Source organism: Ruegeria sp. HKCCA6707, from assembly GCF_013033515.1.
Taxonomy (GTDB): domain Bacteria; phylum Pseudomonadota; class Alphaproteobacteria; order Rhodobacterales; family Rhodobacteraceae; genus Ruegeria.
The window spans coordinates 57,672-434,897 of sequence record NZ_WQEG01000004.1 but is presented as its reverse complement, the minus strand read 5'-3'; the positions used below and the strand labels follow the sequence as shown (position 1 = coordinate 434,897).

Sequence of the window (377,226 nt, the reverse complement as noted above, 5' to 3'; positions counted from 1 at the left end):
TGCTTCGAGTGATTGAATATCGAAATATGGAAGTTGAACGTTTGTTTTTATGATCCCTTTCAAAGGCGCGCAGTATCCGAAAGATGTGATCCTCTTCGCTGTGTTTGTCTATGTCCGATACGGTGTGTGATATCGCGATCTGGAAGAGATCATACATGAGCGAGGCGTTGCAGTAGATCACACGACGCTGAAGCGCTGGGTGACGCGGTATGCAGGCGCAATCGCTGAAGCGGCGCGTCATCGAAAAGGGCCGTGCGACCGATCCTGGAGAATGGACGAAACTTACATCAAGGTGAAAGGCAACTGGGTCTATCTCTATCGAGTTGTCGACAAGCACTGCAAGACGCTTGATTTCATGCTTTCGCAACGTCGAAACAAACCCGCGGACACAAAATTCTTTGCTCGTATGCTGGAGGTCAACGGCCTTACGAGAAAGAATGTAATCGACAAAAGTGGCGCCAACGCAGCGGGCATTCGAGAGGTGATCAATATCCTCAATCGCTTCGGCTGCCCAGCCAAAATCCAAACAGTCAGGTCCAAATATATGAATAATTTGATCGAACAGGATCATCGATTTATCAAACGTCGCGTACGGCATTTGTGTGGGTTCAAATCGTTCAAATCCGCCTTGGCTACAATGGACGGTATCGAGGTCGCCAACATGATCTGGAAGAAGCAATTCTCTAGTGAAACGACTTCCGGCTATCGGATGTTTGCTGAGATCGTCGGATAACAGCGTCTAGAATATCGCTGGTTCTGGTCTTTCCAAAAGTTTGCGACACAACCTCTGGCTTTCAATCAGTTAATACCGAAAGTCACTCATCCGCCTGTAACTGGGTGCCAACGGATCAAAGTTTGCAACAGATCCTGTTAGGAAATTGAGGATTTGAATTGAGTCTCAAGCATCTTAGTATGGATTTCTGTCACCAGAGGATTAAGCGCTAGTTGAAGACACTCGTCTCAGAACCCATCGGACTTGGTGTGCGGCTTCTTTCGTTGCTCGCAGCTTTCGTTTTTCTGGATCAGTGGCTTGACCACACGACTCCGTTGACGACCGGGCAATACAAGAGCGTCTCTGTTGCGCTTGCATTTCTGACCTCAAGTTGGGTGGCCACAATCGGCGCAGTTTCGTTGTTTGCGCTGGTGATTTTATTCAAACCGATGAGGCGCCCATGGACCGAAGAAGAGTTAGAGTCTGGGTGGCGTGTGTTTTCTATCGGCGTTGCCGGAATGCTGGCCTGGTGGCTGGTGACTTTGGGGCCGAACCATGCGCACGGGCAGGCCTTTATCATCGATAGGTTGCTGATCCTGGCATTCCTGGTCGCGTCATACAGGTGGCCCATTTTTCTTCTGCCATTTGTCGTGCTCGCCTACGCGCTGGCACATCAAATATCGGTGCCTGCAATCGGTGGACCTGTATTGCCACACAAACTTTTGCTACTTGAAGGTGTTTGTCTGATCGTGGTCTGGCAAGTTTTGCGTGGCGCGGGATTGCCCATACGACGCAAAGACGCACTACTGCTGCTTGCGTGCCTGATCGCCGGTCGGTATTGGTATCCGGGCTACGGTAAGTTCATGCTGGATTGGACGCAATTCGCGCATGTGCAAAATGCAATATACAGCGCGTACGGACATGGTTTTACAAACTGGCTTCCGGTAGAGACCGTAACCAGTTTTGCAGGGTTCGTGGGGCACTTTAGCTGGCTAATGATCTGGTTCGTGTTGTTGTTTGAACTAGGTTTCCTGTTAATGGCCGTTAATCGGTGGGTGACATTGTTGCTGATTGCGGCGGCTATTTTATTCCACCTAGGCGTATTCGTGATTTTCGGCTTCCTATTCTGGACCTGGATGGTGATGGACCTTTTGTTCGTCTATCTGCTTTTGCGGCACGTCAGATCACCCGAAACTTCACCATATTCGATGTGGGCTACCATAGTATCGATCCCTCTGATCATACTGACACCGATATGGAGCGATCCTTCGCGATTGGCTTGGTTTGATACTGGAATGTCTTACGTGACCCGCTTCTTAGCTGTGGGTCAAAGCGGGCAGATGTATCAGCTTCCGCCCAAATTTTTCCAGCCTTACGACGATAACATGAAGTTCTCGTTCTTCGGTTATCTGTTTCCTGACCGCGCAACTTTGGCAGGGCCCTATGGTGCAAGCAGTGATCTTGACGTCGCACGTGCCGTTCAAGACGCCAAAACGCCCGATGAGATTTTTGCCATCGAAACAGAACGTGCCGCCGAAAAACCAGGGAACGAGGAACGCATCGAGATTTTTCACGACTTACTGCGCGAATACATTGCAAACTGGAATGACGGCTGCATGTGCAAACCATGGTGGAGCGCATTGCAACCGCCACCTCAATTCTGGACATACCCTTGGTCAGATGAACTTCCGGTCTATGTTGGGCAGGAGCTGATCCGCGAAGTTCAGATAATCGGTGTAACGACGTGGTTTAATGGTGAAACCATACAGGAGATTCGCCGTGAAGACGCTGGAAAAGTCGAGATTCCGCTGTGACTGATGAAACGGTCTTGATCTACGATGGAGATTGCCCATTCTGCTCGCGCTATGTTGCGATGGTGCGGCTCAAAGAGGCGATAGGACCTGTCAATCTAGTAGATGCACGGAATGGTGGCGATGTCGTTGAACAGATCTTGGCCAAGGGCCTTGATCTGGACGACGGTATGGTTCTTTTATTTAACGGTGACTATTATCATGGCGCTGAATGTATTCATCGATTGGCGCTACTGTCCACGAGAAGCGGCCTGTTCAATCGCCTAAATGCGTTGGTGTTTCGATCACCGACTATGAGCCGTGTGCTTTACCCCGTTTTGCGATTTGGTCGAAATACAGTTCTCAGACTTTTGGGGCGGCAAAAAATTTCCGCATAGTTTGCAGAAATCAAAAAGTAGCCCGACAGCCAGTCAGTCCACGAAATATCCCGGACCAGGGGCTTCGTTCATGAAGCTGTCCAATCAAATTCATTTGCGAGACTATTGGCAACAACCTGAGCGATATCCGCCGACCAAATTCCGGTGTGACCACCTTGCATGGTTTTAAGGACAATCTGTCCGCCGACGGCCTCTGTCCACATGGAAACGCCTGCGGATTTGATTGGCCCGTCTTCGGCGCAAAACAGAACGGTTTTAAGATCGATGGGGTGTGGCTTCCACTCAACCAACTGACTTCTCAAGTCATGATTTACATCTCGCAGATGCGGGTTGCGATTTGGCTTGCGCAACAGTTGAACCGGTGTCCGTCGAAGCGCTTGTTTCACCTTGAACCGCAAACCTCTTTCAACCACGGGCTCTGCATCGATCAAAAGCAAGGTAACAGGCTGACCAGCTGCCATGAGCGTGCGCGCCGTTTCATAGGCAAAGATGCCTGCAATGGAAAAACCGACGAGGTAAACAGGACCTCTATGCGGCTGATTTAGAACGACTTCAGCAGCACTTTGAGCCATTTCATCCAGCGTAATGCGCTCGGTCGGCGCGTTCGACAGCAGCTTACCGTAGCGAATGCCAACAAGCTGTGCATATGGGCCAATAGCATCGCTGAATGCCAAATAGTCTGACAAATGCCCACCGAGTGTCGGCAGCGCATAGATTACAGGTTCGGCGTTTGAAGAGTTCATCGGGACAAGCGCCACCTGTGGGCTGTTCGCTCTGTAGTGTTCGATGGACTGTACCAAACGGTCAACCGACGCACTTTCCAAAGCGAAAAGTTCCAAAGGAAGCTTGATGCCAAGTGTCTGCTCAAGCGTCAGCGATAGCTCCATGGCCGAAAGCGAGTTGCCACCCTTTTCAAAGAAGTCATCAGACGGTCCGAAATCGTCGTGACCCAAGATCTTTTCCATTGCCTCTTTGACGTGAACTCTGGTTTCGGGGTCGGCGACGTTCTGTTCGGACTGGAATTCGGATGGCAGCTTGGCTTCAATAGAAATTTCTGCTGATGGTTGGCAGAGCGGCCGCGCGAACGGATCCGCTGCCGGATCGCGCGATACCTGCCCGAAGATAAGATCGATGGCTTCTTCTATTTCACCCTTCAGCTCACCCTTTAGCGGCGGCAGGGCATGGCCATACGAGTGCTGTAAAATGACCGCGCGGTCGCACCGCGATGGGACTTCCATCAACTGGCCAAGGGTGTGCAGGCTGTCTTGCGGTGAAATCAAATGAAGCGTTGGCGTCTCGACTTTCCAGTCGTGCTGCGCTGCGCTTTCTGACACAGGACCAGACGCGAAATTCATAAAGACCCCAAGCTCGGAGTGCCTGGCTGCAACAAGGGCGGCAACCAAAGCCCCATCGCACACACCGGCGATACCATGGATTGGCCCAAGCTCGTCCAAGGCCCGCATCACCACCTCCAGGCTTTCGTTCAGCCGCGTTGCATCGATACCGCCCCAGCTTCGGTACATCGGCTTGGTATAAAGGCCAGCGGCGACAGCCGCCCCGTGAAAGTTGGGTTTCGGAGAGCACTGGTGCGGCGCATCCAGGAAAACGAATTCAATTTTGCCCCGAAGCCCGTCGACCCAGAACGTTGCTCGCAAGCTGCGTTCGGCCAGATCGGCATCCGACGCTTCGCCATGCAAGAACAAGACGCGTCGGACACCGTCTGAAGACTGAGGTCGCTTTGCGTGCTGTGAAAGCGTAGGCAGAACAGTTTGACCGGAAATGGCTTGCGGGTTGAGCTGTGCCAACAGTGCACGAGGTGTCGGGTGATCACTGACTGCCCATGTGGGCAGGTCGGCGCCAAAACGGTCATTGAGCGCCAGCACCATTTCCAACGCAGCAAGAGAGTTGACACCAACATCACCAAGGTGTGTGTCATCGGTGACCGTCACATTGGCGCGCAAATAAGGTTGGATCACGTCGATGACGTTTTCGATCGAGATAGGGCCATCGGCAGCCATCTGTGGGTCTGGCACTGACTGCGCACTGGTGCTTTCGCGCAAAACCGGACCGTCCTTACCCAATTCGTAAGTCTCCAACTGCCCCGCTTCCGCAGGTGCGCATACAGCATTCAGTTGCTGTGATAGCCGCATTCTAAGCGGCTTACCTGCCGCGGACATCGGGAGCTCTTGGACGTAAACAAGAGTTTGCGGAAGCATGTTGAGCGGCAGCTGCTTCGCTGCCCACGCATTCAATGTTTTGAGATCGACATCGCCGAAGTCGTCCGTCACCGCGAGCGCCACATCTTCGCCCAGCAGACTGTGTGCCCTCGGAAATACCATAAGCGAAGAAGAGGCGTTCATATCTGCCCAATCCGGGAAACGCCGCAATGTTGCTTCGATTTCCAACGGAGATATCGTTTTCCCACCCCTGTTTATGGCTTCCTTGAGCCGCCCTTTTACGCTAAGCCAACCTGAGCCATCCGCGGCGAACTCCCCAAGATCGCCGGTTCGGAAAAAGCCCCTTCCGGTAAAAGGGTCGTCTGGCGCCTGATCCTCATTTTCGTAACCGTCGATCACATTCGGCCCGCGCACTGTAATCTCACCGATTTCACCAGGTTCAAGAACGGTGTCCGGCGCGCCAGCGGTGGTATCTACGATTTCGACTTCCATATCGGGCAGGACCGGGCCAACGGTGCCCGGTTTCTCAAGTCGGTAACTCGGCGGCGGGGCGGCAATCGGCATTGCCTCGGTCATTCCGTAGGTGGGTAGGACGTGCACGTTGTCACCAAAAAGAGCTGACAGGTCTTCGGCCATCTCATGGGGCAAATCTGCCCCTGCATTACGGAGCGCACGCAACTTTGGCCATGGTTTGTTTTGAGACAGCTCTGGATGTTCAGACGCATAGGCCAAAACCTGATTCCACAGCGTTGGGACCATATAAACCCAACTGATGCCATCCGAATCGTCGAGTTCTTCGAAAAAGCGGTGAGGATCGAAGCCAGTTTGAAACCGCATCGAGGCACCAGACAATAGCGGCGCTACTAGATTGCAGGAAATTCCACCGACATGGTGCAGCGGCAAAACGGACAACCCTGTTTCATGCGGCGCAAGATCCAGAGACTGGGCGATCAATGCGCCCGCACGCATGAGTTTTTCCAGGCTGAACGTAACGGTCTTTTGCGCCCCGGTGGTTCCCGAAGTTAACAGCAACAGGACGGGCTCGGACGCCAAGCGCAACGGTGCCGGCGCGCTCAGATCCTCACATGGTTTGCCGCTAGGCACGGGCAAAGCCACACCAGGCTGGTTTCCCAGCTCAATGACAAGAAAGTGCGGGATTTGCTTGGCCACGAGTCGCAACTGAGCAGCCTCGTCCGTATCCGCAAGCACCACAGCCGCCTCAACCTCCATGTTGGCAAGCTGGGTCGCAAGAAATTCCGCTGGCGCATCGGCCCCCAGCGGGACAGCAACATATCGGTTCATCACGGCCAGCAGCGCACCGGAAAGCGTGGTTCCATTCGGAAGCACCAAGGCCACACGCGCACCTGCGGCGACCCCCCAAGGTGTCAGGTCAAACTTGTCCACATAGTCTCTGAGGTCGGTGAAACTGATGTTGTCGCCCTTGGCCCAAAGCGACCGATCAGGATCGGGCAAAAACGCTGACACACCAAGGGGCTGGTCTGGCGCGCCATTCAGAACCGCCTTGGTCCGACCCACCACCGCATCGCCATATGCGGTTTCAGGCGCAACACCATCAGGTTCCTGCCAAAGACGACGCACCCGATAATTGGCCCATGCCGTGTAGAATGTCCGCGGCTGGAGCATATGCGGGAAGGTGGTGATTTCACCCATCAAGGGGCCACGCCTTGCATCCGCATACCAATCCAACCGCACAAATATTCTCATGCGATCTGCAAGGCGTCTGGACTCGACCAAGATGTCATCCAAACATTCCGGACGGCGCGCATCCGCTATTTTCTGATCCATACAAACCAAGGCACGATGCGTCCGCCAACATGTACGCGGATCCCACGCAGGTTCAGCCAATAGCTGGAAGTTCTCATCCAGAAACGCCACCCAAGTGTGACCATCTTGTTTGAAGTGCAACTGGATCCACAAAAGCTCGGACCCGATCATGAAGATTTTGTAGTCCGTTGGAGTATCGAACCCGCAGGCGTCTTCCACCAATTCCTCGATCAGGATGGTTGAGAAGTTGAACGGGTAAACCTTGCCCTCGTGGGTACAGCTTCCCTGCGCGGCCATCGCAGACAGTTCGGCAGTCACACGCTGCACATCAAATGGAGAGCCATTTCGCGTTAAATCCAGACCATCACGCACCACGGTTACGCCAAACGAATGGCCCGCACCGACGGGTTTCAGAACGAACCGACACGGCAGCTCCGGCGCAATACTTGGCAGCGATTGAGCAAGATCAGCCTTTGGAAGAACGTGCAAAAGATTTGGCAATGGAACGCCGAGCGACTCAAGGTATGTGCGCTCTTTCAACTTATCTAGTTGCGTAAAGGGAAACGGGTTGGCAGCGGTTCCGACAAATCGATTGTCCTGATCCCGCACGAGCCTCAGCTTGTCATCATGAACGTACCATCGCCGTTGCCGCGCAATAAGTTTCTCGTAAATGAATGGCTGGTGCGTTGGTGCATCGGCGACCAAAGCCGCAGCCTTTGCGACTTGCTGCGATGCAAATCTGGCGTTCTCGACGACACGTTCGACAAGCTCGTGAACACTCAGCTGTTCCAGTTCAGAGGGCGTAAGCGCGATAAGGGATCGCAAGCACTGCGTCAGGCAATAATGCGCCGCAATGGCCAGATCACGATCTTCGGAAAAGGCGCTGAGACGCAGCCCCGTTTCCTGAACTGTTTCAGAATACAAGCTTGCGCCATACTTTTCTGAGGGCGGTAGTTCAGCCCGAAGCAAAAGCCCCCAGCGTGGCTTTTGTGCGCGACGCACCGTATGCTCTCTCACATCAAGGGCTGCCATATCCGGGCTCTCAGTCCGTGGGCGACGCACGATATTGATATGTGGAACCCTTTCGATAAGCGCAGGTCCCTTGGGCACCCCGTCCTGCGCATTCAACCAAGATCCCCGTGGAAGATCAGGTATCAATTTTGTTGCTTCGGTGAACGCGTGACGCGTGCTTGCGCAATAGGCCTTCAGCGTGTCCCTAACACCCAGAAACGGTGCGACAGGTACCGAGGTATCAAGGCATCCGACAGTGTTTTTGAGCTGCGGAACCTGATGTCGATTGGAAATGACATGGCAAAGCAACGGATGGCGGTCTTGGCTGTGCTCCGCACCCGTGGTCAGTCGCGTGATCAGAGCACTGGAAAGCGCGTGCAGCAAAAGTGGCACTGTGGTTTCCAACCTTTGCGCACAGGCTTCTACTGCATGAGTCTCTGCACCGTGCAGGACGCCAGTTGTCGGCAAGTCTCCAAGCGACAATCCAAGAGAGTTGGACAGCTTCGGCGCTGGCCGTTCGGCGCGAATATCTGCGCCATCTAGCAGATGCTCTAACTTGTCTCGGTTTGCGGCGGCTTTCGGACCACTCTCCAATTCGGCGCGTGCGTTTGCATAGGTGGTAAAGCTGTCATCGCCGCCTGAGTCAGCTTTCAGTCGACCTTCAAGCAGCATCTGCTTGAACTGCTTCTCGAGGCTTTGCATGCTGATCCGGTCTGAGAACACGTGGTGCATGCTTAAGCAGATCCAATGGCGATCCTGCCCTTCGGACGAATGCAAAATCAGTGCGCGTGCCGAGGGCCCATAGGGCGAGACAAGGGTTCCTTCAAAAGCTTCAATTTCGCGTGTGACCGACTGATCAGGAACGGGGGCGGCACGCATTTCAACAGGGATTTGAAACTCGGGCAAAGCAATCTGGCGTGGCGGATCGTTCGGCTGTTCGGGTCGGAGAAGCACCATGCGAAGCGCTTCGTTCCGATCCGCTAATGCCTGGACCATTGCAGGAAGCCAGGTGGCAGGGACAAGCTTCTCAGGGATAGAGAGGCAAAGGCTGATATTTGCCCAGTCCTTCCAGCCCTCTTTTTCCAGCTCAGCCCAGATGGATTGTGTGCCTGTCAACGGCACGGGTCCCTCTTGTGGCGTTGCCATCGGTACTGGATCAGGATCAGCCCTGTCGGAAACGGTCAGTCTCTCCAGCAGGCTTTCGAATGTCGCGTCGCCGAGCAGGAACTCATACTCGATGTCGAATCCTAGCTCCTGAAGCGATTCAAGCAAATTCTCTGCATCAACGGAATCCATGCCCTGCGCGACCAAGGTTTCGGTTTCGCTTGGTGATGCCTGTAAGATCTCCGCCAAAATTTGATGGAGCGTGTCCCGAATTTCTTCAGGCACCACCTTTACATCGGTCATCGCATCATTCCCCAACGATACTACCTCATCAAAGTGAATTTGCCGGGCTCTTACGACTGAATCTGTTGTTTTTTGGCTCTTTCGCAGAAGTTAGGCTGTCAAAGCTCTAAATGGCAACCTACCGATATTCCAAACCTGGCACAGGTGATGCGAAAAAACCGAAGAAGATGAAAAACCCGAAGCAAGATGGCCGCCAATGAAACTTGAATTTCACCATATCAACTTGGTGGCCGACGATGTTGATCGGATGCATGACTTCTACACTGATGTGCTTGGCCTCGCGGACATCCCACAAGCGAATTTCCCACGCACCCAGTCGAATGAAAAGGCTGGCTATAGCGGCAAGATCAGGTTTGCTACGGAAGGCAGCATGCAAATGCATCTTGCCGAACGGGATTTTGGCGGCGCGTTCAAGAATAAGCGTGTCATAAACCCGGTCGAACGCGGGCACATTGCCTTCCGTACAGATGATCTTGATACCTTTCTCAGCATTCTGGATCGGCGCAACATCCCCTACTCAGACTATGGAACCACTTTCGCGAAAGAGTGGCGCCAAGTGTTCTTTCACGATCCCGAAGGCAATGTGATTGAGGTTCATCAACAAGTCTTTGCCAAAGATTAAAAATCGCTTCTGAGCTGAAAACCCATTCCCAGAGACGCGAGATCGGATTCTGGCCACCGAGCTCTTCTGCCAGTGATGTCGTCCTTTTCTGAATAACATCTTCGCTGCGGCAGAAATCATGGTTAGAGCACTGAAACTCAATGATCTTTCTACATCCACCGGAAGGTGCCCAGATCGTGCCTTTATTTTCGTTCTGCCGCCGCACAATAATCGGTTTGAGACCAATCCATCGGCTCGAGAAAGGACAGATCTTCTGACTGCGTTAATTGCCTGTAAATTCTATTAATTTGGTGAGTAGTTAGTAAACACACTGTGTCGGAGAGTAGCAAATCAACACCCCCTTTAAGGTTTGCAATCGATTGGAGTTGTATTAATTCTTCTGAGATACTAGTGCTAAATCGTAGGGACCAGCGTGCGCGAACGCCTTTTGCTTTTTGGAATGTTTGGCGGCGGCCTTGCAGTGTTTATCACAGTAATACTGGTTTCGCAGGCTCGTGAACAGCGAGCTGCGGAAGCCACACCCTACTTGGTACCCGGCTCCCCTGCCATGACGATAAACATGGCACAGGAGCTTTATTCCACTTTGACGCCAGCACTCTTGCTTGTGATTTACGATGCGTTCGACAAAAAACAGGAAGACGAAATTTACGACACGCTTGCGCGCGTGACACACGGTGATGCCCTCGAATATCTGTATCTTGAAAGAGTTGGCGCAATGGCCGGTGGCGGCATCGAAGAACAAGACCAAACGATCCACGAAATCAACCTCTTGGATACAAGAGTTGACCGCGTCGAAACTGCGTTACTTATAAGCTCGACCTGGCAGGTGATTGGAACAGTTGGGCACTCAGAGCATCTTCATGTTCGTGGGAACACTTATAGCGCCGACCTTACAATATCGCCTGTCGAGGGCGCATGGCGCATAACAGATTTTGAGTTGTTGGACGTCGATCGTGATACAGCAGGTGAAATCTTTCCTGCATCTGATGAGCACTAATGGTTAGGGTCGAGAACCTTACGTTTGGTTACAGCGCCGATGGGTTCCGGCTGCGGATCCCGGAATTTTCGCTAGCAGATAGTGAGCGTCTGGCGGTTGTCGGTCCAAGTGGCAGCGGTAAGACGACACTGCTGAACCTGATAGCCGGGATCTTGTCGCCGGAAAGTGGAACAATCGAAGTCGCGGGAACGGTGGTGTCAAGACTGTCGGACGCCAAACGCCGCCGTTTTCGGGCAAGCCAGATTGGATTTGTATTTCAGGACTTTGCGCTTCTGGACTACCTTTCTGCTCGACAGAATATCTTCTACCCTTATCGGGTAACGCCCGCACTGACGCTGGACGTAGCAGCAAAAGACAGGGCAGAGAAACTTGCGACCGCTTGCGGGATCGGTGACAAACTTGATCGTCATCCTTCGGCGTTAAGCCAAGGCGAGCAGCAGCGGGTTGCGATCTGCAGAGCGCTGGTAACACAACCCAAGCTGATCTTGTCAGATGAGGCCACTGGCAATCTTGACCCAGAAAGCAAGGGGCGCATTCTTGATCTTCTTTTCGAACAGGCCGCCGAAGCGGGTGCCGCTGTCCTTGCTGTGACCCACGATCACGAGTTGCTGCCACGCTTCGAGCGCGTCCTAGATTTTGCGCAGTTTCGCGAGGGGATACAGGTATGAACGCGCTGTATCTGGCCTTTTCCTACCTTCGCTACAACTGGGCGCGCAGCCTTGTATTGGTTCTTGTGGCCGCGCTCATCATGTTTGTCCCTATTGCGACGCAGACGCTGTTATCAACCAGTGAACGCGCATTGCTTGCGCGCGGCGAAGCAACGCCTCTGCTGCTGGGCAGTCGCGGCTCGCAACTCGACCTGACGATGGCGGCGCTCTATTTCTCGGAAGAACGCCCCGACCCTGTTGCGATGCGTGAGGTGGAAACTGTTTGGGATAGCGGTCTTGGGGTTCCGATCCCGGTACATACAGCATTCTCTTCGGGCGGGTTTCGGATCGTGGGCACCACTCTCGACTATTTCGATTTCCGCAATCTCGATACGGCTTCAGGTCGCGGGCTGTCGGTTTTGGGAGATGCGGTCATCGGATCAGATGTTGCGGAAACCTTAGGCAAGGGTGTTGGCGACACACTTGTCTCTGCGCCTGAAAACCTGTTCGATCTTGACGGTGTCTATCCTCTCGAAATGCCAATTGTCGGGGTTCTTGCGCCGACCAATACACCTGACGACCAAGCGATCTTTGTCGACATAAAAACCGCCTGGGTCATACAAGGTATAGGTCACGGTCATGAAAACGTCGTGACCGCTGATGAAGTCGCAGCAGGATCGTCGGTGCTGGCCAACGCGGCCGTAGTTCAATACCAGCGGATCACCGAAGACAATATTGAGAGCTTTCACTTCCACGGCAGTCAGGACGACTTTCCGGCGTCCGCTGTTATCGTTGTGCCGAATGACACGCGCTCAAGCACAGTCCTAAAAGGTCGTTACCTCGACAGCGAACTTCCGACCCAACTGATCGAGCCCGCAGGCGTTATCCAGGGTCTTGTGGATCGAATTTTCCGCATCAAATCGCTTTTGGATGTGGTCACCGCAATTATCGCCATCGCTGCGGCCGCTGCCGTCGGTCTGGCGGTATTCTTGAGTTACCGCTTGCGTGCCCGTGAAATAGCAACTGCCGTAAAACTGGGCGCGCAAAAAGGTATGGTTCTGCGCCTCTTGGCAGCCGAGACCTTTACACTATTGTTAGTCGCAGGAAGTATTGCTGCTATTGGCGCAACTATTGTTTCGCGCAACGCTGAGGCCTGGGTTGGCTGGCTGCTTGCGCTTGGTACTTAGTGGACAGGAGTTTTCTTGAAACAACTTCTAATTAAGGCTTCGCTTGCTACGCTGATTGCTGCCACGCCCGCGCTGGCACATTACGGAATGATTATTCCGAGCGACCCGATGATCAGCCAGGAAGACGGGCGTAACGTTTCGTTCTCGGTCGGATTTGCCCACCCGTTCGAGTTGGAAGGCTTGTTCCTGGATACACCGGTGTCTTTCAACGTGACGCACAAAGGCAAAACAACCGATTTGCTCGGCACCTTACAAGACGCAACTGTGATGGATGAGCAAGGTTATACCTTTGACTATCGCTTGGAACGCCCCGGAACCTATGTGTTTGCAATGGAGCCGCAGCCCTATTGGGAACCTGCCGAAGACGCCTTCATCATCCACTACACAAAAACCTATGTGACGGCCTATGGCGATGACGAAGGCTGGGACACTGAGCTTGGTTTGAAAACCGAGATCGTGCCGCTTTCCAAACCTTTTGGCCTTTGGGAACACAATGTATTTCAGGGGATCGTCAAACTGAATGGCGAAGCGGTGCCCTATGCCGAAGTTGAAGTAGAGTTCTTCAATGACGGCGCTGGTGCGACGGTTCCGGATGAGCTGATGATCACACAAACGGTTAAGTCAGACGCAAACGGTGTCTTTACCTACGCACCACCGTCAGATGGCTGGTGGGGTTTTGCGGCCCTTAATACTGCTGATTACACACTGACCGAAGAAGGTTCGGGTGAGGAAAAAGCGGTTGAGCTTGGCGCTGTGATTTGGGTTCACTTCGAAGAGTGGACAGGGCAGTGATCCGGGCGCTCGCTTTTGCAAGTCTGGTGGTCGCCGCTCCCGTCGGAGCAGCAGCACATCAGCTAGTAGTCTTTGCCTCGGTCGATTGCGAAGCGGTAACCATCGAAGCGAAATTCTCCAACGGGCGCGTGACCCAAAAGGGCGATGTGCGCGTCCTTGATGGCGAAAACAATTTGCTGAAAACGCTTCAACTGGAAAGTGACGGAACAGCGTTGGTTCCGCTCGACAGCGTCGATCATTCCGGGGGTTTGTTAATCGAAGTTGATACGGGCCACCATGACAATTACTGGATCGTGACCCCCGAAGACATCGCGCGGAAATGCGGGAGCTGAGTTCGGTGCGGAGTTTGAAGAGGTTTCTCGCGTTTGCGATGATCATGATTTCAGTGAATGCGGCGTTGGCACAAGACCGCCCGCGGGTCATCGTGGTCAATCAAGCGCTGCAATATTTCGCCGAGCGCCTGCTGGATGGTACGGCAGACGTGGCCTTTCCTGTGCCGGAAAACGTTGATCCGTCGTTCTGGCGACCTTCGATAACCGACATCAGCACGATCCAGTCAGCAGATCTGATCCTCTTGAACGGAGCTGGCTTTGCAACCTGGATCGACCGGGTGTCACTACCTCGATCACGCGTGGTAAACACCACTGCAGCGATCGAAGACCAGTTCATTGTGACCGAGAGCATTACGCACAGTCACGGGAGCGGGGATGAACACTCGCATGAGGGGCTGGCTTCCTACACTTGGCTTGATCCCACGCTGGCCATCGCGCAGGCGGAAGCGATTGCGGCCGCTGTTGTCGCGCGTGATCTTGCTTCTGCAGAAGATGTTGAACCTAGGCTTGCAGAATTACGTTCTGAACTGATGGCAATGGACCAAATGGCTCAAATTGCTTTAGGCGAACTAGATGGCATCGAGATGATTGCGACGCATCCGCGGTATCAATATCTCGCCCGACGCTATTCCTTGCCCGTCACGTCTCTGGAGTGGGAGGCCGGTGCGATGCCAACTGCGGAGGAGTTGGCAGACCTCGAAAATCTTATCGCCGAAACCGGCGCCAAGCTGATGATCTGGGAGGCGACACCCCCAGAAGCAGCCCTTGCCGCAACACAGTCATTGGGATTGCAGAACGTTGTCTTTGCTCCGCTCGCGCGGAACTCTGGTCAGTCAGCATTTGTTACATCGATGGACGCGTCGATCAAGAGCCTTGCTGACGCGGTCGAGACCGTTCAAGGCGACTAGCTCGCAGCCAGAGAAGCCTTAGCATTTCAGGCGTTATTGACTGAGGTTTACATGTCCAATTCTTCTGCCAACGACGCTGTCCATTTCCGCAAAATGTCTTCATTGCGATGGAAATCATGGTGGGAGCATTGAAACTCGATTATCTTTTTGGATTTGTCAGTTGGTGCCCAGATCGTGCCAGCATTTCCATTCTTCCGCCGCACAACAATAGGTTCGACCCCAATCCGAGGTATTTTATATTTGGATGCAGCCCAAAAATAGTTAGCCCTTATGTAGCGCGCGCGAAGTGACTTTGGAACGTTCACGCCCAGCATTCGACAAAAGCGACCAACCGAAAGAACGCCTATCCAGGTGATCCATTTCGAAGTGGTGATCCTTTCATCCAGAGCGGGTGTAAAACCATCGTTCTTGCTGAGCGTTGACAGGAACAATGCCGGGTTTTCGGGTGGGTCAATCAGTACCAAATCGTCTACTTCGTGGCCCATCGCCATCAATTGTCTGGCGACTTCATGTGCGGTGACGGCTCCCATCGAAAACCCACCGATGGAATATGGGCCTTGTGGTTGTTCTTGCATAATGACCGAAAGGAACTCTTCCCCGATGCTTTCGATCCGCTTGTTCAATTCGCTGCCCAGAGCATCCCAATGAAGCGTTATCAACTTTAGATCACGCGGCGTTTGGAGACTTTCGTTCAACAAATCCAGCATTCGCCGGTTCGCATTCAACAAGAAAGTCTTCCGCCCTGCCTGTTGAGACTGCGAAGCGAGGATGGTGCCATTTGTCACCTCTGAGTCCGCCCCATCTGAAAGATCAGATACACGTGCCGCAAGTGCCTTTAGCTGTGGAAAATCAAAAAGGTCTGACGGGATGAGGCTTAGGCCACTGGAGCGCGCCTTTGAAACCACGCTGATCGACAAAAGGCTGTCGCCGCCGAGCTCAAAGAAATCATCGTCATCAAATATCTCTTCTATCCCAAGTATTTCCGACCATATCCCTCGTAGCGTCTCCAGGCTTTCGCAAGGCGCGGTTGCAGGAGGTGCTTTACGATCCGATACAGTGGCCTTCAGCTGAGCACGGTCGGTTTTCCCGTTCGGCAATTTGGGCAACGCATCCCAGATCTCGATGCGATCTGGCACCATATGAGCAGGTAGCGTTTCCCGAGCTTGACTCAGAATTTCTTCCGACGGCCTGTTGCTTTCCACATGCGCGACCATTGAAAGAGGCACATTTAGGTGGCCGGCATTTTTCAATGCCAGAACCAATTTGTTCCGTTCCTTTGGGCTAAGTGATTGAATTTGATCTTCTATTTTCATCTTCCAATCGCCGTTACCATGACCATGGAATTACCCCAATGTGCATCCCGCGTGTCTTCGGGAATTTCCAGATCGTTGATTTTGGACACATGAAACTCGGCAAAGTGCTCCAGCAACGCACGCTGATGAGCACGCGATAGGCTGTCTTCTTCCATTGTGAGATAGGTAAAACGCCCGCCGGAATTCAGGTGTTTTGCCGCGTGTTCAAAGAAATGCGCGGCGAAGGTGACCGACCGCTGCACGCGCTCAACATATTCGTCTTCGGTTAGTGGGTAGGTGTGAAAAAGGATGCCATCGAACAGCGGCAGACTGTCCAGCGTATCCTCCCAAAACCCCTCAACCAACTTAATATCACGCCCGTCATATTGCGAACGCCATGGATGAAAAAAATCCTCGATGACAGCGCCATTGCACTCGATCAAGGTGTGCGATTTGGGTGTATGAGACTGCACAAAGTCTGCCGCCACGCCGCGACCAAAGCCAATTTCCAAAACATCTCCGCTACCTGCCGACACAGAACGTGCCATTTCCGCCATGATCGGAGTTTGCCAATCTTCCATGATATCCTGGGCAGCGATATGAGATTGACTGCGATCATAAATTTTGGCGAACGACCCACCATGCACATAGTTCGAGACCGTACGATCCAATGTGTCCAGTTCTTGAGCCAGTTCCCCTAGTCGAGTTGTCACCAAGCGCGCGCGATGGGCCGGATTTGGGCTGGCAATGAAATTGTCATTGGTCAGCTCAACCGTGATCTGGAAATTCGAAGTGCGGTTTACCCGTTTCATTTACTTAGCCTTTAAGTGCAGTCTTCAAGTATTGCTCAGCCATTCCACGTGGCATGCGCTCCAATGCGCTGCTCAATTCGTCATCGCTGACGGTGCGTGCAGGGCCAACCACAACGGCGGCGTTTCCAACAGATGACAGCGATGCCAGAACATTTTCCACCTCGTGTACTTCTATGCGGTGCCCCCTGATTTTTATCTGATCGTCGCCGCGCCCTAGATACTCGAACCGACCGTCAGGCCCGCACCGCGCCTGATCGCCGGTCCGATAAACACGCATGGTGTCGCCATCAATTTTCAGGTGTTGAAACGCCCTGTCAGTTTCGTCACGTCTTCCAAGATAGCCGCGTGCAAGACTGGGGCCGGCAACGCAAATTTCACCTATTTCATTTGCTTTGACGGGCCTGTCGTTTTCGTCCAGCAACAGCACCTGGGTTCCAGGGATTGGCGTTCCGATCGTCATCGCGCGATCCTCAGCCGGAGTGATCAAATCCGCCAAAGCCCAGACAGTCGTCTCAGTCGGACCATATTCATTGGCCAAGATACAGTCAGGCAGGATTGAGACATGAGAATGGTGCAGCGTCTCTGGCACGGCCTCACCCGCTAGAATAACCGTTCTGAGGCAGGACAGGGTTTTTGCGTCAGCTCCTTCAAGCAAGGCTTTGTAAAGCCCAGGCAGCATGAGCGTATGCGACACTTGTTGTTCGGCAATCAAGTTCGCAAGCCCCGCAATGTCCTGCTCATCACGCTCTTTCGTTACGACCAAAGAACCGCCCGATGTCAGTGCCCAATACAGACCAACGACCGAGCTGTCGAACGCGAAGGGCGAGATCAAGAGAAAGGCCTCAGGGGCAGAAGGATAAAACTGATCGCGCGCCGCCTGACTGAAAGACAGGTTCCCCCGCGAAATACAGACACCTTTGGGCGCCCCTGTTGAGCCTGAGGTATATATCACATACGCGAGATCATCTTCTTCTGTTTCGACGGGTTCAAACCCATCGCTCGACGGAACGTCTTCTATGCAAATCGCGTTTTCGATTTCGGATTCGGTGTCGCTCAACACAGCTTTCGCAGCGCAATCGGAAAGAACGTAGTCAATACGTTGACGGGGATAATTGCGATCGACAGGAACATACGCGGCGCCTGTCAGTAGTGTTCCCAGCATTGCACTGATTATGTCCGGCCCGCGCGGCAAAACAATGGCGACGCAGTCTCCTCGACCGATACCTCTGCTAGACAGGAAGGCTGCGATGTCGGACGCTCGGTCTAGCAAAGCAGCGTAACTGGTTGCCTCACCATCGTAAATCACGGCTGGCAGATCAGGATGCGTGTGTGCCTGATGCAATATTCGGCTGACGATATCCACGGGTTCGCCGCGCAAATCAGGCCCGAAAAACCCAATACGGCGTCTCAGCTCTGCTTGGTGTTGTAGTTCTGCCTTTCTAAAGCTGCGAAACAATTCGTCCACATCATGCTGGGAATAATGCGCGGTGTTGAATAACGCTGACAACGTGCCGTCCGCAGGATCATACTCGACGACAAGAGAAAAGTTTGACGGCGTGCGAAAGTGTAAATCATCAATTGCTACGCCATGAACACTCTGAACTTCCGGCAATGCTCGTATCGTCAAAACAACGTCGGTCAATGGCTGACCGGGGGCTAAACCACCCAGTCGAGCGGCCGTTCCAAGCGGCGTAAACTCTCTTTCACGCAACGCGTTTAGGTTTTCCTGAACACGCTCAAACAAATTGTCGGATGTCAGGTCAACTCGCATCGGCAGATTGTTCACAAACATGCCTACGCAGGCTTCTACGCCTGCCATCGGACTACTGCGTCCCGAGACGGCGAGCCCAAAAACGATGTCGTCGCTGTTTAGTAGCCCCCCTAGCGCCCTTGAAAATACCGCCTGAGCCGCGACCGGCACCGTAACACCCGCGGATTGTGCCGCGGCAGTCAAGCGGGATTGTTCTTCAGAGGTAAGCGTTATCGAGCTCTCGGCGAACCCCGATTTGTCATCAGTCTTTGGGTGCGTTTTAGGCTGATAGCCTGACAGATACTCTTTCCAGAAATCGTCATCATGTGACTTGCCGGCGAGCCACCTTGCGTGAACGGCAAAAACAGGCGCCGGTTCAAGCTCAATCAATTCTCCATTGATACGTTGCGCAATGCTGCGCACAAATTCATCAAGGATAAGTGTAGCGGACCATCCGTCAATGATCAGATGATGGATTGACCATTCAAATCTGGTCTTACCTTCGCTCTGAGGCCACATACGCACCTTCCACAATGGCGCATTTGCCAAATCAGCAGCAGTCGGAGCGTCGCCGATCCCAACGTCACCGGGTGCGTCTTCAAGCCATTCAAAATCCACCGACTGTTCCGAAACAACCACCTGAAGTGGTTGCTCTAACCCATCCCACACAAAGGCAGTACGCAATGCCTCATGGCGGTTCATGATTGATTGCCATGCCTCCAGTGCGATTTCCTGGGTTAATGCCCCTGCGAGAACACCAGTAACACGGGCGAAATAATGCGCCTGATGGGGTTCATTAAGAATGTGGACCAGCATACCGGACTGGGTCGGCGTTAAAGGATACGCATCAATCACTTCGGGTTGTGGTGACGGCGTGATCATATCCGCGATTTCCCGATGGCCAGCTCAATCGCTTTTCGGTCCGCAGCAGATATTCCCGCAAATCGTTCTCTCGGTTCAGGATTTTCTGCTAAATGCAGCGGTGTCACCAGTTCCGCAAGCCGCTCAATGGTTTGAGCCCTGAACAAGTCGGCGATCTCAAAATCAAGGTTTTCCTTTCGGGCGCTGCTTAGAATTCGTATCGCCGCCAGTGAGTCACCACCAAGCTCGCTGAAGGCCTGATCCACGAAGATCGGGCGATGATCCAAAACATCTGCCCAAATCTTAGAGAGGTGGGTCTCAATACTTGTCCGTGGTAACACACCTGAGGTCGATCTCTGCAAAGCGTCAGCACCGATCCGAGGAAGATCTTTGCGAGAAATCTTGCCATTTGCCGACATTGGAATTGCGTCGATCTGAAGCGCAAAATCAACATGAACTTGCGCGGGAAGGCTTCGGTTCACGATGTTTTTGACATCTTCGGCCGAAGCGCCGCCCACAAAATGCAACGCAAGGATTTGTCGGCTATTTATGGTTTGCACCGAAGCGACCGCCTGCGAAACATCGGGATGCGTCTGCGCAATATGCTCGATCTCGCCAAGTTCGATACGAACGCCGTTGATCTTTACCTGATCATCCAACCGACCAAGATAAACTAACGCGCCTTCCTTGGACCATGCGCCCGCATCGCCAGTCAGATACCAACGCTGATCATCGCCTTTTAACCCGTCAACAAAACGCTGGTCGGTCAGATCATGTCGTCCCAGGTACCCGGATGCCAGCCGACCACTGATTGCAATCTCACCAACAACTCCAAAAGGTTGATCGCGGCCAGCCTCATTTACCACTGAAACGGCCATTCCCGGCGCAGGTCGCCCCAGCGAAACACTGTATTCCGGTGGATCGTCTGGCTGAAAGTGGTGCATCATAGCCCCAACAACAGCTTCTGTCGGCCCGTATTCGTTTATCAGATTGATCCGTTTCCCCAATTGCTCAAGCGCGCGGTCTGCAAGCTCTCGTGGGAAGGCTTCGCCACTCAATGGCATACATTTGATGCGATCAACCGGCCCGATATCGGCATCCAATACAAGGTTCAGATGAGACGGTGTTGGGCGCGCAAAGTCCACTTTGTCATCTCGAAACACATCCAAGACAGCCAAGTCCGGACCTTCTGCGGGTTCAGCATATGTGACTATCTGACCACCTGTCACGAGCGGCAGGAAGATACTGTTGATTGTCAGATCAAATCCAATCGCAGAGAAAAGAGCATAGCTCCAACCATCTTCCACCGGGTAAGATTGCCGGATGGTTGCGATGTATTCGGCAAGTTCTCGATGTCTTACGACCACCCCTTTCGGGGTGCCAGTCGAGCCAGATGTGTAGATGACATAGGCAGGTGTTTCTGGAACAACATCGCAGTTTGTTGCGGTCAACGGCATGTCAGAGGCCTGGGTCGTTAAGACTACCCCGTCAAAGTCATTTTGACGTTCCTCTGTAGTTATGATCGCTGCGGCTTGTACATCGGCCAGAATGGCAGAACGTCGTTCTACCGGCATATTATAGTCTACCGGAACAAACGCAGCTCCAGCAAAGAGTGTCGCCAGAATGGCCACTATTGCGTCCGGAGAGCGAGGGAGGTGAACAACAACGCGATCGCCAACACCCACTCCTGATGCCACGAGGCTATGCGCAAGCTGATTTGAGCGATCTATCAGCGCGCCATAATTCAGAAGCTCCTGGTCTGAATGAGACCGAACCGCGGGTAAGTCTCGATCTGTGGCCAGCAGCGGCTCGAGAACCGTAGGTGTTTGAGTACTTGCTGCTGCGGTTGTATTGAAAGCCCGGATGGAGTCACGCTCGGGCTTTGTCAAAATGTCGATCTGTGAAAGCTTTTGGTCCGGCTCTTGCAGCGAAGCATCCAGCATCCGGCGAAAATGCTGAGCCGCCAATTCTCGTTCTACCTCAGAAAACTGTTTTGCGTCGAACACGATGCGAGCTGTAAACTCACCTGTCGCATTCAAGTCTGCAAACTCAATGTTCAGATCTTGAAACGGGTCGGAGCGTTCGACAGGCAAAATCTTCGCTACGCAATCTGCACCTTTGAACTTGGCGGGTACACCTGAAAAAACGTTGAGTACCACGTTTAAGTTCCGAACCAGCGACGGTTTTGTCGTGCCGCTCCCACCCTTTAGAATAAGGCCTCGCGTTGCCTCCAGAACTTTGGCGTGCAAGGTCGTTAACGTGTCTTCTTTGTTCACTTCAACGGAAAGCGGCAGCATTTCCATCACAAGACCAACCACTCGGCGCAGTTCTGGCGTAGTTCGATTATGTTGCGGTACCGAAAGCGCTATTCGCTCGGAGCCGGTGATCCGTGACAGCCATGCAAAGACAACAGTTGTAAGCAGAATTTGCGTGGACATCAGAGAGGTAAGCAACTGAAACGGAGCCTTTGAAACCGCCTGCTCGAAGCTTTTCAACTGGTTCGTATCAAGCTCAAGGAAATGGCTGATCTTTTCATGGCCGCCTTGCCCTCCTTCCTTACCGTAGAGAGACAAAGGCGGATTATCAGCGTTATCAAGGGAAGCTGCAGTTTCGCTTTTGCTTTGAAATAGAGTATTGCAGTCAAGAAAGGCCGGCTGTAGGCTTAACTCCTCGCCATTAAATCGGTCAGCCACACGTTGCATAAACAGTGAAACAGATGCGCCGTCACAAACCATATGATGTTGCACCAAATAAAATATGTGGCGCCCATCCGCTAGCGAAATGAACGCCATTCTGGATGTTCCATTTTCCAGATCAAACGGCACACGTGCGTCGGTCTGCATCCACATCATCGCTGCATCAAGATCGGTTACCCCGATCCTTTGGCATACTGGAGCGCGCGCCGTCGCATGCTGGCGAACGGTGTCGTCGCTCTCTTCGAATGTCAGACGGAAACTGTCACATTCCGCGGCTGTCTCATGAATGGCTGAAACCAACCTGTTGGCGTCCTCAACATCTGAAAACACAGCGTATATCGCTTGGTTCAAATGCCCGGCTTTCGGTGCGGTCTTATGGCCGACCCAGAACAAGTTTTGTGCGTTTGTAAGGTTACGCATCTCTAATCAATCAATCCTTTGAGGTAATTCGCAATAGCGTTTACGGATTGAAAGTTCTCATAGGTCACCTCGACAGCAGGTATCTTGACCTCAAAAGCTTCCTCAAGCGCAGCGATGGCCCTTACGGCTGACATACTGTCAATCGCGCCAGTTTCCAGAACGTCTTCATCATCCTGAAACGCATGTTTGATGCCCGCCGAGACTGTCAGGATTTCACGAATTTTACTGTGCATTGTTGAAGCCTTGATGGTTTTGGAAAATCTCTTCCAGGCCGCGCCTGGAAATTTTTTGAGAAGCGGTTCTTGGCAGCTCGGGCAAGATTTCAATCAGCGACGGTCTCGCGTAGGATGGCAGCACGTCAGACATCGCCCTGTGCAGATCATCGGCACATGTTTCGGACCCCGGTGACAACAAGACCGCCGCGCCAATTGTCAGCGTGTTGTCAGCTGTGCAGAAACTAATCGCCGCAGCCTCAGCCACATCGTCTTGTGCGTTCAAAGCCGCTTCCACCTCGTCAAGCTCAACACGATATCCACGTATTTTCACAAGTCGGTCCGTTCGTCCCAAATAGTGCAGAGTTCCGCTTTCGTTTATGCGGACCTGATCACCGGTTCGATAATATGTTTCCTTTACGCCTCCGGGGCCATAGCGCTCGAGGAAAACGATATCCTTACTTTCAGTCTTGCCCCAATACCCCATCATCACGGACGCGGCTTGCACACACAACTCTCCTGTTTCACCCACTGGGACGGAAACATCGTTTTCGTCAATGATCAACGCGCGCGAGTTCCGCCCCATCCGTCCAATCGGGATAGAGGAAATATTATCCGAGTTTTCTCGCGTAATGACTTCAACCGAACACGAATTTGTTTCAGTGGGTCCATACAGGTTGCCATACTGTGCATTCGGCATCGCATCGAGCGCGCTGCGCAAGTGTTTGGCCGCCAAAGGTTCCCCGCCAGTCAACACCCAACGTATCGCAGAAAGATCCGCGTTTTCCGGGGACCCGCGCTCAAGAAAACTGACAAGCAACGAAGGCACGGAACAATAAATGCTGACGCCATGCTTTTCAAACAGTGGTCCCAGTGAGGCAGGCAGCTTGACTTGCCCATCAGCCGCAATGACCACGCTCGCTCCGCAAACCGGACCACCAAAGTACTCATTCAACGACATGTCAAAAATCAACGGAGACAACGCGCACATAACGTCGTCGCGACCGATATCAATGCGTTCAAGCAACGTGTCCAAATAACCAAGTGCTGTTCTGTGCGAGTGCATGATACCCTTTGGTTCACCCGTCGAGCCGGACGTAAAAATGATGTAAGCAAGATCAGTATCCACTCGATCTGGCGTAACGTAGCGTTGGGATCCAGCGACCAATTCACTCCAACTGATCGTTTTTTTACAAGTGTCTGCAGCTTCGGTTGGCCCCAAAACCAGACAGTCCACACCGGACTTTTGGATAATCTCTTCCGCTTTTGTGGCAAGGACATCGCTTGTGATGATCGCCGACATATCGGTCGAATTGACAATATGGGCCAACCTCTCCGTTGGCGCGTGCGGGTCGAGCGGAACAAACGTTGTCGCCGCTTTCAGGCTGCCGAAAACCGCAACCGGAACCTCTAAGCTGCGATAAAAGAAAACTCCAATTCTTGCGCCGCGCTCTAGACCCAACGCCCGAAGCTGCGCGGCAAGCGCGTCGGAATGGTCATGCAGTTCGGCGAAAGAAAGTGTTTTGTCTTTGAAGATAAACGCTGGCTTCTCGGGCTGTACAACTGCATGAGCGCCCAGTGTGTCATCAAGAAACGCCATCATATTTGGTCGAGCAGTTCTCAAGGCAACAAATCCGCAATTATATTCCGCTGGATGTCTGAGGTACCCGAGTAAATCAGGCCACCGACCATATCTCTTAGGGCACGTTCAGCTTCATGGCCTTTCAAATAACCAACCCCGCCCGTAATCCGAAGATAGTCTAATGCTGTCTCATAGCACGCCTCAGACAAGTGCAGCTTAGAGATCGAGGATATCATGCTCGCGCTCTGGCCAGCCTCGAGTGCCCGGGCAGCTTCAAGCAAGACAAGACGAGATGTTTCGTAGCGCACGCGCATATCGGCGAGCCGATTTGAAACAGATTGGAACTCGGTGATCGGCTTCCCGAACTGCTCGCGGTTTCTGGCAAATTCCGTGGCTTCCTCGAGTTGTCGCCGCATCGCGCCAACCGAGGATGCAAATATCAACCCGCGCTCCCACTCAAGGGTTCGGCGCAAGATCGCCATTCCAGAGCCGAGGCCGCCCAACATCGACGAATTCATAACCCGAAGTCCATCAAGCTTTACATTTCCCATCGGCAAAGACCGCAGCCCCATTTTCTCAATAGATTTTGAGACCGAAATTCCAGGCTGGTCCGCCCGGGCCAGAAAAGCAGACACCCCCCATGATCCGCGTTCAGGGTGGGTTTTTGCGAAAATCAAAAAACTGTCAGCTACAGGGGCATTTCCTACAAAGCTCTTGATCCCCGAAATTATGAACCCATCACCATCGGCAACAGCTTGGGTTTTCATCGACGCGGCATCTGATCCTGCGTCTGGTTCCGTGATACACACCGAACCCAAAAGCGACCCAGAAATCAAACCCGGCAACAAAGCGTACTTTTGGTCGTCTGTGCCAAACTCCAGGATAGGTTTCTGGAATGCCACTATCTGCCCGGACATACCAAGGCACAGGCCGGTGTCTGGACATGCGTATCCGAGTGCTTCCAATGATTGGGCGAGTGTTTCGGCCGATACAGACTGACCACCAAAACGTTCCGGGTGGTTTTGTCCTAAGATCCCAGATTTCGCAGCTGTCTGCCATTGTTCGCGAAACGCTTGAAGGTTTTCGCCACCCTCATGATCTCGCTCAACAGCGCTGCCACCAAGGTGCTTGCGCGCAAATTCACCTATGTATTGCGGTATCGTGGCGTGCAATGAAGCCGTATCAGGCGCGCGATATTCCATAACCATACTCCAAGCCCAAAACACACACGCGGGCCTTAACCGTTACTGTTCTATTACGATTCTCCGGTGAGTTTGGTTCAAAATTTAATTTACGAGCCGGTTTGTTGCATCTTTCGCCCCAATTACCTGAAGTGCTCTGCCATTCTTCAAATCTGGGTATCAAAACGATATTCTTTTACATAAAGTGATACGGTTTTGTGTTTTCGACGTACAACGTTGGAAGTCAAAGGTGGTGTATCGTGTTAAATCTTCTTAAATCGTACCTGTTTCTGCTGCTATTTTCGTTGCCCGTTTCCGTCGAGGGGCACGAGCTAAACCAGTCGTACGTTTTCTTCGATGTAAAGGACACTAGTCTCTCTGGTCGTTTCGAAGTGACGCTGGAAGATGCAGCACGAACCGTGGATCTGGACGCAGATCAAAACGGCGACATTACCGAAGAAGAATTCCGCGCTCGCGCCGAAGAGGTTTTTCAACAACTTAGCGCGGGGCTAACACTCCAGGTTGGTGACGAACTCCACAAGCCTGTTTTCGCTGATGTCGGCTTTTTGGGTGCGGGTTTTGCAACCTATGGGCAACTCAACTTTGATGTTCCGACACTGGTTGACGTGCCTGAATCGTTGATGATGAATTTTGTATATCTGTTCGACGATATCGATCCGACACACACAACCTTCGCCGTTATCGAAGCCAATGAACGAACTGGTATAACCCACAACGAGTCATTTACGTCCTTGGTTTTCAAACCAGCTGCCGGGTTGCAGGAACTCAGCTTGGTTGGACAAAGCGGCTTCAAGGTATTTGTGGATTTCATCATTTACGGCGTTTGGCACATCTGGACCGGTTATGATCATATCGTGTTTCTCATAGCCTTGCTGCTGCCCGCAGTATTGTTGCTAAGCATGCCTAAGTGGACTCCGGCCGAGTCGTTCGAGACAGCATTTTGGCGCGTGTTCAAGATTATAACGTTGTTTACAATTTCGCACTCGCTCACCCTGACATTGGCCGCGCTTGGCATTGTTAGCCTACCACCCGGCCTGATCGCATTCTTGATCCCACTTTCCATCGCGGTCGTGGCTCTGGATAACATCTATCCTATTTTCCATCGCCGCATTTGGCTGGTCGTTCTCGTCTTCGGCTTGGTACATGGTTTTGCGTTTGCAGATATACTCAAGCCCTTGGGCTTTGACCCCCAACACAAATTTCTGACCCTGTTAGGGTTCAACATAGGGATTGAGATCGGACAGGTCGTGATCGTTGCAGTCGTTTTGCCGATCCTCTTCGCAATGCGCCGCTGGAACCTCTATCAGCCCTTGGTTCTCAAGCTCGGCTCAATAGTTCTGATTGCCGTAGCGCTGTACTGGGTATCAGAACGAACGCCAGAACTGGTCGCAGGCTTTGGACGCATCGCTGAACGGCTGGGTTGAGAAGAGCAGATATCATTTGTATGCGACACAACCTATTTCACTTGGTTGTCTTTCTGTTGATAGTCATTTTATCCACATTTTGAGTGATCTGGAGCAAACTTTTAACTGTTGACGCTCTAAGATGCTTCGAGTGATTGAATATCGAAATATGGAAGTTGAACGTTTGTTTTTATGATCCCTTTCAAAGGCGCGCAGTATCCGAAAGATGTGATCCTCTTCGCTGTTTTTGTCTATGTCCGATACGGTGTGTGATATCGCGATCTGGAAGAGATCATACATGAGCGAGGCGTTGCAGTAGATCACACGACGCTGAAGCGCTGGGTGACGCGGTATGCAGGCGCAATCGCTGAAGCGGCGCGTCATCGAAAAGGGCCGTGCCACCGCTCCCGGAGAATGGACGAAACTTACATCAAGGTGAAAGGCAACTGGATCTATCTCTATCGAGTTGTCGACAAGCACAGCAAGACGCTTGATTTCATGCTTTCGCAACGTCGAAACAAACCCGCGGACACAAAATTCTTTGCTCGTATGCTGGAGGTCAACGGCCTTACGAGAAAGATTGTAATCGACAAAAGAAGAGCTAACACTGCTGGCCTCAAGGCCATCAACAAGATGCTGAATGGTTTTGGTTGCCCGGTCCCAATTGAAATGGTCAGGCGGAAATAATTGAACAACATCGTGGAACAGGACCATCGTTTCATCAAAAGACGAGGCCGCACGATGCTCGGCTTCAAGTCTTTTGCTTCGGCATCAGCGACTCTGGCTAGCATCGAGTTCGCGCACATGATCCGTAAAGGCCAGTTCTCACCAGGACTCTGCCTGTTTCGTCAATTCGCCGAGTTGGCAATCTGAGTCTAAAGCGATCGCAGATCTATTTGGCCTAACTAAAACTTTGCAACGAAAACATCGTGCTCCGCATGGGCTGCCCGAGCAGCGCCCGTCACATACCGGCACGTATAAGTTCAGTATGGCATTTTTGGCCGCTTGCGTGGCGGTTGCGGCAGGTTGAAAGCCGCCGCGTCGCGGTGGGATGGTGCCCATGCCCGGCCGTTGGGCCTTCACCCCGTTCCGAGCTCGACGTTGGCAATGGTACACACTTGGATACCCAGCAAGAACATCAGAGTATTATTGTTTTGAAGGAAGTTGGGCGTTGCAAAAGCATTTGAAAAAGCAGGCACTCAAGTTGACCAACTTTACTAAGGCGATAGCACACGATGGCCGCTTAGCGATACTGTGTTCCCTCATGGACGGTGAAGAGTGTGTTTCAGACATCTACCACCTATGTTCCATGAAGCAGGCAGGGCCGTCACAACGGATAGCAAGACTACGGTTGGAAGGACTGATTCTGGTAGGCAAAAAGGTAAAGAGGTTTATTACAGCAATGCAGACGAAAGGGTACTTCGTTCTATCGAATTCTTCAGAAATAAGCTATCACGCGTAGGGTGTATACAGTAGACTAATGGCCCTAGTACCACCGCGAAGAGGATAACATCCTTCGGATCTTGTGCACGATTGAAATAAATCTTGAACTGACTTTTGGCAGAATAATAACAGACGCCATTCACTCTCTGCGTTCTTGAGCGTCAATGGCAAAGTCTTTGCAACAGATCTCTAACAAACTTGGGCGGATCGAAAGGGCGAACGGCCGACAAGCGAACAATGTTTTGGATGCCCATCCGATAGAAAACGCCACCGTCGTAGAAGCAAAGGCGGGCGACGTCGTATTTTTCCACTATTTCACATTGCACGGTTCGATGCCCAACCGTTCGAACAAGATGGGCAAAACAGTCTTGTGCCAGATCTATGACGGAAAGGACCAAATCGAGGATGGAAACAAGCACCCGAACGAACAATTGGTCCTGTCTGGGTGAAACTACGCGATCTCACGAGACGCGGCAGGCGCGCCTCGATAGGCGATTTGATCAATGTGATCGTTGCCGATGTCTACCTCAGCTTCGTTGTCAGGTGGCTAGACCGTTTTCATTGAAGAAGTGCAAGCGATCGGGTGCAAAAGCAAGTCCGACCTTGTCCCCCACTTTGAAACTGGCGCCACCTTCGACACGGACGTTGACAACGCCCAATGCGCCGCAATCGACAAAAAGGAATATGTCGGCCCCGAGGTATTCGGCCACTTCAATAACACCATCACAGTTTCCGCTGCCAGGCTGGCCCACAGTAATGTGTTCTGGCCGGATACCCAGTTTCACTGGAGAACCGCCGCCGCCATAGGCACCACCCCGCCCGTCTTCCAAGTGGAACTCACCTGCTGATGCGCTGCAAGGTAGGATGTTCATCTTGGGGCTGCCGATGAATTGAGCCACAAACAAGCTTTGAGGGTTGTTATAAAGCTCTCGTGGCGTTCCGACTTGCGCGATCTGACCAGCATCCAGGACCACGATACGGTCGGCCAATGTCATGGCTTCGACCTGATCGTGGGTGACGTAGATCATCGTGGTTTCAAGCGACTGATGCAGCTTGGCAATTTCCAAGCGCATTTCAACGCGCAACGCCGCATCAAGGTTCGACAACGGTTCGTCGAAAAGAAAAGCTGTTGGAGCCCGAACAATAGACCGGCCAATGGCTACACGTTGGCGTTGACCGCCCGACATATCCTTCGGTCGACGTTCAAGCAGGGGTTCAAGTTTCAAGATCCGAGCTGCTTCGTCAACTTTTTGTCTGATCTCTTCCTTGGGCGCCCCTGCGGTTTTTAGGCTAAACCCCATATTGTCGCGGACTGTCATGTGGGGATAAAGCGCATAAGACTGGAACACCATCGACAACCCGCGTTTGGACGGGGGCTGATCGGTCACGTCCGTACCATCAAGGACAATCGCGCCGCGCGAAGTTTCCTCCAAACCACCGATCATACGCAGAAGAGTCGATTTTCCGCACCCTGACGGACCAACGAAAATGATGAATTCACCGTCTTGAATCTCGAGATCAACACCTTTGATCACTTGAAGATCACCGTACCATTTTTCTACGGCATCCAGCTTTATCGAACCCATCAGTGTCCTCCTTTGAATGGCGAAGCAGAAGTCACGCAGACCCCGGCTGTGCCCAGAATTTCGCCCCCACAAAGCAGAGCTTTCGTATTCAATTGTGAACCTCCAGCGGTGTGCGGTTCATCAACCAGACTGTACGCTTTGAATTTCTGGGCGGCGGCTTGTTTCACATTTTCGAAGCCGCGAGTGGGACGCGCATCAAGACGGCCCGGACCCAAAGGCTTGGCCGGTCTCTCATTAACTTTTGAAAGCCAAACCACCGTTTGTCTGCGGTCATGAACGATCTGGTCCATCGGTCTAGCCCTTTACCGAACCGGCGGTGAGGCCTTTGGTCATGAAGCGTTCTAGCCCGAGAAAAATCGCCATGATCGGCAAGGTCGCGATGACCGCCCCGGCCATCAGGTGCTGGCGCGGTACCTCAGATGAATTCAACGAAGCGACACCCCGCGTAAGCGTGAATTTCGCTGGGTCATCCAACAGCATGAAAGCCAGTAGAAACTCGTTCCAGGCGATCATGAAGACATAGAGACTGACAGAGGCAAGTGCCGGCAGAGCCAAAGGTAAGGTGATTTTCCAAATGACCGCAATGCGTGAAAGGCCATCCATTAGACCTGCTTCCTCAACCTCGGAAGGCAAGCCTCGGAAATAGCCCTGCAGCATATACAAAGCGACAGGGATCGTTGTCACAGGATAGATCATGACGATGCCAACAATTGTATTCCTGAGCCCGGTCATCGAAAAAACAATGTAGATCGGCAACGCAAGAACGATCATCGGAACCATGTAGATAAGCAGGATCGAACGGCCAAACGCAGCGCGACCTTTGAACCTCAATCGCGCGACTGCATAGGCCCCGGGGATCGAAAACGCCAAGGTTATGAAAACGGTCAGGACAGAGACGTAGAAACTCGTCCAAAGATACGACCCGAAATTGAAGTCAGCAAAAAGCTCGACATAGCTGCGAAAAAGGTCCGTGCCTTTGGAGAAGTCGATCGTAAAGTCCAACGGATTTTGCAACAGCTCTTGTTGGTTCTTCAAGCTGGTCATCACCATCACATAGAATGGAACCAACACCGCTGTGGTGAAGAAAATATACCCAAATCCGGTCAGGAAGTGGATAACCGCCTCTTCGAATTCGTGTTTATCCAGCTGACCCGGAACCAAGCTTTCAAGCATTGTAAGCAACGGCCACGCAGTAAAAAGCCCGAACAAAGCTGCCGAGACAACTATCCCGAATGTGCCAGCCTCTTCACCAACAATGATTGGACCGAAACCAATCATGCCAAGCAGGATCGACAAAAGCATCAACCCCGCCGCCATGGTCAACTTATGGCGGTAGAAAAGTGTACCGAGCCCGGTTCCCGCTCCTAGCAGTAGCGAAAACATGAACGAAGGCTTAAACGGGTCGCCCGTTGAGAAAGACATTAGGACCGCGACAACGATGGCTATGGTGTAGGCCCAGAACCAACCGATAACTGCCGCTGTGATATAGCCGTTTTGGATCACCCGCATCACAGCCCTTCCTCCCGGCTCATGAACTTGAAGAAAAAGATCGAGAACGCCAGCAGAAAGCCGAAAATGACAACTGCTACGGCCGCACCTGCACCAATGTTGGAGACAGCAAAAGCCTGCTCGTAGACATTAACCGTCAAGGTACGCGTACCAGCCGAACCGCCTGTCAAAAGGAAGATGTCGTCGAATTTGTTAAAGGTCCAAATGAACCTGAGCAAAAACAATACGCTGAGAATGCCAAGCAGCATTGGCAATGACAGATACCAAAATTTTTGGAAAGGACTTGCACCATCCATATCCGCTGCCTCGTACATATCGGTGTCGATGGACTGCATCCGGGCAAGAATAAACAGGAAAGAAAGCGGGAAATATCGCCATATCTCGAAAACGGTCACCATGATAAGTGCTTGAGGCCGCTGTCCGAAAAAGTTGATTGGGCTGTCGATGGCGTTCATTTGAACCAGCAAAGCGTTCACAGAGCCGGAGAACGGGTCGAAAAGTGTCACCCATGAGAACGCCACGGCTATGACCGGAGCAACGTAGGGAAACAAGTAAAGGCCACGCATGATGCCTTTTCCGCGAAACTCCTTGTTCAAAAGCAATGCCGCGAAGAGACCAACCACAAGGGCTCCGATTGTTCCGACTATTGTGTAGAACATAGTTGCATAGAGAACAGCCCAGAATTCACGGCCATCAAAGATGCGCGCAAAATTCTCGAGCGTGAACTCCGAGTTCGTCAGTATATTCTCACCCGTGCCCGTGGTGATTGTTGGAGTGTCCTCAAGATCGGGATCAGCGTCCAGGAATGCCTGGCTCACCGTCACGTCGATCTCAATGTTTTCACGTTGGCCGCCTTCAAAATCTCCCAACTCGCAAGTCAGCAGCACGCCGTCGATCGAACAACGTTCATCCACCTGAACGACAGTCAAGCCATCCGGCAAAGTATCGGTTATCGAGACATCGGAAAGTGGTTTGTTTTGGCTGGAATTCCGTATCCGATACCTGAGCGTCGCATCGTCACCTGCCTCGGCTGGTCTTCCGCGCAACTGTTCACGAACAACGGTTTCTGGTGGTCGAAGGTCTTCGAGCCCAATCGGCTTAAAACTGACCCAGAAGATTGCCAGCAACGGCAAGATCACCACAAGTGAGACAGAGAAGATGGTTGGAAACAGAAGCCCCCAAGCCAACCGCGCTTCGCGTCTGGCAAGTGGCCCCGTACCCTTTGGTGGTACTGCAGTCGACATCGACCTCTCCTGTCTGGGAATTCGCAGGCACCGACCGGCGGTACACAACCGCCGATCAGATTTTCGAGAAAGATCTGATGCCTATTCGATCGAAGCGAGTTCTTCGTTCATTTTCGCAACTGCTGCAGCTGCTTCAATATCACCGTCAATGTACTCACGCACAACACGGTTGATGGCTTGGCTGTTGATGATCTTGGACGCCAGGCCCAACTGACCTTCAGCAACACCCCAACGCTGGCCGACATCTAGGCCAGCAACGATGTTGTCGATAACAGCCGCGTCGTAAAGCTCGGAAAGCGGTGCGCGGCGATCAACGCCCACATCCAGCTTGGACCAGCCATCAATATAGGTGGTTGGGTTTTCTGCGGTACCATTTCGGCTTGGAAACTTGCCTTCAGGTGCAATAGCAAGCGTATCCATATAACCGTCGCTTACAGCGAACCGAACAAAGTCCTGCGCTGTTTCAGTGTCGGCATCCGCCGTAATACCGAAATAGCGTGAGTCGGCCCATGCCGCGCCATCTGGATTAGAAGGTCCAGAAAAGTTTGTGACAAAGCCCGTTGCGTTGGCCAATTCACGAGACGTTGGGTCATCGTTGATGGTGACAGGAGCTGCGTCCCGCAACCCGGCCAATTCATCCATGATAAATGGCGACCAGATGATCATTGCGGCTTGGCCCGCGAAATAAAGCTCACGAGATTGCTTCCAGAACAGTTCACCAGGAGGCGACGCTTCAGCGATGGCTTTGTAGAACTCCAAGGCTTCGATGGTGTTGGCTTCATCAAAACCTTTGAACCCGTTCTCATCAACGGGGGTTGCGCCATTGGCGAGAAGCACATGCTCCAAGACCTGACTCATAAAGCCTTCGTCCACCTTGGTTGCAGCAACAAATCCAAACATCTCTGGTGGATTATGCAATGCCTCAACAGCAGCCAGAACATTCGCGTAAGAGGTGGGGGGCTCTAGGCCATTCTCTTCAAACAGATCCTTCCGGTAGACGATCATCTGAGTCCAGCCATCGACGGGAACACCTGCGACCCCATCTTCAGTCTGGGCCATATTGATCGGTCCCGGGGCAAAAGTTTCGGTTCCCAGTACCTCAAGGACCTCTTGCGCGGCCTCGGCATCCAGAATTCCCGCTTCGGTCCAGGGAAGAGCATATTGGAGCGGATAATAGATCACATCTGGCAAGTCACCGGCCGCAAAGGCCGCGGTTGCGCGCGTACCGTATTCCTGTTCATCCACAGGGATCATTTCCACCTTCACACCGGTCGCAGCCTCGTAATCTGCGGCCATTTTTTGCTGACGTTCCAAGCGCGCAGGCTGAGTTTCTGTGGTCCAGACACGCAATTCCTGAGCCGCAAGCATGTCTGCCGCAGCAATCGTGGCCATCAGGCTCGCGCCGACCAATAACGTGGAATTTTTCAAGATTTTCATGTTCTACCTCCCTGTAAGAACAGCTAGTTGAATGATGTGTGCCAGAGTTTAGCCAAGTCAGCCGAACTGCATCGAGGTGGCCCATCAGAGGCGCGTTCGATCAGTTGAGCTGGCACAAGTTCCAAAAATGCTTCAGCATCGGAATTGCGTATGCGATCGATCAATATCTGCGTCAGCCGTGTTCCCGCATGACGGCGATTGACTGAGTAGGTTGTCAGCGCGGGCACTGCGAATTCGCCTTCAGGAATCCCGTCATAGGAAATGACCGAAAGATCTTTTCCGATTTCCATGCCTGCTTCTGATGCTGTCCTGTAAACACCAAGTGCCGCTCGGTCGACCGAACAAACGATAGCCGTTGGCGGGACCTCCAAGCTGAGCAATTTACGAGCGGCGATGGAGCCCTGTTCTAGTGTCATCACGTCTTTTGCGACGAGTTCTGATGCAAACGGCAATCCTGCGGAAGCCAAGCCCTGAACATAGCCTCGCTCGCGGAGGCCGGAATAGACATAGTCCTCGCCGGCCTTCAAAAACCCTATTCGCGAATGCCCAAATTTCACTAGCCGCGAAACGGCATCATGCATGGCATCTTCGCCCGCAACATCGAACCAGTCGCATTGAATGCCTTTTGGTTCCCGGCCAAAAACAACGAACGGGACATTGGCCTGAACCAATTTGTCGACCCGAGGATCCGAAACCCGCGAGCGCGGAAGAATAAAACCATCAGCCTTACGCTCACTTATGAGCCTGGATTGCACTTCCAGAACACCGTCCATGGTGTTGGCTGTTGCTACGGTCAAAGTCCAACCGCTTTTACTGGCCGCCGTAGATACGCCTGCCAGAAAATCGGCCAAGAACGGAGCAAACCCCCCAAGTTCATCTTCTTGAATCACAAGACCGATGGATTTTGCCCTGCCCGTACGAATTGCCTGAGCCAGAGCCATTGGGACATATCCCATTCGGTCCGCCTCTGCTCTCACACGTGCGCGTGTCTCAGCGGCGATGTCCCCATAATTGTTCAGCGCGCGGCTGACGGTACCCTTGGTCATATTGAGAGAACGGGCGACATCTTGGATTGTCACCTTCGTAGGTCGCTTGGACAAGCTGTTTTGATCTGCGGTATTCTCCCCCATGCGAGCAATCTTACACTCGAAACCGGTTTCGGCAACAAAAGATTTTCCATATTGATCAATTGCTTAAGAAATTTCTGCTTAGAATCGCGTCGGTTTTTGAACCCATCACAGCACGTCGGGAGAGATGATCATTTGCAGCTATTTCAAGCCAAATCGGTCAAAATCTGAGGCCCCAGAAGCGGGCATTTTTGCTCTAACTATTCTGAGTTGTGGATCCGGGAATACCCCTCCCCTGCCCTCTTTTTGCCTGACCTTGGACCCGCGTGCGTATCGTTCGTTTTGTGAACTTACTTGGCGCTATTTTCCGCATACCCTGAGAAATATCAGCAGCAGGTGTTACTCGATCAGACCAACCTTGAAAGACTGCCCGAATTCAAGCTGGATCGCCCCTAACAGGGGTTTCAAATGATGTGACTGGATGTATTGCGCAATGAACTTGCTGGGTGCTCGCAGTATAACGATTTGATCTTGTGTTTCCACATGTTCGAGATCGCGATACCAGCTTTTGAACAATAGCGTTTCGGACTGCGAAAGACGACGAAGCGCCCTGCCCCAAGGGTTTTTCAGGTCCTGCTCTGTCGGATCCGAGGTTACTGTTGTGTCCTGACCAAACTGTACACGAACAACTTTGTTCTCGGGTTTTGGAGTCTGGGCCTCCATACGCGAGACAAAGTCAGATCCAACATTTTTCCAAGTCGGTTCACTGAGCCGGAAAATCTCGCTGTAGTTCAGGCGATATGCGGCGACACGACCTCGAACCCCAGGTCGAAGTTGAAGAAGGATTTTACATTCCGTCAATCGCTTGACTTCGCGCTTGACGGTGCGTTGATCAACCGACCAAAGGCGCGCCATTTCCTTTTGCCCCACCGTCAGTTCATCAACTCGCCAATTGTATCGAGCAGTGACCAATGCAATGAGCCGCATCATCGAACATTGAAATCCCTTCGTTCCATTGAGCCCGGCGACGGACATAGCAGTCAGAAGGTCATATTTCTGGGATCCGGCCTGAGGTCCTGTAAATCGTTTTATTTCCATTTTGATACTGCCGCTGTGCCTGATGCGGATCGGTTTCGACGTCCGATTCCATTTGTTGCAATCAGTGTGGTGAAATCCCGTAGTTTGTCAACTCACTTCGAAAAACGGGAGCGAAATTCAATTTTCCAAAATCAAAAGAAATTTCGGTATATTGGTTATGGGTGACAGATAGATGTCACCCTATTGGCCCCAGTTTGTCACCCTATATGTGGTCAGCGCTGATTTTCTGTCACCAAAACTTAGCTTCTCACACAGAATTACTCCCGTATTTCGAAGAATCTCAAGCAAAAAGCGGAATTTTGAATCTTTGCGTTTTGCAGATTCTCTAAATCGCGTTATTAGAAAGTATTCGTGATATAACAAGAGCAGCACTATGCGTGACCACACCGACCTCCAAGCGATGAACGAACGAAGCCTGGCCCAACAGGCGGCCGTTCGCCGCGCTACCTTTTCTCCTTCCGATGAGAAAGTGCTTCGACCATTTTCAATCTGGGAAATTAGCCAGTTCATGTTCGATGTCCCAGCAGACACTTTGAGGAAGAAACTGGCGGACGATCCGTCTCTTCCACAGGGTGCCACTGAAGATGACGGGCGCCAAAGGTGGTTTTCCCTCGCAGAAATAAACGAGCTCAGGCGTCGATTGAGGTTCAGAGGCAAGAGCCTCCTTCCTCAAAGACCAGCGGGACGCGCGATGAGGGTGGCGGTTTCCAATTTTAAAGGCGGCGTCGGCAAAACTGTCGTTGCACAGCATCTGGCGAACGCTTCTGCCCTGGATGGCTACCGCGTTCTTGTTGTGGATTTCGATCCTCAGGCGACGCTGACCCATTCAATGGGTCTAGCAGAAGTCAGAGAGTGGAATACGGTTTGGGGCATTATGTGTCGTGACCTTTGTCGTGAGGCAAACAGGATCGCAGAAGAATATGACGATCCGGCGGACTGCCCCTACCCTACCGCCGACGAACTGCCCGAAGATGTGCAATCAATTGGGTCGCAACGCGTACAGGATTTCATTCAAAAGACGTCCTGGTCGACAATCGATATTATCCCAAGCTGTGCGAATGCCGCGTTTGTCGAGTTTGCTTCCGCGCAATACAGATCCATTCACAAGGCCTGGAGTTTCTTTGGTTGCATCGCCCGGTATCTGGATGAACTTCCTGATGACCAATATGACCTAATCATTTTCGATTGCCCGCCCGCGATTGGGTATCAATCTTTGAATGCAGCGTTTGCCGCAGACATTCTCTACATACCCTCGGGCCCCGGCTATTGGGAGTATGACAGTACAACCAGCTACCTGGGACAACTGGGCGATGCGTTGGAAGATATTACGAACGGGTTCGAACGTATCGCGCAGGATGCAGGTATTACTCTTCCCAAGACGTTTGACGACATTCGCGTTCTCATGACGCGTTTCGAAGCAAGCAATTCGCTGCATGTCGCGATGATGGACGCTTTCAAAAACGTATTTGGTGCGGATGTCTGTCAAAATCCTATCGAGATGACGCGCGCGGTTGAACAGTCTGGTAGGTTCCAGATGTCGGTTTACGAGCAAGACTATAGGCAAATGACCCGAGACACATGGAAGCGCGCGCGTCAGTCATTCGACAATGCCTATGGAGAATTTAAGGGCGTTGTACTTAAGGCGTGGAACGCGCGGACTAAGGTTGAGGAGCGCATCGAATGAGCCGGAACAAGTTTGGTTTCTCTCCGATTAATGAGAACGATCTCAAGAAAACCCGTCGTCGCGACGTGGGTCCCATGGGTGCGGCTGTGCGCGAAACAGCAAACAGTTTGAGCGAAAGCACGGAAGATCGTGTGGAGCAACGGCGCAAGAACGCTTCAGAAGCGAAGGAGTATCGCAAAGCGCAGGACGAAGGCCGTGTCTTAGCTGTGATCGGTTTGGATGCTATCCACACCTCGGATCTTCCACGTGATCGGTTGGATCTCTCGTCGGTGGCGAGTTCGGATGAAATGGATGAGCTCAAAGCGTCGATACAGGAAAGAGGCCAGAAAGAGCCGATCGAGGTGTACAAAGACCCCGAAGGTCGTTTCCAGCTTAAGAAAGGTTGGAGGCGCCTTACGGCTCTCAGCCAGCTCTTCGAAGAAACCGGTGATGAGCGTTTTGCCAGCGTTACGGCGCGTGTAGACAACTCTCGGGTCGATCGTATCGATCTGTATGTTGATATGGTCGAGGAGAATGTCGTTCGTGAAGACCTAACATTCGCAGAGATGGCGCAGGTCGCTATTCTTGCAGCTCGTGATGCTGAGCTGGGGGCAGGGGACGCTGACGCATTGGTTGGGAGGCTCTATGCCTCTTTGCACAAGATGAAGCGCTCATATATTCGCAGCTTTGTTTTTCTTCTTGGCGCGCTCGAGGAAGCTCTGCCTTACCCCAAGGCCATTTCGAGAAACCTGGGCGTGGAGGTGGCGCGCAAGCTTCGCGCGACAGGTACTTCTGAGGCTTTGAAAGAGCGTTTGGCGCGTGTGAACACGGCAGAGGAACAAAACGAAGTTCTTGCAGCATTTGCGGCCGAGCCCGCTGAGAAACCCGCAGAGGGCAGGGCGAAAGAAAAAAGCGAGAGTGTGAAGTACGAGTTTCACGTAGGGTCTTCGAAGATTACTGCTCGAAAAGGTGAATGCAGAATCCTGTCTCGTCTGGATTTTAGTTCAATTGATCGCTCCAAGCTGCAGAAAGCTGTGGAGGCTTTTGAGGCAATCTTAAGGGAGGAGTAACCCACGGGTTACGTCCCGTCGGATTTCACCTTTGCCAGGCGGTAACCCACGGGTTACCGCCTTCTTTTTTGATGGGTGACTGAAAACTGACAGACTGCTGACAGGTTCGCCTAAACCAAGTTCATCGTGATGAGAAACGTTGATGCGACAAGCGTTCTCGTGCCGATTTAAGCTTTGTCTTGTCGTGGCTGTCAGTGCAATTTGGACTGTGGTTTTGTGCGAAGATCTAAGCTGAAATGATGGCCTAAACTATGGAAGAACCCGACTCGGCGATGTGCGCGATGTTTAGGGATGTGTGAGTAGGCTTCGGAGAAAAGGACGGCAGATACGTTTCCGATTGCCCAAGCGCTAAGTGAAGGTGTTCTATCTCGCTGGTTTAACACGTCGAGCTTTTGCTGTATTTAAGGAGAAGGTAGCTTTCCAGCATCATATGGTGCTCGTTTTCGCTCAGAAGCTACAATGTTAGTGCGAAGGCCCTCTTTCGCAGAACTCTACAATACAAGCGAAGATCAGACGTTATGTGCAAAAAGAATATATTTTGCATATATGCGAATTAAGATGCTGGTGGCGCGTCGAGAACACTAAGATCTGTTGCGAGCGTATGATCATTGACCATCGTAGAGTTTGCGCCGGTTTGGCGAGTGTTAGTATTCGACTGAAAGACTGCTCATGGTTTCCTTCAAAGCTGCGCATTGTCCAAATGACGTTGCTCTTTTCGCTGTTTCCGACGCGATCTCGAAGAGATGCGGTATGTTGGCTCGTCACACCACACTGAACCGCTGGCTGACACGTTACTCTTGTGTGATTGCAGATGCTGTGCGTAGTCGAAACAAACCCGCCAACGCCAAATTCTTTGAGCGGATGCTGGAGGTCAACGGCCCACCGAGAGAAATTGATAGCGACAAAAGCGATGCAAATACGGCTGGCATAAACGCCATAAACAAGATGCTGGAAAGCTTTGGCTGTCCGATCTCCATCGCGATGGTCAGGCGGAAATACCCGCAAAGCAACGTGGAACAGGACCAGCGCTTCGTCAAAAGACGAGCTCAGCCGATGTTAGGGTTAAAGGCCTTCGTTCGAACGGCGGCTACACTGAATGGGATAGGCGTCGCGCAGATGATCTGCGGGGCCGGTGCCAACTTTTCGGTCAGTAAGAAGCTTTGCAACAGATCCATATGCAGCTGAGCCGTTCAGACGGCAGCGCCGTGGCGGATATTTTGCCTATTTTAGACAAATGTTGACCAAAGCCCGTCTGCAGGCTGAGTATGGCGACACCGTCTTATCCGTTTTGGGTAGTTCACGATAAGTGGTTGAGGAGTGAATAATGCGCGCTGGTTTTCCTGTAACGCTATCTATCGATCTGACATCGAACCGGGTGCAGCGAGGCATTGGGACTTGCGTCTCTCAGTTTTGCGGGCGGTTGCTGGGGCCGTTTTCAAGGCTTTTTCTTACCGCTACAGTTTTGTTCTTCTGCGTATTCGGTCCGCGATTTGCTTTGGCATGCCCAGTCTGCACAACATTGCCAGAGACCACACTCGCAGATCATTTGATTGCTGCCGATGTCATTGTTCTTGCAGCACCCGTACCGGAAAACCCGTTCAAATTCGTTCCAAAGCAACAAATCAAAGGTTCACCAGACGAGCTTGCGAGAATACCTGAAATCCCTTTTTTGATTGATAGCACGACCCGCGCGGCCTTCCGTGCGAACCCCGAGATGACAGTTCTGCTGACCTACGGAACCGTGACTAAAGACGCTGCCGGACGTGGTTTGTCGCGCAAGTGGACAAGGATATTCAAGCTGAACACTGCGCGCGAACACTTCCTGGATGCGCTCTGGAGGGAACGAGAGCTTTGGCGGACAAGTACAACAGAACCCGATGCGCGCATTGCATTTTTCGCAAAGTATCTTTCGCATGAGGATCCGGTTCTACGTGACACCGCGTTGGTCGAGATGGACCGTGCGCCATACGACAGTATCCAGATGTTGCGAAATTCAGTTTCGACGGACGATCTACTGCACGAGTTCAACAACATCAACCGGATCAGCTTCGTTCCGGTCGCGATCCGGTTACTGGGTCTTCAGCTTGATGACGACAAAGCCAAACACGTTGTCCGGTCCCGATATCCCAGATCCGTTCTTCAAAACTCGGCATATGCCTATGATTGGGCGCTGGCCGGCGTCGCGATGGATGGGCCGTCGGCCGTAAGCACCATCGACGCCGCTTTGGAAGCGGCAAGTCTTTCGCTGGAGCATAAGCGCTCGCTCATGCGGGCCTTGGCTGATTCAGGCACCGTGTCACCGGCTCTTAGGGATCAGATCGTATTGATCTTTTCCCGCGAGTTGGAACAAGATCCCGCTTCGGCGTTGGAGATTGCGATTGCGATGCGCGATTGGAATGAAACACGTTTGGATAGCCAACTCGCAGATTTGCTTGAAAGCGAAGATATTGATCCGGTGACGCAGTTCATTATCCAAACCAAGTTTGGCTCAAGCGATTGAATTGTTCGGCTACCAAAGAAGGGGTTTACCAATTCGCCAGGCTGTTTTTTGTTGATTTTCAAGTCGTTGGCGACGCACGCACTGACGACAAGCCTCTGACTGTAATCAGCCAGATTTCCCAATCGTACTAAAAAAAAGACCACCGCTTTTCTCGTTTCATCATTTCTTGTGCGGTCTGGGCTGGCTATCGCTTTGCCGTAAGTCTTTGCCACGTTGTGCGTCTGCTTCGCCGGTAAATTGTCATCATGGCTAAGAGGCGATCGGGGCAGGGGATCGCGAATTCAGAACTCAGATTGCGAAACCTGTCAGGGCGGCGTGTCCAGAGTCTAAGAGTCTATGACCGAGAAGCAAATCTACTCGGAACGTCGCAATAGACCTGAAGGTCCCAACCCTATGTTGCCGGCGAGACTTGCACCATCAGACGCTCATAGCCTTTGACGAAATTTGATTGCACACCTTCTGGTGGGCTAACCACCTCGATTGTTTCAAACCGCGTTAGCAGTTCTTCCCACAAAATGCGCAGCTGCATTTCTGCTAACCGGTTAACCGAGGTGGTCACCAGCTTGGAAGCGCGCCGCGTCGATGCGGTTGTCATGGACGCGCCCGCCCTGAAATACGAAATACTGCGCGGCCGCGAACAAGCGCGTTTCGAGGACCTCGAAGTGCTGCCCTATGAGTTCGAAGAGCAGAACTATGCCTTCGCGCTGCAGGATGAAAGCGAGTATGTTGAAGTTCTCAATCGCGCTTTGCTGTCTGTCCGCAAAAGCCTGGCATGGGACACCGAGGTGCTAAGATACATCGGGAAGTGAACCACAGAATTTCTGATATACTACCGGAGCTTGATATTGATTGAGGTGTGTTGATGGATTTCTTTGTTGATGGTCTGAACGGAATTCTCTGGAACTATGTTCTCGTATACGGCCTGTTGGGGGCAGGGCTCTACTTTACGATCCGGTTGGGCGCCCCGCAGTTCCGGCACTTTGGCGAGATGCTGCGCGTCATCACTGCCGCCCCCAGCACCGACAAGCGCGGAATCACTCCGTTTCAAGCTTTAACTGTCAGTCTTGCGTCGCGGGTCGGCACCGGAAACCTTGCTGGAGTCGCCGTTGCCCTGACCCTGGGTGGTCCCGGAGCAATCTTCTGGATGTGGATGGTTGCCCTGGTTGGTATGGCAACCGCCTATTCTGAAAGCACACTGGCGCAGCTTTATAAGGTGACCACCAAGAACGGTGACTTTCGCGGCGGTCCTGCGTTTTATATCTCAAAAGGACTGAATGCCCCTTGGGCAGGTGCGATGTTCTCGGTCTGCCTGATCCTCAGTTTTGGTCTGATCTTTGTCGCTGTTCAGTCCAATTCGATTGCCGAGGCGCTGAACGGCGCGTTTGGGATCGAAAAGCTGTGGGTTGGTCTCGGCATCGCAGTTGGCGCGGCAATCGTGATCTTTGGTGGGATCAAGGCTATTGCGCGAGTCGCCGAAATTCTGGTGCCGTTCATGGCGGGTGGCTATCTATTGATCGCGATTATCGTGATGGTCCTCAACATATCCGAAGTGCCTGGACTGCTGTGGTTGATTGTATCCAGCGCACTGGGTTTGCAAGAGGCCGCGGGCGGTGTTGCCGGCGGCGTGATGGCCGCCATGTTGAACGGCATCAAACGCGGGTTGTTTTCCAATGAAGCGGGCATGGGATCGGCCCCCAATATTGCTGCTGTTGCGACACCTTCGCCTCATCACCCGTCAAGCCAGGGTTTGGTGCAGGCGTTTGGGTGCTTCGTCGACACGATCCTCGTTTGTACGGCGACCGCGCTGCTGATCTTGTTGTCTGGCGTGATTGATGGCGAAATTACGGGCATGCAACTGACACAAAGCGCATTGGACGTTCATCTGGGTCCGGTTGGGATGTATTTCATCGCCATTGCCATCATATTCTTCGCCTTCACATCCATCCTCGGTAACTATTCTTATGCTGAAAATGCCATGGTTTTTCTGGGGCTGGAGGGCCAGGTCCCGATATCTATCTTGCGAGCGGCCTGTCTGGCGATGGTTGTGTGGGGAGCACTGCAAACCGTCGCAACAGTCTTCAACTTTGCCGATGCAGCAATGGGTTTGATGGCTGTCATCAACCTGACCGCAATCCTTTTGTTGTCCGGGACGGTGTACCGGCTGACCAAGGACTACTTTGCTCAGAGAAAGGCGGGGCAGGAACCGACTTTTGTGCTGGAAGAGTTCGAAGGCGCGACGGACGGCATATCTGATAAAATTTGGAATGAAGATGCACCAACTGCCTGATCCCGCTGAAACCCAGAGAGTGCTGGACGATATCGCCACCCGAATGGCGGGAGAGACTGATCGCGGTGAGGTGGCAAGCTATATACCGGAACTGGCGCGCGTTCCGCTGAATCGGTTTGGCATGGCGTTTGCACCGTTGAACGGAGAACCGATCATTGCGGGTGACGGCGGGGTGCCGTTCTCGATCCAGAGCATCTCGAAAGTGTTCGCGCTGGTCGTGGCGCTTGGGCATGTCGGCGCGACGCTTTGGCGGCGTGTTGGGCGCGAGCCGTCGGGCGATCCTTTTAACTCGATCGTCCAGCTTGAATTCGAACGCGGAAAACCTCGAAACCCCTTCATCAACCCCGGCGCGATTGTTGTCTCTGACGTGATCTTGGAGCATCAATCCGGCCAGGCTGCACCGCATCCGGTTCTTGAGATTTGCCAACGTCTGGCCGACGCACCTGATATCGCGGTCGACGAAGACGTCTTTGCCTCCGAAGTCGCGACGGGTGATCGCAACCGAGCCTTGGCTTACTTTATGCTGGCCGAAGGGAACATTCGTGGAGACGTAACCGCGGTCACCGAAAGCTATTTCCGTCAATGCAGCATCGAGATGAGTTGCCGTCAGCTCGCTGCGGCCACCCGGTTTCTGGCAACCGGCGGCGAAGGGGCTGATGCCGAAACCGCGGGTGTAACACCAGAACGCGTCCGGCGCCTGAATGCCCTGATGATGACCTGTGGCTGCTATGACGCCTCGGGCGAGGTGGCATTTCGGATCGGATTGCCCTGCAAAAGCGGGGTCGGTGGGGGACTTTTCGCCATTGTACCCGGTGTTGGGTCTATCGCTGCATGGAGCCCCGGTCTGGACAAGAAAGGCAACTCGGTCCTGGCGATAAGGGCCGTTGAAGAATTGGCACATCGGCTTGGCTGGTCGGTGTTCTGAGCGCGAAAAATCGACTCGCTTACCGACAAAACAAGGTGGAACAAATGAACCTCGTCAAAGCAATTCCGGCTGCGTTTCTGTTTGTGACAAGCGCCGCTCTCTGCGCTGAATACGAAGAGCCACCTGAACTGTCGGCGCAGGAACCCGCTCGAGAACGCTGGTTTTCTAGAGAGCCATCTTGAGACGTGGGCGACTTTTCTGCCTGCAAAATGGTCTCAAACCCCAAGATATTTCGTCAGGATCGCGCCATTCCCGGCGACATCGGAAGGTAAGACTGTCTCGCGGTCTTTGCCGTTTTCGATAAAGGTGATGCGGTCGGCGATCGACAGAACCGCGTCGATGCGCTGTTCGACCAGTATGATGGCATAGCCTTCGGCTTTCATCTTGACCACGACCTGCCGGATTTGCTCGATCATGGATGGCTGAAGCCCTTCGGTGGGTTCATCCAAAAGAAGCACCTTGGGGCGCAGGCACAGCGCGCGCGCTGTGGCCAGCATTTGCTGTTCACCGCCAGACAGCGTTCCCGCCACCTGATCCAGGCGCTCTGAAAGGCGCGGAAAGAGATCAAGCACCCAATCGCGGGTCTGAGCGCCTTCCCCTCGCGTCATGAGCCCCATCTCGATGTTTTCGGATACGGTCAGTTCCTTGAACAGTCGCCGCCCCTGCGGGACATATCCGATCCCGCGCTTGGGCACGAGATGCGCTGGAAGCCCGTCAAGACGCTCCCCGTCCAATAGGATCTCACCTTGTTTGAGCGGCAACTGCCCCATGACTGCCTTAAGCAAGGTCGATTTGCCGGCTCCGTTTCGCCCCATCAAACAATGGATCTCGGCGGCATTCACCGTCAGGGAAACCCCAAACAGAACCTGTACCTGGCCATAGCCGGTATGGACATTCCTGACTTCAAACATCCGCGGTGGTCCCCAGATAAGCCGCCTGAACTGCGGGGTCTGCGTGGATTTCCTCGAAACTGCCCGAGGCCAACAGGCGACCCTGATCCAACACAGTGACATGGTCTGCCGTGTCAGTAACGACCCGCATATTGTGTTCGATCAGCAAGATCGTCGTTTCCTCGGCCATTGATCGCATGAGTGTCACGAACGCGTCCACTTCACCTTCGGCAAGGCCCTGGGTCGGTTCATCCAGAATGAACAGTTTGGGATCTTGCGCCAGGCCCATCGCGATCTCCAGCACGCGCTGGTGGCCATAGCTTAGATCTGCTGCGGTCTGATCGGCGCGCTCGGCAAGACCGATTTTCTCCAGCACGGCAGCGGTTTTGGCGGCATGGGCGGCTTTGTCATGGGCCAGTTTGCGGCCAGCAGCAAGAGCCACGTTATCCTCGACCGTCAGGCCGGGGAAGATCGAGGTGATCTGGAATGTATAGGCCATTCCCAACTGCATGCGCTTATGTGCAGGCAAGGTACTGATGTCTTGACCTTCGAAGAACACCTTGCCTCGGGTCGGCGTCGTACGCCCGCTGACCATGCCGACAAAGGTCGATTTGCCAGCGCCGTTTGGCCCGATCAACGCGGTGATCGCGTTGCGCTGCAAGGTGAAATCAATGTCTGTGTTGGCCTGCAACCCGCCGTAGATCTTGGTCAGGCCCTTGGTTTCAAGAATGTTCATGGCAGCCATGGCAGAGCCCTCTTGCGCAGAGTGCCCGCCAGCCCTTGTGGTGCGAACAGGGTCAGAAGCACAAGGGCCAATCCGGCTACAAGCATATAGGCGTTTGTGACCCCGCTGGAAATGTCGATCAGGTAGAACATGAAGATGACGCCAATCAAAGGGCCGACAGTGGTGCCAGCGCCGCCCAGCAGGACCCAAAGCAACGGAAAGATCGAATACTGAACCGAGGCAAAACTGGCGCCGACATAGCCGAACAACAAGGCATAAGCAGCCCCGGCCACGCCCGAGAACAGGCCCGAGACAACCAGCGCTGCCAGTTTCAACCGCGCGACGTCATAGCCCAACATGCGGGCGCGTTCCTCGTTCTCGCGGATTGCAATCAGGCGTTTGCCAAAGGGTCTTTGCACCAGTCGCGCCATCGCAAGAAAGCAGACAGCAAACAGAATGAAGGCAGTGAAATAGCGCGCTGTTTCCGTGGTCAGGTCAATCCCGGCGATTTGCCTTTGGGTCTGCTGGATGATGAAGCCCTCATCACCTCTGGTGTATTCGCCATAGTAAAGGATCACCAAATAGAAGGTCTGGGCGAACATCAGGGTGACAATCATGAAGGCCACGCCGATTGTGCGCAGAGCCAGATAACCCGCCCCCAGCGCCAGAAGCCCCGCCGCTCCGACGCCGATGAGGAAGGCGGGCAAGACGGACAAGCCGCCCAGGTTCATGCTCAGGCCGAAGCCGTACATGCCTGCGGCAAAAAACATCGCGTGGCCCAGGCTGAGAAGGCCCGTATAGCCAAAGAGCAGATTGAAGCCGATGGCATAGATCGCCAGCACCATGATCCGCGAGAACGCTCCGACATGATAGGCGGGCAGAATGAAAAAGAGCGCAAACAGCACCACCAGAGTGCCGATATGAAGCGCATTTGATTTCGTCCAATCCATCAGGCGGCCACCCGTCCCATCAGGCCCTGAGGCCGGAAGACCAGCACCATGGCCACGAGAAAGGTCGCGATGATTTTGGCTAATGTCGGCGAGAAAAACACCGAGATGATACCGTCGCTCATTCCGATAAGAAGGGCCGCGATGACGGTTCCGGGCAGGCTGCCAAGCCCGCCGATGATCACGACGATAAAGGCCAGCAACAGCGGATCACCTCCCATCAGGTAATGCGCTTGCTGAATGGGTACAACCAGCACCGCCCCCAGCGCGGCAAGCCCCGCGCCCAAGCCAAAAACCAGCGAATAGACCTGCCCGACAGGGACCCCGAAGGCTTGCGCCATATCCCGGTCTTGCTGGGTTGCGCGCATCACCAGGCCAATCTTGGTGCGAGTCAAAACCAGCCACAGCGCGCCTAGCACCACAATGGCCGCGCCGATCACAAACAGCTTGTAGGTTGTGACGCTCAACCCCCAGGGCCAGATCATCTGGAACCCGTTTTCGCCAAATTCAAACCAGGGCAGGGCGAGTCGCAGGTTAAAGGGCGGCTCAACGGGTCGCGCTTCGGGCCCGTAGAGCATCAATGTGGATTGCTGCACGATATAGAGCACACCGATTGTGGCGACGATTGTGCGATCTACGTCATAGTCGATCCGTTTGAGGATCAGTTGGTCCACACCCGCCGCGATAGCTCCGACCAAAACCGGCACGATAATCAGCGCGGCCACAAAGCCCAAGGCGGCATGCCCGCTGATCATTGTTGTCACCGCCCAGGCAAACACCGCACCAAGCATGAAGAACTCGCCATGCGCGACATTCACCACGCGCATGACGCCAAACACGATGCTGAGGCCCATAGCCGTAAGCACAAGAATAGCCGAGATGACTGCCCCCTCGAGGGAGGCAAGCATCAGGTGAGGCCCGAAGTCCATCGTTGGTCTCGCTTAGTTGAGAGTGGGTCGTTTCAGAAGGATTGTGTCGTATAATCCACTTCGTCCGCATAAAGCCCATCTTCGATCGATGCTGTGTGCACGACCTCAAGATTTCCGTCGCTGACCTTCGAGATGAACTGTTTGCCAAACGCCTGATGCGTCTTGCCGTTGAACAGCTTATCCCCCTGAGGATGGTCAAGTGACTCGGGCATTTCGGTCATGGCTTCGACCGCCTCGATCAGTTTGGTGCGATCTGCAGGGCCCTGATAGTCGGCAGCTTCCATGCCGGCCTTGATCACGTTCAAAGTCTCCCAGCAGCCAAACATATGCGCGTAGGTTGCGACGTTCGCCGGATCGTCGATCGCGGCACCGCGGTCATTAACCCCAACCGCTGCACGATAGGCCGAGGCCGCCTCGGATTCATTTGCTTGTTTGTGGCGGGGCATGCCCTCCCAGAAATAGGTGCCTTCCAGGAACTCAAGACCGGGGCTTTGTATATCGACGGCTTCGAGGCTGTCGATAAAGCCAAAGATTTCGGGTCGGCTGGGTCCAAAGAACTCGCCCATTTCCTTGACGAATGTCAAAACTGCGGGGCCGACCATCACGTGATAGATGACTTCGGTTTCGCGCGGGATGTTGGGGAAGTAGCGGGTAAAGGTCGTTTCTGTCGGTGGGATTGCGATCTTGGCAACAACTTCACCGCCTTGCGCTTCGATCGCTTCCGAGAAGAAATCGCGGTGATCGTGACCGAAGGCAAAATCAGGATAGATCATAGTGACCTTTTTGCCGAGGTTGTCGGCAACGAAAGGCGCCATCGAGATCACCTGGCTTTTCACATCGGTGATACCGGGCTGCAGCGTATAGCGATTGAGCATTCCGCTGGCCACATGATGGCCTTCAGAGACCACAAAATAGGGCAGTTTCAATTCGCCTGCGCGAGGGGCAGAACCAATCACCACATGGCTGAACAGGGTTCCGAAGGCCACATCGACCTCGTGCTGGTTGGCGAATTTTTCCAACACTTCAGCACCACGCCCCGGGTCGGTTGCGTCATCCTCGGTGATGATCTCAACGGGGCGACCGTTGATACCACCCATCTCGTTGATGCGCGCGACGGCCGCGGTTGTTGTGGTATCGTACCAACGGCCATAAGCGGCCCCGATACCGGTGGCATGTTTCTGAAAACCGATTTTGATCGGAGCCGAGCTTTGCGCCTGCGCAAACCCAAGCGAGCCGGGCAGGACACCGGTGGTCGCCAAGGCTCCGGCGCCAGCACCGAGACCCAAAAGTGTCTTTCTGCGACTGATCTTTGGGGGGTTCTTCATGGCGTTTTTCTCCTCTGTTGTTTGCTGGGCGATGTCTCGCCTCTTTTGAAGTAGTTTGTATGCACACTAACGAGTTGTCTACATTTTTATGCGCCTCTTGGGCTTGCGAGCAGCCAGAGTCCGAATATTGTGTAGAAAACCATTAGAATTGAGATACCCGACTGCAGGGCCAGGATGTCTCGACGTGAACTGCAAAAAGTCTCGGCGGTTCGGTGACTTAGGAGCACAGCCAGAACATGTGACAAGACAACCGCGCCAGCCTGGCAAAGCCATATTGCTTTTACCGTGCCAGGGACCGTCAGAAACCCGACCATCACGCGACGATGTCCCAGACCGAACAGGTTCCAGCCAAGAGCGAACGGATCTGCCAGTGTGGCTAGCACAACTTGGATTTGAACCAGGAAGGTCACAAAGTAATGTGCGAAATGATAGCCAATCGCAATCGGTAACAGGGTGAACGAAAAGCGTACGAAGGCTGTTTTGAATCCGACGCTGCCTTTGACCAAGGCTGTTCCTAAAAAAACAGCGAGTGCGAAAATAGCAGTCAGAAATAGAATGCTGCCGTAAAGGCCAAGCGTTGTAGGCCAGACCAGCGCAGTTCGGCCCGGATATTCAAGCGGATTGACCCCAATCCGCGCAAGCCACCGAAAGGTTTCGTAGAGGCCGTCGAAACTGCCCGACGCCAGGACAATCAGGATAAACCCCGCGTGGCTGAGATCTAGCTGATGTTTGCTAAATACTTGCCAACCCGGAAAACCAATTGAGCTTCGCTTCACGGGACGAAGAAGGCCGATCAGAGTGAACAGGACCGTAAAGCACTCGACCTGCCGCAGCCAGGTCTCGCGCCCGAAAACTGTCATGCCCGCCAATGTAAACACCCAGTAGCCAATAGCAAATATGGCCAGTCGTTCGGGATCATTCGGTGCGGCATCGGCCAGCACAAAGCCCTGAAACGCGGCCATAATCACCACTGCTGGCCAGATCGAAAGACCTGCTGGCAGGGTGATCAGCGCTTTGGATTCTGGCACCAAAACCCGGAGCAGGGCTGGCCAGGGGTTGATCCATGACCAGATGTCGAAAACGAGGGCCTGTACGACAAACAGCAACATCCACCAGACCGTCCACAAAACCAGAGGCATCAGGTTTGCTTGTGGATCAGTGGGGCCGCGCAGCCCGATCAGTATGAGCAGCGCCAAGCCGATGGCGGCAAAAAGCTGCCCCCAACCGCGCCAGTCCCTTTTGGCCCGTGGCGGGCCCAAAACCACCGGTCGCATCAGCGGGTCAAGTTGCCCGGGTCGCAGCAGGATAAGCAACAGGATTGTGGCCGCGACGGTCAGGGTGCCCCCGACAATATATGCGGTGGTCGGCAGAAGAAGTACAAAGCCCTGATCAGCGGCGTGGGCCAATGCGGGCCCCGACGCCAAAATGACGGCCAAAGGCGCAGCAAGGCAGGACTTCACAAGCAGCGTCATTTTATTAGTATACACATAAATTTCTGCGAGGGGGCAAGTCTGATGAAGAAACGCTGGTTCGTCATTGCGAGTGTCTTGGCTCTGCTTGGTCTCACCTACGTTTATACGAGTAAGCCGCAAAGTGAAGTTAAGGTTTCTGACGGGCGCGCCGTGCCTATGGGAGCCTCAGGCGAGCTGTTCATGGTCACTTTAAACCTGCAAAATGACGGTTCTGCGGTGGTCTTACAGGGCGTTACTTCTCCGTCCGGCGCAGCCGTATCCTTCATGAACCCCGGCTATGATGGTCGTCTTGTGGTGCCCGGGGGCGATACGGCGCAGCTTGCAATGGACGGCGCTCATGTCGTACTGCGCGTGCCGCAGGGAACGTTTCCAGCGGGCGGGTTTCATTCCCTGGCCCTGGAATTCGACGACGGAAGCGAAGTCTCGGCTCGTATCCTGCATCCCGAAGTCACCGCAGCAACGGCAATGGATCACAGTGCAACCATTGGGATTGCCCTGTCGCCGGGGCCAACCATCGCGTTGGTGCAAGATCCTGAGGTCAGACCTGAAGGGTTTGATGTTGAGATCCGCGTTGAGAATTTCGAATTCACCCGTGTTGATGATAGCGCACCCCATGTCGATGGTCAGGGCCATGCGCATATCTATCTGAACGGGCTCAAACTAGGGCGCCTTTATGAGGAACGTTTCGCCATTGGAACGCTGGCACCGGGCGAATATGTGCTGAGCGTTGTCCTCAACACGAACGACCATCGCCCTTACGTCTCGAACGGTGAGCCTGTCGTGTTGTCCTATGCGTTTACGCTGTAAACTGTTCCGGTCGGATATTTGGCGTTCTGTTCGAACACAAAAAATTTTGCCAACGGAGGTGCTTGAGCAGGCGTTTCACGTCAATCCACGAAAGCGCGTTCGACCACAAAAGTATCGGGCTTGTTGTTCGACCCCTCGACCAGCCCGAAACCTTCAAGGGCCGTCTTGGTGTCTTTGAGCATGGACATGGAACCGCAGATCATACCCCGATCAGCTTGGGGTGAGATCTGTGGCACGCCCAGATCGTCAAAGACTTTGCCCGAGGCCATCAGGCCAGTGATCCGGCCCATAAAGGGGTAATCCTCGCGCGTTGTTGTCGCATAAAGGCGCAAGCCACTGGCAAACTCACCACATAACGGGTCGTCCTTGACCGAGGCGACCAGGGTCTGACTATAGGTCAGCTCGGCCACCTCGCGACAGGTATGTGTGACGATGACTTTTTCGAATTTCTCATAGGTTTCGGGATCGCGGATCAGGCTGGCAAAGGGGGCAAAACCTGTGCCGGTCGAGAACATCCACAGCCGTTTTCCGGGCAGCAGGGCATCATTGACCAAGGTGCCTGTCGGCTTTTTCCGCATCAGGACAGTGTCGCCTTCCTTGATCTTCTGCAAGTGCTCGGTCAACGGGCCGCCCGGAACCTTGATCGAATAGAACTCAAGCTCTTCGTCCCAGCTGGGTGACGCGATGGAATAGGCCCGGAATACCGGCTTTTCCGCGTTGGGCAGGCCAATCATCACGAACTCACCGGATCGGAACCGAAACGACGCGGGCCGCGTCATGCGGAAGCGGAACAAACGGTCAGTATAGTGTTGTACCTCGGTGACCGTTTCGGCGAATACGCCTGTGGGGATCGGGAATGCGGTCTCGATTTTGCCATCCATAACACTTACTCTAATCGTTAGTATACTAATGAATAGGCGATTGCCCGCGCGTGTGTCAATTCTTGTTTTCAAGGCTTTGAGCCGAACAAACAGGCTTGACGCTTTGCCCTAAGATATATTCGTATACTAACGAACGGATGGAGGTGCTCGTGGAAAAGCTGGTCATAAAAAACATCGGCATGATTTTGTCTGGCAAAATGGAAGAGCCGATCTTTGACGGAGACTGCCTGATCGCGATTGATGGCAAGATCCTGGAATGGGGGAGCGAGAAAGATCTGGATACCGAGGATGCCACCTGTATCGTCGACGCACATGGGGTGACGCTGGCGCCGGGTCTGATAGACAGCCACGTGCACCCGGTTGTGGGTGACTACACCCCCCGTCAGCAACAATTGCACTGGATTGATTCCACCCTGAATGGCGGTGTGACCACCATGATCTCGGCGGGTGAGGTCCATATGCCCGGGCGTCCCAAGGACATTGTCGGCCTCAAGGCGATGTCGATTGCGGCGCAGCGCTGGTACGAGAATTTTCGCCCCTCCGGGGTCAAGGTTCATGCGGGTGCACCGGTGATTGAGCATGGGATGGTCGAAGAGGATTTCGCCGAGCTTGCCAATGCCGGGGTCAAATATCTGGGTGAGGTCGGGCTTGGTTCGGTCAAGGATGGCAAGACGGCCAACCAGATGGTGGACTGGGCCCGCAAATACGGCATTCAATCGACGATCCATACCGGAGGGCCATCAATCCCCGGTTCAGGATTGATCGATGCAGACATGGTGATCGAGACAGGCAGTGACGTGATCGGCCATATCAACGGCGGTCACTCGGCCTTGCCCGATGATCAGATCATCTGCCTGTGTGAAACCTGCACCAAACAAGCCTTCGAGATTGTCCACAACGGCAATGAGCGGGCCGCCGTGCTGACAGTGAACACCGCGCGCGAGCTGGGCAAGCTGGATCAAGTCATTCTGGGCACCGACGGGCCTGCGGGTTCGGGGGTGCAGCCATTGGGCATTCTGCGCATGATCGCGATGCTTTCGGCCTTTGGCAATGTGCCCGCCGAGATCGCATTTTGCTTTGGCAATGGAAACACGTCCCGTCAACGTGATTTGGATGTCGGATTGATCGAAAAGGGCTATGCGGCTGATTTTGTCCTGCTGGATCAGGCTCAACACGCTCCGGGTAAGACCATGCTGGAAAGCGTGGTGCAGGGAAACCTGCCGGGTGTGGGCATGACAATCATCGACGGGGTAATCCGCTCGGAACGGTCACGTAACACACCACCGGCCCAAAGGCTGCCGGAACGCATCTTGTAAAAGGCGCTTCAGCTGATCTTTTTAAGCAGTTGCAGAAGGGTTTCTCGTTCAGCTGTATCCAGCGGGGCAAGCGTTTCGTCCGATATCGACAGCCCGTCCGCGTATAGCTGATCCATCAAGGCCGCGCCGTTCGACGTCAGCGAGATGATCGACCGGCGCTTGTCATGAGGATCTGACGCTGATTGCAACAAACCTTTTGACTTGAGCCGATCCACCACCCCCTTGATTGTGGCGATATCCATCGCGGCCAAACGTCCAAGCTGGTTTTGACTGACCTCGCCGGTTTCGGCGACGCGGATCAGGGTGGCAAATTGCGTAGGCGTCAGCCCTTCCGAGACCCGACTTTGAAAGATTACAGCGTGGCGCTGGCTGGCCAGCCTCAGAAGGTATCCGACCTGTTCACTCAGCCGATATTTGGTTTCGCTTTCGGACAAGACGGACTCCCATTTACCGAAGCCCGTCTTTGCCCTCTGCATCCGCATGGGTCAAGCCCCCGACACGTGGCAGGGGTCGGCCGCTATCAGTGACGGCGACGGCCACCATAATCTCATTGGCGCGCGGCGCATCGTTCAGGCGCACTTCGATCCCGTCAAAATGGCTGCGCACATAGGCGGCGTCCTTATGACCGAGAGGGACGTCCAGCACCTGACCGGGTGATCCCATCTTCTTTGATGAGGGCACCAGAGCGGCGCCTTTCTCGACCTCTTTGCGCAGCGGAGCGCCAAGCTTTGGGTGCAGGATGGCTGCGGCGTGTTCCAATTCACCATTTTCGCCAACCATTGCGGATTTGCCAAAGCTTTCGGCCTGATCGGGAGTGATGCCCAAAGCCTGGACACATTTGCGACCCAAAAGCGCGCCCAGCTCTGCGCCAATATCCATCAGCAGGGTCAGATCTTCCTGATAGGCGCCTGCAAACGGGTTTTCGATCACCGCAACGGCCACGGCTTTGCGGGTTGCGGGATCTATTTTGCGCCCGATTTCGGTGTGGGTTTCTTCGATGTTAACGGCAATTTTGCGTATCTTGGCGGTCATCTCAGCCCATCCTCTCCCTTGATGTCTGCGGCGGCCAAGCCGCCTGCGCGGTTATGTATTCGCGCGCCGGTACTCATGACCAAAACCAGAGCCATCTCATGCGCTTTGGGCGCATCATTCAAGCCTACTTCCATACTGTCGAAATGGCTGCGCACATAAGAGGCGTTGATATGGGTTATCGGAACGTCCAGACGCCCACCAACACCGGCAACTTTCTTCGATGACGGCACGATTGCGTTGGAGTCGTTCAACAGCTCGCGCATCGCATAGCCGCCCGGCGCGTGCCAAAGCGCGCCATGTTCCAACTCGCCTGCTTCGCCGATCATCGCGCCTTTGCCGTAGCCTTCGATCTGATCGGCATCGCCCAAAAGGTTCACCAGCCGCCCGGCCATCTGCAGGCCCAGCGGTTTGAGATCTTCCATGAACCACTGGATATCCGGCTCATAGCGGCCAGCAAAAGGGTTGGTTATCACCGCAATTGCGGCAGCTCGGCGAAGGGGGGTCTTGGGCGCGGGGCCGCCTTCATGAAAGATTTCTTCGACCGTATAGGCGGTCTTGCGCAGGTCAAGCTTGGACATGTTCAGGCTCTTGTTGGAAGGTTAATATCTGAGCGCCAAGGGTGGCGCAGCGGCCTTGCAGAAACGCTGCAGCTGCAGCGATACCCCCTTGGGCTTGAAAGGTTCTGGCCGTTTCGATCCCGTTGGCCAGCGCGCGGTCGCACTCGTCGTCGGAGAGCGTGTCACAACTGACAGTGACAGGCAGGTCGCCCAAATCGCTGGCCTCGTCAACCTCGTGGGCCGGGCGTCGGGTGACCGCAGGATGATCCGGCAAATCGACCGCATTTGCCACAAGTGTCGCCGCCACATCAGCCTTTGCGGCGGACCGGGTCAGAACGGTGACGCTGTCGGCGATCCCCAGCGACAGGCTGCGCCCGTGACGACCCGAAGTAGCGATGCCGCCAATACCATCTTCGGCCGAGATATCGATGCGCCCCATTTCCTTACCATCATAGGCGCTGATCGCCGTCCTGAACGATGTGCCCGGTGCCAGATATAAAGCGATATCACCACCATTGTTGACGTAGGCGCGGGTAAGGGGCGCGCCAGAAGTCATGGCGCCCAGCACCTCATCGGCAATCGCACCGGCAACGGCGGCCATGCGCGTCAGTTGTGTCTGACCCACATAGGGCAGGCAGACATCATGCATCCTCTTTGCAACCGCGCCTCGGGGCCGAGCGCTGCAGGTACTAAGGCGGGTGCGCAGGTCGGGGAGTTCGTCCACAAGCTCGGCGATAATGGTGCCAAAGCGCTTGGTGGCAGCGTGATAGGCCTGATCTCGGGCCCCTTCAGCCCATACGACCAGATCGCTTGGCCCGTGTTGCAGGTGAAGCCGTTGGCCATCGGGCAGGATGCGGGCTGTCGCGCTCATTCGGGTTGGGCTTTCCACCGGTAATTGCCCAGATCCATCGGATCGCCCGCCTTGGGGTTTTGGGGCACGCGGCGTGTTTCGGTTGCGTTTATATCGCTGACACGCCGCATGCTGTTCACGTGGCCACCCAAGGCGGCATAGTCGCTGACGCGCAGAGTGAACTCGATCGGTGCCACCAGTGCGGGTGTCGGCACATAGCCGAATGAGTTGGTGGGCATGTCCAAAACATCTACCATTACCGTGATGCCGCCACCGGGCCAGACATAGGCATTTGCGCCACCGCAAGAGACATGTGTCAGCGCGTCCTTGACCGATTTGGTCAATCGCACGGGGTTCTCGGTCACACCTGCGCGCAAGCTGCCACCGGCGCCCCCCATGAACAGGACCGAGCATACCGAAGGTTCGCAGTTCTCGGCAATCAGATGGGCCGACAGCGCCAGTGGTTTGGGTACATCGCGGGGCTCTGGCACAAGGTCCGCGTTCAACTCGTAATAAGCGAATTGTTCGCCGGTTGTGGACACCATGAACAGCCGCAACCCTTCCCAGGCCACTTTGGAATTAAAGGGCCCAAGGATCGCCAGCGGGTCTTCGATATCGGTGCCGCCCCAACCGGTGCCCGGTTCGGCCACCTGGAAGTACCGTCCAGGCGTCGAACGACGCCCCTTGATCTTGATGCCTGTCGGCGGCACGTCCAGTTGCTTGCCGGTTTCATGTTCGCTGAGCACACCGGTGATGTGGTCATCCACTACCACCACATCATCCACATGGCCGATCCATTGTTTGGGGAACATGCCAATGGTGGCTGATCCACAGCCCACACGCATCAGGTTTTCGGTCACCCCGTTGATGATCGGGGGTTTGCCCGCCTCAACAACCACTTCGGTGGAATGATCTGCCTCGCCGATGGTCATCGTCACCGCCTCGCGGTTGCACAGGCGCAACAGCGCGTCGCAGGTCACCCGGCCTTCTTTTTTCGAGCCACCGGTCAAGTGCTCGACCCCTCCAAGCGACAGCATCTTCGAGCCATATTCCGAGGTCATCACATGGCCGATGGGCTCCCCATCCACGCGCACGACATCACGCTCATGGCCGATATGGCGGTCGGTGTCGATCTTTACCTTGACGCCGCAATAGCTGAAGATCCCTTCAGTTACGACGGTGACCATATCAACTCCGTCGACCTCCTGACTGGCGATGAAAGGGGCAGGTTTGTAATCGGGATAGGTGGTCCCGGCGCCCACGGCTGTTACGAATTGCCGCCCGCCCTTGATGATGTCGCCATCCCAGTCTGCTTGCGCGCCTTCACCCATGAACGGCACCAGATCCTGACCGCTTTGGATTATGGTAAGGGGATCCAGCCGGACCAACGTGCCCTTATGGTTGGCATAACGATCACAGGCACCGGAGTTGCCATCGGCGATATAGCACATCACCGGGCAGGCATCGCAGCGGATCTTTTCGGGTTTGCCCACGTCTTTCATGATGTGCCCCTTTGGTTGATAGCCGCATGGACGGTGCTTGGCGTGGCTGGTCCCTTGTACAGCCGCACACCCGTTGCATGTTTGATCGCGTTCAAAAGCGCGGGTGCAGTGGGGATCAGTACATGTTCACCCAGGCCCTTGGCCCCATAAGGTCCGTGTGCGTCCTGTTCTTCGATGATGATTGTCTCAATCGGGGGAATATCCCCGATGGTCGGTATCAGATAGTCATGCAAATTCTCGGTCCGGCCCGGGATATACTCTTCCATCAAAGCCATGCCCAGACCTTGTGCAATGCCCCCATGCACCTGACCTTCCACCAGCATGGGGTTGATGGCCTGACCCACATCATGCGCCGCGACAAATCTGATAGGTTTCACAGTGCCCAGGGTCAGATCGACCTCGACCACCGCAAGATGCGCCGCATAGCCGAATTGGGCATAGGGATGGCCCTGACCGTTTTCATCCAGAGGTTTGGTCGGCGGATCATAGCTTTCGGAGGCGCACAGCACAAAGCCCTCATCGTCAGCGGCCAAGGATCCAAGGTCCAGAACATGAGTACCGGCGGCATCGATGGCGTGAACCGCGCCTGCGCGGAACTCGAGCGTGGCATCTTCGGCCACGTTCAGCCGCTCAAGAATGGCCGCTCTCAGCGCTTCACCTGACAGCCGCGCGGCGTTGCCTGACACAAAGGTCTGGCGCGAGGCCGAGGTTTTGCCTGCATCGGGCGTCATATCCGTATCCGCTCCGACCCGTTCGATCTGGGCTGCATCAATGCCAAGTGCGGTGGCAAAGACCTGCGTGATTACGGTATTTGCGCCCTGACCGATATCCATCGCGCCCTGATGCAGCACGACTGTGCCGTCGGCGCAGATGCCGCTCTTGATGGTCGAGGGGTTCGGGAGCGAGGTGTTTCCGCAGCCGTACCAGCCGCCCGCAACGCCAACACCGCGTTTCACCTGTTGGTGCTCGGCGTTGAACTGCGCCGCCGCCGCGCGTTCGCTGGCCCAGGCGGGACGCAGGGCCTCAAAACAGGCTTTGATGCCGACCCCCTGGTCAAATACCTGGCCACAAACGGTTGGGACTCCGTTGTCCAGTGCGTTCAGGACACGAAAGTCCAGCGCATCCATACCCAGCGTGTCGGCCAGTTCATCAAACAGGCTTTCTTGCGCAATCGCCGATTGCGGCACACCAAAGCCCCGGAATGCTCCGGCAGGGGGGTTGTTCGTATGTACGCCTTTGGCGTGAGCGCTGTAATCGGCCACGTGATAGGGCCCCGAAGCGTGAACCGGCACTCGGTTTGCAACCGTCGGTCCCCAACTGGCATAAGCGCCGGTATCGAATGTCCCGCGAAAGTCGAAGCCGCAAAGCTTTCCATCCCGGTTGGCTCCAATCGTCACCGTAATGTCCGAGGGGTGCCGTTTGGTCGAGCTTTGCATCGATTCCGTTCGGGTATAGCAAAGCCGCACCGGCTTGCCCGTTTTCAGTGCGGCGAGCGCAAGATAGGGTTGGACGCTCAGATCGAGCTTCGACCCAAACCCGCCCCCAACAGCTGTTGGGACGACGCGGATTTTGGACCGGTCGATACGCAGAATATGTTCCAGCCCTTCAAGGTCCATCACCGGGGCCTGCGTGCAGGCGTGAACCTCAAGGCGACCATCGACCAGTTGGGCAAACCCAGCCTCAGGCTCGATATAACCATGTTCAACAAAACCGCTTTGGAACCGGCCCTCGACCGTGACATCGGCGCGCGCCAAAGCGGATTTGGCATCACCGCGGCTGACAAAGCCGCCGCACATCACGTTGCGTTCGCGTCCCTTGTGCAATTGCGCCGCATCCGCACTTTGGGCTGCGTCAACATCGGTAGCAGCGGGTTCTTCTTTCCAAGTGATAGGCAAGCTCGTGGGATCAATTGCGCGCAACCTGTCGCGGGGGCCGACCAGTGCCGCGACAGCTTCACCCCGAAACCGCGTTTCAGTTTCCGCAAAGACGGGCTGATCCTCGAACCCAGGGATCACGCCGTATGTATTCTGACCCGAGACATCAGCCGCCGTCAAAACCGCATCAAGCCCCGCCTCTTGGGCAAATCCCTGCAGGTCGCCGATTTCAAACTTGGCCCGTGCAAAGGGGGACCGGATGACCAGGATCTCAAGGCAACCCATTGGTGCCACATCGTCGCCATAGGCGACTTGTGCGTTGACCTTGTCTCGCCCATCCAGATGCCGGATCGCATCGCCAACGGCGCCGTCAGTTCTTACCGCGACAGCCCGTACGCCCATCACCGCATCAATGATCTTGCGGTAGCCGGTGCAGCGGCACAAAACACCACCAAGCGCGTCTTGCACCTGTTCCTCACTGGGTTCGGGCACGTCGCGCAACAAAGCAATCGCCGATACCATCATGCCCGGTGTGCAGATACCGCATTGTGCGGCACCATGGTCTAGAAAGCTCTCGCTGAGACGGGTGGCAAGAGGATCATTGGCCTGAAGGCCCTGTACAGTCTCAACTTCACGACCGGCAACCCGATGTGCCGGTGTCAGGCAGGCACAGACAGGTGCGCCATCGATCAGAACCGTGCACGCGCCGCAATCGCCCGCGTCGCAGCCGATCTTGACATCGCGCTGTCCGAGCCCTTCGCGCAGCAACTCGGACAAGCGCTGCCCGGGCGCAAGAATTGGGGCCTGATCCTGCCCGTTCAGGCGGAACGGCGTCGGTTTTTCTGTCACTGGTTTGTTCATGTTTCAATCGCCCTCAGGATAGAACGTTGAATCTGTTCGGCAGCTGCCGCCAAGCGATAGTCACCGCTTCCGCGCACGTCATCAATGGGCGCCAGCGGGGCCAAATGCGCCTGAGTGATCCGAAGTGCCCTCGGATCCTGGCCAACAAGATCGGCCTCAAGATCAGCAAGCCTCTGCGCCACGGCCGAACAGGCCCCCACAGCGATACGTGCTTCGGCGACCTTACCCTGTTCGTCCAGCACCACATTGGCCGCCGTCATGACGATTGAGATCACCAGATATCGGCGGCTTCCCAGCTTCTCAAATCCGGACCTCATGCCGGGTGGGCATTTGGGGACCAGGATCGCGGTCACCAACTCGTCTTTTGCCAAAGTGGTCTGCCGCACTCCTGTGATGAATGCGCTCAGCGGTATTACCCGAACACCGCGCTCCGCACTACAGAGCTCGACCTTTGCATCCAACGCCAACAATGGCGGCACACCATCCGCGGCTGGAGAGGCATTGCAGATGTTTCCCGCAACTGTGCCCGCGTTCTGAATTTGAAGGCTACCCACTTCGCGCGCCGCTTGTTTGAGCGCATCAAAACCTGGTGGCAAATCCGCCTTAATCACATCGGACCAGGTGACAGCCGCGCCAAATCGGACGCCCTCGTGGTCCTGCGTGATGTCCGAGAGGCCATCTATCCGCGTGATATCAAGCAGTGATGTCGGCTGTTGCCCAGGCTGCATGGCGGGATAGAAATCAGTACCACCGGCCACAACACGTGTTTCGGCCTCCTGAAGAACAGAAAGAGCATCAGATAACAAGCTGGGTTGCGAGTAGGCCATGCGCTCCTGCTATCGTCGTTAGTATGCAAACGATAAGGGCTGGCATCTGACCGAGTCAACAACAATATCTGATTGGCGTAACTGATCTGGGCCGAGTGATGAGGGATGGAATTTTCCGATTACCAACCATTGCAAGGGCAAGCGTCGCAGGCGGGTCGCGCGGAACCTAAAGGCGGTCTGGCCAGGCGACGCGGAATCCGTGATGAGGTGTTGCGCTGTCCGGCGATGTGCCCGATCGCGCAGCGATCCGGTACCGATAGCAATAAGAGCGGTGGCACAGGAATGATCCGCCTTTGGACAACTTATAACCTGGCATACTCGCTAGCCGGTCCCGGACTTGCTTCTTCAACGACTTGATCCTGAACGCATCGGCTGTCCATTCCCAGACATTGCCAACCAGATTGTACAGCCCATAGCCGTTTGGATCGAACGAGCGTGCAGGGGCCGTTGTGATAAAACCGTCTTGGCCGGTGTTAAACTCCGGGAAACGGCCTTGCCAGATATTACAGGGCAAGACATCGGTATCGTTGGGCTCTTGGTCTCCCCAGGGGAAGCGCACGTCGCCCAACCCCCCTCGGGCGGCATGTTCCCATTCGGCCTCGGTGGGAAGATAGCCTCCGACCCAAGTGCAATAGGCGCGCGCGTCGTTCCAAGAGACCTGAACCACCGGATGGTCTGCGTGCCATGTGTCTGCTTGTGTGCCAGGGCCGTTTATGTCGCGCCAGTTTGCGCCGTCGACCCGCCGCCACCATTCGGCCCCGGAAACAGCCTGTGTCGGCCCCACCTCTTTCGGGACCTCGGACCAGAATACAAACGACCATCCGATCCGTTCGGCTTCGGTGACATAGCCTGTGGCCTCGGTGAAAGCTTGAAACTCTGCGTTTGTGACTGTCGTAGCACCTAAGCGAAACGGTTTTATCCTTGTACGGCGCAACGGTGCTTCGCCATCGTTTGGAATGAATTCGGTGCGGGTGCCTAGCAGACTGTTGCCACCGGGAATCTGGCAAGCGGTTGCCCAGAGCTTTTGATTTGTCAGAGGATCTTTCGAAATCTCAACAGGGGCCAGTCGAGAGCCGTTTCGTGCTGGCCCGCAACAGTTTGGATTTTTGTCAGAATGCGTCACAGGTTGGACACCTGCCTTTATATCGGTCAAAGAAAGTGGCGATGCGGTTGGATGCGACAATATCAAAACCAGAGACCACGTCGATATGCATATCACACGATTTGAGACCAGGTCATTTTGTTGGCCCGTGGAATGGGCGCTGCGCGACGTTCATTCCAGGCCCGAGCCTATTGCGTGAGATGATTGCCGACCTTAGAGCTTACCAAGACGCTGGGTGACCCGTCGTCACCACTACAATTAGATACGTTCTTCTTCCTCGATAAGGAAACCCGATGCCTGAATTTGCAAACTATCCCAGCCTGAAAAACAAAACGGTCATCGTCTCTGGTGGTGCCCAAGGGATCGGGTCCGAGATCGTCAAGGCGTTTGCTGCACAAGGTGCCAGGGTCGGGTTTCTTGATATCGATGAGGCTGGAAGCATCGCTCTGACAAAACGCACGGAAGGTGTGACCTACGAAATCTGCGATCTTCGTGATATCGCCGCGATGCAAGCGGCGCTAGGGCGCCTGACAGACCGTTTGGGTTCTGCGCATGTGCTTGTGAACAACGCTGCGCGAGACGACCGTCATGATTGGAAGGACGTGACACCTGAATACTGGGACGAACGCCAAGCAACCAACATTCGTCACATGTTTTTTGCCATCCAAACCATCGCACCGGGGATGATCGCAAATGGTGGAGGATCTATCGTCAACATGGGTTCGAATTCCTGGTGGGAAGCTGGTGGTGGCTTTCCGGCCTATACAACCGCCAAAGCAGCGGTCCATGGTCTGACAAGAACGATGGCGCGTGATCTGGGGAACCACCGCATACGGGTCAACACCGTGGTTCCGGGTTGGATCATGACTGATCGTCAGAAAGAATTGTGGGCAACGCCGGAAGGTCTTGAAACACACCGCAATCGCCAATGCCTGCCGGACCTGATCGATCCTGTCTATGTCGCACGCATGGTATTGTTCCTGGCTTCCGATGACGCCGCGATGTGCTCTGCCAACAATTACATGGTCGAAGCTGGCTCGATCTGAATCGATGCACGTGCCGACGTTTGGCAGGTGAACGCTTTCTGCGTGTCGCTTTCGATGTATTTCGCAAAACCCTTATTGTCGCTGCGCGGCCGCGTCGAGTCCCTTGTGCGGCGACCGTCGCGCGTAATCGCTGTGGCCTCGGCATAGACCAATGCCGCGCCGCCCATGGCAAAGCGACCCAGATGCGCCAGATGCCAGTCATTGGCCAGGCCCTCCTTGGCGCGATATTGGCTCATCGGTGAGGCTGCAATACGGTTTTTGAACACTATTTTACGAAGCGAGAAGCTGCTGAAAAGCGCGGCCATCTGGTACCCTCTTGCCCGTTAGTGGCACCTTAGCGGCAGACGACGCCTAAGCCAAAATGGAAAGGGTGCGTTTGACAGATCCTGTCTGAAAAAGTTGTGAAGGGTCAGGCGTCTCGAACCTGGGCCGTTGACCCAGGAGGCTGTGTTCTGTTCAATCATTGCATGGAAAGACAGTTGAAAACCTGCTGCGCGATGATGGCTTGCCTGCTGCCCTATGTTTCGGCGGCAAACGCACAGGGTTGCACGCGCGATGCGATGTTGGTGTTTGATGGCTCGGCGTCGATGGCAGAGCTTGGTCTGCAATTGGATCAACCGCGCCGCATCGACGATGCCCGGACGGCTTTGCAGGATGCCATGCCGCAGATCGCTCCGATCCGGCGCATCGGGCTGATCACCTATGGGCCGGGACCCGAGAATTCCTGCGAGGGGATCAACCTGAAATTCGAACCGGTTGAGAACGCCGCGCAACCGGTGATGGACGCCATTGCTTTGCTGGATCCCAACGGATTGACGCCTCTGACCGAAGCGGTCCGGGTGGCCGCCGAAGTTTTGAATTACCGCACTGATCCCGGAATTGTGGTGCTGGTCACGGATGGAAACGAGACCTGCGGAGGCGCTCCTTGCGCTTTGGGGGCCGAACTTTCGGCAACCGCCGCCGATCTGACGGTGCATGTGATCGGCTTTCGGGTCGCCACGGATCGGTTTGCCTGGGACAGCCCGAATGTCGATTTGTTCCCCGACGGTATCTCGGTCGCAAAATGTCTGTCGGACAGCACGGGTGGGATGTATGTCTCGACCGAGACGATCGAAGAGCTTAGCGAAGCCTTGCGCAACACCCTGGGGTGCAGCTTTATTGGCTAGCCGTGGTTTGACGTTCCCTTTGGGTGTTGTTTGCGCGTTCGATGGAGGGCACAGCTGCCAATAGATCGCGGGTATAGCGTTGTTTTGGAGCAGAAAAGACGGATTGCCGATCTCCGAACTCGACGATATCGCCCATATACATGACAGCAACCTCATCACAGACTTGCTGCACGACACCGAGATCGTGGCTGATGAACAGATAGGTCAGGTCCAGATCACGCTGCAATTCCTGCAACAGATCCAGAATCTGCGCCTGAATCACCACATCCAGTGCTGATACCGCCTCGTCACAAATGATTAGCGACGGGTTGGTCGACAGCGCACGGGCGATGCTGATCCGTTGGCGCTGACCACCCGAAAACTGATGCGGGAAAAGCCGCATCTGATCACGCTGCAACCCCACCTTGTCGAAGAGATCGGCAACCCGGTCTTCGCGCTCGGATGCCGGGAAGGCGCCTAGATTGTCCAGCGGTTCACGCACGATATCACCGGCGCGCAGACGCGGGTTGAGAGAGGAATAGGGATCCTGAAAAATGACCTGAACCTTGGAGCGGGCAAGGCGCAGGGCTTCTCCGTCCAGGCCCAGCATATCCGTGCCATCCAGCGTGACCTGCCCCGCCTGTGCGTCCACAAGGCGGGCGACGGCCAGGGCGGCAGTTGTCTTGCCCGAACCGCTTTCGCCGACGATGGCCAAGGTCTTGCCGCGCTCGATGTCAAAGCTGATGCCATTGACCGCTGTGAACATCTCACGCTTGCCGAACCGCTTTTTCACCGGAAACTGCACCGTCAAATCCCGCACTGACAAAAGCACATCAGACTTCGCGACAGGTTCCGGTTCTTGCTCAGGCGGAGCTTCGATGGTCAGATGCGGCACGCTTGCAATCAGGGTCTGCGTATAAGGGTGCTGCGGGTGCCGAATGACCGCCTCGGCTGCGCCGTCTTCGACCTTTTCGCCACGATACATTACCACAACGCGATCCGCCATTTCGGCCACAACGCCCATGTCATGCGTGATCAGGATCGTCGCTGTATTGGTCTCACGCGAGAGTTCGCGCATCAGGGCAAAGATCTCGGCCTGGACGGTCACATCCAGCGCGGTGGTGGGCTCATCTGCGATCAGGATCTTTGGGCGGCATGCCAAGGCCATGGCGATCATGACGCGCTGACGCTGACCGCCCGACATTTCATGCGGATAGGCGCGCGCGCGCCGTTTGGCATCGGGAATGCGCACGTCATCCAGCAGAGAAACCGCGCGGGCCCAGGCCTCTTGATGGCCAAGGCCCTTGTGCAGGCGCAACACCTCGGCGATCTGTTCGCCCACAGTGTAGACCGGGTTGAGCGAGGTCATCGGCTCTTGAAAAATCATGCTGATCTGGTTGCCCCGGATGGTACGCAGCGTCTCGTCATCCATTTGGGTCATGTCACCGCCTTCAAACAGGATGCGCCCCTGCGCAATCTGCCCGATTGACGGCAACAGCCCCATTACGGCAAGCGCTGTCATCGACTTCCCACTGCCCGATTCCCCAACGATGCTGAGCGTTTCGCCTGCATTCAGATACAGCGACAGGTCGTCAACCACCGGCACCATTCCGCTGCGCGCGGCCAGCTCGATACGCAGGTTTTCGACGGACAAAAGCGGATCGGTCATCGCTGCCTCAGTTTTGGATTAAGCGCGTCGTTCAGGCCGTCGCCGACAAGGCTGATGGCCAGAACTGTCACAAAGATTGCCACACCGGGCACGGTCACCGTATAGCTGGCGTCCAGGATATATTCGCGGTTGGACCCGATGATCTGGCCCCAGCTGGCCACATTCGGGTCAGTCAGACCAAGAAAACTGAGCCCCGCTTCGAACAGGATGGCCGACCCCACCATAAGCGCGGCTTGCACGATGATCGGGGGCAGGGCGTTTGGCAAGATGACCTTGAAGATCAGCCCGCCATTGCGCACCCCACCAGCGCGCGCGGCAGTAACGTATTCCAGCTCGCGGATCCGCAGGAATTCAGCCCGGGTGATCCGGGCTACGGCAGGCCAGCTGACCAGGCCGATGGCGATGGTGATCATGGTCAGGGACGCGCCGAACAGGGCGACAATGACCATTGAAAACAGCAACGTGGGCAGTACCTGAAAGAACTCGGTAAAGCGCATCAGGGCTTCTTCGATCAACCCGCGATAAAACCCGGCCAACGCGCCCACGGTTATGCCGATTGTAACGGTCACGAAAGCTGCGGCCAGCCCAACGGTCAGCGACACCTTTGCGCCATGGATCAGCAGCGACAGGATATCACGACCCAGATAATCGGTACCTAGCAGATAGCCTTCCTGCCCCGGGGGCGTGAACGGCGCCCAAACCATGTCAAAGGGATTGCCAGGGTAAAGAAACGGCCCCAAAATGGCGACTGCCACGATCAGCAGCAGCACGACCAACCCGGCCACGGCCGCATGGTTGCGGCGGAACATCTCGAACGCTTCGGCAAAGGGCGAGCGGGCTTTGATCTGTGTTTGGTCGCTCATCCTCTCCCCCTTACTCTGGGATCAATCATCCGCAGAACCAAATCAGTCAGCAGGTTGCCGACGATCACGACAAGGGCGGAAAAGAACAGGATGCCAAGGATTGTTGGCGTGTCGCGCGCTAGGATCGAGGTCAGCGCCAATTGCCCAAGCCCCGGCCAGGAGAACACGGTTTCAACCAGAACCGCGCCCGAGATCACGGCCGAAAACTGCAACCCGGCCAGCGTCACCACCGGTGGCAGCGCGTTTTTCAGCGCGTGTTTCATGACCACATCACGCGGCCGCAAACCTTTGGCCTTGGCGGTTCTGACGTAGTCCGAGCCCAGAACCTCAAGCATCGAGGCCCGACAAAGCCGCGAATAAAGCGCAATGAAGATCGAGCCCAGCGTCAGCATCGGCAGCACAAGGTGATGCGCGACAGACAAAGCTTGCGGGAAAAACCCACCCTCAATGGTAACATCCCGCATCCCGGCTACGGGAAAGAGCGGGATTTTTAGCGAAAAGGCGATCAGCAGCAGGATGCCTGTCCAGAACACCGGCGCAGCATATCCAAACAGCGCAAAGAGCGTCACAAGATGGCTGAGCGGCCCGTTGGGATTCTGCGCGGCAAAAACGCCCAGAAGAATGCCCAGGACCAAGGCAAAGATCTGGGCCGAAAACACCAGCAGCAGGGTGGCGGGCAGGCGTTCGAATATCAGCTCGGTGACCGGACGATTGTAGAAATAGGAATAGCCCAGATCGAATTGCAGGACCCTGCCGATATAGCTGCCAAGCTGAACAATAACCGGTTGGTCCAACCCGTACTCGGCCCGAATCTGGGCCATCAACTCGGCATTTGCGCCGCCCATATCTGCGGCGATTGTATCGACCACATCGCCGGGGGCGAGGTTGATCATGGTGAAATTCAGCACAAGCACTGCAATCAACAGCAACACGGCATATCCAATGCGCTGTACAAGAACTTTCAAAAACGCCATGCACGACCCCAAGCAGTGACCTGCCCCGGCAAAACCGGGGCAGGAGTTAGATTACCGTCTTATTCGTCTTTCAGGTAAACCAGATCATAGGGTGAGCTTGATGCCCAGATGCCCAAAGGCGGGTTGCCCACCTTTTTGGAGTAGATCGTGTGATAGGGCAGAGTGTTGGTCCAATAGACCGGCAGATCCTCGGCCAGAATTTCCTGGAACTCGCGATACAGCTCTGCGCGCTTTGCGGGGTCGATCTCTTGACCCGCTGCATTCATCAGCTCATCGATCTTGGGGTTTGCGTATTGCTGGGTGTTCGACCAGATGACGCCTTCCTTGATGTTCTGGCTGTCATAGGTGCGGTGCACACCGATCACCGGATCACCCCAGTTGAACACCGTGTCCCAGGTCATGTCGAAATCGTGGTTCGAGATCTTATTGGCCCAGGTCGGGAAGTCCACAAATGAGTTGACCGAAACGTCAATGCCAATCTTGGCCAGAGAGGCTTTGGTGAATTCGGCTTGTGGTTTCGTGGTCGGGTTCCCGTGGTCAATGGTCAGGGCAAACCGAATGCCGTTTGCATCCTTTGGATATCCGGCTTCATCCAGCAGCGCATTTGCCTTGTCGAGATCAAGGTCATAGCCATTAACATCAGGGAAATAGAGTGGTGATCCTGGATGGATGCCGGTTTTGGCCTCTTGGCTCAGACCCAGCATAATGGCGTTCAAGATAAAGTCTTTGTCCAGCGCATAGGCAATGGCCTGACGTACGCGCTTGTCGGCCAAAGGCCCGTCCTGCCCGGTATTGAAGGCCAGCCAGTTGATCGGTCCGATTGCTGCATAGCCTTCATCGGTTACGTTCAGGCTGTCATTTTCTGACATCCGCTTGATGTTGCGCACGGTGTTTTCAAAGGTCGTCATGTGCAGCTCGCCGTTTTCCATCCCAATGGAGCGGGCGGCAGCGTCTTTGATGATGCGATAGACTATGCGATCCAGATAGGGTCGGCCTTCGATGAAGAAGTCGTCATTGCGTTCCAGGATGACCTGTTGGTCGGGTGTGAACTCAACAAATTTGAACGGCCCCGACCCCACAACGTCCTGCCCGTTGCGCGGGTGGGATTTGGGGTCCTGCCCATCTCCGTAAATATGTTTGGGAATGATCGGCATCAGCTGTGAGGACATGGCCAGCAAAAGCGCCGGGTGGGGTTGGCTGAGCTTTAGAACAGCGGTGTGTTCATCTGGTGTTTCGACAGTTTCGACAACACCGAACATGGTTTTGAACGGGTGGTTTGCTTTGATGGTTTCGACTGAAAATGCCACATCTTCTGATGTAATCGGCTCCCCGTCATGGAACCGCGCGTCTTGCACCAGGTTCAGGGTCATCGACAAGCCGTCATCGGACCAGGCCCAGCTTTCGGCAAGATAAGGCTGCGGTGTCCAATCCTCATCATAACGCAATGGCGCCGCGAACAGCTGCGCGCCCGGCGCCCCGGTCACAATCCCCGATTGAACCGCCGGGTTCAGGTGACGCGGTGTTTGCGGCAGAGTGGTGATCAACGTGCCACCTTTGACCGGTTCGTCGGCATGAGCTGCGCTGACAAGCAAGGCTGCAGCCGCAACGGAACGTGCCAACGCCTTTAGAAATGTGGTCATCTTCGGACCTCCTGTGTTGGAAACGGTGTTTTTTGGATTTTTGTCGAGCGTAGGCTCAGCCACGTTCCCAGCAAAATAGATTTAATGCAGCCATATACCACATTTCTTGGTGAATAGCGGCAGGACCAGTCGGCCCTTGCTGTTCAAGCTTTGGCTGCGATGCGTTTGTACGAGTAGAGGGTGGCGTTGTGTCAGGGCAGCCTGACCGCCATCTCTTCGAACACGCCTTCGTCGCGCAAAGCAGCGCAATATTCCAAGAATTTCCGAACGGGTCTTGGCGAAACGATACGTGACTGAGTTACGATACCAAAAGGCCGTGTCGGGAGCGGATCCGAGATTGGAATGACAGAGCACCCTCTTTGCGCGAGCGATGAGGTGGCCGGCCGGGCATTGAGGACGGTAAAACCAAAACCGGACGCGATCAGTGTTCGGATCATTTCAACAGATGATGACGTATGCGCCACATTGACCGATAATCCAGCTTCTTTGAAAAGATCCAAATAATAAGCGCGCGACCTCGGCAGGCTGAGGCTGATCATTGGCAAGTGAATCAGATCGGCCAATCGCACCGAGGGTTGCTGCGCAATTGGGTCTTGCGCATTCACCATGGCGTAATGGGGCAGATCCACCATCAGCTCAAAATTTTGCTGCGGGGTGATGACTTCCTTATAGCTGAACGCCAAATCGGCCTTTCCGCTTTCAAGGAAATCGATGACCGTATCCATATTCCCTTCGACCAGCTCGAACCGGACACCCTTGATGTCGGCCTGAAACCGCTCGATTGCGGGGGGCAGGAATGTTGCCGCAGCTGTCGCGAAACAGGCAAGCCGGATGGTTCCGGTCAACACGCCTCCGATGGCCTGAAGCTCTGTTTCGAAATCGCGGTGATGGGACAGGAAGCGCGTGATCAATTGCAGCGCGTCCAATCCTGCGGGTGTGGGCTGCAACCCTTTGGCGGGAATGCGGTCGAAGATATCGAACCCAAGCTCGGCCTCAAGCGCATCAATCGCAGCGGTTACTGAGCTTTGCGAGATATTCATCGCCTCAGAGGCACCGGTAATCGAGTTCAGGCGCCCGGCGGCCTCGACGTAGCGCATCTGTTTAAGAGTCAGCGCAAGCGCCACATATTCCCCCAAAAAACGTGGTTTCTCGAACTATTAAATCTAGTTTTTGGCGCAATGAAAACCCCCTAGCCTTGGGTGATCTCGCTCTTTTCTGGGTTTTTCAGCCAATGATTACAGTTTTTTCTGCCCGCAAAATCCTGACCATGAATCCCCAGCGACCGGTCACAAGCCATGTCGCCATACGCGACGGGATCATTCTGGGCACTGGCACGTTGGATGAGTTTGAAGGCTGGGGCCCGTATACTTTGGACGACCGATTTGCCGACAAGGTGCTAATGCCTGGTATGGTCGAGGGACATTGCCATCTACAGGAAGGAGCCCTGTGGTCTCATACCTATGTGGGCTTCTTCGATCGGATGTCGCCCGAAGGAGAGATGCAGGCCGGGTGCAAAACCGTCGACGAAATGCTAGCCAAATTGGCCGCTGCCGAAGCCAGATTGGAGGACCCCGATGCAGCGCTTCCGGCGTGGTCGCTGGATCCGATCTATTTCGACAATCAGAAGATCACGCGCGGGCAGCTGGATGCGATTTCTTCGACCAGGCCCATCGGGATCATGCACGCGTCGGGCCATATCATGAACGTCAACACCAAGGCGTTGGAACTGGCAGGCTTGCTGCGCACGGGCATCAATCACGAGGGTGTGCCCCTTGGAAGCGACGGGTTGCCCACCGGCGAGTTGCGCGGCCCCGATGTCATGAGCCCGGTGTCGATCCATGTGGGTTTTGACCGCGATATGCTGTCTTGTGATGAGCCGGGCATGTGGCGGTTTGGCAAGCTTTGTATTCGAGCCGGTGTCACCACCGCCACCGATCTGGCCGCCCGGTTGCCTGAAGAAGCGGTCGAGACCTTGTTGCGTGTAACTGGAAATACAAACTTCCCCGCTCGTATCGTTCCCTTGCGCTTTCACCATGGGGTCAGCCCCGAAGATTTGATTGCCCATGTCGAAGCCCTGGCCCCGCAATCCACCGACAAGCTGCGCTTGGGTCGGATCAAGATCGTTGTCGACGGGTCCATTCAGGGCTTTACTGCCCGATTGCGCGCGCCGGGATATTACAACGGATCACCCAACGGGCTGTGGTACATCCCGCCAGAGCATCTGGCCTATATCCTTGAGACATCCCTGCGCAAAGGCATTCAAGTACACACGCATACCAATGGAGATGAGGCCACGCAGCTGGTACTGGACACGATGGCGCGGGTGTTGCGCAAGGCGCCGTCACTGAACCACCGGTTCACGCTGCAACATTGCCAATTGGCCGACACCGCGCAGTTCCGTCAGATGAAAGAGCTGGGGCTATGCGTGAACCTCTTTGCCAACCACCACTTTTACTGGGGCGATCAGCATTATGATCTGACGGTTGGGCCGGAACGCGCTGAACGTATGAACGCCGCTGGAACCGCTGCGCGCGAAGGTGTGCCTTTTGCCATCCACTCTGACGCACCAATTACGCCGCTTGGCCCGTTGTTTACAGCCTGGTGCGCCATGAACCGGCAAACGGCGACCGGTCGGACCTTGGGAGAGGCTGAAAAGATCACCTTAGATCAGGCTTTGCGGGCGATCACATTGGGCGCGGCCTACACGTTGCATCTGGACAATGAAGTAGGCTCGATCGAAACGGGCAAACGTGCAGATTTCGCCGTTCTTGAGGATGATCCTGAAGAAAAAGGGGTGGAGCAACTGAACGAAACTCGCGTCTGGGGGACAGTTCTGGGCGGTACTGTCTTTGCGGCCTCCGATGTCTGACACGGGCCTGCCTCTGACCATCATCGGCGGCTATCTGGGGGCCGGGAAAACCACCTTGGTCAATACACTATTGAGGAATGCACAGGAGCAACGCCTCGCAGTTCTTGTCAACGAATTTGGAAGCCTTCCGATTGATGCCGACCTGATCGAGGCGCAGGACGGCGATCTGGTGACCCTTGCGGGCGGATGTGTGTGTTGTTCCTATGGTGACGACCTGATGTTCGCGCTGACGAAGATCCGCAACATGGATCCGGCCCCTGACCATATTTTGCTTGAGGCGTCGGGCGTTGCATTGCCTGGTGCAATCGCGTCTTCTATCAGCCTGTTTGGCGATGACATCCGGGTCCACGGAGTTGTGACCTTGGTGGATGCAGAAACGCTGCCAGATCTTCTCAGCGATACTTACATCTCAGACACGATTACACGACAACTCAAATCGGCCGATCTTGTGATCCTGACCAAAACCGATCTTGCGCCGCCTGAGAAAACGAGCCTGAGTCGTGAACTGGTCGGTCGCCATGCCCCGTCAGCTAGTGTGCTAGAAAGCAAGGTAGATGGCATTGCTCGTATACTACTATTGGATGACGTAAGCGTTGATCGTGCGTCAGACCTGGATATTGCGCCTCACAAAATCCCTTTGGTGACAAATACACTGTCAATGACCGAAACGGTCGATGCGGATGCGTTCGCCAAAACGCTGGCCTCTGATCCAAATGTTGTTCGTGCGAAGGGTCACATGGTTCAAGCCGATGGAAACCGCGTCACGTTGCAGCTGGTTGGTGGTCGTTATTCGATTACAAACGCACCAAAGACTGCGCAATCGGGAATTGTGGTTATCTCTAAGAGCGCTTAACTCGCGCTGCACATTGGTTCGATAAAAACCATTTTTGACGTTGCAAATTGGCCCTAAAAACCAATAAGCTGAAACATGTCGTGCTACTCAGCCAATTCAACTTAGTAAATAGCCGGAGGGCGGTTTGCGCTCAAGTGACCTTCCACAGAGAATTTCCAGACGATTGCTGCAAGATATCGCCTCTGGCGGGCTGCAAACGGGCCAGCATCTGGGAGCGCAACAATTGGCGGATCGTTACGGAGTTTCGCGAACTCCGATCAGAGAAGCTTTGAATTTACTTGAACAAAGAGGTTTTCTTCAGCGTCAGGAGAACCGAGGGTTCTTTGTTGGAGAACTGGATCCTGATGTCGTTGCAGAGGTGCTGGAACAGCAACCCGAGCAAGACCAAAGCCCTTATCATCGTTTGGCGGATGATTGGCTAAGGGGAGAGCTTCCCGAAGAAGTCACAGAACAGTTTTTGCGCCAGCGCTATGATTGGTCGAAGGCCTGCACAAGCGAGGTTCTGGTGAGGGCGACGCGTGAAGGGTGGGTCGAGAGAAAAGAAGGCTATGGTTGGCGGTTTCTTCCCGTGGCAAATACACCAGAAGCGTTTGACGAGATCTATCGGTTTCGTATGGCGATTGAGCCCGCTGCGATGCTCGAACCATCCTTTGAGTTGAACCGAGGAGTTCTGACTGAACTAAGGCGGACGCAGGAAGGAATGCTGGAAATGGATTTCAGCTCGGTTCCGGCAGAAACACTTTTACAAAACGGTTCGGTTTTTCATGAAGAGGTCATAAAGTTTTCCGGAAACCCGTTTTTCCTGGTTTCACTGCAGCGTGTTAATCGCATGCGGCGCCTCATGGAGTATCGTGCCGATGTGAACCACGACCGCCTTATCGAGCAATGCACTGAGCATATTGAAATCTTGGATCTGTTGGAGGCGGGAGATAACCTGGGCGCCTCTCATCGCATGAGGCGTCATCTAAGCGGTGCTCTCAAACGAAAATCGCCGCTGGCTTGGTCTTGGGCTGCCGACGCCAACTGATGGAACAGTTTAGCTTTCCAAAAATCCTGAAGCGATAATCAAATTCGCGGTCGCTTTGCTACATGCCATGGGGATGTCGTAGACGGTCGCCAGACGAGTCAGGGCTTTGACGTCTACATCATGGGGATGAGGTGTCGTCGGATCTGTGAAGAACACAAGTAGATCTATTTTGTCGAGCGCTATTAAGGCGCCGATCTGTTGGTCTCCTCCTAATGGTCCGCTCTTAACAAGTTCGATATTCTCTAAAGAGACGCCGGCCTGGATCACAGTCCCTGTTGTTTTTGTGCAGATCAAGTTGTGCGGGCGCAATTGGGTCGCGTGGCGTTTCACCCAATCGGCCAGATCAGGTTTTTTGTTGTCATGTGCGATCAAGGCAATCTGTTTCATCTGTTTGGCCCGCCTTTGCTTCAGTCCCGAACGTTGCTGTTTCAATAGATTTTTGACGTTTCCCAAAGGCCTCGCCCTCTATGGTGCGGATAGCACGATTTGGCATCGCATCGAAAGCTCGGTTTGTCTCGCTCCACCAGCGGGCGGCGGTTTTCTTTCAAACCGGTTCAGCACGACGTCTTGCAGAAGCTTCAAGATATCGTTCATGCCCAAGCGAGTGCTCTGACTTGATTGGAAGCGCAGGACCGGCCTTTGATCCATCCCGTCTATGGTCTTCAGACCGCGGGGCGTCGCGGTCCGTTTGAAGGAAATTGCACTCGAGAATTAAGCGCCAGGGAAAGACCAGAGAGGCGGCAGTTGAATACCGCCTTTCGCAAGTTTTTGTGCAACTAGCGTACGCGTTGACAGAGCTTGTCTGAAACAAAGTCAGACCAGCGCGCGTACCTTTTCAAGAATAGCGGAATTCACCGCAACACCTTCGGTCGACGCGCGTTCGCGACACTTTCGGCGCCAATCGCCTGGCAGTCGCGCACCGTCTTGAGCACGAAACGAGCCAATCAAATCCGATAACCTTTCTTGAAATAGACCGCCCGATGTAGCCTGCGGGTCAATTGCAATGAAAAACTGACCGGTTTTCGGTGGGCCGCCTTCGGTGCCCGAGAATGGGCTGGCGACAGAGCCTAGATTTGCACCAGTCATAGCCGCAGCCATCAGCTCGACGGTCAATGCGATTCCGACACCCTTGTAGCCACCAGACGGCACCATAGAACCCTTTAATCCAGTCGCAGCATCTGTGGTGGGCTGACCTTCTACATCCAGGACCCAACCTTCTGGCACCGGTTTGCCCTCACGCGCGTGTTTCATGACTTCGCTTTTTGCGATTGTGCTGGCGGACTGGTCAATCAACAAAGCCGGATTGCCATCTGCGTCAGGAACAGAAATCGAAATTGGGTTTGTTCCTAATACGGGCTTGGCGCCGCCCGAAGGAGCGATGGATGCAGGAGCATTTGTGAACCCGATACCCATCAAGCCGGCTTGAGCGATGCGTTGGGTGTGAATGCCCAGAACTCCGCAATTGTAGGAATTGTTGATTGCCAATACGGCCACCCCTTGTTCGCGTGCCAGTGGGATCAAGCTTTCAAAACCCAAATCTATTGCGCGATGGGCAAAACCGGTCGCTGCGTCTACTGCGACCACAGCGGGGCGTGGACGTGATATCAAGGGTTCGGCCAACCCGTCTACTTTGCCGCACTCAACATGCTGCGCGTAGATCGGGATATAAGCAAGACCGTGAGAGGCGACGCCATCTGCCTCGGTCATTGCCGTCGCAACTGCAAGCGGGCGCGCGTTTTCCTCGGACGTTCCCGCTTTGACAAGCGCTTGAAAGGCCAAATCTTCGATTTCGGACAGAGACAGGGTTTCAGTGGCAATCATGGTTGTTTCCTGTTCATCGTTTTGTTTCTTTTATGGGAGGAGCGCGTTGTCAGTCGTTGTCGTTCCGGCTGCTACCCGCACCGAGCTGTCGGCTTTCTTCGGTAGCAGGCGCGTAGGTTCGATGGGCGAATGCGCTGAGCTTGCTCCAGCTTCTATCGGACAAACGAGCCCTTAGCATTGGCTCTTGTCGATGCTTCAACTCGGCGGGTATTGAAAACACCATCTTGGCCGCGTGGCGCGCTTCCAGCGCCTTGGGGTCGCCTTCTACACAAATCGCTGATCCATCTGCCACTAGCCGAGCATTCTGCCACTCGACTACAACCGAGACCCCAAGAGTTGACGCGACCGCACCGATGGATGGCACTGCCAGCAATGGAAGGTCGACATTTTCGAGGGTGATCGTCCCGCGAGATAAAAGGCGGGCCGCACAGTCGCTCACCGAGGCATTCGCGATCAGGGGGCTCATCCGGCCAATCGGTGCAGACCAAGTTTCCGCCTCCAGCGAGACAGGAGATACATCAAGAATTGGAAGCGCGTCGTGCATCTCAAGCAGATCGACCAACAGGTTAACACCCGGAAAGCCATAGGCGGACAGCCAGCGTGTGGTTTTACCAGCCTCTTCAGCCAAACCCCATGGCAGACCCGCACCACGCGCGGCACGTTTGCTCATGGTTTCGATTTCGTTCAGCGAATGGCTCATGCAGTCGTCTCGGTCGAGCTTGGAAAAACCCAAAAGTCGGCGTTTGCTTGCGAGAGCTCATAGGGAAGCGGGGCGTTTCCATACATGCAAATGCGAACCCATCGATCCGACCGCGGGTCGAATTTGGTCGCGCCGAAAAAGGAAAGTTTGCAGCGTAGCATGTCGATGGGCAACATGCTGTTAGAGATCGTATTGTCGCGAATTTCCGCATAGGGTGAGGACCCTGCAACTTGAATGCGACGCAAGGTATGCCGGTGTTCCGGATTCTCTAGCAAGAAATCGGCCACTTCCACTTCGTCGGGCCAATGCGTCAACGCTTGATAGAGCACTGCAGCATCGCGACCGGGCGCCAAAGGCTGTTCATACTCTTCGATTGGTTCTTCAAATCGTTGGCCCAGACGAGGTTCTTGCTTTTCCTCCGAAATGTACCAAGCGCGGGCCATGTTGGTCGGAACCGTCCAATCCGTATCAATGGCCCAACGGTAGACATCCTCCAAAACGGCGCGAAGGCTTCCGATTTGCGTCGCGCCGGCAATGAGGGCAACAGGCTCGTCATCTGAAGCCATGGCTTTGGCGAATTTATCGACCAAAGCTCCGTAGGGTTCCAGAATCAGTGAGGCGATCCATTCTTGCCCCTCCAGCGACAAGGCTTCTTCTGACCAGGAATACAACGCGTCCCAAGGCTGTTTCATGCTGAGGTCGGTGCGCGACAGATAGCCCTTTACCAAAGCGATGTCCTTGCCGAGCACCGCTAGCTTTTCCATTTGAACTGGGTGCTGAGACTGCCACGATTCAATAAGTTGGATATTGCGGAGCAGGATGTCATGGAACTGCGCTATCTCTTCGTCCCGTGCCCATTGGACATTGCGCACAGCCTGTATGGCGTCTTCACGCGCGGTTATCCAGTTATTGAATAGTCGCGGATGGTTTAGCAAGAACGGTGCCATACCCAATCCGGTTGAATTGCCGATGCCTATTGAACGCGCGATTCCCGCATCCAATTCAGCGGCTTGTGTGCCGCTCAATGCCGCCCGCGCTTTGGCCATGTGCTGCACCAAATCAACTACGAACCAACGCGTGAGATAGACCGACAGCATTTCGACCTGGAACGGAGCGCGAAACTCGGGTCGGTCTGCAATCATTTCCCGGTCGGCGGCTCCCAGTTTGCCTGATCCATAGACAGCGGTGGTACGCATCAAATAGCCCACCGCAGCTATTTTTTCGTACGACGGTTGGCGACCTTCGGCTAATACGTTGACCACATGCTCCCAAAGGCGAACGGATCTATTGGCTCGAGAAACGGACAGCTCGGTTTCAGATACGCGTCCGGCCTCCTGCACAGGAATATTGTGCGAAAGACGTTCAATATCTTCGGCGGTTGGAACGCCATCAAATAATGTAAAAGTTGCATCCCATGCTTCTGCGATCACTCTATCGGATCGCTTCTCCGGCGGTAAATCATGTGCATAGGCAATCAGCGAATAAGACCGATCGGGCCCGTGGGCGGTATAGATCGCGTGCCCAACACCCGTCGAGTCAATGTCGAACGCTGCCCTTTCAAACCGCCAGTTTTCCCGAGCCAAGCGCCGGGTCAGGATTCGCATGAATGAAAGACGTGACTGATGCATCGAGCCAAGCCGGGCCAGGCGCATTACGATGTTCGGATCACGGCGGGAAACGTCTGCCATTCGGTCTTGCCTCTTCAGTTCGGTTACCATTCTCTCCAATCGGTATTCAAATGTATCGTTGGTCCTTGGTCAGGAGCTTGGCTTGAAACTGTGCTCGAAGAAACGATACCAGTTCGCGCCCATTATCCCGGCGACTTCTGTGTCGTTCATGCCCGTTGCACGCAAGCCAGCAGCGATGTTGCCAAAGTCGCGATTGTCTTTGAACCAGTTAGGCATCGGTGGGAAACCGGGTGCCGAGGCCGAGCCTTCACCATAGTCTATTTCTTTGGTCCAGCGACCGACACGCATCCATTCGACGACGCTGTCTGGCTGATCCTGACACAGGTCCGTGCCGATCCCCAGATGCTGGACACCATATTTTTCGGCAGTACGAGCGACCATTTCACAAAAGCTTTCCACGGTGCAGGCGGATTTATCCTTCAGGTGATGAGGATAGACCGAAAAGCCCAGCATCCCACCCTTTTCCGTGACCGCCTGGATTACGTCATGGCGTTTGTTGCGCAAGGCCGGGGCCCAGTCATATGGGTTGGCATGGGTAATCGCGATTGGTCGCTCGGAAAGCTCGGCAGCATCAATTGTAGAGCGGTCTGCGGAGTGGCTCATATCGACCACCAGGCCGACGCGGTTCATCTCTTTAATGACCTGTTTGCCCATTCGTGTGATGCCTGTGTCATCGGCTTCATAGCATCCGGTCGCCAGCAGGGACTGGTTGTTATAGGTCAGTTGCATAAATCGCGCACCCAGATCATGCAGGACTTCAACCAAGCCGATATCATCTTCGATCGGGGACGGGTTCTGGAACCCGAAGAACACAGCCGTCCGACTGGTTTCCCGCGCGATATCGATATCGCTGGCCCAGCGGCCTTTCATGATCAGGTCCGGATATTGTTCGAACCAGCGATTCCACTTCTCGAAATTCAGAACCGTCTCGCGGAAATTCTCGTGATACGAGATCGTGACATGGATCGCGTCGACGTCCCCCTGGCGCAATTGCCGAAAGATCTTTTCAGACCAGTTTGCATATTGCAGCCCGTCGATCAGCATCAAACAGGTCCCGCGCTGATATAGGCAGTCTTGACGGTCGTGTAGAATTCAGCAGCGGCTTTACCCTGTTCCCGCGGCCCGTAAGAGCTGTCGCCGCGACCGCCGAACGGCACGTGATAATCCGTGCCTGCCGTGGGCAGGTTCACGGTGACAACACCGGTACGCGCGTTACGGCGGAAGTGCGTGGCACGGGCCAATGACTTGGTCACAATGCCCGAGGTCAGGCCAAAGTTGGTGTCGTTGACGACGCTCAGCGCCTCGTCATAACTGCCGACCCTGATTACGCTGGTCAGCGGTGCAAACATTTCTTCTCGGTTGATGCGCATTGCGTTGTCGGTGTTCAGGAACACGCCTGGCGACATATAGAAACCTTCGTGAGGCATATCCAGACGAACACCTCCACAAGCCAGTTCTGCGCCTTCGGACTTGCCCAGATCGACATAAGCCAGGTTCTCAGCCAACTGCTGCTGGCTGACGACGGGACCCATTTGCGTACCTTCTTCCAGCGCGTGGCCTACTTTCATGGCTTGAGCACCTGCCACCAGTTTCTCGACAAACGCATCGTGAATGCGATCATGCACAACAAGGCGGGACGACGCAGTGCATTTCTGACCAGTGCCGCCAAACGCGCCACCCAAGGCCAGTGACACCGCCAGATCCAGATCGGCGTCATCCATGACGGCCAAAGCGTTTTTGGAGCCCATCTCCATCTGCACTTTCGTCAGGTTCTGAATGGCAGCGGTGGCAATTCCCTTTCCGACCGGGACAGACCCGGTGAAGGAAATCGCGTCTACTTTGGGGCTCTCGACCAGACGCTGTCCGACCGAACCGCCTGAACCCATGACGAGGCTGAACAAACCTTTTGGGATGTCCTGCTTCTCGATGATCTCGGTCAAGGCCACAGCTGAGGCTGGTGTGATATTGGCAGGCTTCCAGACTACCGCGTTGCCGTAACATAGCGCAGGGGCAATCTTCCAAGAGGCGGTCGCAGTCGGGAAATTCCACGGACTGATGATCGCGACAACACCCACGGCTTCGCGGCGCACATCTACCTCGATATCGGGTCGCACGGAATCGGCGTTCTCGCCGATCTGACGCAGGCACTCGGCGGCATAGTAGGTAAAGAACTGCCCCGCGCGGAAAACTTCGCCTTTTCCTTCGGCTAATGGTTTGCCTTCTTCGCGGCTGAGCAAGGTGCCCAGCTCTTCGGCTCGGGCCATCATCTCATTACCGATAGCGTTCAGAACGGATTGCTTACGCTCCAGCCCATAGGCTGCCCATTCTTGCTGGGTGATGCGGGCCTGATCCAAGGTCTTTTGCAATTGATCCGTGTTAGCCTGCGCAAAAACACCAATCAGATCGGTCAGATCGGAAGGGTTACGGTTTTCGATGACACTGTCACCGATGACCCATTCACCAGCTATTAGGTTCTTTTGAACGTCAGCCACGGCTGTTTCCCCACAAAAAATCGTTTGTTGGGGTATGGACTCCAATTGGGGCGTCAATCAAACTAAAATTATTGAAGAAAATTTCAACAAATCTGAAATCCGCCGAGATGACACTCAAAATAGAAATGCTTCGCGGCTTTGTCGCAGTTGCTCGCCATGGAAACCTGACCGACGCAGCCATGACACTGAAACGGACACCTTCAGCCCTTTCAATGATGCTGAAGCAGTTCGAAACGCATCTAGGAGAACCGCTGTTTGAGACAGATCGAAAGAACAAGCTCACCGCGCTGGGAGAGTTTGTGTTCGAGCAAGCGGAAAAGGAATTACTGCACTTTGATAGCACGGTACGCGCCATCGAGAATTTTGCAAATTCGAAAATTGGACAGGTAAAAATAGCCACGGTTCCTTCCATAGCTGCGACGATAATCCCTCGAGCGTTTGCCAGAAATATCGGGGGCTACCAAAATGTTAGGATTGATCTGAGAGACATGGATTCGAAGTCGGTTCGACACGAGCTGCTTCGTGATCGCATCGATATCGGCATTGCCACTTTGGGGGCCAATGTTCCCGGCCTGCATGGTCAGGTTTTGCTTACTGACAGGTTTGGTGTGCTGTTACCGGTCGACCATCCGCTGGCTAACACCACGAGTCCCATAGGTTGGGACGCATTGAGGTCGCAGAACTTAATTGCAAACAGTCTTTCAGAAATTATCCCTGCCAAAGAAGCGGCGGAGCTTCACGCCAGGTCGCTGTTTTCTGCTCATAATATTACCTCTATCCTTGGGATTGTTCGAGCCGGGATTGGCATCACAATCCTACCTGAACTTGCAGCGATTTCAGCGGTGCAGTGGAATTTGGTTTTTCGCCCGCTCGCAGATGAGACTGCCAAACGGCAGATTCACATCTTGCGCAAAGCTGGTGCGGTCTTGTCCCCCGCCGCGCGCAGGTTAGAGAACGACATTCTGGAAACGGCTGAAGATTTCGTCAAAGAGCGGCTCAGTCGCAGTTCGTGAGTTTGATGCCTTGCTTTTCCGGCTATTCGATAACGTTTTCAAGCTTCGAGTAGTTCTTTGCTGCGCTGTTGGGTGCTGTATGACATGGACCCCTACAGCGTGGCGTAGACAAATAAATATCGTCTGATGTCGGATTTGCAGGATTCGGAGCGTCCTTGCAGTGTACCAACAGTTAAGGAGGTTAGAATGATATTCGCGATCACGATTTATGGCGAAGCCGGTGTGTTTGAAGCTCTTCCAAAAGAGCGTCAGGACGAGGTGCTTAGTGGGCATACCGCGCTACAGGAGGTTTTGGCGCAGCGGGGAGAGTTTGTTTCGATCAAGCTGATGCCGCCGACTTCGGCTGTGATGGTCGAAGCAGCGGGGAACACAGGTGCGGCGCCCCTGATCACGGACGGCCCGTTTTCCGAGACGAAAGAGAGCTTTCTTGGCTTCTATGCCGCTGAATTCAAGGATCTTGATGAGGCGTTGGAATATGCAAAGATGATCTCTTCTCCGGTTGCGCGGCTTGAGGTGCGCCCTGTCGCCTGGGCAGGTGGCGCCATTTCTTCGGAATAGCAAATGTCGGACTGGCTTGAGGCCACATTCGTCCAACAACGCCCCCGCGCGATCGCGGCTCTGACGCGGGTGTTCCGGGATATAGATCTGGCCGAAGAGGCTTTTGCCGATGCCTGTGTAAAGGCCCTGACGGTCTGGTCGCAGGATGGTGCGCCTCGTGATCCGTTGGCTTGGCTTCTGACAACGGCGCGGAACGCTGGTTTGGATCGTTTGCGCAAATCCCGGCGGCGCGCAGAGATCCTGTCGCGCCATACCGAGGAATTTCAGCCAATGCCCGCAGAAACACCCGATCCGGACGAGTTGCGAGATGATGTCTTGCGCTTGCTGTTCATCTGCTGTCACCCCGAACTGGAACGGAGGGATCAGATTGCCATAGCGTTACGCGTTGTTGCGGGCCTGAGCGTGGAAGAAATCGCGCGAGGCTTTTTGGTCAAACCCAAAACGATGGAGCAGCGGATCACGCGGGCCAAAAAGAAAATTCTGAGCAACCGGGTTGCTTTTGAAACTCCAAGCCCAGCCGAGCGCGGGACGCGGCTGGGTGAAGTGTCGTTGATGATCTACCTGATGTTCAACGAAGGCTGGTCGACCTCGGCGGGCCCAACGCAGATGAAACTGACCCTGTGCGAAGAATCGATCCGGCTGGCCCGCTTGCTTGTGGACCTATTTCCGGCCATGGGCGAGCAAGCGGCTTTGTTGTCCTTGTTGTTGCTTCAGCATGCGCGGCGAGATGCGCGGATAGACGAGGCGGGAAAGCTTGTCGCACTTGATGATCAGGATCGAAACTTGTGGGATGGCGCCAACATCGCCGAAGCCATGGGATTGCTGCAAAAAGCGCAAAGGACCGGTCATCATGGGATTTATGTCATTCAGGCGACAATCGCTGCGGCGCATGCCCGTGCAAGGTCACCCGTGGACACCGACTGGACGCTGATCGAAAGCCACTACGCGGCGCTCTATGCACTACAGCCAACACCGGTGGTCCGGCTTAATCAGATCGCTGCACAAGCCAAAATCCACGGTCCTCACCATGCGCTTGAGGCGCTTGAGGCTTTGAAGCATGACCTGTCCGGTTATCGATGGTTTCATGCGATGCGGGGTGGGTTGTTGCAGGAAACGGGTGATCAGCGGGCGGCCATTGACGCCTTTGAGACGGTGTTGACACTTGCGCCAACTGAACCGGAACGTGTTGTGGTTAAAAACAAAATCAGGATCAGCCAAAAAATGTTGGATGAGATGTAGGTCGGCTTTCGGCTCGCGCGTCCTTGGATCAGACCCGCATGTGGCGGGCGCAACCAAGGGAGATACCCATGAGTATTCTTGAAATGACTGCAGTCGGCAACTCAGGTTGGATCGGACATTCCGGCCCCGATCAGAACAAGGCGAAGTCCTTCTATCGTGATGTCCTGGGGTGGACGATCAACGATATGCCGATGCAGGACGGATCCAGCTATTCCGCAGCCGTAGTGGGTGAGACGGCGATTGGAGGGTTTTCTCCGATGCCCGAGGACCAGGGCAGCTGGACGATCTTTTTCACTGTGGCCGATGTGGACGCAAGTGTTGATACGGCCAAGGCCAAAGGGGCCACGGTGGTTCAGCCGGCAATGGATATGCCCGGCGTCGGGCGGATGGCCACGCTGACCGACCCGCAAGGTGCCCGGTTCGCACTGATTACTTATGAAAGCATGGCTTCACAGGCATAGCGCAGAAGAGGAGCGATCAGATGGAACAGCTTCCCCAAATCGCATTGGGATTCACCGCAGTTTTTGTGTTGATGAGTATTCCAATGGCGCTTGCCGTTGGTGTGCGCCGCAGTAAAACCGGGATACTCCTGCTGCATGGTGCGGATGATGACCTGCTCAGGCTGATGCGTGCGCATGGAAATTTTGTCGAATATGTCCCGCTTGCGTTGCTGGCGCTTGCCGGAGCCGAAATTGTCGGAACCGCCCCCTGGCTGGTCTGGCTTTGTGGTGGGGCTTTGTTGCTTGCCCGCCTGATCCACTATTTCAGTCTGCGCTCTGCACCAGATGGGAAGGGGCGGGCGGTCGGTGCGGCGCTAACTACACTCACCATGCTGGTTCTGGCACTGGCCATCCTCTGGCATCTTGTCGTGGCCGGCTGATGCCTGTTGATCAAGCTCTCAACGCTCGCATACGTGACGCTTTGGCCACGTATGCGGGTATCTCGGAAAAACAGATGATGGGTGGTCAGTGCTTCTTTTTGAACGGTAACATGTTGTGTGGTGCACGGTTGCATAAGGATGGTGTTGGCCGGTTCATGTTTCGAGTTGGCAAAGCGAATGAAAGCTTGGCTTTGCAGGACGTAAGCGCCCAACCGGTGATCCACGGGGGCCGCAAACTTGGGGGTTTCGTGACCGTAAACGCCGCCGAATGTGACGGTCCCTCGCTCGACCGATGGCTAGAGCTTTGTCTAGGTCATGCCGCCGCGCTTCCGGCTAAGAGTTGAATGGAGTTTTAGATGACACGATTTGACAGTTTCAAGCCTGAAGCGCTTGTCTTTCTTAAGGATCTGAAGGCCAACAACAACAAAGAATGGTTTACATCGCACAAGGCCGTTTACGAGGCCCAAATAAAGGGTCCCGGTCAGGACTTTGCTGCAGACATGTGCGCAGCGTTGCAAGAGCTGACTGGACGTCCGCACAGCAGCAAGATCTTTCGAATCTATCGCGATGTCCGGTTCTCCAAAGACAAGACACCCTATAACGCGCATCTGCATATCGCTTTCAAGCCTGAAGAAACTGCGGCTCAACCGCCGATGTGGTTTTTTGGCCTTTCACCTGAAAAACTGTCTCTTGGCTGTGGAGTTTTTCAATATGAAAGACAGGCGCTGGCCGAGTTTCGTAAAGCGATGGCTGGGCCAAAAGGGGCTAAGCTGATCCAGCTTACTGACCGGATGCACAATGAAGGTTTCAGGGTGGGTGAGCCCGAGCTGCAACGAGTTCCTGCAGGTTTTGAAAAAGATCACCCTAATAAAGACGCTCTGCGGCGGAAGGGATTTAGCGTGTGGAATGACACCCAGACGCCCGGTTTTGCAACCGAGCCAAAGCTTGTGGCGCGAACAATAGCGGTGTTTTCGCAGTTAATGCCTGTTTTCCGGTTGCTTACCTGATTTGACCAGCAAGCAGTTGTTGGCGATTGGTCTTCGACCAAACCCCTTTTTTGGCCGGATGGCGCAGTCTTTACTTTGCGCGTTGACGGCTCATCCAAAGTTGCAAGTCACGGTCGGCCTCTTCGAGAATCTCGGAATTGATCAGCTTACGGATCAGGGCATTCGTGACTGTGCGCATTCGTTTATTCAAACCAATCCCGCAATCGCTATCAGGATCTTCGCCCAGCTTTTCGTATAGCGTCGTGAGCCTATTCTGTACGGTGCGCAATGATAGCCCGCGTCTTTCTGCGATGGCCTTGTCCGGCAGGCCGATGGCGACATCCAGAAGGATGGCATGCTCGACTTCTGTCAACGCGTCAGGAGACCGTATTTGTGAGCTTTGGAGCGAGTGAACCTCGCGGTCGATCATCACCTGTCCTTCGAAAAGCACAGCTCGCAAGGCAAGTGCCAGACGTTCTGACGACGCGGTCTTGAGCACATAGCCATAGGCCGCCGCGTCCGGTACGATCCGCGAAATGCCGCGCAGATAGGCTTCATCCGAATAGTTCGACCAAAACAGCACGCGCGTATCGGGACGTTCGCCCCAGATAACGCGCGCCGCGTCGATGCCGCTGCGATCCTTCATCCGAAGATCCATCACGACCGCGGGTATTTGTTCTGCACGCGCCAGCGTCTCGGCTTCGCGACCGTCCTGGGCAACGTCCACGCGGGCAGATGAACCGAATGTCGCAGTGATTTGGTCGCGCAAATACGCGAGGTGCATTTTGTCGTCTTCAACCAAAAGAATGTGCATGTCTCAACTCCGACAGAATTTCCGGCTCAAGACGAATTCCAATTTCGGTTCCGTCTTTATCTTTGACTTCAAATGACGCTCCGATGAGCTGAGCACGCGTCTGCATATGGTTAATCCCTCCCAAACGAGCGTCAACACGCGCTTTAAACGATCCGTTGTCGCGAATGGTCATAGCCAAAGTGCCTTCGGGTGATTGGCTGACAAGAACGTTGATTTGGGAGGCTTGGGCGTGTCGCAATGTGTTATTGATCGCTTCTTGCGATATCCGGAAAAGCGCTGTTCTCACCGTATCGCGCAGCTTGTCAATCTCGCCATTGGTTTGATCCTCATACTGGAAAGTAAGACCAGCCACCGCGCCGCCAGCGCTTTCGAAATGCGACCGCACCGCTTCTTCGAAACCAAACAATTCCAGAATAGAGGGGATCGAACTGTCTATAATCTCGCGCAGATGCTGGATGCATGCGTGCATGTCGCTGCGCAGGTCCGCTGTTTCAGATTCGGTCATTTCAGGTGTAAGACGGCGCGCCAGCCGCGTAAGTTCGGCCAGAGTCTGATCATGCAGATCCATACCGATGCGCTGTCTTTCAGCTTCGAGCGCGTGGGTAAGGCGCAAGGCCCCAACCCTTAATCCTTCTTGTTTGCTTTCTGCGCGGGCGCGTCTGACAGCCTGCCGCCGGGCATCTTCCGAAGATCGCAAAGCAAAGAAATAGGGTGCCAGGATATCAGCCAGGATCTTGACCTTTTGCAGATTTTCTTCGGTGTAATAGTCAACCTGGCGCGACGAACAATTCAGCGCACCAACAGTGCGACCGAGGACTTTCATCGCGACATTGATACGGCTTCGCAACCCGTGTTGAGTAATCGGCCCGCTTATTGCACCTGGAAAAATGTAACGAGAATCCTTGGTGGCATCCCCCGATAGCATCGAGTCTGTCTTTCCCAGCAGTACATCGCGGACCGGAGACCGAGACACCAACGTCCGTCTGGTGCTCCAGAACGTGCTCAAACCCACTTCATAGGAACGATTGGTGCGATTGGCCTCGTCCATCAGACAAATGTCCAGATGGTCTACGGTGATAATCTTGTCGATCTCGGCCTTGACCGCCCGCAACGCAGATTGAATGTCGACCTCACCTGCAAGGTGGTTCGAAATGCGTAGGAAATACTCAAGCTCGGACACATGCATTCTCCTCCTGATACCAAGCTTAGACGAAAGCTTACCCCGGGTCTTGCGTTTCACCTCATGGGTTTTGCGGGAAACCGCAATTGACCTGCGACTGCTACCCTGATGCTGGCGGGCGATTGCCGCTAGCTTTGGCCTGACGCGAGGAGGCGTTAGGAAGAATTTCTGCGGCTTCGACCGCACATGGGAGGAACATGATGAAGACGATTGCCAAACTGTTTACGGTTACAGCTGCCTTGGCGATGACCACAGCTTTGCCCGTTGCGGCTGATACATCGGGAAAGAGTATTGCGCTTTCCAATAACTATGCGGGCAACAGTTGGCGTCAGGCTATGCTGGAAAGCTGGTCCAAAGTCACCGGCGCTGCGGTGGCCGATGGGGTTGTGAAGGCTGCGGATGCGTTTACCACGTCTGAAAACCAAGCCACTGAACAAGCGGCCCAGATACAAAACATGATCTTGCAGGGTTATGATGCGATCGTTCTGAACGCTGCATCGCCAACCGCGATCAACGGTGCCGTGAAAGAGGCCTGCGATGCAGGTATCACGGTTGTATCCTTTGACGGGATCGTCACTGAACCCTGTGCATGGCGCATCGCGGTGGATTTCAAGCAAATGGGTCGAAATCAGGTGAAATACCTGGCCGAACGCTATCCTGACGGCGGCAACCTGCTGGAAATCCGTGGCCTGGCCGGGGTTTTTGTCGACGATGAAATCAGCGCAGGCATTCACGAAGAGGTCGCGAACACCAATTTTGAGATCGTTGGGTCGGTTCACGGTGACTGGGCACAAGATGTCGCGCAGAAAGCTGTGGCTGGCATTCTGCCCAGCTTGCCCGAGTTGACGGCGGTTGTGACACAGGGCGGCGACGGATATGGCGCTGCGCAGGCGATTGCTGCAGCCAATCGTCCGACACCCACCATCGTGATGGGCAACCGTCAGGACGAACTTGCCTGGTGGGCCGAGCAGAAGGCCGCAAACGGGTATGAGACAACGTCGCTCTCCATCGCACCTGGGGTTAGCACATTGGCCTTTTGGGTGGCACAACAGATCCTGGATGGTGCCGATGTTCCGAAAGATCTGACAGTTCCGTTCCTGACCATCGAACAGGACGGATTGGAAGCCGCGCTTGAAACGACACCGGTCGGCTCTGTTGCCAATGTGGAGTATTCTCTCGAAGACGCGAAGGCCGTCATCGACGCCAGCCAATAGTCCCGAGGGCATATTTTGACAGACCTCAACACAAGACCCGGCGCCGCAGTGGCGCCGGTTGTATCGCTTGACGGCGTACATATGTCGTTCGGACCTGTGCACGCATTGGTCGATGCGCGATTTGAACTTTGGCCGGGTGAATGCGTCGGCCTTGTCGGACATAACGGGGCGGGCAAGTCCACGTTGGTCAATGTGATCAACGGGCGCCTCACTCCAACCCAGGGTAAAGTTCGGTATTCCGGCCACGGCGGTCAATCCGACGCGGCCACTGGTGCGCAGGAAGCCGGTATCAGGAGTGTATTCCAGGAACTGTCTCTCTGCCCAAATCTTACCGTCTTGGAGAACCTGCGCATCCCGTATCGCAACATACCGCGCAAGGCGTGGCGCCGGGAAGCGCGGCGCATGGTGCTGGCGGCGTTGGACGAAGTTTTCCCGGATCACGGGATATCGGCTGATGCAGTTGTCGGCGATCTCAGCATTGCGGAACGGCAGATGGTTGAAATCGCCATTGCTTTCGCCGAGCGAGATACTGAACCGGCATTGGTGATCCTGGACGAGCCGACATCGTCACTGGATGCCGCCATCGCGCAGCAATTGCTGAGCCATATCAAAAAATTCTGTGCGGCAGGCGGCACGATTATCTTTATCTCGCATCTGTTGGGCGAAATCTTTGAGGTGGCCACGCGAATTCTGGTGATGAAAGACGGTCGCGTGACGCAGGACAAACAGGCCAATGCCTTTACCCGCGACAGCTTGGTCGATGCCATGGGCCATGTTGTCGAAACCTCAGGTCGTACGCAAAGTGCAAGGCAACGCCGGGCGGTTGGAGAAGAAGTTGCCAGGCTCAACAATGGCATGACGGTTCACGCAGGCGAGATTGTGGGCCTTGCCGGGCTTGCCGGGCACGGGCAGGCCGAGGCACTGGCACGGTTCTACATGTCTCGTGCTTCCGTCTGGCGCAGTACTAAGACCCCCGAAGTGGCCTTTGTCGCGGGTGACCGTACCCGTGATGGTGTGATGCCTTTGTGGTCGATCCTGAAGAACCTCAGCCTGATGACGCTGCGCGAGTTCAGCCAAAACGGTTTGGTCAATCGCAGCGAAGAAGACAGGCTCTATGAAACTTGGAAAGAGCGGATCAAAATCAAGGCCAATAACCCGCTGGACCCGATCCTGTCGCTGTCTGGCGGCAACCAGCAGAAAGTGCTCTTTGCCAAAGCTCTGGCTTCGTCGGCGCCGATAGTGATCATGGATGACCCGATGCGCGGCGTCGATATCGGCACCAAGAAAGAGGTCTATTCCATGATCCGTGCCGAGGCTGACACTGGGCGCAGCTTTCTTTGGTATTCGACTGAAACAGAAGAAGTGCTGGAATGCGACCGGGTCTATGTTTTTCGCGATGGTGAGATTTCGGCCGAGCTGACAGGTGACATGATCACCGAGGAAAACCTGCTGCGCGCTTCGTTTGAGTTACAGGAGGCCACTGCGTGACACGGGATCAACTTCGTATCCTGCTGCCAGTGCTGTCACTGGCCGTTTTGTTGGCCGCGGTGTTCTATCTGCAGCCCCGAACGATGAGCTATTTCGGCCTGAACCTGCTCTTCAACCTCGCGATACCGGTCGCTTTGGCGACTATTGCGCAGATGATGATCATCATGGTCAACGATATCGACCTGTCGATCGGCACATTTGTCAGTTTCTGCGCCTGTGTCACGGCAACCTTTGTCCATGACACGCCGCTGTTGGGCTATTCCATTCTTGCCATTGCGATCCTGGCTTATTCTGCCATCGGGGCTGTGATCCATGCCCGGGGTTTGCCTGCGATTGTCGTGACATTGGGGATGTCCTTTGTTTGGTCCGGCCTTGCCGTTCTGATTTTGCCGTCACCTGGCGGTGCATCGCCAGAATGGTTGCAGACATTGATGAAATCCAAACCGCCTCTGGTGCCTATGGCAATCATCGCTGCCACCTTGATCGCTCTTGTGACGCATCTTTTCGTAAAGCGTTCGTCTTTTGGAGTTGTGCTGCAAGGCGTCGGTGGGAACGAGCGCGCTTTGGAACGTGCCGGGTGGTCGATTGTAAAACTCAAGGCGACAGCCTACGGGATCGCTGGTCTTTTTGGTGCCTTGGCCGGAATGGCTTTGGTGGGGCTGACGACATCTGCGGATGCCAACATCGCCTTGCGCTATACTTTGCTTTCGATTGCCGGCGTTATCTTGGGTGGGGGTGAGTTCACCGGTGGACGGGTCTCACCGATCGGAGCCGTGATCGGTGCTTTGACGCTGACGCTTGCCGCAAGTTTTCTTTCCTTCCTGCGCCTGTCGCCCGATTGGCAGATCGGAGCACAGGGGGCGATCCTCATTCTTGTTTTGGCAGTGCGGCTGCTGGTGTCCCGCCGGGAGGAACGCTGATGTCTGGCTTGAGTCAAAAACCGTGGATCTGGTCTTATTTGGCGGCACTTGCGGCCTTTGGCGCAACGATGATCGTCTCGGGCGGGCAGGGCGGCGGGTCGCTTTTCTTCGCGGCGCTGACCTTTGCGTCCTTTGCCGTCATTGTGGGTGTTGGGCAGATGTTTGTGATCACGCTGGGCCCCGGCAATGTTGATCTGTCCATTCCCGCCACCATGACACTGGCGGCGACACTGGCGCTCAAGTTCATGGATACCAATACAAGCCTTATGCTGCCGGGGCTTTTGATCGCACTGGGAACTGGAACAGCCTGTGGCATCTTCAATTTCGGTCTGATCCTGCTTTTGCGTATCCCGCCGATTATCGCGACGCTGTCTTCGTCTTTCCTATTTCAGTCCCTGGCCATCTGGTCCAACCGGGGGCTGCGGATCAAGCCGCCTGAACCATTGGCTGATTTTGCAACGGGTGGACTGGTGATCCCGAACCTTGCACTGGTTGCAATCGGTGTTGCTGTGGTTGCTTGGATCGTACTTGAACGCGCAATTGTGGGGCGCTGGATTCTGGCCACTGGCCAGAACATGCGAGCTGCGCAACTTAGCGGAGTACCGGTCAATGGTGTGCGCTTTGGCGTTTATGTTGCATCGGCCATCCTTGCATCACTTTCTGGGTTTCTGCTGGCGAATTTCTCGGGTGGAGCAAACCTGAATATGGGGGCCGAGTACATGTTGACCTCAATCGCTGTGGTCGTGATCGGCGGCAGTTCCATCGCGGGTGGCAATTCAAATGTGCCCGGCGTTTGTGGGGCAGCCCTGTTTATGTTCCTGTTGGTCTCAATGCTGAACAGTTATGGATTTGGGGCTGGTGCGCGACTGATCCTTACCGGAGTAATCATCATGATGGTTGTAGTCTTTGCAAGTAAACGAAAGTACGCAGCATGAAGGCCGAATATGACATCGTCGACTCTCGTTTCCTGGATTTGATCCTTCACAACGTCCAACTCATGCAACTGTCCAGCGGTCATATGTGGACCGAAGGCCCGGTATGGGTCCCCGCTCATCAATGCTTGTATTTCTCCGACATTCCTAACCAAAGGATTCATCGTTGGACACCGGATGGGCAGATCACAGTCTTTCGCGAAAATTCGGGATTTGCCAATGGCAACACACTAGATGCCGAAGGGAGGTTGATTACCTGCCAGCATGGGACACGCAGCGTAACCCGAACCAACCACGACGGATCGATTGAGACCCTGGCCGACAAATATGGTGAAAAACCTCTGAACTCTCCGAACGACGTTGTCGTCAAAGCAGACGACACCATTTGGTTCACCGACCCGACCTATGGGATCATGGGCAATTACGAAGGCAAACGCGCTGTCCCGGAACAAGCTGCCAGATCCGTTTTTTGCTTTGATCAAACGACCGGATCGACAAAAGCAGTCATCGACTCCTTTGCGCAGCCTAACGGGCTTGCTTTTTCTCCAGATGAGACGCGTTTGTATATCGCTGACTCCGGTGCCAGTCATGATCGTTCGGTCCCCTCAACCGTCTATGTTTGCGATGTGACCGCAGACAATACGCTCTCTGAGCGCGCCGTATTCGCTGAAATTAAACCGGGTATACCGGATGGCTTGCGTGTCGATTGCCATGGAAACGTCTGGATTTCCTCTGCTGATAGCGTGCAGTGTTTCGATCAAGATGGAAAACTGCTTGGACGGATTTTTGTGCCCGAGGTTGTATCCAACCTTGAATTTGGCGGCCCAAGGAACACGCACTTGTTCATCACAGCAACCACCAGCCTCTATGCCATCCACGTGAACACACAGCGGAGTTGAACGAAGATGCCAGAGTACAGATTTGTATCGGGTCGCCACTTCGAGTTTCAGTGACATCGCCAAAGGCAGTGTTTTGAGCTCTGTCCAGTTTGGTAGGGTCTTTACGATGCGTAAAAGCGCATATCTATCAGAACGCTACCCTCTTTGACTGCGCACATATCTTTGCCTCGAATTTGGGAACTGGCAAAGCAAAACTGTTGGATTGGCCCTATGCGGAATTGGAAACCCTCGCTAGACTTGTGCTCAAGGATAGACGATGGAAACAACAATACTGACTTTCGAAATGACGGTGGTCCTTGGACTGCTGGCATTGACCGTATTTCTCTTTGTTTCGGAAATAATTCGCATTGATCTGGCGGCGATCCTGGTTCTGGTGATCCTGGGCGTGCTCAGCACACTGCCGGGTCTTGAAAGCCTCGCCAGCCGGTCCGAGCTTTTCTCAGGCTTCTCCTCAAACGCGGTTATCTCGATCATCGCTGTGATGATCATCGGGGCGGGGTTGGACAAAACCGGTCTAATGTCGAAGGTTGCCGCACTGATCCTGAAACGCGGGGGAACAACCGAGGCCAGGATCATCCCCATCGTCTCGGGCACCGTGGGTGTCATCAGTTCGTTCATGCAGAATGTTGGCGCTGCCGCGTTGTTCCTGCCTGTCATCAGCCGCATATCGGCACGCACTGAAATTCCCATGAGCCGCCTGGCCATGCCGATGGGGTTTTGCGCCATCCTTGGCGGGACGATCACGATGGTCGGCTCTTCCCCGTTGATTTTGCTGAATGATCTGCTGATCTCGGCCAATCGCAGCTTGCCCGCAGATCATCAAATGGAGCCTTTTGGTTTGTTTTCCGTCACACCCATCGGAGTGATGCTGGTGCTGACCGGGGTTTTGTATTTCGTTTTGTTGGGCCGATGGATACTGCCCGGTAAACGGGCGCGAGGCGAGGATGCGGGTGCTGCGCGTTCGATGCAGACCTATATCGAGAATACCTATGGGCTGCGCGCCGATATGTTCGAGGTGCGCGTGCCCGAAGGGTCGATCCTGATCGGTCAGACGCTGGCCGATATCATGGTGGCGCATCACATCTATATTCTGGGGACCTCCTTTCGCGGTCACAAGGTCATCGCGCCAATGGCCGATACCACAATCGAAGCGCCTGCGCGTCTGGCTGTTCTGGGTCTGCGACGGGTGCTGCATGACGAATTCGCCGAGCCTTATGGCCTGGAAATCCTGCCCGGTCTGGACGTGTTTGCCGATGATTTTGCCGCCACTGAATCTGGCGTGGCCGAAGTGGTTATCCCACCCGGTTCCAGCGTCATCGGGCGATCCCCGATCGAGCTACGCTTGCGTCAAACCCATGGCTTGTCGGTTCTGGCAATACACCGGGGCGAAGGAACTCTGAGCCATGTTGAAACCGAAGACCACGAGGCTACCCATATCGGCGAAGTCAATCTTCAGGCCGGTGACACTCTGGTGGTTCATGTCCAATGGGAACGATTGACGCGTTTGAAATCAGATCAGGATTTCGTGGTCGTGACCTCAGACTTTCCGCAAGAAGAACTGCGCCCGCACAAAGTGAACTGGGCGCTTGGGTTCTTCTTGTTGACGCTGTGCCTGATCCTGTTCACAGACCTGTTGTTGTCGCTTGCGTTGCTGACAGGTGCCGTCGGTATGATCCTGTCGCGCGTGCTGTCCATTGACGAAGCCTATGAAGCTGTCAGTTGGAGTACCGTTTTCCTTTTGGCCTCGCTGATCCCGTTGGGTATGGCGGTGCAAAACACCGGTACAGCTGCCTGGATCGCCGAAAAGATCCTGTCGCTGCTGGATGGCTGGCCCTTGTGGTCGCTCCAGGCGGGACTGGCAATATTGGCCACGATCTTTACGCTTGTGATGTCAAATGTGGGTGCCACGGTCCTGCTGGTACCCTTGGCGGTATCCATCGCGATTTCATCCGGTGGTGATCCGGCGGTTTTTGCGTTGACGGTTGCGATCTCGACCTCAAACTCGTTCCTGATCCCGACACATCAGGTGAATGCGCTGATCATGGGGCCTGCGGGTTATCGCGTTGTGGACTTTATCCGCTCGGGCGGGATCATGACCATTCTGTTCCTGATTGTGTCCATGATTGGCCTGACGCTATTTGTCTGAGGAAAGCCTGATCAGCGAGACCTGTGCGTTGGTGTCGTCTACAGTCAGATGCGCGAGCCGTTTGAATCCATCCGCATGGGCCTGACGCTCGGCCATCGGTAATAGATTATCAAGCTTTGAGAAATCGCCACCGCATCGGTCCTCGGCCATCTGCATGATCGCATCCGGGCCGCCAGATCCGCGATTGGCGTGGGTGACTGCGTTAGCCATCGGGCGCACGGCTTGCTCATATCTCAGCGCCGCAGCGTGACCAGGGCCCAGATCCTGAATGGCCGCGCCAAGCGTGCGCGCGTCAATGATGGCCTGGCTCGCACCGCTTGATCCAACCGGATAGGTGGCATGTGCGGCATCACCGATCAGAGTGACGGCCCCGTCGGTCCAGGTGTCCACAGGCTCAAGATCGACCATAGGGTACTCAAATACCGCCTCGGCTTCCGCGATCAACGCGGGAATATCGATCCAGTCGAAATCCCAATCGGTGAAGTCATCTGCAAAACGGGCAGGGTCAACCCGGCGGTTCCAGTCCTCTTTCTCGATTGTCGAGCTTGGGTCGACCCGCATTTCTGCGATCCAGTTGATAACGGTCCTGCCATCATCCGGGTTTGGCTGCGAAATCGGATAGGACACAAAGCGCTGCGTGTCATTCCCCGCCAGAATCATCGAGGCACCGGACAGGAAGGGTTTCGCAATCGTTGTGCCGCGCCACATGATCCCACCGCCCCAAACCGGAGGGCCTTGATCTGGGTACATCTGCGCGCGAACCGCCGAATGGATACCATCGGCTGCAACCACCATGGATCCCAACACGCTGTCGCGACCATCGGAGCCGCGCAGGATCAGCTCTGCGCCATCGCCTCTGTCCGCAAATCCTTCGACATCACATCCAAACGCAACAGACGCTTCACCGCAGCGTTGCAGCACCTCCTCCAGCAATTGCATTTGAAGATGACCACGGTGAACCGAATATTGAGGCCATTTATAGCCTGCAAATCGACCGCGTGGTTCGGTCCAGATCTCGACACCGGTCCTAGTATAGAAGCCGTAATCGCGAGTCTGAATACCGACCCGGTCCAACAGCGGTTCGAGCCCCAGGTCGAATAATTCCCGCACTGCCGGGGGTTGCAAGTTGATGCCCACGCCAAGCGGCTGTGGTCGCTTTACTTTTTCATAAATGCGAAACGGAATACCAATTTGGTGCAAGGTCAGACCCATCGTCAGGCCTGCGATGCCAGCTCCTGCAATCAGCACAGTCACTGTGGGGACCTCTTTCCGGGTCTGTGTACTCTCTGAAGGGAATAGCACATGATCTCGGACCGCCTTTAAATAGGGATTAGCATGAGTGTGATCGCTGGAAAGGCAAGCAATATCCCGACACGGATCAAATCAGAGCCCACGAAATAGAGCACGGCCCGATAGGTCTCGGTCATTGGTGTTTCCCGATCCATCGCGTTGATGACAAACAGGTTCATGCCCACAGGAGGGGTGATCAACCCGACCTCAACCACAATCAGCACAAGAATGCCAAACCAGATGGCTGTTTGTTCGATATTCACCCGGTTGAAGGCTCCGGTGGACGCTCCGCGCAGCCCCAGTTCACGGGCCATCTCGCGGCTAAGTTCTTGGCCTGAAGTCAACAAGGCTTGGGCCTCGGCCAAGGCGGCTGCGGGGATTTCTTTGCCAGAAGCAATCAAATCATCCAAGCGCGCAGACTGGAACTCGACCAAAGAAACAAGACCGAAATCAAGTCCTTGCACGATAGGCCAAAAGATCGGGATCGTCAGAAGGATCATCGACAGGCTGTCCATGAAACAGCCCAGGATCAGATAAAACACTAGGATCACAAGGATGATTGTGACCGGTGCGAACCCGCTGTTTGAAACCCATTCGGCGGCAGCCTGCGGCATCTGGGTCAGCGCCAAAAAGCCATTATAGAATGCAGCCCCCAGGATGATAAAAAAGATCATCGCGGTGGATTTGGCGGTGACCACAAAGCTTTCGCTCAGACGGGCGCGGGTCAGTCCGCCAGCAAACCAGGCAATAACAGCTGTGCCAAACGCGCCGATGGCCGCCCCTTCGGTTGGGGTGAACCACCCCAGATAGATACCGCCCACAACCAGCGAAAAGACCAAAAGCACCGGCCAGACATCAAACAACGCTCGAAAACGTTCTCCGTAAGGCATCCTTTCACGCGTTCCCGCCGAACCGGGATTAACGCGGACATAGACCGAAATAGCAATCATATAGCCGATGGCCGCCAGAATGCCGGGGATGAAAGCGGCCAGGAACAGTTTGGCAATGTTCTGTTCGGTTATGATGGCATAGATCACCAATACCACCGAGGGCGGTATCAGGATGCCCAATGTTCCACCCGCTGCAAGCGTAGCGGTCGAGAAACCACCCGAATAGCCATAGCGTTTCAATTCTGGCAGCGCGACACGGCTCATGGTGGCTGCGGTCGCTAGAGATGATCCGCAGATAGCCCCGAACCCCGCGCAGGCCCCCACGCTGGCCATGGCCACACCCCCTTTGCGGTGACCCAGCCAGCTTTCAGCGGATTTGAACAAGGCCTGGCTCATCCCGCCCAGCGTCGCGAAATGGCCCATCAGCAGGAACATCGGGATGATCGACAGGGAATAGTTAGAAAAGGTCGTATAGGTCTCGGTCCTTAGCCGTCCGACGGCGATGTTGGTGTCACCCGTCATCAGGATGATGCCTACAAACCCGGTCACGAACATCGCCAGACCGATCGGCACGCGCACAAAAATCAGCGCAAGAAGCGCCGGAAAGGACCACAGTCCAATGGCAATGTCGCTCAAGAGTTTTGCCTTTCGTCAGAAAGAGGGTTGTCTCGGCCTGCGATGACCTGGCCGGCGCGCAACACGGCCATGTAGATCCCTACAAGGGCGGCAATCCACATCGCGACGATGCTTGCGGCATAGGACCACCAGACCGGAAACTCCAGCAACAGGGTAGTCTGACCGGACCGGAATTTGCTGAGCCCACCCAAGGTCAGTTGCCAGGCCAGCAGAACCAGCACGGCGGCAAACAAGAGCTCGGTCAACAAGCTCAGCAACCTGTTCGCCGGGGCAGGTAGTCTTGAGGCGAAGATATCGACAGAAGCATGGGCGCCAGTGATCTGGCAAATTGGAAGAAAGGCAAAGATCGCAAAGGCCATTCCGGCTTCGACAATTTCGAAATCACCGTTGACTGGACCAATCCCCAAGGCCAGTAGCCAATCGGCAATACCCGGAGCAAAGCTTTGCATTGCATCGCCGTGCAAAACGCCATTCAGCAAGCGCCCGGCGACCGAGACGCACACAATCAGGATCAACGCAGCCAAGGTGATCCCGCCCAAATGCGCTAGCAGACGAGCAAGCCTAAAGACAAAAGCGTGCATATTCAGAATTCACCCCAAGCCTCGCCAGCGCCCGATGACGGGCGCTGGATCAGGAGGATTACATTTTCGCGTTTGCGCCTTTGCACTCACCGCTCATCAACCCTTTGGCGCGGTCGATCAATGCCTGGCCGTCCATACCTTTTTCTCCAAGATCAGCGATCCAGTTTTCATAGATCGGCGCGGCCAGTTCCTTCCATTCCTCAGTGTCCGAGATGGTGATGATCGTGTTGCCCGCGTCCACCGCAACCTCACGCGCCGGGCCATCGGCATCCGCCTGCGTGCCACCAGCAAAGACCGAAAAATCCATTCCGGAATTGGCGTCGATTACTGCCTTGTTTTCATCCGATAGGCCCTCATACAACGCTTTGTTCATGGCCAGAACAAAGGTCAGGGTATAGAGAGAGGGTCCCTCGAATTCGGTATGGTTTTCAACAAGTTCAGGTATTTTCAACGCTGGTGTGACCTCCCACGGGATAGTGGTTCCGTCAATCACACCTTTCGAGAGTGCTTCGGCGATTGCGGGAACGGGCATGCCAACCGGTGTTGCGCCCGCTTCGGACAGAAGATCGTTCACAAGGCGCGATCCACCACGGATCTTCATGCCCTCCAGATCAGCTGGTGTTTCGACCGGATCAGCGGTGTGGAACATACCCGGGCCGTGTACCCAAGTGCCCAGGATCTGAACGTCACTGAATTCACCGTCTTTCATGCTTTCTTCAAAGATCGTCCAATAGGCGCAGGACGCTGCGCGGGCATCTTCGACCATGAAAGGCAGCTCGAATACCTCAGTCGATGGGAAACGCCCGGGCGTATAGCCGACCACTGTCCAGGTAATATCATCGACACCATCAATCACACGATCCAGCAATTCGGGCGGCTTGCCCCCCAGTTGCATGGTCGGGAAACGATCAATCTTGATGCGCCCTTCGGACTCGGCCTCGATCTTGTCGGCCCAGACATCCAAAATGAGACGCGGCACATTGGCCTGCGCGGGCAAGAAGTGATGCAGTTTGAGCGTGACTTCTTGTGCCGTTGATGCGGTTGCCATCACCGCTGCCAGTGAAACGCCCCCAAGGAACGCTTTAAGATGTTTCATGATGTCCTCCCATTATTCAGTCGGGGTCTGAGCAGCTTAGACCCGCAAAGACCAATAAACCCATTATTTGATAATCCACAACTAATTGGATGAGTCACTTACTTCTTATTTCGAGGTTCTGGGCAGGAAACGGAGTGAGGAACCCACTTGTCAGGTCATCGCATGCCATTTGGGTCGCAACCTTATTGAGACGCGAAACCCTTGGTATACGCCTTTGACGACACAGGCACTAAATGGGATCCCCAAGATGCTGCACTCTGTTTCGAATGCAGAAACCCGGGGGATCCCATTGGTTGACCCACATCGGCTTCGATTGTGGATCAGGGGGTTGCTGCGGGAGAAAGATTGGAAGTCTTAGCATTCCCCGATGTACAGAATCTGACAGATGTCTGAGTGGTGGAAGATGTTCTGTATGTTGTTAATTCATGGGTTCTCTTGCGATTTCGCCAAGACGCGTTAATCGCAACGCGTTTAGGACCCTAATCCCGACTTTTGGCTCGGATACCAAGACAAAAAAAGGGCCCGCATGCAGGCCCCATTTTGAGAGTTATCAAGCGTTCTAACCAGATCGGGCGTGCTTGAACTCCGGTTGATCCGCCGGTTCGTTCGAGCCAGCAGCAGTCTTGGCTTTGTCTTCCAGACTGACCACACGAGTAAGGCTTTGACCTTGTTCTTCAGACATGCCGATCGGTTTTTGCGTGATTTTACGCTCGACCGGTTTCATGTGGTTCAATTTGATTACCGAAAAGGACACATTATCCTGATCGGGATCATCGAGATCTGAAATCGCGTTCAACAGATGCCCTGCAATTTCTGCCGATTTCCGTCGGCGATAGCGGTGCAAGATCTTTTGCAGCATCGGCTCACCCAGGTATTGAAGCCCGTCAGAGGATACGACCACGATGTCGCCAAGCTGAAGCTCAAACGGCTTTGATGGGCAGTCAAATTTAGGAATGTTCTGACCCATGATGACTGAAGTCAGGCAGTTCCGGTCCGGGTGATTTTTGGCCAACTCGGGGCTCAGAAGACCCTGTTCTGCCATCAAATCAATCTGCGGCGCCAGCGAATGGTCTTCGTTCAACTGCTGCAGCTTGCCACCCCGCAGCAAATAGAGCGGGCTGTCACCGATGCTCATCCAATACATACGGTTTTCCGCCACAACGACAGCAACCAGTGTTGCGCCCATACCGCGAGCGCCCGGATTTTCTGAAACGTAGTCACGGATCGTGCCATTGGCCCCGGCTGTTGCGACTGCAAAGTGATCGGGTATGTCCTTTTCAGCCTCGGCAAAACTGGCTGATCGGAATTTGAGGGCGCTATACACCTCGGTCGATACGATTTTCGAAGCGACGTCTCCGGCCTCATGGCCGCCCATCCCGTCGGCCAAAACGGCAACCCCGCTATCCATGCCGAAGGGGAAATCAGTTACCAAAGCGTCTTCCTGGTAGTCGCGACCACCCTGAGACAGCCCTGAGGCGACATCATAACGCGGTTCAGGCGCTCTCCACATGTTTACGCTCCTTGTTGTTGCCGGTTTCTGCCCAGCTGAAATCAGCACCGGCCAGCATTTTGATTTTCAAAACAGTTTCACCTACAATAATTTCATCCCGGTCCTGCAAGATGACATCTGACAGAACTGGTTTTTGATTCAGACGGACAATGTTTGACTTCCCACCATGCCCCAGAAAGAACTGGTTGCTGTCTGCGTCAAAGACGAGCGAAGCATGATTATTCCGCGAAATCGTAGTGTCTCCGAAGTCCAGGGAAATCTGCTGGTCTTCGCCACGTCCGATCTGCATCAGGCCCGAGTGCAGTGGGAAGAAACGCCCCTGACCTGGACCACCGATCACCACAAGCCAGCCCACGGGGAACTGGTTTTTCGTATCCTTCGCCGCTTGCTTGCGATTGCTAATCAGATCGATCACTTGAGGTTCCGACCGTTCAAGCGCAATCAAACGGGTTTTGGCCTGTTTCTTGCGGGTAGCGGGTTTGCTCGGCTGGGGCTTTTGTTCCTTGGCTTCGGCAGGTTTAGCCGCTTTCTGAGTATGCCGGTTAACCACAGCGTGGAGCCGTTTTTTCCGTTCGGCGTCCGCCTTAGCGATTTCACTTTTGGCCGACGCGCGCTTGCGTGCGTCGTGCTTGGTATCGGATTTGGATCCAAATAGCCTCTTGAGAAAGTTCACAACATCCCCTCCGTCTGCGGATCTGTCAACGTTTACTGGTTTGCGTGGCAGTGGCCGTGACAATCGGAGCATTGCCATCAAAAGGGAAAGCCACGGCCCAGATATCTTCACCGCGCTTGACAGCGAAACTGAACGAAGTTTTCCCTTGGCCGACTTGCTCTTCCAAGATTGTCTCAACCGCATAAGGGCCGGTCAGCAACTCATTTGTTATGAGATAACCGTAGAGAATGTCGCCGGGGCGCATGTCCAGGTTCAGCTCATCGGGGACAGCCGCAACGCGTGTTATCCAGCTATCGCCCTGATAAGAAGTGTTGAACACCAAACCGTTGGAAAGCGTCACACGCTGGAAGACCGGCAAAGTCAGGGTCTGTTCCCGTGCGTCCGCAGTTGTGACACCGATGCTGACAGTTACTTCCAGGGTCGACCTATCTGAATTGGCCAGAAGCCCTTTAGTCACAGCATTGAAATCGTCCCGGCTAGCAACTGGCGTCCCATTGACGGCAAAAATGCGCATTTCACCTTTGCTCGCATCAAGCAGGCGTTCATAGGGCAGCTGCACCAAGCGCTCAGACTGCAGTCCGGCAATTTCGATATCATTCTGCGCAGGAATTTCTGGGATGATTTTGGTGTCGATAGCCGCAGGCTCGGGTTTGGCGACCGGCGTCGAAGCGGTGGGTGGGGTGTTTTCGACCGCAGCCTCAACATTTGTCGTTATCGAGGACAGATCGACCACTAGCCCGGCTGGATTAAAGAGGCTGGCCAGTTCGGTAGTGTAGTCGTCAGACGTGTTTGGTGTAACGATTTCCGAAGCGGCAACTTTTGAAGCAGGTTGGTTTGTCTCGGCCGGCTGGATTTTAGCGGCAGGAATATCTGTCGCCACTTCTGTCCGCGCGACACTTTCTGGGCTTGCAGGTACCGCTTCTGCGACAGCCGGTGCGCTGACTTCGGGTTCAGCGACAGTTTCCGGCGGCTCGGCTCTGGTCGCGTCTGCGATGGTGGGGGCCGGTGCTTCCAGCGTTGTGTCATCTGCTGGCTGGGTTTCAGAAACAGGAGACGCAGGCAGGGCAGGAGCGGTCTCAGCCTGGGATGGGGTCGCCGCAGCTACTTCGGCTGCATCTTCCGCTGTTGCCGTATTCGGCTCTGCGGTTACAGCTACGCTGTTACCTGTCAACGACCCAAGATCGAGACCACCGGGCTGGCTTGATTGATACGCGACGCCAACAGCAGCAATTGCTACAACTGCTGCGGATGCCAACAACAACCCGGTGCGGGACTTCCCTTTTTGCAACTCTTGTTGTTGTTCTGCTTTGACTTCGTTTGCCGGTTTTGGTGTGGACCCATACGCAAGAACGACGACATCAGCGGAATTCGGGGCCAGCCCTTTTATCATCGCCTGCCAATCTTCTGCACTCGCCATGCGGTCTTTGGGAAGGATAGCCAACGACTTATCAAGCGCTGCAAGGAATTTGGGGTTGTAGTCGTCGAAGCGTCCTTCCAGCGGCTGGTAAGGGTCGGGGTCGCCGGCTGCCACAGCGGACAGGCGCGCCTGGCTGTTTGGCGGCACTTCGCCCGAAATCAAGTGATAGAAGCTGGCGCCAAGTGCGTACAGATCGCTATGCGGTCCTTGCTCACTGCCCGCGATATAGAACTCTTGCGGGCTATAGCCGTCTTTAACGACACGCATGGCGGTCAATACTCGGCTTTGTTTCGTGGCTTCTTCGCGCGCGGCGCCGAAGTCAATCAAAACCGGGCGATCGTTAAGGTCCAGCAGGATGTTGTCGGGCGAGATATCCCGGTGCAGCACATTCTGATTATGCACAAACGCGACAGCATCAAGCAAATTAGTTAAAATTTCTTCGATCAGCGCTGGAGAGAGATTGGTGTGCTTGTCTTCAATGATCTGAAGCAGGTCGCGGCCGTCGACAAAATCAAGCGCCATATACGCGGTGTTATTTTCCTCGAAAACCTGGTGCACGCCAACGATGTTGGGATGCTTGAGCTTGGCGAGGCTGCGTGCTTCACGCACAAATAGCTTTACGATCGAGGCAAGATCTTGCTGGTGCGCACGCGAACGGGCCACGACTTGAACAACCGAACGTCGGCAGAATGCTCCGGGGAAACACTCCTTGATGACAACGCGCCGATTGAGGCTGTCTTTGGCTTCGTAAGTGATCCCGAAACCTCCAGCATTCAGAAAACGTTCGATCCGAAACTGCCTGTGCATAAGCTCTGTACCGGGCTTCAGTTCGTCTACAAACGTCTGCTCTTCTTCGACGTATTCATTCTTTTTCAAGCCAGTCATTCTTCACATCCCTGCGCCCAACAACAGCGTTCAACTCACTTCTCTTGGTCCTCTTTTGAAGAGCCGAGAAAAGAGACGGAAAAATGACGTCCAAAAGGTATTAATTAGCAATAATCTGCCAAAGAGGCCAATGTTTCCATAATGCAAAACAAAGCAGGAGAGAATGCTTGGGGCGCCCTGCTATTCAGGGTTTGCTCAATTTTGCGGCGATCTGTGTCCTCTTTTCAGTCTTAGATTTGGGCGCGTTGAGAAGATACTTGGACGTTGGACCATGCTCGAATCTCAAATGCCAGCGAGACAGCTGAAAAGCTGCAGGTACCGCTATTGATGGCAAGGCTCCAAAACGAAACAGGCCCACGCGATTTGCGTGGGCCTATTGCGGTTGGACCGGTCTTTCAGTTTAAGACGTTTAGCCGAGATAGCATCGTTTGATTGTACCATTACGAGCCATGAAAAAGTCGAACCTGTGTTCACCTTTAGACGCGGCAACTCCCGGCACATCACTCAGTGTTCTATTGGGTATCAAGTCCTCGTCTCATCTGTTTCGAGCTAGGCGCTCGGAGGTTCCAACCGGCACACATCTGCGTCGTTCTTTCTTTGCGACAAGCTTATCTGACGCCGAAACTCAGGTTGTTGAATCGAACTAAATCCATACGATCGCTGATTGACATGCGTCCGCAGTTGGTATGCTATCCGCACCCATAACGTTCATAGAAATTCGTGACAGAGAATCGCGAATTCACTGCAGCTAAATGTCTGCAAAACGGGAGTAAAAAATGAAAAAACCAATGCTAGCGCTTGCGCTATTGATGACGACGACCTCGTTGGCCAGTGCGGAAACCTTGCGGTGGGCGCGGTCGGGAGATGCGCTCACGCTTGATCCACATTCGCAGAACGAAGGGCCGACACATACTGTGCGCCATCAGATGTATGAGCCACTGATTATTCGCGACACGTCTGGTGCGTTCGAAGCAGCTCTTGCCACCGATTGGGCCCCCAGCGCGGACGATCCGAACGTGTGGGTATTCAACCTGCGCCAGGGTGTGAAATTCCACGATGGAGCGGATTTCACTGCCGAGGATGTGGTGTTCAGCATCAATCGCGCGAAACAGCCAAACTCGGACATGAAAGAGCTGATCAATTCGATTGTCGAAGTGCGCGCGGTCGACGACCACACCGTCGAGATCGTGACAGATGGTCCGAACCCGATCCTGCCTGCAAACCTGACCGATCTGTTCATCATGGACAAAGACTGGACCGAAGCGAACAACACGGTCGACGTGCAGGATTTCGAAGGTGGTGAGATCACTTTTGCGACCACCAATGTGAATGGCACCGGTCCTTACAAACTGGTCAGCCGTGAACCCGACGTGAAAACCGTCATGGAGCGTAACGAGAACTATTGGGGACGCGATCAGTTTCCGATGGCGATCAGCGAGATCATCTATACTCCCATCCAAAACGATGCGACCCGCGTTGCGGCAATGCTGTCGGGTGAGGTGAACTTCCTGCAGGACATGCCGGTACAAGATCTTCAACGGGTCGATGCCGTCGATGGGTTGGTTGTTAAACAGGCCCCACAAAACCGGGTGATCTTCTTCGGGATGAACCAGGGCGCGGACGATATCGAAGCCGACAATGTTGACGGCAAGAACCCTCTGGCGGACGTACGCGTGCGTCAGGCGATGTCGAAAGCGATCAATCGCGATGCCATTCAGCAGGTTGTCATGCGTGGCCAATCTCAACCCGCCGGGATGATTGCGCCTCCGTTTGTGAACGGCTGGACGGCCGAGATGGACGCCGAAAGCAGCACTGATATCGAAGCGGCCAAGGCCTTGTTGGCCGAGGCAGGCTATGCGGACGGTTTCTCGATCCGGCTGGACTGCCCGAATGACCGCTACATCAACGATGAAGGTATCTGTCAGGCAGCGGTTGGCATGTTGGGTCAAATCGGGATCACGGTGAACCTCGACGCCAAGCCAAAAGCACAGCATTTCCCGCTGATCACCGATGGTCTGACCGATTTCTACATGCTGGGTTGGGGTGTTCCGACATATGACTCGGAATACATCTTCAACTTCCTGGTCCATGGTCGCGAGAGTGATATCGGCACTTGGAACGGTACGGGTTTCAACAGCGATGACCTCGATGCCAAGATCAAATCGCTGGCGTCCAACACGGACCTGGACGCGCGCAACAAGGATATCGCTGATATCTGGCGCGTTGTGCAGGACGAGCAGCTGTACATCCCGATCCACCATCAGGTGCTGAACTGGGGCATGGCAGAAAACCTGGCCATCGAGGTTGATCCCGAGGATCAGCCCATGGTCAAGCATTTCGGCCTGAATTAAACCTTTCTGGCGGGCCCCGACCCACGGGGTCCGTCACCATATGAAGTGGGAGCTATCATGAAACGTCTGACCACTGCCGCGCTGATGGGCGCGCTTGCCATGCCCGTTTCGGCTGAAGAATTTAAATTCGCCGTGACGACCGATCCGCAAACCATGGACCCGCACGCGGTCAACTCGGCCCCGGTGCTGGGTTTTCTGAACAATGTGTACGAAGGCCTCGTGCGTCGTGGCAAAGACATGACCATCGAGCCTGCCCTGGCGACCAGTTGGGAAACCATCGATGGCGGTGCGGGTTGGCGGTTCAAGCTGCGCGAAGGTGTGACATTTCATGATGGGTCCGAGTTCAACGCAGATGACGTGATCTTTTCGTATCAGCGCGCGTCGGACGAAAGCTCGGACACACGCAGCTGGTTTGCACCGGTCAGCGATGTGGTCAAGGTTGATGACTATACCGTTGACGTCATGACCACCGCGCCAAACCCGATCTTCCCGGACAGCATCGCCAACTGGATGATTATGGACAGTGGTTGGGCCGAGGCCAATGACGCGGCGCTGCCCGATAAAGAGGCCGGGAACTATGCCACGCTGAACGCCAACGGCACCGGTGCTTTCCGTGTGACCGCACGCGAGCCCGGGCTGCGCACGGTTCTGGAGCCCTTTGACAGTTGGTGGGATGAGGCCGAACACAACCTGACCAGCGCTGAACTGGTACCGATCCAGAACCCCGCAACCGCTCTGGCCGCGCTGCTGTCTGGGGATGTGGATTTCATCAACCCTGTACCCATTCAGGACGTCGCCCGCTTGCAGGGCAACCCGGATGTGAAAGTCATTCAGGGTATCGAGGCTCGCGTGATCATGCTGGGCTTTGACCAGAAAGAGGGTGCCAGCGAAACGGGGCAGGGCAGCTCGGATCTGTTCAAAGATGCCCGTGTGCGCGAGGCTGTGGCCAAGGCGGTAAATGTTCCGGCCATCCTTCAGACCATCATGCGCGGTAATGCCGAAGTGGCCAGCCAATTGGTCAGCCCCGCGATGCGCGGGTACTCGGCTGCAAATGCCGACCCTTACGCCTTTGATCTGGACGGTGCCAAGGCGCTGCTCGCTGAGGCCGGGGCCGAAGGGGCCGAGGTCAGCTTCAAATGCTCCAACAACCGCTATCTGAATGACGAGTCGGTCTGTCAGGCGATCACGGCCATGCTGACTCAGGCTGGTCTGAACGTGACGCTGGATGCGATGCCGGTCCAGAATTATTGGCCGGAACTGCGCGCCGACAACTTTGATATGTACCTGTTGGGTTGGTCGCCGGGCACGTTCGATGCTGAACATCCCGTGCGCTTTCTTGCCTCGACTCCAAATGAGGAAAAGAAGTTGGGGTCCTGGAACTTTGGCGGCTACTCGAACGCGCGCGTGGATGAGCTTTTGCCCTTGATCCAGTCCGAGATCGATGAGCCCAAGCGTCAGGCGATGCTGGATGAGGTTGCGGGAATACTGCAAGACGAGGTGGCTTATGTTCCGCTCTATGTCCAGCCGTTGGTCTGGGGTGCACGCAGCAATGTCGAACTGACCCAGCGTCCTGACAATTTCTTCCTGTTGCGTTGGGTCACGGTCAACTAAATGCTGTCATACATCGTCAGGCGCATTGCCCAGTCGGCGCTGGTACTTTTTGTCGTGGGCCTTGTCGCCTTTTCCATGTTCCGGTTTGTCGGTGATCCGATCGACAACATGCTGGGGCAGGAACGGACCATGGAAGATGTAGAGCGTTTGCGCGCACAGCTTGGTCTGGATCAACCGTTTCCCGTGCAATACGTCAAGTTTTTGCAAGAAGCGGTGCAAGGCAATTTTGGGGTCAGCTTTCGCCAAGGCCGCCCCGTTGCCGAAATCCTAGCCGAACGTGCTCCGGCGACGCTGGAACTGGCATTGGTCTCGGCCATCTTTGCGGTTGTCTTAGGGATTGCGCTGGGTGTGTTCACCGCCATCAAGCGCGACGGGTTTGCAGCGAACTTCATCATGTCGGCATCGCTGATCGGGGTGTCTCTGCCCACCTTCCTAATCGGAATTTTGCTGATCTACGTGTTCTCGGTCGAACTGGGCTGGCTGCCCAGCTTCGGGCGCGGCGAGGTTGTGGATTTGGGCTGGTGGAATACTGGGCTGCTGACGGCCAGCGGTCTTAAGGCGCTGATCCTGCCGGCAATCACGCTTGGCCTCTATCAGATGACTCTGATCATGCGTCTGGTGCGATCCGAAATGCTCGAGGTATTGAGACAGGACTATGTTCGTTTTGCCCGTGCAAGGGGCCTAAGCGATCGGACCATCAACTTTCGCCATGCCTTGAAAAACACGATGGTGCCTGTCATCACAATAATCGGCCTGCAATTGGGGGCGATAATCGCCTTTGCTATCATCACCGAAACGGTGTTCCAGTGGCCGGGTCTTGGCCTCTTGTTCATCAACGCAATCCAGTTCGTCGATATCCCGGTCATGGCCGCCTATCTGATGATGATCTCGGTCATCTTCGTCACCATCAACCTTGCGGTCGACATTCTTTATGCCTTTATCGATCCGCGTCTGAGGGTCAGCGCATGAGCCGTCTGCAAACTATTCTGGACAGCGATCAGTTCTACGCGTTTCGCCGCTCGCCCGTGGCCATGGTGTCGGCTGCGGTTGCATCGTTGTTGATCCTTGCGACGGTCCTAGCACCACTGATTGCACCGACAAACCCGTTCGACCCGTCCAGCCTGAACCTGATGAACGGTTTTACACCGCCGATGCAGCCCAACGCCTTCACCGGTGAAAGCTTTTTGATGGGCACCGACGATCAGGGGCGGGATGTGTTTTCGACGATCCTCTACGGGATGCGGATATCGCTTTTTGTGGGTGTTGCCGCTGTCCTGTTTGCCATGGTGCTGGGCATCATCCTGGGCCTGTTGTCAGGCTATTTCGGCGGCTGGACCGAGACGATCATCATGCGTACCGCGGATGTGCAGCTGACGTTCCCTTCGATCCTGCTGGCCATGCTGATCTTTGGGATCGCCAAGGGCGTGACCCCGGTGGAATACCGTGACCAGATGGCCATCTGGGTGCTGATCCTGGCCATTGGCCTGTCAGATTGGGTGCAGTTTGCGCGGGTCGTGCGCGGGGCCACTTTGGTTGAAAAGAACAAAGACTATGTCGCCGCCGCGCGCATCATCGGGCAAAGCCCGTTGACCATCATGCTGCGCCATATCCTGCCCAATGTGCTGTCACCGGTTTTGGTGATCGCCACTATCTCGCTGGCGCTTGCGATTATCGCCGAGGCCACGCTCAGCTTTCTGGGCGTAGGCGCACCGCCGACACAGCCCTCGCTGGGGACGCTCATTCGCATCGGGCAGGGGTTCCTGTTCTCGGGCGAATGGTGGATCTTGTTCTTCCCGGCCTGCACCTTGCTGGCGCTGGCGCTGAGTGTGAACCTGCTGGGCGACTGGCTGCGTGATGTTCTGAACCCGAGGCTGAAATGACCGACCCCGTTCTTTCGATCCGCAACCTGACGGTAGAAATCCCCACGCGCCACGGCGTTTTCAAACCGGTCGAACATGTGACCTATGACCTGCATCCCGGTGAGATCCGGGGCGTTGTGGGCGAAAGCGGGGCAGGTAAATCGATGACCGGCAACGCGGTGATCGGGCTGCTGGACCCTCCGGCGCATGTGTCCGAGGGTGAGGTGTGGCTGAACAGTCGCCGCATCGACGCGCTGGACGCCGAAGACAAACGCCGGATCCGGGGCAAAGAGATCGGTATGATCTTTCAGGACCCGCTGACCTCGCTCAACCCGCTTTTCACGGTGGGTGAGCAATTGGTTGAGACGATCCAGCTGCATCTGGGCCTGTCAGCGTCCGAAGCCAAAAAGCGCGCAATTGCGCTGCTCGATCGGGTCTCGATCCCAGACCCGGCAGAGCGGTTCAACCAATATCCCCATCAGTTTTCCGGCGGGATGCGTCAGCGGGTGGTGATCGCGCTGGCCTTGTGCACCGAGCCCAGCGTGCTGATCGCGGACGAACCCACAACCGCTCTGGACGTGTCGGTTCAGGCGCAAGTGCTGGATCTGATCAAGGAACTGGCCAAGGAACGTCAGGTGGGTGTCATTCTTGTGACCCATGACATGGGCGTCATTGCAGATACCACTGATACGGTGACGGTCATGTATTCCGGCCATGTGGTCGAAAGCGGCACAACGGATCAGATCCTGGGCGCGCCCACACATGACTATACCAAATCGCTGATCGCTGCGGTGCCACGGCCCCATACCAAGGTCGAGCGGTTTCCCATGGTCAGCTATGGCGACCGTGTCAGCACGTTCAAGATCGACGATCTGGCAGCCCATTGGACCAAAACCGATCTGTCCAAATCCGGCAAGTTGGTTGAGGTTGAAAACATCACCAAAACCTTTTTGCAAAAGGGTGCGATTCTTCCGTCGCACAGGCAGTATTTCACCGCGGTGGATCAGGTCAGCTTTGACATCCGAGATGGCGAAGTTTTTGGACTTGTCGGCGAAAGTGGGTCGGGCAAATCAACCGTGGCTCGTATGATCGGCACGCTTTACCCCGTGGACGGTGGCCGTGTGATCTTTGACGGTGAGGATGTTACGGCCATGGGGGCCGATGCTTTGCAAGGGTACCGTCGTCAAATCCAGATGATCTTTCAGGATCCTTTCTCAAGCCTCAACCCGCGCATGAAGGTCGGTGATCTGGTCGCCGAACCCATTCATCACCACAAGATCTTACCCAAAGCCGATATCGGCCCCCGTGTGCGTGAACTGCTGGATTGGGTCGGGTTGGCCAAAGATGCCTGGCGAAAATACCCGCATGAGTTCTCAGGCGGCCAGCGCCAGCGGATTTGTATCGCTCGGGCGCTGGCGACACAGCCCAGGTTCTTGATCTGCGATGAGCCGACCAGCGCGCTTGACGTTTCGATTCAGGCGCAGATCCTGAACATCCTCAAGGACCTGCAAGACCACCTTGGCCTGACCATGTTGTTCATCAGTCACGATCTACCGGTTGTGCGCCAAATGTGCGACCGTGTAGGTGTTATGCGGCAAGGAAAGCTGGTCGAGGTTCAGGAGACAGACAAGCTCTTTAACGCACCTCAGCATCCCTACACTCAAGAACTACTGGATTTGATGCCGCGATTGAAACAGCTGGCCTGATCCACCCGTCAATTGCGAAGATTATCGGGGGGCCGCGTAGAACGCCCGGTCCCCCGTGTCGTTTAGGCGGCCGCGCCTGTTTCATCCGGTTGATGCAAGCCGACTACAAGCAGGACCGTAACGCCCAGAATGACATAATACCACATGTCGAGACCGGCAAAGCCCAGCACGAACGGAGCAAGGACAAAGACAGCACCGACCAATCCATCGACCGCTAGGTGGAGTTTATACGGCAGCACCCGGATCATACCCAGGTGATGATCGGTCAACACCGTCAGCACAAAAGCGGCGACACCTGTGATAACAGATAGCCAAAAAGCTAGCGGGTTTGAGGCGCCCAGCCCAAACAGAAAGGGCATGGCAACCAAGCTCAAAGCAACAGGATAGTCGAGATATGCGTGAATGGTTTTGGTAACGAAACGAGGCATCGTGTTTTCCTTTCTCAATCCGGTCAATATTGCCGATAACTAAGAAATACGGGGCTAGTTTCGATCTATGAATGTCCGCCCGTTCGTTTTTTCGCGCAGAACGTTCAAACTGTTGCACGGTTTGCGTTTTCGAGGCGTTTGAACCCTGCAGGGGTAAAACCGGTTTCTTTCTTGAATACGCGCGCGAAGGCGGAATCTGATGCGTATCCTACGGACTCTGCTACATCGGCGACAGTATTCAGAGGATCCAACAGCGCCTGTTTGGCAAGCTCCATACGCCAGCTTGTCACATAGTCCATGGGTGTCATGGCCATTTTCTTCTGGAAGGCCACTGCAAAACTGGTGCGCGACATCCCTGCCGAACTTGCCAGCGTTTCAACAGTCCATGCGCGATGTGGATTCTGATGAAATGCGTCCAAGGCCTGAGCAAGGTTCTTGTCCGAAAACCCGGCCAATTTCCAATCCTCAGCCAGGTCGCTTTCAAGAAAACTGCGAATGGCTTGGGCCAGGATCGCCTCTGACATCTTCAATGCAATCAGATCGCCACCCATCCGGTGCGCTCCGGCCTCGTCGCCTATTACCCGCAACGTCGCATCCATCCATTTGCCAGCAGACTCGCCATAGTTTTTGATATGCACCAGCGGCGGCAAACGCTCGAACAGAATGTGGCGCGACTGCGCGTTGAACGAGAAATGCCCGCAGATCAATTGCGTTTCGCTCAGCGGTTGATCGTTCCCGCCATATACCAGCACCCCCGATCCGTCATAGCCAGATTCTTCTAATACTGTCTCAAGCGGCAGGATGGTTTCCTCGGGCTTGTGACCGCAATACAGCTCATGCGGCGCGCCATGGGGTATGATGATCAGGTCTCCCTGTTCGACAGATGCCGGTTCTTCCAGCCCAGCGACCGCGACCAGACATGAACCCCGATGTGCATAGTGAAATCGCGCCACGTTTTGATGCTGGGGCACGGCCACACCCCAGGGTTTGCTGAAGGACGTTCGGAAATACAAGGTGCCACGCATGGACAGCCGCGTGAGGATATCGCTGAGTAGGTCAAGCATGTTGGGTTTCGCGATCTTTCAATTCGTTTGTTCAGAATGCTGAACGATCCGCGCGAAAAAGCCAGGTTTTTCGCGATGCACATTCAAAGATGTGATGTGTTCAATGTGCGAAGAATACGGTGTCAGCTACTGTGGTTTTGACCGTATCCACTGATTTTCTCAAGAACCTCTTCGATCTGCGCATCGCTCAGCAGGGGCGGCTCGCCCAGAACAAGGCAGCCGTGATATTGGCGCGCTAGGGCCTCTAACTCTCCGGCCAACCAAAAGGCTTGTTCGATCGACTGACCCACAGTGATCATGCCGTGATGTGCCAGCAGGCATCCTTTACGCCCTTCAAGCGCCGCTACCGCGACCTTCGACAGGGCAGCGGTGCCATAGATCTCATACGGAGCGCATCGAATGGTCGCGCCGCCAAACGCTGCAATCATATAGTGAATTGGTGGGATTTCTTTGCCCATAATTGCCAAAGTGGTGCAATAGGTCGGATGCGCGTGAACAACAGCGTTTACATCCGGACGCTGCAGCAGAATGTCGAGGTGGAAATGCCATTCACTTGACGGGGCAAATTTGCCTGTGGCTTTGCCGTTCTGATCAACAAAGGCGATGTCTTCGGGTTGCAAACTGTCATAGGGGCGACTGGTCGGCGAGATCAGCATCCCATCCTGGTGTCTGATACTGATATTACCGCTTGTTCCCTGATTAAGCCCGCTGCTGTTCAGTGCCCTGCAATGCGCGATGATGGCTTTTCGTTTTGACATTTCTGTATCCGACAAACCGCATTCCTTTTCGGGCTCCAAGTATGCGTAACTCTGTCACGATTTAGATTATCCGTCGATGCGTCAATCCTCATGGGCGGGGCAAAGGCTTCCGGCAGACAGCTTGTTGTCAGACCGCAGCCACGCCTTTGCGAGCAGCAGCTTTACCGCAAACGGGACGTCAATATCCACAATGCACGATCGAAAGCGTCAACGTTGTTTTCAGCGCGCGCCGACAAATGCGCCCCTTCCAGCAGGGCAAGGGCGGCGCGGGCCTCGGCCACGGGATCTGACACGTCGCGGATCGAATTTTCTTGTTGGCATTGCCGGAAGACTTCAGCAAATCGGGCGACCATCATTGCGCGGAAAGCTTTGATTTTTTCGATCACGCCAATGGAGAGGCTTTCGCGGCTGCTGATCAGCGACACACACAGGCATAAGGTCGTGCCATCATTCAACGCGTCTCGATAAAGCTGGATCATGGCCTGCAACCGGTCGCGCCCAGTTTTGTGCTGAGTTTCGATCCGGTGGCACTCTTGGTCGAGCGCATTGTGGTAGCGTTCGACCAAGGCCGCTGTCAGATCCGCCTTGGTCGGGAAATGATAGTGGATCGAAGCTTTGCGAATCCCAACGACTTGCGCCAGATCAGCATAGCTGAATCCATCAAACCCTCGCGACCGCACAGCAAGCTCGGCCACATCCAGCAGCGCCGTTTTGGTATCAGAGCTCTTGTCGGGCAGGGGTTTTCCTTTCGATCCGGGCCATGGCGTTTTCTGCGGCTTCGAGGGCGCCTTCCACGTAGCCTCCGAATTGCGTGGCAACTTCGGTGCCGGCAAAGATCAGAGCGTTATCCCAAAGGCCCGACATGGCTTGTGGCAACCCATAGGCCGGATGCGCAGTCAATGGTCGCTGATCGGTTTCAATCGCCGTATACCGGTCAAACGCCCAGTCTTTGACAAATAGCGAAATAGGGTCCGCGGCTTTGGGCCCAAACAGTCGGATCAACTGATCTTGCAGAGCCTGGTGCAGACTTGGCGCGTCTTGCCGGGCTTGCGGCGGGACGCCGATGAAGCCAAACAAAGCATAGGGTCCACCTTCTGCAGGTGAGGCATCGTGAATTTCCACCATCGGTCCGCAGCGGCTCATTGCGTCGCCCGAAAGCCCTTTCTCTCGCCAGAACGGAGTTTTGTAGACCGCAAAAGCCTTGGCCTGACCCGCCATCCAAGTGGCAATGCCTGTCATCGCAGCCTGGGTAGCTTGCGGCAGCACAGGCGAAAACGTGATCCGGCTTGCGACCCGTGGTGGCAAGGCCAACACGACTTGCTTTGCCTTGATCTCTTGTCCTGCATTACCGGTAGCGACGATCGCGTTCGGTGTACGCGTCAGGCCGACAATGGGTGTCGACAGCATAAGCCGATCCGGCTTGAGCTGTGCCGCCAATCCGTTTGTCACGGCAGCCAACCCACCTTCGACCCGATACGAGCCCTCCATCGAGGCAAAGCCTCTGCCACGCTCCACGCGGCCCTGCTCATCCTCAAAGCTGAGCGCTCCGATGCTGTATTGATCGAAACGCTCCAGCCCCAACTGGCTGATCAGCGCCGCGATCCGGGGCTGTCCGGGCCAGAACCATGAGGGGCCCAGATCAAAATAACCGGCCCCTGAATGCTCGGTCAGTATGCGGCCCCCAATCCTGTCGCGGGCTTCGACCAATAGAAAGTCGCGGCCACTTTGGGCCAGTTGCGTCGCGAGTGACAGGCCTGAAAGCCCTGCGCCGATGATGAGCGTTTCGGTCTGCATTGCTCAGAAACCCTCTGTGGCCGGGCGCAGATCCAACTCATGGGTCCAGGTTGACGCGGGCTGTTGTGCCAATTGCCAATAAGCTTCTGCAATCGCGTCGGGTTTCATCATCTTTGACGGATCCAGACTGTGCAATTCGCGGGATCTCGGCGTATCGATGATACCGTCCAGAATGACATGCGCCACATGTATCCCGGAAGGCTGGTATTCCCGCGCCAGCGATTGGGTCAGACCGCGCAAGGCAAATTTCGCCGAGGCAAAAGCCGAAAACCTCGCGCCACCGCGCAGTGATGCCGTTGCGCCCGAGACGATAAAGGTGCCTCCACCACCCCGCACCATCGGCTGCAGCACCGATTGCCCGAGGACCACAAGGGATTGAACCATCGAAGCCCACGTGCGCTGATAGTCTTCCAGTGTTGTTCCGGTGAAGGGGGCAATAACCAGTTCAGCGGTGTTGTGCACAACGATCTTGGGTGGGCCATGGATGGCGATCAGTTTAGCTATTATCGGCGACACGCTGTCAGGATCTGACAGATCAACCTGATGGAACGTGCCAACGGTGCCTTCGGGTCTCGTGCGGCCCAGCCCGACCGGCTCCATACCGGCAGACTGAAAGCGGGTCAGGAGAGATTGGCCAAGGCCAGCGCCGGCACCGGCCACCAAAGCAAGGGGTTTAGGGTCATTCATCTGTCACACCACCGGGGCTTGAGCATAGGGCAAATGCCCGGTTTTCATCCAGATCTTTGCACCGTCCGCACCCGCTGTTGCTGCCAGCGCTTCCCCTTCGGGCAGGCGTAACCAGCTATTTTTGCGCAGAACATCAGCACCAGCTGTGATCTCGCCGTCAATCACCAGCAACTCGATCCCGCCCTTCGCATCCGACGACAATTGAGCACCCGGATCAAGGTGGCTGTAGGTGACGATCTCGCGCGGGTCTTCGTGTAAAGCAGCGGTGGCAACTCCGTTTACGGGCGCAGCAAGCTCGGCCGCCATGTCTTTGCGAAACTGCGTTCGGTCGTCCATGTCGAACTGCCACAGCTTGACGAAGATTGTGCAGCCCGGCTCGGACCCCGGTGTATGGGCCGAGGTCGGTGGGTTCCGGACATAGGTTCCTGCCGGGAAATCCCCGTGTTCGTCCTGAAACACTCCGTCCAGTACAATGAACTCTTCGCCCCCCGTGTGGGTATGTGCGGAAAACTTGCTGCCCGGCGCATAGCGCACGATTGTTGTGGCGCGGGCAACTTCACCACCGATCCGATCCAGCATTCGGCGGTCGACTCCCTTCATCGGCGAAGCTTGCCAATCAAGCTGATCAGAATGAACCACCACGCGGGACGTAAAATCGGAGTTCAGTTCCATGAGGGAATTCCTTTCTGGTGGTGAGATAACGGGGCATGAGGGGTTCATCCACTTACCTACCAGTAGGTAGATAGATTCGCAATGGTCCTTTTGACTGTGCGTCACCCCAACTGATGTGGGGTGAGCGGCTTGGACTTAGGCAGCCAGTTAGGCAGGCTCAGATCCGCATGCGCGGCACATCATGGGGATCCAGGTGAAGCTCGATCAGGAAGGGGCCTTTGCGGGTTTTGACCGCGTCAAGTGCAGCCTCCAGATCGTCTTTGGTGCGCACCTCGGCCCCGTCTGCGCCCAGTGACTTTGCGACCTCGGCAAACGAGGGCCAGTTGAATTCAGTCAGGCTTGGGTCCATCTGGCGGTCGATAAACTGGATATGTTCAGCGCCATAGGCCGAGTCATTGGCGATGATGACAATCAGATCCAGCCCCAACCGCACGGCTGTGTTGAATTCGTTGATGCCGCCCATCATGAACCCGCCATCGCCGCAGAACAAAACCGTGGGGCGGTCTGGTTCGGCAATGGCCGCGCCGATGGCCTCTTGCAGGCCCAGGCCAATCGATCCGAAATTGGCGGTCGGCACAAAGCTGTGAGGGTCGGGCACGGATAGGCGACACCAGACTTCGGTCATGAAACGACCCCCATCGGTAACCATCACGCGATTCTGGGGCAGCTCAGCCTCAAGCCGGTTCAGCGCGTGGATATAGTTGATGCAACCGTCCGCAGTTTTGTCCGCAGGGTCGGGATGGGCGGTAAGTGTTGGTACATCCAACTCGCGGGTAAAGCCGCTGGCTGGTATTTCCGCCTCGTTCAGCCAATACAGGATCGTCTCTGCCGCCAGTCCGGCATCTGCGATCAACGCAGCATCCGGGTGCAACCCACCACCAATGGCCGAGGCCTGAACATCGATCTGAACCACCCGCTTGTTCTTCATCAGCTTGCCACGATCGGTTGTGAAATCATGCAGTTGCGCGCCAAAACAAACGATACAGTCGGATTGGGCAATCAACTCATAGGCCGCCGGGGTCGAAAGCGTGCCAAAGATATCGATATTATAGGGATGGTCGTTGAACAGGCCCTTGGCCTTGAGCGTGGTGGCAAGCGGCGCCTCCAGCCGGTCGGCCAGTTTGACGATCTGGTCCTTCGCTGCAACGGCCCCGGCTCCGGCCAGGATCAACGGTCGCCGTGCCGAGGCGATCATGCCTATCGCGTCATCCAGAATATCGCTCTCCGCGACGCCGGTGGGTGCGTTGTAAACGTTCAGAACATGGGCGCTGTGCGTAACCTCTTGCCACATGAAATCAGCAGGCATGTTCAGAACAATCGGGCGCTGTTCGATCTGCGCGCGATAGAACACACGAGCCACATCCGCGCCAATGGTTTCGGGCGAGCGCAATTGTTCGAATCCGGCACCGGTGACTTTGACAACTTCGCGCTGATCGATGCCCTGCACATGGCGCGGGTTGCTGACCGGTGTGTCACCAGCCAGAACAACCATCGGAACATTGCCGCGCGCGGCCTCGGTCAGGGCAGTTGTGCAATTGGTTAGCGCCGGGCCATGCGTTACTGTTGCCACCCCAACCTTGCCTGACACATAGGAATAGGCCAACGCCATCAGGACCGAGCTCGCCTCATGCGCCGCACCGACAAACCGCCCGCCGCAGTCGCGCACAAAGCTGTCGACCATGAACAGATTCGCGTCACCCATCAGGCCGAACATGGTATCGACCCCATGTTCATGAGTGGCGCGGGCGATGGATTGGTAGGCATAACAAGTTTTTGGCATCTGAGCTCTCATTCGCGGTCGGTGGCTTCAATCTGTATCAGCATCAGCTGGCGTACAGTCCGCGAAATCGGCCTGAAACGGAGAATTTTCGCGGCTTTTTTCCCTTTTTCAGACGAATTGCGCGTGAATCTCGCGCCTTGTGACCAAGGTGGCTCTTCCACCAGCATCGTCGGACGCTGAGAACACCGCATCTAAGCCTTTGTAGATTTCAATTTAGCCAAGCTCACTCATCGGTTAGGATTTTTGATATTGAAGATCGATCAATAGCATTGCCAATGGGTCCTGATACCAAGCCCATTCTGGACAATCAGGAGTAATCGATGAACACACGCGTCTCGCTTTCATCTGTTCTGACCGAGGTTAACAAGGCCAAAGGTCTGCCCAACGCCCATTACATCGACCCGAATGTCTTTGTGGAAGAACGTGATGCCGTCTTGTTTGCCAATTGGTCTGGCATTGGGTTTGGCAAGGATATCCCCGAAGCGGGCGATGCTTATCCGATCGAGTTTCTGGGGATGCCTTTGCTGATGGTGCGAGATCGCGAAGGCCAGATAGGCGTGTTTCAGAACACCTGTCGCCATCGTGGAATGATCTTGGTGGACGAGCCTGGCAAGATCCGCGGCGCGATCCGCTGCCCCTATCACAGCTGGTGCTATGGGCTGGACGGCACGCTGAAAGCAGCACCGCATGTTGGTGGCCCCGGTCAGAATACACATGAGGATATGGACTATGCCAATCTGGGGTTGATCCGCATCCGATCCTATGTTTGGCGCGATGTGATCTTTGTGAATATCGACGGCACCGCTCCTGACTTCGAAGAGGTGCACGGAGAATTGATGGAGCGCTGGCAGGATTTCGATCAACCGATGTATCACGGGGGAGACGGCGCTTCGGTCCATCTGGAACTGGCCTCAAACTGGAAGCTGGCGGTCGAGAATTTCTGCGAAAGCTATCACCTGCCCTGGGTGCATCCCGGGCTGAACAGCTATTCCCGTCTTGAGGACCATTACAACATCAACGAACTGGGTAAGTATTCCGGCCAGGGCACCTATGTGTACCGCCAATTCGAAGGGGAGGCGGGCGAAAAGCTGGATGATTTCGCCGGGTTAAGCGAGAAATGGACCGAAGGGGCCGAATATATCGTTGTCTATCCCAACACCTTGTTGGGCGTACAGCGCGACCATGGGTTTGCCTTTATCATCGACCCGATCAGCCATGAGCGCTCGAACGAACGGATCGAGCTCTACTATGCTCAACCCCCCGAGGATACACCCGAGCACGAAGCTTTGCGCGCCCAGAATGCGGCTCTTTGGAAAACGGTTTTCGAAGAGGATGTGTTTGTCGTCGAAGGCATGCAAAAGGGCCGGCATGGCATTAAGTTCGACGGTGGCCGCTTTTCACCCGTGATGGACGGACCGACGCATTGTTTTCATCACTGGGTTGCTTCGCAGATCGAAAAGGCGCGCTCGGCGCCGCACGCGGACTGACAGTGGACCTGAACAAACTGGATCAGCAGCTGTTGCTGGCCCACGCCAAGCAGGACGTGCCGGCGCTGATTCAGCTGTATCAACAAGCGGCTGAGGTTGCAGAGGTGCGACAGGACTACGATGCCGCCTGTTTTTATCTTACACACGCGTTTGTCTACGCGCTGGAACATGGCGCACCTGAAGCAGAGGAGTTGAACCGTAAACTGTACGAGCGGGGACGTGCCGAGCGTTTGGGCATTTGACGCAAAGGGGCGTTTGAGCCGATGGTTTAGGGTATGATCGTATAGGACGAGTTGGGATTGTTAACCGAAGGGGGCGGTATCATGATCAGAACGATGGCAGGGGTCGTGCTGACGGGTCATGGCGGATTGGACAAGCTGGAATACCGCACCGATATACCGGTACCTTCACCGGGTCCGGGCGAAGTTCTGATCCGCGTTGCGGCGGCAGGCATCAACAACACCGATATCAACACCCGGATCGGCTGGTATTCCAAAGCGGTGACCGAAGACACTGAAACCGGTGGCGCTCAGGGGTTCGAGAGTGTTGATAACACCGACGCCAGCTGGTCAGGCACTCCGCTGAGCTTTCCGCGCATTCAGGGCGCAGATGCCTGCGGATATATCAAGGCCGTCGGGGATGGCGTTGACCCGTCGCGGATCGGGCAGCGAGTGCTGGTGCAATCGATCCAACCCTTGCGCGAACACCCGCCCTTCAGCTGCATCACTTTTGGTTCGGAATGCGATGGTGCCTTTGCGCAATTCACCTTGGCCAAATCCGAATTTGCCCATCCCGTTCATTGCGGTTGGACCAATGCCGAACTCGCCTCGATGCCTTGCGCCTATTCGACGGCGGAAAACATGCTGCACCGAGCCTCGGTCGGGGCCGAGCGCGTGCTGATCACCGGCGCGTCAGGCGGCGTGGGTTCAGCGGCTGTGCAATTGTGCAAACGTCGGGGCGCATATGTCATAGCCGTGTCTTCAAGATCGAAAGCTGATGAAGTTCTGGATCTGGGTGCCGACGAGGTTATTGATCGCAATGCCGATTTAGTGACCAGTTTGGGGAAAATGTCGGTAGATGTGGTGATCGATCTGGTTGCGGGGCCGCAATGGCCCAGCATGCTTGAGGTATTGCGCCGAGGAGGTCGTTACGCAACCGCAGGGGCCATCGCAGGGCCAATGGCAGAGCTGGATGTGCGCACGCTCTACCTCAAAGACCTCTCACTTTTCGGCTCGACCTACCAGGCTGAAGAGGTGTTTCCGAACCTCGTCTCATATATTGAACGGGGTGAGATCCGTCCGGCCTTGTCGGCCACCTATCCGTTGAAAGAGATTGCCCGCGCTCAACAGGATTTTCTGGCAAAACGGCATATCGGCAAGCTTGTTCTGCTTCCGCCCGAGGTGCCTGAGTGAAAATCAAGCGCATCGAACTGTATCAAGTTGAACTACCCTATTCGGGTGGTGTTTATCAGCTGTCCGGTGGCCGCGCATATCGCAGTTTTGACGCCGGGATCGTGCGGATCGAAACAGAGTGCGGGATCGAAGGCTGGGGTGAAAGCACGCCCTTTGGAGCAAGCTATATCGCCGCTCATGCGCGTGGCGTGCGTGCTGGCATCGCCGAGATCGCACCACATTTGATCGGTCGCGATCCGCGCCATGTGGATCGGATCAATGATGCAATGGATACAGCGCTTGTGGGCCACAACCACGCCAAAACCGCGCTGGACGTGGCGTGCTGGGACATCTTTGGCAAGGCCGTGAACATGCCCGTCTGTGCTTTGCTGGGCGGGTCTACGGGGAACCGTATGCCGATCATCTCGTCGATCTATGCTGGCACGCCCGAGGACATGCGCCACCGCGTCGCCGAACATCGCAGCATGGGGTATCAAGGGCATTCGATCAAAATCGGCGCGCTGGACAGCGAGGGTGGCCCGGCGCTGGATGCCGAACGGATCGCCGCGGCTCTGGCGGACCGCCTGCCGGGTGAGTATTTCATCGTTGATGCAAACGGTGGCCTGTTGCCGGAAACCGCGCTTCGGATGTTGCGATTGCTGCCCCAAGGACTCGATTTTGTACTGGAAGCGCCTTGTGCCTCCTGGCGCGAGACACTGTCTTTGCGACAAAGGTGCAATGTGCCGATCATCATCGACGAATTGGCGCAGCAGGATCAGGACATCATTCAGATCATTGCGCAGGATGTGGCTGACGGGATTGGCCTGAAAATCTCAAAAGCGGGCGGCCTGACCCATGGGCGGCGTCATCGCGATATCTGTTGCGCCGCTGGTCTGACACTCAGCGTGCAGGACACGGTGGGGTCAACCATCGCCTTTGCTGCCATTGCTCATCTGGGGTCCACCGTACCGCAGCGTTTCCTGCGCTGCATTCTGGATTGTCGCGACATGGTAACTCTGTCGACCGCGAGGATTGATGCTCCAGTCCAATATGGTGGCGTGATGGTACCGGATGCTCCGGGGTTGGGCATCGAAGTCGACAAATCCGTACTGGGCGATCCGGTTGCCGTTTGGTGAGCGCATGGGGCGGTGAAACAAGTGGATTTCTGACAGATTTGTTGCCAAGTTGGGGTGAATGTCGCTCACGCCAACTGGATATGCTCGCAGCCAATGTCTCGACGTCACTACAACTTGCCACCGCTCGCATCACTCTCGGCGTTCGAGGCCGCCGCACGCCATCTGAGCTTCAAGGACGCAGCCGTCGAGCTGTCTGTCACCCCGGGGGCCGTTAGCCACCAGATCAAGGCCCTGGAGACCGAGCTGTCGGCAGCGTTGTTTATCCGCCGTCACCGCGGCGTTGCTCTGACCGACGGGGGCACCGCATTGTACGAGGCGCTCAGCACCTCATTTCAGACAGTGTCCAAAATACTTGAACAAATTCGCAGCGGGGATTCGGAAAACCATGTCACCGTGGGCGCAACCACTGCGGTGGCGGCCCTTTGGTTGTCCCCCTCGGTGATCCGCTTCTGGCAGGATTACCCGCATGTGAAGGTGAACCAGCTGGCACAGGATACGGCCTTTAACGATCGATCTGATGTGGATTTTTTCATACGGTATGGCCGCGCGCCCGGATCATCTCTGCCGCATACGCAACTCTATCGGGATGTGCTGACCCCTGTCTGCAGCCCCACACTGGCCACTAAGCTGAAAGGGGCCACGCTTGCTGACATTGCGCAGCAGCCTCTGATCCATCTCGACACTCATGACAGCAGCTGGACCACATGGCCCGCCTGGTTTCAGGCACTTGGATATACCGGGCAGGTTCCCGTGCAATCGCGGGTGAACAGCTATGCGCTGGCCTTGCAACTGGCGCGCAAAGGGGCGGGTCTGGCCTTGGGTTGGAGACGCCTGGTGCACCCGATGCTGAACAGCGGAAAGCTCGTGGCATTGGATGAGCACGCGATCCCGGCGCCAAACAACTTCTATCTGGTCGGGCGCGCGGATGAGCATTTGTCCGAAGGCGCCCAAAGCTTGAAATCCTGGCTTTTGGCCGAAATTCAGGACGGCTCGGTTTAGTCTTGCTCATGCAGGACCGCTTTCCGGCAAACTTAATCCGGTCCCGGCTTGTATCCGATCTCGGATCGGGGTGTCATGGGTCTTGCAGACATCTGCCGAACAGGGGGCCGGACATGCCGCATGATCGACAACACACGGGTCAGAAATGGAACGCAGGGGTGCTTTGGCTGGTCTTTGCGCTTTGCTTTCCAATCATGGCACATAGCCAAGATACGCTGTCTGAACCTGCTTGGAAGGATGTGAAAGAGGTTCTGGATAAGCGCTGTGTTGTCTGCCACAGCTGCTATGACGCACCCTGTCAGCTTAAACTGACATCCCCACAAGGTATTCTGCGCGGCGCGAGCCAGCAGCCTGTCTATCACACCGAACGTCTGAGCGATGCGCAGCCCACGCGGCTGGGGATTGATGCCACAACCGTGGCAGGTTGGCGGGATCTTGGATTCTTTTCTGTCACCCGTGATCCGCAGCAGGCAGAAGCCTCGGCCAATCTGATCGAACGCTATCTTGAGTTGGGGAGGCAGACCCCCTTGGCCACGAATGCGCCTGTCCCGCAGGCATTGGAGCTTGCTGTTGATCGAACTCTGGTTTGCCCCACGCCCGATCAGTTCGACGCGTTTGCCAAAAACAACCCATTGGCCGGAATGCCCTATGCAGCCGCAGCTTTGGGCGATGACAAATATGCAACCTTGGCGGCCTGGGCGCGCGCAGGAGCGGTTGTACCTACACTACAAACCGAGGTGCCGGAAGACATCCAACGTCAGCTTGCCGAATGGGAGGCCTTTTTGAACGCCTCAGATATGCGGACCCAGTTGATGAGCCGCTATCTCTACGAACACCTGTTCCTGGCCCATCTGCACTTTGTCGGGGATGACCCCCGACGGTTTTTCCAATTGGTCCGATCCAGAACTCCGTACGGCCAAGAGATCGATGTCATCGCAACCCGCCGCCCGTTCGACAGCCCCGGAGACGGGCCGTTCTACTACAGGCTGCGGGTGATCGACGAAACCATCGTCCACAAAGAGCATCTGGTCTACTCGCTGGGCGCCGACCGCATGGCGCGGTATCAAGAGCTGTTTTTGGACAGCGATTGGGCGCTGACCGCGTTGCCGTCTTACGGAGATGCCGAGGGCGGTGATCCGTTCACTACCTTCGCCAGCCTGCCCGCAAGATCGCGCTATCAGTTTCTGTTGGACGACGCCCTGTTTTTTGTGCGCAGCTTTATCCGCGGCCCCGTCTGTCATGGGGCCACAGCGGTTGACGTGATTGAGGATCGGTTCTGGGTCAGTTTCCTGGACCCGGACGCCGATTTGTCGGTCACCGACCCAGGTTTCCTACAAGACGGCGCCGCCTTCCTTGAATTGCCGGTGGCGCAGGTCGATCGAGGAAAGCTGGGCGATTTGCATGGTCTGTCCCATAAAAATCAGGTCCGCTATCTTGAATTCCGCGACGCCCGATACCGCGCCAGTCCGGCGCATCAACAAGGGTTTGGCTATGACGCGATCTGGGACGGTGAGGGCACGAACACAAACGCCCTACTGACGGTGTTTCGAAATTTCGACAATGCGTCGGCCATGACAGGGTTTCACGGGGCGGTCCCGGAAACCGCATGGGTGATCGACTACCCCGTGTTCGAGCGGATCTATTACGTCCTGGTTGCCGGTTTCGATGTCTTTGGCCGGATCGAACATCAACTGGCCACACGGCTTTACATGGACGAGTTGCGGATGGAGAGCGAGGATCTATTCCTGACCTTCATACCACGTGAGAACCGACCAGAGTTGCACAAGAGCTGGTATAGCGGGCCTCTGGCCCAATTGCATACCTACTGGCATCAGCGGCGGGTGGATGACACGTTTCCCACCGGGATCGCGTATGCCACAAACCAACCGAAACAGGAATTTCTGCTGGCGTTACTTGCGCGAGGCGGTGGTCTTTGGCCTCTGTCTGACCCGATAAATCGGTGCACGGACGAAACCTGCAGGGATCAGGCCCTGCGCACCATCGCTGCTGAACCTGGACCCTGGGCCAAGTTCTTTCCAGATCTCTCGGTCTTGATCATCGAGACCCCGGACAAAGAGGATCAGATCTTCACCATCGCCCATGACAAAGCGCATTCCAATATCGCGTTTCTGTTTCACGAGCCGTCACGGCGCCAGCCTGACGAGGATGTTCTGACGATCCTCCCCGGGCTCTTCGGCAGCTATCCCAATTTCTTCTTTCGGGTGCCGCAATCACAGCTTGATGTGTTTACAGAAGAGGTGAAATCCATCGCGACGCAGGAGGACTATCTGACTTTGGTCAACAATTTTGGTGTGCGCCGGACCAGCCCGAACTTCTGGCCATCAAGCGACCAGTTGCATCAGGCTTTTGCCGCAAGCGACCCATTACAGGCGGGGATTTTTGATCTGAACCGGTACAAGGATCCCAAACCGGATGACACGCCGGAATAGGCGTGGCGCTAACACTCGCGGTTTTGTTAACTTGTTGCGTGGGTTCTGTGCGCTTACCTTTGATCCATGATGTCTTTTGCGCATATCCGACCAGCCTATAGCCGGGCAGAGCGTATCAGCGACGGATGTGTTCATGTACTTGGGGTGTCCTCAGCCGTCATCGCGGTGCCGATCCTCATATGGGTCACAGCCTACAGCCACCCCAAGACCGAAGCCGTTCTGGCCGCATCAATCTATGGCTGCACCCTGGTGCTGATGCTGTCGTTCTCGGCGGTTTACAACATGTTCGACACCCATCGCATGACCGACCTGTTTCGCCGTCTGGACCATTCGGGCATCTATGTAAAAATTGCAGGGACATATACGCCCTTTCTTGTGCTTTCAGGCGCCCCCACCACCGGGCTTTTGGTGGGGTTGTGGTCATCGGCCACGCTTGGATCGGTTTTGAAAATGATGGACCCTGACAGGTTCCGCTGGTTCGGCCTTGCGCTTTATTTGATCATGGGCTGGGCGGCTGTGCTTGCCGGGCATTCCATGCTGGCCGAGCTATCGCCCTTTGTCCTGACGCTTATGATCGCAGGTGGCCTAGTCTATACGGTCGGCGTGGTTTTTTACCTGATGGAATGGCTGCCCTTTCACAACACCATCTGGCATGTGTTTGTGCTGACCGGCAGTGTCTTGTTTTTTGTCGCTGTCACCGACCATCTTTTGCTGATGTCGCAAGGCGTTTGAAGTCGCCCGTTGATTTCAACGCAACAAGCGACAAAGGAAAAGCAGAAGAAAGGCTCTTGCCAGCCCGGCGCAAAGCAACCAGACAGCAGCCATGAATGAGTTCAAAAAGCCGTTTATCATGGTCGCGCCCAATGGTGGCCGCAAGACCAAGGCGGATCATCCTGCGGTCCCGACAACTGTTGCCGAATTAATCGCCTGCGCACAGGAGTGCCATGCCGCTGGGGCGGACGCCCTTCATGCACATGTTCGCGACAGCGCAGGCAATCACCTGCTGGATGCCGGGCAATATCGCGAGGTTTTGCAGGAATGCACCCTGCAGGTACCGGAATTGCAGGTGCAGATCACCACCGAAAGCCTCGACCGATATGATGCTGCGGATCAACGAAAACTGGTCAGAGATGTGATGCCGCAGCGTGTCTCGGTCGCTTTGCGGGAACAAATGACCGGTACCGATGATGCCACGGCGGGGCGGTTCTATCACTGGGCGGATGATTCGGACATTGAAATCCAACACATTCTCTATTCTCCGAAAGATCGGGAGTGGCTTGAGGAACTGCAAGACCGGCATGTGATACCCGATAAGCCGCAGCGCGTTCTGTTTGTGTTGGGGCGCTATGAGGACGGGTTACCGAGTCGCCCGGAAAACCTGCAACCGTTTCTGGATGTCGGCACTCGGCCAACGCGCTGGATGGCATGTGCCTTCGGTCAGACTGAAACGGCCTGCCTGGTCAAGGCCCACCAAATGGGTGGCGAGATGCGGATCGGGTTTGAAAACAATCTGCACAATGCAGATGGCAGCCTTGCCAAAGATAACGCCGAACGGGTTCGCGATCTACGGGCTGCGCTCGGCTTGCACGACAGCATAGGTTGACGTCTAGGCTATTCTGCTGCGGTGGTGATGAAGAAATAGACCCATTCACCTTTGAAATCCGGGTTCTCCGAGCGGGCCGCAGAAATGCGGGATTTCAGGAATCTCAGGTAGTCATCAGCGGGTTCGACCAATGGCCGTTCGTCCTGGTAAAGCGGCACCGAAGACGCAAAGGCCACTGCGATCTCCTGGCCGTAAGGTGGGCCGATGGTGATGAATAGCCCCGGTTCGCCGGGCGCATCTGCTCCGATACGAAGCGAGGCTTTGGCCGGTGTCAGCTCCACCGGTGTTGACGCGTTGGGGCTGAGGTGGATCACCTGCCCATCGGCATCGAAATAATCCACATAGACATAGGCGTCGTAATCTGCGCCGGACAGATCCAGAACCAGTTGCTGACCCTGGACATAGCGAAATTCGCGCGCGTGCACATCGTCGCCGATCAGCAGAGGGTTGGTGATCTGGTCTGTAGATTGCGGCAGGCCGACATCTGCAATTCCGCTCAGCGCGCCGCATTGTGGACGGGGCAGCAGCAGGATGTTGTCGGCGACGCGGATATTCTCGCCCATCTGGGCCTGCAACGCCGCAAGCGTCGGAGCGCGCAACCCGTCTTCGGGAATATGGCCGATCACCTCAAGCGTGTTGGTTTCGGGTTGGAACTGCACCTGCAGGCGGGAGCAGGGCACTTGGGCCAGCAGGCCATCGATCCCGTCACGCAAATCCTGCGCAGCCTGTGCGGCATCCTCGGGGCGCATGAAACTTTGGATTGCGGCCAGCGAGACGGGGTCAATCGGGCCGTCTCCGGTTGTTGACATGACATCTGAGGCCACGGCTGTTGTCGTGTCGGGCTCGGATTGTATGAGCGCAACAGGTTGTGGCGAAACCGCCTGCGCCGTTTCGGTCGCCGGGGTGGCCGAGACAATGGTCTGTGCCTCCAGCTCTGCGGGTCGTGACAATGCCTGGTTGACAACCGTAGCGACGACAGGGGTCGGGGACACTTGGGCACTCACAAGCACCTCAGCGGCGCTGGTAATTTCGGTCAGGCCCAGCGTTGGCGCCAGCTGCGCTTTGATCCGGTTGGCAGTATGCGCGAGCGGGGGCCGCGCGTTGGTTTGTGGCGGTGACGCTGCAAGCGATTGCTGTGGCAATGGGGCAGCGGCAGCGCTGGATTGCCTTATGACACCCTGATCCAAACGCGCCCCGCTGGCCGTTTTGGCCCGGGCCGCATCGGATTGCAGTTGGGCTTCGACCGCTTGGCTTTGCTTCACCTGGTGGGCCGACAATTGCATCCGCGTTTCGGGAACGGGCTGGTCCAGCACCGGGTCGGGGTCGATGGTCCCGAGCAAGAGCAGCGCCCCAGCGACATGCAGCGCGACCGAGCCTACAAGCCCGGCCCCCCAAATCAGCGGTCCGCCCGTCACCGGATCGGCCCCAGAGGTGTCACGACCAGAACTACCTCGCGCGCACCCATGGCCTCAAACCGCGCGATCAGGGGCAGGATGTCGCGCAAAATCGCGTCACGATGGGCGTTGATGCGCACACGCGTTTCAGGATTGTTAGAGATCCTCGCCAGCACTTTGCCCTGTGCGTCTTGCTGGCTCAGTTCGACGCCGTCCAAAGCCAACACACCATCAGCACCCACTGACAAGGTGATACCACCGGCAGGCATATCTGCACCGGTAGTGGCCGTTGGCGGGGTCACATCAAACGGTGCAGTAGCGTCCATGCGACCGATCAGCATGAAGAACACTAGCAGAAAGAACACCACATCGATCAGCGCGATAATGGTCTCGGGCTGCGTGCGCGGGGCAGGGCGCGTGATCCTCATGGGCTGGCCTCAAGACGCACGACACGCATGTTCACAACGCCTGCCAGTGTCACACTGTCCATCACCGATACCAGCGATTGCAGTGCCGCACCCCCTGTGGGCAGAATGATGACCTGAGTTGACGGGTCATCCCCAAGACGCACCGCCAACAATGTGTCGAGTTCGGACAGGGTCATCGGCTTGCCCTGATGATAAGGTGCGCCGTCAGCGCCGATGCGGATCAACAAGGCGCTGGCATTGGCCTCGCCCGACACCTCTTGCGCCGGGGCAGGGCGATCTGATTGCGCAAGCGCCGGGATCATGTCGAGGTTCAGATAGGTCGAAGTGACCATGAAAAACACCAGCAGGATCAGCAACACATCGATCATCGGCACCAAAGAGATCAAGGGCCGGGTCGGTTTGCGCCTGTGCAGAGTGAGTTCGTTGGTCATGACTGAGTCCTAGGGCGTGCCGCGTTCCTCGATCACCATCAACTGGCCGATGGCGTTTTCGATGGATTGCGCCCCGGCCTCGGCGCGCCCTGACAGAAGTGAGGCGCCGATGGCTGCGGGAATGGCGACCAAAAGCCCTGCGGCGGTGGTCAGCAAGGCCTGCCAGATACCGCCCGCAAGGACCGACGCGTTGGCGGCGCCCTGGGCGAGTTCCAACTGTTGGAAAGATTGGATCATGCCGGTCACGGTTCCCAGCAGGCCCAAAAGCGGTGAGATCATCGCAATCAGCTCCAGCACTCTGATCCAGGTGTTCATTGCAACAAATTCCTGATTGCCGCGTCGGGTCAATTCAGCCATCAGCGCTGATCCCTTAAACCCATCCATCAGGGCCTGCATTGCATAGGCGCAAACGCGATCAGCAGGGGATTTGCCGGCTGCCACTGCCGCCTGAGCAGGCTGTCGATCCCCGTTGGCCCATTGTACAAAGGCGGCATCCCGCGATGCTTCGCCCGACCGCACCGGCGCCAATTGCAGGGTTTTGACCACGATAAGGGTCAGCGACAGCAACGACAGCAGACCAAGAACCGCAATGATGGGCCCACCTGTGCCCAAGTTTTCAAAGCCAAACATTGTCTATTGCGCCAGATTAGCTGTCGTTTTGCTGCCAAGCGTCAGCAGTGGGAAGCAATCCATCGGTTCAGCGTTCTGTGGCTTGCAAGCAGGCAGATCATGCAGCAGAACTTCGGATATGTCTGCGCAATTGACCTCGGGGATTTCAAACAGTTTCAGCACGGTGCGCTGCACAGGCAGCGGCGAGGCGTCAATGGAAAGAAGCCGGTCAATCACACCATCATTGTCCAGGATAGCCAGCGACATTTCAAAGTCTTCAAAACTGTTCTCCGTCCGATTTCGAAACAGAAAATACGCACGACATCCGTTGCTCTCACCAGGTTCGAACTTGTTCAACTCAATCGACAGCTTCCCCTCTTCAGCTGCGACAACCAGCGGTGCGAGCATCAGCGCAATTGCGCCAAGTATGCGAATTTTCATGTTTTTCCCTTTTTCGTCGTCGTGGATCGACCCTGCAAAGCCGATGTCAGATCGCGTCAGGATCAAGAATATAAGGCTCAAACGCATTCAGGCTTGATCATTGCAGCATTCGGTTCGACGCGGGAAGAAGTTTTTTCCAAGACATGCACGAAGCGCCTGTGACCAGAAAGCCGCGATTGAATTTCAGCAGTGTAGCGCCGAGCCCATGCCGCAAAAAAAACGTATTTAAGAGGTTTGACTTTAGCCCGGTGATGCGGCTGATTCAGAACACGAGCTGCGAAAATAGTAGAAAAGTTTGCGAGTTTAATGATCATGTGAACTAGGTCATACACAAGATCGTGAGCACTGCGGTAGGCGATAAACAACAACGAAACGCGGCCAACGGGCAATAGGGTGATAACAGAAAATGGACCTATCCTCATATCTCGAACCCAGAGGTGAAGAACCTCCAAGCGGAGAGAATCTGGAATACGATCCAGCGTTTACGGATCTTGAAATCGCTGCACAGCCCGGTGAAGAGCGGCAGATGGGCGACGAGATCGTTGCAGCAGAAGAGCAGGACTGGAGCGACGTCGAAGACAAGGCGCTGGCGGTTATGGACAAGAGCCATGACTTGCGTGCCGCCATTTATCTGGCCGAGGCCGTTCTGCACACCAAAGGTCTGCCAGCGTTCGCCGCGGCAGTTGGCTATGCGAAATCGCTGCTGGATGAGTTCTGGGACACATGCCATCCCGAACTTGATGAAGACGATGGCGATGCCACGATGCGCATAAACGCGGTTCAGGGGTTGTCCTCGTCGGACCGCATGGTGCGCGCTTTGCGGCGCACCGGTATCACAGACAGTCGCATGTTTGGCCGTATGACACTGCGCCATCTCGACGTGGTTGATGGCCGGATCAACATGCCTGCGGATCTGGAAGAGATACCCGACGAAAACAGTGTTGCGGCGGCTTTCAAAGACACCGATGACGAGGTACTGGCTGCAAATGCCGAAGCTGCTGCCGCAGCGCTGGAAGATATCGCTGCTATCGATGCAATCTTTGCCGATAAAACGCCTGGCGAAGGACCAAATCTTGATCCGCTGACCGAGGCGTTGAAGAGTATTCAACAAGCGTTGGCACGTTATGCTGACGTGGGCGAGGCGGCGATTGATGACGTAAGCGATAGCGATGACGACGCGCCTGTTTCTTCTGCAGCTCCGGCAGCTGCTGGTCCGTCGGGCGGCGGGGCGATCAACTCGCCCGAGGATGTCACGCGTATGCTGGACCACATCATGGACTATTACGCACGCTGCGAACCGTCGAGCCCACTGCCCATTCTGCTTGAGCGCGCCAAACGGCTTGTGAACGCGGATTTCCTGACGATTATCGAAGATATGGCCAAGGAAGGTCTGGATGAGGTCCGTCAGATTGGTGGCCTCAAATCAGACGATGACGATTATTGAACCGCCCCAGATGCCCTGGGACAGCGGACGTAGAACAAACACAGACACATGAATCGAGGAGCATCAGATGGCTGACAGTTCACAAAAATTCATAGCCCGTAACAGGGCTCCGAGGGTTCAAATCGAATACGATGTCGAACTGTATGGGGCTGAGAAAAAGGTTCAGTTGCCTTTTGTCATGGGCGTTATGAGCGACCTGGCCGGTAAGTCCGAGGTCGAACAGCCCGCAGTGGCCGACCGCAAGTTTCTTGAGATCGACGTCGACAATTTCGATGACCGGATGAAATCGATGGCCCCACGTGCCGCGTTCACCGTGCCCAATACCTTGACCGGCGAAGGCAATCTGGCGGTCGATATCACCTTTGAAAGCATGGATGACTTCAGCCCTGCCGCGATCGCCGCAAAGGTCGCGCCGCTGAAAGAGCTGCTGGATGCCCGCACCCAACTGTCAAACCTGATGACCTACATGGACGGCAAAACCGGTGCTGAAGACCTGATTACAAAGATCATGCAGGACCCGAGCTTGCTGAAAACACTGGCAGCCCAACCCAAACCGGGCGGCGACGAAGCCGAGGAGGACTAAAAGATGGCCGAAGAAGAAGCCAAGGTAGAAGCCGCCGAAGGCGCAACAGCGTTTGGATCCTCGGAATTCGAGGCGCTGCTGCAAAAGGAATTCCGTCCGAAATCGGATCAGGCAAAAACCGCCGTTGAAAGCGCGGTTAAAACGCTGGCCGAACAGGCTCTGGCCAACGCTGGCCTGATCTCTGATGACGCGTTGCGGTCAATCGAAGGCATTATTGCCGAGATCGACAAGAAGCTGACCGAACAGGTCAACCTGATCCTGCACCACGAAGAGTTCCAACAGATGGAAAGCGCGTGGCGTGGTCTGCATTATCTGGTGAACAACACCGAAACTGACGAGATGCTGAAAATCCGCGTGATGAACATCTCGAAGAAGGACATGCACAAGACCCTGCGCAAGTTCAAAGGCACCGCGTGGGATCAATCACCGATCTTCAAGAAGCTTTACGAAGAAGAGTTCGGCCAGTTTGGTGGTGAACCTTACGGTTCGCTGGTGGCAGATTACCATTTCGACCACAGCCCGCAGGACATCGAACTGCTGGGTGAGATGTCGAAGATTGCGGCCGCAGCTCATGCTCCTTTGATCACCGGGGCCAAGCCAAGCCTGTTCCAGATGGACAGCTGGTCGGAACTGGCCAACCCGCGCGATCTGACCAAGATCTTCCAGACACCGGAATACGCCGCGTGGCGGTCGCTGCGCGAGAGCGAAGATTCCAAATATGTAGGTCTGGCGATGCCACGCTTCCTGGGCCGTTTGCCTTACGGTTCGAAGACCGAACCGGTCGAAGAGTTTGCGTTTGAGGAAGATACAACCGGTGCCAACAGCGACAGCTATAGCTGGGTGAATGCGGCCTACGGCATGGCGGTGAACATCAACCGGTCCTTCAAGGAATATGGTTGGTGCTCGCGCATTCGCGGAGTGGAAAGTGGCGGTACGGTCGAAGGCCTGCCCGCGCATACATTCCCGACCGATGATGGCGGTGTCGACATGAAATGCCCTACCGAAATCGCGATTTCAGATCGTCGCGAGGCGGAACTGGCCAAAAATGGCATGATGCCTCTGATCCACCGCAAGAACAGCGACTCGGCAACGTTCATCGGCGCGCAATCTTTGCACAAACCCGCAGAATACGACGATCCAGATGCAACCGCGAACGCCAACCTGGCCGCGCGCTTGCCCTATCTGTTCGCGACCTGCCGTTTTGCGCATTACCTGAAATGCATGGTGCGCGACAAAGTCGGATCGTTCAAAAGCCGTCAGGATATGGAAAGCTGGCTGCAGGATTGGATCAACCAGTACGTGGATTTCAACGCCGATATTTCAGCCGAAGCGGAAAAAGCGCGCAAGCCGCTGGCCTCTGCCGAGGTTGTTGTGGAAGACGTTGAAGGAAACCCTGGATACTACACATCCAAGTTCTTCCTGCGTCCGCACTATCAGCTTGAAGGCTTGTCAGTGTCCCTGCGCCTTGTTTCGAAACTTCCATCTGAAAAAGCTGGATAATTTCGCGAAAAAAAATGGCGGCATGTGAAGCAATTCACTGCCGCCCATGTAGCCCTCAGGTAAACCAAGGGTACACATACTAGAGGAACCCAAAATGGAAAACGTATTCATCAAAATGGACTTCCCTGGCGAGGCCCGGGAAAAAGCACACACAGACTGGATCGCGTGTAAAGAGATCAGCTGGAACGTCGAGCGGACGCTGGATATGTCCGACATGGGCACAACCCAGCGCGGCTATGCGAACGCAAATTTTGGCAAGGTCGAACTGAGCACTGAGCTGAGCAAAGCTTCGGCAAAGATCATGACCTATGTTGCCTCGGGCAAAGCAAACGGCGAGATGACAATCCATCTGTGCCGGGCGGGCGATGATGAAAAGAAGGGTATGGAACCTTACCTGATCATCACCCTGCGCGACGCCATCGTCGACAGCTACTCGGTCTCGGGTGGCGAAGATTCGATCCCGTCGGAATCCTGGACCGTCGCGTATCGTGGCATCTCGGTCAAATACAAGATCGCCGATTTCAAAACCGGCAAACTCAGCGACTGCAACGAGTTCAAGTGGAACCTGGAGACTGGCGACGTCAGCTAAGGTCCGATCTGAAAATGGCTCTGGCGGCAGGTGCCGCCGGGGCCCTTTTGCTTTTTTGCTTCCAGACTGCGCGAGGGTTTCATGACGCCAGAAGAACATCTTAAATCAGGCGATCTGACCGCAACGCTTTCAACGCTGCAAGACAAGATCCGCGCAAACCCCGCAGATGCAAAGCTGCGGATTTTTCTGTTTCAGCTGCTTTGTGTCATGGGCGACTGGAAGCGCGCGATAACGCAGTTGAAACTGAGCGCGGAAATGGAAGAAGAGGCCACGATGATGGCCAAAACCTATCGCGAGGCCATTATCTGCGAGGTCTATCGTGAAAAGGTTTTTGCGGGTGAGAAGACCCCAATGATTTTTGGTGAGCCCGAAGAATGGCTGGCTCATCTGATCGAAGCTCAGAAACTGACGGCAGGTGGCCATTTCGAACAGGCCGCCGAGTTGCGGGCCAAAGCCTTTGACGCGGCTCCTGCAACGTCGGGCACTGTGAATGGCGAAGCGTTTGAATGGATCGCCGATGCCGATATGCGGTTGGGGCCGGTTTTGGAGGTGATTGTAAACGGGCGCTATTTCTGGCTGCCGTTTTCCCAGATCGCCCGGCTTGAAATCGAAGAACCCAGCGATCTGCGGGATTCCGTTTGGACGGCATGTACACTAACCGTCGCAAGCGGCGGCGAGGTCGCGGCTTTGATCCCGACGCGTTACGCTGGAACAACGGATCAAGGGGATGATGCCGCACGCCTTGCGCGCGCGACCAGTTGGATTGATGCCGGGGCCGAGACCTTTGTTGGCCTGGGCCAGCGTCTTTTGACCACCGATACCTCAGATGTCGCGCTGTTGGACATTCGCGAACTGGTCCTGAATGTGACCACCGAGTCCGGGGAAATGGCAGGAGATGGCTGAGAAGGCGCTTGTCGAAAGACTACAACCTTCGCTTCTTGACCGGTTGACCGACAATGCCCCGGATCAGCTGAAAGAAGGCCGCGACGCGCGGGTGATCGACGTTGGCCGTCTACGCGAGATCATCCAACGTGATCTTTCCCTGCTGCTGAATACGACCGATCAGTCCGACCTGATCGACGAAGATGTCTATCCCCACGCCGCCAAGTCGGTTCTGAACTATGGGATTCGCGAAACATCGGGCTCATTTTCCACCATTCGTCAGGCGCAACGCATCCAGCAATCGATTGCCGATTCAATCGAAGTGTTCGAGCCGCGGATTGTCAAAGGCTCCGTAGTTGTTGACCTTCGTTCCAAACAACGGTCTGGCGAAATGCACGTTGAGTTCGACATTCGCGCCGTCATGTGGGCGCAGCCGATGCCGCTTGAGCTTTATTTGCGCAGCCGTGTCGATGTGACGACCGGTGAAGTGGCAATCGAGAGGAGCTAAGCAGAATGGACACGCGGCTTCTCAAGCATTACGAAACCGAACTGGCATTTCTGCGCGAAATGGGTGCGGAATTTGCCAGCGCCTATCCCAAAATCGCATCGCGCTTGGGCATGGAAGGGATCGAAGTTGTCGATCCCTATGTCGAACGTTTGCTGGAGGGCAGCGCTTTTCTGGCCGCGCGTGTTCAGCTGGAACTGGACATGCAGTTCCCGACCTTCACGTCGAACCTGCTGGAAATCGTCTACCCACATTATCTGGCGCCGACACCGTCGATGATGATCGCTCAGTTCGAGCCCGATATCGGCAATGCCGCGCTCAAGGAAGGCTATCCCATGCCGCGAGGCACGACGCTGCGCGCACGATTGGCCGAAGGAGAGCAGACCGCGTGTGAATTCACGACATCGTCTGATCTGACGCTCTGGCCTATTGAAGTGACCGAAGCGGAATACATCGATGGGCGCGGAGAGCTGGTTGCTGCCGGCGTGGCCAAGGAAACCAATGCGCGTGCGGGTATTCGCTTGCGCCTGAACCGCACCGATGGCGAGCCGATGGCCGAACTGGGCCTAGACCGTCTTGTGTTGCATCTGGATACGCAAAGCGGCAAGGCCTGGTCTTTGCACGAGGTGCTCTGCACGCAATGTGTTGGGCTGACTGCACGGTCCACAGACCGCCGCGCCGACTGGACGGTACGATTGAATGATGCGGATGTGATCCCCAAAGGGTTCGATGCGGATGAAGCCCTGCTGCCGACACCGCGCCAGTCCTTCGATGGCTATCGGCTGTTGCAGGAATATTTCGCCATGCCAGAGCGGTTTCTGTTCGTCGAACTGACCGGTTTGAACGCGGCTTTGACCCAGTCTGCCGGCACAGATGTAGACATCTACATCCTGTTGCAAGACGGCATGCGCGATTTGGCCCCGGCAGTCACACCGGCTGCGTTCACGCTTAATGCCGTACCAGCAGTCAACCTGTTTCACCGGCGCTGTGACCGCGTGCACATCACACAGATGGATACGCAACATCACGTGGTTCCCAACAGAACTGCAGGGTTGGATTTTGAGATCTACTCGATCAGCAAAGTCACGGGCATTCAGTCGGAAGAAGAGGGCGATATTCCGTTCCGGCCGTTCTACAGCGATACCGATCTGACCGCTGCGGGCGACAACCACCTGGCCTATTACACCGTCAAACGCCGTATGCGGCAACGGAACGAAAAGGAACGTCTGCGTGGGGTTCGGACCTCGTATTTAGGCTCCGAAGTGTATCTGACTTTGGTGGACCGCGCGCAGGCGCCTTACCCGGTCTCTCTGGATCAGCTTGCGGTCGAGGCTTTGTGTTCGAACCGGGACCTGCCGTTGCTTTTGGCTGCAGGTGGTGATGACGTGTTTCATCTGCCCGAAGGCGGGCCAGTCAAAGCGGTACGTACGCCAGTGACACCAACCCGACCCCATGCGACGCTTGCACAAGGGGACGCGGCCTGGAAACTGATCAGCCACCTGAGCCTGAATTATCTGTCCATTGCCGGTGATGGTCCCGAAGGTGGGGCAGGGGCGCTTCGTGAGCTGTTGGGCATCTACGCGCCCCTTGGCAATCGCGTCACCGAAAAGCAGCTGGAGGGCGTGGTCTCGGTCACTAGCCGCCCCATCGTGCGCCGCATGAGCGACGAGGTTCTCAGCACAGCGGTGCGGGGTCTCGAAATCTCGCTAGGTTTTGACGAGAGCTTTTACGAGGGCACCAGTGTTTACGTGCTGGGCGCCGTGCTGGAACGGTTCTTCCGGAAATACACGACCATCAACAGTTTCACCGAAACGGTGCTGAAAACAGAAAAACGAGGAGAGATTGCCAGATGGCGACCGGCGGCGGGTCTGGGCAGGATCATCTGAGCCTGCTGGCCGCGCTGGCGGCTGATCCTGAAAGGCATCACGTCTTTCAGGCGCTTCGCATTATCGAGGCGCACTATACCGACGCACCTCGCCTGGGCGAGTCGCGACGTCCGCGCGAAGACCGCGTGCGGCTTGGTCAGGATGTGTCACTTGCGTTTCCGCCCACGACCCTGACGAAGTTCGAGCCGGGAACCGCGACCGAACCTGGCAAGCTCAGCAATCTTTTCTTTGGGTTCTTTGGCCCGCAAGGCCCTTTGCCGCTGCACCTAACCGAGTTTGCGCGCGACCGTCTGCGCAATCACCGCGACCCGACCTTTGTGGCCTTCGCGGATATGCTGACCCACCGCATGATGAGCTTGCTCTATCGCGCCTGGGCCGAAGCCGAACCCGCCCCCAGTTTTGACCGTGGCGACGACCCGTTCGAGCAACGCATCGCTGCGTTGGCCGGGTTCAAGGGGGTTGATTTTTCTGACCGCGACGCGATGCCGGATATGCTGCGCCGGTTTTTTTCCGGGCATCTGGGCTCGGGTACAAAAACGGTCGAGGGGCTGATCGCCATCCTATCCGACTATTTTGGGGTCGAGGTGCATGTGCAGCAATTCGTCGGCTCATGGCTTGAGCTGGAACCCGATGACACTTGGCAATTAGGTGGGGCTGCACGGCTTGGACAGTCGACCAACATCGGCAGCCGGGTCTGGTCCCGGTCAGCCAAATTCCGTCTGCGCATCGGGCCGCTGACCCTGAGCGATTACAAACGCTTGCTGCCCGGTGGCGTGTCCCAACGCCGGATGGAAGCAATTCTGCGCACCTATATCGGCGACACGCTGGACTGGGAGGTCAATCTGGTTCTGGCAGGCGACGAGGTTCCACGCGCATCACTGGGTGGAACAACACAATTGGGCCACACCAGTTGGATAAAGACCCGAGACGACCCGGATGTGGCAGGGCAGGATGCAGATGATCTGATCCTGTATCCCACCTTCGCGACGCAAGAATTCGAGGCCCAGGAAGCGGCCCATAGTGAGAGGTATTGAAGATGACGGAAATCAGCCGTGTTTCGCTGTTTGGTAAACTGAACAAGCTGGGCTATCAGGCCATCGAAGGGGCGACCGTATTCTGCAAGATGCGGGGCAATCCATATGTCGAGGTTCAGCACTGGCTGCATCAGATCCTGAACGGGCAGGACAGCGACATACACCGCATCATTCAGCATTATGATCTGGATCCGGGCAAGATCGCCTCAGAGCTAACACGATCGTTGGACATGCTGCCGCGTGGGGCATCTTCGATTTCGGATCTTTCCGATCATCTGATGGACGCGATGGAGCGCGGCTGGGTTTGGGGCTCGTTGTTGTATTCCGACAGCAAAGTTCGCACAGGGTATCTGATCCTAGGTATGCTCAAGACCCCTGCATTACGTAACATTCTGGCCAGCATGTCGCCGGAACTGGCCAAGATCGGGGCTGATGATCTGGCCGACAATTTCGGCGAGGCCACCGATGGTTCGCCCGAGGATACTTTGGGTGCGCAGGATGGCTCGAACGTGGGTGGTGGCGCGGAACCGGGTGAGGCCAGCGGAGCAATGGCGCCCGGCGCAATGGGCAAAGGCGAAGCGCTTGAACAGTTCTGCACCGACCTGACCGAGCAGGCCCGCAATGGCGAGATCGACCCGATTGTGGGACGCGACGAGGAAATACGCCAGATAGTCGACGTGCTGATGCGGCGTCGCCAGAACAACCCGATCCTGACCGGCGAGGCGGGCGTGGGCAAAACGGCTGTGGTCGAAGGCTTTGCCCTGCGCATTGCGCGCGGCGATGTGCCACCCGCGCTGAAAGATGTGCGTCTGCTGGTTCTGGACGTTGGCCTTTTGCAAGCCGGTGCATCGATGAAAGGCGAGTTTGAAAACCGTCTGCGTCAGGTGATTGATGAGGTTCAGGCCAGCCCGACGCCCATCGTGATGTTTGTAGACGAAACCCATACGCTGGTGGGCGCCGGAGGTGCTGCTGGTACCGGTGATGCCGCCAACCTGCTGAAACCGGCCCTGGCGCGCGGCACACTACGCACCATCGGCGCGACCACATGGGCCGAATATAAGAAATACATCGAAAAAGACCCGGCCCTGACCCGGCGCTTCCAGGTCGTGCATGTCGAGGAACCCGATATCCCCAAGGCGGTTCTGATGATGCGCGGTATCGCGTCGATGCTGGAAAAGCACCACCGCGTTCAAGTTCTGGATGAGGGCATCGAAGCCGCAGTGACCCTGTCGGCGCGCTATATTCCAGCCCGGCAATTGCCCGACAAATCGGTCAGCTTGCTGGATACCGCCTGCGCCCGGGTTGCCGTGTCTCAACACGCAGTTCCGGCCGAGGTCGACGACAGCCGCCGTCGGATCGAGGCGCTGACCACCGAGTTGGAGATCATCGAACGGGATGAGACCGCAGGCTATGACGTTGCCGACCGGCGCGATGCGGTGAATGCCGCGAAACAGACGGAAGAGGCGCGGCTGGAAGAACTCACCGCCCGTTGGGATGCCGAAAAGAAAGTGGTCGAGGATATCCTCGATCTGCGGGCCAAGCTGCGGGCAGGTGGGCAAGAGGTTGAAGGTACCGGCACAGCCGAAGGCGAAGCCGCAACTGAAGAGGCCCCCGAAGTCGAAGCCCAACCCATCGACCGCGACGCGTTGCTGGCTGAGTTGAAGGCAAAGAACGAAGAGCTTGAGACCTTGCAAGGCGACAGCCCCCTGATCCTGGCCATCGTCGACCATCAGGCCGTAGCCAGCGTCGTTGGCGACTGGACCGGTATCCCGGTCGGGCGCATGGTCAAGGACGAGATTGAGACGATCCTGAACCTGGAAGACCGTCTGGCGCAGCGCGTGATCGGCCAGGACCATGCTATGAAGATGATTGCAAAACGCGTTCAGACCTCTCGCGCAGGGCTCGACAATCCCAACAAGCCCATTGGCGTGTTCATGCTGGCGGGGACCAGCGGTGTCGGCAAAACAGAAACCGCCTTGGCCCTGGCCGAGGTGCTGTATGGAGGTGAGCAGAACGTCATCACCATCAACATGTCCGAATACCAGGAGGCACACACCGTCAGCAGCCTGAAAGGCGCCCCTCCGGGATATGTGGGCTATGGCGAAGGCGGCGTGCTGACCGAAGCGGTGCGGCGCAAACCCTATTCGGTTGTTCTGCTGGACGAGGTCGAAAAAGCCCACCCCGACGTGCATGAGATCTTTTTCCAGGTCTTCGACAAGGGTGTCATGGAAGACGGCGAAGGCCGCGTGATCGATTTCAAGAACACGCTGATCCTGCTGACCTCGAATGTCGGGACCGAAATGATCATGGACATGTGCGCTGACCCCGATCTGATGCCCGATCCCGAAGGCATGGCCAAAGCGCTGCGTGATCCGATGCTCAAGGTGTTCCCACCTGCTTTGCTGGGTCGTTTGGTGACGATCCCTTACTACCCGCTCAGCCCCGATATGCTGGGCGAAATCACCAAGCTGCAATTGAACCGCATCAAGAAGCGCGTGCAACAGGCCCATGGTGTTCCATTCGAATATACGGATGCGGTTGTCGAAGAGATCGTGAATCGTTGTCAGGAGCTCGACAGCGGTGGCCGCATGATCGACGCCATCGTCACCAATACCATGTTGCCGGACATCTCGGCCGAATTCCTAAAAAGAATGATGGAAGGGCAAGAAGTTAGCAAAGTCGTGATCAATGTCACAGACGGCGAGTTCACTTATGGGTTTGATTGACCACAACGCATGATGCGTCTGGCAACCGAAAGGGACTTATTGTGAAACCGACAATGACACCGGAACTCGACCAGAAATGGTGGTCAAAGAACAAGCCCAAGCTGATGAAGAAAACCGGCTTGGGTGATGCGCTGAAAGCCTATCAGATCGCCGAGGATCAGATGGACTGGGCAAAGTCGCTGAAAGCGCTGTCAGACGTCAAGCGCAAGGTTGCCGAGGCGGTCAAAGCCGCTGGGTCCAAGCATGCCGATACGGTTACGGTTCTCAAGAAATATCCAAAGATCATCGATAAGACCGAGAAAGAGCTTAAGGCCAAGCAGAAGGACGCCGAGGATCGCGCCAAAACGGCACCAGCTGACACACCGAAACAGAAAGTCGGCAAATCAGTTGTGATCTGGAAAAAGGATCTGGGTGACGAGATCACCAAGAAGTTCAAGCCGGATTGGCTGAAGGATCTCAAAGGCTATGCGTTCCAGCTGAAGCTTAACGAAGACCTTCTGGATGTTCTGGAAGACGAAGGCGACTATGTCACGCCTCAGCAGATGGTGGATGATGCCAATGCTGTGACCGACAAGCTTGTGGCGCTGATCGCCAAAGAACTGATGTCGACGGATGCGGCGATCAAAAAGGAAACTGACGCCAAAAAGCGGGCCGCGCTGATCAAGGGGTTTGAGGACAAGCTCAAGACCATCATGAACGGCGCCAAAAAGCATTACGAGGCAATACCTGCGAAACGCTGGCAAGCCTTTGTAAAGCGCAAGCAGCAATACAAGGAATACAAGGTCAAAACCGGCTTTGACATCGCGCTTGGCACATTGGGTGTTGTGGGCGGTGCTGTAGGGGTTGCGGGTGCCGCGGCAACCGGTGGGGCGTCTTTGGCCTTGGGCATCGTATCTCTGGTGCGCGGTGTTGCGCAGCTGGCCGACAAGATCAAAGACACCGCACAAGAGGCGGAAAAGGTCGAAAAGACCCTGAAAAGCGATCTGGACACGCTGCTGAAACGGTATCGCAACGCCGAAGGAGAAGCGAAAAAGAACGTTCAGGGTGGCGCCGAAGTGGGCGCCTCGGTTCTGAAGGGCATTCTGGGCACCGACGCGCCTTTCCTGGCAACGCTGCCCAAATGCGACAAGAATTACGGGCTTTGGCAGAACAAGGTCGCCGGACTTGAAGTGGGCGGGCGCAAGCTGTCTCAAGCCATCATCAAGGGCTTGGCAGATTGCGACAAGCTTGAAAAGGCCATGAAGAAGGCCGACGCCAAGAAAGCCGGGAAATATCTGGACAAACTGAAAAAGGCCCGCGCAGCGCTGCAAAAGGCTTTGGATGGGTGTTCTTCGATGATGGAGCGTGTCTCGAACGCCGACAAAAACGCACCCAACCTCAAAAAGATGCTGGATGCGCTGAATTCGACCAACCCGAAATATGCTCAGATCTTCGACAAGGTCTTTCCTGTAGTCGTCAATCTGACCCTGGCCGGCGCGAATGCTGGCGTCGGGTTCAAGGAAGCCTCAAGCACGCTGGACACAGTCAACACGGCTTTGGGCCTGTTCAACGACATCGCATCCGAAGGCAAAGATCAGTTGGAAGAGGCAATCGGCTAACGCAATCACTGGCATCGCGCGTGCGACTAGCACGTGCGGTGCAAAATATCCGGGGGCAGGAAAACACTAGAAAACACAAGGTTCTATCATGGCAAAGACGACAGTTACATCGCACAAGTTCTACGTTGTCGATCTGATACGGTCGAAACCCAAACTGCAGTATATTGAGATCCCCAGCTATCGCGTTGACGTCAAATTCGATGTCACCGCCAAAGGCCCGGTCCCGTCGACAACGCTTAAGCGTCTTGAAGCGACCGGGATGAAAGAGCTGGAACGCTATGAGAAGGTCATTTCGGAAGAGGCCGTCAAGCTTGACAAAAAAGTTGGCGAACTGATGAAGACGCCGGGTCAGAAATCTCAAGCTGAGGCCGAGAAGATGATCCAGGCGACCAACGTGATGATCAAGAACGCGTTGAAATCTGCCGAGGGCGCCGCGCAGGTTGCAATCGAAAAGCAGATCAAGGCTGAAGCCAACAAAGACAAACTGCTGAAAGAGGCGCGGGTCAAAACCACGCTGAAGGTCACGGCTGGTGTGATCAAGATCGGCACTGCTGTAACCCGCCTGGTGGCCACGTCTGGGGCCGATGTGATGGCCTATAAGACGATTGTCAAACAGGTCTATGAGCTGGGCAAGGAAGTTCAGCAGCAGCTGAAGGGCGAGGAAAAGCTTCGCAAGGACTTGTACGGCGCTATCCAGAAATACATCACCCTGCGCGGAACATCGATCATGCAGGCCGCCGAGCGGCAGGGGATTACCGATACCTCTGAAATTTCTGTCAAAAAGCCGATGGAAGCGATCAAGAAGCTGACCGCCAAAGCCGTTGGTATGGGCGAAGAAGTGACAAAGGGGCGCGACCCCAAAGCCATCGCCAAGGACATCATGGATTTCGCGATCAAGGGCTATCAGGCTTACCAGAAGGACTCGGATAAAAAGCGCAAGTTGTACCGGGAACACACGACGAAGACCCGTCAGAAAGTGGATTCCTTGGGCCAAGCGGCAGACAAACTGATGAAGGCTGCCAAATCGCAGAAAACGCTGAAAGAAGGCATCAAGCTGGGCGCCGAGTGCATGACCGTCAAGCGCGAAGCAAGTGCCATGGCTGCCAAACTGGAAGAGCGCCAGAAGTTCCTGGCTGAAATGGAAGCTCTGATGGAAGGCAACGGTCTGAAGGTGGACGACACGACGATTGTCGACAAGCTCAAGAAGCTGGACAAGATGACTGTGCTGAAAGAGACCAAGACGATGCTGACTTCGGTCAAAGGCGTATACACGCTGGTCGACGAAATCAGTGACGTTGTAGGCTAAGACATAAATCGAACCGGGCGGGGCCAAGCCACGCCCGGTCTGCAATGAACGACAGGAGGCAATGGTGAACACCGGTATCGAGAAGAGCGAAGCGCTCCGCGACACCGTGCGCGAGTTTGTCGAGCGCAGGGCAGTCACCAACACGATCCTTGGCGTGATCATTTTCAATGCCATCACGCTGGGCCTGTCGACCTCTCCGTCAATCCAGGCCAATCTGGGTCATGTGCTTCGGGTCATTGACACCCTTGTGCTGGGCATTTTTGTCGCTGAGCTTTTGTTGAAATTCTATGCCTATAGATTGGATTTCTTCAAAAACGCCTGGAATATCTTTGACCTTGTTGTCGTGACACTGGGCCTGTTGCCCAACCGTGATGGCCTGTCCGCGTTGCGTGGCTTGCGCGTGATCCGGGCGATGCGCCTTTTGTCGGTCATCCCGCAGATGCGCGCTGTGGTTCAGGCTTTGCTGGACGCGCTGCCGGGCATGGGCGCGGTAATCATCATGATCTCGATCGTGTTCTACGTCTTTGCCGTTATGGCGACGTTGATGTACGGCCCCGATTTCCCCGAGTGGTTCGGAACGTTGGGCCGGTCGCTTTACTCGCTGTTCCAGATCATGACGCTGGAAAGCTGGTCCATGGGGATCGTACGGCCAGTCATGGAAACGCACCCGACCGCGTGGATCTTTTTTGTTCCCTTCATCGTCATCACTGCCTTTTCGGTTCTCAACCTGTTTATCGGTTTGCTTGTGAACACAATGCAATCTGCCGTTGAGGATGAATCGGTCCAAGAGTTCTCGCACCTGCGCGAACTGGTTCGCAGCGAGACCGATATTGTGGATGATCATGTCAAAGAACTGTTGGTCGAGGTCAGGGCCCTGCGCCGCGAAGTGGCCGAGCTGAAAGGTCAGACCGATGGCTGACAGTTCCCAGAAATTCATCGCCCGAAACCGGGCCCCTCGGGTCCAGATCGAGTATGATGTTGAGCTCTATGGCGCCGAGAAGAAGGTGCAATTGCCCTTTGTCATGGGGGTGATGAGCGATCTGTCAGGCAAGTCAAAAGCTGAAACGCCCACCGTTTCAGACCGGAAATTTCTTGAGATCGACGTCGACAACTTCGATGATCGCATGAAAGCCATGGCCCCAAGGGTCGAGTTTTCGGTGCCCAACACTCTGACTGGTGAAGGCAATCTGGGCGTTGATCTGACTTTCGAGAAGATGGAGGATTTCAACCCCGCTCAGATCGCGGCCAAGATCGAACCTTTGCAAAAGCTGCTTGAAGCGCGCACACAACTTGCCACCCTGATGGCCTATATGGACGGCAAAGCCGGGGCAGAGGCTTTGATCGAAAAGATCCTAGCAGATCGAGCGCTGCTGGGTTCGTTGGCTAACAGTCAGGTCTCAGGAGACGCTTCTGCCGCTACACTGGACGCTCTACGCGCCTTGGCTCCGGAGGACGTGCCCGAGGATCGATCAGTCGAAGACGCTCTGGCTTCGCTTCCTGAGGTCCACGGCAACACCCAAGACGATACTGCGCCCTACGTTTTGAAAGACCTTGCTGATGCGGCACTAGACGAGACGCCCGAAGACACGTCCGTTGCGGACGCGCTGTCTTCGTTGCCAGAGATTGCGCCAGCGGACGAACCGCATGATGACACAGGTGATGTATTGGACGGGCTGGCGACTCTTGCTCCGGAAGATCAACCCGAAGATACATCTGTTCAGGACGCACTTGCGTCGATCCCTGAAACCACGGTCGACGAAACCGATGACAAATCAACATATGTCTTGACTGACCTTGTCGACACTGCGCCGACGGAGACCGTGGAAGACACATCATTGTCGGAGGCCCTATCGTCGCTGCCCGACCATCAGGACAGCGTAGACGAAGACTCAAGCGACGATATTCTCTCGGATCTCTCCGAAGCCGAACCCCAGCCCGTTGCCGTTGACTCAGCAATCGAAGACGCCCTTGCATCGGTCCCGGAAACCGTCGAGGCCACCGAAAACGACGACTCTTCAGAGGTTTTAACCCAACTGGCCGAAACACCGGTTGAAGCCGAGTTGAGCGGCGATACCGACCTGGGTGACGTGTTGGGTGATCTTGTGGATCTGAGCAGTGATGCGTCAACTGACGAGGACACGACCGCGGACGCGTTGTCGTCATTGCCTGATTTCACCGAAGAAGATGCTGAAGATATCTCGGATGTTCTGGACGGCTTGGCTGGTGCCGCACCCGAGGACACCGAAACCAATGACAGCGACCTTGATGATCTGCTCAATGCCCTTGCCGACCAAACACCTGAGAACGGCGAGGAGGATGAGGCGCTTTCGGACGTTCTGGACCAATTGGCAGATGCTGCCCCTGAGGACGCACCTGACGCAGATGCGTTGGACGAACTGTTAGGGGATCTGGCCGAAACAGAAACGGAAGACGAAAAAACCGACGTCACACTGGATGACATCTTGGCTTCGGTACCAGATACCGAGGTAAGCGATGCTGAGGAGACATCGGACGACACCCTGAGCAGTTTGGGCGACAGCGAACCGACCGATGAAACCGAAGATGTGGACGCATTGCTTGCCGATCTTTCCGAAGATACGCCAGCGGATGAAAACGAGGTGGATCTGGATGATCTTCTGAACGACCTTGGTGCCGATGAGGAACAACAGGCGGAAGGCGAAGATGTCAACCTGGATTCTTTGTTGAACGACCTGAGCGATGAGCCGGAAGACTCGGCAGATATCGACATCGACGATCTTCTTGCCGACGATGATACGTCTGAGGCAAGCGCAGACAGTTCGGATATCGATTTGGAAGATCTGGATCTGGATGATCTGCTGGGTGACGACAGCTCGGACGATGAAGACGACGCAGCAACAGAACAACCCGATTTCGACGATGTTGATCTGGATGACTTGCTGTCAGATCTGGATGATGACGTTCCCGCGTCGGACGCAGAGGGGGCGGATTTTGATATCGATGATCTCCTCGGCGATGACGAAACAGAAGCTGAACCTCCAACAGAAGAGGCCCAGCTGACCGACGAGCCGGTTCTGGCCTTTGGTCGCATGAGCGCCGACAGACCCGATCCAGAGCGTTTGAAGCGCACGCGCTTCCGTCTTGCGATTTTCGGTGACTTTTCGGGTCGCGCAGCCCGGGGTCTGATCGAAACCGGCGATGCACTGGCAGCACGCAAGCCCATCCTGTTGGATACCGACACGGTCGATGAGGTCATCGCAAGCTTTGCCACCAAACTGGTGCTTCCCATCGGCAAAGACGGGGCCGGGATCGCGGTAAACCTGAAAGAGCTGGATGACCTGCACCCCGACGAGCTGTACGAAAATGTCGAACTGTTTGATGGTCTGTCCAGCTTGAAAAGCCAGCTCAGCGCCGGGGCAACGGCAGATCACGCGGCCAGGCAATTGACTGCTTGGGGTGAAGAGTTTGGTCAGGCCGTTGTACCACCGCGCAAAAGCTCGGGCGGCAACACTGTCCGCGCTGACCTGAAACTGAGCGATTTCCAGAAGCTGATCGGGGATAGCGGTGGAGAGTTGACGCAAGCGTCGCCAGTTGAAGAGCTGCTCAAGCGTGTCGTCGGCCCGCATATCCACAAACTGCCCAGCCCCGATGTCTCGGCCATGCAGTCTGCGGTCGATGAAGCACTGAGCGCGGCCATGCGCTTGGTACTGCACCACCCCGAATTTCAGTCGGTCGAGGCGCAGTGGCGCAGCCTTGATCTAATTGCTCGCAGCATCGAAGATGACGATACACTGGATGTTATCCTCTACGACGTGTCTGCTGAAGAAATTGCAGCCGATCTGGCTGCAGAAGAAGATCTGGCGCAGACCGGATTGGTGCGTCTGCTGACCGAAGAACCCCTGGACGAAGAAAACGGGCGCGGCGGCTATTCAGCGATGATCGGGCTTTACACGTTCGAAGAAACACCCCCACATGCCGAGCTTTTGGGTCGGATCGGGCGCGTAGCTGCACATGTGGACGCGCCCTTTATCAGCGCCATCACGCCGTCATATCTGGATATCAAACCCGAAGACCGACACTCATTGGTGGTCGAGGCCTGGGAGACGCTGCGCGCAATGCCCGAGGCCGGCTATGTTGGCTTGGCGTCGCCGCGGTTCCTGTTGCGGCGTCCTTATGGGGCGAAATCCGAACCGATCTATGAGTTCGACTTTGAGGAATTCACCGAGGCCGAAGGCCTGCGCGGGATGCTCTGGGCGAACCCAGCGGTTCTGGTCTCTATCCTTTTGGCGCGGTCATTCAAGCAAAACGGCAAAGCGATGAACCTGGGTTCGGTCATGAGCTTGGGCGGTGTTCCCTATCACTTTGTCAATGATCGTTACGGGGATCAGGTCGCGCTGCCCTGCACGGAACGCAACATCACGCTGGAAAAACACGAACATTCCGTTCAGCGCGGATACATGCCCGTTTTGTCGATAAAGGGGCGTGACGAAATCCGCCTTGGCTCGTTCAACTCGGTCGCCGGTCAGGAAATCCTGGGGCCCTGGTCCGATGCCCCGGCACCGGATCCCTCGCCTGATATTCCAGCCACACCCGAAACGGATGAGGTGGACACAAGCGACGATGAAAGCCTTGATTTCGATGCGGATGATTTGGATCTCGACATCGATCTGGAGTCTGACGACGCATCAGACGCGGAGGCGACCGACCTCGACTTGGATCTGGACCTCGATCTCGATTTGGACGACTCGAGCGATCTGGATGATTTTCTGGCCGGGTTCGACGACAGTTCGGATGATGAGGACGACAGTGAAGATGATATCGACCCTGAATTGGCGGCGCTGCTTGCCGACTTGTAACAACAGGGCGAACAAGATTTGGAAGGAATGGTAAATGGCGGAAAGTTTGCAGAGCAAAGAGTGGCCCCTCCGGATCACAGGTTCATATTCCTATGGCGAAGATGATTTGGTCATCCGACGCGCCATCGTGACCGAAGAACTTGGGAAGCTGACCGAGATACAGGTCGAGTTCATGTCGGAAAAAACGACGATTGAACTCGATAAGCTTTTGGGCAAAGTGATGACCATTCATCTTGACGCCGAAGAAGGTGCAAAGCGCAAATTCACTGGCACAATTGTCCGGGTCGAGCGTCTGGCCCTTCGCGACGGTTTCGTGCAGTTTCTGGCCGAACTGCGCCCTTGGTTCTGGTTGCTCACGCAATCGACCAACAGTCGTATTTTCCAGAACATGACATCGGTCGAGATAATCGAGAAAATCTTTAAGGACGAGCACAAGATTTCTGACTTCAAGAAAGTCCTGTCTTCGACCTATGAAAAGCGAGAATACTGCGTTCAATATCGCGAAACGGATTTCGACTTCGTGTCGCGGTTGATGCAGGAAGAAGGGATCTACTACTTCTTCGACTATTCTGACGCGGACAAGAAAAACGAAAAACTTGTTCTGTGCGACGGCCCGACAGCCCATACACCGATCAAAGGAGAGCCCAAGGTCGAATTTCGCGGCGGTGACGACTATGAACAACGGCTGGGTGATTTCGTCACCGAATGGGCCGCGTCCGAAGCGATCAAACCGGGTGTCGTCTCGCTTGGGGATTTCGACTTTGAAAAACCCAAAGCGTCGTTGGATGCGCGGGCAAATACGGCAACCAAACCCGGCCATAGTTTCAAAGACAAACTGGAACTTTATGACATTCCGGGTCACCACAAAGAGACCAAGCTGGGTGATACCCGTGCCCGGGTGCGCATGCTGGCAGAAGACGCCTTGTTTGATAGACGCCGGGCCCGTGCCTCGGTCAGGTCGCTGGAAACGGGGCGAAAGTTCACGCTGACGGATCATCCCGACAAGTCTCAGAATGCCGAGTACCTGATCGTCAGCGCCAAATATTTCCTTCAGACAACCGAAGGTTATGGCTTTGAGAAAAAGCAAAAGGACCTGGACACCGGCGCGTTGGAGTTTCCCGATGACAGCGGCGAAATGTTCATGGTCGAGTTCGAGGCTCAGCCTGCGAAAACTGAGTTCAAATCCTTGCGGACGATTGCTTGGCCAGAGATTTCCGGCCTGCACACTGCGATTGTGACAGGCAAGAAGGGCGAGGAGATTTGGACCGACAAATATGGGCGTATCAAAGTTCAGTTCCACTGGGATCGCGAAGGCAAAAACGACGAGAAAACCACCTGCTGGGTGCGCGTTGTGACACCGTGGTCGGGCAAGAGCTGGGGTATGGTCAGCATACCGCGCATCGGTCAGGAAGTGGTCATCCAGTTTGAAGAGGGTGATCCTGACAGGCCGATCTGTACCGGGATGCTGTATAACGCAGACACGATGCCACCCTATGCTCTGCCTGCCAATCAGACACAGTCTGGGATCAAGACCCGGTCCACCACCAAGGGCAGTGCGGATACTTACAACGAACTTATGTTCGAAGATAAGAAAGACGCCGAGCTTGTCCGTTTCCAGGCGCAGAAAGACCACGAGAAACTGGTCAAGAACATGTCCACCATTACCATCGGTTATGACAAGCTGGACAAGGGTGGCAATGGTGGCGACGGATGTCTAAGCCAGGTGGTCAAGAAGAACGTGGATGAAACGATCAAGGAAGGTGATCACACCTTCAAGATCGAAACCGGCAGCCAGACGGTCAGCATCAAGACCGACCAGACCGAAACGATCGAAGGCAAGTCGACCCGGACCGTGACCGGCAACACTGTCGAGACGGTCAAATCCGGCAACAAGACAACAACGGTGAGCATGGGCAACATCCAGGTCGACGCGAAGTCTGGCAAGATCACCATGACTGCCATGCAGTCGATCGAGCTGAAAGTTGGCAGCTCGTCAATCAAGCTGGACCCAACGTCGGTGACCATCAAGAGCACCATGATCAAGGTGCAAGCGAATGCGAAACTTGACGCCAAAAGCCCGATGACCACCGTGAATGGCGATGCGATGCTGACCCTTAAGGGCGGCCTGACCATGATCAACTAGGGGATAGGCTGATGAGTGATCGATTTAGTGGAATGACCAAAACCCCCGACGCGCCAGCGGCGCGCATGTTGGCGGACGCAAACGCCCGATTGGGGACCAAGCTCGACGCGCCGGCCAGCGCACCCTTGGATGTTGTGCTGGCTGAGCTGGACAAGAAAGAGGCGTTTATCGACATATTGCGTCTTTTGGGTGTTGCGCTGCCGCCACGCGAGCGGGTCTGGTGGTCGTGCCTCGCGGCGCGAGATTATGTAGGCGAAGCACCGGATAACAACACGGCTTCGCTTGCCGCCGCCGAGGAATGGGTGTTTCGGCCGACCGAGGAAAACCGTGAAAAGGCCGGAGAAACGCTCGACTTGGCAGAACCCGACGACGAGACCGTGAACTGCGCCATGGGCGTGCTATATTCCGAAGGAACGCTGGGAACAGGAGATCTGGCCAACATTCCCTCGCCTCCGGGCGCTGCTGAAACAGTGGCTTTTGCGATGAATGTTGTTGCCATGGACAACCATGAAGGCGATTTTGATGCCTACGTGCAGTTGCTGATCGACCGAGGCGTCGATATTGCTCGGGGTGGGAATGGTAAGCTGGACCGCGAGGCGGCCACGAACGAGACAGAGGATTAGACATGGGATTCCCTCAGGCCCGTGTAACGGATTTGCACATGTGTACGCTGCCGGCCCCGCCGCCAGCGCCACCACCACCGGCCCCGGTGCCAATGCCGATCATGCCACCCTGCTGTCCAACGGTTCTGGTTGCCAAGCTGCCTGCTGCGCGGCTGACGGATCTTGCGACACCGGCCTTCCCGCACCCGATCATCAAGGGGTCGGCGACGGTGTTGATCAGCAAGTTACCAGCGGCGCGGGTGATGGATACCTGCGCCTGCGGCGGCCCGATCATCAAGGGGGAGTTCACGGTGCTGGTTGGAGGATGAAGACACAGGAATGACGGTCACACTAAAATTTCAATCCACCGGCATCGTGCCGGGCGACGGGCGCCCGGTATCGATGCAGGGGGGCTCTTTGACCGTCGGGCGTGGCCCGGCCAACGACCTTGTATTGCCCGATCCCGAAAAAACGCTCAGCAAAAGCCATTTTGTGATCGAAGATCACAATGGCAATGTAGTGATCGTCGATCTGTCGACGAACGGGACCTTTCTGAACTATTCCAAGATCGCCTTGGGCCGCACCCCAACGCCTTTGAACAACGGCGATGTGCTGACGGCGGGCGGCTATGAGATGATCGTCGAGATTGGCGCAGATCTTCCGACATTCGAAGAAATGATCCCGCAGCCGATGCAACAGGCCGGGGTCTCTCCGGGTCAGGCTCAGAATGCGCCGGATCCTTTGGCTTTGCTAGATGACGCAGGGCCGGGTGGTGACTTCCTCGACGATCTGCTGGGTGGTGATGCGCCAAAGGGGCCGGGGCAGATTGCGACACCAGATCCGATGGACGAATTGCTGCCTCCGCTTGATGACGACGATCCGTTTTTCGCCAAACCCAAAGATCCACATGCAGGTATGGGGGCTAGCGATGCGATGCATAACCCGTCCACATCGGATGCGTTTACGGCCCCACAAAGCGGGGGCGGGGCGAACCTGATTCCGGATGATTGGGATGATGATCTGTTGTCGCCTTCAGGCGGCGCATCTGCAGATCCGTTTTCCACACCGGAACCTTCTGCACAAACCACTCCGCCGCCCATAAGGCCTGCGCCGCAAGATCAAACTCCTGCGCATCCCAAGCCGCCAATACCCGAACCCCCCGCACCGGTGACCGCAACTGTAGGTGATCCGTCCGCGGCGCGTGCGTTCTTGGAAGCACTGGAGGTCGATGATCTGAAAATCGACGATGCTGACCTGCCCGCAACGATGGGGCGGATGGGTCGCGTGCTGCGCACCATGATCTCGGGTCTGCGCGAAATCCTGATGACGCGCACCTCGATCAAGTCCGAGTTTCGCATTGATCAGACGATGATTAGCGCCGGTGGGAACAACCCGCTGAAATTCTCGATCAGTGCCGAACAGGCCATCGAGGCGTTGGTCAAACCCCGGGTCAAAGGGTATTTGGCATCCGAGGAAGCCACCGAGCAGGCTTTGAATGACATCAAAGCCCATGAGGTTGCGATGGTAACGGGCATGGAGGCCGCGTTGAAAGGCGTTCTGGCCCGGCTCGACCCCGAGGTGCTGGCTGGAAAAATTGAGGATTCGGGCAAACTTGGGTCACTTTTCAAGGGTAAGAAGGCCCAATATTGGGAAGTATACGAAAAGATGTATGCCGAAATCTCGGATCAGGCAGAGAATGATTTCCACGATCTGTTCAGCCGGGAATTCGCGCGCGCGTACAAAGATCAGCTGGAAAAGCTGAAATAACGCCTGAATTGGGCGAAAGAACAAAGGAGGGCAGCCATTGTCCTGGGACAGCAAGGTGCTTTGGACCGAAGGGTTGTTTCTGCAACCCCATCATTTTCAGCAGGCGGATCGGTATACCGAGGCGCTTGTCGCTGGGCTTGCCCGCCGTGTCACCCCCTATGCCTGGGGTGTCAGCGCGCTTGAGATTGATGACGAAGTTCTGAAAGTCGGCCAATTCGCGCTGAAATCCTGTTCGGGGCTGACACCGGACGGGCAGGTGTTTCGCGTGCCACAAGCCGAAGATCACCCGCCCGCGCTGGAAGTGCCGGAAACGATCAAGGATTGCATTGTCTATCTGACCGTCCCGCAACGACGCCAGGGAGCGTCCGAGGTCGATTTGAGCGGTGCCGAACAATCGGTCAGCCGGTTGCGCCCGGCGGAACAGGAAATCACCGATGTGATGAGCCAGCAGAAAAAACCGGTGACGTTGGGCGTTGGCAAGCTGCGCCTGCAATTTGCACTGGCTGTGGATGATCTGGCTGACAAGCTGGCCATTCCGATTGCCAAGATCATCGAAGTGCGCCCCGACAAAGAGATCATCCTGGATCGCGGGTTTATCCCGTCGGTTCTGGACGTGCGAGCGGCACCCGCGCTGGCTGGCTTCATGAACGAGCTTGAGGGGATGCTGTCTCATCGCATGCAAGCGCTGGCCGGGCGTTTGTCTGAGGGCGGCCCGGCTAAAGGTGCGGCCGAGATCTCGGACTTTTTGCTGTTGATGACAATCAACCGCAACCTGCCGCTGGTACGCCATTTCGCCAATATCGAAAACGTGCATCCCGAACACGCGTATCGCGTTTGTGCCTCGCTTGCGGGCGAACTGGCAACCTTCATGAGCGCCGAGAAAGAGGCCGTGCAATTCCCGGCCTATCAGCATGACACTCTGACCGAGTCATTTGCACCGGTGATCCGGGCGCTGCGGCAATATCTCAGCTCGGTTCTGGAACAGACCGCGATTTCGATCCCCCTTGAGCCGCGCAAATACGGCATCAGCGTTGGCGTCATCGCTGATCGCAAGCTGATTGGTAGCGCGGGCTTTGTGCTGGCCGTCAATGCCGATATTCCTGCCGAAGACGTGCGCCGCCATTTTGCCGGTCAGGCCAAGACCGGCCCGGTCGAGGAAATTCGCCAATTGGTAAATTCGGCTCTGCCCGGAATTACCTTGCGGCCTTTGCCCGTAGCCCCGCGGCAAATCCCCTACCATTCTGGCGTTGTCTATTTCGAGCTTGACGCCGCCAGCCCGTATTGGGGCAAAATGACAACTTCTGGCGGTATCGCAGTGCATGTGTCGGGGCAGTATCCAGGCCTTGAAATGGAGCTGTGGGCCATCCGTAATCAGTAAAATCACCCCTTCCTGTGTGAAGGTGATTACTGGCTGAGGCGAAACAAATTGATAGGGTCGATCCTGTGGCTCAGACTGCAACAGGGGGCCTTGAAGGAAACAGGTAGACGATGTCCGACAAAGATCCTTTTGCCGAACCGGACGATACCGACAAAACGGTGATCCGACCCAATCCGGGTGGTCGCCGTCAAACTGGTGGCGTGCAGCAGCCTGCGGCGCCGCAACAACCGGCAGGGTATCCCGATCCGCTAGAGCAGCCGCTTGCACCGCAAGCAGCAGCTCCGGCGGGATACGGCGTGCCGCCCGCGCAGTCGCAACCGCCTTCGGGCCCGACCGAGGATTTGGCAACCACGGGTATGAACCGGTTGAATGCCTGTGCGGCACCGCTGTTTTCCCTTATCAGCCGCATTCGCAACCGCGCACAGCATATGGACCCGGACAAACTGCGCCAAAGCGTCGTGGCCGAGGTGCGCAGCTTTGAGAATGCCGCACTACAAGCTGGCATCCCGGCCCAAAGCGTCAAGGTCGCCCGATATGCGCTGTGCGCCACTTTGGATGATGTTGTCCTGAACACGCCTTGGGGAGGGCAATCCTCTTGGGCCACTCAATCCCTGGTGGGGACATTCCATCGCGAAACTGTTGGCGGTGACCGGTTTTATGACTTGCTTGCCCGGCTGGAACAGGATCCGGCGAACAATATCGAGTTGCTGGAATTTGTGTATATGTGCCTTTCGCTTGGCTTTGAAGGCCGGTTGCGGGTGGAACAGGGCGGGCCCGACAAACATCTGCAAATCCGGCAGGGCCTGGCCCGCGTGATCCGGGCACAGCGCGGTGCGTTCGAACATGATCTGGCACCGCATTGGGAAGGTGAGAACAAGCCCTATCGCGCGCTCAGCCTATGGAAACCGGTCTGGATCGCGCTTGGTGTAACTGCCTTGTTGCTGATGATCGAGTTTGGCGGTCTGTCGTATGCCCTGTCGAACAAAACCGAAAACCTCGTCGGACAGATGTCAGTGATTGATGCAGGGCCGGTGACTGAATTACAGCGCCGTGCGCCACCACCTCCTCCACCGCCGCCGCAAGCTCAGCCGCAGGTCGAAAAGGTCGTGGCCTTCTTGCAGCCGGAAATCGATGAAGGTTTGGTAGAAGTCTTTGAAAAGGGCAACACGCTGATCATACGTATCAAAGGGTCGGGGATGTTCGGATCGGGCTCGGATCATCTGCAAGACAAGTTCCGTGAACCGGTGCGCCGCGTTGCCGTCGCCCTGAATGAAGAGCCCGGAACGGTGATAGTCGCGGGGCATTCGGACAATGTGCCGATCCGCTCGTCCCGGTTCCCATCCAATCTGGCCCTCTCTTTGGCCCGCGCCAAATCGGTGATGAACCAAATGGCTGGTGAAATGGCCAACCCCAACCGGCTCAGCGCCGAGGGCCGCGCCGATAGCGAGCCAATTGCCGATAACGCCACCCGCGAAGGTCGGGCGACCAATCGCCGGATCGAAGTCCTGCTGGTTCAGGAGGAGAGCTGATGTATTTCCTCAAGATTCTGAAATTCATATTCCTGTCGATCTACACCGTGCTGTTCTTTACGGCCACGGCGCTGTCGCTGGCCTTGTACTTCTTCGGTCCGATGATCGGATCGGATGAGTGGCGACCATTGGACAGTTCAACCACACGACTGATCTGGTGCGGGGTTATCTACGCCTTTTTCTTGGCCATCGGGCTGACAGTCTTCTTCTTGCGCCGGCGGCGCGACAAGAAACTGACCGAAGAGATCACTGAGTCCGTCAGTGATGGCGGTGACATGATCGACAGCGAAATTTCCGAGCTGCGCGGCAAGTTGAAAACCGCCATGGCAGCGTTGCGTAAATCCAAGAACGGACGGCGTCACCTGAACGAACTGCCCTGGTACGTGATGATCGGCCCCCCGGGTGCCGGAAAAACCACAGCCATTGTCAACTCGGGCCTGAACTTCCCTCTGGCGGATGAGCTGGGCAAAACGGCAATCGGCGGTGTTGGGGGCACAAGAAACTGCGATTGGTGGTTCACTGAGAACGCCGTGCTGATCGACACGGCCGGTCGGTATACGACCCAGGAAAGCGATGCCGAGGTCGACAACGCGGCCTGGATCGGGTTTTTGAACCTGCTGAAGAAATACCGCAAACGCCAGCCGATCAATGGCGCGATGATCGCGATTTCCCTGTCTGATCTGTCGCTGCAAGATGAGGTGACGCAACAAGAACACGCCAAAGCAGTGCGCCGTCGACTGGAAGAGCTGCGCGAGAAGTTGGGCGTGCGGTTCCCGGTCTATATCCTCTTTACCAAGGCAGACCTGATCGCGGGTTTTGCCGAGTTCTTTGACAATCTGGGCAAGGAAGATCGCGAACAGGTCTGGGGTTTCACTCTGCCATTGGACAAGTCGCGCAGCGAACAATCACCGGTCGCGGCTTTTGACGAAGAATTTACTTTGTTGCTGGGGCGTCTTAATGCTCAGTCGCTGGAGCGTATGCAGACCGAGACCGATCCGCAGCGCCGTGCGCTGATCGCAGGTTTCCCGATGCAGGTCGCTTCGGTCCGCAAAGTGGCGCATGAATTCCTGACCGAAGTGTTTCAGGACAGCCGATATCAACATCGCCACATGCTGCGCGGCGTGTATTTCACGTCTGGCACGCAAGAAGGTACTCCGATTGACCGGCTAATGCTGGGCATGGCGCGCACCTTCGGTATCGGACGTCAGGCCATCGGGTCCGGGCAGGGTTCAGGTCGGTCGTATTTCCTGACGCGGCTCTTTGATCAGGTCATCTTTCGCGAGGCAGGTCTGGTCAGCGCCGATGACAAGGTCGAGCGGCGATACAAAATCACCAAATGGGCGTCGATTGCGGCCACTTTGCTGGCAGCGATTGCCGTCGGCGGGTTGCTGGTGCGCAGCTTTATGGGCAATTCTGATCTGATCGCCGAAGCGCAAGAGGGCGTATCGGCCTATCAGGCAGCGGCTGCGACCCTGCCACCCAGCCCGGTGGGCGATACTGATCTGGTGCCGGTTGTTGCGGCGTTGAATTCCCTGCGCGACCTGCCCGCCAATCCGACACTGTCCGACCCAGCACCGGAACGGCGCCTGACCTATGGGCTGTATCAGGGCGATGTGATTGGCACGCAGGCAGCGCAAACCTATCGCGCTGCGTTGAACCAGCGTTTGCTGCCGCGGCTATTGCTACGTCTGGAAGAACAGATGGCCGCCAATATCAACAACCCCGACGTTCTGTACGAAGCGTTGAAAGTGTATCTGATGCTGGGGTTGCAGGGGCCTATGAACCAGGATCTGGTCAAGGAATGGATGAATATCGATTGGACAGTGTCCTTCCCTGGTCCGTCGCGGGAAGAGTTGCGCACTGATCTGAACGATCACCTGGATGCGCTGCTCAGCCAGCCAATGCAAGAGGTGGCGCTGAACGGCCCGATGGTCGATCAAATTCAGGGCATCCTGTCGGAACTGCCTTTGGCACAGCGTGTTTACAACGGCATCATCTCTAGCCCCGCGGCAACAGCGCTTCCAGAATGGCGGATCACGGATGTTGGTGGGCCCGCAGTGGGCCGTGTTCTGGTCCGCTCCTCGGGTAAACCGCTGAATGAGGGCATCGAAGGGATCTTCACGCATTCCGGGTTCAACGATGTTTTGCTGGGCGAAGCCCTCGGCGTCGCGAAACGGGTGCAGAAGGAAAGCTGGGTATTGGGCCCGCGTGGTGAGGCCGAACAGACCGAACAGGCGCTTGCTGCGCTCAGCCGGGATGTTCTGGATCTCTATTACAACGACTATATCGCCCGCTATGATGCTATGCTCGGTGATATCGACATTGTTCCGATGGAAAGCCTCAGCCACGCGGTTGAGGTGACGAACGTTCTGTCGGGCCCAACCTCCCCGATCGTTAACATTCTGAATTCGATTTCAGATGAAACCAAGCTGACCGAAAGCAAATCGCTTTTAGCGGATAGTGGCGCTCTGAACGAGGGCTTGTCAAACGCTGCAAGCCTTGAATTGCAGTCGGCCACATCGGTTCAAACCCAGATCCTGCTTGAAGCGTTGGCCAAGTCCAGCGGCGTTGGAAACTCCGAACCGGTGCAGGAACCGGGCCAGTACGTGCAGGATCGCTTTTCCTGGCTGCATCAGCTGGTCGATTCACAAGAGGGGCAACCTTCGCAATTGGATATGCTGATGGGCTCGCTAACCGGCGTGTATCAAGAGCTGAACAAAATGTCGTTCAGTGGCGTTTCAGGCGGTGAGACCGGTCAGGCGTTGCAGCAGTTCCAGCAAGAGGCCGCCCGCATACCCGGCCCGATGGAACGCTGGGCCGTACAGATCATCGACGGATCGTCAGGGATCACCTCGGACAGCACCCGGGCGTCGATCAATGCGCGTTGGCAGGCCAATGTTCTGCCGTTCTGCGAACAGGTGGTTACCGATCGGTATCCGTTCAACCGCCGCTCGGGCGCTGATGTGGCGATGGGCGATTTTGGCAAGCTGTTCGGCCCGCAGGGTTTGATCGACACGTTTTTTACGCAAAATCTGGCCAAACACGTAGATATGCGCACCCGGCCATGGTCTTGGAAATCCGGTGTCAACGAGGCCGATCTTGGGATTAGCCAGGCTGTCCTGACCCAATTCCAGAACGCCGCCGAAATCAAAGAGGCGTTCTTTGCCGCAGGTCCGCAGCCTCAGATCCAGTTTCAGATCATGCCCGAAGCGCTGGACCCGAAGGCAAAAGGTGTAAAGCTTGAGATCGACGGCCAATCGCTTGAGTTCCGTCACCGTGGCGGACTGCCATCGCCCTTGGCGGTGACCTGGCCGGGGCCGGTCGGGTTGGCGCGGGTGAGCTTTGACCCGGAAAAACGCAACATTGAAAGTGTGCTGTCCAAGGATGGCCCCTGGGCGTGGTTCCGTCTGCTGGATGCGGCAGAGGTGCGCCGCACGAATGTTTCGGACCGCAAGAAAGTGATCTTTAACGTGGGCGGTCGCATCGCGATCTTCCAGTTGCAGTCGGGATCGGTCATCAACCCCTTTGCACTGCCGGCGCTGCAACAGTTCAGCTGCCCCAAGTCGTTCTGATGCAGCAGGCGGGCTTTGGCGCTTTTGGCAAAATGCCCTCGGTCGGGGATTTTTTTCGACTGGGCGTTCCGCCGAGTTTCGTGCAGCCCTGGGATACTTGGATACAGCGCAGCATGCTGGACGCGGCGCAATCCCTAGGTCAGGCGTGGGACCAGCATTATATGTCCAGCCCGATCTGGAGGTTTTGCCTGTCGCCGGGGCTGGCCGGTCCGCAAAAGATGTTGGGCGTGCTGATGCCGTCGGTTGATCGGGTCGGTCGCCGTTTTCCCCTGACACTGGTCGCGCCATTGTCAAACGAAGGTTCGGCCCTGCTGGCGCATTTCCGGTCATTGGACACCTACCGGAAGCTTGAAGACTTGGCTTTGGCCGCGTTAGAAGATGACATGACCCGCGACAAGCTTGAGGCGGGTTTGGCGGAAATTGCCGCGCCCGTCCAACAACCTGCAGCGCCCGTCCGGGAACATGGAAATACGATGGTCCTGACACGCGGTGAAGCGTCCGACAGTTTGCTGCCGGATTTCGCATCCGGGTTGGCATCGCAACGATATCGCACCCCAAGTGTTTGGAGCACTGAAATCGACGGGGTGCCAAGGCTGATGGTCTGTGAAGGTTTGCCGGAAGGGCCAAACCTGCAAGGCCTGTTCAATCTTCACGCCGCATTATGGACCGAGGCCAGACCAATATGAATTCAAGTCACCGCGTTCGGTACAGCGCCCGCAGCCATGTCGGGCTAAAGCGCAAGGTCAACGAAGACTCGGTGCTGGCGCTGCCAGAGGAAAGCCTTTGGCTGGTTGCTGACGGCATGGGGGGCTATGAGGCGGGCGACTATGCCAGCCGCCTGGTGGCCGACATGGTTGCCGCGATGCCGCCGGGATTGCCTCCGACCGAGAGTTTGTCGGCCTTGCGCGATGCGATCCAGAAAGCGCATGGCGTGATCCGTCAGGAATCCGAGGCTCGAGGCGGTGGCACGATTGGCACTACGGTCGCGTGCATCATGCTCGCCAATGGGCATTTTGTAGGGCTCTGGGCGGGGGATAGCCGGATTTACCTGTTGCGGGAGCGCAAAATCCAGATGCTTACGACTGACCATTCGGTTGTTGCCGATCTGGTTCTGGCCGGACAAATGAGCTGGGACGAGGCCGAACAACATCCGCAATCCAATGCTATCACCCGCGCGGTTGGCGTTGGTGACACGTTGGAGCTGGACAAAATCCGCGGCAAGGTTCAGCCCGGCGACCGTTTCCTGATCTGCTCGGACGGGCTTAGCAAATATGCCACTTTCTCGATGCTCGAGAAGGCCCTGACCGAGATGCCGATTGAAACGGTTGCGGATCAGTTGATCCAAGTTGCTCTGGATGGTGGCGGGGCTGACAATATCAGCGTGATCGTGGTGGACGTTCTCTGACCTAGAACATCTGCGGCAACGGCGGGATGGCTGGGGCTGGCGGCAGTTTCATGCTGCTCAGGCTGTCGCGCACTGATCCAATATCTGTGGTGCAGGCGTCGCAAGGCCCAAGTGGCAGTCCCGGCAGGGATTTGGCCATTTTCGCCAGCGCCTGGAGGATCGGAAGGATCGGCACCGCTGGGGGTTGAACACGCATTGAAGCTGCGAGGTTCATCGCACCGCTTTGTGCGGTCTGTGCCCCTTGTGTGACGTCTTCCAGCTTGGGCAGCGCATCCAGTTGCAATTGCAGCGCCTGAGCTTCCAGCGGGACAGGGACATGCAACCGCGCCATGTATCTGAGCATCGCGTTAACCCGGGCAATACCGCTGGGCGTCAGCGCGTCGGGGCCAAAGGCCTCTTGAATCGTTGCAAGATCCTTGAGCTGATCAGCCATGGCCATCAGCTCATCCAATGAAACCGGCAAGTTCGGGACCGGTATCGCCGAAAGCGCCGCCAACTGCCCCAACAGCGCCCGCATCATGTTCGGATCCGAAACCGGAGGCAGACCCATGCTCGCCGGTGCCGCTGCCGCCGGGGCCAGCAAGGCAAGCTGTCTCGACAGATCAAGTTTGGGGCGCGGCAAGGCAAAGGGCGGGAGCGTGATACGAGGCAGGGAGGCCGCGAAGTTCAGGGCCGCAGAACAGGTGCCTCGCGATCCAGCCTCACCAACTTCCATGGCCGCCTCATAAGAATAATCGAGCCCTGCAAGCGCCATCGGACAGATCCCACGCGCACGCAACGCCAGTGTCATATTGGCTGCCAAGGTCATGTTTTGCAGCTGAGGCCCCGGTATCTTGGGCATGTTCTGCGCGGCGGGCAGGACATTTGCCGCAAGGCTCATCACCGCTTGCTGTATCTCTGCCAGAAAGGCGCGCGTGTTGGTCAGCGGGAAACCGGCGGCGACCAGTTTCATCATCATTGAGATCGCTCCACCACCGTCAGTTGGCAAGATAGCTGGCAGAGCGACATTGGGGGCCTTGGCATTCATGGTCGCCCGCATATACATGTCAGGCGTCATATCAGGCAGCATCGCGTTCAGTTTCAGATCCGCGCGCGCCTGACTGCTGGCATTGCCCTGCAGACCCAGCAACGACAAAAGCTTCATCATCTGTGGCGGCACTGCGCGCACCGACAGGTTCGCCGTTGGCCTCAGGTTGGGCAGGGTGGTCGCGTTGGATTTGCAAAAGCAGGGCATGATATCAGCGCACCCGTTCCTATTGTTCCAGAGTTGTCAGGATGCGGCTATCCAAGGACAGGATCTGCGTGTCGACGTTCCGATCCTGTTCCCGAAGCGCTTCGGCATAACCCGCAGCGGATTCGGTTGTGGGCCGGAGCGTGTCGAACAGCTGGTTGTCGGTGTGCAGGACAATCACTTTGCTTTTGCCCAACGCACTGTCATCGACTTGAAACGCGATGCCACCGTTCTCGCGACTTTCGGGGATCGAATAGGCAACCCGAACCGACATCGGACCCGTTTCACCATTTCGCAGAGCTGAGATACTGTTTTCCTGCCGTGTCACGTTCGGGATCAGGTGAAAGACGTTGCCAGACACATCGAGCACGGACACAGACAAGTAACCATCCTGCACGTCACCGGGCAGATCGACATCAATCACTGGATTTTGCCCGACAACGAAATCCCCGGATGGGTTCGGGCTGTTGTTTTCTTCCCCATTGAAAAATGCGATTGAAATATCGCTCGACGGAGCGCTTGGAAGGAAATTTTCGATCAAACACAGGGTTGGGTTAAGCAAATTGACCTGACCCAAATCAATAGGCCGACCACCGGCAATCGCATTTAACGCGGTCTGCAATCCAATCATACTGTCCTGGGATGCAAGCGTACCGCTGACTCTGATCGCTGTCTCGGGACCGTAACCTGTGGCCGGGGCATCGACCAGCTCAAGCGGCCCGCAATCAGCCAGACCGTTCAGGACCGGGCGAATATCGGCGGCGGGTAGGAACAAGGGCTCAAGCTCCAGCTCGACAGAGCCTTCTAGCCCAGCAGGAAGGCCAGCCGAGTACAGCTGCTCCAACGCGCCATGCAGGGTTTCGTTGCTGGTTTGGCCGGTCAGCCTCGCTTCATTCCCGTTCACCACCAGTCGCCATTCGTCCATTTCCATGACCGAGTCGACGATTTCAGTGACAGCGCTGCCCCAATTCTCGGAAATGTCGCCCGAAGCCAGGGTCAGATCGACTTCGCCACCTTCGGCGGTCATGTCGCTGGTCAAGGCATCACGAACATCTTCTGAAGGAACAAAGCCCACGACGCGCGGCGGAAGGTCGGCGCGTTTGTCTGCCACAAGTGTATAGGGTGCCGCGACGGGATAGGACGGGGCCAGGAAGCCGTCAAATGCACCGCCGAAGTAACCACCAGCACCAATACCTGCGACGGCCAGAACGCCAACAACTGCAACCAGTCCCCCGCGCGACTTCTTGGTTTGACCGGCCTTCGCAGGCTTTGAGCTCGTGTTGCGCGGGGCCGGGGCGGGTTCGGACGGGGCCTTCGCCGATTCCGGCGCTGGCGCGGACTGGCTTTTCGGAACGATAATTGTCGCGTCGTCTTCGCTCTCGGCTTCGACAGAAGGGCCTGACCGCGCAGACGCCAAAGCGCGCAGCACGTCGCTGGCGGTTTGGTACCTCTCATCGGGATTGGGCGCCGTCATCTTGTCGATGATAGCCTTCAAAGGTTCCGGTACACCGCTCGTGTCCAGCGGCTGTTTCTTGTTCTCGACAACTTCCAAAAGGTTGCGCCCGGCATCGGCCTTTTGCCCACGGAAGTTGGCCAGCAGCAGAGCGCCCAGAGAATAGATGTCCGTGCGCTGATCCGTTTTGCCCGAAAGCTGTTCGGGGGCTGCATAGGCGTATTTACCCGCAAATTCTCCACCGACGATGGTTTCTGCACCCGGATTCGTGTCTTTTGCAATTCCGAAATCAATGATCACAGCCTGCGCGGGATCCCCATCACGCAAAATGATGTTGTCAGGGCTCAGGTCGCGGTGGACAATCTTACGCGCGTGGGCGGCCTCGAGCCCTTCGCAAACACGTTTGCAAACGGTCAGTATGTCCGCCGCAGACATCGGACCTTGGCGCAATTTCTGATCCAGGCCAGGGCCATCCACATAGTCCATCACCAGATAGACATGCCCATCTGCGGTGCGGTTGTTCTCGGAATACCGGACAACCGCATCATGGCGGATATCGCGAATTTCCTCTTCCCGGGTCAGCAGAACGAGGTAGTCGTCATTGCTTGAAAATTCGGCCTTCAGAACTTTCAGCGCTGCGAGCCGCCCTGAAATCTCAGAGCGGGCCCGATAGACGTCAGATGTACCGCCCCGCCCAAGAATGGCCTCGATCCGATAAGTATTGTTCACCAGATCGCCCGGCTGAAACAGGTCGCCTGCGCGGGATTCAGTCATGCTGTCCTCAGTTTTTTAGGTGTTTAGCAGATTATAAATCAGCCAAGGGCCTGGAATTCAACGCGGCGATTTTCGTCAGCACGTGGATCAGCTTTGTTCAGAGGTTCGGCCTCGCCGAGGCCCAAAACCTCCAGCCGCTCTTCTGCGATGCCGCAATCGCTGATCAGAAAGCGCTTAACTTCCTTGGCGCGCAGCAAAGACAGGTTCTGGTTGTATTCCGCCGAACCGGCGCTGTCGGTGTGGCCGATGATCTGAAAGACGTTCACGTCCACATTCTTCATGGCCTGGCACAGGGACGACAGTTTCGGCTTTTCATCTTCGCGCAGCGCGGCTGAGGCGAAATCAAAGCGAACCTGAATGTTCACCTGATCTTCGGCTGCTACGGGTTGATATCCAGTGGGCGCTGTGGCGACAGTGGTTTCAGTCACGACATTGGCCGTCTCATCGGTCGCGGTGGAGGGCACCAGAACCAGCCCACGCGTTTTTTGCTTGTTGAAAGCGTCCGTAATCTCGTCAGCGGTCAGCTCGTCAGATTGGGCCAAAGCGATATTGGTCGCGCATACGATAGCAAACACCGAAGCGCCGATGTGTTTCAGGGATGAAAGTGCAATCATTTGTCCAATTCCTTCTCAATTTGAGCCAGAGATTACCGGTGCGCCCAACACCCGACAATGAAGAATGTCACACAGTCGAAAGACAATTTTAGGGCAATTGGGTGACAACTTGGCGGGCGCATTTTAAGTTCAACCTAGAAGGCAGCAGAAAACAGGAAAACCCACGCAATGCGCATCGTGCCCGCGATCATCTTGGCCGTGGCAATCATTCTTGCCCCGATTCTCTGGTATGTCGTTCCTCTGGTCATGCCTTTCGAGGAAAACTTCGAGGGCCCCGCAATCGACTCGGGCGCGCGGATCGAAATCGAGATGCTGAGCCAACAGGTAGAGGATTTGCGCAATCAGGTCGAACGCCTGACTCAGCAGATGTCCAGCAGCCAGAGCGGTGGGACGTATTTACAGCAGCAAAACCTTGATGCTGCGGATGATTTTGGGTTTGACAGTTCGACACCGAATGAGATCATAGACGCATACGCTCAGGTTGTGCTGATTGCAGACCGTAAAAAGGTGAACGAAGATCTCGAACTGGCTGGCGCGGCTTTTCTTCGCGAAACATTTGGCCTGCCGCGCGAGGAATTGACGGATGAATGCCAGTCGATGACCAACCCCCGACTGCAGGATAACCTGGTGTTGGAGGATGTTGGGCCGGTTCGGGTGCGGATGCTGAAACCGGCAATCGAGTCCCTGAGAACGGTTTTCGAGAACATCGAACGCACAGACCCCGATCTCTATGCCCGGATCAATACAGCCGGCTCATTATGTGTTCGCCGCATCCGAGGGGCGACTGAATCGGCCTCTGCGCATGCATATGGTCTTGCTGTCGATCTCAATATTGACGGTGTGCTCGATACCCTTGGCGACGGAAAAACACAGCTTGGCCTAACAATCCTTGCAGACTTCTTCCGCGATGAAGGATGGGTATGGGGGGCGGCCTGGGGTCGCGAGGATTCGATGCATTTCGAAGTGAGCCGCGACAAGATCGAAGAATGGCTTGAGCAGGGTCTTTTTTGAGTTTTTTGCACCAGGAGCCCCGCCTTTGTGATCTGGAACACAGACCGATCACATAAAACCCGCGAAGAGGTTTCCTTATGTGGGGTAAATTCAACAGGCAGGTAGTAATGCTCGAACCGATCTTGCTTTGGGTATTGGGCTGCGTTCTGATTGGTGCCGCAACGCTCCCAAGCCAAACCAGACCAAACGCCAAAGGCCGCCTCGTCCCATGACGCCTATCAACAAGTTCGCTTCGGTCGCTTCGATGATTGCGGCTTTGTCTCTGGTCACCAGCGGGCCCGCGCAGGCGCAAAGTGCCTCCAACCTGGCGCCTTCGACATTTCAACCGCAAAATCAACGCAGTACCGGGCCAGTTACTGTCGCGCGCGATCCCGGCGCTCCGATTCCCGAGGGTGCAGATCGATTGTTTGTCACCGTCGGTGGTGTCGATATCCAAGGCGCTTTGCCACAGATGGCCGAGGCCAATGCCGCTTTTGCCGAACGGCTGACCGGCAAGCGCGTTGCCGTATCCGAGATCTTTGCGGCGACCAATCGGCTTGAAACCGCCTACACCAATGCCGGGTACGTTTTAAGCCGCGTGGTTCTTCCGCAGCAGACGCTGCGAGACGGCGGAACCCTGCGGATCGTCGTGATCGATGGCTTCATCGAACGGATAGATTCCGCAAAGGTACCCGATCAGGCGCGCGAACGGGTTGTTGCGATCACGCAGCCACTGATCGGCAAGCGCGGAGTGACACTGCAGCAGATTGAACGCGCCTTGTTGCTTGCGGGCGATACGTTTGGACTGCGCCTGGCTTCAACACTGTCAGCCGGTGATGCTTCGGGTGCAACGGTTTTGACACTGGATGGTCAATTCAAGCAGTTCACCGGATCTTATGGCTTTGACAACACGCTGTCGGATGAACTTGGCCCTGTAAACCTGTCACTTGGGCTTGAGGTCAACGGTGCGCTTGATCTGGGTGAGACATTCTATTTCAACGCAGGCGGTGCGGCGCCACGCTATTTCTCAAGTGATCCCCAATACCGGATTCTTGCGGCGGGGGCTGTGCTTCCGGTCGGTTACGACGGTCTGACCCTCAACGCTGAATTCACCGCAAGTACGGCGCAACCCGATTCCAGTTTCCTGCCCAATGAAAGCCGTTTCGACCGCTTTTCGTTCCGGTTGTATTATCCCTGGATCAGGTCGCGAAAACTGAACCTGTCATCACAGCTTATTCTGGATCGGATCAGCGACTCGCAGGACATTTTGGCAGGATCACTCAAGCTGCCGATCTATGATGACGATCTGAGTGTTCTACGGGCGACGGCTGACGCGTCGGTGAATTATGAAAACGGATCGTTTCTGAGGGGCAGCGCGATCTTGTCACGCGGTTTGGACGCGTTTGGTGCCAGTTCGACTACGGGGCCGGGCGACACACCCTTGTCCCGGCAAGGTGCCAGCGCAGAGTTCACCAAGTTGGTTCTTTCAGCGCAATATCAGCGCCCGCTCAGCGCGCTGTGGTCGCTCAGCGTGAGTGGTCGCGTTCAAACAAGCTTTGGAGACCCGCTGGTGACCTCCGAGCAATTCAATATCGCCAGCTCTAGCGAATTGTCGACCTTTGATGCCGGCGAGTTGCGCGGGGATGATGGCTGGGTTGTTCGGACCGAGGTTGGGCGGTCGCAGCAAGTCACGCTTGCTGGGGTTCCTCTGTTGCTGAAACCCTATGCTTTCGGCGCATACGGAGAACTTGGCCTGCAACAACCCACAGTATTTGAGCAAAGCACAACCACTGCCTTTTCCTATGGGATCGGGCTTGATTTGTTTACGATTGAAGACTCGGCCTATCGATCCGGATCGGTACGAGTGGAATATGGAAGGGGCGAACGCGATGACCTTGGACAAGATGGAAACAGGTTCACCATCGTTGCAAGCCGCAGGTTCTAAGCGAGCCACCCTGTGGTACTGCGCGGCGATTTTGTCCGCCTCGGCGCTGTTGTGGACCACAACGGCGGTGGCCCAATCCTTGCCCAATGGCGGAACCGTTGCAGCGGGCCAGGTCAAGATCAAGAAACCCAACGCGAACACGTTGAACATCAACCAGGGTTCGAACACTGCGATTGTGAACTGGAACGGGTTCTCGATCGGGTCGGGATCGACGGTGAACATCCAGCAGCCGGGCAAGAACAGTGTGATCCTGAATCGCGTGACCGGCGATACGACCAGCCAAATCCACGGTCAGATGAATGCAAATGGCAAGGTTCATCTGGTCAATCCCAACGGTATCGTCATCGGGCCAAATGGCCATGTTAACGCAGCGGGATTTGTGGCCTCGACACTGGATATCTCGGATGATGATTTTCTGAACGGCAGATATCGCTACGCTGGCGACGGCGCGTCAGCCGCTGTTGAGAATGCCGGGACGATATCCATCGTACCCGGGGGCTATGCCGCACTGATCGGTGGCAAGGTGACCAATTCGGGGTTGATCCAGGTTCCCTTGGGCAAAGTCGGGCTTGGGGCCGGAGAAAAAGTAACATTGGATGTGTCGGGCGATGGCTTTCTTCAGGTTGCCGTACCCTCTGACACGACAATGGAGGATCTGGTCACCAATTCCGGGCGGATCGAAGCGGATGGAGGTGTTGTGCACCTGAAAGCCGCCAGCGCGCGCAATGCGGCGCGTCAGGTGATCAATATGTCAGGCGTGATCGAGGCCCGCTCGGTCAGTGGTGTGTCCGGCGCAGTCGTGCTTGGCGGCAGCGGCGGCGGTGTCCAAGTCAGCGGCAAGATTAACACCTCGGCGCGCAAAGCGGAACTGACCCGCTCGCCCCGGCCCCGTGTTCGGTCGCAGGATGGTGGTACAATCACTGTCACTGGCGAGGCGATCAAGCTGGCCGGTGCAACGTTAAAAGCCAATGGGGCAGGGGCCGGCGACGGCGGCACCATCCTTGTTGGCGGTGACTTCCAGGGCGGCGGGTCCTTGCAAACGGCGCATACAACCACGGTGGATGCAAATTCAAAGATCGTCGCAAATGGCGGTACGCGCGGTGACGGCGGGCGCATCATCGTCTGGTCCGACTATCTGACCAAGTTCCATGGCGACATCTCGGCCCGTGGCGGCGCCGAAGCTGGCGATGGCGGGTTTGCCGAGGTTTCTGGCAAGATCGATCTGATCTATCGCGGTTTCGCCGACTTGCGCGCGCCCAATGGCCGAATTGGCGAGTTGCTGCTGGACCCGATCAATGTGACCGTTCCCGGCACGATTTCGGAAGCTGTTCTGGAAGGGCAACTGGCCTCGGCAGGTGTGACGTTGACCACGTCGGGAACCGGTCCGGATGCGGGCAACATCACGATCAACGCGGATATCGATTGGACAAGCGCCACCGATCTTATCTTGATCGCGGACAATGCGATTACGCTGAACGGTGCCATCACTGCGCCCAGCGGTGGGTTGGTCTTAACTGCGCTCGGGGCCGTCGACGGGCTTGGCCTGATCACCACAGGCGCCGGTGGAGACGTCAATGTCGGCACGTTTTCTTTGCTGGCAGGGTTCTGGCGTCAGATCAGCACCAATCTGCCCAGCTTTGCGGCGTCCGATTTCGCGATCAACCCCTCAGCCAATTTCCTGCGCGTCTCGGGTGGCAACGGATCAGGTTCGAATCCGTACCGTTTGACCGACGTCTATGGCCTGCAAGGCATTGGCGGCTCGCAGCTGTCCAGCCTCAATTTCGAACTGGCCAACAATATCGACGCCTCTGCCACCTCGACCTGGTTCCGCGGTTTTGAACCGATGAATTTTTCTGGCACCCTGGAAGGCAACCGGTTTGCTATCGACGGATTGTTCATAAACGACACCTTCAACGCCGCTGGGCTTTTCAACGTCCTCAGCGGCACGGTCCGGAATTTGTCGATCACCAATGCCGACGTCTCGGTTGGTGAAGGTGGTATACTGGCCGCCGTCAACGACGGCACCGTATCGGGCGTGATGACTTCGGGGACGTTGTTCAGCGGCGGCTATGCGCCGTCCGGCGGACTGGTCGGCGAAAACAGCGGCACGATCATCGACAGCTTTTCCACAGCCGCCGTCGATGTGATCCCGATTGAATCGGACACCGTAATCACCGGCGGCTTGGTGGGTCGAAACACCGGCAGCATTATCCGATCCCATAGCACAGGGTCGGTAACCGGCAGCGCTTCGTTAACCTATGTAATGGGTGGTCTCGTTGGTGAGAATTTTTCTCTGATACGGGATTCATATTCCACGTCGAGTGTGACAGGTGGGAACAGCCTGGCGCCGTCGACATCACCAGCCTATTTTGGCGGTCTGGTCGGATCAAATAGCGGCACGATAACGCGCACCTACGCCACCGGGCCCGTCAGTTTTTCCGGGGCGAATGTCTCGCCGCGACTTGGTGGGCTGGTTGGTGCGAATACCGGCTCTGTTAACGCATCGTTCTGGAACCGCAACACAACCGGGCAATCGTCCAGCGCGGGCGGCGGCACCAGCCTGACCACGCGACAACTGCAGAACACGCAAACATTCTATCGCCTCGCTTCCGCCCAAGGGTGGAATTTCAGAACAAACTGGGCCCCCGGAACGGGCAGCACAAACCCAGCCAACTACACGACCTCGCCAGTGGTCTTTGCGATCCCGAATTCGATGGTTGTCCCAACCGGTGCGACATCGACGGCAACCGCAACCGGCACCGTCTATGGTGGGCCTTCGGTCTACCTGTTTGGACCCGCCTCGGATACGTTGAACACCGCATCCGCATTCCAGTCGCCAAATTTCGCAAGCACCTCACCGGGCACAACGAGTTTCACGCTCAGCTCCTCCAACTTGGTCAGTTCAGGCGGTGTGAACTATGCGGTGGCCTCTTTGCCGGGGGTCGCGGTGATCGGCGGCACAACGACGATTATTCCGGTGCCGCCAACGCCTACGGTAACCATCACACCAACGGTTGACACTACGATCACCGGCGGTGGCGGCGGTGGCACAGCTGTCACAACCGTGGCCGAGGCAGAAGCGGCTTTGGGTACAGTCGAGAACGCGTCGCAGGATTTCGACAGCGATGTGTCCTCTTGCGCCAGCAGCGGAGAGAATGTGAGCGAATACCTGTCCTGTCTGGCCGAAGCCATGGATGATTACGCCGAAGATCTGGATGAGATTGTCGATGGTCTTCCGCCCGGGCTTGAGTCCGTGGGTGAAATCATCCGGGGCGCCAGCGCGGGCATCCGCGAGGCAGGTGAGACCGCCAACCGCCGTCTGGCTCTGGCCACCACCGCAGAAGAGCGCGCAGCAATCCGCCGCGACGCGGTACAACAGGCGCGGCGCGAGATTCAGCAGGCGCAGCGCGAAATTCGCAAAGCGATCACATTGATCCGCGCAACGGACCCGGAACTTGTCATCATCCAGAACCAGCAGGTAGAAACAATCGTAGCTGCCGTAGGCCAGGCTGAAATCAGCCTCACCCGCGCCATCGGCCTTTGATCTGCCGGAGTAAGCACCGTGTTTTTGATCCGTAGCCTCACCGCTGTGATATTGATGCTGTTCAGCGCCTGCGCTGCGCTTGCGGACAAACGCGTGGCTTTGGTGATTGGCAACTCGGATTACCTGGCGGTTGGCTCGCTGGACAATCCAATCAATGACGCCTCGGATCTGGCCATCGCGCTTGAAGGGCTTGGTTTTGACGTTTTTCTGGGCACGGATCTTACCCGGGACGAGATGCTGACGCTTGCGGAATCCTATGGGGCGACTGCGGCAGATTCCGATGTCTCCCTTCTGTTTTACGCGGGTCACGGGTTTCAGGTGGACGGTCGCAACTATCTTGTGCCCGTGGATGCCGAGATCTCGACCCCCGCGGACATCCCCGAACAGACCGTCGCGATGGAGGAATTTGTCAGCCGCATGGAACGTTCGGATGGGATCCGGCTGGTTTTTCTGGATGCCTGCCGCGACAATCCGTTTGAAGGCACCGGGCTTGATGTAGGGGGCGACGGGCTTGCCCGCGTGGGCAGCGCGGCTGACTTTCTATTCGCCTATGCAACACAGCCAGACAACGTGGCCTATGACGGGACCGGGCGGAACAGTTTTTTCACCGAAGCCTTGCTGAGCCATATCTATACGCCGGGTCAGGATATCTCGGACCTTCTGATCTCGGTGCGCAAGGATGTACTGGCGGCCACAGGCGGGCGCCAGATCCCGTGGGACAATTCGTCCCTGACCCAACAATTCCGCTTTGACAACAGCCCTGTAACCGCATCCGAGGAAACTCTGCTGTGGCAAGTCGCGGCCAATGCGCAAGACCCGTCTTTGATGCAGCTTTATATTGATCGCTACCCTCAGGGCGCTCATGTCGGTGAAGTGGTGGCTTTTCTGGACAAAGCCGATCAAGGCGAGTTCGTCACCCGTTCATTCTCAACTGGCGACGCGGATGAGCAGGCTGAACGGCTCTGGAAACTCGCGCAACGCAGCCGGATGCGTCCCTTGCTGGAATTCTATCTGGAGCAATATCCTGACGGACGTCATGTGGAACAAGCACAGCGGGTGATTGCATCGATTCCGCGTCCCGAAGACAGCACACCCGGGGGCATTTGCGAAAGACTGGCAACGCATCCAAGGGACCGAACAGCCAGCATTCCTGGAGTTCCTTTCACGCGATTGCAGGAAAATGCGATCTCGGCGATCCAGGCCTGTAGTGCCGCGGCTGCTCAATCGCCAGATCTGCCGCATTACGTGGCCCTTCTGGCCCGGGCAACCATTGCGTCCGGCGATATCGAGCGCGCGGTTACACTGTATCGACAGGCAGCAGAGCAAGGGGACCTGCGCGCCATGGTCTCGCTTGCGCAGTTGTACGAAGGCGGCACCGGTGTGGGACAGGACACCAGCCGTGCCTTGGAACTCTACCGAAGCGCTGCGGCAGGCGGCAGTTTCGACGCGATGATCAACCTGGCCGTGACCTTGTTCGAGGGGCAGATCGTTCCCAAAGACGAAACCCGAGCAGTGGCTTTGTTGCAGCAAGCGGCAGATGGTGGCTCGGCCAAAGCCACCTTCAACCTCGGCGTACTGGCTCAGGACGGTATCGCCGGCAGCCCAGACCAGGCGCTGGGGTATTTCCAGCGAGCAGCGCGCGACGGAGAATATCAGGGCTATCTGGCGGCGGCCATTCTGCTGGATGAAGGCCGGGGGGTTCCACGTGATCCATCTGAAGCGGCCCGGATGCTGTTACGCGGTGCGGCAGAGGATGATGGTGCCATCCTCGATCAGCTCTCATTGGCATCAGACCAATGGTCACGCGAGACAATCATGGAAGTTCAAAAACTGCTCCAGCAGGCCGGCTATTACTCCAGCGCAATCGACGGAGTACCCGGACCAAATTTCACCTCGGCCCTGCAACAATGGCGCAGCGGTGGATTTGACCCGATCATTCTGGCTGAGAACTGAACCGGGCATCCTGGCACGGCCTATTGAGGTGGGTTTCGCAGACTCGAAGCCAAAGACCGACATGCGAAAGTTCCGGGCGCACGATGCCGTGCTGGATGACGCGCAAAAGTGTCTTGTCGAAGAAACGGCGAAAGCATTGTACGATCTGATGCCTAACACTGTTGCGGCCAATTAACACCTGGCCAACCTTACGCCTACATAGCCACCGCTTGAACCGGGCGGCTGCGTTGTACTTTGGGCAGACTTTAAAGGACTTGAACCGCTCGTCCATGAATGGCAACCCAATAGGAAACCAACGTCACGTGAGAAATGTAAGATGAAAAGCCTAGTTCTAACGTGCTGCTTTGGAACTATCTCCCTTGGGTTTGCAGCATTTCCGTTAGCTGCACAGCCCCGCCTAGGCTGGGCGTATCAGGTTGATGGGATTGCTGCGTTTCAAGGGGACGCGGATTTGAGCAACGGTGGTGAGTTCTCGGCAAGCCGGACATTTCTACGCGCCACCGCGCTTTACAATCTTGAAGGAGGAAGCTCCATTGGACTTTCAACCAGCTTTGGGAAGCTGGAATATAGCTTTAGTCAATTGAACAATCAGCCATGGGAAAACATCCGTGACTTTCGCGTTAGTGTTCCCATGCGATTTCGTGCGAGCGACACAGCAACAATCTTTGTGTCACCACAGCTCAGGTGGGACTATCAAAGCGGGGCTTCCTCATCTGACGGCAGAACTTACGGAGTTTTTGCAGGTATTGCTTGGCAACTGAACGAGAGTCTGACGATAGGTCCGGCCTTTGGTGCGTTTTCTCAGTTTGACGAGGACGGTGCAGATTTTTTTCCTGCATTGCTGATCGACTGGGACATAAATGATCGCTGGAACTTGAACACAGGTTCTGGAGTCGGAGCGACGCAGGGGCCGGGGTTAACGCTAAGCTACAAGTTAAGTGAGGCCTTGGACATTTCACTAAGTGCGCGATCCGAGAGAATTCGGTTCAGGTTGAATGGAGATGGCCTTGCCCCGGATGGGGTGGGCGAAGACAAGAGCATCCCTGTCGTTCTCTCGGTTGGGTACAACCCGAATCCTGGGGTTTCATTGAGCGTATTTGCAGGCGCTGAATTTGACGGCCGCCTGACGCTGGATGATGCGAACGGGGCAGAAATTAGTCGTCAAAGCTATGAGACTGCCCCATTGATTGGCCTGGCGTTTAGGGTCAGGTTCTAATTACAAACTTGAGCGCGTTAGCCGGTTTCACGCAGAGGCTTTCTTGCGGCCAAGTTTGAAAGTCCGCTTTGTCCGGCGGTCTCAATGGATCGCCGCAACACTTCACTTTGAGAGCAAAGATGGAGTGTTGGAATGGCTTATCGACGTCGGATTTATTTTACGGACCAACAAAAGGCGGAAATCTGGGATCGCTGGCAACGCGGAGAGTCGATGAGCTCGATCGGTCGGTGGTTCGATCGGAACTCATCGTCAATCTATCCGCTACTGGCACGGACAGGTGGTATCCGCCCACCTGAGCGGCGGCGCTCGCGATTGGCAATGACGCTGGCGGAACGCGAAGAGATCTCTCGGGGCCTGAAAGCCAAGCTGTCGTTTCGTTCCATTGCGCGTCAGCTTCGTCGAGCGCCTTCAACAATCAGCCGGGAGGTGCGTCGCAATGGCGGTCGACGCGTCTATCGCGCGGCCAGCGCAGACCTGGCGGCCTGGGATCGGGCCAAGCGGCCAAAGCCTTGCAAGCTGGCGGGGCAGCCGCAGCTCTGTCAGACAATAGCAGAGAAACTCGTGCGCAAGTGGTCACCTCAGCAAATTGCAGGTTGGTTGAAGCGCGAGCATCCCAACGACGAAGGCGCGCGCGTGTCCCACGAGACGATCTATAGAAGCTTGTTTATCCAGGCCCGCGGTGTGTTGAAGAAAGAGCTGCTGGCCCATCTGCGCGCAACACGAGCCATCCGTCGATCCCGTCATGCGAGCCTGAAGCGCGATGGGCTTGGTCAAATCAAGGATGCAATCTCGATCCGGGAACGTCCGGCCGCCGTCGAGGACCGCGCCATCCCTGGCCACTGGGAAGGCGATCTCATAGCGGGTTCAAAGAACAGCTTCATCGCGACGTTGGTGGAACGGCGCACCCGCTATGTCATGCTTGCCAAGGTAGGCGGGAAAGAAACGCAGACTGTCGTGGCTGCACTTACCGCACAGGTCCAGCATTTGCCCAGAGAACTTCGCCAGACGCTGACATGGGACCGAGGCAAGGAACTGGCCGATCACAAGAGCCTGACCTTGGCGACCGATCTCGACATCTACTTCTGCGATCCCCACAGCCCGTGGCAACGCGGCACCAACGAGAACACCAACCGTCTCCTACGCCAGTACTTCCCGAAAGGCACGGACCTCTCCGTGCACACCCAAGAGCATCTCGATACCGTCGCCCGCGAACTCAACGAAAGACCCAGAAAGACCTTGAATTACTTCTCACCCGCAGAGAAGTTCCAAGAGTGTGTTGCGGCGATCAGTTGAATCGGCAGCCCAAGGTGGACATTGGTCAACTAGCAAATTCCTCCAGAAGAATTCAGTCGGGAACGCCTGCGGCAATCAAGACTTGAACAAAGCGCTCTACCTGTTCGCGGTCTCGACCGGGGATTCGTCTTGCATCACTTGCTCTGACGTCCGGCGCAACTGCCAGGTAGGCGTCTAACGCCTTGTCTCTCTCCTCAATGCGGCCCGAAAGATGGAGCGTCGCCACCAACTGCCTTCTGTAGGTTGGGTTTTCGGGTGCCAATGCCAGTGCACGACGCACCGTCTTCTCGGCACTTTCGTAGTCCTCTAAGCAAAAATGGGCAAAGTAGACGCCCATCAGCCAAAGCGGTGTAAAAACGTCCTGAGGACTTAAAGTCTCTGCTCGTTTAACCAGATCCAAACCTTTTTGGGATGCGCCGCTTATGCAGTATCCGCTTCCACAAAAGCCCAATACTGTCGAAAACGAGGGCGCTAGTGTAATGGCGCGATCAAAGAGGTCAACTGCCTCGTCCCAGCGGCCGACGAACATCAAAGACCATCCTTTGATTGCCAAAATAATTGGATCTTGATTGTCGGCTCGAACTGCTGCATCTGCCGCTGCGACCATAGCCGCGGCTGAATTCTCGCCGGGTTCCGCCCAACTGTAAAATGCTTGTAGAAAATGCGCTAGAGCCAGGTCAGCGTTACCAAATGCGCCACCAGAAAGTTCGACAGCCCGTTCAAAATAGCGTCGAGCTTCTGCTGTTTCCGACTGCCCCAAACGCATGACGAGAGGTCGCCCTCTCATTACACATTCCCAAGCGTCCAACTGCGTCGGATCTTTAGCCCGGGCGCGCCTAGCTTCGGCACTCAAAAATCCTGGCCCGACCGCTGACACTATCGCGTTCGATATTTCGTCCTGAATATCAAAGATGTCAGTGAATACTCGGTCGTAACGGTTTGCCCAAACCTGTGTTTCAGTCGCCAAGTCAACTAATTGAGTAGTGACCCGAATTCGGTCTCCAGACTTTCGAACAGAGCCTTTCAGCACATAGACTATACCCAATTCTCTGATCGCTGCCGTCAAATCCAGTCCGTTGTCCTTATGAGCCAGTGTGGAATTTCGCGAAATCATATTGAACCAAGGCATACGGCTTAAGTCGGTAATGATGTCTTCCGCCATGCCATCGGCAATGAATTCGTTTTCAGGATTAGAGGATCGGTTTTCAAAAGGGAGCACTGCTATAGTCGGCTTGGAAACCGTCGTCGCAGCAATCACGGCGTCAGGTGGCCATTGGAGGATGTGAACAGGTTCTGATATGTTTTTTAGGGTGCGGGATCCTGCTGATACAAAATCTGCTTTAAACCTACCATCAAACTGGCGATGTGCGTCTGCTGAAGTAACAATCGTTGAAGGTTCCGCCAAAGCTTCGAGCCGAGCAGCGATATTGACTCCGTCACCATACAAATCGTCGCCGTCGACGATTACGTCACCAACATGCAAGCCTATCCGATAAGCAATGCGCTTAGAGAGATCTATAGACTTCTCGGCTTCCGATACTGATTGTTGAATCGCTACACAAGCACGTGCGGCGTTAACCGCCGAGGGAAATTCGACAAATAGACCGTCCCCGCTACTCTTAAAAACGCGACCACTATTTCCAGCAATAATTGGTTCGAATATTTCGGAATTTAGGCGTTGTTGCCGCGCAATTGTTCCTTCTTCATCTAAACCCACAAGACGGGAAAAACCGACCATGTCTATCGCCACAATCGCAGCAAGGCGTCTTTCCAAGTTGTGCTCCATGAAACGTTAACTCCAAGCCTTGGTTGTTCTTCCGGTAGACGCGAAATGAATTTCGTCGAGCTGAAAGTCCCTAGGCGATCTTATATGATAGGCAGTTCACGCCCATGGCTTGAATCTGAAAAGCTCTCCAAGATCCGCGATAGGTATTGTCTACTAGGATACAGCATTTGCGGCAGACGTTTGGTTGACCATCTTGAATGCGCGTGAAACAGGGGGCCTGAATAACTTAAAGGCTGATCTATCCGCAAAGCAGACCCATAGATTATCCTCTGCTTCAGATTAAACCCAGTTCGCCAACCATCACCGCGGGCTGCGCTTCGCCAGAATTCTCTGTAACGTCCGACGGTGCATATTCAGGCGACGTGCCGTCTCGGATACGTTGCGATCGCACAGCTCATATACGCGCTGAATGTGTTCCCAGCGCACGCGGTCGGCGCTCATGGGGTTTTCGGGGGGTGGGGGCAGTTCGTCGCCCTTGGCCAGAAGCGCGTTGGTGATGTCGGTGGCGTCGGCGGGTTTTGACAGGTAGTCGGTCGCGCCGATCTTGACGGCCGCCACCGCGGTGGCAATCGCACCATAACCGGTCAGAACGACAACCCGGCTGTCAGGGCGTTTTTCGCGCAGCACTTCGACCACATCCAGCCCGTTGCCATCCTCAAGCCTCAAATCCACAACCGCATAGGCCGGTGGGCGGGCTGTGGAAATCGCACGGCCTGCCGCGACCGAGGATGCGGTTTCTACCTCGAATCCGCGTTTTTCCATCGCCTTGGCCAGACGCCGCAGAAACGGCTCATCATCATCAACCAAAAGCAGGGATTTGTCGGGGCCGATTTCAAGTTGCGCGCTGTCCGCCATGTGTATTCTTTCCGCTATTTCACGCCTTTGGCTTAGCTAAAAGTAATAGCAGCGCCATGACAAAGGTCAAACCGCGTTACAGCTTGTCGATGAAACATGCGACCTGATCCGCCATCTGCTCGGCCGAGGCGTTGCGGTCAAAGAATTCGACAAAGCCTTCTTGTGGTGTCACCAGGTAGGTGAAGGTTGAATGATCGACCAGATAGTACTCATCGCTTTTGTCATGTGCTTTGTAGTAAGTCTTATAGGCCTTGCTGGCTGCATCAACCTGTTCTGGTGTCCCTGTCAACGCCACAGTCTTGCCACCCAGATTGAACGCATAGTCGCCCACCACTTCGGGCGTGTCCCGGTCAGGATCAATTGAGATGAACAAAGGTGTCACCGACTGGCCGCGCTCATTCAGCAGAGCAGCCGCATCCACGTTGCGCGACATGTCGAAGGGGCAGACATCGGGGCAGAACGTGTAACCGAAATAGACAAGGGTTGGCTCGGTGATCACATCGGTGTCGGTGACAGTCTCGCCCTTGGCATTCAACAGCTCGAACGGGCCACCAATGGCTGCGGTACCCCCGGCGATCTGGCTGGTGCGGCATTGCGCGAATTTGTCGTCGGACCCTGTGCCACTGGTCAGCAGCCACATTGCGCCGATGCCAATGGCCAGAACAACGGTTGCGAGAATGGCGTAGAGGCGGATCATGAGCGGTACCAGGGTCAAGGGGTTGTTGATCGTTTCGGCTGAGACACCTATCAAGTTACCCAGCCGCTGCAACAGGACATAATCGACGCATGGCAAATTCCAATACCAGCCTCTGGCGCGGACAGGAACGCAGCAGCTGGATCCGGCTGCGCACGCTGATCTTGCTGCGCTGGGTCGCGATCATTGGCCAGATCACTGCCATCACCGTGGCGCAGCAAACCTATCACGTAAAGCTGGAGCTGGGCCTGTGCTACTTTGCGGTCGGCGTGTCGGTGCTGGGCAATCTGACCGCGATCATGCTGTTTCCCGAGAACAAGCGGCTTTCAGAGTTCGAAAACTTCCTGATGGTCTTGTTCGATCTGCTGCAGCTGTCCTTTTTGTTGTATCTGACCGGTGGTTTGAACAACCCGTTTGCTCTGTTGCTTGTTGGTCCGGTGACCATCTCGGCCAGCGTCATGAGCACACGCTCGACCCTGATTGTGGGCGCGGTGGCGGTGGTGCTCAGCACGCTACTGGCACAGTTTCACCTGCCCTTGCGGACCGAGCTGGGGTTGGTGCTTGAGATGCCAGAGATCCTGTTGTTTGGAAACTGGTCTGCAATTGTCATCGCGATTGTGTTTCTGGGTGCTTATTCGCACCGCGTCAGCACCGAAGTTCAATCCATGTCCGAGGCGCTGTCCGCCACTCATATGGCCCTTGCCCGCGAACAGAAGCTGACCGATCTGGGCGGTGTGGTTGCAGCAGCTGCCCATGAGCTGGGAACACCATTGGCAACGATCAAACTGGCCAGTTCCGAATTGATCGAAGAATTGGATGACAAACCCGACTTAAAGGAAGACGCCGCCCTGATCCGTGAACAAGCCGATCGGTGCCGTGACATTCTGCGCGATATGGGGCGCGCCGGTAAGGACGATCTGCACCTGAGGCAGGCACCGCTGTCGACCGTGATTCACGAGGCCGCCGAACCGCATCTGAATCGTGGTAAACAGATCGAGTTTGACGAAGGGCCCGGCCAGAACGGAGATGTGCAGCAACCGTCGATCCTGCGAAAGCCCGAGATCATCCATGGGCTGCGCAACCTGATCCAGAACGCCGTGGATTTTGCCAGCACAACCGTGTGGGTTGAGGCGGAATGGACCCCGAACTGGATCTCGGTGAACATCATGGATGACGGGCGGGGATATCCGTCGCATATGATGGGCCGAATTGGCGATCCTTTTGTGCGCAGGCGCCGCTCGGACTCGGACCGCAAGGAGCGACCGGAATACGAGGGCATGGGGCTGGGGCTGTTTATCGCCAAGACCTTGCTTGAGCGCAGCGGGGCCGAGTTGAAATTCGCAAATGGTGCGGATCCCTATCAGAATTTGACTGACAAGAAGGACCGGAGGGGTGCGATTGTCAAAGTCGTATGGCCGCGTCGGCTGATCGATGCACAGCAGGGAGACTCGCCGATTCCCTCCGGTGAGAACCAACGGTTCCAGATCTGAATTAAGCTGTCGTTAACCATTTCGCGCGCACAGTGCCGGCAAGAATTTGAGATGGAAATGTTATGGCCAACTGGATCCTTCTGGCTGCTATCAGTGTCCTTGCCGTCTGTTTTGCGTTGCAGTGGCTCAGGCCCCGTCGCCCGGCAAAGTTCAACGATTTTGGCCTGGTTTCCTCGGATTCCCTGTTCGACCCCGTGTTTCTGTTTGAAGGCAGCCGATTGATCGGCCACTCTGATATTGCGCTTGCCGGGTATGAAACTGTCAGTAATTGGGACGATCTTCGACGCTTGCTGCGGCGTGATTTTCCAGCTTTCCCCGAAGTTCCTGAAATCGTGCGCAGCCGCGGAAACCTGGTCGTGTCCACCATTGACTGCACCATCGACCGCGAGGTTTTTTGCGAATGGATTGATGGGGTTATTCGTGTGCGGCTGCGCGATCTGCCCGGTGCACCGGGGCCTGTGCGCCGCGATGTGAATGACCCGATCCGGTTGGCTATGGATATGGCTCCCTATCCGGTCTGGTTGCTGGACCACCAGGCACAGGTCAGCTGGTGCAATGCCGCTTATGTTCGCCTTGCGCGAAAGATCAACGGGCAAGACACGGATCTGACCAAACCGCTGTTTGCCCAAGAAGGGGTCGACCTCAAGCCAGGGCGAAAAACGCGGGTTAGCGTTGAAACTCCCGATCATAACGCAAAGCTTTGGCTCGATCTGACCAGCGTGGCGCATGAACAGGGTCATCTGTTTTATGCGGTCGACATAAACGCCATTGTCGAGGCCGAGACGACGCAGCGGAAATTCGTTCAGACAATGACCAAGACATTTGCCCAGCTGTCCATCGGGTTGGCGATCTTTGATCGCAACCGACAGTTGGCTCTGTTCAATCCGGCCCTGATCGATCTTACCACCCTGCCCCGGATTTCCTGAGCTGCCGCCCCAGCTTATCCAGCTTTTTCGACCGTCTGCGCGATCAGCACATGATGCCAGAGCCAAAGAATTATCGCAGTTGGCGGCGGCAGATGAATGACCTGCTTGAGGCCGCGCAGGACGGCAACTACCAGGAAACCTGGACACTGCCCTCGGGCTCGGTCTACTCGGTCAGCGGTCGGCCCCATCCTGATGGGGCGGTGGCCTTTCTGTTCGAAGACATCACCGCCGAGATTACTCTGACCCGGAGGTTCCGGTCCGAAATGGACCTGATGCAATCCATTCTGGACAAGCTTGCCGATGGGGTCGCGGTATTTGCTGATGATGGAACGCTGGCCTTCACCAACTATGCCTATCACCAGCTTTGGGGCGAATTGGACGAAACGGGGTTCGAGGTGACTACAATCCTGGATGTCACGCGCAGTTGGCAAGATAAATGTGCCGCAACCCCCATCTTGGGCGAAATCCGCGAGTTCATAGAAACGCGCGAAAACCGGGCCGAGTGGAATGCCAATTTCCAAATGCGGACAGGCGAAGAGGTCAACTGCACCATCAGTCCGATGCAGAACGGGGCCACGATCATTTGTTTTGCGCGCACCAATGCGCGGATCCGACAGGGTGATCTTGAAAAAATCAGCGCCTGAACCGGGTTGCAGCCGGTCTGGCACAGGTTCATTGTGGCGCCATGACCGCGCCCAAGACCATCCTGCTGAATTCACCCGAAGACACGAGCGATCTGGCGCTTCAGATCGGTCAGTTTCTGAAACCCGGTGACACCCTGCTGCTGGAAGGCCCCATTGGCAGCGGCAAAACTCATTTTGCCCGCGCGTTGATCCAATCGTTGATGGTTACCCCCGAAGATGTGCCATCCCCAACCTTTACGCTGGTGCAGGTCTATGACACGCCTTTGGGTGAGGTTTGGCACTCGGACCTCTATCGCCTCAGTTCACCCGAAGAAACTGAAGAGCTTGGCCTGATCGACGCGTTTGAAACATCAATCTGCCTGATCGAATGGCCCGAGAAACTGGGTGATTCAACCCCGAATTCGGCGCTGACGCTCAGCTTTCGGTCAGATACAAAGGCCGAAGATATCCGGCATCTGAACCTAAAATGGACCGACCCGAAATGGGCCCGCAAACTCGAGTTCATCCCATGACCAACCGAACCATTCTGGCCGAAGCGCTGATCGCACAAACCCCATGGGCCAATGCAAAACGCAAACCCCTTGCCGGAGACGCCTCGAACCGCCGCTATGAGCGACTGACAGACCCTAACACTGGCAAAACTGCCGTACTTATGGACGCGCCACCCGAAAAGGGCGAGGATGTGATCCCATTTGTGAAGGTGGATGAATACCTCCGATCGGTGGGACTCAGCGCGCCCGAAATCTATGCGGAAGACAGCCAATACGGTTTCCTTCTGCTTGAAGACCTGGGCGATGATCTGTTTGCCCGCGTGCTTGAGAAAGACCTGGCATTGGAAGCGCCCCTTTATGAGGCCGCAACAGATGTGTTGGTGCATCTGCACAAACAGTCGGTCATGTCCCTGGACAGCTACGACCCTGCCTTAATGACAGAATTAGCGGCGTTGAGCTTTACCAAATATGCGCAAGGCATTTCGGGCGGTTTTGAAGCTGACGCCAAGGCACGGTTTGAACATCGCTTTGCCGACATCTTGCACCGCGAAACCGGCGGAAAACGGGTCGTAGTACAGCGCGACTACCATGCCGAGAACCTCATCTGGCTGCCCGAGCGCGACGGCGTGGCGCGGGTGGGGTTACTGGATTTCCAGAACGCGATGCTGGGCCATCCCGCCTATGATCTGATGTCTCTGTTGCAGGATGTCCGCCGAACCGTCTCAACCGCGATCGAGATGCGCATGATCGACCGCTATATCTCGGCATCAGGCATGGACGGCCATGATTTCCGCACCGCCTATGCGGTTCTGGGCGTACAGCGCAACCTGCGGATTTTGGGCGTTTTTGCCCGTCTGGCGACCGAATATGGAAAGCCGCATTATGTGGATCTGATCCCGATTACCTGGTCGCATTTGATGCGCAATCTGGAACATCCCACACTGATCCCAGTCGCCGACATCTTGCGCGAGGCCCTGCCGCACCCCACTGCGCAAAACCTGGCCAAACTGAAACCACTATGAGCGCCGATCCCGAAGCCATCATGCTCTTTGCCGCTGGATTCGGCACCCGGATGGGTGCTTTGACAGCGGATCGGCCCAAACCGCTGATCCCGGTTGCAGGGCGTCCGCTCATTGATCACGCCCTGAACTTGGTCGATGGGGTTCAGCCGATCCGCACAGTCGCGAACCTGCATTACAAAGCGGATCAGCTTGCCGCCCATCTGGAACCAAAGGGGGTTTTGCTGTCGCGGGAAGAGCCCATGATCCTGGAAACCGGTGGTGGACTGCGGGCCGCCCTGCCCTTTCTGGATTGCGATCCTGTGTACACGCTCAACACCGATGCGATCTGGGCCGGACCAAACCCGCTAAACCTGCTGAGGGATGCGTGGGATCCTGATCAAATGGACGCGCTGCTGATGTGCATTCCCATCGCGCAAACCCTTGGCCATGGCGGCACCGGCGATTTCACCCTGGATTCTGACGGTCGGATTACCCGCGGGCCGGGTGTTGTCTATGGCGGTGCTCAAATCCTAAAGACCGATGGGCTTGAGGAGTTTGACGAGCCCGCCTTTTCCTTGAACCGCCTATGGGACCGGATGCAGCAACGCGACCGGTTGCGCGCGGTCAATTATCCCGGTCGGTGGTGCGATGTGGGTCGCCCCGAAGGGATCGCTCTGGCCGAAAGCCTGATCGCAGATGTTTAGCCCATCCGACAAAGCGCGCGTGTTTGCGGTGCCTCCGGGCGTCGATTTCCCGCGCGCATTGGTCGAAGGGCTGCTTGCACGCACGGCCAAGCTGCCGCCAGAAGATTTGGCCCGGGCGCAGGTGATCTTAAACACAAGACGTATGGCGCGACGCGTGCGCGAGCTGTTTGATCAGGGGCCACCGGCGCTGCTGCCGCGCCTGTCGCTGGTCACCGATCTGGGGGAAAGCGTCGATCTTGCGCAATTGCCCCCGGCCATTCCAGCGCTGCGCCGCCGGTTGGAGCTGACCCAACTGATCTCGAAACTGCTTGATCAGCAACCCGATCTGGCCGCGCGGTCCTCACTCTTTGATCTGTCAGACAGCCTGGCCGCGCTGATTGATGAGATGCAGGGCGAAGGCGTGTCTGCGGATGCCATCCGGCAGTTGGATGTCAGTGACATGTCGGGCCATTGGGCACGCGCGCAGGCCTTTATCGGGATCGCGGATCATTTCTTGACCACCGATAACAACGCTCTGGATGCGCAAGCGCGGCAACGTCGGGTTGTCGAGAGCTTGATTGAACGGTGGCACAAGGCTCCCCCACAGCACCCGGTGATCCTGGCCGGGTCAACCGGGTCTCGGGGCACAACCTTGATGTTGATGCAGGCCGTGGCGCAACTGCCGCAAGGCGCTTTGATCCTGCCGGGCTTCGATTTCGAGCAGCCCGCAGCGGTCTGGGATCAATTGGATGAGGCGCTGACTGGCGAAGATCACCCGCAATACCGGTTCCGCAAGATCATGCAGGCGCTGGATCTGACCTCAGATCAGATCGCGCGCTGGACCGAGGATGCGCCCCCATCTGTTGCGCGCAACCGTTTGGTTTCATTGGCGCTTCGCCCTGCACCGATCACCGATGCCTGGATGTCCGAAGGGCCAAAGCTGCAAGATCTGGACACCGCAACATCTGCCATGACCCTGGTCGAGGCACAATCGCCGCGCGCCGAGGCCCTGGCCATTGCCCTGCGCCTGCGTCAAGCCGCCGAAGATGGTCAAACCGCTGCGCTGATCACGCCAGACCGAATGTTGACCCGTCAGGTCAGCGCCGCGTTGGACCGGTGGGATATCCTGCCCGATGACAGCGCGGGCCTGCCCTTGCAGCTGTCGCCCCCGGGTCGGTTTCTGCGCCATGTGGCGGGCTTGTTTGCCCGCCGTCTGGATGCCGAGGCGCTGTTGACCTTGCTCAAACACCCGCTCTGTCATGACGGTGACGCACGCGGAGCGCATCTGTTGCACACCCGCGACCTCGAACTGGACTTGCGCAGCAACGGTCCGCCCTTCCCGGATCGCGAAAGCCTGCTGGCCTTTGCCGCGCGGCAGGAACAGGCGGGCGACTGGGCGCAATGGGTGGCGGATCAGTTTTGCGACCAGCATATCTCGGGCACGCTCCTGCTGGCAGAATGGGTCACGCGCCTGCGCATTTTGGCCGAGGCGATCTCGGACGGGCCTTCAGCAGAAACCGGTACATTGTGGGACAAGAACGCAGGTCAAAAGGCGCTTAAGGTTCTGACCAGCTTGTCAGATGAGGCGCAGCATGGTGGCGCGATGACTGCCCATGACTTTGCCGACCTTCTGGGTGCTTTGCTGGCGGCAGAAGAAGTTCGCGACCGCGACGCCCCACATCCGCATATCATGATCTGGGGCACGCTCGAAGCGCGTGTCCACGGCGCTGACCTGCTGATTCTGGGCGGGTTGAACGAGGGCAGCTGGCCAGAAGCCCCAGCGCCCGACCCATGGTTGAACCGGCAGATGCGCGATATGGCCGGGCTGTTGCTGCCCGAACGCCGGATTGGCCTCTCGGCCCATGATTTCCAGCAAGCCATCGGCGCGCCCGAGGTTTGGCTGACGCGCGCCGCGCGGTCAGACGACGCCGAAACTGTTCCCTCGCGCTGGTTGAACCGCCTGACAAACCTGCTCAGCGGGTTGCCCGCGCAAAACGGCGACAAGGCGCTGGAAGATATGCGCGGGCGCGGGCGGACATGGCTGCAGTGGTCCGAAGCATTGGAAGAGGCGCCAGAGATTGCTGCGGCACCGCGTCCCTCACCCCGCCCCCCGGTCGCAGCCCGCCCCAGACAGCTGAGCGTGACGGAAATCAAACGCCTGATCCGCGACCCTTACGCGATCTACGCCAAACATGTGCTGCGGCTGCGTCCCTTGGATCCTTTGGTGCAGGCACCCGATGCCCTGCTGCGCGGCATCGTCATTCATGAGATTCTGGAACATTTCGTTAAAGACAGCGTTTTTGATGCGGCGCTGCTGAGCCGTGAGAACTTCTTGAAACGTGCCTCAGACCTGTTGGATACGCATGTCGCCTGGCCCACGGCGCGGAAATTGTGGCTGGCTCGTCTTGAACGGATAGCCGAGGATTTCCTGCGCGCCGAAACCGCCCGACGGAGCGATGGCGGCCCGGTCGCGTTTGAGGCACGGATGAATCTGAAGCTCAATCCTTTGGACTTCACGCTGGTTGGGCGCGCCGACCGGATCGACATCAACAGCCGTGGCGCGATGCGGATCATCGACTACAAAACCGGCGCACCACCGACCGAAAGCCAACAGTCGAAATTTGACAAACAGCTGTTGATTGAGGCCGCCGTGGCCGAGCAAGGCGGTTTGGATGGGTTCGATCCAATAGCCGTGGCTCAAGCCGTCTTTATCGGCATGGGCGGGACCTACAAAGAGGTTCCGGCACCTTTGGACAAAGAACCTTGCGATAAGGTTTTGGCTGAGCTAAAAGAACTCATTTCCTCCTATTTAGAGCCTGATCAAGGCTTTTCATCCCGCCGCATGCTGCATAAGGACAGCGATTTTGGCGACTATGACCATCTTGCGCGGTTCGGTGAATGGGATCGAACCTCGGACACTTATCCCGAGGATTTGACATGAGCACCCGCAACGACGCCACCGAACGGCAGGTTCAGGCGGCGCGACCCGACGCCTCGACCTGGTTGGCGGCCAATGCGGGCTCGGGCAAGACCCGCGTGCTGACCGACCGCGTGGCGCGCCTGTTGTTGGACGGGGTGCAGCCGCAGCACATTCTGTGCCTGACCTACACCAAAGCCGCGGCCAGCGAGATGCAGAACCGTCTGTTCAAACGCCTGGGCAAGTGGGCGATGCTGGAAAACAAGGCGTTGTCGTCGCAACTGACCGAACTGGGTGTGACCGGTGCGATCGATCCCCAGCGACTTGCACAGGCAAGAACCCTGTTTGCGCGCGCGATTGAGACGCCGGGTGGGCTGAAAATCCAAACCATCCACTCTTTCTGCGCCGCGCTGCTGCGGCGTTTCCCGCTTGAGGCCGGTGTCAGCCCGCAGTTTTCCGAGATGGAGGACCGCGCGGCCGCGTTGTTGCGCGAAGAGATCATCGAGGATTTTGCCGAAGGCCACCACGCAGCCCTGATCGGAGATGTCGCACGGTTTGTCACCGATACCGGGTTTGACGGGCTGACCGCTGCGATGACCCAGAAACGCAACCTGTTCGCCCATGAGCTGGATTGGCCCGCCATTCTGGCGCTGTTCGATCTACCCAACGGGTTCGACGATCAGGCGTTGCTGGATCAGGTCTTTCTGGGCGGTGAAGTGGAGTTAATCCAGTCGCTTATCCCGCCGCTGCTGGACAGCGGTGGCAACAACGCCAAGGCCGCAGACAAGCTGAAAGGGTTCACGCAGGCACGGCTGGATCAATTGCCCCTGCTGGAAAGCGTATTTCTGACCGGTAAGGCAGCAAAAGAGCCTTTTACTGCAAAAATCGGCAGTTTTCCGACAAAAGCGCTGCGCGAAGGCGTGCTTTCGGGCCAGATGCCACAACTGGAAAACTTGATGCGCCGCGTCGAAGCGGCGCGGGAACAGCGGCTGGCACTGAAGGCTGCGCGCAAGACCTATGTTCTGCGCCGCTTTGCAGCGGCGTTCCTGCCGGAATACGAGCGGCGCAAGCAGCTGCGCGGCTGGCTGGACTTCGACGATCTGATCCTGCGCGCGCGACAGGTGCTGAACGATCCGGCGGTCGCGGAATGGGTTCTGTACCGTCTGGACGGTGGCATCGACCATATTCTGGTGGACGAGGCGCAAGACACCAGCCCCGACCAATGGGACGTGATCGAGAAACTGGCGCAAGAATTCACCAGCGGGGAAGGGGCCCGGTCTGGCGTTGAGCGCACGATTTTTGTGGTCGGGGACAAAAAGCAATCGATCTATTCCTTCCAGGGCGCCGATCCGCAGGCCTTTGACCGGATGCAGCAGGAATTCGGGCGGAAACTGGCTGAATCAGGCTCTAAATTGTGGGATTCAACGCTGGAATACTCTTTCCGGTCTTCCAGCGCGATCCTATCTCTGGTCGATATCCTGTTTGAAAACCAAACCGAGGCGGGGTTTCACAAGGACGCATTGCATCGGGCGTTCAAGGCCGATTTGCCGGGTCGCGTTGACCTGTGGCCCGTTATCGATAAGGTCGAAGACCAAGAGGATAGCGACTGGACAGATCCCGTCGACCGTCCAAGTGCGCGCCACCATACGGTTCTTTTGGCGGATAAGGTCGCGTGCTCGATCAAAACGATGATCGACCAGAAAGAAACGATCCCCGATGATGGCGACGCCCCCGGCACATTCGTACGGCGCGCGGTGCAGCCGGGGGATTTCTTGATCCTTGTGCAGCGCAGGTCGGACCTGTTTGCCGAGATCATTCGGGCCTGCAAAACCATCGGTTTGCCGATTGCCGGGGCCGACCGCCTGAAAGTGGGTGCAGAACTGGCAGTCAAGGATCTGGCCGCGCTGCTGAATTTCCTGGCCACGCCCGAGGACAGCCTGTCGCTGGCCACGGTGCTGAAATCCCCGTTGTTTGGCTGGACCGAACAGCAATTGTTCGATCTGGCCCATCGACGAGAGGAAACCTTCCTTTGGGCCGCGCTGCGGCGGCGAGGGGAGGAATATCCCGAAACCATGGCTGTGTTGAACGATCTGCGCGGTCAAATCGACTTTTTGCGCCCCTACGACCTGATTGAACGCATCCTCACCCGCCATGACGGGCGGCGCAAATTGTTGGGGCGGTTGGGGGCCGAGGCCGAAGACGGGATCAACGCGCTGCTGTCGCAGGCTTTGGCCTATGAACGCACGGATATTCCCAGCCTGACCGGTTTTCTGGTCTGGATGCAGACCGATGATCTTGAGATCAAACGCCAGATGAGCGGTGTCGGGAACATGATCCGGGTGATGACCGTACATGGCTCTAAGGGTCTTGAGGCCCCGATTGTGATCCTGCCGGATACCGGAAAACGACAAGCGCCGCGCGATGCCGAGATCATGGTTTCGGGCGATGTGCCGTTTTGGAAAGTTCCTGCAGACCAATCGCCGACGCGGATCGCTGCGGCACGGGCTGGGGCACGGGCGCGCGAGGAAAACGAACGCCTGCGATTGCTCTATGTGGCTCTAACACGGGCCGAAAAGTGGCTAATTGTGGCCGCAGCTGGCGATGTCGGGAAAGATGGCACAAGCTGGTATCAGCAAGTAGAGGCAGCAATGGCGCGCGCCGGCGCAACGCAAGTTCCCGGATTGGACATCCAGCGCTTGTCGCATGGAGATTGGGATGGTCCCCCGCTGAAGACCGTGGAAACGACTACGGAAACACCCGAAACGTTGCCCGATCTATTCCTGCGCCCTGCGGTCAAAGCCATCGCACCGCTAGAAACACTCAGCCCCTCGGACCTGGGTGGTGCAAAAGCTTTGCCCGGAGATGCTGGCCAAGATGAAGACGCGGCCAAACTGCGCGGAACGAGGGTGCATCTGTTGCTTGAGCACTTGCCCACAGCAGAGCAGGCCGATTGGCCTCAGATCTGCGAGCAGCTTTTGCCGGACCTGCCGCAGACCGAGCGGCAAGAGCTGTTGTCCGAGGTTTCAAACGTGTTGACCGCGCCTGATCCGAAACCTGTCTTTGCCGGGAATGCATTGGCCGAAGTCCCGGTGACGGCTGAAATCAACGGTCGCCGCATCCACGGGATCATCGACCGCCTGATCGTAACCGGGTCAGAGGTTCAGGTGATCGACTTCAAATCAAACGCCACGGTCCCGGATCGCCATGATTCCTGCCCTGAAGGTCTATTGCGGCAAATGGGGGCCTATGCCGCGGCGCTGTCGCAGATCTATCCCAATCACACAATCCGAACCGCAATCCTATGGACTCGAACCGCGCAGCTTATGTGGTTGCCACACGAGACTGTGAGCGATGCACTGACCCGGTCGGTGATGCCTTGACCTTGGAAAACCACGCACCTACGTTCTGTCCCCAAGCCAATCCCATTCAGGAGACATGAGATGTCGACCGTAGCCGTAACCGATGACACCTTTGACGCCGAGGTTAAAAACGCGACCGTACCTGTGGTCGTCGATTTCTGGGCCGAATGGTGCGGACCCTGTAAACAGATCGGCCCCGCTCTGGAAGAGCTGGCAGCCGAGTATGGCGACAAGGTGAAAATCGCCAAGGTCGACGTGGACAGCAACCCGAACTCTGCCGCTGCAATGGGCGTGCGCGGCATTCCCGCTCTGTTCATCTTCAAAGACGGTCAGGTGGTGTCGAACCGCGCGGGCGCTGCGCCGAAAGCTGCGCTGCAAAGCTGGATCGAAGAATCCATCTGAACTGGCAGTAACAGTTGATCCAAAAGGCGCCTCATATCGGGGCGCCTTTTTTAGTGCGGAGAAAAAGCAACCAATGGCAAAAACGCGGGTTCTCGTGGAATTTGGGATGGGCACGTCGTTGCGGCGCATGGACTATACCGAAGCAGCAGTGCGGGCGATCAAAGACGCGCTGTGGCACAACTCGGTCAATATGGCTGAACTGTTTGGCTTTCCCAAAGAGGCGATGATCATCGACGCCGAAATTGGCGTGCAGCAGCCCGATCAGGTGGACACAGGTGCGTTGACCGCCATCTTCCCCTATGGCCAGCCCAATATCACCGTCACCAAAGGCGGTCTGGACATCGAAAAACCCGGGCGCGATGGACATACGGTCATCGCAAATGCAGCCCTGATCGTTTCCTTCGACATGGAGCCTGCGGCATGAGTGAACAGCGCATCATTCTGGAAATGGGCACAGGCAATGATCTGTATGGGCAAGACTATACCAAAGCGGCGCGGCGCGCGGTTCAGGATGCTTTGCACCATTCCTCGATCACATTGTTTTCGAAACTGGGCATCGACCATTCCGAGATGCGCGTTTGCGTGACCATCGGTGTTCAAAACCCGGACCTGGTCGATTGTGCGCAAGTGGCCGCCGATTTGCCGCGGGGCAGGGCCGAAGTGACCGCCGTGTTAGGTGGCTTGGATGTCGCGGATGAGGCTACAGGAGCCAAACATGTGATTGCCACGGCCGCGATCGAGGCGTTTGTGCCCAGCCTGGTCGGGAAATACAAACAAAGCTGAAAAAGAAAAAGCCGCCCATAGGAGCGGCTGATCTCTATCGTCTGTCTGAAAAAGCTCAGAACTTGGCGACGTCCTCACGGGACAAGCCGATGTCGTCCAGCTGAGCGTCGGTCAAAGCCGACAGCGCTTTGCGTGTGTTGCGTTCATCATTCCAACGCAGGATGTTGGTCAGAACTTGGGTGAAAAAGCCAGCTCCGTGCAGGTTGTTGACTGCTCCGAGCGGCGCATGGGTTTTTGCGATAGTGGCCATTTGCGCGTTCCTATTTTGTTGAAACAGCCGACCCTGTGTCGGTTGTGAGCCTCATGTAGGACCCCGTGCCGAGTCTTACAATTGCTACTCCAACAGGCCCGTATTGCACTGAGTGCATATCTTTTGGGCGATTTAAGAACAGTTGCACCAAACACTTACCCGGCCCATATAGGGGCGCAGACAGTACGGAGGCTTTTATGGCAGAGAACGACTTTCCCGGTTGGCACGGCACCACGATCATCGGTGTCAAAAAAGACGGCCAAGTGGTCATCGCCGGTGACGGGCAGGTCAGCCTGGGTCAGACCGTGATCAAGGGCACGGCGCGCAAGGTCCGCCGCCTGTCGCCGGGCGGGTTTGAAGTGGTTGCTGGGTTTGCCGGGTCGACAGCTGATGCGTTCACCCTGCTGGAACGTCTGGAGGCCAAGCTTGAGGCGACACCCGGCCAACTTGCCCGCGCCTCGGTCGAGCTGGCCAAGGACTGGCGCACCGACAAGTACCTGCAAAAGCTTGAGGCGATGCTGATCGTCACGGACGGCTCAGACCTGCTGGTGATTACCGGGGCAGGGGATGTTCTTGAGCCAGAGCACAATGTAGCGGCCATCGGTTCGGGTGGTAACTTTGCCCTCGCTGCGGCCCGCGCGATGATGGATAGCGACAAGTCAGCCGAACAGGTGGCACGTGAGGCCATGGCGATTGCCGCAGATATCTGCGTTTACACCAACGGCAATCTGACGGTTGAGACGATATCAGGCTAACAGCGCCTTGATCTCTTTCCCTTTCCAGCGGCGGTGCATCCCGATCAGGCCAAAGATCGCGGCGAGCACCACGATGTAATAGGGCACGCGGATATCGATGCTCATCAACCCGCCACCGATCAATGACATGACGCCACCTGCCAGACAGAAGACGGCAGTGGTCACGCCCATGACCCAGCCCTGATCTGCCTCGCTGACGCTCGAGGAGAACAGGCCCAGCATCGTTGGATAGGCGACACCGAACAGGAAATAGAAGAAAAAGACCGGCACATAGCTGATCAAGCCACTAGGGCTGAACGCGAAGGCCAGACCGCACACGATCATCACGATCAGTGCGGTATGAATGATTGCGTGTTTGCTGAACCGCTCTTGCGCGGGTTTGACGAGGAACGTGCTCGAGAACGCCAGCGCAAACCCGATCACCACCATCGCCATGCTGCCTCCGATCACGCCATATCCAAAGGCGCTGGTCAGGAAGTTGTCCACAAAGACATAGAAGGTGACATTTGCGATCATGAAGAACGAATAGACCGGCAGGATTTTCAGAACCATGGGATGGCCCCGCACGGCGATCAGGCTGTCGGTGATATCGCGCGGACGGAAGACAAAAGGTTCGCGCTGGGTCCGCGTGTCCTTGAAGAATGTCATCACCAGGAAGATTGCGATCAATACCAGCACAAAGGCGCCATAGAACGGGGTTTTCAAGGTCGCAAAACTGCCGAACAGGGCGGCATCGGACAAAACCGCTCCGATAATCGGGCCGCCGACCAGGCCAAAGCTGACACCGGTCACGATATAGCCCATGTTGCGATCCCGGTCCGCTGCATCCGTGCTGCCGTCGATCATAGCGGCTTGGGCAATAGGCTGGTTGCCAGCGGTAAATCCAGTGATCGACCGCCCGATGATCAGCAGCAGCAGGCTGTTCATGAACAGCGCGAGAATGGTGATGGCGTATCCGGCAAGGGCACCGCCCAGACAGACGAGCAATGCGTTTTTGCGCCCGATGGAATCCGAGACTTTGGAGACATAGACAACGCCCAGAAACCACGACAGGAAAAAGCAGCCGATCACCAGGCCGTAATAGAAATGGCGTTGGCCCTGAGGAGTGTTTTCAGGCAAGAACCCTGATTTGGTTTCCATGATCAGCGAGTTGATGATCGGAAAGACCAGCCCTTGCCCAATCAGATCGACAAAAACCACGAACAACAATGTGATCTTGGCAATTTTCGTCATAAATTCGCCCCCGGTTCCAATACCTTGTGCAAAGTCTAACAGACGAACACAAAGGTGGCTAACACTGTGTCGGTGGTTCTATCGGATTGACCCATTGCTTAAATTCAGGCGTCTGCGCCTGCTGTTGTCTTTGCGAATGCGGTTTCGGTCAACAAAGTTTGGTCGCTCGAAGCTCTGCAGCTTTGGTGAAAAACTGCTCTCATTCAGTGACCGGCTTGTGTTTTCCGGGGCGATGATTAGGTTCCGCTGCGAAACAAACGGATAGATTAGTATGACCGACCTGACCCCGCGCGAGATCGTCTCGGAACTGGACCGCTTTATCATCGGACAGAAAGACGCCAAGCGCGCCGTGGCCGTGGCGCTGCGCAACCGTTGGCGGCGCAAGCAGCTGGCTGATGACATCCGCGACGAAGTTTATCCCAAGAATATCCTGATGATCGGCCCCACCGGCGTTGGCAAGACCGAGATCAGCCGCCGTCTGGCCAAATTGGCGCGTGCACCATTCATCAAGGTCGAAGCGACCAAGTTCACCGAAGTCGGCTATGTCGGACGTGATGTGGAACAGATTGTCCGCGATCTTGCCGACGCGGCGATTCTACAAACCCGCGAATACATGCGCGAGGACGTCAAAACACGGGCGCATCAGGCTGCCGAAGATCGTGTGATCGCTGCCATTGCCGGTGAAGATGCCCGCGAAGGCACGCGCGAGATGTTCCGCAAAAAGCTAAAAGCCGGAGAGCTGGACGATACCGAGATCGAGCTGGAGCTTTCGGATACCTCAAACCCGATGCCCATGTTCGATATTCCAGGCCAGCCCGGGGGGCAGATGGGCATGATGAATCTGGGCGACATTTTTGGCAAAGCCTTTGGGGGTCGTACTGTGAAAAAGCGGATGACCGTCGCTGAAAGCTATGATGCGCTGATCGGGGAAGAGGCCGACAAGCTGCTGGATGACGAGACGGTTAATCGCGTGGCTCTGGAATCGGTCGAGCAGAACGGTATTGTCTTCCTGGATGAGATTGACAAAGTCTGCGCCCGTTCAGATGCGCGGGGTGGCGATGTCAGCCGCGAAGGCGTGCAGCGGGATCTGCTGCCCTTGATCGAAGGCACCACGGTTTCGACGAAACATGGCCCGGTCAAGACCGACCATATCCTGTTTATTGCCTCGGGCGCGTTCCACATCGCAAAACCGTCGGATCTGTTGCCGGAACTGCAAGGCCGTTTGCCGATCCGCGTGGAATTGCGGGCGCTGACCGAAGAGGATTTCGTGCGGATCCTGACCGAGACCGATAACGCTCTGACCCGCCAATACACCGCTCTGATGGGGACCGAGCAGGTCACCGTCAGCTTTACCGATGACGGCATCGCCGCATTGGCGCGCATCGCTGCGGATGTGAATCAGAGCGTTGAGAACATCGGTGCGCGGCGGCTTTACACGGTAATGGAGCGTGTTTTTGAAGAACTGTCCTTCACGGCCCCCGATCAGGCCGGGGCAGAGGTTACTGTGAGCGCGCAGTTTGTTGACGACAATCTGGGCGAATTGACCAAATCAACCGATCTCAGCCGTTACGTTCTGTAATAATATCAAGCTGGTTTTTGCCGGCCAAAGGTCGACATCGACTGGACGTCGCATCTGAATCCGATAGCGTGAGCGCAAGTTTGCTTTTGGGGTGACCTGTGTTCCGTTCTTTGCTCGCACTATTGACCTATGCAACACTGACCGCCTGCGTTGACCGTTCGGTTACTGAGACTTTACCCGAAGCTCTCAGGTTCGGCACTCCTGCCACGGTGTTCGCCTCAACAACGCGTGCGCGCGAACCGGATGGCTCTTACGGGTTCCGGCGCGCCGAGGCGCTTCGCTATCTCGAGATGACGATTTCGATACCGCCAAACCATACGGCTGGAACGCTGGACTTCTCGTATGCCGACCCTAACCCGAAGAAAGAGTTTGTTCTCGCCGATGTGACCGAGTTCTCGGGGCCTGAGGGCCTTCGCTCTCGTTTGAAAGGTGTCGATGATGTGGTGCTGTTTGTTCACGGCTATAACGCAACACAAACAGAGACCGCGTTTCGCGCTGCTCAGCTGACTCATGATGTAGGCGTGCCCGGAACCACATTTATCTATTCCTGGCCCAGTCAGGCCCGAGGCACCGGTTACGCCTATGATCTGGACAGCATGTTGTTTGCGCGCGATGGGCTGGAAAACACCATTCGCAGCCTCAAGGCCATGGGTGTGAAACGTGTTATCGTCATGGCGCATTCCATGGGCGGAGCTCTGACGATGGAGATGATGCGTCAGGCAGAGCTGCGCGAACCGGGCTGGTCGAAACGCAACATAGAAGGTGTCGTTTTGATTTCCCCCGATCTGGACGTCGATCTGTTCCGGTCGCAGATGCAGAGTATCAAGTCCCTGCCGGACCCGTTTGTTGTCATGGTCTCTAAGAAAGACAAGGTTCTGGGCCTGTCGGCGCGTCTGCGCGGCACGTCTGACGGCCAGCGGCTGGGGAATATCACCGATGCGGAAACGCTGGCTGAGTTCCCGATCAAGATCATAGATACGACGGCCTTCAGCAACGATGCGGAATCGTCCCATTTTGTTGCGGCCACGTCTCCGGCTTTGCTGACACTGCTCAGCTCGGCGCGACGCGTCAGCTCGACTTTCGGGCCTGACCGGCCTGCGATTGACGTGCTCGCGCCACCAAGTCTGACAAATCCCTCGGGCGCAACGGAAATCGTGCTTACCGAATCCGGCGCAACCCAGGTCACCTCTCCTTGAGTGCGTTCGACTTCCGTCAATACGTTGTCCAAAACCGCACTTGGCTGGGCGCCGGAGTCCTGCTGACATTTCTATCGTGTTTTGGGCAGACCTTTTTCATCTCGATTTTCGCAGGTGAAATACGCGCAACCTTTGGCTTAAGCCACGGGGCCTGGGGCGGCATCTATTCGCTGGGCACGATGGCCTCGGCGCTGGTGATGATCTGGGCAGGGGCTTTGACCGATATCTTTCGCGTCCGCGTTCTGGGGCCATGGGTTCTGATTGGTCTGGTGCTGGCTGCGTTGGCGATGGCGCTGAACCAATGGGTGTTGCTTCTGCCTTTGGTGATCTTTCTATTACGTCTGTTCGGGCAGGGGATGAGCACCCATATCGCCATGGTCGCAATGGCGCGGTGGTTCACCGCAACGCGCGGCCGGGCCTTGTCGATCGCCACGCTTGGCTTTGCCGCCGGAGAGATCATCCTGCCGGTCAGTTTCGTCGCCGCCATGACGGTGCTGGACTGGCGTGTGCTTTGGGTCATCGCGGCTGGCGCAACCGTTTTGGGCATCCCGTTGCTCTACACCCTGTTGCAACACGAAAGAACGCCACAGAGCCTGGCCGAAGCGTATTCCTCGACCGGGATGGAAGGCCGCCATTGGACGCGCAAACAAGCTTTGACGCATCCGTTGTTCTGGCTGATGGCGCCTGCTTTGCTAGGGCCGTCGGCCTTTGTCACAGCGTTTTTCTTCCACCAGGTGTATTTGGCGGAAGTCAAAGGCTGGACCCATCTTCAACTGGTATCCCTGTTTCCGGCCTATACCGGCGTTTCGATGCTGGCCATGTTTGCGTCGGGCTGGGCGTTGGACAGATGGGGCACGGCGCGGATGATGCCCGGGTTTCAGCTGCCCATGGCGCTGGGCTTTGTTCTTTTGGGCAGCGTCGGATCCATCACTGGGGCCTTGGTGGGCCTTGTCATTCTGTCGCTCACCGTTGGGGCCAACAGCACGTTGCCCGCAGCGTTCTGGGCCGAGTTCTACGGCACCAAACACATCGGCGCGATCAAAGCTTTGGCGACAGCGCTGATGGTTCTGGGCTCGGCCATCGGGCCGGGCCTGACCGGAGTTCTGATCGACATCGGTATCCCACTTGAAACGCAGTTCATCTGGATCGGCGGCTATTTCGTGCTGTCCTGCCTGTCTGTCTGGGTCGGTGTGCGAAAAGCAGCGCCCGCGCTTTAGCGGCTACGGCGCAGATACACATAATAAGCCCCGTCACCGCCGTGGCTGATATGAGCCGGTGTCACTTGAAGCACTGCCTGCGCCAGTGGCGGCAGCGACAGCCATTGCGGAACCTGATTGCGCAACACGCCGCGCGGGGTTGGAATCGGGCCCGGCTCGTCCCGATCTTTGCCCTTCCCGGTGACCACCAGAACCAGCCGTTTGCCTTGTGCTTGCGCGGAAAGGACGAACCGAACCAGCACCGGATGGGCCGTGTCCATGCGCAACCCATGCAGGTCGAGCTTGCCTTCGGGCTTCAGCTTACCACGCTTCATGCGACCAAACGCCTTTGTGTCCATGAGCACCGGACCATTGCGCAGGGTTTCGGTAATCGATGGTTTCAACACAGGCTTGGTGGGTTTGGCGGGTGCCTTTTGGCCAAGCTCAAAAGCCTCGATCCGGCTTTTGGGGGCTTTGGTCGGTTTCGGCTTGGGTAAAGGGGTGGGATGTACCGATTGCGGCAGTTCGGGATGCAGGCGGTCGGCCTGTTTGGCAACCTTGCGCCACAGCTCGATCTCGTCTTCGGTGAGCTTGCGCCGGGTCATCAGAATTCATCCGGTAACAGGGCATAGGCCCGCTGGATCGGCAGCAGAACCACCATGCGCCCGGGGTCTTTCAAACGCCCGGCGGCTTTACCTGCTTCGTCGCCGGTACCAAAAAAGATATCGGCACGTTGCGCCCCTTTGATGGCAGACCCGGTATCCTGCGCGATCATCAATCGCCGGATCGGATCTTTACCGTCCTTTTCGACCCAGACCGGCGCACCCAAGGGCGTATAGGCCGGATCAGCAGCGATACTGCGCATCGTTGTCACAGATCGGTTCATGGCGCCCAAAGGCCCCAGCTCGGGCGCTACCCGGTTCACCTCGCGAAAGAACACGTAAGACGGGTTGTGAAACAGCAATTCGGCCCCGGCTTCGGGGTTTTTGCGCACCCAGGCCCGGATCATCTGTGCGCTGACCTCATGCGCGCCCAGCGCGCCGCGGCGGATCAACTCGGCCCCGATCGAGCGGTAGGGGTGGCCATTCGCGCCGCCATAGCCCACGCGCAAGGCGCCACCATCTGGCAGTTTGATCCGGCCCGAGCCCTGGATTTGCAAAAAGAACAGTTCGACCGGGTCATCGACCCAGGCAATTTCCAACCCACGGCCACGCATCACATCAGTGGTCAGCAATTGGCGGCGGCTCAGCCATTTATCGACACCGCGCGCCTCGGGCGGCATTTTGTATAATGGATAGCGATAGGTCGCAGTCGGGACCTTCGATCCGTCCAGCTCGGGCTCGAAATACCCGGTGAACAACCCATCGTTTCCGTCCTCGACCAGAACCGGGCGGAAAAACAGCTCAAAGAAAGACCGCGCCGCCTCGGGCCCATAGGTTTGGGCCGCGCCGCACAGCGCCTGCCAATCCGGGTCATCCAGATCACGGCATGTGTTCAGAAATACCGACAGGGCCGCGCCGTGATCATCCTCGGCCCAGCCCTCTAGCTGATCAAAAGACAGGATGGATCGCGTCGCCTCTGCTCCGGCAGCGCTGGCGGCTGTCATCGCAGCCATCAAAACAAGCGACCGGAGCCGGGCAATCATGCGTCCGTGGCAACAAGCAGCCAGTTTGGATCGTCCGAGCCCATTACGCGGGCGAAGGTCCAGCTGTCCTTTTGGCGTTTCACGGTGTTTGGGTTGCCTTCGATGATGTCACCACCGCGATCGCGCACAACCGAGGTCAGCTCACCCACAAAACGCATGGTGATCTCGGCCTGATTGGTTTCCTTGTCGAAGGTCACATCAGCAACCGAGGTTTCGCGCACCCCAATAAATTCAGCCTCGATAGTCAGACCCTGGTCTTCGCGCGACGCCACAACCGATACGAAGGTGTCGAACACCTCTTCCGACAGGAAAGGCTGGATTTCGTCCAGATTGCCCTTTTCGAACCCCATCACGATCATCTCATAGGCGCCGCGTGCGCCCTGAACGAATTCGCTGACAGAAAACGAAGGCTCGATCCGCTTCATCGCGGCAAAGGTCTGCGCCTGTTCGCTGTCCTCGTCAACGTGATCCGTAATGTCATGGTCCGGACCGCCTTCGATCACTTCAAAGTCACGGCGCGCAGTATTTGCATCAGGCTGCTGTTGAACGGGTGGTTTCTCAAAACCTTCTCGCGTTCCCAATACGCTTTTGAGGCGTAGGATCAGGAAAACGGCAATTCCGGCCAGGACCAGCAACTGGATCATCGGTTCGTTCATTTCATCCTCTTTTCAGACAGCGACTTTGTATACGCAGCCTCTTGCCACTATGTAGGTGACAGATGCTGGCAAGTCCACTGCCCGGCCTGATCTAAAGGATAACGTATATGTATCTGTTCTTGGCATTTTTGTTGGTTCCGATCATCGAGATCGCCCTGTTCATTCAGGTCGGCGGTCTGATTGGGCTGTGGCCGACACTGGCCATCGTTGTCCTAACAGCGGTTTTGGGAACGATTCTTGTACGTACACAAGGCCGAACGGCCATCGCCAACCTTCAGCGATCCTTTGCCGAATTGGATGACCCGACCGAACCGCTGGCCCATGGGGCCATGATCTTGCTGTCGGGTGTCTTGCTGTTGACGCCCGGGTTTTTCACCGATGCTGTTGGGTTTGCCCTGCTGGTCCCGGGGATTCGTGTGGCCGTGTTCAAATATCTGAAATCAAAGGTCACGATCACACAATTCCAGATGGGAACCGGTGCTGGGTTCCACCAACGTCGTGATGCTTTTGATCAGGGCGACGTCATTGACGGTGAGTTTTCCGAAGTTCAGCCCAGAAAGAAACCGGCAAAACCTTCGAAATGGGTTGAAGGCCCGCACCAGCATTGAGGTGCTGCGCCCAACTTGCTAAGCAGTGGCGAATTTCAAATTTGGAGTAGTTCCATGGCCGAAGAAGGCGCAAAAGAAAACACTGCGGCCCAGCAAGCCGCACCTCAGGTCCAGATGCGTGTTCTGGGCCAGTTTGTCCGCGACATGTCGTTCGAAAACGTGATGGCGCAAAAAGGTGTGTCGGGCGAAGTTCAGCCTGAAATGTCGGTTCAGGTGAACCTGGACGCCAAAAAACGCCCTCAGGACCATCAGTTCGAAGTTTCGATCAAGCTGAACCTGACCTCAAAAGCCAAAGGTCTGGACGATGTTCTGTTTGTTCTAGAGCTGGATTATTGCGGCCTGTTCCACGTGGAAGGTGTGCAAGAGGATCAACTGCACCCGTTCCTGATGATCGAATGCCCGCGTATGCTGTTCCCGTTCCTGCGCCGCATTGTGAGCGACGTGACGCGCGACGGTGGCTTCCCGCCAGTGAACTTGGACAATATCGATTTTGTTGCGCTCTACCGCAACGAGTTGATGCGCCGTCAGGCCGCACAAGGCCAAACAGCCGACGCCTGATCCTTTAACCCGCGTCTGACCAGGATCAGGCGCGGGTCCATAGGGCGTTCTCGCCCAATTTTTCCACAAATTTCTGATGTGCGGCTTGTTCTTCCTCGGTGATCCGAGACGGTAGAGCCGTTGCGCGCGGAGCAGGGCGCCAGGCGTCTTCGCCGGTACCCGTGGCAGATGCGGCAGTGGACAACCCGAAATCCGGCTGCCGACCCCCGATTAATTCCAGATAAACCTCTGCCAGAATCTCGGAATCGAGCAACGCGCCGTGCAGTACGCGGTTTGAATTGTCGATATTGAACCGGCGACACAGCGCGTCCAGCGACGCGGGTGAGCCGGGGAAGCGCTTGCGCGCAATGGCCAGCGTATCCAGCGCCTGATCCATCGGAATCGGGGGCAGACCCATCCATTTTAGCTCGGCGTTCAGAAACTTCATGTCGAAGGACGCGTTGTGGATCACCAGCCGTGCATCCCCAACAAAATCGCGAAAGGCTTGCCCAACTTTGGCAAAGACCGGTTTATCCTTAAGCGTCACCTCACCTTTTTCCGGTGGACGCGGGGTTTCCAACAGGTCTGGGCCTATACCGTGAATGCCAAAAGCCTCGTCCGGCATACCGCGTTCGGGATTGATATAGACGTGATAGGTTTCACCGGTGGCCACATGGTTCCACAGCTCAACCGCGCCGATCTCAACAATCCGGTCCCCGCTTTCGGGATCAAACCCGGTGGTCTCGGTATCCAGTACAATCTCACGCATTGTTCAACCCTGCCCGTATCTGCCTGACCACATCCTGCACCTGTGCGCGGGCATGGTCCAGCGTATCTGTCACGATCACGAAATCTGACCGCGTGGCTTTTTCGTCATTGGGCATCTGCTTGGCCCTGATCTGTTCAAACTGCGCTTCGGTCATCGTGCCCCGCGTCAGAACCCGGCGCTTCTGTTCTTCGGGTGAGACCGAGACACAGGCCACCGCATCCATCAAAGCGTCACCACCTGTTTCAAACAGAAGGGGAATGTCGAACAGCAGGATATCGGCTGTCGCGGTCTTGCGAAACGCAGCCCGATCAGCGGCGACCAACGGGTGCACGATGGCTTCAATCTGTTTCAGCGCGCTGGCGTCCTTGGCGATGATTTGCTTCAGCACTTCCCGGTCCACAGCGCCATCTTTTACAGCGGCTGGGAAGGCATTGCGCATCGGCTCAACTGCCGCACCGCCCTTTGAATAGAGCCTATGTACGGCCGCATCTGCATCCCATAGCGCACAGCCTTCCTCGACAAAGATCTGGGCGGTCGTGCTTTTGCCCATGCCGATCGAGCCAGTAAGACCAAGGGCAAAACTCATGCCAAAACCGCAGCTCGCAATTCGTCGTCCACCTGTGGCCGGACGCCGAACCAGCGCTCAAATCCCGGAACGGCCTGATGTAACAACATACCCAAGCCATCCACGGTTGTGCTGCCAGCGGCGTCTGCGGCTTTCAAAAGCTCCGTCTGCAAGGGTGCATAGACCAAATCCGTAACGACAGTTCCGGGCTGCAAGCCTTCCAAGGAAACACGCAGCTGAGGCTGACCTTGCATCCCCAACGAAGTTGTATTGACCACCAGCGTTGCGTTTTCCAATACCGTATCTGCCTGTACCCAATCCACCACACGAATGCGCTGACCAAACTCTTCTTTCAGATGATCTGCCCGGGCGCGGGTTCGGTTGGTCAATAGAATTTCGGGCACCCCGGCCTCGGACAGGGCGTGCAGAACCGCCCGGGATGCGCCGCCTGCACCAAAGACAACTGCCGGGCCATCCTTTGGGTTCCAACCCGGCGCGCCCTCGCGCAGGTTTGCCATGAACCCATAGCCGTCGGTGTTATCCGCGTGGATGGTCCCATCCTCGCGAAAGACCAGCGTATTTGCTGCTCCAATCACCGAAGCGCGGTCTGACACATGATCGGCCAAACGCATCGCGGCCTCTTTATGCGGCACGGTCACATTGGCCCCGACAAACCCAGCCTTAGGCAAAGTGCGCAACACCCGTTCCAGATCCGCGGGCGCGACATCCATTGGGATGTAATACCCAGACAGATCGAACCTGTGCAGCCAATGACCATGTAGCGCGGGCGAGCGGGAATGCGCAACAGGGTGCCCGATGACCCCGGCCAATGGAATTCGATGGTCTGTCATTGATCAATTACACCTTTCACAGCCAGATAGTTCAGCAGTTCCAGCAAGGGCAGCCCCAGAACATTAAAGTAATCGCCTTCGATGGCAGCAAAAAGGCGAACGCCTTCTTCTTCCAGCTTATAAGCGCCTACGGCGTGGCGAATGCTGTCCCAGTTCCGAGTGACATAGTCCCGCAGATATGCATCCGAGCTGGCACGCATCCGCAGCCGAACTTGACCCACATGCCGCCAGATGGGTTCGCCATTCTGAAAGATCACCGCAGCAGAAAACAGCATATGCCGCTTGCCGCGCATCAATTTTAGCTGTGCCAATGCGTCATCCGGCGTTTTGGGCTTTGACAGTAAAGAATCTTCGAAATCCAGAACCTGATCGCACCCCAGAACCATGGCACCGGGTGCTTTTTCACTGACTTTGCGAGCTTTCATCTCGGCCAGCGTATCGGCGATGTCACGCGGCGGCGCGCCTTCGGCCAGCAAAGCCTGCTTGGCCGTCTCTTCATCGACACGGGCGACCTGCACCGTGAAATCAACACCAGCGTTGCGCAGCATTTGCGCCCGGATCGTTGAGCCCGAAGCCAAGACAATGGGGACAGACATGTGGAAAACCCCGTTTACAAGTCGTTAAGTGTTCAAGGACGCTTTGTATGGTTTTCCGGTTGACACGCAAGCCTTGCGGTTTGGCAAAAAACATCTGCGAGTCGTTCAAATTCTGTACCTTCGGGACAAGGATAAGTTTGCGCAGCAGGATAACCTGTTTTTCTTGCCTTATCCGAGGATTTATCCCCAAGGAGCGTCGTTCTATTTAGACTTAACACTCTGTTTTAAAAATATATTTTCTTATTTTCACAGAATCGTACAGACCGCGGAAATATCTATCCACTTGGGGAAAAACCCTGAGTAAAAAAGTAATCCACGGAAATTGATCTCCCTACAAAACCATCATCCTTTTTCTTTTCTTATTTTTTTATTAGGGAGGGTTTGATCACGAACCGAGGGGCATCATGTCTGACCTTCTTTTTACCATATACCCTTGGGTAAAGTCTCTGCACATCATGGCCGTGATCTCTTGGATGGCTGGATTGTTCTATCTACCCAGACTGTTTGTCTATCACGTAGAAAAGGCACAATCGGTTGACGGGGCAGAACCGATTTTCTTTGAGATGGAAGAAAAGCTGCTGCGTGTGATCATGCGACCGGCAAGCATCGTGGCGTGGATATGTGGCCTGATCATGGTGTTCACACCGGGCATTGTCGGCTGGGATTTTGCCTGGCCCTGGGTCAAGGGTGCGGCGGTGATCGCAATGACCTGGTTTCATCATTGGCTGATGGCCAGACGCAAGGACTTTGTTGCGGGGCGAAATACGCTCACTGGGCGGCAGTATCGCATGATGAACGAGGTCCCGACCGTTTTGATGGTTTTGATCGTTCTGGCGGTCGTTCTGAAGTTCTGAGGGGTGAATTGACTCTGCCCTTCGACGCGCTTATGTAATTGCCAACTCGCCCGTCCGGGCGGCGTATCTTCCGTACTGAAATTCCACTTTGTACCGCGCAGTTCGCGGTGAAGGTATATATTATGACAACTGACGCCCTGAATCTGGCTGACCTCAAGGCCAAAAGCCCCAAAGACCTTCTGGCCATGGCCGAAGAGCTGGAGATCGAAAACGCCTCGACCATGCGGAAAGGCGAGATGATGTTCCAGATCCTGCGCGAACGCGCGGATGAGGGGTGGACCGTTGGTGGCGATGGCGTTTTGGAGGTTCTGCAAGACGGGTTCGGCTTTTTGCGCTCGCCCGAGGCGAATTATCTGCCCGGTCCCGACGATATCTATGTCTCACCCGACATGATCCGCCAACATTCGCTGCGCACCGGTGACACGGTCGAAGGTGAGATCAAGGCACCGGATGAGAACGAACGCTATTTTGCGCTGACCAAGGTCACTAAGATCAATTTTGAAGACCCGGAAAAAGCAAAGCACAAGATCCTGTTCGACAACCTGACGCCCCTCTACCCCGAGGAACGTCTGAAGATGGAGATCGAAGATCCCACCATCAAGGACAAATCCGCCCGTGTGATCGACCTGGTTGCGCCGATCGGGAAGGGTCAGCGGTCACTGATCGTGGCGCCTCCGCGGACGGGTAAAACCGTGATCCTGCAGAACATCGCGCATTCGATCGAACAGAACCACCCGGAGTGTTATCTGATCGTCCTGCTGATCGATGAACGCCCGGAAGAGGTGACCGATATGCAGCGCTCGGTGAAGGGTGAGGTTGTGTCCTCGACCTTCGACGAACCGGCGACGCGCCACGTTGCCGTATCGGAAATGGTGATCGAAAAAGCCAAACGTTTGGTCGAACATAAACGAGATGTTGTTATCCTTCTTGATTCGATCACAAGACTTGGTAGGGCATTTAACACAGTTGTGCCGTCGTCGGGTAAAGTTCTGACCGGTGGTGTGGACGCCAACGCGCTGCAACGGCCCAAGCGGTTCTTCGGTGCGGCACGGAATATCGAAGAAGGCGGATCGCTGACCATCATCGCCACTGCGCTTATTGATACTGGTAGCCGGATGGACGAGGTTATCTTTGAAGAATTCAAAGGCACCGGTAACTCGGAAATCGTGCTGGATCGCAAGATTGCCGACAAGCGCGTGTTCCCGGCCATCGACATCCTCAAATCCGGTACCCGGAAAGAGGATCTGTTGGTCGACAAGGGTGATCTGGCCAAGACCTTTGTTCTGCGCCGTATCCTCAACCCGATGGGGACAACCGACGCAATCGAGTTCCTGTTGTCGAAGTTGAAACAGACCAAGACAAACTCGGAATTCTTCGACTCGATGAATACCTGACACAGGTCTTAACCCTCGCGAGGCCTTCGAATGGATACGATATTCGCCTTGGCCAGCGCGCAAGGCAAAGCTGGGGTGGCGGTCATCCGCCTCTCTGGCCCTTTGGCCCATTCTGCTGCGAAAACGCTGGTTGGTGGTGATCTGCCTCAACGCGGAATGCGCGTGCGGACCTTGCGCGCGCCAGATGGAACGCGTTTGGACGATGGACTCGTGTTGACCTTTCAGGCTCCGTCCAGTTTCACCGGCGAAGATGTGGCCGAGCTTCAAATCCATGGCAGTACAGCAACGGTGAACGCGGTTCTGCGCTGTCTGTCTGACATGGATGATCTACGCATGGCAGATCCCGGGGAATTCACGCGCCGCGCGTTGGAAAACGGGCGTATGGATCTGACCCAAGTCGAAGGTCTGGCTGACCTGATCGATGCCGAGACCGAAGCACAACGCAAGCAAGCTCAGACAATTTTGGCCGGTGCGCTTGGTGATCTGGTCGAGCGTTGGCGCCGGGATCTGATCCGCGCTGCGTCTTTACTGGAAGCCGTGATTGACTTTGCTGACGAAGAGGTGCCGACCGATGTCACACCTGAGGTGCGGGATCTGATCCAGGGTGTAGTGCAGGATCTGGACAAAGAAGCCAAAGGGGTTCAAATCGCGGAACGTGTGCGAACCGGGTTCGAGGTGGCAATTATTGGCCTGCCAAACGCGGGAAAGTCGACCTTGCTGAACGCATTGGCAGGTCGCGAGGCTGCGATAACATCGGAATATGCCGGAACGACTCGGGATGTCATCGAAGTTCGCATGGATCTGGCAGGTTTGCCTGTCACTTTGCTCGATACTGCAGGTTTGCGGGAAACAGATGATCATGTCGAAGGTCTGGGAATAGACCTTGCGCGACGGCGGGCAAATTCCGCAGATCTGCGCGTTTTTCTGGCTGATGATGTTGAAGCACTGGGAATACCCGTTCAACCTGAAGATGTGATTGTCCGTCCGAAAGCAGACCTCGGTCCTGAAGGGGCTGCTGGTGTATCAGGGAAAACAGGGCAGGGGATCGATCAGCTGGTTTCCGATATATCGTATAGGCTTGCGGAGCGAACCACTAGTCATGGTATTGCGACCCGTGAAAGACATCGCATCGCGATGATCCAGGCATCCAATGCGTTGACGCAGGCAGAGCGGGTACTGGAATCAGGTCCCGACATGTATGATATTGCAGCTGAAGAATTACGCACCGCGATACGTGCCTTGGAAAACCTGGTCGGACGCATAGATGTCGAAACACTGCTGGATGAGATCTTCTCCAGCTTCTGTCTTGGAAAGTAAGGAGTGTTTCACGTGAAACATTCACAGTTTGATATCGTTGTTATCGGAGCCGGTCACGCTGGAAGTGAAGCTGCCCATGCGGCTGCTCGGATGAATGCGCGAACTGCATTGGTGACCCTGTCCGAGAAAGACATCGGTGTTATGTCATGTAATCCGGCGATCGGAGGATTGGGCAAGGGCCACCTTGTGCGTGAAATCGACGCGATGGATGGGGTTATGGGACGCGTCGCAGACCGGGCCGGCATTCAGTTCCGGCTGCTAAACCGGCGAAAAGGGCCGGCGGTTCAGGGACCACGCGCGCAGGCAGACCGAGCTTTGTATCGTGCGGCAATGCAAGACGAAACGCGTCGTCAGGAAAATCTGACTGTCATTGAAGGCGAAGTTGTAGATCTGATCATGGCAGGGGATCGCGTTTCTGGTGTTGTTCTGAGTGACGGATCAGAGATCCCAGCAAAAGCTTTAATTTTGACCTCTGGAACGTTTCTTCGCGGCGTGATCCATATCGGCGACGTTTCCAAGCCTGGCGGCCGTATGGGGGATCGTCCCTCTGTCAAATTGGCGGAACGGCTGGACGGGTTTGACCTTCCCATGGCGCGTTTGAAAACGGGTACGCCACCGCGGCTGGATGGTCGGACAATCAATTGGGATGTGCTTGAGCGTCAGGATGGGGACGAGGACCCTGTTCTGTTTTCATTTATGTCAAAATCTGTCGTGGCACCGCAAATCGCATGTGGAATCACACATACCAACGCGCGAACGCATCAGATTATCGAAGATAACCTCTCACGTTCTGCAATGTATGGGGGTCATATCGACGGGGTGGGTCCACGGTATTGCCCGTCTATCGAAGACAAGATCGTTCGATTTGCGGACAAGGAATCGCACCAGATCTTTTTGGAGCCGGAAGGCATCGGAGATCATACGATTTACCCGAATGGTATTTCAACGTCGCTGCCGGAGGACGTGCAACACGCATATGTTCGGTCAATCGTTGGCCTGGAGAGTGCGGAAATCCTGCTGCCAGGCTATGCGATCGAATATGACTATGTTGACCCTCGGGTGCTGACCGCTGAATTGGCTTTGCCTGAGGTGCCCTGCCTATACCTAGCGGGTCAGATCAACGGAACTACAGGATATGAGGAAGCAGCAGCGCAAGGGTTGGTTGCCGGATTGAATGCTGCGTTGGCCGTTCAAGGCAAGGATCCGATCCATTTCACTCGATCCGACAGCTATATCGGCGTTATGATTGATGATCTCACAACGCGGGGCGTGGCGGAACCCTATCGGATGTTCACCTCGCGTGCGGAGTTTCGTCTTTCTTTACGTGCGGATAACGCCGACCAACGGTTGACATCGCTTGGGTGTGACATCGGATGTGTCGGGCAAGCGCGTCAGGCGTTGTTCGAGCGAAAAATGGAAAAGCTGGTTCAGGCAAAGGCAGCCTTGACTGAGCAGACATTCACGCCGAAGGAGGTTCGCAGCGCAGGTATTGACGTCAATCAAGATGGAAACCGACGGGACGGGATGGCTATCCTTGCTTTTCCGAATGTGAATTTCGAGGATGTTCTGCCACTTGTTCCAGAGCTTGCAGGCACTGATGCCGAAACACGGAGGCAGATCGAGCGCGACGCGCTTTATGCAAACTATATCGCGCGACAGCAAAGAGATGTCGAAGCTATGAAGCGAGATGAAACCCATGTTATCCCTCGTGACTTCGATTATTTCGCTCTGGACGGCCTATCGTCGGAGATGAAGCAGAAGCTTTCGAATGCAAAACCAGCAAATATCGCGCAGGCTGGTCGGGTTGAAGGCGTCACCCCGGCTGCGATCACATTGGTTCTGGCGAAGCTGCGTCGGGATCAGAAAGTTCGAAAAGCATGATCCATCGTTCGTCGGAGACAGTTGATGCTCTGAATGTTTCACGTGAAACACTCGACCACCTGAAAACCTACGTAAATCTCGTGGAGCAATGGAATCCGAGAATAAATCTGGTGTCCCGCGCAAGCCTTGCGCAGATTTGGGACCGGCATATTCTGGATTCCGTGCAGGTATTCCGCTGTGCACCGAAGGGTAAAACTTGGGTAGATTTGGGAAGTGGGGGCGGTTTTCCGGGGATTGTGTGTGCAATCCTGGCAAAGGAATCCGCGCCCGACACCGAATTCACCATGGTCGAGAGCGATCAACGAAAAAGCGCTTTCCTTCGCGCAGTCATTCGCGAGACTGGTGTAAATTGTCGCGTGATGTCGAAGCGCATAGAAGCAGTTGAGCCGCTAAGCGCCGATATTCTGTCGGCAAGAGCCTTGGCTGATCTGACCACTCTTCTGTCCTTTTGTAACCGGCACTTGCATGCATCGGGCACCGCATTGTTGCCGAAAGGCGCGAGATGGAAAAAAGAGCTTTCAAAAGCTCAGGAAGAATGGAAATTCAATGCTGACCCGATTAAAAGTATAACTGAGCCCCAAGCCGTTATCCTTAAAATCACAGGAGTCTCACGTGGTTGATTTGTCTCGTCCGAACGGACCTCGGATCATCGCGGTCGCAAATCAAAAAGGCGGGGTGGGAAAGACAACAACTGCAATCAACTTGGCCGCCGGTTTGGCCGAGGCTGGCTGTCGAGTTCTTGTGGTGGATCTTGACCCCCAGGGCAACGCGTCCACCGGGCTGGGCGTAGAAGATCGGGACTGGACGACCTATGATCTGCTTTTGGACGATGCGCCACTCGAAGCGGTTGTACAGGACACGGAAATTGACAACCTTCTGGTTGTTCCGGCCACGGTGGATCTTAGTTCAGCAGATATTGAACTGATCTCGAACGAGAAGCGTAGCTATCTTTTACATGACGCACTGAGGCAAACTGCGGTGGACGCGTTTTCCTTGGATTTTATCCTGATCGACTGCCCGCCTTCGCTGAATTTGTTGACTGTAAACGCCATGGTGGCTGCGCATTCTGTTCTGGTTCCGCTGCAAAGCGAGTTCTTTGCGCTGGAAGGTTTATCCCAGTTGATGCTGACAATAAGAGAGGTTCGGCAGACCGCGAATCCAGGCCTCAGAATCGAAGGTGTTGTGTTGACTATGTATGACAACCGCAACAACTTGTCCCGCCAGGTGGAAAAAGACGCGCGTGACAATCTGGGTGAGATGGTATTTAAAACCAAAATACCCCGAAATGTTCGGGTCAGTGAGGCACCGTCTTATGCGATGCCGGTTTTGCAGTACGATTCGGGTTCTCTGGGCGCGATGGCGTATCGGCACTTGGCCCGGGAAGTCATGCACAAGAATAACAAATCAGCGGCCTGACCGGTCGACAGGAGGGCAAAATGAGCGTCAAGAAAAGCAAGCCCCGGGGATTGGGTCGCGGATTGTCCGCTCTGATGGCGGACGTCACGCCCGAAGGTGAAGGGCGCGTATCTGCCACGCCACGCCGTCCTGATCTGAATGTACCCATCGAAAAGCTGAAAGCGAACCCCAATCAGCCGCGCCGGACGTTCTCGCAAGATCAATTGGACGATCTGGCGGCTTCGATCAAAGAAAAGGGCATCATCCAACCTTTGATCGTGCGTGCGATTAACGACAGCGAGTATGAAATCGTAGCGGGTGAGCGCCGCTGGCGCGCGGCACAAATGGCTCAGCTGCATGAAATTCCAGTCATCGTGCGCGAGTTCGACGATACCGAGGTGCTGGAAGTCGCCATTATCGAAAATATCCAGCGCGCCGATCTGAATGCGGTGGAAGAGGCCGCGGGTTATCGGCAGTTGATGGACAAGTTTGGCCATACGCAAGAGAAGCTGTCTGAAGCTTTAGGTAAAAGCCGCAGCCACATTGCAAACCTGATGCGTTTGCTGTCCTTGCCTATGGATGTGCAGGCACTGGTGGTCGACGGGAAATTGTCTGCTGGTCATGCAAGAGCGCTTGTTACGGCTGAAAACGCGTCCGAACTTGCCAAACAGATCGTTGAAGACGGATTATCTGTTCGGGCGACTGAAAATCTGGTGAAAAAGCAGAACCAACCGAATGATCCGAAGGTAACCCCTCGCACACGAAACCTGAATGCAGGAAAAGATGCGGATACGCGCGCGCTTGAGAAAGATCTTTCGGCCATATTGGCAATGAAGGTTTCGATCAACCATAAGGCTGGTGGAGAAAGCGGGCAGGTGGTTCTGACCTATGAAAACCTGGATCAGTTGGATGATCTGTGCGCCAAGCTTAGCCGCTAGGCCTGGTCCAGATAAAGATCATAACTCCGGCTAACGTAATCACCTGAATCACCAAGACATGTGTCGGCACAGATAGCAAAACCGAAAAACCGAAAACGGCGACAACAGACAGGGTTGCTGCCTTTTTTGCAGCTGGGCGAATAGCGCCGGATTGCTGCCAGTCCACTATCATCGGGCCAAAGGTTTTGTGGGTGATAAGCCAAGTGTGTAGCCGCGTCGAGGATCGGGCAAAAAAGAATGCCGCCAAGAGCAGAAAGGGTACGGTTGGCAGCAGCGGCAGAACAACCCCGATCATCGCCAGTGCAACGCAGAGAAGTCCAAGTGCAGCCCAAAGATAATGCATCCGTTAATCCAGCAAGTCTCGGATAACCGCGTTCAATACAGCGCGCCCATCCGGCGTGGCCATCAAGCGCCCGTCCTGACATTGAATCATTCCGATCTGGGTAAGGTGGTCCAGCTTGTCTTGGGGCAGAGAACATCCGGACAGTGCGCAGTATCTCTCTATATCTAGTCCTTCTACAATGCGTAGACCCATCATAAGGTATTCTTGAGCCTGTTCTTGACGTGTCACCTCGGTGCGAACTGTCTCGCCATTGCCATTGGCTGCGGCACCCAACCAGCGTTGAGGGGCAAGATGGGTCTCGGTCGCGTATTTCTGGCCATTTAAGGTGATCCGCCCATGCGCACCGGGACCGATGCCGACATAGTCGCCATAGCGCCAATAGATCAGATTGTGCTGCGACTCGGCACCGGGCCTTGCGTGGTTGGACACCTCATAGGCGGGCAGCCCGTGAGTTTCGCAGATCTCTTGCGTGGCCAGATACATATTGGCGGCGCTGTCATCTTCGGGCAATCCGCGCAGTTTGCCCAAGGCATAGCGATCTCCAAAGGCAGTGCCTTGTTCGATCGTTAACTGATAGAGCGACAGGTGATCGACGGCCATCGACAGCGCTTCGGTCAATTCCGCGCGCCACGCGTCCAGAGTTTGGTGTTGGCGCGCATAGATCAGGTCGAAACTGACACGGCCAAAACAAGATCGGGCTATGTCGAACGCGGCACGCGCCTCGGTGACCGTATGAATGCGGCCCAACCGGCGCAGGTCGTCGTCGTTCAGCGCTTGAACGCCGATGGAAATGCGGTTCACACCTGCATCGCGATAGGCGGCGAACCTGCCTGCCTCAACCGAGCCGGGATTCGCTTCCAGCGTGATTTCCATGTTGTTGGCGGGGCGCCACAGCGCACGCGCCGTATCAATGACGGCAGAGACGGTCTCGGGGGCCATCAGCGACGGTGTGCCACCGCCGAAAAAGATCGTGTTCAAGACCCTGTCGGGTGTTTCACCGGCAGAGCGGCGCAATTCGCTTAGATAGCAGTCAAGCCATTGTTTTTGATCAATATTTCTTGAAACATGGCTGTTGAAATCACAATAGGGGCATTTGGCCTCGCAAAAGGGCCAATGCACATACAGGCCAAAGCCCCCGTTGCGCCAATCATCCGCCAAAACAGCCTTTCACGAACATCTCCACCGCGCGGCCCCGGTGGCTGATCTTGTTCTTTTCCCAGCGATCCATTTCGGCAAAGGTAATGTCGTGGCCTTCGGGGACAAACATTGGATCATAGCCAAACCCGCCTTCGCCGCGCACGGGCCAGACCAGATGGCCGGGTGCAACGCCTTCGAACACTTCGTCATGCCCGTCAGGCCAGGCCAGAACCAAAGTGCTGCGGAACTGAGCGGTGCGTGGGTGAGGGGCGTTCTTCGCCTCGAGCTCAGTATGGGCGCGGGTCATTGCCATCATGAAGTCACGACCATTGCCGGTTTCGGCCCAATCGGCGGTATAGACGCCGGGCGCACCGTCCAACGCGTCGATGGTGATCCCGGAATCATCCGAAAGCGCGGGCAGGCCGGTGGCTTTGGATGCGGCATGAGCCTTGATCCGGGCGTTGCCGACAAAGGTATCCTCGGTCTCTTCCGGTTCGGGCAGGTTCATGTCAGCCGCACCAACGACGGTCACGCCAAAGGGTTCCAGCAGGTGCGCGACCTCTTCAAGCTTGCCTTTGTTGTGCGTGGCGACTAGCAGGCGGTCGCCCTCGAACTTGCGGGTCATGCGGTCGCGGCTTTCTGGGCTGCGGCCAGCTCGCCGACACCTTTTTCTGCCAGATCCATCAGCTGATCCATCTGTGCCCGGCTAAAGATCGAGCCTTCAGCGCTCATTTGCACTTCGATCAGCTTGCCTGACCCGGTCATGATGAAATTGCCGTCCACGCCGGCCTCGCTGTCTTCAGGATAGTCAAGATCCAGCACCGGCTGGCCCGCATAGATGCCACAGGATACGGCGGAAACCGGATCGACCAGCGGGTCCGAGATCACGTCGCCCGCCTTCATCAGCTTGTTCACGGCCAGACGCAGTGCAACCCATCCCCCGGTAATCGAGGCGCAGCGGGTGCCGCCATCGGCCTGGATTACGTCGCAGTCCACGGTGATCTGACGCTCGCCCAGGGCCACGCGGTCGACACCAGCGCGCAACGCACGGCCAATCAAGCGCTGGATTTCTACGGTACGGCCGCCTTGCTTGCCGCTGGCCGCCTCGCGCCGCATCCGGGTGTTGGTTGCGCGGGGCAGCATACCGTATTCAGCGGTAACCCAACCCAGACCCGAGCCCTTGATGAAGGGCGGTACGCGTTCCTCGATCGTGGCGGTGCACAGCACATGGGTGTCGCCCATCTTGATCAGGCAAGACCCTTCGGCATGTTTGGTAAAACCCGTTTCGATTGAAACGGCGCGCATTTCGTTTAGATCACGTCCTGAGGGTCGCATGGGAATTCCTTTGTTTGCTGGGTTGGGGATACCGCCCTGCAGCGTTACGATGCAACCCCGATTGACCTTTCCATGGCCTGCTATTTAATGACCACCCAGCAGGAGATTGCCGATGAGCGACGCGAGCAAAATTCTGGATGAGATGAACGACCGGTCCCGTGAGGTGTTCCGGTTGATAGTCGAAAGCTATCTGGACAGTGGTGAGCCGGTGGGCAGCCGCACGTTGACGCGCACTTTGTCGGAAAAAGTCAGCGCGGCGACCGTGCGCAATGTGATGCAGGATCTGGAATTTCTGGGCCTGCTCGACAGCCCGCATGTCAGTGCAGGCCGCATTCCGACCCAGCAGGGGTTGCGTATGTTTGTAGACGGGCTGCTTGAGGTGGGTGATCTGGGGCCTGATGACAGGCAGAAACTTGATGAGACATTAGGCTCTAACGCTGGGGACGTTGGTGGCATGCTGGACCGTGTAGGTGCGGCTTTGTCAAACGTGACACAGGGCGCATCACTGGTTTTGACGCCCAAGCATGAGGCCGAGATCAAACATATCGAGTTCGTCTCATTGGGTCATGACCGCGCCTTGGTGGTTCTGGTCTTTTCTGATGGTCACGTTGAAAATCGCCTGTTCACACCACCGCCCGGGCAAACGCCAAGTTCGATGCGGGAAGCCGCGAATTTCTTGAACGCGTTGATCGAAGGGCGCACACTTGGCGATGTGCGGCGTCAAATGCAAAGCCAGATCGACGCGCGCAAGCAGGAAATTGATGTTTTGGCGCGGGAAATGGTCGAGAGCGGCATGGCCGCCTGGGAAGGGGATGGCACCGACTCGGCCCGGTTGATTGTTCGCGGGCGGGCGAATCTTCTGGGTGAATCGGGTGAGGCCGAAGAACTGGACCGCATTCGCACCCTGTTTGATGATCTGGAACGCAAGCGCGACATCGCGGAATTCCTTGAATTGACCGAGGATGGCGAAGGTGTGCGCATTTTTATCGGCTCTGAGAACAAACTTTTCTCACTTTCGGGTTCCTCTTTGGTGGTGTCTCCATATATGAACGCTGATCGTAAGATAATTGGTGCGGTTGGGGTCATCGGGCCCACTCGTCTGAACTATGGGCGGATCGTACCAATCGTGGATTATACGGCGCAACTGGTCGGCAAGCTGATATCCGACCGGAGCTAGAGGGTAAGAGATGGCAGAACCCAAGAACGAAGATTTTCTGGATGACATCATGTCGGCCGAGGCGGAAGAGCTGGCGGATGAGATGGCCGAGATCAGCGATGAAGCGCTGGAGCTGGATGAGCTGCGCGCCGAGCGGGATGACTACAAAGACAAGTTCATGCGTGCCTTGGCGGATGCGGAGAACGCGCGCAAACGCGGAGACAAGGCGCGCCGCGATGCGGAACAATATGGCGGGTCAAAGCTGGCGCGCGATATGCTGCCGGTTTACGACAATATGAAGCGCGCTCTGGAGGCCGCGACAGATGAGCAGAAAGAAGTCGCTGCGGGTCTGATCGAAGGGGTCGAACTGACCATGCGGGCCTTGAAGGATGTGTTCCAGAAACACGGGATCGAGGTGATCACGCCGGAAGTCGGTGACCGGTTTGATCCCAACGTGCATGAGGCGATGTTTGAGGCTCCGGTGCCGGGGACTAAGGCTGGCGACATCATTCAAGTATCTGCCGAAGGGTTCATGCTGCACGACCGTTTGCTGCGCCCGGCGCAGGTTGGGGTGTCTTCAACACCTGCGAGCTGATTGGCCTCTGCGAGGCCAAGCCTCCGGCGGAGGTATTTTTGAACAGAAGAAGGGGCGGTCAGGATTTGGCCGCCTCTTTCAGTTTGTAGATCAGGTCAAGCGCTTCGCGGGGGCTGAGCTCATCCGGCAGGATGTCGTTGAGCATGTCTGTGACCGGTGACGTTTTTTTGGGCGCAGGTGGCGGCGGCGGAGCGGCCGAAAAGAGCGGGAGGTCATCGATCAACGCTTTTTGTTTGCCGCCTTCACGTTCGGTTTTTTCCAGTTGCTCAAGGACAACGCGGGCGCGGTCGACGACAGAGGCGGGCAGGCCGGCCAGCTGTGCGACCTGAACGCCATAAGACCGGTCGGCGGCGCCTTTGTGGACCTCGTGCAGGAAGATGACCTCACCTTCCCATTCCTTGACCGCGACGGTGGCGTTGTCGACACCTTCGAGATTACCGGCGAGAGCGGTGAGTTCGTGATAATGCGTGGCAAACAGGGCGCGGCATGTATTCGCGGCGTGCAGATGTTCCAACGTAGCCCAAGCAATGGACAGCCCATCATAGGTGGCGGTGCCGCGCCCGATTTCATCCAGGATGACCAAGGCGTGCGCATCTGCCTGGTTCAGGATGGCTGCGGTTTCGACCATTTCGACCATGAAGGTCGAGCGACCGCGGGCCAGATCGTCGGAGGCGCCGACACGGCTGAAAAGCTGGCTAACCAAACCAATATGCGCGCGTTCAGCGGGAACATAGCTGCCCATCTGGGCCATTAGAGCAATCAGGGCGTTCTGGCGCAGAAACGTGGATTTACCAGCCATGTTGGGGCCGGTCAGAAGCCAGATCGCGGCGCCGTCTTCCGCGCTGAGGTCGCAGTCATTCGCGATGAACGCGTCGCCGCTTTGGTGACGCAGGGCGTGTTCGACAACCGGGTGACGACCACCCTGAATGTCGAAGGCGCGCGATGCGTCGACCTGTGGGCGGCACCAGTTTTCGCCACGCGCCAGATCGGCAAGCGCTGTGGTCAGGTCCAGCTCGGCTAACCCTCGGGCGGCTTGGTTGAGGCGGGCGGCGAGACTCAAAATCTCATCAGAAAGCCTTTGATAGAGCCGTTTTTCGATCTCCAGCGCCAGATTACCAGCGTTCAGGATGCGGGTTTCGATCTCGGACAGTTCAACCGTGGTAAAACGCACCTGATTGGCGGTGGTTTGGCGGTGGATATAGGTTTCGCTGAACGGGGGGCTCAGCATCTTTTCGGCATGGGTGGCTGTGGTTTCGATGAAATAACCCAGCACATTGTTGTGCTTGATCTTCAGTGAGGCGATACCGGTCTGTTCGGCATAGTTCTGCTGGAACCCGGCGATGACCGAGCGGCCTTCGTCGCGCAGGGTGCGGGCTTCGTCCAGTTCTTCATCAAAGCCGGTGGCGATGAAACCACCATCTCGGGTCAGCAGGGGGGGTTCGGCAACCAATGCGTCATCTAAAAGCTGCAGAAGGTCGTTAAACCCGACAAGGTTTTGCACCGCTGATTTCAACAAATCCGGCAGGTCTTGGGAGGCGCAAAGATCGGCAAGTGTCGCGGCCTGATTCAACCCATTGCGGATTGCCGCCAGATCGCGCGGCCCACCGCGATCCAGCGACAGGCGGGACAGGGCGCGGTCAAGATCCGGGGTTTTGCGCAGGGCTTCGCGCAGATCTGAGGTGATCAAGCTGTCTTCGACGGCAAAACTCACCGCATCCAGCCGGGCGTGGATCACATCAAGGCTGCGCGAGGGGCTTGAGAGCCGTTGTTCCAGCAGTCGCGCACCGCCGGGTGTCACTGTGCGGTCAACAACGGACAACAGCGATCCGGCGCGACCACCAGACAGGGAGCGGGTGAGTTCAAGGTTGCGCCGGGTTGCGGTGTCGATCTGAACCACGCGGTCTGCAGATTCCTTTGTCGGAGGTTGCAGAAGGGGCAGTTTGCCCTTTTGCGTGATCTCAAGATAGTCGATCAGGGCCCCCATGGCCGAGACCTCGGCACGGGTAAAGCTTCCAAACGCGTCCAGTGCTCCAACTTTGAACAGCGCACAGATGCGTTTTTCGGCGGCGGTGCTGTCGAAACTGGCGCGGCCGATCGGGGTCAGCGAGATGCCCAGGTCGCGGGCGGGTTCCTGCAAGGCCTGCGCGGATCCATCAGCAATGATCAACTCGGACGGTGCCAGCCGGGCGAGTTCGGGGTTGAGCCGCACCGAGGTCAGCGGCATGACATGAAACGCACCGGTCGAGATATCGGCCCAGGCCAGCGCGGCCTCATCCCGAACCTCGGAATAGGTGGCGAGAAAGTTGTGACGGCGCGCCTCAAGCAATGCGTCTTCGGTCAGTGTGCCGGGGGTCACCAATCGCACAACATCGCGCTTTACTACTGCTTTAGAGCCTCTTTTCTTGGCCTCGGCCGGACTTTCCATCTGTTCGCAGACTGCCACGCGAAAGCCTTTACGAATAAGTGTCAGCAAATACCCTTCGGCTGAATGCACCGGCACACCGCACATCGGAATGTCGGTGTCGTTGTGTTTGCCGCGCTTGGTCAGCGCGATGTCCAGCGCCTCGGCTGCGTTGACCGCATCGTCAAAGAACATCTCATAGAAGTCGCCCATGCGATAAAACAGCAGAGCGTCGGAATGGGCCTCTTTGATCTCAAGGTATTGCGCCATCATCGGCGTGACTGTGGACAAGGCGGCCCCCTTCTGGCGTGTTCCGGGCGTGACCTTACAAATCCCCCTCGTGCGACGAAAGGCGAAAACGCAATGTCGTTGAGGCGCAGCCCTGCCTGCGTTATGACGCGTAAGCCCTGAACTCATGGAAACGACCTGAAAAGATGCCCAAAGCGAAGATCACCAAAGATGAGGCGCTGGCCTTTCACCTGGACCCGACCCCCGGCAAATGGGAGGTGCAGGCCACCGTTCCCATGACCACGCAGCGCGATCTGTCTTTGGCATACAGCCCCGGCGTGGCGGTTCCGTGTGAGGCCATCGCCGAAGCGCCCGAGACGGCTTATGACTATACCAATAAGGGCAATCTGGTCGCCGTGATCTCGAACGGGACGGCGGTTCTGGGTCTTGGCAACCTTGGTGCGCTGGGCTCGAAGCCGGTGATGGAAGGGAAATCGGTTCTGTTCAAGCGGTTTGCTGACGTGAATTCGATTGATATCGAGCTGGACACCGAAGACCCGGATGAGTTCTGCCGCGCGGTGCGCCTGATGGGGCCGACTTTTGGCGGGATCAACCTGGAAGACATCAAGGCGCCCGAATGTTTCATCATCGAACAGCGCCTGAAGGAAGAGATGGATATCCCTGTCTTCCATGATGATCAGCACGGCACAGCGGTAATCTGTGCCGCGGGCCTGATCAATGCGCTGCATATTTCGGGCAAGAAGATCGAGGACGTGAAAATCGTCCTGAACGGAGCTGGCGCTGCGGGGATTGCCTGTATCGAACTGCTCAAGGCGATGGGTGCGCGGCACGAGAATTGTATCGTCTGTGACACCAAGGGTGTGATCTATCAGGGTCGGACGGAGGGTATGAACCAGTGGAAGTCAGCCCATGCAATTTCCACGGATCTGCGCACGCTAGAAGACGCGATGAAGGATGCCGACGTGTTCCTGGGCGTCTCGGTCAAAGGGGCCGTGACGCAGGACATGGTTGCTTCGATGGCGGACAATCCGGTGATCTTCGCCATGGCCAACCCAGACCCCGAGATTACGCCGGAAGAGGCCCATGAGGTGCGCGTGGATGCAATCGTTGCCACCGGGCGCAGCGATTACCCCAACCAGGTCAACAACGTTCTGGGTTTTCCCTACCTGTTCCGAGGGGCGCTGGATATCCATGCCCGCGCCATCAATGATGAGATGAAGATTGCCTGCGCGCATGCGCTGGCCCGTCTGGCGCGCGAGGATGTGCCGGATGAGGTTGCCATGGCCTATGGCAAGTCGCTGACCTTTGGCCGCGATTACATCATTCCCACCCCGTTCGACCCACGCTTGATCCACCGGATCCCGCCAGCTGTCGCCAAGGCCGGGATGGACACGGGTGCAGCGCGACGCCCGATCATCGATATGGACGCCTATGAGCTGAGCTTGAAATCCCGGATGGATCCAACCGCCAGCATCCTGCGCGGTCTAAACGCGCGCGCGCGCCAGGCCCAAAGCCGGATGATCTTTGCCGAAGGTGACGATCCCCGCGTATTGCGTGCGGCAGTGATGTATCAGCGCTCGGGTTTTGGCAAAGCTCTGGTGGTCGGTCGACAGGATGACGTGAAGGAGAAGCTGGAAGAGGCCGGTCTGGGCGATGCTGTGCGCGAGCTTGAGGTGGTGAACGCGGCCAATACCCTGCATCTCGATGCCTACAAGGACTTTTTGTACCAGCGACTGCAACGCAAAGGTTTCGACCACAAAGACATTCACCGCCTGGCGGCCCGCGACCGGCATGTGTTCTCATCCCTGATGCTGGCGCATGGCCATGGTGATGGGCTGGTAACAGGGGCCACTCGCAAGTCGGCGCATGTTTTGGACCGCATCAATCATGTGTTTGACGCCGACGCCGCGCATGGGGCCGCTGGGGTAACGGCCTTGTTGCATAAGGGTCGGATTGTCCTGATCGGTGACACGCTTGTGCATGAATGGCCGGATGAGAATGATCTGGCCAATATTGCCGAACGCTCCGCCGCCGTCGCCCGCCATATGGGGCTTGAGCCGCGTGTGGCCTTTGTCAGTTTCTCGACCTTCGGCTATCCGGTGTCCGAGCGTGCGGAAAAAATGCATCGTGCGCCAACAGTTCTGGACCAGCGGGGCGTGGATTTCGAATATGAAGGCGAAATGACCGTGGATGTGGCTTTGAACGTTGAACAGCAGGCCAGCTATCCGTTCTCGCGCCTGACCGGTCCGGCCAATATCTTGATCGTGCCCGCGCGCCATTCGGCCAGCATCTCGACCAAGCTGATGCAGGAAATGGGTGGCGCAACCGTGATCGGTCCGATCCTGTCGGGTGTCGACAAGCCCATTCAGATCTGTTCGACCGTCTCGACCGCTAATGACATCCTGAACATGGCCATTCTGGCCTCCTGCGATATTGGGTAAGACATGGCGATCTGGAACCTCGGCTCGATCAACGCAGACATGGTCTATGACGTACCGCATCTTCCCGGTGCGGGTGAAACGCTGGCCGCCGATGGGCTAAGCCGGTTTCTAGGCGGCAAAGGGGCCAATATGTCGGTGGCCGCCGCACGGGCCGGAGCGCGGGTGGCGCATATCGGGGCGGTTGGGCCTGATGGGCGCTGGGCTTTGGACAGGCTGACTGAATACGGAATTGATACGCGTTTCATTGCCGAGGTTGAGGTGCCGACCGGTCATGCCATTATCGCCGTGGACAAGGCGGGGGAGAACAACATCATCCTGTTTCAAGGGGCCAACCACGCCATTTCCAACGCGCAGCTGGGTCAGGCCCTTTCGGTGGCCGAGGCCGGAGACGTTCTGGTCATGCAGAACGAAACCAACGCACAGCTTGAGGCTGCAAAAATGGGCCGCGATCTGGGTCTGACTGTATGTTACGCAGCCGCGCCCTTTGATGCAGATGCGGTCCAGGCGGTGTTGCCGATGCTGGACTTTCTGATTCTGAATCAGGTTGAGGCGGAACAGCTGCAAGCGGCAACTGGACATACGGTTTCAGATCTGCCGGTCGAACATGTGGTTGTGACCTTGGGTTCTAAGGGCGCTAGGTATGTCCAGAAAGACCATGAGCCGGTCGATTTCGCGGCCCATAGGGTTCAGTCCGTCGATACCACAGGGGCCGGGGATACGTTTACGGGCTATGTGCTGGCGGGGATGGATCGTGGAATGCCCATGGAACAGGCAATCCAACAAGCAAATCGTGCCGCGGCCCTGATGGTCACGCGGCACGGGACTGCTGATGTCATTCCCGACCTGAAAGAGGTCCGGGAAGCGCGGTTCGATTAGGACCCGACGAAAGGTGCGTCGCTGCCCCACAATTGTTGAACACGGGCGTCACGACCGCAGGCTTTGCGATAGGCTTTGTAGGCGTTGGCCTGACGTTTGGGGCCAAAGCGGGTGATGACCAGCTTTTTGCCTTTGTAGTAATCCTGATGGTAGGCCTCTGCGGGGTAGAACGTGCTTTCGTTCAGGATCGGTGTGACAACCGTCTGCCCAAGCGCGGCCTGCGCGTTGGCTTTGGATTGTTGCGCAAGTGCTTTTTCGCCTGCATCAGAGACGAATATTGCGGTACGATAGCTGTCGCCACGATCACAGAACTGACCGCCTGCATCGGTGGGGTCGACCGAGCGGAAGAACATGTTCAGCAGGGTTTCACGTGACACACGGGCCGGATCAAAGGTGATCTGCACCGCCTCGTAATGACCTGTTCCGCCTTTGCTCACCTGATCGTAGTTTGGGTTGGCCGCGGATCCGCCAGTAAATCCCGAAACGGCTTCGATCACACCAGGGACAGATTCAAAATCTGATTCAACGCACCAGAAACATCCGCCAGCAACCGTTAGCGTTTCGGTTCCGGCCGCCGGCGCAGGAGCCGCACGCAGAAGCGCGGCCAGCGTCAGCAGGGTAAACAAGAGGGCAGGTTTGACGTAGTCGAGGTAAGCAATCCGGGTCATGTCAGGTCTCCTTCTGAGATCAGGGTGACCCGAGATTGAGCCGCGTGCAATCACCTGAAATCGATTGTCACGGGGTGGTGAGACGAGTTTATCAGCGGTTCAACGGAACGACCCGAAAGCAGAACGACAGCAAAGGCACAGGCAAAGATGCCGGTACCTTTGCGTTGCGCTTATTTCGACAGGCGTTTGTCGCGCGCCGACAGCAGTTTCAGGCGCAGCGCGTTCAGCTGAATGAAGCCCGCCGCATCTTTTTGATCATAGGCCCCGGCGTCTTCTTCAAAGGTCACATGCGCCTCGGAATAAAGCGAGTGATCCGACCAGCGGCCCACGGTTGAAGCGAGACCTTTGTACAGTTTCACGCGAACGGTGCCGGTGACATGTTCTTGCGAGCGGTCGATGGCGGCTTGCAGCATCTCGCGTTCGGGCGAGTACCAGAAACCGTTATAGATCAGCTCGGCATATTGCGGCATCAGCTGGTCTTTCAGATGCATTGCGCCACGGTCCATGGTGATCGACTCGATCCCGCGATGGGCTTCCAGCAGGATGGTGCCGCCCGGCGTTTCATAGATACCGCGCGATTTCATGCCCACAAACCGGCCTTCGACCAGATCGAGACGGCCAATGCCGTGCTTGCCGCCATATTCGTTCAGCTTGGTCAGGATGGTGGCCGGGCTCATCGCCTCGCCATTGATGCTGACCGCGTCGCCCCTTTCAAAGCCGATCTCGATGAACTCGGGCTCGTTCGGGGCGTCCTCGGGGTGGACGGTGCGCTGATAGACATAATCGGGCGCCATATCCGCGGGGTCTTCCAGAACCTTGCCCTCGGACGAGGTGTGCAGCAGGTTGGCATCGACCGAGAACGGGGCCTCACCGCGTTTGTCCTTGGCAATAGGGATCTGGTTCGCCTCGGCAAATTCCAGCAGCTTGGTCCGGCTGGACAGGTCCCACTCACGCCACGGTGCGATAACTTTGATATCGGGGTTCAGCGCATAGGCTGCCAGTTCGAACCGCACCTGATCATTGCCCTTGCCGGTTGCCCCGTGCGCCACCGCATCGGCGCCGGTTTCGGCGGCAATCTCGACCAGACGTTTTGAGATCAGGGGACGAGCGATGGACGTACCCAACAGGTACAGCCCCTCGTACTGCGCATTGGCGCGGAACATCGGGAAGACGAAATCGCGGACGAATTCCTCGCGGATATCCTCGATATAGATGTTTTCCGGCTTGATCCCCAGCAGCTCGGCCTTTTTGCGCGCGGGCTCAAGCTCTTCTCCCTGACCCAGATCGGCGGTGAAGGTCACAACTTCACAGCCATACTCGGTCTGCAACCATTTCAGAATGATCGAGGTATCAAGGCCACCGGAATAGGCCAGAACAACTTTCTTGGGCGCGGACATCTGACTTCCCTTTATGCGTAGATCGACTGGCCCCTAACGGGTTTTGCACGCAGGGGCAAGCTGTGTGCGTTGACGTATGGAAGGATTTGGGGTGAAACGGGAGGGATAGAGAACACGGATTGGTTGAAGGGGCAGTTTTGCATGTTGGGTTATCGTTTGTTCAGACATGCGGTGTTGATGTTGATAGATAACACTTCCACTGCGTTGAGGATCAGCTTCTTTCCCTTCTTCTGCCTCGGCGTAGCAACCTATCTTTTGATAGTTCGCCTTGCGGGTGCATTGGAGTCAGGTGCGGAAAGCACTGCCGAGCCGGTGCTGGTTTTGTTCATTTTTGCATTGGTAATAATGTATCCGGTGGTTTTTGTCTGGGTCGCGGTTGGGTGGCACCGCTACGTGCTTGAAGGCATCGAACCCCGTCTGGCTTGGCCGGAATGGAACAAGGACCGGATGTTGGCCTACGCGGGAGCGTTTTTTAGGACGATTCCGTTGGCTGTTCTGCTTGGGCTGGCCGCGATATTTGTGTTTCTTATCCCTGCGGTTCTTTTTGACGATGGCAGTGTGTCTTCGAACGATGGCACAATTCTTGGGTTCCTCCTTGGTGTCGCGATCTCATTCCTATCGATGCGACTATCTCTGGTTCTGCCAGCTGCAGCGGTGGGCGTGTTTATGCGGGTGCCTGAATCCTGGTCTGCTACCAAGGAGTTCCACAAACCGATTCTTTTTGCAGCGCTTTGCATCGGAGTTCTCACAGCGATTCCAGATTTACTGCTTCAAACACCTCTTGCTCCAATGGTTGGGAGCTTTCTGTATTTTATCGTGGCCCAATGGTTTCTTCTCATGCTGGGCATCAGCATAATGACAGCCCTCTACGGTCACATAGTCGAAAAGCGCGAGTTGCGCTAACCCCTCGTACACATATGTATTCCTTGCCCTTTCAGCGGTGATCGGGCAGGGAAACCGGCATGACTGATTTCATGACCCGTGCCCGTGCCGCCGAACAGGCGATGCGCTCTGTGTTCCCGGCAACGCCCTTGCAGCGCAATGCGCATTTGTCTGATCGATTTGGTGCCGATATCTGGCTGAAACGCGAAGACCTCAGCCCGGTGCGGTCTTACAAGATCCGGGGCGCGTTCAATGCGATGCGTAAGCAGCAGGGGCAAGAGCTGTTCGTTTGCGCCAGCGCAGGCAATCACGCGCAAGGTGTGGCGTTCATGTGCAAGCATCTGGATGTGCGGGGCGTGATTTTCATGCCTGTGACCACACCGCAGCAGAAAATCCAGAAAACGCGCATCTTTGGCGGCGACAATATCGAGATCCACCTGACCGGTGACTATTTCGACGACACTCTGGCCGCGGCGCAAGCGTGGTGCACCCAGCAGGGCGGGTATTTCCTGTCGCCGTTCGACGATGCGGATGTGATTGAAGGTCAGGCCTCTTTGGCGGTTGAGATTGAAGAGCAATTGGGCCAGGCGCCTGACCATCTGTTGCTGCCTGTGGGCGGCGGCGGCATGTCGGCGGGCGTGACCACATGGTTCGGAGACCGCGCGCATTGCTTGTTCGTGGAACCTGCCGGCGGAGCCTGCTTGCGCGCGGCTCTGGCCACCGGGCATCCCGTGTCGCTGGATCATGTTGACAATTTCGTCGATGGTGCAGCGGTTGGCCGGATCGGCGCGCAACCGTTTGAGCTGCTCAAATCGCGGCATCTGTCGGATGTGCTGGTTCTGTCCGAAGATCGTATTTGTGCCACGATGGTCGAAATGCTGAATGTCGAGGGGATTGTTCTGGAACCAGCCGGAGCTTTGGCCATTGAAGCGCTGGGCGATATCCAAAGCTTTATCCGGGGCAAAACCATAGTCTGTGTCACCTCGGGCGGGAATTTCGATTTTGAACGTCTGCCCGAGGTCAAGGAACGTGCACAGCGGTATTCGGGGGTGAAGAAGTATTTCATTCTGCGCCTGCCGCAGCGTCCGGGCGCGTTGAAAGAGTTTTTGAACATTCTGGGCCCCGAAGACGACATCGCCCGGTTCGAATATATGAAGAAATCAGCCCGCAACTTTGGCTCGGTCCTGATCGGGATCGAAACCAGAAGGCCCGAGAATTTTGCCCGGCTTTTTGCGCATCTTGACGACGCCGGGTTTACCTATACCGATATCACCGATGACGAGACCCTGGCGCAATTCGTGATCTAGTGCAGGTGCTCAGCCAAGCCGGACTGGAAGATCGATTTGGACTGATCATAGGTCTTTAAGATCTCAGCCAGATCAATCTGTCCGGCTTCCCCGGCTGCCGCACGCCGCTCACCATCCTGACACAGTTTGGAGAACTGATTGAACCCAAGGCTGAGTGCGCTGCCTTTCAGGAAATGCAGGTTCTGCTCGATCTGGGTACGGTTTTTATCCTTGTTCAGCCGTTCAATCGCTTCTTGCACCTCGTCCAAGAAAATCTCGACAACTTCGGCGAATTCTTCTGCGCCAACCTCGTCCCGCAATTGTTTGACCCTGGGCCAGTGAATCATGCTGCACCTCCGCCTTACTGCGGGTGATAACCGTTTACGGGTAAACACCGCGTAAAGTTGTGCGTTTCACAAGATATTAAGGCTCGTTCGCCTAGTTTGACGTCGTTTGTGTTGATCAAGGATTCTCAGGTGCTTGCAGCCAGTCAAACCGAAGCCGGTGTTTCGCCGGACTTTGGTGCGATTCAAAAGGTTATGATTGTGGACGACAGCCGTCTGCAGCGCCGTATTCTGGCGGCCTCCCTCAAGAAGTGGGGGTTTGTTGTTCTGGAAGCGGACAGCGGTGAAAGCGCTTTGGCACTGTGTCAAAGAGATCTGCCGGATCTGGTTCTGAGCGATTGGGTGATGCCTGGCATGCGCGGGTTGGAGTTTTGTGAGAAGTTCCGCGCTCTGGACAGTCATCAATACAGCTATTTCATATTGCTGACCTCAAAAAGCGAAAAGCAGGAAGTTGCGCGTGGATTGGATGCAGGGGCTGACGATTTTCTGATCAAACCGCTTGAGGCGGATGAGCTGCGGGCGCGTATTTCGGCGGGTGCGCGCATTCTGGGCATGCAGCGTGAATTGTCGCAAAAAAACGCAATGATCGAAGCTGCTTTGGACGAGCTGAAGGTCGCGCATGATGCGATTGACAAGGATCTTATGCAGGCGCGCAAAATTCAGGAGTCGCTGGTGCCCGAGCTGTCGCGGCGATTTGGAAAGTCGCAACTGAGCTTGCTGCTGAAACCCTGCGGACATATTGGAGGCGATTTGGTGGGGATGTTTTCCCCAAGCGCCAATCGCATCGGCTTTTACAGCATCGACGTGTCGGGCCATGGCATCACATCCGCGATGATGACAGCGCGGCTGGGGGGCTACCTATCCAGCAAGTATTTCGATCAGAACATCGCGATGGTCAAACATTACGACAAGTTCTACGCTCTGCTATCTCCCGAAGAGGTTGCCGCGAATTTGAATGCCCGGCTGCTGGCAGATACCGGCATCGAAGAGTATTTTACGATGGTCTATGCCGTTGTCGATTTGCGCAATGGTCACCTGAAGATGGTCCAGGCCGGTCACCCCCATCCCCTGATGTTGCGACAGGATGGCAGAGCCGAGTTTTTGGGCGAAGGCGGCCTGCCGATCGGCTTGTTGCCAAATGCACAATTTGAGCAGATCGAAACCTATATGCGTCCCGGAGATCGGTTGCTGCTCTATTCGGATGGTTTTACCGAATGTCGTCTGACCGACGGAAGCTTGCTGGATGAAGACGGGTTGGAATCCCTTGCGCTGGATTGTGCCCAAGGACGCGGCGGCGCTGAGTTCCTTGATGATATGTTCTGGCGCCTGACCCAAAAGATGCATCCAAGTGATGGCATGGATGACGATGTCTCGGCTGTATTCTTTGAATATGAGGGGCCTTAGCTGACCCTCAGAATTTGTGCTGCAAAGAAGCGGTCACCGGGGTTACCCAAATGTTCCAGCGCATCGGGAATGTCCATCCAGCGGGCTTCGTGGAACTCTTCGGTTGGTGGGCCTTTGGGCCTGATGGGACGAGCGGTGTAAATCGTACAGAGCTTTTCGGCCCAAAGGTCGTATTCGGGCATATAGGTAAAGCGGCGAAAAGCGCCAACGCGCCGGGGGGCGGCGATCAGCCAGCCGGTTTCTTCGTAAACCTCGCGATGCAGGGCCGTGATCGGTGATTCCCCTGGATCAACCCCACCTCCGGGCAATTGCAATTCCGGTCTTTCGCCATCGTCATACCAGGTGACCAACACGGACCGGCCGCGCGGTAGCAAAGCATAGACACCAGGGCGGCGCGTGTATTTCCGCTGGGGATCAGGGCTTTCACCGAACCGTCTGATCATGTATGGCCCCTTTCAACCGACTGTCTTCGACCTATATGGTGGCGGTATGCCAACCTGTGGCGTGTAAGGAAACCCCATGTCTCTTGGAACAAAAATCGCGTGGGACGACACCGTCCTGCCCTTTCAACTTGATCTTTCCGACATGCGCGGCCGCGTAGCGCGGCTGGATGGTGTGTTGGACGGTATCCTGAAACAGCACGACTATCCCGATGTGGTCGAGGCACTGGTGGCCGAGATGGCCCTGCTGACCGCATTGATCGGCCAGACCGTTTCGCTGCGTTGGAAGCTGTCGCTGCAAGTACAGTCCAAAGGGGCTGTGCGCATGATTGCGACCGACTATTACGCGCCGCAGGAGGAAGGCGAGCCCGCGAGAATCCGCGCATATGCCAGTTTCGACCGTGATCGCCTGACCAACAGCGCCCCATTTGATCAGGTGGGCGAGGGCTATTTCGCGATCATGATCGATCAGGGCGAAGGCACGCAGCCTTATCAGGGGATCACTCCGCTGGCCGGCGGTTCGCTCAGCGCCTGCGCCGAGGCGTATTTCGCGCAGTCCGAACAATTGCCTACGCGGTTTTCGCTGAGCTTTGGCAAATCTACCGAACCGGGCGTCGGTGAGCATTGGCGGGCTGGGGGTGTTATGCTTCAGCATATGCCCAAAGCCTCACCCTTTGCTGCGTCGGCAGAAGGTAGTGGTGATATCCTTACCGCGGCGGATCTGGTTGATGGAGAAGAGGGCGAGAATTGGGGCCGGGTCAATATCCTGCTGGATACGGTCGAAGATCTGGAACTAATCGGCCCTTCGGTTGCGCCAACAGACTTGCTGGTGCGTTTGTTCCACGAGGAACAGCCGCGCGTCTATGATGCGCAGCAGGTGCAGTTCGGCTGTACCTGCTCCGAAGACCGCGTGCGCCAAAGCCTGTCGATCTACTCGGCGCGGGATATCGAGAAGATGACCACCGAAGATGGCAAGGTCACCGCAGATTGTCAGTTCTGTGGCGCTCATTATGTGCTGGATCCCAGTACAGTTGGGTTTGAGGCTGAAGATTCGGACCGTGGCTGACACGATTGCCCTTTTGCAGGCAGCGCTGGGCCGTTCGGGCGCGGGGTCCAGTGACTTTGACCTGAACCCCGATGTCGTTCTGCCCGCCGGGCGCAAATTGCGTCCTGCAGGCGTGTTAGTGCCTGTTTCCATTGCAGACGGGGCGGCGCAACTGATCCTGACCAAACGGTCTTCGGCCTTGAAACACCATCCCGGGCAAATCGCGTTTCCGGGTGGCAAGAAGGACGAAGGGGACATCGATGTTACGGCTACAGCCCTGCGCGAGGCGCGGGAAGAGATCGGACTGCCCTTAGACCTGCCAAAGGTTCTGGGCCATTTACCAACACATGAGACAGTGACCGCCTTCACCGTGACACCCGTTGTGGCGGTGCTGGAGAGCGGTTTCGAACCTGTACCAGAGCCCGGCGAAGTGGACGAAGTCTTTTCAGTGCCTCTTGCACATATTCTGAACCCGGCGAATTATGTGATCGAGTCGCGCCGTTGGCGGGGGCAGAGACGGTATTATTTCGCCGTCCCCTATGGTCCCTATTATATTTGGGGCGCGACAGCGCGTATTTTGCGTGGATTGGCAGCACGGGTACATGAATGAAGCGGATCACCGAAGACTGGATCACGGCTGAGGCCACGCAAAAGGTCTGTGCCGCGCTCACCGATGATGGGGCACAGGCGCTTTTTGTTGGCGGCTGCGTGCGCAATGCACTGCTGGGGGTTCCAGTCTCGGATATCGACATTTCCACCGACGCACGCCCTGAACGGGTGATGACCCTGGCCGAACAGGCCGGGCTAAAGGCGATCCCAACGGGGATCGAGCATGGGACGATCACGGTGGTCAGCCACGGCCTTCCGCACGAAATCACCACGTTTCGCCGTGACGTCGAAACCGATGGCCGCCGCGCGGTTGTGGCCTTTTCAGACAAGGTGGAAGAAGACGCGGCGCGACGGGATTTCACCATGAACGCGCTTTATGCGCAGCCAGACGGTACGATCCTTGATCCATTGAACGGGTTGCCCGACCTTCAGGCCCGTCATGTTCGCTTTATCGGCGACGCGCAGGCGCGTATCCGCGAGGATTATCTGCGGTCGTTGCGGTATTTCCGGTTTCACGCGTGGTATGGCGATGCCGAAGCCGGGTTCGACCCGGATGCGCTCGCGGCTATTTCCTCGAATTTGGATGGTCTTGCCGGGTTGTCCCGTGAGCGGGTCGGTGCCGAGCTGCTGAAACTGCTTGGCGCACCTGATCCGGGGCCGTCCGTTGCGACCATGCGTCAGACCGGTGTTTTGACGCATCTGCTGCCCGGTATCGAAGACCGAGCTTTGCCGATTCTGATCAAACTCGAACAAGATGCCGGGGCCACACCGGATCCAATCCGTCGGTTGGCGGCCATCGCTTCGACGGACGTGGCCCAGACCCTTCGTTTAAGCAAGGCGCAGCTTCAACGGCTAGCCCGGATGCGAGAGGAATCTACCGGAACGGCGGGAGTTGCCGAGCTTGGGTTTCGCTATGGTGCAGAAGGTGGCTTGCATGAAACCCTGTTGCGCTGCGCCTTTCTGGAGCAGCCCTGGGACGAGCAGTTCAAGGCCCAGCTGCAAGCAGGGGCAAAAGCGATTTTTCCTATAAAAGCCAAAGACTTGATCCCCGATTTTTCGGGACCCGCGCTGGGCAAGAAATTGGCCGAGCTGGAGGCCCGCTGGATCGCCTCGGGCTTTACGCTTTCACGCCAGGAATTGCTGGCGGGTTAGATAAAGTCTCAAAAGGGGATGACAAATCAGATCTTTTGTGTCTAGTGTGCGCCTGTCTCAATCTTGGAGGGAGGAATGCGAATGTATTACGGGATCTCGTTCGGCTAAGGCCCTGAACACTTGACCCGTAGGGTGGTGTTCTTGCGCCATCTTTTTCGCATGTCTGTCTATTTGCTCAATTGGAGCACTCTCCATGTTTCGCTATTTCGAAAACCTTGTTGACCCTTTTGTCGCCTATGAAGAAACGGATACGCCGCCCACGCGGTTGTGGCCCTTCATGCTGGATTACACTCGGCCATTCTTCCGCGTCTTCTTCTGGGCGGGGTTGATCTCGGTTGTTGTTGCTGCGGTCGAGGTTGGCCTGATCTATTACATGGGTCGCGTCGTTGACCTGCTGTCGGGGCCACCTGCCGAAGTCTGGCAGGCCCACGGGACCGAACTGCTGTTGATGGCGGTGTTTGTCCTGTTGCTGCGGCCTTTGTTGCACATCGTGGATGTGTTGCTGCTGAACAATGCAATTCTGCCGAATATCGGCACGATCTTCCGTTGGCGCGCCCATAAGCACGTTTTGCGTCAGTCTGTTGGCTGGTTCGAAAACGATTTTGCGGGCCGTATCGCCAACCGGATCATGCAGACACCGCCCGCGGCGGGCGAGGCTGTGTTTCAGGTCTTTGACGCGATCTCATTCTCGCTGGCCTATCTGGTGGGGGCGGCGATCCTGTTGATGGCGGCGGACCCAAGGCTGCTGTTGCCCCTTGTGATCTGGCTTGGTCTTTACGCCGTTTTGGTGCGGTGGACGGTCCAGCGGGTTGGGCCTGCGTCAAAGGCAGCCTCGGACGCGCGGTCGGCTGTGACCGGGCGCGTTGTGGACAGCTATACCAACATTCATTCGGTCAAGATGTTTGCCCATGCGGATCAAGAGCTGGATTATGCACGCGAAGCCATCGAGGAAACGCGGCGCACCTTTCAGGTTGAGATGCGGATCTTCACCATCATGGATGCGGCTTTGGTCACGTTGAACGGGGTGCTGATCGTGGGTGTTGTCGGCTGGGCGATTGCGCTGTGGATGCAGGGCAGTGCTTCTGTGGGCGTTGTTGCGGCGGCCACGGCGCTGACCTTGCGGCTGAACGCGATGACCGGTTGGATCATGTGGGCGCTGACCAGTTTCTTCCGACAGCTTGGCGTTGTGGCCGAGGGGATGGAGACGATTGCGCAGCCTATCAAACTGCTGGACTCCCCTGCGGCCAAACCTTTGCAGCTGACCGAAGGGCGGATCGAAATCCGTGACCTTTCGCATCACTATGGGCGCAAGACCGGTGGTCTGGATCATGTGAATATTGCGATTCAGCCCGGTGAAAAGATTGGACTGATCGGGCGTTCAGGGGCCGGGAAATCGACCCTGGTAAAGCTGCTTTTGCGCTTTTACGACGTTGAGAGCGGAGCGATCCTGATAGACGGCCAGGATATCGCAACGGTCACGCAAGACAGTTTGCGCAGCCGGATCGGCATGGTTCAGCAAGACAGCGCCTTGCTGCACCGTTCGGTGCGGGACAACATCCTTTATGGACGACCCGAGGCCACCGAAGACCAGATGATCCAGGCTGCGAAACAGGCCGAAGCGCATGAGTTCATTCTGGATCTGCAAGATCCGCAGGGACGCACCGGCTATGATGCGCATGTGGGCGAACGCGGTGTGAAACTCAGCGGAGGTCAGCGGCAGCGGGTGACGCTGGCGCGGGTGATCCTGAAGGACGCGCCGATCCTGTTGTTGGACGAGGCGACATCTGCCCTAGATTCCGAGGTCGAAGCCTCGATTCAGGAGACGCTCTACGGCATGATGCAAGGCAAGACAGTGATCGCGATTGCCCACCGGCTGAGCACGATCGCGCAGATGGATCGGATTTTGGTCATGGATGGCGGACGGATTGTGGAAGAGGGCGCCCATGCAGACCTGTTGGCGCAGGGCGGGCTCTATGCGCAGTTCTGGGCGCGGCAATCCGGTGGCTTTATGAACCCTGAGGCCGCTGAATGAGGTTTTCGGATTTCATAGACCCGTTCAAAAAGACAGAAACGCCCCCGCCGCAAACGCTGGGGGCGTTTATCCGCTGGTGCCTGAGCGGTGCCTGGCCAATGATCTTTATCGCGGCGTTCTTTTCGGCAGCGGCTGGCGCTTTGGAGGCCGGCACAGCCTGGATGCTGGGACTTGTGATCGATCTCGCCGTTTCCGGTGGTCGTGCGGGCTTTTTGACCGCAAGCAACATCTGGATGATCGTCGGGGTGGCCGCGTTTTTCATGCTGCTGCGCCCGATCCTGTTTGGTATTTCGGCTTTTACCAATGGCTACATGCTGATGCCCAATATCCCCACATTGGTTCTGGCCCGCTTGAACCGCTGGACCTTGGGCCAATCGGTGACCTTTTTCGACGATGATTTCGCGGGACGCATCGCGCAAAAGCAAATGCAGACCTCAAACGCCTTGGCATCGGTCGTGTCGGAAACCATCAGCGCGATTGTGTTTGCCTTGGCGTCGCTTGTGGGTTCTTTGCTTTTGTTAGGGTCGATTCACCCTCTTGTTGTCCTGCCTTTCATGGCCTGGCTAGTGGTCTATGCGCTGTTGATCCGTTGGTATCTGCCAAGGATCCGGCAACGGTCCGCTGCGCGCGCGGGTGCCCGGGCGATGGTATCGGGGCAGGTGGTGGATACGATCACCAATATCAAAACCGTCAAACTGTTTGCCCACGGGTCGTTCGAGGAAAGCGCCGCCCAGAATTCCCTGGTCGATTTTCGTGAGAAGATGCTGGCCTTCGGTAAGCTCTCGGCCAGTTTCCGGTTCTTTCTGATGGCTCTGGCCGGTGTTTTGCCGGTGCTGTTGTTGGGCGCAACATTGTGGTTGTGGCAAGCAGGCAATGCCACGGCGGGTGACATCGTGGCTGCCGGGGCTGTGTCTATCCGCATCGCGCAGATGACGGGCTGGGTCAGTTTCGTGCTGATGGGGCTCTATTCCAATGTCGGTGAAATCGAAAACGGTATGATCACCCTGACCAAGCGCGACCGAGTCGTGGATAAACCCGGTGCGCAAGACCTGAGCGTTCCTGCCGGCGGCATATGTTTCGACGATGTCACCTTTGCCTATGGGCGCGATATCGGAGGTGTCAGCGCCTTGAACCTGAAGGTCGCACCCGGTGAAAAGCTGGGTATTGTTGGTGCGTCGGGGGCGGGAAAGTCAACGCTCGTGTCGCTGCTTCTGAGGCTCTATGACAGGGAAAAAGGCGCGATTCTGATCGATGATCAGGATATCGGTCATGTCACACAAGACAGTCTGCGCAGCCAGATCGGTATGGTCACCCAAGAAACGGCGATGTTCAATCGTTCGGCACGTGACAATATCCTCTACGGCAATCCCAATGCATCAGAAGAACAGCTAATCTCTGCTGCACAAAAGGCCGAAGCGCATGAGTTCATCGAAAGCCTCAAGGATGGCCAGGACCGTACCGGCTATGACGCGCATCTGGGCGAGCGTGGTGTCAAGTTGAGCGGAGGTCAGCGTCAGCGGATCGCCCTTGCGCGTGCCATCCTGAAGGACGCGCCTATTCTGGTTCTGGACGAGGCGACTTCGGCGCTGGATTCCGAGGTTGAGGCCTCGATACAATCGGCTTTGCAGCGGGTGATGGAAGGCAAAACCGTTCTGGCGATTGCGCACCGCCTGTCGACGCTCAGCGAGATGGACAGGATCATCGTGTTGGATCAGGGACGCATCGTGGAAAGCGGGCCGCATGATGTGTTGCTGGCACAAGGCGGGCTCTATGCGCGGTTCTGGCATCGTCAATCTGGCGGATTTATTCAGACCGAAGCTGCGGAATAAGGGTTTTTTTACCCGGGCAAGCCGATTATCAGGCCTGCCATGACGCAGGAATTCACCATTCTCCGCCTTGGTCATCAGGGTGACGGCATCGCCGACGGGCCGATCTATGCCCCGCGCACCCTTCCGGGTGAGGTGGTCACAGGTGTTCCGTCCGGGACCACGCTGGAAGATATCCGGGTTCTCACCCCGTCTGATGATCGTGTGAAAGCGCCATGCCGTCACTACAAAGCGTGCGGTGGCTGTCAGTTGCAGCACGCCTCGGATGATTTTGTGGCGGATTGGAAGGTTGACATTGTGCGCAACGCGCTTGCCGCGCAGGGGATTTCGACCAACATGCGCGCAATCCATACCTCGCCCCCAAAGTCGCGCCGGCGTGCGACGATTGCGGTGCGGCGGACAAAAAAGGGCACGTTAGCTGGGTTTTACGGGCGCGCGTCGGGCACGATAACCGAGATAAGCGACTGTCAGTTGCTTGATCCAGAGCTGACATCCGCGATCCCGGTAGCTGAAGCTTTGGCGATGATTGGCGGCAGCCGTAAAGGTGTTTTGGCAGTGACGATGACTCTGTCAGAGGGCGGTCTCGATGTATCGGTCACAGGTGGCAAACCTTTGGATGGCCCATTGGAACTGGCGCTGGCCCAGGCAACTGAAAAACACGGATTGGCGCGGCTCAGCTGGGATGGCGAAGGGATTGCCATGCGTCACGCGCCATCGCAGCGCTTTGGTGCGGCCAGCGTTGTGCCGCCTCCGGGCGCGTTTCTGCAAGCCACAAAAGATGGAGAACAGGCTCTGTTACAGGCAGTTATGCAGGCAACCGACGGGGCCAAACGCATAATCGACCTGTTTGCTGGAAGCGGAACATTTTCTTTGCCCTTGGCCCAACATGCGGAAGTGCACGCAGTTGAGGGCGAAGCGGCGATGGTGCAAGCGCTGGACCAGGGATGGCGCAAAGCACAGGGCTTGAAACGCGTAACGACCGAGGCGCGTGACCTGTTCCGCCGACCGCTGATGACGGATGAGTTGAAACCTTTTGATGCGGTGGTCCTCGATCCGCCACGCGCCGGGGCCGAAGCGCAGATTGCCGAATTGGCACAGGCCGCGAGTCCAATTATCGCTTATGTGTCTTGCAACCCTGTGACATTCGCTCGCGATGCGAAAACATTGGTTGAGGCCGGTTACACCCTTGAATGGGTGCAAGTGGTGGACCAATTTCGATGGTCGTCACATACCGAACTTGCCGCGCGCTTTACCTTGAACCCAAAACCCTGACTGGAGATCCTCAATGGCGTCCGAACGCCTGCTACGCTTGATCGAATCCCCGAATTTTGGGCGCTTTATCACCGCAGTCATCATCTTCAACGCAGTTCTGCTTGGAATGGAAACGTCGCCGACCCTGATGGAGGTGGTGGGGCCCTTGATTGTGACACTGGACAAGATCTGCCTTGCGATCTTTGTTGCCGAGATTGCCATGAAACTGATTGCAACCGGGCGCAGGTTTTTTACCAGCGGATGGAACATTTTCGATTTCATAATCGTCGGCATCGCCTTGGTCCCAAGCGCGGGTGGCCTTTCGGTTCTGCGCGCGCTGCGAATCCTGCGGGTTTTGCGCGTCATCTCGGTGGCACCCCGATTGCGGCGCGTGGTCGAGGGGTTCATCTCGGCGTTACCCGGGATGGCCAGCGTCTTTTTGTTGATGGCGATCTTGTTCTATATCGGTGCCGTCATCTCAACAAAGCTGTTCTCGGAAACCTTTCCCGATTGGTTCGGAGATCTTGGACTTTCGGCCTATACGCTGTTCCAGATCATGACACTGGAAAGCTGGTCCATGGGAATCGTGCGGCCGGTTATGGCTGTTTACCCCTATGCATGGCTGTTCTTTGTGCCGTTCATCATGGTGACAACCTTTGCCGTGGTGAACCTGCTGGTGGGTCTGATCGTGAATTCGATGCAAGACGCCCACCATGCCGAGGATGAGGTAAAGACGGATGCGTATCGCGACGAAGTATTGGAACGGCTGGAAAGTATCGAACAGCGCCTGAAGACCCAGGCGGACATCAAAAAGTGATTTCGAATTTGGCGTTTTCTGGCATAATACTGAAAAAAAATCGAGTAGTAGGCAGTGATCATGGATCGTCGAGCATTTGGATTGGGTGCAATGGCAACGCTGAGTTTGTCAGCCTGTGCGTCTGCCAGCCCAAAATTTTTGTCATATAACGGGCCCGAAGTGACATCGCTTGTGGTGAACAAGGGTGCGCGCAAGCTGTATCTGTTGCACAACCAACAGATTCTTCGTGAATATGATGTGGACCTGGGTTTCGCGCCCAGTGGTACCAAAACCAAAAAGGGTGACGGTCGGACACCGGAAGGTACCTATTTGATCGACCGCCGAAATCCGCGTAGCCGGTATCATCTTTCTGTGGGGATTTCGTACCCCAATTCCGAGGATATCGCACAGGCCAAGGCCGCGGGTGTTGATCCCGGTGGTGATATCTTCATCCACGGTCAGCCAAACCTGCGGTCCGAGCTTAGGCGTGCGAAAAAGACGCCGGATTGGACCGCCGGATGCATCGCCGTTACCAATGAAGAGATCGAAGAGATCTATGCCATGGTGACCGAAGGGACGATCATCACGCTGCGTCCCTAAAGCGGTTTCCAGTCTGAAAACCCAAACATCTGATAGTCGCGCTGGTAGGCTTCGACCGCCAGCGTTTCTAGCTGGGCGTTATAAATCTGCGACAATGCGAACGGGCTGTCGGCTGGCGCGTGTTCGGGTTCAGGTGGTGTAGCATGACCCAATTGCCGGGCAAGGTCGGGCAGGACGGTTTTCATCTCATCCTCGCGCAGGATCATGTCAGGCAACGTAAACGCGGCAATGCCCTGCAGCGTCTGCGCCTGGCTGCACCATAACCCGTCGACCCGAATTGGCGTTTGTCCTGCCAACACGTTGCGCATGATGCGCAAGAACGCCGAAAACGCCTCGCGGTGCTGTTCAACCGAGTAATTCTCCGGTGTAACAGTGCCGGGAAGTGGCAGCTTGTAGCGATTGCGTAGCATATTGCGGATCGCGACATAGGCGTCCGGCCCCGTATTCACAATCCGAGTGCAAAACACCGCATGGGCACGGGCCAACGGATGACGCAGTACAGTGAACTTGCGATGGCCCGGATGGGTTTTCATCCAAGTCCGCACCTGTTTTTGACCCCGATCTGTCAGAAGCGCACCTGTTTCGGCACCGTCCAAATTGGCCAGCCAATTCGCAACCTCGGCCTCTGGCCCGCCGCGCACGGGTAAATACATCAACGCGGATTTGGGTGCTGCCACGTATCGAGGGACAGACGGGCCCCGGCGCGGTTCGAAATTTGGAACCTGGTACAGGTTGAAGCGATCCAGCTTGGCGACGGCTTGTTCCATGGCGTCTGGGTTGGTCACTTTGTCCAAAGCAGATGTCGGGTTTTGCCGTTTTAGATGCTGCTGCGAAGCATCGAGCCGCGCGGATACCCCGAGCCACTTTGCCAGCCCGTTAAGAACCTCAACATCGTTGAGATCGTCATACCCGATGTAAAAGGGCGTTTGCCCGGTTCTCTGCAAATGGTTCAGCACGGTTAGTTGAAAGCTTTGCCGCTGCTCCATCTCTTCAAAGAACTCATCGGCGTCAAATTCAATCTGGGCCTCGCGACGCTGTTTGATGTTCACCAGCTTCCACTGTTTGGTCGCTACGGCGATTTTCCACGACACGTAACTGTCCAACGGGTTTCGTGTCAGAACGATCTTTGCGCAGCGCTGATCATCCAGGGCCGGTGTCAGTACGCGGGTGTCATGTGTGCTGAAAAAGCGAAACCCGTTGAGCGCTCCGGGGGTCGATTTGATCGTTTCCAGAAAAGCCAGCGGATCACGATCGCGGTCCTCAAGGGTAAAGCCCAGAAGCTGATCCAGCTTGGGCAACCCAATGAAATAGGGGTTGAACGCCTCACCATGACAGGTGACACCGTCCAACGCGTTCAGGTTGGATTCCAGCTGGTTCGATCCGGTGCGCATGTCCGCCAAAACGATGAAATAGTCGAACGCGTCCGTCATACCGGGCTACTGTACAAGATAGGGTTTTGTGTAGGTTTTGGATCTGGATCCAAAGATGTCGTCTTCGGGGAAATCGCCAACCAGATACGGGTGCATGCCCTGATTTTTCAAATTTTTCATGAACTTACCAAACCCTGTCAGGTCGACCATTTTTGGCGCTTCGGCAAGGTGGTTCGGTTGGGTTATTCCGATATCCTCTACCACGACCTGCAAGTACTCCATCGGAGATTCAACGAACTCCGCCAGCGACCAGATCCGGATCCTTGTACCGCTGCGCGCTGTTGCCAAAGCCTGTAGCTGTTTGCTTTCGATCTGCTGTAATCGCGCAGATCGAGCGCGGATATCCGCAAAATTCAAGTTTGATCGGAAAAGTGGCAATGCCCATGCACCGGAAATTACCGATATCTGAGCGTTTTTGTCCTGTGCCAGAAAACTGCAGATCTTTTGCGTATCAAATGGGCCAAACTGAAAACACTGTCGTTCGCCGCGCGTGTTCCAGATGAGGTTCGATAAGAACGCCTCGGGGTTGTAGTCACGTAGCTTAGCACAGGAGCTGAGCCCTCCTGTTGTCGTTGCTTCGTTACTTGCAAACTTGGCGCCGGTTGGATCGAACAGATGCCCGTGGACGCAGGCGCTTGTAGTATTTGCCAACCAAGGTTCGAAATCTTCAAACAATTCTGCAAAGCCCTGAAAGACCGAATATGGAAATGCGGTCAGCGCGCTGCCTTTTCGATGTCGCGGGAAACGACCTTGCATATAAAGCCCCTCGCGGCCTTTGGTGCGCCTGTCGACCGCTTTGGCAAATAGCCGATCAATTTTGCCGGGGTTTGGTTCAGCCGGTTTGATGGCGCTGGCCTGATCGGTCAGAAAGGCCTGATACAGCCGCTCGGCCCGAGGCCAGATCTTGCGGGCCACAAAACAATCAGATCGTCGCAGCAATTGCAGGTGATCGTCATAAAACACATGTGGACGCCCCTGATAGTCAAACTTCGAAAGCGTCAGGGATCGGCTTTCGATATGCGTTGAATAGAGCCGTGTCAGGGTCTGAAAATAGCTTTCATCCGGGATCCAAACGCGGCGGAAATAGTTGTCATAGCTTTTGCGCTTTGGGTCTTGCAGGATCGCAGACAGGGTTTGCCGGGTCAGGCACCACCATTGGCTACCCATATGCGGCACCAACCCTTCGGGGATCTTGCGCCGCACACCCAATGAGCGTTGTACCCTGACATAAAAATCGAAGAGTTTGCGCTGCTTGCGCCAGGAAAACGGGAAGCGCAGCGTAAACCGTTCCAGATCCAGCCCACCGATCGTCCAGGTCACGTCCGCAGTCGTCGCGCTTTCGATGAAATCGACGCGGGGGCGTTCAGCCAGATAGTCGATCAACTCGGGGATCGGACGCAAGGGCAAGCAGGCGCCCGATGACAGGAACACGTGCCGCACATTCGGGAAACTGTACAACAATTGTTCTGCTGCACTTTGAGAAGCCGCGACGATGCCCCAGCCTCCCCATTCGCAGATATGGCGCTTGGAAAACCGGATCAGAGGATCGTTGGCACAGGCGGTAGCAAAGGCTGAATAGACATCGTTTTGAACTTTGCGGTCCACATGGATCACAACAGGGCAGCCCGAGGCGGTCCAATGCCGCGCGATCTGTTCTGCGCGATCCAGATCCGCATGCACAAGCATTACGACGCCAAGGCTGTTCATGCCCAGTTTCCTTTCGACATCAGCCCCAAAATCTCAAGCTGACGCCAGTTCAGATATTTCTCGGACCAGTCATTCCAGAATACCGGCTGCGCGTCGAGCTGATCGGCATAGGCCTGATATTCACCGGACCCGCGATAATGTTCGCCGCGTGCAACCTCTTCCTTTGCTTTGGCACCCAACGTGTCAATCAGCTTGGCGTGCAACAAAACCCCACAGGTTTTTTCACCACCTGCCTCTTCGTAGACCTGGTTCAACCCGCGTGGCAAAAGCGAGTGGGTTGAACTGACATAGGCATAGCGTCGGTTCCATTTGACCAGCGGGATCTTGTTCAGCGCCGGCGCTTTCTTTGGGGTGTCCTGAAAAAACACACGCGCCCGCGCCCCGCCCTGAATCCAGAGATTGCCGTAAGTGGGGTTCCGCGTGATCATGTAGTTGCCAGAATCGAACCACTGGGCGATCTCAAACGGATCTTGCCCCTCGCGATAGGGTACATCCTCGATCCGGCCTTTTGGGTACATGTCGATCAGCATCGTCCCAAAACTGCGCACACCAGTGCCTTGCAGCCAATCTGTCAGGGCGCGGATCGGGCGGCTGTCGCAGAAGGGATAGACAAAGAACTCATCCGGGTCGACCGTCAGAACCCAATGGCCATGCGCATATTTCCGCAGCAGATAGTTCGACCAATCGATCCCATAGGTGGATTTGCGATAGCTGGCGGTCGTGCTCCAGGTTGAAACGTCAGACTGACTGGTCAGAAACTCGGCGGTTCCGTCTGTGCTGTCATTGTCGACAAACAGAAAGTGATCGACACCCAACCGCCGGTAATAGTCCAGAAAATACGGCAGCCGGATTTTTTCGTTCCGCACGACACAGACCAGGAGGATGTCATCGGGGCGGATCGACTTGGTCGCATTGCGGAGGGGTTTGAGTTCACGTCGCTTGCGCACACACCGGATCAAACGGCGCTTGCGCCGCAATCTCATGCGATAGGAGTCCAAAAGGCTCACGCGACTGCCCCACCTTTTCTGAAACGCGAGCATGCCCAATGTTGGATACGGCCTGAAAGTACCCGGGCAATTGCCGTGTTATGCCATTTTTCAAGCCTATGAGGCAACGGGTTTAAAACCGGTTTACGTCCCCGCGGGCAGTGACCAGTCGATTTCGGACATCAGACCAAGGTTTTGCAGCTGCGCGCCGCCTTCAAACCGCGTCGACTGACCGGTCCAAAGATCGGGCGCGTCGCTGATCCCGTCATAGTAGGGGGCAAATTGATCGGGGTCGTGGAAATGCTGCCGTCGCGCCTTTTCGATGCTGGATTTTGCAACGACTTCCGGCAGAAACTTGGTGTGCAGCAACACACCAGAAGCAGCTTTGCCGGCAGGCCCATCATAGGCAAAGTTCAAATCGCGCGGCAGGGCGGAATGTGTCGAATTTACATAAGCATAATGACGGTGCCACCGGATCAGCGGGATCTTGTTCAGGGTCGGCGATCGCTCTGGCTTGTCGGTAAAGAAGGCCCGTTCCCGCACACCACCTTGAACCCACAGATTGCCCAATGGTTCTTGCCTTTGCGCGCGGTACGGGCCCGCGTCAAACCAGTTCAGAACTTCTGTCGGATCGGTGCCGGGATCATATCTCTGCTGCCCCAGCGGCCCTTTGGGGTAAAGATCCAACATCAATGTGCCAAAGGCGTTCTGGCCCCGGGACTGCAAAAGCTTTGTCAGATCGGTCAGCGGATGCTTATCGGATCCGGCATAGGTCAGCAATTCGTCTGCATCCACAGTCAGGGCCCAATGGTCCTGCGCAAAACGCATCTGGAGCCAGGTTAGCCAATCGACACCAAACCGCGCCGTGCGATAGCTTGCCGGGGTTTGCCACAAGGATACGTCAGGCTGTTCTATCAGGAATTCTGCGGTGCCATCGTCGCTTTGGTTGTCGACCATCAGGAAATGATCGACCCCCAAGCGTCGGTAGTGGTGCAGAAACCAGGGCAGACGGGTGATTTCGTTGCGCAGGGTGGTAAAGGCCAAAATGGCGTCCGGCGCGATCAGACGGGTGCGGTTGGACAGTTTCGTCAGCGCGTGACGACTGCGAAAGGACCGCCAGAGCAAGCGTTTGCGCCGCAGGCGCAGCCGATAAAGCTGCATCCAGCCCGCCGCCGTCACGTGCCGCTCATTTTTCGTAGGATCCGTTCTGATGCCAGCGCCAGGCATCTGCGATCATCGTCTCTAACGTTGATCTTTTTGCGTTCCACCCCAGCTCATCCCTTGCCCGGTCAGAGCCGGATACAAGCCGGGTGCAATCGCCTGCGCGGCGGTTTCCAATAGAATGGGGCACGGCGCGGTTGGTCACTGTCCGCGATTTCTCGATCACCTCCATCACCGAAAACCCCGAACCCGTGCCAAGGTTGAACACGCGAGAGCCCTTGCCGGATTTCAGCCATTCCAGCCCCAACACATGGGCGTCCACCAGATCGCAGACATGCACATAATCCCGGATGCACGTGCCATCCGGCGTGTCATAATCGGTGCCAAACACGGTCAACGCGTCGCGTTTGCCATCAATCGCATCCAACATCAGCGGGATCAGGTGCGTCTCGGGGCGGTGAAACTCGCCCACCTCGCCGTCAGGGTCGGCGCCGGCCACGTTGAAATAGCGAAAGATCACATGGTTCAGCCCGTGCGAGGCGCCGAAATCGCGCAGAATATCCTCAATCGCGCGCTTCGAGGCACCATAGGCGTTCAAGGGATATTGCGCGCTGTTTTCGTCCAGAACCACATTATCCTGATCGCCATAGGTGGCGCAGGTCGATGAAAACACGAAGTTCAGGCAATCGGCGGCCACAGCGGCTTCGATCAGCGTCAACGAGCCCATGACGTTGTTGGCCCAGTAGCGCCCGGGCTCGGACATCGCCTCGCCCACCTGGCTGAGGGCTGCAAAATGCATCACGGCCTGGGGCTGATATTTGGCAAACACCTCATCCAACCGCGCCCTGTCGCGCAGGTCGCCCTGTTCAAAGGGCCCGAATTTGACCGCATCTTGCCAGCCGGTGCTGAGGTTGTCATAGGTGACGGGCATATAGCCCGCCTGCGCCAGCGCCTTGCATGCGTGCGAGCCGATAAAGCCCGCACCACCGGTGACAAGGATATGCGTCATTCCAACCCCATCGTGGCCATCATCTCTTCGATCTTGGCCACGTCTTGCGGGTTGTTCAATTCCCAGAACTGGCGGCCTTTGGCCTCAACCTCGACACACAAGACCTTGCGCCCGTTTTCCATGAATCGCAGCTGTTCCAGCCCTTCCAGGGTTTCCAACGGGCCGGTGGGCCAGCCGGGATAGGCGGCCAATGCATCGGGGCGGTATGCATAGACCCCAACATGGTGGAATACGGGTGTTTTGTCGGTACCCGCATAGGTGTCTGAGGTGAACGGGATCACCTCTTTCGAGAAATAAAGCGCGCTGTGATCGGTGCCGAATACTGCGGTGGTGCCGCCGACGCGCCCGTGCTTGCGGTCATTCAACAGCCCGTTCAACGCGTCTCCGTCACAGCGCAGGACCGGGGTGGCGATTTCCGCCTCGGGCGCGGCATTCAAACCTTTGACCAGATCTTCGATGAACCAATGGGGCGTCAGCGGCGCGTCGCCTTGCAGGTTGACGACAATATCGTATCCGCCACCCAAGGCCACATGGGTCTCGGCGCAGCGTTCGGTGCCGTTGGCGCAGGTTTCGGACGTCATCACAACCTCGGCCCCGAACGCTTCCGAGACCTCGCGAATGCGGTCATCGTCGGTGGCCACTACCACCCGGTCCACGCCCGATACCGAACAGGCGGCGCGCCATGAGCGTTCGATCAGCGTCATCGACACGCCGCTTGCACCGGTCAGTGGCACCAAAGGTTTGCCCGGATACCGGGTCGAGGCATAGCGTGCAGGGATGGCAATCAGGACAGACATCAAGCCTCTTTCAGGTCAACACCCGGAGCGTAGGCAATAAAGAACGGGTTTGCATAGCCGTCCTTGCCATATTTCAGCGGCGTATGGTCGTCAAAGCGCACAACTTGGCCCCCGGCGCCTGCCAAAACGGCATGACCGGCAGCCGTGTCCCACTCCATCGTGCGACCGACGCGGGGATAAAGATCAGCCTCACCTGTCGCCACCAGACAGAATTTCAGGGACGAGCCTGCACTTTTGCTGTCTTTGACCTGATATTTGTTGATGTAGTCTTCGGTCGCCTGATCGCGGTGCGATTTGGATGCGACGATCATCAGGGAAGAATTATCCGGTTTAGACACTGATATCGCGGTGACTGGGCCAGGAGCATCTTTGTCCAGAGAACCGGTCTCTTCGACCGCCTGACCATCGGGCTGCGTATAGAACATTCGACCTTTCGCAGGCGCATAAACCACGCCGCGCGTCGGTACACCGTTTTCTACCAGCGCGATATTAACGGTAAAATCACCGCGTCGGTTGATGAACTCTTTGGTGCCGTCCAGGGGATCGACGATCAGGAATGTGTCGCCCTTTTCGGAATGCGAGGCAGCCTGTTCTTCGGTGACCAGTAGAATATCAGGGAAGGCAGCGCGTAAGCCGGCCGAGATCAGGGCATCGGCAGCCTCATCCGCCTCGGTCACGGGGCTGGCATCGGATTTGACTTTGACGTCGAAATCATCCGCATCATAAATCTTCATAATCGTGTCGCCAGCTTCCAAAGCCAGACGTCTGATGACAGGAATTAGCGCGTCGTAAGTCACAAATTGCTCCGTTCACGGGGTTTGTTGATCCAAAATCCTGACGGACTTATGATGCGCTGGAAACGGAACAGCAAGAATTTCGTGCCAGATTGTTGGCCAAACAGCAGGATGACCAAAACCCGTGTTCAAGTTTGAGCGAAACCAATCGCTTCTGGGCGGCGCCTTCACCACGATGGAATTGGTGTTTCATGCGATCGTACGAAACATACGGTCGCAGCATTCCAATGCCGTGCTGGCTGTGTTGATGAACATTATGCAGATATTGGTGATCGTGACCGTTTTTTATCTGATCATGTCGCTGCTGGGTACGCGGATCGCAAAAATCCGGGGTGATTTCATTCTTTTTCTGCTCTCGGGCGTCTTTTTGTTCATGACCCATATAAAGGCCGTGGGCTCGGTCGCCGGGCTTGGCACGGCCAACAATCCGCTGACACTGCATTCACCAATGAACTTTTCGGTTGTCCTTATGGCGGCTGCGTTCGGTCAGCTTTACACGCAGGTTGTGTCAATTTTGGTAATATTGCTTGTTTACGTCGTTCTTATAGGGCCGGTGGATATCCAGAACCCAGGCGGCGCGTTCGCAATGCTGATGTTGGCGTGGTTCACCGGATGTGCGGTTGGTGTGGTGTTCTTGGCGCTCTCACCTTGGTTTCCAAGGACAGTCAGTATTCTCACCCAAGTTTATCGCCGTATGAACATGCTGTTCTCGGGCAAGATGTTTGTTGGCAACGCGCTGGGCGGTTTCATGCTGAGCCTGTTCACTTGGAACCCGCTGTTTCATGCCATCGACCAGTGCCGGGGCTTTGTGTTCCGAAACTACTATCCGCGAAATTCCAGCTGGGAATATGCGCTTTGGGTTGGAATTGTGTTGCTGATCATTGGTCTTCTGGCCGAGTTCTATACCCGCCAGCATGTATCCAAAAGCTGGGACGCAAGGCGTTAGGTCGCCACGCGTAGCGTCAGGTTGATGCGCCCGCCCTTGGGCAGCAACCGGGATGAGCCAAAACGGATCCGGTCAATCCCGTGATAGGTCAGCCGCGCAGGCCCTCCCATCACAACGACATCACCAGAACTCAGCCAGATCGACTCGGTCTTTCCGCCGCGCGACGTGTTGCCAATCCGAAATAGTGCATCGTCACCCAGCGAGATCGACAGGACCGGCCAGGAAAAATCGGCCTCATCCTTGTCCTGATGCATACCCATGCGCGTGTTCTCACCATAGTAGTTGATCAGGCAGCAATCCGGTGCGCGTTCGGCCTTGGTGATATCGTACCAAATGTTCAGGATAGCGTCCGGAATAGACGGCCACGTCATGCCCTTGGGGTGATGATCCTGATATCTGTACCCGCTCTTGTCAGACACCCATCCCAATGCGCCTGCCGAGGTCATGCGAACCGACATGTGTTTGCCGGAAGGCGTTGTGGGATGGAACAAAGGCGCGGCCTTAAGAATCGGGCGCAGCCTCTCGACCAGCGCTGTCTGAGCGTGCGCATCCAGATAGCCCTTTCGGATGTCAAAACCCCGCAACAGCAGCTGAGTCATATTCGGTTTTCCCGATCCTTACCAAAACCTTGACAAAAAAGGGCTCAGAATCCTGAAAACCAGCGATTTACAACGCTTGCAGCCCCCTGTTTGCGCCCTTATATACGCCGAGACGCGCGATGGTTTAGTGCTGTCGCGCACATCAGATCGGGGACAGGATGCCATAATGGGTCCGGCCCTCGGGACATCGCCTTGAAGAGAAAGGGATTGAAAGAATGGGAAAAGTAATCGGGATTGACCTCGGAACCACCAACTCCTGCGTTGCGATCATGGACGGCTCGCAGCCGAAGGTCATCGAAAACGCCGAAGGGGCGCGGACCACGCCCTCGATTGTCGCCTTCACCGAAGATGAGCGACTGGTCGGTCAGCCTGCAAAACGTCAGGCGGTCACCAACCCCGACAACACGATCTTTGGCGTCAAGCGCTTGATCGGTCGTCGTGTGGATGATGCCGAAGTCGAAAAAGACAAGAAGATGGTGCCGTATTCCATCGTTGATGGCGGCAATGGCGACGCGTGGGTAGAAGCCCGCGGCGAAAAGTACTCCCCAAGCCAGATCTCGGCCTTCACTCTGGGCAAGATGAAGGAAACCGCCGAGAGCTATTTGGGTGAGGAAGTCACGCAGGCGGTCATCACCGTTCCGGCCTATTTCAACGACGCACAGCGTCAGGCCACCAAAGACGCCGGTAAAATCGCCGGTCTGGAAGTGCTGCGGATCATCAACGAACCGACAGCGGCTGCTCTGGCCTATGGTCTGGACAAGGAAGAAACCCAAACCATCGCTGTCTATGACCTTGGTGGCGGTACTTTCGATGTGACCATCCTGGAAATCGACGACGGCCTGTTCGAAGTTAAGTCGACCAATGGTGACACCTTCCTGGGCGGTGAAGACTTTGACATGCGCATCGTCAACTATCTGGCGGATGAGTTCAAAAAGGAACACGGCGTTGACCTGAGCCAGGACAAGATGGCCTTGCAGCGTCTGAAAGAAGCCGCTGAAAAAGCCAAGATCGAGCTCAGCTCGACCTCGCAGACTGAAATCAACCAGCCGTTCATCTCGATGGGTTCGAACGGTCAGCCGCTGCACATGGTCATGAAACTGACCCGTGCCAAACTGGAATCGCTGGTCTCGGATCTGATCAAGAAATCGATGAAGCCTTGCCAGGCGGCGTTGAAAGACGCGGGCCTGTCGGCTGGAGACGTGGATGAGGTTGTTCTGGTTGGTGGTATGACCCGGATGCCGAAAGTGATCGAAGAGGTCACCAAATTCTTCGGCAAAGAGCCGCACAAGGGTGTGAATCCGGATGAGGTTGTTGCTATGGGCGCCGCCATTCAGGCCGGTGTTCTGCAAGGTGACGTCAAAGACGTGGTTCTGCTGGACGTGACCCCGCTGTCTCTGGGCATCGAGACACTGGGTGGCGTGTTCACCCGTTTGATCGACCGCAACACCACGATCCCGACTAAAAAGTCTCAGGTCTTCTCGACCGCCGAAGACAACCAGAACGCCGTAACCATCCGGGTGTTCCAGGGTGAGCGGGAAATGGCTGCGGACAACAAGATCCTGGGTCAGTTCAACCTGGAAGAAATCCCGCCCGCACCGCGCGGTATGCCTCAGATCGAGGTGACTTTTGACATCGACGCCAACGGCATTGTCTCGGTTTCGGCCAAAGACAAAGGCACCGGCAAAGAGCAGAAGATCACGATCCAGGCCTCTGGCGGTCTGTCGGATGACGACATCGAAAAGATGGTCAAGGACGCCGAGGAAAATGCCGAGGCAGACAAGGCCCGCAAAGAGCTGGTCGAAGCCAAGAACCAGGCCGAAAGCCTTGTCCACGCGACCGAGAAATCGATCGAGGATCATGGCGACAAGGTCGATCCGTCGACCGTCGAAGCGATCGAACTGGCTGTTGCCGCGCTCAAGGATGAGCTGGAAACAGACAATGCCGACAAGATCAAAGCCGGCATCCAGAACGTGACCGAAGCGGCCATGAAACTGGGTGAAGCGATCTATAAGGCGCAGTCGGAAGAGGCCGAGGACGAACCTGCGGCAGCAGATGCGGCACCGGGCGATGACGATATCGTCGATGCCGAGTTCGAAGATCTGGACGACAACAAGCGTAACTAACGGGTCACCGGGCCAATCGGGGCCGGTCCGGGCATCGGGCCGGCCCATTTACGTTGAGGCAGAAGGAAATACTGATGTCAAAACGCGACTACTACGACGTGCTCGGCGTGTCCAAGGGCGCTTCGGCGGATGAGATCAAGAAAGGCTTTCGCAAGAAGGCCAAGGAATTGCATCCCGACCGCAACAAAGACAATCCCGACGCCGAGGCGCAGTTCAAAGAGGCCAATGAGGCCTATGACGTCCTGCGTGATGCCGAGAAAAAGGCGGCTTATGACCGCTTTGGTCATGCCGCGTTTGAAAACGGTATGGGCGGCGGCGGTCGCCCGGGTGGCGGTTTCGGCCAGAGTGACTTCTCGAGCGCGTTTTCCGATGTGTTTGACGACCTGTTCGGCGATTTCATGGGCGGACAGCGTGGCGGCGGCGGTGGACGTCGCGCGGCGCGCGGCTCGGACCTGCGCTATAACCTGCGCGTGACGCTGGAAGAGGCTTTTGCTGGCCTGCAGAAAACCATCAATGTTCCGACCGCTGTTGCGTGTTCGGCCTGTGAGGGCACGGGTGCTGAAGGCGGTGCCGAGCCCACCACCTGTCCGACCTGTTCGGGCATGGGCAAAGTCCGTGCGCAACAGGGCTTTTTCACGGTTGAACGCACCTGTCCGACCTGTTCCGGTCTGGGCCAGATCATCAAGAACCCCTGCAAATCTTGTCAGGGTGCGGGTCGGGTCGAAAAAGACCGGGCTTTGTCGGTGAATATTCCGGCAGGTGTCGAAACAGGAACGCGCATTCGTCTGGCTGGCGAGGGCGAGGCTGGTATGCGCGGTGGCCCTCCGGGCGATCTTTATATCTTCCTCGAAGTGACGGAACATAAGCTCTTCGAACGCGACAGTGTGAACCTTTATTGTCGGGTGCCGGTCAGCATGGCCAAAGCCGCGCTGGGCGGATCGATTGAGGTGCCGACCATCGATGGCGGGCGCGGTCGTATCCAGATCCCGGCCGGCAGCCAATCCGGTCGCCAAATGCGTCTGCGCGGCAAAGGTATGCCCGCCCTGCGCGGTGGCGGCACGGGTGACATGTTCATCGAGTTGGCGGTCGAAACGCCGGTGAACCTGACCAGTCGTCAAAAAGAACTGCTGCGAGAGTTCGATGATCTGGGTGAAGACAACCACCCGGAATCCAAAAGCTTTTTCTCGTCTGTCAAATCCTTCTGGGATGGCATGAAAGGTTGAGTAGGCGACAACGGCCGCCTACCCATCTTTTTGGCTATCGGCTATTGATGCTCTTGCACTCTTGGCACTTCGGTTTTCCACCTGTACCGGAACGCAAGTTTTCTCGCTCAATGTTGTTGCCAGTGTTGCATTCAGTATCGTCATGATAAACATTCGATTTGATTGAATGCCATGGTGCTCGTTTGGCCATGATAACGACCTTTCTCCGGTTCTACCGGTTTGAAGAGGCCGCTCTTGACAGTTTCTGACAAGTGGATTCTAGTGTCAGAGTCCAAGCAGTCGAAAGCAACCTCTGTTGCGTTTGCCTGAAGGAAAGCGCTGTCGGGCAGTTTAGCGATTCCCCGATGGCGCACCTTCAAGACAACCCATGATTCCCCGAAGTTGCCGTTGAGTCAATGATTTGGTGTGGATAACTCTGTCAGATACAAAATAGAGTGGTATACCACTACATGGCTTTGATTTGACTATGGTGTTCATTTGCTCCGATCTTAGCGGAAGACATCGAGCAGATACCTCGCTTCATCTGGCTGATAATATCCCTGAGCGCGAGGCAGAGCCTCGCAAAAACCTCTTGATTCTTTTTGCCTTGCCTGAGATGTTCCGCGCCAACCGTTGGGGTGCCCTGGTCAAGGGGCTGAGAGGTGCTGGCGCATCAACCCATCGAACCTGATCCGGGCAATACCGGCGGAGGGAACGGTCTTAACACTACAGACGTTTTCCAAGCCCGTTGCCCCAGAATTGATGGAGCATTCGGATGGCGCCTATTGCGCTGACAATCGCAGGGTCGGACAGCGGCGGTGGTGCCGGCATTCAAGCGGATCTGAAAGCCATGTCTGCGTTGGGTGTTTACGGAGCCAGCGTGATCACCGCAGTGACCGCGCAGAACACCAAAGCCGTCACCGCAGTACATGGCATCCCGCTAGATGTAATCTCGGCCCAGATTGCTGCGGTTCTGGATGATCTTGACGTGCGCGCAATCAAGATCGGTATGTTGGCGACGCCTGATATCATTCACACAGTGGCCAAGGCGATTTCGGGCTTTGAGGGGCCAATCGTACTGGATCCGGTAATGGTCGCCAAATCGGGGGATGCCCTTCTGGCGAGCGAGGCCGTTCAGACTCTGCGTGACGCCCTGCTACCGCGCGCCACTGTTATGACCCCCAATTTGCCAGAAGCGGCACGCTTGCTGGATCAGCCAGAGGCGCACACGTTGGAAGACATGACTGCGCAGGGTCGCGCGCTCTGTGCCCTTGGCGCCAAGGCAGTGCTCATGAAGGGCGGTCACGGGTCAGGATACATGTGCAACGATCTGCTGATCGACGGGTCAGGCACGCTGAGTGCGTTCAAAGCACCGCGTCAGGCAACCAAGAACACTCATGGCACCGGATGCACGCTGTCATCGGCGATTGCAGCGGGCCTTGCGAAAGGCCTTGCTCTTGAGGTCGCAGTGGCCGAGGCGCATGTATATCTACAAGGGGCGATACGGGCGGCGGATGATCTGAAGATCGGGCAGGGCCATGGACCCGTGCATCACTTTCACAAGGTTTGGTCTGCGTGACAGTTTGGTCGGTCATAGGGGCAGGCGTTGCCGGATTGGCGGTGGCCAGCGAGCTGGCAGCGCGCGGCGCGACTGTGCAGGTTTTTGACCCCGGTGGCCCTCCGGGGCCGCATGGGTGTTCCTGGTGGGCCGGGGGCATGTTGGCGCCGTGGTGTGAGTTCGAAAACGCGGAAGAGCCGGTCTTGCGCTTGGGTCAACAGGCGCTGGGGTGGTGGGCTGCACGCACCAAGGTGGATCGCTTGGGTACGCTGGTCGTAGCCAATGCTCGTGATCTGCCGGACTTGCGCCGTTTCGCGCGCCGCACGCATGGGTTCCAAGAGGTTGTAACCGACGATATCGCCCAATTAGAGCCTGATCTACATGGTTTTGGTAAAGGCCTGTTCTTTACGGATGAAGCGCATCTTGATCCGCGCCGCGCCTTGCATGACCTCTATCACACCCTGAAGAAACAGGGGGTCGTATTTCACAAGGTGCCCGCGCCCGAGGCGTTGGACAATGTTATCGATTGCCGCGGGTTGCATGCACGAGAGAGTTTGACAGACCTGCGTGGCGTAAAGGGTGAGATGCTGGTGATCCGCTGCCCCGAGATAACACTCACCCGTCCTGTCCGCCTGCTGCATCCGCGCATGCCGCTTTATATCGTGCCGCGCGGGGACGGGGTGTATATGCTGGGCGCGACGATGATCGAGTCCGAGGACAGTGACAGGATCACCGCGCGGTCGATGCTGGAATTGCTCAGCGCGGCCTATGCGTTGAATCCCGGTTTTGGTGAGGCGGAGGTGCTGGAAATCGGTGTCGATCTGCGTCCCGCCTTCCCTGACAACCTACCGCGCATCCGCCGCCGGGGCGGTCGGATCTATGCCAACGGGCTATATCGACACGGATACCTTCTGGCACCTGCCCTGGCGCAGGGTGTGGCGGACTTGGCGCTTGAGAACAAACATTCGGAGATGGTCGATGAAGATCGTGCTTAACGGCGAAGTGCGCGAGGTGCAGGCCGAAACCCTGTCGGACCTTTTGGACGAGTGCGGATATTCGGGCCGTGTCGCCACGGCGGTGAATGAAGACTTCGTGCCCTCCAGCCTTCGCATCGCGCTCAAGCTTGTTGATGGCGACAGGGTTGAAGTTGTTGCACCGATGCAGGGGGGCTGAGGATGAAGAGGTTTTACGGCACGGAACTGCCGAACCCATTGATGCTGGGCACGGCGCAATATCCCAGCCCTGCGATTTTGGAACAGGCTTTTTGCGAAAGCGGCGCTGGGGTGGCGACGGTTTCATTGCGGCGCGAATCTGGGGCTGGGCAGACGTTTTGGAAGATGATTCAAGAGCTTGGGGTCCTGATTCTGCCCAACACGGCCGGGTGTCATACCGTGAAAGAGGCGGTGACCACCGCGCAGATGGCGCGGGAGGTGTTTGATACCAAATGGATCAAGCTGGAGCTGATCGGGCACACTGACAGTCTTCAACCGGATGTGTTCCAACTGGTTGAGGCCGCGCGCGTCCTGACCGACGAAGGGTTTCAGGTCTTTCCCTATACAACCGATGATTTGATCGTGGGCGAACGTCTATTGGCCGCTGGGTGCGAAGTGTTGATGCCCTGGGGCGCGCCCATTGGGTCCGGGCGTGGTCTAAACAACGCATACGCCCTGCGTGCGATGCGGGCGGAGTTTCCTGACGTGCCGCTGGTGATCGATGCGGGCATCGGCCTGCCCAGCCACGCGGCGCAGGCTATGGAGTTGGGCTATGACGCCGTATTGCTCAACACGGCCGTAGCGCGCGCGGGCGATCCGGTTTTGATGGCCAAAGCCATGATGCAGGCCATCCAGGCCGGACAACTGGCCCATCAGGCCGACCCGATCGAGGCGCGCGATATGGCCGAGGCCTCGACCCCTGTTATCGGAAAGGCGTTTCTGTCATGACGCTGGATCGTTTCTATCCGATCTTCGACCACTCGGACTGGCTACGGCGGATGCTACCGCTTGGCGTGAAGCTGGTGCAGCTTCGGGTCAAGGATCAACCGGACGATATGGTGCGCGAGCAGATTGCCCTTTCGCGTGATCTTTGCCGTCAGCACGGCGCTATCCTTGTCGTGAATGACTATTGGCAGATAGCGATTGACCTCGGCTGTGACTGGATCCATCTGGGGCAGGAAGATCTGGATGATGCAGATCTGGAAGCCATCCGAAAAGCGGGTCTAAAACTGGGCGTTTCCACGCATGACGACGATGAGCTGGAGCGCGTGCTGGCGATGGATCCCGACTATGTGGCGCTGGGGCCTGTTTACCCGACCATCCTGAAAAAGATGAAATGGCATCAGCAAGGCCTGCCGCGCGTGACCGAATGGAAGGCCCGAGTGGGAGACATTCCTTTGGTGGGTATCGGTGGGATGAGCGTCGAGCGTGCCGCGGGTGTTTTGCAGGCCGGGGCCGATATCGTCTCGGTTGTCACGGACATCACCTTGAACGCCGACCCCGAGGCTCGGGTGCGTCAATGGATCGAGGCGACAAGATGAGCCGCTATGCCCGCCAGCTTTTGTTGTCCGAGGTTGGGGCGGATGGGCAGGCCCGTCTTGGCTCAGCCCATGCTCTGGTCGTTGGGGCGGGTGGATTGGCCGCTCCGGCTTTGCCTTTGCTGGCGGGGGCCGGGGTCGGGCGGATCACCATTGTCGATGGTGACACGGTTGATCTGTCGAACCTGCATCGCCAGACCTTGTTTTCTGAGGCCGATCAGGGGCGTTCCAAAGCCGAAGCAGCTGCCGCGCGTTGTCGTGCCTTGAACGGTGACATTGAGGTCGCAGATCTTGCGCAGGTTTTGACCGCCGAAAACGCGCAAGCGTTGGTGGCGCAGGCGGATGTGGTGCTGGATTGCGCAGACAGTTATGCCGCCAGCTATGTCCTCTCGGATACGTGTCTGGCGTTGCATAAGCCTCTGATCTCGGCTTCGGTTCTTGGGCTTTCCGGTTATGTGGGCGGGTTTTGCGGCGGGGCGCCGTCACTGCGGGCGCTATTCCCGGACGCGCCGGACAGCAGCGCCAGCTGCGCGACAGCGGGCGTTTTGGGGCCGGTCGTGGCCAGTATTGGTGCGATGCAGGCGCAGATGGCGTTGAACCTGATCCTGCAGATTGATCCATCGCCCCTGGGACAGAAGGTTCAGTTTGATGGTCGGACCCTGCGCAGCACGTCATTCAGATTTGACACCGCACCTGAGCCAGACAGCTGTTTCCGCTTTCTCTCAGCCGGGCAGTTGACCGCCCAGGATCACATCGTTGATCTCCGCAGTATCGAAGAGGCGCCCATACCCGCGCATCCCGACGCAATGCGCGTACTGCCCGAAAACCTTCATGAAATAGAGCCTAACACGGACAGAAGACTGGCACTCTGTTGCGCCACCGGGCTGCGCGCCTGGCGTGCTGCTGAACAAATTCAACCGGATTGGCCGGGCGAGATTGTGCTCGTTGCGGCCGCAACCTCGTGAATGAAAAGGAACCGCGAGATATGAAGAAACTGATTGCAGCGATTGCCCTGCTCGCCGCCGCGCCAGCCTGGGCTGAGGATAAGATGACCGTTTTGCTGGACTGGTTCGTGAACCCCGACCATGGCCCCATCATCGTGGCGCAGGAAAACGGCTATTTCGCGGATGAAGGGCTTGAGGTCGAGATCGTGCCGCCCGCCGACCCGTCGGCTCCGCCGCGTCTGGTGGCCGCGGGGCAGGCCGATCTGGCGGTATCCTATCAGCCGCAATTGCACTTGCAGATCCATGAAGGCCTGCCGCTGAAACGCGTGGGCACTCTGGTCGCGACACCGCTGAACTGTTTGCTGGTGTTGGAAGACGGGCCGATCAAATCGCTGGCGGACCTGCGCGGCAAAAAGATCGGGTTTTCGGTTGCGGGCGTGGAAGAGGCGATCCTGACCACTTTGCTTAGCCAGCATGATATCGGGTTGGATGAGATCGAGTTGATCAACGTCAACTTTTCGCTGTCCCCGTCCCTGATGACCAATCAGGTGGATGCAGTAATCGGTGCGTTTCGGAACTTTGAGCTGAACCAGATGGATATCGAAGGTGTCGCGGGTCGGTGTTTCTATATCGAAGAAGAAGGCATCCCGTCTTATGACGAACTGATCTATGTGGCCAATCCCGACACGATGGATGCAGACATGATCGCGCGTTTCCTGGCCGCGACCGAGAAAGCGACGCAATACATCGTCAACAACCCCGAAAAAAGCTGGGAGATCTTTGCAGCAACCTCGCCCGAATTGCAGGATGAACTGAACGCACGCGCCTGGGTGGATACTCTGCCCCGGTTTGCTTTGCGTCCGGCAGGGTTCGACGCCGGTCGCTATGCCCGGTTCGAGCAATTCCTGAAAGACAGCGGCATGATCGACAGCCTGAATCCTGTCAGCGACATTGCCATCGACGTGACCGCGCAATGAGCGGATATGGCAAGGCCTTTGCCTTGATGCGCGACGCCGTACCGGGGCCGTGGCGGGAATATACCCATCACGCTTTTGTCGAAGGTCTGAAAGATGGAACGCTGCCGCGCGCGGCGTTCCTGCACTATTTGCGTCAGGACTATGTGTTCCTGATCCATTTCTCGCGCGCCTGGGCGCTGGCGGTCGTCAAGTCGGAAACGCATTCCGAGATGTTGGCGGCTGTGGGCACAGTGAACGCTCTGATCACCGAAGAGATGCAGCTGCATATTGGTGTTTGCGAGGCTGCGGGTATATCGCAGGAGGAGCTGTTCTCGACCGCTGAGCGCGCCGAGAATCTGGCCTATACCCGCTTTGTGCTTGAGGCGGGATATAGCGGTGATCTGCTTGATCTGTTAGCGGCGCTTGCACCTTGCGTGATGGGCTATGGTGAGATTGGCGCGCGGCTGAAGGCCGAGGCCACATCTGATACTTATGCCGATTGGATCAACGCCTATGCCGGTGACGAGTATCAAGGCGCGTGTCAGGCGGTTGGAGAGTTGCTGGATCAGGCTCTAACACGGCGTCTTGGCGCGAATTTCCACGCCTCACCCCGTTGGGACCGCTTGTGCCAGACCTTCCGTACCGCGACCGAACTGGAGGTGAACTTCTGGCAGATGGGCCTGAACCCGTGACACAAGCGCCCGATCTGACAATCAGCGGTACAGCCACCATTGACGGCGCGACGTTGTTTGCGCCGCTGACCCTGACGCTTGCGTCCGGGGCATGGACCTGTTTGCTGGGCGGATCGGGTGTTGGCAAAACCACTGTTCTGCGCCTGATCGCCGGGCTTGAAACCGGGGCAGCATTCCAAGGCCAGATCACTGCAAGTGATGGGAAACCGGTGGCCGATCGCGTGGCCTATATGGCGCAGGACGACCTGTTGCTGCCTTGGGCGACAGTGGCGCAGAACGTGTCTTTGGGCGCGCGACTGAGGGGCGAAAAGGTCGACCTGGATCGCCGCGATCGGTTGATCGAGCGGATGCGGTTGCAGGATCATATGGCCAAGAAACCGGCGGAACTGTCTGGTGGGCAACGGCAACGCGTGGCGCTGGCCCGGACCTTGATGGAAGACCGCCCCTTTGTTTTGCTGGATGAGCCGTTTTCAGCGCTCGATGCCCGGACCCGCGCGGATATGCAGGATCTGGCAGCCGAGGCGTTGCAGGGCCGGACCGTGTTGCTGGTCACGCATGACCCGGCCGAGGCTGCGCGTTTGGGTCAGTCGATCAGCGTAATGACGCAACAGGGCCTGACACATTGCGCGCCTCCCAAAGCGCCCGCGCCACGCCATGTGGACGATCTGGAAACGCTCGAAACCCAAGGCGCCCTGCTGCGTCTGCTGCGGGAGGGGGTGGCGTGAAGTACCTGTCTGCCCTTGCCGCGACCGTCTTTGCGCTTGCCTTGTGGCAAGGTATTGTCTGGGTGACCGGGTTGCCAAAGTTCATCCTGCCCGGGCCCGGCGTGGTTGCCGAAACCTGGTGGCAGAATCGGTGGCTGATTGCGGAACATACCTGGATTACGGCTATTGAGGTGATCATCGGTTTAGCCTGTGGCACGCTTTTGGGTGTGATCACGGCCTTGCAACTGGCCAATTCACGTGCCGCACGTGTGCTGGTGCAACCGATGTTGGTCTTTACTCAGGCGCTGCCCGTTTTTGCACTGGCACCGTTGCTGACACTTTGGCTGGGCTATGGCCTGTGGTCGAAGGTCGCCATGGCGGTTTTGATCATCTATTTCCCGATCACTTCGTCCTTTTTTGACGGTCTGATGCGGACGCCTCCGGGGTATCTGGATCTGGCGCGCACGATGCAGGCCAGCAAACGCTCGGTGCTGTGGCATATCCGTATTCCGGCGGCCTTGCCGTCGCTGGCTTCGGGTTTGCGTCTGGCCGCTGTTTATGCGCCGATTGGGGCGGTGATTGGCGAATGGGTCGGGTCCTCGAAAGGGTTGGGGTATCTGATGTTGCTGGCCAATGGCCGGGCCAAGACCGATCTGATGTTTGCAGCCATGCTGACACTGGGCGTGTTTTCCATCCTTCTGCATATGGTTATCCGACGCGCCACGGCGCGGATGGCGGGTGAGACGCGTTAACGTTTCGGAAACCGATTCTGAGCCAGTGTCGGGGTATGACACAGGATGCATTCGCCGAAGCCCCCATGTTGTTTGACACAGACGAAGCGCCGGCGCAGCCGCTGCCCGGTGGCCGGTTACCCTCCTACATCAAAGATCACCGCAAGCGGCTGCGCGAACGGTTCATGGCGGGTGGCTCGGCTGCGATCCCGGATTATGAGTTGCTGGAACTGGTGCTATTCCGCTCGATCCCGCGGCAGGATGTGAAGCCTTTGGCGCGGGCTTTGTTGGATGCGTTTGGAGATTTCAACCGGGTGCTGACCGCGCCCGAAGAGCGACTACGTCAGATCAAGGGTCTCGGGGATTCCGTGATCACCGATCTGAAAATCCTTGAGGCCTGCGCGCATCGCATGGCCCGCGCGCGCGTGATGCAGCGGCATGTGATCTCGGGCTGGGATGCGCTGCTGGATTATTGCCACACCACAATGGCCCATCGTGAGACCGAGCAATTCCGGGTGTTTTATCTGGACCGCAAGAACGTTCTGATTGCAGATGAGGAACAGGCCAAAGGTACGGTGGATCACGTGCCGGTCTATCCACGCGAGGTGGCGAAACGTGCGCTGGAGTTGAACGCCTCGGCCCTGATCCTGGTGCATAATCACCCCTCTGGCGATCCGACGCCGTCGCAATCGGATATCGACATGACCAACCGTATTCAGGATGCCTGTCTGGCGCTGGGGCTGACGTTGCATGATCATCTGATCATTGGGAAATCGACAGAACTCAGCTTTCGGGCGCAGGGGTATCTTTAGGGGGCTTTGCCCCTCTTGGCCCAAGGGCCAATTCACCCCCACCGTATTTTTGACAAGAAGAAGCAGGGGACTATTGCACCCAGATTTCGACCCGTCGGTTGACCTTGCGGCCCCATTCGCTGTCGTCGCAGGCCATGGGCATCGCTTCTCCGAACCCATCGACAAGCAGTTCGACCGTTTCGGGGATTTCGGTTTCAACGGCGGCAAGCACTGCGTTGCGGACGGTGCGCGCGCGCAGTTGCGCGATTCGGGCGTTGGCCGACGCGGCGCCGCTGCCGTCGCTGAACCCGACAAAGGTCAGCTGACGGCCTTCAAATGTTCCGGCCTCCAGCGCCTGCGCCAATTGCAGGATATTGGCCCGCGATTGTGCGTCAGGTCGCGAAGACCCAGGCTCGAACCGGAAGGACAGGGACAGGCGGTCGGAGGGGCGCATGACGGCGATCATGCGTTGTAACTCTTCCAGTCCCACCTCGGCCCCGCCGGCGGCGATGGCATTGGCCAGGCGATCCCCCTGTGCGCTAACCCCAAGCATCTCGGGTGCCTGATCCACATAACCCGCTTGCCGGATCACGTCCTGGGCGGCGGGGCTTTGCGAGAAGGCCAGAAACTGTCGCGCGATGCGGGGCAGGCGGCGTGCGGGCAGGTACAGGAACATGGGTGACGTCAGAGGGTAGTCCTCGGTCTTGATCGATTGCCGGGTGGCGGCCAGCGCATGACCGCACCCACCTGCAAGGGGCAGCGCGCGTGTCTCGCCGGTTCCGGCCTGGCTGGTGATACCGATGGCAAACGGGTCACGGGCCACGGCGCGGATCAGGTCAGCATTTTGATCATGGGGTATGGTTGCTTCGGTCAATTGCAGCTTTGCCGGGCTCAGAAGCTGGTCTTCGATCACCTGGCGCAACCCCGTACCGGCACCCGGCACGTGCAGCGCAATTGGCGCATCCGGTCCGCCCAGATCGAGCCAGTTCTGTACTTCGCCCGACAGGATGCGGGCCAGGTCAACCAATGAGATCTGGCGGAAAGGGTTTTCATCGGCAACAACCGGCACCATCGCGTCCAGTGCAACGATACGAGAGCGGCGCGTTTGGGTCAGATCACCCAGTCCAGCCGCGCGCGCGGCTTCGTTTTCGGCGTCGCGCACGGCGCGCAGGGCCAGCACCACATCGGTCTCGTCCGCGATTAGATCGGCGAAGCCATCATCAGTTGTGCCAGTGCGAAAACTGAACCGTGCCATCGGGGCGTTACGATCTGGCTTTGACAGCTCGAACTGAAGTGTTGAGTCATCCAGCTGGGTACGGGTCGCGGTCATCCCTTCTTGATCTGCGAACCCCTTTATCAGGGCGGGCAACACGGTTTCCGCCATGACTGACGAGCCTGAAAACCGAACTTCGGCCACAAAGTCGATCAGGTTGGGGCAGGCCAGCCCCTCACATGTCACGCCCGAGCCGTCTACAGTCAGCTCTCCGAACTGGGTGGCGACCCGGTAGAATTCGCCGTCATAGGACAGCAGGTTGCCGGTGACTTCGACCTTGCCATCATGGGATGTCAGGGTGATGTCCTGAGCCTGCACGATCACCGAATTGGACAGCCAGATCAGCGCGGCCGCCGCCATACGGAAAAAGGTCATGAAAGTTTGATACCCGCCTGCGATTTATTTTGCGGCGATTGTCAGATCTTGCAGCAGATTATTCAACACTAGAAACTGTCCGGCCTGCGAACAGTCCGGAAGTGTCAGCGACAGGTCACGGGTGGTCAGCAGCGCATCACGCAATTCCAGCGACTGTACGGCCAGTTCGCTGTCGCAATTGGACGCGGTGATCTCGGCCTCGATGCTTAGTTCGATGGTACCGCTAGAGGTAGAGCTTTTCGGGAAGGAATAGACCTCGACATTTCGTGATTCAGACAATCCGCGCAGCCCCAAACCAACAATCGAGCCTGCACCGCTTGCTTCTGGATTGGCCCACACATGGCCGGGTTGGCCATAGCTGGCGCCGAACTCCAAAGCGTGAAGCTGCAAAGCGGTATCGCCCGTCCATTGCAGCGCGACGCGATCGAAATTTCGAACCTCGGGAACATGGGTGGTTGCGACGGTTCCACCATCCTCACCCATCGAGATCAGAAAAATCGCGTATTCAGCCATCACCGGCACTGTCAGGCGTGCTGCCCCTTCTTCGTTGGTTACGGTATTGAAGATCAGACCATTGTGGTGAATTTCGAGGGTCGCGTTTTCGTGGCATGGAGCTTTGATGGAAAGCGTTGCGGTGGCGTCAGGAGCTGGTTTGGCCCGGGCACTCAGGGCGCATTTCTGAGCGACCCTGGGTTGAAAACGGCTGGTGTTTTCAGAGGTGCCAGATTCAGAAAAGCTGGTGTTTGCTGCTGAGGTCGAGGCCGTCAACACAACGCGCTTGATACCGGTCAGATCGACAGCCGCATTCGAGGCGACAATCACCTCATCCTGGCCTGACATCGCATTTTTTTGCGCGGCCGGACCGTATTGCATCAAATAGCCAATGGCCAAGGCGCACGCGACGGTCCCGCCCATGGTCACATAGTTTCTTACGACAAACAAAACACCCTCCCCAGTTGAAGGAGCGAGTCGTACTCTGTTAAGCAATCAGGGCGGAACTGTGACCACCTAACGGAGTCATTGTGTCCATGTGATAAACTGTCGTTACGTCAACCGACCGTGGCAATGTTTGAACTTTTTGCCCGATCCGCAGGGGCACAGGTCATTACGCGAGGGGTTCCCCCAGGTTGACGGGTCGTTTTCGTTAAAACCTGGCAGTGCATCACCAGAAGCCGCCGCTTCGGCCTTGGCCTCGGCCTGATCGGTTGCCTGATCCACCGTTTTCTGAACCTGCGCCTGTTGCGCGGCCATTTGCGCGAGCATCTGCGCCTGTTCTTCCTCAGTCAGAGGGCGCACGCGCGACAATTGTTGCGTCACCGTCTCGCGCAGGCTGTCCAACATGCCTTCGAACAGTTGGAAGCTTTCATTCTTGTATTCGTTCAACGGATCACGCTGGGCATAGCCACGGAACGCCACAACCGAACGCAGATGTTCCAAAGTCAGCAGATGTTCGCGCCATTTGCTGTCGATGGTCTGCAGCAGGACCTGCTTTTCGATGTTGCGCATGTTTTCGGGCCCGAATGCGGATGCCTTCTGCGCCATCATCTCATTCGCGGCCTTGACCAGACGTTCGCGGATCTGTTCGTCGTCCACGCCCTCCTCGGCGGCCCACTCTTGAACCGGGGCATCAATGGTCAGTTTGTCCTTGATAGCCTCGTGCAGCCCGTCGACATCCCACTGATCGGCATAGGATTTCGGAGGCATGTATTCATCGATCAGGTCGTCAATAACCTGTTCGCGCATATCAGACGCGATATCCGATAGATCGTCAGACGACATGATCTCGCGCCGTTGGCTGAAGATCACCTTACGCTGATCGTTCATCACATCGTCAAACTTCAGGACGTTTTTGCGCATGTCGAAATTACGACCTTCGACCTTGGATTGCGCGCGCTCCAGCGATTTGTTCACCCAGGGGTGGATGATCGCTTCGCCCTCTTGCATCCCCAGGGTGGTCAGCACCTTGTCCAACCGTTCCGAACCAAAGATGCGCATCAGGTCGTCTTCGAGGCTGAGGTAGAACACCGTCTTACCCGGATCGCCCTGACGGCCCGAGCGACCGCGCAGCTGATTGTCGATCCGGCGGCTTTCATGCCGTTCCGAGGCCATCACGTAAAGACCACCGGCATCCAGAACCTTTTGCTTTTCTTCGGCGTGTTTGGCCTCCTCCGCGGCGCGCAGCTCGTTGGGGTCTGCTTCGGGGTTCTCGGCCAGTGCTTGCAGCACCTTCATCTCGACATTGCCGCCCAATTGAATATCGGTGCCGCGCCCGGCCATGTTGGTGGCGATGGTCACCGCGCCCAAACGGCCCGCGTCAGCGACGATCTGCGCTTCTTGCTCGTGCTGGCGGGCGTTCAGAACGTTATGCTCGATGCCTTCTTTGGTCAGCATCTGGCTCAGCAGTTCTGATTTCTCAATCGACGTAGTGCCCAACAAAACCGGCTGGCCTTTTTCGGTGGCCTTTTTGGTCTGCTCGATCATCGCGTTGTATTTTTCCGCAGCCGTGCGATAGACCTGATCGTCCCGGTCGTCACGGGCAATCGGCTTGTTTGTTGGCACTTCGACCACGCCCAGCCCATAGATCTCCTGAAATTCCTCAGCCTCGGTCAGGGCTGTCCCGGTCATGCCGCTCAGCTTGTCATAGAGACGGAAATAGTTCTGGAACGTCACGCTGGCCATGGTCACGTTTTCGGGCTGGATCTGCACCTCTTCCTTGGCCTCAAGTGCTTGGTGCAGGCCTTCGGACAATCGGCGGCCCGGCATCATGCGGCCGGTGAATTCGTCGATCAGAACAACGTTGCCATCCCGCACGATATAGTCCTTGTCGCGCTGGAACAGTTTGTGCGCGCGCAGGCCCTGATTGACATGGTGCACCACTGTGGTGCTTTCGGGATCATAGAGCGAGTGGTCTTCCGGCAGCAGGCCGGCGGCGTGCAGTTGCTGCTCCAGAAACTCGTTGCCTTCGTCAGTGAAGGTCACGTTCCGCGTCTTTTCGTCCAGCGTAAAATGATCGTCCTGCAAGGATGGGATCACAGCGTCAATCTTGGTATAAAGTTCCGACCGGTCCTCGGACGGTCCCGAGATGATCAGCGGAGTCCGCGCCTCATCGATCAGGATCGAGTCTACCTCATCCACGATCGCGAAATTGTGGTGCAGCTGATAGACGTCATCCAGATTGGCCTTCATGTTATCACGCAGATAGTCAAAGCCCAGCTCATTATTGGTGGCATAGGTGATATCGCAGGAATAAGCGGCCTTCTTCTCGGCATCGGGTTGGCCCGACCAGATCACTCCGGTGGTCATGCCCACAGCGGCGAACACCTTGCCCATCCATTCCGAGTCGCGCTTGGCCAGGTATTCGTTCACCGTGACCACATGCACACCCTTGCCGGTCAGCGCGTTCAGATAAGCGGGGAAGGTTGCGACAAGGGTTTTGCCCTCACCGGTTTTCATTTCCGAGATATTGCCCTGATGCAGGAAGGTGCCGCCCATCAACTGCACATCAAAGGCGCGCAGACCCAGCGCGCGCTTTGCGCCTTCACGCACATTGGCAAAGGCCTCGGGCAGCAGGTCATCCAGGCTCTCGCCATCCAGCGCCCGCTTGCGCAGCTCTTCGGTCTTTTCCTTCAGGCCCTCGTCGGACAGTTTCTCGAACTCGGGCTCCAGCGCGTTGATCTTTTCGATCAGCGGGCGGGTCGCCTTGATCTTGCGGTCGTTCGGTGTTCCGAACACCTTTTTGGCGAGCGTTCCGAGTCCCAGCATGTTCACTCCAGCGGATCTGTTCTTGTCTTGGTTTCGACAGGCTTGCCCCCCTTGCGCGCAACCCATAGATACGGGGGGTGAAAGGCGGCCCTGTCCAAGGCTTCAAAGCGATGTAAGCGGCAGGTTCTAAAGTGTCAACGCCGCGCCCTGTCGTGGCAAAGAAATAGGATGATTCCATGCCCAAAGGCCTCACTTTTCTCTCGTCGATGGCACTGGCCGCTGTGTTCGCCCTGCCGCTGGCGGCGCAGACCACCCCGGATGCCGACACCGTTGTGGCAAATGTGAACGGAGACGAGATCACACTGGGTCACGTTATCGCCAGCGTCGCGGTGTTGCCGCCGCAGTATCAGCAACTGGAAGACGCGGTGCTGTTCGACTTCATCATTGAACAATTGGTGCAGCAACAATTGCTCAGCCAGGAACAAGAAGGCCTGACCACCCGCAACAAGCTGGCGTTGGAAAATGAAGCCCGTTCGCTGCAAGCGGTGCAAACGGTCGAGGCAATCTCGACCGCAGAGGTCACGGATGAGGCGATCCAGGCCGCTTATGACGCTCAATTCGCCAATTTCGAGGGTGAAGACGAATATGATGCCAGCCATATTCTGGTTGAGACCGAAGAAAAGGCCCAAGAGGTAAAGGCGCAGCTGGATGATGGCGCCGATTTTGCCGAGATGGCGCGCGAGCATTCGACCGGCCCTTCGGGCCCGAATGGGGGTGCGCTGGGCTGGTTCGGTAAAGGCCGCATGGTACCCGAGTTCGAAGCAGCCGTGATCGACTTGGAAAAGGGCCAGGTTTCGGAGCCGGTGCAAACCCAGTTCGGCTGGCACCTTGTGATCCTGAATGACAAGCGCAAATCCGAAGCGCCTGCGTTGGACGCCGTGCGCAATGAGCTGGCCCAAACTCTGCAGCAAGAGGCCATTCAGGCCAAGATCGCAGAGCTGACAGAACAAGCGCAGATCGAGCGCTCTGAACTGGAAGGGGTCGGCCCCGAGATCATCCGTCAGACGACCCTGATTCAGGAGTAATCCGCGTGGCCAATATCACCAAGGTCTCTCCGCTGGCGCCGGCGGGGTTTCCCGATCTGCCCGCGATTGATGGCGTGCGTTTTGCAACAGTCGGGGCGGGTGTGCGGTATCAGGGTCGCACCGATGTCATGTTGGCGGTGTTGGATCCGGGCACTTCGGTTGCGGGTGTCTTCACGCGCTCGGCCACCCGCGCAGCCCCCGTGCTGGATTGCCAGGACAAGATCGGCGGACCCAGCGATGGACCGGCGGCTATTCTTGTGAACTCGGGCAATGCCAATGCCTTTACTGGCCACTATGGCCAGACGTCGGTGGCCGAACTGACGCAAGCGGTCGCGACGGCCACCGGTGTTCCGGTGGAACGGGTTTTTACGTCGTCGACCGGCGTGATCGGCGAGCCGCTACCCCATGACAAGATCGTCGCGCAGCTTGAGGCGTTGAAATCCGGCCTCAGCCGTCACGCCATCGAAGACGCGGCGCGGGCGATCATGACCACCGACACCTTTCCCAAAGGTGCCTCGGCGCAGGTTGAGATTGGTGGAAAAACAGTCTCTGTCGCGGGGATTGCCAAGGGGTCCGGCATGATTGCGCCTGATATGGCGACGATGCTGGTTTATATTTTTACCGACGCAATGGTCGAACAATCAGCGCTGCAAGAGATGTTGGGCGCGCAGACGGATCGGACGTTCAATTGCATCACGGTGGACAGCGATACCTCGACCTCGGACAGCCTGCTGCTTTGTGCAACGGGGGCCTCGGGCGTCGATGCGACGGGGGACCCGGCTTTCGCGCGGGCATTGGAGTCGGTGATGCTGGATCTCGCACAGCAGGTGGTGCGCGACGGCGAAGGGGCGACCAAGTTTGTGGAAATCCGCGTGACCGGAGCCGCCTCGGAATCGGACGCCAAGGTGCACGGGCTGGCGATCGCCAACTCGCCTTTGGTCAAGACCGCCATCGCGGGTGAAGACCCGAACTGGGGCCGTGTGGTTATGGCCATCGGCAAATCGGGGGCCGCCGCGGATCGGGATCTGCTGAGCATCTCGTTTGGCGACATTCTGGTCGCCGAAAAAGGCTGGGTCAGCCCCGATTATCGCGAGGAAGACGCCGCGGCCTATATGAAAGGTCAGGATCTGGTGATTGCGGTCGATTTGGGGATCGGTGACGGAGCATCCACTGTTTGGACCTGCGACCTGACACATGGTTATATCGAGATCAACGCGGACTACCGGTCATGAAAACCGTATTGGTATCCGCCGTGGCTTTGATCGACATCGAGGGCCGCGTCCTGCTGGCGCAACGGCCCGAGGGCAAATCCATGGCGGGGCTCTGGGAATTCCCCGGTGGCAAAATCGAACCCGGTGAAACTCCCGAAGCCGCGCTGATCCGAGAGCTTGAGGAAGAGCTGGGCATCAACACCTGGACCTCTTGTCTCGCGCCTCTGACCTTCGCCAGCCACAGCTATGACGATTTTCACCTGCTGATGCCGCTCTTTGCCTGCCGCAAATGGGAGGGCATTCCGCAGTCGAAAGAGGGTCAGACCCTGAAATGGGTCCGGGCAAATGATCTGCGGAACTATCCGATGCCCGCAGCGGATGTGCCACTGATACCGATTTTGCGGGATTGGCTATAGCGGTGAGACAGATGCGAGCGATCTAGCAGAGCTAAGGCGTTGCCATCCGGAAGTAAAAAGGCGCCAGAAAGCTGGACATAAGCCCGCACTTTCTGGCGCCCTATTGAACCTCATCATCCCCCCAGAGGGCGACAGCAGGCCCAGCTTGTGTTCGAACGTTACCATTCGACACCGGAGCATCGATCCGAAGACCAGATCCTCCTCGCTCAACCCTGCCTTCTGTCTCGTCCGTCACGGCGCTGATGCACCCACACGGTAAGAAACCTTCCGGCTTACACAAACCCATTCGCCACGAGGCTTTCACCCCCACGCGATCCGATCCGCATCCAGCTACCCGTTACACTCAAAGCTAAATCAATGATCCGTCCATGAGTGCCCGAAAGCAACCGGGGTCTTTGCGTCCGCATCCTCTGATCGAGATCTTCGGCTGCGGTATTGAAACGCTATGAATTCGCTGTGAGTCGATCAAGAAAAAATGTCGCAGTTTCGCAAATTTCTTGTGGATAAGCTATTGAAAAAGGTAGGTTTTTCTTGTGGATGAATTGTGGGTTAATCGAATTTCTTCTTAGTTTCGGCCTGTTTGCAGTGGGAAAAGTTTGTAGCCGACGCAGGCGTTGAAATGGGTGTGTGTGAGTGACCTGAGCAACTAATCTATGCCTGAAGCGGATGTTCCGCTGGTTCCGGCTTTTAGGGATTGATGGTGAGCCCTGAGTTTAGCTGAATCAGCACACCGGTTTTCATTGTTCGACCCACACTTTATCAGGGATTTCAAGCCTAGACGGATCCGAGGTGAAGTTGTCTTGCCATTTCACCCCCTTAAGACATTTGACTTTTGAGCCAGTAACTAAGCTGATATCCGCTGGTTCAGCTACGGCCCCCAACAAGCTTACGTTAGAGCGTTTTCGTTCGGAAATCACCTTTGGTTCGTTCACCAACCAAGTTGCTCGGCCTAGTTGTGTTTTGACTTCTGTATTGCCCGAAACAACTCTGGCCTTTTGCAGGAACTCTTTTCTCGGAACGTTACCCAGATAACCAACGCAGGCATACGCTCTGTTTTTGACCTTTACCACTTTGTGAAATGTGACAAGTTGATGCCAGTTGTTTCCCAATTCTTTTATCTACGCGCCATGGGTTGTTACCTCAAATGTGTCGTCGATTACTACAAACACCTTCGCTGCAGCACCACTGCTTACGACAGCTGAGAGCATTAGGGCCTTAAACCAAGTTATGAATGTGATACTTTTTGTTTTAATTTTCATTTGTTCACCGATCATCGAAAGTTATGTGAAAACCTAATCTAACAAAAAAAGAACCCAGATAGCATCGTGCTTTGGATCCTCCAATCGACTGTTTATCAACTGTTTTCTGAATGCCACCGCAAAATTGAAGTTATCGGAACTTTTTCCATCTCTTTGTTACAATTCGTAAGAATTGAGAAAACATCAGGCAAAACTTGACGCTGATCTTTCCGGTGCTTCTTAATCGAAGCACTGGCGACCGGGCGATAATCCGGCCCGCCGTTTCCGGCCCGGGGAGGGGTCGGATGGGGAGGAGAGAAAGATTGGCTCAGACGCAGTCGGGCGCGGAAGGGATACAATCCCTTCCGGCGCTGCTTCATCGCAATGCGACCCAGTTCGGGGATGCCCCGGCATACCGGGAAAAGGAATTCGGGATCTGGCAATGCTGGACCTGGGCAGAAGCGGCCGAGGAAATCCGCGCTATCGCGCTGGGATTTCTGGAACTGGGCGTTGCGCAAGGCGATCATATCGCTGTCATAGGCCGCAATCGTCCGGCGCACTACTGGTCGATGGTCGCGGCTCAGATGGTGGGTGCGGTGCCGGTGCCTCTGTATCAGGATTCGGTCGCGGAAGAGATGGCCTATGTTCTGGAGCATTGCGGCGCGAAATACGTGGTTTGCGGCGATCAGGAGCAGGTCGACAAAGTTATCGAGATCCAGGAGACCCTGCATCAGGTCAAGCATATCCTCTATACCGACAAGCGCGGGATGCGGAAATACGACCATTCCCAGATGAACGCGCTGGACGACATCATGGCTGAAGGCCGCGCCGGTCACGCGCGGTTTGACGCGGAACTGGATCAGCGCATTGCGGCGATCACCTATGACGATACCTGCGTGATGCTCTATACCTCGGGCACCACAGGCAAGCCCAAGGGCGTAGTACTGTCAAACCGGAACGTGATTGAGAGCGCGAAAAACTCGGCTGAGTTCGATCATCTGACGCGAGATGAGGACATCCTGTCTTACCTGCCGATGGCCTGGGTGGGGGATTTCATCTTTTCCATCGGGCAGGCCTATTGGTGCGGCTTCTGTGTGAACTGCCCCGAAAGCGCCGACACGATGATGACCGATCTGCGCGAGATCGGACCGACCTATTTCTTTGCGCCGCCGCGCGTGTTTGAGACGCAGCTGACCAATGTGATGATCCGCATGGAAGACGCGGGCAAACTGAAGCAGCGCATGTTCCGTCACTTCATGACACATGCAAACAAAGTGGGCGGGTTGCTGTTGGATGGCAAACCAGTGGGTTTTGGTGACCGCCTGAAATACGCGCTGGGCAATCTGCTGGTCTACGGCCCGCTCAAGGATACGCTGGGCTATGGCCGCTTTCGCGTAGGCTATACGGCGGGTGAGGCGATTGGGCCCGAGATCTTTGATTTCTACCGCTCGCTGGGGATCAATCTGAAGCAGCTTTATGGGCAGACCGAAGCGACGGTGTTCATCACGCAGCAACCTGACGGCGAAGTGCGCGCCGATACAGTTGGCGTGCCCGCCCCAGCGGTTGAGCTGAAGATCGATGAGAGTGGTGAAATCCATTACCGGTCACCAGGGGTTTTTGTGGAATATTACAACAACCCGGAATCGACCGCCTCGACCAAAGATGCCGAAGGCTGGGTGGCCACGGGGGACGCAGGGTTTATCGAGGAAAGCTCGGGCCATTTGCGGATCATCGACCGCGCCAAGGATGTCGGCAAGATGGCCGACGGGTCGATGTTTGCGCCGAAATATGTCGAGAACAAACTGAAATTCTATCCCGATATTCTTGAGGTTGTTCTGTTCGGCAACGGCAAGGATCGCTGCGTGGCCTTTATCAATATCGACCTGACGGCGGTGGGCAACTGGGCGGAGCGCAACAATGTGGCCTATGCGTCTTATCAGGAACTGACGGCACATCCGCGTGTGTTAGAGACGATCAAGGGGCATGTCGAAGAGGTCAACCGGTCCATCGCGGCGGATGAGATGCTGTCGGGCTGTCAGGTGCATCGCTTTGTCGTGTTGCACAAGGAATTGGACGCCGATGACGGCGAGATGACGCGGACGCGCAAGGTGCGCCGTCGGTTTGTGGAAGAGAAGTTCCAAGACATCATTGACGCGCTTTATGACGGGTCCGAGAGCGTGTCGACGACAACCGAGGTGACCTATGAGGATGGGCGCAAGGGGTCGATTTCGGCAACGTTGCAGATCATCGACGCGCCGGTTGTGGCCGTGACACAGCATAAGGTTGCGGCGGAATGATGGGCCGTCGCGCGCCGCTCGACCTGCGGTCATCGCCCCGCCCACCGTCCCGTTTTTTACGTATCGCCGGGAGGGGCTGATGCTGGATCAATCTGAAGGATATGTCACCGAAGACGGCCGCAAGATCGGTGGTGTGGTGATGGAGATGAAGAACATCACCCTGCGATTTGGCGGCGTGGTGGCGATCAAGGATATCTCGTTCGACATTCGCGAAGGCGAGATCCGCGCCATCATCGGGCCGAACGGGGCAGGCAAATCCTCGATGCTGAACGTGATCTCGGGCTTTTATGTCCCGCAGGAAGGCGAAGTCTGGTTCCATGGTGCAAAGCGCCCGCAAATGCGGCCGTTTGAGGTGGCGCAACAGGGAATTGCGCGGACCTTCCAGAACATCGCCTTGTTCGAAGGCATGAGTGTTCTGGACAATGTCATGACCGGGCGGCTGAGCTTTATGAAGACCAACATCCTGCAACAGGCCTGGTGGAAGGGAAAAGCCGAGGCCGAAGAGACGGAAAACCGCGAGGCGGTCGAGAAGATCATCGATTTCCTTGAGATCCAGCATATCCGCAAAACGCCTGTGTCGCGGCTGCCCTACGGGTTGAAGAAACGGGTCGAGCTGGCGCGCGCGCTGGCGGCGGAACCCAAGCTCTTGCTGCTGGACGAGCCGATGGCCGGCATGAATGTCGAGGAAAAAGAGGACATGAGTCGCTTTATCCTGGATGTGAATGATGAGTTCGGCACGACCATTGCGCTGATCGAACATGACATGGGCGTGGTGATGGATCTGAGCGACCGCGTGGTCGTCATGGATTACGGGCGCAAGATCGGGGACGGCACGCCAGATGAGGTGCGCAACAACCAAGAGGTGATCGACGCCTATCTGGGGGTCAGCCATGACTGAGGTGCGGGCAGAAATTGGGGGAGGCGCTGATGCCTGAACAACTGATTTTCGCGATGGAGGTCATCCTTAACGGCCTGATGGCCGGGGTGCTTTATGCTCTGGTCGCGCTGGGCTTTGTGCTGATTTACAAAGCGTCGGGGATTTTCAATTATGCTCAAGGGGTTATGGCCCTGTTTGCTGCGATGACGCTGGTTGGGATCATGAATGGGCAGGTGCCGTTTGCGCATCTGATCAATGCGATTTTCGGCACTCATGTGCATTATTTCGGCTGGAACGTGCCGGCATTGCTAGCGATCCTCCTGACCATGGCGGTGATGGTGTTGATGGCTTGGGCGGTGCAGCGCTTTGTCATGCGGCATCTGGTGGGGCAGGAGCCGATCATTCTGTTCATGGCGACCATCGGGCTTGCGTTTTTCCTTGAGGGCGTGGCCGACCTGATGTGGGGGTCCGAGATCAAGACGCTGGATGTGGGGCTGCCGCAGGGGATCAACCTGTGGATCGACGAGACCACATTGCAGATCTTTGACTACGGGTTCTTCATCGACAATCTGGATATTGTGGCGACGATCATTGCGGCGCTGCTGGTGGCCGCGCTGGTGGCCTTTAGCCAATACACCAAGCAGGGTCGCGCGATGCGCGCGGTTGCCGACGACCATCAGGCGGCGCTGTCGGTGGGCATCTCGTTGAACTTCATCTGGATCATGGTCTGGTCCGTGGCGGGTTTCGTAGCCCTGGTCGCGGGGATCATGTGGGGCACCAAATCTGGCGTTCAGTTCTCGCTGAGCCTGATCGCGCTCAAGGCGCTGCCGGTTCTGATGCTGGGCGGGTTCACCTCGATCCCCGGAGCGATCGTGGGCGGTTTGATCATCGGTGTGGGTGAGAAACTGTTCGAATTCGCGCTTGGGCCTGCGCTGGGTGGCGCGACGGAGAATTGGTTCGCCTATGTGCTGGCGTTGATCTTCCTGGTGTTCCGACCGCAGGGTCTGTTCGGCGAGAAGATCATCGAGAGAGTGTAGGCATGACCAAACTCATCGCCATCATCAACGTCGTCGCTTGGGCCGGGTTCTGGGCTTTTGGGTACATCGCGCTGACATCCGATGATCTGACCCAGGGCCAGTTGGTAATTGCGTCGATTTTGGCTTTTGCCGGGCTGATCATGGGTGTTCTGGCGTACATGAAACTGGTGCGCGCCTCGGAGGCGAGCGGATATGCCAAAGGATCCAATCAACTGGACGCTGCTGCCCGCAACCGGGCGCAACAGGAATGGGGAAAGTAATACATGTTCTATCGTGAGGCCGGGGATTTCAAAACATCCTACATCGCCGACAGCCAGACTTTCCCGATCAAGTTTGACCGGTATCGGTACTATGTGGTGTTGGCGGTCGCGTTCGGGATCGTTCCGTTTCTGATCAACGACTATTGGGCAAACGCCCTGCTGCTGCCGTTTCTGATCTATGCCATCGCGGCGATCGGGTTGAATATTCTGGTGGGGTATTGCGGGCAGGTCAGCCTTGGCACCGGCGGCTTCATGGCTGTGGGCGCTTATGCCTGTTACAAGCTGATGACGGCCTTTCCCGATGTCAGCATGTTCATCCATGTCATACTTGCGGGCGGGATCACGGCGTTGGTGGGCGTGTTGTTCGGCCTTCCCAGCCTGCGGATCAAAGGGTTCTATCTGGCGGTTGCCACCTTGGCGGCGCAGTTCTTTCTTGTTTGGCTCTTCAACCGAGTGCCGTGGTTCTACAACTACTCGGCCTCGGGTCAGATCAATGCGCCCGAGCGTGATGTGTTCGGCATCATCATCACCGGCCCAAATGCGCCCGCTTGGGCGACCTATCTGTTCTGCCTGGTTTTCCTGACTGTCTGTGCCATCATTGCGCGCAATCTGACGCGGGGCACCATCGGCCGGACCTGGATGGCGATCCGCGATATGGATATCGCAGCTGAAATCATCGGAGTGAACCCGCTTAAGGCCAAACTGACTGCCTTTGCCGTTAGCTCGTTCTTTGTGGGCATCTCGGGCGCGTTGTTCTTTGCGGTCTATCTGGGCGCGGTCGAAGTGGGCGAAGTTTTCGGCATCCAGAAATCATTTCTGGTCCTGTTCATGATCATCATCGGCGGGCTGGGTTCGATCTTTGGATCCTTCGCCGGGGCGGCGTTCTTGGTGCTGTTGCCGGTGCTTCTGAAACTGATCGGGGTCGATCTGCTTGGATGGCCGACGGATATCGTGGCGCATCTGAACCTGGTGATCGTGGGCGCCATGATCATCATGTTCCTGATCCTCGAACCGCACGGGCTGGCACAGCTGTGGCGTGTCGCGAAAGAGAAACTCAGACTCTGGCCGTTCCCCCATTGACGGGGCCGGCCCAAAGACAAGACGGGCGGCATAAGCCCGTGTTCACCATCGGATCAATCAAGGGAGGAGACACCCGATGAAAAAGAAAATGGCAACCCTGGCGCTGGGCGCGCTGATGGCCGCAGGTCCGGCAATGGCCGACCTTGTGTTCCCCTCGCTCAGCTACCGCACCGGTCCTTACGCAGCGGGCGGTATTCCGTTTGCGGATGGCTATGCCGATTATTTCACTCTGCTGAACGAACGTGACGGTGGTATCGGCGGTGTTCCGGCCCGCGTGATCGAGTGCGAAACCGGTTATAACACCGAAAAAGGTGTGGAATGTTATGAGTCCACCAAAGGTGAGGGCGCGCTGGTCTATCAGCCGCTGTCGACCGGGATCACGTATCAGCTCATCCCCAAAGTGACCGCAGATGGCATTCCGCTGCACACCATGGGGTATGGCCGAACCTCAGCGGCGAATGGCGACGTGTTCAGCCACGTGTTCAACTATCCGGCCAACTATTGGAACGGTGCATCGGGCGCGATCAACTATCTGCTGGACGAAAACGGTGGAGATCTGAGCGGCAAAACAATTGCGCTGGTCTATCATAACTCGGCCTATGGCAAAGAACCGATCCGCACGTTGGAAACTCTGGCCGAAAAACATGGCTATGACCTGACGCTGCTGCCTGTTGACCACCCAGGTCAGGAACAGAAATCGCAATGGCTGCAAATCCGCCGTGAAAAGCCTGACTATGTGATCATGTGGGGCTGGGGCGTAATGAACCAGGTCGCGGTTCAGGAAGCCGCCAATATCCGCTTCCCGATGGAGAACTTCATCGGTGTCTGGTGGTCGGGTGCCGAATTCGACGTTGAACCGGCAGGTGACAAGGCCACCGGCTATAAGGCGCTGACCTTTACCGGTCTGGGCAAGGACTATCCGGTTTATGAAGATCTTCAGAAATACGTCGTTGATGCCGGTAAGGCTGCGGGTGCTGGAGATCAGCTTGGCTCGGTGCAGTACAACCGTGGTCTTTATGCTGCAATGCTGGCCGCCGAAGCTGTGAAAACCGCGCAGGAGATGCATGGCACGGCCGAGATCGACCCGTCCATGATGCGCGATGGGATGGAAGCGCTTGAGATGACCAATGCCAAAATGGAAGCTTTGGGCATGGCAGGTTTCGGCCCCGAGTTCTCGGTGTCCTGTGAAAACCACGGTGGCCCCGGTCTGGTTGGTGTTGTCCAGTGGGATGCGGCAGCTGGAACCTGGAACTCGATCCAGGATTTCAAGCCAACCGATGCCGAAGTCATCAACGCGTTGATCGCAGAGGACTCGGCAGCTTATGCGGCTGAGAACAACATCGAAACACGCTGCAACTGATGAAACCCCAGGGGCGGCGGGCAGCTGCCGCCCCTATCAATCGGCCCGAACAGGGCAGGCTTAAGGACACGCGCTGATGCTTGATGCGGCACAAACCACCGACGTGCAGGCGGAAACCCTGCTTGAGGTCAACAATATCGAGGTGATCTATAACCACGTGATCCTCGTGTTGAAAGGCGTCAGCCTGACCGTTCCCAAGGGCGGTATCACGGCGCTCTTGGGCGGCAATGGTGCGGGCAAGACAACGACCTTGAAAGCCGTATCAAACCTTTTGCATTCCGAACGCGGTGAAGTCACCAAAGGCTCGATCAAGTATCGCGGCGAGAGCGTTCATGAAAGCGATCCGGCTGTTCTGGTAGAAAAAGGTGTAATTCAGGTGATGGAAGGCCGCCACTGCTTCGAGCATCTGACGGTGGAAGAGAACCTGCTGACCGGCGCTTATACGCGCAAAGACGGGGCCGCCGCGATCCAGAAGGATCTGCAACTGGTCTATAGCTATTTCCCCCGCCTTGCAGAACGGCGCAAAAGCCAGGCGGGCTATACCTCGGGCGGGGAACAGCAGATGGTGGCCATGGGCCGCGCCCTGATGTCGCGACCCGAAACCATTCTGCTGGACGAACCTTCGATGGGTTTGGCGCCGCAATTGGTTGAAGAGATTTTCGGCATCGTGAAGGATCTGAACGAAAAGGAAGGCGTGTCTTTCCTGCTGGCGGAACAGAACACCAACGTGGCGCTGCGGTTTGCGCACTACGGATACATCCTGGAATCGGGACGCGTTGTGATGGATGGGCCAGCTGCTGAATTGCGTGAGAACCCGGACGTTAAAGAATTTTACCTTGGCATGTCGGATGAAGGCCGCAAAAGCTTTCGCGACGTACGCTCGTACCGCCGCCGCAAGAGATGGCTGTAAGCGGATGGAGGATATGACAATGACCTATTTCGACGCATTGGAAACCCGCTCTGCCGATGAACGCGCGGCAGATCAACTTACGCGCGTCAAAGACCAGATCGAACGGGCCAGTTCCGTTCCGGGCGCTTGCCGGATCACGGACCACACAGTCGAAACGCTGGATGATCTGGCCAAGCTGCCTGTGCTGCGCAAGTCGGAACTGGCGGCGTGGCAGTCGGAAAACCCTCCGTTTGGTGGGGTTTTTACGTCCAATGTCGCGCATATCTTTCAAAGCCCGGGCCCGATTTATGAACCCGGTGGCATCAGCCATGACTGGTGGCGCATGGGGCGGTTTCTGCACGCGGCAGGCATAGGGTCTGGGGACATCGTCCAGAACTGCTTTGGTTATCATCTGACACCGGCGGGTATGATCTTTGAAAGCGGCGCGCGCGCGGTCGGGGCCACCGTGCTGCCTGCGGGCACAGGTCAGACGGAATTGCAGGTTACCGCCGCCCGTGACATCGGCTGTACCGCCTATGCCGGGACACCGGATTATCTGAAAGTGATTTTGGACAAGGCGGATGCGATGGGCGTCGGGCTCAACTTCTCAAAAGCTGTCGTGGGCGGTGGCGCGCTGTTCCCGTCTCTGCGTCAGGAATATGCGGATCGTGAGATCTCATGCCTGCAATGCTATGCCACCGCCGATCTGGGCAACGTGGCCTATGAAAGCCCTGCGATGGAGGGCATGATCATCGATGAGCATGTCATTGTCGAGATCGTGACCCCCGGCACGGGCACCCCGGTCGCCCCGGGTGAGGTGGGTGAGGTGATCGTCACCTCGCTGAACCCCGACTACCCGCTCATCCGTTTTGCAACCGGCGATCTGTCTGCCGTGATGCCGGGGCAGTCGCCCTGCGGGCGCACCAACCTGCGCATCAAGGGCTGGATGGGGCGCGCGGATCAGACTACCAAGATCAAAGGCATGTTCGTGCGGCCCGAGCAGGTGGCTGCGCTGGTCGACAAACATGACGAGATCGTCAAAGCCCGCGTCATCGCGGCGCGTCAGGGCGAAATGGACACGATGACGGTACAGATCGAAAGCCCGGGTGGTGATGACATGGCCTATGCCAAATCGGTCACCGAAGTGCTGAAACTGAAAGGCGCGATCGAGGTTGTGGCCCCGGGATCCTTGCCCAAGGACGGTTTGGTGATCGAAGATCAGCGCGTTTACGAATAGCGCACGGGTGACGGTGCCATAGAATTGTTGGCGCCCCCACTGGTGTTTCCGACCGTTTTCGTCGAATAAAGGCAGCAACCTGAATTGGGGCTGCCTAAGACGCATGGCCGAAGTCGAATACTCAGAAAACGGGACCCGCAATCGCGGGGCGCTGGGCACCCGCGTGCTTGGCTTTGTGGCCTATGCGGTGGCTGCAGCCTGTCTTCTGCCGATGGTCGCTGTTGCCCTTGCTGCGGTCACTGGCGGAACAGATACCGTCTCACACCTGATCAGCACGGTGCTGCCGGGCTATACGCTGACGACGGCGGTGCTGGTTGTTCTGGTGTCGATCGGCACGTTTTCAATCGGCGTTGGCGCAGCGTGGCTTGTGACGATGACACGGTTTCCCGGTGTACGTTTCTTTGAAATCGCTCTGGTCCTGCCCTTGGCCTTTCCCGCCTATGTGCTGGCCTATGCCTATACGTTCATTCTGGATCACCCGGGCATTGTTCAATCCACATTGCGGCAGGTCACCGGCTGGGGGCCGCGCGACTATTGGTTTCCTGAAATTCGCTCGACCGAGGGCGCAGCCGCGATGCTGGTTTTGGTGCTTTATCCTTATGTATACCTGCTGGCGCGAGCCGCGTTCTTACAGCAAAGCGACCGGGCGTTTCTGGCCGCGCGGGCCTTGGGCAATAGCCCGTGGGCGGCGTTCTGGCGGGTGTCTTTGCCGATGGCGCGACCGGCCATTGCCGGAGGCGTCCTGCTGGCGGTGATGGAGACCATCGCCGATTTTGGCACCGTCTCGTATTTCGGCGTTCAGACCTTTGCCACCGGGATTTATTCCAGCTGGTTTTCACTGGCAGACCGTGCGGCAGCAGCGCAACTGGCGCTGTGTTTGCTGGCTTTTGCGCTGATCATGGCGATGACAGAACGCCAGCAGCGCGGTAAGGCCAAATACTATCAGCAGGGCAAACGCCACGTGGCGGGCGCGGCCTCTCACCTAAAGGGGTGGGGTGCAGCGTTTGCGTTTCTTCTCTGCGCAATACCCGTCTTCCTGGGCTTCGTGCTGCCGGTGATCATTCTGGTGCAAATGGGGCTGGAGTCCGAGCAGAACCTGCTGTCGCGGCGCTATATCGGGTTCATCCAGAACTCTTTGATGCTGGCTGGTATTGCCGCCGTGGTCACGGTTGGGGCGGCCATTTCCATCGGGTTCTTTCAACGCCTCAGACCGGGCAAAGGATCCTCTGCCGCCGCCTATCTTGCCCGTCTGGGCTATGCGGTTCCAGGCGGGGTGATTGCGGTGGGGTTGATTGTGCCCTTTGCCGGGTTTGACAACGCGCTGGACGCCTGGATGCGCAAGACCTTTGATGTGTCGACGGGCTTGTTGGTGACCGGATCCATCTGGCTGCTGATCGGAGCCTATATGGTGCGGTTTCTGGCTGCCGCGCTCAGCGCGTATGAAGGTGGTCAAAGCACGGTTCATGCCAATATGGACGCTGCTGCCCGATCGCTTGGGCAATCGCCGATTGGCACGCTGCGGCGTGTTCACCTGCCGATCCTGACGCCATCACTTCTGACCGCTTTGCTGATCGTGTTTGTCGATGTGATGAAAGAGCTGCCAGCGACCCTGATCATGCGACCTTTCAATTTCGACACGCTGGCGGTGCAGGCCTATCGTCTCGCCTCGGACGAACGGCTTGAGGGCGCGGCAGTGCCGTCATTGGCCATTCTGGCTGTCGGTTTGCTGCCCGTGATCCTGATTTGCCGTCAGGTCGGGCGCAGATGACACCTGCACCCAAATTGTTACCGCCGGGCTTGATTCATTTGTGAATTCCGGCAAGGCTTGTGTCATGAATATGCAGCCTCCCAGCCGGTTTCCCTCACGCCCGGCCCAGATGCCCGTCGCTTTCGACCGGCGAGAGATGTCTCAGATCCTTTCCGTATATGGCCGGATGGTCGCCGCCGGGGAATGGCGGGATTACGGGATATCCAACCTCAAAGATGTGGCAATATTCTCGATCTTTCGGCGCACGGCAGAGCATCCGATCTATCGGGTCGAGAAACACCCCCGCCTGCGCATGCGTCAGGGGATGTATTCGGTGGTGGGGATGGACGGTCGTATCCTGAAGCGCGGCCAGGACCTGACCGCCGTTTTACGGGTGCTGGAACGCAAGCTGATCCGCTCAGTGGACCTGGATTAGAGCCTAAACCGCAGGGTGTCGGCCAAAACCGATCACTGCCCCGAACTCTTTCTGACCGATACGCTGAATGGCTTGGTCCAGAGGCTCGTTGGTGACCGCCATGTGATATGCATTGGCGTGCAACAATGTGCCCGGATCCAGCATCATGCCCACATGACCTTTCCAGAACACCAGATCGCCCCGGCGCAGATCGGTTTTTTGGATAGGTTTGAAGCAGGCTAATTGCATATCGCTGTCGCGCGGGCAGGAAAGGCCACAGGCGTTGAAGGCGGTTTGCATCAGGCCCGAGCAATCAATCCCCAGCGCCGTGTCGCCTCCATAGATATATGGCGTGGTCAGAAAGCTTTCGGCCACCGCTGCCGGGTCGGACGCGCGCCAGTTGATCTTAGCCAGTTGTGTGTCGCGCAGATAAAGCGGTGTTGCGATGTGGCTAGGGTGTTTGATGGGCATCCAGCCTGAGGCGCTTGGCATCGCATCATGCTCAGGCCAGTGTTCCACGCCACAGCCAAAGGGCAGGACCTGTTCATTGGCGTTTTTCGTGACATCGGGATGCTGCAAAGCGACTGCGCGCGGCACGCAGACGCGATGTGTCGGATGGAACTTTGCATGTCCCACATCGGTGTCCACCCACCCGACATATCCATCTTTTTCGCGGTAGCCGAACAGGTGTTTCTGCGTTTTGTCCAGAACAACAAAGGCCTCGCCGCTCAGCAACTGGCATTGCCGTGTGCCTTCGGGATCGTCCAGAATGTCGGTCACAACCCGTTGAAAATACGTCACTTCGCCTTCGGTGAAATGCTCGGCCTCAACCTGACCCTTCAGCGAGCTATGCGCAACCCGGCCATTTGAACGCAGAAGCCGCCTGTCCATCACAGGTCCAGGATTTCCGGCAGAGCGGCCAGTATCGCGCGGGGGCCCTGACCCAATCCGCCTTTGCTGCGCCCGGGTTCTTTGCTGCGTTGCCAGGAATAGATGTCGAAATGCATATAGCGACAGTCGCCCACGAAGCGGCGCAGGAATAGCGCTGCCGTTATCGAACCTGCAAACCCGCCAGAGGGCGCATTGTCCAGATCGGCAATCCCGGGCTCGATCAAGGATTCATAGGGTGTATGAAATGGCATCCGCCAAACCGGGTCAGCGGCCTTGGCTGCCGCGTCGCTGAGCGCTTGGGCCGCAGCATCGTCGTCGGTGTAGAACGGGGCCAGATCCGCGCCCACCGCGACGCGCGCCGCGCCCGTCAGCGTCGCCATTGAGATCACCAGATCCGGGTCACCCTCGGACGCCAGGGTCAGCGCGTCGGCCAGAACCAGACGGCCCTCGGCGTCTGTATTGTTGATCTCAACTGTCAGCCCGTTGCGCGCGGTCAGGATATCACCGGGGCGAAAGGCATCGCCGGCCACCGCGTTTTCAACCGCTGGGATCAGCACCCGAAGCTGCACAGGCAGGTTCAGTGACATGATCATACGCGCCAGCCCCAAAACATTGGCCGCCCCGCCCATGTCTTTCTTCATCAGCCCCATGGCTGCTGCCGGTTTCAGATCCAGCCCGCCGGTATCGAAACAGACACCCTTGCCCACCAAGGTCAGCTTGGGGCCGGCATTGCCCCAACGCATATCGATCAGACGCGGCGCCTGATCCGCAGCGCGGCCGACGGCGTGAATCATCGGGAAATTCTGCTGTATCAGAGCCTCACCTGCGATCACGCCGCAACTTGCGTCAAAGTTTTGCGCCAGATCTTCGGCGGCCTTCTGCAACTGCTCGGGCCCCATATCGGCTGCCGGTGTATTCACCAGATCACGGGTCAGCCCCTCGGCTGCGGCCAAAGCTTCGATCAGGTCTGAGTCAACCGTATCCGGAGCAATCAGCCGTGCATTGGCAACCGACTGGGCGGCATACCGATCAAAGGTATAACCGGTCAGCAACCATCCCAGACACTCGACCTCGGCGACGTCAGTGGGCAGGCCCGAAGCAATCCGGTAGGTGCCTTCGGGCAGAGCCTGAGCCGCAGCGGCCAGAGGGAACCGTTTGCGCGCCCGGCTTGCGGCTGTTCCGTACCCGGCTAGCGCATATTTCGGTGCCCCATCGCCACGCGGTATCAACAGAACCTGCCCTAAACCACCTGAGAACCCATTGGCGCCGACCCAGATCTGGATTTGATCTGGTTGGTCGGCCAGCCAGCGCTCCATTTCCGATTGGGCAATGATATGCAGGTCGATGGCCGTGTCTGAAGCTGGGGCGAAGGTGAGGGGCATGGGGGATCCGGCTGGTTTTGTGCTGCGCTCACACTAGCCGCCCACACTGCATCGGCAACCCCCGTTAGACAGAAAGGTCCTGTTGGTCCCAAACCGCTGTCAGCGATTTTTCACCCACGCGGATCAGACGATTGAGCGTGGCCCCAGTGCCCACGGCATCCCCGGCTTCGACCGTGTGCACCACGTCGCTGGCAACGCGGGCCAACACGGTCATTCCAGCCTGGTCGGCGATAGCGACCAGCGAGCGCGCGCATTTGCGCAGCTCGGTCCAGTCGCGCTGCCGCCAAAACCGCTCGCAATGGGAAATCCGCACGGCCAGCTCTTCAATGGTGCGGCACAGCACATCAATCGCGTTGGTGTCCCCCAGATGAGCGCACAACCCCTTTAGCCTATCCGGATCAAGGCGTACGGATTCCTTTTGTACAAGTGTGATTATCTTTTCCACCACATTCACCCCAATGTCTTATGCCCCCACGGCACAGTGGCGATATTGAGTGCAATGGGTTTGCAAAACCTTGCGGTGAATACGGATAATGTCTCGAATTTTGCGAGAATTCAGGTTACAGCGGCCCTTAGTGCGAAGTTCAAGGATGACAAGATGGAATTTGCCAAACCATTGCCGACCTATCTGACGAAGCGGTATCAAGGCTGGAAAGCCACAACCTTTTCGGAAAACCAGGGGTGGTATAAACGTTTGGCAACGGAAGGGCAGCGCCCGCGTGCCATGGTGATTTCGTGCTGCGACAGCCGGGTGCACGTGACCTCAATGTTTGGTGCGGATCAGGGCGACTTTTTCATCCATCGCAACATTGCCAATCTGGTGCCGCCCTATCTTCCGGATGGGGATCACCACGGCACAAGTGCTGCGATTGAATATGCTGTGACCGCTTTGAAAGTGTCGCACCTGATCGTGTTGGGACATTCGCAATGCGGCGGCATTCAGGGCTGTATCGACATGTGCAAAGGCCATGCGCCACACCTGGAAGCGAAAGAAAGCTTTGTTGGGCGTTGGATGGATATCCTCAAGCCGAAATACGATCTGGTCTCGGATATCGAAGACCCTCAGGAACAAGCCCGCAACTTCGAGCGTCAGGCCGTCGTCGCCTCACTTGAAAACCTGATGACCTTCCCGTTTGTCGCGGACGCGGTGAAAGAGGGTGAGCTGAGCCTGCATGGTCTGTGGACCGATATCGGCGAAGGGGGTTTGCAATGCTATGACCCGCAGCAAAAGGCCTTTGTCTCGGTCTAGGCTGTAGGATTCGCCTTCGGTCCATGTATCATCCCGGCATAACACCGGATTCGGAGTGGTTTCATGAGACTGATTAAGCGAATATTTGGTTTTCTTTTGGTTCTTATCCTGGCTCTTGTGGGCATATCCTATTTGCTGCCCGGCAAGGCCGAAGTGTCGCGCAGCATAGCGATCAATGCCCCTGCGGATGCGATCTTTCCCTATGTGAACTCGATGCAAGAGACGGAAAAATGGTCACCCTGGCTGTCACGCGACCCGGAAACGCAACTGAGCTATAGCGGCCCCGAGGCCGGAGTGGGCAACACTCTCAACTGGAGCTCTGAACACCCTCAGGTCGGCACGGGTTCGCAAGAGATCGTCGAAAGCGTCGAGAACGAGTTGGTTAAGACCGCGCTGGATTTTGGTCCGATGGGCAAAGCGACGGCTTCGTTTCAATTGCAGCCGGAAGGAAGTGAAACCCTCGTGACATGGGGCTTCGAATCCGATCTGGGGCTTAACCCGATGTCGCGCTGGATGGGCCTGATGATGGATGGATGGGTCGGTGGCGATTATGAGCGTGGTTTGGAAAATTTGAAAACCATGGTTGAAAGCCAAGGTTAAGGTGCGAAAAGGCTCTAATTCAGCTTGAAGCGGGCGAGTTTGCCCAAGTGGTCCGATCCCATATAGGGGCGCAGCTCGATCGTGCCCCGGGTACCTTCAGGCAGCAGGATATTGTCAATCGACAGGGGCAGGAATGTGCCCCCTAAGTAATGGGTGTTCTCAATGGTGCCGAACAGTTCGTTTCCGGCGGCCTCGGCGATCCGGCGCACGCTTGCGCCCCAAGGCACCATGTTGAAGTCACCGGCGATCACAACCGGCGCGTCCAGGGCTGAAATGGTCTCTACCGCCTCTTTGGTCTGTTCGAATTGTTCGAAGGGAAAGGGCCAGTCCAGATGTACGGACACGGCCCAGATTTCCTGACCGTCTGGTGCGATCACTTTCATCCCGGCCAAACCACTTCCCTCGGTACAGAACTCGGTCCCCTCGACCACAGGCAGTTGCGTCAGGACAACGACGTGCTGATCGGGGCGAAACTGGCAAAATACGCGGTTTGGAAAAAACGCGAACATGTTGGCCATGTATTCGCGGTTATGGGCCGAGACCTCTTGCAGCGCGACGATATCGGCATCTGAGGCGATGATGTCATCGGCCAGAGAATAACGCGGCCAGGCCTTTTGCAGCAGGTTCTTTTGATAAAGGGTCAGGCAGGTGTCATCGCAATCACCTGACGGCCCCCTGAGATCGCCAAGGATCGAACCAAAAGCAAGCGCGGAAAACAGAACCGAAACCAGGGCCAGACGTATCGACCGAAGCAACACGAATGCAAGCGCGCACAGCAAAAGCAACGCACCGGCCTGCGGGCGCAAGATCGCCAGCGAGTCTCCTACACTCAGAAACCGCCCGGTGAATCCGGCCAACACCAGCGCAATCAGCAAGACGCAGAAAACCACAAGCAGGGTATGCCACCGGGTATTGCCTGTGAAAACCGCCATATACTGCCTCGATTGCCCCGCTTGGATTGTATGACGCGGGTTATTGAGCTTTTGGAACCGAATGGTCTGCCTTACCCGTCAGGTGACGCGACACCAAGGGTTTGTCAAGAATTGCATTAGAGCTGCTATGCCAAGGTCAAATCTGATCAACAAAAAAGCCGCTTCTAGGCGAAGCGGCTTAAGTGGGTTGCAGAATATCAACCTTAACCCTTTTTCAGAACCTCGCGGCCCAGAAGTTCGGCGATCTGTACCGCATTCAGCGCAGCACCTTTACGCAGGTTGTCTGAGACGCACCACAGGTTCAGGCCGTTTTCGATGGTTGAATCCTGGCGGATGCGGCTGATGAAGGTGGCGAAATCGCCTGCGCTTTCGATGGGCGAGACATAACCGCCGTCTTCGCGCTTATCGATCACCATGATGCCGGGGGCCTCGCGCAGGATGTCGCGGGCTTCGTCTTCGTCCAGGAATTCCTCGAACTCGATATTCACGGCCTCGGAATGGCCCACAAAGACTGGAACGCGGACGCAGGTGGCAGTGACCTTGATCGACGGATCGACGATCTTTTTGGTCTCGACCACCATCTTCCACTCTTCCTTGGTCGAGCCGTCTTCCATGAAGACATCGATCTGCGGAATGACGTTGAAGGCGATCTGCTTCTGGAACTTCTTGGGTTCAACCTCTGTGGTCGGGTTGTAGATGGCTTTGGTCTGATCCCACAGCTCATCCATCCCGTCTTTACCGGCACCAGAAACCGACTGATAGGTCGACACAACCACGCGCTTGATCTTGGCGCGGTCATGCAGCGGTTTCAGTGCGACAACCATCTGCGCGGTCGAGCAGTTGGGGTTGGCGATGATGTTTTTGTTCTTATAGTCGTGGATCGCTTGCGGGTTGCATTCGGGCACGATCAACGGAATTTCGGGGTCATAGCGATAGAGCGAGCTGTTATCGATCACCACGCAACCCGCCGCAGCCGCCTTGGGGCCATAGGTTTTGGTTGCGTCCGAGCCGATGGCAAACAGCGCCATGTCCCAGCCGGTAAAGTCAAACGTGTCGATGTCCTGGGTCGTCAGTGTCTTGTCGCCAAAGCTCACCTCTGTTCCCAGCGAACGACGGCTTGCCAGTACGGCAATTTCATCGACGGGGAACTGGCGTTCTGCCAGGATGTTCAGCATTTCGCGGCCCACATTGCCTGTGGCGCCGGCGACAACGACGCGATAGCCCATTTCATGTCTCCAAAGTTAAGGACGCGCGTTCATAGCCGCGTTGCAGCAAAGAAAAAAGGGCAATCGGTGTGGATTTCGCCGAATTGACGCCGATTTTAACCGGTTCTTTCGCCCAACAGCGTCTGATAGAGGGCCACCAGCGTTTTTGCTTCACCATTGATGTCGAAATTCTCTTCGACATGGGCACGGGAAGCCTGGCCGGACAGTGCAAGGGAATCGCGGTTCTCCAGCATCTCTGCCGCGGCGTTGGTCATTTCCGATATGTTGCCGGGTTCGACTATGCGCCCCACTGAAACGTCTGTCACGATCTCGGAAAATGCGCCAACATCCGTCGCGACCACAGGCACGCCGCAGGCCATAGCCTCAAGCGGGGTCAGACCGAACCCTTCCCAACGTTGCGGAGCGATGAACAGATCCAGCACCTGATACCATTCGGCGATCTGATCCACTGTGACCTCGGGCTTGAACAGGATACGATCAGAAAGCCCTGCGGCGGTGACCTTGTCTTTCAGCTCTGCCAGAAAGCCCGTGTGCTTTTCGGTCGCGCGGCCCATCACGATGCCCGAGAGATCATCGAAACGTCCACAAAGCTCGATCATGGTATCAACGAAAGCGTCCGTGCCCTTCTGATGGCGGATGCGACCATAGCAGCCAAGCACAAGCCCATTCGGCAGGCCCAACCGCGAACGCAGCGCGGCTTTGTCCTGCGGCGGGGTGAAGTCCTGAAGATTGATGCCGTGCAGGATGACCTGAGCATCGCGCTCCAGATACCCGGCGGTCTTGCGCGAGGTCGCTACAAGCGCGTCCATCTTGCCGATCAGCCATTTGGTATAGCCGGTATGTGCCCGTTGCGAAGCGCTGGTGAACAGCAGCTTGAGCCGCAATCGCAGGACGTCGCGCAGGATCAGGCCCAGCAACATCTCGGTATTGCGGCGGGCGTGCCAGACCCGCAGGGTTTTACGTGATAGAAATGGCAGGCGGCTTAGTGGGATATGCGGGATATCATCCGGCAGACCGGGCCCGGTGGCAGCGATGTCGATCCACTGCGCCTGGAGCGGCACCAGCCGCGCTATCGTTGCAGTGACGCCCGACAGTCTGCGCTTGAGATTGGGGGCAATGACAACCGGGTCTTTCACGCAGGTCTCCTGAGTATGATCAGTCCAGGCTGTCGCGGCTGAACAGATAGATCAAACAGCCGATCGCCAGCGCGACAGCGAAAAAGCTGAATATCGCTGTGTAGGGTGCGGTTGGGCTGATGTCTACCGTTGCCGCGTGGATACGACCGGTTGCGAATTGGGCGATCCCCACACCGCCAATGCCAAAGAGGTTCAGCAGCGTAACCCCACGCCCGACCAGATGGGGCGGGATGAAGGCACGACCATGCGCCATGATGACAGGAAAAGACGCCCCGGTGAAACCTATGACCGCGGCCAGCGCAATGGAAATCCAGACAGCGTTCTGTATCCAGATGCACAGCAGCACCAAGGCAAGGACGCTCAGCGCGTTGCCGCCAAAGATCACCCATTTTCGGGTCTGTAAAAGGCGATCAAGCGGCCCATAGGAGAATGTGCCCGCGATCATCGCGGCACCCATGACCAAAGTGGCCTGACCGATCTGGGTGATGTTTAGGTCAAAGACATCTCGCAAATAGGGCCCGATCCACAGACCTCGGAGCGCGGCAGAGGGCACATAGGCGACCAGCATCAAGGGCAAGATCGTCCAAAGCGCGGGCTGCTTGAGCAAATCCAGCAGCGAGCCTTTATGTTCGGTCACAACCTTTTCGGGGTCACGCACCGTTGCCCAGATCGCGATAGCGATGATCGCCGAGATGACAGCTAACCCCGTCAATGTACCGCGCCAGCCAATCCATTCCACCGCCAATGCGGTCGGGTAGGAGGCAACCAGGTTGCCGACCGAGCCAACTCCTAACATAACCGCTGCCAGCGTGGCGAATTTTGCCGGAGGATATTCGCGGGCGAAGATGAAATACGAGGCCATTAGGACGGGTGAGCATCCAACCCCGATCAGGGCCATCGCAAGGCTGACATGAAACGGTGTACTGGCCATGGCAAACAAGGCTGCCCCTCCGGCACCACCGATCATCAGCAGAACCGCCGAGCTTTGCCGGGGACCAACGCGGTCAAGCGCCCATCCGACCGGGATCTGCATAGCAGCAAAGACCAGGAACCAAAGCCCGGAGGCAAAAGCCAGATCCTCGGGTGTGGCGCCGATATCGCGGCCAAGATCCACCGTCAGAACAGCCAGAAACGCGCGAAAAAACTGGCTGAGGACGTAAGCCAGACATAATACAATCAAACCTGCCTGCATCTTTGTCCTCCTTGTCTGCATGCTTTGCATGTCTGAGGAACGTGCACAAGCGCGTGCAATTTGCTGCCGGAGGCTGACAACATTCACAATTGCTCTAGCTTTTTCAGCATTTACACCTCACCGTTGAGAGACCCATGACCAACGCGATTTCAGACTTTTACGACTCGGTTCCCGTGACACGTGACTTTCTGGGTCTCAGTAACCCTGCGGCCTTTACACCTGTGCCCGACGATTGGGTCCTGGGTGTCGCGGATATCGTCAACTCGACCGGCGAGATCGCAAACGGGCGCTATAAGGTTGTGAATATGGTCGGGGCTGCCGTGATTTCCGCCATGATCAATGCGATGGATGGAAAGCTGTTTCCCTACGTGTTTGGCGGGGATGGTGCAGGATTTGCGATCCCTGCTTCTGATTCAGAGGTCGCGCGCGAGACATTGGCCAAATTGCGCAGTTGGGCCCAAGAGGAATTCGGTATTTCGCTAAGAGCAGCACTGGTTCCTGTAACCGAGATTCGATCTGCAGGGCGCGATCTGCGCGTGGCGCGTCATGCGCCCTCATCCGGGGTTGATTATGCCATGTTTTCGGGGGGTGGGCTGGCCTGGGCAGAGCAGCAGATGAAAGCTGGAACAATCGGGGTGCAACCGGCCGAAGACGATGCGCTGCCAGACCTGACTGGCCTGTCGTGCCGATGGTCCAACAGTCCGGCGCAAAATGGACAGATCGTGTCTGTTGTGATTCAGCCGACAGACAGAGCAACCGAAAGCGACTTTGCCGATCTGGCACAGTCCGTCGTTGCGGCCTCGGAAGGTCTGAGACGTGCCGGACATCCGGTTGCCGAACAGGGGCCGCCGATGAAGTGGCCACCGCCCGGTGTAACGCTGGACGCGCATGTGTCGCGTGCTGGGCGTAATTTAAAGCTCCACAAGATGCGGTTGTTATTCGAAAACCTGATGATCAGGGGGTTGTTTAAGTTCAAAATCCGCCTGGGTTCGTTTGAGCCTGTGCGGTATCAACGCATGGTCAGCGAAAACGCGGATTTCCGTAAGTTCGATGACGGTCTGAAGATGACATTGGATTGCGATTCAGAAACTCTGGCCCGGATCACCCAAATGTTGGATCGCGCAAAAACCGAAGGCAAGATCACCTATGGTCTGCACGCCCAGACCGAAGCAATGATGACCTGCTTTGTTCCGTCTGCGATGCGCGACGATCACGTTCATTTCGTGGATGGTGCGTCTGGAGGATATGCACAGGCCGCAGCTGAAATGCGCTCGAAATAGGCTCTAATTCGGGCTTCTTCTCTTCACAAATTCGAGATTTTGAAGATACCCGCGAGTGATGTAGAATCGCGTATGGCCGGTAAACTGCCCCTGACGTCTCGATCCTTGCCGATCGCGTTGCTGCGTGCTCGGGAAAAGGTGATGGGTCCCATACGTGCAACACTGACAGATGCGGGTGTGACCGAGCAACAATGGCGTGTCCTGCGCGTTCTGAACGAGCAAGGCCCGATGGAACCCACGCAAATTGCCGAACAAGCCTGTCTTTTGCTGCCAAGCCTGACGCGTATTCTGCGTAAATTGGAACAAAAAGGTCTGATCGACCGACACCCGGACGTGCAGGATCGGCGCCGGCAGAAGATCCAGATCAGCCGCAAGGGGTTGAATGTCATCGAAGCAAATCTGACCGCAATCCTGGCGCAGGCCGACCGTGTGCGCGAAGCGCTGGGCCCGGATCGACACGAATTGCTGCTGGATCTTCTGGGTGATTTCAATACGCTTGAAAGCTGATCTTGCGCTTCGAATGGGTCGCGTGCGCGTTCCGCTGAACCTCAAATGTCGCTAAACAGGGTCCCGTAACCAGCCATCCAGAAATACGACCTTGTCCAAGCCTACAAACCTCCGGACCCGATCCAGCTCGGACTCGAGACGTTTGGTGCGAGCGTCAGACCAGCGGATTTTCCGTTCAGGCCATACGGCCTTTATGCTCAGTTCAGAAGCATCGCGCTGGGCTTTCATATCAATCCGCCCAATCAGGCGATCCCCTTCCAAAAGCGGAAAGACGTAATAGCCATAGATGCGCTTGGCTTCGGGCACAAACACCTCAATGCGATAGTAAAAGCCAAACAGGCGCTCGGCCCTGTGACGATCCCTGAGCATCGGATCAAAGGGGCTGAGAACGCGGATACGCCCAGGCGGTGGCGGTACCGCTTGCGCGGTGGCCACAGCCTCGGGTCTGGCAAAGCATTTGCGCAGACGACCATCTGCGCATTCAACCTCGATTTCTTGAATTTCGCCCTTTGTTAGAGCATGAACACACCAGAGTTTCGCTTCGGCTGGCGCAACGGAATCCCAAAAGGCCGCGATCTCGCCTGACGTGGCAAAGCCAAGCCGATCCAGCGCCGCATTGCACAGCCAATCGACCGTTCGGTCTGCATCACAGGGCAAGACACCGGGACAAAGATGCTGTTCGATCACTCGTTCGGTCAGGTCAAAGTGCTTTTGAAACCCGACCCGCCCCACGACGGTCAGAGCGCCAGACCGCCACAGATACTCCAGAGCGGTTTTCGATGGGTGCCAATCCCACCAACCACCGGATGTCTTTTCCTCATCCTTGCCGACATCAGATGAACAGACGGGCCCGTGGTCTTGGATATGGCGCAAGACGGTCTGAAAGCGTTCCTCATACCCGTCACGACGCCAGTTTTTCCATCGCGCTCGAAGCTTTTGTGCATCGCGCTGAAACCGTAAATGCCAATGCGGGTAGAACGCCATCGGAATGACAGCGGCATCATGGGTCCAGTGTTCGAACAGCGCTTTGTCGCTTTCGTACAGGCGTTTTAGGTTCTTTGGCCGGTAGGACGGGCGGCGCGAGAACAAGATCATGTCATGCGCCCGCGCGACGGTGTTGATACTGTCCAGTTGAACAAATCCCAACCGGTGGATTAATTCCAGCAGATCCGCACCCTTGGCACCGCCCGAGGGTTGCTCGGCCAGCGCATGGTGGTGCATGAAAAGGGCCCGTGCGGCCCGGTTGTCCAGTCGCGGTAGCGCCAAGCGTCTAGCGCCGCTTCAACGTATCGCCAAAGTTGATCTTGGGCGTCAGGGTCACGCGGGTTTCAACCTCGGCCTCCGGATCCTCAAGCTGTGCCGCGATGATCTGCGCCGCGTTGCGCCCGATTTCCAGACGGCAGGCATCCATCGTGGCCAGCTTGCGCGGCAGCCCTTGCAGCAGTTCGACATTGTTAAACCCGGCCAGACCAATCTGACCGGGCACATCAATACCCTGTTCCAGCAGATACAACAGCCCACCCGCACCGATCATGTCGTTCGAGTAATACAGAAAATCCAGATCAGGCGAGCGTTCCAGCATGGATTGCGTCATCTCTCGCCCTTTTGCCAGGGCCGAGCCGCCGGAATAGAACTCGCGATCTTCGATTTCGATCCCGTTCTTGCCCAGAACTTCGGTAAAGCCTTCAAACCGTTTGCGGGCGCGGTGATCCAGCGGCATTTTGGTGCCCATGAACCCGATATGCTGATACCCGGCTTTCAGAATCGCCTGCGCCATTTCGCGCCCGGCGCGCCGGTGCGATATACCAACCATCGCGTCCACCGGTTTACCATCTGTATCCATGATCTCGACCACCGGAATACCAGCCGCATCCAGCATGGCGCGCGACGCCTCGGTATGCTCCAGCCCCGCGATGATCACCCCAGACGGACGCCAGGATAGCATCTCGTACAGAACTTTCTCTTCTTTTTCAGGAAGATAATCGGTGACGCCGACCACGGGTTGTAGCTCGGTATCTTCCAGAATCTGGTTGATGCCGGTCAGAACCTCAGGAAACACCATATTCGACAGTGACGGGATGATAACCGCAACCAGGTTCACCCGGCTCGATGCCAAGGCACCTGCTATCTTGTTGGGCACATAGCCCAGCTCTTTCGCCGCGGCCAGAACCCGAGTGCGCGTGGCATCAGACACATCGCCTCGATTGCGCAACACCCGGCTGACCGTCATTTCGGATACTCCGGACGCTTCTGAAACATCACGAAGGGTAAGCGGGCGTTTTGTGTCTGTCGTCACCGGAGGACCTGCGTCGTTGTTTTGTCCGATGCTATCGTAAACAAGGCAAACTGTTCAATACTCGAGCAAAGCCGATGACATCGCCGAAAAAGCCGGTTACAGACATCGACGCGCGGCCCCGTGGCTCAACTGGATAGAGCAGCCCCCTCCTAAGGGGCAGGTTGCAGGTTCGAATCCTGCCGGGGTCGCCAGGCGATCTTCAAAACTATGTGGTGTCTTTGCCTTGGGGTCCGTATGCGTTGGTCGTCGGCGCGTCGCCTGTTTCGCAGTGTGAACCTGCTCTACCGCTGCGGTTCGGGCTCACGAAATCTCATTGTCGATGGCAACAGCAAGAAACCGAGCGCGAAAAGCTCTGATCACTGCGAGCACTCCCGTGATCCGGTAGGAATGAAGTGTCACCATCATTCAGAAGGTCTGTGCCTTACCGGAGATCAGAAAAACACGTCACAAAGATCAACCGGTATTGAGGCCACAACGCACATGGGCGAGCCTAGATGTGATGGGCTATTGCACTCGAGCCAAAACCAAACTATCCGAAACTATCTCTGCGGGTGGTGCTATCTAATCGCCTGTAAGACACAGTTTACTTGGCTCTGTCGAGGAAAGTAGTGGTATGAAATCCGTATGTGGACCTATCTTTATTTTAGGCTTTCCTCGTTCTGGGACCACTGGGTTAGCGAGTGGATTAAGCTGTTTGGACGGATTTGCGTCTTACTCTAAAGAGGGTCATTTTATATACCTCTTTACTGAGGCAATACTGCGCATCAGAGACAATCGAGTTAATCCGAATTGTATCGTTCGGGAAGAAAGTGCCAAAGCTGCGCTGTTTTCTTCAATTGCCAAGGCCGTTGACGAAGCTTTTATTAATTCCCTGGATGCAGACTCTTTAAAGTGGATTGATAAAACACCTGATATTCAACAGGTGAACGCAATTCCAGCACTCATCGAACTGTTCCCCGAAGCGTGGTTTTTTTATATTTACAGAGATCCGCGTGAAGCTGTACGTTCGAACGTCGCAACTTGGCCAGATATCTTGAATGGAAAAGAGCTGGAAGTAGCGAACCGCTGGGTTAAATGCCAAGAGGCTTGGCGGAAAATGCGAAGTCATATCCCCGAAGAGAAGCGTTTGGAAATTTTTCAGCCTGACCTAAGAGACAGGCCTGAAAATGTTGTCGACGAGATTAGAAGATTTCTTTCTCTTGGAACCAGAGACTCTGAGGCGTTAGCTGCCTTTTGGAAACAAAACCGTGTTGTCAACAGACCAAACCATGGTGAGGCCGCAAACAGTTACGATAAGCTCGTTTTGAGCAAAAAAATCATCAAGAAAGTTGACGAAATTTCCGCACAAGAAATACAAAATTGGCCAAAGATTCTGGAATAGTGAGATAATGAAAAAGCGCGCTGCCTTTATTGGACATACATTTCACGAAAAAACTGGGTCGAGTAAGTTTTTTCAAGAAATCGTATCGAAGTTCTTCGAAGTTGACTCTTTCTTTTTCGATCCAGCTGACCCTTACGGGTTTGACTATACTCCGTTTCTCGATAACGAGTATGAACATCTATTTTTTTGGCAATCAGAACTCGCAGCGAGCCGGCTTTACCATCACGTTTCCGGACAATTCAATATTATTCCAATGTATGATGGCTCGATTCAGCTGAAAGAAGAATTTTGGCAACGATTTCCAAGAGCAACCTTTGTATCGTTCAGCTTTGCTATGCATTCCATTCTTCAAGCTGCTCGCTGCAACAGTGTCCTGGTTCGGTATTATCCCGAGGTCGAGACAAGGCTTTGGCAAGCTGACGGGCCATTATCTGCATATTTCTGGGAACGTCGACCGGGCACGGATTATGACGGAGAAACAGTAATCGAGGCGTGTCGCGTTCTTGGGATCCAAAAACTACAAATACATCTTGCCGGAGATTTTTCGTCTGAGATCGAAGAGCGAAAAGCAACACTGTTGGCCGCCGCTTCGTCTGGTGGGCCTGCGATCGAGCTTGCGTTTTCCGAGTGGTACGACAGCAAAGAACAGGCTATCGCAGAAGCGCGTAAACATGCCGTCTATTTTGCACCGCGTGAAGCCGAAGGTATTGGAATGAGCTTTCTTGAAGCAATGGCGAGCGGGCAAATTGTCATTGGACCGGACAAACCTACGCTAAACGAATACATTTCGGACGGAGAGACCGGTTTTTTGCTTGGAAAAAACCATGGCTCAGAAAGTCTTCCATCTCTGACCGAAAATGGTCTCTTGGAGATGTCAGACCGGATTCTTGAAAGCGTAGCGCGCGGTCGCAATAATTGGCTGCAGGACGTGAAACGGCTCGAAGACGTTCTCACGCAGGGGTACTCCGCTTACACCTCGGACCCCGGATCCGAGTTTGAACGCCAAGTGACAATCCAAGCTGGTCTTCGTCAATGAAAATCTCGGTCGTCACAATTGTTCTTAACCCTGACAGTGACTTTGCCAGGACAGCAGAAAGCGTTCTTGCGCAGAATTACACAGAAGTCGAATGGGTCGTTCTTGATGGGTCCAGCTGGTCTGACCCTGGCCGCCAGTATCTCAATCGGTATAAAGAAGCCTTTGATTATTATGCGTCTTGCCCTGACGAGGGTGTGTACGCGGCGATGAATACCGCGTGTGAAAAAGCTACCGGTGAATATGTCGTGTTTCTGAATTCCGGTGACATCTTCTTCAAGCAGGACACTTTGACAGAGGTCTCACAGTTTCTGCGAAACGAACCCGATATTCTATATGGTGACCATGACTACGTGTCCGGCGGCGCTCATCATTTCCGAAGAGCTTCTGGAATGGATCAGCTCGCCAAACGTTTATCTGATGGTAATTTAGAAGGTGGCTGGCATGGACGTTTTCCCTGCCATCAGGCAACCTTCTACAAACGTGAGTTGCTTGCGAAAGAACCCTTTGACACTCAGCTACGCATTGTCGCGGACCACGATCTGCTGCTTCGTGCGCATGCAAAGGGTTACCAAATTCAGCATGCTGAACTGTTCGTATGCAGGTACTATGGCGGAGGGTTTTCCGCACAAAACGCAACACGCTGCGTTGCCGAGTGGGCCGATGTTTACAGTAGATATTCAAACCATCCTGAGAAGGTAGTCGAAAGGTTCTATGGTCAGGATTTTGTGAAACGGTATGTGCGGAGAGAAAAAATTCGGACAGAAAAACCTATTCAGACAAGAGATTCCAACGCGTCGACTGACTCTGACGAGATTACGTTCGAAGAAAAATTTAGGTCGATTGCCCCAAGGTGGCTAAAGAAGGAAGGCCGTTTTGAGAAGCTTCTCGAAGACGAGCGTAGTTTATTGCAATTGGCTATCCGCTATCCGCATAAACTGCCTCGTCTCATCTACATCGGTCGAATCCGACGGCGAATGAAGAGAGATCGTTCGAAATAAGACCGTTTACGCATCGGTTTGGATACAAGCTGGCGCATAGCTCGATCGACAGCAAACGCCTCCAATCGCGCTAACTCACGAAAGCACATCGAGTGTGACCTGTGCAACTCTTTGCCATTTGTGACTTGCCGACGCTGAAAAGGCACCAGCGGGCGTTTTGCCGAACAACGCTTGCCGTGCGCGCGATGGACGTGACCACTATCGAGCATCATTTCTTTGATGGTTGGAACGGCACATTCGATGGCATCTGGCATCTGGCATCTGGCATCTTGATGGTCGGTAATCTTGCAAACGTAAGTGTTGACCGTCGCACAGGTAGCCAATCTAAGGAGAGCGTTCAAAGGATCAGATCGACCACCGATCTGTCGCATTGTTCAAGAACAAGCCTTGCGTTGACAAGGTCGTTCTCAGTTGCTTTTTCAAGCGCTTGGTTTGGGTGATAGCCATGATCGAGCCATCTGTTTATCAGTCGCTCTTTGAGCACATCAAGCTTGGGTTCAATAAACACGCTCAACGACCAGTATTGGGTCAAAGGGCGCCATGCTGGATCTTTTAGAAAGAGATAGTTGCCCTCAACGACCACGTGTCTTTGAGACACGTCAATGCGCGCAGCGTTCTGAACGACGCAATCCCTGCTTCGATCAAACAACGGAACGGTGACGGTGTCTTCGCGTAATGCGCGCGAAAGAAGATCGTTGAACCCTTCGGTATCAAAGGTTTCAGGCGCACCTTTACGGGCCAGAAGACCGCGATTTGACAGAGTGTCATTGTCCAGATGAAAGCCGTCCATGGGCACCAGCCCGCAGGGTATCCCGTTTTTCTCAAGCCGTTGGCGGACCTTTTCGGCAAGCGTGGACTTGCCCGATGCGGGTGGCCCGGCGATTGCGATCAACTGGCGTGTGTCTTTGACCTTGGACGGCTTAATCAATGCAACAATGCGGTTGACCTGTTCCTCGAGATCCATGGGTGTCACGCAGCGGCTGTTTCCGGCCTTTTCGCGCCGGTCATATAAGCGACGGCGTCGGACATTTCATGGTCTTTCGGATCAATGACAGTCAGGCGCTTGCCAAGGCGGTGGATATGGATGCGGTCGCAGACCTCGAACACATGAGGCATGTTGTGGCTGATCAGGATGATCGGGATACCGCGCGCTTTGACATCCTGGATCAGGTCCAGCACGCGGCGGCTTTCCTTGACGCCGAGCGCCGCAGTCGGTTCGTCCAGGATAATAACCTTGGATCCAAAGGCAGCCGCGCGTGCCACAGCCACGCCCTGCCGCTGCCCGCCCGACAATGTTTCAACCGCTTGGTTGATATTCTGGATCGTCATCAGGCCCAACTCGGTGAGTTTTTCGCGCGCGAAATCCTGCATCTTCTTTTTGTCGAGTTGACCAAAGACTTTGCCCATGATGCCAGGTTTGCGCAACTCGCGCCCCATGAACATGTTGTCTGCAATCGAAAGTGCAGGGCTCATGGCCAGGGTCTGATAGACGGTTTCGATGCCTTGTTCGCGCGCTTCGATCGGTGATGAGAACGCGACTTTGGTTCCATCCAGAAACACCTCGCCCTGATCAGGGATGACGGCGCCGCATAGGGCTTTGATTAGGGTCGATTTACCGGCCCCGTTATCGCCGATCACGCCTAGGATTTCACCGGGCATAAGCTCAAAATCGCAATGATCCAAGGCCGTTACACGCCCATAGCGTTTGACCAGGTTTCGGGCTTTGAGGATCGGTTCCATTATGCAGATACCTTTCTGATCCATTGATCAACGGCGACGGCGGCAATGATAAGCAGGCCGATCAGAAGGAAGGTCCATTGGGCGTCGGCCCCAAGCAGGCGCAGCCCAAGGGTGAACACGCCAACGATAAGTGCTCCGAATAGCGCGCCCAGGATCGAGCCGCGCCCTCCGAATAGCGATATGCCTCCGATCACCACGGCGGTGATGCTTTCGATATTGGCCAACTGTCCGACCGTGGGCGAGATCGATCCGATGCGTCCGACCATGGCCCAGCCTGCAAAGGCGCAGATCAAACCGGATAACAGATAGACCGAAATCAGCGTGCGTTTGACGTTTACGCCGGCCAGTTCAGCTGCATCCGGGTCGTCGCCCACCGCGTAAACATGCCTTCCCCAGGCGGTCTGTTTCAGCGCATAGGCCAGCGTGAACACCAGCGCGAGCATGAAGATCACGCCCAGCGTCAGTTGTGCATCTCCAACTTTGAACTTGGTACCGAAGATTTGCAGCAAGGGAGCCACCTCTTCGATATCCGCGCTGCGGATGGTTTCATTGGCGGAATAGAGGAAGTTCGCCGCCAGAATGATCTGCCAAGTGCCCAGGGTCACGATGAAGGGCGGCAGCTTCATATAGGCGACCAACCAACCGTTGATCAGCCCGCAGATCATGCCAACGGACAGGCCGCACAGTACGGCAAGCTCCACCGGCATCCCATAGCGGAAGGTAAACTGGCCCATGACCACGGATGACAACACCATGATCGCACCAACGCTCAGGTCGATGCCTGCGGTCAGGATCACCAGGCTTTGAGCCGCAGCCACGATGCCCACGATCTGAACCTGTTGCAGGATCAGCGTCATAGCGAAGGGAGAAAAGAACCGTTGGCCAATCAGCATTCCGAACAGGATGACCGAGGCCAAAAGGACGATCAGCGGCACCAAAGCCGGATTGACATGCAGCGAGTGCTGGATGCGCCCGATGATACCCTTCCGCGTGTCTTCAAACTCGGCAACCGTGTCTTCGGCGCCGACCAGCCCCGATTCGAATTCCTTTTCTGCCTTGCTGTCGGACATGATCCCCCCTTGGCGCGTATGCAGGATTGCGGTGTTTCAGGCTTTGGGTGCCTGAGGCAGAACGGAGGGCACAGGCTGCGCCCTCCGTGATATGTTCGGGATCAGATCAGCCCCAGCAGAGCTCTAGCCCTTCAGCCGATGAGATCGAAGGAACACCATCGACCGGGTTATCGGTGACAAGGGCCACACCTGTGTCGAAGAAGTCTTTGCCAGGTGTATTCTCAGGCTTCGCACCCGTATCGGCCCAGGCTTTCACCGCCTCAACACCCAAAGATGCCATCAGCAGCGGGTATTGCTGTGAGGTCGCGCCAATTGCACCATCGGCAACGGCCTGTACGCCCGGACAACCGCCATCGACGGATACCACGATCACATCATCGACTTTGCCGAAATCCTTCAGCGTCTCATGTGCACCAGCGGCTGCCGGTTCGTTGATTGTGTAAAGAACGTTGGTGCCTGCGTCCATGGTCAACAAGTTTTCCATCGACTTGCGGCCACCTTCTTCATTGGCGTTTGTCACCTCGTTGTTCACGATCCGCGCGTCGGTTTCATCGCCCCACTTGGCCGGATCACCAAGGTCGATGCCAAAGCCCTGGAGGAAACCCTGATTGCGCAGAACGCCTACGGTGGGCTGCGATACATTGATATTCATCATGCCGATCTTGGCCGAAGATGTATCGCCAATCGTGCCAGCCGCCCATTTTCCGATCAGCTCACCTGCCAGGAAGTTGTCAGTGGCAAAGGTCGCATCGGCAGCGTCAATCGGAGACAGTGGTGTGTCCAAAGCAATGACCAAAAGCCCCGCATCGCGCGCCTGTTTCACGGCGGGAACGATGGATGATGTATCAGAAGCGGTCAGCAGAATGCCCGAAGCTCCGTCAAGGATACAGGTTTCGATCGCCTGAACCTGAGTTTCATGGTCGCCGTCGATCTTGCCTGCAAAAGACTTGAGCGTCATGCCCAGCTCAGCTGCTTTTGCCTCGGCGCCTTCGCGCATCTTCACGAAAAACGGGTTCGTGTCGGTCTTTGTAATCAGGCAAACGCTTGTCTCTGCAAACGCCGCGCCAGACCACGCCACAGTGGCCGCAAAAGCGGCTGTCAGTAATGTCTTCATGATATCCTCCCAGTAGATCGGGCAGGCTTGGCCCACCCGCGCAATTGAATTGCGCTGTCAGGATCGTAATTGCGATTCGCCTCTGCGGTCAATAAATAAATCAACTTGATTTAGTATTGACGAGATATATGACCTGCCGCCATTCTAGTGCCGAAGGGAAAACGTGCCGTGGATGGACCGAATTTAAAACTATCTGAAAACGTAGATAAATTTGAGAATTCGGGCTCAAATCACATCGCCATGCGTGAACGGAACGAGCGTCTGGTGCTGACTATCCTGCGCCGCCAAGGACCTCTGCCCAAGGCCGATCTGGCCCGAAAGACCGGACTTTCGGCTCAAACCGTGTCGGTTATCATGCGTGCCCTGGAGCGAGACGGGCTGCTGCAAAAGGGCGAAAAGATCCGTGGCAAAATAGGTCAACCTTCGATCCCGATGCGATTGGCGCCAGATGGCGCTTATTTTCTGGGGCTAAAGGTCGGGCGGAGGTCCACTGAACTGACCCTTGTCAATTTTGTTGGGCAAGAGCTGGCGCATATCCACAAGGACTATGCCTATCCGACCCCGCAAGAGGTGCTGGCCTTTGTGAAAGACGCGGTCGCCGAGCTGTGCGCGACCTTGCCTGCGGCACAACAAGCCCGCATCGCCGGTATGGGTGTCGCCTCACCCTATTTCCTGTGGGAATGGGCGAATGTCATTGGAATAGAGCCGCAAAAGATGGCTGGCTGGAAGGGATTTGACCTTGCCGCCGAAATCGATGCCCTTGTCGATTTTCCCGTGTACCTGGGGAATGACGCAACCAGCGCCTGCGGGGCCGAACTCACCTTTGGAACGTCCGAGCTCCCACCCGATTTTCTCTATATATATATCGGGTATTTCGTGGGTGGAGGTGTGGTGTTGAACGGCGCGCTTTACGCCGGGCGCGCGGGCAACGCAGGTGCGGTGGGGCCTTTTCCTATTCTGTCCCAGAGAGGCGAGGCCTCGCAGCTTATCGACAAGGCCTCGATGATCGGGCTGGAACGCCGGTTATTCGCCCGTACCGGACAAGAGCAGCTGTCGTCTCAGGTCGCCGCCGAGTGGTCACCCGCCGAACATGAGATGATCGAAGACTGGTTGGAGGATGCCATTCCACCCTTGACCCAGTTGATTGTGGGCGCGTGTTCGATCATCGATTTCCCCGCGATACTGATCGACGGCAACATGCCAGACACTTTGCGCGACAAGATCGTGGCCCGCGTATCCGCGGCGCTGGACCAAATGCCTCTTTCTGGCTTGATCCGACCCGATGTTCAGGCCGGAACCCTTGGCGCCCGCGCGCGCCCGTTGGGGGCGGCAAGCCTGCCCCTGTCGGAACGGTTCATGCTCCGGACATAGGGGTTTTTGGGATCAGATACGAATGTCGAGATCTTGAAAAAGCCCGCGCCAGAAGGGCTGACCGTCCCAGAATGGACCGAAATGATGCATCTGCTGCACGGGTACAAAGCGCAACGCCCGGCTGCCCGTCAGGGACAGCGCCCAATCTCGCAGCCTGTCTGGACCAGCGATATGCCCGACAGTTTGTATTTCATCCGGCAACGTCGCGAGGGCCTCTTCGCGCGGCTGTGCGATGACGCTCAGGCTCATCAGCCCCGGCAAGTCCTTGGATGCTGACGCTCCGGCCACGAATACCGCATCCCTGTTATCGGTGCGCACCGCATGCCAGCCATTGGCGCGGGCCACCTGATCGGCCATGAAGCTGTCAGATGCGATATGAACGGGCGGGTTTGTGCCCTTCTGCGCATCGCTCAGATCCTTTAGCCGGTTGGCGGTAGCGATTGCGTCTTTGGGCTCTGCGTCGATCAGCACAAGGCTTTGCGGCGACGTGCATCCAGCCTTGCCATAGATCCTGAAGACACGCAGCAAAGTGGTCAGCGCTGCGTCATCAAGCGCTGTGGGGTCAGCCCAAACCAGCGAGCTGTGATCGGCAAAGGCAAAGAAGGGTGTGCCCGGCTTGTGTGGCAGAGATTCGACCGACAATGCAGCGGTGTCAGAACCAAAGAAGATCCGCGCATCTGCGGCAGAAGACCAGTCTGCATTTCTGGGGTCGTGGCGGTCAAACTGTTCGACGGTCAGGTTCTGTTGCCAGAGCCGTGTCAGGATTGGCCCGGCCCCGTTTTCCAGGATTTCATCTCGCAGATGCGCCGTCAGGTTCTCTGAACCCGTTCCGGCCTTGGCGCGAACATGCGCGCCGGTCAAAAGACACAGAGTGGTCGTTAGCGGCCCCAGAAGGCTGACATTATTAGGCAGCCAGATCGCAACATGTGCGCGCGGGCGGGCGATGCGCAAAGGCATTGAATCCAGTTCGTCGGATGCAGGCCCAAAACCTTGGGTGAACACCGCACGCAGGGCTGAGCCGCGCATGAAGCCCAAAAGATACCCCCACTCGTCGCGGCTGAATGCCGGTGGGGCCGTACGCCGTGCCATGCGGGCTGTCACCTCGTCATATTCGGCGCATAAAGCGTCGAGCGCAAAGGGGAGTGCAACCTGAACCACGCCACCGTTGCCGTCGCGAAAGCCGTGGTAGACGGAGGAGGTGTCAGACATTGGCGCATCCCCGCGTCTCGGACTTGGGCAAGCGCCCCAGCAGCTTGAACCGACGCCCGGACCGGCCACAGGCGCAGGGATCGCGACGCACTTCGCCCTGATCTTCGGTCAATACGCTGTGGTAAGGCGCGCCGCGTGGTGTCACGTTCATCAACTGAAGCTGTGCGGGCGTGTTATAGATCACATCATGGCTGATCGGATCACGCCCCAGCACATCGGCCCAAACCGGGACATGGCGCCACCCCGCCACGCATTCGGGATAGAGCAACCCGTTTTGTTCAACCAGCCCGTAGTAGTCAATGATCTGAGATCCGGGGCCTGAAATCCCAAGCAATTTGTCTTTCAAAGCGGCGGGCGCAACCCGTTCGGATTCCAGCTTTTTCCAACCGCCGCTGTGCACATAAGTCACTTTTACATCACGCAGGCGTTCGGCCAGATCTGCGGGCATGTCGCTGTCTGCCCAAATGCGCCACAAGACCCAGGTAAATCCATAAACCAGAACGCTATCGCTACTGTGCAGGGCATCGCGCAGGTGATCCCACAAGACCGCACTGTCATGGTCTTGCGAGGCCAGCCCGAAATACAGCCGCGTTGCAAAGGGGCGCAGCGCAAGCCCCGCCGCGATGCGGGCACTGACCGTGCCACGCTGCACAAGTGCCGATTTCGCGTCGAGGATGATCAGCGGTTGTTCGGCCTCACCAATGAAATCCGACAGGATGGCCCGGCTGCTTTTGGCCTGTAACGCGGTGCTGTCCCGATCCAGCGCAATTTGGCTGGAGAGGTTCGACGATGTGGCGGATGAGTTCAGCACCCTTTCATGGCGGATCGTCCCATCCTGGGTTTGAAACAACACATTTTTGAAGGCCGAGACATGCAGAAAGGGCAGATCCTCGACCTTGGTGGTGGGTGTGAAACCGGGGAAAACCCGCGCGTATTCCGGGCAATGGTTGATGTGAAACCGGGTCAGCCGGTTCATCTCGGCCAAAAACGCCGTATCGTCGCGGGGCCCATAGGCGGGCATGTCGAGCAGCGTGTTCATTGCGCGCTGACCTCGGTGATCAAAGCGGTCAGCGTGGCGGGCCGCACCGTCGCGACGTTGGTGCGTGTGCAGAAGTCGCGCAGGATGGATTTCCAATGTGCCTCGATCAAATCGGGCCAATCCAGGGGCAGATCAAGTGCGGGGGTCGAGATCGAATTGGCCAGCGCCAGCAGCGCATCGCGGTCGATACCCACCGCTTTCAGGCGATCCGCCGCTTTGTCTGAACGCGTGAAATTATACCGCAGAACCGGGGCCAGAAAGCCCGAACACAGGCGGGCGTGACCCAGTTGATCCTCTCGTCCCATTGTAGCCAGTTCGGCCCGCGCGGGGGCCTCAAGCACATGTGCCAGCCCATGCACCAGACCAACCGAGGCCTGCGCTTGACCCGCGTTTGCCAGCGCGGACAGTTCGAACCATTCGGCATCGCGGGGGTCGCTCAGGTCCAGCATGGTGTGTAGTACATCAGCAAGATCTGCGCGCAACGCGTCTGTCGCCAGGGGGGACAAGAGCCCTTCCAGAGCGTGAGTCAGCGCATCGCCTTTTGACCAGAGAAGCGCGTCCTCGGGCAGGGTCTGCAAAACACCCGGCAGATAGGCCCGGTATTCGGGCCGGAATTCCGGGCCTTTCTGAATGGTCTTGGCACCGCGATCATCCAGTACGGCGATATCATTTGCCTCGGCCCCGCTACCGAACCGGGTCGGGATGGCCAGCAAGGCGCAGTCGGGTCGGTTGCGACCGCGCCAGGCTTTTGCCGCGTCCAGCCGCGTACCGCCGCCCAGCACCACCACTAGATCTGCATCTGAGGGGGTCTTAGCCGGTGTCTCGACAACGGGAAGCGCGGCCAAAGAGGGCACATCCTGCGCTGCCGCCACCCTGCCGGTGATCACCGCACGTCGACCCGACAGCAGATCGGGCAGATCCGTCAGGGCGATGCGCGGGGGCAGGTCAATCAAAGGCGACACCCTTGGCTTTCAGGAAGGTGATAATGTCCGTGACACTGGCCAGCGCAATGGCTTCTTCTTCGGTCGGGTGATGACCAAACACCTCTTCGACCCCAATCGCCACTGCAACCGTTGCCATCGAATCCCACGTCTCGACCCCGTCCCGCGTCAGATCAAGCGAGAACTGCCCGTCTTCGAGCAAAAGCACGTCCTCAAGCAGATCCTGCAGCTTTTCGAGATTGGTCATGAAGATCTGTTCCTTTTACACGCGCTGATCCCAGAGGATTTCCTGATCCGGCAGCGTTTCCAGTGCCAGAAGATCGATTTTTGAATTGCTCAGCCGTGGCAGCTTGTCAACGCGAATGATTTGCAGCGGCCAATGTGCCCGCGGATGGGCCGCGCGAAACCTTTGCAGGATCGTGCGTGCGGCGGCACGATCCGCCGACCCTGCCAGGAACAGCTGCACCCCGGGCTCGCCAGAGCGATCCTTTGCAGGTGCCAGAACGAATTCCTGATCCCATACGGTTTCAATGGTTTCCCGTAGCCGCAGCAGCGAGATCTTTTCTCCATGGCGCTTGAACACTTCGCTTGTGCGCCCCAGAAGCTGCCAATGACCCGAGCTATCCTGCTCAGCGCGGTCTCCGGTCGCGATCCAGCCATCTGGCGCAAAGGGAGTATAGCCCTCGGGCGCGACAGAGCCCAGCGCGGCGTAGGGGCTTTGGAATTGCAGCTCACCGCTGTCAGAGCTGCGCAGGGTGATCCTGGTCAAGGGAGTACCAAGCTGACCCAAAGGCGGCGTGGTATCGGCCTGCACATGCGCGGTGACGTCCGCGATGGTCAGGCGCGGCATGGCTTCGGCGCAGCCGTAATTGTCAAAGAAACGTGCATTGGGAAACAGCCGGGCAAGGGTGTGGGACTGAGCCCAGGGAAACGGGCTGCCTGCAAATGCCACGGTCTTGATTTTGTGAAAGCTGACTTCACCCAAAGCGCTCAGCAACGGCACTTGGGCCGCTACAAGGCAGAGCAAACCCCGTTCGCTTTCCCCCAGAACCTTTGCGAAGTGGTCCGGATCGGACAAGCGCGCGAAGATCCTATTTAGACTCTGTTTCTGTGCCAGCACCCATTGGTTTACGAAAGAAAAACAATAGCTGAGCGGCAGGGTCATGATCGCCGTATCCCCGGGGGCCACGCCCTGCATCTGACCGATCTCAACGGCGATGGCTTCGGCACGTAGTCTGCTGGCCACCAGCAGCTTGGGCGCCCCGGTTGAGCCTGACGTGGCCAGCAAGACATGATCGGTGCGCAGAGTTTCGGGCAGCGCCTGCACGCAGGCTTCGACCCACGCGCTGTCCTGATCAAACCGGTGCGGCAGAAGGGCAAAGCTGGGCGTGCCGGGCTGCCACATCCGCGAAAGATCGTGCAGAAAGTCCGGGGTGGTTTGGTCGTGAAGGATCATGAGCGCGCAGGTGACAGGTCAGGAATTGTGGTTTTCAACTCTTATCCCTGCAAAGAGGGGAAGGAAACTCTTGTGACGAGGATAGTCTTGGTCGGTATCTTGGTAAAATCACTTCGCAATTTGGTGTTCATGCGTTTGGCAATGGCATCGCGCGACCCGTTGTAATAGCACATGGGGCGAGACAAACGATGGGGCTTATGGTGACGCAAGATAGCGACATGCCAAATTCGACCGAGGCAGCACATACAGAAGCCTGGGACACGCTCAACGCCGAACTGGATCAATGGCACGCTCAAGGACGCATCGCCACGTTCTGGTGGCGCGATGATGATGCCTCGCGCCCCGGTCCACAGCTGTCGCGTCTGCTGTCGCTGTCGGCCAAGACCGGCACACCCGTTGTTCTGGCCTCGATTCCGGCGACTGCGGATGTTGCCTTTGCCGACACGGTTCTGGCCCATCCAACTGCCTATGTCGCGCAGCACGGGTATGCGCATATTAACCACGCCAAGGGCAGCGGTGACAAAGGCGCGTGGGAATTGGGCCGTCATAGACAGTTAGAGACTGTTTTGGACGAGCTGCAACAAGGCCGCCGGGTCCTGGCGGAGCTGTTTGGGCCTGACCGGTTTCTACCTGTCATGGTGCCCCCTTGGAACCGCATTGACCCGAGCGTTGTCGCGGGGCTTCCGGCGTTGGGCTATACCGCGCTGTCCTTGTGTGATGCGCGGCCGGCGGCAGAGGCCGCGCCGGGGCTGCGCTTGGTCAACAGCCATTGCGATCCAATCAAATGGAAAGGCGGCGCCCGGTTTACCGGCACGGCCAAATCCATATCGTTCCTCACCGACCATTTGATCGCGCGTCGGACCGGTTCTGCCGATGCGGCTGAACCCACCGGGCTGCTAACCCATCATATCGATCACGACGCCGCCACCTGGGATTTTTGCGAAACGCTTTTGGGGCACCTCACGGCGCATCCGGCTGTCCGGTTTCCCGCGCCCAGCGAGGTTTTGGCGTCATGATCATCCGACCTGCCGAAAAAGAGGATACCGAGGCCGCAGTGGCGCTGCTGCATGGCAAGATGAACTCAAAACTGTCGCCAGAACGCTGGCGCGGCATCTTTGATTATGACTGGAACATGCCCAAGCCCAACTATGGCTATGTGGCCGAGGCTGATGGGCGCATTGTGGGCTATCTGGGGGCCGTTCACTCCCAACGCATGTTGCCGCAAGGGGTGCTGAACCTGACAAATATGTGCGCGTGGTATGTGGAAAAGGAATACCGTGGCAGTGCGGGGCTGCTGATGATGGTCCGGGCCACAGCTGACCCGGATCGACACTATACCAGCATGACGAGCACCAGCAATCCGCGCACGATGGCGGCGCTAAGGGCCTGCGGATTTGCCTCTTTGGACGATTATCGCTGGGATTGGCAGCGGAGCAGCGCCGGGTCGGAGTTGTTGGACGTGATCACCGATCCTGCGGATCTGCTGCCGCATCTTCAGCCGCATGAGGCGCGATATATGCAGGATCTGCTGCCCTATGGGGTGCGCCCGGTGTTGATGCGTCACCCCGAAGGTGAAAGCTTCGCCATCTTTTCGGTGACGCAAAAAGGGGCGGATCAGCCGTGGTGGGATGTGCTCTATATTCGTGACGCGCATGAGGGGTTTCTGACCCGTTTCGGGCAAGAGATCGCAGACGCCCTATTGCCAGCCGACAACGCGGTGCTTTCGGCAGATGCGCGGTTCTGCGGCGGTGACCCAGACGATGCGACGCGTATCAAACTGCCCGCACCGCGCTTTGTGAAATCCAAGAGCCTGAACGGGCCAGAGCTGGATCACCTTTATACCGAGCTTCAGCTGCTGTCGCTCAAGCTGGATTGAACCGCGCGCCCTTGGGTGGCGCGCCAAGTTGTGTCACAAGCAGTTGCAAACAAAGACCAAACCTCAGCAAAGGCCGGCCATGCTTATCAAGTTGCGCAAGATGTTCTATCGGGCACGGGGCTATTACAATGGCCGCCTCAATGGGGATCCGTTCCGGCTGGATCCCTATCACTCCAAATTCTGGCGCAAAGCGACCGCCGGGGATTGGGAGCCCGAAACCTTTGCCATGCTGGACAAGTTTCTGTCGCCTGATCGCGACTATGTCGACATTGGCGCCTGGGCCGGGGCCACTGTACTCTATGCCGCGCGCCGTGCGCGCCATGTGTGGTGTTTTGAGCCCGATCCCGTTGCCTATCGCTATTTGATCTGGAACCTCGAATTGAACGGGATCACCAATGTTTCGGCCTTTGGGGCCGCGCTTTGGGGAGAAACCGGGGTGATGCGCATGGCGAGCCTGGGCGGCGAGCCGGGGGATTCCATGACGTCCGTGCTTGGCGACACCAGCAAGGGCACCGAGGCGCTGAGCCTGTCATGGGAGACGTTTGAAAAAGCGGTGGATCTGAGCGATGTTTCATTGGTCAAGATGGATGTGGAAGGCGCTGAATTTGCGCTGGTGCCCCATCTGCGCCCCTGGTTGCAACAACAACGCCCCGCTTTCTACCTGTCCACCCATGCGCCTTTTGTCGAGCAGGATGGCGGTGCTGTAGCGTTGCAAGAGCTTGCGAAGAATTTGGAGTTCTACGGCGGATGCAGCCTTGATGGGGTGGAACAGCCGGTCCAACAGGCTTTTTCCTCGGACCGGGCGCGAACTCAATTCCCAAGCTTTCTGTTCACTTGAAGCCCAATAGGGTCCGGGTTTTCACGTGACAAGGAGTGCCCGCTAGGACACGGTAGAGTGACTTTTTGGTCACATGCTTTGCAGGGCGCGCCTAAAACCTTTGAGTGAATCGGCGTTCCCAACTAAACGGCGGTCTCACATCGGTCCATCGGACCCAAACCGTAACCCCTAGCAAAGAAAGGGAACCATATGCTTATTCGCAATTTTGCCCTTTCGGGGCCGATCAATACCTAAGCTGAAATCAGATCAGGTTTGATCCCAATCGCTGGCGTTTGGCTGGCGTTTCTACATACGTTTTTGGGTACTGTCTTATGGGCAATTCTGTCTTGGATGGTCGCGCGTCCGCTGTGATCAGCGACGGCATCATCACGAAATTCTATACATCTGCGGCCTGGATTGATGGTCGGGCCGAACAACAACTTGAGGACATCGCGGGTTGGCCCGGCGTGCGCAAAATCGCGGCGTTCCCGGATCTGCATCCCGGTAAATTCGGGCCGGTCGGTTGTGCCGTTCTGGCAAACAGGATCTATCCGCAACTGGCTGGGAACGATATCGGCTGCGGCATGTCGCTGTTCCAGCTGGATTTGCCTGTGCACAGGCTGAAGTTGGACAAGGCGGTGCGGCGGCTGCGCGCGCTGGGCGGGCCCGCCGATCACAGCAACGGAGCACGGTTGGAGGAGGCAGGCTTTGCGCCCGACCTCTTTGCTGATGCTTTGGGTACCATCGGTGGTGGCAATCATTTTTGCGAGGTTCAACAGTTGGACGACGCCGTCGCTCAGGTCGGTCTGGACACGACGCGCCTGTATCTGCTGGTGCATTCCGGCTCTCGCGGATTTGGCAATGCGGTTCTGGCGGCTTTGCCCACGGGGGCCTTTGCGGGACTTGCCGCGGAAAGTGACAACGCGCGGGCATATATTCGCGATCATGACCGGGCCGTGCGCTGGGCGCGCCTGAACCGCCAGATCATTGCTGAACGGGCAGCCGAGGCGCTGCGGGCTGATCTGCAACTGGTGGTCGATGCGCCCCATAACCTGATCGAGCAGACAGCGCAGGGTTGGCTGCACCGTAAAGGGGCGGCGATTGCCGCGCGCGACCATGTTCCGCTTGCCGGGTCGCGGGCAAGTGCAAGCTACCTTCTGGCTCCGACCGGTCACGGTGACGCGCTGGGTAGCTTGGCGCATGGTGCGGGGCGGCGCTATGACCGGTCTTCGATGCATGGGCGGGTTCGGGCCAAAAGATCCGACCTTGAAGCCATGCAGCACACCCCGTTTGGCGGGCGCATCCTGTGTGAAGACCGTGATCTTTTGGTTGAGGAAGCGCCTTTGGCCTATAAATCCGCCCAATCCGTTGCAGAGGATCTGCATCGCACCGGTGCGGCAGATTGCGTGGCGCGGTTCCATCCGCTCATCACCTTCAAGAAGGTCCGAGAGGGAGGGCAGAGATGAACGCGCCCGAACATATCTCACTTTTGGTGACCAGCGGCTCGGGCCCGGCTGAATGTCAGCAGGCGGTGGCGCATGTGCTGAAGGCCATGCGTTCCGAGGCCGAGGCCGAGGCGTTGGATTTCGATGCGCATGCCGAACGTTCTGAACACGGCGTCAGATCTGCGGTGGTTGTCGTCAGCGGTGCAGCTGCGGCGGATTTCGCCCGAAACTGGCGCGGTACGATCCAATGGTGCGCGTCAAGCAGGCTCCGCCCATCGCATAAGCGCGCCAACTGGTTCATTGGCGTGTTCGATTTGCCCGTGCCCGCGCAAAACCCCGATCATCTTCGTGCGGGTGATGTCGTGTTCGACACGTTTCGCGCCGGTGGTCCCGGCGGGCAGCATCAGAACACAACCGACAGCGCGGTGCGCGCGACCCACCGGCCAACCGGGCTTGCTGCGGTGGCGCGTGCGGCACGGTCACAACATCGCAACAAAGCGCTGGCGCTGGCGCGGCTTCAGCAATTGCTGGCCGCCCGCACCGCCGCGTCAGAGGCCGACCAGAAGGCGCTCCGCAATGGGCTGCATCACGCTTTACAGCGCGGCAACCCGGTGCGGTGCTTCAAAGGCCATGACTTTCGAGACGTAACAGGGGGCTAGGATGGCGATCGTGGATCAGTTTCTGACCAATGCCCTGACCAGCGACTTTTTCGCCGGTGGTCTGGCACTGGGTGCCTTTGGGGTTGTGGTTGCCTTTCTTCGCCTTGCGTTCCTGTCGCTGTACCGTTTGGTTCTGCGGCGCGTCTGGGTCAGCCTGACATTGGACAACCGTAGCCCGTCCTATCGCCATTTCTGCATCTGGATGGAGCAGAACAGTGTTCTGTCCCAGTCCCGACATGTGCGCATGACGGATGGCGAATGGGCGAGTGGTACGAAGGGCTATGCGCCGTCACCCGGTCAGCACTGGTTCTTTTGGCAAGGCAACCCATGACACACGCTACGGCGATCCGTTCTTCTCCACCGATGGTCGCATGTTCCTGAGCATGTCACCGCTGGGTGCATCCAAGGCGAAACTCTATGAACGCCTGTCTGACGGCACCATGGTCGAATATCCTTCCAAAGAGGCGAACGATAATCTGGGTGCGGTCATTGCCGCCCGCATTACCGACGACGGCGTGATGTGGATTCTCGACCTCGGTAAGCGAAGCTTTACTGGCTGGGACATCAATGCCAACAAGCTGGTGGCAACGTATGACTTGCCCGCCGATGCCCTGGTTGAACACAGCTTCCTTCAGGACTACGCGCTGGATCAAAAGCGTAGACATCTCCCTGAACCACTGTTCCATCAAAGAAAGATCGCCCTTCCAGCGGCACCACCCGGTCCGTCCATCCATGCGTGTGGAAAAGATACACCGGTTCGGCACAGCGGTCTGGCAACTTCTCCCAAAAAGCACCTGCCAAAGCAGCATAGGCATCAGCAAAGTCCGGTTGCCAGCATGCCATGTCCCAAACCATTGATCCGCCCCGCGAGAACCCGGACAAGAGCAATGGAGCTTCTGCAAGGTCAGTCTTGCTTTGGATATCAGCCAACACCGTGCTCAGAAACTCTGCGTCGTTACGTTCGAATTTCATACTATCTGCGCGGACCGACCAATCCTTTGTCCATTTTGCTTCCGGATGCTCTCCGTTCGGCGCTAGGAAAACATAGCCCCGCGAAAGAGCCTCACTGGCGAGATCAGACTTGAGCATACTGCCGCCGGTACTGCCACCGCCATGCAAATGCATGACAATCCCCGTCGGCTCGGGCGTTTCAGGCAACAGAACATGGTACGTTCCGCCCTCGACGACACAGGGCGTTTCAAGATTACCGCACGATTGCGCAGACAGGCTTGGCGGGCTCAACAAAGTGACAAAGACAATGATTGCCAGTTGGAAAATACCTTTGTTCAATACACTGACCTCCAATCAGCTTTCCATGCCTGTTGGACTCACCCCGCGACCAAATCCAGCATCTGGTCGCAAAATATCTTTGCAAGTCATAGTGCAACCTCTGGCCACCACCTCCAAGCGGTGACCAGAACAGCGTCATGCAAGATCAGTTAATGTCTTGCACTTTCATAACCAGCTCGCCCCAGTTGCGTTGGTTTTCGATGTCATGTTCCAGGCCCTGCTCATCGGCAGTGGCAAAGCGTTTCACAGCTGGCGTTTTGCTGGTGGCTTGGTACAGCCAATAGGCTTCGGCCTTCAACGCATCCTGGATAGGCTGGTCGATGGATTCATAGACCATCTGCTTGCAGGCATTGATGGACTCTGCCGGGAACTGCGCAATACGTTGCGCCAAAGCATCCACGTAGGGACCGATCTCATCGGGATCCAGCGCTTTGTTGATCGTACCCAAACGCTCGGCATCATCTGCATCATAGTCCTGCGCACTGAGGATGATCTCAAGCGCCTTGCCCAGCCCCGTCTGACGCGCCATGCGGGATGCACCGCCGCCGCAGGGCAGGATACCCATTCCAACTTCCATCTGCATGAATTTGTATTTTCCGCGCGCGACAAAACGCATGTCGAGGGCAAGTGCCAGCTCGTGACCGCCGCCGCGCGCGAAGCCTTCTATTTTCGCAATCGTCGCCTGTGGCACCTTGCTGATCCGCTCGCAGACAGCCTGCAAATCCAGAAGTTTTGCGTCGTCGCGCGATACAGCTTCTGTCGACATATCCTTGAGCAACTCAGTATCGTAGTGGCAGACCCAGACCTCGGGATTGGCCGACTGGAAAATCACGACCTTCACCGAACGGTCACCCTCAAGGCGCATGGCAAGGCTGTTGAGGTCCGCCAGCATCTCTTGTCCCTGAACATTGACTGTCCCAAAATCGAAGGTGACGGTCGCGATTGCGCCCTTCACATCCACCGTAAATGTCTGAAAATTCTCGTACTTCATCGGGCATTCCTTTCTTGTTGCCCCGCAGCAAGGATGCGGGGGTTGGGGAAAAACAAATTGTAGGTACGGTTGCCGCGCGCGGTGTGGGTCAGCTGTTTTGGCGCACGAAGCTTTGGATCGCCTCCATCACTTGTGACGCATGTTCAGGGCTCAATGCCGCACTGTGCGGGTCTGCGAAATCTCGGCTATCATTGTCGAAATAGGCACCAGACGCGTTGGTAAACCGATCACCAAGGGCGGCGTCGATCAGTATATCGGCCCCAATATTCAGGTCATTGCCTGCCATACCAAACCCCTCTTTCACCATTTTGGACGCAAGCAACGACCCGGGATTGACGGCGACCATCAAAGGCCCATTGGGCCGTGTCTTTGCGAGTTCGCGGGTCCAAATCGTGATGGCCAGCTTGCTTTGTGCATAAGCATCCATATCGCCGAGGTGTTTTGTGCCACGCATCGCATCCAAATCCACAGGCGCTTGCGCGGCAGACGACAGGTTCACAACACGGCCCTCGACCGGCATGATGGGAAGCAGCAACTCCGTCAAAAGATATGGGGCAAAAGTGTTGACAACAAAGCGAATGTCCAGCCCGTTGCCCAGTATGGCCTTGGGTGTCTTCAGCACTCCGGCATTGTTGATCAGAACATCCAGCCTGTCATGCTTGCTGTGGATTTCTGCTGCCAGAGCTTTCACCGCGTCCATGTCCGACAGGTCTGCAATGTAGGTCTCGACCTCACCACCAATCTGTTTCGCAGCAGCTTCGAGCTTTGTGGTGCTGCGTCCATGGATCAATACACGATGCCCACTCGCAGCAAGTTTCTGCGCGGTGAGTAAACCGATCCCATCGGTCGAACCTGTGATAAGAATTGTCTTACTCACGTAGTCAGTCCTTCATACAAAGTTGAATTGCAGATCTTCTGCCCGCCGGTTTTTTGGGGCGCTTTAGAAAGCATTTGCCAAGCTTCAATAACGCACCAGCGTGCGGCTCTCGATACTCTTGCGGATCGTTGTGACAGTTGGATCCTCGACCATATCCAGCGCGCTATGTGCGATAGAGGGCAGCCCCTGATTGTCGTAGATATTGAAGAAAGCCACTTCGTCCGGCGTCATCTTGGACTGATACAGCCATTCGTGATGGTTGTTGCCCACCAGACCCATGATTTGGCCCTTACGATCCGGATAGATCAGGTCCAGCAATATCCAGTCTTCGGGATCAACACTTGAGGGACGGACAAAACCCAAAGGCGCGCTATTGATCGGGTCACCGATCGGTCGCCAGATGTTGACAAAGGCGTAGTGGCCTTTGCTCCACTCTGCCGCTTTCTCTACACCCACCAGGTCAACAAGCCGCTGTTGCGCACCAGCTTCACTGTAGTCGCTGTGGACATTGCGCGCAGGCTTCCGCGTCGCTTCCGGATCATCAACTCGGACTGTGTGGTCAAAGATGACCACTTCGCTGACACCGAGTCGATCCGTCAAAAGCCGTGTGAGCTCACCATCGTAGGTGGTGCGCCACGCATCTCCGGCAAAATCCTCAACAATGCTGGGACAATTGACAAACTCCACCGCGTCGTGCGCAAATCGAAGTGCTTGTGCCGACTGCCGCATATCGTTCAATCGCACTTCGGTCGGGGCCAATTCGGGTGAAATGAGATTGCCGATGATACCACCCGCATCCAGCTCAAATGCTTGCCGCTCGTCCTTATGGACATGATAGTTGACTGTTGCTGTTCCGGTCATAGCAGCGATCTCCTGGAATCTACGACATTCCCTTTGTCATGCTTATGACTTCTGGTATTTGTTAAATAAAGCAGGCATTTAGGTATTCAGAATTCGGAAAATTGGCATAATGGGAATAGATACAGATGAGTTGCGACTGTTTATCCTTGCGGCAGAATTGCTGAACATCAGCGCGGCGGGGCGAAGACTGGGCATGGCGCCAGCCGTCTCCAGCGCAAAGCTGTCCAAGCTTGAACACAGGGTCGGATCCGAGCTGCTGCACCGGACCACGCGCAGAGTATCCCTGTCTGTAGAGGGCGTTGATTTCCTGCCCTTTGCACGGGAAATGGTTGCGCAGGAAGAGGCGGCCCTTGCCGCTTTGGGGCAAGGCTCGGCCAAAGCAAGCGGCACGCTACGATTCACGGCACCCAGCACATTCGCACAGACCTATATCGCACCAATCCTGCCCGAATTCCTCGACAAGTACCCTGATGTGACACTCGATTTGCGCATGTCTGACCTTCAGTTCAATCTTATCGAAGGCAGCTATGACCTCGCCCTGAGGTATTCCCCACTGTCGGATACAAGTTTGAAAGGGCGCAAGCTGGCGGATGATAAACGGGTTCTCTGCGCGTCGCCATCCTACCTGAAAACCCATGGGACACCTGCAACCCCGTCTGATTTGGCGCGTCACAGACTCATAGCTTTCAGCAATCTTGATCCAAGGCCCCTGAAATCTGCTCAAGGCGATATTGCAATGTTTGAGTATGGCGACAAAAAGAACCAGTTGATTGTAGATGACGGGCTCACTCAAAAGCGGGCTACAATAGCGGGAGCTGGCATTTCGATGAATGCACTTTGGAGCGTTCATGAAGAGCTCGCCTCAGGACTGCTAGAACACGTTCTACCCGACTATGAGGCCGCTGAAGAAAACGTGCTGTGGATGATCTACCCGAAATCCAACGTGCTTTCGCCGAAAGTCCGGGTGTTCATGGACTTTCTCATCGCAAAGATTGGAAAGAACCCGCCCTGGGAGAATAAGCTTCGCGAGCTTTCAAGAGCCAAAGGCGGTAATGTTCAGTAACCCTAGGGTACATCAGATTTACACGTCACACGCAGCCATAGATGTTCCATTAACGAGGTCGGTTGTCTGAGTAAAGCCGAGCTTGCCTCCAGCCAACCATCCACTAAACCTATTTAGACCAGTTTGTTCTCGGCCCAAGGTGCTCAGATGGCGGAAATCCCTATCAGGTCGTTTATTGCTTCGCTTGTTGCCATTCGACAGACGCACGCGCGTCATGAGGTTCTTCTTCTAAAGAGGACCCAAACTTTGATCGGTGAATGGTGCCAAGTTGCTGGTAGTATTGAGGACGGTGAAACAGCATGGCAGGCCGCTGTTCGAGAACTGGTCGAAGAGACCGGCTTGCGACCCAGGACTTTGTATTCGGCGGATATTTGCGAGCAGTTTTACGAAGCAGATCGCGATGCCATCACTATGGCACCGGTCTTTGTTGCATTCGTAGATGCCGCTGCCCAGCTTTCATTGAATCACGAGCACAGCGATTACCGCTGGGTTTGCTTTGATGACGCGATAGAAATGGTTGCTTTCGGGGGCCAACGGCGCATTCTCCGCTGGATTGAAGACGAATTCGTGAAGCGAAAGCCAAGCGGTCATCTTTTGATCGATCCGGGCTAGGCAGTATCGCAAGTTACTAAAAAGTAGGCCTATTTCGACCGGTTTTTGCGGCAAACACCTAACCCATTCGCCGACAGGAATCATCCGCCAAAGCCAGCCCCACGCTTTGGAAATGCGAATAAGTGGTATGCGTTTCTGGCAGTGGTGCTCATGCTTTCGACCAAGAGGCCGGTTAAAGGGCCTCCCAGTTGGCCTGCCGATAGAGCTCCAATGTCTGTCAGTTGTGCCAGCCGATTGGCGGCGAAGCGAAACTGCCGTGATTGTGTCTTTTCCTGTTCGATGCACTCTACCAGTAAAGCAATGAGATACTTTATTGACTTTAGAATGATCGCCTTACTCTTCGATTTCCACATCTGCTCAATCGCAACTACCCGCGGGTCACGGTTTGGAAATTCGGCTACGATTTCATCGTCTGTGCTGTTGGGACCAAGAATTGTGGTCTTCGCTGAATTGACGTTAAGCCCTCTTTCACGAAGACAACCAATCAAATCCAGCATTGCCTTTTTTGCAGCGTCGTGGGTCTCGCAAATGATCCTTATGTCATCGACGTAGCGATAGTAGTCGTATCCTAGCTCCGCCATTCTCCTGTCTATGCGACACAGCACAATGTTGGCCAAAAACGAGGATGGATCACGGTTCTGCGACAGCCCGAATCCGTCGGAGAAGCTCCACTTTTCAAGACATTTTCCGAGAAGATCTAGAGCATTCCGAATCTGTTGCTTCTCATCGGGACTAGCGTCGATCTCGGGTAGCAACTCTTCAAACGCGTTCAAAATATCCTTGTTGCGGATGTTCTCGAAATAGTTCGCCAGGTCGGTTACCAATAGATACCGCTGATCACGGGAAAAAGTGAATGTAACTCCCTCGAAGGTGAACCAGCGCTCAATTCGGTTCTGGAAAAGATACTTCTTACCATACTTCGAGTAGCGATGGCTAAGTACTCTGTGGCTTAGTAGGGGGTCGTAGAACCTAATTAGAAACGTGCATATTGCTTGGTAAACAAAGCGATCAAAGAAATCTGTCTCTAGCGAGTATCGAACAGGCAGTCCTTTCTTTGGAATGTTCCGGACGATTCTGGACTGAGGCGGGTAGCGTCCATGGCCTTTTCCGATTTCATTCTTAATTGTCTCGACAACATGAGGTTTCGACTTGAGCAGGTCTTGGTAGTTTAGACAGTCGTAGAACCATTCATCAAATAAATCCGAGTTCAGGTTTCGAAGTATCTGCCCAACATCAACGTCAAAACCGAACACAGACGATAAACTATTGTTTTCATTGGGTTGCAAAATTTATGCCTGCTTGAAATCAGAAGAAAGGATTTAAACTAAGACCGGTACTTTTCAACGGGGCCTCCAAGAGACGGCGAAGTTCTTGATGCGTGGCTCATTCACCAAGGAGATTACACCGGGAGGGATGGAGGTTTCCAGATGCCCACCCCCGGGGTCCACCAATTTTATGCATGTACTAGAGCCGTGTTGAGCTAAGAAGTTCAATGCCGCATGCAAGCGCGATGTCTGCTTGCTGGGCAAGGTCGTTGGCAGCAAGTTTGCGACCAACGAGAATACCCCCAGTCCACCTACGTCCGCCTCAGTTGATTTTTGCAGATATCGCGGGCATCCAGTGCAATTTTCCAAATCAGCAAAATAAGCGACGCAGGTCACCAAACACATGGCCTGAGAAGGCAAAGGATAAGAACGTAACGATCGATATCTTAAGAGCGAACCAACGATATTTTTTACGTTCTGATCTCAAGAATTTCTATCAGATGAGCGAATTCGCAAGCTTATGCTCCAAATTCGCACTCTTATGGTTCATTCACAATAGGAAACAGTGGTGACCCGTGCAGGATTCGAACCTGCGACCCACTGATTAAAAGCTATTGGGATAATTTTTAAAAACAATATGTTAAAGAAACTTTTTCCAGGCTGTTTCAATGTTGACCTTAGATAACTGCAATGCCGCGGACCAAAGCGGCGAAATTGCGCGACGCGTGGTATGTAACGGCGGTTACGCGCGCCCAGCATTTCGCGCCTTAGCGGATGTTTGCTCTGCGGCGACCCAACGACCGCTATGCGGACAAAGCGGATGTACAGCATCACCTAAAGGTGGATGATCTCGAGATTGGTTTTAAGGATTTGAAAGAGGCAGGTCTAGGCATAGGCAAAAGCAAGCAAAACTCCTGCCCCGCCCAAGCAAAGTTCTTCTGACAAGACGCTTGAAAGATCTGCGTTTTGTAGCGCCGGATCGCTATTCAGCTCCCCGCCCGCCCAGAACTGATCTCTTCAAATGATCGCCAGCAGAATCTTAGTAAAGACCCGCGACCTTTGCCCTCAGTTTTATCAGTGATGCAACAGTGTCGATTGTGGGTGTTGCGATCCCGGTCAGTTGCCCCAATTCCTGTACTGAAGTGACCAAGGCATCAATTTCCATAGGTCGGTTCAGCTCCAAATCCTGCCACATCGAGGTCTTGTGTGCTCCGACAGCCGCTCCTCCGTCAATGCGCTTTTCGACATCAATCGGGAACCTAACCCCCAGTTTTTCACCGATTTCCTGAGCCTCTAGCATCATTCCACGTGCCACGAAGCGTGAACCTTCATCAGTACACAAGACATCAAGTGTTGAGTGGGTAAGTGCGGAAATCGGGTTGAACGACAAGTTGCCCCATAGCTTCAGCCAAATTTCGTCCCGTATTCTTGGTCTTACGGGCGCGCGCAACCCGGCGGTGGACAATGCAGCCGAAAGGTTGGAGGCACGGTCTGATTTAGTGCCATCGGGCTCACCCAAAGAAAAACGATTGCCTTCGACATGCTTGATCGATCCCGGAGCAATGACTTCCGCGGCCGGATAAACAACACACCCAAGCACACGACCCGGTCCGAAACCGTTCCATTGCGCGTCTCCCGGGTCTACAGATGACAATCTCGTCCCCTCGAAGGGACCGCCCAGCTTGTGGAAATACCACCAGGGTACCCCGTTCACTCCGCTCACTATTGTCGTTTCATCCCCAATCAGTGGCTGGATCGAGTCCACAACTGCTGGAACGGAATGCGCTTTCAGTGTGATAAAGACATAGTCTTGGGGGCCGAGATCGGCGGCATTGTCCGAGGCGCGTATTGGCACGTTGATTGGGTCCTGCCCATCCTCTTGGAGAGTCAGCCCTTTTTCTTGCATTGCAGCCAGATGTGGGCCACGTGCAACGACACTGACGTCGACGTCAGTCTGCGCGAGCTTCGCGGCAACGTAACCTCCGATAGCTCCGGCACCAAAGATGCAAATTTTCATGTGTCTAAGCCTTTGCCAGTCCCAATTTAGCGGCCAGCCCGATCCTTTGTATCTTACCAGTCGCGCCTTTTGGAATCTCTTCGAGAATAACCACTGAAGTCGGCACCTTGAACTTTGCGAGCCGAGCGCCAACGAAATCCCGGACTTCCTGACCTGCAATCGTCGCTCCTTCTGAGAGCACCACCGCCGCCGCTAAATCTTCGCCCAGTTTCACGTGGGGAACGGCAAAACAAACTGCCTGAGCAACGTCCGGATGGCTTAGAAGCACGGCGTCAACTTCAAGTGGACTGATTTTTTCTCCACCGCGATTGATAAGCTCCTTAAGGCGTCCAGTCAGTCGCAGATAATCCTCTTCGTCGAACGACCCTTGATCACCGGTGCGAAACCAGAGTTTTCCATCCGCTTCAAAAAAGTTATCTGCATTTGCCTGCGGGTTGCTCTCATACCCAGGGGTCACGTTCGGACCGCTGATAACGATTTCTCCGACATCACGCGAAGCGATCAATACATCTTCCGTTTCGTCTGCAATTCTGACTTCGGGGCCCGCTGCTACTCCGACGTATCCGGGCTTTTGCTTTTGTGGAGGAAGCGGGTTGCAACACATTTGATGCGTAGCCTCAGTCATACCGTAGGCTTCGATCACAGGCGCATCAAAAGTCGCAATCAACTCTTCCATTACCGGCGCGGGCAACGACGCGGAAGAAGACCGCAAGAAACGCAATCGTGATTTCTCAATAATCGATTGGTTTCGGGCGGCTCGGGCGAGAATAGCTTGATGCATTGTTGGAACTGCTGTGTACCATGTCGGATCAACCTCAGCGACCTGTGAAAAAAAGCTGAGAGCGTTGAACCCAGGGGTGCAGCTAATTTGCGATCCAGCGCATAAAGAAGCGGCGACGGCCGCGATCAGACCATGGATATGAAACAGAGGCATTATACTTAGACAACGATCGTCTGTCGTCAGCTTCAAAGACGAAGCCACGTTCCGCGCCGACGAATAGACATTGGCCTGCGTCAAAGGAACGATCTTGGGGCGCGACGTTGTCCCTGATGTGTGAAGTATCAGGGCGACGTCATCTTCGCCCGGTGCTGATGTATCAGCCACTCCGATTGAGTCACAGACTAAAACGGAGAACTGCCCGGCTGGGCGAGAACTATCACTAGAAGCCCGCAAGATGGTTACACCCAGTTCCGTCGCCGCTTGCACGGCTGGGCCGTTTTCGTTTTCGCTTACAAGAAGTGCCTTGGCTTTCAGGTCTTTCAGATAGAAGACGTATTCTTCGTAAGTGTACACTGGGTTTAAAGGTGCCGTCGTCGCAACCTGGGCGACGGATATGAAAGCAGTCGCCATCTCTGGCCCGTTGGGCAACACAATCGCCACTCTGTCGCCGCGCCCTATTCCGATCTGATGCAGATCCTCTTTGACCTTCGCGCAATGCTCGCGCAAACCAAGGTAGCTCAACCAAGACCGGCCAGGCGCGCCAATGGCATTTGCAGTGTCTGCGTGGCGTGCGATCAATTCAGCGACTAAATGGGGCATCTGTTATCCGTCTACACAAGCGTCGGTTTGTTTCGCAGAGTAAGGTTTTTGCAGCAGGTCTTAAGTTACGCGAACGGTCAGACTACCCAGCTTGTCGACGGCCAAGACCATAACATCCCCACGGTTGACGGGACCAACACCAGACGGTGTCCCTGAAAGGATAACGTCACCGGCCGCAAGCTCGAAGTAGTCGCTCAGGTAAGAGATCATCTCGGGGACTTTCCAGATCATCTGGTTCAAGTCGCCTTCTTGCCGAACTTCACCATTCACCGTCAGAGTAATCGGACCTCTGTTGAGATGCCCGACCTCTGATGCCTTGTGAATTGGTCCGCATGGCGCCGAGCGCTCAAACGCTTTCCCAATTTCCCACGGGCGGCCCATCTTTTTCATCTGCCCTTGCAGGTCGCGACGGGTCATATCAAGCGAAAGGCCGTACCCAAAGACATGATCCAATGCATCGTCCACCGAGATATTCGTGCCGCCGGACTTGAGCGCAACAAGCATTTCTGCTTCGTGGTGCACGTCGGAACTGTGCGGAGGGTACGGGAATTCCCCTGAAGGGTCCAAATTGTTCGGGTTCTTTTGAAAGAAAAATGGAGGTTCCCGGTTCGGGTCATGGCCCATTTCAATTGCATGCGCCGCGTAGTTTCGCCCAATGCAGTAGACACGCCGGACCGGGAACGTGCCGCCCCCCGATACGGGTATGACATGCACCTGCGGCGCGGGAACTACATGATCGGACATCGCTTTCCTCCTGAACGCTTGACTGCCAAAGATCGGATTTCCGAACGGTCAGATACCTTCCGATCGATGCCACGCCACATTCAAACGGACGCGGCGGCTTACCAAGTCATCGCCAAAATTCAGGCTGTTTTGCAAGACCAACGGCTACAATCTGCCCCGACCATTTCCCGAATTGGTTGGGCACCAGCGCTACTTCAGCTGTCGGACTGGATGCTCGTAGGCAGCACCCGCGAATAAACCGATTTCAGGTGATCCACCATGGCACTGGCCGCAAGCTCACAGTCGCCCTTTGCTATGGCAGACACGATCACATCATGTTCGCTAAAGCTGGAATAGTCTTCTGCGGGCTTTAAAGTTTCGCGTGGCTGCCCCCAAACAATCGATCTTCGAACCGAATTCAAAGTCTCAAAGAAGTATAAAAAGAGCTGGTTACGAGTGGAGCGGGCTATAGCGTAATGCAAATTATTGTCCCAAGCTTCGTACGTGCGCCAATCCTCTGCGGTACGACATTTGTCCGCGCATAGCCTCATTTGCTCACGATCGGAACGTGTGGAATGGAGCGCTGCGAGGCGGCTAAGCTGCGGCTCGATAGTAAATCTAACAGATACAACCTGCTCAGGTTTAATTTGGTTGCCCAAATAAGTTACATCGGTGAGGTTGAGAACCGGCCTGGAACCAACAAATGTTCCCCGCCCCACATGACGCCAGATCAGCCCCTGGGCCTCAAGCTCTGCCAACGCTCTTCGCAACTGATTGCGAGTGGTCCCAAGTTTTGAACACAGCTCACGTTCAGGTGGGAGCCTGTCGTTATGCCTGTATCCGGCATTGTTAATCAGGTCGCGTACACGGTGCGCGAGTTCGGTTGGTGCACTCATATCTCCACCCAATTTGGCGATTGGTTGATTGATTGAAACGCCAAGTCGGAAAAAACTCAAGGGCAAGAGGAAAGCAAGAAACGAGTCGCCGGACAGGATCCGTGACCACGTCTTGACACAAGCACGAGGGAGGAGTGCCGAGTGCGGTTAGCAACTGTTTCCGTAGAGGGCCACGCCGTTTGCGTGGCAATACTAAACGATGGCGGCAAGTTGGACGTTTTGCGCGCAGCGCAAGTGCTTGGCGAAGCGCTGGACGCAGGTTCAATGCAGCATCTGATCGCAGGCGGAAAAGAAACGCTCGGCGTTTTGAAAACCCTCGTTTCATCGGCCGAAACGGGTAATCTAAACGACGCACTGGTCCCGGATGACGCGCCGTTTCTGGCACCAATTCCTTCCCCGCGTAAGAACGTTTTCTGTGTCGGGCGCAATTATGCTGAACACATCGCCGAGGGCGAACGTGCCCAAAACCAAAAAATTGGCGTAACAGAGCATCCGGTCTTCTTCACAAAACCGCCGACATCGATTGTGGCGCCAGAGGCAGACATTCTGATATTCCCCTCGGTCTCACATGCCATTGACTATGAAGTTGAACTGGCAGTTGTGATTGGAAAACCGGGGCGAAACATAGCCAAGGCTGACGCATACGACCATGTATACGGCTATACGATCCTCAATGACATCACCGCACGCGACATTCAACGCCGACATGGTGGGCAGTATTTCAAAGGCAAAGGTTTAGATGGGTCTTGCCCATTGGGCCCCTTCATAGTGACCGCTGATACAATCAGTGATCCGCACGCTCTATCAATCGGATTAACAGTCAACGGCGAACAGCGCCAAAACGGATCGACGTCGGACATGATTTTCGACATTCCAACGCTGATCGCATCCCTTTCAGAAGGTATGACCCTGGAACCTGGCGACGTAATCGCGACCGGCACACCGTCTGGTGTCGGATACGCCATGGACCCACCACAGTTCCTGAAAGACGGGGACACTGTGGTTTGTGAAATTTCAGAAATCGGCACGCTCAGGAATACCGTGCGCGTCGTTTAAGTGGCTCCTGCATAGCTGAATCTGCGGGTTGCCAACCATGCAAGGGAGGAAGACTAAAATGATGAACAGAAGGACTTTCACAGCGTCCATGCTTTCGGCGGTTCCGGTAGCAGGAGCACTAGGAACACAGGGCTTTGCGCAGGACTTGCGTAAAATTACCTTCGTGCAGCCAAGCCCTTCGGCAATCAATTCATTTCCGGTTTTTGTCGCCATCGGCGAAGGTTATTTCGCTGATGAAGGGTTGGATGTGACCGTCGAGGCGATCAACGGCTCAGGAGCCGTGCTTCAAGCATTGTCCGCCGGACAGGCTCACTTCGGTCGCCCCGGTCCTGGCCCCTTAATTGCCGCACGGTCGCGGGATGTAGATGCCGTACACATCTACAACGTTGCGGCACGCAGCAACTTTGGCATAGCCGTGCCAGAAGACTCTGACATCCAAAGTGTTGAAGAGCTTCGAGGTAAAGTTATCGGAACAGGTACGGCCGATGGCGCAGAAGTCGGCTTTGCACGTAACGTGATGACCGGAGCAGCCATGAAAGAGGGTGAAGACTTTACCTTCCTTACCGTCGGCGACGGTGGCCCGGCGACCGCGGCTTTCCTAAACGGCGAAATCGACGCTTACTCTGCTTCGACGGCTGATACGGCAATTCTGAACCAGCGCGGAATGGCGGTGCGTGACATCACGCCTGCGGAGTTCGGGCGTTTCTTCGGTAACGGCATCGCCACAATGGCTGACACAATCGCCAACGACCGTGAATTGGTCGAAGCTTGGAGCCGCGCGTTCGCACGTGGTCATGCATTTGCACTGGATGATGCCAACCGTGAAGCTGTTTTGAAGCATTTGGCGGATGGCAACCCGCAGGAAGGCGAGGACAAGGAGTTCCAGTCAGCACTGTTCGATGCCGTACGCTCGAAAACTATCGCGGCGGATCCGAGCAATGGCCTGGGATGGTACCCCGCCGAAGTTTGGCAGGAATGGCAAGACGCACTTGTTGCAGGGGGCGAAATCCCAGGGCCGCTGGATGACCTGAGCGCTGCTTGGACCAACGAGTTTGCTGCCATTGGCAACGCGGCTGTCAGCAAATGAACGCTGTAGTCACGCATGAGTTTTCCGGCGCGCCTTTGGGCACGCCGGTCTATGAGTTGACCCATGTAAGCAAGACCTATGCACGCAATCTTGTTGTCGCTCTCGAGGACATCAATCTGACGCTTCGGAAAGGAAGCTTCACATCTGTCATCGGGTCCAGCGGGTGCGGCAAGTCAACTCTACTAAAGATCATGGCGGGTCTGATCCCGCCCACCAAAGGGCGTGTAATCCTTCAGGGGCAACCAGTCACTGGGACCCGCCGGGACATCGGTATGATGTTTCAGCAAGCGACGCTTTTCCCCTGGAAAACAGCGGTGGAAAACATCGTCTTGCCAATTGAGATCCGCGATGGAAAAGCGGCGGCCAAGCAAGCTATGGCCAAGGCGCATGAACTTTTGGACATCGTAGGTTTGCAAGGGTTCGAAAACGTATATCCGAACGAATTGTCAGGCGGTATGGCACAACGCGCTTCGATCTGCCGAATGCTGATCACGGAACCAGCCGTGCTATTGATGGACGAACCGTTCAGCGCGCTCGACGAGTTGTCACGCGACATGATGAACATGGAATTGCAGCGGATTTGCAGGGAACAGGATGCGACTGCTTTTCTTGTGACGCACTCAATTCAGGAAGCTGTTATTTTGTCTGACGAAATCGTCGTCTTGAAACCGCGCCCAGGCAGGATTGCTGAAATCGTTGAGGTCGACCTGCCACGCCCACGAACACTCGACATGATGACGACACCCAAATTCGGCGCTATCGTTGACTACATTCGCAGCCTCCTTGATAAGGGAGAAGAAATGTGAGCGAAGTTCAGAATTACTCACCTTCCGTAAAAGACGCTGCCCCCTCAGAAGACACTGTATGGGAGCAGAAGGTTCACTTTATCGACTCGGTTCCTCGCTGGCTGGCGATGACCTTTGTCTTCGTGGTTTTTGTCGGAACTTGGCAAATTGTGACCAGCCTTAGGCTGGTCTCTCCGATCATTCTACCGACGCCGATGGAGACCCTCAAAGATATGATCTTCGTGGGGCAAAACCTTTTGACCGGCGGCTACATGCTTGGGGCACTGTGGATTACCATCAAAGAGGTAATCTATGGTTTTGCGCTGGCAATCGCGATCGGATTTTCGCTGGGTGTTTTGGTTGGCGAAACAGCCTTTGGCGAGAAGGCAGTAATGCCCTATTTGGTTTCTATCGATACGATGCCGAAAGTCGCATTCGCTCCTCTTTTTGTGGCTTGGTTGGGGTTCGGCATTGAATCCAAGGTGGCACTTGCGGCCTTTATCGCGACGTTTCCAATCGTGGTTGGGACTGCGGCCGGACTTCACGCCGCCGACGAAAACGCGCGCATGTTGTTCAAGACGATGGGCGCCAGCCGGATGCAGACATTGATCAAGATGAAGCTGCCAACCGGTCTGCCGCAGATATTCACCGGCCTCAAAATCGGAGCAGTTGGTGTTATGGCAGGCGCGATCACAGGAGAGTTCCTGGGGGGCGGTAAGGGATTTGGTGAGTTGATCCGTGTTGCGGCATCGCAGCTCAATACTCCGCGCGTGTTCTCCTTGATCCTGTACCTAAGTCTCGTTGGTCTCGCTGTATTTGCGACGGTGGTTTGGACACAGCGAAAACTGGTGTTCTGGCACAAAGAGCAGGTTGGCGGAGATGACTTCTGAGCCAGTGAAAATAAACTGCCAGATCTTGCGTGAATTTGTGGCGAGCGCGCTCGAAACTCGAGGTGTTCCAAAAGCGGATGCAGATCAGGTGGCCTCGACGATGGTTGAGGCCGACATATTCGGATATGGCACCCATGGAGTCTTTCGCTTGCGCCAGTATCTTGCCCGATTGGCCGGAGGCGGGTGCAACGCCAAACCAAACGTTACCGTCATACATCAGTCTGTCGCGACCGCGTTGATTGACGGCGATGACGGCCTTGGGCATTTGGCTATGTCGGCGGCGCGAGATCTTGCGATAGAAAAGGCGAAAGAGGCAGGTATCGGATGGGTCGGTGTTCGGCGCGGCAATCATGCTGGACCTTTGGCACTTTATGTGCGCCCACAAGCCGAAGCTGGAATGCTTGGCATGGCCGCAGCGGTGGGCAGTGCTAACCACGTTCCGCCCTACGGCGGAAGCGACTTGCTTCTTGGCACTAATCCTATCGCTTTCTCTGCACCTGCCGATGGCCCCGACCCGTTTGTGTTTGATATGGCGACGACAGTTGCCGCGATGGGTAAGATCAAGACCCTGTTGCAGCAAGGCGAACCTATGCCCGAAGGTTGGATGGTTGGGCGTGATGGCAATCCGTTAACGGACCCTGCCCGCAAATCAGAAGGGTTTCTTTTGCCGATCGGAGGTCCGAAGGGTTTCGGCCTTTCCGTGGCCATAGGGTTGATGGCCGGAGTCTTGAACGGCGCTGCCTTCGGCTCTGACGTAGTCAACTTCACATCAGACACAACCTCACCCACAAACACAGGGCAATTCGTAATGGCGCTTGATCCGGCGGCCTTTGGAATGGAAAAAGACTTTGCTTCGAATGCAGCCCGCGTCTTCTCTGAAATGCGCGCATCCGCCCCCCTGCCCGGTCATGACCCGGTACGCCTGCCCGGAGACGAAAAAACGGCTGCAGCTGAGGCCCGTCGCAAAGACGGTGTAAGCCTCAACCCCGCTCTTTGCCGAGACCTCAACAATCTCGCCCTGGACTGTGGACTGACTCCCCCGTTTCCTGATGTTAACACTGACTAGCGGCATATCTGAGGGAAGCCGGACTGCACTTTTGACCAGGGTTTAGCGAGGCGTCACTTCTGGCTTCAGCGCTTTTACAAGCGCCGAAAGTTTGTTCATCATGTGAAGTTTCATTGCCTTACCAAGCCCGTCTGCATCTCGGGCCTTGAGCAACTCCATCATGGTTTCATGTTCGTCAATTGCCTGTGCCCAACGCTCGTCCGACAAGTTGGCCAAAAAACGTGCACGGCGGACCCGCGCGGCCAAAAGCTTGTGGTGGTTTTCTAGTATGTCGTTTCGCGCGCCCTTTATAAGTGCCTGATGGATGTCTTGATTGGCTTTAAAGTACGCCTGTCGATCACGCGCTTCGTACGCGCTCAGCATATCCTTGTGGCTACTTTCAATCCGTTGAATTTCCGCAACGTCCATTTGCTGACACGCTAGTTCCCCCGCCAGTTGCTCAAGCGCTGCGAGCACTGGAAACGTGTTTTCCAATTCTTCCCTCGTAACACTCGCGACACGGGCACCCCGGTTGGCTTGAAGCACCACAAAGCCTTCGGATGCAAGAACCTTTAGGGCCTCTCGCAATGGTGTCCGGGAAACACCCAATGAGTCGCAAAGCTGTTTCTCGGGCACTTTCTCACCCGGCTTCAAAACGTCTTCGACGACAAGATTGCGCAAGCGTTCGACCAACTCTTCATGTAGGGTCGGGCGATTAATGCTATCCGTCAGGTTCATATCCACATCCTAATATTCAAGGACCATATCCAGCAGGCGTGCGACGTGCATCGCTTGGCGCTGCGTACCTTCGGCGATTTGGTGGCGACATGATGTTCCATCCGCCACAACAATTGCATCCGCGGGCGCCGCCTCCAAAGCTGGAAACAGGTCGAGTTCCGCCATCTTGAGCGAGACATCAATAGTGCCGGGCGCGTATCCAAACGCCCCGGCCATACCACAACAACTGCTTTCGATCATGTGAACCTGTGATGCGGGAATACGCTTAAGTAAGTTGAGCATCGGTGTAACGGCATCGTGTGCTTTCTGGTGGCAATGACCATGCACATAAATGGGGCGATCTACCGATTTGAGAGGCAGATCCGGCTGTTTGGCCAGAAACTCCTCAAAGGTATGAGAGGCTTTGGATAGCAACTCCGCATCCCGCCCCGGACAAAGAGCCAAATATTCGTCCCGGAATGTGAGGATAGAAGAAGGTTCGAGACCGACTACCGGTATGCCCTGTGCAGCTGCTTCTCGCGTCGCGTCAATCACACGCTGTGCCTCGTGACGCGCCTCTTCCACGCAACCCTCAGCCAAAAGAGTGCGCCCGCAATCCAGCGGCCTTCCTGTTTGGTCATCTCTTGCTATGGCAACCCGAAGCCCTAGCGCACGCAGAACCCGGACAGCGGCGCGCAGATTGTCTGGCTCGAAATATCGGTTGAACACATCGGCAAACAGAAGCAGCTGCGGATCTGTGTCTTGGGCCTCGACATCCCGGAACGGGTCAGAGGACCACACTGGCAGGTTACGTCGCGCCGAAATTCCAGTTGGTTTCTCCAACAGCGTACGCAAGGGCCCAATTTTGTTCCGAGCATTCAATAACCACGCGACTTTTGCAGCTTTTGGCGCATATCTCGGCAGATAAGCTATTAATTTATCAGCCAATGTCAGCCCGTCTTTTTTGCGCTTTGCTGAAAGTACTTCGATCTTCATGCAGGCCATATCGACGCCAGTCGGGCATTCACGCGCACAAGCCTTGCAAGACACGCAGTATTCCATCGTGTCCTGCATTGCGTCTGAAGTTAAACCACCCGGCAACTGCCCGCTGATGGCAAAACGCAACGTGTTTGCCCGCCCACGTGTGGCATCACGCTCGTTTCTCGTCGCACGGAAGGAAGGACACATTACTCCGCCCTTGAGCTTGCGACACGCACCGTTGTTGTTGCACATCTCGACGGCACCCTGAAATCCTCCTCCGGCACCCGGCCAAGCGGACCAGTCCAGCGCCGTTTCGAATTCAGGAACTGAGTAGTCCGGGCTGTAGCGGAATAGGCGGCGATCATCCATGGCAGGCGCGTGCACGATTTTGCCGGGGTTCATTAGCCCGGCAGGGTCAAACCGGGCCTTAACCTGTTCAAACGCGGAAACGATACGAGAGCCGAACATCTTTTCATGAAACTCTGATCGCACGATCCCATCACCGTGTTCGCCTGAATGAGACCCTTTGTATCTCTTGACCAGATCAAAGGTCTCTTCGGCAATCGCCCTCATTGTCCGGACGTCTTTGTCCTGCCGCATGTTCAGGACAGGACGAACATGGAGACACCCGACTGAGGCATGCGCGTACCATGTCCCTTTTGTGCCGTGCCGGTTAAAAATTTCGGTCAGGCCAGCGGTATAATCGGCGAGATCAGGCAACGGGACGGCGCAATCTTCCACAAAAGAGATCGGCTTGCCGGCCTCCTTCATCGACATCATAACGTTCAACCCGGATTTTCGGTATTCGGCGATCGAGTTTTGCAGTTTGGTATCAGTAACTGATACAACCCCGCCCCAACGGTTTTCAGTACCACTGAAATCAAACCCGAGATCTCCCATCAGTTGCGATAGCTCGACCAGCTTTGCAGCATTGGCGTCAGCGCTACCCTCAGCAAATTCCACTAACAACAACGCTTCAGGGCTGCCTTCTACAAACGCCTCAATCGTACTGCGGAACAATGGGATATCTCTACCCAACGCAATCATGGTGTCGTCGATCAATTCTACCGCCTGCGGCTTGAGCGTCACGAGGTGCTGTGTTGCCTCCATCGCAGCACAGAACGTCGGGAAATGACACACGCCGACAACTTTCTCGCCCGGCAAGTGAGCAAGGTCCAGTTCCAATTCAGCGAAATAGGCCAGAGTGCCTTCTGACCCCACGAGCAAATGAGACATATTGACGTCGTTGCCGACAAGCGCATCGATGTTATACCCGCCCACACGACGCTGGAGATTGGGAAACCGGGCGTCAATTTCCGCAGCCTCGCGACGCCCCAGAGCACGCATGTCCCCAACAAGATCGGCATAATCGCCAGATGCCGTCGTATCGGCGCTGAACCGTGCTTCCATACCATCGCTGAGGATTGCACTTATTGCACGGACGTTATCGCGCATGATCCCGTAGCGCAGGGATTTTCCACCAGAAGAGTTGTTGGCGGCCATTCCTCCAAGCGTGCAACGCGACGCGGTCGAGGGGTCTACGGGAAACCATAAGCCATATTGCTTTAGAGACTGGTTCAACTGATCCAGAACAACGCCGGGCTGAACACGCGCGACACGGTTCTCAACGTCCACGTCAAGAACGCGATTCAAGTGCTTGGTGTTGTCTAAGACAACGCTTTGATTGACCGTTTGCCCACATTGCGATGTGCCGCCGCCGCGCGGAAGAACGGAGCATCCTTCGTCGCGCGCTACAGACATCACGGCCTGCACGTCCTCTTTGTTTCGGGGAATGACCACGGCGTCCGGCATCATCTGATAGATCGAAGCGTCAGTCGAGTATCGTGCGCGTGATGCCGGGTCAGCCATCACCTCGCCTTGGACGTCAGACATCAGTCGGCGATGCAACGATCCATTCTCAAGCATCGGGTTCGCCTTCCCTTCCCAACTAGCCAATTAGAAGATTCACTTCACCGTTGACTGAATAATGAATTCATAATTAACTTTTGCCAATAGGTAATTGCGCCACTGTTTCGGCGCCAGCGGAAGGATCAGTTCAGATGCGCCAGGCGGGCAGACATTTTTTGCAAATCCCAGGGCCAAGTGCCGTGCCGGAACGCATCCTGAAGGCCATAAGCATGCAGACCATCGATCACCGGGGGCCAGATTTTGCAGAAGTAGGCCACAAAGCCCTCGCTGGGATGAAAACAATTTTCAAGACAGAACAAAACGTCTTTATCTACCCTTCATCCGGTACAGGCGCGTGGGAAGCTGCGCTTGTGAACACAGTGTCGCCGGGCGGAAATGTTCTCATGTACGAAACAGGACATTTCGCATTCATGTGGTGCAACTTGGCTGAAAAAATTGGGTTACAGCCAGAGTTGATTGAAGGGGATTGGCGTGGCGGTGCGGACCCCAATCAGATAGAAGACCGCTTGCGCGCGGACAGTCAGCACGAGATCAAGGCGGTATGCGTCGTCCACAATGAAACCTCTACCGGGTCAGTCTCGCCTATTGAGGAAGTGCGCAGGGCAATAGACACGGCGAAACACCCTGCCCTTCTTTTGGTTGATTCAATCTCTGGCCTTGCATCGATCGATCTTAGGTTCGACGAATGGGGCGTAGATGTCTGTGTCTCCGGTTCGCAAAAAGGGATGATGCTACCGCCGGGTCTCAGCTTCAACGCTGTGAGCGATCGTGCTCTGGAACATTCAAAATCCGTGACCATGCCACGCAGCTATTGGAATTGGCAGGATATGGTCGAGCCGAACCAGAAAGGGTTCTTCCCTTATACCCCTGGCACCAATCTTATCTATGGATTGAATGAGGCCATCGATATGTTGCACGAGGAGGGGCTGGAGAACGTATTCGCTCGTCATGCCCGCCACGGAGCCGCGACTCGAGCTGCCGTGCAAGCATGGGGGCTTGAGGTATTGTGTGCCCGCCAAGGTCAGGAGTCAGGCGTACTGACCGCTGTCAAAGTGCCTGAGGGACATTCTGCTGATGCCTTTCGTGCGAAGGCGCTGGAGCACTATGATATCTCACTCGGAAATGGTCTATCCAAAGTAGCCGACAAGGTATTCCGAATAGGTCACTTGGGCGATTTCAACGACCTGATGTTGATGGGCACACTCTCAGGCGTAGAAATGGGACTCGCCAAAAGCGGCGTGCCGCACACTACAGGCGGTACTCAGGCTGCATTGGAGTATCTCAAGGCCGCGTAACGCCGGACAGCGTCATCAAAAACGCAACTAAGTCTGCAATCTCTTGCTCAGACAAATTCAATTGCGAGAGAATGGCTTCGCCATCGGCGTGAAGCCTTTCTATATCAATTTCGTTATAGTGTCGGACCACGGCGTCCAGATCATCCAGGCTGCCGTCATGCATGTAGGGAGCGGTTTCGGCCACACCTCGAAGGCTGGGCGTACGAAAGGTTCCAAAATCGGAATGGCTCCTTCGTACATTTCGGACCGCCCACGCGCCTTGCTTTTTCGGATCGTCAGTCCAGTCTTCGTCCAATGTGTAAGGGCTGGAGAGCAAGAAGTTCAGCCCTCCGAACCGGCCATCGTCGACTTCGGTTTCACTCAGAAAATATGGCACGCCCGCGTCGTGGAATTCGTTCCTTGAATTCAACTAAATGTCCGCTCTGCGGACAAAGCCGTCGGTGGTGCTAAAGCATTTTCAGACGGTTTAGAACCTATCGCGCCCAAGTATTCGGTGCTCAGATGGCGAGACGCCAGTGGCGGTCTTAAATGCACGACTGAAGTTGTTGGCGGTCTCGTATCCCAGCGCAGTAGCAATATCGGCGATGGTGCCAGACTGCGATGAAAGTAACTCTTTCGCCCGGCTTACGCGAACATCGGTTACTATGCGACGGAATTGCGCGCCTTCTTCATCTAGCTTCCTTTGAAGAGTGCGAACACCAAGCCCGAGTGCGCGAGCTGTTGCGTCAACCGAGATTTCTTTGTGGTGGAGTTGCTGTCGGGCTATTGCGGCAACCTGACCAGCTATTGTTTCAGGTGGACCACCGACGCGTTCCCTCGCAACATCGTCAACCGTCACAAAACCGCGAACACGATATTGCCTTCTGTTCTCGACCAAAAGCAATGAGCTTTCGAATTCCACACCTAACCTTGGTGCGTTCCAAACTATGGGACACCCATATGTGTCCTCGACTTCGACCGAGTTCGGTACTTTTGCAAAATCCAAGAGAACTGCGGTAGGCGTCCATCCCCTCCCTAAGTACTCGCGAAAAATACTCAGGAAAACGCCGATCGCGGAAAAAGCTATATCAGCATAAGCGGGGTGCTCCGGCATTCCGAATTTGTAGCAGTAGCGCGAGCGTCGGCCAGAGGCTTCCAGCCATGCGCGATCAACTGATGAGTGGAAAGGCATAACTGATGTTGCGCGACGTAGTGCGTTTCCCAACGTAGGCGCGGACAGGACATACTCTCCCCAAAGCCCGTAGTCTGCGACTGTTAGGTAAGGAGACCAAAGCAAGCCAATGTTTTGATGGCCCGCCGATCGAGCCGCCTGCTCGACGAATGTCGCCAATGAATGCTCAGAAATGTACCCCGACCGTTCTTCGATAAAGTGATGCGGAAGGTCAGCGGCCTCCATGGCCTTCTCTAATCGTTTTTCACCGGCGACCTCGTAGACAAACTGCGGCATCGCGCCGAGCGCCTTCGCTGAAATCATCGGTGGTAGCGTCATTGAGATCCCCAAAGAAACATCTGTCGTGAAATGATACGCATCTGCGTTCCGGATGTGCAAGTCTCCCAAAAATCTCAAGGGAGTAGTCACGAATGAAACAGATGGGCACATTGTTCACAAACTTATCGACCAAGTGTTTGGTTGCGGCCGTTTGCGTCGGCAGCGTCGCTGCTCAGGTCGAGGCGCAGGAATTTAACGACACAGGCGACATCCTCGCGCGCTCGGCGCAGGTCGAAGACATCGAATACAAAATTATGGTCCAGCGCGCGACACAAACCGCAATCTGGGGAATGCCCGCCGCTGGTATGATTGATTTCCTGAAAGGTATTCGCCGCGATCTGGGCGGAGACTACAACGACATTGTGTACCTTAATAAACCGTTCGACTCCAAACACGGGTTTCTGACGGCCAATGATGTGACAGCTTACGCATGGGCCTCGATGACGTCTGAGCCCGGGCCGTTGGTGATCGAGGTCCCGGCGGCAACCGACAAGGTTAATTACTTCGGTACGATTGTGAACGCTTGGGACGTGCCGATTGCCGATGTTGGTCCGGACGGGTTCGACAAAGGAGAGGGTGGTAAATATCTCATGCTACCACCCGACTATGACGGTGACATGTCGATCGAGGAACTGACCGAAGCTGGGTATTTTCCGTTTGAGACTGACACCTATGAGTACGGATTTTCATTCCGTCCAAAGCTGACCAATGGGGGAACAGATGCAGATGCCGCGGAATATGCGCAGACAATCAAGGTCTATTACCTTTCGGAGGCCGATAACCCACCGCCAAACACCTATCACGAAGCGTCGGAAGTACCCTACGACTCGCTGCCTTATTACAACGAAACCTTCTTTCAGGACCTAAACGACTACGTCCAGAACAATCCGGTCCGCCCTCAAGATAAGGTCATGGTGAACCTTCTTAAGGACCTTGGCATTGAGAAAGGTAAGCCGTTCGAACCAACTGAACAGCAGCTACAGGCGATGGAAGAGGGGCTGTTGTTGGCCTATGCCTCGATGCAGAAGTACTTCGTAACACCCGGTAAGGCGATGATACCGCTTTGGGTGGATGAAAACGGGGATATGAAAAGCCAATGGCTGATCTGGGACTTCGCTGAGGGTCAACCTGAAGCAGGTTTCCCGTACGAAACCGAAACCGAGGTGCTTGTCGATGCCCGTGCGGGCGGAAGCTATTTCTGGATTACCTATTTGCCGAAAAAACTTGGCGGCGGGACGTTCTACCTAACTGGGCTGCGCGACAGCGAAGGTGAGATGTATGACCACAATCAGACTTACAAGCTGAACGTGCCAGCAGACACACCCGCCGAGGATTTCTGGTCAGTCATTGTCTATTCGATGGAGACCAAGAGTTTCATCCGCAACGTCGATCCTGTGGGACTTTCAGAGCGCGACACCGACACGATGCAAGCAAACGAAGATGGTTCTTACGACATCTACTTCGGGCCTGAAGCGCCAGAGGGCATGGAAAGCAACTGGATCCCAACCACCGAGCCCTACTTCCTCCTGTTCCGCCTCTACGGCCCTGAAGAGGGCTGGCTGGAAAGCGGCTGGATGCTCGGAGATCTCAAGAAGGTCGAGTAGCTGAACTTTTTGGCAATTGAATTCGGACACTGACCGGTATTGGCACCAACCAATTGGTCAGCAATTGGAGAGGCGGTGTATACCTCGGGACGCCGTCTCTCCAAAACAAACACTAAAGTGCCAAGTCGCGAAAAGCGCACAAAGGCAAAAATGGGAGAAGCAAAATGAGAAACGTAAAGACTTGTATGACAGCGATTGCGATTGCACTCGCAGTCACTACGGGACCACTTCATGCGCAACAATTTGGCCAAGAAAGAGCACGAGCGGTCGGTGAACTGACAGATGAAGCGGTTGTGTCCGCTTTGCGCGAAGATGGTCGCGTCTCAATGAGCGGCGGTTTTTTTGAGACCGACAGTGACGCGCTGACCGGCACGTCCCCAGAGGTGTTGTTCAAAGTTGCCAGCGCGATGGCGACGCTGCCTGAAATGCGACTGGCGATCGTGGGCCATACGGACTCGGTGGGTGACTTTGCTTACAACATTGACCTCGCTGAGCGCCGTGCGGCGGCCGTACGCAATGCACTGATGGGCGAACCCTACAACGTCGCAGCGGAACGTCTGGTCGCCATGGGCGCAGGTCCAATCGCGCCTGTCGCCTCGAACTTGTCCGAAGAAGGACGCGCGCTGAACCGGCGCGTGGAGTTCGTTTTGTTGAACGAAGACATGATACAACAGAATGAGGGTACAAACGAACAAGTCGCATTGCCTCCCCAATCCGACAGAGAGTTTGCTGCAATAGTACCTGAAAACGTTTTGACACCGGATAGAGTGGAAACAGAGACACTTGGCACACTTGAGTTTTTCGATGGCATGCCTTCACCAGCTACGGTTGAGAAAGTCTTCGACAATCTGGACTTGATGCGCGCAACTACTGCTTTTCTTGATGGCATGAAAATCGCGTCTCTGCGTGGAATGTTCCAAGGTTATGAAGATGTAGGCGCACAACCAAATGATGTCGTCATTGCAGAGAACTTATTGGATGCCAGATCAATCTGGCTGACGCCAAACACAACGACAATTTACGTTGGTTCCAACGTTGATATCTCCGAAGGCCCGATGGTCATCGAGGTGCCGGCAGGCATGTTGGGTCTGTTGGACGATGCCGGGTTCGACTACGTCGCCGATATTGGCGCGCTTGGTGCAGACAAAGGCGACGGCGGGAAATACCTGTTGATGCATCACGACGATGAAACTGCAGTGCCAGAAGGGTATTTTGAACTTCGTACAAGAACAAATGAACACTGGTTGCTGCTGCGTCGTTCCCCCGGAGCAGATGGTGACACAACAGGACCAGTTGCAGAGATCAAGGCCGGATTGAATATCTATCCGCTCAGCGCAGCCGATAATCCGCCACCAGAGAATTTCATCAATATCTCCGGCGTTCAGCACAACACTGTCCATGCCAACAACGAAGACTTCTTCGAGGAGATTCATGTAGCTTTGGATAACAATCCGGTCGGCGCTTTTGATCCGGAAATTGTTGGGACATTTGCTTCCATTGGCATCAAGAAAGGCGAACCGTTCGAACCGGATGCCAGAATGAAGGGCATCTTCAAAGAAGCAGCCGCCATCGCAAACGCAACAGCGCGTGCCATCACATACGCCTCACGCGATCCGGGCGTGTATTTCTATGAAGATCGTCAATGGAATTCGCCGTTCCAGCGTCAAAGCTATTTGTTCCTAGAGGATGGCGCGCGTATTCTCGACGACCGGACGTACTTCTTCTACATGGCTACCGGTATCACACCTGCCATGACCGCCCCGCCAGTCGGCACTGGTTCAGTGTACGCGATGACGGCCCGCGACAAAGATGGTGAGTACCTCGATGGTTCAAAGACCTACAAGGTAACGCTTCCCGCGCCGGTTCCTGCCAAAAACTTTGCGTCGTTTATGCTCTATAGTGGGCAGACTCGTTCGATCTTGGAAACGGACCAACAAGCCGGAGGGATCGACTCCAACAGGCCCGGAATCAAGCCGAACGATGATGGTAGCTTCAGCATTTATTTCGGACCGGAAGCGCCTGAAGGTTGGGAAAACAACTGGGCGCAAACGGTCCCCGGACGAAGCTTCAATGTCATGATGCGTCTTTACGGCCCACTTGAACCGTGGTTCGACAAAAGCTGGCGGCCCGGTGACTTGGAACTCGTGGAGTAGTCTTGGAAGTTTAGACCAGACGAGCAAATGTCTTATGGCGCATATGGACGCTCCAAGAAATTGGGGCGTCTCGAGAACCGGCAGCTTTGGGCTCAAAGCAGACGTACGGCAGAATTCAATGAATGCCCGCAATGCGGACATTGCAGCCATCCGCATTCATAATTCAAAGGACCGCAGTCAGCCCAAAGCGAACGTTAAACTGGTGTCTATTTGCCGGTAGTTTTAAGATAAAGTAGGCATCTGCATTCTGCCTCAGTTTTTTCGCAAGTACCGATCCAACAGAGCGTCGACCAACACTTCCTGAAGTTGGTAACCAGTTGCTTCGTCCACACGCAAAATGTCTTCAAGAATGACAAGTTGTTCCAGGCCCGTCGTCATGGACAATCGCTTCGCCAGGTCGTCAATTTCCTTCGGCTCCATCAATGGGTGAACTGGCGCAAGTGCTTCTGAAAAAGCCGCCACTCTTCTGGTGCCACGCATTTTGACAGTTCCATCCTCAAGAGATGCTTTGAGTGATTCAGCTAAAAACTGCCGGAAGTGCGCCTCATGAACCCGAGAAAAATCCAGATAGTAACGCGCAACGACATGTACACGGCTCCTGACGTTATTCAGCCCCTCGAGAAGTTCTGACGTTGGAGTAACTTCAAGATCGAGCGTCGCGTCCAAAGCCAAGACACTTGGGTCAGAAAAGTAACGATAGACCGTCGCACGGCTGGTTCTGGCACGTTCAGCGACTTTTGCCAGCGTGACTTGGCATGTATTTCGAGGACAGTTCCTCAACGTGGTATGCAGCTAGATCCGGCGATGTGGTGTTCAGTTCGATTGACCTTTGGAAGGGATGCGTATCGGTAGTACCGCCGGAGTTTGACCGCGCGCTTGTTACAAAGGAATTTCCGATTTACGAGATCACGGACGACCGCCTTGATCCAGTGTTCCTCTCTAGCCTGTTACGAAGCCGGTACTATCAGCGTGCTTTCAGGGCTATCACGACCGGACACAGCAACCGTCGGCGCACCCAAGTAGGTGACTTCGAAGATTTGGAGATTGCTTTTCCCGAGGAACGCGACGCCCAGGCAGCGCTCATTGCCGGTTTGGTTCAGGCGCGAACTGGCCAACGCGAAGCGTCTGAACTAATGTCTCGTGCGATGGTGACCTTCAATGATGCCATTGACGGGCGCGGCGATGAGGCTTTGCCAGATGTCGATGCCGAATAGTAAATGCATGCATGACACCCAATATTTCCTATGCTTGCTGAGATCGGCAACGAATTTGCTCTTTAGGAGAATGCATCTGGCCGCTCTCGTTGCAAAATTGTTGCAAAAACCGAAAACCGCCAAGCAGGCGCTCGACGGTTTTTCGTTTCCGATCAATCGGTTAAAGTGGTGAGCCGTGCAGGATTCGAACCTGCGACCCACTGATTAAAAGTCAGTTGCTCTACCAACTGAGCTAACGGCCCACTCTTGTTTGGATCTGTGCGATCCGTGGCGCTCTCTAAGGTATTTCCCTGTGCAGGTTCAAGACCCATTTTTGCGCCTCGTTTCGCCCAACTCATTGCTGTGTCAGGCGTCCCGATAGGCGGCCTAATTAGGCAGGTGGCGCGGGGGGGTCAACCCCTTTTTTCAGGAATCTGCGTGGCAGGGTGGATTCCGTTCTCGGGCAGGGTTATATGCCCGCCATGCAAGGAATTATGGAAAACAATTTGCCGTTCATGAAGATGCACGGGCTGGGCAACGACTTTGTTGTCGTTGATGCGCGCGCGCATCCGGTTGGCGTGACGCCTGCGCTGGCCAAGGGAATCGGGCATCGGCAATTTGGCGTCGGGTTTGATCAGCTTGCTGTCATCGAACCCGGTGACGCGGACGCGCATCTGGTCTTTTTCAACGCCGATGGGTCAACCTCGGCGGCCTGCGGCAATGCCACGCGCTGCATCGCGCGCTTCCTGATGACTGAAAGTGGCAAATCCGAGCTGACGCTCACCACCGAACGGGGCACGCTTTATGCGCGCGACGCAGGTGACGGGCTTACAGCGGTCAATATGGGCGCGCCACAGCTGGACTGGCAGCAGATCCCACTGGCCGAACAGATGGATACGCTAGAACTGCCGATCGAGGGCGCGCCGACCGCCACCGGCATGGGCAATCCGCATTGTACCTTCTTTGTCGAAGACGCCGAGGCGATCCCGCTGGCCGAATTTGGTGCGCGCTATGAACATCATCCGCTCTACCCCGAACGCACCAATGTTCAGGTGGCGCAGATCATCGGGCCGGACCACATCCGCATGCGCGTTTGGGAACGCGGTGTGGGCATCACGCTGGCCTCTGGCTCGTCGTCCTGCGCGACGGCCGTTGCTGCCGCCCGACGCGGCCTGACAGGGCGGAATGTACGTATTGAACTGGATGGCGGCTCTATTTGGGTCGACTGGCGTGTGGATGGTGTCTGGATGACGGGCCCGACCCGCCATGTCTTTTCCGGCAGCTTGACGCCCGAGTTCCTGAGGTCGCTGGGATGAACGCGCCCAAATTCACCACCCTGGGCTGCCGCCTGAACGCCTATGAGACTGAGGCGATGAAAGAGCTGTCACAGCAGGCCAGTCTTTCAAACGCCGTGGTGGTGAACACCTGCGCCGTGACCGCCGAAGCGGTCCGCAAAGCGCGGCAGGAGATTCGCAAGCTGCGCCGCGAAAACCCTGATGCACGCCTGATCGTGACCGGCTGCGCCGCCCAAACCGAACCCGAAACCTTTGCGGCCATGGCCGAGGTCGACGCGGTCATCGGCAACACCGAGAAGATGCAGCCAGACACCTGGACGGGCCTCGCTGCGGATTTCATCGGCGAAACCGAGGCCGTGCAGGTTGATGACATCATGTCCGTCACGGAAACCGCAGGCCATTTGATTGATGGGTTCGGAACCCGCTCGCGCGCTTATGTGCAGGTTCAAAACGGTTGTGACCATCGCTGCACCTTCTGCATCATCCCCTACGGCCGTGGCAACTCACGCAGCGTCCCCGCAGGCGTGGTGGTGGATCAGATCAAACGGCTGGTGGACAAGGGCTACAACGAGGTGGTTCTGACTGGCGTTGACCTGACCTCCTGGGGCTCAGACCTGCCCGCGCAGCCAAAGTTGGGCGATCTGGTGATGCGCATCCTGAAACTGGTGCCGGATCTGCCGCGTCTGCGCATCAGCTCGATTGACTCAATCGAAGTGGATGAGAACCTGATGCAGGCTATCGCAACCGAGCCGCGCCTGATGCCGCATCTGCACCTGTCGTTGCAGCATGGCGATGATCTGATCCTGAAACGGATGAAACGCCGTCACTTGCGCGATGATGCCATCCGCTTTACCGAAGAGGCCCGCAAACTGCGTCCCGACATGACCTTTGGCGCGGACATCATCGCGGGCTTCCCGACCGAGTCCGAGGCCCATTTCGAAAACTCGCTGCGCCTGATCAGTGACTGCAACCTGACCTGGCTGCATGTCTTCCCCTATTCGAAACGCGAGGGCACACCCGCCGCGCGGATCCCGCAGCAGGTGAATGGCAAGACCATCAAGTCCCGTGCCGCGCGCTTGCGCGCCGCTGGCACGGAACAGGTCGCCAAGCATCTCGCCGGTCAAATCGGCAAAACCCATCACATCCTGATGGAAAACCACCATATGGGTCGCACGGAACAATTCACCGAAGTCAGTTTTGCAGCGCCGCAGCCCGAAGGACAAATCGTAACAACAAAGATCATCGGGCAGAACGAAACCCAACTGACTGCCTGATCGGCGCTTCATTGGGCCAACATATCCGGTGGGTGAGTTGGTCGCAGACCAAGAGGAGGGCCGAACCTCCGGCCATTATAGAAAAAGAGACACCCGCAGCCTTTCGGTGCGGGGGTTTCGATTTCTCTGCTTCGGGTGACCCTAGTCCTTGCGGGCTTTGCCCTTATGCGGCGCCCAGATGCGCTTGTTGACCAGGTAGAGAAGTACCGACAGGACGGACAGGAAGATAACGCCGACAAAACCAGCATTCTTGCGATCCATCATCTTGGGCTCGGCCGCCCACATCAGGAAAGCCGCTACGTCTTCGGACATATGTTCGACCGAATTCGAGTGGCCGTCAGCAAACTCAACCTGTTCATCCGAAAGCGGCGGCCCCATCGAGATCCAACCGCCCGGGAATGCGGTGTTCTCGTACAGGATCGTGCCTGCTTCTTCCTTTTCCTTGCCGGTGTAGCCGTCCAGCAGCGATGCGATGTATTCCGCACCACCCATGCCTTTGACCAACTGGTTGATACCCAGACCATAAGGCCCGTGGAACCCGGCACGCGCCTTGGCCATCAGACTCAGGTCGGGTGCGCCAACAGCAGTGTTCGCCGGGAAGTGGTCCGTTGGAATCGCCGGGCGGAAATCGTCCAACTCCGGATCGAACACTTCGAAGTTGTCCGCTGCATAGACGATGACCTGCTCTTCGCTGTAACCCAGCGCTTCCAGATCGCGCAAAGGCACGTATTGAAGGCCGTGGCAAGCCGCGCAGACCTCGGTATAGATCTGAAGTCCGCGTTGCAGCTGGTTCTGATCCCAAGTGCCAAAGGGGCCTTCGAACGAGAAGTCGAAATCCTCGATATGCCCCTCGGCACCTGCCGCGAAAGAAGCAGCAGGTGAAAGAGCCAGAGCAAACGCGGCGCCGATTGCAAGTTTCTTGAACATGTTTCCGGTCCCTCTTCTTACTCGGCCGGCGTGGCTTCGGCGTCAGCCTTGCCATAATGCGCGTTGAAGTCGTCTTCGATGGTCTCGGGCTGTGGCAGCGGTTTCTCGATCACGCCCAAGACGGGCAGGATTACGAAGAAATACGCGAACCAATAGGCCGATGCGATCAGCGAGAAGGTTGCATAAGGCTCTTCCGCGGGCATCGCACCCAGCCACATCAGGGCAAAGAAGTCGATGATCAGCAGGTAGAACCACCATTTGAACATCGGACGATACTGACCCGAGCGCACATTCGAAGTGTCCAGCCACGGTGCCAGCGCCATGGCCAGGATCGCACCGAACATCGCCAGAACCCCAAAGAACTTGGCGTCGATGATGCCACCGGTGATGAAGCTGGCGAATTGCACAACCCAAACCTCACCGGTAAAGGCGCGCAGGATTGCGTAGAAGGGCAGGAAGTACCATTCGGGCACGATATGCGCCGGTGTCACCAGCGGGTTGGCCTCGATATAGTTATCGGGGTGGCCCAGATAGTTCGGCATGAAGCCGACAATTGCCCAGAAGACAACCAGGATCACGGCCAGCGCGAACAGGTCTTTGATCACGAAATAGGGCCAGAACGGCAGGGTGTCTTTCTCGGCCTCGGCTTTCGATCCACGACGCACTTCAACACCTGTCGGGTTGTTGTTGCCAGTGGTGTGGAAGGCCCAGATATGCACGATCACCAGCGCCGCAATCACAAACGGCAGCAGGTAGTGCAGCGAGAAGAAGCGGTTCAGCGTGGCGTTGTCCACGGCGGGTCCGCCCAGCAGCCAGGTCTGGATCGCCTCACCCACAAACGGGATCGCGCCAAACAAGCCGGTGATCACGGTCGCACCCCAGAATGACATCTGACCCCAGGGAAGAACGTAACCCATAAAGGCCGTGCCCATCATCATCAGGTAAATCAGCATCCCGATGATCCAGGTGATCTCACGCGGGGCTTTGTAGGAGCCATAGTAAAGGCCGCGGAAGATGTGGATATACACCGCGACAAAGAACAGCGACGCGCCGTTCTGGTGCAGGTAGCGCAGCATATAGCCGCCATTCACGTTGCGCATGATGTGTTCGACACTGGCAAAGGCCAGATCAACATGCGGGGTATAGTGCATCACCAGCACGATACCGGTGACAATTTGCAACGCCAGGCAGAACGCCAGAACGATGCCCCAGATCCACCACCAGTTCAGGTTCTTGGGGGTGGGGATCATGATGGTATCGTAAATCAGGCCGACGATGGGCAAACGGCTGTTCAGCCACTTTTCGCCACCTGTTTTCGGCTCGTAATGATCGTGGGGAATTCCGGACATCAGTTGGGTCTCCCTTAGCCGAGTTTGATAGTGGTGCTGTCGACCCATTCCGCAGGCGGAACAGGCAGGTTCTCAGGCGCGGGGCCTTTGCGGATCCGGCCAGCCAGGTCATAGTGCGACCCGTGGCAGGGGCAGAACCAGCCGCCGAAATCTCCGGCATCACCCAAGGGCACACAGCCCAGATGCGTGCACACGCCCATCTGAACGATCCAAGCTCCGGGCGCTTCCCCTTCGGGCGACGGCATGACGCGATTGGCGTCGGTCGCAGGAGCATCGGCGTTCAGGTTGAAGTTCCGGGCCAGAGGGTCCGGCAGATCACCAACAGCCTCTTCATCCTGCTTTTGCGCCTCGGCAATCTCGGCACCGGTGCGGTGACGGATAAACACGGGCTTGCCCAGCCACTTAACGGTCAACTGTGTGCCCGGCTCAACCCCGCTCACATCGGTGCGGATCGAGGACAGCGCCTGAACGTCTGCCGACGGGTTCATCTGGTTGATCAGGGGCCATACGGCTGCACCGGCAGTCACGACACCTGCACCGCCAGCGACGTAATACAGGAAATCTCTGCGGGTGCCTTCGTGGTCTTCTGCGTGGGACACGAGGTTTTCTCCGATTGTCTGGCGCCCGCGAACGGGCAAATAGCTCGCGCACCGCACAAAGGCGGTGTCTTAAACGCGCTGTCTATCGACGCAAATAGATTTCGTCCAGCGGTCATAAACGCGCAATACGCCGCATCTGTGTAATTTGTCACCATGCGGCGGTGTTTTTTGGTGTTTCGCCCCCACATCTTTTGGCTCACCGACGAATCGAGCGCAGTTGATTCGGCGGTGGACTGCAGGTTTGCAGAGATCTTGAAGGGTTGACCGATCAGCGCGGCGGAACTGTTGCCATCATGCTGGGGCGCTGGCTGATTGTTTCATACCAAGCCGCCAAGGCATCATTTCCGTTCCGCCATCCTCGCGCCTCGTGTCGCAGGTCCAGATACCCTAGCGCACAGGCAACCGCGATGTGACCCATGTCAAATGGCCCCGACAGATGCGCCATCCACCGCTGATTCAAGACAGCACAAGCCCGGTCGATCTTAACCCATTGCGATTCGACCCAGGGCTCCCATTTCTTGTCATCGGGGCGCAGCCGATCTTCATAGGTCATCAGCAGGGCTGCATCCAAGATACCATCCGCCAATGCTTCAAGCGTCAAAACATCCCAGCGGCGCGCGCCCTCGGGATAGAACTGCCCGCCAGCCCGCGCGTCCAGAAACGCGCAGATCACCCGACTGTCGAACAAGGTGGGGCCATCCGGGCGCTCGAGCGCCGGAACCTTGGTCAAAGGGGCCTTGCCCAGCAAAGGTGCCGCGGGTGTAATCGGTGTACCGGCCACTGTTTCCAACGCAACATCCTCAAGCTGGTTGGTTTCATGTAGCAATACCATGACCTTGCGCACATAGGGCGAGGTGTGGCTGTGATAGAGTTTCATCGGCGCTCTCCTTGATCCACGCGACCTTACAAGAGCGGTGTGGAAACGAAACCCGTCAATTTTCGCCTTCCTTCACCGCCTGCATCAGGTTTTGCAGCTCTGATAGTTCAGAGCCAAACCCATGCGCACCAATCTGATCCGCTGCCCGCAGGCGCACTTCATCGGGTTTGTTCTGGTTCAGCTTCCATGTGCCTTGAATATCGTCAACCCGGAACCGGCAGGGCACGATCATCCGCATCATGCGAGCCAGCGCTTCCTCGTTCATCTTTGCGGTCACCCAAGGCGGTTTCGGGCGCAGGCGATCCTCATAGAAGGCTGATTGCCGATCCAGAACGTCCCGCAGCTCTTCCGCTGGCCGCCGTTCCAAGACGCCGGTCAAATGCACGGCGACATAGTTCCAGGTGGGCACCTGATCGACGACCCCGTACCAATCGGGCGAGACATAGCTGTCTGGCCCTGACACCGCGATTCGCGCTGTCAAAGGCTGTTTCAGCGCGCCAACGATCGGATTGGACCGCACCAGATGCAGATCGGCCCAAGTGCCATCCTCAGCAAGTAGAAATGGCACATGGCTCAACAACGGCGCCGCCTCGGTCGACAGCGCCAATACGCCAAACCCCCGTGTCCGGGCAAAGGCAATATTGCGCGCGTCTGTCTCTTTGCGAAAGGCAGGGTTCGGGTGCATGGCAATCCTCCTGCCAAATGCTCTTGCAGAACCGCGCGCGCCTTGGCAAGGTCGCGACGTTCTCAGGGCGGGGTGAAATTCCCCACCGGCGGTATGCGGGCCATGACCCGCCAGCCCGCGAGCGGCCCCAGACCGGGGTGTCAGCAGATCTGGTGAGAGGCCAGAGCCGACGGTGAAAGTCCGGATGAAAGAGAACGCGCAAACGGGCCGGTTATGCGGCGCGTCTGCTCGTGATCGCCTTGGGTGACGTGTCTGCAAACTCAGGAGGTCCACATGACACACACCCGCTTCGCCTTCATCAAAGCCAATTGGCATTCCGACATCGTTGACCGCGCGCTGGACGGGTTCCTGGAGCTCATCCCATCAGATCAGGTCGATGTCTTTGATGTCCCTGGCGCGTTTGAAATGCCTCTGCTGGCCCGCGATCTGGCCCAAAGCGGCCAATACGGTGCCATAGCCTGCGCCGCCTTTGTGGTAGACGGCGGCATCTATCGCCACGATTTCGTCGCGCAGGCCGTGGTCGATGGCCTGATGCGCGCGGGCCTGGATACCGGCATTCCGGTCCTGTCGGTCTCACTGACACCCCACCAGTATCAAGAAACCGATCATCACAACGCCATCTACCGCGACCATTTTGTGCAAAAAGGGCGCGAGGCCGCCCAAGCCGCACTCAGCATCACAAAAACCCGGCAGGCCCTGAAAGCAGCCTGATCTCTTCTTCTGTTCGCAAATACCTCGGGGGTGAATTGAGCTGCAAGCTCAAGAGGGGGCTGGCCCCCTCCCTCCTTCTCACCGGAATCTGCTTGAGGCCAAAGGCGCGCACCGGTAATCACAGCGCGCAAAGGAGCACTGCCTCATGTCGATGAACAGCTTTGGACATCTTTTCCGCGTCACCACCTGGGGTGAAAGCCACGGTCCTGCTTTGGGGGCCACCGTCGATGGATGTCCGCCGGGCGTGGAGATCGATGAGGCTATGATCCAGCATTGGCTGGACAAGCGCAAACCGGGGCAGAACAAGTTCACCACCCAGCGGCGTGAGCCCGATCAGGTGAAAATCCTGTCCGGGGTGTTCGAAGGTCAGACCACCGGCACTCCGGTGCAGCTGATGATCGAAAACACCGACCAGCGCTCCAAGGACTACGGGGATATCATGGACAAGTTCCGCCCCGGCCATGCCGATATCACCTATTGGCAGAAATACGGCATTCGCGATTATCGCGGGGGCGGGCGCAGCTCTGCCCGTGAAACCGCGTCACGCGTCGCTGCCGGAGGGTTGGCACGCGAGGCGATCAAGCAGATTGCACCCAATGTGCAGATCACCGGCTATATGGTCCAGATGGGTCCGCGCCGCATCGATCGTTCGAATTTCGACTGGTCTCAGATCGAACAGAACCCGTTCTGGACGCCTGATGCAACAGCCGCCGAGGACTGGGCCACTTATCTCGACGAGCTGCGCAAATCCGGCAACTCGGTCGGCGCGGTGGTCGAAGTGGTTGCGCGCGGTGTTCCCGCCGGGCTGGGCGCGCCGATTTATGCCAAGTTAGACACCGATTTGGCCGCCGCGATGATGTCAATCAACGCTGTGAAAGGCGTCGAAATCGGCGAGGGTATGGCCGCCGCCGAACTGACCGGTGAGGCCAATGCAGATGAGATCTTCATGGGTCAAGACGGCCCGCAATACAGCTCGAACCACGCGGGTGGCATTCTGGGCGGCATCTCGACCGGTCAGGACATCGTGGTGCGCTTTGCGGTCAAGCCGACGTCATCTATTCTGACCACCCGCAAGACGATCACCAAATCCGGCGAAGAGACCGAGATCATCACCAAAGGTCGCCACGACCCCTGCGTCGGCATCCGGGCTGTACCAGTGGGTGAGGCGATGATGGCCTGCGTGATCCTGGACCATTTACTGCTGCATCGTGGTCAAATTGGCGAGAACCGTGGTCGGATTGGCTGATCTTCACTCCCGTTTGCGCGCAATCGTTGCGCAGCGGATGCAAACGGACCCCGCCCATGATCTGGCCCATCTGGACCGGGTCTGGACCAATGCACAGGCAATTACAGAGGATCATGTTGATCTGACGGTTCTATTGTCAGCATGCTATTTGCATGACCTGATCAACCTGCCCAAAAACGATCCCGACCGGCATCTTGCCTCGCGCCAATCCGCGAAAGCCTCAGAGCCTATTCTGAGGGATTTGGGCTTGGACGACCACCGGATTCGCGCCGTCCAGCATGCGATCGAGGCGCATAGCTTTTCCGCAAATATTCCGCCGCGCTCGACCGAGGCGCGTATCCTGCGTGATGCAGATCGGCTGGACGCGCTGGGCGCCATTGGCATTGCCCGGTGTTTCGCCGTGTCCGGGGCTTTGGGCCGTGCGCTTTATGATCAGGATGACCCTTTTGCCCAGGACCGCACGCTGGACGATTTGAGCTTTGCCATTGATCACTGGAAGGTCAAACTGCTCAACCTTCCCGATGACATGCTGACCGAAGGTGGACGCGATCTGGCGCGCAAGCGGGTGGCCCAGATGCGCGGCTTTTTGGAGGTGCTGGCCCAAGAGGTCGGACACCCTCTGCCAGACAATTGGAAAACCGGCTGATTGGTACAATCCCGTCGTTGATCTTTCCGCAGCAAAGGCGCAGGGTCGCGCTCAATGGCACAATCCTTAACATCGCATCGACCCATGCTTGCCGTGGGGCTGAAACTTGCCGCTTTGCTCTTGTTCACGGCGATGTCTGCCCTGGTCAAAGCGCTGTCTGACGAGTTTCCAGCCGGTGAGCTGGTCTTTTTCCGCTCTCTTTTCGCCATTCCTGTGATCATCGCCTGGCTGATCTGGCGCGGCGAGTTGGTGCAGGGCTTTGTGGTCAAGAAACCTATGGGCCATTTTTGGCGCGGCGTGTTGGGAACCAGCGCGATGGGGTTGACCTTTACCGGCCTGAGCCTGCTTCCGCTGCCGGAAGTTACAGCTATTGGCTATGCCACTCCGATCTTTACGCTGATTCTTGCAGCTCTGATCCTGGGTGAGCGCATTCGCATGATCCGCATCGGGGCTGTTGCACTTGGTCTGTTGGGTGTTCTCATCATGATCTGGCCCCGGTTGGGCAGCACCCAGATGGAGGCTGCGGCAACCATTGGTGCGCTTTGTGTTCTGACCGCGACCGTTGCGCGGGCCTTTGTGCAGATCCACATCCGGCAATTGGTCAAGGTCGACCACCCCGCCGCGATCGTCTTCTACTTCTCGATGACCGCCAGTCTTCTGGCCAGCCTGACCGCCTTTTGGGGCTGGGTCATGCCGACACCAGAACAGGCTCTGATATTGGTCACAATGGGCTTGATCGGCGGAGTGGCGCAAATTCTGGTTACCTCATCCTATCGGTTTGGTCAGGCCTCGATGCTGGCGCCGTATGACTATGCAACGATGCTGTTTGCGATTTTCATCGGCTATGTCTGGTTCGACGAATTGCCGACAATGACCATCCTGTTGGGGGCGGCACTGGTGATCGCGGGCAACATTGTGGTCGTCTGGCGTGAACACCAGTTGGGGCTTGAACGTGGCAAGGCGCGATCTTTGACCGATCACAAACCGTGACTTTACCTTTCGCCAACTTCACCTAGGTTGGCCCGAACAGAGAATGAGGGTTCCCGATGAGCGACGCGCAGGATCACAAGGAAAAGATGCAAAAGGTGCAGGCCAAGCACCGCAAGAAAGTGTCCGAGGCCGTGGATCCGGGTCGAGGGCTGGTGCTGGTCAATACCGGCAAGGGCAAGGGCAAATCCTCGGCGGCCTTTGGGGTTGTGGTCCGGGCATTGGGCTGGGGTCAGAAAGTTGCCGTGGTGCAGTTCATCAAGGGAAAATGGAAAACCGGTGAGCGCCGCTTTTTCCAGGAGCGTGATCTGGTCACCTGGCACACGATGGGTGAAGGGTTCACCTGGGACACACAGGACCGCGACCGTGATATCGCCGCCGCCACAGCCGCCTTTGGCAAAGCTTGCGATCTGATGGCCAGCGGTGAGTATGATTTGGTGTTGCTGGATGAGATCAACATTGCGCTGCGATACGAATACCTTTCGGTCGAGGACGTCATAAAGGGGCTTGAGGCACGCTCGGAGAAGACCAGCGTGGTGCTGACGGGCCGGGATGCGCCGCAGGCCTTGCGCGACTATGCGGATCTGGTCACTGAAATGACCGAAGAGAAACACCCTTTTCAAGCCGGGATTAAAGCGCAGCGCGGGCTGGACTATTAAACGGAAAATGCCCCGGACCGCCCGGGGCATTCCATGTGATGTTCTGTTTTGGCTTATGCGCGGCTTTGCGGATCCAGCGTTACTGACCAAAGCTCGGTATCGGCGCGGTCCATCAGACGCACGGTCATCTGCTGTGTCGCTCCGTCGATATCGACCAGACCAAAGAATTGCAGCCCCTCGCTGGGTGGTAGGTTCACGCCCTGACCCTCTTCCGGCGCTTTGACGAACTTGACCTCGGGCCCAAAGGTGCCATCCAGGCTGTTGGGACCGAAAGTGCCAGCGTGCAGCGGGCCTGAGACGAACTCCCAGAACGGTTCAAAATCCTGGAATTGGGCCTTGTTAGGGTCGTAGTAGTGCGCGGCGGTATAGTGAACATCTGCCGTGAACCAGACCGTGTTGGTCACGCCGGCTGTCTTGATGAAGCGCAGCAGATCCGCGATCTCAAGCTCGCGCCCTTTGGCCGGGCTGCTATCTCCATTCGAGATCGCCTCGGCCCCGGCTTGCTCCTTCCAGTTGTCCCAGACGATCAGGCCAATGGGCATGTCAGAGGCGATCACTTTCCAGGTGGCCTGCGACGATGCGAGTTCCTGCTTGAGCCATGCCAGTTGCTCGGCACCCAGAATGCGCGACTGATCGGTGATCTCATCCTCCATCGCCGGGCCGTTCGGGCCGCGATAGCTGCGCAGGTCCAGGAAGAAGGCATCCAGCATCGGCCCGTACGAAATCTTACGATACACGCGACCGGGTTCAGCCGGTGTGATCCGCAACGGGGTCATCTCGTGGAACGCACGACCGGCACGGGCTTGCAGCACGTGAACGGATTTTTCGCTATAGCGGTCATCCGAGATCAGATCTTTGGCGTCCGACCAGTTGTTGACGACCTCATGGTCATCCCACTGGAAGAAGGTCGGGCAGACAGCGTTCATGGCGCGGACATGGTCGTCCATCATGTTGTATTTCCACTGCGCGCGGAATTCGTCCAGCGTTTCGGCCACTTTGCGCTTTTCATCGATCAGGGTGGTGTTCTTCCAGATCACCTGCCCGTCTTTTTCCACCTCATCCTGCATTGGACCGTCGGCATAGATCGTGTCACCCGAATGGATGAAGAAATCCGGGCGGTGCTGCGCCATGGTGGCATAGGTGCGCATCCCATCGTCGTCGATGCCCCAGCCCTGACCGGCGGTGTCGCCCGACCAGGCAAAGCGGATATTGCGGCGCGAGGTGGGGGCAGTACGGAATTGACCCACAATAGGCTCTGATACGGTGTTGATATCGCTCAGGTCAGCGGCCACGAAACGGTAGAAGATGTCCTGATCCGAAGGCAGTCCGTCGATCAGCCGCTTGACGGCAAAATCGCTGTTGGGGATGGCGTCCATCGGTGGCAATTGGCGCGCGTCCGCAAAACTTTCGGTGGTTGAGACTTCCATCATCACACGGGCAGGGCGGTCTGTGCGGGTCCAGATCATACCCGAGGATGTATCTACGTCGCCCGACTGGACACCATGAGTGAAGACCGGACGCGATGCGGCGCGGCTGATGGCGGGCAGGGCCAGAGACGCAGCAAATGCTGTGCTTCCGGCCAGAAAGCTCCGGCGTGAGGGGCGAATGAGTTTGGTCATGAGGGCTCTCCTGGGTTGGGACCTTGGTGCAGGTCACGCGGTTGGCGAGCGGAAAAGAGCCGCCATTTGTAAAACATTGGGCTCAGTTTCGTGAAAGTATCACAATGATCTTATGACAGTTGTGGATAACGCGTCTAGTTGTCGATGCCGTAGGTACGCCAAGGCGCGCGTTGCCCAGAATCAAAAACCCCCGCCGAAGCGGGGGCCTTTAACGTTATGACCGAACCAGTTTTTCGTAGTCTTCCGCGATCTCGCGGGTCAGGTCGCCGACCTCGAAGGTATACTCCCCAATCTGGCCCACAGGGGTGACCTCGGCTGCGGTGCCGGTCAACCAGCATTGCTCGAACTCGGCCATTTCTTCGGGTTTGATCCGGCGTTCATGTACGGTGATGCCTTTGTCTTTCAGCATCTGGATCACGGTCTGGCGGGTGATGCCGTTCAGAAAACAATCGGCCAAGGGGGTATGAACCTCGCCGTCTTTCACGAAAAAGACGTTGGCCCCGGTTGCTTCGGCCACGTAACCGCGCCAATCCAAGAACAACGCGTCCGAACAACCTTTGGCCTCGGCCTTGTGCTTTGAGATGGTGCAGATCATGTAAAGCCCGGCTGCTTTGGCGTGAACCGGGATGGTTTCGGGGCTGGGGCGCTTCCATTCCGCGATATCCAGCTTCGCCCCTTCGAATTTGGCGTCGCCGTAATAGGCGCCCCAGGGCCAGACGGCGATGGCCATCCGTACCGGGTTTTTCGCCGACGCCACGCCCATATCTTCACCCGAACCGCGCCAAACCAGGGCACGCACATAGGCGTCCTGCAAACCGCTGGCTTTCAAAGCTTCTTCTTTTGCGGCTTCGATCTGGTCCACCGTGTAAGGCATCGGCATATCCAGTGCCTCGGCCGAAGCAATCAGGCGCTCGGAATGCTCGCGGCTTTTGAAGATCTTGCCGTTATAGGCGCGCTCTCCTTCGAACACGGAAGAGGCATAGTGCATCGCATGGGTCAGGATATGCACATTGGCTTCGCGCCAGGGTACCAGCTTGCCATCCAACCAGATGGTTCCGTCACGATCGTCATATCCCGCCATGCTATCCTCCTGAACCGGCACGTTTTCCGATTGTTGCGTCATTTAGGTCCGTTTCGGACATAATGTTGCTCAAAAACTGCGATTCGATACCGCTGCGCCCTTGGAATGTCAATATCACTGACATAAGCTGAGGCGCAAAACATACGAGGCAAACCATGTCTGATACCCGGCCCTCATCAGCCTTTGGTGGTGAAAGCCTTTTGTTTCTGACGGATGAGCAGCTGCGTCAGGGCATTGAGGCGATGTTCTTCGCATATCGCGGCTTTACCGCCGATCCCGATCGCATTCTGACCGAGATGGCCTATGGCCGGGCCCACCACCGGGCAATCCATTTCATCAACCGAGCGCCGGGTACAACGGTGAACAATCTGTTGGCGATTTTGGGTGTGACAAAGCAATCCTTGAACCGGGTCCTGCGCAGTCTGATCGATGATGGTTTGGTCGAAAGCCGGGTCGGAACAGTGGACAAACGCGAACGCCACCTATTTCTAACAGAACAAGGAAAGGCGTTGGAGGCGAAATTGTCAGATGCGCAACGTGCGAGAATGCGGGCAGCCTATAAGGATGCAGGCCCGGATGCGGTGGCGGGCTTTCGCAAAGTGCTTGAAGCGATGATGGATGCTGATATGCGTCATGCCTACACGAAATTGCGGGATACGACTTCATGAGCGAACAGGACGCCCATCTGCTGATCATTGACGATGATGAGCGGATCAGAGACCTCCTCAAGAAATTTCTGGTGCGCAGCGGGTTTCTGGTGACGTCAGCGCGGGATGCCGCACATGCGCGGCGGGTCTTGTCGGGGCTGGATTTTGATCTGATTGTTCTGGACGTCATGATGCCGGGCGAAGACGGAGTCAGCCTGACGCGGTCTTTGCGGGAAACGAATGCCACACCGATCCTGTTGCTGACCGCCAAAGGCGAGACCGAGCATCGGATTGCGGGGCTTGAGGCCGGTGCGGATGATTATCTGGCAAAGCCGTTTGAGCCTAAGGAGTTGTTGCTGCGGATCAATGCGATCCTTCGGCGTATGCCGGAAGCACCCGCGCAAGAGGCCATTGCAAAGATCCTGAACCTGGGCCCAATCCGTTACGACATCGAACGGGGCGAGATGTGGCAGGGCGAAGACCCGGTGCGTCTGACGGCAACGGAAAGCCAGTTGATGAAGATCTTCTCGGCCCAGCCGGGTGAGGCGATCAGCCGTGCGAAACTGGTCGAGGATCTGGGCCGCGACAAAGGGCAGGCGCAGGAAAGGGCGGTGGATGTGCAAATCACCCGATTGCGCCGCAAGATCGAGCAGGACCCGAAACAGCCCCGTTATTTGCAGACCGTTCGTGGCGCGGGCTATATGCTGGCGCCGGATTGAGTGTGCCGCTGTGCGGCGATTTTTGCCTTCGGCGAGGATATTTTTAGCCAGATGAAGATGGGATCCCGATGACCACAGCGCTTTTGACCCATGCCGATTGCCTGAACCATGTCACGCCCGAGGGTCACCCCGAGCGAGTGGCGCGGTTGGAGCACGTGCTGCATGCGCTGGAGGGGTTGGAGCTGAAGCGGGTCACAGCGCCGATGGCGGCGGATGATGATTTGCTGAGGGTGCATCCCGAAAGCCATATTCGCGAGATACAATCAACGCGCCCAACCGAGGGCTATGCGCAGATTGACGGCGATACGTTCATGTCTCCCGGCTCGCTGGATGCGGCCTATCGCGCGGCAGGGGCGGCGGTACGAGCGGTTGATCTGGTTCTGGGCGGCGAGGCGACGAATGCGTTTTGTGCCATTCGTCCACCGGGGCACCATGCGGAATCCGAGACGCCCATGGGGTTTTGTCTGTTTGGCAATGCGGCTTTGGCGGCGAAGCACGCGTTGGATCATCACGGGTTGAACCGTGTAGCGGTGGTGGATTTCGATGTGCATCACGGCAATGGCACGCAGGATCTGCTGTGGGATGAGCGGCGCGCTTTGGTGATCACCAGCCAGCAGATGCCGCTGTGGCCCGGATCGGGCCGGCCCGATGAGACCGGTGCCTTTGAAACTGTTTTGAACATCCCTTTGGCCCCCGGAACAGGTGGTGGTGAGATGCGTGCTGCCTATGAGGCGCAGGCCTTTCCCCGTTTGCGAGCGTTCAAGCCTGAATTGATCATAATCTCGGCGGGTTTTGACGCGCATCAGGATGATCCTTTGGCCAATCTGAACTGGTCCACCGGTGATTTTGCCTGGATCACAGCCCAGCTGTGCAAGATCGCCAATGAGCTGTGTCAGGGACGTATCGTCTCGACTCTGGAAGGCGGGTATGATCTGAACGCATTGGCCGAAGCGACACGCGCCCATGTGGAAGAACTGATGAAGGCAGCAAGATGACCGAGACCCCCGTTGATCAGATGACGTTTGAACAAGCGATGAAAGAGCTTGAGGCCGTTGTGGGCCAGTTGGAGCGCGGCGACGTGGCACTGGATCAGTCGATTGCCCTTTATGAACGTGGGGCGGCGCTGAAGAAACGCTGCGAGGATGAGTTGAAGCGCGCCGAGGAGAAAGTGGCCGCGATCACTCTGAACGCGGATGGTCAGCCCACCGGGACAACGCCTGTCGAAGGTCAGTAAATGTTTCGTGAAATTCTGGCGCAGGATGCCGCGCGTATTCAGGCCCAGTTCGATCTGGTTCTGGGTGCGCTGGACGATATCGATGTGGCACGTGCGATGGGGTATGCCACGCAAGGCGGCAAACGCTTGCGCGGGTTTCTGGTGTTGGAAAGCGCGCGTTTGCATGATGTTGATGCCACGCGTGCGATCTGGCCTGCGACCGGGATCGAAGCCTTGCATGCCTATTCCTTGGTGCATGACGATCTGCCTTGCATGGACGATGATGACCTGCGCCGTGGGCGCCCCACGGTGCACGTCAAATGGAATGACGGGATTGCTGTACTGGCAGGGGACGCGCTGCAAACCTTGGCGTTTGAGCTTTGCACACGACCAGAGGTCGGAGGGGCTGAAATTCGCGCTGGATTGGCTCTAACACTGGCGAAAGCCAGCGGTGCGCAGGGGATGGTTCAGGGGCAGGCATTGGATATCGCGGCCGAGACCGCGGCAGAGCCTTTGACTTTGGGCCAGATAACTCGCTTGCAAGCGGGCAAAACCGGAGCGCTGATCGAATGGTCGGCCTGTGCGGGCGCGCGCTTGGCCCAGAGTGATCCGGCCCCCTTGCGCCAATATGCCCAGGCGCTTGGCCTTGCTTTTCAAATCGCTGATGACATCTTGGATGTAGAAGGAGATGCCGAAAAGGCAGGAAAGCGGCTGCAAAAAGATGCCGACGCGGGCAAGGCAACCTTTGTTTCGCTGTTGGGTCTGGATGAGGCCAAGTCTCGCGCTGCCGAGCTTGTCGATCAGGCCTGTGCCGCGCTGGACAGCTATGGCCCCAAGGCAGAAACCTTGAAGCAGGCTGCTCGCTTCGTTATTGCCCGGGACAGCTAAGCCAGGAATGCCAAATGTCTGACCGCCCGAATACGCCCCTGTTGGACCTTGTGAACCGCCCCGCGGACCTCAAGCAGTTTTCAGACGCGCAACTGCATCAGCTTGCCAGTGAATTGCGGGCCGAGACGATCTCGGCCGTGTCGGTCACGGGTGGACATTTGGGTGCCGGGTTGGGTGTGGTCGAGCTGACCACAGCGCTGCACGCCGTGTTTGACACGCCGCGTGACAAGATCATCTGGGATGTTGGCCATCAGTGCTATCCGCACAAGATCCTCACCGAACGCCGTGATCGGATTCGGACATTGCGGATGAAAGACGGGCTAAGCGGGTTCACCAAACGCAGCGAAAGCCCATATGACCCGTTTGGTGCGGCGCATTCCAGCACGTCGATCAGCGCGGCGCTGGGCTTTGCCGTGGCGCGGGATCTGGGCGGTGTCACGCCCGAAGGGCTGGGCGACGCGATTGCGGTGATCGGTGACGGCTCGATGTCGGCAGGCATGGCTTTTGAGGCGATGAACAACGCGGGCCATCTGAGAAAACGCCTGATCGTGATCCTCAACGACAATGAGATGAGCATCGCGCCGCCGGTGGGGGCCTTGTCGAACTATTTGTCCCGGATCTATGCCGAAGAGCCGTTCCATGATCTGAAAGCCGCCGCAAAAGGTGCGGTGTCGCTGCTGCCGGAACCCTTCCGCGAAGGCGCCAAGCGCGCCAAAGAGATGCTGAAAGGCATGGCTGTTGGCGGAACCTTGTTTGAAGAGCTGGGCTTTTCCTATCTCGGCCCCATTGACGGGCACGATATGGACCAGTTGCTGCCGGTTCTGCGTACGGTCAAAGCGCGCGCTACCGGGCCGATCCTGATACATGTGCTAACCAAGAAAGGTAAGGGATACGCCCCTGCCGAGCAAGCGCGTGACAAGGGCCACGCGACGGCCAAGTTCGACGTGGTCACGGGTGAGCAGAAAAAGGCGCCTTCAAACGCGCCGTCCTTTACTTCGGTCTTTGGCAAGACGCTGGTCGAAGAAGCCGCGCGGGATGACAAGATTGTTGCGATCACCGCCGCGATGCCCGATGGCACCGGGCTGAACCTCTTTGCCGAACGCTATCCGTCCCGCTGTTTCGATGTGGCCATTGCCGAGCAGCATGGTGTAACGTTTTCGGCTGCACTGGCCGCTGGCGGGATGAAGCCGTTTTGTGCGATCTATTCGACCTTCTTGCAGCGTGGCTATGATCAGGTGGTTCATGACGTCGCCATTCAGCGCCTGCCTGTCCGCTTTGCCATCGACCGTGCAGGTCTGGTGGGCGCGGATGGGGCGACCCATGCGGGTTCTTTCGACATTGCCTACCTCGCCAACCTGCCGGGCATGGTTGTGATGGCCGCCGCGGATGAGGCTGAACTGATGCATATGGTCGCCACCGCCGTGGCACATGACGCGGGGCCCATCGCCTTCCGCTATCCGCGTGGCGAAGGCGTTGGTGTTGATCTGCCCGAACGTGGCGAAGTGCTGGAGATCGGCAAGGGCCGCATGATTCAAAAAGGCGCGCGTGTGGCGCTGCTGTCGTTTGGCACCCGCCTGTCCGAGGTGCAGAAGGCCGCCGAGGCGCTTTCGGCCCGTGGCATTACGCCTACCATCGCCGACGCGCGATTTGCCAAACCGTTGGACCGCGACTTGATCCTTGATCTGGCCGAAGATCACGAGGCGCTGATTACCATAGAAGAGGGCGCCGTGGGTGGGTTTGGCAGCCATGTCGCGCAGCTTTTGGCCGACGAGCGCGTCTTTGATCGCGGGTTGAAATATCGCTCGATGGTGTTACCGGATGTTTTCATTGACCAGGCCAGCCCCGCCGACATGTATGCGGTGGCGGGCATGAATGCCGAACATATCGAGGCCAAAGTTCTCTCGGTTCTCGGTATCGCCACCATCGGTGAAAAACGAGCCTGATACAGGGAGATTGGCGCCTTAGGTGCCAACCGTGTTGATCAAGCTCTGCGCGCGTCTGAGGCCCGCGATCACATGGTTTTGCCCTCGTGTCAGTTCAGTGCGCGAAAAGCCCCGAAGCGTTTCTGCGCGCGTGGCGATCTTTGTCGCCTCTTCCAGGGCGGGCAGAGGCGGGATCGTCAGGGCCGGATCATGGCGGAACCGATCCGAGCGGTTGAAATTCAAAGGCACCAGAATGCGCGCAAGGGTCTGGATCACCTGATTGGCCGCCGATTCCGGGATAGCCCCGCTTTGGGCGCGCTCATAGAACGCCTCAAGGTCGGCCAGTAGGGCGGCGATGGCTGTTGAGGTTCTGGACAGGTCAAAATGATCAGTCGCTTGCGTCTGATAGTCCGCGATGGTCGCCTGAAACTCGTGCATCGTGGCGCGCCAGTCCATGGGCAGGATGCCCGCATTGGCGTTGCGGAAGACGGCCAGTAGATAGACTTTGATATCGCGCAGCAGAATGTCCTTGTCGGCAATCTCGAGCGTATCGTTTTCCGTATGCCACGCGATGTTCATGCCGCAGCCGCCGACCGCATAGTATCCCAACTCTTCCCGATGGGCGTCGGTCATGGCAGAGGACAGCATCAAGTAGCTGGAGATGCCGATATCGTTGAACGAATAGTCCCCCGCGCGATGTGGACGTTCGGACTGCAGCGTTTTGCCGGCGACATCCTTGATGACCTTCGCCAAGAAATCATGCGCTTCGGACATGACCGAGACATTTATGAACTCAGTGGCCCAGCGGCAGCCGGGACTGTCGCAATTCACCTGCGCGACGCAGTTTTCATCGAGGTCCAGCGCAAACGTATCCGAATACCAGGTTGATCCTGCGTATCGCCCGGTCGAATGGCCTGGCCACCAACAGATCTTGACCGTGCGCCGCAGCTTGTCACGATTGGCCCAGAGGACGCGCGCGATTTCCAACATGGTCGCGTCGCCCGTGGCATTGTCGCCGACGCCTACATCCCAGCTGTCCAAATGGCCATGGAGCAGCACGTATTTTTCTGGCTCTTCAGAGCCGGTGATCGTGATTTCGGGCAGTTTCGAGGTGAACCAACCCTCTTCCATCTCGGTAAAGATCGTGGCCTCACCTCCGGCTTTGGCAATCTCGATCAGCGCCTTGCCGCTCTCCATATTCACCGCTGCTGCTGGGATTGCGGGCTTGCGATGTAGGTCACTTGCACTTGGGATACCCCAGATAGTGGTGCAAATCCCCCAATGGATATCAACGCCGGGATTGATGGCGATGACGCCCACGGCACCGCAGCCTTCCATCAAAGAAATGATGGCGGGGCTGGCAAAGCCTTCGGTCAGGACAATCTTGCCGCGCACGCGGGCTTCCATCTCGGGCCCGGCCTCAAGCTGGCTTTCGAACGCATCCTCTTCGTCCATATTCGTGGTGCCCCGGATATAGACCAGCGGGCCACTAAAACCGTCCGGCGCATTGGCGCTGAATGCCGGAGGTTTGGCACGATAGGTCACGCCTTGTGCTTCGACCCGTGCCTCTCCGGGCAGGCTCAGGAAAAGCTCGGGTTCGTGTACGTTCACTTCGACCCCGTGTTTGGTCAGTCGTTCGACCACCTCATCCATACCGCGATTTACGTCGTTGGGATGTTCGCGCTTGAAGGTTGCGAAACTCTCGACCAGAGCCCAGGGCTCATCAATCGCGACCTGGTCAAGCAATGCGGTTTCTTCGGGGGTCATGGGGATCTCCAATGTTTTATTGAATGAAACACAGTAGCGCTGAATAAAACATTGACGAACAAATTGATTCCGCGCAAGGCCCCCGTCCAGGAGGTGCGTGTGAAAGAAAAGTGGAAAGTGCCTAAAACTTGAGCACGTGCCCGGATCAGCCCAATGTCAGCTTTTCCGAGATCTCATTCGCGGCAGTGAGCGCCTTTTCGATATAGCTTGCACGCCGCACCTCATCGAGTCGAACCGACGCGCCCGCCACCGACAGGCCTGCGATAATCTCGCCGGCACTGTTCTTGATCGGCGCTGCGATCGAAAAGGCGCCGTCATCCAGATCATTGATCGCCACGTTGTACCCATTGGCCCGGATCAGCAGCAAAACCTCGCGCAATCTGTCCGGGTCGGTGATCGTGTGGGGGCTGAATTGTTCAAGCTTGCTGGCCAGAACACTGTCGCGAATACTGGGTTCGGCATAGGCCAGCAGCAGCATCGAAGCGCCACCAGCATGGAGCGGTCCGCGCCTGCCTGGTTGAGCAAATAGCCTTATACTATGCAGCCCTTCGCGTGTCGCGATGGCAACAGAAGAGGTGGCCTCGCGGATCACGAGGTTCACGTTTTCACCCGTGTCATCACGCAAGGCGTCCATCACCGGACGGGCAACCTGTAACAGCGCGCCTTCGCGCCCAACGCGCTCACCCAAAAGTGCTACGCGATACCCCAGCGAATAGATCGCGCGCTCTTCATCGCGTTGAACATAGCCATCTTGTTCCAGCGTCTGCAAAAGGCGGAACACGATCGATTTCGTCAGCCCAAGCTTGTCGGCCAAAGCCGTTGCGCCGATGCCGGGAGTCTCGGCCAGCGCCTCCATCACGCGCAACGCGCGTGCCACGGCATCGATGCGATAGGATTTGCGGTCATTTCCGGCTTCTACAGTTTCCTGCGACATGGATTGCTTTGACGCCCTTGCTTTTAATCGAATCTGTGTTTTACTGAATGAACGATAGCAAACCTGTTTCAGTGAGTAAAACAAAAAAGAATCCCATGGCGGTGACGTCAATGGGTGACCACGGGAAAGGTACTGCACAATAGGCGGCGGATAATCGACCGTCACTATCGAAACAGCCCGCGTGCCCGTGGGCCAACCAACGGGAGAATGACCTTGAAGACTCTTGTTAAGGCCGCTGCAGGGATAGCTGTCGGAGCATCGCTCTGGGCAGCAACCGCCAGCGCACAGGACCAAATCCGAACCATCGAACTTTTGACCCGACCGCAAGCCGCTCAACCGGCCGAGTTTCAGGCGATCCAGCTGATCGCGCAGGAATGGCGCAAGTTGGGGCTGGATGTGAATGTAAATGTCATGCCCTGGTCCCAGATGGCTGATGCTGTCTGGTATAACCGTGACGATTGGGATGTAACTGCGTGGCAGATGACCGGACGGCCCGAGCGGTCGGACCCGGATGAGATCATCTTCAACCTGTTCCATTCGTCTACGGCGGAGAACGGGTATAACTTCATCGGATATGAAAACCCCGAATATGACGCTCTGGTCGAAGAACAACGCGTAACGGTCGATCCCGAAGCGCGTCAGAAACTGGTGTTGCGAGCACAGGAAATCCTGGACGCTGATCAACCCAACATGATGCTGGTTCACCCGCAGCAGGCTTTTGCCTTTGATAAGACCGTGTTTGACCCTGCAACCGTCGTGGATCAATCCGGCATCGGCATCCGCAGTTATTGGACCTGGCTGGAGCTGACACCTACCGGCGACCAGAAAGACATCATCGTCAACAGCTCGGACAACGTGATTGCGGTGAACCCACTTTATATCTCGGGCGTGACCGACAACTGGCTGACCGAGTTGATTTATGACCGCCTGTTCCGGGTTGGTCCTGATGGTCTCCCGCAGCCTTGGGCTGCCGAAAGCTATGAATGGCGCGATGACACGACCATTGCGATCACGCTGCGCGACGGGTTGACCTTCCATGACGGCAAGCCGGTCACAGCCGAGGATGTGGTGTTCTCCTACGCGGCCACCACCGGTGGCGAGGCCCCGATGTATGCGCCATTTGGCAGCAATGTGGCCAGCGTTGACGTCGAAGGGGACAACACGATTGTCTTTTCGCTGAATACGCCTTCGGCCTCGTTCCTGACGTCAAGCCTGGCCAAGATCAACCTCATCCCGAAACATGTGTGGGAACCGGTCCTGGCGGATCTGTCCACAAAGGATGAGAATGCCGAAAGCTATCAGGAAGATACTCCCATCGGGTCTGGTGCCTATAAGTTTGTTCGCTGGCTGCCGAATGAGGAAATCGTGCTTGAGGCCAATGCAGACCATTTCAATGCGCCCAAGGCCGAACGGTTCATCCTGCGCCTTGTGCCCAATGCCGAAGCCGCCCTTGGGATGCTGCGTTCGGGTGAGTTGAACTTCCTGACCGACTTCCAAGGCGACCCACAGGTTCTGCTGGATGCGGCTGAACAGGATGGCGATCTCGAGGTGGTCTCAACCGTTGATATCGGTTTCCGCTATGTGGCCTTCAACCTGCGCCGCCCACCGTTCAACGACCCTGCATTCCGCCGAGCGCTATCCGCAGCGGTGGACCGGCGCCTGATCGTGAACGCGGCGTTCAAGAAATTCGCGGTCCCATCGAACTCGGTCGTATCCCCTGCGCTGGAATACTGGCACGCGAGCGACGTTGTCAGCGGGTTCGAAGCAGGCAGCGATGTGGCCAAGGCGATCCTGGAAGAGGCTGGCTATGGCGGCATCGGTGATCGGCTGACTTATCCCGACGGTGTGACGGAAACACTCGCGGACTAACGCCTGTCGGCATGGCGCGGCAGTTAACTGCCGCGCCATTTTCTCAACATTAGACCCTATTGGGCCCCTCAGGACCAGCGATGAGCACCCTCAAGCCTTTCCTCATACGAACGCTGCAGCTTTTGCTTGTGCTCTGGGCGGTCGTGACGATCCTGTTTTTGATGTTTCGGCTGATGCCCGGCAATCCGCTGGCCGCCTATATCGACCCGACCTTCACAGCCGAACAGCAAGAGGCGCTTATTCGTCAGTTCGGTCTGGATAAGCCTCTCTGGCAGCAATATTTCACCTATCTGGGCAATCTTTTGCAGGGTGAGCTTGGCGATTCCTTTCGCTACCGCACCCCTGTGGCCGAGCGTATTTTGCTTTTGCTGCCCAATACGCTGATCCTAACGTTTTCATCCCTGATCGTGGCCTATACTTTTGGCATTCTCGCCGGTGCCTGGCTGGCGTGGAAGCGCAACTCGCGGTTCGAGGCCGCGGCCTTGCCCGCCGTTCTGGCCACCCGCGCCATGCCCGAGTTCTGGCTGGGCATGGTCTTGCTTGCGATCTTCTCGTTCTCGCTTGGGTGGTTTCCCGCAGGTGGTACCCGTTCGGCGGGCACCAGCTATGACAGCCTTTGGCAGCTTTATACCTCGGCCAATTTCCTGTCTCATCTGTTCCTGCCGATGATGACGCTGGCGATCTATTCGCAAGGCCTGCCGCTGCTTTTGATGCGGTCGAACATGCTGGACGTGATGAAAGAGGATTTCGTCACCATGGCCAAGATCAAAGGTCTGTCGCCCTCGGCTGTGGTGATCCGTCATGGCGCGCGCAATGCGTTGCTGCCGGTGATGACGTCTTTTGCCATCGCGGTCGGCTATCAGTTACAGGGCAATGTGGTGGTTGAAAGCGTATTCTCTTGGCCGGGTCTGGGCCGAGAGCTGGTAAATGCCGTTGCAGCTTCGGACTACCCTCTGGCGCAGGGGGCGTTTTTGATGATCGCCATTGTGGTGATCACCATGAACCTGATCGCCGATCTGCTTTATACCTTCCTGGACCCAAGGATTTCTCATGCCTGATACGACGATCAAGGCGTCTTCGGGTGTGGCGCGCATTTTCGAAGCCATCAAACTGCCGGTTGGCGACCCTTTTGCGTTGGCGGGGCTGCTTATCTATGCGCTGTTTATCGTAACAGCACTGGCTGCACCGCTGATCGCGCCCTATGATCCGACCGAGATCCTCTATACCGCTGATTACGACCTCGCCTCGGACCTTTTGCCGGGACAGGAGGGGCATATTCTGGGCACCACATCGCTTGGGCGCGATATCTTTTCGCAGATTGTCTGGGGTGCGCGGTCGGCCTTGCTGGTTGGGTTCACAGCGGCCTTCATGGTGGCCTTTATCGGCTCGGTCGTTGGGCTGCTGGCGGGCTATTTCGGCGGCCATGTCGATGCGGTCTTGATGCGCTTGGCCGATGTGGCGTTTGGCATTCCGTTTCTGCCCTTCGTCATCGTGATCTCGGCTTTTTCCGAACCGTCGATCTGGAACACGGTTATTGCGATGGCTTTGGTTCTTTGGCGCGACACGGGCCGTGTGATCCGGTCACAAGTCCTCTCGCTTCGGTCGCGCGGATATGTCGAGGCTGCCCGCGTCGTTGGCTCATCCGATCTGAAGATCATCCTGCGCCATATAACCCCCAATATCCTGCCGCTCAGCTTTCTTTATGGCTCTATCGCCATTGGCTGGGCCATCCTGACCGAGGCGTCGATCAGCTTTCTGGGTTTTGGCGACCCGGATGCGATCAGTTGGGGCTTTATGCTGCAGGATGCGTTTGCCAGCCAGGCGCTGGCGCGGCAGGCCTATCACTGGTTCATTCCACCGGGCTTGGCCATCATCCTAGTTGTCAGCGCCGGATTCTTCATTTCACGCGGGTATGAAAACCTGCTGTTCCCCAAGTTAGGGCGCTGAAATGGCTGAGACACTCCTTTCGATCCGCGACCTGTCCATCGCCTATGAGGTGGGGTCAAAAGACGTTGTCGCTGTTAGCGGAGCATCTTTTGACGTGCCGCAAGGCACCATCGTTGGCCTTGTCGGTGAATCTGGGTGCGGTAAGACAACGATGGCCCGCGCTTTGACCCGTGTGATTGCCGACAACGCGCGGATTGATGGCGGAGCGATGCAATTCGACGGACAGGATCTGGCGGCCTTGTCCGAACGCGACATGAACGCGCTGCGCTGGCGCGACATTTCCTTTATCCCGCAATCCGCGATGAACTCGCTCGATCCGGTCTATCGCGTGGAATACCAGATAATCGAGGTTCTGCGCGACCGGGGCGGGATGCGTAAAGCGCAGGCGCGGGCGCGCGCCGTCGAACTGTTCGAGATGGTGGGCATTGATCCGGGCCGCCTGCGTGACTTTCCGCATCAATTCTCGGGCGGGATGCGTCAGCGCGCGGCGATTGCGCTGGCTTTGGCTCTGAACCCCAAGCTGGTTGTCGCCGATGAACCGGTGACCGCGCTGGACGTGATCATCCAGCGGCAGATCCTGGATCAACTGCGCGGGTTGCAGCGCGAATTGGGGCTGTCTGTCATCATGGTGACCCATGATATTTCCGTGGTTGCCTATATCTGCGACCGGACCGTGGTGATGTATGCGGGCAAGGTCGTTGAAAACTGCGATACCGCAACGCTTTTGAACGAACCGCTGCACCCATATTCAATGGGCCTGAAGAACGCGTTCCCCGATCTGCAATCTGCAGGTACTGGGGTTTTGACGCCTATCGCCGGCAGCCCTCCGGATTTGATTGATCCACCCAAAGGCTGTCGTTTTGCCGCGCGTTGTCCCTTTGCCACTGATCTGTGCCGCAACACCGAACCCGCGCTGACCGAGGCTGCGCCTGATCACCATGTCGCCTGCCACCGCGCCAGTGAGGCTGCTGTGCTGCGTGAAACTGCCAAAGATCCCGCGACATGGGGGGCAGTCACATGACCGTACCCCTGATCCAGATGGAGAACGCCCAGCTTCACTACAAAATCGGTAATGCGATTTCGGCGATGATGGGCCTGCCAGCGACAGTCAAGGCTGTGGATGGCGTCAATTTGACCCTAAACAAGGGCGAAAGCGTCGGTTTGCTGGGTGAATCGGGCTGCGGCAAAACGTCGATGGGGCGCATCCTCGTCCGGCTGGAAGAGATCACAGGCGGGTCGGCGCAGTTTGACGGGCAAGAGATCAAGGATCTTTCGGGCGATGCGTTGCAGGCGTTCCGCAGCCGATCGCAAATGATCTTTCAGAACCCGTTTGACGCTGTGAACCCGCGTTACTCGATCCGCAAGACGCTGGAAGAGCCCTTGGCCAATGCCCGCATCGCACAGGAGGAATGGCAAGGCCGCATCGTCGATGTGCTTGAGCTTGTGGGCTTGGGTGACCCAACGCAGTTTCTTGAACGCTTTCCGCATCAGCTGTCCGGTGGGCAATTGCAACGGGTGGTGATGGCCCGCGCGCTTATTCTAAAACCTGAATTTGTGGTCGCGGATGAGCCGGTCTCGATGCTGGATGTATCCGTGCGCGCCGGTGTTCTGAATGTGTTTCGCGATGTGCGCGACCGGCTGGGACTGACGGCGATCTATATCAGCCATGATCTGGCGCTGGTGCGTTATGTCTGCGACCGGACAATCGTCATGTATCTTGGCCGGATCATGGAGGATGGGCCGACCGAAGACATCGTGCACGCGCCGCTGCATCCCTATAGCCAGGCCTTGGTTGCTGCAGTTCCAACACCCCATGTTGACCAAAGCCATGATCCCCTGCCCATCGGTGGCGGCGCGCCCGATCCGCGCAATCCACCTTCGGGCTGTGTATTTCGGGATCGTTGCCCCCGGGCGCAGGCGCGCTGCGCCGAAGAAATCCCTTTGCCGCGCCCCATCGGAACACGCCGCGTCGCGTGTCATTTCGCCGAAGAATGATGCAGGCAGCGTCATATACAAGATCTGCGCCAATGCGCGCGAAGGGCCTATTAGGGCCTGTTTTCAGCCTATCATACGGGAGAGGACCATGAACAAGCCGTCACGGCTCAGCGAAAAGGCGCTGTGCGATCCGGTCTCGCTTGAGATCATCCGCGGGGCGATTGCTGCCGCGCAATCCGAGATGGAAGCGCTGATCGAGCGCACCGCCATTTCCGCCTTTATCCGCGAAAAGAAGGATTTCTATACCGCTTTGTTTGACGGCAACGGGACGATGGCGGTCGGCTCGATGGTGCCGATCTTTGGCGACATGACGCGGCCCGTGCTTGAGAAATTTCCGATGGAGACTATGCAAGAGGGTGATGTCTATTGGTACAATGATTGCTATGGCTCATATGGCGCCATCTCGCACTCCAATGATCAGGTCTTGCTGGCCCCGGTGTTTCGGGACGGGCGCGTTTGCGCCTTTGTGATGAGCTGGGCGCATTTTGCTGATATCGGGGGGCTGCGCCCCGGGTCGATCAGCCCCGATGCCACGGATATCTTCCAAGAAGGCGTGATGATCCCGGTCACCAAGATGATCGAGGCCGGTCACGTCAATCAGGCGGTTCTGGACATTTTTCACCGCAACTCGCGCTATCCTGACCAAAGCGAAGGCGACATGCGGGCGCTTATGGCCAGCGTCGAGCTGGGCGTGCGCCGGGTGGGTGAGATTCTCGACCGGTTTGGCCCTGATGTGACCGAAGATGCTTTGGCGCAGTTGTTGGAGCGCACCCGCAACCTTGTGCGCGACAAGATGGCCGAGACCTTCGACTATGGAACCCATTCCTTTACCGATGCGATTGACACGGATGGACATGGTAACGGGCCTTTCCATATGCGGTTTTCGCTGACGCGGGAAAAAGGCGCAGACGGCCAGGACCGCTTTGCCTTTGACGCGCGCGACAGTGATGATCAGGCGCCTGGCCCGGTCAATTACCTGATGAATAAAGGGGTGCCCGGCATGGCGCTGGGCTTGTTCTACTTGGGGGGCGATCCCAGTCAGGTCTGCAACGCGGGTGGCCCCAATGCGCTGGACGAGGTGCTGTTTCGCAAGGGCAGTTTCCTGCAACCGGAATACCCGGCCCCGCTGGGTTTGCGCGGCTTGACCGCCATGCGGATGATTTCGGCGATGTGCGGCTTGCTCAACGCCGGTGGAGGCGAGGCACCTGCCGCTAATTCAGCCTATGTGGTCAATATCATGCGCGGGACATATCGTACCAAAAGTGGCGCGTTAGAGCCTTATCTGTTGGCCGATGGCATTGGTGTTGGCTATGGCGCGCGGGCAACGGCGGACGGGATTGATGCGGTCTATTTTGTTGCTCAGGAAAACTATCCCGTCGAGTTTCTGGAGGCCGGTTATCCGGTCACGATGCGCAGCTATGGGATCGTAGCGGATTCTGGCGGTGCGGGCCGGTATCGTGGCGGCTGCGGGATCGTGCGCGAATATGAGATACTGGCCGAAGAGACCATGGTCGCCATCCGCATCGACAGCGTCAAGAACCCGCCCTGGGGCATTCACGGCGGCAAATCCGGCCGGCATGGCATTGCCATTGTGAACCCCGGCACACCGCAGGAACTGCGGCTCGACCCGCTCTCGGACGGCAATATGCTCAAACGCGGGGATATCTTGCGTATCGAAACAGGCGGCGGGGGCGGCTATGGCCACCCGTTCGACCGGCCTGCCGAGACCGTGTTGCAGGATGTCCTGAGCGGCTTTGTCACCGCTGATGCTGCGCGGGCCGAATATGGCGTTGTTGTCTCAGAGGATGCGATAGACGTTCCCGCCACCAACGCCTTGCGAGCCAAACGCCCCGAAACGCGCCGTTTTTACCGACAGGAGTATGTCGATGCCCTCGTCTGATATGTCCTTTGACCCCTCTTTTGCCGTTGCTGTCGATATTGGTGGGACCTTCACCGATATCTCGCTGATGGACAGGGTGTCGGGTGCGGTTTGGCGGGCCAAGACCGCTTCGGTGCCCAGTGACCCCTCGCAGGCCTTCATGACCGGTGTGAACATGGTGCTGGAACAGGCGGGCATCAGCGCGCAAGAGCTGTCAGGCGTGCTGCATGGCACAACCGTTGCCACCAACATGATCCTTGAGGGCAAGGGCGCACGCACCGCTTTGGTGACCACGCGCGGCTTTCGCCACGTGCTTGAGATCGGGCGGCAGGATATTCCGCGCCATGCCAATCTGTTCACCTGGGTCAAACCCGCGCGACCCGTTCCGGCGGACCGCATCCACGAGGTGGATGAGAGGATCGGCACCGGCGGGCATGTATTGCACGAACTGGATGAGTCCAGCGTCACCGCTCTGGTCGAAAAACTACGCGCCCAACAGGTCGAGGCTGTCGCCATCTGCCTGCTGCACGCCTATGCGAACCCGGGTCACGAAAAGCAGGTGGCACGGCTGCTGCGCGCCGCTTTGCCCGACGTGGCGATCACCTGTTCCACGGATGTGCTTCCGGTGGTTCGCGAGTTCGAGCGGTCTTTGGCCACTGTTCTGAACGCAAATGTCATGCCCGGCGTGTCCACCTATATCTCACGGCTGGAAAACCGGCTGGCTGAGGCCAAGGCCAGCTCACCCTTGCTGCTGATGCAGTCAAATGGCGGTGTTGCAGGGACTGAGGCGATCCGAACCGCGCCTGCGCTTACGGCCCTGTCAGGGCCCGCAGCAGGGGTGGTTGGTGCCGTTGACGAAGCCGCATCCTGCGGGATCAAGGATATCATCACCGTGGATATCGGCGGCACATCAGCCGATATCTGCCTGATCCGCGACGGGCAAGTAAACCTGACACAACAGGGCAAGGTGGGCGAATGGCCGCTTTCTCTGCCGATGGTGGATATGGTGACCATTGGTGCGGGTGGCGGGTCGATCGCAGCGGTCGCCAATAACACGCTGTCGGTCGGCCCCAATTCGGCTGGTGCGCGTCCGGGGCCTGCTGCCTATGGTCATGGCGGGGTCGAGGCGACGGTCACCGACGCGCACGTCACTTTGGGTAACCTGCCCCACGCGCTGCTCGGTGGGGCGATGTCACTGGACGTGGACGCAGCCAAAGCCGCCGTGACCAACAATGTTGCACGGCCTCTGGGTTTGACGCCCGAAGACGCGGCGCGCGGGATCCTGGCCATCATGAACAACAATATGGTGGGGGCGGTGCGCACGGTCTCGGTCGAGCGGGGCCATGATCCGCGAGACTTCACCTTGGTGCCCTTTGGCGGGGCGGGTCCCTTACATGGCTGCGCTTTGGCAGAACTGTTGGGCATTCGGCAGGTCATGATCCCATCGGCCCCCGGGCTGCTGTGTGCCGCTGGTTTGCTGGCCGCAGATATGAAGGCCGAATTTACCCGCGCACTGCCAATGCCGGGGCCTGTTGATCAGGATGCTGGCGACAAGATCCTGTCCGAATTGACCCAAGATGCCGTCACTTGGATGGAACATGAAGGCATCGCCCCTGATCAGCGCAGCCTTCAGGCGCGCGCGCTGATGCGCTTTCACGGGCAGGGCGGTGAGATCGCCTTGGATTGGGGCAGCACCGCGCAAGAGACCGAGGCTCGCTTTCGCGACGCACATACGGCGTTGTATGGCTTCATACTGGACGCCCCGATTGAACTGGTCACATTGCGGATCGAGGCCGTTGGCAAAACAGAGCCAGTGGACAGCCCAATGCTTGCGAAAACCGACCTGCCCGAACCCTTGCAGTTTCAAAAGGTGATCTGGGCAGAGGGCGTTGTCGAAACACCGATCTATGACCGCGCGGAGCTGGGCGCTGAGGCGGTGATCAAAGGCCCGGCCATTCTGACTCAGCTGGACACCACAGCCATCATTGCCCCGGGCTGGGTGGCTACGGTTCATCCCTCGGGCGCGGTGCTGCTGACGAAAGAGACCACATGACCCAGGCCCTGTTTGACCATATCGACCGAAATGCCGACAGCTTTGTCGAACGCGTCATGGAATATGTGCGGCATCCGTCGATTTCGGCCCATGATATCGGTATTCGGGATGTGGCGAACATGCTGGTCGTGCATCTGGACAGTCTGGGGTTTGACGCAGGGCTTGTCGAGACACCCGGGCACCCGTTTGTGCTGGGGCACGCGACGGTTGACCCGCAAAAGCCGACGGTCCTTCTTTATGGTCATTACGATGTGCAGCCGCCCGATCCGTTGGATGCGTGGATCAGCCCTCCGTTCGAGCCGACACTGCGCGACGGCCGGATCTGGGCACGCGGAATCGGAGACAACAAAGGTCAGCATTTCGCGCAGCTGCTGGCCATCGAAACGCATCTGGCGGTGAACGGCTCTTTACCCTGCAACATCATCTTCTTGCTGGAAGGCGAGGAAGAGATCGGTTCGCCGCAAATAGCTGATTTTGTGCGCCAGAACAGGGATCGTTTGCGGGCCGATCTCGTGGTGACCTCTGATGGGCCTCTGCACGAAAGCGGGGCACCGGTGATTACCTTTGGTGTGCGTGGCGTGGCCTCGTTTGATCTTGTCGTAAAGGGGGCCGCGCGCGATGTGCATTCGGGCAATTACGGTGGTGTCGTCCCCAATCCGATCTGGACGCTGGTGCAATTGCTGGCCACGATGAAAGATCCCGAAGGCAACATCACCGTCGAAGGCCTGACCGAGCCGGTCATCCCGCCCACCAATCTGGAACGCGACGCCATCGCGCGCCTGCCCGATGACGAACAGGCGGTGATGGAGGATCTGAAGCTTGACCAAATGGATGGTCCTGCGGATCGCCCCTATTGGGACCGGCTGATGTTTCATCCAACCCTGACGATCAACGGGATGCACGGGGGGTATGGCGGCCCGGGCAGTAAAACGGTGCTGCCAAATGAGGCCATTGCGAAATGCGATGTCCGGCTGGTCGAACCGTTGACCCCGGATTATGTCTTTGAACGGATTGAGGCGCATGTCGCACGCCACGCGCCCGAGGTTGAGGTTGTGCGGCACAATGGGATGTTGCCGTCAAAGACCCCGCTCGACAGCCCGTTTGCCAAACCTCTGCGCGAAGCGATTGTTGCCGCACGTGGGGTCGAGCCGTTGATCTATCCTACGGTAGGCGGCTCGCTGCCTGATTATGTCTTTACCAAGATCCTGGGCAAGGATGCTTTCGTCATTCCTTATGCCAACGCGGATGAGGCCAACCATGCGCCCAACGAAAACCTTGAGGTCATTCGGTTCATCGACGGGATCAAGACCGGTTCCGCGGTTCTTGAGGCTTTGGGTCGATGTGAGGCCAACTCTGGATCAGCGACCCACTCCAAATAGACGCGCCGAGGTGGCCTGATCGGCGACGATATTGGCGCCGTTCAGGGCATAGGCGGCATGCGATAGCAGGAATACCGCAAGCGCACCCATGTCGTCGGGCGTTGGTACGGTGCCATTGGCTTGCCAGCTTCGAAACATCTGGTCGATTGCGGGGTCTTCAGCGGCTGATGCCGCGCGTTCGGTCATTGTCAGCCCCGGTGACAGGCAATTGGCGCGGATGCCTTGTGGCCCAAGGCTCCAAGCCATGGCGCGGGTGGCCGCAACGATCGCACCTTTGGTGGCGGCGTAGCCTTCGAAGCCGTGATCCGTTGCGTCGGCATGGACCGAGGCGATATTGACCAGCGCACCTTTGGTGCCGTCCTCGGCCATGATCCGCGCGGCGGCCTGACAGCCCACCAGAACCGAGCGCTGGTTTACACGGTAAAGCTTGTCCCAATGGTCTATATCCGCCTCAAGGAACGGTGCCATTTCGGTTATGCCCGCATTGCTGACCAGCCCATCCAACCGCCCCTCACGCGCTCTGACGTCTTGAATGGCTTCAGGCAGGGCCTGGGCGTCGGTGACATCGACCTGCATGGCTTCGGCACCAGCGCAGCGGATCCGCCGCAAACCGTCGGATGAGATGTCAAAACCGGTCGCACGCGCACCTGCGCCAATGACGGCTTTTAGGACTCCCAAACCGATGCCCGCAGCGGCCCCTGTTACGATGATGACTTTATTTTCCAGTGATCCGCTCATTTGACCGCCCCTGCCGTCAGACCCGCAACAATACGTCTTTGGAAGATGATGAACATGACCAGCAAAGGCAACGAGCCCAGGACGGCCGCAGGAAACAGCATGTCGGGTTGCACGTTTTGATTGCCGACAAACCGATAGACCGAGATGGTCACAGTGAACTTGTCTTTGTCGGTCAGCAGTAGAAGCGGGTATGTGAAATCATTCCATACCATCAGCATGACAAACAGCGACAACGTGGCCGTAGCAGGCCCTAACAAAGGGCGAATGACGTACCAGAACACCTGCCAGTCTTTGCAATTGTCAAGCTTGGCGGCTTCGAGCAGCTCTTTCGGGATCGCTGCGATGAAGCCGACATAGAAGAACACCGCAAGCGGCAGGTTCAGCGCCGTGAAGGCCAGGATGATGCCTATGTAAGTGTCCAGCAGCCCGAGGTCGCGAAAGATCACATAGATTGGTGTGATCGTCACAAAATTCGGCGTTGCGAGGCCAAGCGCCACCAGCATGATGAACAGCCGCGAATACCGGCCTGTATTGCGTGCCAGCGGGAAAGCGGCGATCGATCCCAGAAGCGCCACAATGACTGTGACGGAAACCGTGATCCCGACCGAGTTCAAAACCGACCGCAGATAATTCATCGCCTCAAGCGCGTTGGCATAGTTCGACCAGGCAAAGCTTGTGGGCAAAGCAAGCGGTTGTTGGGCGATTTCGGTCGCGGTGCGAAAGGACATCGCGATCATGTAGAAAACGGGCAGCAGCATCGCCACGACCAGGCCGATGATGGCAGCGTTCAAGGCAAACCGCCCGGTGGTTCTGGCAAGTTGGAGCATCACAGCTCCTCCTTGCGGCGAAGATACCAGTTTTGAATGACCGCCACAGCCACCACGATGACCAGCATGACAACCGACAGTGCCGAGGCAAAGCCAAAGCGATAATTGCCGAACAGCTGCTCGATGATCTCAAGGCTGAGGGTTCGCGTTGCCCCGTCCGGCCCGCCCCGCGTCATGATGAACGGTAGTTCGAACGTCTTCAGCGTACCGATGGTCGACAGAATGATGTTGATGGTGAACACCGGCGCCAGAAGTGGAATTTCAAGATATCGAAACCGTTGAAAGGACGAGACATTGTCCAGCCGCGCGGCCTCGTCAATGTCGCGGGGGATATTGGCATAGCCCGCCAGGAAAATGGCCGTGGTGTATCCGGTGAACATCCAGACATGGGCCACGGCAATCGCATAAAGCGCGGTGGAGGGATCGCCCAGCCAACCCCGCGCCAGCCAATCCAGCCCCAGCATGTTCAGCATCGAGTTCAGGCCACCCGAA

At 56.4% G+C, this 377,226-nt stretch carries 337 protein-coding genes, 2 tRNA genes, 4 pseudogenes and 2 riboswitches (1 of these 345 cut by a window edge); of the genes and pseudogenes, 197 read left to right on the top strand and 146 right to left on the bottom strand.

Annotation, left to right across the window (positions count from 1 at the left end; all coding sequences use genetic code 11):
* Positions 1 to 49 precede the first annotated feature (49 nt).
* The 3 genes and pseudogenes from GOW40_RS12875 (at position 50) to GOW40_RS12865 (ending at position 2,900) form a co-directional block, all read left to right on the top strand.
* A pseudogene (locus GOW40_RS12875) lies at positions 50 to 733 on the top strand (IS6 family transposase).
* A gap of 212 nt (positions 734 to 945) precedes the next feature.
* Positions 946 to 2,526, top strand: coding sequence for a hypothetical protein (locus GOW40_RS12870; protein WP_171231001.1), 1,581 nt, complete (start codon positions 946 to 948; stop codon positions 2,524 to 2,526).
* Positions 2,523 to 2,900: a DCC1-like thiol-disulfide oxidoreductase family protein gene (locus GOW40_RS12865; RefSeq protein WP_371731845.1), complete on the top strand. Its 378-nt coding sequence runs from the start codon at positions 2,523 to 2,525 to the stop codon at positions 2,898 to 2,900. Before GOW40_RS12870 ends, GOW40_RS12865 begins: the two co-directional genes overlap by 4 nt.
* A 68-nt stretch (positions 2,901 to 2,968) precedes the next feature.
* Here the strand turns inward: GOW40_RS12865 and GOW40_RS12860 are convergent, their stop codons facing one another.
* A complete protein-coding gene (locus GOW40_RS12860; protein WP_171231000.1) occupies positions 2,969 to 9,280 on the bottom strand; it encodes an AMP-binding protein in 6,312 nt (2,103 codons plus the stop codon).
* 196 nt (positions 9,281 to 9,476) lie between these two features.
* Here GOW40_RS12860 and GOW40_RS12855 point away from each other — a divergent pair, with 196 nt between their 5' ends.
* From GOW40_RS12855 to GOW40_RS12825, 7 genes are all read left to right on the top strand, one after another.
* Positions 9,477 to 9,902 carry a VOC family protein gene (locus tag GOW40_RS12855; protein WP_171230999.1) on the top strand — a complete coding sequence of 142 codons (426 nt, stop codon included), beginning with the start codon at positions 9,477 to 9,479 and terminating at the stop codon, positions 9,900 to 9,902.
* A gap of 412 nt (positions 9,903 to 10,314) precedes the next feature.
* Entirely contained in the window at positions 10,315 to 10,899 is a 585-nt protein-coding gene (locus tag GOW40_RS12850; protein WP_171099196.1) for a hypothetical protein, read from the top strand.
* On the top strand, positions 10,899 to 11,567 hold the full coding sequence (locus tag GOW40_RS12845) for an ABC transporter ATP-binding protein (RefSeq protein ID WP_171132922.1): 669 nt from the start codon (positions 10,899 to 10,901) through the stop codon (positions 11,565 to 11,567). The genes GOW40_RS12850 and GOW40_RS12845 overlap by 1 nt, the downstream gene beginning before the upstream one ends.
* Positions 11,564 to 12,733 (top strand): ABC transporter permease, encoded by a 1,170-nt coding sequence (locus GOW40_RS12840; protein WP_171099199.1) that lies wholly within the window; start codon positions 11,564 to 11,566, stop codon positions 12,731 to 12,733. Before GOW40_RS12845 ends, GOW40_RS12840 begins: the two co-directional genes overlap by 4 nt.
* A 15-nt stretch (positions 12,734 to 12,748) precedes the next feature.
* On the top strand, positions 12,749 to 13,525 hold the full coding sequence (locus GOW40_RS12835; RefSeq protein WP_171132923.1) for a DUF4198 domain-containing protein: 777 nt from the start codon (positions 12,749 to 12,751) through the stop codon (positions 13,523 to 13,525).
* Positions 13,522 to 13,857 (top strand): hypothetical protein, encoded by a 336-nt coding sequence (locus tag GOW40_RS12830; RefSeq protein WP_171132924.1) that lies wholly within the window; start codon positions 13,522 to 13,524, stop codon positions 13,855 to 13,857. The genes GOW40_RS12835 and GOW40_RS12830 overlap by 4 nt, the downstream gene beginning before the upstream one ends.
* A gap of 38 nt (positions 13,858 to 13,895) precedes the next feature.
* Positions 13,896 to 14,765: a metal ABC transporter solute-binding protein, Zn/Mn family gene (locus GOW40_RS12825; protein ID WP_171099206.1), complete on the top strand. Its 870-nt coding sequence runs from the start codon at positions 13,896 to 13,898 to the stop codon at positions 14,763 to 14,765.
* A 47-nt stretch (positions 14,766 to 14,812) separates the two neighbouring features.
* Here GOW40_RS12825 and GOW40_RS12820 read toward each other — a convergent pair whose 3' ends face one another.
* The 7 genes from GOW40_RS12820 to GOW40_RS12790 are packed head-to-tail and all read right to left on the bottom strand — an operon-like array spanning position 14,813 to position 25,592.
* Entirely contained in the window at positions 14,813 to 16,078 is a 1,266-nt protein-coding gene (locus tag GOW40_RS12820; protein ID WP_171099208.1) for a thioesterase domain-containing protein, read from the bottom strand.
* Complete coding sequence (locus GOW40_RS12815; RefSeq protein ID WP_171099209.1) at positions 16,075 to 16,869, bottom strand: class I SAM-dependent methyltransferase; 795 nt, start codon at positions 16,867 to 16,869, stop codon at positions 16,075 to 16,077. The genes GOW40_RS12820 and GOW40_RS12815 overlap by 4 nt, the downstream gene beginning before the upstream one ends.
* A gap of 4 nt (positions 16,870 to 16,873) precedes the next feature.
* On the bottom strand, positions 16,874 to 19,501 hold the full coding sequence (locus GOW40_RS12810) for an amino acid adenylation domain-containing protein (protein WP_171230998.1): 2,628 nt from the start codon (positions 19,499 to 19,501) through the stop codon (positions 16,874 to 16,876).
* Positions 19,498 to 22,596 carry a non-ribosomal peptide synthetase gene (locus GOW40_RS12805; protein WP_171132927.1) on the bottom strand — a complete coding sequence of 1,033 codons (3,099 nt, stop codon included), beginning with the start codon at positions 22,594 to 22,596 and terminating at the stop codon, positions 19,498 to 19,500. The genes GOW40_RS12810 and GOW40_RS12805 overlap by 4 nt, the downstream gene beginning before the upstream one ends.
* A gap of 2 nt (positions 22,597 to 22,598) precedes the next feature.
* On the bottom strand, positions 22,599 to 22,829 hold the full coding sequence (locus GOW40_RS12800) for an acyl carrier protein (RefSeq protein WP_171099216.1): 231 nt from the start codon (positions 22,827 to 22,829) through the stop codon (positions 22,599 to 22,601).
* Positions 22,819 to 24,408, bottom strand: a complete 1,590-nt coding sequence (locus GOW40_RS12795; RefSeq protein ID WP_171099218.1) for an amino acid adenylation domain-containing protein — start codon at positions 24,406 to 24,408, stop codon at positions 22,819 to 22,821. The genes GOW40_RS12800 and GOW40_RS12795 overlap by 11 nt, the downstream gene beginning before the upstream one ends.
* A gap of 20 nt (positions 24,409 to 24,428) precedes the next feature.
* Positions 24,429 to 25,592: an acyl-CoA dehydrogenase family protein gene (locus GOW40_RS12790; protein ID WP_171132928.1), complete on the bottom strand. Its 1,164-nt coding sequence runs from the start codon at positions 25,590 to 25,592 to the stop codon at positions 24,429 to 24,431.
* Positions 25,593 to 25,831: 239 nt separating this feature from the next.
* On the opposite strand from GOW40_RS12790, the gene GOW40_RS12785 reads away from it, so the two are divergent.
* From GOW40_RS12785 to GOW40_RS12770, 3 genes and pseudogenes are all read left to right on the top strand, one after another.
* A complete protein-coding gene (locus GOW40_RS12785) occupies positions 25,832 to 27,016 on the top strand; it encodes a HupE/UreJ family protein (protein ID WP_171132929.1) in 1,185 nt (394 codons plus the stop codon).
* A gap of 171 nt (positions 27,017 to 27,187) precedes the next feature.
* A pseudogene (locus GOW40_RS12780) lies at positions 27,188 to 27,868 on the top strand (IS6 family transposase).
* 734 nt (positions 27,869 to 28,602) lie between these two features.
* Positions 28,603 to 28,887: a phytanoyl-CoA dioxygenase family protein gene (locus tag GOW40_RS12770; RefSeq protein WP_171132931.1), complete on the top strand. Its 285-nt coding sequence runs from the start codon at positions 28,603 to 28,605 to the stop codon at positions 28,885 to 28,887.
* A 90-nt stretch (positions 28,888 to 28,977) separates the two neighbouring features.
* Here the strand turns inward: GOW40_RS12770 and GOW40_RS12765 are convergent, their stop codons facing one another.
* The 7 genes from GOW40_RS12765 to GOW40_RS12735 form a co-directional block, all read right to left on the bottom strand.
* Positions 28,978 to 30,024 (bottom strand): ABC transporter ATP-binding protein, encoded by a 1,047-nt coding sequence (locus tag GOW40_RS12765; protein ID WP_171132932.1) that lies wholly within the window; start codon positions 30,022 to 30,024, stop codon positions 28,978 to 28,980.
* A complete protein-coding gene (locus GOW40_RS12760; RefSeq protein WP_171132933.1) occupies positions 30,024 to 30,314 on the bottom strand; it encodes a hypothetical protein in 291 nt (96 codons plus the stop codon). The genes GOW40_RS12765 and GOW40_RS12760 overlap by 1 nt, the downstream gene beginning before the upstream one ends.
* Before the next feature lie 4 nt (positions 30,315 to 30,318).
* Entirely contained in the window at positions 30,319 to 31,533 is a 1,215-nt protein-coding gene (locus GOW40_RS12755) for a carbohydrate ABC transporter permease (RefSeq protein ID WP_171132934.1), read from the bottom strand.
* Positions 31,533 to 32,777 carry a sugar ABC transporter permease gene (locus GOW40_RS12750; protein WP_171132935.1) on the bottom strand — a complete coding sequence of 415 codons (1,245 nt, stop codon included), beginning with the start codon at positions 32,775 to 32,777 and terminating at the stop codon, positions 31,533 to 31,535. Before GOW40_RS12750 ends, GOW40_RS12755 begins: the two co-directional genes overlap by 1 nt.
* Before the next feature lie 81 nt (positions 32,778 to 32,858).
* Positions 32,859 to 34,214: an ABC transporter substrate-binding protein gene (locus GOW40_RS12745; RefSeq protein ID WP_171132936.1), complete on the bottom strand. Its 1,356-nt coding sequence runs from the start codon at positions 34,212 to 34,214 to the stop codon at positions 32,859 to 32,861.
* A 23-nt stretch (positions 34,215 to 34,237) separates the two neighbouring features.
* Complete coding sequence (locus GOW40_RS12740; protein ID WP_171132937.1) at positions 34,238 to 35,344, bottom strand: LacI family DNA-binding transcriptional regulator; 1,107 nt, start codon at positions 35,342 to 35,344, stop codon at positions 34,238 to 34,240.
* Positions 35,345 to 35,680: 336 nt separating this feature from the next.
* Positions 35,681 to 36,379, bottom strand: a complete 699-nt coding sequence (locus tag GOW40_RS12735; RefSeq protein WP_171136702.1) for a hypothetical protein — start codon at positions 36,377 to 36,379, stop codon at positions 35,681 to 35,683.
* Positions 36,380 to 36,752: 373 nt separating this feature from the next.
* Here GOW40_RS12735 and GOW40_RS12730 point away from each other — a divergent pair, with 373 nt between their 5' ends.
* The 4 genes from GOW40_RS12730 to GOW40_RS12715 all read left to right on the top strand — a co-directional run bounded on the left by GOW40_RS12730 (position 36,753) and on the right by GOW40_RS12715 (position 41,612).
* Complete coding sequence (locus GOW40_RS12730) at positions 36,753 to 38,063, top strand: AAA family ATPase (RefSeq protein WP_171132939.1); 1,311 nt, start codon at positions 36,753 to 36,755, stop codon at positions 38,061 to 38,063.
* On the top strand, positions 38,060 to 39,112 hold the full coding sequence (locus GOW40_RS12725) for a ParB N-terminal domain-containing protein (protein WP_171132940.1): 1,053 nt from the start codon (positions 38,060 to 38,062) through the stop codon (positions 39,110 to 39,112). The genes GOW40_RS12730 and GOW40_RS12725 overlap by 4 nt, the downstream gene beginning before the upstream one ends.
* 669 nt (positions 39,113 to 39,781) lie before the next feature.
* Complete coding sequence (locus GOW40_RS12720) at positions 39,782 to 40,297, top strand: DDE-type integrase/transposase/recombinase (protein WP_254444426.1); 516 nt, start codon at positions 39,782 to 39,784, stop codon at positions 40,295 to 40,297.
* A gap of 484 nt (positions 40,298 to 40,781) precedes the next feature.
* Entirely contained in the window at positions 40,782 to 41,612 is an 831-nt protein-coding gene (locus tag GOW40_RS12715; RefSeq protein ID WP_171132941.1) for a hypothetical protein, read from the top strand.
* Positions 41,613 to 42,003: 391 nt separating this feature from the next.
* Here GOW40_RS12715 and GOW40_RS12710 read toward each other — a convergent pair whose 3' ends face one another.
* Positions 42,004 to 42,207 (bottom strand): hypothetical protein, encoded by a 204-nt coding sequence (locus GOW40_RS12710; protein ID WP_217352300.1) that lies wholly within the window; start codon positions 42,205 to 42,207, stop codon positions 42,004 to 42,006.
* Here GOW40_RS12710 and GOW40_RS12705 point away from each other — a divergent pair.
* From GOW40_RS12705 to GOW40_RS12695, 3 genes are read left to right on the top strand one after another with little or no spacing between them, the layout of a single operon-like run.
* The gene (locus GOW40_RS12705) at positions 42,206 to 42,421 is read left to right on the top strand and encodes a hypothetical protein (RefSeq protein WP_371731844.1); all 216 of its coding nucleotides are present in this window, start codon (positions 42,206 to 42,208) and stop codon (positions 42,419 to 42,421) included. The two genes, GOW40_RS12710 and GOW40_RS12705, sit on opposite strands and share 2 nt — an antisense overlap.
* A gap of 53 nt (positions 42,422 to 42,474) precedes the next feature.
* On the top strand, positions 42,475 to 43,899 hold the full coding sequence (locus GOW40_RS12700; protein ID WP_171132943.1) for a sodium:alanine symporter family protein: 1,425 nt from the start codon (positions 42,475 to 42,477) through the stop codon (positions 43,897 to 43,899).
* Positions 43,877 to 44,824 (top strand): glutaminase, encoded by a 948-nt coding sequence (locus GOW40_RS12695; RefSeq protein WP_254444425.1) that lies wholly within the window; start codon positions 43,877 to 43,879, stop codon positions 44,822 to 44,824. The genes GOW40_RS12700 and GOW40_RS12695 overlap by 23 nt, the downstream gene beginning before the upstream one ends.
* A 215-nt stretch (positions 44,825 to 45,039) precedes the next feature.
* Here the strand turns inward: GOW40_RS12695 and GOW40_RS12690 are convergent, their stop codons facing one another.
* The 6 genes from GOW40_RS12690 to GOW40_RS12665 form a co-directional block, all read right to left on the bottom strand.
* The gene (locus GOW40_RS12690) at positions 45,040 to 45,735 is read right to left on the bottom strand and encodes an ABC transporter ATP-binding protein (RefSeq protein ID WP_171103182.1); all 696 of its coding nucleotides are present in this window, start codon (positions 45,733 to 45,735) and stop codon (positions 45,040 to 45,042) included.
* Positions 45,728 to 46,450: an ABC transporter ATP-binding protein gene (locus GOW40_RS12685; RefSeq protein WP_171133007.1), complete on the bottom strand. Its 723-nt coding sequence runs from the start codon at positions 46,448 to 46,450 to the stop codon at positions 45,728 to 45,730. The genes GOW40_RS12690 and GOW40_RS12685 overlap by 8 nt, the downstream gene beginning before the upstream one ends.
* On the bottom strand, positions 46,447 to 47,388 hold the full coding sequence (locus GOW40_RS12680) for a branched-chain amino acid ABC transporter permease (RefSeq protein WP_171132945.1): 942 nt from the start codon (positions 47,386 to 47,388) through the stop codon (positions 46,447 to 46,449). The genes GOW40_RS12685 and GOW40_RS12680 overlap by 4 nt, the downstream gene beginning before the upstream one ends.
* Positions 47,388 to 48,314: a branched-chain amino acid ABC transporter permease gene (locus tag GOW40_RS12675; RefSeq protein WP_171132946.1), complete on the bottom strand. Its 927-nt coding sequence runs from the start codon at positions 48,312 to 48,314 to the stop codon at positions 47,388 to 47,390. The genes GOW40_RS12680 and GOW40_RS12675 overlap by 1 nt, the downstream gene beginning before the upstream one ends.
* Before the next feature lie 32 nt (positions 48,315 to 48,346).
* Positions 48,347 to 49,639 carry an ABC transporter substrate-binding protein gene (locus GOW40_RS12670; protein ID WP_171132947.1) on the bottom strand — a complete coding sequence of 431 codons (1,293 nt, stop codon included), beginning with the start codon at positions 49,637 to 49,639 and terminating at the stop codon, positions 48,347 to 48,349.
* A gap of 86 nt (positions 49,640 to 49,725) precedes the next feature.
* The gene (locus GOW40_RS12665) at positions 49,726 to 51,111 is read right to left on the bottom strand and encodes a hypothetical protein (RefSeq protein WP_171230997.1); all 1,386 of its coding nucleotides are present in this window, start codon (positions 51,109 to 51,111) and stop codon (positions 49,726 to 49,728) included.
* Positions 51,112 to 51,153: 42 nt separating this feature from the next.
* Between GOW40_RS12665 and GOW40_RS12660 the strand changes: the two genes are divergently transcribed.
* Positions 51,154 to 51,918 carry a hypothetical protein gene (locus GOW40_RS12660; protein ID WP_171132949.1) on the top strand — a complete coding sequence of 255 codons (765 nt, stop codon included), beginning with the start codon at positions 51,154 to 51,156 and terminating at the stop codon, positions 51,916 to 51,918.
* An 80-nt stretch (positions 51,919 to 51,998) separates the two neighbouring features.
* On the opposite strand, the gene GOW40_RS12655 is transcribed toward GOW40_RS12660, so the two are convergent.
* On the bottom strand, positions 51,999 to 52,799 hold the full coding sequence (locus GOW40_RS12655; RefSeq protein WP_171132950.1) for a ferredoxin--NADP reductase: 801 nt from the start codon (positions 52,797 to 52,799) through the stop codon (positions 51,999 to 52,001).
* Positions 52,800 to 52,936: 137 nt separating this feature from the next.
* On the opposite strand from GOW40_RS12655, the gene GOW40_RS12650 reads away from it, so the two are divergent.
* Positions 52,937 to 54,115 carry an amidohydrolase family protein gene (locus GOW40_RS12650; protein WP_171132951.1) on the top strand — a complete coding sequence of 393 codons (1,179 nt, stop codon included), beginning with the start codon at positions 52,937 to 52,939 and terminating at the stop codon, positions 54,113 to 54,115.
* Positions 54,116 to 54,123: 8 nt separating this feature from the next.
* On the opposite strand, the gene GOW40_RS12645 is transcribed toward GOW40_RS12650, so the two are convergent.
* The 8 genes from GOW40_RS12645 to GOW40_RS12610 form a co-directional block, all read right to left on the bottom strand.
* Positions 54,124 to 54,549 carry a MarR family winged helix-turn-helix transcriptional regulator gene (locus GOW40_RS12645; RefSeq protein WP_254430479.1) on the bottom strand — a complete coding sequence of 142 codons (426 nt, stop codon included), beginning with the start codon at positions 54,547 to 54,549 and terminating at the stop codon, positions 54,124 to 54,126.
* Positions 54,550 to 54,562: 13 nt separating this feature from the next.
* Positions 54,563 to 55,147, bottom strand: coding sequence for an amino acid synthesis family protein (locus tag GOW40_RS12640; protein WP_171132952.1), 585 nt, complete (start codon positions 55,145 to 55,147; stop codon positions 54,563 to 54,565).
* Positions 55,144 to 55,725, bottom strand: a complete 582-nt coding sequence (locus tag GOW40_RS12635) for an amino acid synthesis family protein (RefSeq protein ID WP_171132953.1) — start codon at positions 55,723 to 55,725, stop codon at positions 55,144 to 55,146. The genes GOW40_RS12640 and GOW40_RS12635 overlap by 4 nt, the downstream gene beginning before the upstream one ends.
* Positions 55,712 to 56,575: a UPF0280 family protein gene (locus GOW40_RS12630; RefSeq protein WP_171132954.1), complete on the bottom strand. Its 864-nt coding sequence runs from the start codon at positions 56,573 to 56,575 to the stop codon at positions 55,712 to 55,714. Before GOW40_RS12630 ends, GOW40_RS12635 begins: the two co-directional genes overlap by 14 nt.
* Positions 56,572 to 58,056, bottom strand: a complete 1,485-nt coding sequence (locus tag GOW40_RS12625) for a 6-hydroxynicotinate reductase (RefSeq protein ID WP_171132955.1) — start codon at positions 58,054 to 58,056, stop codon at positions 56,572 to 56,574. Before GOW40_RS12625 ends, GOW40_RS12630 begins: the two co-directional genes overlap by 4 nt.
* On the bottom strand, positions 58,053 to 60,791 hold the full coding sequence (locus GOW40_RS12620; protein ID WP_171132956.1) for a molybdopterin cofactor-binding domain-containing protein: 2,739 nt from the start codon (positions 60,789 to 60,791) through the stop codon (positions 58,053 to 58,055). The genes GOW40_RS12625 and GOW40_RS12620 overlap by 4 nt, the downstream gene beginning before the upstream one ends.
* The gene (locus GOW40_RS12615) at positions 60,788 to 61,618 is read right to left on the bottom strand and encodes a xanthine dehydrogenase family protein subunit M (RefSeq protein ID WP_171132957.1); all 831 of its coding nucleotides are present in this window, start codon (positions 61,616 to 61,618) and stop codon (positions 60,788 to 60,790) included. The genes GOW40_RS12620 and GOW40_RS12615 overlap by 4 nt, the downstream gene beginning before the upstream one ends.
* Positions 61,619 to 61,784: 166 nt before the next feature.
* Positions 61,785 to 62,741 (bottom strand): formylglycine-generating enzyme family protein, encoded by a 957-nt coding sequence (locus tag GOW40_RS12610; RefSeq protein ID WP_371731843.1) that lies wholly within the window; start codon positions 62,739 to 62,741, stop codon positions 61,785 to 61,787.
* Positions 62,742 to 63,013: 272 nt separating this feature from the next.
* Between GOW40_RS12610 and GOW40_RS12605 the strand changes: the two genes are divergently transcribed.
* On the top strand, positions 63,014 to 63,766 hold the full coding sequence (locus tag GOW40_RS12605; RefSeq protein ID WP_171132958.1) for an SDR family NAD(P)-dependent oxidoreductase: 753 nt from the start codon (positions 63,014 to 63,016) through the stop codon (positions 63,764 to 63,766).
* On the opposite strand, the gene GOW40_RS12600 is transcribed toward GOW40_RS12605, so the two are convergent.
* The gene (locus tag GOW40_RS12600; RefSeq protein WP_171132959.1) at positions 63,739 to 64,071 is read right to left on the bottom strand and encodes a hypothetical protein; all 333 of its coding nucleotides are present in this window, start codon (positions 64,069 to 64,071) and stop codon (positions 63,739 to 63,741) included. The two genes, GOW40_RS12605 and GOW40_RS12600, sit on opposite strands and share 28 nt — an antisense overlap.
* A 162-nt stretch (positions 64,072 to 64,233) precedes the next feature.
* Between GOW40_RS12600 and GOW40_RS12595 the strand changes: the two genes are divergently transcribed.
* Positions 64,234 to 64,932, top strand: coding sequence for a VWA domain-containing protein (locus tag GOW40_RS12595; protein ID WP_254444423.1), 699 nt, complete (start codon positions 64,234 to 64,236; stop codon positions 64,930 to 64,932).
* On the opposite strand, the gene GOW40_RS12590 is transcribed toward GOW40_RS12595, so the two are convergent.
* From GOW40_RS12590 to GOW40_RS12570, 5 genes are all read right to left on the bottom strand, one after another.
* Entirely contained in the window at positions 64,922 to 66,580 is a 1,659-nt protein-coding gene (locus tag GOW40_RS12590) for an ABC transporter ATP-binding protein (RefSeq protein ID WP_171132960.1), read from the bottom strand. The genes GOW40_RS12595 and GOW40_RS12590 overlap by 11 nt on opposite strands.
* Positions 66,577 to 67,443 carry an ABC transporter permease gene (locus GOW40_RS12585; RefSeq protein WP_171132961.1) on the bottom strand — a complete coding sequence of 289 codons (867 nt, stop codon included), beginning with the start codon at positions 67,441 to 67,443 and terminating at the stop codon, positions 66,577 to 66,579. Before GOW40_RS12585 ends, GOW40_RS12590 begins: the two co-directional genes overlap by 4 nt.
* Positions 67,440 to 68,417 (bottom strand): ABC transporter permease, encoded by a 978-nt coding sequence (locus GOW40_RS12580; RefSeq protein WP_171132962.1) that lies wholly within the window; start codon positions 68,415 to 68,417, stop codon positions 67,440 to 67,442. Before GOW40_RS12580 ends, GOW40_RS12585 begins: the two co-directional genes overlap by 4 nt.
* 59 nt (positions 68,418 to 68,476) lie before the next feature.
* Positions 68,477 to 70,057, bottom strand: coding sequence for an ABC transporter substrate-binding protein (locus tag GOW40_RS12575; RefSeq protein ID WP_171136703.1), 1,581 nt, complete (start codon positions 70,055 to 70,057; stop codon positions 68,477 to 68,479).
* Positions 70,058 to 70,248: 191 nt separating this feature from the next.
* The gene (locus GOW40_RS12570) at positions 70,249 to 71,154 is read right to left on the bottom strand and encodes a LysR family transcriptional regulator (protein WP_171103225.1); all 906 of its coding nucleotides are present in this window, start codon (positions 71,152 to 71,154) and stop codon (positions 70,249 to 70,251) included.
* A 134-nt stretch (positions 71,155 to 71,288) separates the two neighbouring features.
* Between GOW40_RS12570 and GOW40_RS12565 the strand changes: the two genes are divergently transcribed.
* From GOW40_RS12565 to GOW40_RS12555, 3 genes are all read left to right on the top strand, one after another.
* Positions 71,289 to 72,926, top strand: a complete 1,638-nt coding sequence (locus GOW40_RS12565; protein WP_171132965.1) for an amidohydrolase — start codon at positions 71,289 to 71,291, stop codon at positions 72,924 to 72,926.
* On the top strand, positions 72,919 to 73,779 hold the full coding sequence (locus GOW40_RS12560; RefSeq protein WP_171132966.1) for a GTP-binding protein: 861 nt from the start codon (positions 72,919 to 72,921) through the stop codon (positions 73,777 to 73,779). Before GOW40_RS12565 ends, GOW40_RS12560 begins: the two co-directional genes overlap by 8 nt.
* A gap of 124 nt (positions 73,780 to 73,903) precedes the next feature.
* Positions 73,904 to 74,806 (top strand): GntR family transcriptional regulator, encoded by a 903-nt coding sequence (locus GOW40_RS12555; protein ID WP_171136704.1) that lies wholly within the window; start codon positions 73,904 to 73,906, stop codon positions 74,804 to 74,806.
* A gap of 9 nt (positions 74,807 to 74,815) precedes the next feature.
* Here the strand turns inward: GOW40_RS12555 and GOW40_RS12550 are convergent, their stop codons facing one another.
* The 6 genes from GOW40_RS12550 to GOW40_RS12525 all read right to left on the bottom strand — a co-directional run bounded on the left by GOW40_RS12550 (position 74,816) and on the right by GOW40_RS12525 (position 81,507).
* Positions 74,816 to 75,193, bottom strand: a complete 378-nt coding sequence (locus tag GOW40_RS12550) for a methylglyoxal synthase (RefSeq protein ID WP_171230996.1) — start codon at positions 75,191 to 75,193, stop codon at positions 74,816 to 74,818.
* 426 nt (positions 75,194 to 75,619) lie between these two features.
* A complete protein-coding gene (locus GOW40_RS12545) occupies positions 75,620 to 76,627 on the bottom strand; it encodes an Ldh family oxidoreductase (RefSeq protein WP_171103235.1) in 1,008 nt (335 codons plus the stop codon).
* A 49-nt stretch (positions 76,628 to 76,676) separates the two neighbouring features.
* Positions 76,677 to 77,327 (bottom strand): DUF3726 domain-containing protein, encoded by a 651-nt coding sequence (locus tag GOW40_RS12540; RefSeq protein WP_171103236.1) that lies wholly within the window; start codon positions 77,325 to 77,327, stop codon positions 76,677 to 76,679.
* A complete protein-coding gene (locus tag GOW40_RS12535; RefSeq protein ID WP_171103238.1) occupies positions 77,324 to 79,015 on the bottom strand; it encodes a hypothetical protein in 1,692 nt (563 codons plus the stop codon). Before GOW40_RS12535 ends, GOW40_RS12540 begins: the two co-directional genes overlap by 4 nt.
* A gap of 69 nt (positions 79,016 to 79,084) precedes the next feature.
* Positions 79,085 to 80,059 (bottom strand): membrane dipeptidase, encoded by a 975-nt coding sequence (locus tag GOW40_RS12530; RefSeq protein ID WP_171103240.1) that lies wholly within the window; start codon positions 80,057 to 80,059, stop codon positions 79,085 to 79,087.
* Positions 80,059 to 81,507, bottom strand: a complete 1,449-nt coding sequence (locus GOW40_RS12525; protein WP_171103242.1) for an aldehyde dehydrogenase family protein — start codon at positions 81,505 to 81,507, stop codon at positions 80,059 to 80,061. The genes GOW40_RS12530 and GOW40_RS12525 overlap by 1 nt, the downstream gene beginning before the upstream one ends.
* A 107-nt stretch (positions 81,508 to 81,614) precedes the next feature.
* On the opposite strand from GOW40_RS12525, the gene GOW40_RS12520 reads away from it, so the two are divergent.
* The 7 genes from GOW40_RS12520 (at position 81,615) to GOW40_RS12490 (ending at position 86,204) form a co-directional block, all read left to right on the top strand.
* The gene (locus GOW40_RS12520; protein WP_171133010.1) at positions 81,615 to 82,520 is read left to right on the top strand and encodes a LysR family transcriptional regulator; all 906 of its coding nucleotides are present in this window, start codon (positions 81,615 to 81,617) and stop codon (positions 82,518 to 82,520) included.
* A gap of 186 nt (positions 82,521 to 82,706) precedes the next feature.
* Positions 82,707 to 83,078, top strand: a complete 372-nt coding sequence (locus GOW40_RS12515; protein ID WP_171230995.1) for a YciI family protein — start codon at positions 82,707 to 82,709, stop codon at positions 83,076 to 83,078.
* 3 nt (positions 83,079 to 83,081) lie between these two features.
* Positions 83,082 to 84,317 carry an RNA polymerase sigma factor gene (locus GOW40_RS12510; protein ID WP_171103250.1) on the top strand — a complete coding sequence of 412 codons (1,236 nt, stop codon included), beginning with the start codon at positions 83,082 to 83,084 and terminating at the stop codon, positions 84,315 to 84,317.
* 68 nt (positions 84,318 to 84,385) lie between these two features.
* Complete coding sequence (locus tag GOW40_RS12505; protein ID WP_171103252.1) at positions 84,386 to 84,778, top strand: VOC family protein; 393 nt, start codon at positions 84,386 to 84,388, stop codon at positions 84,776 to 84,778.
* 20 nt (positions 84,779 to 84,798) lie between these two features.
* A complete protein-coding gene (locus GOW40_RS12500) occupies positions 84,799 to 85,197 on the top strand; it encodes an MAPEG family protein (protein WP_171103254.1) in 399 nt (132 codons plus the stop codon).
* A complete protein-coding gene (locus GOW40_RS12495) occupies positions 85,197 to 85,541 on the top strand; it encodes a TfoX/Sxy family protein (RefSeq protein ID WP_171132968.1) in 345 nt (114 codons plus the stop codon). Before GOW40_RS12500 ends, GOW40_RS12495 begins: the two co-directional genes overlap by 1 nt.
* 12 nt (positions 85,542 to 85,553) lie before the next feature.
* A complete protein-coding gene (locus GOW40_RS12490) occupies positions 85,554 to 86,204 on the top strand; it encodes a DUF2461 domain-containing protein (RefSeq protein ID WP_171103258.1) in 651 nt (216 codons plus the stop codon).
* A gap of 70 nt (positions 86,205 to 86,274) precedes the next feature.
* On the opposite strand, the gene GOW40_RS12485 is transcribed toward GOW40_RS12490, so the two are convergent.
* Both GOW40_RS12485 and GOW40_RS12480 read right to left on the bottom strand, forming a co-directional pair.
* Entirely contained in the window at positions 86,275 to 86,997 is a 723-nt protein-coding gene (locus GOW40_RS12485; RefSeq protein ID WP_171103260.1) for a response regulator transcription factor, read from the bottom strand.
* Positions 86,978 to 88,177 carry a sensor histidine kinase gene (locus GOW40_RS12480; protein WP_254444422.1) on the bottom strand — a complete coding sequence of 400 codons (1,200 nt, stop codon included), beginning with the start codon at positions 88,175 to 88,177 and terminating at the stop codon, positions 86,978 to 86,980. The genes GOW40_RS12485 and GOW40_RS12480 overlap by 20 nt, the downstream gene beginning before the upstream one ends.
* A gap of 200 nt (positions 88,178 to 88,377) precedes the next feature.
* Here GOW40_RS12480 and GOW40_RS12475 point away from each other — a divergent pair, with 200 nt between their 5' ends.
* From GOW40_RS12475 to GOW40_RS12450, 6 genes are all read left to right on the top strand, one after another.
* Positions 88,378 to 89,391, top strand: a complete 1,014-nt coding sequence (locus GOW40_RS12475; protein ID WP_171103264.1) for a substrate-binding domain-containing protein — start codon at positions 88,378 to 88,380, stop codon at positions 89,389 to 89,391.
* Between the two features lie 81 nt (positions 89,392 to 89,472).
* Complete coding sequence (locus GOW40_RS12470) at positions 89,473 to 90,879, top strand: sugar ABC transporter ATP-binding protein (protein ID WP_171133011.1); 1,407 nt, start codon at positions 89,473 to 89,475, stop codon at positions 90,877 to 90,879.
* The gene (locus GOW40_RS12465) at positions 90,876 to 91,799 is read left to right on the top strand and encodes an ABC transporter permease (RefSeq protein WP_171103268.1); all 924 of its coding nucleotides are present in this window, start codon (positions 90,876 to 90,878) and stop codon (positions 91,797 to 91,799) included. The genes GOW40_RS12470 and GOW40_RS12465 overlap by 4 nt, the downstream gene beginning before the upstream one ends.
* Positions 91,799 to 92,734: an ABC transporter permease gene (locus GOW40_RS12460; protein WP_171132969.1), complete on the top strand. Its 936-nt coding sequence runs from the start codon at positions 91,799 to 91,801 to the stop codon at positions 92,732 to 92,734. Before GOW40_RS12465 ends, GOW40_RS12460 begins: the two co-directional genes overlap by 1 nt.
* On the top strand, positions 92,731 to 93,630 hold the full coding sequence (locus GOW40_RS12455; protein WP_171103273.1) for an SMP-30/gluconolactonase/LRE family protein: 900 nt from the start codon (positions 92,731 to 92,733) through the stop codon (positions 93,628 to 93,630). The genes GOW40_RS12460 and GOW40_RS12455 overlap by 4 nt, the downstream gene beginning before the upstream one ends.
* 256 nt (positions 93,631 to 93,886) lie before the next feature.
* Positions 93,887 to 95,776 (top strand): SLC13 family permease, encoded by a 1,890-nt coding sequence (locus tag GOW40_RS12450; protein WP_171132970.1) that lies wholly within the window; start codon positions 93,887 to 93,889, stop codon positions 95,774 to 95,776.
* Here GOW40_RS12450 and GOW40_RS12445 read toward each other — a convergent pair.
* The 7 genes from GOW40_RS12445 to GOW40_RS12415 form a co-directional block, all read right to left on the bottom strand.
* Complete coding sequence (locus GOW40_RS12445; RefSeq protein ID WP_171103277.1) at positions 95,765 to 97,030, bottom strand: flavin-dependent oxidoreductase; 1,266 nt, start codon at positions 97,028 to 97,030, stop codon at positions 95,765 to 95,767. The two genes, GOW40_RS12450 and GOW40_RS12445, sit on opposite strands and share 12 nt — an antisense overlap.
* A gap of 65 nt (positions 97,031 to 97,095) precedes the next feature.
* Positions 97,096 to 98,592, bottom strand: a complete 1,497-nt coding sequence (locus GOW40_RS12440) for a TRAP transporter large permease (protein ID WP_171230994.1) — start codon at positions 98,590 to 98,592, stop codon at positions 97,096 to 97,098.
* Entirely contained in the window at positions 98,589 to 99,173 is a 585-nt protein-coding gene (locus GOW40_RS12435) for a TRAP transporter small permease (protein WP_171230993.1), read from the bottom strand. Before GOW40_RS12435 ends, GOW40_RS12440 begins: the two co-directional genes overlap by 4 nt.
* Positions 99,174 to 99,231: 58 nt before the next feature.
* On the bottom strand, positions 99,232 to 100,269 hold the full coding sequence (locus GOW40_RS12430) for a TRAP transporter substrate-binding protein (RefSeq protein ID WP_171103284.1): 1,038 nt from the start codon (positions 100,267 to 100,269) through the stop codon (positions 99,232 to 99,234).
* A gap of 559 nt (positions 100,270 to 100,828) precedes the next feature.
* The gene (locus GOW40_RS12425; protein WP_171103286.1) at positions 100,829 to 101,779 is read right to left on the bottom strand and encodes a PP2C family serine/threonine-protein phosphatase; all 951 of its coding nucleotides are present in this window, start codon (positions 101,777 to 101,779) and stop codon (positions 100,829 to 100,831) included.
* Positions 101,763 to 102,452: an FHA domain-containing protein gene (locus GOW40_RS22450; protein WP_171103288.1), complete on the bottom strand. Its 690-nt coding sequence runs from the start codon at positions 102,450 to 102,452 to the stop codon at positions 101,763 to 101,765. The genes GOW40_RS12425 and GOW40_RS22450 overlap by 17 nt, the downstream gene beginning before the upstream one ends.
* A gap of 25 nt (positions 102,453 to 102,477) precedes the next feature.
* Complete coding sequence (locus tag GOW40_RS12415) at positions 102,478 to 104,754, bottom strand: serine/threonine-protein kinase (RefSeq protein WP_171132974.1); 2,277 nt, start codon at positions 104,752 to 104,754, stop codon at positions 102,478 to 102,480.
* A gap of 776 nt (positions 104,755 to 105,530) precedes the next feature.
* Here GOW40_RS12415 and GOW40_RS12410 point away from each other — a divergent pair.
* From GOW40_RS12410 to GOW40_RS12390, 5 genes are read left to right on the top strand one after another with little or no spacing between them, the layout of a single operon-like run.
* Positions 105,531 to 107,105, top strand: coding sequence for an ABC transporter substrate-binding protein (locus tag GOW40_RS12410; protein ID WP_171103292.1), 1,575 nt, complete (start codon positions 105,531 to 105,533; stop codon positions 107,103 to 107,105).
* 57 nt (positions 107,106 to 107,162) lie between these two features.
* Entirely contained in the window at positions 107,163 to 108,716 is a 1,554-nt protein-coding gene (locus tag GOW40_RS12405; RefSeq protein ID WP_171103294.1) for an ABC transporter substrate-binding protein, read from the top strand.
* Complete coding sequence (locus GOW40_RS12400) at positions 108,717 to 109,685, top strand: ABC transporter permease (RefSeq protein WP_171103295.1); 969 nt, start codon at positions 108,717 to 108,719, stop codon at positions 109,683 to 109,685. It begins immediately after the preceding gene.
* Entirely contained in the window at positions 109,682 to 110,596 is a 915-nt protein-coding gene (locus tag GOW40_RS12395) for an ABC transporter permease (protein ID WP_171103297.1), read from the top strand. Before GOW40_RS12400 ends, GOW40_RS12395 begins: the two co-directional genes overlap by 4 nt.
* On the top strand, positions 110,593 to 112,281 hold the full coding sequence (locus GOW40_RS12390) for an ABC transporter ATP-binding protein (protein WP_171132975.1): 1,689 nt from the start codon (positions 110,593 to 110,595) through the stop codon (positions 112,279 to 112,281). The genes GOW40_RS12395 and GOW40_RS12390 overlap by 4 nt, the downstream gene beginning before the upstream one ends.
* Before the next feature lie 62 nt (positions 112,282 to 112,343).
* Here the strand turns inward: GOW40_RS12390 and GOW40_RS12385 are convergent, their stop codons facing one another.
* The 8 genes from GOW40_RS12385 to GOW40_RS12350 all read right to left on the bottom strand — a co-directional run bounded on the left by GOW40_RS12385 (position 112,344) and on the right by GOW40_RS12350 (position 119,464).
* A complete protein-coding gene (locus GOW40_RS12385) occupies positions 112,344 to 112,709 on the bottom strand; it encodes a hypothetical protein (protein WP_171103301.1) in 366 nt (121 codons plus the stop codon).
* A gap of 104 nt (positions 112,710 to 112,813) precedes the next feature.
* Positions 112,814 to 113,773: an AraC family transcriptional regulator gene (locus GOW40_RS12380; protein WP_171132976.1), complete on the bottom strand. Its 960-nt coding sequence runs from the start codon at positions 113,771 to 113,773 to the stop codon at positions 112,814 to 112,816.
* Between the two features lie 122 nt (positions 113,774 to 113,895).
* Complete coding sequence (locus GOW40_RS12375; RefSeq protein ID WP_171132977.1) at positions 113,896 to 114,531, bottom strand: class II aldolase/adducin family protein; 636 nt, start codon at positions 114,529 to 114,531, stop codon at positions 113,896 to 113,898.
* 161 nt (positions 114,532 to 114,692) lie between these two features.
* Complete coding sequence (locus GOW40_RS12370; protein ID WP_371731842.1) at positions 114,693 to 115,226, bottom strand: TetR/AcrR family transcriptional regulator; 534 nt, start codon at positions 115,224 to 115,226, stop codon at positions 114,693 to 114,695.
* A gap of 22 nt (positions 115,227 to 115,248) precedes the next feature.
* On the bottom strand, positions 115,249 to 116,325 hold the full coding sequence (locus GOW40_RS12365) for an NAD(P)/FAD-dependent oxidoreductase (RefSeq protein WP_171132978.1): 1,077 nt from the start codon (positions 116,323 to 116,325) through the stop codon (positions 115,249 to 115,251).
* A 3-nt stretch (positions 116,326 to 116,328) separates the two neighbouring features.
* The gene (locus tag GOW40_RS12360; protein WP_171103305.1) at positions 116,329 to 117,012 is read right to left on the bottom strand and encodes an SDR family NAD(P)-dependent oxidoreductase; all 684 of its coding nucleotides are present in this window, start codon (positions 117,010 to 117,012) and stop codon (positions 116,329 to 116,331) included.
* Between the two features lie 3 nt (positions 117,013 to 117,015).
* Positions 117,016 to 117,684, bottom strand: coding sequence for a cupin domain-containing protein (locus GOW40_RS12355; protein ID WP_171103306.1), 669 nt, complete (start codon positions 117,682 to 117,684; stop codon positions 117,016 to 117,018).
* A 157-nt stretch (positions 117,685 to 117,841) separates the two neighbouring features.
* Positions 117,842 to 119,464, bottom strand: coding sequence for a thiamine pyrophosphate-binding protein (locus tag GOW40_RS12350; protein ID WP_171103307.1), 1,623 nt, complete (start codon positions 119,462 to 119,464; stop codon positions 117,842 to 117,844).
* A gap of 320 nt (positions 119,465 to 119,784) precedes the next feature.
* On the opposite strand from GOW40_RS12350, the gene GOW40_RS12340 reads away from it, so the two are divergent.
* The 8 genes from GOW40_RS12340 (at position 119,785) to GOW40_RS12305 (ending at position 128,530) form a co-directional block, all read left to right on the top strand.
* Positions 119,785 to 120,951 (top strand): aromatic ring-hydroxylating dioxygenase subunit alpha, encoded by a 1,167-nt coding sequence (locus GOW40_RS12340; RefSeq protein WP_171230991.1) that lies wholly within the window; start codon positions 119,785 to 119,787, stop codon positions 120,949 to 120,951.
* Positions 120,952 to 120,953: 2 nt separating this feature from the next.
* A complete protein-coding gene (locus GOW40_RS12335; protein WP_171103312.1) occupies positions 120,954 to 121,193 on the top strand; it encodes a hypothetical protein in 240 nt (79 codons plus the stop codon).
* A gap of 81 nt (positions 121,194 to 121,274) precedes the next feature.
* Positions 121,275 to 122,363 carry an alcohol dehydrogenase family protein gene (locus tag GOW40_RS12330; protein WP_254444421.1) on the top strand — a complete coding sequence of 363 codons (1,089 nt, stop codon included), beginning with the start codon at positions 121,275 to 121,277 and terminating at the stop codon, positions 122,361 to 122,363.
* On the top strand, positions 122,360 to 123,478 hold the full coding sequence (locus GOW40_RS12325) for a mandelate racemase/muconate lactonizing enzyme family protein (protein WP_171132980.1): 1,119 nt from the start codon (positions 122,360 to 122,362) through the stop codon (positions 123,476 to 123,478). Before GOW40_RS12330 ends, GOW40_RS12325 begins: the two co-directional genes overlap by 4 nt.
* A gap of 114 nt (positions 123,479 to 123,592) precedes the next feature.
* Positions 123,593 to 124,477: a LysR substrate-binding domain-containing protein gene (locus GOW40_RS12320; protein WP_371731841.1), complete on the top strand. Its 885-nt coding sequence runs from the start codon at positions 123,593 to 123,595 to the stop codon at positions 124,475 to 124,477.
* A 113-nt stretch (positions 124,478 to 124,590) separates the two neighbouring features.
* Positions 124,591 to 126,927: a fatty acid cis/trans isomerase gene (locus tag GOW40_RS12315; RefSeq protein ID WP_254444420.1), complete on the top strand. Its 2,337-nt coding sequence runs from the start codon at positions 124,591 to 124,593 to the stop codon at positions 126,925 to 126,927.
* A gap of 69 nt (positions 126,928 to 126,996) precedes the next feature.
* Entirely contained in the window at positions 126,997 to 127,659 is a 663-nt protein-coding gene (locus GOW40_RS12310; protein ID WP_371731840.1) for a hemolysin III family protein, read from the top strand.
* A 91-nt stretch (positions 127,660 to 127,750) separates the two neighbouring features.
* Complete coding sequence (locus tag GOW40_RS12305; RefSeq protein ID WP_217352289.1) at positions 127,751 to 128,530, top strand: 3-keto-5-aminohexanoate cleavage protein; 780 nt, start codon at positions 127,751 to 127,753, stop codon at positions 128,528 to 128,530.
* An 8-nt stretch (positions 128,531 to 128,538) separates the two neighbouring features.
* On the opposite strand, the gene GOW40_RS22445 is transcribed toward GOW40_RS12305, so the two are convergent.
* Genes GOW40_RS22445 through GOW40_RS12275 form a run of 6 tightly spaced genes read right to left on the bottom strand, consistent with a single transcriptional unit; the run spans position 128,539 to position 132,147 of the window.
* Positions 128,539 to 129,945 carry a DUF4384 domain-containing protein gene (locus GOW40_RS22445; RefSeq protein WP_171132982.1) on the bottom strand — a complete coding sequence of 469 codons (1,407 nt, stop codon included), beginning with the start codon at positions 129,943 to 129,945 and terminating at the stop codon, positions 128,539 to 128,541.
* Positions 129,942 to 130,352 carry a biopolymer transporter ExbD gene (locus GOW40_RS12295; RefSeq protein ID WP_171230989.1) on the bottom strand — a complete coding sequence of 137 codons (411 nt, stop codon included), beginning with the start codon at positions 130,350 to 130,352 and terminating at the stop codon, positions 129,942 to 129,944. Before GOW40_RS12295 ends, GOW40_RS22445 begins: the two co-directional genes overlap by 4 nt.
* Complete coding sequence (locus GOW40_RS12290; RefSeq protein WP_171132984.1) at positions 130,349 to 130,783, bottom strand: biopolymer transporter ExbD; 435 nt, start codon at positions 130,781 to 130,783, stop codon at positions 130,349 to 130,351. Before GOW40_RS12290 ends, GOW40_RS12295 begins: the two co-directional genes overlap by 4 nt.
* Positions 130,784 to 130,792: 9 nt before the next feature.
* Positions 130,793 to 131,413: a MotA/TolQ/ExbB proton channel family protein gene (locus GOW40_RS12285; protein WP_171103331.1), complete on the bottom strand. Its 621-nt coding sequence runs from the start codon at positions 131,411 to 131,413 to the stop codon at positions 130,793 to 130,795.
* Between the two features lie 3 nt (positions 131,414 to 131,416).
* Positions 131,417 to 131,920 carry a hypothetical protein gene (locus GOW40_RS12280; RefSeq protein ID WP_371731839.1) on the bottom strand — a complete coding sequence of 168 codons (504 nt, stop codon included), beginning with the start codon at positions 131,918 to 131,920 and terminating at the stop codon, positions 131,417 to 131,419.
* On the bottom strand, positions 131,911 to 132,147 hold the full coding sequence (locus tag GOW40_RS12275; protein WP_171132985.1) for a hypothetical protein: 237 nt from the start codon (positions 132,145 to 132,147) through the stop codon (positions 131,911 to 131,913). Before GOW40_RS12275 ends, GOW40_RS12280 begins: the two co-directional genes overlap by 10 nt.
* A gap of 92 nt (positions 132,148 to 132,239) precedes the next feature.
* Between GOW40_RS12275 and tssA the strand changes: the two genes are divergently transcribed.
* From tssA to GOW40_RS12165, 23 genes and pseudogenes are all read left to right on the top strand, one after another.
* On the top strand, positions 132,240 to 133,277 hold the full coding sequence (tssA, locus tag GOW40_RS12270; RefSeq protein ID WP_171132986.1) for a type VI secretion system protein TssA: 1,038 nt from the start codon (positions 132,240 to 132,242) through the stop codon (positions 133,275 to 133,277).
* A 67-nt stretch (positions 133,278 to 133,344) separates the two neighbouring features.
* Positions 133,345 to 133,860: a type VI secretion system contractile sheath small subunit gene (gene tssB / locus GOW40_RS12265; RefSeq protein ID WP_171103342.1), complete on the top strand. Its 516-nt coding sequence runs from the start codon at positions 133,345 to 133,347 to the stop codon at positions 133,858 to 133,860.
* A 3-nt stretch (positions 133,861 to 133,863) separates the two neighbouring features.
* Entirely contained in the window at positions 133,864 to 135,360 is a 1,497-nt protein-coding gene (gene tssC / locus GOW40_RS12260; RefSeq protein ID WP_171103344.1) for a type VI secretion system contractile sheath large subunit, read from the top strand.
* Positions 135,361 to 135,454: 94 nt separating this feature from the next.
* Positions 135,455 to 135,949, top strand: a complete 495-nt coding sequence (locus GOW40_RS12255; RefSeq protein ID WP_171103347.1) for a type VI secretion system tube protein Hcp — start codon at positions 135,455 to 135,457, stop codon at positions 135,947 to 135,949.
* 81 nt (positions 135,950 to 136,030) lie between these two features.
* A complete protein-coding gene (locus GOW40_RS12250) occupies positions 136,031 to 136,852 on the top strand; it encodes a type VI secretion system accessory protein TagJ (protein WP_171132987.1) in 822 nt (273 codons plus the stop codon).
* Entirely contained in the window at positions 136,845 to 137,339 is a 495-nt protein-coding gene (gene tssE, locus GOW40_RS12245; RefSeq protein WP_171132988.1) for a type VI secretion system baseplate subunit TssE, read from the top strand. Before GOW40_RS12250 ends, tssE begins: the two co-directional genes overlap by 8 nt.
* A gap of 5 nt (positions 137,340 to 137,344) precedes the next feature.
* Positions 137,345 to 139,222 (top strand): type VI secretion system baseplate subunit TssF, encoded by a 1,878-nt coding sequence (gene tssF, locus GOW40_RS12240; RefSeq protein ID WP_171132989.1) that lies wholly within the window; start codon positions 137,345 to 137,347, stop codon positions 139,220 to 139,222.
* Positions 139,186 to 140,256: a type VI secretion system baseplate subunit TssG gene (tssG, locus tag GOW40_RS12235; RefSeq protein ID WP_171132990.1), complete on the top strand. Its 1,071-nt coding sequence runs from the start codon at positions 139,186 to 139,188 to the stop codon at positions 140,254 to 140,256. The genes tssF and tssG overlap by 37 nt, the downstream gene beginning before the upstream one ends.
* Before the next feature lie 2 nt (positions 140,257 to 140,258).
* Positions 140,259 to 142,982, top strand: coding sequence for a type VI secretion system ATPase TssH (gene tssH, locus GOW40_RS12230; RefSeq protein ID WP_171132991.1), 2,724 nt, complete (start codon positions 140,259 to 140,261; stop codon positions 142,980 to 142,982).
* Between the two features lie 53 nt (positions 142,983 to 143,035).
* On the top strand, positions 143,036 to 144,580 hold the full coding sequence (locus GOW40_RS12225) for a hypothetical protein (RefSeq protein ID WP_171132992.1): 1,545 nt from the start codon (positions 143,036 to 143,038) through the stop codon (positions 144,578 to 144,580).
* 88 nt (positions 144,581 to 144,668) lie between these two features.
* Positions 144,669 to 145,886, top strand: a complete 1,218-nt coding sequence (locus GOW40_RS12220; protein ID WP_171132993.1) for a hypothetical protein — start codon at positions 144,669 to 144,671, stop codon at positions 145,884 to 145,886.
* A gap of 61 nt (positions 145,887 to 145,947) precedes the next feature.
* A complete protein-coding gene (locus tag GOW40_RS12215; RefSeq protein WP_171103362.1) occupies positions 145,948 to 146,805 on the top strand; it encodes an ion transporter in 858 nt (285 codons plus the stop codon).
* Positions 146,798 to 147,277 (top strand): annotated as a pseudogene (gene tssB, locus GOW40_RS22210) (type VI secretion system contractile sheath small subunit); the annotation flags it as partial. The gene GOW40_RS12215 and the pseudogene tssB (GOW40_RS22210), both read left to right, overlap by 8 nt.
* A 1,677-nt stretch (positions 147,278 to 148,954) precedes the next feature.
* Entirely contained in the window at positions 148,955 to 150,721 is a 1,767-nt protein-coding gene (locus GOW40_RS22205) for a type VI secretion system contractile sheath domain-containing protein (RefSeq protein WP_254444434.1), read from the top strand.
* Positions 150,722 to 150,755: 34 nt separating this feature from the next.
* Positions 150,756 to 152,864: a type VI secretion system Vgr family protein gene (locus GOW40_RS12205; protein WP_171132995.1), complete on the top strand. Its 2,109-nt coding sequence runs from the start codon at positions 150,756 to 150,758 to the stop codon at positions 152,862 to 152,864.
* A gap of 11 nt (positions 152,865 to 152,875) precedes the next feature.
* The gene (locus GOW40_RS12200; RefSeq protein WP_171103371.1) at positions 152,876 to 153,487 is read left to right on the top strand and encodes a hypothetical protein; all 612 of its coding nucleotides are present in this window, start codon (positions 152,876 to 152,878) and stop codon (positions 153,485 to 153,487) included.
* Positions 153,488 to 153,489: 2 nt separating this feature from the next.
* On the top strand, positions 153,490 to 153,795 hold the full coding sequence (locus GOW40_RS12195; RefSeq protein ID WP_171103373.1) for a PAAR domain-containing protein: 306 nt from the start codon (positions 153,490 to 153,492) through the stop codon (positions 153,793 to 153,795).
* A gap of 10 nt (positions 153,796 to 153,805) precedes the next feature.
* On the top strand, positions 153,806 to 155,233 hold the full coding sequence (gene tagH / locus GOW40_RS12190) for a type VI secretion system-associated FHA domain protein TagH (protein WP_171136708.1): 1,428 nt from the start codon (positions 153,806 to 153,808) through the stop codon (positions 155,231 to 155,233).
* 37 nt (positions 155,234 to 155,270) lie between these two features.
* Positions 155,271 to 156,611, top strand: a complete 1,341-nt coding sequence (tssK, locus tag GOW40_RS12185) for a type VI secretion system baseplate subunit TssK (RefSeq protein WP_171136709.1) — start codon at positions 155,271 to 155,273, stop codon at positions 156,609 to 156,611.
* A 110-nt stretch (positions 156,612 to 156,721) separates the two neighbouring features.
* On the top strand, positions 156,722 to 158,140 hold the full coding sequence (gene icmH / locus GOW40_RS12180) for a type IVB secretion system protein IcmH/DotU (RefSeq protein ID WP_171103384.1): 1,419 nt from the start codon (positions 156,722 to 156,724) through the stop codon (positions 158,138 to 158,140).
* Positions 158,140 to 161,712, top strand: a complete 3,573-nt coding sequence (gene tssM / locus GOW40_RS12175; protein WP_171132998.1) for a type VI secretion system membrane subunit TssM — start codon at positions 158,140 to 158,142, stop codon at positions 161,710 to 161,712. The genes icmH and tssM overlap by 1 nt, the downstream gene beginning before the upstream one ends.
* Positions 161,712 to 162,398 (top strand): type VI secretion system-associated protein TagF, encoded by a 687-nt coding sequence (tagF, locus tag GOW40_RS12170; protein ID WP_171132999.1) that lies wholly within the window; start codon positions 161,712 to 161,714, stop codon positions 162,396 to 162,398. Before tssM ends, tagF begins: the two co-directional genes overlap by 1 nt.
* A complete protein-coding gene (locus GOW40_RS12165) occupies positions 162,395 to 163,117 on the top strand; it encodes a PP2C family serine/threonine-protein phosphatase (RefSeq protein WP_171133000.1) in 723 nt (240 codons plus the stop codon). Before tagF ends, GOW40_RS12165 begins: the two co-directional genes overlap by 4 nt.
* Position 163,118: 1 nt before the next feature.
* Here GOW40_RS12165 and GOW40_RS12160 read toward each other — a convergent pair whose 3' ends face one another.
* From GOW40_RS12160 to GOW40_RS12150, 3 genes are read right to left on the bottom strand one after another with little or no spacing between them, the layout of a single operon-like run.
* Complete coding sequence (locus tag GOW40_RS12160) at positions 163,119 to 164,351, bottom strand: hypothetical protein (RefSeq protein ID WP_171133001.1); 1,233 nt, start codon at positions 164,349 to 164,351, stop codon at positions 163,119 to 163,121.
* A gap of 19 nt (positions 164,352 to 164,370) precedes the next feature.
* Positions 164,371 to 166,575 (bottom strand): serine/threonine protein kinase, encoded by a 2,205-nt coding sequence (locus GOW40_RS12155; protein ID WP_171133002.1) that lies wholly within the window; start codon positions 166,573 to 166,575, stop codon positions 164,371 to 164,373.
* A 38-nt stretch (positions 166,576 to 166,613) separates the two neighbouring features.
* Positions 166,614 to 167,189 (bottom strand): OmpA family protein, encoded by a 576-nt coding sequence (locus tag GOW40_RS12150; protein ID WP_171133003.1) that lies wholly within the window; start codon positions 167,187 to 167,189, stop codon positions 166,614 to 166,616.
* A 168-nt stretch (positions 167,190 to 167,357) separates the two neighbouring features.
* Here GOW40_RS12150 and GOW40_RS12145 point away from each other — a divergent pair, with 168 nt between their 5' ends.
* The 6 genes from GOW40_RS12145 (at position 167,358) to GOW40_RS12120 (ending at position 178,130) form a co-directional block, all read left to right on the top strand.
* Entirely contained in the window at positions 167,358 to 168,200 is an 843-nt protein-coding gene (locus GOW40_RS12145) for a M15 family metallopeptidase (RefSeq protein ID WP_171133004.1), read from the top strand.
* Between the two features lie 208 nt (positions 168,201 to 168,408).
* Positions 168,409 to 170,124 carry a ShlB/FhaC/HecB family hemolysin secretion/activation protein gene (locus tag GOW40_RS12140; RefSeq protein ID WP_254444419.1) on the top strand — a complete coding sequence of 572 codons (1,716 nt, stop codon included), beginning with the start codon at positions 168,409 to 168,411 and terminating at the stop codon, positions 170,122 to 170,124.
* Positions 170,069 to 173,668 (top strand): filamentous hemagglutinin N-terminal domain-containing protein, encoded by a 3,600-nt coding sequence (locus GOW40_RS12135; protein ID WP_171133005.1) that lies wholly within the window; start codon positions 170,069 to 170,071, stop codon positions 173,666 to 173,668. Before GOW40_RS12140 ends, GOW40_RS12135 begins: the two co-directional genes overlap by 56 nt.
* Before the next feature lie 18 nt (positions 173,669 to 173,686).
* Complete coding sequence (locus tag GOW40_RS12130) at positions 173,687 to 175,621, top strand: caspase family protein (RefSeq protein ID WP_171136710.1); 1,935 nt, start codon at positions 173,687 to 173,689, stop codon at positions 175,619 to 175,621.
* 451 nt (positions 175,622 to 176,072) lie between these two features.
* Positions 176,073 to 176,837: a hypothetical protein gene (locus GOW40_RS12125; protein ID WP_174840398.1), complete on the top strand. Its 765-nt coding sequence runs from the start codon at positions 176,073 to 176,075 to the stop codon at positions 176,835 to 176,837.
* 132 nt (positions 176,838 to 176,969) lie between these two features.
* Positions 176,970 to 178,130, top strand: coding sequence for an IS30 family transposase (locus tag GOW40_RS12120; protein WP_171230987.1), 1,161 nt, complete (start codon positions 176,970 to 176,972; stop codon positions 178,128 to 178,130).
* A 52-nt stretch (positions 178,131 to 178,182) separates the two neighbouring features.
* Here the strand turns inward: GOW40_RS12120 and GOW40_RS12115 are convergent, their stop codons facing one another.
* The 3 genes from GOW40_RS12115 to GOW40_RS12105 all read right to left on the bottom strand — a co-directional run bounded on the left by GOW40_RS12115 (position 178,183) and on the right by GOW40_RS12105 (position 181,468).
* Positions 178,183 to 179,916, bottom strand: a complete 1,734-nt coding sequence (locus GOW40_RS12115; protein WP_171230986.1) for an adenylate/guanylate cyclase domain-containing protein — start codon at positions 179,914 to 179,916, stop codon at positions 178,183 to 178,185.
* Between the two features lie 300 nt (positions 179,917 to 180,216).
* Positions 180,217 to 180,771 carry an ActR/PrrA/RegA family redox response regulator transcription factor gene (locus GOW40_RS12110; RefSeq protein WP_171097347.1) on the bottom strand — a complete coding sequence of 185 codons (555 nt, stop codon included), beginning with the start codon at positions 180,769 to 180,771 and terminating at the stop codon, positions 180,217 to 180,219.
* A gap of 76 nt (positions 180,772 to 180,847) precedes the next feature.
* Positions 180,848 to 181,468, bottom strand: a complete 621-nt coding sequence (locus GOW40_RS12105; protein WP_171132718.1) for an SCO family protein — start codon at positions 181,466 to 181,468, stop codon at positions 180,848 to 180,850.
* An 89-nt stretch (positions 181,469 to 181,557) separates the two neighbouring features.
* On the opposite strand from GOW40_RS12105, the gene regB reads away from it, so the two are divergent.
* The 11 genes from regB (at position 181,558) to GOW40_RS12055 (ending at position 194,161) form a co-directional block, all read left to right on the top strand.
* Positions 181,558 to 182,955 carry a sensor histidine kinase RegB gene (gene regB, locus GOW40_RS12100; protein ID WP_171097351.1) on the top strand — a complete coding sequence of 466 codons (1,398 nt, stop codon included), beginning with the start codon at positions 181,558 to 181,560 and terminating at the stop codon, positions 182,953 to 182,955.
* Between the two features lie 62 nt (positions 182,956 to 183,017).
* A complete protein-coding gene (locus GOW40_RS22200) occupies positions 183,018 to 183,881 on the top strand; it encodes a PAS domain-containing protein (RefSeq protein WP_254444418.1) in 864 nt (287 codons plus the stop codon).
* Between the two features lie 92 nt (positions 183,882 to 183,973).
* Positions 183,974 to 184,525: a hypothetical protein gene (locus GOW40_RS22195; RefSeq protein WP_254444417.1), complete on the top strand. Its 552-nt coding sequence runs from the start codon at positions 183,974 to 183,976 to the stop codon at positions 184,523 to 184,525.
* A gap of 41 nt (positions 184,526 to 184,566) precedes the next feature.
* Positions 184,567 to 185,037 (top strand): tRNA (adenosine(37)-N6)-threonylcarbamoyltransferase complex ATPase subunit type 1 TsaE, encoded by a 471-nt coding sequence (gene tsaE, locus GOW40_RS12090; protein WP_171132713.1) that lies wholly within the window; start codon positions 184,567 to 184,569, stop codon positions 185,035 to 185,037.
* Positions 185,034 to 186,038: an aminoglycoside phosphotransferase family protein gene (locus GOW40_RS12085; RefSeq protein WP_171132704.1), complete on the top strand. Its 1,005-nt coding sequence runs from the start codon at positions 185,034 to 185,036 to the stop codon at positions 186,036 to 186,038. Before tsaE ends, GOW40_RS12085 begins: the two co-directional genes overlap by 4 nt.
* Positions 186,035 to 186,721: a nucleotidyltransferase family protein gene (locus tag GOW40_RS12080; RefSeq protein WP_171132702.1), complete on the top strand. Its 687-nt coding sequence runs from the start codon at positions 186,035 to 186,037 to the stop codon at positions 186,719 to 186,721. Before GOW40_RS12085 ends, GOW40_RS12080 begins: the two co-directional genes overlap by 4 nt.
* Positions 186,714 to 189,641: a double-strand break repair protein AddB gene (gene addB, locus GOW40_RS12075; protein WP_171230985.1), complete on the top strand. Its 2,928-nt coding sequence runs from the start codon at positions 186,714 to 186,716 to the stop codon at positions 189,639 to 189,641. Before GOW40_RS12080 ends, addB begins: the two co-directional genes overlap by 8 nt.
* Positions 189,638 to 192,997: a double-strand break repair helicase AddA gene (gene addA / locus GOW40_RS12070; protein WP_171230984.1), complete on the top strand. Its 3,360-nt coding sequence runs from the start codon at positions 189,638 to 189,640 to the stop codon at positions 192,995 to 192,997. Before addB ends, addA begins: the two co-directional genes overlap by 4 nt.
* 60 nt (positions 192,998 to 193,057) lie before the next feature.
* Positions 193,058 to 193,378: a thioredoxin gene (trxA, locus tag GOW40_RS12065; protein ID WP_171097364.1), complete on the top strand. Its 321-nt coding sequence runs from the start codon at positions 193,058 to 193,060 to the stop codon at positions 193,376 to 193,378.
* 73 nt (positions 193,379 to 193,451) lie between these two features.
* Positions 193,452 to 193,802, top strand: a complete 351-nt coding sequence (locus GOW40_RS12060; protein WP_171132696.1) for a Lin0512 family protein — start codon at positions 193,452 to 193,454, stop codon at positions 193,800 to 193,802.
* Complete coding sequence (locus GOW40_RS12055) at positions 193,799 to 194,161, top strand: Lin0512 family protein (protein ID WP_171136647.1); 363 nt, start codon at positions 193,799 to 193,801, stop codon at positions 194,159 to 194,161. The genes GOW40_RS12060 and GOW40_RS12055 overlap by 4 nt, the downstream gene beginning before the upstream one ends.
* Positions 194,162 to 194,216: 55 nt before the next feature.
* On the opposite strand, the gene GOW40_RS12050 is transcribed toward GOW40_RS12055, so the two are convergent.
* Positions 194,217 to 194,411: a DUF1127 domain-containing protein gene (locus tag GOW40_RS12050; RefSeq protein ID WP_171097370.1), complete on the bottom strand. Its 195-nt coding sequence runs from the start codon at positions 194,409 to 194,411 to the stop codon at positions 194,217 to 194,219.
* Positions 194,412 to 194,608: 197 nt separating this feature from the next.
* Here GOW40_RS12050 and hslV point away from each other — a divergent pair, with 197 nt between their 5' ends.
* Positions 194,609 to 195,166: an ATP-dependent protease subunit HslV gene (hslV, locus tag GOW40_RS12045; protein WP_171097373.1), complete on the top strand. Its 558-nt coding sequence runs from the start codon at positions 194,609 to 194,611 to the stop codon at positions 195,164 to 195,166.
* Here hslV and GOW40_RS12040 read toward each other — a convergent pair.
* A complete protein-coding gene (locus GOW40_RS12040) occupies positions 195,158 to 196,399 on the bottom strand; it encodes an MFS transporter (RefSeq protein WP_171097374.1) in 1,242 nt (413 codons plus the stop codon). The genes hslV and GOW40_RS12040 overlap by 9 nt on opposite strands.
* Positions 196,400 to 196,670: 271 nt before the next feature.
* On the opposite strand from GOW40_RS12040, the gene hslU reads away from it, so the two are divergent.
* The 3 genes from hslU (at position 196,671) to GOW40_RS12025 (ending at position 200,391) form a co-directional block, all read left to right on the top strand.
* Positions 196,671 to 197,978, top strand: a complete 1,308-nt coding sequence (gene hslU / locus GOW40_RS12035; RefSeq protein WP_171132692.1) for an ATP-dependent protease ATPase subunit HslU — start codon at positions 196,671 to 196,673, stop codon at positions 197,976 to 197,978.
* 98 nt (positions 197,979 to 198,076) lie between these two features.
* Positions 198,077 to 199,174, top strand: coding sequence for an alpha/beta fold hydrolase (locus GOW40_RS12030; protein WP_171230983.1), 1,098 nt, complete (start codon positions 198,077 to 198,079; stop codon positions 199,172 to 199,174).
* Complete coding sequence (locus GOW40_RS12025; RefSeq protein ID WP_171132688.1) at positions 199,171 to 200,391, top strand: MFS transporter; 1,221 nt, start codon at positions 199,171 to 199,173, stop codon at positions 200,389 to 200,391. The genes GOW40_RS12030 and GOW40_RS12025 overlap by 4 nt, the downstream gene beginning before the upstream one ends.
* Here GOW40_RS12025 and GOW40_RS12020 read toward each other — a convergent pair.
* From GOW40_RS12020 to GOW40_RS12010, 3 genes are read right to left on the bottom strand one after another with little or no spacing between them, the layout of a single operon-like run.
* A complete protein-coding gene (locus GOW40_RS12020) occupies positions 200,388 to 200,975 on the bottom strand; it encodes a Smr/MutS family protein (protein WP_171097381.1) in 588 nt (195 codons plus the stop codon). The genes GOW40_RS12025 and GOW40_RS12020 overlap by 4 nt on opposite strands.
* A complete protein-coding gene (locus GOW40_RS12015; RefSeq protein ID WP_171132686.1) occupies positions 200,975 to 202,015 on the bottom strand; it encodes a murein transglycosylase A in 1,041 nt (346 codons plus the stop codon). Before GOW40_RS12015 ends, GOW40_RS12020 begins: the two co-directional genes overlap by 1 nt.
* The gene (locus GOW40_RS12010) at positions 202,012 to 202,671 is read right to left on the bottom strand and encodes a Tim44/TimA family putative adaptor protein (protein WP_171097384.1); all 660 of its coding nucleotides are present in this window, start codon (positions 202,669 to 202,671) and stop codon (positions 202,012 to 202,014) included. Before GOW40_RS12010 ends, GOW40_RS12015 begins: the two co-directional genes overlap by 4 nt.
* Positions 202,672 to 202,778: 107 nt before the next feature.
* Between GOW40_RS12010 and GOW40_RS12005 the strand changes: the two genes are divergently transcribed.
* Together GOW40_RS12005 and secB are read left to right on the top strand one after the other, a co-directional pair.
* Positions 202,779 to 203,279 carry an FxsA family protein gene (locus GOW40_RS12005; protein ID WP_171132684.1) on the top strand — a complete coding sequence of 167 codons (501 nt, stop codon included), beginning with the start codon at positions 202,779 to 202,781 and terminating at the stop codon, positions 203,277 to 203,279.
* Between the two features lie 54 nt (positions 203,280 to 203,333).
* A complete protein-coding gene (secB, locus tag GOW40_RS12000; protein WP_171132682.1) occupies positions 203,334 to 203,837 on the top strand; it encodes a protein-export chaperone SecB in 504 nt (167 codons plus the stop codon).
* 25 nt (positions 203,838 to 203,862) lie between these two features.
* Here the strand turns inward: secB and dnaQ are convergent, their stop codons facing one another.
* From dnaQ to GOW40_RS11980, 4 genes are read right to left on the bottom strand one after another with little or no spacing between them, the layout of a single operon-like run.
* A complete protein-coding gene (gene dnaQ, locus GOW40_RS11995) occupies positions 203,863 to 204,585 on the bottom strand; it encodes a DNA polymerase III subunit epsilon (protein WP_171132681.1) in 723 nt (240 codons plus the stop codon).
* A complete protein-coding gene (coaE, locus tag GOW40_RS11990) occupies positions 204,578 to 205,171 on the bottom strand; it encodes a dephospho-CoA kinase (RefSeq protein ID WP_171132680.1) in 594 nt (197 codons plus the stop codon). Before coaE ends, dnaQ begins: the two co-directional genes overlap by 8 nt.
* Positions 205,168 to 206,001, bottom strand: a complete 834-nt coding sequence (locus tag GOW40_RS11985) for a shikimate dehydrogenase (RefSeq protein WP_171132679.1) — start codon at positions 205,999 to 206,001, stop codon at positions 205,168 to 205,170. The genes coaE and GOW40_RS11985 overlap by 4 nt, the downstream gene beginning before the upstream one ends.
* On the bottom strand, positions 205,998 to 206,597 hold the full coding sequence (locus GOW40_RS11980) for a nucleoside triphosphate pyrophosphatase (RefSeq protein WP_171132678.1): 600 nt from the start codon (positions 206,595 to 206,597) through the stop codon (positions 205,998 to 206,000). Before GOW40_RS11980 ends, GOW40_RS11985 begins: the two co-directional genes overlap by 4 nt.
* 404 nt (positions 206,598 to 207,001) lie before the next feature.
* On the opposite strand from GOW40_RS11980, the gene GOW40_RS11975 reads away from it, so the two are divergent.
* From GOW40_RS11975 to GOW40_RS11945, 7 genes are all read left to right on the top strand, one after another.
* A complete protein-coding gene (locus tag GOW40_RS11975) occupies positions 207,002 to 207,451 on the top strand; it encodes a CopD family protein (RefSeq protein WP_171132677.1) in 450 nt (149 codons plus the stop codon).
* A gap of 122 nt (positions 207,452 to 207,573) precedes the next feature.
* Entirely contained in the window at positions 207,574 to 208,845 is a 1,272-nt protein-coding gene (gene rho / locus GOW40_RS11970; RefSeq protein WP_171097404.1) for a transcription termination factor Rho, read from the top strand.
* Between the two features lie 30 nt (positions 208,846 to 208,875).
* Positions 208,876 to 210,162: a tRNA uridine-5-carboxymethylaminomethyl(34) synthesis GTPase MnmE gene (gene mnmE, locus GOW40_RS11965; RefSeq protein WP_171132676.1), complete on the top strand. Its 1,287-nt coding sequence runs from the start codon at positions 208,876 to 208,878 to the stop codon at positions 210,160 to 210,162.
* Positions 210,163 to 210,174: 12 nt separating this feature from the next.
* A complete protein-coding gene (gene mnmG, locus GOW40_RS11960) occupies positions 210,175 to 212,043 on the top strand; it encodes a tRNA uridine-5-carboxymethylaminomethyl(34) synthesis enzyme MnmG (RefSeq protein WP_171132675.1) in 1,869 nt (622 codons plus the stop codon).
* The gene (gene rsmG, locus GOW40_RS11955) at positions 212,040 to 212,663 is read left to right on the top strand and encodes a 16S rRNA (guanine(527)-N(7))-methyltransferase RsmG (RefSeq protein WP_171132674.1); all 624 of its coding nucleotides are present in this window, start codon (positions 212,040 to 212,042) and stop codon (positions 212,661 to 212,663) included. Before mnmG ends, rsmG begins: the two co-directional genes overlap by 4 nt.
* The gene (locus GOW40_RS11950; protein ID WP_171132673.1) at positions 212,656 to 213,459 is read left to right on the top strand and encodes an AAA family ATPase; all 804 of its coding nucleotides are present in this window, start codon (positions 212,656 to 212,658) and stop codon (positions 213,457 to 213,459) included. The genes rsmG and GOW40_RS11950 overlap by 8 nt, the downstream gene beginning before the upstream one ends.
* Positions 213,460 to 213,479: 20 nt before the next feature.
* Entirely contained in the window at positions 213,480 to 214,376 is an 897-nt protein-coding gene (locus tag GOW40_RS11945) for a ParB/RepB/Spo0J family partition protein (protein WP_171136645.1), read from the top strand.
* Here the strand turns inward: GOW40_RS11945 and GOW40_RS11940 are convergent.
* Genes GOW40_RS11940 through rph form a run of 4 tightly spaced genes read right to left on the bottom strand, consistent with a single transcriptional unit; the run spans position 214,366 to position 217,191 of the window.
* On the bottom strand, positions 214,366 to 214,719 hold the full coding sequence (locus GOW40_RS11940) for a YbaN family protein (protein ID WP_171132671.1): 354 nt from the start codon (positions 214,717 to 214,719) through the stop codon (positions 214,366 to 214,368). The genes GOW40_RS11945 and GOW40_RS11940 overlap by 11 nt on opposite strands.
* Before the next feature lie 3 nt (positions 214,720 to 214,722).
* The gene (hemW, locus tag GOW40_RS11935) at positions 214,723 to 215,877 is read right to left on the bottom strand and encodes a radical SAM family heme chaperone HemW (protein ID WP_171132670.1); all 1,155 of its coding nucleotides are present in this window, start codon (positions 215,875 to 215,877) and stop codon (positions 214,723 to 214,725) included.
* Complete coding sequence (gene rdgB, locus GOW40_RS11930) at positions 215,867 to 216,481, bottom strand: RdgB/HAM1 family non-canonical purine NTP pyrophosphatase (protein ID WP_171132669.1); 615 nt, start codon at positions 216,479 to 216,481, stop codon at positions 215,867 to 215,869. The genes hemW and rdgB overlap by 11 nt, the downstream gene beginning before the upstream one ends.
* Complete coding sequence (gene rph, locus GOW40_RS11925) at positions 216,478 to 217,191, bottom strand: ribonuclease PH (RefSeq protein ID WP_171230982.1); 714 nt, start codon at positions 217,189 to 217,191, stop codon at positions 216,478 to 216,480. Before rph ends, rdgB begins: the two co-directional genes overlap by 4 nt.
* A gap of 112 nt (positions 217,192 to 217,303) precedes the next feature.
* Between rph and hrcA the strand changes: the two genes are divergently transcribed.
* Entirely contained in the window at positions 217,304 to 218,368 is a 1,065-nt protein-coding gene (gene hrcA, locus GOW40_RS11920) for a heat-inducible transcriptional repressor HrcA (RefSeq protein ID WP_171097422.1), read from the top strand.
* A 10-nt stretch (positions 218,369 to 218,378) separates the two neighbouring features.
* Positions 218,379 to 218,942 carry a nucleotide exchange factor GrpE gene (locus GOW40_RS11915; RefSeq protein ID WP_171097424.1) on the top strand — a complete coding sequence of 188 codons (564 nt, stop codon included), beginning with the start codon at positions 218,379 to 218,381 and terminating at the stop codon, positions 218,940 to 218,942.
* 58 nt (positions 218,943 to 219,000) lie between these two features.
* On the opposite strand, the gene mutS is transcribed toward GOW40_RS11915, so the two are convergent.
* A complete protein-coding gene (gene mutS / locus GOW40_RS11910; protein WP_171132748.1) occupies positions 219,001 to 221,616 on the bottom strand; it encodes a DNA mismatch repair protein MutS in 2,616 nt (871 codons plus the stop codon).
* Positions 221,617 to 221,777: 161 nt separating this feature from the next.
* Here mutS and GOW40_RS11905 point away from each other — a divergent pair, with 161 nt between their 5' ends.
* Positions 221,778 to 224,033 carry an NADP-dependent malic enzyme gene (locus GOW40_RS11905; protein WP_171132667.1) on the top strand — a complete coding sequence of 752 codons (2,256 nt, stop codon included), beginning with the start codon at positions 221,778 to 221,780 and terminating at the stop codon, positions 224,031 to 224,033.
* A gap of 3 nt (positions 224,034 to 224,036) precedes the next feature.
* The gene (locus GOW40_RS11900) at positions 224,037 to 224,909 is read left to right on the top strand and encodes a ribokinase (RefSeq protein ID WP_171132665.1); all 873 of its coding nucleotides are present in this window, start codon (positions 224,037 to 224,039) and stop codon (positions 224,907 to 224,909) included.
* Here the strand turns inward: GOW40_RS11900 and msrA are convergent.
* A complete protein-coding gene (gene msrA / locus GOW40_RS11895; protein WP_171230981.1) occupies positions 224,906 to 225,577 on the bottom strand; it encodes a peptide-methionine (S)-S-oxide reductase MsrA in 672 nt (223 codons plus the stop codon). The two genes, GOW40_RS11900 and msrA, sit on opposite strands and share 4 nt — an antisense overlap.
* 170 nt (positions 225,578 to 225,747) lie before the next feature.
* Positions 225,748 to 226,974, bottom strand: coding sequence for an argininosuccinate synthase (locus tag GOW40_RS11890; RefSeq protein WP_171132660.1), 1,227 nt, complete (start codon positions 226,972 to 226,974; stop codon positions 225,748 to 225,750).
* 141 nt (positions 226,975 to 227,115) lie between these two features.
* Between GOW40_RS11890 and GOW40_RS11885 the strand changes: the two genes are divergently transcribed.
* Positions 227,116 to 227,877 carry a hypothetical protein gene (locus GOW40_RS11885; protein ID WP_171132658.1) on the top strand — a complete coding sequence of 254 codons (762 nt, stop codon included), beginning with the start codon at positions 227,116 to 227,118 and terminating at the stop codon, positions 227,875 to 227,877.
* A 59-nt stretch (positions 227,878 to 227,936) separates the two neighbouring features.
* The gene (gene ilvA / locus GOW40_RS11880) at positions 227,937 to 229,163 is read left to right on the top strand and encodes a threonine ammonia-lyase IlvA (protein WP_171230980.1); all 1,227 of its coding nucleotides are present in this window, start codon (positions 227,937 to 227,939) and stop codon (positions 229,161 to 229,163) included.
* Here ilvA and GOW40_RS11875 read toward each other — a convergent pair.
* Positions 229,160 to 229,489 (bottom strand): Hpt domain-containing protein, encoded by a 330-nt coding sequence (locus GOW40_RS11875; protein ID WP_171132654.1) that lies wholly within the window; start codon positions 229,487 to 229,489, stop codon positions 229,160 to 229,162. The genes ilvA and GOW40_RS11875 overlap by 4 nt on opposite strands.
* A gap of 129 nt (positions 229,490 to 229,618) precedes the next feature.
* Here GOW40_RS11875 and GOW40_RS11870 point away from each other — a divergent pair, with 129 nt between their 5' ends.
* Positions 229,619 to 230,890: a PP2C family protein-serine/threonine phosphatase gene (locus tag GOW40_RS11870; RefSeq protein ID WP_371731838.1), complete on the top strand. Its 1,272-nt coding sequence runs from the start codon at positions 229,619 to 229,621 to the stop codon at positions 230,888 to 230,890.
* Here GOW40_RS11870 and GOW40_RS11865 read toward each other — a convergent pair.
* Positions 230,887 to 231,333 (bottom strand): NUDIX hydrolase, encoded by a 447-nt coding sequence (locus GOW40_RS11865; protein WP_171132652.1) that lies wholly within the window; start codon positions 231,331 to 231,333, stop codon positions 230,887 to 230,889. The two genes, GOW40_RS11870 and GOW40_RS11865, sit on opposite strands and share 4 nt — an antisense overlap.
* Positions 231,334 to 231,409: 76 nt before the next feature.
* Between GOW40_RS11865 and GOW40_RS11860 the strand changes: the two genes are divergently transcribed.
* The 8 genes from GOW40_RS11860 (at position 231,410) to GOW40_RS11825 (ending at position 240,641) form a co-directional block, all read left to right on the top strand.
* A complete protein-coding gene (locus tag GOW40_RS11860; protein ID WP_171132650.1) occupies positions 231,410 to 232,396 on the top strand; it encodes an Hsp33 family molecular chaperone HslO in 987 nt (328 codons plus the stop codon).
* On the top strand, positions 232,341 to 232,985 hold the full coding sequence (locus tag GOW40_RS11855) for a CoA pyrophosphatase (RefSeq protein ID WP_171132648.1): 645 nt from the start codon (positions 232,341 to 232,343) through the stop codon (positions 232,983 to 232,985). Before GOW40_RS11860 ends, GOW40_RS11855 begins: the two co-directional genes overlap by 56 nt.
* Positions 232,982 to 234,136 (top strand): CCA tRNA nucleotidyltransferase, encoded by a 1,155-nt coding sequence (locus GOW40_RS11850; RefSeq protein WP_171132646.1) that lies wholly within the window; start codon positions 232,982 to 232,984, stop codon positions 234,134 to 234,136. Before GOW40_RS11855 ends, GOW40_RS11850 begins: the two co-directional genes overlap by 4 nt.
* Positions 234,137 to 234,329: 193 nt before the next feature.
* The gene (locus GOW40_RS11845) at positions 234,330 to 236,168 is read left to right on the top strand and encodes an ABC transporter ATP-binding protein (protein ID WP_171132644.1); all 1,839 of its coding nucleotides are present in this window, start codon (positions 234,330 to 234,332) and stop codon (positions 236,166 to 236,168) included.
* Positions 236,165 to 237,997 (top strand): ABC transporter ATP-binding protein, encoded by a 1,833-nt coding sequence (locus tag GOW40_RS11840; RefSeq protein WP_171136641.1) that lies wholly within the window; start codon positions 236,165 to 236,167, stop codon positions 237,995 to 237,997. The genes GOW40_RS11845 and GOW40_RS11840 overlap by 4 nt, the downstream gene beginning before the upstream one ends.
* 39 nt (positions 237,998 to 238,036) lie before the next feature.
* Complete coding sequence (locus GOW40_RS11835; RefSeq protein WP_171132640.1) at positions 238,037 to 239,266, top strand: class I SAM-dependent RNA methyltransferase; 1,230 nt, start codon at positions 238,037 to 238,039, stop codon at positions 239,264 to 239,266.
* Positions 239,267 to 239,279: 13 nt separating this feature from the next.
* On the top strand, positions 239,280 to 240,062 hold the full coding sequence (locus GOW40_RS11830) for an ion transporter (protein WP_171132638.1): 783 nt from the start codon (positions 239,280 to 239,282) through the stop codon (positions 240,060 to 240,062).
* A 60-nt stretch (positions 240,063 to 240,122) separates the two neighbouring features.
* Entirely contained in the window at positions 240,123 to 240,641 is a 519-nt protein-coding gene (locus GOW40_RS11825) for a murein L,D-transpeptidase family protein (RefSeq protein WP_171097457.1), read from the top strand.
* Here the strand turns inward: GOW40_RS11825 and GOW40_RS11820 are convergent.
* From GOW40_RS11820 to cysQ, 7 genes are all read right to left on the bottom strand, one after another.
* Entirely contained in the window at positions 240,638 to 242,071 is a 1,434-nt protein-coding gene (locus tag GOW40_RS11820) for a sulfotransferase domain-containing protein (protein ID WP_171230979.1), read from the bottom strand. The two genes, GOW40_RS11825 and GOW40_RS11820, sit on opposite strands and share 4 nt — an antisense overlap.
* Positions 242,072 to 242,077: 6 nt before the next feature.
* Positions 242,078 to 243,778, bottom strand: coding sequence for a beta-1,6-N-acetylglucosaminyltransferase (locus GOW40_RS11815; RefSeq protein WP_171132632.1), 1,701 nt, complete (start codon positions 243,776 to 243,778; stop codon positions 242,078 to 242,080).
* Positions 243,775 to 244,761, bottom strand: coding sequence for a glycosyltransferase family 2 protein (locus GOW40_RS11810; protein ID WP_171132744.1), 987 nt, complete (start codon positions 244,759 to 244,761; stop codon positions 243,775 to 243,777). The genes GOW40_RS11815 and GOW40_RS11810 overlap by 4 nt, the downstream gene beginning before the upstream one ends.
* A 147-nt stretch (positions 244,762 to 244,908) precedes the next feature.
* Entirely contained in the window at positions 244,909 to 245,925 is a 1,017-nt protein-coding gene (locus GOW40_RS11805) for a glycosyltransferase family 2 protein (RefSeq protein ID WP_171132742.1), read from the bottom strand.
* 25 nt (positions 245,926 to 245,950) lie between these two features.
* Positions 245,951 to 246,934: a UDP-glucose 4-epimerase GalE gene (gene galE / locus GOW40_RS11800; RefSeq protein WP_171132630.1), complete on the bottom strand. Its 984-nt coding sequence runs from the start codon at positions 246,932 to 246,934 to the stop codon at positions 245,951 to 245,953.
* Positions 246,931 to 247,731, bottom strand: a complete 801-nt coding sequence (locus GOW40_RS11795; protein WP_171132628.1) for a manno-octulosonate cytidylyltransferase — start codon at positions 247,729 to 247,731, stop codon at positions 246,931 to 246,933. Before GOW40_RS11795 ends, galE begins: the two co-directional genes overlap by 4 nt.
* Positions 247,731 to 248,528, bottom strand: coding sequence for a 3'(2'),5'-bisphosphate nucleotidase CysQ (gene cysQ, locus GOW40_RS11790; protein ID WP_171097467.1), 798 nt, complete (start codon positions 248,526 to 248,528; stop codon positions 247,731 to 247,733). The genes GOW40_RS11795 and cysQ overlap by 1 nt, the downstream gene beginning before the upstream one ends.
* 121 nt (positions 248,529 to 248,649) lie before the next feature.
* Here cysQ and GOW40_RS11785 point away from each other — a divergent pair, with 121 nt between their 5' ends.
* Positions 248,650 to 249,471: an ABC transporter permease gene (locus GOW40_RS11785; RefSeq protein WP_171132624.1), complete on the top strand. Its 822-nt coding sequence runs from the start codon at positions 248,650 to 248,652 to the stop codon at positions 249,469 to 249,471.
* Here GOW40_RS11785 and GOW40_RS11780 read toward each other — a convergent pair.
* Positions 249,468 to 250,070: an alpha-ketoglutarate-dependent dioxygenase AlkB gene (locus tag GOW40_RS11780; RefSeq protein WP_171097470.1), complete on the bottom strand. Its 603-nt coding sequence runs from the start codon at positions 250,068 to 250,070 to the stop codon at positions 249,468 to 249,470. The two genes, GOW40_RS11785 and GOW40_RS11780, sit on opposite strands and share 4 nt — an antisense overlap.
* Positions 250,071 to 250,285: 215 nt before the next feature.
* On the opposite strand from GOW40_RS11780, the gene dnaK reads away from it, so the two are divergent.
* The 13 genes from dnaK to radC all read left to right on the top strand — a co-directional run bounded on the left by dnaK (position 250,286) and on the right by radC (position 262,322).
* Positions 250,286 to 252,193 (top strand): molecular chaperone DnaK, encoded by a 1,908-nt coding sequence (gene dnaK, locus GOW40_RS11775; RefSeq protein ID WP_171132622.1) that lies wholly within the window; start codon positions 250,286 to 250,288, stop codon positions 252,191 to 252,193.
* 74 nt (positions 252,194 to 252,267) lie between these two features.
* Positions 252,268 to 253,416 carry a molecular chaperone DnaJ gene (gene dnaJ, locus GOW40_RS11770; RefSeq protein WP_171132620.1) on the top strand — a complete coding sequence of 383 codons (1,149 nt, stop codon included), beginning with the start codon at positions 252,268 to 252,270 and terminating at the stop codon, positions 253,414 to 253,416.
* A 603-nt stretch (positions 253,417 to 254,019) separates the two neighbouring features.
* A riboswitch (TPP riboswitch) is annotated at positions 254,020 to 254,126 on the top strand.
* Positions 254,127 to 254,170: 44 nt separating this feature from the next.
* Positions 254,171 to 254,974 carry a bifunctional hydroxymethylpyrimidine kinase/phosphomethylpyrimidine kinase gene (gene thiD / locus GOW40_RS11765; RefSeq protein ID WP_171132618.1) on the top strand — a complete coding sequence of 268 codons (804 nt, stop codon included), beginning with the start codon at positions 254,171 to 254,173 and terminating at the stop codon, positions 254,972 to 254,974.
* Positions 254,971 to 255,948 carry an FAD-dependent oxidoreductase gene (locus GOW40_RS11760; protein WP_171132616.1) on the top strand — a complete coding sequence of 326 codons (978 nt, stop codon included), beginning with the start codon at positions 254,971 to 254,973 and terminating at the stop codon, positions 255,946 to 255,948. The genes thiD and GOW40_RS11760 overlap by 4 nt, the downstream gene beginning before the upstream one ends.
* The gene (gene thiS / locus GOW40_RS11755; protein ID WP_171132614.1) at positions 255,932 to 256,126 is read left to right on the top strand and encodes a sulfur carrier protein ThiS; all 195 of its coding nucleotides are present in this window, start codon (positions 255,932 to 255,934) and stop codon (positions 256,124 to 256,126) included. Before GOW40_RS11760 ends, thiS begins: the two co-directional genes overlap by 17 nt.
* A gap of 2 nt (positions 256,127 to 256,128) precedes the next feature.
* Complete coding sequence (locus GOW40_RS11750) at positions 256,129 to 256,893, top strand: thiazole synthase (protein ID WP_171230978.1); 765 nt, start codon at positions 256,129 to 256,131, stop codon at positions 256,891 to 256,893.
* A complete protein-coding gene (locus tag GOW40_RS11745; protein ID WP_171132610.1) occupies positions 256,890 to 257,486 on the top strand; it encodes a thiamine phosphate synthase in 597 nt (198 codons plus the stop codon). Before GOW40_RS11750 ends, GOW40_RS11745 begins: the two co-directional genes overlap by 4 nt.
* Positions 257,483 to 258,448, top strand: coding sequence for a ThiF family adenylyltransferase (locus GOW40_RS11740; RefSeq protein WP_171230977.1), 966 nt, complete (start codon positions 257,483 to 257,485; stop codon positions 258,446 to 258,448). The genes GOW40_RS11745 and GOW40_RS11740 overlap by 4 nt, the downstream gene beginning before the upstream one ends.
* Positions 258,449 to 258,468: 20 nt before the next feature.
* Positions 258,469 to 259,404: an ABC transporter substrate-binding protein gene (locus GOW40_RS11735; protein ID WP_171132605.1), complete on the top strand. Its 936-nt coding sequence runs from the start codon at positions 258,469 to 258,471 to the stop codon at positions 259,402 to 259,404.
* Entirely contained in the window at positions 259,401 to 260,075 is a 675-nt protein-coding gene (tenA, locus tag GOW40_RS11730; protein WP_171132603.1) for a thiaminase II, read from the top strand. The genes GOW40_RS11735 and tenA overlap by 4 nt, the downstream gene beginning before the upstream one ends.
* Positions 260,072 to 260,800 (top strand): ATP-binding cassette domain-containing protein, encoded by a 729-nt coding sequence (locus GOW40_RS11725; protein ID WP_171132740.1) that lies wholly within the window; start codon positions 260,072 to 260,074, stop codon positions 260,798 to 260,800. Before tenA ends, GOW40_RS11725 begins: the two co-directional genes overlap by 4 nt.
* Positions 260,797 to 261,531 (top strand): ABC transporter permease, encoded by a 735-nt coding sequence (locus tag GOW40_RS11720; RefSeq protein WP_171132601.1) that lies wholly within the window; start codon positions 260,797 to 260,799, stop codon positions 261,529 to 261,531. The genes GOW40_RS11725 and GOW40_RS11720 overlap by 4 nt, the downstream gene beginning before the upstream one ends.
* A gap of 35 nt (positions 261,532 to 261,566) precedes the next feature.
* Complete coding sequence (gene radC / locus GOW40_RS11715) at positions 261,567 to 262,322, top strand: DNA repair protein RadC (protein ID WP_171132599.1); 756 nt, start codon at positions 261,567 to 261,569, stop codon at positions 262,320 to 262,322.
* Between the two features lie 70 nt (positions 262,323 to 262,392).
* Here the strand turns inward: radC and GOW40_RS11710 are convergent, their stop codons facing one another.
* The 3 genes from GOW40_RS11710 to secA form a co-directional block, all read right to left on the bottom strand.
* Positions 262,393 to 263,949 carry a phosphate ABC transporter substrate-binding/OmpA family protein gene (locus GOW40_RS11710; protein WP_171132597.1) on the bottom strand — a complete coding sequence of 519 codons (1,557 nt, stop codon included), beginning with the start codon at positions 263,947 to 263,949 and terminating at the stop codon, positions 262,393 to 262,395.
* Between the two features lie 24 nt (positions 263,950 to 263,973).
* Complete coding sequence (locus GOW40_RS11705) at positions 263,974 to 264,891, bottom strand: hypothetical protein (RefSeq protein ID WP_171132596.1); 918 nt, start codon at positions 264,889 to 264,891, stop codon at positions 263,974 to 263,976.
* Between the two features lie 102 nt (positions 264,892 to 264,993).
* The gene (gene secA, locus GOW40_RS11700; protein WP_171136637.1) at positions 264,994 to 267,711 is read right to left on the bottom strand and encodes a preprotein translocase subunit SecA; all 2,718 of its coding nucleotides are present in this window, start codon (positions 267,709 to 267,711) and stop codon (positions 264,994 to 264,996) included.
* Between the two features lie 176 nt (positions 267,712 to 267,887).
* On the opposite strand from secA, the gene GOW40_RS11695 reads away from it, so the two are divergent.
* From GOW40_RS11695 to mutT, 3 genes are read left to right on the top strand one after another with little or no spacing between them, the layout of a single operon-like run.
* On the top strand, positions 267,888 to 268,736 hold the full coding sequence (locus GOW40_RS11695) for a peptidylprolyl isomerase (protein ID WP_171230976.1): 849 nt from the start codon (positions 267,888 to 267,890) through the stop codon (positions 268,734 to 268,736).
* A 5-nt stretch (positions 268,737 to 268,741) separates the two neighbouring features.
* Positions 268,742 to 269,968 carry a bifunctional glutamate N-acetyltransferase/amino-acid acetyltransferase ArgJ gene (gene argJ, locus GOW40_RS11690; protein ID WP_171136636.1) on the top strand — a complete coding sequence of 409 codons (1,227 nt, stop codon included), beginning with the start codon at positions 268,742 to 268,744 and terminating at the stop codon, positions 269,966 to 269,968.
* Positions 269,965 to 270,363, top strand: coding sequence for an 8-oxo-dGTP diphosphatase MutT (gene mutT / locus GOW40_RS11685; RefSeq protein ID WP_171132588.1), 399 nt, complete (start codon positions 269,965 to 269,967; stop codon positions 270,361 to 270,363). Before argJ ends, mutT begins: the two co-directional genes overlap by 4 nt.
* 737 nt (positions 270,364 to 271,100) lie before the next feature.
* Here mutT and GOW40_RS11680 read toward each other — a convergent pair.
* Entirely contained in the window at positions 271,101 to 271,472 is a 372-nt protein-coding gene (locus GOW40_RS11680; RefSeq protein WP_171230975.1) for a hypothetical protein, read from the bottom strand.
* A 452-nt stretch (positions 271,473 to 271,924) separates the two neighbouring features.
* Here GOW40_RS11680 and GOW40_RS11675 point away from each other — a divergent pair, with 452 nt between their 5' ends.
* The 10 genes from GOW40_RS11675 to GOW40_RS11630 all read left to right on the top strand — a co-directional run bounded on the left by GOW40_RS11675 (position 271,925) and on the right by GOW40_RS11630 (position 282,821).
* Positions 271,925 to 273,898 carry an AMP-binding protein gene (locus GOW40_RS11675; RefSeq protein ID WP_254444416.1) on the top strand — a complete coding sequence of 658 codons (1,974 nt, stop codon included), beginning with the start codon at positions 271,925 to 271,927 and terminating at the stop codon, positions 273,896 to 273,898.
* 79 nt (positions 273,899 to 273,977) lie between these two features.
* Positions 273,978 to 274,796, top strand: a complete 819-nt coding sequence (locus GOW40_RS11670) for an ABC transporter ATP-binding protein (RefSeq protein ID WP_171097510.1) — start codon at positions 273,978 to 273,980, stop codon at positions 274,794 to 274,796.
* Positions 274,797 to 274,825: 29 nt separating this feature from the next.
* Complete coding sequence (locus GOW40_RS11665; RefSeq protein WP_171132582.1) at positions 274,826 to 275,812, top strand: branched-chain amino acid ABC transporter permease; 987 nt, start codon at positions 274,826 to 274,828, stop codon at positions 275,810 to 275,812.
* A 2-nt stretch (positions 275,813 to 275,814) separates the two neighbouring features.
* Positions 275,815 to 276,072, top strand: coding sequence for a hypothetical protein (locus GOW40_RS11660; protein WP_171097514.1), 258 nt, complete (start codon positions 275,815 to 275,817; stop codon positions 276,070 to 276,072).
* Between the two features lie 3 nt (positions 276,073 to 276,075).
* A complete protein-coding gene (locus GOW40_RS11655; RefSeq protein ID WP_171132580.1) occupies positions 276,076 to 277,152 on the top strand; it encodes a branched-chain amino acid ABC transporter permease in 1,077 nt (358 codons plus the stop codon).
* Between the two features lie 76 nt (positions 277,153 to 277,228).
* Entirely contained in the window at positions 277,229 to 278,512 is a 1,284-nt protein-coding gene (locus GOW40_RS11650; protein ID WP_171132577.1) for an ABC transporter substrate-binding protein, read from the top strand.
* Positions 278,513 to 278,588: 76 nt separating this feature from the next.
* Positions 278,589 to 279,422: an ABC transporter ATP-binding protein gene (locus tag GOW40_RS11645; RefSeq protein WP_171132575.1), complete on the top strand. Its 834-nt coding sequence runs from the start codon at positions 278,589 to 278,591 to the stop codon at positions 279,420 to 279,422.
* Positions 279,423 to 279,441: 19 nt separating this feature from the next.
* Positions 279,442 to 280,638, top strand: coding sequence for a phenylacetate--CoA ligase family protein (locus GOW40_RS11640; protein WP_171132572.1), 1,197 nt, complete (start codon positions 279,442 to 279,444; stop codon positions 280,636 to 280,638).
* A 103-nt stretch (positions 280,639 to 280,741) separates the two neighbouring features.
* Positions 280,742 to 282,406 (top strand): iron ABC transporter permease, encoded by a 1,665-nt coding sequence (locus GOW40_RS11635; RefSeq protein WP_171132570.1) that lies wholly within the window; start codon positions 280,742 to 280,744, stop codon positions 282,404 to 282,406.
* Between the two features lie 64 nt (positions 282,407 to 282,470).
* Positions 282,471 to 282,821: a DUF2794 domain-containing protein gene (locus GOW40_RS11630; protein ID WP_171097525.1), complete on the top strand. Its 351-nt coding sequence runs from the start codon at positions 282,471 to 282,473 to the stop codon at positions 282,819 to 282,821.
* Positions 282,822 to 282,824: 3 nt separating this feature from the next.
* On the opposite strand, the gene GOW40_RS11625 is transcribed toward GOW40_RS11630, so the two are convergent.
* The 3 genes from GOW40_RS11625 to GOW40_RS11615 form a co-directional block, all read right to left on the bottom strand.
* On the bottom strand, positions 282,825 to 283,691 hold the full coding sequence (locus GOW40_RS11625) for a C40 family peptidase (protein WP_171132568.1): 867 nt from the start codon (positions 283,689 to 283,691) through the stop codon (positions 282,825 to 282,827).
* Positions 283,691 to 285,073 (bottom strand): M17 family metallopeptidase, encoded by a 1,383-nt coding sequence (locus tag GOW40_RS11620; RefSeq protein WP_171132566.1) that lies wholly within the window; start codon positions 285,071 to 285,073, stop codon positions 283,691 to 283,693. The genes GOW40_RS11625 and GOW40_RS11620 overlap by 1 nt, the downstream gene beginning before the upstream one ends.
* A 64-nt stretch (positions 285,074 to 285,137) precedes the next feature.
* Entirely contained in the window at positions 285,138 to 285,527 is a 390-nt protein-coding gene (locus tag GOW40_RS11615) for a hypothetical protein (RefSeq protein ID WP_171132564.1), read from the bottom strand.
* Between the two features lie 144 nt (positions 285,528 to 285,671).
* Here GOW40_RS11615 and GOW40_RS11610 point away from each other — a divergent pair, with 144 nt between their 5' ends.
* Positions 285,672 to 286,322 (top strand): carbonic anhydrase, encoded by a 651-nt coding sequence (locus GOW40_RS11610; RefSeq protein ID WP_171132562.1) that lies wholly within the window; start codon positions 285,672 to 285,674, stop codon positions 286,320 to 286,322.
* Between the two features lie 63 nt (positions 286,323 to 286,385).
* On the top strand, positions 286,386 to 286,922 hold the full coding sequence (locus GOW40_RS11605; protein WP_171132560.1) for an SRPBCC family protein: 537 nt from the start codon (positions 286,386 to 286,388) through the stop codon (positions 286,920 to 286,922).
* A 14-nt stretch (positions 286,923 to 286,936) separates the two neighbouring features.
* Here the strand turns inward: GOW40_RS11605 and GOW40_RS11600 are convergent, their stop codons facing one another.
* The 4 genes from GOW40_RS11600 to GOW40_RS11585 form a co-directional block, all read right to left on the bottom strand.
* Positions 286,937 to 287,854 carry an endonuclease/exonuclease/phosphatase family protein gene (locus GOW40_RS11600; RefSeq protein WP_171132558.1) on the bottom strand — a complete coding sequence of 306 codons (918 nt, stop codon included), beginning with the start codon at positions 287,852 to 287,854 and terminating at the stop codon, positions 286,937 to 286,939.
* A 203-nt stretch (positions 287,855 to 288,057) separates the two neighbouring features.
* Complete coding sequence (locus GOW40_RS11595; RefSeq protein WP_171097537.1) at positions 288,058 to 289,080, bottom strand: aspartate-semialdehyde dehydrogenase; 1,023 nt, start codon at positions 289,078 to 289,080, stop codon at positions 288,058 to 288,060.
* 95 nt (positions 289,081 to 289,175) lie between these two features.
* Positions 289,176 to 290,216 carry a glycosyltransferase family 4 protein gene (locus tag GOW40_RS11590; RefSeq protein ID WP_171132556.1) on the bottom strand — a complete coding sequence of 347 codons (1,041 nt, stop codon included), beginning with the start codon at positions 290,214 to 290,216 and terminating at the stop codon, positions 289,176 to 289,178.
* A gap of 19 nt (positions 290,217 to 290,235) precedes the next feature.
* Positions 290,236 to 291,408, bottom strand: a complete 1,173-nt coding sequence (locus GOW40_RS11585) for an MFS transporter (protein ID WP_171132554.1) — start codon at positions 291,406 to 291,408, stop codon at positions 290,236 to 290,238.
* A 134-nt stretch (positions 291,409 to 291,542) separates the two neighbouring features.
* Here GOW40_RS11585 and GOW40_RS11580 point away from each other — a divergent pair, with 134 nt between their 5' ends.
* Positions 291,543 to 292,688 (top strand): DUF3095 domain-containing protein, encoded by a 1,146-nt coding sequence (locus tag GOW40_RS11580; RefSeq protein WP_171132552.1) that lies wholly within the window; start codon positions 291,543 to 291,545, stop codon positions 292,686 to 292,688.
* A gap of 72 nt (positions 292,689 to 292,760) precedes the next feature.
* Complete coding sequence (gene hpaR, locus GOW40_RS11575; protein WP_171132550.1) at positions 292,761 to 293,195, top strand: homoprotocatechuate degradation operon regulator HpaR; 435 nt, start codon at positions 292,761 to 292,763, stop codon at positions 293,193 to 293,195.
* Between the two features lie 51 nt (positions 293,196 to 293,246).
* Here the strand turns inward: hpaR and GOW40_RS11570 are convergent, their stop codons facing one another.
* Together GOW40_RS11570 and GOW40_RS11565 are read right to left on the bottom strand one after the other, a co-directional pair.
* The gene (locus GOW40_RS11570) at positions 293,247 to 294,461 is read right to left on the bottom strand and encodes a winged helix-turn-helix domain-containing protein (RefSeq protein ID WP_171132548.1); all 1,215 of its coding nucleotides are present in this window, start codon (positions 294,459 to 294,461) and stop codon (positions 293,247 to 293,249) included.
* Positions 294,462 to 294,465: 4 nt separating this feature from the next.
* Positions 294,466 to 295,491, bottom strand: a complete 1,026-nt coding sequence (locus tag GOW40_RS11565) for a LacI family DNA-binding transcriptional regulator (RefSeq protein WP_171132546.1) — start codon at positions 295,489 to 295,491, stop codon at positions 294,466 to 294,468.
* Positions 295,492 to 295,605: 114 nt separating this feature from the next.
* Between GOW40_RS11565 and GOW40_RS11560 the strand changes: the two genes are divergently transcribed.
* The 4 genes from GOW40_RS11560 (at position 295,606) to GOW40_RS11545 (ending at position 298,906) form a co-directional block, all read left to right on the top strand.
* Positions 295,606 to 295,682 (top strand) — tRNA-Arg (locus GOW40_RS11560).
* Positions 295,683 to 296,104: 422 nt separating this feature from the next.
* Entirely contained in the window at positions 296,105 to 296,872 is a 768-nt protein-coding gene (locus tag GOW40_RS11555; protein ID WP_171132513.1) for a sulfotransferase, read from the top strand.
* 7 nt (positions 296,873 to 296,879) lie between these two features.
* Positions 296,880 to 297,908, top strand: coding sequence for a glycosyltransferase (locus GOW40_RS11550; protein ID WP_171132511.1), 1,029 nt, complete (start codon positions 296,880 to 296,882; stop codon positions 297,906 to 297,908).
* Positions 297,905 to 298,906, top strand: coding sequence for a glycosyltransferase (locus GOW40_RS11545; RefSeq protein ID WP_171132509.1), 1,002 nt, complete (start codon positions 297,905 to 297,907; stop codon positions 298,904 to 298,906). The genes GOW40_RS11550 and GOW40_RS11545 overlap by 4 nt, the downstream gene beginning before the upstream one ends.
* A gap of 337 nt (positions 298,907 to 299,243) precedes the next feature.
* Here the strand turns inward: GOW40_RS11545 and GOW40_RS11540 are convergent, their stop codons facing one another.
* The 4 genes from GOW40_RS11540 to GOW40_RS11525 all read right to left on the bottom strand — a co-directional run bounded on the left by GOW40_RS11540 (position 299,244) and on the right by GOW40_RS11525 (position 302,830).
* Entirely contained in the window at positions 299,244 to 299,870 is a 627-nt protein-coding gene (locus tag GOW40_RS11540; RefSeq protein WP_171132736.1) for a hypothetical protein, read from the bottom strand.
* Positions 299,871 to 299,875: 5 nt separating this feature from the next.
* The gene (locus GOW40_RS11535; protein ID WP_171097561.1) at positions 299,876 to 300,646 is read right to left on the bottom strand and encodes an ATP-binding cassette domain-containing protein; all 771 of its coding nucleotides are present in this window, start codon (positions 300,644 to 300,646) and stop codon (positions 299,876 to 299,878) included.
* Positions 300,646 to 301,716: an ABC transporter permease gene (locus GOW40_RS11530; protein ID WP_171097563.1), complete on the bottom strand. Its 1,071-nt coding sequence runs from the start codon at positions 301,714 to 301,716 to the stop codon at positions 300,646 to 300,648. Before GOW40_RS11530 ends, GOW40_RS11535 begins: the two co-directional genes overlap by 1 nt.
* A gap of 106 nt (positions 301,717 to 301,822) precedes the next feature.
* Positions 301,823 to 302,830 carry a substrate-binding domain-containing protein gene (locus GOW40_RS11525; protein WP_171097565.1) on the bottom strand — a complete coding sequence of 336 codons (1,008 nt, stop codon included), beginning with the start codon at positions 302,828 to 302,830 and terminating at the stop codon, positions 301,823 to 301,825.
* 240 nt (positions 302,831 to 303,070) lie between these two features.
* On the opposite strand from GOW40_RS11525, the gene GOW40_RS11520 reads away from it, so the two are divergent.
* Positions 303,071 to 304,201 (top strand): ROK family transcriptional regulator, encoded by a 1,131-nt coding sequence (locus tag GOW40_RS11520; protein WP_171132507.1) that lies wholly within the window; start codon positions 303,071 to 303,073, stop codon positions 304,199 to 304,201.
* A 12-nt stretch (positions 304,202 to 304,213) separates the two neighbouring features.
* Here the strand turns inward: GOW40_RS11520 and GOW40_RS11515 are convergent, their stop codons facing one another.
* The 5 genes from GOW40_RS11515 to GOW40_RS11495 are packed head-to-tail and all read right to left on the bottom strand — an operon-like array spanning position 304,214 to position 308,846.
* Positions 304,214 to 305,410, bottom strand: coding sequence for an acyl-CoA reductase (locus GOW40_RS11515; protein WP_171230974.1), 1,197 nt, complete (start codon positions 305,408 to 305,410; stop codon positions 304,214 to 304,216).
* Positions 305,403 to 306,449 (bottom strand): hypothetical protein, encoded by a 1,047-nt coding sequence (locus GOW40_RS11510; protein WP_171132503.1) that lies wholly within the window; start codon positions 306,447 to 306,449, stop codon positions 305,403 to 305,405. Before GOW40_RS11510 ends, GOW40_RS11515 begins: the two co-directional genes overlap by 8 nt.
* Positions 306,446 to 307,402, bottom strand: coding sequence for an iron-containing alcohol dehydrogenase (locus tag GOW40_RS11505; protein ID WP_171132501.1), 957 nt, complete (start codon positions 307,400 to 307,402; stop codon positions 306,446 to 306,448). The genes GOW40_RS11510 and GOW40_RS11505 overlap by 4 nt, the downstream gene beginning before the upstream one ends.
* On the bottom strand, positions 307,395 to 307,637 hold the full coding sequence (locus tag GOW40_RS11500) for a hypothetical protein (RefSeq protein WP_171097575.1): 243 nt from the start codon (positions 307,635 to 307,637) through the stop codon (positions 307,395 to 307,397). Before GOW40_RS11500 ends, GOW40_RS11505 begins: the two co-directional genes overlap by 8 nt.
* A gap of 15 nt (positions 307,638 to 307,652) precedes the next feature.
* On the bottom strand, positions 307,653 to 308,846 hold the full coding sequence (locus GOW40_RS11495; RefSeq protein ID WP_171132499.1) for a class I adenylate-forming enzyme family protein: 1,194 nt from the start codon (positions 308,844 to 308,846) through the stop codon (positions 307,653 to 307,655).
* 218 nt (positions 308,847 to 309,064) lie between these two features.
* Between GOW40_RS11495 and GOW40_RS11490 the strand changes: the two genes are divergently transcribed.
* From GOW40_RS11490 to GOW40_RS11460, 7 genes are all read left to right on the top strand, one after another.
* Positions 309,065 to 309,862 (top strand): polysaccharide deacetylase family protein, encoded by a 798-nt coding sequence (locus tag GOW40_RS11490; protein WP_171132497.1) that lies wholly within the window; start codon positions 309,065 to 309,067, stop codon positions 309,860 to 309,862.
* On the top strand, positions 309,859 to 310,722 hold the full coding sequence (locus GOW40_RS11485; RefSeq protein WP_171132495.1) for a GNAT family N-acetyltransferase: 864 nt from the start codon (positions 309,859 to 309,861) through the stop codon (positions 310,720 to 310,722). The genes GOW40_RS11490 and GOW40_RS11485 overlap by 4 nt, the downstream gene beginning before the upstream one ends.
* A gap of 79 nt (positions 310,723 to 310,801) precedes the next feature.
* Positions 310,802 to 311,560: an FkbM family methyltransferase gene (locus tag GOW40_RS11480; protein ID WP_171132493.1), complete on the top strand. Its 759-nt coding sequence runs from the start codon at positions 310,802 to 310,804 to the stop codon at positions 311,558 to 311,560.
* Between the two features lie 311 nt (positions 311,561 to 311,871).
* Positions 311,872 to 313,005 carry an RNA ligase RtcB family protein gene (locus GOW40_RS11475; RefSeq protein ID WP_171132491.1) on the top strand — a complete coding sequence of 378 codons (1,134 nt, stop codon included), beginning with the start codon at positions 311,872 to 311,874 and terminating at the stop codon, positions 313,003 to 313,005.
* On the top strand, positions 313,002 to 313,643 hold the full coding sequence (gene prfH, locus GOW40_RS11470) for a peptide chain release factor H (protein ID WP_171132489.1): 642 nt from the start codon (positions 313,002 to 313,004) through the stop codon (positions 313,641 to 313,643). Before GOW40_RS11475 ends, prfH begins: the two co-directional genes overlap by 4 nt.
* A gap of 1 nt (position 313,644) precedes the next feature.
* Positions 313,645 to 313,974, top strand: coding sequence for a hypothetical protein (locus tag GOW40_RS11465; protein WP_171132487.1), 330 nt, complete (start codon positions 313,645 to 313,647; stop codon positions 313,972 to 313,974).
* Positions 313,925 to 314,728, top strand: coding sequence for a hypothetical protein (locus tag GOW40_RS11460; protein WP_171132484.1), 804 nt, complete (start codon positions 313,925 to 313,927; stop codon positions 314,726 to 314,728). The genes GOW40_RS11465 and GOW40_RS11460 overlap by 50 nt, the downstream gene beginning before the upstream one ends.
* A 350-nt stretch (positions 314,729 to 315,078) precedes the next feature.
* On the opposite strand, the gene GOW40_RS11455 is transcribed toward GOW40_RS11460, so the two are convergent.
* The 3 genes from GOW40_RS11455 to GOW40_RS11445 form a co-directional block, all read right to left on the bottom strand.
* Positions 315,079 to 315,924, bottom strand: a complete 846-nt coding sequence (locus GOW40_RS11455; RefSeq protein ID WP_171132482.1) for an enoyl-CoA hydratase/isomerase family protein — start codon at positions 315,922 to 315,924, stop codon at positions 315,079 to 315,081.
* Positions 315,925 to 316,012: 88 nt separating this feature from the next.
* A complete protein-coding gene (locus tag GOW40_RS11450) occupies positions 316,013 to 316,801 on the bottom strand; it encodes an SDR family NAD(P)-dependent oxidoreductase (RefSeq protein WP_171132480.1) in 789 nt (262 codons plus the stop codon).
* An 84-nt stretch (positions 316,802 to 316,885) separates the two neighbouring features.
* Positions 316,886 to 317,662: a CmcJ/NvfI family oxidoreductase gene (locus GOW40_RS11445; RefSeq protein ID WP_171132478.1), complete on the bottom strand. Its 777-nt coding sequence runs from the start codon at positions 317,660 to 317,662 to the stop codon at positions 316,886 to 316,888.
* Between the two features lie 109 nt (positions 317,663 to 317,771).
* On the opposite strand from GOW40_RS11445, the pseudogene GOW40_RS22440 reads away from it, so the two are divergent.
* The 3 genes and pseudogenes from GOW40_RS22440 to GOW40_RS11435 form a co-directional block, all read left to right on the top strand.
* A pseudogene (locus tag GOW40_RS22440) lies at positions 317,772 to 317,948 on the top strand (LysR family transcriptional regulator); the annotation flags it as partial.
* A 39-nt stretch (positions 317,949 to 317,987) separates the two neighbouring features.
* Entirely contained in the window at positions 317,988 to 318,725 is a 738-nt protein-coding gene (locus GOW40_RS11440; RefSeq protein ID WP_371731847.1) for a substrate binding domain-containing protein, read from the top strand.
* 147 nt (positions 318,726 to 318,872) lie between these two features.
* Positions 318,873 to 319,337: an NUDIX pyrophosphatase gene (locus tag GOW40_RS11435; RefSeq protein WP_171132476.1), complete on the top strand. Its 465-nt coding sequence runs from the start codon at positions 318,873 to 318,875 to the stop codon at positions 319,335 to 319,337.
* An 80-nt stretch (positions 319,338 to 319,417) separates the two neighbouring features.
* Here the strand turns inward: GOW40_RS11435 and GOW40_RS22435 are convergent, their stop codons facing one another.
* From GOW40_RS22435 to GOW40_RS11410, 5 genes are all read right to left on the bottom strand, one after another.
* Entirely contained in the window at positions 319,418 to 320,590 is a 1,173-nt protein-coding gene (locus tag GOW40_RS22435; protein WP_171132474.1) for an RNA-directed DNA polymerase, read from the bottom strand.
* A 1,051-nt stretch (positions 320,591 to 321,641) separates the two neighbouring features.
* Positions 321,642 to 322,619 (bottom strand): 2-dehydropantoate 2-reductase, encoded by a 978-nt coding sequence (locus tag GOW40_RS11425; protein WP_171132472.1) that lies wholly within the window; start codon positions 322,617 to 322,619, stop codon positions 321,642 to 321,644.
* A gap of 4 nt (positions 322,620 to 322,623) precedes the next feature.
* Positions 322,624 to 324,159, bottom strand: a complete 1,536-nt coding sequence (locus tag GOW40_RS11420; protein WP_171132470.1) for an acyl--CoA ligase — start codon at positions 324,157 to 324,159, stop codon at positions 322,624 to 322,626.
* Positions 324,160 to 324,219: 60 nt separating this feature from the next.
* Positions 324,220 to 324,903 (bottom strand): fumarylacetoacetate hydrolase family protein, encoded by a 684-nt coding sequence (locus GOW40_RS11415; protein WP_171132468.1) that lies wholly within the window; start codon positions 324,901 to 324,903, stop codon positions 324,220 to 324,222.
* A gap of 194 nt (positions 324,904 to 325,097) precedes the next feature.
* Positions 325,098 to 325,778 (bottom strand): FadR/GntR family transcriptional regulator, encoded by a 681-nt coding sequence (locus GOW40_RS11410; RefSeq protein WP_170611065.1) that lies wholly within the window; start codon positions 325,776 to 325,778, stop codon positions 325,098 to 325,100.
* A gap of 183 nt (positions 325,779 to 325,961) precedes the next feature.
* On the opposite strand from GOW40_RS11410, the gene GOW40_RS11405 reads away from it, so the two are divergent.
* The 5 genes from GOW40_RS11405 (at position 325,962) to GOW40_RS11385 (ending at position 330,662) form a co-directional block, all read left to right on the top strand.
* A complete protein-coding gene (locus GOW40_RS11405) occupies positions 325,962 to 326,834 on the top strand; it encodes a fumarylacetoacetate hydrolase family protein (RefSeq protein ID WP_371731837.1) in 873 nt (290 codons plus the stop codon).
* Positions 326,835 to 326,979: 145 nt separating this feature from the next.
* A complete protein-coding gene (locus GOW40_RS11400; RefSeq protein WP_254444414.1) occupies positions 326,980 to 327,921 on the top strand; it encodes an ABC transporter substrate-binding protein in 942 nt (313 codons plus the stop codon).
* Positions 327,918 to 328,727, top strand: a complete 810-nt coding sequence (locus GOW40_RS11395) for an ABC transporter ATP-binding protein (protein WP_170336353.1) — start codon at positions 327,918 to 327,920, stop codon at positions 328,725 to 328,727. Before GOW40_RS11400 ends, GOW40_RS11395 begins: the two co-directional genes overlap by 4 nt.
* A complete protein-coding gene (locus tag GOW40_RS11390) occupies positions 328,724 to 329,596 on the top strand; it encodes an ABC transporter permease (RefSeq protein ID WP_171132466.1) in 873 nt (290 codons plus the stop codon). The genes GOW40_RS11395 and GOW40_RS11390 overlap by 4 nt, the downstream gene beginning before the upstream one ends.
* A 25-nt stretch (positions 329,597 to 329,621) precedes the next feature.
* Positions 329,622 to 330,662 carry an Ldh family oxidoreductase gene (locus GOW40_RS11385; protein ID WP_254444413.1) on the top strand — a complete coding sequence of 347 codons (1,041 nt, stop codon included), beginning with the start codon at positions 329,622 to 329,624 and terminating at the stop codon, positions 330,660 to 330,662.
* Positions 330,663 to 330,704: 42 nt separating this feature from the next.
* On the opposite strand, the gene GOW40_RS11380 is transcribed toward GOW40_RS11385, so the two are convergent.
* Together GOW40_RS11380 and GOW40_RS11375 are read right to left on the bottom strand one after the other, a co-directional pair.
* A complete protein-coding gene (locus tag GOW40_RS11380; protein WP_170711979.1) occupies positions 330,705 to 331,379 on the bottom strand; it encodes a GntR family transcriptional regulator in 675 nt (224 codons plus the stop codon).
* A 9-nt stretch (positions 331,380 to 331,388) separates the two neighbouring features.
* Positions 331,389 to 334,232, bottom strand: coding sequence for an FAD-binding and (Fe-S)-binding domain-containing protein (locus GOW40_RS11375; RefSeq protein ID WP_254444412.1), 2,844 nt, complete (start codon positions 334,230 to 334,232; stop codon positions 331,389 to 331,391).
* A gap of 167 nt (positions 334,233 to 334,399) precedes the next feature.
* On the opposite strand from GOW40_RS11375, the gene GOW40_RS11370 reads away from it, so the two are divergent.
* Positions 334,400 to 335,563 (top strand): alanine--glyoxylate aminotransferase family protein, encoded by a 1,164-nt coding sequence (locus GOW40_RS11370; RefSeq protein ID WP_171132460.1) that lies wholly within the window; start codon positions 334,400 to 334,402, stop codon positions 335,561 to 335,563.
* Here GOW40_RS11370 and GOW40_RS11365 read toward each other — a convergent pair.
* Positions 335,550 to 335,939 carry a c-type cytochrome gene (locus GOW40_RS11365; protein ID WP_171230973.1) on the bottom strand — a complete coding sequence of 130 codons (390 nt, stop codon included), beginning with the start codon at positions 335,937 to 335,939 and terminating at the stop codon, positions 335,550 to 335,552. The two genes, GOW40_RS11370 and GOW40_RS11365, sit on opposite strands and share 14 nt — an antisense overlap.
* A gap of 90 nt (positions 335,940 to 336,029) precedes the next feature.
* Positions 336,030 to 337,052 carry an AraC family transcriptional regulator gene (locus tag GOW40_RS11360; protein ID WP_171132456.1) on the bottom strand — a complete coding sequence of 341 codons (1,023 nt, stop codon included), beginning with the start codon at positions 337,050 to 337,052 and terminating at the stop codon, positions 336,030 to 336,032.
* Positions 337,053 to 337,144: 92 nt separating this feature from the next.
* On the opposite strand from GOW40_RS11360, the gene GOW40_RS11355 reads away from it, so the two are divergent.
* Both GOW40_RS11355 and GOW40_RS11350 read left to right on the top strand, forming a co-directional pair.
* Positions 337,145 to 338,656, top strand: coding sequence for a DUF1214 domain-containing protein (locus tag GOW40_RS11355; protein ID WP_217352287.1), 1,512 nt, complete (start codon positions 337,145 to 337,147; stop codon positions 338,654 to 338,656).
* Positions 338,657 to 338,820: 164 nt separating this feature from the next.
* Positions 338,821 to 340,809 carry a DUF1214 domain-containing protein gene (locus GOW40_RS11350; protein ID WP_171132454.1) on the top strand — a complete coding sequence of 663 codons (1,989 nt, stop codon included), beginning with the start codon at positions 338,821 to 338,823 and terminating at the stop codon, positions 340,807 to 340,809.
* A 252-nt stretch (positions 340,810 to 341,061) separates the two neighbouring features.
* Here the strand turns inward: GOW40_RS11350 and GOW40_RS11345 are convergent, their stop codons facing one another.
* Entirely contained in the window at positions 341,062 to 341,481 is a 420-nt protein-coding gene (locus GOW40_RS11345) for a hypothetical protein (RefSeq protein WP_254444411.1), read from the bottom strand.
* A gap of 83 nt (positions 341,482 to 341,564) precedes the next feature.
* Here GOW40_RS11345 and GOW40_RS11340 point away from each other — a divergent pair, with 83 nt between their 5' ends.
* Complete coding sequence (locus tag GOW40_RS11340) at positions 341,565 to 342,023, top strand: hypothetical protein (RefSeq protein WP_171132451.1); 459 nt, start codon at positions 341,565 to 341,567, stop codon at positions 342,021 to 342,023.
* 166 nt (positions 342,024 to 342,189) lie between these two features.
* On the opposite strand, the gene GOW40_RS11335 is transcribed toward GOW40_RS11340, so the two are convergent.
* Positions 342,190 to 342,265: transfer RNA gene (locus GOW40_RS11335), tRNA-Lys, on the bottom strand.
* 210 nt (positions 342,266 to 342,475) lie between these two features.
* Here GOW40_RS11335 and dapF point away from each other — a divergent pair.
* Positions 342,476 to 343,318: a diaminopimelate epimerase gene (gene dapF, locus GOW40_RS11330; RefSeq protein ID WP_171132449.1), complete on the top strand. Its 843-nt coding sequence runs from the start codon at positions 342,476 to 342,478 to the stop codon at positions 343,316 to 343,318.
* Positions 343,315 to 344,571 carry a tRNA (N(6)-L-threonylcarbamoyladenosine(37)-C(2))-methylthiotransferase MtaB gene (gene mtaB / locus GOW40_RS11325; RefSeq protein ID WP_171132447.1) on the top strand — a complete coding sequence of 419 codons (1,257 nt, stop codon included), beginning with the start codon at positions 343,315 to 343,317 and terminating at the stop codon, positions 344,569 to 344,571. The genes dapF and mtaB overlap by 4 nt, the downstream gene beginning before the upstream one ends.
* 141 nt (positions 344,572 to 344,712) lie before the next feature.
* On the opposite strand, the gene GOW40_RS11320 is transcribed toward mtaB, so the two are convergent.
* The 5 genes from GOW40_RS11320 to GOW40_RS11300 all read right to left on the bottom strand — a co-directional run bounded on the left by GOW40_RS11320 (position 344,713) and on the right by GOW40_RS11300 (position 349,008).
* The gene (locus GOW40_RS11320; RefSeq protein WP_171097615.1) at positions 344,713 to 345,498 is read right to left on the bottom strand and encodes a cytochrome c1; all 786 of its coding nucleotides are present in this window, start codon (positions 345,496 to 345,498) and stop codon (positions 344,713 to 344,715) included.
* 17 nt (positions 345,499 to 345,515) lie between these two features.
* On the bottom strand, positions 345,516 to 346,847 hold the full coding sequence (petB, locus tag GOW40_RS11315) for a cytochrome b (RefSeq protein ID WP_171132445.1): 1,332 nt from the start codon (positions 346,845 to 346,847) through the stop codon (positions 345,516 to 345,518).
* 14 nt (positions 346,848 to 346,861) lie between these two features.
* Positions 346,862 to 347,446, bottom strand: a complete 585-nt coding sequence (petA, locus tag GOW40_RS11310; RefSeq protein WP_171132443.1) for a ubiquinol-cytochrome c reductase iron-sulfur subunit — start codon at positions 347,444 to 347,446, stop codon at positions 346,862 to 346,864.
* A 268-nt stretch (positions 347,447 to 347,714) separates the two neighbouring features.
* Positions 347,715 to 348,323, bottom strand: a complete 609-nt coding sequence (locus GOW40_RS11305; RefSeq protein ID WP_171097621.1) for a glutathione S-transferase — start codon at positions 348,321 to 348,323, stop codon at positions 347,715 to 347,717.
* A 55-nt stretch (positions 348,324 to 348,378) separates the two neighbouring features.
* The gene (locus GOW40_RS11300; protein WP_171132441.1) at positions 348,379 to 349,008 is read right to left on the bottom strand and encodes an FMN-binding negative transcriptional regulator; all 630 of its coding nucleotides are present in this window, start codon (positions 349,006 to 349,008) and stop codon (positions 348,379 to 348,381) included.
* A 54-nt stretch (positions 349,009 to 349,062) separates the two neighbouring features.
* Positions 349,063 to 349,208, top strand: a riboswitch (FMN riboswitch).
* Positions 349,209 to 349,260: 52 nt separating this feature from the next.
* Here GOW40_RS11300 and GOW40_RS11295 point away from each other — a divergent pair.
* From GOW40_RS11295 to cobO, 5 genes are all read left to right on the top strand, one after another.
* Entirely contained in the window at positions 349,261 to 349,719 is a 459-nt protein-coding gene (locus tag GOW40_RS11295; RefSeq protein WP_256367851.1) for a 6,7-dimethyl-8-ribityllumazine synthase, read from the top strand.
* Positions 349,720 to 349,864: 145 nt separating this feature from the next.
* Positions 349,865 to 350,965, top strand: coding sequence for a chorismate synthase (aroC, locus tag GOW40_RS11290; RefSeq protein WP_171136631.1), 1,101 nt, complete (start codon positions 349,865 to 349,867; stop codon positions 350,963 to 350,965).
* A gap of 37 nt (positions 350,966 to 351,002) precedes the next feature.
* Positions 351,003 to 351,611 (top strand): HD domain-containing protein, encoded by a 609-nt coding sequence (locus GOW40_RS11285; RefSeq protein ID WP_174840369.1) that lies wholly within the window; start codon positions 351,003 to 351,005, stop codon positions 351,609 to 351,611.
* Positions 351,612 to 351,665: 54 nt separating this feature from the next.
* Positions 351,666 to 352,601: a DMT family transporter gene (locus GOW40_RS11280; RefSeq protein ID WP_171132432.1), complete on the top strand. Its 936-nt coding sequence runs from the start codon at positions 351,666 to 351,668 to the stop codon at positions 352,599 to 352,601.
* A 56-nt stretch (positions 352,602 to 352,657) separates the two neighbouring features.
* Positions 352,658 to 353,257: a cob(I)yrinic acid a,c-diamide adenosyltransferase gene (gene cobO / locus GOW40_RS11275; RefSeq protein WP_171208543.1), complete on the top strand. Its 600-nt coding sequence runs from the start codon at positions 352,658 to 352,660 to the stop codon at positions 353,255 to 353,257.
* A 53-nt stretch (positions 353,258 to 353,310) separates the two neighbouring features.
* Here cobO and GOW40_RS11270 read toward each other — a convergent pair whose 3' ends face one another.
* Complete coding sequence (locus tag GOW40_RS11270) at positions 353,311 to 354,876, bottom strand: alkaline phosphatase (protein WP_171230972.1); 1,566 nt, start codon at positions 354,874 to 354,876, stop codon at positions 353,311 to 353,313.
* A 214-nt stretch (positions 354,877 to 355,090) separates the two neighbouring features.
* Complete coding sequence (locus tag GOW40_RS11265; RefSeq protein WP_171132426.1) at positions 355,091 to 355,957, bottom strand: branched-chain amino acid aminotransferase; 867 nt, start codon at positions 355,955 to 355,957, stop codon at positions 355,091 to 355,093.
* 155 nt (positions 355,958 to 356,112) lie between these two features.
* Here GOW40_RS11265 and GOW40_RS11260 point away from each other — a divergent pair, with 155 nt between their 5' ends.
* The 6 genes from GOW40_RS11260 (at position 356,113) to dxs (ending at position 361,367) form a co-directional block, all read left to right on the top strand.
* The gene (locus GOW40_RS11260; protein ID WP_171097637.1) at positions 356,113 to 356,625 is read left to right on the top strand and encodes a MarR family winged helix-turn-helix transcriptional regulator; all 513 of its coding nucleotides are present in this window, start codon (positions 356,113 to 356,115) and stop codon (positions 356,623 to 356,625) included.
* Positions 356,622 to 357,323 carry a response regulator gene (locus GOW40_RS11255; RefSeq protein WP_171097639.1) on the top strand — a complete coding sequence of 234 codons (702 nt, stop codon included), beginning with the start codon at positions 356,622 to 356,624 and terminating at the stop codon, positions 357,321 to 357,323. The genes GOW40_RS11260 and GOW40_RS11255 overlap by 4 nt, the downstream gene beginning before the upstream one ends.
* A 68-nt stretch (positions 357,324 to 357,391) precedes the next feature.
* Positions 357,392 to 358,318: a histone deacetylase family protein gene (locus GOW40_RS11250; protein ID WP_171230971.1), complete on the top strand. Its 927-nt coding sequence runs from the start codon at positions 357,392 to 357,394 to the stop codon at positions 358,316 to 358,318.
* Complete coding sequence (locus GOW40_RS11245) at positions 358,315 to 358,557, top strand: exodeoxyribonuclease VII small subunit (RefSeq protein WP_171132422.1); 243 nt, start codon at positions 358,315 to 358,317, stop codon at positions 358,555 to 358,557. The genes GOW40_RS11250 and GOW40_RS11245 overlap by 4 nt, the downstream gene beginning before the upstream one ends.
* Positions 358,558 to 359,424 (top strand): polyprenyl synthetase family protein, encoded by an 867-nt coding sequence (locus GOW40_RS11240; RefSeq protein ID WP_171132420.1) that lies wholly within the window; start codon positions 358,558 to 358,560, stop codon positions 359,422 to 359,424.
* Positions 359,425 to 359,438: 14 nt separating this feature from the next.
* A complete protein-coding gene (gene dxs / locus GOW40_RS11235; protein ID WP_171132418.1) occupies positions 359,439 to 361,367 on the top strand; it encodes a 1-deoxy-D-xylulose-5-phosphate synthase in 1,929 nt (642 codons plus the stop codon).
* Positions 361,368 to 361,385: 18 nt separating this feature from the next.
* Here dxs and GOW40_RS11230 read toward each other — a convergent pair whose 3' ends face one another.
* Together GOW40_RS11230 and GOW40_RS11225 are read right to left on the bottom strand one after the other, a co-directional pair.
* Positions 361,386 to 363,113: a M28 family metallopeptidase gene (locus GOW40_RS11230; protein WP_171132416.1), complete on the bottom strand. Its 1,728-nt coding sequence runs from the start codon at positions 363,111 to 363,113 to the stop codon at positions 361,386 to 361,388.
* A gap of 145 nt (positions 363,114 to 363,258) precedes the next feature.
* Complete coding sequence (locus GOW40_RS11225; protein WP_171132413.1) at positions 363,259 to 364,047, bottom strand: IclR family transcriptional regulator; 789 nt, start codon at positions 364,045 to 364,047, stop codon at positions 363,259 to 363,261.
* A 207-nt stretch (positions 364,048 to 364,254) separates the two neighbouring features.
* On the opposite strand from GOW40_RS11225, the gene GOW40_RS11220 reads away from it, so the two are divergent.
* From GOW40_RS11220 to GOW40_RS11185, 8 genes are all read left to right on the top strand, one after another.
* Entirely contained in the window at positions 364,255 to 365,916 is a 1,662-nt protein-coding gene (locus tag GOW40_RS11220) for an ABC transporter substrate-binding protein (RefSeq protein ID WP_171136629.1), read from the top strand.
* 80 nt (positions 365,917 to 365,996) lie between these two features.
* Entirely contained in the window at positions 365,997 to 366,974 is a 978-nt protein-coding gene (locus GOW40_RS11215) for an ABC transporter permease (RefSeq protein ID WP_171097662.1), read from the top strand.
* Positions 366,967 to 367,863: an ABC transporter permease gene (locus GOW40_RS11210; RefSeq protein ID WP_171097663.1), complete on the top strand. Its 897-nt coding sequence runs from the start codon at positions 366,967 to 366,969 to the stop codon at positions 367,861 to 367,863. Before GOW40_RS11215 ends, GOW40_RS11210 begins: the two co-directional genes overlap by 8 nt.
* A 1-nt stretch (position 367,864) precedes the next feature.
* Entirely contained in the window at positions 367,865 to 368,884 is a 1,020-nt protein-coding gene (locus GOW40_RS11205) for an ABC transporter ATP-binding protein (RefSeq protein ID WP_171132408.1), read from the top strand.
* On the top strand, positions 368,881 to 369,858 hold the full coding sequence (locus GOW40_RS11200; RefSeq protein WP_254444410.1) for an ABC transporter ATP-binding protein: 978 nt from the start codon (positions 368,881 to 368,883) through the stop codon (positions 369,856 to 369,858). Before GOW40_RS11205 ends, GOW40_RS11200 begins: the two co-directional genes overlap by 4 nt.
* 88 nt (positions 369,859 to 369,946) lie before the next feature.
* The gene (locus GOW40_RS11195) at positions 369,947 to 371,758 is read left to right on the top strand and encodes a hydantoinase B/oxoprolinase family protein (RefSeq protein WP_171132404.1); all 1,812 of its coding nucleotides are present in this window, start codon (positions 369,947 to 369,949) and stop codon (positions 371,756 to 371,758) included.
* Complete coding sequence (locus GOW40_RS11190; RefSeq protein ID WP_171132402.1) at positions 371,745 to 373,790, top strand: hydantoinase/oxoprolinase family protein; 2,046 nt, start codon at positions 371,745 to 371,747, stop codon at positions 373,788 to 373,790. Before GOW40_RS11195 ends, GOW40_RS11190 begins: the two co-directional genes overlap by 14 nt.
* Positions 373,787 to 375,169 (top strand): M20/M25/M40 family metallo-hydrolase, encoded by a 1,383-nt coding sequence (locus GOW40_RS11185; RefSeq protein ID WP_171132400.1) that lies wholly within the window; start codon positions 373,787 to 373,789, stop codon positions 375,167 to 375,169. The genes GOW40_RS11190 and GOW40_RS11185 overlap by 4 nt, the downstream gene beginning before the upstream one ends.
* Here GOW40_RS11185 and GOW40_RS11180 read toward each other — a convergent pair.
* The 3 genes in view from GOW40_RS11180 to GOW40_RS11170 are tightly spaced (each overlapping or abutting the next) and all read right to left on the bottom strand, a layout consistent with a single transcriptional unit that may run on beyond the window.
* A complete protein-coding gene (locus GOW40_RS11180; protein ID WP_171132398.1) occupies positions 375,149 to 375,907 on the bottom strand; it encodes an SDR family NAD(P)-dependent oxidoreductase in 759 nt (252 codons plus the stop codon). The genes GOW40_RS11185 and GOW40_RS11180 overlap by 21 nt on opposite strands.
* Positions 375,904 to 376,734, bottom strand: coding sequence for a carbohydrate ABC transporter permease (locus GOW40_RS11175; protein ID WP_171132396.1), 831 nt, complete (start codon positions 376,732 to 376,734; stop codon positions 375,904 to 375,906). The genes GOW40_RS11180 and GOW40_RS11175 overlap by 4 nt, the downstream gene beginning before the upstream one ends.
* On the bottom strand, positions 376,734 to 377,226 hold the 3' portion of the coding sequence (locus GOW40_RS11170; RefSeq protein ID WP_217352285.1) for a carbohydrate ABC transporter permease. 374 nt of this gene lie beyond the right edge of the window; 493 of the gene's 867 nt are visible here — the last part of the coding sequence; its start codon lies beyond the right edge, outside the window; its stop codon occupies positions 376,734 to 376,736. Before GOW40_RS11170 ends, GOW40_RS11175 begins: the two co-directional genes overlap by 1 nt.

Excerpts from the sequence above, each read along its gene's own strand:
- GOW40_RS11380 (WP_170711979.1), bottom strand. The coding sequence starts at position 331,379 with ATGAACCTGACGGATAGCATTAATCGCCCGACCCTACATGAAGAGTTG.
- GOW40_RS12400 (WP_171103295.1), top strand. The coding sequence starts at position 108,717 with ATGCTGTCATACATCGTCAGGCGCATTGCCCAGTCGGCGCTGGTACTT.
- GOW40_RS12615 (WP_171132957.1), bottom strand. The coding sequence starts at position 61,618 with ATGGCCTACTCGCAACCCAGCTTGTTATCTGATGCTCTTTCTGTTCTT.
- GOW40_RS11595 (WP_171097537.1), bottom strand. The coding sequence starts at position 289,080 with ATGGGCTATCGCGTCGTTGTCGCCGGCGCCACAGGCAATGTGGGCCGC.
- GOW40_RS12105 (WP_171132718.1), bottom strand. The coding sequence starts at position 181,468 with ATGATCCGCCTCTACGCCATTCTCGCAACCGTTGTTCTGGCCATTGGC.
- GOW40_RS11620 (WP_171132566.1), bottom strand. The coding sequence starts at position 285,073 with ATGCCCCTCACCTTCGCCCCAGCTTCAGACACGGCCATCGACCTGCAT.
- GOW40_RS11825 (WP_171097457.1), top strand. The coding sequence starts at position 240,123 with ATGGATCGTCGAGCATTTGGATTGGGTGCAATGGCAACGCTGAGTTTG.
- GOW40_RS11555 (WP_171132513.1), top strand. The coding sequence starts at position 296,105 with ATGAAATCCGTATGTGGACCTATCTTTATTTTAGGCTTTCCTCGTTCT.
- GOW40_RS11420 (WP_171132470.1), bottom strand. The coding sequence starts at position 324,159 with ATGCCCCATTTAGTCGCTGAATTGATCGCACGCCACGCAGACACTGCA.
- GOW40_RS11885 (WP_171132658.1), top strand. The coding sequence starts at position 227,116 with ATGTTGGGTTATCGTTTGTTCAGACATGCGGTGTTGATGTTGATAGAT.
- GOW40_RS11535 (WP_171097561.1), bottom strand. The coding sequence starts at position 300,646 with ATGGAACCGATCCTCAAAGCCCGAAACCTGGTCAAACGCTATGGGCGT.
- GOW40_RS12855 (WP_171230999.1), top strand. The coding sequence starts at position 9,477 with ATGAAACTTGAATTTCACCATATCAACTTGGTGGCCGACGATGTTGAT.
- GOW40_RS11815 (WP_171132632.1), bottom strand. The coding sequence starts at position 243,778 with ATGAACAGCCTTGGCGTCGTAATGCTTGTGCATGCGGATCTGGATCGC.
- GOW40_RS11445 (WP_171132478.1), bottom strand. The coding sequence starts at position 317,662 with ATGACCGGAACAGCAACAGTCAACTATCATGTCCATAAGGACGAGCGG.
- GOW40_RS11625 (WP_171132568.1), bottom strand. The coding sequence starts at position 283,691 with ATGGACAGGCGGCTTCTGCGTTCAAATGGCCGGGTTGCGCATAGCTCG.
- GOW40_RS12495 (WP_171132968.1), top strand. The coding sequence starts at position 85,197 with ATGCCTGTTGATCAAGCTCTCAACGCTCGCATACGTGACGCTTTGGCC.
- radC (WP_171132599.1), top strand. The coding sequence starts at position 261,567 with ATGACACAGGATGCATTCGCCGAAGCCCCCATGTTGTTTGACACAGAC.
- rph (WP_171230982.1), bottom strand. The coding sequence starts at position 217,191 with ATGCGACCCTCAGGACGTGATCTAAACGAAATGCGCGCCGTTTCAATC.
- GOW40_RS11645 (WP_171132575.1), top strand. The coding sequence starts at position 278,589 with ATGCTTGATGCGGCACAAACCACCGACGTGCAGGCGGAAACCCTGCTT.
- GOW40_RS12515 (WP_171230995.1), top strand. The coding sequence starts at position 82,707 with ATGATATTCGCGATCACGATTTATGGCGAAGCCGGTGTGTTTGAAGCT.
- GOW40_RS12405 (WP_171103294.1), top strand. The coding sequence starts at position 107,163 with ATGAAACGTCTGACCACTGCCGCGCTGATGGGCGCGCTTGCCATGCCC.
- GOW40_RS12810 (WP_171230998.1), bottom strand. The coding sequence starts at position 19,501 with ATGATCACGCCGTCACCACAACCCGAAGTGATTGATGCGTATCCTTTA.
- GOW40_RS12395 (WP_171103297.1), top strand. The coding sequence starts at position 109,682 with ATGAGCCGTCTGCAAACTATTCTGGACAGCGATCAGTTCTACGCGTTT.
- GOW40_RS11550 (WP_171132511.1), top strand. The coding sequence starts at position 296,880 with ATGAAAAAGCGCGCTGCCTTTATTGGACATACATTTCACGAAAAAACT.
- GOW40_RS12490 (WP_171103258.1), top strand. The coding sequence starts at position 85,554 with ATGACACGATTTGACAGTTTCAAGCCTGAAGCGCTTGTCTTTCTTAAG.
- GOW40_RS11240 (WP_171132420.1), top strand. The coding sequence starts at position 358,558 with ATGTTTCGTGAAATTCTGGCGCAGGATGCCGCGCGTATTCAGGCCCAG.
- GOW40_RS12640 (WP_171132952.1), bottom strand. The coding sequence starts at position 55,147 with ATGACCGCCAAGATACGCAAAATTGCCGTTAACATCGAAGAAACCCAC.
- GOW40_RS11360 (WP_171132456.1), bottom strand. The coding sequence starts at position 337,052 with ATGACGCTACCACCGATGATTTCAGCGAAGGCGCTCGGCGCGATGCCG.
- GOW40_RS11300 (WP_171132441.1), bottom strand. The coding sequence starts at position 349,008 with ATGCACCCGAACCCTGCCTTTCGCAAAGAGACAGACGCGCGCAATATT.
- dapF (WP_171132449.1), top strand. The coding sequence starts at position 342,476 with ATGCCCGCCATGCAAGGAATTATGGAAAACAATTTGCCGTTCATGAAG.
- GOW40_RS11835 (WP_171132640.1), top strand. The coding sequence starts at position 238,037 with ATGACGCAGGAATTCACCATTCTCCGCCTTGGTCATCAGGGTGACGGC.
- msrA (WP_171230981.1), bottom strand. The coding sequence starts at position 225,577 with ATGACCCGGATTGCTTACCTCGACTACGTCAAACCTGCCCTCTTGTTT.
- GOW40_RS12290 (WP_171132984.1), bottom strand. The coding sequence starts at position 130,783 with ATGACCAACGAACTCACTCTGCACAGGCGCAAACCGACCCGGCCCTTG.
- GOW40_RS12355 (WP_171103306.1), bottom strand. The coding sequence starts at position 117,684 with ATGGAACTGAACTCCGATTTTACGTCCCGCGTGGTGGTTCATTCTGAT.
- GOW40_RS12485 (WP_171103260.1), bottom strand. The coding sequence starts at position 86,997 with ATGCACATTCTTTTGGTTGAAGACGACAAAATGCACCTCGCGTATTTG.
- GOW40_RS11980 (WP_171132678.1), bottom strand. The coding sequence starts at position 206,597 with ATGTCTGTCCCCATTGTCTTGGCTTCGGGCTCAACGATCCGGGCGCAA.
- GOW40_RS11355 (WP_217352287.1), top strand. The coding sequence starts at position 337,145 with ATGAAACAGATGGGCACATTGTTCACAAACTTATCGACCAAGTGTTTG.
- GOW40_RS12815 (WP_171099209.1), bottom strand. The coding sequence starts at position 16,869 with ATGAAACGGGTAAACCGCACTTCGAATTTCCAGATCACGGTTGAGCTG.
- tsaE (WP_171132713.1), top strand. The coding sequence starts at position 184,567 with ATGACCGCGCCCAAGACCATCCTGCTGAATTCACCCGAAGACACGAGC.
- GOW40_RS12790 (WP_171132928.1), bottom strand. The coding sequence starts at position 25,592 with ATGGAATATCGCGCGCCTGATACGGCTTCATTGCACGCCACGATACCG.
- GOW40_RS22205 (WP_254444434.1), top strand. The coding sequence starts at position 148,955 with ATGAGCGCCGACAGACCCGATCCAGAGCGTTTGAAGCGCACGCGCTTC.
- tssC (WP_171103344.1), top strand. The coding sequence starts at position 133,864 with ATGGCCGAAGAAGAAGCCAAGGTAGAAGCCGCCGAAGGCGCAACAGCG.
- GOW40_RS11630 (WP_171097525.1), top strand. The coding sequence starts at position 282,471 with ATGAATATGCAGCCTCCCAGCCGGTTTCCCTCACGCCCGGCCCAGATG.
- tssM (WP_171132998.1), top strand. The coding sequence starts at position 158,140 with ATGTATTTCCTCAAGATTCTGAAATTCATATTCCTGTCGATCTACACC.
- GOW40_RS12705 (WP_371731844.1), top strand. The coding sequence starts at position 42,206 with ATGGACGCGCCCGCCCTGAAATACGAAATACTGCGCGGCCGCGAACAA.
- GOW40_RS12540 (WP_171103236.1), bottom strand. The coding sequence starts at position 77,327 with ATGAGCCATTCGCTGAACGAAATCGAAACCATGAGCAAACGTGCCGCG.
- GOW40_RS12150 (WP_171133003.1), bottom strand. The coding sequence starts at position 167,189 with ATGATTGCACTTTCATCCCTGAAACACATCGGCGCTTCGGTGTTTGCT.
- GOW40_RS12690 (WP_171103182.1), bottom strand. The coding sequence starts at position 45,735 with ATGTTTGAAGTCAGGAATGTCCATACCGGCTATGGCCAGGTACAGGTT.
- GOW40_RS12365 (WP_171132978.1), bottom strand. The coding sequence starts at position 116,325 with ATGCAGACCGAAACGCTCATCATCGGCGCAGGGCTTTCAGGCCTGTCA.
- GOW40_RS11795 (WP_171132628.1), bottom strand. The coding sequence starts at position 247,731 with ATGTCTGTCCTGATTGCCATCCCTGCACGCTATGCCTCGACCCGGTAT.
- GOW40_RS11205 (WP_171132408.1), top strand. The coding sequence starts at position 367,865 with ATGGCTGAGACACTCCTTTCGATCCGCGACCTGTCCATCGCCTATGAG.
- GOW40_RS11475 (WP_171132491.1), top strand. The coding sequence starts at position 311,872 with ATGGGCAATTCTGTCTTGGATGGTCGCGCGTCCGCTGTGATCAGCGAC.
- tssH (WP_171132991.1), top strand. The coding sequence starts at position 140,259 with ATGACGGAAATCAGCCGTGTTTCGCTGTTTGGTAAACTGAACAAGCTG.
- GOW40_RS11255 (WP_171097639.1), top strand. The coding sequence starts at position 356,622 with ATGAGCGAACAGGACGCCCATCTGCTGATCATTGACGATGATGAGCGG.
- GOW40_RS12205 (WP_171132995.1), top strand. The coding sequence starts at position 150,756 with ATGGCGGAAAGTTTGCAGAGCAAAGAGTGGCCCCTCCGGATCACAGGT.
- secA (WP_171136637.1), bottom strand. The coding sequence starts at position 267,711 with ATGCTGGGACTCGGAACGCTCGCCAAAAAGGTGTTCGGAACACCGAAC.
- GOW40_RS12665 (WP_171230997.1), bottom strand. The coding sequence starts at position 51,111 with ATGACGCTGCTTGTGAAGTCCTGCCTTGCTGCGCCTTTGGCCGTCATT.
- GOW40_RS11610 (WP_171132562.1), top strand. The coding sequence starts at position 285,672 with ATGGAATTTGCCAAACCATTGCCGACCTATCTGACGAAGCGGTATCAA.
- galE (WP_171132630.1), bottom strand. The coding sequence starts at position 246,934 with ATGACGCATATCCTTGTCACCGGTGGTGCGGGCTTTATCGGCTCGCAC.
- GOW40_RS11265 (WP_171132426.1), bottom strand. The coding sequence starts at position 355,957 with ATGGCGGGATATGACGATCGTGACGGAACCATCTGGTTGGATGGCAAG.
- GOW40_RS12140 (WP_254444419.1), top strand. The coding sequence starts at position 168,409 with ATGACGCCTATCAACAAGTTCGCTTCGGTCGCTTCGATGATTGCGGCT.
- GOW40_RS12550 (WP_171230996.1), bottom strand. The coding sequence starts at position 75,193 with ATGAAACAGATTGCCTTGATCGCACATGACAACAAAAAACCTGATCTG.
- GOW40_RS12600 (WP_171132959.1), bottom strand. The coding sequence starts at position 64,071 with ATGGCCGCGCTTTTCAGCAGCTTCTCGCTTCGTAAAATAGTGTTCAAA.
- mutT (WP_171132588.1), top strand. The coding sequence starts at position 269,965 with ATGAAAACCGTATTGGTATCCGCCGTGGCTTTGATCGACATCGAGGGC.
- GOW40_RS12310 (WP_371731840.1), top strand. The coding sequence starts at position 126,997 with ATGTCTTTTGCGCATATCCGACCAGCCTATAGCCGGGCAGAGCGTATC.
- GOW40_RS12220 (WP_171132993.1), top strand. The coding sequence starts at position 144,669 with ATGGCAAAGACGACAGTTACATCGCACAAGTTCTACGTTGTCGATCTG.
- GOW40_RS12225 (WP_171132992.1), top strand. The coding sequence starts at position 143,036 with ATGACACCGGAACTCGACCAGAAATGGTGGTCAAAGAACAAGCCCAAG.
- GOW40_RS12570 (WP_171103225.1), bottom strand. The coding sequence starts at position 71,154 with ATGCGCTACGTCGAGGCCGCCGGGCGCCTGAACTCGATTACCGGTGCC.
- GOW40_RS11875 (WP_171132654.1), bottom strand. The coding sequence starts at position 229,489 with ATGATTCACTGGCCCAGGGTCAAACAATTGCGGGACGAGGTTGGCGCA.
- GOW40_RS11695 (WP_171230976.1), top strand. The coding sequence starts at position 267,888 with ATGCCCAAAGGCCTCACTTTTCTCTCGTCGATGGCACTGGCCGCTGTG.
- GOW40_RS12700 (WP_171132943.1), top strand. The coding sequence starts at position 42,475 with ATGGATTTCTTTGTTGATGGTCTGAACGGAATTCTCTGGAACTATGTT.
- GOW40_RS12675 (WP_171132946.1), bottom strand. The coding sequence starts at position 48,314 with ATGGACTTCGGGCCTCACCTGATGCTTGCCTCCCTCGAGGGGGCAGTC.
- GOW40_RS11440 (WP_371731847.1), top strand. The coding sequence starts at position 317,988 with ATGGTTGCGCAGGAAGAGGCGGCCCTTGCCGCTTTGGGGCAAGGCTCG.
- GOW40_RS11215 (WP_171097662.1), top strand. The coding sequence starts at position 365,997 with ATGAGCACCCTCAAGCCTTTCCTCATACGAACGCTGCAGCTTTTGCTT.
- GOW40_RS11945 (WP_171136645.1), top strand. The coding sequence starts at position 213,480 with ATGAGCGTCAAGAAAAGCAAGCCCCGGGGATTGGGTCGCGGATTGTCC.
- GOW40_RS12315 (WP_254444420.1), top strand. The coding sequence starts at position 124,591 with ATGCCGCATGATCGACAACACACGGGTCAGAAATGGAACGCAGGGGTG.
- GOW40_RS11915 (WP_171097424.1), top strand. The coding sequence starts at position 218,379 with ATGGCAGAACCCAAGAACGAAGATTTTCTGGATGACATCATGTCGGCC.
- GOW40_RS11280 (WP_171132432.1), top strand. The coding sequence starts at position 351,666 with ATGGCACAATCCTTAACATCGCATCGACCCATGCTTGCCGTGGGGCTG.
- prfH (WP_171132489.1), top strand. The coding sequence starts at position 313,002 with ATGAACGCGCCCGAACATATCTCACTTTTGGTGACCAGCGGCTCGGGC.
- rdgB (WP_171132669.1), bottom strand. The coding sequence starts at position 216,481 with ATGACCCGCAAGTTCGAGGGCGACCGCCTGCTAGTCGCCACGCACAAC.
- GOW40_RS11510 (WP_171132503.1), bottom strand. The coding sequence starts at position 306,449 with ATGAACACGCTGCTCGACATGCCCGCCTATGGGCCCCGCGACGATACG.
- aroC (WP_171136631.1), top strand. The coding sequence starts at position 349,865 with ATGTCGATGAACAGCTTTGGACATCTTTTCCGCGTCACCACCTGGGGT.
- GOW40_RS11175 (WP_171132396.1), bottom strand. The coding sequence starts at position 376,734 with ATGCTCCAACTTGCCAGAACCACCGGGCGGTTTGCCTTGAACGCTGCC.
- GOW40_RS11490 (WP_171132497.1), top strand. The coding sequence starts at position 309,065 with ATGCCAAATTCGACCGAGGCAGCACATACAGAAGCCTGGGACACGCTC.
- GOW40_RS22195 (WP_254444417.1), top strand. The coding sequence starts at position 183,974 with ATGAATGACCTGCTTGAGGCCGCGCAGGACGGCAACTACCAGGAAACC.
- GOW40_RS11605 (WP_171132560.1), top strand. The coding sequence starts at position 286,386 with ATGAGACTGATTAAGCGAATATTTGGTTTTCTTTTGGTTCTTATCCTG.
- GOW40_RS12510 (WP_171103250.1), top strand. The coding sequence starts at position 83,082 with ATGTCGGACTGGCTTGAGGCCACATTCGTCCAACAACGCCCCCGCGCG.
- GOW40_RS12020 (WP_171097381.1), bottom strand. The coding sequence starts at position 200,975 with ATGACCCGGCGCAAGCTCACCGAAGACGAGATCGAGCTGTGGCGCAAG.
- GOW40_RS12575 (WP_171136703.1), bottom strand. The coding sequence starts at position 70,057 with ATGACCACATTTCTAAAGGCGTTGGCACGTTCCGTTGCGGCTGCAGCC.
- tssB (WP_171103342.1), top strand. The coding sequence starts at position 133,345 with ATGGCTGACAGTTCACAAAAATTCATAGCCCGTAACAGGGCTCCGAGG.
- tssA (WP_171132986.1), top strand. The coding sequence starts at position 132,240 with ATGGACCTATCCTCATATCTCGAACCCAGAGGTGAAGAACCTCCAAGC.
- GOW40_RS11865 (WP_171132652.1), bottom strand. The coding sequence starts at position 231,333 with ATGATCAGACGGTTCGGTGAAAGCCCTGATCCCCAGCGGAAATACACG.
- GOW40_RS12415 (WP_171132974.1), bottom strand. The coding sequence starts at position 104,754 with ATGACTGGCTTGAAAAAGAATGAATACGTCGAAGAAGAGCAGACGTTT.
- GOW40_RS11245 (WP_171132422.1), top strand. The coding sequence starts at position 358,315 with ATGACCGAGACCCCCGTTGATCAGATGACGTTTGAACAAGCGATGAAA.
- GOW40_RS12255 (WP_171103347.1), top strand. The coding sequence starts at position 135,455 with ATGGAAAACGTATTCATCAAAATGGACTTCCCTGGCGAGGCCCGGGAA.
- GOW40_RS12730 (WP_171132939.1), top strand. The coding sequence starts at position 36,753 with ATGCGTGACCACACCGACCTCCAAGCGATGAACGAACGAAGCCTGGCC.
- tagF (WP_171132999.1), top strand. The coding sequence starts at position 161,712 with ATGCAGCAGGCGGGCTTTGGCGCTTTTGGCAAAATGCCCTCGGTCGGG.
- GOW40_RS12625 (WP_171132955.1), bottom strand. The coding sequence starts at position 58,056 with ATGAAAGACGTGGGCAAACCCGAAAAGATCCGCTGCGATGCCTGCCCG.
- hslV (WP_171097373.1), top strand. The coding sequence starts at position 194,609 with ATGGCAGAGAACGACTTTCCCGGTTGGCACGGCACCACGATCATCGGT.
- GOW40_RS12585 (WP_171132961.1), bottom strand. The coding sequence starts at position 67,443 with ATGAGCGACCAAACACAGATCAAAGCCCGCTCGCCCTTTGCCGAAGCG.
- GOW40_RS11670 (WP_171097510.1), top strand. The coding sequence starts at position 273,978 with ATGCTGGATCAATCTGAAGGATATGTCACCGAAGACGGCCGCAAGATC.
- mnmE (WP_171132676.1), top strand. The coding sequence starts at position 208,876 with ATGGATACGATATTCGCCTTGGCCAGCGCGCAAGGCAAAGCTGGGGTG.
- GOW40_RS11635 (WP_171132570.1), top strand. The coding sequence starts at position 280,742 with ATGGCCGAAGTCGAATACTCAGAAAACGGGACCCGCAATCGCGGGGCG.
- GOW40_RS11860 (WP_171132650.1), top strand. The coding sequence starts at position 231,410 with ATGTCTCTTGGAACAAAAATCGCGTGGGACGACACCGTCCTGCCCTTT.
- GOW40_RS12385 (WP_171103301.1), bottom strand. The coding sequence starts at position 112,709 with ATGCCTCGTTTCGTTACCAAAACCATTCACGCATATCTCGACTATCCT.
- coaE (WP_171132680.1), bottom strand. The coding sequence starts at position 205,171 with ATGAGTTTTGCCCTTGGTCTTACTGGCTCGATCGGCATGGGCAAAAGC.
- GOW40_RS11305 (WP_171097621.1), bottom strand. The coding sequence starts at position 348,323 with ATGAAACTCTATCACAGCCACACCTCGCCCTATGTGCGCAAGGTCATG.
- GOW40_RS12670 (WP_171132947.1), bottom strand. The coding sequence starts at position 49,639 with ATGAAGAACCCCCCAAAGATCAGTCGCAGAAAGACACTTTTGGGTCTC.
- GOW40_RS12135 (WP_171133005.1), top strand. The coding sequence starts at position 170,069 with ATGACCTTGGACAAGATGGAAACAGGTTCACCATCGTTGCAAGCCGCA.
- GOW40_RS11485 (WP_171132495.1), top strand. The coding sequence starts at position 309,859 with ATGATCATCCGACCTGCCGAAAAAGAGGATACCGAGGCCGCAGTGGCG.
- GOW40_RS11460 (WP_171132484.1), top strand. The coding sequence starts at position 313,925 with ATGCGCCGTCACCCGGTCAGCACTGGTTCTTTTGGCAAGGCAACCCAT.
- GOW40_RS12635 (WP_171132953.1), bottom strand. The coding sequence starts at position 55,725 with ATGTCCAAGCTTGACCTGCGCAAGACCGCCTATACGGTCGAAGAAATC.
- petB (WP_171132445.1), bottom strand. The coding sequence starts at position 346,847 with ATGTCCGGAATTCCCCACGATCATTACGAGCCGAAAACAGGTGGCGAA.
- regB (WP_171097351.1), top strand. The coding sequence starts at position 181,558 with ATGGCAAATTCCAATACCAGCCTCTGGCGCGGACAGGAACGCAGCAGC.
- tssE (WP_171132988.1), top strand. The coding sequence starts at position 136,845 with ATGGCTGAGAAGGCGCTTGTCGAAAGACTACAACCTTCGCTTCTTGAC.
- GOW40_RS12195 (WP_171103373.1), top strand. The coding sequence starts at position 153,490 with ATGGGATTCCCTCAGGCCCGTGTAACGGATTTGCACATGTGTACGCTG.
- GOW40_RS11900 (WP_171132665.1), top strand. The coding sequence starts at position 224,037 with ATGGCGATCTGGAACCTCGGCTCGATCAACGCAGACATGGTCTATGAC.
- GOW40_RS11855 (WP_171132648.1), top strand. The coding sequence starts at position 232,341 with ATGTGCTGGATCCCAGTACAGTTGGGTTTGAGGCTGAAGATTCGGACC.
- GOW40_RS12280 (WP_371731839.1), bottom strand. The coding sequence starts at position 131,920 with ATGCGTTTGAGCCTTATATTCTTGATCCTGACGCGATCTGACATCGGC.
- GOW40_RS11845 (WP_171132644.1), top strand. The coding sequence starts at position 234,330 with ATGTTTCGCTATTTCGAAAACCTTGTTGACCCTTTTGTCGCCTATGAA.
- GOW40_RS11640 (WP_171132572.1), top strand. The coding sequence starts at position 279,442 with ATGACCTATTTCGACGCATTGGAAACCCGCTCTGCCGATGAACGCGCG.
- GOW40_RS12360 (WP_171103305.1), bottom strand. The coding sequence starts at position 117,012 with ATGAATGACCCTAAACCCCTTGCTTTGGTGGCCGGTGCCGGCGCTGGC.
- GOW40_RS12590 (WP_171132960.1), bottom strand. The coding sequence starts at position 66,580 with ATGACCGATCCGCTTTTGTCCGTCGAAAACCTGCGTATCGAGCTGGCC.
- GOW40_RS12685 (WP_171133007.1), bottom strand. The coding sequence starts at position 46,450 with ATGAACATTCTTGAAACCAAGGGCCTGACCAAGATCTACGGCGGGTTG.
- hpaR (WP_171132550.1), top strand. The coding sequence starts at position 292,761 with ATGGCCGGTAAACTGCCCCTGACGTCTCGATCCTTGCCGATCGCGTTG.
- GOW40_RS12655 (WP_171132950.1), bottom strand. The coding sequence starts at position 52,799 with ATGGATGGCAAAATCGAGACCGCATTCCCGATCCCCACAGGCGTATTC.
- ilvA (WP_171230980.1), top strand. The coding sequence starts at position 227,937 with ATGACTGATTTCATGACCCGTGCCCGTGCCGCCGAACAGGCGATGCGC.
- GOW40_RS12340 (WP_171230991.1), top strand. The coding sequence starts at position 119,785 with ATGAACACACGCGTCTCGCTTTCATCTGTTCTGACCGAGGTTAACAAG.
- GOW40_RS12425 (WP_171103286.1), bottom strand. The coding sequence starts at position 101,779 with ATGTGGAGAGCGCCTGAACCGCGTTATGATGTCGCCTCAGGGCTGTCT.
- GOW40_RS11580 (WP_171132552.1), top strand. The coding sequence starts at position 291,543 with ATGACCAACGCGATTTCAGACTTTTACGACTCGGTTCCCGTGACACGT.
- GOW40_RS12560 (WP_171132966.1), top strand. The coding sequence starts at position 72,919 with ATGTCTGACACGGGCCTGCCTCTGACCATCATCGGCGGCTATCTGGGG.
- mutS (WP_171132748.1), bottom strand. The coding sequence starts at position 221,616 with ATGATGGCGCAATACCTTGAGATCAAAGAGGCCCATTCCGACGCTCTG.
- addB (WP_171230985.1), top strand. The coding sequence starts at position 186,714 with ATGTTTAGCCCATCCGACAAAGCGCGCGTGTTTGCGGTGCCTCCGGGC.
- dnaQ (WP_171132681.1), bottom strand. The coding sequence starts at position 204,585 with ATGCGTGAGATTGTACTGGATACCGAGACCACCGGGTTTGATCCCGAA.
- GOW40_RS11480 (WP_171132493.1), top strand. The coding sequence starts at position 310,802 with ATGCTTATCAAGTTGCGCAAGATGTTCTATCGGGCACGGGGCTATTAC.
- GOW40_RS12215 (WP_171103362.1), top strand. The coding sequence starts at position 145,948 with ATGGTGAACACCGGTATCGAGAAGAGCGAAGCGCTCCGCGACACCGTG.
- tssF (WP_171132989.1), top strand. The coding sequence starts at position 137,345 with ATGGACACGCGGCTTCTCAAGCATTACGAAACCGAACTGGCATTTCTG.
- GOW40_RS11285 (WP_174840369.1), top strand. The coding sequence starts at position 351,003 with ATGCAAACGGACCCCGCCCATGATCTGGCCCATCTGGACCGGGTCTGG.
- GOW40_RS11750 (WP_171230978.1), top strand. The coding sequence starts at position 256,129 with ATGAAGAGGTTTTACGGCACGGAACTGCCGAACCCATTGATGCTGGGC.
- GOW40_RS12455 (WP_171103273.1), top strand. The coding sequence starts at position 92,731 with ATGAAGGCCGAATATGACATCGTCGACTCTCGTTTCCTGGATTTGATC.
- dxs (WP_171132418.1), top strand. The coding sequence starts at position 359,439 with ATGTCTGACCGCCCGAATACGCCCCTGTTGGACCTTGTGAACCGCCCC.
- hrcA (WP_171097422.1), top strand. The coding sequence starts at position 217,304 with ATGAGCGACGCGAGCAAAATTCTGGATGAGATGAACGACCGGTCCCGT.
- GOW40_RS12450 (WP_171132970.1), top strand. The coding sequence starts at position 93,887 with ATGGAAACAACAATACTGACTTTCGAAATGACGGTGGTCCTTGGACTG.
- GOW40_RS12650 (WP_171132951.1), top strand. The coding sequence starts at position 52,937 with ATGGAGGTGCTCGTGGAAAAGCTGGTCATAAAAAACATCGGCATGATT.
- GOW40_RS12060 (WP_171132696.1), top strand. The coding sequence starts at position 193,452 with ATGGCAAAAACGCGGGTTCTCGTGGAATTTGGGATGGGCACGTCGTTG.
- GOW40_RS12660 (WP_171132949.1), top strand. The coding sequence starts at position 51,154 with ATGAAGAAACGCTGGTTCGTCATTGCGAGTGTCTTGGCTCTGCTTGGT.
- GOW40_RS11395 (WP_170336353.1), top strand. The coding sequence starts at position 327,918 with ATGAACGCTGTAGTCACGCATGAGTTTTCCGGCGCGCCTTTGGGCACG.
- GOW40_RS11525 (WP_171097565.1), bottom strand. The coding sequence starts at position 302,830 with ATGAAGACATTACTGACAGCCGCTTTTGCGGCCACTGTGGCGTGGTCT.
- GOW40_RS11210 (WP_171097663.1), top strand. The coding sequence starts at position 366,967 with ATGCCTGATACGACGATCAAGGCGTCTTCGGGTGTGGCGCGCATTTTC.
- addA (WP_171230984.1), top strand. The coding sequence starts at position 189,638 with ATGAGCACCCGCAACGACGCCACCGAACGGCAGGTTCAGGCGGCGCGA.
- GOW40_RS11220 (WP_171136629.1), top strand. The coding sequence starts at position 364,255 with ATGACCTTGAAGACTCTTGTTAAGGCCGCTGCAGGGATAGCTGTCGGA.
- trxA (WP_171097364.1), top strand. The coding sequence starts at position 193,058 with ATGTCGACCGTAGCCGTAACCGATGACACCTTTGACGCCGAGGTTAAA.
- GOW40_RS12630 (WP_171132954.1), bottom strand. The coding sequence starts at position 56,575 with ATGAGCGCGACAGCCCGCATCCTGCCCGATGGCCAACGGCTTCACCTG.
- GOW40_RS11850 (WP_171132646.1), top strand. The coding sequence starts at position 232,982 with ATGAAGCGGATCACCGAAGACTGGATCACGGCTGAGGCCACGCAAAAG.
- GOW40_RS11585 (WP_171132554.1), bottom strand. The coding sequence starts at position 291,408 with ATGCAGGCAGGTTTGATTGTATTATGTCTGGCTTACGTCCTCAGCCAG.
- GOW40_RS11805 (WP_171132742.1), bottom strand. The coding sequence starts at position 245,925 with ATGCAGCTTTATCGGCTGCGCCTGCGGCGCAAACGCTTGCTCTGGCGG.
- GOW40_RS12430 (WP_171103284.1), bottom strand. The coding sequence starts at position 100,269 with ATGAAACATCTTAAAGCGTTCCTTGGGGGCGTTTCACTGGCAGCGGTG.
- rsmG (WP_171132674.1), top strand. The coding sequence starts at position 212,040 with ATGATCCATCGTTCGTCGGAGACAGTTGATGCTCTGAATGTTTCACGT.
- GOW40_RS12040 (WP_171097374.1), bottom strand. The coding sequence starts at position 196,399 with ATGACGAAAATTGCCAAGATCACATTGTTGTTCGTGGTTTTTGTCGAT.
- dnaK (WP_171132622.1), top strand. The coding sequence starts at position 250,286 with ATGGGAAAAGTAATCGGGATTGACCTCGGAACCACCAACTCCTGCGTT.
- GOW40_RS12710 (WP_217352300.1), bottom strand. The coding sequence starts at position 42,207 with ATGACAACCGCATCGACGCGGCGCGCTTCCAAGCTGGTGACCACCTCG.
- GOW40_RS12580 (WP_171132962.1), bottom strand. The coding sequence starts at position 68,417 with ATGGCGTTTTTGAAAGTTCTTGTACAGCGCATTGGATATGCCGTGTTG.
- GOW40_RS11230 (WP_171132416.1), bottom strand. The coding sequence starts at position 363,113 with ATGACCCCCGAAGAAACCGCATTGCTTGACCAGGTCGCGATTGATGAG.
- mtaB (WP_171132447.1), top strand. The coding sequence starts at position 343,315 with ATGAACGCGCCCAAATTCACCACCCTGGGCTGCCGCCTGAACGCCTAT.
- GOW40_RS11415 (WP_171132468.1), bottom strand. The coding sequence starts at position 324,903 with ATGTCCGATCATGTAGTTCCCGCGCCGCAGGTGCATGTCATACCCGTA.
- GOW40_RS11250 (WP_171230971.1), top strand. The coding sequence starts at position 357,392 with ATGACCACAGCGCTTTTGACCCATGCCGATTGCCTGAACCATGTCACG.
- GOW40_RS11545 (WP_171132509.1), top strand. The coding sequence starts at position 297,905 with ATGAAAATCTCGGTCGTCACAATTGTTCTTAACCCTGACAGTGACTTT.
- thiS (WP_171132614.1), top strand. The coding sequence starts at position 255,932 with ATGAAGATCGTGCTTAACGGCGAAGTGCGCGAGGTGCAGGCCGAAACC.
- tssG (WP_171132990.1), top strand. The coding sequence starts at position 139,186 with ATGGCGACCGGCGGCGGGTCTGGGCAGGATCATCTGAGCCTGCTGGCC.
- GOW40_RS12410 (WP_171103292.1), top strand. The coding sequence starts at position 105,531 with ATGAAAAAACCAATGCTAGCGCTTGCGCTATTGATGACGACGACCTCG.
- GOW40_RS12740 (WP_171132937.1), bottom strand. The coding sequence starts at position 35,344 with ATGGGGGAGAATACCGCAGATCAAAACAGCTTGTCCAAGCGACCTACG.
- GOW40_RS11410 (WP_170611065.1), bottom strand. The coding sequence starts at position 325,778 with ATGAGTGCACCAACCGAACTCGCGCACCGTGTACGCGACCTGATTAAC.
- GOW40_RS12250 (WP_171132987.1), top strand. The coding sequence starts at position 136,031 with ATGACGCCAGAAGAACATCTTAAATCAGGCGATCTGACCGCAACGCTT.
- GOW40_RS11830 (WP_171132638.1), top strand. The coding sequence starts at position 239,280 with ATGGCGTCCGAACGCCTGCTACGCTTGATCGAATCCCCGAATTTTGGG.
- GOW40_RS12745 (WP_171132936.1), bottom strand. The coding sequence starts at position 34,214 with ATGAAAATCTTGAAAAATTCCACGTTATTGGTCGGCGCGAGCCTGATG.
- GOW40_RS12475 (WP_171103264.1), top strand. The coding sequence starts at position 88,378 with ATGAAGACGATTGCCAAACTGTTTACGGTTACAGCTGCCTTGGCGATG.
- GOW40_RS12085 (WP_171132704.1), top strand. The coding sequence starts at position 185,034 with ATGACCAACCGAACCATTCTGGCCGAAGCGCTGATCGCACAAACCCCA.
- GOW40_RS12825 (WP_171099206.1), top strand. The coding sequence starts at position 13,896 with ATGATCATGATTTCAGTGAATGCGGCGTTGGCACAAGACCGCCCGCGG.
- GOW40_RS12055 (WP_171136647.1), top strand. The coding sequence starts at position 193,799 with ATGAGTGAACAGCGCATCATTCTGGAAATGGGCACAGGCAATGATCTG.
- GOW40_RS12565 (WP_171132965.1), top strand. The coding sequence starts at position 71,289 with ATGATTACAGTTTTTTCTGCCCGCAAAATCCTGACCATGAATCCCCAG.
- GOW40_RS12795 (WP_171099218.1), bottom strand. The coding sequence starts at position 24,408 with ATGGCGTTTCTTGATGACACACTGGGCGCTCATGCAGTTGTACAGCCC.
- GOW40_RS12820 (WP_171099208.1), bottom strand. The coding sequence starts at position 16,078 with ATGAAAATAGAAGATCAAATTCAATCACTTAGCCCAAAGGAACGGAAC.
- GOW40_RS12050 (WP_171097370.1), bottom strand. The coding sequence starts at position 194,411 with ATGGCCACTATCGCAAAAACCCATGCGCCGCTCGGAGCAGTCAACAAC.
- GOW40_RS11660 (WP_171097514.1), top strand. The coding sequence starts at position 275,815 with ATGACCAAACTCATCGCCATCATCAACGTCGTCGCTTGGGCCGGGTTC.
- GOW40_RS11435 (WP_171132476.1), top strand. The coding sequence starts at position 318,873 with ATGGCGGAAATCCCTATCAGGTCGTTTATTGCTTCGCTTGTTGCCATT.
- GOW40_RS12080 (WP_171132702.1), top strand. The coding sequence starts at position 186,035 with ATGAGCGCCGATCCCGAAGCCATCATGCTCTTTGCCGCTGGATTCGGC.
- GOW40_RS11745 (WP_171132610.1), top strand. The coding sequence starts at position 256,890 with ATGACGCTGGATCGTTTCTATCCGATCTTCGACCACTCGGACTGGCTA.
- GOW40_RS12860 (WP_171231000.1), bottom strand. The coding sequence starts at position 9,280 with ATGACCGATGTAAAGGTGGTGCCTGAAGAAATTCGGGACACGCTCCAT.
- GOW40_RS11180 (WP_171132398.1), bottom strand. The coding sequence starts at position 375,907 with ATGAGCGGATCACTGGAAAATAAAGTCATCATCGTAACAGGGGCCGCT.
- GOW40_RS12015 (WP_171132686.1), bottom strand. The coding sequence starts at position 202,015 with ATGATTGCCCGGCTCCGGTCGCTTGTTTTGATGGCTGCGATGACAGCC.
- GOW40_RS12435 (WP_171230993.1), bottom strand. The coding sequence starts at position 99,173 with ATGCACGCTTTTGTCTTTAGGCTTGCTCGTCTGCTAGCGCATTTGGGC.
- GOW40_RS11530 (WP_171097563.1), bottom strand. The coding sequence starts at position 301,716 with ATGTCCGACAGCAAGGCAGAAAAGGAATTCGAATCGGGGCTGGTCGGC.
- GOW40_RS11820 (WP_171230979.1), bottom strand. The coding sequence starts at position 242,071 with ATGACGGACGCGTTCGACTATTTCATCGTTTTGGCGGACATGCGCACC.
- GOW40_RS12010 (WP_171097384.1), bottom strand. The coding sequence starts at position 202,671 with ATGAACGAACCGATGATCCAGTTGCTGGTCCTGGCCGGAATTGCCGTT.
- GOW40_RS12460 (WP_171132969.1), top strand. The coding sequence starts at position 91,799 with ATGTCTGGCTTGAGTCAAAAACCGTGGATCTGGTCTTATTTGGCGGCA.
- GOW40_RS12695 (WP_254444425.1), top strand. The coding sequence starts at position 43,877 with ATGAAGATGCACCAACTGCCTGATCCCGCTGAAACCCAGAGAGTGCTG.
- icmH (WP_171103384.1), top strand. The coding sequence starts at position 156,722 with ATGTCCGACAAAGATCCTTTTGCCGAACCGGACGATACCGACAAAACG.
- cobO (WP_171208543.1), top strand. The coding sequence starts at position 352,658 with ATGAGCGACGCGCAGGATCACAAGGAAAAGATGCAAAAGGTGCAGGCC.
- GOW40_RS12155 (WP_171133002.1), bottom strand. The coding sequence starts at position 166,575 with ATGACTGAATCCCGCGCAGGCGACCTGTTTCAGCCGGGCGATCTGGTG.
- GOW40_RS11940 (WP_171132671.1), bottom strand. The coding sequence starts at position 214,719 with ATGCATTATCTTTGGGCTGCACTTGGACTTCTCTGCGTTGCACTGGCG.
- GOW40_RS22200 (WP_254444418.1), top strand. The coding sequence starts at position 183,018 with ATGGCCAACTGGATCCTTCTGGCTGCTATCAGTGTCCTTGCCGTCTGT.
- GOW40_RS11520 (WP_171132507.1), top strand. The coding sequence starts at position 303,071 with ATGCGTGAACGGAACGAGCGTCTGGTGCTGACTATCCTGCGCCGCCAA.
- GOW40_RS11195 (WP_171132404.1), top strand. The coding sequence starts at position 369,947 with ATGAACAAGCCGTCACGGCTCAGCGAAAAGGCGCTGTGCGATCCGGTC.
- GOW40_RS12840 (WP_171099199.1), top strand. The coding sequence starts at position 11,564 with ATGAACGCGCTGTATCTGGCCTTTTCCTACCTTCGCTACAACTGGGCG.
- GOW40_RS12505 (WP_171103252.1), top strand. The coding sequence starts at position 84,386 with ATGAGTATTCTTGAAATGACTGCAGTCGGCAACTCAGGTTGGATCGGA.
- GOW40_RS11465 (WP_171132487.1), top strand. The coding sequence starts at position 313,645 with ATGGCGATCGTGGATCAGTTTCTGACCAATGCCCTGACCAGCGACTTT.
- GOW40_RS12470 (WP_171133011.1), top strand. The coding sequence starts at position 89,473 with ATGTCGTTCGGACCTGTGCACGCATTGGTCGATGCGCGATTTGAACTT.
- GOW40_RS11270 (WP_171230972.1), bottom strand. The coding sequence starts at position 354,876 with ATGACCAAACTCATTCGCCCCTCACGCCGGAGCTTTCTGGCCGGAAGC.
- GOW40_RS12145 (WP_171133004.1), top strand. The coding sequence starts at position 167,358 with ATGCGCATCGTGCCCGCGATCATCTTGGCCGTGGCAATCATTCTTGCC.
- GOW40_RS11650 (WP_171132577.1), top strand. The coding sequence starts at position 277,229 with ATGAAAAAGAAAATGGCAACCCTGGCGCTGGGCGCGCTGATGGCCGCA.
- thiD (WP_171132618.1), top strand. The coding sequence starts at position 254,171 with ATGGCGCCTATTGCGCTGACAATCGCAGGGTCGGACAGCGGCGGTGGT.
- hslU (WP_171132692.1), top strand. The coding sequence starts at position 196,671 with ATGACCGACCTGACCCCGCGCGAGATCGTCTCGGAACTGGACCGCTTT.
- GOW40_RS12390 (WP_171132975.1), top strand. The coding sequence starts at position 110,593 with ATGACCGACCCCGTTCTTTCGATCCGCAACCTGACGGTAGAAATCCCC.
- GOW40_RS11985 (WP_171132679.1), bottom strand. The coding sequence starts at position 206,001 with ATGACAGACCATCGAATTCCATTGGCCGGGGTCATCGGGCACCCTGTT.
- GOW40_RS12275 (WP_171132985.1), bottom strand. The coding sequence starts at position 132,147 with ATGATCATTAAACTCGCAAACTTTTCTACTATTTTCGCAGCTCGTGTT.
- GOW40_RS12375 (WP_171132977.1), bottom strand. The coding sequence starts at position 114,531 with ATGTCAAAACGAAAAGCCATCATCGCGCATTGCAGGGCACTGAACAGC.
- GOW40_RS12755 (WP_171132934.1), bottom strand. The coding sequence starts at position 31,533 with ATGCGGGTGATCCAAAACGGCTATATCACAGCGGCAGTTATCGGTTGG.
- GOW40_RS12760 (WP_171132933.1), bottom strand. The coding sequence starts at position 30,314 with ATGGACCAGATCGTTCATGACCGCAGACAAACGGTGGTTTGGCTTTCA.
- GOW40_RS11975 (WP_171132677.1), top strand. The coding sequence starts at position 207,002 with ATGTCTGACCTTCTTTTTACCATATACCCTTGGGTAAAGTCTCTGCAC.
- GOW40_RS11780 (WP_171097470.1), bottom strand. The coding sequence starts at position 250,070 with ATGACTCAGCTGCTGTTGCGGGGTTTTGACATCCGAAAGGGCTATCTG.
- rho (WP_171097404.1), top strand. The coding sequence starts at position 207,574 with ATGACAACTGACGCCCTGAATCTGGCTGACCTCAAGGCCAAAAGCCCC.
- GOW40_RS12720 (WP_254444426.1), top strand. The coding sequence starts at position 39,782 with ATGGTTTCCTTCAAAGCTGCGCATTGTCCAAATGACGTTGCTCTTTTC.
- GOW40_RS12535 (WP_171103238.1), bottom strand. The coding sequence starts at position 79,015 with ATGGCAGACGTTTCCCGCCGTGATCCGAACATCGTAATGCGCCTGGCC.
- GOW40_RS12005 (WP_171132684.1), top strand. The coding sequence starts at position 202,779 with ATGTATCTGTTCTTGGCATTTTTGTTGGTTCCGATCATCGAGATCGCC.
- GOW40_RS11890 (WP_171132660.1), bottom strand. The coding sequence starts at position 226,974 with ATGTCCGCGCCCAAGAAAGTTGTTCTGGCCTATTCCGGTGGCCTTGAT.
- GOW40_RS12680 (WP_171132945.1), bottom strand. The coding sequence starts at position 47,388 with ATGGATTGGACGAAATCAAATGCGCTTCATATCGGCACTCTGGTGGTG.
- tagH (WP_171136708.1), top strand. The coding sequence starts at position 153,806 with ATGACGGTCACACTAAAATTTCAATCCACCGGCATCGTGCCGGGCGAC.
- GOW40_RS11905 (WP_171132667.1), top strand. The coding sequence starts at position 221,778 with ATGCCCAAAGCGAAGATCACCAAAGATGAGGCGCTGGCCTTTCACCTG.
- GOW40_RS11370 (WP_171132460.1), top strand. The coding sequence starts at position 334,400 with ATGCGCCAGGCGGGCAGACATTTTTTGCAAATCCCAGGGCCAAGTGCC.
- GOW40_RS11320 (WP_171097615.1), bottom strand. The coding sequence starts at position 345,498 with ATGTTCAAGAAACTTGCAATCGGCGCCGCGTTTGCTCTGGCTCTTTCA.
- GOW40_RS12845 (WP_171132922.1), top strand. The coding sequence starts at position 10,899 with ATGGTTAGGGTCGAGAACCTTACGTTTGGTTACAGCGCCGATGGGTTC.
- GOW40_RS11225 (WP_171132413.1), bottom strand. The coding sequence starts at position 364,047 with ATGTCGCAGGAAACTGTAGAAGCCGGAAATGACCGCAAATCCTATCGC.
- GOW40_RS12770 (WP_171132931.1), top strand. The coding sequence starts at position 28,603 with ATGGCAAAGTCTTTGCAACAGATCTCTAACAAACTTGGGCGGATCGAA.
- secB (WP_171132682.1), top strand. The coding sequence starts at position 203,334 with ATGGCCGAAGAAGGCGCAAAAGAAAACACTGCGGCCCAGCAAGCCGCA.
- GOW40_RS11260 (WP_171097637.1), top strand. The coding sequence starts at position 356,113 with ATGTCTGATACCCGGCCCTCATCAGCCTTTGGTGGTGAAAGCCTTTTG.
- GOW40_RS11810 (WP_171132744.1), bottom strand. The coding sequence starts at position 244,761 with ATGAGATTGCGGCGCAAGCGCCGTTTGATCCGGTGTGTGCGCAAGCGA.
- GOW40_RS11340 (WP_171132451.1), top strand. The coding sequence starts at position 341,565 with ATGTATTTCGAGGACAGTTCCTCAACGTGGTATGCAGCTAGATCCGGC.
- GOW40_RS11200 (WP_254444410.1), top strand. The coding sequence starts at position 368,881 with ATGACCGTACCCCTGATCCAGATGGAGAACGCCCAGCTTCACTACAAA.
- GOW40_RS12805 (WP_171132927.1), bottom strand. The coding sequence starts at position 22,596 with ATGCGTAACCTTACAAACGCACAAAACTTGTTCTGGGTCGGCCATAAG.
- GOW40_RS12800 (WP_171099216.1), bottom strand. The coding sequence starts at position 22,829 with ATGCACAGTAAAATTCGTGAAATCCTGACAGTCTCGGCGGGCATCAAA.
- GOW40_RS12750 (WP_171132935.1), bottom strand. The coding sequence starts at position 32,777 with ATGTCGACTGCAGTACCACCAAAGGGTACGGGGCCACTTGCCAGACGC.
- GOW40_RS12295 (WP_171230989.1), bottom strand. The coding sequence starts at position 130,352 with ATGAGGATCACGCGCCCTGCCCCGCGCACGCAGCCCGAGACCATTATC.
- GOW40_RS11185 (WP_171132400.1), top strand. The coding sequence starts at position 373,787 with ATGACCCAGGCCCTGTTTGACCATATCGACCGAAATGCCGACAGCTTT.
- GOW40_RS12120 (WP_171230987.1), top strand. The coding sequence starts at position 176,970 with ATGGCTTATCGACGTCGGATTTATTTTACGGACCAACAAAAGGCGGAA.
- GOW40_RS12735 (WP_171136702.1), bottom strand. The coding sequence starts at position 36,379 with ATGGAAATAAAACGATTTACAGGACCTCAGGCCGGATCCCAGAAATAT.
- GOW40_RS12330 (WP_254444421.1), top strand. The coding sequence starts at position 121,275 with ATGATCAGAACGATGGCAGGGGTCGTGCTGACGGGTCATGGCGGATTG.
- GOW40_RS12305 (WP_217352289.1), top strand. The coding sequence starts at position 127,751 with ATGAATGAGTTCAAAAAGCCGTTTATCATGGTCGCGCCCAATGGTGGC.
- GOW40_RS11710 (WP_171132597.1), bottom strand. The coding sequence starts at position 263,949 with ATGACCTTTTTCCGTATGGCGGCGGCCGCGCTGATCTGGCTGTCCAAT.
- GOW40_RS11455 (WP_171132482.1), bottom strand. The coding sequence starts at position 315,924 with ATGAAGTACGAGAATTTTCAGACATTTACGGTGGATGTGAAGGGCGCA.
- GOW40_RS12545 (WP_171103235.1), bottom strand. The coding sequence starts at position 76,627 with ATGATTGCCACTGAAACCCTGTCTCTGTCCGAAATCGAAGATTTGGCC.
- GOW40_RS11600 (WP_171132558.1), bottom strand. The coding sequence starts at position 287,854 with ATGGCGGTTTTCACAGGCAATACCCGGTGGCATACCCTGCTTGTGGTT.
- GOW40_RS12110 (WP_171097347.1), bottom strand. The coding sequence starts at position 180,771 with ATGGCGGACAGCGCGCAACTTGAAATCGGCCCCGACAAATCCCTGCTT.
- GOW40_RS12160 (WP_171133001.1), bottom strand. The coding sequence starts at position 164,351 with ATGCCCTGCTTTTGCAAATCCAACGCGACCACCCTGCCCAACCTGAGG.
- GOW40_RS11740 (WP_171230977.1), top strand. The coding sequence starts at position 257,483 with ATGAGCCGCTATGCCCGCCAGCTTTTGTTGTCCGAGGTTGGGGCGGAT.
- GOW40_RS12520 (WP_171133010.1), top strand. The coding sequence starts at position 81,615 with ATGACACTCAAAATAGAAATGCTTCGCGGCTTTGTCGCAGTTGCTCGC.
- GOW40_RS12285 (WP_171103331.1), bottom strand. The coding sequence starts at position 131,413 with ATGTTTGGCTTTGAAAACTTGGGCACAGGTGGGCCCATCATTGCGGTT.
- dnaJ (WP_171132620.1), top strand. The coding sequence starts at position 252,268 with ATGTCAAAACGCGACTACTACGACGTGCTCGGCGTGTCCAAGGGCGCT.
- GOW40_RS11500 (WP_171097575.1), bottom strand. The coding sequence starts at position 307,637 with ATGACCAATCTCGAAAAGCTGCAGGATCTGCTTGAGGACGTGCTTTTG.
- GOW40_RS11425 (WP_171132472.1), bottom strand. The coding sequence starts at position 322,619 with ATGAAAATTTGCATCTTTGGTGCCGGAGCTATCGGAGGTTACGTTGCC.
- GOW40_RS11665 (WP_171132582.1), top strand. The coding sequence starts at position 274,826 with ATGCCTGAACAACTGATTTTCGCGATGGAGGTCATCCTTAACGGCCTG.
- GOW40_RS12620 (WP_171132956.1), bottom strand. The coding sequence starts at position 60,791 with ATGAACAAACCAGTGACAGAAAAACCGACGCCGTTCCGCCTGAACGGG.
- GOW40_RS11655 (WP_171132580.1), top strand. The coding sequence starts at position 276,076 with ATGTTCTATCGTGAGGCCGGGGATTTCAAAACATCCTACATCGCCGAC.
- GOW40_RS11515 (WP_171230974.1), bottom strand. The coding sequence starts at position 305,410 with ATGTCTGACACCTCCTCCGTCTACCACGGCTTTCGCGACGGCAACGGT.
- GOW40_RS12500 (WP_171103254.1), top strand. The coding sequence starts at position 84,799 with ATGGAACAGCTTCCCCAAATCGCATTGGGATTCACCGCAGTTTTTGTG.
- GOW40_RS12165 (WP_171133000.1), top strand. The coding sequence starts at position 162,395 with ATGAATTCAAGTCACCGCGTTCGGTACAGCGCCCGCAGCCATGTCGGG.
- GOW40_RS11840 (WP_171136641.1), top strand. The coding sequence starts at position 236,165 with ATGAGGTTTTCGGATTTCATAGACCCGTTCAAAAAGACAGAAACGCCC.
- GOW40_RS11375 (WP_254444412.1), bottom strand. The coding sequence starts at position 334,232 with ATGTCTGACGTCCAAGGCGAGGTGATGGCTGACCCGGCATCACGCGCA.
- GOW40_RS12380 (WP_171132976.1), bottom strand. The coding sequence starts at position 113,773 with ATGCTTGACCTACTCAGCGATATCCTCACGCGGCTGTCCATGCGTGGC.
- GOW40_RS12595 (WP_254444423.1), top strand. The coding sequence starts at position 64,234 with ATGGAAAGACAGTTGAAAACCTGCTGCGCGATGATGGCTTGCCTGCTG.
- GOW40_RS11190 (WP_171132402.1), top strand. The coding sequence starts at position 371,745 with ATGCCCTCGTCTGATATGTCCTTTGACCCCTCTTTTGCCGTTGCTGTC.
- GOW40_RS12350 (WP_171103307.1), bottom strand. The coding sequence starts at position 119,464 with ATGCCAAAAACTTGTTATGCCTACCAATCCATCGCCCGCGCCACTCAT.
- GOW40_RS12605 (WP_171132958.1), top strand. The coding sequence starts at position 63,014 with ATGCCTGAATTTGCAAACTATCCCAGCCTGAAAAACAAAACGGTCATC.
- GOW40_RS12725 (WP_171132940.1), top strand. The coding sequence starts at position 38,060 with ATGAGCCGGAACAAGTTTGGTTTCTCTCCGATTAATGAGAACGATCTC.
- GOW40_RS11735 (WP_171132605.1), top strand. The coding sequence starts at position 258,469 with ATGAAGAAACTGATTGCAGCGATTGCCCTGCTCGCCGCCGCGCCAGCC.
- tenA (WP_171132603.1), top strand. The coding sequence starts at position 259,401 with ATGAGCGGATATGGCAAGGCCTTTGCCTTGATGCGCGACGCCGTACCG.
- GOW40_RS11350 (WP_171132454.1), top strand. The coding sequence starts at position 338,821 with ATGAGAAACGTAAAGACTTGTATGACAGCGATTGCGATTGCACTCGCA.
- GOW40_RS11495 (WP_171132499.1), bottom strand. The coding sequence starts at position 308,846 with ATGATCCTTCACGACCAAACCACCCCGGACTTTCTGCACGATCTTTCG.
- GOW40_RS12765 (WP_171132932.1), bottom strand. The coding sequence starts at position 30,024 with ATGGGTTCGATAAAGCTGGATGCCGTAGAAAAATGGTACGGTGATCTT.
- GOW40_RS12530 (WP_171103240.1), bottom strand. The coding sequence starts at position 80,059 with ATGCTGATCGACGGGCTGCAATATGCAAACTGGTCTGAAAAGATCTTT.
- GOW40_RS12200 (WP_171103371.1), top strand. The coding sequence starts at position 152,876 with ATGAGTGATCGATTTAGTGGAATGACCAAAACCCCCGACGCGCCAGCG.
- GOW40_RS12115 (WP_171230986.1), bottom strand. The coding sequence starts at position 179,916 with ATGGAGCACAACTTGGAAAGACGCCTTGCTGCGATTGTGGCGATAGAC.
- GOW40_RS11540 (WP_171132736.1), bottom strand. The coding sequence starts at position 299,870 with ATGGATCTCGAGGAACAGGTCAACCGCATTGTTGCATTGATTAAGCCG.